Origin of the sequence: Hwangdonia seohaensis (genome assembly GCF_031932625.1) — a bacterium.
In the GTDB taxonomy this organism is placed as follows: Bacteria; Bacteroidota; Bacteroidia; order Flavobacteriales; family Flavobacteriaceae; genus Hwangdonia; species Hwangdonia seohaensis.
Genome location: NZ_JAVSCK010000002.1, coordinates 519,043 through 867,891 on the forward strand (window position 1 = coordinate 519,043; position 348,849 = coordinate 867,891).

317 protein-coding genes and 6 tRNA genes (1 of these 323 only partly in view) are annotated in these 348,849 nt (G+C 35.9%); 183 read left to right on the top strand and 140 right to left on the bottom strand.

The window, feature by feature from the left end:
- Positions 1-701, bottom strand: partial view of a M14 family zinc carboxypeptidase gene (locus tag RNZ47_RS07510; protein ID WP_311938445.1) — the 5' portion only. Its footprint begins 448 nt before the window's first position; the window shows 701 of its 1,149 coding nt (coding positions 1-701); its start codon is at positions 699-701; the stop codon falls past the left edge of the window.
- 292 nt (positions 702-993) lie between these two features.
- Here RNZ47_RS07510 and RNZ47_RS07515 point away from each other — a divergent pair, with 292 nt between their 5' ends.
- Both RNZ47_RS07515 and RNZ47_RS07520 read left to right on the top strand, forming a co-directional pair.
- Complete coding sequence (locus RNZ47_RS07515) at positions 994-1,365, top strand: helix-turn-helix domain-containing protein (RefSeq protein WP_311938447.1); 372 nt, start codon at positions 994-996, stop codon at positions 1,363-1,365.
- Positions 1,366-1,430: 65 nt separating this feature from the next.
- Complete coding sequence (locus RNZ47_RS07520; protein ID WP_311938449.1) at positions 1,431-1,799, top strand: DNA topoisomerase IV; 369 nt, start codon at positions 1,431-1,433, stop codon at positions 1,797-1,799.
- A gap of 157 nt (positions 1,800-1,956) precedes the next feature.
- Here the strand turns inward: RNZ47_RS07520 and RNZ47_RS07525 are convergent, their stop codons facing one another.
- Positions 1,957-2,460, bottom strand: coding sequence for a hydrolase (locus RNZ47_RS07525; RefSeq protein WP_311938451.1), 504 nt, complete (start codon positions 2,458-2,460; stop codon positions 1,957-1,959).
- Between the two features lie 13 nt (positions 2,461-2,473).
- The gene (locus tag RNZ47_RS07530; RefSeq protein WP_311938453.1) at positions 2,474-3,235 is read right to left on the bottom strand and encodes an MBL fold metallo-hydrolase; all 762 of its coding nucleotides are present in this window, start codon (positions 3,233-3,235) and stop codon (positions 2,474-2,476) included.
- A gap of 96 nt (positions 3,236-3,331) precedes the next feature.
- Between RNZ47_RS07530 and RNZ47_RS07535 the strand changes: the two genes are divergently transcribed.
- Positions 3,332-4,810 (top strand): TonB-dependent receptor, encoded by a 1,479-nt coding sequence (locus RNZ47_RS07535; protein ID WP_311938455.1) that lies wholly within the window; start codon positions 3,332-3,334, stop codon positions 4,808-4,810.
- A 167-nt stretch (positions 4,811-4,977) separates the two neighbouring features.
- On the opposite strand, the gene bcp is transcribed toward RNZ47_RS07535, so the two are convergent.
- A complete protein-coding gene (gene bcp / locus RNZ47_RS07540; protein WP_311938458.1) occupies positions 4,978-5,430 on the bottom strand; it encodes a thioredoxin-dependent thiol peroxidase in 453 nt (150 codons plus the stop codon).
- 36 nt (positions 5,431-5,466) lie between these two features.
- On the opposite strand from bcp, the gene RNZ47_RS07545 reads away from it, so the two are divergent.
- The gene (locus RNZ47_RS07545) at positions 5,467-6,126 is read left to right on the top strand and encodes an endonuclease III domain-containing protein (RefSeq protein ID WP_311938459.1); all 660 of its coding nucleotides are present in this window, start codon (positions 5,467-5,469) and stop codon (positions 6,124-6,126) included.
- A gap of 233 nt (positions 6,127-6,359) precedes the next feature.
- Here RNZ47_RS07545 and RNZ47_RS07550 read toward each other — a convergent pair whose 3' ends face one another.
- Positions 6,360-6,944 (bottom strand): RNA polymerase sigma factor, encoded by a 585-nt coding sequence (locus tag RNZ47_RS07550; RefSeq protein ID WP_311938461.1) that lies wholly within the window; start codon positions 6,942-6,944, stop codon positions 6,360-6,362.
- A 233-nt stretch (positions 6,945-7,177) separates the two neighbouring features.
- Between RNZ47_RS07550 and uvrA (RNZ47_RS07555) the strand changes: the two genes are divergently transcribed.
- Positions 7,178-9,961 (top strand): excinuclease ABC subunit UvrA, encoded by a 2,784-nt coding sequence (uvrA, locus tag RNZ47_RS07555; RefSeq protein ID WP_311938463.1) that lies wholly within the window; start codon positions 7,178-7,180, stop codon positions 9,959-9,961.
- Between the two features lie 62 nt (positions 9,962-10,023).
- Here the strand turns inward: uvrA (RNZ47_RS07555) and RNZ47_RS07560 are convergent, their stop codons facing one another.
- Both RNZ47_RS07560 and RNZ47_RS07565 read right to left on the bottom strand, forming a co-directional pair.
- Positions 10,024-10,596 carry a porin family protein gene (locus tag RNZ47_RS07560; protein ID WP_311938465.1) on the bottom strand — a complete coding sequence of 191 codons (573 nt, stop codon included), beginning with the start codon at positions 10,594-10,596 and terminating at the stop codon, positions 10,024-10,026.
- Positions 10,597-10,710: 114 nt separating this feature from the next.
- The gene (locus RNZ47_RS07565) at positions 10,711-11,787 is read right to left on the bottom strand and encodes a DUF3667 domain-containing protein (RefSeq protein ID WP_311938466.1); all 1,077 of its coding nucleotides are present in this window, start codon (positions 11,785-11,787) and stop codon (positions 10,711-10,713) included.
- Between the two features lie 167 nt (positions 11,788-11,954).
- Here RNZ47_RS07565 and RNZ47_RS07570 point away from each other — a divergent pair, with 167 nt between their 5' ends.
- The gene (locus tag RNZ47_RS07570; protein WP_311938468.1) at positions 11,955-12,662 is read left to right on the top strand and encodes a hypothetical protein; all 708 of its coding nucleotides are present in this window, start codon (positions 11,955-11,957) and stop codon (positions 12,660-12,662) included.
- 74 nt (positions 12,663-12,736) lie between these two features.
- On the opposite strand, the gene RNZ47_RS07575 is transcribed toward RNZ47_RS07570, so the two are convergent.
- From RNZ47_RS07575 to RNZ47_RS07585, 3 genes are all read right to left on the bottom strand, one after another.
- Entirely contained in the window at positions 12,737-13,045 is a 309-nt protein-coding gene (locus RNZ47_RS07575; protein WP_311938470.1) for a hypothetical protein, read from the bottom strand.
- A gap of 2 nt (positions 13,046-13,047) precedes the next feature.
- Positions 13,048-13,665 carry a hypothetical protein gene (locus RNZ47_RS07580; protein WP_311938472.1) on the bottom strand — a complete coding sequence of 206 codons (618 nt, stop codon included), beginning with the start codon at positions 13,663-13,665 and terminating at the stop codon, positions 13,048-13,050.
- A 148-nt stretch (positions 13,666-13,813) separates the two neighbouring features.
- The gene (locus RNZ47_RS07585; RefSeq protein WP_311938474.1) at positions 13,814-15,214 is read right to left on the bottom strand and encodes a Gfo/Idh/MocA family oxidoreductase; all 1,401 of its coding nucleotides are present in this window, start codon (positions 15,212-15,214) and stop codon (positions 13,814-13,816) included.
- Positions 15,215-15,592: 378 nt separating this feature from the next.
- Between RNZ47_RS07585 and RNZ47_RS07590 the strand changes: the two genes are divergently transcribed.
- The gene (locus RNZ47_RS07590) at positions 15,593-16,828 is read left to right on the top strand and encodes a hypothetical protein (protein WP_311938476.1); all 1,236 of its coding nucleotides are present in this window, start codon (positions 15,593-15,595) and stop codon (positions 16,826-16,828) included.
- A gap of 187 nt (positions 16,829-17,015) precedes the next feature.
- Here the strand turns inward: RNZ47_RS07590 and RNZ47_RS07595 are convergent, their stop codons facing one another.
- The 4 genes from RNZ47_RS07595 to RNZ47_RS07610 form a co-directional block, all read right to left on the bottom strand.
- Complete coding sequence (locus tag RNZ47_RS07595; protein ID WP_311938478.1) at positions 17,016-18,473, bottom strand: oligosaccharide flippase family protein; 1,458 nt, start codon at positions 18,471-18,473, stop codon at positions 17,016-17,018.
- Positions 18,473-19,753 carry a glycosyltransferase gene (locus RNZ47_RS07600; RefSeq protein WP_311938479.1) on the bottom strand — a complete coding sequence of 427 codons (1,281 nt, stop codon included), beginning with the start codon at positions 19,751-19,753 and terminating at the stop codon, positions 18,473-18,475. Before RNZ47_RS07600 ends, RNZ47_RS07595 begins: the two co-directional genes overlap by 1 nt.
- An 82-nt stretch (positions 19,754-19,835) precedes the next feature.
- Complete coding sequence (locus tag RNZ47_RS07605) at positions 19,836-22,265, bottom strand: YfhO family protein (protein ID WP_311938480.1); 2,430 nt, start codon at positions 22,263-22,265, stop codon at positions 19,836-19,838.
- Between the two features lie 119 nt (positions 22,266-22,384).
- Positions 22,385-22,648: a DUF4834 family protein gene (locus tag RNZ47_RS07610; RefSeq protein WP_311938481.1), complete on the bottom strand. Its 264-nt coding sequence runs from the start codon at positions 22,646-22,648 to the stop codon at positions 22,385-22,387.
- Positions 22,649-22,814: 166 nt separating this feature from the next.
- Between RNZ47_RS07610 and RNZ47_RS07615 the strand changes: the two genes are divergently transcribed.
- Together RNZ47_RS07615 and RNZ47_RS07620 are read left to right on the top strand one after the other, a co-directional pair.
- Positions 22,815-23,819 carry a transporter gene (locus RNZ47_RS07615; protein WP_311938483.1) on the top strand — a complete coding sequence of 335 codons (1,005 nt, stop codon included), beginning with the start codon at positions 22,815-22,817 and terminating at the stop codon, positions 23,817-23,819.
- Positions 23,820-23,847: 28 nt separating this feature from the next.
- Complete coding sequence (locus RNZ47_RS07620; RefSeq protein ID WP_311938485.1) at positions 23,848-24,969, top strand: GNAT family N-acetyltransferase; 1,122 nt, start codon at positions 23,848-23,850, stop codon at positions 24,967-24,969.
- Positions 24,970-25,075: 106 nt separating this feature from the next.
- On the opposite strand, the gene capB is transcribed toward RNZ47_RS07620, so the two are convergent.
- The 3 genes from capB to RNZ47_RS07635 form a co-directional block, all read right to left on the bottom strand.
- Positions 25,076-26,335 carry a cysteate-C-fatty acyltransferase gene (gene capB / locus RNZ47_RS07625; protein ID WP_311938487.1) on the bottom strand — a complete coding sequence of 420 codons (1,260 nt, stop codon included), beginning with the start codon at positions 26,333-26,335 and terminating at the stop codon, positions 25,076-25,078.
- Positions 26,336-26,564: 229 nt separating this feature from the next.
- On the bottom strand, positions 26,565-27,605 hold the full coding sequence (capA, locus tag RNZ47_RS07630; protein WP_311938489.1) for a cysteate synthase: 1,041 nt from the start codon (positions 27,603-27,605) through the stop codon (positions 26,565-26,567).
- Between the two features lie 78 nt (positions 27,606-27,683).
- Positions 27,684-29,744, bottom strand: coding sequence for a S9 family peptidase (locus tag RNZ47_RS07635; RefSeq protein WP_311938491.1), 2,061 nt, complete (start codon positions 29,742-29,744; stop codon positions 27,684-27,686).
- A gap of 216 nt (positions 29,745-29,960) precedes the next feature.
- On the opposite strand from RNZ47_RS07635, the gene RNZ47_RS07640 reads away from it, so the two are divergent.
- Complete coding sequence (locus RNZ47_RS07640; protein ID WP_311938493.1) at positions 29,961-30,284, top strand: YbaB/EbfC family nucleoid-associated protein; 324 nt, start codon at positions 29,961-29,963, stop codon at positions 30,282-30,284.
- 33 nt (positions 30,285-30,317) lie between these two features.
- Here the strand turns inward: RNZ47_RS07640 and RNZ47_RS07645 are convergent, their stop codons facing one another.
- From RNZ47_RS07645 to RNZ47_RS07655, 3 genes are all read right to left on the bottom strand, one after another.
- Positions 30,318-31,382, bottom strand: a complete 1,065-nt coding sequence (locus tag RNZ47_RS07645) for a glycosyltransferase (RefSeq protein WP_311938496.1) — start codon at positions 31,380-31,382, stop codon at positions 30,318-30,320.
- Positions 31,383-31,671: 289 nt separating this feature from the next.
- Entirely contained in the window at positions 31,672-32,571 is a 900-nt protein-coding gene (locus tag RNZ47_RS07650) for a beta-1,6-N-acetylglucosaminyltransferase (RefSeq protein ID WP_311938498.1), read from the bottom strand.
- Between the two features lie 55 nt (positions 32,572-32,626).
- Complete coding sequence (locus RNZ47_RS07655; protein WP_311938500.1) at positions 32,627-33,658, bottom strand: glycosyltransferase; 1,032 nt, start codon at positions 33,656-33,658, stop codon at positions 32,627-32,629.
- Positions 33,659-33,790: 132 nt separating this feature from the next.
- On the opposite strand from RNZ47_RS07655, the gene RNZ47_RS07660 reads away from it, so the two are divergent.
- From RNZ47_RS07660 to RNZ47_RS07670, 3 genes are all read left to right on the top strand, one after another.
- Positions 33,791-34,486 carry a hypothetical protein gene (locus tag RNZ47_RS07660; RefSeq protein WP_311938501.1) on the top strand — a complete coding sequence of 232 codons (696 nt, stop codon included), beginning with the start codon at positions 33,791-33,793 and terminating at the stop codon, positions 34,484-34,486.
- A gap of 38 nt (positions 34,487-34,524) precedes the next feature.
- On the top strand, positions 34,525-35,211 hold the full coding sequence (locus RNZ47_RS07665) for a hypothetical protein (protein WP_311938502.1): 687 nt from the start codon (positions 34,525-34,527) through the stop codon (positions 35,209-35,211).
- Between the two features lie 118 nt (positions 35,212-35,329).
- Positions 35,330-35,965 (top strand): hypothetical protein, encoded by a 636-nt coding sequence (locus RNZ47_RS07670; RefSeq protein ID WP_311938504.1) that lies wholly within the window; start codon positions 35,330-35,332, stop codon positions 35,963-35,965.
- Here the strand turns inward: RNZ47_RS07670 and RNZ47_RS07675 are convergent.
- From RNZ47_RS07675 to RNZ47_RS07695, 5 genes are all read right to left on the bottom strand, one after another.
- Positions 35,962-36,561 (bottom strand): DUF8692 domain-containing protein, encoded by a 600-nt coding sequence (locus RNZ47_RS07675; RefSeq protein ID WP_311938506.1) that lies wholly within the window; start codon positions 36,559-36,561, stop codon positions 35,962-35,964. The genes RNZ47_RS07670 and RNZ47_RS07675 overlap by 4 nt on opposite strands.
- A 58-nt stretch (positions 36,562-36,619) precedes the next feature.
- On the bottom strand, positions 36,620-37,285 hold the full coding sequence (locus RNZ47_RS07680; RefSeq protein WP_311938508.1) for an HAD family hydrolase: 666 nt from the start codon (positions 37,283-37,285) through the stop codon (positions 36,620-36,622).
- Entirely contained in the window at positions 37,275-38,243 is a 969-nt protein-coding gene (locus RNZ47_RS07685) for an ATP-grasp domain-containing protein (RefSeq protein WP_311938510.1), read from the bottom strand. The genes RNZ47_RS07680 and RNZ47_RS07685 overlap by 11 nt, the downstream gene beginning before the upstream one ends.
- An 18-nt stretch (positions 38,244-38,261) precedes the next feature.
- Positions 38,262-39,281, bottom strand: a complete 1,020-nt coding sequence (locus RNZ47_RS07690) for a glycosyltransferase (RefSeq protein WP_311938512.1) — start codon at positions 39,279-39,281, stop codon at positions 38,262-38,264.
- Between the two features lie 202 nt (positions 39,282-39,483).
- Positions 39,484-40,503: a threonine aldolase family protein gene (locus tag RNZ47_RS07695; protein WP_311938514.1), complete on the bottom strand. Its 1,020-nt coding sequence runs from the start codon at positions 40,501-40,503 to the stop codon at positions 39,484-39,486.
- A 95-nt stretch (positions 40,504-40,598) separates the two neighbouring features.
- Between RNZ47_RS07695 and prfB the strand changes: the two genes are divergently transcribed.
- The 4 genes from prfB (at position 40,599) to RNZ47_RS07715 (ending at position 45,247) form a co-directional block, all read left to right on the top strand.
- Positions 40,599-41,709, top strand: a protein-coding gene (gene prfB / locus RNZ47_RS07700) for a peptide chain release factor 2 (RefSeq protein ID WP_311938517.1) whose coding sequence is annotated in 2 segments (ribosomal slippage) — positions 40,599-40,661 and positions 40,663-41,709 — 1,110 coding nt in all. Because the reading frame shifts where the segments join, the coding sequence is not laid out codon by codon here.
- Between the two features lie 46 nt (positions 41,710-41,755).
- Positions 41,756-42,373, top strand: a complete 618-nt coding sequence (locus RNZ47_RS07705) for an HAD family hydrolase (RefSeq protein WP_311938518.1) — start codon at positions 41,756-41,758, stop codon at positions 42,371-42,373.
- Positions 42,373-42,714 (top strand): arsenate reductase (glutaredoxin), encoded by a 342-nt coding sequence (gene arsC, locus RNZ47_RS07710; protein ID WP_311938519.1) that lies wholly within the window; start codon positions 42,373-42,375, stop codon positions 42,712-42,714. The genes RNZ47_RS07705 and arsC overlap by 1 nt, the downstream gene beginning before the upstream one ends.
- 82 nt (positions 42,715-42,796) lie before the next feature.
- Entirely contained in the window at positions 42,797-45,247 is a 2,451-nt protein-coding gene (locus RNZ47_RS07715; RefSeq protein ID WP_311938520.1) for a TonB-dependent receptor, read from the top strand.
- Positions 45,248-45,409: 162 nt separating this feature from the next.
- Here the strand turns inward: RNZ47_RS07715 and RNZ47_RS07720 are convergent, their stop codons facing one another.
- Positions 45,410-45,592, bottom strand: coding sequence for a hypothetical protein (locus tag RNZ47_RS07720; protein ID WP_311938521.1), 183 nt, complete (start codon positions 45,590-45,592; stop codon positions 45,410-45,412).
- 166 nt (positions 45,593-45,758) lie between these two features.
- Positions 45,759-46,400 carry a peroxiredoxin gene (locus RNZ47_RS07725; protein WP_311938522.1) on the bottom strand — a complete coding sequence of 214 codons (642 nt, stop codon included), beginning with the start codon at positions 46,398-46,400 and terminating at the stop codon, positions 45,759-45,761.
- Positions 46,401-46,577: 177 nt separating this feature from the next.
- Here RNZ47_RS07725 and fumC point away from each other — a divergent pair, with 177 nt between their 5' ends.
- Positions 46,578-47,975, top strand: coding sequence for a class II fumarate hydratase (fumC, locus tag RNZ47_RS07730; RefSeq protein ID WP_311938523.1), 1,398 nt, complete (start codon positions 46,578-46,580; stop codon positions 47,973-47,975).
- Positions 47,976-48,114: 139 nt separating this feature from the next.
- On the opposite strand, the gene RNZ47_RS07735 is transcribed toward fumC, so the two are convergent.
- Together RNZ47_RS07735 and RNZ47_RS07740 are read right to left on the bottom strand one after the other, a co-directional pair.
- A complete protein-coding gene (locus RNZ47_RS07735; protein ID WP_311938525.1) occupies positions 48,115-48,723 on the bottom strand; it encodes a Crp/Fnr family transcriptional regulator in 609 nt (202 codons plus the stop codon).
- Positions 48,724-48,891: 168 nt separating this feature from the next.
- The gene (locus RNZ47_RS07740) at positions 48,892-49,776 is read right to left on the bottom strand and encodes a DUF8428 domain-containing protein (RefSeq protein ID WP_311938527.1); all 885 of its coding nucleotides are present in this window, start codon (positions 49,774-49,776) and stop codon (positions 48,892-48,894) included.
- An 86-nt stretch (positions 49,777-49,862) separates the two neighbouring features.
- On the opposite strand from RNZ47_RS07740, the gene RNZ47_RS07745 reads away from it, so the two are divergent.
- Positions 49,863-50,882, top strand: coding sequence for a formimidoylglutamase (locus RNZ47_RS07745; protein WP_311938529.1), 1,020 nt, complete (start codon positions 49,863-49,865; stop codon positions 50,880-50,882).
- Entirely contained in the window at positions 50,872-51,336 is a 465-nt protein-coding gene (locus RNZ47_RS07750; protein WP_311938531.1) for a GNAT family N-acetyltransferase, read from the top strand. The genes RNZ47_RS07745 and RNZ47_RS07750 overlap by 11 nt, the downstream gene beginning before the upstream one ends.
- Before the next feature lie 181 nt (positions 51,337-51,517).
- On the opposite strand, the gene rpsA is transcribed toward RNZ47_RS07750, so the two are convergent.
- Complete coding sequence (rpsA, locus tag RNZ47_RS07755; protein ID WP_311938533.1) at positions 51,518-53,350, bottom strand: 30S ribosomal protein S1; 1,833 nt, start codon at positions 53,348-53,350, stop codon at positions 51,518-51,520.
- A 343-nt stretch (positions 53,351-53,693) separates the two neighbouring features.
- On the opposite strand from rpsA, the gene RNZ47_RS07760 reads away from it, so the two are divergent.
- On the top strand, positions 53,694-54,074 hold the full coding sequence (locus RNZ47_RS07760; protein WP_311938535.1) for a LysM peptidoglycan-binding domain-containing protein: 381 nt from the start codon (positions 53,694-53,696) through the stop codon (positions 54,072-54,074).
- Positions 54,075-54,183: 109 nt separating this feature from the next.
- Here the strand turns inward: RNZ47_RS07760 and cmk are convergent, their stop codons facing one another.
- The 4 genes from cmk to RNZ47_RS07780 form a co-directional block, all read right to left on the bottom strand.
- Positions 54,184-54,879, bottom strand: coding sequence for a (d)CMP kinase (gene cmk, locus RNZ47_RS07765; RefSeq protein ID WP_311938537.1), 696 nt, complete (start codon positions 54,877-54,879; stop codon positions 54,184-54,186).
- Positions 54,880-55,067: 188 nt separating this feature from the next.
- Positions 55,068-56,087, bottom strand: a complete 1,020-nt coding sequence (gene porQ, locus RNZ47_RS07770) for a type IX secretion system protein PorQ (RefSeq protein WP_311938539.1) — start codon at positions 56,085-56,087, stop codon at positions 55,068-55,070.
- A gap of 205 nt (positions 56,088-56,292) precedes the next feature.
- Positions 56,293-58,743 (bottom strand): endopeptidase La, encoded by a 2,451-nt coding sequence (gene lon / locus RNZ47_RS07775; RefSeq protein WP_311938541.1) that lies wholly within the window; start codon positions 58,741-58,743, stop codon positions 56,293-56,295.
- A gap of 181 nt (positions 58,744-58,924) precedes the next feature.
- Positions 58,925-59,575 (bottom strand): rhomboid family intramembrane serine protease, encoded by a 651-nt coding sequence (locus tag RNZ47_RS07780; protein ID WP_311938543.1) that lies wholly within the window; start codon positions 59,573-59,575, stop codon positions 58,925-58,927.
- Positions 59,576-59,629: 54 nt separating this feature from the next.
- Between RNZ47_RS07780 and RNZ47_RS07785 the strand changes: the two genes are divergently transcribed.
- Entirely contained in the window at positions 59,630-60,511 is an 882-nt protein-coding gene (locus RNZ47_RS07785) for a lysophospholipid acyltransferase family protein (RefSeq protein WP_311938545.1), read from the top strand.
- Positions 60,512-60,641: 130 nt separating this feature from the next.
- Here the strand turns inward: RNZ47_RS07785 and glmM are convergent, their stop codons facing one another.
- Positions 60,642-62,030: a phosphoglucosamine mutase gene (gene glmM, locus RNZ47_RS07790; protein ID WP_311938547.1), complete on the bottom strand. Its 1,389-nt coding sequence runs from the start codon at positions 62,028-62,030 to the stop codon at positions 60,642-60,644.
- 81 nt (positions 62,031-62,111) lie between these two features.
- Here glmM and RNZ47_RS07795 point away from each other — a divergent pair, with 81 nt between their 5' ends.
- From RNZ47_RS07795 to RNZ47_RS07850, 12 genes are all read left to right on the top strand, one after another.
- On the top strand, positions 62,112-62,708 hold the full coding sequence (locus RNZ47_RS07795) for an acyl carrier protein phosphodiesterase (RefSeq protein ID WP_311938548.1): 597 nt from the start codon (positions 62,112-62,114) through the stop codon (positions 62,706-62,708).
- Positions 62,705-64,408 carry a gamma-glutamyltransferase gene (ggt, locus tag RNZ47_RS07800; protein ID WP_311938550.1) on the top strand — a complete coding sequence of 568 codons (1,704 nt, stop codon included), beginning with the start codon at positions 62,705-62,707 and terminating at the stop codon, positions 64,406-64,408. The genes RNZ47_RS07795 and ggt overlap by 4 nt, the downstream gene beginning before the upstream one ends.
- A gap of 88 nt (positions 64,409-64,496) precedes the next feature.
- Positions 64,497-65,225, top strand: a complete 729-nt coding sequence (locus RNZ47_RS07805) for a hypothetical protein (protein ID WP_311938553.1) — start codon at positions 64,497-64,499, stop codon at positions 65,223-65,225.
- Positions 65,226-65,409: 184 nt separating this feature from the next.
- A complete protein-coding gene (locus RNZ47_RS07810) occupies positions 65,410-68,673 on the top strand; it encodes a VCBS repeat-containing protein (RefSeq protein WP_311938555.1) in 3,264 nt (1,087 codons plus the stop codon).
- Positions 68,674-68,686: 13 nt separating this feature from the next.
- Complete coding sequence (locus RNZ47_RS07815) at positions 68,687-70,021, top strand: vanadium-dependent haloperoxidase (protein ID WP_311938557.1); 1,335 nt, start codon at positions 68,687-68,689, stop codon at positions 70,019-70,021.
- A gap of 121 nt (positions 70,022-70,142) precedes the next feature.
- A complete protein-coding gene (uvrA, locus tag RNZ47_RS07820) occupies positions 70,143-72,974 on the top strand; it encodes an excinuclease ABC subunit UvrA (RefSeq protein ID WP_311938559.1) in 2,832 nt (943 codons plus the stop codon).
- 92 nt (positions 72,975-73,066) lie between these two features.
- Positions 73,067-73,234, top strand: coding sequence for a lmo0937 family membrane protein (locus RNZ47_RS07825; protein WP_311938561.1), 168 nt, complete (start codon positions 73,067-73,069; stop codon positions 73,232-73,234).
- A 142-nt stretch (positions 73,235-73,376) separates the two neighbouring features.
- Positions 73,377-74,066: an LOG family protein gene (locus tag RNZ47_RS07830; protein ID WP_311938564.1), complete on the top strand. Its 690-nt coding sequence runs from the start codon at positions 73,377-73,379 to the stop codon at positions 74,064-74,066.
- A gap of 133 nt (positions 74,067-74,199) precedes the next feature.
- Positions 74,200-77,004, top strand: a complete 2,805-nt coding sequence (locus RNZ47_RS07835) for a gluzincin family metallopeptidase (RefSeq protein ID WP_311938566.1) — start codon at positions 74,200-74,202, stop codon at positions 77,002-77,004.
- A gap of 170 nt (positions 77,005-77,174) precedes the next feature.
- Positions 77,175-79,586, top strand: a complete 2,412-nt coding sequence (locus RNZ47_RS07840) for an alpha-ketoacid dehydrogenase subunit alpha/beta (RefSeq protein ID WP_311938569.1) — start codon at positions 77,175-77,177, stop codon at positions 79,584-79,586.
- A gap of 80 nt (positions 79,587-79,666) precedes the next feature.
- Positions 79,667-81,271 (top strand): class I SAM-dependent methyltransferase, encoded by a 1,605-nt coding sequence (locus RNZ47_RS07845; RefSeq protein ID WP_311938571.1) that lies wholly within the window; start codon positions 79,667-79,669, stop codon positions 81,269-81,271.
- A 109-nt stretch (positions 81,272-81,380) separates the two neighbouring features.
- Positions 81,381-81,851, top strand: coding sequence for a hypothetical protein (locus RNZ47_RS07850; RefSeq protein WP_311938574.1), 471 nt, complete (start codon positions 81,381-81,383; stop codon positions 81,849-81,851).
- A gap of 90 nt (positions 81,852-81,941) precedes the next feature.
- Here RNZ47_RS07850 and RNZ47_RS07855 read toward each other — a convergent pair whose 3' ends face one another.
- On the bottom strand, positions 81,942-82,865 hold the full coding sequence (locus RNZ47_RS07855; protein WP_311938576.1) for a hypothetical protein: 924 nt from the start codon (positions 82,863-82,865) through the stop codon (positions 81,942-81,944).
- A gap of 348 nt (positions 82,866-83,213) precedes the next feature.
- Between RNZ47_RS07855 and pheT the strand changes: the two genes are divergently transcribed.
- From pheT to RNZ47_RS07870, 3 genes are all read left to right on the top strand, one after another.
- Positions 83,214-85,640 (top strand): phenylalanine--tRNA ligase subunit beta, encoded by a 2,427-nt coding sequence (gene pheT, locus RNZ47_RS07860; RefSeq protein WP_311938578.1) that lies wholly within the window; start codon positions 83,214-83,216, stop codon positions 85,638-85,640.
- Positions 85,641-85,742: 102 nt separating this feature from the next.
- Positions 85,743-85,967 (top strand): putative signal transducing protein, encoded by a 225-nt coding sequence (locus tag RNZ47_RS07865; protein WP_311938580.1) that lies wholly within the window; start codon positions 85,743-85,745, stop codon positions 85,965-85,967.
- Positions 85,968-85,979: 12 nt separating this feature from the next.
- Positions 85,980-86,216 (top strand): putative signal transducing protein, encoded by a 237-nt coding sequence (locus tag RNZ47_RS07870; RefSeq protein ID WP_311938583.1) that lies wholly within the window; start codon positions 85,980-85,982, stop codon positions 86,214-86,216.
- A gap of 101 nt (positions 86,217-86,317) precedes the next feature.
- Here RNZ47_RS07870 and RNZ47_RS07875 read toward each other — a convergent pair whose 3' ends face one another.
- Positions 86,318-87,943, bottom strand: a complete 1,626-nt coding sequence (locus RNZ47_RS07875) for an ABC-F family ATP-binding cassette domain-containing protein (RefSeq protein ID WP_311938585.1) — start codon at positions 87,941-87,943, stop codon at positions 86,318-86,320.
- A gap of 200 nt (positions 87,944-88,143) precedes the next feature.
- Here RNZ47_RS07875 and RNZ47_RS07880 point away from each other — a divergent pair, with 200 nt between their 5' ends.
- Positions 88,144-89,565 carry a TlpA family protein disulfide reductase gene (locus RNZ47_RS07880; protein WP_311938587.1) on the top strand — a complete coding sequence of 474 codons (1,422 nt, stop codon included), beginning with the start codon at positions 88,144-88,146 and terminating at the stop codon, positions 89,563-89,565.
- A 121-nt stretch (positions 89,566-89,686) separates the two neighbouring features.
- Here the strand turns inward: RNZ47_RS07880 and fsa are convergent, their stop codons facing one another.
- Together fsa and RNZ47_RS07890 are read right to left on the bottom strand one after the other, a co-directional pair.
- On the bottom strand, positions 89,687-90,340 hold the full coding sequence (gene fsa, locus RNZ47_RS07885; protein ID WP_311938589.1) for a fructose-6-phosphate aldolase: 654 nt from the start codon (positions 90,338-90,340) through the stop codon (positions 89,687-89,689).
- 169 nt (positions 90,341-90,509) lie between these two features.
- Entirely contained in the window at positions 90,510-91,514 is a 1,005-nt protein-coding gene (locus RNZ47_RS07890) for a 3-oxoacyl-ACP synthase III family protein (RefSeq protein WP_311938591.1), read from the bottom strand.
- Between the two features lie 293 nt (positions 91,515-91,807).
- Between RNZ47_RS07890 and htpG the strand changes: the two genes are divergently transcribed.
- The 4 genes from htpG to RNZ47_RS07910 all read left to right on the top strand — a co-directional run bounded on the left by htpG (position 91,808) and on the right by RNZ47_RS07910 (position 96,306).
- A complete protein-coding gene (gene htpG, locus RNZ47_RS07895; protein WP_311938593.1) occupies positions 91,808-93,718 on the top strand; it encodes a molecular chaperone HtpG in 1,911 nt (636 codons plus the stop codon).
- A 265-nt stretch (positions 93,719-93,983) separates the two neighbouring features.
- Positions 93,984-94,904, top strand: a complete 921-nt coding sequence (locus tag RNZ47_RS07900; RefSeq protein WP_311938595.1) for a glycosyltransferase — start codon at positions 93,984-93,986, stop codon at positions 94,902-94,904.
- A gap of 250 nt (positions 94,905-95,154) precedes the next feature.
- Positions 95,155-95,832 carry a tRNA (guanosine(37)-N1)-methyltransferase TrmD gene (trmD, locus tag RNZ47_RS07905; protein WP_311938597.1) on the top strand — a complete coding sequence of 226 codons (678 nt, stop codon included), beginning with the start codon at positions 95,155-95,157 and terminating at the stop codon, positions 95,830-95,832.
- 162 nt (positions 95,833-95,994) lie between these two features.
- Positions 95,995-96,306, top strand: a complete 312-nt coding sequence (locus tag RNZ47_RS07910; RefSeq protein ID WP_311938599.1) for a hypothetical protein — start codon at positions 95,995-95,997, stop codon at positions 96,304-96,306.
- A 29-nt stretch (positions 96,307-96,335) separates the two neighbouring features.
- Here RNZ47_RS07910 and RNZ47_RS07915 read toward each other — a convergent pair whose 3' ends face one another.
- From RNZ47_RS07915 to aroC, 8 genes are all read right to left on the bottom strand, one after another.
- Positions 96,336-97,493 (bottom strand): peptidase MATCAP family protein, encoded by a 1,158-nt coding sequence (locus RNZ47_RS07915; protein ID WP_311938601.1) that lies wholly within the window; start codon positions 97,491-97,493, stop codon positions 96,336-96,338.
- A 13-nt stretch (positions 97,494-97,506) separates the two neighbouring features.
- A complete protein-coding gene (locus tag RNZ47_RS07920; RefSeq protein ID WP_311938603.1) occupies positions 97,507-98,334 on the bottom strand; it encodes an N-formylglutamate amidohydrolase in 828 nt (275 codons plus the stop codon).
- A gap of 3 nt (positions 98,335-98,337) precedes the next feature.
- Positions 98,338-99,162: a sulfurtransferase gene (locus RNZ47_RS07925; RefSeq protein WP_311938605.1), complete on the bottom strand. Its 825-nt coding sequence runs from the start codon at positions 99,160-99,162 to the stop codon at positions 98,338-98,340.
- Positions 99,163-99,222: 60 nt separating this feature from the next.
- Positions 99,223-100,263: a glutathione synthase gene (gshB, locus tag RNZ47_RS07930; protein WP_311938607.1), complete on the bottom strand. Its 1,041-nt coding sequence runs from the start codon at positions 100,261-100,263 to the stop codon at positions 99,223-99,225.
- A 65-nt stretch (positions 100,264-100,328) separates the two neighbouring features.
- On the bottom strand, positions 100,329-101,774 hold the full coding sequence (locus RNZ47_RS07935) for a dicarboxylate/amino acid:cation symporter (protein ID WP_311938609.1): 1,446 nt from the start codon (positions 101,772-101,774) through the stop codon (positions 100,329-100,331).
- 137 nt (positions 101,775-101,911) lie between these two features.
- Positions 101,912-102,640, bottom strand: a complete 729-nt coding sequence (locus RNZ47_RS07940) for a phosphatase PAP2 family protein (RefSeq protein ID WP_311938611.1) — start codon at positions 102,638-102,640, stop codon at positions 101,912-101,914.
- Positions 102,641-102,774: 134 nt separating this feature from the next.
- Positions 102,775-103,515: a type ISP restriction/modification enzyme gene (locus tag RNZ47_RS07945; protein WP_311938613.1), complete on the bottom strand. Its 741-nt coding sequence runs from the start codon at positions 103,513-103,515 to the stop codon at positions 102,775-102,777.
- Positions 103,516-103,847: 332 nt separating this feature from the next.
- Positions 103,848-104,909: a chorismate synthase gene (gene aroC / locus RNZ47_RS07950; protein WP_311938615.1), complete on the bottom strand. Its 1,062-nt coding sequence runs from the start codon at positions 104,907-104,909 to the stop codon at positions 103,848-103,850.
- 380 nt (positions 104,910-105,289) lie between these two features.
- Between aroC and RNZ47_RS07955 the strand changes: the two genes are divergently transcribed.
- Both RNZ47_RS07955 and RNZ47_RS07960 read left to right on the top strand, forming a co-directional pair.
- Positions 105,290-105,781, top strand: coding sequence for a hypothetical protein (locus RNZ47_RS07955; RefSeq protein ID WP_311938617.1), 492 nt, complete (start codon positions 105,290-105,292; stop codon positions 105,779-105,781).
- 220 nt (positions 105,782-106,001) lie between these two features.
- On the top strand, positions 106,002-106,574 hold the full coding sequence (locus RNZ47_RS07960) for a hypothetical protein (protein ID WP_311938619.1): 573 nt from the start codon (positions 106,002-106,004) through the stop codon (positions 106,572-106,574).
- On the opposite strand, the gene RNZ47_RS07965 is transcribed toward RNZ47_RS07960, so the two are convergent.
- Positions 106,561-108,087: a GH3 family acyl-acid amido synthetase gene (locus tag RNZ47_RS07965; RefSeq protein ID WP_311938621.1), complete on the bottom strand. Its 1,527-nt coding sequence runs from the start codon at positions 108,085-108,087 to the stop codon at positions 106,561-106,563. The genes RNZ47_RS07960 and RNZ47_RS07965 overlap by 14 nt on opposite strands.
- 259 nt (positions 108,088-108,346) lie before the next feature.
- Between RNZ47_RS07965 and RNZ47_RS07970 the strand changes: the two genes are divergently transcribed.
- Positions 108,347-109,150 carry a helix-turn-helix domain-containing protein gene (locus RNZ47_RS07970; RefSeq protein ID WP_311938622.1) on the top strand — a complete coding sequence of 268 codons (804 nt, stop codon included), beginning with the start codon at positions 108,347-108,349 and terminating at the stop codon, positions 109,148-109,150.
- An 84-nt stretch (positions 109,151-109,234) separates the two neighbouring features.
- Positions 109,235-109,780 carry a cupin domain-containing protein gene (locus tag RNZ47_RS07975; RefSeq protein WP_311938624.1) on the top strand — a complete coding sequence of 182 codons (546 nt, stop codon included), beginning with the start codon at positions 109,235-109,237 and terminating at the stop codon, positions 109,778-109,780.
- Positions 109,781-109,814: 34 nt separating this feature from the next.
- Here RNZ47_RS07975 and bshA read toward each other — a convergent pair whose 3' ends face one another.
- The 9 genes from bshA to RNZ47_RS08020 form a co-directional block, all read right to left on the bottom strand.
- Positions 109,815-110,951, bottom strand: coding sequence for an N-acetyl-alpha-D-glucosaminyl L-malate synthase BshA (bshA, locus tag RNZ47_RS07980; protein ID WP_311938626.1), 1,137 nt, complete (start codon positions 110,949-110,951; stop codon positions 109,815-109,817).
- An 81-nt stretch (positions 110,952-111,032) separates the two neighbouring features.
- Positions 111,033-113,951 carry a serine hydrolase domain-containing protein gene (locus RNZ47_RS07985; protein WP_311938628.1) on the bottom strand — a complete coding sequence of 973 codons (2,919 nt, stop codon included), beginning with the start codon at positions 113,949-113,951 and terminating at the stop codon, positions 111,033-111,035.
- Positions 113,952-114,270: 319 nt separating this feature from the next.
- Positions 114,271-115,494, bottom strand: coding sequence for a phosphoserine phosphatase SerB (gene serB / locus RNZ47_RS07990; protein ID WP_311938630.1), 1,224 nt, complete (start codon positions 115,492-115,494; stop codon positions 114,271-114,273).
- A 182-nt stretch (positions 115,495-115,676) separates the two neighbouring features.
- Positions 115,677-116,162, bottom strand: coding sequence for an ABC transporter ATPase (locus RNZ47_RS07995; RefSeq protein WP_311938632.1), 486 nt, complete (start codon positions 116,160-116,162; stop codon positions 115,677-115,679).
- A 1-nt stretch (position 116,163) separates the two neighbouring features.
- Entirely contained in the window at positions 116,164-116,355 is a 192-nt protein-coding gene (locus tag RNZ47_RS08000; protein ID WP_311938634.1) for a hypothetical protein, read from the bottom strand.
- Positions 116,356-117,147, bottom strand: coding sequence for a (Fe-S)-binding protein (locus RNZ47_RS08005; protein ID WP_311938636.1), 792 nt, complete (start codon positions 117,145-117,147; stop codon positions 116,356-116,358).
- 160 nt (positions 117,148-117,307) lie between these two features.
- Positions 117,308-118,615 (bottom strand): 4Fe-4S dicluster domain-containing protein, encoded by a 1,308-nt coding sequence (locus RNZ47_RS08010; RefSeq protein ID WP_311938638.1) that lies wholly within the window; start codon positions 118,613-118,615, stop codon positions 117,308-117,310.
- 12 nt (positions 118,616-118,627) lie between these two features.
- Positions 118,628-119,590 carry an MlaD family protein gene (locus RNZ47_RS08015; RefSeq protein WP_311938640.1) on the bottom strand — a complete coding sequence of 321 codons (963 nt, stop codon included), beginning with the start codon at positions 119,588-119,590 and terminating at the stop codon, positions 118,628-118,630.
- 51 nt (positions 119,591-119,641) lie between these two features.
- The gene (locus tag RNZ47_RS08020) at positions 119,642-120,751 is read right to left on the bottom strand and encodes an N-acetylmuramoyl-L-alanine amidase family protein (RefSeq protein WP_311938642.1); all 1,110 of its coding nucleotides are present in this window, start codon (positions 120,749-120,751) and stop codon (positions 119,642-119,644) included.
- A 112-nt stretch (positions 120,752-120,863) separates the two neighbouring features.
- On the opposite strand from RNZ47_RS08020, the gene RNZ47_RS08025 reads away from it, so the two are divergent.
- Positions 120,864-123,647 carry a putative LPS assembly protein LptD gene (locus tag RNZ47_RS08025; protein ID WP_311938644.1) on the top strand — a complete coding sequence of 928 codons (2,784 nt, stop codon included), beginning with the start codon at positions 120,864-120,866 and terminating at the stop codon, positions 123,645-123,647.
- Positions 123,648-123,784: 137 nt separating this feature from the next.
- The gene (locus RNZ47_RS08030; RefSeq protein ID WP_311938646.1) at positions 123,785-124,165 is read left to right on the top strand and encodes a RidA family protein; all 381 of its coding nucleotides are present in this window, start codon (positions 123,785-123,787) and stop codon (positions 124,163-124,165) included.
- Between the two features lie 150 nt (positions 124,166-124,315).
- Here the strand turns inward: RNZ47_RS08030 and RNZ47_RS08035 are convergent, their stop codons facing one another.
- From RNZ47_RS08035 to RNZ47_RS08060, 6 genes are all read right to left on the bottom strand, one after another.
- Positions 124,316-125,701 carry a response regulator gene (locus RNZ47_RS08035; protein WP_311938649.1) on the bottom strand — a complete coding sequence of 462 codons (1,386 nt, stop codon included), beginning with the start codon at positions 125,699-125,701 and terminating at the stop codon, positions 124,316-124,318.
- 116 nt (positions 125,702-125,817) lie between these two features.
- On the bottom strand, positions 125,818-127,050 hold the full coding sequence (locus RNZ47_RS08040) for an ATP-binding cassette domain-containing protein (protein WP_311938651.1): 1,233 nt from the start codon (positions 127,048-127,050) through the stop codon (positions 125,818-125,820).
- Positions 127,051-127,068: 18 nt separating this feature from the next.
- Positions 127,069-127,935 (bottom strand): BadF/BadG/BcrA/BcrD ATPase family protein, encoded by an 867-nt coding sequence (locus RNZ47_RS08045; protein WP_311938653.1) that lies wholly within the window; start codon positions 127,933-127,935, stop codon positions 127,069-127,071.
- 72 nt (positions 127,936-128,007) lie between these two features.
- A complete protein-coding gene (gene gap, locus RNZ47_RS08050; RefSeq protein ID WP_311938655.1) occupies positions 128,008-129,009 on the bottom strand; it encodes a type I glyceraldehyde-3-phosphate dehydrogenase in 1,002 nt (333 codons plus the stop codon).
- Positions 129,010-129,027: 18 nt separating this feature from the next.
- Positions 129,028-130,014 carry a 6-phosphofructokinase gene (pfkA, locus tag RNZ47_RS08055; protein ID WP_311938657.1) on the bottom strand — a complete coding sequence of 329 codons (987 nt, stop codon included), beginning with the start codon at positions 130,012-130,014 and terminating at the stop codon, positions 129,028-129,030.
- A 152-nt stretch (positions 130,015-130,166) separates the two neighbouring features.
- Positions 130,167-134,576 (bottom strand): translocation/assembly module TamB domain-containing protein, encoded by a 4,410-nt coding sequence (locus RNZ47_RS08060; protein ID WP_311938659.1) that lies wholly within the window; start codon positions 134,574-134,576, stop codon positions 130,167-130,169.
- Positions 134,577-134,773: 197 nt separating this feature from the next.
- On the opposite strand from RNZ47_RS08060, the gene tsaD reads away from it, so the two are divergent.
- The 7 genes from tsaD (at position 134,774) to RNZ47_RS08095 (ending at position 140,764) form a co-directional block, all read left to right on the top strand.
- Positions 134,774-135,796, top strand: a complete 1,023-nt coding sequence (gene tsaD / locus RNZ47_RS08065; protein WP_311938662.1) for a tRNA (adenosine(37)-N6)-threonylcarbamoyltransferase complex transferase subunit TsaD — start codon at positions 134,774-134,776, stop codon at positions 135,794-135,796.
- 34 nt (positions 135,797-135,830) lie between these two features.
- Positions 135,831-136,280: a hypothetical protein gene (locus RNZ47_RS08070; protein ID WP_311938665.1), complete on the top strand. Its 450-nt coding sequence runs from the start codon at positions 135,831-135,833 to the stop codon at positions 136,278-136,280.
- Between the two features lie 19 nt (positions 136,281-136,299).
- The gene (locus RNZ47_RS08075) at positions 136,300-137,007 is read left to right on the top strand and encodes a 16S rRNA (uracil(1498)-N(3))-methyltransferase (protein WP_311938667.1); all 708 of its coding nucleotides are present in this window, start codon (positions 136,300-136,302) and stop codon (positions 137,005-137,007) included.
- A gap of 7 nt (positions 137,008-137,014) precedes the next feature.
- On the top strand, positions 137,015-137,656 hold the full coding sequence (locus RNZ47_RS08080) for a DUF4159 domain-containing protein (RefSeq protein WP_311938669.1): 642 nt from the start codon (positions 137,015-137,017) through the stop codon (positions 137,654-137,656).
- A gap of 276 nt (positions 137,657-137,932) precedes the next feature.
- Positions 137,933-138,433 carry a TrmH family RNA methyltransferase gene (locus RNZ47_RS08085; RefSeq protein ID WP_311938671.1) on the top strand — a complete coding sequence of 167 codons (501 nt, stop codon included), beginning with the start codon at positions 137,933-137,935 and terminating at the stop codon, positions 138,431-138,433.
- Positions 138,434-138,487: 54 nt separating this feature from the next.
- On the top strand, positions 138,488-139,576 hold the full coding sequence (locus RNZ47_RS08090) for an AI-2E family transporter (protein WP_311938673.1): 1,089 nt from the start codon (positions 138,488-138,490) through the stop codon (positions 139,574-139,576).
- 6 nt (positions 139,577-139,582) lie between these two features.
- Positions 139,583-140,764, top strand: a complete 1,182-nt coding sequence (locus tag RNZ47_RS08095) for a THUMP-like domain-containing protein (protein WP_311938675.1) — start codon at positions 139,583-139,585, stop codon at positions 140,762-140,764.
- Positions 140,765-140,781: 17 nt separating this feature from the next.
- Here the strand turns inward: RNZ47_RS08095 and RNZ47_RS08100 are convergent, their stop codons facing one another.
- The 8 genes from RNZ47_RS08100 to RNZ47_RS08135 form a co-directional block, all read right to left on the bottom strand.
- Positions 140,782-142,815, bottom strand: a complete 2,034-nt coding sequence (locus RNZ47_RS08100; RefSeq protein WP_311938677.1) for a hypothetical protein — start codon at positions 142,813-142,815, stop codon at positions 140,782-140,784.
- Between the two features lie 114 nt (positions 142,816-142,929).
- Positions 142,930-143,003: transfer RNA gene (locus RNZ47_RS08105), tRNA-Arg, on the bottom strand.
- A 256-nt stretch (positions 143,004-143,259) separates the two neighbouring features.
- On the bottom strand, positions 143,260-143,997 hold the full coding sequence (locus RNZ47_RS08110) for a 3-keto-disaccharide hydrolase (protein ID WP_311938679.1): 738 nt from the start codon (positions 143,995-143,997) through the stop codon (positions 143,260-143,262).
- A gap of 19 nt (positions 143,998-144,016) precedes the next feature.
- Positions 144,017-145,069: a sugar phosphate isomerase/epimerase family protein gene (locus RNZ47_RS08115; protein ID WP_311938681.1), complete on the bottom strand. Its 1,053-nt coding sequence runs from the start codon at positions 145,067-145,069 to the stop codon at positions 144,017-144,019.
- 98 nt (positions 145,070-145,167) lie between these two features.
- On the bottom strand, positions 145,168-146,316 hold the full coding sequence (locus RNZ47_RS08120; protein WP_311938684.1) for a Gfo/Idh/MocA family protein: 1,149 nt from the start codon (positions 146,314-146,316) through the stop codon (positions 145,168-145,170).
- Positions 146,317-146,321: 5 nt separating this feature from the next.
- Positions 146,322-147,491 (bottom strand): MFS transporter, encoded by a 1,170-nt coding sequence (locus RNZ47_RS08125; RefSeq protein WP_311938686.1) that lies wholly within the window; start codon positions 147,489-147,491, stop codon positions 146,322-146,324.
- Between the two features lie 22 nt (positions 147,492-147,513).
- On the bottom strand, positions 147,514-148,479 hold the full coding sequence (locus tag RNZ47_RS08130; RefSeq protein WP_311938688.1) for a sugar phosphate isomerase/epimerase family protein: 966 nt from the start codon (positions 148,477-148,479) through the stop codon (positions 147,514-147,516).
- 129 nt (positions 148,480-148,608) lie between these two features.
- Positions 148,609-149,640, bottom strand: coding sequence for an AraC family transcriptional regulator (locus RNZ47_RS08135; protein WP_311938690.1), 1,032 nt, complete (start codon positions 149,638-149,640; stop codon positions 148,609-148,611).
- A 161-nt stretch (positions 149,641-149,801) separates the two neighbouring features.
- Here RNZ47_RS08135 and RNZ47_RS08140 point away from each other — a divergent pair, with 161 nt between their 5' ends.
- The 11 genes from RNZ47_RS08140 (at position 149,802) to RNZ47_RS08190 (ending at position 165,624) form a co-directional block, all read left to right on the top strand.
- Positions 149,802-150,605, top strand: coding sequence for a 3-keto-disaccharide hydrolase (locus RNZ47_RS08140; protein WP_311938691.1), 804 nt, complete (start codon positions 149,802-149,804; stop codon positions 150,603-150,605).
- Between the two features lie 2 nt (positions 150,606-150,607).
- Positions 150,608-151,570, top strand: coding sequence for a formylglycine-generating enzyme family protein (locus RNZ47_RS08145; RefSeq protein WP_311938692.1), 963 nt, complete (start codon positions 150,608-150,610; stop codon positions 151,568-151,570).
- A gap of 12 nt (positions 151,571-151,582) precedes the next feature.
- Entirely contained in the window at positions 151,583-152,911 is a 1,329-nt protein-coding gene (locus RNZ47_RS08150) for a Gfo/Idh/MocA family protein (RefSeq protein WP_311938693.1), read from the top strand.
- Positions 152,912-152,978: 67 nt separating this feature from the next.
- Positions 152,979-153,902, top strand: coding sequence for a hydroxypyruvate isomerase family protein (locus RNZ47_RS08155; protein ID WP_311938694.1), 924 nt, complete (start codon positions 152,979-152,981; stop codon positions 153,900-153,902).
- A gap of 11 nt (positions 153,903-153,913) precedes the next feature.
- Entirely contained in the window at positions 153,914-155,353 is a 1,440-nt protein-coding gene (locus RNZ47_RS08160) for a Gfo/Idh/MocA family protein (RefSeq protein WP_311938695.1), read from the top strand.
- Positions 155,354-155,368: 15 nt separating this feature from the next.
- Positions 155,369-155,764 carry a transmembrane 220 family protein gene (locus tag RNZ47_RS08165; protein ID WP_311938697.1) on the top strand — a complete coding sequence of 132 codons (396 nt, stop codon included), beginning with the start codon at positions 155,369-155,371 and terminating at the stop codon, positions 155,762-155,764.
- A gap of 92 nt (positions 155,765-155,856) precedes the next feature.
- Positions 155,857-158,679 carry a TonB-dependent receptor gene (locus RNZ47_RS08170; protein ID WP_311938699.1) on the top strand — a complete coding sequence of 941 codons (2,823 nt, stop codon included), beginning with the start codon at positions 155,857-155,859 and terminating at the stop codon, positions 158,677-158,679.
- A gap of 33 nt (positions 158,680-158,712) precedes the next feature.
- The gene (locus RNZ47_RS08175; RefSeq protein WP_311938701.1) at positions 158,713-160,194 is read left to right on the top strand and encodes a xylulokinase; all 1,482 of its coding nucleotides are present in this window, start codon (positions 158,713-158,715) and stop codon (positions 160,192-160,194) included.
- A 1-nt stretch (position 160,195) separates the two neighbouring features.
- Positions 160,196-161,500, top strand: a complete 1,305-nt coding sequence (gene xylA, locus RNZ47_RS08180) for a xylose isomerase (protein WP_311938703.1) — start codon at positions 160,196-160,198, stop codon at positions 161,498-161,500.
- 30 nt (positions 161,501-161,530) lie between these two features.
- Positions 161,531-164,893: a ThuA domain-containing protein gene (locus tag RNZ47_RS08185; protein WP_311938704.1), complete on the top strand. Its 3,363-nt coding sequence runs from the start codon at positions 161,531-161,533 to the stop codon at positions 164,891-164,893.
- 41 nt (positions 164,894-164,934) lie between these two features.
- Complete coding sequence (locus tag RNZ47_RS08190) at positions 164,935-165,624, top strand: SGNH/GDSL hydrolase family protein (protein WP_311938706.1); 690 nt, start codon at positions 164,935-164,937, stop codon at positions 165,622-165,624.
- A 13-nt stretch (positions 165,625-165,637) separates the two neighbouring features.
- Here RNZ47_RS08190 and RNZ47_RS08195 read toward each other — a convergent pair whose 3' ends face one another.
- The 5 genes from RNZ47_RS08195 to RNZ47_RS08215 all read right to left on the bottom strand — a co-directional run bounded on the left by RNZ47_RS08195 (position 165,638) and on the right by RNZ47_RS08215 (position 172,986).
- Positions 165,638-167,581, bottom strand: coding sequence for an auracyanin family protein (locus RNZ47_RS08195; RefSeq protein WP_311938709.1), 1,944 nt, complete (start codon positions 167,579-167,581; stop codon positions 165,638-165,640).
- 2 nt (positions 167,582-167,583) lie between these two features.
- Positions 167,584-169,476 (bottom strand): 3-keto-alpha-glucoside-1,2-lyase-like domain-containing protein, encoded by a 1,893-nt coding sequence (locus RNZ47_RS08200; protein ID WP_311938711.1) that lies wholly within the window; start codon positions 169,474-169,476, stop codon positions 167,584-167,586.
- Between the two features lie 273 nt (positions 169,477-169,749).
- Positions 169,750-170,262 carry an azurin gene (azu, locus tag RNZ47_RS08205; RefSeq protein ID WP_311938713.1) on the bottom strand — a complete coding sequence of 171 codons (513 nt, stop codon included), beginning with the start codon at positions 170,260-170,262 and terminating at the stop codon, positions 169,750-169,752.
- A gap of 196 nt (positions 170,263-170,458) precedes the next feature.
- Positions 170,459-171,193, bottom strand: coding sequence for a LytR/AlgR family response regulator transcription factor (locus RNZ47_RS08210; protein ID WP_311938715.1), 735 nt, complete (start codon positions 171,191-171,193; stop codon positions 170,459-170,461).
- Between the two features lie 5 nt (positions 171,194-171,198).
- The gene (locus RNZ47_RS08215; protein ID WP_311938717.1) at positions 171,199-172,986 is read right to left on the bottom strand and encodes a tetratricopeptide repeat protein; all 1,788 of its coding nucleotides are present in this window, start codon (positions 172,984-172,986) and stop codon (positions 171,199-171,201) included.
- A gap of 357 nt (positions 172,987-173,343) precedes the next feature.
- On the opposite strand from RNZ47_RS08215, the gene RNZ47_RS08220 reads away from it, so the two are divergent.
- The 4 genes from RNZ47_RS08220 to RNZ47_RS08235 are packed head-to-tail and all read left to right on the top strand — an operon-like array spanning position 173,344 to position 177,547.
- Entirely contained in the window at positions 173,344-174,351 is a 1,008-nt protein-coding gene (locus RNZ47_RS08220; protein ID WP_311938719.1) for a hypothetical protein, read from the top strand.
- Positions 174,352-174,354: 3 nt separating this feature from the next.
- Positions 174,355-175,425, top strand: coding sequence for a hypothetical protein (locus RNZ47_RS08225; protein WP_311938720.1), 1,071 nt, complete (start codon positions 174,355-174,357; stop codon positions 175,423-175,425).
- 8 nt (positions 175,426-175,433) lie between these two features.
- Positions 175,434-176,447, top strand: coding sequence for a hypothetical protein (locus tag RNZ47_RS08230; RefSeq protein WP_311938722.1), 1,014 nt, complete (start codon positions 175,434-175,436; stop codon positions 176,445-176,447).
- A gap of 8 nt (positions 176,448-176,455) precedes the next feature.
- Positions 176,456-177,547 carry a hypothetical protein gene (locus RNZ47_RS08235; RefSeq protein WP_311938724.1) on the top strand — a complete coding sequence of 364 codons (1,092 nt, stop codon included), beginning with the start codon at positions 176,456-176,458 and terminating at the stop codon, positions 177,545-177,547.
- Between the two features lie 124 nt (positions 177,548-177,671).
- Here the strand turns inward: RNZ47_RS08235 and RNZ47_RS08240 are convergent.
- From RNZ47_RS08240 to RNZ47_RS08250, 3 genes are all read right to left on the bottom strand, one after another.
- A tRNA-Pro gene (locus RNZ47_RS08240) sits at positions 177,672-177,746 on the bottom strand.
- A gap of 75 nt (positions 177,747-177,821) precedes the next feature.
- Positions 177,822-177,909, bottom strand: a tRNA-Ser gene (locus RNZ47_RS08245).
- A 90-nt stretch (positions 177,910-177,999) separates the two neighbouring features.
- The gene (locus RNZ47_RS08250; RefSeq protein ID WP_311938726.1) at positions 178,000-180,048 is read right to left on the bottom strand and encodes an HD family phosphohydrolase; all 2,049 of its coding nucleotides are present in this window, start codon (positions 180,046-180,048) and stop codon (positions 178,000-178,002) included.
- Positions 180,049-180,177: 129 nt separating this feature from the next.
- Between RNZ47_RS08250 and RNZ47_RS08255 the strand changes: the two genes are divergently transcribed.
- Complete coding sequence (locus RNZ47_RS08255; RefSeq protein ID WP_311938728.1) at positions 180,178-181,356, top strand: acetyl-CoA C-acyltransferase; 1,179 nt, start codon at positions 180,178-180,180, stop codon at positions 181,354-181,356.
- A 6-nt stretch (positions 181,357-181,362) separates the two neighbouring features.
- Positions 181,363-182,112 carry a C40 family peptidase gene (locus tag RNZ47_RS08260; RefSeq protein ID WP_311938730.1) on the top strand — a complete coding sequence of 250 codons (750 nt, stop codon included), beginning with the start codon at positions 181,363-181,365 and terminating at the stop codon, positions 182,110-182,112.
- Between the two features lie 95 nt (positions 182,113-182,207).
- Here the strand turns inward: RNZ47_RS08260 and RNZ47_RS08265 are convergent, their stop codons facing one another.
- Together RNZ47_RS08265 and RNZ47_RS08270 are read right to left on the bottom strand one after the other, a co-directional pair.
- A complete protein-coding gene (locus tag RNZ47_RS08265; RefSeq protein WP_311938731.1) occupies positions 182,208-182,762 on the bottom strand; it encodes a DinB family protein in 555 nt (184 codons plus the stop codon).
- Positions 182,763-183,144: 382 nt separating this feature from the next.
- Positions 183,145-183,217, bottom strand: a tRNA-Lys gene (locus tag RNZ47_RS08270).
- A gap of 146 nt (positions 183,218-183,363) precedes the next feature.
- On the opposite strand from RNZ47_RS08270, the gene RNZ47_RS08275 reads away from it, so the two are divergent.
- Positions 183,364-183,885: a shikimate kinase gene (locus RNZ47_RS08275; RefSeq protein ID WP_311938733.1), complete on the top strand. Its 522-nt coding sequence runs from the start codon at positions 183,364-183,366 to the stop codon at positions 183,883-183,885.
- Here RNZ47_RS08275 and RNZ47_RS08280 read toward each other — a convergent pair.
- Positions 183,877-184,371: a phosphoribosyltransferase family protein gene (locus RNZ47_RS08280; RefSeq protein ID WP_311938735.1), complete on the bottom strand. Its 495-nt coding sequence runs from the start codon at positions 184,369-184,371 to the stop codon at positions 183,877-183,879. The genes RNZ47_RS08275 and RNZ47_RS08280 overlap by 9 nt on opposite strands.
- A gap of 37 nt (positions 184,372-184,408) precedes the next feature.
- Positions 184,409-184,780 carry an Hsp15 family ribosome-associated heat shock protein gene (locus RNZ47_RS08285; RefSeq protein ID WP_311938737.1) on the bottom strand — a complete coding sequence of 124 codons (372 nt, stop codon included), beginning with the start codon at positions 184,778-184,780 and terminating at the stop codon, positions 184,409-184,411.
- A gap of 81 nt (positions 184,781-184,861) precedes the next feature.
- Between RNZ47_RS08285 and RNZ47_RS08290 the strand changes: the two genes are divergently transcribed.
- Complete coding sequence (locus RNZ47_RS08290) at positions 184,862-185,902, top strand: FKBP-type peptidyl-prolyl cis-trans isomerase (protein WP_311938739.1); 1,041 nt, start codon at positions 184,862-184,864, stop codon at positions 185,900-185,902.
- 67 nt (positions 185,903-185,969) lie between these two features.
- On the opposite strand, the gene RNZ47_RS08295 is transcribed toward RNZ47_RS08290, so the two are convergent.
- The 4 genes from RNZ47_RS08295 to RNZ47_RS08310 form a co-directional block, all read right to left on the bottom strand.
- Entirely contained in the window at positions 185,970-186,428 is a 459-nt protein-coding gene (locus tag RNZ47_RS08295; RefSeq protein ID WP_311938742.1) for a DUF5362 family protein, read from the bottom strand.
- Positions 186,429-186,433: 5 nt separating this feature from the next.
- Complete coding sequence (gene rocD / locus RNZ47_RS08300; protein WP_311938744.1) at positions 186,434-187,678, bottom strand: ornithine--oxo-acid transaminase; 1,245 nt, start codon at positions 187,676-187,678, stop codon at positions 186,434-186,436.
- A 151-nt stretch (positions 187,679-187,829) separates the two neighbouring features.
- A complete protein-coding gene (locus RNZ47_RS08305) occupies positions 187,830-188,213 on the bottom strand; it encodes a DUF6768 family protein (protein ID WP_311938746.1) in 384 nt (127 codons plus the stop codon).
- Between the two features lie 18 nt (positions 188,214-188,231).
- A complete protein-coding gene (locus RNZ47_RS08310) occupies positions 188,232-188,783 on the bottom strand; it encodes an RNA polymerase sigma factor (RefSeq protein ID WP_311938747.1) in 552 nt (183 codons plus the stop codon).
- Positions 188,784-189,121: 338 nt separating this feature from the next.
- Between RNZ47_RS08310 and rlmD the strand changes: the two genes are divergently transcribed.
- From rlmD to RNZ47_RS08350, 8 genes are all read left to right on the top strand, one after another.
- Positions 189,122-190,537: a 23S rRNA (uracil(1939)-C(5))-methyltransferase RlmD gene (gene rlmD, locus RNZ47_RS08315; protein ID WP_311938749.1), complete on the top strand. Its 1,416-nt coding sequence runs from the start codon at positions 189,122-189,124 to the stop codon at positions 190,535-190,537.
- Positions 190,538-190,568: 31 nt separating this feature from the next.
- Positions 190,569-191,114 (top strand): DUF6452 family protein, encoded by a 546-nt coding sequence (locus RNZ47_RS08320; protein WP_311938751.1) that lies wholly within the window; start codon positions 190,569-190,571, stop codon positions 191,112-191,114.
- The gene (locus RNZ47_RS08325; RefSeq protein WP_311938752.1) at positions 191,080-191,808 is read left to right on the top strand and encodes a DUF6048 family protein; all 729 of its coding nucleotides are present in this window, start codon (positions 191,080-191,082) and stop codon (positions 191,806-191,808) included. The genes RNZ47_RS08320 and RNZ47_RS08325 overlap by 35 nt, the downstream gene beginning before the upstream one ends.
- 19 nt (positions 191,809-191,827) lie before the next feature.
- Positions 191,828-192,676: a glycerophosphodiester phosphodiesterase gene (locus RNZ47_RS08330; RefSeq protein ID WP_311938754.1), complete on the top strand. Its 849-nt coding sequence runs from the start codon at positions 191,828-191,830 to the stop codon at positions 192,674-192,676.
- Between the two features lie 311 nt (positions 192,677-192,987).
- Positions 192,988-194,007: a hypothetical protein gene (locus RNZ47_RS08335; RefSeq protein ID WP_311938756.1), complete on the top strand. Its 1,020-nt coding sequence runs from the start codon at positions 192,988-192,990 to the stop codon at positions 194,005-194,007.
- A gap of 465 nt (positions 194,008-194,472) precedes the next feature.
- The gene (locus RNZ47_RS08340; protein ID WP_311938758.1) at positions 194,473-196,617 is read left to right on the top strand and encodes a hypothetical protein; all 2,145 of its coding nucleotides are present in this window, start codon (positions 194,473-194,475) and stop codon (positions 196,615-196,617) included.
- Positions 196,618-196,864: 247 nt separating this feature from the next.
- A complete protein-coding gene (locus RNZ47_RS08345) occupies positions 196,865-197,290 on the top strand; it encodes a hypothetical protein (RefSeq protein ID WP_311938760.1) in 426 nt (141 codons plus the stop codon).
- The gene (locus RNZ47_RS08350) at positions 197,283-197,750 is read left to right on the top strand and encodes a DUF4265 domain-containing protein (RefSeq protein WP_311938762.1); all 468 of its coding nucleotides are present in this window, start codon (positions 197,283-197,285) and stop codon (positions 197,748-197,750) included. The genes RNZ47_RS08345 and RNZ47_RS08350 overlap by 8 nt, the downstream gene beginning before the upstream one ends.
- 454 nt (positions 197,751-198,204) lie before the next feature.
- Here the strand turns inward: RNZ47_RS08350 and RNZ47_RS08355 are convergent, their stop codons facing one another.
- Positions 198,205-199,362 (bottom strand): THUMP domain-containing class I SAM-dependent RNA methyltransferase, encoded by a 1,158-nt coding sequence (locus RNZ47_RS08355; RefSeq protein WP_311938764.1) that lies wholly within the window; start codon positions 199,360-199,362, stop codon positions 198,205-198,207.
- A gap of 232 nt (positions 199,363-199,594) precedes the next feature.
- Between RNZ47_RS08355 and RNZ47_RS08360 the strand changes: the two genes are divergently transcribed.
- The 3 genes from RNZ47_RS08360 (at position 199,595) to RNZ47_RS08370 (ending at position 201,642) form a co-directional block, all read left to right on the top strand.
- Positions 199,595-200,326 (top strand): class I SAM-dependent methyltransferase, encoded by a 732-nt coding sequence (locus RNZ47_RS08360; RefSeq protein ID WP_311938766.1) that lies wholly within the window; start codon positions 199,595-199,597, stop codon positions 200,324-200,326.
- An 80-nt stretch (positions 200,327-200,406) separates the two neighbouring features.
- Positions 200,407-201,081, top strand: coding sequence for a ZIP family metal transporter (locus RNZ47_RS08365; RefSeq protein WP_311938767.1), 675 nt, complete (start codon positions 200,407-200,409; stop codon positions 201,079-201,081).
- Positions 201,082-201,213: 132 nt separating this feature from the next.
- Positions 201,214-201,642 carry a DUF4268 domain-containing protein gene (locus RNZ47_RS08370; RefSeq protein WP_311938769.1) on the top strand — a complete coding sequence of 143 codons (429 nt, stop codon included), beginning with the start codon at positions 201,214-201,216 and terminating at the stop codon, positions 201,640-201,642.
- Between the two features lie 102 nt (positions 201,643-201,744).
- Here the strand turns inward: RNZ47_RS08370 and RNZ47_RS08375 are convergent, their stop codons facing one another.
- Positions 201,745-202,239: a GNAT family N-acetyltransferase gene (locus RNZ47_RS08375; RefSeq protein WP_311938771.1), complete on the bottom strand. Its 495-nt coding sequence runs from the start codon at positions 202,237-202,239 to the stop codon at positions 201,745-201,747.
- 182 nt (positions 202,240-202,421) lie between these two features.
- Here RNZ47_RS08375 and RNZ47_RS08380 point away from each other — a divergent pair, with 182 nt between their 5' ends.
- Genes RNZ47_RS08380 through RNZ47_RS08390 form a run of 3 tightly spaced genes read left to right on the top strand, consistent with a single transcriptional unit; the run spans position 202,422 to position 206,406 of the window.
- Complete coding sequence (locus tag RNZ47_RS08380; RefSeq protein ID WP_311938773.1) at positions 202,422-204,227, top strand: DUF1800 domain-containing protein; 1,806 nt, start codon at positions 202,422-202,424, stop codon at positions 204,225-204,227.
- 5 nt (positions 204,228-204,232) lie between these two features.
- Entirely contained in the window at positions 204,233-205,651 is a 1,419-nt protein-coding gene (locus tag RNZ47_RS08385; RefSeq protein WP_311938775.1) for a DUF1501 domain-containing protein, read from the top strand.
- Positions 205,648-206,406: a T9SS type A sorting domain-containing protein gene (locus tag RNZ47_RS08390; RefSeq protein ID WP_311938776.1), complete on the top strand. Its 759-nt coding sequence runs from the start codon at positions 205,648-205,650 to the stop codon at positions 206,404-206,406. The genes RNZ47_RS08385 and RNZ47_RS08390 overlap by 4 nt, the downstream gene beginning before the upstream one ends.
- Positions 206,407-206,511: 105 nt before the next feature.
- Here the strand turns inward: RNZ47_RS08390 and trhA are convergent, their stop codons facing one another.
- Together trhA and RNZ47_RS08400 are read right to left on the bottom strand one after the other, a co-directional pair.
- Positions 206,512-207,138, bottom strand: coding sequence for a PAQR family membrane homeostasis protein TrhA (trhA, locus tag RNZ47_RS08395; RefSeq protein ID WP_311938778.1), 627 nt, complete (start codon positions 207,136-207,138; stop codon positions 206,512-206,514).
- Between the two features lie 3 nt (positions 207,139-207,141).
- Positions 207,142-207,822, bottom strand: a complete 681-nt coding sequence (locus RNZ47_RS08400) for a DUF4294 domain-containing protein (RefSeq protein ID WP_311938780.1) — start codon at positions 207,820-207,822, stop codon at positions 207,142-207,144.
- Positions 207,823-208,129: 307 nt separating this feature from the next.
- Between RNZ47_RS08400 and RNZ47_RS08405 the strand changes: the two genes are divergently transcribed.
- The 16 genes from RNZ47_RS08405 (at position 208,130) to RNZ47_RS08480 (ending at position 221,839) form a co-directional block, all read left to right on the top strand.
- Positions 208,130-208,597, top strand: coding sequence for an SRPBCC family protein (locus RNZ47_RS08405; RefSeq protein ID WP_042501853.1), 468 nt, complete (start codon positions 208,130-208,132; stop codon positions 208,595-208,597).
- 24 nt (positions 208,598-208,621) lie between these two features.
- Positions 208,622-209,026: a nuclear transport factor 2 family protein gene (locus RNZ47_RS08410; RefSeq protein ID WP_311938786.1), complete on the top strand. Its 405-nt coding sequence runs from the start codon at positions 208,622-208,624 to the stop codon at positions 209,024-209,026.
- 43 nt (positions 209,027-209,069) lie between these two features.
- The gene (locus RNZ47_RS08415; RefSeq protein WP_311938788.1) at positions 209,070-209,975 is read left to right on the top strand and encodes a helix-turn-helix domain-containing protein; all 906 of its coding nucleotides are present in this window, start codon (positions 209,070-209,072) and stop codon (positions 209,973-209,975) included.
- Positions 209,976-209,992: 17 nt separating this feature from the next.
- Positions 209,993-210,358 carry an EthD domain-containing protein gene (locus tag RNZ47_RS08420; protein ID WP_091607752.1) on the top strand — a complete coding sequence of 122 codons (366 nt, stop codon included), beginning with the start codon at positions 209,993-209,995 and terminating at the stop codon, positions 210,356-210,358.
- A 6-nt stretch (positions 210,359-210,364) separates the two neighbouring features.
- The gene (locus RNZ47_RS08425; protein WP_311938791.1) at positions 210,365-211,033 is read left to right on the top strand and encodes an NAD-dependent epimerase/dehydratase family protein; all 669 of its coding nucleotides are present in this window, start codon (positions 210,365-210,367) and stop codon (positions 211,031-211,033) included.
- A 301-nt stretch (positions 211,034-211,334) separates the two neighbouring features.
- The gene (locus tag RNZ47_RS08430) at positions 211,335-212,423 is read left to right on the top strand and encodes a M42 family metallopeptidase (RefSeq protein ID WP_311938793.1); all 1,089 of its coding nucleotides are present in this window, start codon (positions 211,335-211,337) and stop codon (positions 212,421-212,423) included.
- Between the two features lie 88 nt (positions 212,424-212,511).
- Positions 212,512-213,663, top strand: coding sequence for an aminotransferase class V-fold PLP-dependent enzyme (locus tag RNZ47_RS08435; RefSeq protein ID WP_311938795.1), 1,152 nt, complete (start codon positions 212,512-212,514; stop codon positions 213,661-213,663).
- Between the two features lie 9 nt (positions 213,664-213,672).
- A complete protein-coding gene (locus RNZ47_RS08440) occupies positions 213,673-214,227 on the top strand; it encodes an NUDIX hydrolase (protein WP_311938796.1) in 555 nt (184 codons plus the stop codon).
- A gap of 84 nt (positions 214,228-214,311) precedes the next feature.
- On the top strand, positions 214,312-214,797 hold the full coding sequence (locus RNZ47_RS08445) for an acyl-CoA carboxylase biotin carboxyl carrier protein subunit (RefSeq protein ID WP_311938798.1): 486 nt from the start codon (positions 214,312-214,314) through the stop codon (positions 214,795-214,797).
- A 204-nt stretch (positions 214,798-215,001) separates the two neighbouring features.
- Complete coding sequence (gene accC, locus RNZ47_RS08450; RefSeq protein ID WP_311938800.1) at positions 215,002-216,441, top strand: acetyl-CoA carboxylase biotin carboxylase subunit; 1,440 nt, start codon at positions 215,002-215,004, stop codon at positions 216,439-216,441.
- Between the two features lie 56 nt (positions 216,442-216,497).
- On the top strand, positions 216,498-218,048 hold the full coding sequence (locus RNZ47_RS08455; protein ID WP_311938802.1) for an acyl-CoA carboxylase subunit beta: 1,551 nt from the start codon (positions 216,498-216,500) through the stop codon (positions 218,046-218,048).
- A gap of 112 nt (positions 218,049-218,160) precedes the next feature.
- Complete coding sequence (locus tag RNZ47_RS08460; RefSeq protein WP_311938804.1) at positions 218,161-219,093, top strand: peptidylprolyl isomerase; 933 nt, start codon at positions 218,161-218,163, stop codon at positions 219,091-219,093.
- Between the two features lie 164 nt (positions 219,094-219,257).
- Positions 219,258-219,680 (top strand): hypothetical protein, encoded by a 423-nt coding sequence (locus tag RNZ47_RS08465; protein ID WP_311938806.1) that lies wholly within the window; start codon positions 219,258-219,260, stop codon positions 219,678-219,680.
- Between the two features lie 21 nt (positions 219,681-219,701).
- Positions 219,702-220,244, top strand: a complete 543-nt coding sequence (locus RNZ47_RS08470; protein ID WP_311938807.1) for a YfiT family bacillithiol transferase — start codon at positions 219,702-219,704, stop codon at positions 220,242-220,244.
- A 20-nt stretch (positions 220,245-220,264) separates the two neighbouring features.
- Complete coding sequence (locus tag RNZ47_RS08475; RefSeq protein ID WP_311938809.1) at positions 220,265-221,344, top strand: toxin-antitoxin system YwqK family antitoxin; 1,080 nt, start codon at positions 220,265-220,267, stop codon at positions 221,342-221,344.
- A gap of 12 nt (positions 221,345-221,356) precedes the next feature.
- Positions 221,357-221,839 (top strand): GNAT family N-acetyltransferase, encoded by a 483-nt coding sequence (locus RNZ47_RS08480; protein ID WP_311938811.1) that lies wholly within the window; start codon positions 221,357-221,359, stop codon positions 221,837-221,839.
- 47 nt (positions 221,840-221,886) lie between these two features.
- Here the strand turns inward: RNZ47_RS08480 and yidC are convergent, their stop codons facing one another.
- The 15 genes from yidC to RNZ47_RS08555 form a co-directional block, all read right to left on the bottom strand.
- On the bottom strand, positions 221,887-223,785 hold the full coding sequence (gene yidC, locus RNZ47_RS08485; RefSeq protein WP_311938813.1) for a membrane protein insertase YidC: 1,899 nt from the start codon (positions 223,783-223,785) through the stop codon (positions 221,887-221,889).
- An 80-nt stretch (positions 223,786-223,865) separates the two neighbouring features.
- A complete protein-coding gene (pyrG, locus tag RNZ47_RS08490) occupies positions 223,866-225,506 on the bottom strand; it encodes a CTP synthase (RefSeq protein WP_311938815.1) in 1,641 nt (546 codons plus the stop codon).
- Between the two features lie 354 nt (positions 225,507-225,860).
- On the bottom strand, positions 225,861-226,565 hold the full coding sequence (locus tag RNZ47_RS08495; RefSeq protein WP_311938817.1) for a response regulator transcription factor: 705 nt from the start codon (positions 226,563-226,565) through the stop codon (positions 225,861-225,863).
- Positions 226,566-226,567: 2 nt separating this feature from the next.
- The gene (locus tag RNZ47_RS08500) at positions 226,568-228,139 is read right to left on the bottom strand and encodes a sensor histidine kinase (RefSeq protein WP_311939057.1); all 1,572 of its coding nucleotides are present in this window, start codon (positions 228,137-228,139) and stop codon (positions 226,568-226,570) included.
- A 77-nt stretch (positions 228,140-228,216) separates the two neighbouring features.
- The gene (coaE, locus tag RNZ47_RS08505) at positions 228,217-228,804 is read right to left on the bottom strand and encodes a dephospho-CoA kinase (protein WP_311938818.1); all 588 of its coding nucleotides are present in this window, start codon (positions 228,802-228,804) and stop codon (positions 228,217-228,219) included.
- Entirely contained in the window at positions 228,801-229,766 is a 966-nt protein-coding gene (locus RNZ47_RS08510) for a YbbR-like domain-containing protein (protein WP_311938820.1), read from the bottom strand. The genes coaE and RNZ47_RS08510 overlap by 4 nt, the downstream gene beginning before the upstream one ends.
- Complete coding sequence (locus RNZ47_RS08515; protein ID WP_311938822.1) at positions 229,763-230,770, bottom strand: glycosyltransferase family 2 protein; 1,008 nt, start codon at positions 230,768-230,770, stop codon at positions 229,763-229,765. Before RNZ47_RS08515 ends, RNZ47_RS08510 begins: the two co-directional genes overlap by 4 nt.
- A 311-nt stretch (positions 230,771-231,081) precedes the next feature.
- The gene (locus RNZ47_RS08520) at positions 231,082-231,897 is read right to left on the bottom strand and encodes an enoyl-ACP reductase FabI (RefSeq protein ID WP_311938824.1); all 816 of its coding nucleotides are present in this window, start codon (positions 231,895-231,897) and stop codon (positions 231,082-231,084) included.
- 83 nt (positions 231,898-231,980) lie between these two features.
- A complete protein-coding gene (recN, locus tag RNZ47_RS08525) occupies positions 231,981-233,633 on the bottom strand; it encodes a DNA repair protein RecN (protein WP_311938826.1) in 1,653 nt (550 codons plus the stop codon).
- Positions 233,634-233,816: 183 nt separating this feature from the next.
- Positions 233,817-234,704 (bottom strand): type IX secretion system protein PorD, encoded by an 888-nt coding sequence (gene porD / locus RNZ47_RS08530; RefSeq protein WP_311938828.1) that lies wholly within the window; start codon positions 234,702-234,704, stop codon positions 233,817-233,819.
- On the bottom strand, positions 234,697-235,908 hold the full coding sequence (gene coaBC / locus RNZ47_RS08535) for a bifunctional phosphopantothenoylcysteine decarboxylase/phosphopantothenate--cysteine ligase CoaBC (RefSeq protein WP_311938830.1): 1,212 nt from the start codon (positions 235,906-235,908) through the stop codon (positions 234,697-234,699). Before coaBC ends, porD begins: the two co-directional genes overlap by 8 nt.
- 7 nt (positions 235,909-235,915) lie before the next feature.
- Positions 235,916-236,245 (bottom strand): DNA-directed RNA polymerase subunit omega, encoded by a 330-nt coding sequence (locus RNZ47_RS08540; protein WP_311938832.1) that lies wholly within the window; start codon positions 236,243-236,245, stop codon positions 235,916-235,918.
- Between the two features lie 12 nt (positions 236,246-236,257).
- Entirely contained in the window at positions 236,258-237,070 is an 813-nt protein-coding gene (locus tag RNZ47_RS08545; RefSeq protein WP_311938834.1) for an outer membrane protein assembly factor BamD, read from the bottom strand.
- Between the two features lie 115 nt (positions 237,071-237,185).
- Positions 237,186-238,067 (bottom strand): 4-hydroxy-tetrahydrodipicolinate synthase, encoded by an 882-nt coding sequence (gene dapA, locus RNZ47_RS08550; protein ID WP_311938836.1) that lies wholly within the window; start codon positions 238,065-238,067, stop codon positions 237,186-237,188.
- Complete coding sequence (locus RNZ47_RS08555; protein WP_311938838.1) at positions 238,057-238,587, bottom strand: DUF6913 domain-containing protein; 531 nt, start codon at positions 238,585-238,587, stop codon at positions 238,057-238,059. Before RNZ47_RS08555 ends, dapA begins: the two co-directional genes overlap by 11 nt.
- A gap of 129 nt (positions 238,588-238,716) precedes the next feature.
- On the opposite strand from RNZ47_RS08555, the gene RNZ47_RS08560 reads away from it, so the two are divergent.
- Together RNZ47_RS08560 and RNZ47_RS08565 are read left to right on the top strand one after the other, a co-directional pair.
- On the top strand, positions 238,717-239,403 hold the full coding sequence (locus RNZ47_RS08560; protein ID WP_311938839.1) for a 5'-nucleotidase C-terminal domain-containing protein: 687 nt from the start codon (positions 238,717-238,719) through the stop codon (positions 239,401-239,403).
- A 60-nt stretch (positions 239,404-239,463) separates the two neighbouring features.
- On the top strand, positions 239,464-240,381 hold the full coding sequence (locus RNZ47_RS08565) for a bifunctional metallophosphatase/5'-nucleotidase (RefSeq protein WP_311938841.1): 918 nt from the start codon (positions 239,464-239,466) through the stop codon (positions 240,379-240,381).
- On the opposite strand, the gene RNZ47_RS08570 is transcribed toward RNZ47_RS08565, so the two are convergent.
- Positions 240,378-241,127: a hypothetical protein gene (locus tag RNZ47_RS08570; RefSeq protein WP_311938843.1), complete on the bottom strand. Its 750-nt coding sequence runs from the start codon at positions 241,125-241,127 to the stop codon at positions 240,378-240,380. The two genes, RNZ47_RS08565 and RNZ47_RS08570, sit on opposite strands and share 4 nt — an antisense overlap.
- Before the next feature lie 173 nt (positions 241,128-241,300).
- Here RNZ47_RS08570 and RNZ47_RS08575 point away from each other — a divergent pair, with 173 nt between their 5' ends.
- Positions 241,301-241,684: a DoxX family protein gene (locus RNZ47_RS08575; RefSeq protein ID WP_311938845.1), complete on the top strand. Its 384-nt coding sequence runs from the start codon at positions 241,301-241,303 to the stop codon at positions 241,682-241,684.
- Positions 241,685-242,513: 829 nt separating this feature from the next.
- On the opposite strand, the gene RNZ47_RS08580 is transcribed toward RNZ47_RS08575, so the two are convergent.
- From RNZ47_RS08580 to RNZ47_RS08595, 4 genes are all read right to left on the bottom strand, one after another.
- The gene (locus tag RNZ47_RS08580) at positions 242,514-243,194 is read right to left on the bottom strand and encodes a hypothetical protein (protein ID WP_311938848.1); all 681 of its coding nucleotides are present in this window, start codon (positions 243,192-243,194) and stop codon (positions 242,514-242,516) included.
- Between the two features lie 119 nt (positions 243,195-243,313).
- Positions 243,314-245,308, bottom strand: coding sequence for an NAD-dependent DNA ligase LigA (gene ligA / locus RNZ47_RS08585; protein WP_311938849.1), 1,995 nt, complete (start codon positions 245,306-245,308; stop codon positions 243,314-243,316).
- A 58-nt stretch (positions 245,309-245,366) separates the two neighbouring features.
- Positions 245,367-246,281 carry a peptide chain release factor N(5)-glutamine methyltransferase gene (prmC, locus tag RNZ47_RS08590; RefSeq protein WP_311938851.1) on the bottom strand — a complete coding sequence of 305 codons (915 nt, stop codon included), beginning with the start codon at positions 246,279-246,281 and terminating at the stop codon, positions 245,367-245,369.
- Positions 246,278-246,769, bottom strand: coding sequence for a GNAT family N-acetyltransferase (locus RNZ47_RS08595; protein ID WP_311938852.1), 492 nt, complete (start codon positions 246,767-246,769; stop codon positions 246,278-246,280). The genes prmC and RNZ47_RS08595 overlap by 4 nt, the downstream gene beginning before the upstream one ends.
- 16 nt (positions 246,770-246,785) lie before the next feature.
- On the opposite strand from RNZ47_RS08595, the gene RNZ47_RS08600 reads away from it, so the two are divergent.
- Genes RNZ47_RS08600 through RNZ47_RS08615 form a run of 4 tightly spaced genes read left to right on the top strand, consistent with a single transcriptional unit; the run spans position 246,786 to position 249,492 of the window.
- Positions 246,786-247,277: an LEA type 2 family protein gene (locus RNZ47_RS08600; protein ID WP_311938854.1), complete on the top strand. Its 492-nt coding sequence runs from the start codon at positions 246,786-246,788 to the stop codon at positions 247,275-247,277.
- A gap of 2 nt (positions 247,278-247,279) precedes the next feature.
- Entirely contained in the window at positions 247,280-248,284 is a 1,005-nt protein-coding gene (gene ribD, locus RNZ47_RS08605) for a bifunctional diaminohydroxyphosphoribosylaminopyrimidine deaminase/5-amino-6-(5-phosphoribosylamino)uracil reductase RibD (RefSeq protein WP_311938856.1), read from the top strand.
- On the top strand, positions 248,277-248,891 hold the full coding sequence (locus tag RNZ47_RS08610) for an HAD family hydrolase (RefSeq protein ID WP_311938858.1): 615 nt from the start codon (positions 248,277-248,279) through the stop codon (positions 248,889-248,891). Before ribD ends, RNZ47_RS08610 begins: the two co-directional genes overlap by 8 nt.
- Positions 248,884-249,492 (top strand): IMPACT family protein, encoded by a 609-nt coding sequence (locus RNZ47_RS08615; protein ID WP_311938860.1) that lies wholly within the window; start codon positions 248,884-248,886, stop codon positions 249,490-249,492. Before RNZ47_RS08610 ends, RNZ47_RS08615 begins: the two co-directional genes overlap by 8 nt.
- A 5-nt stretch (positions 249,493-249,497) precedes the next feature.
- On the opposite strand, the gene RNZ47_RS08620 is transcribed toward RNZ47_RS08615, so the two are convergent.
- Entirely contained in the window at positions 249,498-249,893 is a 396-nt protein-coding gene (locus tag RNZ47_RS08620; protein ID WP_311938861.1) for an acyl-CoA thioesterase, read from the bottom strand.
- 189 nt (positions 249,894-250,082) lie between these two features.
- Between RNZ47_RS08620 and dnaA the strand changes: the two genes are divergently transcribed.
- From dnaA to RNZ47_RS08640, 4 genes are read left to right on the top strand one after another with little or no spacing between them, the layout of a single operon-like run.
- A complete protein-coding gene (dnaA, locus tag RNZ47_RS08625) occupies positions 250,083-251,510 on the top strand; it encodes a chromosomal replication initiator protein DnaA (RefSeq protein ID WP_311938863.1) in 1,428 nt (475 codons plus the stop codon).
- A gap of 33 nt (positions 251,511-251,543) precedes the next feature.
- Positions 251,544-251,999, top strand: a complete 456-nt coding sequence (locus RNZ47_RS08630; protein ID WP_311938865.1) for a low molecular weight protein-tyrosine-phosphatase — start codon at positions 251,544-251,546, stop codon at positions 251,997-251,999.
- A 53-nt stretch (positions 252,000-252,052) separates the two neighbouring features.
- Positions 252,053-253,465: a PQQ-dependent sugar dehydrogenase gene (locus RNZ47_RS08635; RefSeq protein WP_311938867.1), complete on the top strand. Its 1,413-nt coding sequence runs from the start codon at positions 252,053-252,055 to the stop codon at positions 253,463-253,465.
- On the top strand, positions 253,466-254,182 hold the full coding sequence (locus tag RNZ47_RS08640) for an SAM-dependent methyltransferase (protein ID WP_311938869.1): 717 nt from the start codon (positions 253,466-253,468) through the stop codon (positions 254,180-254,182).
- Positions 254,183-254,218: 36 nt separating this feature from the next.
- On the opposite strand, the gene RNZ47_RS08645 is transcribed toward RNZ47_RS08640, so the two are convergent.
- The 5 genes from RNZ47_RS08645 to dapF form a co-directional block, all read right to left on the bottom strand.
- Positions 254,219-254,878, bottom strand: coding sequence for a peptidoglycan-binding protein LysM (locus RNZ47_RS08645; RefSeq protein ID WP_311938871.1), 660 nt, complete (start codon positions 254,876-254,878; stop codon positions 254,219-254,221).
- Between the two features lie 111 nt (positions 254,879-254,989).
- Positions 254,990-255,931 (bottom strand): DUF2279 domain-containing protein, encoded by a 942-nt coding sequence (locus tag RNZ47_RS08650; RefSeq protein ID WP_376717817.1) that lies wholly within the window; start codon positions 255,929-255,931, stop codon positions 254,990-254,992.
- Complete coding sequence (gene mltG / locus RNZ47_RS08655) at positions 255,901-256,944, bottom strand: endolytic transglycosylase MltG (protein WP_311938873.1); 1,044 nt, start codon at positions 256,942-256,944, stop codon at positions 255,901-255,903. Before mltG ends, RNZ47_RS08650 begins: the two co-directional genes overlap by 31 nt.
- Positions 256,945-257,469, bottom strand: a complete 525-nt coding sequence (locus tag RNZ47_RS08660) for a GNAT family N-acetyltransferase (RefSeq protein ID WP_311938875.1) — start codon at positions 257,467-257,469, stop codon at positions 256,945-256,947.
- Positions 257,466-258,239: a diaminopimelate epimerase gene (dapF, locus tag RNZ47_RS08665; protein ID WP_311938876.1), complete on the bottom strand. Its 774-nt coding sequence runs from the start codon at positions 258,237-258,239 to the stop codon at positions 257,466-257,468. The genes RNZ47_RS08660 and dapF overlap by 4 nt, the downstream gene beginning before the upstream one ends.
- A 212-nt stretch (positions 258,240-258,451) precedes the next feature.
- On the opposite strand from dapF, the gene RNZ47_RS08670 reads away from it, so the two are divergent.
- The 5 genes from RNZ47_RS08670 (at position 258,452) to RNZ47_RS08690 (ending at position 263,910) form a co-directional block, all read left to right on the top strand.
- The gene (locus RNZ47_RS08670) at positions 258,452-259,855 is read left to right on the top strand and encodes a trypsin-like peptidase domain-containing protein (protein ID WP_311938878.1); all 1,404 of its coding nucleotides are present in this window, start codon (positions 258,452-258,454) and stop codon (positions 259,853-259,855) included.
- A 143-nt stretch (positions 259,856-259,998) separates the two neighbouring features.
- A complete protein-coding gene (locus RNZ47_RS08675) occupies positions 259,999-261,447 on the top strand; it encodes a glyceraldehyde-3-phosphate dehydrogenase (RefSeq protein ID WP_311938880.1) in 1,449 nt (482 codons plus the stop codon).
- Between the two features lie 217 nt (positions 261,448-261,664).
- Positions 261,665-262,285 (top strand): tRNA (guanine-N1)-methyltransferase, encoded by a 621-nt coding sequence (locus RNZ47_RS08680; RefSeq protein WP_311938882.1) that lies wholly within the window; start codon positions 261,665-261,667, stop codon positions 262,283-262,285.
- Positions 262,286-262,363: 78 nt separating this feature from the next.
- Positions 262,364-262,801, top strand: a complete 438-nt coding sequence (locus RNZ47_RS08685) for a GNAT family N-acetyltransferase (RefSeq protein WP_311938883.1) — start codon at positions 262,364-262,366, stop codon at positions 262,799-262,801.
- A 134-nt stretch (positions 262,802-262,935) separates the two neighbouring features.
- On the top strand, positions 262,936-263,910 hold the full coding sequence (locus tag RNZ47_RS08690; protein ID WP_311938885.1) for an exosortase/archaeosortase family protein: 975 nt from the start codon (positions 262,936-262,938) through the stop codon (positions 263,908-263,910).
- A 143-nt stretch (positions 263,911-264,053) separates the two neighbouring features.
- Here RNZ47_RS08690 and RNZ47_RS08695 read toward each other — a convergent pair whose 3' ends face one another.
- Together RNZ47_RS08695 and RNZ47_RS08700 are read right to left on the bottom strand one after the other, a co-directional pair.
- The gene (locus RNZ47_RS08695) at positions 264,054-265,010 is read right to left on the bottom strand and encodes a phosphoribosylaminoimidazolesuccinocarboxamide synthase (RefSeq protein ID WP_311938887.1); all 957 of its coding nucleotides are present in this window, start codon (positions 265,008-265,010) and stop codon (positions 264,054-264,056) included.
- A 350-nt stretch (positions 265,011-265,360) separates the two neighbouring features.
- Positions 265,361-266,314 (bottom strand): PhoH family protein, encoded by a 954-nt coding sequence (locus tag RNZ47_RS08700; protein WP_311938889.1) that lies wholly within the window; start codon positions 266,312-266,314, stop codon positions 265,361-265,363.
- A gap of 249 nt (positions 266,315-266,563) precedes the next feature.
- Here RNZ47_RS08700 and RNZ47_RS08705 point away from each other — a divergent pair, with 249 nt between their 5' ends.
- The 6 genes from RNZ47_RS08705 to RNZ47_RS08730 all read left to right on the top strand — a co-directional run bounded on the left by RNZ47_RS08705 (position 266,564) and on the right by RNZ47_RS08730 (position 273,793).
- Complete coding sequence (locus RNZ47_RS08705; protein ID WP_311938890.1) at positions 266,564-267,412, top strand: SAM hydrolase/SAM-dependent halogenase family protein; 849 nt, start codon at positions 266,564-266,566, stop codon at positions 267,410-267,412.
- Positions 267,413-267,476: 64 nt separating this feature from the next.
- Positions 267,477-267,773, top strand: a complete 297-nt coding sequence (locus RNZ47_RS08710; protein ID WP_311938891.1) for a putative quinol monooxygenase — start codon at positions 267,477-267,479, stop codon at positions 267,771-267,773.
- A gap of 122 nt (positions 267,774-267,895) precedes the next feature.
- Entirely contained in the window at positions 267,896-270,280 is a 2,385-nt protein-coding gene (gene gldG / locus RNZ47_RS08715; RefSeq protein WP_311938893.1) for a gliding motility-associated ABC transporter substrate-binding protein GldG, read from the top strand.
- Between the two features lie 75 nt (positions 270,281-270,355).
- A complete protein-coding gene (dnaN, locus tag RNZ47_RS08720; protein WP_311938895.1) occupies positions 270,356-271,474 on the top strand; it encodes a DNA polymerase III subunit beta in 1,119 nt (372 codons plus the stop codon).
- Between the two features lie 245 nt (positions 271,475-271,719).
- The gene (locus RNZ47_RS08725; protein ID WP_311938898.1) at positions 271,720-272,016 is read left to right on the top strand and encodes a DUF4298 domain-containing protein; all 297 of its coding nucleotides are present in this window, start codon (positions 271,720-271,722) and stop codon (positions 272,014-272,016) included.
- A gap of 340 nt (positions 272,017-272,356) precedes the next feature.
- The gene (locus RNZ47_RS08730) at positions 272,357-273,793 is read left to right on the top strand and encodes a pyridoxal phosphate-dependent decarboxylase family protein (RefSeq protein WP_311938900.1); all 1,437 of its coding nucleotides are present in this window, start codon (positions 272,357-272,359) and stop codon (positions 273,791-273,793) included.
- A gap of 306 nt (positions 273,794-274,099) precedes the next feature.
- On the opposite strand, the gene RNZ47_RS08735 is transcribed toward RNZ47_RS08730, so the two are convergent.
- Both RNZ47_RS08735 and RNZ47_RS08740 read right to left on the bottom strand, forming a co-directional pair.
- The gene (locus RNZ47_RS08735; protein ID WP_311938902.1) at positions 274,100-274,438 is read right to left on the bottom strand and encodes a DUF4870 domain-containing protein; all 339 of its coding nucleotides are present in this window, start codon (positions 274,436-274,438) and stop codon (positions 274,100-274,102) included.
- Positions 274,439-274,583: 145 nt separating this feature from the next.
- The gene (locus RNZ47_RS08740) at positions 274,584-275,423 is read right to left on the bottom strand and encodes a universal stress protein (RefSeq protein ID WP_311938905.1); all 840 of its coding nucleotides are present in this window, start codon (positions 275,421-275,423) and stop codon (positions 274,584-274,586) included.
- Between the two features lie 184 nt (positions 275,424-275,607).
- Here RNZ47_RS08740 and RNZ47_RS08745 point away from each other — a divergent pair, with 184 nt between their 5' ends.
- From RNZ47_RS08745 to RNZ47_RS08765, 5 genes are all read left to right on the top strand, one after another.
- Positions 275,608-276,375 carry a DUF3108 domain-containing protein gene (locus tag RNZ47_RS08745; RefSeq protein WP_311938907.1) on the top strand — a complete coding sequence of 256 codons (768 nt, stop codon included), beginning with the start codon at positions 275,608-275,610 and terminating at the stop codon, positions 276,373-276,375.
- 4 nt (positions 276,376-276,379) lie between these two features.
- Positions 276,380-276,739: an FUSC family protein gene (locus RNZ47_RS08750; RefSeq protein ID WP_311938909.1), complete on the top strand. Its 360-nt coding sequence runs from the start codon at positions 276,380-276,382 to the stop codon at positions 276,737-276,739.
- A 131-nt stretch (positions 276,740-276,870) separates the two neighbouring features.
- Entirely contained in the window at positions 276,871-277,923 is a 1,053-nt protein-coding gene (locus RNZ47_RS08755) for a M28 family peptidase (RefSeq protein ID WP_311938910.1), read from the top strand.
- Between the two features lie 75 nt (positions 277,924-277,998).
- Complete coding sequence (locus tag RNZ47_RS08760; protein WP_311938913.1) at positions 277,999-279,012, top strand: M28 family metallopeptidase; 1,014 nt, start codon at positions 277,999-278,001, stop codon at positions 279,010-279,012.
- 44 nt (positions 279,013-279,056) lie between these two features.
- Positions 279,057-279,680, top strand: a complete 624-nt coding sequence (locus RNZ47_RS08765) for a hypothetical protein (RefSeq protein ID WP_311938915.1) — start codon at positions 279,057-279,059, stop codon at positions 279,678-279,680.
- Positions 279,681-279,773: 93 nt separating this feature from the next.
- Here the strand turns inward: RNZ47_RS08765 and RNZ47_RS08770 are convergent.
- Positions 279,774-279,849: transfer RNA gene (locus RNZ47_RS08770), tRNA-His, on the bottom strand.
- Positions 279,850-280,008: 159 nt separating this feature from the next.
- Complete coding sequence (bshB1, locus tag RNZ47_RS08775) at positions 280,009-280,725, bottom strand: bacillithiol biosynthesis deacetylase BshB1 (protein ID WP_311938917.1); 717 nt, start codon at positions 280,723-280,725, stop codon at positions 280,009-280,011.
- A gap of 318 nt (positions 280,726-281,043) precedes the next feature.
- Between bshB1 and RNZ47_RS08780 the strand changes: the two genes are divergently transcribed.
- From RNZ47_RS08780 to RNZ47_RS08790, 3 genes are all read left to right on the top strand, one after another.
- Positions 281,044-282,885, top strand: coding sequence for an SLC13 family permease (locus RNZ47_RS08780; protein WP_311938919.1), 1,842 nt, complete (start codon positions 281,044-281,046; stop codon positions 282,883-282,885).
- A gap of 42 nt (positions 282,886-282,927) precedes the next feature.
- Positions 282,928-284,559, top strand: a complete 1,632-nt coding sequence (gene pckA, locus RNZ47_RS08785; protein WP_311938921.1) for a phosphoenolpyruvate carboxykinase (ATP) — start codon at positions 282,928-282,930, stop codon at positions 284,557-284,559.
- An 83-nt stretch (positions 284,560-284,642) separates the two neighbouring features.
- Positions 284,643-285,320 carry a DUF2490 domain-containing protein gene (locus RNZ47_RS08790; protein WP_311938923.1) on the top strand — a complete coding sequence of 226 codons (678 nt, stop codon included), beginning with the start codon at positions 284,643-284,645 and terminating at the stop codon, positions 285,318-285,320.
- Between the two features lie 44 nt (positions 285,321-285,364).
- Here the strand turns inward: RNZ47_RS08790 and rlmF are convergent, their stop codons facing one another.
- From rlmF to RNZ47_RS08805, 3 genes are read right to left on the bottom strand one after another with little or no spacing between them, the layout of a single operon-like run.
- The gene (rlmF, locus tag RNZ47_RS08795) at positions 285,365-286,252 is read right to left on the bottom strand and encodes a 23S rRNA (adenine(1618)-N(6))-methyltransferase RlmF (protein ID WP_311939061.1); all 888 of its coding nucleotides are present in this window, start codon (positions 286,250-286,252) and stop codon (positions 285,365-285,367) included.
- Positions 286,249-286,800 (bottom strand): hypothetical protein, encoded by a 552-nt coding sequence (locus tag RNZ47_RS08800; protein WP_311938925.1) that lies wholly within the window; start codon positions 286,798-286,800, stop codon positions 286,249-286,251. Before RNZ47_RS08800 ends, rlmF begins: the two co-directional genes overlap by 4 nt.
- Before the next feature lie 15 nt (positions 286,801-286,815).
- On the bottom strand, positions 286,816-288,222 hold the full coding sequence (locus tag RNZ47_RS08805; RefSeq protein WP_311938927.1) for an MATE family efflux transporter: 1,407 nt from the start codon (positions 288,220-288,222) through the stop codon (positions 286,816-286,818).
- A 201-nt stretch (positions 288,223-288,423) separates the two neighbouring features.
- On the opposite strand from RNZ47_RS08805, the gene RNZ47_RS08810 reads away from it, so the two are divergent.
- Positions 288,424-289,080 (top strand): HAD family hydrolase, encoded by a 657-nt coding sequence (locus RNZ47_RS08810; RefSeq protein ID WP_311938928.1) that lies wholly within the window; start codon positions 288,424-288,426, stop codon positions 289,078-289,080.
- 177 nt (positions 289,081-289,257) lie between these two features.
- Here RNZ47_RS08810 and RNZ47_RS08815 read toward each other — a convergent pair whose 3' ends face one another.
- From RNZ47_RS08815 to mscL, 3 genes are all read right to left on the bottom strand, one after another.
- On the bottom strand, positions 289,258-291,165 hold the full coding sequence (locus tag RNZ47_RS08815) for a S9 family peptidase (RefSeq protein WP_311938929.1): 1,908 nt from the start codon (positions 291,163-291,165) through the stop codon (positions 289,258-289,260).
- Positions 291,166-291,359: 194 nt separating this feature from the next.
- Positions 291,360-291,512 (bottom strand): hypothetical protein, encoded by a 153-nt coding sequence (locus RNZ47_RS08820; protein ID WP_311938930.1) that lies wholly within the window; start codon positions 291,510-291,512, stop codon positions 291,360-291,362.
- 2 nt (positions 291,513-291,514) lie between these two features.
- Complete coding sequence (gene mscL, locus RNZ47_RS08825) at positions 291,515-291,958, bottom strand: large conductance mechanosensitive channel protein MscL (protein WP_311938932.1); 444 nt, start codon at positions 291,956-291,958, stop codon at positions 291,515-291,517.
- A 257-nt stretch (positions 291,959-292,215) separates the two neighbouring features.
- Between mscL and RNZ47_RS08830 the strand changes: the two genes are divergently transcribed.
- Both RNZ47_RS08830 and RNZ47_RS08835 read left to right on the top strand, forming a co-directional pair.
- Entirely contained in the window at positions 292,216-292,818 is a 603-nt protein-coding gene (locus RNZ47_RS08830; RefSeq protein WP_311938934.1) for a SatD family protein, read from the top strand.
- Positions 292,812-293,534 (top strand): DUF3307 domain-containing protein, encoded by a 723-nt coding sequence (locus RNZ47_RS08835; protein ID WP_311938936.1) that lies wholly within the window; start codon positions 292,812-292,814, stop codon positions 293,532-293,534. Before RNZ47_RS08830 ends, RNZ47_RS08835 begins: the two co-directional genes overlap by 7 nt.
- A 284-nt stretch (positions 293,535-293,818) precedes the next feature.
- Here RNZ47_RS08835 and RNZ47_RS08840 read toward each other — a convergent pair whose 3' ends face one another.
- The gene (locus RNZ47_RS08840) at positions 293,819-297,013 is read right to left on the bottom strand and encodes a cytochrome c biogenesis protein CcsA (protein WP_311938938.1); all 3,195 of its coding nucleotides are present in this window, start codon (positions 297,011-297,013) and stop codon (positions 293,819-293,821) included.
- Positions 297,014-297,138: 125 nt separating this feature from the next.
- Positions 297,139-297,543, bottom strand: coding sequence for a group III truncated hemoglobin (locus tag RNZ47_RS08845; protein WP_311938940.1), 405 nt, complete (start codon positions 297,541-297,543; stop codon positions 297,139-297,141).
- Between the two features lie 377 nt (positions 297,544-297,920).
- On the opposite strand from RNZ47_RS08845, the gene RNZ47_RS08850 reads away from it, so the two are divergent.
- The 15 genes from RNZ47_RS08850 to RNZ47_RS08920 all read left to right on the top strand — a co-directional run bounded on the left by RNZ47_RS08850 (position 297,921) and on the right by RNZ47_RS08920 (position 311,356).
- Positions 297,921-298,508 carry a Crp/Fnr family transcriptional regulator gene (locus tag RNZ47_RS08850; protein ID WP_311938942.1) on the top strand — a complete coding sequence of 196 codons (588 nt, stop codon included), beginning with the start codon at positions 297,921-297,923 and terminating at the stop codon, positions 298,506-298,508.
- A 19-nt stretch (positions 298,509-298,527) separates the two neighbouring features.
- The gene (locus RNZ47_RS08855) at positions 298,528-299,343 is read left to right on the top strand and encodes a Rossmann-like and DUF2520 domain-containing protein (RefSeq protein ID WP_311938944.1); all 816 of its coding nucleotides are present in this window, start codon (positions 298,528-298,530) and stop codon (positions 299,341-299,343) included.
- Complete coding sequence (locus RNZ47_RS08860) at positions 299,324-299,854, top strand: KdsC family phosphatase (RefSeq protein WP_311938946.1); 531 nt, start codon at positions 299,324-299,326, stop codon at positions 299,852-299,854. Before RNZ47_RS08855 ends, RNZ47_RS08860 begins: the two co-directional genes overlap by 20 nt.
- Positions 299,855-299,857: 3 nt before the next feature.
- Entirely contained in the window at positions 299,858-300,190 is a 333-nt protein-coding gene (locus tag RNZ47_RS08865) for a hypothetical protein (protein ID WP_311938948.1), read from the top strand.
- Between the two features lie 8 nt (positions 300,191-300,198).
- On the top strand, positions 300,199-301,104 hold the full coding sequence (locus tag RNZ47_RS08870; RefSeq protein ID WP_311938950.1) for a geranylgeranylglycerol-phosphate geranylgeranyltransferase: 906 nt from the start codon (positions 300,199-300,201) through the stop codon (positions 301,102-301,104).
- A gap of 123 nt (positions 301,105-301,227) precedes the next feature.
- Positions 301,228-301,800 (top strand): helix-turn-helix domain-containing protein, encoded by a 573-nt coding sequence (locus tag RNZ47_RS08875; protein WP_311938952.1) that lies wholly within the window; start codon positions 301,228-301,230, stop codon positions 301,798-301,800.
- 1 nt (position 301,801) lies between these two features.
- Positions 301,802-302,395 (top strand): Maf-like protein, encoded by a 594-nt coding sequence (locus RNZ47_RS08880; protein WP_311938954.1) that lies wholly within the window; start codon positions 301,802-301,804, stop codon positions 302,393-302,395.
- 34 nt (positions 302,396-302,429) lie between these two features.
- A complete protein-coding gene (locus RNZ47_RS08885) occupies positions 302,430-303,371 on the top strand; it encodes a septum formation inhibitor Maf (protein ID WP_311938956.1) in 942 nt (313 codons plus the stop codon).
- Positions 303,372-303,428: 57 nt separating this feature from the next.
- Complete coding sequence (locus RNZ47_RS08890; protein ID WP_311938958.1) at positions 303,429-303,974, top strand: mechanosensitive ion channel domain-containing protein; 546 nt, start codon at positions 303,429-303,431, stop codon at positions 303,972-303,974.
- Between the two features lie 31 nt (positions 303,975-304,005).
- Positions 304,006-305,073 (top strand): magnesium/cobalt transporter CorA, encoded by a 1,068-nt coding sequence (corA, locus tag RNZ47_RS08895; RefSeq protein ID WP_311938960.1) that lies wholly within the window; start codon positions 304,006-304,008, stop codon positions 305,071-305,073.
- A gap of 83 nt (positions 305,074-305,156) precedes the next feature.
- On the top strand, positions 305,157-307,682 hold the full coding sequence (locus RNZ47_RS08900) for a PIG-L family deacetylase (RefSeq protein ID WP_311938962.1): 2,526 nt from the start codon (positions 305,157-305,159) through the stop codon (positions 307,680-307,682).
- A gap of 114 nt (positions 307,683-307,796) precedes the next feature.
- A complete protein-coding gene (locus RNZ47_RS08905) occupies positions 307,797-309,614 on the top strand; it encodes a sodium:solute symporter family protein (protein ID WP_311938964.1) in 1,818 nt (605 codons plus the stop codon).
- Positions 309,592-310,581 (top strand): Gfo/Idh/MocA family protein, encoded by a 990-nt coding sequence (locus RNZ47_RS08910; protein ID WP_311938966.1) that lies wholly within the window; start codon positions 309,592-309,594, stop codon positions 310,579-310,581. The genes RNZ47_RS08905 and RNZ47_RS08910 overlap by 23 nt, the downstream gene beginning before the upstream one ends.
- A gap of 111 nt (positions 310,582-310,692) precedes the next feature.
- Complete coding sequence (locus tag RNZ47_RS08915; RefSeq protein WP_311938969.1) at positions 310,693-311,166, top strand: hypothetical protein; 474 nt, start codon at positions 310,693-310,695, stop codon at positions 311,164-311,166.
- Positions 311,156-311,356, top strand: a complete 201-nt coding sequence (locus RNZ47_RS08920; RefSeq protein ID WP_311938970.1) for a helix-turn-helix transcriptional regulator — start codon at positions 311,156-311,158, stop codon at positions 311,354-311,356. Before RNZ47_RS08915 ends, RNZ47_RS08920 begins: the two co-directional genes overlap by 11 nt.
- A 260-nt stretch (positions 311,357-311,616) precedes the next feature.
- On the opposite strand, the gene RNZ47_RS08925 is transcribed toward RNZ47_RS08920, so the two are convergent.
- Positions 311,617-312,462: a DUF2911 domain-containing protein gene (locus tag RNZ47_RS08925; protein WP_311938971.1), complete on the bottom strand. Its 846-nt coding sequence runs from the start codon at positions 312,460-312,462 to the stop codon at positions 311,617-311,619.
- Positions 312,463-312,743: 281 nt separating this feature from the next.
- On the opposite strand from RNZ47_RS08925, the gene RNZ47_RS08930 reads away from it, so the two are divergent.
- The 14 genes from RNZ47_RS08930 to RNZ47_RS08995 all read left to right on the top strand — a co-directional run bounded on the left by RNZ47_RS08930 (position 312,744) and on the right by RNZ47_RS08995 (position 325,269).
- Positions 312,744-314,474, top strand: a complete 1,731-nt coding sequence (locus RNZ47_RS08930; protein ID WP_311938972.1) for an APC family permease — start codon at positions 312,744-312,746, stop codon at positions 314,472-314,474.
- Between the two features lie 313 nt (positions 314,475-314,787).
- A complete protein-coding gene (locus RNZ47_RS08935; protein WP_311938973.1) occupies positions 314,788-316,215 on the top strand; it encodes an SDR family oxidoreductase in 1,428 nt (475 codons plus the stop codon).
- Between the two features lie 142 nt (positions 316,216-316,357).
- Positions 316,358-316,582 (top strand): hypothetical protein, encoded by a 225-nt coding sequence (locus RNZ47_RS08940; RefSeq protein WP_311938975.1) that lies wholly within the window; start codon positions 316,358-316,360, stop codon positions 316,580-316,582.
- Positions 316,583-316,752: 170 nt separating this feature from the next.
- Positions 316,753-316,968, top strand: coding sequence for a hypothetical protein (locus RNZ47_RS08945; RefSeq protein WP_311938977.1), 216 nt, complete (start codon positions 316,753-316,755; stop codon positions 316,966-316,968).
- A 25-nt stretch (positions 316,969-316,993) separates the two neighbouring features.
- Positions 316,994-317,677, top strand: coding sequence for an SDR family NAD(P)-dependent oxidoreductase (locus tag RNZ47_RS08950; RefSeq protein ID WP_311938980.1), 684 nt, complete (start codon positions 316,994-316,996; stop codon positions 317,675-317,677).
- Positions 317,678-317,694: 17 nt separating this feature from the next.
- The gene (locus RNZ47_RS08955) at positions 317,695-318,213 is read left to right on the top strand and encodes a glutathione peroxidase (RefSeq protein WP_376717821.1); all 519 of its coding nucleotides are present in this window, start codon (positions 317,695-317,697) and stop codon (positions 318,211-318,213) included.
- A gap of 4 nt (positions 318,214-318,217) precedes the next feature.
- On the top strand, positions 318,218-318,394 hold the full coding sequence (locus tag RNZ47_RS08960) for a Lacal_2735 family protein (RefSeq protein WP_311938982.1): 177 nt from the start codon (positions 318,218-318,220) through the stop codon (positions 318,392-318,394).
- Positions 318,381-318,842, top strand: a complete 462-nt coding sequence (locus RNZ47_RS08965) for a TspO/MBR family protein (protein WP_311938984.1) — start codon at positions 318,381-318,383, stop codon at positions 318,840-318,842. Before RNZ47_RS08960 ends, RNZ47_RS08965 begins: the two co-directional genes overlap by 14 nt.
- Before the next feature lie 4 nt (positions 318,843-318,846).
- A complete protein-coding gene (locus RNZ47_RS08970; RefSeq protein ID WP_311938985.1) occupies positions 318,847-319,308 on the top strand; it encodes an SRPBCC family protein in 462 nt (153 codons plus the stop codon).
- A 1-nt stretch (position 319,309) separates the two neighbouring features.
- Positions 319,310-320,614 carry a cryptochrome/photolyase family protein gene (locus RNZ47_RS08975; protein WP_311938987.1) on the top strand — a complete coding sequence of 435 codons (1,305 nt, stop codon included), beginning with the start codon at positions 319,310-319,312 and terminating at the stop codon, positions 320,612-320,614.
- Positions 320,615-320,689: 75 nt separating this feature from the next.
- Entirely contained in the window at positions 320,690-321,052 is a 363-nt protein-coding gene (locus RNZ47_RS08980; RefSeq protein WP_311938988.1) for a SnoaL-like domain-containing protein, read from the top strand.
- A 196-nt stretch (positions 321,053-321,248) separates the two neighbouring features.
- Positions 321,249-322,916 carry a formate--tetrahydrofolate ligase gene (locus RNZ47_RS08985; protein ID WP_311938990.1) on the top strand — a complete coding sequence of 556 codons (1,668 nt, stop codon included), beginning with the start codon at positions 321,249-321,251 and terminating at the stop codon, positions 322,914-322,916.
- A gap of 155 nt (positions 322,917-323,071) precedes the next feature.
- The gene (locus RNZ47_RS08990; RefSeq protein WP_311938993.1) at positions 323,072-324,019 is read left to right on the top strand and encodes a zinc ribbon domain-containing protein; all 948 of its coding nucleotides are present in this window, start codon (positions 323,072-323,074) and stop codon (positions 324,017-324,019) included.
- 11 nt (positions 324,020-324,030) lie between these two features.
- On the top strand, positions 324,031-325,269 hold the full coding sequence (locus tag RNZ47_RS08995) for a DUF2130 domain-containing protein (RefSeq protein WP_311938995.1): 1,239 nt from the start codon (positions 324,031-324,033) through the stop codon (positions 325,267-325,269).
- A gap of 337 nt (positions 325,270-325,606) precedes the next feature.
- On the opposite strand, the gene murA is transcribed toward RNZ47_RS08995, so the two are convergent.
- The 3 genes from murA to RNZ47_RS09010 all read right to left on the bottom strand — a co-directional run bounded on the left by murA (position 325,607) and on the right by RNZ47_RS09010 (position 328,061).
- Entirely contained in the window at positions 325,607-326,917 is a 1,311-nt protein-coding gene (gene murA / locus RNZ47_RS09000) for a UDP-N-acetylglucosamine 1-carboxyvinyltransferase (RefSeq protein WP_311938997.1), read from the bottom strand.
- 8 nt (positions 326,918-326,925) lie between these two features.
- Positions 326,926-327,576 (bottom strand): DUF4290 domain-containing protein, encoded by a 651-nt coding sequence (locus RNZ47_RS09005; protein ID WP_311938999.1) that lies wholly within the window; start codon positions 327,574-327,576, stop codon positions 326,926-326,928.
- Between the two features lie 191 nt (positions 327,577-327,767).
- The gene (locus RNZ47_RS09010; protein WP_311939002.1) at positions 327,768-328,061 is read right to left on the bottom strand and encodes a DUF493 family protein; all 294 of its coding nucleotides are present in this window, start codon (positions 328,059-328,061) and stop codon (positions 327,768-327,770) included.
- A gap of 90 nt (positions 328,062-328,151) precedes the next feature.
- Here RNZ47_RS09010 and RNZ47_RS09015 point away from each other — a divergent pair, with 90 nt between their 5' ends.
- The 5 genes from RNZ47_RS09015 (at position 328,152) to RNZ47_RS09035 (ending at position 332,883) form a co-directional block, all read left to right on the top strand.
- Positions 328,152-328,691 (top strand): AAA family ATPase, encoded by a 540-nt coding sequence (locus RNZ47_RS09015; protein WP_311939004.1) that lies wholly within the window; start codon positions 328,152-328,154, stop codon positions 328,689-328,691.
- Between the two features lie 2 nt (positions 328,692-328,693).
- The gene (locus RNZ47_RS09020) at positions 328,694-330,595 is read left to right on the top strand and encodes a RecQ family ATP-dependent DNA helicase (RefSeq protein ID WP_311939006.1); all 1,902 of its coding nucleotides are present in this window, start codon (positions 328,694-328,696) and stop codon (positions 330,593-330,595) included.
- Positions 330,596-330,790: 195 nt separating this feature from the next.
- Entirely contained in the window at positions 330,791-331,738 is a 948-nt protein-coding gene (gene fmt, locus RNZ47_RS09025; protein WP_311939008.1) for a methionyl-tRNA formyltransferase, read from the top strand.
- A gap of 188 nt (positions 331,739-331,926) precedes the next feature.
- Positions 331,927-332,199, top strand: coding sequence for an HU family DNA-binding protein (locus RNZ47_RS09030; protein WP_290268080.1), 273 nt, complete (start codon positions 331,927-331,929; stop codon positions 332,197-332,199).
- 123 nt (positions 332,200-332,322) lie between these two features.
- Positions 332,323-332,883 carry a YqgE/AlgH family protein gene (locus RNZ47_RS09035; RefSeq protein WP_311939012.1) on the top strand — a complete coding sequence of 187 codons (561 nt, stop codon included), beginning with the start codon at positions 332,323-332,325 and terminating at the stop codon, positions 332,881-332,883.
- 104 nt (positions 332,884-332,987) lie between these two features.
- Here the strand turns inward: RNZ47_RS09035 and RNZ47_RS09040 are convergent, their stop codons facing one another.
- Positions 332,988-333,839 carry an aminotransferase class IV gene (locus RNZ47_RS09040; RefSeq protein WP_311939014.1) on the bottom strand — a complete coding sequence of 284 codons (852 nt, stop codon included), beginning with the start codon at positions 333,837-333,839 and terminating at the stop codon, positions 332,988-332,990.
- A gap of 65 nt (positions 333,840-333,904) precedes the next feature.
- Complete coding sequence (locus RNZ47_RS09045; protein WP_311939016.1) at positions 333,905-334,294, bottom strand: START-like domain-containing protein; 390 nt, start codon at positions 334,292-334,294, stop codon at positions 333,905-333,907.
- Between the two features lie 132 nt (positions 334,295-334,426).
- Here RNZ47_RS09045 and RNZ47_RS09050 point away from each other — a divergent pair.
- Positions 334,427-334,500: transfer RNA gene (locus tag RNZ47_RS09050), tRNA-Met, on the top strand.
- A 438-nt stretch (positions 334,501-334,938) separates the two neighbouring features.
- On the opposite strand, the gene RNZ47_RS09055 is transcribed toward RNZ47_RS09050, so the two are convergent.
- Together RNZ47_RS09055 and dinB are read right to left on the bottom strand one after the other, a co-directional pair.
- Entirely contained in the window at positions 334,939-337,899 is a 2,961-nt protein-coding gene (locus tag RNZ47_RS09055; protein WP_311939018.1) for a DNA polymerase III subunit alpha, read from the bottom strand.
- Positions 337,899-339,113 carry a DNA polymerase IV gene (gene dinB, locus RNZ47_RS09060; RefSeq protein WP_311939020.1) on the bottom strand — a complete coding sequence of 405 codons (1,215 nt, stop codon included), beginning with the start codon at positions 339,111-339,113 and terminating at the stop codon, positions 337,899-337,901. Before dinB ends, RNZ47_RS09055 begins: the two co-directional genes overlap by 1 nt.
- 52 nt (positions 339,114-339,165) lie before the next feature.
- On the opposite strand from dinB, the gene RNZ47_RS09065 reads away from it, so the two are divergent.
- Together RNZ47_RS09065 and RNZ47_RS09070 are read left to right on the top strand one after the other, a co-directional pair.
- Positions 339,166-339,936, top strand: coding sequence for an XRE family transcriptional regulator (locus tag RNZ47_RS09065; protein WP_311939021.1), 771 nt, complete (start codon positions 339,166-339,168; stop codon positions 339,934-339,936).
- Positions 339,933-341,270, top strand: a complete 1,338-nt coding sequence (locus RNZ47_RS09070; RefSeq protein WP_311939065.1) for an exonuclease domain-containing protein — start codon at positions 339,933-339,935, stop codon at positions 341,268-341,270. Before RNZ47_RS09065 ends, RNZ47_RS09070 begins: the two co-directional genes overlap by 4 nt.
- A 42-nt stretch (positions 341,271-341,312) precedes the next feature.
- On the opposite strand, the gene RNZ47_RS09075 is transcribed toward RNZ47_RS09070, so the two are convergent.
- Entirely contained in the window at positions 341,313-341,597 is a 285-nt protein-coding gene (locus tag RNZ47_RS09075) for a DUF2188 domain-containing protein (RefSeq protein WP_311939023.1), read from the bottom strand.
- A gap of 285 nt (positions 341,598-341,882) precedes the next feature.
- Between RNZ47_RS09075 and RNZ47_RS09080 the strand changes: the two genes are divergently transcribed.
- From RNZ47_RS09080 to RNZ47_RS09120, 9 genes are all read left to right on the top strand, one after another.
- Complete coding sequence (locus tag RNZ47_RS09080; protein ID WP_311939025.1) at positions 341,883-342,830, top strand: oxidoreductase family protein; 948 nt, start codon at positions 341,883-341,885, stop codon at positions 342,828-342,830.
- Between the two features lie 2 nt (positions 342,831-342,832).
- Positions 342,833-343,657 carry a 3'(2'),5'-bisphosphate nucleotidase CysQ family protein gene (locus tag RNZ47_RS09085; RefSeq protein WP_311939028.1) on the top strand — a complete coding sequence of 275 codons (825 nt, stop codon included), beginning with the start codon at positions 342,833-342,835 and terminating at the stop codon, positions 343,655-343,657.
- Positions 343,658-344,235: 578 nt separating this feature from the next.
- The gene (locus RNZ47_RS09090; RefSeq protein WP_311939030.1) at positions 344,236-344,613 is read left to right on the top strand and encodes a hypothetical protein; all 378 of its coding nucleotides are present in this window, start codon (positions 344,236-344,238) and stop codon (positions 344,611-344,613) included.
- A gap of 152 nt (positions 344,614-344,765) precedes the next feature.
- Positions 344,766-345,005: a hypothetical protein gene (locus tag RNZ47_RS09095; protein WP_311939032.1), complete on the top strand. Its 240-nt coding sequence runs from the start codon at positions 344,766-344,768 to the stop codon at positions 345,003-345,005.
- Positions 345,005-345,349 (top strand): hypothetical protein, encoded by a 345-nt coding sequence (locus RNZ47_RS09100; RefSeq protein WP_311939034.1) that lies wholly within the window; start codon positions 345,005-345,007, stop codon positions 345,347-345,349. Before RNZ47_RS09095 ends, RNZ47_RS09100 begins: the two co-directional genes overlap by 1 nt.
- A 167-nt stretch (positions 345,350-345,516) precedes the next feature.
- The gene (locus RNZ47_RS09105) at positions 345,517-346,362 is read left to right on the top strand and encodes an alpha/beta fold hydrolase (protein WP_311939067.1); all 846 of its coding nucleotides are present in this window, start codon (positions 345,517-345,519) and stop codon (positions 346,360-346,362) included.
- A gap of 138 nt (positions 346,363-346,500) precedes the next feature.
- On the top strand, positions 346,501-347,040 hold the full coding sequence (locus RNZ47_RS09110) for a hypothetical protein (protein WP_311939036.1): 540 nt from the start codon (positions 346,501-346,503) through the stop codon (positions 347,038-347,040).
- 202 nt (positions 347,041-347,242) lie between these two features.
- The gene (locus tag RNZ47_RS09115) at positions 347,243-347,662 is read left to right on the top strand and encodes a hypothetical protein (RefSeq protein ID WP_311939037.1); all 420 of its coding nucleotides are present in this window, start codon (positions 347,243-347,245) and stop codon (positions 347,660-347,662) included.
- Positions 347,663-348,050: 388 nt separating this feature from the next.
- The gene (locus RNZ47_RS09120) at positions 348,051-348,761 is read left to right on the top strand and encodes an NYN domain-containing protein (RefSeq protein ID WP_311939038.1); all 711 of its coding nucleotides are present in this window, start codon (positions 348,051-348,053) and stop codon (positions 348,759-348,761) included.
- The last annotated feature ends 88 nt before the right edge of the window (positions 348,762-348,849 follow it).

The following is a 348,849-nucleotide window of genomic DNA, read 5'->3' on the forward strand; positions in this document are numbered from 1 at the left end:
CTCTGAAACGTATCGCCTACACAATTCAAATTAAATGCATCGTCGTAAACACCAACTTGATTCGGTATTACTTTCTGAAGCACTTTATTCATAACACCTATAATTTCCATGGCAACCTTCCGATTTGCCGTAATTTTACAATCTTTATCCTGTGCTGGCGACAGAAAAGAAACCGTAGCCGATTTATTCGTTTTTCCAGCACTAAAAATAGTACGTTGCCCATGCAGGTTATAGCAAAAATGAGGCTTAAAATCGTTAAAAACAGCCCTTAACAGCTTACTTTCCGGTTGCGATAAGTCTTGGGCGTCTCTATTCAAATCTACCGCATTTGCATTCACCCTAGTGTACGCTTTGGCGCCATCTGGATTTAAAATGGGAATGATGTATAAAGTACAGGCTTTTAAAATATAGTTAAGTTCCGTTTTTTTATCTAAAAGTGTATTTAAAACGTCGAATAACGCCTTGGTTGTGGTCGATTCGTTTCCGTGCATTTGCGACCACATCAATATTTTTTTTTCGCCATTACCAATTTTTAAGGAATAAATGGGTTGCCTTAAAACCGATTTTCCAATAATATTTACATCTATTATTTTTTCTAAGTCATTTAATAAAGGTTCAATATTAAGATTGGTAATATACCGATGGATGAGACTATTTTCTTTGTGCTTTAAAAACAGTGATTTTAAATGTGCTACGTTCATTGAAATTTTTTAATATACAAATGTAAACATTTACTAATTTACATTTGTAAACAAACATTATTATCGTTTTTGTATACATAAGTTAACAAAAATAACACACGCAATGGTTAGAAATCCATTAATTTTGCGAAATCATTAAACTTATTGCTTTAAATATTTATTTTCAGTTAATTACATGTTACTATATAAACTATTAGTTCAGTATATTGTGGGTTATTTAAGGATGTAAACACTACTTTTAAAATTAATTCGTTACATTTGTAACACAACTTGTTTAAAACCCGTGTTTACAATGATAAACAATGAAGCTTTCGTGAAACGACTCCAAAAAGTAATAGATTATTACGGTGAATCTGCTTCCTCTTTCGCAGAAAAAATCGGTGTACAGCGATCTAGTATTTCGCACATTTTATCGGGCAGGAACAAACCGAGTTTAGACTTTGTTTTAAAAGTACTTTCCTCCTTTCCGGAGGTTGAGTTGTATTGGCTATTAAATGGCAAAGGCGAATTTCCTTCAAATAAAAATATAGCCAATACAACTACTAAACCCCAGGAATTAAAAATTGAAGACACTTTGAAGCCTGAAAGCGAAAACGGAAAAAAAATTGAGCGTATTGTTATTTTTTACTCTGACGGCAGTTTTGAAAACTTTCAAAACGACTAGCAATTTTACCTTAAAAGGTCGCAAATAAATTCTTTGTTTAGTAGCTTTGCCCAAAAATATATGTTATGCGTTTATTCTGTTTTATATTGTTGTTTAGCCTATTGAGCTGCTACGAAACTTCCAGGGATTGCAAAGCCTATAAAACAGGTGAGTTTTATAGCGAGGTTTCCATAAATGATGTGCTGTATAAATCTACTTTTAAAAGAAGTGGAAATTTACAAATTGAAACGTACAATAAAAAAATAGATTCTTCTAAATTGCGATGGATAAACGATTGCGAGGTTATTTTTAAAACCATTAATCCCAAAAACAGAGCCGAAAGAAAGGATGTGCACTTAAAAATTTTAACCACAACCGATTCATCGTACACCTTTGAATATTCGTATGTAGGCGAAACAAAGAAACAAAAAGGCGTAGCTTACAAAATCAAGTAAATTATCTGATTGCCCTTAATGTTACATAATTGGTTCGTCACCCTGAACTTGTTTCAGGGTCGTATTCAACAAATGATTGTATGTCAAATAATTATGAGATGCAGAAACGAGTTCAGCATGACGATATGCTCATTACTGATTACGGGTATACAATACATTATTTATCAAAAGGATATAAAAACGATTCTACCAGATTGAATTTTAGTTGCTTGTCTTCTGTTATTTCGTAGGTTAAAAATATTTCGCCCCAAAATTCGCCATCCGAAAAATCGGCAATAATCCATTTATGATTTAACATCTTTACCGTATTAATCATCATTCTTCTGCCTTCACTTGCAGCATAAGGTACAATGGGATGTTGTCCACTGGTTTCGTTTAATTTGTAAAGTTCATCTTTAATAAAGGGAATCAATTCATCTACATTATAGCCATCGTTTTCAAAATAGCTGATGGCATCTTCATTTCTGTATAAATTAAAATGCGAGAGATTTAATATATCATCCTGCAAAACCGCTATGGAATCTTTATATTTTATTGATTTTGATTTATACTTTTCCAGTTTATTGTTCATGTCTTCAAAAATTCGTTTGGAGTTAACATACTGAAACAGCACCAACAATACCGAAAACACAAATAAATAAATAAAAATTTTTTGCTTCATTTTATTACTTTTTTTAAAGGGTTATTTGTAAGCCGTCATAGGCCAGAAAAACATTTTTTGGCAGTGTTTGTTGTACCTCGTCATGAAAGCCCAATAAATGGCTTATATGTGTAAAATAGGCTCTTTCGGGCTTTATTTTTTCAACAAATCGCAAAGCTTCTTCTAAATTAAAATGAGAAATATGCGGCTCTATTCTCAGTGCATTTACTACCAAAACCTTAAGGTTCTTCAGTTTTTCCATTTCTTTCTCTTCTATTGTTTTCACATCGGTTAAATATGCAAAATCCTTGAACCTGTAGCCAAAAACCTGGACAAAGTAATGGTTAACGTTGATGGGCACAACTTCAATTCCAGATAAGTGAAACGGTTTGTTTTCAATTCTATTAACTATTACCGTTGGCGCACCGGGATATTTGTTTTCGGTTTTAAAGATATAATCAAAACGATTTTTTATGGATGCAATAACGCGTTGGTGGGCATAAATATTCATATCGCCATTCATATAACAGAGCGGCCTGATATCGTCCAGTCCTGCAACATGGTCCGAATGCTCATGCGTAAATAAAATGCCATTGATTTTTTCGCATTTACTGCGCAGCATTTGCTGTCTGAAGTCCGGGCCACAATCTATCACGTAAGCATAATCATCCCATTCTATTAAAGCAGACACCCTTAACCGTTTATCTTTAGGGTTATCACTTAAGCATACAGGGTGTTTGCTTCCAATAACTGGAATGCCTTGAGATGTACCCGTGCCAAGAAATGTAATTTTCAAGAAAGTAATATTTAATCACAAAAATAAACTTATTTTTTTGTAAGCTATAGTTATTTGATACCTTTGTAAACATTAGCAACAACTCAAAAAAAAACTATGGAAATTACCATAAAGGGTGATAAGGAATTTGATGATATACCGTCGTTAAAATCTAAAGCTTTAAGAATAAATTTAAACGAAAATATTTACGGCACATTTGCAGAAATTGGTGCGGGTCAAGAAACTTGCCGTCATTTTTTTAGAGCGGGCGGAGCATCTGGTACGATTGCAAAAGCGATGTCGGCTTACGATAAAGATTTTAGTGATGCCATTTATGGAATTGAAGATGATAGACGCTATGTAACCGAAGCGCGTTTGCGCAAGATGCTTTCGCATGAAATGAATCTCATGGAAAAGCGTATTACCAGAGAAAAACACCCGAATAAAATATTTTTTACCTACGCCAACACCGTTGCTACCATAGATTTTTCAAAGAAGTTTAAAGGTCATGGCTGGGTAGGAATAAAATATCAAGTTGAAGCCGATGGCGGTTATAACGAAATAATATTACATGTTCGTTTTAAGGAAACCGATGCGCGCTTACAACAAGAAACGTTGGGCGTTTTGGGCACCAATCTTATTTATGGCGCTTTTTACAAATACAACGAACCCAAAAAATTACTGCGTTATTTATACGACCATTTAGATCAAGATCAATTGGAAATTGACACCATTAACTTTTCTGGCCCTGTTTTTAAGGATGTAGATAATAGGTTAATGAGTTTGCAATTAGTTAAAAATGGCATGACCGATGCCGTAATGTTCGGTCCCGATGGCAACAACGTACTTCCGGCGAGAGTGTTGTACAAAAAAAACATACTGGCTTTACGCGGTAGTTTCAGACCCGTAACCAAAGTCAATATGGCCATGTACGAGAAATCATACGAAATGTTTGTAAAAGAAAATAAAGTTGATGAAAACAAAACAGAGGTTGTTTTTGAAATTACTTTGTCCAACTTGCGAGCCGAGGGCGAAATAGACGAACAGGATTTTATGGATAGAGCCGATTTACTGTGCTCGCTCGGACAATCGGTAATGATTTCCAATTTCCAAGAGTATTATAAAGTGGTTGAGTATTTTTCAACCTATACCAAAGCAAGAATGGGACTTGCCATGGGCGTTAATAATTTGATTGATATTTTTGACGAAAAGTACTATCGCCATTTAAGTGGCGGGATTCTTGAAGCGTTTGGTAAATTGTTCTTTAAAGATTTAAAAGTGTATTTATACCCTATGCTCGATCCGGAAACCGGTGAACTTATTAATAGTGAAAACTTGAAGGTTTACCCACGAATGAAAGAGCTTTATAAATTCTTTAAATACAACGGAAAAGTGATTGACATTAAAGAATACGACGAAAGTATTATGAGTATTTTTTCAAGGGAAATTCTTCATAAAATTGAAAATGGCGAACGAGGTTGGGAAGCTATGCTACCTGAAGGTATCTCAGATTTAATTAAAGATTATAGGTTGTTTGGCTACACGCGCAAACCATTAAAACCTATTCGCATTAAAAAAAGAGCGGTAAAAAAATAACGGCTTATTTTGATACATACGAAAAAAAAGCTGTCTGAAAAGTTATCATCGTTGTCCGTTTGAATGCCGTATAAATCTATAATATCTTAATTCTCAACGTATTTAGACTGCACTCAACATAACATTCGTCGTTAAATTATTCTTTTCAGACAGTTCCTTTTTGGTGCTTACTCCAATATTTGTGCGGCGTGGTCTTTGGTTTTTACTTTATCTATAACACGTTCCACTAGGCCTTTTTCATCAATAATAAAGGTTTTTCTGTGAATACCGTCAAACTCCCTACCCATAAACTTTTTGGGCCCCCAAACGCCAAAGGCATTAATTACGGTTTTATCTTCGTCTGCCAATAACGGAAACGGAAAATTATATTTCTTTTTAAAATTAGATTGCTTTCGTGCAGAATCGGCGCTTACACCTAACAACTCATAGCCTTTTTCTTTTAAAACCTCATAATTATCCCTCAAATTACATGCTTCTGCGGTACAGCCCGGTGTATTTGCCCTTGGGTAAAAAAACACGATTAGCTTTTTTCCTTTGTAATTACTTAATGAAACCGTGTTTCCCTGTTCATCTTTAGCTGAAAAATTAGACACAGCATCACCTTGTTTTAGTGTATTCATAATCTTAACTTTGATTTTTAAGCAAAAATACGACTTATGACCAAGAAAGAGAAAGTGAACTTTGTTATTAATACATTATACAAGCTTTATCCAGAAATTCCCGTTCCTTTAGACCACAAAGACCCATACACATTACTTATAGCAGTATTGCTGTCTGCGCAGAGTACCGACGTTCGTGTAAATAAAATAACGCCTTTACTTTTTGAGAGGGCCGACAATCCGTACGATATGGTTAAGCTTTCGGTTGAAGAGATTCGCGACATTATAAAACCCGTTGGGCTTTCACCCATGAAAAGCAAGGGCATCCATGGGTTATCTGAAATCTTAATTGAAAAACACGATGGCAAAGTCCCAAAAAGTTTTGAAGCTTTAGAAGCACTTCCAGCTGTAGGGCATAAAACAGCAAGCGTAGTGATGTCGCAGGCATTTGGTGTGCCTGCTTTTCCTGTAGACACGCATATTCATCGGTTAATGTACCGATGGAATTTAAGCAATGGCAAAAACGTAGTGCAAACCGAAAAAGATGCAAAGCGCTTGTTTCCAAAAGAATTATGGAACGAATTGCATTTACAGATTATTTGGTACGGACGCGAGTATTCTCCAGCACGCGGTTGGGATTTAGAGAAAGATATCATCACAAAAACAATAGGTAGAAAAAGCGTTATTAACGAATACTACAAACAAAAAAAGTCCTGATTTTTTAAAATCAGGACTTTTCCATTAAACTTAATTTAGAAGCGCTTCAAACTTCATTTTATTACAATTTATAACACTTAAAGCCTTGGAATAATTTAGAAGAAAATTAACCGTTTCTTCCTTCGGTTTTAGATCGTTTAAATTTTTAATAGAATTTTCAGTGTAAAGTTTTGCCATTTCAATAAATTATAGGTTATTTATTAAGCTAACGCAGCAAAACTTACTTTATTGTACTAATTGGTTAAAACTATATTGTGTTTGTCTATTATTTTTCGCAAATTAATTAAAGCATAACGCATACGCCCCAACGCCGTGTTTATACTTACTCCTGTTCTTTCCGAGATTTCCTTAAAACTCATATCGTTGTAAATACGCATCATTAGCACCTCTTTTTGGTCTTCGGGCAACTCATCAACCAATCGTCTTACATCGTGTTCAACCTGTTCTTTTATAATGGTTTTTTCAGCATTCAAACTCGTATCGCTAAGCACGGAAAAAATACTAAAATCGCCACTGTTATCAAATTTTGGCATGCGGTTGTTCTTTCTAAAAAAGTCAATAACCAGATTATGCGAGATACGCATCACCCACGGCAAAAACTTGCCCTCTTCGTTGTAAGCCCCGCGTTTAAGCGTTCTGATAACTTTAATAAATGTGTCCTGGAAAATATCTTCAGCCACATCCCTATCGTAAACTTTTGAATAAATAAAACTGTAAACTTTTTGCTTGTGCCTTGTGATGAGAATTTCTAAAGCGCTTTCATCACCTTGAATATAACTGCTAACTAATGTAGCATCAGAAATATGTTTGTATTTCATAATCATTACTTTTAATGCATCGAAGCAAAAGCCTCATTGCTTGGGGTTAAGTTTTTAAAAGTAATGTTATGCTATAGGCGAGAGTTGTTTTTTAATTGATAAACCAAATATAACAACAATCGTTCCTAAAAAACAAAAAAAATCTATTTTTTTTAACAATCCTTTAAACAATAATCTATTTTTTAAGCTGATTTACTTATAGTATCTTTGCAAAATTATCCTTTTAAAAGCTTATGATTCCTAATATTTCTGAAGTAAACCCTAAACAAAACATCATCATTAAAGGTGCAAAATTGCATAACCTAAAAAATATTGATGTAATTATTCCTAGAAACAAATTGGTGGTTATTACGGGATTGTCGGGTTCGGGAAAATCCAGTTTAGCTTTTGATACGCTTTACGCGGAAGGACAACGGCGCTATGTGGAGAGCTTATCGAGCTACGCACGCCAATTTTTGGGCAGACTAAACAAGCCCAAAGTAGATTACATAAAAGGTATTGCACCGGCCATTGCCATTGAGCAAAAAGTGAATTCTACCAACCCTCGATCAACCGTTGGCACCACGACCGAGATTTACGATTATTTAAAACTTTTATTCGCCAGAATCGGGAAAACCTATTCGCCGGTTTCTGGAAATGAGGTGAAAAAAGATACGGTTTCAGATGTTTTAAAGTATTTAAAAACATTTCCCGAAGGTGAAAAATTACTGCTCCTCGCCCCTATTCATTTGGAAGAAGGCCGCAGTATGAGTGACAAACTTCAAGCTTTGAACCAACAAGGCTATGCCAGAATTAAAATCAACAATACCGTTATTAGAATTGATGAAGCAAAAGATGTTTCCGATAAAGAAAACATCTATTTAGTTGTCGACAGAATTATAATTAGAGACGAGGAAGATTTTTTCAATCGATTGGCCGATGCCATTCAAACCGCTTTTTTTGAGGGTAAGGGAACTTGTATTGTGGAAACGCTTGCTGATAACGGGCAACGGGAATTCAGCAATATATTTGAATTGGATGGCATTACTTTTTTAGAACCCAATGTGCATTTATTCAGTTTTAATAATCCGTACGGCGCTTGCCCAAAATGCGAAGGCTATGGCGATATTATCGGAATTGACGACGATTTGGTTATTCCAAACACTGGGTTATCGGTTTACGAAAACGCTATTTTTCCTTGGCGTGGAGAAAGCATGAGTTGGTACAGAGATCAATTGGTGAATAATTCGCATAAGTTTGATTTCCCTATCCATAAACCGTATTTCGAGTTGAGCGAGGCCCAAAAACAACTTATTTGGACGGGCAACAAGCATTTTGAAGGTTTGAATTCCTTTTTTGCCGAACTGGAATCTAAAGCTTATAAAATTCAAAATCGTGTGATGCTATCGCGTTACCGCGGAAAAACAAAATGCAAAACCTGTAATGGCAAACGCTTACGAATTGAAGCCAATTACGTAAAAATTGCGGGTGCGACTATTACCGATTTGGTTGAAATGCCGCTGGATAAATTGGCTATATTTTTTAAGCAATTGGAGCTAAACGACTATGATGCGCAAATTGCCAATAGACTTTTAAAGGAAATTAATAACAGGCTATTATTTCTTTCGAATGTCGGGTTGGATTACTTGACTTTAAACCGAAAATCGAATACGCTTTCGGGTGGTGAAAGCCAACGCATCAATCTCGCCACATCGTTGGGCAGCAGTTTGGTTGGCTCGATGTATATTTTGGACGAACCCAGTATTGGCCTGCATCCAAAGGACACCGAGCGTTTAATTTTGGTTTTAAAACAACTGCGCGATTTAGGTAATACGGTTATTGTCGTGGAACACGATGAGGACATTATGAAAGCCGCCGATAGCATTATTGATATTGGTCCGGAAGCCGGTACTTTTGGTGGTCATGTGGTGGCACATGGCACTTATGCTGATATTTTGGCGTCGGATTCCTTAACGGCTCAATACCTTAATGAAACATTAAAAATTGAAGTTCCCAAAACACGAAGAACCTCTAAATATTATGTTGATATTATTGGAGCGCGCGAAAATAACTTGAAAAATATCGATGTTCGTTTTCCACTGGGTATTCTCACGGTAATTACTGGTGTTTCCGGTAGCGGAAAAAGTACTTTGGTCAAAAAGATTTTATACCCAGCTTTACAAAAAAAATTGACCGATTTTGGTGATAAACCTGGTCAGTTTACAGCTTTAGAAGGCAATTTTGCCAACATAAACCATATTGAGTTTGTAGATCAAAATCCAATTGGGCGTTCCTCACGATCAAATCCGGTAACTTATATTAAAGCTTACGACGATATTCGCGCTTTATTTTCAAAACAGAAACTAAGCCAAATACGAAACTACCAGCCCAAACATTTTTCGTTTAACGTAGATGGCGGACGCTGTGAAACTTGTAAAGGCGAAGGTGAAGTAACCATTGAAATGCAATTTATGGCCGATGTGCATTTAGAATGCGAAACCTGTAAAGGCAAACGCTTTAAAAAAGAGGTTTTAGAAGTAACATTTGCCAATAAAAGTATCGATGATATTTTAAACTTAACCATTGACGATGCCCTTGCCTTTTTTGAAACCAATAAGCAAACAAAAATAACAACCAAATTAAAACCTTTACAGGATGTTGGTTTAGGTTATGTTACTTTAGGACAAAGTTCTTCTACCCTTTCTGGTGGCGAAGCACAGCGTATAAAACTCGCTTCGTTTTTAGGCAAAGGAAACACAAAGGAAAAAGCTCTTTTTATTTTTGATGAACCCACAACGGGATTGCATTTTCATGATATTCAAAAACTTTTAAAATCCTTTAACGCGCTGATTGAAAAGGGACACTCGATCATTGTTGTTGAACATAATTTAGAGCTTATAAAGTGTGCCGACCATATTATTGATTTAGGGCCAAATGGCGGCGAAACCGGTGGAAAATTAGTCGCGGCAGGCACTCCTGAGGAAATTATAAAAATTAAAGCTTCAGAAACCGCTAAGTATTTAAAGGATAAACTATAATAAAAAAGAAAAGCACTCATTTGCAACAAGCACTTTTCCTTTCCTTGAAAATTTAGAAAATATTAAAACTTATACCCTAGCCCAACTTGAATCCCTCTTAATTTCACGGAGTTTCCTCCTGGGTTTTTCAACAAGTTAGTTAATCCTAAATCGTACCTGGCATTAACATTGAATTTTTCATCAATATCATAAGCTGCACCAAAATCAACTCCAAAATTAAAAGACTTCCATCCGTTTGGCGCATCCAATAAGAAGCCTAGATTTGGTCCTGCTAAAAGGCTAAAAGCATCAGCAACATTATATTTTACTAAAATAGGAGCTTGAATTTCATTCAAATTTTTAACCAGAAGAAAATCTATTTCTGGTTGAATCTCAAAGTCTTCACTTAAGGTTAAATCGGTAAAATAAATGCCAATGAGAAAACCCGATGTCGAGTTAGAATTGGAAGCCCTTAAACTATTGGAAGCAGAGGCTTTACTTGTGGTGGCTGATTTTGAAGTATTAGGCGCTAGCGCAACTCCCGATGATGAAAAGCTACTGCTTTCTTCACGAGCAAGATAAGCAGCTCGGGTACTACAGGAAACTAAAAACAAGGTAAGAAAACAAAAAGAAATGAGGTTGGTAAAATTTTTCATAATTAAATGTTTTAGGATTAATACGATTCAATATACTAAATATCAAGCACTTAATAAAGCGTCAAAATATATTATTACTCACAAAAACCTTATTAACAAGAAATTTTAAAGCGTTCAATAAAACAAAAATCCTACGAAAAAAATAATAACTATGGCAACAGGAATAACAATCATTAAATAAATAAAAGAAGCCAATCCAGACTTAAATAAGCTTAAAAACCAACCCTGTTGATAAAAATGCTTTATGGCCATTAATAGATAAAAATAGGTTGACAACGTGATTAAAAAATCTATCCAATCGGGCAAATCCCATATATAATTAATGATGAGCAAAATGCTAAACACGGTAAACAAAAACGAAAAGAAATAAAAACTAAACACTAAATGATGGGCATAAGTGCCTCGGTTGAAAAACAACAATTTTAAAATCAATGCGAAAATGGGCAAGAGAACAAACAGTGAAATGGGTATGGTATCAATGGCTGCTTGCATTATTTGTCCGCCATTGCGCTGTTTATAAAACTTAAGGCTTTGCTCGTAAAACTTTCTTTTAATAAATCCTGCGTCATCATTCATTCCCATAGCCTTAAAAATAGTATCATTGGTAGCGTTTACCGCTATTAGCGAATCAACTTCTTTGGTATTAAAATCAAATGATGTTCCATAGTTCTTTTTTCCACTTGTCTCTTTTTTTATTAGAGAATCTAATAGTTTTACTTGATTTTCATCTATTCCAGTTAGTCCTTTTTCCTTTAATGGCATTAAAATACTATCTAGTTTCACAGAATCCAGGGCCTTTTTCGCTTTTACTTTTGCACTATCAGAAATTATTGGCTTTTCCAATGTTTTCTTTAGTGCCGTATCTAACTCTTCAACTGTATCTCTTACCACAACTACAGTCAATAAAAAGAAAAACACCACCGAAATAAACAAATAGAGTTGTGCCGGATGTAAATACTGTAAGCGTTTACCACCAATAAATTTGCTTGCCAAATAACCTGGTTTTAAAAGCAACGGCAAAAAACTTTTAAAAAAACGTGCGTCGAACGAAAAATAGTTGGTTATCGTATTGTAGAACAAAACGCCAATGGTAAGCTCGTCTTTTGCTTTTTGTCCACAATGTGGGCAAAAAGCAAAGCCTTCTTCAAAATTTTCTTCACAGTTTTTGCAAGTTTCGTATTGCTTTTCCATTAAAATGATTGGTTTCTATAAAAGTAAAAAAAAGTAATTACAATTACAGATTATTAAAAAGCTAACAATGAGAAACTTACGGTTTTGGCACATTAATTGAAAACCATAAAGTAAATAGCGTAAGCCGAAAAGCTAAAGAGTAGGCAGAAATTAAATCCTATATGATTATGAAAAGATTATTACTATTATTTACAGGCTTGTTAATAGGATTAACAACAGTATCAGCAACAGAGCTAAACCACCAAAAACAAAAAACCAAGTTAGATAAAACAAAACGCTATCGTTACGCGCAACCTATTATGTTTGTTGAACGCGGTATCGAATTTTTAGTTTTTCCTGACGGAAGTTTTGATTTTAATACAAATTACGAAGACACTTTTTATAACGATTCGTATTACAAAACACGGGCTTCTAAAAGAAGTAGTGTGAACATTACTTATGGGACACCTGGTAAACGTTTTAAGTACACGTCTAAAAGATATCGAAATAGAGGGGTTTCTATCTCACATGATAGAGATGGCAAAGTAAGGCGCATTGGCAATTTGTTTTTAAACTACGATAGATATGGCAAGCTTAAACGAGTAGGCTCCATTTATATGAGCTATAAACGTAATGGCACTTTAACCCAAGTTGGTGGTTTAAAAGTAAAGTACAACCACTGGGGAGAAATTGTTTTTACCCGAGGACAAGTGAATCGTTTTAGTAATAGCTGTAATATTTGTGGTGTAAGCAGTTGTAATATGGACCATAACCACAGAGATAGAGATTACGACGAGGACGATTGGTATGACAATGATTATGATGATGACGATGACAATTATTACTATTACAAACAGAATGGTAAAGTAAAAAAGCACAAAAAGAGAAAGCATTAACTTTTTTGTAGTGGAAAATAAAAACCCCGAAATACTTATTACAGTGCTTCGGGGTTTTACTATTTAGTTATTATTTAAGGATTCGGAGTAGTAGCATCTTTGTACCACTCGATCAGTAAAAAACCAAAATAAAACTGATAACTACGGTCTTTTTTAGGATAGTAAAGCACTGCTCGTGAATGGATAAAATATTCTTGACTATTCGTAGGAGTCCGTTCAAGAATAACCTTTAAATCAGCAGTTACTCTTTCTAAATACCCCTTTTCAGATCTAAAAATAGTGCTGCATAAATTAGTAGCTCTTTTCAATTCCTTATAAAAAAGCTGAACCATGTGTGGTTTTAACTCTATGCGATTACCGTTTTTTTCTAAAAAAACTTTCATGATTACCAGTTATCAAATTTGTTCCAAACATTATTTCCATTGGCATCTTCGCCATTCCAATAACTGGGATGAGTTACTCTCCCGTTTTTTGTCCACTCTGCAAGTACGATTTCATTACTCATCATATGTGAAGTCCCTTGTGCCTTATAGCCCTTGGTGCCATAAACACTAACATGATGTGGAAAAGTTGTAGCATCAAATGGGATATCGTCACAAATGTTTTCAGCTATAGAATCCCACGGGCCAAAATCTATGCCCGTGTTACAACCAGAGCAGTAAATATGCACTTCGTCACATAAAATATCTTTATTTTGTTTTATCAGAAGCCCAAAAGCATCTGTATTGTCATTACCGAATTCATCACTTATACCGTCAATATAGTCAGGAGATCCGTGAGCGCCAATTTCCAGCACAGTAACACAGTCTATATCCGGGGCGTTGCGCTCACATATAGCTCGTATTTGTGCCCATAAGTCATTTATTGATGTAAAAGTTGGTATGAGTTCGTGTCCCTTTGCACGATGGTTTGCTTTATAAGCATCCCTTGTGTCGTCTAAACCTGTACCGTGCTGTGCACGTGTATCTGTTGGAAGTGCTACAATTTTTATTGGTTGGCCCATAACGCAAATGAATAAAAAATGATATGTCTCTTAAGATACAAAAAAAATACGAAAAAGGACTATAAATCATTCATTTTTAACTCTTTAAATAAAAAAACCCTTTAATCAATATTGATTAAAGGGGCTTTTTATAACTATTTAAAATGAATTATTTTAATATAGCAAGTGGCTCGGTGGTTTTCCATTTTCCTCTGGTAAAATCCGGAAAGGCTTGAGGTGCACCACCTTGAGCAACCGATCTTTCACTTAAAGGCGCTACAGCACTCCAATGGCAACCTTCGTAAACATTTTGGTCTAATGGTTCGCCGTTACGTAAACATTCAATAGCCCTGAATAGCATCATAAAATCCATGCCGCCATGGCCACCCATTTTTTTAGCTAACTCACCAACGCGCTGATATAATGGGTGCTCGTATTTTTCGTATATTTTTTCTAATTTCTCACCTTGAGCCCAACTGTGGTGGTCTTTGGTGGCACCTTCTACACCACCTTCTAAAGCTACTCTCGTTGGGAAACCGGCTAAAGTGCCTTTGGTGCCTTGCACTAAATTATGACGCGAATAGGGTCTCGGACTGGTTTCGTCCCATTGCACCATGATGGTTCTGCCTAAAGTGGTTTTTATAATCGATGTATTTAAATCGCCCCCTTTATAATCCAGCTTATTCCATTTGTGGTCTGCTGGATAATTTTTTTCAGCATACTGTTTTCTACCCAAAGAAGGTGTTGAAAACGATACCAAACTATTAAAATTATCATCACCTCTAGCCAAATTCATATACTGTGCCACAGGACCTAAACCATGTGTTGGATAAAGGTTGCCGTTTCTTTTGGCATAATGTGGCGTTCGCCAGGACCCCGTACCTCTTTCCTGCTCTTCCATTTGGAATCTTAATTCGTGTATATAAGAAGCTTCACCGTGTAGAATATCGCCAATAACACCTTGTCTGCACATGTTTAAATACAAAAGCTCGTCTCTTCCGTAATTCACATTTTCCAACATCATACAATGCTTTTGGGTTTGCTCGGAGGTAAACACAATGTCCCACATTTCTTCTAAAGTTACCGCAATTGGCACTTCTACAAAGGCATGCGCGCCTTTTTTCATAGCCTCAATAGCCATTGGTGCATGGTTTTTCCAGTTTGTGGAAATAAAAACAGCGTCTGGTTTTACTTCTTCAAGCATGGTTTTCCATTTATCTTCGCCACCGTAGTAAAGGGCAATGTTTTTATGGCGCTCTCCGTTTCCTATGGCTTTACATTTTTTTGCCGATCGGTTAGCATAATCTTCATACAAATCGCTTATGGCCACTATTTCCGTACCCTCAATAGTTGCTAATTGTGCGGCATGACTACTACCACGCGCACCAACACCAATTAAGGCAACGCGTACTTTATTTAATTTTGGTGCCGCAAATCCGCCCATATATTTACCCTCGTGGTCAAAAAATGGGTGGTTGCTTGGATAAGCAGGCAACATGCTCCCTAAACCCAAGGCAACACCTGTAAGCGATGTTTTTTTAATAAAACTTCTTCTATCTAAATTTTTCATTACTATGATTTTATATGTGTTCTACATTAGCCAAATTGAATTTTGAAAGTTACTTTATTTTTGCCTTTTAATACAAATACTTTTTTGGCAGTTGCTAATAGGTATTTGTTGAAATTGATGAAGAAAAAACTAGACATCTTATAAGATTTCGAGTTTTTTTTAGTTCGATTATATGAATCGACACAAAATTAATTTAATATTTCATATCCAATAAAAGCAAATTTCTCAAATTTTTCCCACAAAACGAATCAATTCCATTTCAACTTAAAAAAAGTTACCAACCATTGTTCGTTGATTTTAAAGGCTTTAGAATACGTTCCCGTTTTTTGGCACGTTGTTTGTAAAGACATAAGCGTAACACAATTAAAACACACAATTATGAAAAAATTTATATTCTTATTAGCAGGTTTGGTCCTTTCAGGGTTTACTGCTACCGCAACCACAACCAACGCCACAGCAAATTCAACAGCAACTTATTATGGAGGTTATGGCAATTCTTTCATTTTTGTAGAAGATGGTATTGAGTTTTCGGTGTTCCGCGATGGGCAATTCGATTTTAATATTTTAAGAGGCAACTCGCGTTTGGGCGTGTCTATTGGTTCGCCAAATGTTAGCATCAGTTTTAATTCGGGTTACGATTACAACGCTTACGTGCAATACGATGAGTACGGTGCCATTATTCAAATAGAAAACACCCCTATTTATTATGATTACTACGGACGTGTAAGTCAAGTTGGTAATGTAAATATTCACTACAACAGACATGGTTATATTTCGCGTGTTGGTGGTTTATATGTACACTACAACCGCTACAACCGCTACTCACATTTTTCTGGATTTATAAACATTTATAACAGGCATTATGTTTACAGACCTTGGCACAGGTATTACAGTGTTCCGGCTTACGATTACTGCGTAGTTTACAACAGACCTTATAGACAATATTACAACCCGGTTCGATACACGTATAGCAGACCGTTTTATAACAACTACAGACCAAGAACCGCTATTGCCACAAGACGTGGACATAAAGTTTATAGAAATAGAAATTATGCAACGGTTAACCGAAGCACTAGAAATAAAACAGAAATAAACAGACGTGCCAATTCTAGACGAGATGTGGCTCAAGTAAATGCTACAAGACGAAATAATACTTCTACCGTAAACAGAAATACTAGAGCTAATTCTGAAAACGTTAACAGAAGAACATCGACAAGACGTGATGATGCTAGAACAAATTCAACTAGAACCAATACACGTGCAAATGATAATAAAAGAACCAGAGAAAGCGTTACTAGAACTACAAGACCAAATGTAAATAATACCAGAACAGTAACCAGAACTAGAAATACTTCGGTTACCAGAAAACCAAATAACGCAAATACTCGTACATATAGTAAAAGAGAGAAAACAACTAGAAATACACAACGTGTAGCTACAAGAACTACTCAAAACAAACCTAGAACTGCGCAACGTACAGTAACTAGAACGAGTAAACCGAAAACGACACAAAGAACCGTTTCGAGGTCTACAAAAAGTAAACCGAGAGCAACACAAAGCAGAAGTACTTCTAGTAATAAAAATACAAGATCGACTTCGAGAAGAAGATCATAACAATTTTGGTTGGTTAGTTGGAAAGCCCCACGATAAGTTTGCCTCAAAGCAAATTCGTGGGGTTTTCTTTTTTCAATGAAACCCCATGTTTAAAAAATTGCGAAACCATGCATTGCAAATTGATGGTTGAACTAGAGTCTATCTAAATGGCAAAATTTACGTCAACCTGAGCTTGCCTGTGCTGAATTTATTTACGTTGTATTACTTTATCAATAAGCTCAGTGATGTTTTCCGAAAACTTAAACAGATAAATAACGAGACCGTATAAAACGGTGATAACTGCCGTCTTTAAAACGATGTTAAGGATTGGGTGAAAAGAAAAATCCCAGAAATAAAACAGTAATACCCCAATAAGAATACACATTCCTATTTTTAAAGTATTTGCACTAAAAGGCAGCATTTTAAATTTTCTGTAAACAAAAAACAGCTTAATGGTGTTATATAAAAATACAGCTAAAAAGGTAGCTAATGCGGCGCCATTAATACCGTAAAGCGGAATAAAAAGGATGTTCAAAAGAATCATTACAATCACCAAGATCACCCCGAAAAACAACACCATTCTGTAATAATCGCTATTGAACAAAATAGCATTATTGCTTCCTAAAATGGCGTCATATAATTTAGAAACGCTGATTATAAAAACCACAAATAATCCATTGTTGAATTCTTCTGGAATGATGTTGTAAAGCTGATTGATATTGAGCACAATTAACAAAAAGATAAATCCGCTAACAATAAACAGGTTTAGCGAACTTCGTTTGTATAAATCCTTTAAGGAATCAAAATCCCTTTCGTTTAAATATTTGGCCGATAATGGCAACAATATTTGATGCATTGAGCGTTGCGGCACCGCAATAACGGCGGCAATAAAAATAGCCACGTTGTAATATGCAATTTGCTCGATTGGAATATAATGCCCCAACATTACTTTATCAATATCCAACAGAATCGTAGCGATGGAACCCGCAATAATGATTAAAAACGAATATTTTAAAATAGGGCTTAAATTAGCAACTTTTTTAAAGATGATAACAGGGAGCTTAATACTGAATGCGTACAACTTCATCACAAGCATTCGCAATACATAAACAACTACCAATCCCACCATAAACTGCTCTACATCAACCACGTTAAAATACAAACAGAATAGTAAAATCATAGTACCAACACGATGGAACACTTCTTTCATAAAATTACCAAACACGGTTTGCATTTGCACTTTGGTCCACGCAAAAAACACTTCAAAATACGCTAAAGAAATGGCGATAAATACCGTATGCCACAAATAATTTTCTATGATGGGGTTTTCAGTCGATAAAAATCCCCCAATCATGTCGTAACTAAAATGTGTAATGATAATGAGCGGAAAAATAATCAACAAAGGCAAAAACAACATTAAAGTCAAAAAGCTATTTAACGACACGCGTGTTTTAAATGAGGTATAAAATTTCACCAAAGTGTTGTGCACGCCAAAGGCCATTAACGGCATAATAACATAGGCCAAAGACAGCATGTAGCCTACCATACCATAGTATTCGTCGCTTAAAAACTCGGTGTACAGAAACAAGGTATTTATTGCACCAACAAAAAAACCCAAATACGTGGATATGATGTTTTTAAAAGATTGCGTTGCAACAATGCCCATTATAATAATTTAGATAAAGATGCGGTTAACGATTTTCTGCTATATTTTTGCAAGCTAATGGCATGCGACTGTAATGCGTTGTTTTTATAGGCTTTATAATGTGTTAATATAGTTGTTTTTAACGATTCATAATCATCGTAATAAAAGTAGTTGCCGGTATTGGTTTCTTTTATGATTTTTTCGACATCCGACCCGTTTGGTCCCAAGGCTAAAATAGGTCGGTTTGAAACCATATATTCAAATAATTTACCAGGAATAATTGATTTAGTGTCTTCTGAATCAATCTCAATCAACAACAATACTTGTGATCTTTTTTGAAATTTAATCGATTCATTGTGTGAAACATAACCCACATTATTTATATAATCACTTAAATGATTATTTTCGATTGAACGAAGCACATCTTCGCTAACTGCACCAACAAAATTAAGTTGAAAATCTTTAGCAAAACCATCATTCGTTTTAATTAAATCGCTTAAAACCTGCCAAAGAACTTTGGGGTTTCTTTTGGATAATAACGACCCAATATGCGCCATTGAAAAAACAGTATCCAACTCAACCTTTCCAATGGACTCATAATCGTACCCATTTGTAATCACCTCGACAGGCTTTGTGGTATGGTTTTTAAATTCTTTTTTAGTCACCGAACTGGTCACAATAATTTGATCGGCAGCATTAAGAACTTTTTTTTCAAGCGTTTTATGTTTTTGTTGTGCGCTTTTAGTCAGCTTTAGTTGTTTGTGATAACCAATCGTAGTCCACGGGTCTCTAAAATCTGCCAACCACTTCACCCCTAGTTTTTCTTTTAATTGCAACCCAATAAGATGCAAGCTGTGTGGCGGACCGGTAGTGATCACGGTACTTATATTGTTTTCTGAAATATAATTTGAAAGATAATCTACTGAAGGCTTTACCCAGTTTTTACGAGCATCTGGAATAAAAAAGTTACCACGGATGTAAAGCATCACTCTTTCAATAAAACTTTGCTTATTTTTCTCCGAAATAATGCCTTTGCTAATGGTTTTTGATGCCTTTTTGGAAAACAATCCAGCTAATTTATAAGGTTCCTTTATGGGGTGTTTTAGTATCGTTAAGTCTTCTGAAACTTCATTAATTAAACTTTCATCTACCAAAGGATAATTTGGGTTTTCCGGAATATAAACAATAGGCTCCACATGAAATTCTGGCAAATATTTAACAAACTTTAACCAACGCTGAACACCCGGACCACCTGCCGGTGGCCAATAATAGGTTATGATGAGTACTTTTCTTTTTGCCATCTTTGTCATTCCCTTAAAGAAGGGAATCCATTTTTAATTTAGTTTCAATTTTAAAGATTCCTGCCTTCGCAGGAATGACAAACTATTTCTTTTTAAATTCATAAAACAAACCAGCCAAAAGCAATAATCCAAAAAGGACGGAACTTGCCAATGCAATTTTACTACCTGTTTTAACAACATCTGGATCGAAACTAAACTCAATTATGTGTTTGCCTGCTGGAATCTCCATGCCTCGCAACGTGTAATTTACACGCATGTGCGCCGCTTCCTTTCCATCAATAAATGTTTTCCAACCGTTACCGTAGTACACCTCGGAAAATACTGCAAACCCATCATTTGAATTGTTTGACTCGTATTTTAGATAATTCGGTTTGTTTTCAATCAATACAATTGAAGCTAGAGAATCAACATCAAAGGAATTATAAGCTCTACTTTCTTTCAACAAATCTTTCGGCTTGTTAACATAAGTGTAAATTGCTTTATTCTTATTATCTAAACTATCTAATGCGTTGATTTCCTCATTTGCAGAATTAACGCGTTCTAATGTTTTCACAAACCACGCATTACCATTGGCTTCTTCGTTGGCGTAAGGCACAGGATTACCGTTATCGTCTTGAACAATAATGTACTTTGTGTTTAACATATTCAGCACATTGATATTGTTTTGCGAAATATACCAATCGGAAACCTCTCTGTAACGTTTCAACCCTGCAGCGTGATAACCGCTTAATGAATTGTGGTAATACGATGGTTTTGATTGTCCTGATACCAAATCCAACACCCTAAAATGCGTCGTGTCTTTTAGTATTTCCTTATCGGCCTCGTTTTTAGTGAAAGGTTGATTAACCTGCATTGCCGAAACAAAATTATCGTTGTTTACATATCGCCTATCAACACCTACTAAATCAAAAAGAATAAGTGCAGCAAACGCCACCATAGCCCATTTTTCCTTTAGCTTGTCTTTCAAAAAAGCCCAAATAACACCAGCAGATAACAGTACCAAAATCAACGTTCTCATGGTATCTTGGGTGAAAATCGCCTTTCTATCGGATTTGATCGCATCAATAAATGCCTGACCGTAATTTTGGCGGTAAAACCCATCGTTTACGCCAGCAAAATCGAAGGATGTTTTAAACAACAGAAACAAAATGGCAATCCCACCGGTTATCATTGCCGAAAACTTTAAAGCTTTTAGTTTCTCTTCTTTCTTTTCAAAATCGTTAAATAATTTAACCAATCCGAAAATCGCTAAAACCGGAATGCACAATTCTAAAATAACTTGAATGGAACTTACGGCTCTAAATTTGTTGTAAAGCGGCACGTAATCAATAAAAAAGTCCGTTAAAAACCCTAAATTCTTTCCATAGGATAACAATAGCGATAGTATGGTACCGCCAACGAGCCACCATTTTAAGCGGCCTTTTACCAGAAATAAGGCAAATACAAACAAAAACAAAACAACGGCACCTATGTAAGCCGGAGCCTCAACAATGGGTTGGTCGCCCCAATACATGGGCGCGCGCTTCGATTCTTGTAAAGCCTGTGTTGGCGATGCGCCTAATTTCCTGTAAGCCTCGTAAGTAGCGGAGTCTTTCCCGAGGTTCTCCCCGTTTCCGCCACCCATAAAACGCGGAATGTAAAGATTAAACGTTTCTAAAATCCCGTAACTAAACTGGGTAATATAATCTCTATCCAAACCTGAAGTGACTTCTTTTGGCGAACCATCGGGATTTATAGTTAATTCGCTTTTACCACGTGTACTTTCTTTTACATATTCTTTTGTGGCCAGAATCCCGGTCGCATTTAATGCAATCGACAAAAAAACCGCAGCAAATAAAATACCGACAGATTTAAAGTAATGCGGCAATATCTTCTTTTTATAAGCATCGATTAAATAAGCGATTCCCAATACGATAACCAATAGCATTAAATAATAGGTCATTTGAAAATGGTTTGCCACAATTTCCAAACCCATAGCGACAACGGTGAGTAAAAAACCAGCTATGTATTTTCGTTGGAACGTGAGTAGAATGCCGCTTAAAACCAACGGCATGTAAGCAATGGCGTGTGCTTTACTATTATGTCCAACCCCAAGAATAATGATTAAATACGTTGAAAACCCAAAGGCCAAAGCACCAATGGCGGCGAGTTTAAAATCGACTTTTAAAACGAGTAAAAGCACATAAAAACTCAGCAAATACAGAAATAAATAGTCGGCCGGTCGGGGTAAAAACCGCAAGGCCAAATCTAATTTTTTAATATAATTATGCGGATACTTCGCACCCAATTGATAAGTTGGCATCCCACTGAATGCACTATTTGTCCAATAGGTTTCCTCTCCGGTTTCAGCACGAAAATCTTTTTGCTGCTTGCTCATGCCAATATATTGCACGATATCGCTTTGAAAAATCTGTTTCCCTTTTAAAACAGGGCTAAAATAAGCTAAAGAAAGTATTACAAAACCTACTAAAACAAGTAAGTGCGGAAGTGTTTTTTTAAATGAAAATTGCATGAAAATGTGTTAAAATCAATGGTTGTGAAATTAACTATTATTTTCGAGATATACTTAACCTAAAAGAATCAAAATTTAATTGTTAAGATTTCGGGTTGTACGAAAATGGCAAAAGAAGATTATTCTATTTCTTCAAAATCCACATAATCGCCCACTTTTTTATTTGATGCTTTAGTGTTTGGCATTTTATCAATAGTCACTTCGCCTTCGCGTATTGGCTTTTCTTGTTCTTGTTTTCCTCTGAATTGCCCAAATTGTTCACCAAATTGTTTTTCGGCTTTTTTAGCAGCATATTTAATCAAAAAAGGTGCAAATATTCTAGAAAGCACTTTAATGCCATAATATACCAACACAATAATAAGTATGGTTCTTAATAAACCCATTATAGACTTTTTTTAAAAATTTATACAAAAATACGATTCTAAACATTTAAAAAACCCTTAAAAATGATAAAAAAAGTATAAAATATCTATATTTGAGCATCCTATATAATAATTAGTGAAAGTATTACATAACTATAAATTATAGATATTTTACAAAACATTCATTATGAACCCAATCAAATCTACCTTAATTTTACTACTAAGCTTAGTTAGCACACAGGCTTTTAGTCAATATACAGATGTTATTAACTCCAACCGACCAGGTGTTTCACGTAGTGCATTTTCTGTGGGAACAAACGTTGCGCAATTTGAAGTTGGCCCATATATCATAAAAGAAAAAAGAACGCCCGCTATGGCTTTTGAAGTTTCTGGTTTTGGAGTGGATTTTGCAGCACGATACGGCTTACTTTGGGAAGAACTGGAATTAAATATTGAAGGTACGTATCAAAACGACACCAAAACATACACCTCTAATTTAGCCGCTGAAGATGCGCGTTCAAATTTTAAATTTGTAAGTGTTGGTGCAAAATATTTGATTTATGACCCTTATAAAAATTCCGAGAACGACAAGCCTAATTTATATAGTTGGAAAGCAAATAATCGTTTTAAGTGGAGCTCGTTAATTCCGGCTGTTTCAGTTTATTTGGGCGCAAATTACCACACCAAGCAAAACCCATACACAGCCCCCGGAATTGAAGGTTTTAGCCCTAAAGTTATGGTGGCCACCCAAAATAATTTTGCCGGCGGTTGGGTTATGGTAATTAATTTAATTAAAGATAGAATTGGCACAGACCAGTCCGATTTTCAATACATACTAACCCTAACGCATTCCTTTAGCCCAAAATGGGTAATATTTGGAGAGGCACAAGGTATTAAAAGTGATTTTTATGCCGATAATTTGTTTAGATTTGGGGGCGCTTATTTATGGGGGAAGGACTTTCAGCTGGACACTGCCCTTACCTTTAACACCAAAGACACACCTTCTGTTTTTAGCGTTAACTTAGGGGCGTCGTACCGATTGGATTTTCATAAGGACAAAGAAATTGACAACGGCAATTCCGCCGAAGATGAATTAGAAAGAAAATCAAGAAGAAACAAAAAAGTCAAAAATAAAGACGCTGCAGAATCAAAGAAAAAGCAAAAAAGAAGAGATACCGATTTTGATAATTAAAACAGTCAAGATTTTTCGTTAATAATATATGATTACACTTAAAGAAGTAACCACCAAAAAAGGCCTAAAAACTTTCGTAAAGTTTCCTTTTAAGCTTTATAAAGACTCGAAATACTGGGTACCTCCTATCATTTCAGAAGAAGTAAGAACATTAAATAAAAATGTAAATCCAGCATTTAACGATGCCGATGCGCGCTTTTTTTTAGCTTATAAAGACCATGAGATTGTTGGCAGAATTGCTTGTATCATCAACTGGATAGAGGTCAATAAACAAAACCAAAAGAAAATGCGCTTTGGGTGGTTTGATGTTATTGACGATATTGAGGTGACTAAAAAACTGTTGGAAAAAGTCAATGAAATTGGAAAGGCCAATAATTTAGAATTTATCGAAGGCCCTGTAGGGTTTTCCAATTTGGATAAGGTTGGCGTGCTAACGCATGGCTTTGATGAAATAGGCAGCATGATTACATGGCACAACCATCCGTATTATGCGACACATTTTGAAAAACTAGGGTATACAGTTGCCAAAACCTATTCTGAGAACAAAATGGAGTTTAAAAATATTCTTCCTGAGTATTTCTCGAAAATCCAAGATTTAATAAAAAGACGCTACAAATTAAAGGCTTTGAATTTTACAAAGAATAAGGATATTATGCCTTATACCGATGAAATGTTTGAGGTTTTCTCGAAATCGCACGCAACACTTTCTTCTTTTGTAGAAATAAACGACGAGCAAAAAGCGTATTTTAAAAAGAAGTTTATTGGTTTTTTAAATCCGGAATACGTGAAGTTTGTCTTGGATAAAGATGACAAATTGATTGGTTTTGGCATTGTAACGCCCTCGTACGCTGAAGCTTTACAAAAAATGAAGGGTAAATTATTCCCTTTTGGAATAAAGCACTTATTACACGCTAAAAAGCATGCTAAAACCGTAACTTTTTATTTAATCGGGGTTTTACCAGAATATCAAAACAAAGGTATTACGGCTATTATTTTTGAAGAATTTTATAAAACCTTTAAGGAGAAAGGTATTGAGTTATGCGTTAGAGGACCTGAATTGGATGACAATGAAGCTATCCATAAACTTTGGAAAAACTTTAAGCCCGTAACCCATAAAAGACGATGTACTTTTAGAAAAGATATTCTTTGAAAAGTATCGCTTTTAAGCACAAAAAAAAACAGACGATTCTACGTTAAAAGAAAAATCCGATTCATTTTAATGAATCGGATTTTTTTATATCCTAAATACGTTGTAATTACTCGCCCATGGCCGCCATTACCGCTGCCGATAAACGCTTGTACGTTCCGTTTTCCAATCGGTCTCTAATCGCATCAAAAGCATCTAAGGTTTCTTCAACATCTTTTAAAGTATGTGTTGCCGTAGGAATCATTCTAAGTAAAATCAATCCTTTAGGTATCACCGGGTAAACCACTATAGAACAGAATATTCCGTAATTTTCACGCAAGTCTCTAACCAACGCCATAGCCTCTGGAATACTACCTTTTAAATACACTGGGGTAACGCAACTTTGAGTTGTACCAATATCGAAACCACGTGCTTTTAATCCAGATTGTAAGGCGTTAACAATAGTCCATAAATCCTGTTTTAACTCTGGCATTGTTTTTAGCATTTCCAAACGTTTTAATGCCCCAACCACTAACTGCATTTGAAGTGATTTAGCAAACATTTGAGAGCGCAAATTGTATTTTAAATAATCAATAATTTCTTGGTCGGCGGCAATAAAAGCGCCCGTACTCGCCATAGATTTTGCGAATGTTGCAAAATACACGTCAATCCCGTCTTGAACGCCTTGCTCCTCTCCTGCTCCGGCGCCTGTTTTTCCTAATGTCCCGAAACCATGGGCATCATCAACAAAAAACCTGAAGTTATATTTCTTTTTAAGTGCTACTATCTCTTTTAAACGCCCTTGTTCCCCGCGCATTCCAAATACTCCTTCGGAAATAACCAAAATACCGCCACCGGTTTGTTCGGCCATTTTGGTAGCGCGCTCTAAGTTTTTTTCTAAACTTTCAACATCGTTATGCTTATATGTAAAACGTTTACCCATGTGTAAACGTACCCCATCAATAATACAGGCGTGTGCATCGACATCGTAAACTATAATATCATCTTTAGCAACTAAAGCATCAATGGTAGATACCATGCCTTGATAACCAAAATTTAAAAGATAAGCCGCTTCTTTATTAACGAATTCAGCCAATTCATCTTGAAGTTTTTCGTGCAAATCTGTGTGACCAGACATCATTCTTGCTCCCATAGGATAAGCCGAACCGTAATCTGCTGCTGCTTGTGCATCCACTTTTCGAACTTCGGGGTGGTTTGCCAAGCCTAAATAATCGTTGATACTCCAAGTGATGACATCTTTCCCCTGGAACTTCATGCGATTTGAAATCTCTCCTTCTAATTTTGGAAATACAAAATACCCTTCAGCTTGAGATGCCCATTTACCTAACGGACCTTTATCCTTGTAAATCTTTTCGAATAAATCTTTCATTTATTATAAATCTTTTTTGCTATGAAAAAACAAACATGTGTAACACTTTAATTGTGCAGATGTACGCTTTTAGTTCTTTAGTTAGTTGCTGCAAAATTAAATATTTAAATTGTTTGAACATAATTTTTAAGGTTCAATTATTCATTATATCATTTCTTGATTGATATTAAACCAAAAAAAGAGCCTTATTTTAAAAATAAAGCTCTTTTTAGTATATATTTTATGTTCATTATTTTATGTATTGAACCGTTTTTTCCGTTTCGTGGTTAACACTATCAAAAAAGCCTTGTTCGTTCATCCATTTATCACTGTAAACCTTACTCATATAGCGCGATCCGTGATCTGGAAATATAATAACAACATTGTCGTTTTCATTAAATTCGCCAATTTCATCCAATTGAGCAACCGCTTGCATGGCAGCTCCAGAAGTATAGCCCACAAACAACCCTTCGGTTTTTGCAATTAATCTTGCAGTGTGCGCACTTTCTTCATCGGTTACTTTAACAAACTCATCAATGGTATCGAAATCTGTTGCGGTTGGAATTAAATTTTTGCCCAAACCTTCAATTCTGTACGGATAAATTTCTTTTTCGTCGAACTCTCTGGTTTCGTGGTATTTTTTAAGCACGGATCCAAAAGCATCAACACCTATAACTTTAATGTTTGGGTTTTGCGCCTTTAAATACTTAGCTGTTCCGGAAATGGTTCCACCAGTACCACTACACGCCACCAAGTGTGTGATTTTGCCTTCGGTTTGATTCCAAATTTCCGGACCGGTAGAAAGGTAGTGTGCATCAATATTCAATTCATTGAAATACTGATTGATATAAACCGAACCTTTAATTTCTTCGTGCAAACGTTTAGCGACTTGGTAATACGATCTTGGATCGTCTGCGCTAACGTGCGCGGGACAAACATAAACCTTGGCGCCCATGGTTTTGAGCATGTCTATTTTATCTGCCGACGATTTAGAACTTACTGCCAAAACACAATCGTAGCCCTTAATGATACTAACCATGGCGATACTAAAACCTGTATTGCCCGAAGTAGTTTCAATGATGGTATCACCTGGGTTAAGAATTCCTTTTCGTTCTGCTTCTTCTATAATGTGTAATGCTATTCTATCCTTTGAAGAATGACCTGGATTAAAAGCTTCTACTTTAGCAAAAAAGTTGCCTTTAAATTTTGATGTGATTTTATTAAGTCTAATAAGCGGTGTGTTGCCTATTAAGTCTAATACATTATCAAAAACCTGATTGTTTTGTTTCATAAATGCTTTTTAAAAGCTACTCAATATTACTAAAAATATTTGTAACTTAAAACTTGGCAAAAATAAGCAATTTTTTTGTTATGCACTAATTCCTTCTAAATCTAAAATAAAAGCATACTCTAAGGCTACTTCCTTTAGGCTTTCAAAGCGCCCCGAAGCACCACCATGGCCAGAATCCATATCGGTGTGCAATAATAATTTGTTATGGTCTTTTTTTAATTCCCTTAATTTCGCGACCCATTTTGCGGGTTCCCAATATTGCACCTGCGAATCGTGCAAACCTGTTGTTACCAACATGTTCGGATAGTGTTTGGCCTCTACGTTATCATAAGGCGAATAGGATTTCATGTAATTATAAAATTCTTTTTCATTTGGGTTTCCCCATTCATCGTATTCTCCGGTGGTTAACGGAATGGTATCATCGAGCATGGTAGTAACGACGTCAACAAACGGAACCGCTGCTAAAATACCGTTGTACAATTCTGGGTTCATGTTTATTATAGCGCCCATCAACAAACCACCTGCCGAACCACCGTAAGCGTAAAGGTGTTTGCTGGAAGTATATTTTTGCTCGATTAAATATTTAGAGCAATCGATAAAATCTGTGAATGTGTTTTTTTTGGTCAACAGTTTCCCGTTTTCGTACCAATCCCTTCCCAAATACTCTCCACCGCGGATGTGCGTTATGGCGTAAATAAATCCGCGATCCAATAAACTCAAGCGTATCGTTGAAAAAGAAGGGTCGATTGTAGAACCGTAAGAGCCATAAGCGTATTGCAATAACGGGTTTTTACCGTTTAACTTTACCCCTTTTTTATAAACCAACGATATGGGTATTTTTACACCATCTCTTGCCGTTGCCCAAAGGCGCTGGGATTTGTAATTTTCTTTTTTAAAATTACCACCCAAAACAGCTTGTTCTTTTTTTATTTCGCTTTGTTTGGTTTTTAGATTATAATCAATAATAGCATTCGGATGCGTTAGTCCACTATATCCGTAACGCAGAGTATCGCTGTTAAAATCCGGGTTGGTGCCAATATAAGTGGTGTAGGTTTCTGAATTGAACGGCAAATAATAATCTTCACTCCCATCCCATTTAATAATACGAAGTTTATTGAGTCCGTTTTCGCGTTCGTTAACCACTAAAAAGTTTTTAAAAATTTCAATATCTTCAATTAAAACGTTTTTTCTGTGCGGTATAACATCTTCCCAAAATTCTTTTTCCGTGGTGGTTGAACTTGTCTTTGAAAGCTTGAAATTAGTGGCTTTATCAATGTTTGAAATGATATAAAAGGCATCGTTAAAGTGTGCAATGTTATATTCTAAATCCGTAATTCTTTTTTGAAATATTTTGAAATCACCGTCAGGCGTATCGGCATTTAAAATGCGGTATTCCGAACTCAACGTACTCGAAGACCCAATAATGATGTATTTTCTGGATTTCGATTTATAAACAAAGGTGTTGAAGGTGTCGTCAGTTTCATGGAAAACCTCGATATCCTTGTTTGTTTCGGTGTGCAGTTTATGTTTAAAAATTTTAAAAGAGCGCAGTGTAACCTCGTCTTTCATGGCATAAAACAAGGTTTTGTTATCGTTTGCCCAAGTTACGCTTCCCGTGGTATTTAAAATTTTATCGGCGTAAACCTCGCCCGTTTCCAGATTTTTAATTTGAATGGTGTATTGGCGTCTGCTTACCGTATCGGTTGAAAACGCTGCCAATTTATTATTTGGGCTAATGGCAATGCTTCCTAAATTAAAATAGGCTAAACCTTGGGCCATGCGGTTGCAGTCGAATAAAATTTCCTCTTCGGCTTCTAAACTTTCCTTTTTTCTGGCGTAAATGGGGTAATCGCTGCCTTTTTCAAAACGCGTAATGTACCAATAGCCATTAAGCTTGTAAGGTGCGCTGGTATCGTCTTCTTTAATGCGCGCCTTCATTTCTTTAAATAAATCCTTTTGAAAACCTTCCGTATGCTGCATCATCTGTTTTGTGTATGCGTTTTCTGCATTTAAATACGCTATGGTTTCGGGGTTTTCCTTATCGTTCAACCAATAATAATTATCGATTCGGGTATCGTTATGAACCTGTAATGCTTTCGGTATTTTTTTAGCTATTGGTGGCTGAATTGTATTTTTCAAATGAAGCTGTTTTTATTCTTGAATTAAGGCCTCAAAAGTACATGATTTTTTTTCATTTAGAAATTGACAAAAAACTAAATGAATAAAATTATGAACTAACATAGTGGTTACTGAAGTGAAATTAAATTTTGGGTTTTTTTGATACAAAATTTAATTTTACAGAAGAAAAATAGAAAAATTAAATAGTTTTGTATTGTAAAACAAAAATTTAAAATTATGTTTGGAGATATGATGAATATGATGGGGAAACTTAAAGAAACCCAGAAAAAAGTTGAAGAAACAAAAAAGCGCTTGGATACGGTTTTAATAGACGAAAAAAGCAGCGACGGATTGTTGAGCATAACTTTAACGGCAAGCCGAACCATTAAGTCTGTTGACATTGCTGATGAACTACTTGCAGACAAAGAACAACTTGAAGATTACCTGGTTTTAACCTTAAATAAAGCTATTGAAAAAGCCACCAATGTTAATGAAGCGGAATTGGCTGCCGTTGCCAAGGAAGGTATGCCGAATATTCCGGGGATGGATATGTTTAAGTAAAGTGTTGGTTTTTACAACACTTCAATCTCAACCTTAAAAGCGCGTGTTTTTTCCTAAGATATTCTTAGAGTTTAAAATATATTTTCTAGACTTAGAATGATAAGCTTTAAGAACAAAATACAGTGTCCATTTATTATTGAGCAAGCTTTTTAGTACTTTATAATGTAATGCGCTAAACTCTTCGGCGTTAAAATGCTTTATGGGGTAAGCGCCAACAGCTTCACACTTTATTAAATTATGCTTAATTTCCTTAAAGTTTAGGTTGCCCTTAACCATTTTTGTAATTGTAAAAAAAACAAATACATCCCTTCTAAAATTAAAATTGTTGATTATTGTTTTTTTGTGTTCGATTTCTTTTTCTTTTACTTCGTCAATAAGTCTGCTAAAGTCATCAATTAAAGCTACAAAATAATCTATAATTCGTTTTTTTGCTTTATCGCTCCCACTTCTAACGGTTGATTCTGACGATTGAAAATACCTATAAATCTTAACAGGGAAATAGGCTACTTTTTTAGCTTCTAAAAATAATTTGAGTGTAAACACCACATCGCCATCGTAATCAGTTCTATCAAAAGTTACTTGGTGCTTGTTTAAAAAATCTTTTTTGATAAAATACCACCAAATTTCAATTCTAAGATTTTTATTGTCACGTAGAAATTCGGTGCCTGTTACTATTTTTGATAACTCTGAGTCCTCTAATGTGCTATCTAATGTGTTTACTTCTCTACTTCGGGTAATCAATGTATCAAACCCGACAAGATCCAATTGATTTGAAACAGCAAAATCAAGTACCGTGTTTAATGAATTATTAGCTACATAATCATCAGCATCAACAAAATAGATATATTCTCCTTTAGCTAATTTCAGCATTTTATTTCTTGTAAACACAGCTCCCCTATTTTCTTGGGAATAGATAAAGATATTGCTATGGTTTTTCGAGAATGTTTCTGCTATTTGCAAGCTTTTATCTGTAGAGCCATCGTTAACAACAATAATTTCATAATCCCGAGTGCTTATACGTTGAGCCAACAAACTGCTAAGACATTTTTCAATGTAGCTTTCTACATTGTACATGGGAATAAGAATACTTAACTTCATATTTCTAAACAAGGCGATTTGGCTTTTTATGATTTCCCGTAGATACTACAAACATAGTTATTACTAATTAAAATAAAATATAAAATTTATCTGCCTAAAACTGTTTCGCGTAAAACATTTCTTTGGGTACTGATTTAATATTTTTCTGTGCTAACCAAACCCCATAAGGCCTGTTTAAAACCCACTGCATCCTTATTGAGCCAGCATTTATTTTTCAAACTACTTATAAATTATAGCAGAACCGTTTTGGGTGAATGCTTTTATATTTGAATATATATAATTGTATTTTTTAATCACCCACTTTTCTGGAGTTTAAAATAGCAAGTTTTAAATCATCTGAAAAAGGAACATCAAATTTTCTTGCAAATAATTTATTTGAATTCTTTATTTTCTCAAAATCACTTAGGTCCAAAAGTGCAGGTGATGGATTGTACTTACCTATTCTTTCAGGACTCCAATCAATATACCTTAAATTATCGTTAATTACATTTTTAGCATACGCCGAATTCATTATTACTGTTTGAAAATAGATTTCATCCGAGGCTAAAGTATATTTCATTCTTTTTAATAAATACGGATTTTCTTTGGTATAACCAATTACATATTGAAGTGTGTCTCTAGATAGGCTCCACCAACTTGAGCCGCCATAATATTTTTTAATTTTACTTGGAAAAGACCTTTTTATTGAAAGTTTTTTTTGAATTTTGACTAAAAACAAGATCTCTTTCTTAAACTTATGTGCAAAAGAAATATCAAAAAAATAATAATACAAAAACCTATCAAAACCTCCATTTTCGTTTTTCCATTTTTCCCTTGGCAATTCAAAGTTTTCTAAATAATCATGTTTTATAGGGTTATCAAATAATTTTTTAAATTCAGTAATACTTTTAACAGGATAATCTTGTCCGCTTATTAAATGAAAATAAACATTTTCTTTAGTCTTAATAGCTTCTTCAGCTAATAACAAATAACAATTTAATTGATTCGTGCCTCCCCAATTTACAGTGTATTTGCGGGATAATAATTTTAAATTACCAGCCGCATTTAATTTTCTAACAAAACTTTTAGGTAATTTTGTTTTCTTGTCGATATGCAAGTATATTTCAAAAACGTCATCATTAAAGAAATTTATTATCTCGAGTAAGTGATCAAAATTTTTATAGGCAGCGATTAAAATGGCTTGCTTCATTTTCGAACTCGTTTTTAACTAAAATTATTAACAATTAATTGAATGATTAACCACATTAATAAAGCTTTATCAATTTTAGCTTATGCATTGCTCTCAATGGGTACAAAAATAAATAGAACAGATACTTATGGTTAAATACAAAAGCTGTTATTTTGATTTTTCGATGATTGTATACGTCGCCTATAAAGTTTGTTAAAGGATAAACGTTTATTTTCTCTAAATCTCTTAGGATTTCATGAATTTTTGGTATTGAAATTTTTAGCCTAATTAGTTTAAAGAACATAAAATAAATACTAACAGTGCTTTTAAATTTTATATTTTTAATAATCGCATCAGCATCTTTTATTTCCTTTTTTGCAATTTCGTTTATAAGTGTATCAAAACGGTAAGCTAAACTAACATAATCTGCAACAACTTTTTTTATGTGTGTTTGGTCCTCGTTGTTCATTATGGAATTAGGAGATTTAACATATCGATGAATTGCTATTGGTAAAAACATGGTACGGTTTGCTTCTAAAAAAATTTTAATGGTAAAAATGGCATCTTCCATAAATTTACCTTCTTCAAATTTTAGATTTGTTTTTAATAAAAACTCACGCTTTAATATGTACCACCATGCCTCTAATCGGTTGTTTTTATTTTTTGCCAAAAATTCATTTCCGGTAATTACCTCAATATTCCCAATAGGTTTCAGCTGGTATGAAAACAAATCCACCTTATCAGTAGGGAGGGTTGAAAACCCAATTATATCTAAGTCGATTTTTAGTAGATATTCTAAAAGTATTTCCAAGGTGTTAAACGCTATGTAATCATCGGCATCAATAAAATAGATGTAATCGCCTTTTGCGAGGTGCATGCCAATATTTCGAGTAGCTCCCAGGCCTTTGTTTTTTTGGCAATGGACAGAAATGTTACCGTGTTTATTTTTGAATTGTTCTGCTATAGCAATGCCATTGTCAGTAGACCCATCATTTATAAGTATTATTTCATAATCAGATTTGGGTAGGTTTTGATTTGTTAAACTAGTCAAACATCGTTCTAAATGGTCTTCCGCATTATAAAAAGGAACAACAATACTTAATTTCATATGAGAGATTAGAATTAAGCTGTCAATTTAATAAGAAAAAAAAAATATACCATTAGTAATAGACAAACAGCATATATATACTTTAAATTTGTTATTATTACATGTAATAAAAAAAATGACCAATATATTTAAATGAAGTTTTTTTATAAGCACCTTAACTTAGTCCGTTATAACCTTTCAAAAAAAACAGGGCGATTTATTTTTATTTCACCAATACTGTTAACTGGAATTATTGGTTTATTGATGATTACCAAGGCTACAAGAGGATTTGGCTTTTGGTTGCTTGAAGAAAACGCGCCCGTAGAATTATTAACATTTGCTTTTTTAATTACGGGCTCTTTTTTCGGAGTTTGGTTCAGCATTCGTTTTAAAATAATTTTAGGTCGTTTTAATTTTATATTCTATCTATTCTTTGCTATGGGTTTGTTTTTAGTTGCCATGGAGGAAATAGCTTGGGGCCAATGGTTTTTTAATTTTGACACTCCAAAAGATTGGGCAAATATTAACATACAGAAAGAAACCACTCTGCATAATATTGAGGGCTTACATGGATACAACGAAAACTTGAGGCTTATTTTTGGTTTAGCTGGTTTAATGGGAATGTTTTTAGGTCGTTTTAAACTATTTAAAAACATTAGTGTTCCTAAGGTTTTGTTTTTTTGGTTTTTTATAATTTTTTTACATTCGTTGTTAGATGTTTTAACCCAAATGGATGACAACAAGCAAGTAATGCAACGAATTTCTGAGCTAGTTGAAATGTTTATTGGTGTAAGTGCTTTTTTATATCTATACTTAAACTACAGACGTATAAAAATGGATGCAAATTAAAACATCAATAAACTATTTATAATGAATAAATTTTTAAAATGCTGATATCTAAAGACATTGCTCCTATTAATAAAAAGACAGCAACATTAATTGTTTTCACCCCAATAGTAGCCACTCTTTTTATTGTGTTAACCCTGGCAGTACCTCCATTCAGAACGTTTGGATTCTCTTTATTAAAGGAAAATAATGTTGTAGAGTTGTTAACATTCGCCACGTTTCTCATTGGCGGTATTTTCGGTTTAATTAATACCTTTAAGCATTCTAAGTATTTAGGAATAGGATTTTCTACCTTTTATGGCATATTTTCTTTTTTTTTAATTTTAATAGCAATGGAAGAAATTGCTTGGGGGCAATGGTTTTTTGGGTTTAAAACTCCAGAAAATTGGATAGAAATTAATGCTCAAAAAGAAACAACTTTGCACAATCTAAAGGGTATGCAAGGTAATACTGAATTTCTTAGATTGGCTTTTGGAGTAGGCGGATTAATAGGAATATTACTAAACAAGTATTCAATTTTAAAAAAAATAAACGTGCATAGCATTCTTGCGATTTGGTTTATAATCATTACTTTACATGCGATTGTAGATATTTATTCAGACTTTATAGAGCTCGATAAAACCTTGGATTTATTTTTAACACTTTCATCAGAGTTTATTGAATTGCTTATTGCGGGTAGCGCCTTTTTATACCTTTGGATTAACAAAAAACGAATACTACAAAATTAATTAGCCCGATAACATTTCGGTAAAAGTACTATTTATGCCAATTAAAAAAATTTCACAGGGTTTAATCAATAATTATAATGTTTCTAAAAAAGCGGCCGTGTTTATTATTTTTCTCCCCATGGCACTAATTATTTGTTATAATATTTTACTCGCAGTTCCTTCGTGTAGAAGTTTTGCTTTTTGGTTACAGGATGAAAACAAACCAATTGAAACTTTTACATTTCTGTTTTTTTTATTTGGTGGCATATTGGGTATATATTTAGCTATTAAAATGTCAAAATACACTGAAAAATTAATGGTTCTTTTTTATGTATTCTTCTCTATTTGCTTAATTTTAATAGCTATGGAAGAAATTGCCTGGGGGCAATGGTTTTTATTTTTTGACACACCAGAATATTGGAAAAAAATGAATACACAGGGTGAAACCACCATTCATAACTTAAAAGGTTTTCATGGACATAATGAAATCCTTCGATTACTTTTTGGCTTTGGTGGAATACTTGGTATTGCTTTAGGCAAGTATGCTATGTTTAAAAAAATTGGGGTCCATATAATTTTGTTACCTTGGTTTATAATAATCATTTTTCATTCCATTGCAGATATATTTACCAACTCCGAAAATATCAGTAATAGCATTTATAGAGGGCTGCAAGCCAATTCTGAACTTATAGAATTACTGATCAGCATAAGTGCTTTTCTATACTTGTGGTTAAACTCAAAAATGTTGAAAAAGTATTATACCGTAAATACTTAACTTAGTTCGTATTTTAAGTTAAAAATATACCACAATAATATACTCAAAACAATCATTTCTCCACCATCTTCAATAACCGCAAGTTTGTTTTCTCCAAAAGGTAACGCAATGTGAAGCACATCTATAAAAACACCAAAAAAGGCCAACGCAAAAACCAAAACAGCAAGATTCTTTATCACTATCTTTTCTTCAATTTTCCCTTTTATATAAGTGAATAAGAATAAAATTAGAAATGCAAAACCAACTAAAAAAGAAACTAATATTTCACCAAAATCCACAGAGCGTAAATTAAACCTTGGTTGAATGTTAAAATAATTTGCTAAATATTCACCAACATTTTCATGGATGCTTAACGAATCATCTAGTAATAAATATAAAAAAAATGCGGACCATATTAGATAAGTCAGTTTTTGTTTGTCTACAAATACAAAAAACAATAGTAAAAAGCTCCAATATTCTTTTAGGTATTGGAATATTTCTGAATAACCAAAATCTTTTTCTAACGAAAAATAAGAATTTCCATCAATCATTCCATAAACATAAAATGTATGTAATGCAATAAATATTAAATCGGTTGAAATTAATATTAAAAGCAAACCTTTTCTTTTGCTAAAAAAAGTTTTTGTATTGTTGAAAATCTGATTCAAATTCATATTAAAAAACAATTTCGATTAGCTCTGAAAACTTTGAAATATTATGATGTGCCAAAAACTGTTTATTAATATTCGATGTGTTTTGGGTATGAATATTCTGTCCGTTATCTTTTAAGCATATGGTTGTCCAACCTAATTTGTTTGGAGTTATAAAATCTTTTTTAATATTGTCTCCAATGTAATAATACTTAGCGTTTCCGAATAATTTTTCAAAATGTTTATAATTATTGATATTTGGTTTTTCGCTACCAAATTCTTCTGATATTAACATTTCAGAAATCCAAGTATCCAGTTTTAATGCTTCTATTTTGCTTCGTTGCTGGACACTTCTACCATCTGTAATAAGCCCTATGTTTACTCCCCGTTTCTTTAATTCGTTAAGCACTTCAACTTTATCTTTCGTTAATTTTAATTTTGGTTTGTGATTTCTATAAACATCAAGTAATTCCGATACACTTAAGGGCACATTATACTTTTTAATTACGGATTCAAATACATTATCATTGTTATAAAAATAGGTTAGCATTTGATTGTAAATCGTATTAGGTAATACGGAAATGGCTTTGCTGATTATTAATGAAATTTCATTATATGCTGATTTTAAATAATCAATTTCATTGTACAAAGTATCGTCTAAATCAAAAACAACTACCTTTTTAGTCTTCAAAATCACGTATTAAAATTTCATCATCGTAGCGCAACATTAACAAATTGTTTTCCCAGTCATCAAAATACACTATGCTTTGTCCCAAGATATATTCTTGAATTATCCATTTCGGATAATTTCCACCGGCCAAATAGGATAGCGGAAAACCTCCGCCAAATCTCGGATTTATTTCTATGCCCTTAATAGCTTTGGTTTCTTTGTGCATAAACAACTGTAAGGTTACACAGCCTCTTGCTCCATCTAAATAGGCGAATTTTTCATCAATAAGGGTTTTTACTTCATTGTTTTTAGTTAGTCCTTTGCTCACTTCTCCTCCTCTTACTTCTATGCGTTTGCGCGGAATGGCGCATTTTAGTTCGTTGGATTTATTGTAATATAAATCGCAGGTATATTCATCGTATAGATCATGATTCAAATACTCAAAAAATTGAAGCTTTTCATTCTGTAAAAGATAATCTGAAATCTGGTGCTTATCAGTGATAATATGTGTGCTAACGCTATTGCTGCCCACCAGTGGTTTTATAAATAAAGGGAGTTTATAGTTTTGCTTTGAATAAATCTCGGGAACACTTACATTTAGCTTGTTAAACAACTTGTGTGTGCTCAACTTATTGTTACATGTTTTAATAAAATTTTCGCTTGATAAAACTAGCTGTACGTTAATGTCTGAAAACTTTTTGCGGTTTTCGGACAACCCCAATAATTCAGTATCAAGCGTAGGAATGATTAAGGAAATTTTGTTTTGTTTGCAAATTTCCAATAGCGCATCTATATATCCACTATTGTTTATTTTATAAACTTCAAATGCTTTATGGGCCACTTGTGCTGCCGGTGAAAGTTTGGGGAATGCATCGGCAACATAAACCTTGCCTTCACTGTTAATCGCCTTTAACTCTTTAATAAAAGCTTTTACCAAAGAAACCCTTCTGCCAGCAGATGTTATTAAAATATTACCCATGTATTATTTAGTGTTTTTTTAATTATTTCGCTTTAATATGGGGTTAGTTACTATGAATATGAGATAATATAAGTGCTTATTACTAAACAGTTTCGATAAAAAAGAATACGTAAATCCGTTGTAATCTTCTCCAACAAACGCATTTAACTTATAGGCATTAACACTTTTCATCTTATCTAATAAAGGTATGATATCTTGTTTTTTAAAAGTTGACTTCAATATTCTAATCATCATAAAAAAAACAAATGATTGTTGTCTGGATTTTAATCGATCAATACTTCTTTTATCGCAATTTTCTTTTTGTTCTAATTTTTTTATTATGGTATTGTAAACAACTGCTGCATTAGAGTTATCATTAATAATTTTTAAATAATGACTAGGCTCCTTATTCGTCATCGCTGAACCTTTAATTTTAACATGTCTATGTACATCAAAAGATAAATTAACCATTCGCTTTACTTTTACAAAAAGTTGTGCTGTAAAAATGGCATCTTCCATCCACCGGCCTTCAATAAACTTGAGGTTTATTTTATCAATAAATTGTTTGCTTATTATGTACCACCATATTTCATTTTTAAAACTATGATTCGCTATGTATTCTAACCCCGATATAACTTTGGGTCTAATGGAATTTAAATCATTAAAACGTGATCGATTCAGTGTTAACGATGTTGTTCCTTGAGAATTAAAGGTTAAAACCTCTGGTTTAAGATCAAGAGCTGTATCGATTAAAGTTTTTAGAACATGATCTGCTATATAATCATCTGGATCTAAAAAATAAATATAATCGCCATTAGCTAAAGACAATCCTTTGTTTCGAGCCGCTCCAACACCTTGATTTTCTTGATGGTAAACAAAAAAGTTAGCATGCAATTTACAATAGCGTTCTGCAATAGAAACACTGTTATCTTTTGAACCGTCACTAACAATGATGACCTCATACTCATCTTTACCAATATCCTGATTTACTAAACTATCCAAACATCTGGATATATGTTTTTCTACATTGTAAACCGGAATAATTATGCTTAATTTCAAATCAATAAATTGGTTTTGAAAACGAATATAAATAATTATAAGCCATCAAAAGCTATGGGTAAGGCTATTCTTCATATATACTCGATGAATGACAATACAAAGTAAAACACTACTGATTACTAGATAAATCCGATCAAAACTGAATAAGGGTTTTCATAAACAAAAGATAAAAATTTTTGCCGTGTTGTATCTGAAAACTAAATCATATAATTTTTAAAATACTTAGAAACTCATCATGCATCGCATCCGTATAATCCAAATGCGTAACGATACGCAGTTTGCCACCGCCCATGCCAATAATTTTGATGTTTTTGTCGGCCAGTTTCTGCATAAAACGGGGTTCGTTTATATCTTTGTTTAGCTCAAAAATTACAATATTGGTTTCAACGGGTTCTACTGTTTTAATGATGGGTAACTTTGTTAATTCCTCGCCTATTTCCTGAGCTTTTTTGTGGTCTTCGTTTAATCTTTCAATATTGTTGTCTAAAGCATAAAGTCCGGCTGCTGCTAAATACCCTACCTGACGCATACCTCCACCAAAAATTTTTCGAATCCTTATGGCGTTGCGCATAATAGCTTCATCGCCAACCAAAACGGATCCGATTGGGCACCCCAAACCTTTACTTAAGCACACCGAAATAGTATCGAACACTTCGCCATATTGTTTTGGGGTTTCATTTTTCGCAACCAAAGCATGCCATAATCTCGCGCCATCTAAATGAAACCCCAGATTATGATCATCGCAAGTTTTCCTGATTTTTAAAATCTCTTCAAAATCCCAACAGGCGCCACCACCTTTATTGGTCGTGTTTTCAATTTCTACTAAACTGGTTAACGGACTGTGATAAAAGTCTGGCGGATTTATAGCTTCTAAAACCTGGTTTGCTGTAAACATGCCCCGATTGCCATCAACTAGTTTACAAGACACACCGCTGTTAAACGATGCACCACCACCCTCGTAATTGTAAATGTGTGCATATTTGTCGCAAATTACTTGGTCTCCAGGATTGGTGTGCAATTTAATTGCCGCTTGATTGGCCATACTTCCGGTTGGGAAAAACAATGCTTTTTCTTTTCCGAACATTTCGGCAATGCGTTCTTCTAAAGCATTAACGGTTGGGTCTTCTTTATATACATCGTCGCCAACTTGGGCTTGCATCATGGCATCTAGCATGCCTTGAGATGGTTTGGTAACGGTATCGCTTCTTAGGTCTATTATCATTAATAATCAATTTGTGTATAAAGCTATAAAATTATCTTAGTATTAGTTTTATTCTGTATGTTTAAATTCTATTTTTGTTCAAAATAATTAAAAGCATGATTACTTCCGATAACATAAAAACCCTAAACACCCGCCTTGATAAACTAAGGCACTATCTTTGACATTGATGCCAAACTTATAGAACTACAAAACGAAGAAGAGCAAACCTTCGACCCCAATTTCTGGAACGACTCAAAAGCGGCCGAAGTGATAATGAAATCGATTCGGGTTAAGAAAAAATGGGTAGCAGATTACAACACTGCCAAAACCCTTGTTGAAGATTTAGAAGTGCTTTACGAGTTTTACAAAGAAGATGAAGCCACTGCAGAAGAAGTACAAGCCCGCTTTGATAAAGCCGTAACGCTTTTAGAGGATATTGAGTTTAAAAACATGCTTTCTGAAGAAGGTGATAGCCTAAGTGCCGTATTGCAAATTACGGCAGGTGCCGGCGGTACCGAAAGCTGTGATTGGGCAAACATGCTTATGCGTATGTATTTAATGTACGCCGAAAAAAACGGGTTTAAAGTAAAGGAACTCAACTTTCAGGAAGGCGATGTTGCGGGCATAAAAACGGTGACTTTAGAAATTGATGGCGATTTTGCCTTTGGTTGGTTAAAAGGCGAAAATGGTGTACATCGTTTGGTGCGTATTTCGCCCTTTGATAGCAATGCGAAGCGCCATACCAGTTTTGCTTCGGTTTATGTGTATCCGTTGGTTGATGATACGATTGAAGTGGAAATTAATCCCGCAGATATTGAGATTACCACGGCGCGCTCTAGCGGTGCGGGTGGGCAAAACGTAAACAAAGTAGAAACAAAAGTGCAGCTTACGCACAAACCCACGGGCATTCAAATTTCATGTTCCGAAACCAGGTCGCAGCACGATAATCGCGCCCGGGCCATGCAAATGTTGAAGTCGCAATTGTATGAAATTGAATTGCAAAAACAACTGGCACAACGCGATGATATTGAAGCCGGTAAAATGAAAATTGAATGGGGAAGCCAAATCCGTAATTATGTAATGCATCCTTATAAACTGGTAAAAGATGTGCGAACAGCCCACGAAACCGGTAATGTTGATGCCGTTATGGATGGCGATATCAACGCCTTTTTAAAAGCCTATTTAATGATGATGGGGCAAAAAGAAGAAGACAATTCGCAATTATAACGTCGGCAAGGTTTTTGAAACCTTGTAGGTCTAAACACCAAAAAAAATGAAAACCATAGATACCATAATTTTCGACCTTGGCGGTGTGCTCATCGATTGGAACCCCGAATATGTTTTTTTAGATGTATTTAATGGCGACCGAAAAAAAATGCAATGGTTTTTCGATAATATTTGTACCAGCGATTGGAACGAAAATCAAGATGCGGGTTATCCTCTAGCTAAGGCTACCAAAGAGCGCGTGGCGCTATTTCCGGAATGGAAAAATGAGATTGAAATGTTTTACGGACAATGGGAAACCATGTTGGGCGACGCTATTTCCGGAACGGTTGATATTCTTAAAAAACTAATAGATTCAAAACAATACAAAGTGGTTGCGCTTACCAATTGGAGCGCCGAAACCTTTCCTATTGCTTTAAAAAAGTTTGACTTTTTACATTGGTTTGATGGGATTTTGGTTTCGGGTGAAGAAAACACCAGAAAGCCATTTGGTGAGATTTATCATTTAACCCTAAACCGTTTCAATATAAAAGCGGCACATTCCGTTTTTATTGATGATAATTTAAGAAATATTAATGCTGCCAATAATTTGGGCATCAATGGGATTCATTTTAATTCCCCCAATCAACTTATTCAACAATTAAAAACCTTTAATATCAATTTATAATGATAAAAATATACCATAACAATCGCTGCAGTAAGTCGCGTTGCGGCCTTGAAATCTTAGAAAATTCAGGAAAGGACTTCGAAATTGTTAAATATTTAGACGATACCCTTTCCGCGAAAGCGCTAAAAGAAATCATATCACTTTTAAAAATAAAGCCCATTGATTTAGTTAGAAAAAACGAAGCCATTTGGAAAGAAAACTATAAAGGCAAAACGCTAACCGATGCCGAAGTTATCAACGCCATGGCAAAACATCCAAAACTTATTGAGCGACCTATAGTAATAAATGGCAAAAAAGCCGTAATTGGAAGGCCACCCGAACTTATTTTGGATATAATTTAGAGGTTTATCTTTTAACAAATCTTTAACCAATACAACTTAAACCATAGGTTATTTTTGCTGTCTAATACGGTAAAACCAAACCATGAACAAATTATTTATTTTTGCTTTCGCTTTTATTTTATGTATTGCTAACAGTAATGGGCAACCTAAAAATTTAGAAACTCCAACAGCGCCCTCTCCTATTATTAAAGAGGTATTAATAACAGGAAAAGTTATTGATAAAGAAACCCAGGAACCTTTAGAATATGCAACTATTGCTTTTTATAGTAAAAAGGAAGAAAAGATAGTTACTGGAGGTATTACCGATATTAACGGTAATTTTAGTATTCCGGTAAAAACCGGTGTTTACGATATATCGATTGAATATATTGCATTTAAAACCCAAAAAATATCGAATAGAGAATTAAAAAGCGATGAAAATATTGGTGTGTTTTCGTTAGAAGTAGATTTCGCATCTTTAGGCGAAGTGGAAATTATTGCTGAACGCACCACGGTAGAAATTAAACTCGACAAAAAAATATACAACGTTGGTAAAGATTTAACGGTTAGCGGCGGTACCGTTAGCGATGTATTGGACAACGTGCCCTCGGTTTCTGTTGATGCCGAAGGAAATGTAGCATTAAGAGGAAACGATAACGTACGTATTCTTATTAACGGTAAACCTTCTGGTTTAGTAGGTTTGAATTCTACCGATGCCCTAAAACAATTACCGGCAGAATCTATTGAAAAAGTAGAAGTTATCACGTCGCCCTCAGCTAGATATGAAGCTGAAGGTACCGCTGGAATTTTAAATATTATTTTACGTCGTAGCAAATTACTCGGGCTTAACGGTGCTGTTACCGGAAATGTTGGACACCCTGATGCCGCAGGCATTTCGGGGAATGTGAATTACAGAACGGGAAATATCAACCTGTTTAACACAACATCTTACAGATATAATGAATCTATTGGTCGGTGGTACAACGATGTAAAATATAACGACATCAATACGCCCGATTTAGACGAAAAAAGAGATTGGACCGATGTTAGAAAAGGCTTTACCACAAACGCTGGGATTGAATGGTATATAAACGATTCGGCATCTTTAACATCTTCAATTGTTTACAACAACGGTAATAGCAATAACAATTCTATCAACAATCTTGTACAGTTTAACAAACTTAACAACACCACAAGCAGAAGCGTTCGATTGGACCCTGAAAGAGAAGAGGGCGAAACCATACAATATTCATTGAATTTTACAAAAGATTTTGATAAAACAGATCATAAATTAACTTTCGATTTTCAATTTGAAGATTCGAACGAAGATCAAAATTCATTAATAAACGTTGATGGTACCGATACCGATTTCGTAACGACTCTCGACAATCAATCCAACGTGTTATTACAATCTGATTACACCCTACCAATTGGCGAAATGAGTCAATTTGAAATGGGTTTCCGTGGCGATTTTAGCGACCGCTCAACAGATTACACGGTGGAGTTATTAAACACAAACACAGGAGATTTTGAGGTTAGCGAAGACCTTTCAAACCTATTTAATTTCAAACAATATGTTACCGCTGTTTACACCCAATACGGTAGTAAAATTGATAAGTTTTCTTTTTTATTGGGATTACGATTGGAAAATACCAGAACCACTTTAGACCAACCAACAAGTGGCGATTTTAAAAGAAAGAACCTTACGGGCCTATTCCCTACTGCAAACTTAAATTACGAATTTAGTGATAGCGAAAGTATGACGTTGGGTTATAACCGACGCTTAAGAAGGCCTCGTGGATTTATGTTAAATCCGTTTCCATCACGCTCTAGTTTAACCAACGTGTTTCAAGGTAATCCAGATTTGGACCCCACTTATTCTGATAAATTTGAGCTGGGTTATTTAAACAGATTTGGAAAATTTACGCTAAGCACCGCTATTTATTATGAGCACTCTACCAATGTGATGTCGTTTGTAAGTAGAGAAACTGGTGAAACCGTTATTATAGATAACGAAGCTTTCCCTGTAATTCAGAGAGGGCCGGTTAATCTAGCCACCGACAAACGCTCAGGTTTCGAGTTTAATTTAAACTATAGCCCGACACGTAACTGGCGTGTAAATACCGATTTTAACCTTTATAAATTGAAAAGAGCCGGTGAGTTTAATGGTATCGATTTAAGCTCGGACGCTTTAACTTGGAGAGCGCGTTTAACAAATAAATTAACCTTACCTTACAAAATCGATTGGCAAACCAATATGAATTACAGAGGACCAAGTGATGACGCCCAAAACAATAGAAAAGGACGATTCTCTGCTAATATGGCGTTTAGCAAAGATTTGTTTAAAGATAAAGCTTCAATCGCATTTAATGTTAGAGATGTATTAAACAGTGCCGTATTTATAAACCATATTACAACAGACACGTTTACTGCAGACCAAGAAATACAGTTTAGAGGTGGCCGTACTTACAATTTAGCGTTTACCTATAGGTTTAATCAAAAGAAACAACGTGAGCGCAATCGTGATTTTGAAGGTGGCGATATGGAAATGTAATGTGAACGAGACTTTTACACCGCTACGCTGATAATTACTAAACTTTTAGCTCTAGCAATCAATACAATACCCAAGTAAATAGTTTTACTTGAACAATAAACAATTTTAACAAAAAAAGGAAGCTAAAATTAGCTTCCTTTTTTATTATATAAATTTTATGTTTTAAGCAGTTTCAGCTTCACGCTTTGCTTTTCTCTCCTCTCTCATTTCTTTTAATCTTTCCATTAAAGCGCCACCAATCCAATAAGGGATTACAAAAGTTAACAAAAAAATCATTAACCAAAAACCGATTGTTAAAATGGCTAAAAACGCTAAAAATCCTAAATATTGGTCAAAATCAAACATAATTTGTAAGTATCTTATTAAAAATCTTATGCAAAGATATAATAAACCGATTTGTTATACAATATCAAAATTAAAATTAATGAACAATTTTATTAAATCATCCATTTGGATTTCAAAAGAGATTAAATCACAAATCCTATAATTTCTTGCGATTAAAATCTTTTTACTAATTTAAATTAGGCTGAGGCGTCATTCTTAAATAAGGCTTAACTTCTTTAAATCCTTTGGGAAATATAGCCGGTATATCGGCTGTTGCCACTGCAGGAACCACCACACAATCGTCTCCGTTTTGCCAATTGGCCGGTGTTGCTACTTTATGGTAAGCCGTTAGTTGCAGCGAATCGATAACCCGCAACAGTTCATCAAAATTTCTACCGGTTGAGGCTGGATACGTTATAATCAGTTTCACCTTTTTATGGTTATCAATCACAAAAACCGAGCGTACCGTAAGATTACTATCGGCGTTTGGGTGAATCATATCATAAAGTTTTGAAACCTTTTTGTCTTCATCAGCGATAATGGGGAAATTGACCGTTGTGTTCTGTGTTTCGTTAATATCCTTTATCCATCCGTGATGCGATTCAACATCATCAACACTTAACGCGACTACTTTGGTGTTGCGCTTATCAAATTCATCTTTGTATTTGGCTACAGCGCCTAACTCTGTCGTGCAAACTGGTGTGTAATCCGCTGGGTGAGAAAACAAAACACCCCAACTATCGCCTAACCAATCATGAAAATCAATTTTCCCTTCTGAAGTTTGTGCGGTAAAATTCGGTGCTTCATCACCTAATCTAATGGTTGCCATAATATATAATTTTTATGATTAAACTGTAATCCTACTAAATTAATAGATTTTAGCCAAAACACGCAAAAAGTTTCGTTATTTATATGTTAAAAAGAAGTCGCAAAAACAAACAAATATCATAATATAAACAAAGCAAAAACAATTAACTTTGTAACTTACATTTAATCTATTATTACTATGAGCTACAGAATAGAAAAAGATACGATGGGCGAGGTAAAAGTGCCTGCCGATAAACTTTGGGGTGCACAAACCGAGCGCTCTAGAAACAACTTTAAAATTGGAGCACCCGCGTCGATGCCCTTGGAAATAGTTTACGGTTTTGCTTATTTAAAAAAAGCAGCAGCTTACACCAACTGTGAATTAGGTGCGTTGCCTATTGAAAAGCGCGATTTAATTGCACAGGTTTGTGACGAAATTTTGGAGGGAAAACACGACGACCAATTCCCATTGGTTATTTGGCAAACAGGTTCTGGTACCCAAAGTAATATGAATGTAAATGAAGTGATTGCAAACCGCGCGCATCAAATAGCTGGAAAAACCATTGGCGAGGGTGAAAAAACCATCCAACCCAATGATGATGTTAACAAATCGCAATCTTCAAACGACACCTTTCCAACGGGCATGCATATTGCCGCTTATAAAAAAGTAGTTGAGACTACTATTCCGGGTGTTAAACAATTACGAGATACCTTAGCTAAAAAAGCCGACGCCTTTAAAAATGTCGTTAAAATTGGGCGCACCCACTTAATGGATGCCACACCGTTAACGCTTGGACAAGAATTATCAGGTTATGTAGCGCAATTAAATTATGGCATTAAAGCTTTGGAAAACACCTTGCCACATTTAAGTGAGTTAGCTCTAGGCGGAACTGCCGTTGGTACGGGATTAAACACACCAAAAGGTTACAGCAAACGCGTTGCCGAATATATTGCAGAATTTACAAAGCTGCCCTTTATTACCGCACCAAATAAATTTGAAGCCTTAGCTGCTCACGATGCCATTGTGGAAACCCATGGGGCTTTAAAGCAGTTGGCGGTATCATTAAATAAAATTGCAAACGATGTTAGAATGATGGCTTCGGGACCACGCTCTGGTATTGGTGAAATTACAATTCCAGCCAACGAACCCGGAAGTTCTATTATGCCTGGAAAAGTAAACCCAACCCAATGTGAAGCTTTAACCATGGTTTGCGCACAAGTTATGGGTAACGATGTAGCTATTGGGGTTGGCGGCATGCAAGGGCATTACGAATTAAATGTTTTTAAACCGGTTATGGCGGCAAATCTTTTACAGTCGGCTCAATTAATTGGAGATGCTTGTGTAAGTTTTGATGTGAATTGTGCTGTTGGCATTGAACCCAACCAAGAGGTAATCACAAAATTGTTAAATAATTCGTTAATGTTGGTAACGGCATTAAATACCAAAATAGGGTATTATAAAGCTGCTGAAATTGCAAATACCGCCCATAAAAACGGTACCACATTAAAAGAAGAAGCCATTAACTTAGGTTATGTAACAGCAGAGGATTATGATGCTTGGGTTAAACCAGAAAATATGGTTGGAAGTTTAAAATAATATTTTACTTAAACACATAATATAAAAAAACAGGTAATAATTTACCTGTTTTTTTTGGTTGGTTTGCTATCAATTGTCCATTGTATTTCACAATTAACAAGGAAAATCTGAATCAAATATATCATTTCCCTTATTATTATTAATTAACATTTGTTAATTGATTGTTTATTTTTTTTCTAATTCTACTTAATTGTACCGAAGTTATGCCCAAATACGATGCAATATGGTATTGAGATATTAATTCGTTTACATCAGGTATCTGCTCCTGTAATTGAAGATAACGCTCGGTAGCATTTAACGATATAGACTCTACCAAACGCTTTTCATACTTTATATATAAATTTTCTAAAATTTTGGTGTACAATGATTTTAAAACTGAATTTGTTTCACACAAATCCATTATTTTATAATAATTAATTTCATAAATTTTACAGTCCGTTACCGCTTCAAAAACAAAGGTGGACGGTTCTTTTTTCATTAAAGCCGTTAATGAAGCCACAAAACTAATAGGTAAATAAAAACTTTTATTAAACTCCTTTCCAGACTCGGTTATTAAATAGCATCGAATTATTCCTGAAACAATCATGAATGCCTTTGACGGGACATCGCCCAATTTTACGAGCTGCGTTCCTGCCTTTATTCTTTTAAAAGTGGTTATTTTTTTAATTTCGTAAAAATTCTCTTCTGATATATCCGAAATAGAATTTAAAAAAGTAAAGTTTCTGTGCATTATTGTTTGGGTTCGCATTTAGCAAAATCTAAAATAACACCTTCCTCTTCATTAATAATTAGTTTATCTACAATTGGCATAAAAACTTGTTTATGTGCTTATTTCATTTTAAAAACTCAAAAAAAACCATAAAAAAACCCCAAGTAAAAACTTGGGGTTTTGCTCTTAAGTGTTATATAATGATGTTTACTTCAAGGTAAACTCTGAGCTAGAAACTAAATCCTTTTCGTTAAATACATTAACTGTATAACGTCCTTTTTCAAACTTGCTATCTCCTTTAGAGGCTACAAACTCACAAATATTAAGGCTTCCGTTTTCGTAGTTAAACTTACTAATAATGCTGTAGTTTAATGTTTTTTCTCCAAATTGTACTTGCTCGTTAGAACCTAGCGTATTGTTTTTTGGGTCGATAACCTGTACATACAATTCTTGATCTCCAGCTTGAACCAAAGCATTTTTAGCTACCGTGAAACACACTCTAATTTTATCAACTCTACTTGCTCTTTCAGTTGGGATTAATTTACCAGAAGTTCTTTCAATTACCCCAAATCCTTTTAAGCCTACAGTATTTAAAACCGCTGCATTTTCAACAACTTCAGCTAAAGCCGTGTTTTGTACCAATAAAGAATCTGTAAACATGGTGCGCTCCTCCAAGCGTACTCTTGTGCTATCTAAAGAGGTTGCTAAGTACGAGTTTTCTACTCTTAACGAATCGTTTTGAGCTAACAATACATCCATTTCTTTTTGAAGCGATGCATATTTTTGCTTATATCTCCATAAACTTTTTACGTTGGTTTCAGATATTTTTAATGAATCTATCAACCCTTGAATACGTGATCTAGCATCAATTAAGTTTTGATTTGCTACTTCGTTTTCTCCAATGGCCTCATCGTATTGTTTAGCCATGGCGTTTAAATCGTTCATCACCAACTGCTTTTGCTCCGTTAACTCCTTGGTGTTTTTATCGCTTTCACTTTTTAAATTGAAAGTGTAAAACAATGTTCCTAAAAATAGAACCAAAGCGATTCCTAAAGCCACTTTTAATCCCGTACTACTTTTGCTATTTTCCATAATTTTTACTTGTTTTAATTGTTTGTTTCTAATGTTTTTAATAAATATTGATTAATTTTAATACTTCTAATTAAAGTTAACCGTCAATGGATAAACTCGTTTTATTTAACCCTACTACACGTAATAAATTATTAAATAAACGCTCTGGCGAATCCAAATTTGGAGAACATATTAAAACGTTAACCAGCATTTCCAATATATACGAACAACTTAAAAATTTGGATGTTACGCATGTCATAATTGGTTTGCCCGAAGATGTTGGTGTGTTTGCTAACCACGGAAAACAAGGGGCTTCACGCGCTTGGGAGGCCACATTAAAAATTTTATTAAATATTCAAAGCAACTCATTTACAAAGGCAGATTCTGTTTTGATTTTAGGGCATTTGGATTTTACCGAGGAATTACTAGCCGTTTCAAAACTCAACCAAAATAAAAAAAGCGATATTAAAAAAGCCAGAAAAATTGTGGAGCGCATCGATAATGATGTTGCCCACATTGTGCAACTCATTATAGCCTCCGGCAAAAAAGCCATTGTTATTGGTGGCGGGCACAACAATGCCTATGGCAATATAAAAGGCACATCGCTGGCATTAAACAGGTCTATAAATGTTGTAAATTTTGATGCGCATTCAGATTTCAGACCGGAAGAAGGCAGGCATAGCGGCAATGGTTTTAGTTACGCTTTCGCGGAAGGATTTCTTAAAAATTACTTCATCTTCGGATTGCATGAAAATTACACTTCCCAAGCTGTTTTGAAATCCCTGAACGACACAAAATCCATAAAATACAATACGTTTGAAGATTTACAAATAAAAGATGAACTGAGCTATCTTGATGGGATGTCTCACGCCTTAAACCATGTCTCAAAAAAACCATTTGGCATTGAGATAGATTGTGATGCCATTGAAAACATACCGAGTAGCGCCATGACCCCAAGTGGGTTTAGCGTTAACCAAACCAGGCAGTTTGTCAACTTTTTTGCAAAACATGAAAACGCCACCTATTTACATATTTGCGAAGCTGCACCAAAAAAGAAAAGCGCAAATCTGGTTGGTAAACTCATCACCTATTTAATAACCGATTTTATAAAAGCCGATGCCCATTAAAATTATCTCTTTTGTTAAAACCTATGCAAAAGACTTTTACGAGTTAAATATTGAATGGCTAAAAACGTATTTTTACGTTGAACCTTTTGACGAAGCTGTTTTAAGCCATCCGAAAACATATATAATAGATAAAGGCGGACATATATTTTTTGCAAAACTGGACAACGAAATAGTTGGTACCGTGGCACTTATGCCTTTGGGCAACAAGGGACTTTTCGAGTTAACCAAAATGGCCGTTTCGCCAAAACACAGAGGCTTTAAAATAGGGCAACAACTCATGCAATACTGCATTGATTTTGCAAAATCCATAGGACTTCCCAAGCTTATACTCTACTCCAACACAAAACTTGAAAACGCCATTTATATTTACAGGAAATACGGTTTTGTTGAAATCCCCGTAGAACCAAACAGCCCTTACAAACGTAGCAATATTAAAATGGAATTGGTGTTTTAGGTTTTTTGCAACGTCTTTTATGAAAAGTGGTTTAAAGCTAAAAACCAGTAATTCTCATTTACTAAATAATTACTCCGTTAGGCTACAAAACAACACAAAAAAAGCCTTCAATTTCTTGAAGGCTTTAGTTTTACAAATGGATTTCCGTCGGTACGGAAATGAACAAAATAATGTTTTTCAATTATTTCTTTCCGTCCATTTTATCTTTAAGCGCTTGTAACGCATCGTTCGCATCACCTAAGGTTGGTTTTGCTTCAGCAGCTTGAGAAGCTTGCTTCTTAACGGCAGCTTTTACATTCTTAATCTCTTCAGCTTTAAAAATAGCGGTATGAGATGCTACAACACGTTTAAACTCTTTGTTAAATTCAATGATTTTGAATTCAGTTTCTTCACCTTTCTTAAGCTTAGAACCATCTTCTTTCTCTAAATGACGAGAAGGTACAAAAGCAACGATATCTTCGTTAAACTCGATAGTAGCACCTTTGTCAACTATTTCAGAAATAGCAGCTTTGTGAACGGTATCTAAAGCAAATTCGGTTTCATATTTATCCCAAGGGTTTTCAGTGGTTTGTTTATGACCTAAACTTAATTTACGTCCTTCAACATCCAATTCCAATACCACAACATCTAACTTATCGCCAACGGCACAAAATTCAGATGGATGCTTAATTTTCTTAGTCCAAGATAAATCTGAGATATAAATCAATCCGTCGATACCTTCTTCCAATTCAACAAAAACACCAAAGTTTGTAAAGTTACGTACAATACCTGTGTGCTTAGAACCTAATGGATACTTAGCTGTAATATCGGTCCATGGGTCTGGAGTTAATTGCTTAATACCAAGCGACATTTTACGGTCTTCTCTATCTAAAGTTAAGATTTGCGCTTCAACCTCGTCTCCAACCGAAACGAAATCCTGGGCTGAACGTAAATGAGTTGACCACGACATTTCCGATACGTGAATTAATCCTTCAACACCATCGGCAACCTCGATAAACGCACCGTAATCTGCAATTACAACAACTTTACCTTTTACTTTATCACCAACTTTTACAGTATCGGCTAAAGCTTCCCATGGGTGTTTGCTTAATTGTTTTAATCCTAATTGGATTCTTGATTTGTTCTCATCAAAATCAAGGATTACCACATTAAGTTTTTGATCTAATTCTACGATTTCGTTTGGATGGTTAATTCTAGACCAAGATAAATCTGTGATATGAACCAATCCATCAACGCCACCAAGATCAATAAATACTCCGTAAGATGTAATGTTTTTAACAACACCTTCAAGTACTTGACCTTTTTCCAATTGACCAATAATTTCTTTCTTTTGCTCTTCAATATCAGCTTCAATTAAAGCTTTATGAGAAACTACTACGTTTTTAAATTCGTGGTTAATTTTCACCACTTTAAATTCCATAGTTTTATTTACGTACTGGTCGTAATCTCTAATTGGCTTCACGTCAATTTGAGAACCCGGTAAGAATGCTTCGATGCCAAAAACATCTACAATCATACCACCTTTGGTTCTGCATTTAACAAAACCGTTAACGATTTCGCCAGTTTCGTGTGCTTTGTTTACTCTGTCCCAAGCCTTAATTACACGCGCTTTTCTGTGAGATAATACCAATTGTCCTGTTGCATCTTCACGCACATCAATCAATACCTCTACTTTGTCGCCTTCTTTTAAGTCTGGGTTGTAACGAAATTCGTTTAAGGAAATTACACCTTCAGATTTTGCGTTGATGTCTATAATGGCATCACGATCTGTAATGTGCACTACGGTACCTTCAACCACTTCATCATCTAAAGTGTCAACGAAATTTTCGGCTACTAATTTTTCAAATTCTTGTAATTGTTTGTCATCAACTTCATCAATTCCTTCTTCGTAATTGTGCCAGTTAAAGTCTTTTAAGAATTTTTCAGGATTTGCTTTTGCTTCAGATACTACTGGAGCTTCAACGGTTGCAGCATCGGTTGCTTCAACTTCAGTTTGTTTTGCTTTTTCAGCCATTTAAAAAAATTGTGCAATGTAACTTTAAGTTTTCGCTTTACTGAAACGAGTTCAGCACATGTCGCGGAAACGCTATTACATTACGGTTTTGTATTCTGTATGTTTTGGAAGATTTAAGCAAATATCACACAGAAGTGTTATTTTTGTTATAGTTTCATTCCTTTTATCTTTCCAATAATTCGCTAAAAGGAGTGCAAAAATACATATTTTCAACAAATTAGCCTAATTTGATTTAATTATTTTAAACCACTGATTATTAGAATGGTAAATAAACCGAAAAAATGCGTTTTTTGAACCTCCTTTTACTATATTTAGCTAAAGAAACCATTAAACACAATAGACTATGCGCACGAAAGCTAAATACCAACCCGTACTCGATTTAGGACAAGAATTAAACATACAAAACGGTGATGTAAAAGAAGAAAATGGTGTTTTAAAAGTTTGGGGGACCGCAAATACACCTTACGAAAAAAACCTGCTTTGGGATAAAATTAAAGCCATTGGTGGCGAAAACCCAACCGATATTGTTGCAGATATAAAAGTAGCTAATGCTAGTGTTTTCCATAGGCATACAGTAAAAAGCGGCGAAACTTTGGGTAAAATAGCAAAACAGTATTATGGCGATGCCATGAAGTACAAAACTATTTTTAAAGCCAATTCTGATATTTTAAAGAACCCGGATTTAATCCATCCCAATCAAGAATTGATTATTCCGAATCCATAAACCAACTACATTAGAATATTTTAAAGCGAATTTTTTTTAATTTAAAGATTCGTTTTTTTATACCATAAATTCTCTAATGATTTAGAAGAATGAACATTATGACAAACAATTATTCACAACCCTTCAAAGTCATTTGAACGAGTCCCAAAATCTCATCAAATTGTTCTTGTAATGACATATTTGAATTATCAATTTCTATAGCATCATCAGCTTTTACCAAAGGCGAATCTTCTCTATTGGAATCGATATAATCACGCTCTTTAACATTCTCCAAAACCGCATGGTAATCAACATGGTCGCCGCGTTCCATAAGCTCTTCATACCGTCTTTGGGCTCTGGTTTCGGCCGAAGCCGTCATAAATATTTTAAGCTCCGCATCGGGAAAAACAACGGTACCAATGTCGCGCCCGTCCATAACCACGCCTTTATCTTTCCCCATTTTCTTCTGTTGTTCTACTAATTTTTGCCGAACTTCGGATATCGCAGCTACTTTACTAACAAAGCTTGAAACCTCTAAAGTGCGTATTTGTTTTTCAACATTTTTATCATTCAAATACACTTCGGCAAAACCCAAAGATTCATTGAATTTAAAATTAATATCAATTTTTGGCAATCGATTTATAAGGGCTTTAATATTAAAATCATCCTCACCAATTAAACCATTTTGCATGGCATAAAAGGTAACGGCCCTATACATGGCACCCGTATCCACATAAACATACCCCATATGTTTGGCGATTTGTTTTGCAACGGTACTTTTTCCGGTTGAAGAAAAGCCATCAATGGCAATGGTGATTTTTGACATATATAAAGTTAAAAGTGCCTAAAGTACTTAAAATGCCTAAAGTCACTGGAAAATAATATTCTTTTTTGATGCAGCAAAAATACTTAAAGTGTTCAAAAATGAAAAGCACAATGCACTTTAATTATTTATAAATGAAAACATACGTTTGAGTGAAACTGAATACTGCGACTGTTTACTGAATACTGATTTTATTGTAAATCGATTTGCAAACCAAAAAAATTGGAATTAGCGGCACTGGTGTATTTGGCATGGGTGTAACTAAATCGCATTTTATTCATTTTAATTGAAATACCTGCCGATAAGCCTGAAAAATTACGCTGGTCTAAAATTCGCAACTCCTCGCCTCTTCTGAAATTATAACCCAATCTGATGTTAAATCCACCTTCCGGAAACAGTTCTGCACCCAAAATGGTGTGCCTAATCACTTGCCCTAAAAATCCAATTTTTTCGTCGGATTGATTTCCACTTAAATCACTTGTAGTTCGCGCCGGATTTGGTCTTGCAATGGGCCAATTTTGAAGGTTCTCGAAGGTTACGTGCCAACGAATGGGCACATGCTCCAAGGTTTGCGACATGCCAAAATCTACTTCAAAAGGCAATGGTTCGTTTAAACCCGCGTAAGTTGTTATTTGGGTTCCTAAGTTTCTAACGGCAACGGCAGCATGAAAATCCAAATCTTCATTGATGTATAATAATCCCAAATCCACAGCCGCCCCAAACGAACTGTACTGTTCTAATTTTGAGGTTATCAGCTTTAGGTTTCCGCCAAAATAAAAATCGGAATAGCCAATTTGCAACGCATAACCCAAAGATAGAGCCGCCTCGTTACCCGTAAAGGTTCCGGTTTGGTTTCCGTTTTCATCATAACCATCAAACGAACCATAATTTATATATGTAACGCCTGCGTGAAAGGTCTGTGTGTGCCTATCAACCGTATACGCATAAGCGGCAGTGCCGTAACCAATTCCGCCCAAATAACTGGTGTAATTAACAGCTAATTGATTATCCATGGCAACATTAATGGTGGCTGGGTTATAAAGGCCTTGCGTAACATCGTAATCCACGTTAGTCAACACTTTACCACCTAAAGCTGCTTGACGTGGCGAGGACACCAAATTAAGAAATTGGTAAGTCGCCTCACCTCCAACTTGGGCAAAAGTTAAGCTGCCTATAAACAAGCAAAAAACAGTGATAATTTTCTTTAGCATATTTACTCGATAATCGAGGTTTGAATGCTCCGAGGTTAAGCTCGAAATCAAAATAAAAACCTTTAAAACCCCGTGTTTTTTCACCGAGGTAGTTTACTGCCACAAAGTAAACAAATCTATCTTAAAACGATGGCATGTGTCTTTTATTTTAAAACATAAAAAAACCTCGATTTAAAAAATCGAGGTTTTTAGACTTTAAAGTAAATTATAACTTCTTTGGATTCTTTACTTTTTGATTTGTGAGCGCCAGTTTAATGACATCGCTCATATCGGATACGTAATGAAAGGTTAAACCTTTTAAATACTCTGGTTTGATTTCTTCAATATCGCGACGGTTTTCCTCGCAAAGTAAAATTTCTTTAATACGAGCGCGTTTAGCAGCCAATATTTTTTCTTTAATGCCACCAACAGGAAGCACTTTTCCACGAAGTGTGATTTCGCCGGTCATGGCTAAACTTTTCTTCACTTTTCTTTGGGTGAACAGCGATACCAACGAGGTTAACATTGTAATTCCCGCACTTGGGCCATCTTTTGGAGTAGCGCCTTCTGGCACGTGAATATGCACGTTGTATTTGTCGAAAATTGAGGCATCAATACCAAATTCATCCGCATTGGATTTTATATATTCCATAGCTATGGTTGCCGATTCTTTCATCACTTTTCCAAGGTTTCCGGTAATGCTTAAATTCCCTTTTCCTTTGGATAAAATAGATTCAATAAACAGAATATCGCCCCCAACGCTCGTCCACGCTAAGCCCGTAACCACGCCAGCAACATTATTGTTTTCGTATTTATCGCGCTCTAATTTCGGACCGCCCAAAACTTCAATAATATCTTCATTTGAAATTTTGATATTGTAATCTGCTTCCATAGCGATGTTTTTAGCGGCATATCGTACCATTTTCGCTATTTGTTTTTCCAATCCACGAACACCGGATTCACGCGTGTAACCTTCAACAATTTTTTCCAATTGAGGTTTCGCAATTTTCATATGCTTATCGGTTAAACCGTGCTCTTTTAATTGTTTTGGCAATAAATGACGTTTTGCGATTTCTACCTTTTCTTCAATCGTATAGCCGGTAACATTTATAATTTCCATTCTGTCGCGTAAAGCGGGTTGAATGGTAGACAAACTGTTGGACGTTGCAATAAACATGACTTTTGAAAGGTCGTAGCCCATTTCTAAAAAGTTATCGTAAAACTCGCTGTTTTGCTCCGGATCCAAAACTTCCAACATGGCAGAAGACGGGTCGCCTTGATGCGAATTTGACAGCTTATCAATTTCATCTAAAACGAAAACCGGGTTTGATGTACCAGCCTTTTTTAAACTTTGAATGATACGCCCTGGCATCGCGCCAATATAGGTTTTACGATGCCCGCGGATTTCCGCTTCGTCACGTAAGCCACCCAACGAAATACGAACATATTCTCGCCCTAAAGCTTCGGCAATCGATTTTCCTAAAGATGTTTTACCAACTCCCGGAGGCCCATATAAACAGAGAATAGGCGATTTCATATCGTTACGCAATTTTAAAACTGCCAAATACTCTATGATGCGTCGCTTAACATCTTCCAATCCGAAATGGTCGCGGTCAAGAATTTTTTTAGCGCGTTTTAAATCGAATTTGTCTTTGCTAAATTCGTTCCAAGGTAAATCCAAAAACAACTCTAAATAATTGCGTTGAATTGAATATTCGGCCACTTGTGGATTCATGCGTTGCATTTTGGCAATTTCCTTGTTAAAATGCTTTGCCACCTTCTCGTCCCATTGCTTTTCCTTGGCACGTAATTTCATCTCCTCTACTTCTTCATCATGACTTACGCCGCCCAATTCCTCTTGAATGGTTTTCATTTGCTGATGTAAGAAATATTCACGCTGCTGTTGGCTCATATCCATCTGAACCTTAGATTGGATATCGTTTTTAAGTTCCAATTTTTGAAACTCAACATTCATAAACTTAAGCGTTGCCAGTGCACGTTCCTTTAGATTGTTCATTTCTAAAAGTGCTTGCTTTTCATCTACAGAAAGATTCATGTTAGACGATACAAAATTTATCAAAAACGAATTGCTTTCAATATTTTTTATGGCGAAAGACGCCTCGCTCGGGATGTTCGGGTTTTCCTTAATAATCTCCAGCGCCAAGTCTTTAATAGAATCTATAATAGCCGAAAACTCCTTGTTATTTAAGGCGGGTTTTGCCTCAGCCATATCTCGAATGGTTGCATTCATATACGGTTTTTCGGTAATAACCTCGGCAACTTTAAAACGCTTTTTACCTTGAATAATAACCGTTACGTTTCCATCGGGCATTTTTAAAACACGAAGGATTCTCGCTACGGTACCTGTTTCGTAAATATCTTTAGCCGTTGGGTTTTCTACCGATTCGTCTTTTTGGGCCACCACACCAATAACTTTACTGCCTTTGTTGGCATCGTTAATTAGCTTGATTGAGGTATCTCGACCAGCGGTAATGGGGATAACAACCCCCGGAAACAATACGGTATTTCTTAACGAAAGAATAGGTAGCGTTTCTGGCAATTCTTCATTATTTATTTCTTCTTCATCTTCGGGTGTCATTAACGGAATTAACTCTGAATTTTCATCAAATTCCTGTAATGACAAACTGTCTAGTGTTATAAAATTGGATTTCTTCATATATATATTTAAGTCAATTTGTCATTAAAACAAACTGCTTTTTATTTTTTGGGGTTTACAAATAAAAGTAACAATCTGAATATCAGGCATTTAAATAGTATTCTGTAATGATATTCACTATATAAATTCAATAGCTATGCCAATTATCAAATTTCAAAGTCCAAAGTTGGAAAATCAGTAATTACATCTTCCCCATACGCTTTAAAACATACAATAAAATTATGGGCAATGCCAATAAACCAATCATTAACAAACTGGTTTTAAACAGCCATGGGGCTAGTATTAAAGTAATGATATAACCGCCAACAGCACCGCCAAAATGGGCATCGTGACCTATATTGCCAATTCTGTTTTTCATGCCGTAAATGGAATAAAGCAAATAACCAATACCAAAAAGATAGGCCGGAATGGGGATAGGTATAAAAAACATGTACAAACTCATTCCAGGTTGCAACAAAATAGCTGAATAAATAATACCGGAAACCGCACCACTCGCCCCAACGGCGCTATAATGGTATTCGTTTTTATGGAAATAAAGCGACAATAAACTCCCTAAAATCAAACTGCCCACATAAACAATTACAAAACTAAATGTATTCAATGCATTGATAACCACATCTGCGAAAAAAAACAGGGTGAACATATTAAAAAACAAATGGGCATTATCGGCATGTAAAAACCCCGAACTAAATATTCTTATTTGTTCGCCTCGTTTTACCGCGCCAACATTAAACTTGTATTTTTCAAAAAAGCCATAATCGCCAAATCCTTTATACGATATAATAACATTGGCTGCTATAAGTATTATTGTAATTAAATCTATTTTGCCCATAAATCTTTAAAATGAATTAATATATCTTTGCCGCTACAAATCTAAAATTAATTAATGCAATTTCTAGTTTATATTCTTGTTTATCCGTTTTTGTGGTTAATTTCTATATTGCCTTTTAGGTTGCTTTATTTACTTTCCGATGGCGTTTATATTTTACTATATCACGTAATTGGTTACAGAAAAAAAGTGGTTACCAATAATTTAAAGCTTGTTTTCCCAAATAAACCTGAAGCTGAATTAAAACGGATTAGAAAGGCATTTTACAAACATTTATGCGACATGTTTTTGGAAATGGCAAAAACGATGAGCATTTCGGAAACGGCATTAAAAAAACGCTTTAAAATTAAAAACCCAGAGGAATTTAAGCGTTTAGAATCTTTAAATAAAAGCATCCTGTTAATGTACGGGCATTATGCGAGTTGGGAATGGTCTTTGGAGCTTCAAAACCATGTAAGCTACAAAGGCTTTGGCGTTTATAAAAAACTTGCTAATAAATATTTTGATAAGTTGGTACGCAATATCCGTTCTAAATACAACACCACATTAATTAGTACAAAAGAAACTATTGGTGTTATTAATCAAAATGAAGAAAAAGGTATAAAAAGTGCCATTGCATTTTTAAGCGACCAGTCGCCACGACTGACAAAAGATGTGTATTGGGGTGAATTTATGGGTGTTAAAGTACCCTGTTTTACAGGTGCCGAACGGTTGGCCAAAAAACTAGATTTAACCATTGCTTACTTGAAGGTGAGCAAGGTAAAACGCGGTTTTTACGAGGCTGAAATCATGACGCTTGCCGAACACCCAAAAGACTTCAAAAATTATCAACTTACCGATATGTTTTTACGTGAAGTTGAAAAGCAAATTTACGAAGCACCCGAATATTATTTTTGGACGCATAAACGCTGGAAGCATCGGGAGAAAAAGGCTCAATAGTTTTTTATCAAAAGATACGATGAGTTTTTTTGAGACACAGCAATCTCATTAAATTAAAAATGATTTTTATACAGATTGCGTATCGCTCCAAAAGACGCGATACGCAATGATAGATTAATTATTTCATCGACTAACCTTTAGCGATCTCACCAATCTCCTCAATAAATTTATCGGCTAATCCATCGGCTTCTTCTTGCGATTTTGCTTCGGTATAAATTCTAATAATAGGTTCGGTATTGCTTTTGCGCAGGTGTGCCCAACTTTCGGAAAAATCAATCTTTACGCCATCAATAGTGGTTAATTGCTCGTTTTGGTATCGGCTTTCTATCGTTTTTAAAATACCGTCAACATCTAATCCTGGTGTTAACTGTATTTTCTTTTTGCTCATAAAATAATTAGGATAGGTTTTACGCAATGCGCTCACACTTATTTTCCTTTCGGCCAGTAAACTCAAAAATAAAGCCACTCCAACCAAAGCATCGCGCCCGTAATGCGAGTCAGGATAAATAATACCACCATTGCCTTCGCCACCAATAACCACATTGTTTTTTTTCATCAACTTAACCACATTCACTTCGCCAACGGCACTCGCTTCATAGGTGCCTCCATATTTTTCGGTAATATCGCGTAAAGCTCGGGTAGAGCTCATATTGCTTACCGTATTCCCTGGGGTTTTACTCAACACGTAATCGGCACAAGCCACAAGCGTATATTCTTCACCAAACATATTTCCGTTTTCATCCATAAAGGCCAATCGGTCCACATCGGGGTCTACCACAATTCCAAAATCCGCATTTTCTTCAACTACTTTTTTTGATAAATCGCCCAAGTGTTCTTTTAAAGGTTCTGGATTGTGAGGAAAATGGCCCGTTGGCTCACAAAACAATTTAACAGTATGCACGCCCAATCGCTCTAAAAGCGAGGGAATGGCAATACCACCTGTAGAGTTTACGCCATCAACAACCACTTTAAAATTGGCAGCTTCAATAGCTTTTGCGTTTACCAACGGCAACTTTAAAACCTCATCAATATGCAAATCTATATAAGCATCGTTTTTTGTTATTTTCCCTAAGCTGTCCACATCGGAGAATTCCATAGTGTCACTTTCGGCAATTTCTAAAATTTTCGCTCCTTCAACAGCATCCAAAAACTCACCTTTTTCATTTAAAAGCTTTAAAGCATTCCATTGTTTTGGGTTGTGGCTTGCTGTTAAAATAATACCGCCATCGGCATGCTCCATAGGAACGGCTATTTCAACGGTCGGGGTTGTCGATAAGCCTAAATCAATCACATGAATGCCCAAACCAACCAAGGTATTCATCACTAAATTCTGAATCATTTCACCGGAAATACGCGCATCTCTGCCCACCACAACACGGTAGTTTTCTTTATTGCGTTGCTGTTTTAACCAAACGCCATAAGCCGATGCAAATTTAACCGCATCAATAGGTGTTAAATTATCGCCTACTTGTCCGCCAATGGTTCCTCGAATTCCTGAAATTGATTTTATTAATGTCATTACCCGTTTTTTATTAAAATTAAATACAAATATACAATTACAAAATGGTAAATGTTAAATCGTAATTCGTAAATTTCGCAAATGAATTACTTAGCGCATATTTATCTTTCGGGTGAAAACGACCTCGTAACCATTGGCAACTTTATGGCAGATGGGATTAAAGGAAAAAAATATAAAAAGTATGCCAAAGATATTCAAATTGGCATTTTATTGCACCGCCACATTGATACCTTTACCGATGCGCACAAAACCGTTAGAAAAAGCACTAAGCGACTGCACAAAAAATACGGACATTATTCGGGTATTATTGTCGACATTTTATACGATCATTTTCTAGCAAAAAATTGGAGTCGTTATTCCGATATTCCTTTGGAAGACTATGCTAATACGTTTTACGATTCGCTGGAAGAACATTACCATATCCTGCCCATTCGCATTCAAAAAATGATGCCATTTATGATTGCTGACAATTGGCTGCTCAATTATGCGTCTGTTGAAGGTATTCAAAGGGTTTTGGAAGGCATGAATAGGCGTACAAAAAACCGTTCGGGAATGGATAAAGCCGTAAATGAATTGGAAGTGTTTTACACCGATTTTGAAGCTGAATTCACTTCTTTTTTTGAAGAACTTGTCGAATTTTCCAAACTTAAACTAAAAGAACTAAACAGTAATATATGAAACATTTTATCTCACTTTTTCTGATTGTATTTTTAATTATTTCTTGTAAAAAATCCGGAGCATCGTTAACTGATAAAACTTCAAAGAGAGGTTTAATTACCCAAAAAGCCATGGTGGTTTCAGCACGTGTGGAAGCCTCCAAAATTGGTAGCGATATTCTAAAAAAAGGCGGTAATGCTTTTGATGCTATGGTGGCTACCGAATTAGCTTTGGCGGTTTCCTTTCCCTACGCTGGAAATATTGGCGGTGGCGGTTTTATGGTGTACAGAAAAAATAATGGCGAAATTGGCAGTATTGATTACCGGGAAAAAGCACCGTTAGCCGCAACAAAAGGCATGTACTTGGATGCTGAAGGTAATGTAATTCCAGAAAAAAACACTTTAGGCGCTCTGGCAGTTGGAGTTCCGGGTACTGTTGCCGGTGTATTTGCTGTACATGAAAAATTAGGTTCTTTACCCATTGAAACTATTTTAAAGCCCGTAATAGATTTGGCCAAAAATGGTGTTGTGGTGACCAAAAGACAGGAAGAAAGAATTAAGCATTTTCAGCCGTATTTTAGAAAGGCAAATAAAGATTCCATTATTTTAGAACAGCCTTGGAAAGAGAACGACACCATAAAATACAATGCATTAGCAAATACTTTGGAACGTATTTTACAAAATGGCAGAGACGAATTTTACAAAGGTGAAACCGCTAAAAAATTGGCCAGCTTTATTCAAGAAAATGGTGGTATTATTACTGAAGAAGATTTAGCAAAATACGAAGCTAAATGGCGCACACCAATTACCTTTGATTATGACGATTTAAAGGTGATATCCATGTCGCCGCCATCAAGCGGAGGGATTTGTTTGGCGCAAATCATGAAAATGGTTGAGCCTTATCCATTGCATGAGTTTGGGCATAATTCATTAAAATCCATTCAAGTGATTACCGAAGCCGAACGTCGTGCCTATGCCGATAGAAGCTTCTATTTGGGTGATCCGGACTTTGTAAACATTCCGAGCAATACCTTAATTGATGCTTCGTATTTAAATGAGAGGATGGATGATTTTTCGTTTGAAAAAGCCACAAAATCCAGTGATGTGTCGCATGGCACTATTCAAATTATCGAAAGCAACGAAACCACCCACTATTCTGTTGTCGACCAATTTGGCAATGCCATTGCTGCCACAACAACTATAAATGCGGGGTTTGGTTCAAAATTATATTGCACAGAACTTGGGTTTTTCCTAAACAATGAAATGGACGATTTTAGCAGCAAACCCGGAGTTCCCAATATGTTTGGTGTTACTGGTGGGGAAGCCAATAGCATAGCGCCGCAAAAACGCATGTTGAGTTCGATGACACCGACTATTGTTGAAAAAAACGGCGAATTATTTATGACCTTGGGAACTCCCGGAGGTTCAACAATTATCACTTCGGTATTGCAAACCATTTTAAATGTACACGAATTTGATATGACCATGCAAGAAGCGGTAAATGCACCTCGTTTTCATCACCAATGGTTGCCTGACGAAATTAGGATGGAACCCCATGCTTTTGATGCAGATTTGATACATCAGCTTAAAAAATTAGGGTATATCATTAACGAAAAAGATGAACCCGTAATTGGTAAAGTCGACGGAATCATGGTTTTAGAGGACAAAACGTTAGAGGGTGGTGCAGATCGTCGAGGAGATGATACGGCTGTCGGTTTTTAACATTTTCCCTTCACTTAGTCCCTTATATTTAATAATTTAGTCATCTCATTATCTTTCTTTTAAAGTTAGGTACCAAAGGTTTATTGTTGTGAAGCCCAAATCAAAATCAAAAAAAATATTCAAAATAGTTACGGGGGTTATTATTTTCCTCACCCTACCAAGTATTTTGTTTTTTGGTTTCGTCTTTTTTAAATACAATGAAGATCTTCCAACGGGGATTCAGGGCGAAAAAGCTGATGCTTTGGCTTATAAAATGCTGGAAAGCTTAAATTATGAAGCCTATAAAAACACCAATTATATAGAGTGGACTTTTAAAAAGCGGCACCATTTTGAATGGAAAAAGAGCGAAAACAGATGTGATGTGTTTTGGAAAGAATACCGCGTTAATCTGAACCTTGAAAACTATGCCTTAAGCAAAGTATATGTACATAGTTTTAAAATGAAAGGCGACATGGCAGAAGGGTTGATAGAAGAAGCTATTAAGATTTTTAACAACGATTCGTTTTGGCTTGTTGCACCATACAAAGTGTTTGACGAAGGTGTTGAACGCAGATTGGTAAAATTGGATAACAACGAAGAAGCCCTTTTGGTAACCTACACCACTGGTGGCACAACCCCCGGCGATTCTTATTTATGGCTGTTTGATGAGGCCGGCAAACCGAAAAGCTTTAAAATGTGGACTTCGCTTCTCCCAATTGATGGTTTAGAAGCCACTTGGAGCGATTGGACGACCACCGAAAGTGGCGCCCAATTACCAACATTCCATAAATTGCTGATTATTGGTATTGAAATGGGCGTTGTAAAAGGAACAATTTAATCGCTATTTTATAGAATTTTATTCCAACAAACGCATTAACTTATAAACATTGGTTTTTTAATAACCAAACCCCTGCAGCTTCAAATTTACAAGCAAAAAACGTATATTGCTGCGATGTTTTTGCTATGCAGTATTCAGTATCAAGTACAACAAATCAAAGGTTTTAAAATAATGTTTTTCCTAAATGAATAATTTCAAGTTAATAATAGTACTCCTAGGGTTTCTAATGGTATCCTGTAGTCAAAAAAAAGACCCATTGTTTATTAGTGCCGCATCGCAAAATACGGGACTCAACTTTAAAAACACCATTACCGAAACCAACGATTTAAACATTTTAGATTACATCTATTTTTACAACGGAGGCGGTGTTGCCATTGGAGATATAAACAATGATGGCTTACAAGATATTTTCTTGTCCGGTAATCAAGTAAAAAACAAACTATACCTAAATAAAGGAAACCTTCAGTTTGAAGACATTACGGATAAAGCCAATGTTGGCGGTAATAGCTCTTGGAATACTGGTGCCATTATGGGCGATGTAAATGGCGACGGTCTTTTAGATATTTACGTTTGTGCGGTTGTGGGCTTAAACGGTTTTAACGGGCATAACGAACTTTACATTAATAATGGCGACGAAACCTTTACCGAAAAGGCAGCCCAGTACAAACTCGATTTTCAATCTTACAGCACTTCTGCAGCGTTTTTGGATTATGATTTAGATGGGGATTTAGACCTCTATCTTTTAAACCATGCGGTGCATACTGACGATTCGTACAAAGGGGTTAGCATACGCCAAAAAAGAAATGATAAAACAGGCGATAAACTGCTGCGAAATGATGGCGGGACCTTTACCGATGTAAGCGAAATTGCCGGTATTATTGGAAGTATTAGCGGTTACGGTTTAGGTGTTAGCATTGCCGATTTTAATCAGGATGCCTATCCGGACATTTATGTGGGCAATGATTTTTATGAAGATGATTACTATTATTTGAATAATGGCGATGGTACTTTTTCCGAGAAATTAAGAGAGTATTTTGGGCATGCCAGCAGGTTTTCCATGGGAAATGATGCGGCAGATATAAACCATGATGGTTGGCCAGACCTCATGTCGTTGGATATGTTGCCCGAAGACGAAGTGGTTTTAAAATCCTCGCAAGGCGATGATAACGTGCAAACGCAAAACGTTAGAAAGCTAATGTTTGGTTATCATTATCAATTTACACGAAATATGCTGCATGTAAATCAGCAAAATTCAAACTATTTGGAAACCGGATTGTTAAGCGGTGTTGCCGCAACCGATTGGAGCTGGAGTTGTCTTTTTGCAGATTTTAACCAAGATGGAATGCAAGATATTTTTGTAACCAACGGCATATTAAAACGCCCCAACGATTTAGATTTTACCAACTTCTTTTCAAACGATAAAATCCAGAACAATATAAACGATTCCAAATTAATGAATCAGGAAGCCTTGGACGCTATGCCATCTGGAAAAGTTAGCAATTATATGTTTAAAGGCAATGACAATTTAGTTTTCAAAGATGTTTCAGAACAATGGATTCCCGATGAAAAACTGGTCTCCGGGGCAACCGCTTTGGCAGATTTGGATAACGATGGCGATTTGGATATTGTGGTAAGTAATCTTAATGAAAAAGTTTCGCTATACGTTAACCAAACTAATAATCAGCCAATAAACAAAACCAATTACCTCAAAATAAAATTTAATTATACCAACCCAAACGCTTTTGGTATTGGCACCAAGGTTTTCGCATATCACCAGGGCAAACTTCAGTATAAAGAACTATACACGGCTAGAGGTTTTCAATCCTCTTCGGAACCCATCATTCATTTTGGTTTTGATACGATTAAAAACATAGATTCCTTAAAAATAATATGGCCCAATAAAACGAGCCAAACCATTAAAAATGTGGCGTTGAACCAGACCTTAACCGTAATACCTAGCGGAACAACACCTTTTGATTACAAGTCGCTTTTAAATGATCAAAAAAAACTGTTTAAAAAATTAGATGATAATTTAGGCATTGATTTTACACATGTTGAAGACAAATATCTCGATTTTAACCGACAGAAGCTTATTCCGTACCGCGTTTCCGATCGAGGGCCAGCGATTGCCGTTGGGGATTTAAATAACGATGGAAAAGAGGATGTTTATTTTGGTGGCTCAAAACAAAAGGCATCAAAAGTGTTTTTTCAAACAGATACTGCCTTTGCCGAAAAAAGAATAAATAGTGTGGCTAACGATTCGATAAAAGAGGATGTCGCGGCTATTATTGCCGATTTTAATAACGATGGGAAAAACGATATCATTATTGGATCTGGCGGTGGCGATTATTCAAATAAAACCAAACCACTGCTCGATAGTTATTTTTTACAAAATAATAATGATTTTATAAGTGAAACGTTTCCTGAATTTTACGAAAATGCTTCGGTAATAATTGCAAATGATTTTGATAATGATGACGATTTGGATGTTTTTATCGGGAGCAATGCCGTGTCAAACGATTTTGGCAGTATTCCCAATTCTTATATTTTAAAAAACGAAAACGGCAATTTTGCAATAGTAGAAAATGAAGCCCTGCAAAAAGCCGGAATGATTACCGATGCCGTTTGGGATGACTATAATAATGATGGTCAAGTTGATTTAATTGTAGTTGGCGAATGGATGGCGCCAAAATTCTTTAAAAACAATAATGGCGTTTTTACCGAAGAACAGCTTATTGATTCTAGCTTAAATGGACTTTGGCGACAAATTATACCTTTTGATATTGATAATGATGGCGACACAGATTACCTTTTAGGAAATTGGGGCACCAACTCAAAATTTAAAGCTTCACCCGAACACCCCATGCGTATGTATCACGCCGATTTTGATGGAAACGGGCGCACTGAAACCATAGTGTGCACCTACCGAAATGGCGCATATTATCCACTATTGGGTCTGGATGAACTTGCAGGTCAACTGGTTAAATTGCATAAAATATTTACAGCTTACAAAGATTTTGCCGGTCAACCCATTGAGGCTATTTTAGGTAAAAAAAATCTTGAAAAAGCCACTGTTTTGGAGGTTGACGAGCTTAAATCGGGTTACCTAAAAAACGAAAACAATCACTTTACGTTCGTGCCTTTTAAAAATGAATTGCAAGTATCGCCCATAACATCATTTTTAAGTTTCGATTTTGATTCCGATGGACAAGATGAAGTTTTGGCTGCAGGAAATTATTTTGGTGTTACACCCTTTCATGGTAAATTCGATGCCTTCCCGGGAGCACTCATTAAAAATGAAAATGACATGGTTTTAGGCAATAAAATAGGACTCGATTTTAGCGATAAGGCCATAAAAGGTTTAAACATCATTCATTTGGATGAAAAACCGTATTTGTTAGTCACAATCAATAACAACAAGGCTCAGGTTTACCAACTTTTAAAATAGCTTTTTATAAAATATGAAATTAAAAAAAGTTTCCGTTTTACTACTTTTATTGGGTATATGCGTTACCTCGTGCAAAGACAGCGCAGAGCCTATAGTCATAACTCCCAACCATTTTCACGCTTCGGTAGATAAGGTTATCGAAGTTATGGTACACGATATATTTTCACCGCCCGTGGCTAGTCGAATATTTGCTTACCCCAATATTGCGGCTTACGAAATTATGGCTCAAAACGATAGCACATATCAGTCGCTCAAAGGGCAGATTACACATTTAAAAGATATTCCCAAGCCTGATGATTCCAAAACAATTAATTATCCATTAGCTGCTTTAATGACGCATATTGAAGTTAGTAAGCGGTTGATTTTTTCCGAACAGCGCATCGAAGCCTTTCGCGATAGCTTATACCACATTTGGGAATCTAAAAACAAAGCAGAGTTTGACGCATCAAAAAACTACGCTTTACAGGTCTCTAACTTTATTACAGATTGGTTAAATAACGACAATTACAGTCAAACCCGAACCATGAACAAATTCGACCTCGACCCCAATAACGAAGCTCGATGGCAACCCACGCCACCCGCTTATATGGACGGTTTAGAACCACATTGGGGCAAAATACGTCCGTTTGTTATAGATTCAGCTTCACAGTACAGACCGGTTCCGCCACCTCCATTTTCAATGGATGAAGATTCAAATTTCTATAAAGAACTCAAGGAAGTTTACGACATCAGCAATAAAATAACTGAAGATGGCGATGAATCCGAAGAAGTATTAATAGCCCGATTTTGGGATTGCAACCCCTACGTTTCGGTAACCCGTGGCCATTTAATGTTTGCTGTAAAAAAAATCACTCCGGGGGCACATTGGATTGGTATCACAAAAATTGCCTGTAAAACCGAAGATGCCGATTTTAACCGTACCGTTTTTGCCTATACAAAAACCTCTATAGCCATTGCCGATGCCTTTATTAGCTGTTGGGACGAAAAGTACCGAAGTAACTTGGTGCGCCCCGAAACGCTGATTAACAAATATTGGGACGACGATTGGAAACCCATTTTACAAACTCCGCCATTTCCGGAATACACGAGCGGACATTCGGTAGTTTCCGGTGCTGCATCAACAGTGTTGACAGCCATTTTTGGAGACGATTTTAGCTTTTTAGACGATACAGAAACTGCTTATGGCCTGCCAATCCGTCCATTTCCTTCCTTTAATGTCGCCGCTCAAGAAGCCGCTATAAGTAGGATGTATGGTGGTATTCACTATAGAGCTGCTGTAGAAGTGGGCATAGGTCAAGGCATAAAAATTGGCGATTTGGTAAACGTCCGTTTACAGATGAAAAATTAGAATTGTTTCTTGGTGTCGTACTCGAATCAAGGCAAATATCTAATTCCAAATCTTAATACTCTAAATAAAACTTCACAAGATTTTAACATCTAAAATCGTATCTTTGCAACTTTGCATTTCTATGACCAATTTCGAAGAATCTATTGAAGTAAAAGGCGCACGCGTTCACAATCTTAAAAACATTGATGTGTCCATTCCACGTGAAAAACTCGTAGTTATTACGGGTTTGTCGGGTAGCGGAAAATCATCTTTAGCTTTCGATACCATTTATGCCGAAGGGCAACGCCGTTACATTGAAACCTTTTCGGCTTATGCCAGACAATTTTTAGGTGGATTGGAACGACCGGATGTGGATAAAATTGATGGCCTATCCCCCGTTATTGCCATAGAGCAAAAAACAACCAGCAAGTCGCCACGCTCTACCGTTGGTACTATTACCGAGATTTACGACTTTTTGCGCTTGCTTTTTGCGCGTGCCAGTGATGCCTATAGCTACAACACAGGCGACAAAATGGTAAGTTATAACGACGAACAAATTAAAGAACTCATCATTAGTGATTTTAGCGGAAAACGCATCAATATTCTCGCTCCGGTTGTACGTTCCCGTAAAGGGCATTATCGCGAATTATTCGAGCAAATTGGCAAGCAAGGCTTTGTAAAGGTGCGAACCGATGGCGAAATTCGGGATATTGTTAAGGGCATGAAACTCGATCGATACAAAACCCATGATATTGAGATTGTTATCGACAGATTGGTTATTGACCAAACCGTAGATAACGACAAACGGCTTACCGAAACCATAAACACGGCTATGTACCATGGCGACGATGTGCTTTTGGTAATCGATCAAGATACTCAGGAAGCGCGCTATTTTAGCCGAAATTTAATGTGCCCATCATCTGGGATTTCATATCCAAATCCGGAGCCAAACAATTTTTCTTTCAACTCGCCAAAAGGCGCCTGTTCAAATTGTAACGGTATTGGGGAGTTGTATCAAGTTAACGAAGGCAAAATTATTCCAGACGATTCGCTGTCCATAAAAAGCGGTGCATTAGCGCCTCATGGCCCAGAAAAAAACTCATGGATTTTCAAGCAATTTGAAACCATTGCGCAACGTTTCGATTTTAAATTAACCGACCCTTTTAAAACTATTCCCGAAGAAGCCAAACACATGATTCTGTACGGTGGCAACGAAAAGTTTTCAGTTGAAAGTAAAACTTTGGGCGTTACTCGCGATTATAAGATAGATTTTGAAGGTGTTGCAATCTTTATTGAAAACCAATACAAAACGGCCGAATCGCGCTCTCTTAAACGTTGGGCAAAAGATTATATGGATAAGATTAAATGTCCAGTTTGCGAAGGTTCTCGATTGAAAAAGGAGTCGATTTACTTCAAAATAAACAATAAAAACATAGCAGAACTTGCCAATAAGGATATTGTTGAATTAGCCGATTGGTTTAACGATTTGCACAATCACCTATCGGAAAAACAATTAAAAATAGCCGAAGAAGTTGTCAAGGAAATTAAATCGCGACTTCAATTTTTATTAGATGTTGGCTTAGATTATTTAGCCTTAAATAGAAGCTCAAAATCACTTTCAGGAGGCGAGGCACAGCGCATTCGCTTAGCAACCCAAATAGGCTCACAATTGGTTGGTGTGCTTTATATTTTAGACGAACCAAGTATAGGGTTGCATCAGCGCGATAACGAAAAACTCATCAATTCATTAATCGCGTTACGCGATATTGGGAACTCCATCATAGTGGTTGAACACGACAAGGATATGATTGAGCGATCGGATTACGTAATTGATATTGGTCCAAAAGCAGGGAAATATGGTGGCGAAATAATCAGTATTGGAAATCCGGACGAATTAAAAGCGCACGATACACTTACTGCCGATTATTTAAACGGCAAAAAAGAAATTGAAATCCCCAAAAAGCGCAGAAAAGGAAATGGTAAATTTTTAGAGCTTAAAGGCTGTACCGGGAATAACTTGAAAAATGTTTCGGTTAAGTTTCCTTTGGGGAAAATGATTGGTGTTACCGGTGTTTCCGGTAGTGGAAAATCGACGTTAATCAACGAAACGCTCTACCCTATTTTAAATGCGCATTACTTTAATGGCGTTAAAAAACCCATGCCCTATAAAAGCATTAAAGGCTTGGAACATATTGATAAGGTTATCGATATTAACCAATCCCCAATTGGGCGAACACCGCGCAGCAACCCCGTAACCTATACAGGGACGTTTAGCGAAATTAGGGCCTTATACGCTAAAATTCCCGAAGCGATGATTCGTGGCTACAAAGCGGGTCGTTTTAGTTTTAACGTCGCTGGCGGACGTTGTGAAACTTGTAAAGGCGGTGGATTGCGAGTGATAGAAATGAATTTTCTTCCCGATGTTTATGTCGAGTGCGAAACCTGTCAGGGCAAACGCTTTAACCGTGAAACCTTGGAAATCCGTTACAAAGGAAAATCGATTAGTGATGTTTTAAACATGACGATTAACGAAGCGGTTTCATTTTTCGAGCATATCCCAAAAATTAGCAGAAAACTTAAAACCATAAAGGATGTTGGCCTGGGCTACATCACATTGGGGCAGCAAAGCACAACACTTTCCGGTGGCGAAGCACAGCGCATAAAACTTGCTACCGAATTAAGCAAACGCGATACCGGTAACACCTTTTATATTTTAGACGAACCTACTACCGGTCTTCATTTTGAAGACATTAGAGTACTCATGATTGTGCTCAACAAGCTCGTAAACAAAGGCAATACAGTCTTGATAATTGAACATAATTTAGATGTTATTAAAACAGTTGATCACATCATTGATATTGGCTACGAAGGCGGAAAAGGTGGCGGACAAATCATTGTTGAAGGGTCACCCGAAGACATTATTAAACATAAAAAAAGCTATACGGCTAAGTTTCTTAAAAAAGAATTACAGTAGGTTTTTCATTTTAAAAAGTTAGAATTTATCATCTTTTTTAAATCTCAAATTTCTTTTTTGTATATTTAATTGCTAACACTAAAACAATTATTATGAGAAGTTTACTTTGGCTAGTGGCCGTAATTTGTATTATAGTCTGGATTTTGGGCTTTTTTGGTATTGTTCAAGGAATAGGGACAGGCAGTTTAATTCACATTCTTTTGGTTATTGCAATTATCGCAATACTGTACAACATCATTTCTGGTCGAAAACCATTGTAGAAATATTATCTGATTTAAAAAAGCAAACCATATGGTTTGCTTTTTTTATGTTTATATTCCTTATATCTCCTATTTTCAATTAAATTTGCGAACTTGCAACTTGGCTTTTTAAAAGCATTTTAAAACAAACTATAAATATTATATGAGAAAAGAAAAACACCATAAAGGCTGGAACGAAATTAAGACTAACGATTCATGGGCTATTTTTAAAATCATGGGCGAGTTTGTTAATGGTTATGAAAAACTTAGCAAAATTGGACCATGTATATCCATATTCGGGTCTGCCCGAACAAAACCAGACAATAAATATTACAAACTGGCAGAAAGCATTGCCAAAAGCATTGTAGAAGCTGGTTACGGTGTTATAACCGGTGGTGGCCCGGGCATTATGGAAGCAGGCAATAAAGGGGCACATTTAGGCGGTGGCACTTCCGTAGGATTAAATATTGATTTGCCTTTTGAGCAACACGATAACCCGTATATAGACCCTGATAAAAGCTTGGATTTTGATTATTTCTTTGTGCGCAAGGTTATGTTTGTAAAATACTCCCAAGGCTTTGTGGTTATGCCTGGTGGTTTTGGTACCTTAGATGAACTTTTCGAAGCCATTACACTCATACAAACCCACAAAATTGAAAAATTTCCTATTATTTTAGTAAGCACAGAATTTTGGGAGGGCATTTTAGAGTGGATAAAAACAACCTTATTGGATAAATTTCATAATATTTCTGCTGAAGACTTGGACTTAATTCATTTAGTAGATACCGAAGAAGAAATAATTGAAATATTGGACGCTTTTTATAAAGAAACCGATTTAAAGCCCAATTTCTAGCCACCAAACACCTTATAACCTAAAGGCTTAACCGCTATCCAAACCCTATAATTTTATTATATTGCGACGCCTTATATTATTAACCTTATTAATGTTATAAAATAAATTGAAGTTACGCTTGTTTTTCTGTTTAATGCTTGTCTTTATAAGCAGCTCTCTTTTTGGTCAAAATAAAATTGACCTAAAAGCAGATTTTGATATTGAAAACAGAAAAATTACCATATCGCAAACCATTCAATATAAAAATACCTCGGCAGATGAACTTCAATCCATTTATTTAAACGATTGGAACAATAGCTATTCCACCAAAAAAACACCACTTGCTATTCGTTTTGCCGAAGAATACAACAATCAATTTCATTTGGCAAAAAATGAAGATCGAGGTTACTCGGTTATCACTTCAATAAAACAAAATGGCGAACCTTTAAATTTTAGTCAGCTAAAAAACCAAATAGATGTTATTAAGGTCGACTTAAAAACACCTTTAAAACCCAATGAATCTTATACCATTCATTTGGAATATATCGTAAAAATCCCAAACGATAAGTTTACAAATTATGGGATATCAGAATTGGGCGATTTAAGCCTCAGGTATTGGTATATTACACCTGCTGTTTATAATGGCGCATGGCAATACTATAGCAATAAAAATTTAGATGATTTATTTATTCCAAAAGCCGATTTAAATTTAGAAATCAGTTACCCAAATGGCTACACCATCACTTCAGAATTAAATTTAAGTGAAGTTGTTCAAAATACTAAAAAACAAATAGTTACGCTAAGCGGAAATAATAGAGTTGACAACCGGTTGTTTTTAAATAAAGTTTCAGATTTTGAAACAATTCAAACTCAGGGATTGTCATTGATAACAAATATAAAAAATGGTGAATTGGATGTTTTAGACAAGGTTTTAATAACAGAAAAAGTTACAAAATTCCTTTTGAATAATTTTGGTGATTATCCGCACGAAAAACTACTGTTAACCGATATTGATTACAATAAAGATCCTATTTATGGTTTAAATTTTCTGCCAAGTTTTATTAAACTTTATCCAAATCATTTTCAATACGAATTAAAACTCTTAAAAGTTGCCATTCACAATTATTTGGAAAACACCTTGCTAATAAACCCACGAAAAGACCAATGGCTGTTTGATGGCATACAGATTTATTATTTAATGAATTATGTAGAAGCCCATTATCCAAACATGAAATTTCTGGGGTCATTAGCCGACTTTTGGGGCGTTAGGTCGTTTCATGCCGCAAACATGACTTTTAATGATAAATACATTTTTGCGTTTATGACGATGGCAAGAACAAACAGGGACCAGCCGTTAACCATGGCCAAAGACTCTTTGCTTAAATTCAACTCCAGCATAGCAAACAAATATAAAGCTGGTGCTGGTCTTAAATATCTTGACGATTTTATTAACGCCGATGTTTTAGAAACCACTATAAAATCGTTTTTAGAGCAAAACAAGCTAAAACAAACATCGCCAAAAGCTTTTGAAGCTTATTTAAAAACACAAACAACGAAAAATATTGATTGGTTTTTTACTGACTACATACACACGCGTGCTAAAATTGATTTCAAAATTAAAAACGTTAATAGAACGGAGGATTCAATTACCTTGACCATAAAGAATAAGCGTAATAATAGCATGCCCATTTCTTTATATACTTTGAATAACGACAGCATCATTTCAAAATCTTGGATAGAAAATGTTACCAAAAGCAAAACCCTTACCATACCGCGAAACGATGCCAACAAGTTGGTTTTAAATTACAATCAAGTGATTCCCGAACATAATTTAAGGGATAATTGGAAATCGTTAAAAGGATTTTTCTTCAACAATAAACCCTTCCAATTTAGGCTTTTTAAGGATATTGAAGACCCCAATTACAACCAAGTCTTTTTTATGCCCTTGGCTGAGTTTAACAACATTTACGACGGATTTACTTTTGGTGTAAAGGCATACAATACCACATTGCTCAGAAAAAATTTCAATTACAGGATTCAACCGCGGTATGCTTTAAAATCAAAATCACTAACAGGTTCGGCGTCGGCATCGGTAACGCACTATTTGCAAAACAGCAATCTATATTCCATAAATTACGGTATTCGTGGCGGCTACTCATCGTATGCCAACGATTTGTTTGTTAGAAAAATAATTCCGTCCGTTACCTTATTATTCAGAAATGACGACGATTTTCGTTCAAACAAAAGGCAACGCCTAAAGTTTAGGTATTTGGCTATAAATCGCGATGAAGATGTCAATAATATCTTAAACACCACCGAACCCAATTACAATATTTTTAATGCTAATTATTTAAACTCCAATGACAATCTTATAAATTTCAGCAAATGGTCTACCGATTTACAAATAGCCAAAACATTTAGCAAAGTTTCGTTTAATTACGAATACCGAAAGTTATTTGAAAGCAACAGGCAGTTAAATTTACGTTTTTACACCGGTGCTTTTTTAAGCAACAAAACCGATATAACTTCTGATTATTTTAGTTTCGCACTTGACAGACCAACCGATTATTTATTTGATTACAATTACTTAGGACGTTCTGAAGCCAGCGGAATTTTTAGCCAACAATACATTACGGCCGAAGGTGGTTTTAAATCCAAATTGGAAACACCTTTTGCAAACCAGTGGATTAGCACGGTAAATGCCAGTACAACACTTTGGAAATATATTTTGGTTTACAGCGATATTGGCTTAGTTAAAAACAAATTTAATGATCCAAAATTCGTTTACGATTCCGGCATTAGAATTAATTTGGTCACCGATTACTTCGAAATTTATTTCCCCATATACTCCAACCTTGGTTGGGAAATAGGACAACCACACTACGATCAAAAAATAAGATTTAAGTTTACGGTAGACCCACAATCGCTTTTAGGGCTATTCAGAAGACGTTGGTATTAATTTGTTTAATTTTTTGAGTTATTTTTAGTAAATCGACTTTTTTTTTGAGTTATTAATAATTCAAAAAGAATATTATGCGAATATATAAGAATTACTCAATTTGATTATGCATTTAATAATTGCAAAAACAACAAATTTTAGCTACTTTTGCAAAAGTAAAACCCTAACCAATGCAAATAATCCCTGATTTGAAAAACAATATTTCTTTTGATGATTTTAAAACAGAGGTTTTAAATGATTATAGCATTGCCGTAAAAAGTCGAGAATGCAGTTTACTTGGTCGTCGCGAGGTATTAACCGGTAAAGCAAAATTCGGCATTTTTGGCGACGGGAAAGAAGTACCTCAATTGGCCATGGCCAAATCTTTTTTAAAGGGCGATTGGAGGTCTGGATATTACAGAGATCAAACCTTTATGATGGCTATTGGAGAGCTTACCATCGAGCAATTTTTCGCAGGACTCTACGCCAACACCAATTTGGATTTAGAACCGATGTCTGCTGGTCGCCAAATGGGAGGCCACTTTACAACGCACAGTTTAGATGATAAGGGCAATTGGAAAAATTTAACCAAACAATACAACTCCAGTGCAGACATCTCTCCTACTGCTGGCCAAATGCCACGATTGTTGGGTTTAGCGCAGGCTTCAAAAATATTCAGACAAGTAAAAGGTATTGATACAACCCTTTTTTCCAATAACGGAAACGAGGTAGCTTGGGGAACGATAGGCAATGCGAGTACTAGCGAAGGCTTGTTTTTTGAAACCATTAATGCGGCGGGTGTTTTACAAGTTCCCATGGTTATTAGTATTTGGGACGATGAGTATGGCATTTCAGTACATGCCAGACATCAAACAACAAAAGAAAACATTTCAGAAATTCTAAAAGGATTTCAACGCGATAACGAGCAAAAAGGTTACGAAATTTTACGCGTAAAAGGTTGGGATTATGCTAATTTAATTGAAACTTATCAAGAAGCTTCCACGATTGCCAGAGAAGAGCATGTTCCGGTACTTATTCACGTAACAGAGTTAACGCAACCGCAGGGACATTCTACCTCGGGGTCGCACGAACGCTATAAATCTCCAGAGCGATTGGAATGGGAAAAAAACAACGATTGTAATTTAAAAATGCGCGAGTGGATTATTGAAAGCGGTATCGCTACAAATGAAACGCTTACCGAAATTGAACGCGACATAAAAAAAGAAGTTAGAGAAGCAAAAAAGAATGCGTGGTTAACCTTTTTAAAACCCATTCAAAAAGAGCAAAAAGAATTAATTTCAATATTAAACAATGTTGCTGCTTCTAGTATAAATGGTGTGTTTATCAAACCTATTATTGCCAATTTATCTGCTCTAACAGAACCTGCTAGAAAAGATGTTTTATCCTTAGCCAGACAAGCTTTAAGGCACACTTTGGGTGAGAACAACGAAGCCAAACAACAGCTTGTATACTGGGTTAATTCTATGTTTGAGACCGTACAGCCTAAGTTTAGTTCGCATTTATATTCTGAATCTGAAAAATCTACGGTGTTTGTTAAGGAAGTAAAACCGACTTTTGATGCAGATACCATTCAAGTTGATGGCCGTATTATTATCCGTGATAATTTTGATGCCATTTTTGAAAACTATCCCGAAGCCTTAATTTTTGGAGAAGATTCAGGTAATATTGGTGATGTAAATCAAGGATTAGAAGGCCTACAGGAAAAATACGGAGAGCTAAGGGTTGCCGATGTTGGCATTCGCGAAGCTACTATTATTGGTCAAGGTATTGGTATGGCGCTACGCGGTTTAAAGCCGATTGCCGAAATTCAGTACTTAGATTATATACTTTACGCATTAAACGTAATTAGCGATGATTTGGCTACTCTGCATTACAGAACCAAAGGAAAACAAAAAGCACCGTTAATTATAAGAACACGTGGACACCGGCTTGAAGGCATTTGGCATTCGGGTTCGCAAATGGGTGGCATCCTTAATTTGGTTCGTGGCCTTCATGTTTTGGTACCAAGAAATATGACTAAAGCAGCTGGTTTTTACAACACGCTTTTACAAGGTGACGACCCCGCTTTAGTGGTTGAATGCCTCAATGGGTATCGATTAAAAGAAAAAATGCCTAATAATTTAAGCGAAATAAAAACACCTATCGGTGTGGTTGAGACCCTAAAAACCGGAACAGACATTACTTTAGTGTCTTACGGCTCCACCCTTCGTATTGTAGAGCAAACGGCAAAAGAATTGCTATCGGTTGGCATTGATGCCGAAGTGATTGATGTGCAATCGCTATTGCCTTTCGATTTAAATCACGACATCGTTAAAAGCATCGCTAAAACCAATCGCGTAATGGTTATAGACGAGGACGTTCCTGGTGGCGCTTCGGCTTATATTTTAAATGAAATATTAAACACTCAAAACGCCTATCAGTATTTAGATGGCCAACCAAAAACCTTAACGGCAAAAGCGCACAGACCCGCTTATGGGAACGACGGTGATTATTTCTCAAAACCATCAGCCGAAGATATTTTTGAAGCCGTTTACGAGGTAATGCACGAAGCCAATCCGGAAAGTTATCCTAAACTCAGATAATTAAAACGCTTTATCATATTAAAAACCTTTCCTCATCAAAGTCGAAAGGTTTTTTTATATATTTATGCTAAACCGCAAACATGCTCACTAAACACGATAAAGAACAACTCCGCGCTATTATTTTCAGGCATTTGGATGGTATTGCCACGGCAACCACAGCCTATGCGCTGCACAAAAAAGGAGTGTTGCAATATTTGTTGGAACATAAAAATTCCAGTCTTAAAAATATAAGCAAAGAATTTAACGCCAATGCCGGTTATCTCAATGTGGCATTGCGTATTTTATGTGCCCAAGGTTGGTTGAATCAACAAGTAGACAATTCTACCAACACGGTAAGTTTTGAAACAAATGCGCAAAGCGAAAAGGCTTTTAAACTTGTGCCTTTATATGAAGACGCCGTGAATCTGTTAAACTATTCGGTTAAATTTCCAACCGAACGTATCGGTCCGGACGCTTTTCATGTGTTAGAGAAAATATTCAGGAAATATGAAAACGATTTTGGACTTTCAAAGGTAGAAGACCTCACAATCGAATATCAAATATTAAAACATATCGAAGGCGTAATTGCGGCTCCAATTATAGTTTTGTTAGGCGTAAATGGCTTATTTCATAAATATTTTATGGAAGCCTCGTTTAGGGCACAAGAATACCATTCTAATCCAGAAAGCTTTAAAAAGATTCTTGACTTTTTAAGTCATTTAGGTTGGTTCTCAAAAAAGAAAGACACTTATCAATTCACAGACGAAGGTTTGTTTTTTGCAAAACGCGCGAGTGCTTACGGTGTTACGGTTTCGTATTTACCAACTTTTGTGGCATTGGACGAGCTTATTTTTGGTAATCCGTTGATTTTAAAAACCGAATCGGTAAACGACACCGAAAAGCATGTGGACAGGGAAATGAATGTTTGGGGAAGTGGTGGCGCGCACTCTACCTATTTTAAAATTATTGATGAAATCATTATCAAACTGTTCAACAAACCAATCGACGAGCAACCCAAAGGCATTCTGGATATGGGTTGTGGCAATGGCGCTTTTATCCAGCATATTTTTGATGTGATTGAATACAAAACGCTGCGCGGGAAACTACTGGACGAGCATCCACTATTATTGGTTGGTGCCGATTTTAACCAAGCCGCCTTAAAGGTTACACGAGCCAATTTAATTAAAGCCGATATTTGGGCAAAAGTGATTTGGGGCGATATTGGGCGCCCCGATTTATTGGCCAAAGATTTAAAAGACGACTACAATATCGATTTAAAGGATTTATTGAATGTACGTACGTTTTTAGACCACAATCGTATTTGGGAACCTCCAAAAACAACAACCAATAGAATTAGCAATTCAACGGGTGCCTATGCTTTTCAAGGCAAGCAAATAAGCAATAATTTGGTTGAAGATTCACTCTTGGAGCATTTTATAAAATGGAAGCCTTATGTGGAGCGTTTTGGCCTATTAATTATAGAATTGCATACCATAAACCCCAAACTTACTGCGGCCAACTTGGGTAAAACCGCAGCCACAGCTTACGATGCCACACATGGTTACAGCGACCAATATATTTTAGAAGTCAATGTATTCAACAAGGTTGCAGCCCAGGCTGGTTTACGTCCGGACCCAAATTATTTTACAACGTTTCCAAACAACGAATTGGCAACCGTAAGTATTAATTTATTAAAAGGAAATTAGTTTTTTTGTCATTTCTGCGTGTTACATTGAGCTTGTCGAAATGCAGGCAGGAATCCATTATTAATCAATATGTTTAATTCCGCTTTTGCGGAAATGAAAAATATTTTAAATGAAAGCAGTTTCAGTAACAGTAATAAAAAAGGAATTACAGCACCGATCGACGGACGAACTCATGGAGCTTTGTTTGCGTTTATCACGTTTTAAAAAAGAAAACAAAGAACTGCTCACCTATTTGCTATTCGAATCGTCTGATGAAAACGGATATATTGAATCGGTTAAAAACTACGTTGATGAAGAGTTTGAATCCATTAACACCAAAAGCTATTTTTATATCAGAAAAAGTGTCCGGAAAATCCTGAAAAACATAAAAAAGTATGTCCGGTATTCACAAAAAAAGGAAACCGAAGTGGAACTACTCCTCTACTTTTGCCAGAAATTAAAAGGCTTTTCACCAAATATAAAATACAGTGCACAATTGCAAAATACCTATAACCGACAAATCCTTTTAACAAAAAAAATAATTGCGACCCTGCATGAAGATTTGCAGTACGATTATAATTTGATGCTGGAAGGTTTATAGGTTGTTGAAAAATTTATTTACCATTACACATTTTTAGTTGATTTTGTAAAAATTATCGCGATTTATCTATTCGGGTTGTATTTGCTAAATTCATTGCTTAAAAAACTCAAAATACGAGTCAACAGGAATACTATCCAAGTTTTCAATTACAATTTCCTCTCCCGAAACCAAAGTGAGAAATAGCGTAACAGTCCACCACCCTTTTGATGAATATGATTGGATATCTTTTAAACTAACAACTCTATTTTTTGTTGGGAAAAATATGTTTTTATTCGACATCACAAATGAATTTGCTACCGTAGAAACAATAAACTCATCACCTTCAAACTTGTGTACTTTAATAAAATCTTCAATTAGTTTCTCGTCCTTCTCCGTATATACTTTGTAAAACCCTTCAAAACTTGCTTTTTCCGCATACAACTGTCTGTTTTTATCCAACTTTTCAAGATCGCCCGAAAGCCATGTGTTGTAACTAAAGGCTACCATATTCTTTATTGGATTTTCAAAATTAAGAGCAACTGGTTTGCCGATATTAGATGGATCGGGATCAAGTATGCCTCCATCCAAATCATTTATTTCGGCTTTATATTTTCTCGTTCTTTTTTCTAATTCCTGACCTATTTCAATCAAATTACGCCTGCCAATAAGCGTAGGTATTTCCATTTCAATATCTCTATCTTTCGATTGGATAAAAATTGCTGCATCGAACCCTACAGCTGGTTGAAAAGTAATGTTGCTAATCTCATTAAAAAATAATTTATCAAAACCCATTGATATACTATCCGCATCAATACAAACATTTTGTTTAAGGCTTTTAATAAGTTTAATTAACTCCGTTGCACCGTAATATAATAAAGCCAAAGACGCTATTGGGCCAATTACAATTCCAGCTTTATAGTAAAAGGATTTATCAATGAAAACCAAATAAGGAATAAACAAAGCCAAGAATAATATTGCTGCTGCTTTTATAGCTCTAATTACCAACCAAAATTTACCGACTTTATATTCTTTCATAACTACCAGTATTTACATATTGCTAATTTGCTTAAAATAAGATTATTAAGTATTAAATTTAGGTATAATTAACTTATCACACAAATATTAAGTTGGTAATGAAAACAGCACTATTGCTTAGTAAAAATTTTAAACAGTTTCATTTCAATATATTGAAACAAAAAACAACAGAATGATTTAAAATTATTCAATAAGCAATTACTCAAAAAACAATCCAATTTATATTTTAAATCCATAAACTTGGTTAACAAAACCGTTTTTTCCCTATTTACCCTCACAAAACATAAAGCATAGTTTGAATGCTAACTGCAATATTTTATCTTTGCTCGCTTAATACAATGATGATTTATGAAGATTTCATATAACTGGTTAAAACAGTTTATTAAAACGGACTGGACGCCAGAACAAACCAGCGAATTGCTTACCGATTTAGGACTAGAGGTTGAAGGTGTTGAAGCTTACCAATCGGTAAAAGGCGGATTGGAAGGTGTGGTTATTGGCAAAGTTTTAACCTGCGTTAAACACCCAAATGCTGATAAATTAAAGTTAACCACGGTTGATATCGGTGCCGAAGCGCCCTTGCAAATAGTTTGTGGTGCGCCCAATGTAGCGGCCGGACAAAAAGTACCCGTGGCAACCATTGGCACAACCTTGTATACTGCTGAAGGTGAGAGTTGGACCATTAAAAAAGGGAAGATTCGCGGCGAAGAAAGTCACGGTATGATTTGTGCCGAAGACGAGCTGGGTTTGGGAACATCGCACGATGGCATTATGGTTTTAGATGAGAAAATAAAAGTAGGAACACGAGCTGCGGATATTTTTGATATTGAAAACGACCAGGTTTTTGAAATTGGATTAACCCCAAACCGCGCCGATGCGATGAGCCATTACGGAACAGCACGCGATTTAAAAGCAGGATTGATTCAAAAGGATATTAAATTAGAACTTATCACGCCATCGGTTAGTGCATTTCGTGTAGACAATCGCACCCTAAAAATCGATATTGATGTACAAAATAAAGATTTGGCGCCTCGCTACTGCGGTGTTACCATTTCTAAAATAAAGGTTGCAGAATCTCCAACATGGTTGCAACACCGCTTAAAAGCTATTGGTTTAAGCCCAATTAACAACATTGTAGATGCCACCAATTACGTGTTACACGAATTAGGACAACCGCTTCACGCTTTTGACGCTTTAAAGATTTCGGGCAGTAAAATTGAAGTTAAAACGGTTAAAGCAGGCACAAAATTTACAACCTTAGACGGTATTGAACGTGAGTTACACGAAGATGATTTAATGATTTGCGACACCGAAAAACCCATGTGTATCGCTGGTGTTTTTGGCGGTATTGATTCCGGTGTTACCGAAAGCACAACCAGTATTTTTTTAGAAAGCGCTTTTTTCAATCCCGTAAGCGTTCGTAAATCGGCAAAACGCCATGGTTTAAACACCGATGCCTCGTTTAGGTTTGAGCGCGGTATCGACCCTAATATTACCGAATATGCTTTAAAGCGCGCCGCTTTATTAATTCAAGAAGTTGCAGGTGGCGAAATTACCAGTGATTTAATTGATGTGTATCCCAAAAAAATTGAGGATTTTCATGTGCGTATGAGTTTTGATAATGCCAAAAAATTAATCGGTGAAGAAATTCCGGAAGAAATTATCAAACGCATTTTAACCTCATTGGATATTAAAGTAAATAATGTTACCGAAACCGGACTGGGCTTAACCGTTCCTGCTTACAGAAACGATGTACAGCGCGAAGCCGATATAATCGAAGAAATTTTGCGTGTTTACGGTTATAACAACATTAAAACTACCGAAAAATTAAACGCTTCAATTTCCAGCACATCACGTTTTGAAGACCATAAAATTCAGAATGTTGTCGGCAACCAATTAGCGGCCCAAGGGTTTTACGAGATACTTTCAAATTCGCTAACAAACCCAAATTATGTGGCGTTAAGCGAGCAGTTAAAGGAAGAACATAATGTTACCATGCTTAATCCTCTAAGTAATGATTTGTCGGTGTTGCGCCAGTCTTTACTGTTTTCTGGTTTAGAAGCCATTTTACACAATATCAATAGGAAACGACAAGATTTAAAATTCTTCGAATTCGGTAAAACCTATCATCATTACAACGATGCCAGAGCAGAAAACAAGCATTTAACCCTTTTTGCAACGGGTAATCAAAACAAGGAAAGTTGGCATGATGCCTCTAAAAAAAGTGATTTCTTTTTCTTAAAGGGAAGTATTACTTCGATATTAGAACGTTTGGGGATTTCTCGATATAATGAAACACCAGTTAAAAACGATGTGTTTAGCGAAGGATTGAGTTTAAACTTGGGTAAAACCAAATTGGTCGATTTTGGTTTAGTGAAAAAATCGATATTAAAACATTTTGATATTTCGCAGGAAGTATTGTTTGCCGATTTTAACTGGGATGCCATTTTAGATATTGTAAAACGCCATAAAATTATATTTAAATCCATAGCGAAATACCCGGAAGTTCGTCGGGATTTTGCACTATTGCTGGATGATGCCGTTACCTTTGAATCTATTTACAACATAGCAAAACAAAGCGAGAAGCAATTGCTGAAAAGTGTGAATTTATTTGATGTGTATCAAGGTAAAAATCTGCCAAAAGGCAAAAAGAGTTACGCCGTTAGTTTTACGTTGCAAGACGAAAACAAAACGCTTACCGATAAGCAGATTGATAAGATTATGAAAAAACTTCAATCGAATTTCGAAAAACAATTGGGTGCCGAATTAAGGTAATTCAAATTTAAAATTCATTTAAAAAAGCCAGCGTACGCTGGCTTTTTTTGTATCCAAAATTTTCGTATCTTTAATAAAAGGAACTTTTTAAAACCTATTGTTATGGCTGAATCTAATTACATTAAAATTTTCACCGGAAGTCTTATTGACGTGCAACGCATAATTTCTGATTTGGAAAAAATAGATATTAGCCCCGTTATTAAAGACCAAAATGAATCCGGGCTTGACCCAAAGATTTATGGCGGTCATTTGCTCAAGGAAATTTATGTTCACAAAGACGAACTTGACAAAGCCAGAGACATTATTGAAAATATAGATTCCAATTAAAAACCCATCACTATGCCCAATTCCAATTATATAAAAATTTTTACTGGAAACTTTATTACCGTACAACGCATTGTTTCCGATTTAGAAAAAACAAATATTCGTCCCGTTGTAAAAGACCAATCAGAATCTGCGCGTTTAGCAGGTTTTGGCCCATCCATTCCTGGTCAACAAGAATTATATGTTCATAAAGACGAGCTCGATAAAGCTGTTGAAATTGTTGAAACTATAACTTCTGAGTTTCAAGATTAGGTTGTGTGATGCCTTAGCATTGACGGTTCAACTGCGCTCACCACAAACTTAATGTTGGAGCTCACCTCCCACTATTTCGGGAGTGGTAACGCCCAAATAAATTAAACAGTTACGGCATACATTTTATTACGCAGTTCCTTTATTTTAGGATCTTGCATGTACTCATCAAAAGTGGTGTGCCTGTCTATAATGCCATTTGGTGTTAATTCCACTACCCTATTACCCACGGTTTGTGCAAACTCATGGTCATGCGTTGTAAACAATACGGTGCCTTTAAAGTTTTTAAGCGAATTGTTAAACGCCGTAATACTCTCTAAATCCAAATGGTTTGTGGGCTCATCGAGCATTAAAACATTAGCTCTGGTCATCATCATTTTACTAAGCATACAACGCACTTTTTCGCCTCCGGATAATACCGATGATTTTTTAAATGCCTCTTCGCCGCTAAAAATCATTTTACCCAAAAACCCTCGAATATTTACTTCTTCGCGCTCTTCTTCGGTTTGTGCCCATTGGCGTAACCAATCAATAAGTGTTAAATCGTTGTTGAAATATTCGCTGTTATCCAATGGTAAATAGGATTGCGTTGTGGTAACGCCCCATGCAAATTTACCGGCATCGGCCTTTTCTTTATTGTTTAATATTTGATAAAATGCCGTTGTAGCTCTGGAATCCCTTGAAAAAACAACCACTTTTTCGCCTTTATTCAAATTAAGGTCGATGTCTTTAAATAACACTTCGCCATCTGTAGATGCTGCTAAACCAGTAATATTTAGTATTTGATCGCCAGCTTCTCTATCGCGTTCAAAAATAATGGCTGGATAACGACGGCTTGTTCGTCTGATATCAGCTATATTCAGCTTTTCAATCATTTTCTTTCTGCTGGTGGCCTGTTTGCTTTTTGCAACATTGGCAGAAAAACGACGAATAAATTCTTCCAGTTCCTTTTTCTTTTCTTCAGCTTTTTTGTTTTGTTGCGCGTACTGTCTTGCGGCCAATTGAGACGACTCGTACCAAAAGGTGTAGTTTCCTGAATAATGATTTATTTTTCCGAAATCAATATCAGAAATATGGGTACAAACGGCATCCAAAAAGTGACGGTCGTGAGACACCACAATAACACAGTTTTCGTAATTCGCCAAGAAATTTTCCAACCAAGAAATGGTTTCGTAATCCAAGTCGTTGGTAGGCTCATCCATAATCAACACATCCGGGTTCCCAAAAAGTGCCTGTGCCAATAACACACGTACTTTTTGCTTTCCGTCTAAATCAGCCATTAAAGTATAGTGAAATTCTTCTTTAATACCCAAGTTTGATAGCATTGAAGCGGCATCACTATCGGCATTCCAACCATTCATTTCTTCAAATTGCACTTGAAGCTCTCCAATTTTCTCAGCATTTTCATCGGTATAATCCGCATATAATGCATCAATTTCAGTCTTTATTTTAAATAAGGGTTTGTTCCCCATTAAAACGGTTTCCAAAACGGTATGCTCATCATATAAATTATGGTTTTGCTCCAAAACCGACATACGCTTACCAGCCTCTAAAGACACGTGTCCGGATGTAGGATCCATCTTACCGGAAATAATCTTTAAAAAAGTGGATTTTCCAGAACCATTTGCGCCAATAATGCCATAGCAATTACCATTATTAAAGGTGGTATTTACTTCATCAAAAAGTACACGCTTCCCGAATTGCACTGATAAGTTAGAAACTGATAACATAGTTTGTATTTAATTTTTTGCAAAAGTATAAAATCTTAACCGTAAGACGAAACATACTTAACTTATTTTTAAACTGTAGTTGCCCATGTAAAATCCTTGTAGTATAATATTTAACAACGCCTTAACAGCAGTTTATAAATACAAGCTATATTTTTGTTACATATAGCATTTACGCTAAAATATTTTTTTCGAAGGGGACTATGAAATTCTATTATTATACACTGCTTATTGCAATCACACTACTGGGTTGTAAAAAAGATTACGCCAAAGATAATGGTGATTATGCTTTTTTTGGTGGTGAAATTATTAACGCAAACAATAATTATGTGGTGCTGTCAAAATCAAAACGTATTATAGATACGATTAAACTTGATGGCAATAACAGATTTATTTACAAAGTGGATAATTTACAACCGGGACTTTATAATTTTAAACATGGTGGCGAATTTCAAATGGTTTTATTAGAACCAAAAGACAGCATTATGTTTAGGCTAAACACCTTAGAGTTTGACGAATCGTTGGTTTACACTGGCGAAGGCGCCAAAAAGAACAACTATTTAATCAATGAGTTTTTAAGAAACGAAATAGAAGAAAAACAGATTTTTAAATTCTGCCAGTTAAATGCGGAAGACTATCAAAAAGAAATAGATTCCATAAAAGACAACAAATTAAAAAAACTTAAGAAATTTAAAAACAAGTACGACACATCGGATTTGTTTAACAAAATTGCACAGGCAAACATAGATTATAACTACTATTTTAATAAAGAAATATACCCGTTTGTACACTACGGCGGTAACAAAAATGATATTTTGGAATCTTTGCCAAAAGACTTTTACAGTTACAGAAAAAACATAGATTACAACGACGCGTTTCTAAAGGATTACTTTATTTACAGCACGTTTTTACGTTGGAACTTTAATAATATCGCGCTTAGCGAACATTATAAACACGCTGAAAAAAATCATTTTAAAAGCTCAGACGTTTGTTATAATTTAGACCGATTAGCGCTTATTGATAGCCTAGTAACTGATCATGAAATTAAAGAAGATTTACTGCATCATTACACCGTAAACTTTTTAAACAAAAGCAAGAATGAGAAAAACAACAATGCCATTCTTAATTTTTATATCAGTAAAAGTTCTAATGCTGAAGGCAAAGCAATGATTACCCAATATGCCAAGGCGTTGCATAACTTAAAAACCGGTGAAACCTTCCCTGAAACGGTGCTTATAGATACGAGAAACTCTGAAACCAGTGTTGATGCCATTATAAATTCGCCAACCGTAATTTGCTTTTGGTCGCAAACCTATTACGACCATTTTAAAGAGAGCCAGCATAAAATTTATGAGTTGAGCACGAAGTACCCAGAGGTAAAATTTATAGTTATTAATGTTGACAGTTACGGTATGGATTCCGCATTAAAAGCCTTAAAACGGAACAGCTTCACCTTTAAAAACCAGTACCAATTTAAGGACCCAAAAGCATCAAAAGAAGTTCTGGCCATTTACCCCATAACAAAAGCTTTTATAATTGATAAAGATCATAAAATAGTAAACAGCAAAACCAATATTTTTGCTAGAAATTTTGAAGAACAGCTTTTAGGTTTATTGAATAGGTAAAACTAAGTTTTTAAAACCTTTACGGTTTTTAATAAAGCTTACAGACTAAAATATATTGCAAACAAAAAGCCTCAACTTAAATTAGTTGAGGCTTTTTTATATCAGAAAAAACTAAAGTATTTTAGTTTCCTTTTTTGTAGTCTTCTAAAAATTTGGCTAAACCAATATCGGTTAACGGGTGCTTTAACAAACCTTCAATTGAGCTTAACGGACCTGTCATAACATCTGCACCTAATTTGGCACAATCGATAACGTGCATGGTGTGGCGCACCGAAGCTGCCAAAATTTGGGTCTCAAAATTATAGTTATCGTAAATATGTCTAATTTCTGAAATTAAGTTCAAACCATCGGTAGAAATATCATCCAAACGTCCAATAAATGGCGACACATAAGTAGCTCCAGCCTTTGCAGCCAATAAGGCTTGGCCAGGTGAAAACACTAAAGTCACATTGGTTTTTACGCCTTTTTCAGAGAAATATTTACAAGCCTTAACACCATCTTTAATCATGGGCAGTTTTATAACAATCTGCTCGTGCAATTCTGCCAAAGCTTCGCCTTCTCTAACCATCCCTTCAAAATCTGTCGAAATCACTTCGGCACTCACATCGCCATCAACAATATTGCAAATATCAACATAGTGCTTTAAAATATTGTCGTGTCCGGTAATACCTTCTTTAGCCATTAACGACGGATTTGTTGTTACCCCGTCAAGTACACCAAGGTCTTGTGCTTCTTTTATCTGATTTAGATTTGCTGTATCAATAAAAAATTTCATTCGTATAAATTTAGTTGTGCAATTTTTTTGCGAATTTACGATTAAATAAAAGCTTTGAACGAAGATTTACTTAAAATATATTAACAATTCAGAATATAACCGTTTAAGGGATTGTATGTAAAAAATCCTTTTGCTTTTTGCCAATAAAATCTTCTAAATTGCTCTGAATTTACCATTTTATAATGGCACTCGCCCAGGTAAATCCGCTACCAAATGCAGCCAGTACCACATTATCACCAGTTTTAATTTTGCCTTCTTCCCAAGCTTCGGTTAGGGCAATAATTACCGATGCTGCTGTGGTATTGCCATATTTTTGAATGTTATTAAAGACTTGATCATCACGTAACGCAAATTTCTTTTGAATGAATTGTGCAATGCGCAAATTGGCTTGATGCGGAATCAACATATCGATGTCCTCTTTTTGTAGGCCGTTTTTTTGCAAACCTTCCATAATAACCTCACTAAAACGAACCACGGCATGCTTAAAAACAAAGGTGCCATCCATATAGGGGAAATAAGACAAGTCTTCTTCTTCAGATTCTAAAATCTGCGGTACCCAATGCTTGATGCTTGGCGATTCCACAATAAGTTTATCGGCGTACTTCCCTTCGCTGTGCAGGTGTGTTGAAAGGATGCCTTTTGTTGTATCTTCTTCTCTCGACAGTACACAAGCGCCGGCGCCATCGCCAAAAATAACGGTAACACCGCGACCTCTTGTGGTTTTATCCAATCCATTGGAATGGTACTCTGCACCAACCACTAATATGTTTTTGTACATGCCCGTTTTAATAAATTGGTCGGCTACCGAAATGGCATATACAAAGCCCGAGCATTGGTTTCTAATATCAATGGCTCCTACGTTTTTTAATCCTAATATTTCTTGGATTTGTACACCACACCCCGGAAAATAATAATCGGGTGTCATGGTGGCAAACACGATAAAATCAATGTCATCATTGGTTAATCCCGAACGCTCAATGGCCACTTTAGAGGCTTTTGCGCCCATAATTGCCGAAGTATCGTCGGTTCCTTCTTTAATCCAGCGGCGTTCTTTTATACCTGTGCGTTCTTGAATCCACGCATCGTTGGTATCCATCATTTTTGATAAATCGTCATTAGTCACCACATGTTCAGGAAGATACTTTCCTAAACCTATTATTTTTGAATTGTACATATTAAAAAATCCTTTTTGTCATTCCCGTTAAGACGGGAATCGCTTTAATCGAAAAACCAAAGTACAAAATAATACCATCAATTTCCAAATATTAACAATATGGTATTTTTAAGCTGTTTTTTGGAATTTTCTTTTTCCAAATAAAAAGTTGTGTCAGTTTGTCATATTTTATCAATTGGCATTTTTGTTGACTATTAAAACAAAGTGAATTTAAACTAAAATTAATCAGATTCCCTCCTTTACTGAAACGAGTTCAGCACATGCGAGGGAATGACAAATAAATTATTATCATTATGACAAAAGGAAATATTAATGTTTCGGTAGAAAACATCTTCCCCCTCATTAAAAAATTCTTGTACAGCGATCACGAAATATTTTTACGTGAGCTAATTAGTAACGCTACGGATGCCACGCTAAAACTAAAGCATTTAACCAATATTGGCGATGCAAAAGTTGAATATGGCAATCCGCAAATTGAAGTTAAAATTGACAAAAAAGGCAAAAAACTTCATATTATAGACCAAGGTTTGGGTATGACGGCCGATGAAGTTGAAAAATACATCAATCAAGTTGCGTTTTCTGGAGCCGAGGAGTTTTTAGATAAATATAAAGATTCGGCTAAAGATGCCGGTATTATCGGTCATTTTGGTTTAGGTTTTTATTCCGCTTTTATGGTGGCCGAAAAAGTAGAAATCATCACAAAATCTTACAAAGATGAACCGGCAGCGCATTGGACCTGCGATGGCTCGCCAGAATTTACTTTGGTTGAAGCCGATAAAAAAGAACGAGGTACGGAAATCATTCTTCATATTACCGACGATGACAAAGAGTTTTTAGAGGAAGTACGTATTCGTGAGTTGTTGTTAAAGTACAACAAGTTTATGCCCGTTCCCATTAAATTTGGAACCAAAGAAATAAACGACCCCGACTTTACCCCTAAAACAACAAAAGACAAAGACGGTAAAGAAACCACCGAACCGCACAAGCAAATTACGGTTGACAACATTATTAACAACCCGAATCCTGCATGGACCAAGCAACCGGCAGATTTAAAGGATGAAGATTACAGCAATTTCTACCGCGAGTTGTACCCAATGCAATTTGAAGAGCCCTTGTTTAACATTCACTTAAATGTAGACTATCCGTTTAATTTAACCGGGATTTTATATTTCCCGAAAATGACGAACGATTTAAACATTCAAAAAGATAAAATTCAGCTGTACCAAAACCAGGTTTTTGTAACCGATAATGTTGAAGGTATTGTACCGGAATTTTTAACCATGTTGCGTGGTGTTATCGATTCGCCGGATATTCCGTTAAACGTTTCGCGTTCGTATTTACAAGCCGATGGTGCCGTTAAAAAGATTTCATCGTACATCACCAGAAAGGTTGCCGATAAATTAAAATCGTTGTTCAATAACAACCGTGAAGATTTTGAAGCCAAATGGAACGATATTAAAATCGTGATTGAATACGGTATGCTTTCCGAAGAAAAATTCTTTGAAAAAGCCGATGCCTTCGCGTTATATCCAACGGTTGATGGCACATACTATACGTACGAAGAACTGTTCAATAAGATTAAAGCAAAACAAACCGATAAAGACGATAAATTAGTTATCCTTTACGCTTCTAATAAAGACGAGCAGCACAGCTACATCGAGGCTGCAAAAGCCAAAGGCTACGAGGTATTGCTATTGGATTCGCCCATCGTATCGCATTTAATGCAAAAGCTGGAAACCTCGAAAGAGAATATTTCCTTTGCACGTGTTGATGCCGATCATATCGATAAAATAATTCAGAAAGACGAAACCAAGATTTCTAAGTTAGATGATGAGCAAACCAAAACATTAGATGCACTTTTAAAAGAAGTAATTCCTTCTGAAAAATTTGTGGTACAGTTAGAGCCTATGGATAGTGATGCGGCTCCGTTTATGATTACGCAACCCGAGTTTATGCGCCGAATGAAAGAAATGCAAGCCACAGGTGGCGGAGGCATGAACATGTTTGGCAGCATGCCGGAAATGTATAATTTGGTTGTAAATACCAACTCGCCATTAGTGGGAGACATTTTGGGTACCAAAACCAAAAAGAAACAAGAGCGTTTAATAAACCAAAGTTTGGATTTGGCGCGACTATCTCAAGGTTTGCTTAAAGGCGAAGAGCTTACCAACTTTATCAAGCGTAGTTACGATATGATAAAGTAAGTTGCCGTTATTGCGCCAGGACGCATTTTGCCTGCACTGAGCTAGTCGAAGTGTGGCAATCTCATACATTAAAACTATAAGCATTTTCGTTTACGCGAAAATTTATAGTAACCAAAACCACTTTGTGAAAACAGGGTGGTTTTTTTGTTGTAGTATTTTCTTGAATTTGTCAGAAAAAAAAGATAACTTCGTTTAACATTAGATATAAAACATTAAAACGATTTCATATCAAGTAGTTGTAAACCATACTCAAAAAACACTGCGAATGACATTAATAAGTCGATTAGTCTTCTTCAACGATGAAATGAAGACGGAAAAAAAATCGTCTGAACGAATTACAAAAAATGAAATTTCAATTGTAATTCCTGTAAAAGACAATCAAAAAGGAATTGATAACTATTTAACCAAGTTCTTTAAAACTCACTCGAAAATTGACTTTCCGAAAGAGATTATAATTGTAGACAACAATTCAAGTCCAAGAATTGAATTGAAAACTGAATTTATGAAATTCGGCTTACCGATTGAATTAATTGAGTGCAAAAAAGTTGGACCAGCTTCAGCCCGAAACAAAGGCGCAAAAATTGCGAAAGGAAAATGGTTGCTTTTTAATGACAGCGATTGTATCCCGACAAAGTCAATTATTAAAGGCTATTTAAAAGCTGATAATAATTCTGTGGCTTATGCTGGAAATATAAAATCATTAGATAATGACAAGCTCTCAAAATATTACGAGAGCCAAGAAATTTTAATTCCTTTAAAAACTTACGATGACAATGGCGATTTTGTTCCGCAATATTTAATCACAGCTAACTCGCTAATTTGGAAAAAAGCATTTGATGAAATTGGTGGATTTAATGAGCAAATTGCAATCGCAGGTGGCGAAGATGTTGATTTAGGCTTACGACTTTCACAAATCGGAAATTTGTCATACGCTTTCGATAGTATTGCAATCCACGACTTTTCAGATGGATTTGTGGGTTTCTACAAGAGATTTAAGAGATACGGACAAGGAAACAGAATTGTCGAAGAGTTATGGAATACCGATTTAAGTCCTACTCTATTCCGACCAAATGAAAGAACTTTTGCGAATGAGATTTTAGCGAAATTTCAGTATATTGGATTACGAATTGGATATAGAAAAGCCGACAAAATCGTGCGAAAGTACGGTTTACAACAACGCATATAAAAAATAGCGCAAGTCATAGCTAAAACAAAGGCTTGGGCACTTTTGCGAGGTCGCCAAATTTTTAAATTTGGCTTATTGAGAAAAGAAAAATAATAAGTAAAATTTAAAAATTCGGCTTTTGCTTAACCGAATAGTAACTGCGTTTTTTCCGCACTACTTTTCATATGCAAATCCGTTAAACGAACCCTCAAAAAACTTCTCAAAAAATCCCAAACAATTAAATTATCTTTGCAATTCTTAACACGACACCATGCGCATCGATATTATTACCGTTTTACCAGAATTACTTAAAAGTCCGTTTGAAGCCTCTATTTTAAAACGCGCTATTGAAGCTGGTTTGGTTGAAGTTCATTTTCATAACCTACGCGATTACACGTCAGACAACTACAAATCTATCGACGACACCCAATTTGGTGGCGGCGCAGGTATGGTGATGATGGTAGAGCCTATTGATAAATGCATTACCGCTTTAAAGGCAAAACGCAACTACGACGAGGTTATTTATATGACACCCGACGGCGAAACCTTAAACCAAAGCATCGCCAATCAACTCTCGTTAAAAGGAAACATTATTATTTTATGCGGCCATTATAAAGGTGTGGATCAACGTGTGCGCGACCATTTTATTACCCGCGAAATATCTATTGGCGATTACGTGCTGTCTGGTGGCGAATTGGGTGCTGCTGTACTTTGCGATGCCATTATAAGGTTGATTCCCGGGGTTTTGGGCAATGAGACTTCTGCCCTAACCGATTCGTTTCAAGATAACTTATTGGCGCCGCCCATTTACACCAAACCACGTGAGTACAAAGGCTGGAAAGTCCCCGAGCTTTTATTTAGCGGCAACTTACCGGAAATTGAAAAATGGCGCGAAGAACAAGCCTATTTACGCACTAAAGAACGCCGACCCGATTTACTGGACGACTAACTCAACGTGAGTTCAATATAATTAACTTTATTGAATGGTAATAATCAAGCATATACATGTCGTGTCAGCTTGAGCATTGGTTGAATTTATTGACAATTCTAATTCGAAAATGGGGTTTTTAAATCGAACTCACATTAACCTAAAATTAAACCTATGGAAAACATGGATACAATACAATGGCAATTTGCCATAGCTGGCTTTATTAATGGCTTGGTGCATTTAATTGTTCTTACAGCCTCAATAATTATCGTAGTAAAAAAACGCTCTGTGGCATCGTTATTATTACTTGTGGGAAGCCTTTTAAACAGTGTTGGTTTAGTTGGTGGTTTTGTTTATAATGCTTGGGCTGCACAAAAAGGAACCGAAGCCATATTGGATGCGCAGGTCACGCTCACCTTTTTTAATGCGTTCTCTTTTTTTGTTTTTGGACTCGGACTCTTTTTACTGGCCTTGGGTTTTTATAAGAAAAGCTGAATGTTTTTACGGCAAATTGGAAACAAAACTTACTTTAAATTTTTAAGAATAAAGTCTACGGTTTTGTTTGTATTGCTGTTTTCTGCGTAAGCATCGGTAATATGTTTTGCAGGAACGGCCAGCCCTTTTTCAATAAGCGATTCTATATCATCGGCATATTCCAACGACACTTTACCGGTTAACAGCAAGCTTAAATTTTTATTGGCGTGATAATAATCGTAAACCTTTTTTAGTCCGGTTAAATATAAATAATCCTTGGTAAAACCGCCTCCTCTGTGCGCCCTTACTGTAATATAATAGGCAGCTTCTTTTTCCAAATCATATTGATTATGGAGCAGTCTAAAAGTTTTTGAAAACGAATAGCCTTTAGACAAACTGTTTACCGCAATTACACGATATGCCAGCTCTTTTAAGCGGGTTACCGTTAAATTATTGCTCATATATTCGGCAAAAACAGCCAAACCTTCTTGGGTTTCTTCATTATTGGGAAAACCATGTGAAAATATTTTTAAGGGATGCAATAAACCATTCATGGTGGTTACCATGTGCACGCCAATTTCATGATTGGTAAGTACCGCAATTTCGTTATCGGAGTACACGTGATTTGTATTCAACACCAAGGTTTTGGCATTGTTCGATACCATGGCTATGGCTGAAATTTTATCGGAATGTTTTATATGATATGTAAAATCGTATTGCTCAGAATAGGCTCTAAAAAAAGACTCTGCTTCTTTGGCATTGTATTTTGGTGCAAATGCTTGTGAATCTAAATCTTCATCTTCAAAATGAAGAATATATTTCGCATTTTCAACATCAATTTCAGTGGGTGTTCCAAAACAATGCAAACTATTGTAATAAAACTTTTTACCGCTGCCAATGGTCTCGATGCATTTAATTAGGCCAGAATAGGTGTAGATTATATCTTCATAGAGGTTTTTAATACGCTCGTCTTCAATCAGTTCAATCTGCTGCTTAAATAATTTTCGGTGCAGTTTAAATCGGTCAAAATTAATGTCTGGATATTTAAAAACAGGTTGGGTTAAGTATTTCGATGAAAAAAAACGTGCTTTTTCTTCCTCAATATTAGTTGGGTTTACAAAGCTAAGCAGTTCAATTTGCTTAACAAGCGCATCAATGCTTTTATCGATTTCCAAAAGTGGTTTTGTAATTACGGTGTCAGTCTTCATATAAAAATTCCAATCATTTAAAGGTATTGTACGTGTTTGTGGCGTGTTTGGGTATGCGCCTTAGTAGTTCAATTTCCGTATGCCGTACGATTTCCGGATAAACAATATAATCATATTCGTGGCAATACACTTTGGCAATTTCGGTGGCCAAAACCAAGGTATTTTTAAAGTTGTTGGTTACATATTTTAAAAAATAGCCGTTACCCTGAAAAGTATCGTTAATTTTTGAAATGGACGGTATGCCATAAGGGAATTTTATTTCCGATAAACTTTGTCGCCAATTTTCAACAACCTCTCCAAAACGGTTATTATCGATATTCGAAGTGCCTAAATTCCATGTGGGCACCTCCCTTTCCCATCGTTTCCAGTTGTAACTGTGCATATCGTAAACGGTACAAAACCCGAATTTTGATTCTAAAACCGAAATTAAAGTATGTACCACTTTGTAAAAGTTGTTGTGTTTGCGTAGGCTTTTATCTTTCATGTCTTCGGACAGTGGTTTGTGCCACAGCTGTTTCCCCCAAGCGGTATCAAAAACGGCAGCTTCCGGCGCACGGTTTAAATCGTACTCAAAGCGCGAGTCGCAGCCCGCAATAACAATGGGATGCGATTTAACCATGTTTTTGGTCTCCGGATCTTCTTCGTACCAACGCTCGTATTCGGTGTGTATGCAATTGGGCCAAAGCTCTTTTCTAAACTGATGCCCATCGTGAATCGCCGCACAAGCATAAGGCACATATTTATCGATTTTTAGAGTAAACGAATAATCTGAAGACACGGCTTCAAACACCTCTTCATTTTTAATTTTGGCAATTATATCTTTAAGTGGAAGTTTTTGCATAATTTATTCTTTAACCAAAGTGCCCCATTCCGTCCACGAGCCATCGTAAACAGACATGTTTTTATACCCCGAAATTTCTGCGCCCAATGCTAAAACACAAGCTGTTATGCCCGAGCCACACGAAAATATTACCTTATCCCTTTCATTAATGACTTCTGAAAAAATATCCTGTAATTCCTTTTCGGATTTTAGCAAACCATCGTCGTTTAATAGATTTTTAAACGGGATGTTTTTTGAATTTGGAATCGTTCCCATTCGTAAGCCCACTCTGGGTTCGGGCTCTGCACAATTAAATCGGGCCGTAGAACGTGCATCGATTATTTTATGTGTTTTTTCTTTTGAAGCTTTACTAACATCCTCAAAAAATTGCATGGCTTTAGGCTGAAGTTTTGACACAAAATCACCGGTATTACCTGAATAATTTTTAAATGTTTCCGATGGAAATCCTGCTTTTAACCATGCCGGAAACCCACCATTTAAAACCGCCACATTGGAGTGTCCGAAAGCTTTAAACAACCACCAAACCCGTGCACTTGAATAGATGCCTTTATCATCTGAAATCACAATAGCGCTATTATTATTAATGCCCAAAGCCCTGGCTTCTTTTTGAAATTGTTCTACCGAGGGAAATGCACTTGGAAATGGATTCGAAACATCGCTGAATTTATTTTTTATATCAAAATAACGCGCCTTTGGAATTTGCGTTTGTGAAACATGAAACTCCTTATTAATCGTGCCGTCTAAAACAACAAGGTTTTCGGCATTCAAATTTTCATGAAGCCATGCCGCTGAAACAATGGGTGTTTTTAGATATATATTGGAATCCATTTTAATTGTTTTATGATAGAAAACTAAAAATTGAAACTGCGACCGTCAACTGCAAATTAATTAAGCGTCTTGCACTGTTTTACGCAATCGTGTACGTCTATCAAAAGCTTGAAGTTTATCAATCACTTTCATTTCTAAAAAATCGACAACCTTCTCCTCTATTTTCGTTTTAAGCTTGTACACTTTATTGATGTATGTTATGCCTCCGGGAGACATCACATTAACTTCAACCAGTTTTCCGCCAATCACATCAATGCCCACAAAAAACAGACCGTCGTTTACCAATTTAGGGCCAATTTGTTTGCACAGTGCTTTTTCGGCTTTGGTTAACGTATGCCTTTGCACGCTTCCGCCAGCAGAAACATTGGAACGGTGATCTTCTTTTCCCGGAACCCGTTTCATAGCGCCAACAGGTTCGCCGTTAAGCATTAAAATACGGATGTCGCCTTCATCGGCACCTTCAATATAATCTTGTAAAATCACGTAATTTGAAGAACCGTCGCCACTACTATTGATATAAAAATCCAATAGCGAGTTAATATTGCTCATCGCCGATTTTTCAATAAGAATAACGCCTGAACCTCCAAAACCGTTAAGTGGTTTTAATATCATTTTATCGGCGGCAGATTCTTTAATTTGCCTAATCAAGTAATTTTTATTTTTCGATACGTGGGTTGCCGGAATGATGTTGCTGTGCGCATCGCCAAAAGCAGCCGTGTATAGTTTATTGTTCGCTTCGCGCATACCTTGAAGCGAATTCATGATAAACACATCGTCTTTAACCGAATCTAAAAAGTTAAGCATGATGGGGTCTAACGGCGGATTTGCTCTAAAAAATATCACATCAAATCCTGCTAGCGGTAGCATTTCTTCGCGCAATTGGGCTTTATTATAAAACGATTTTAACGACGATGGCGTTTTGTCCATTCGATTTATAACGGTACAACTGGCATTGGTAACGCTGTTTCTAATGGTTAGATTTGCCGGTGTACACATGGCAACACCATGTTTGCGTTTTACACATTCTTTAATTAAAGCTAATGTGGTGTCGTTTTCTGGGTCAATATCTTCCCATGGGTACATTATAAAACAAATGTTCATTTTATTGGAGTTTTGACGGTTTGTCTAAAGTTAAAAAAATTAATTAGTAATCTACGGTTTAAAATTTACGAATCTAAATCAAAAGTTTCTGTCGGGTCTTTTAATTCTTTGTAATCCAACATGTTTTCACCATCTGCAATTATGGAGCAAACCGTAGCATCTCCGGTAACATTAACAACAGTTCTAAACATATCTAAAATGCGATCTACTGGAAAAATAATGGCAATCCAAGCAGGATTTAACCCCACTGAATCCAATACAATTATAAGCATAACCAAACCGGCACTAGGTACAGCTGCAGAACCAATTGAGGCTAGCGTTGCCGTTAAAACTACAGTTATCTGTTGTGCTATGGTTAAATCTATCATGTGTATTTGCGCTAAGAAAACTACAGCTATAGCTTGGTACAAGCTCGTTCCGTCCATATTAACAGTCGCACCAATTGGTAACACAAAACTGCTTATCTTTTTATTAACGCCTAAGTTTTGCTCAACACACTCCATAGTTACAGGTAACGTTGCTGCGCTACTAGACGTTGAAAATGCTAAAGTTTGAGCAGGACTCATTGATTTGAAAAAGCCAACATATGGAATTTTCTTAACAAACAATTTGAGAATCATAGGGTATACGACAAATATCATTAGTAATAATCCTGCTAAAACCGTGAGCGAATACCAACTAAGGCCTTTAAATATTTCAACAACCTTACCAATATCATCCCCTGCCATTTTACTTACAACCCCTGCTAACAAAGCAAATACAAAAAATGGCGCTGCTTGCATAACAACATCTACCATTTTTAGAAAAACCTCGTTAATTCCGTCCACAAGATTTAAAACAGGATCTGATTTATCATTAGGAATAAACAATAAACAAACACCAAAAAACACAGCGAAGAATATAATCTGTAACATTAACCCATTATTGGATAATGAATAAAAGAAGTTACTTGGAACAATGTCTACCAATGGCTGTAGTGGCGTTGTTTCTTTTTTCTTTTTTACTATCTCCAATTTATCGGATACAGCCGCTTCTTGAAGTTCGCTTTTTGTTAGTTCCGAAATCTCTTGGGCACGTTCAAAAAAATCTTCTTTTTGTAAATAATTGATGCCATCTTTAATTTCGTAACCTTGGGAATCTGCCCAAATCTCATAACTTATCCTGTTATCAATTCTACTTTCTTCATCAATAAGTTTTCCTGGTTTTATAATATTTACCAAAACCAAACCCAATGTAACTGCCAATAACGTTGTGAGAAGATAAATCCCTAGGGTCTTTCCTCCCATTCTTCCCAAACTTGAAGGGTCGCCAATATTTGCTACGCCACTTATAATAGAAAATAAAACCAATGGTACCGCAATGAGTTTTAATAAATTAATAAAAATGGTTCCAAAGGGGTCTATCCAATTAATAGTAAATGCACTCCAACCCATGGTGCTCGATAATAAAGCCCAAATGATTCCTAAAACCATTCCTATAATAATCTTCCAATGCAGCGCGAGTTTCTTCATAAGTTTTTTTCAGCCTCTTTAAGCAAGAGTTTTTTTAGATTCGTAATTCAAAATGGCTAACAATATAAGTATTTTTTGTGTGTAGCAACCATGGTTGGCTTTCAATTTTTGCCAAAAGAATAGCTTGTAACGCAGCGCTATGTTTTTGGGTCGCGCCTAAACACTTCAATCAAATTAAAAAGAACAATACAAAACACCACCCAAATGGCACCCGCAATAAATCCGCCCAATATATCCGAAGGAAAATGAACACCTAGGTAAATACGGCTGATCCCGATGCTTAAAATCAGCAAGGTTAACATAAAAATAGCGGTGGATTTTATAAACCGGTTCATTTTAAACTTATAAAACAGATAGATTAAAAAACCATAAAAGGCCATGGCGCTCATGGCATGACCACTGGGATAGCTTAGTGTTTCAACCGAAACCATGTGTTCTATATCAGGCCTTGCCCTATTTATAAAACGTTTTAATACCAAGTTTGAAAGCGCCGATAAAAACAATACCACAGAAATTTGAACCACATATTTTTTTCGTTTAAAAATAACTAAGGACAAAAAAATACTAATGGCAAGTACGGTTGCATAACCATAAATATCGCCCACATGGGTTACAAACACAAAATAATTTGTTAAGGCTGATGACCGAAACGAAATGATATAATCGGTAACTCTAGTATCGTATTCGGCAAGCACGTCTGTGGTAAGAGTTTCGGTGAGCTCTATAAATAAATTGATACCCACAACTACAAAAAACAAGGCTAATAAAAGGGCAATAACATATGGTAAGGTAACATTGTATTTGCCCAACTTATTTATTAAGAAGGTTCTTATTTTTTTTATAAATGTTATTAAAATTTTAATCATATTGTTTAAAAAAAATTAAGGTAGTAAATTTTATGGATTACATAATAGGCATCAAACCGATTTTTAATTAATGGATGGCCCCACTTCAACAAGCTCAGTGTAGGCTAAATGCGTCCTCGAAATAGCGTTTGAAACTACTCAATTTTTATAGCATCAATAATTCCCATTAAACGATGGGTTTCGGTAAGAGCAACAATTATTTTTTGATAGTGTAAAATATCTTCAAAAGTTAGGGTGCGCCCTTGCCTGTCCTTTAACCATTTTTGTGCAGGGTGGTTACCGCCAATGTACAACTCCCAAGCGATTTGTGGCACCTTGTCAAAATATTGAGTATCGTTTATCCAGACTTTGCCGGCCACGTCATTGTGAGGCGCTTGCGACGTAGCAATGACGTTTGGCTCGAACCCCATACTGTCTTTGGTCATTTTTCGGGTTACTACATTATCGCCATCAATGGGGTAACTGGTGATATAATTTTCGGTTTTTGGCGATTCCAGTAAATGCAATTGCCTTAGTTGGCCACCCCATTTTACCAATTCCCAAAAGGCATCGACATTTTTTGGATACGGCACTTTGGAATAATCTATTTTTAAAAATTCTTTGTATTTCTCCCTATAATTTTGGCTGTGCAACACGGCATAGTTATAATCCAAAATATCGATGGGTGCAAAACTGGTTTTGTAATCGTCGCGAAGCTCGGTGCTGTTGGCAAAACAAACGTTGCCATCGCTGTCTTTATCCGGCACAAAAGTTAAGTCTAGTTTTTTGGCTATTTGATTGACGATGCCTGTTTTTTCATTGCCATTATCAATTGAGGCAAAAATGCCCGACTGCAGTTTGTTGGTAATCAATTCAACGTACTCTCCTAAAGTCATATTGTGTTTTTGGCCGTCGTTTGCGTGAATTATTAATTGAATATCAAATATAAAGATATGTTTTTATTTTGCAGATAAAACGCCTCTGTGTTTTTTGTTTTGGGCGTTACCCCGACCCTTCGACTGCGCTCAGGGCAAGGGGTCGGGTTATTCGTTACAAGTCCGCGCTCGTACCTCGCTGTGGGCTTTCCACTGCTATCCCTAACGCGGAAACCCAAATACGTTAATATAATCGTCATAACGAGGAGCGCAATAACGTAGTTTTAAAAAGATACAGCCCTTCGACTGCGCTCAGGATAAATTGCAAGTGGGAAATAGCTTCTAAAAAAAGACTAACTGTAAATCTTATTTATTAAATAAAAATCGGCGATAACCAAAGCCGCCATGGCTTCAACAATGGGCACTGCTCTAGGCACCACACAGGGATCGTGTCGTCCTTTTCCGTGCATTTGCACTACTTTACCTTCTTTATCAATGGTTTCGTAGGCTTGGATAAGTGTGGCAACGGGCTTAAAAGCGACGTTAAAATAAATATCCATGCCGTTGCTGATACCTCCTTGAATACCACCGGAAAAATTGGTTTTTGTAGTGCCATCGGTATTAAATGCATCGTTGTGGTCGCTGCCGTACATGGTGCTACCGTGGAATCCGCTACCGTACTCAAAGCCTTTTACAGCGTTTATGGAGAGCATCGCTTTACCGAGTTCGGCATGCAATTTATCGAACACGGGTTCACCCAAACCAACGGGCACATTCTTGATAACACAGCTTACAATACCGCCAACGGTATCGCCTTTACTGCGCACCTCTTTAATGTATGTTTCCATTTTTGAAGCCATGGCTTCGTCTGGGCAACGCACCATGTTTGATTCGATTTTTGTTAAATCCAACTCAGTGTATTGTTTGTTGAGTTTCATGTTTCCAACCCCAGAAACATAAGCAGTAATTTCAATGCCTTTTAGCATTTGTTTTGCAATGGCACCGGCAACCACCCGACATGCTGTTTCGCGTGCCGAACTACGTCCGCCACCACGATAGTCTCTAAAACCGTATTTTTGGTCGTAGGTATAATCGGCATGACTAGGTCGGTAACTGTCTTTTATATGCGTGTAATCGTGCGATTTTTGGTTGGTGTTTTCAATAACAAAGCCAATGGAAGTTCCCGTGGTTTTACCTTCGAAAATACCGGAATGGAATTTTACCGTATCGGGTTCTTTACGTTGGGTTACAATGGCCGATTGCCCGGGCTTGCGCCTATCCAACTCGTTCTGAATGGCTTCTAAATCAAGCTCGATGCCAGACGGACAGCCGTCTATAACGCCACCCAAAGCGGGGCCGTGAGATTCACCGTAAGTTGTTAAGCTGAATAGTTTTCCGAAAGAGTTCCCTGCCATAGTAAAATTTTGATGCTAAAATAATTCTATTATTAGACATACGGAAATTGTTAACTGAAAATCGATGACCGAAGACTGAAGACTGTTGACCGAAGACTAAACAACGTTTCTTTTAAAGCGTTTATTGGGCGTATGGAATGCGTTATAAATCTTTACATCAAATCTAGAAAAAGCCCAATATAATTATGGTTTTGGCGTTACATTTGTAAATGTTAACTGAATATTAAAATGATCTATTTTTTACAATAGTCCGTATATTGATATTGAGACCTCTTTTTTAATGGTTAAATTTATAGTATAAATTATGATACGAATCTTACCTTTGCGTTCGATTTGAAACACATTAAATATTAATGAATAAAAACAAAACATTTAAACTTATGAAAAAATTATTTTTATTATCAGTTGCCGTATTGGGTTTTACATTTGCTGCAAGTGCACAAGAGATTTCAAACAATGCTATTGGGCTCCGTTTGGGCGATAGCGATGGCTTTGGTGCCGAAATATCGTATCAGCATGCTTTAGGCGATAACAATCGTTTAGAATTGGATTTGGGTTGGAGAGATGGCAAAAACTACGACGGTTTTAAACTGGCTGGTTTGTACCAATGGGTATGGAATTTAGATGGCGGGTTTAACTGGTATGCCGGTGCCGGTGGTGGTTTAGGGTCGTTTAGTGTTAACGTTCCAGGAGGAAACGACGCTACCGATACCTTTATTTTTGTTGCTGGAGATGTTGGTATTGAATATAATTTTGATATTCCTTTATTACTGTCGTTGGATTTTAGACCCGAAATTGGTTTTGGAAATGACAATTTTAACAACAATGATTTAGATTTTGATATTGCTTTAGGTATTCGTTATCAATTCTAAAATCACTATTTATATTTTTTGAAAAGCGCCTTTTTGGGCGCTTTTTTATTTGGTTTGTTTTAGAGCCAATCAATCCAAAGTGATTTGTATCTCATTTAAAATAATAATTAACGCATATAAGTTATACCCATTAATACATTAAAAAAAATAGATATATTACTTATTTAAAATAATTCATGGTAAGAATTATTTTACTGGCAACCTTATTTTTCCCCAACTTATGAATACACATCACTTCATACCCGAATCTATATATAACGAAGCAAAAACAGCATTGTCTTATTATCCAGATTTAATAGATATTAATATTGAAATTAAGTTTAAAAAGCATATTAAGAAATCGACAATGCAAGCCAGACCAAGTTTTGGTAGTTTTTTTAGAAGTAAAAAACACCGGAAATACTTGATACTAATTAGCGAAACTTTTAAAATATCAGACAAGGAATTTTTAACAAAACATATAGAATCTGATATTTTAATTGGATGGATTGGTCATGAACTGGGACACATTATGGATTATCAAAACCGAAGCAAATTAAATTTAATCGGTTTTGGTTTGAAATATTTGTTCTCTGAAAACTACATTGTTGAAGCAGAGCGTGCAGCCGACACTTATGCCGTTAACCATGGTATGGCAGATTATATTTTAAAAACAAAGGATTTTATATTAAACAACGCCGATATTTCCAACATTTATAAAAAACGCATAAAACGGTATTATTTATCTCCGGAAGAAATTATGGAGTTAGTTAACAATAGGAATGCCGAATTACAAAAGGTTAAGATTGATTAACAAAGTCTTCCCAATCTTTAAATTTATCTTCACCCATAACACGTTCCATTTTTACTTGTCCGCCTTTTTTCTTGTTGGCACCACTCCAATTGTAAAACACCTCTGGTGATACCACTTTTACCTTAACTCCTTTTAAAGCCTTGGAACGCGCAACTTTATAGTTTTTATTCGCGTCTTTTAAATAGGTATCTAAAGCTTGAGACAAATCGTTTTCATTCAAATCTTCCCTTTCGGATGCGAGGTACCAAAAATGATAAAACTCACCATCGTCTCCACGTTTGGCACATATAGTATATTCTGGAATTTTAGTAGAAAACTGTTCTTCTAAAAACTTCATCGCGTCATCCATTTTATTAACCGATAACTGCGAGCCTACCGTATTTAAGAAGAATTTTGTACGCCCCGTAATTTTTATTTCAGCCCGTTCAATATCGGTAAATTCGATGGTGTCGCCAATTATATAACGCCACGCACCGCTTACGGTACTTAGTATTAAAACGTAGTCTTGTTCCAATTTCACATCTTGCAAAGTAACCGATGGAGCGTCTTGTGTTAAGGATCCATCTTCATTTATATATTCTGGCTTAAACGGAACAAATTCAAAATAGATACCATTGTCTGTGTTTAATTGCATCGCATCGGTTTCTGGTCGCACTTGAGTGGCTATATAACCTTCTGAAGCTAAATAGGTATCAATAACCGTAACCGGTTTACCCATAAGCGCATGAAAGCTTTTTTCATATGGTCCGAAGGCGACACCGCCCGACGTGTATACTTGTAAATTGGGCCAAATTTGGTGAATATGATCTAATTTATGATAATCTATAACTTTTTCAAGCATAAGTTCAATCCATGATGGGATTCCGCTTAATGCGCCAATATCCCAGTCTTTAGCACGTTCTGCAATGCGCTGTACTCTAGTATCCCAATCATCAATTTTAGCAATATCTTCTCCGGGTTTATAATAGCTTCTAAACCAAAAAGGAATATTGCTGGCGCTAATACCGCTAATTTCTCCTTCCAAGCGGTTATTGCGTTCTTCTAAATCGGTAGAACTTCCCAACATCATCATTTCTTTTTCAAAAAAATCAGCTGGCAAATCAAAGTTACTCAATGCAAAAACCTGTTTTATTCCAGCCTGTCTGATAGCTTCAATCATAGCATCGGTAACCGGAATGCGTTTGCTTGTTTTTCCTGTGGTACCCGAGCTTAAAGCAAAATACGAAGGGTTATTTGGCCATGTTACATCTGTTTCTCCCTCGTGCAATTTATACCACCATTCATCATTTATTTTATTGTAATCGAAATAGGGAACTAAGTTTGAAAAGTTAGATTGAAAATCATCTGATTTTAAAATGGCATCAAATTTATAGTGCTTACCAAATTGTGTGTCTTTAGCCTTCGTTAAAAGCTGTTTTAATACCTCCTTTTGAGCTTCTTGATGATTAACCTCTGAAGACAAGGTGTCTTTTAAATCTATTACGCCTTTAATTATATTACCTAAAATTGCCATATTGTCTTTAATTTACTTCAAATATCAGCATTAAAAAGATAAAATTTTAACTCTTTTAAAGCAGGTGTTAACCCATTACATTTTGTACTTAATTCATTTGAAATATCAGAATTTTATTTATAAAATAAAGTGATTTATTTTGGAAATTTTATAAAATTGGGTAATCCTTTTTTTTTACAAAAAAAATTTCGAAATTCGTTAACCGGTTGATAATAAACACTTTTATAAATATGATATCAAATAAAGATTGCAATCATTAATGGAACCAGACGCTGTAAACATTACACAAATAATTAACAAAAAGACTTTAAAGCATCGTAGGGATGATTTTGCTGTTTGTTGGATTAAAAGAGAGGTAAACGGTATAAAAATAGATGATGTGCTATACAAAAATGTATCCAATTCTATATTTTTTATCGATCCTAAATATCAATGGAAAATATTAAAAAAATGCAACACTTATTCTTCGGGGTATATTTTGTACTTAGCCAAGGAGGTTTTAAACAGTCCTGTTTTAAGTAATCTTCACATCAATAAAGTAAGGCTTTTCAATTCGGGTGAAATACCATTATTCAAACTAAGTCCGGGCATCGAAAAAAGAACACAGGCCATTTTGGAAATGATTGATGAACTACTAGGCTCTCAATTAAACCATAAAGATGATGCCATTCTGTCCTTATTAAACACCTTTTTTGTTTACTGCGATGGGCAGTGCAACATTAAATCGATAGCTTCAAATAATAACTCAAAATCAAACATCGTCTACAAGTTTAAGCAACTTGTTGATCAATATATATTTGAACATCACGAAGTGGCCGATTATGCTAAACTGCAAAACATTTCTCCTAAATATTTGAATGAATGCGTCAAAGAAGTTCTCGCCGTTAGTTCAAAAAACATCATTATTGAACAATTACTGATGAGGTCTAGGCATGCCCTAAAATTTTCAGACAAATCAATAAAAGAAATCAGTTTTGAATTAGGCTTCTCATCACCAGATTATTTTAGTTACTTTTTTAAAACCCACACGGGAATAACGCCTTCAGCCTTAAGAAAAAAGTAATTGCTGCCAAAAATCTATGGTTTTACCGTAATTTTCACATTGTTTCAGGTTTGTTATTCACATAAATTGCGTAAAACATTAATTATGAATAGAAACAAATTCTTAAAAACTTCGGGCATTGGACTAGGTCTTTTATTTATCCCTAGACTCATTCAAGGTCAATCTGAGGCTTTAAAAAACCATCATGAAAATAATGACAAATCGAAAATTGTTAAAGATTCTGAGGGTAGTGTTTTAAACGTAATAGGAGACGTTCAAACACACAAGCTGGCCGGTAGCGATACTGGAAACCAAATAGTGGAATGGGTAGACAATGTTGAACCCGGTATTGGTATACCGCCACATATTCATACCAAGGAAGATGAAATATTTAGAGTTATAAAAGGACAAGTTGAAATTATGGTTGATGGAAAAACTACGGTTTTAAATGAAGGCGATATCGCATTTGCTCCAAAAAACATACCGCACTCCTGGAAAGTGGTTGGAACTAAAAAAGCTAAAATGATGACATCGGCTTTTCCTGCTGGTATTGAACATATGTTCAGTGAATTGGCAAAACTCCCTGAAGGTCCCCCAGATTTTAAAAAGGTATCTGAAATTTGCGGAAAACACGGTATCCGCTTTGTCTAAATAATGGCGCCAGTTATTTAGTCAACCTATAGTTTTAAAGCACCAAACAATTAGCCAAAGTATCCTCGTAAATGGTTTCGTATTGCGGTACAATATGATGCAAATCGTATTTTAAGGATTCCTTTCTGGCATTGCTTTTAAAGATTTTTAACCGGCTTTCATCACTTAAAATATGCAAGGCATTTTTAGTCATATCGTCTACATCGCCCACATTGCTTAAGAATCCAGAAACACCGTGTATATTTACTTCGGGTATACCACCTGTATTACTTGATATTACAGGCACTCCAGATGCCATGGCTTCCAAAGCCGCCAATCCAAAACTTTCAGTTTGCGATGGCAATAAAAACAAGTCGCTAAAGCATAAAATCTTGTCTATCTCGTTACTTTTTCCAAAGAAAACCACTCTATCGGTAATGCCCAATTCTTGGCATTGCCATTCCATTTTTTCGCGTTCCGGACCTTCACCCACCAACATGAGTTTTGCGGACATTTCTTTTTGGATGTTATAAAAAATTGTGATGACGTCTTGTACACGTTTTACTTCACGAAAATTACTAATATGGGTAATTATTTTCTCATTGTCAGTGGCCATCATAGCGCGTTGGCAATTGGTAAAATCGTGATTGTATTTACTTAAATCGATAAAATTAGACACCACACTTATTTCATTTTTAATATCGAATAAACGCAGGGTATCCTCTTTTAAACTCTGTGAAACTGCTGTTACGGCATCTGATTTATTAATACTAAAGGTAACCGCTGGTTTGTAAAATGGATGACTGCCAACCAAGGTAATATCGGTACCGTGAAGCGTGGTTACAATAGGCACATAAATATTTTCTTCAATCAGCATTTTTTTTGCCATATATGCCGCATAAGCATGAGGAATGGCATAGTGCACATGTAAAATTTCAATTTTATGAAGCTTTACCATATCGACCAATTTACTCGATAATGCCAACTCGTATGGCTGGTAATGGAACAACGGATATTCCGGTACGTTTACTTCGTGGTAATGCACATTATTACCTAACAAATCCAATCGTACAGGCTGATTATAAGTAATAAAATGAATTTCGTGCCCGCGCTTAGATAATTCTAAACCCAGCTCTGTGGCTACAACGCCACTACCTCCAAATGTGGGGTAACAAACAATACCTATTTTCATTAATTCTCTTTTTTAATTCTCGTGAAGGTGAGAATCTTTTGTTCACACCTATAAGGTTATCAAAAACCTTGCAGGATTACTTTAATCTTCAATCGCTTCGTAAATTAAACGTTGGATATCTGTTCTAATATTCCTTTTTAACAATATGTTTTTACCCGCTCTCGGATACGTTCTATTGGCCAAAAACACATAAATAATTTCTTCTTCAGGGTCTGCCCAAGCATAGGTTCCGGTAAACCCGGAATGCCCAAAACTCGTCATTGATATGCACCCGCATGTTGGCCCTTCTTCCCCCAATTGAGGTTTGTCGAAGCCCACACCTCGCCTATTGTCCTTTTCGCAAAAATAGCAGGTGTTAAACCTATCAACCGTTTCTGGTTTTAAATAGCGTTTACCACCGTAAAACCCTTTCTGTAAGTACATTTGCATAATTTTAGCCACATCGTTGGCATTACTAAAAACACCGGCATGACCGCCCACACCATTTTGCATTGCCGCACCCATATCGTGCACATAGCCATGTACTTTTTGATGCCTGTAATAATCGTCTACTTCGGTAGGAACAATCTTTTTATTGCTTATTTTATGATACGGATTATACAGTGTATAATTGGCACCCAACGATTGATAAAAACGATCTTGTACAATTTCATCTAATCCTTTGTCGTAATGCTTTTCGATAAATTTCTTTAAAATGTAATACGGAAAATCACTATAGCGATACCTTAAACGACTTAACAATTCGGAATCTTTAATGATGCCGTTTATTGAATCTTTATAATCGCTTCGTAAATACAAATCCTTGGTTACTTCAATATTGAATCTATCACTTTTTGTTTTTCTATAATATTTTGGACTTGGCTGCTTGGTTATCGAATCAAGTGTTTTGTAATAAAATGGTTCCCATGGGCGTAACCGTGCATAGTGAGACAGCATTTGCTTTATGGTAATATTTTCTTTATTTGAATTTTTATACTCGGGCAAAATCTCTGAAAGTTTACTGTCTAACGATACAATTCCCTGCTCAACCAACTCCATAAGCAAGGGTAATGTAGCTAATATTTTGGTAAGTGAGGCCACATCATAAATATCATCAAAATCTACTTTTTCTTTGCCTTCATAGGTGTGTTTTCCAAAGTTTTTATTGTAAATAACTTTCCCGCGTCTCGCCACCAAAAGCTGAATCCCTGGTGTCATTAACGAATCCACGGCGATATGTGCCACCGAATCTATTTTATTCAGTTTTATCGAATTCATCCCCACGCGCTCGGGACTTGAATATCCCAATCGTTTTATTGAAAAAGTGGGAATTCCATCGCCTTCTTTAAAAAACGCTCCGGTTGAAACGGGCAAGGTTCCTTTGGCTGCCAAAGCTCCAAAAATAAGCTGCGCCGATTTTTGTTGCGCAATCTCGCTATTTTGATAACTAACCACAATGCTTTCAATATTTTCAATGGTTTTTAAATCGGAAAGTGCATAAGGTTTTACAAAAACATCCAAAATTACGGTGTGCGTTCTTGCTATTTCGTACAACCAAACCAATTCTTTATCCGTAAATTTATGAGCTTTCCAAGGGTTATCGTTCGAGCGATGCAACCCAACCACAACCGTATTATATGGATGTAGTTTATTCATTAATTCATCTAAGCTTTCAGCTTCAATAGCATGGACTTTGGTGTATTTTTTAAGTTCGTTAAAAAACGGTTTTCCACTATCGTCACCCATTTTAACGTAAGCAATCGTTTTTGTTTCAAGCTGTCGCAAAGGCAACAAATCGTTTTTGTTTTTCACTATGGTTAGGGCATCTTCAATAAGATCTTCGTATAAAACATCGTCTTCAATTCTATTTAAATCTTTTGATAAATTATACAATCCAATGGGTTTGTAATTGTTCAGTCCGACTTTATATTTAGCTTGAAGCACCTTTTTTACCGAATGTGCCAATCGCTCTTCGGTAATATCGCCCTTCTCATAGGCTTCAGCTATTTTTGAAATACCCGTAGGAACATCTTCCGAAATTAACAACACATCGTTCCCCGCTTTAAACGCGGCTAAATCGATGGCTCCGGATTCATCAAAATTTGAGGCACCTTTCATATTTAAGGCATCTGTAAATATCAGCCCTTTAAAGCCTAAGCGTTCCTTTAAAATATCGGTAACTATATGTTTGGATAAAGAGGAAGGATAGCCTGAACGCGACTCTAAACTAGGTACGTTCAAATGTGCAACCATAACGCTAGAAAGTCCTTCTTTAATTAATTTTTTATAAGGATACAGTTCTACGGAATCTATACGCTTTTCACTAAAGTTAATGGTTGGCAACGTTTTATGCGAATCCTGATCGGTATCGCCGTGTCCCGGAAAATGCTTTGCATTGGCCAAAACACCAGCACTTTGCATGCCTTCCATAAAAGCTAAGGCCTTAGCGGTTACATTATCTCTATCTTCACCAAACGAACGGTTGCCAATAATGGGGTTTTTAGGGTTGGTGTTGATATCTACAACGGGTGCAAAATTAAAATGAACCCCTAATCGTTTGCAATGCTCGCCAATATGTTTTCCTGCTTGCCTAACCAAATTATTGTCTTTTATGGCACCGAGTGTCATATTCCACGGGAACGAGTAGGTAGAATCCAATCGCATTCCCAATCCCCATTCGGCATCCATTCCAACCAAAAGCGGCACTTTAGCGGTGGCCTGCAACATATTGTTTAATTTGGCTTGTTTTACCGGACCGCCGAGGGAATAAATAACACCTCCCAATTTATGATCTTGTATGAGTTTTACATTAGCATCAATGGCTTTTTTATTTTGATTGGTAAATACCATAATCATGTACAACTGCCCTATTTTTTCTTTTAGGGTTAAAGAACTATATACACTATCAACCCATTTTTGCTGTGCTTCCACGTTTTTATCCAATAATGGATTTGTGGTGGTTTGACCAAATGCAAAAATTATGGAAAAAAATGACAGAAATGAGAGTACAAAATGGCGCATAGCGTAGTTAAATTTTTTTATTTTTTTAGGAAAAACACTTTAATAGGAAAAACTATGCCAAAATAATACTTTTAAAAAGAAGAAAAAAAGACTTTAAGATAGAATTATAATAAGATTTTAAACATTAGTATTCGATTAGAGATTCTAGACCGCAATGCTGATAGAATCAAGAATCAAGACTTAATAGTAACTAATTACAAACAGTAGTAATTTGAATTATATTTTTTGATTAAAAGCTAACCCAGAAAAATTTAAAAACAAACAAAATCTGCAATGCTAAACATAAAGCTTAAAAATCTTAATTATCTTAACGATTAACTTACTCCAATAAGTCGATATGTCTGTCGTGGTAACCCAACAAATACAAAACACCATCTAAACCTATACTCGATATGGCACTTTGCGCGTTATCTTTTACCGTCGGTTTTGCATGAAAAGCAATCCCTAAGCCAGCAAGATTTAGCATTGCCAAATCGTTTGCACCATCGCCAACGGCAATGGTTTGGCCTATATCAATACCTTCTTTTTTGGCTATTTCTTTAAGGTATTCTGCTTTTTTGTTGCCATCGACAATCTCGCCAAGGTAGCCGCCCGTTAACTTGCCGTCTTTAATTTCCAGTTGGTTGGCGTACACATAATCTATGCCCAATTCCTTTTGTAAATAATGACCGAAATACGTGAAGCCTCCCGACAAAATAGCGGTTTTAAATCCGTAGTTTTTTAAGGTATCAATGAGTCGTCTTGCGCCTTTGGTTATGGGTAAATTTACAGCAACATCGTGCAGCACATCTTCGCTCAAACCTTTTAAAAGTTTCATGCGTCTTTTAAAACTTTCATTAAAATCTATTTCGCCGTTCATGGCCGATTCCGTAATGGCTTTTACCTTTTCGCCAACACCCGCTAATTCTGCCAACTCATCAATAACCTCTGTTTGAATTAACGTAGAATCCATATCAAAGCACACCAAGCGTCGGTTTCTGCGGTAAATATTATCTTCTTGAAATGCAATATCGACATCTAAATCGTGTGAAATTTGCATGAATTTTTCTGTGAAATCCCTTTTGTTATCTATTTTTCCCCTAATAGATAATTGAATAGACGCTCTAGGGTATACATCTTCTTTAACCAATGATAAACGCCCTGTAAGTCGTTTTATAGAATCTATATTTAAGTTTTTATCTGAAATGACTTTGGTAACTTCCGATATTTGTTCGGCAGCCAGTTTTTCACCTAAAATGGTAACAATATAGCGATCTTTCCCCTGAAGGTTTACCCATTTCTCGTAACCTTCGAGCGATATAGGAATAAATTTGGCTTTAATCCCAAGTTCGTAAGATTTGAACAGTAAATCTTTTAAAACGGGTGCGGATTCTTTACCGCGCTCGATAACAAACATAATACCTAAAGATAGTGTGTCGTGTATGTTTGCTTGCCCAATATCCAACACTTTGGCACCGTACTTAGCCAAAACTTCGGTTAAGCTTGAGGTTATACCTGGTTTATCCTGCCCTGAAATTGTTAATAAGAAAATCTCGTTAGCCATAATGTAATTTTCACTCTTTTAATCCGATAATTATCAGGACGTAAAAATCATTATTCTATTTGAGATATAAAAGTTTTTTGGGGTTATAATAGGTGCTTATCGCAATTTTTGACAATCATATAACCAAACAGTAAAGAAAAAGAAAGAATAGTAATGATACGAAGATAAAACTAGAAAATAATCTATTTTACAAATCGACTATGCCAACTTTCGCTTGCCGGAACTTCCCAGTTTTCTTTAAATTCTGCAATATTATTAACCAAATTATTAAAAACGATGGTGTTTTTTGATATGGCTTTGTCCTTTGCCATTTTCCTGAAATCGGTTAGTGTTTTGTAAGCCACATACTCGCCTTGTTTATAGGATACATTCATTTTATCCATTAAATCGACGTTGTATTCCTTTTCCAATTGTTGTATAAAATGAACCGATGCATCAATGGAGCAACCCGTAGCATTATTTACATCTTGGTTTAAGCCCAACACGATAAAACGCTTGTATTTTATGGTGTAGCCCGCTTGTAAATCGCTACCGTGAGCCGTCCAGTTTTCAATAAAAATATTAAGTTTCGATTGTATTTCCTCCAATTCTTGTTCGGTAAACGAACGGTTGGCTTGGTATATCCAAACACGTGATTCTTCGGGCAATGTATTAAAATCAACTAGCATTTTATTTGTCTTTCTTGTGTTTAATTCGTGCAACAATAATCATTCCTATTCCAAAAAGAATAAATCCAACAATAAATTTTTGAAGATTAAATTCCTTATCCTTATAATAATCGACAATGGCAATAAAACCGGCATAAATTAAGCCGGTTACCAAGCCGTATATTATTTGGTGTTTTAAACTTTTTGGTGCCATTTACAAATCTTGGGCATTCGCAATAAGTTCTGCAATATCCATAACTTCAACATCGTTTTCCTTTTCCTTGGCCTTAACGCCATCGGTCATCATGGTGTTACAGAATGGGCAACCTGCCGCTATAATTTCCGGTTTTACGTCCAGGGCTTGTTCTGTACGCTCAACGTTAACGTCTTTATCCCCTTTTTCGGGTTCTTTAAACATTTGCGCGCCTCCTGCCCCACAGCACAATCCGTTTCGTCGGCAGTTTTTCATTTCGACCAATTCTGCCTCCAGTTTTTGAATGAGCTCTCGTGGCGCTTCGTAAACATTGTTGGCGCGCCCTAAATAACAGGGGTCGTGAAAGGTAATACGCTTGCCTTTAAATTTACCGCCCTCGATGGTTAAACGCCCTTCGTCCAATAGTGTTTTTAAGAACTGCGTATGGTGCATTACCTCGTAACTACCACCCAATTCCGGGTATTCGTTTTTGATGGTATTAAAGCAATGCGGACAAGCAGTAACTATTTTTTTTACTTCGTAGGCATTTAGCACTTCTATATTGGTTACGGCTTGCATTTGAAATAAAAACTCGTTTCCAGCGCGTTTTGCAGGATCGCCGGTACAACTTTCTTCGGTGCCCAATACGGCAAATTCTACATGGGCTTTATTTAAAAGTTTAACAAATGCCTTGGTTATTTTTTTTGCTCTATCGTCAAAACTACCTGCACAGCCTACCCAAAATAATACTTCGGGCTGCTTGCCTTGGGCCATAAATTCGGCCATGGTTGGTACTTTTATTGTTTCGCTCATTTTTTTATGTTTAATACCCACAAGCTTATTTGAAACTTTGCAGGATTATTGTTAAGTGTTCGTTTTTGCGTTAGGGATTGCAGCGGCATCCTTTTTGTTTTCCACAAAAAGATATAGCGGAAAGCCCGACCCTTTTTAGGGTAACGCCCAAATTATTTAATTATTCATTTTTCCAATTTAATCGGTCCATTTGATTGTATGGCCACGGCGCGCCGTTATTTTCTATGTTGGTCATCATATTATTGAGTTCGACGGGTGCCGCGGATTGCTCCATAACCAAATAGCGACGCATATCCAGAATGATGGACAGCGGGTCGATACTTACCGGACAAGCCTCTACGCAGGCGTTGCACGAGGTGCAGGCCCAAAGCTCTTCGCGGGTTATGTAATTGTCTAAAAGCTGTTTTTCGTCGTCTTTAAACTCACCGTTATTGGCATCGATATTTTTACCCACTTCTTCCAGACGGTCGCGGGTATCCATCATTATTTTTCGGGGTGATAGCTTTTTACCGGTTTGGTTTGCCGGACATTCGCTGGTGCATCTGCCACATTCGGTACAGGTATAAGCATTCAATAGTTGTACCCAATTTAAATCTTGTACATCGCTGGCACCGAATTTTGCTGGTGCTTCGCCCTCATCTTCGGGTACGGCATAAGGGTCGGCATCGGGATCCATCATCATTTTAACCTCTTTGGTAACCGCTTCGAGGTTATTGAATTGCCCTTGTGGGGTTAATTTCCCGTAATAGGTGTTTGGAAATGCCAATAAAATATGCAGATGCTTTGAAAAGTATAGATAATTTAAAAACACCAAAATACCGACAATGTGTAGCCACCAAGCAGCACGTTCGATGCCATGCAATGTGGCTTCGGATAATCCTGAAAACCACGGCGCTATAAATTGACTGATGATGTTGCCGGAGTTCAATTCTTGAAAATGAACATCGGTAGCATTCATTATTAAAAACAGCGTCATTAACACCATTTCGAAATACAGAATAAAATTACCGTCGTTTTTTGGCCAGCTCGTCATTTCGCTTTTCCAGAAACGCGCTAGTTTGATAATGTTTCTACGAATCCAAAATATGGTAACCGATATAAATACCAAAATAGCCAATACTTCGAATGCGCCTATTAAAAAACCATAAACCGATGTTGGCAATACTTTTAAGCCGATTCTGTGCGTGCCTATTAATCCATCAATAATAATTTCTAAAACTTCTATATTAATGATTATAAAGCCCACGTAAACCACAACATGTAAAAATCCAGCAATAGGTCGGCGCACCATTTTACTTTGCCCGAGCGCAATCATGGTCATGTTTTTCCAGCGTTGCGATTTGTTATCGCTAACATCGACATCTTGACCGAGTTTTATATTACGAATTAATTTTTTTACGTTTTTTGTAAAATATCCTATACCAACAATTAGTATAATTGCAAAAAGCACGTTTGGTAGGTAATTCATATTTTAAAGGCGTTAATCTTTTTGTTTAATTTCGTTTCCCTCAGCATCGTACTGTTTTGGTTTTTTCCCGAATAAAGAAAAATGCACATAGCGCTTGGGGTTTAATTTCATATCTTCCAACAACTGCTCCAATTGTAACGTGGCACCTTCTAAGTTTTCGTATAAACCTTCATCCTTTAGGAGTTTGCCCATCGAGCCTTCGCCATTTTCTAAATTAGCGATGATTTTATCGAAATTTTGAAGGGTTGATTCTAAATTCTTTATGGTCTTTTTAAGGTCCGATTCTGAAATGGTATGTGTTATTTTTGCTAAATCGCCGGTTAGTTTTTCAGCATTAGTTAAAACGCTATCAATCTTAACCTGATTACCCTTAATGACTTGATTTAGAGCAAGCGAGGTGCTTTTAAATGAATCTATAGTAGAGCTTAAACTGGCAATACTTTTTTTAAGGTTCGTTTTGGTTTGGGCATCAAAAACCTGGTTTAAATTATTCAACAAACTATCTGCGCTCACCATCATATTTTCAATCTTACCTTGTAAGGGTGTGAGTTTTTGATTAACCAATTCGCTTAATCCGGCTTTTACCGAGCCTTGTAAGTACGACTCTTTTTCAGCATTACCGGCATTATCAAAGGCAGGGACAATGGCAATCGCCTTTCCGCCTATTAAACCTGTTTCATAAAGTTCCGCTTTACTGTTTTTTGAAAACTGAAAATCGTTATCCACTAAAAGCTTTACCAATAACTTACCGGAACCATCTCCTTTAAAACCTATGCTAATCACTTTTCCAACAATTAAACCGTTGATGGTAACTGGGGTTGATGCCGTTAAGCCTTCTACATTGTCGTAAACGGCGTAAAATGTACGGGAAGAATCGAGTAGGTTTTGGCCTTTTAAATAATTGAATCCGAAAATAAAAAGGATAATTCCTGATATAACTAATATGGCTGCTTTAACTTCTTTTGATATATTCAAAATAAATATGTTTAGATAAACAAATTTAAGATAAATTTAAAAAGAATGAATCTAATTAGCAGTTGTTTTTAAAGCTTCGGTTAAAGATATTTTTTCACCATCTTTAAATGCCACGATGTAACCGGTTTTAAAACCAGCGGTTTTGGCTTCTTCTTCCAGCTTTTTTATGGTATTGTAATTTGAGGTTTCGCCGTAAAAATATTTATATAAATTGTTTTCCTTGATTCTGGAAACATTGTTTAAGCCTTTAAAATTATACGGCTTGGTTTCTAGGGCCTTTGAGCTTGCAGCAATTTGTACCTTGAAGACAATGTTGGTGTAAACCTCGTCTGTTTGCTCAGCAACCTCTTGTATATCATCTGCATAAACAGGGTGGCTAACATTTAAATATAAGGCTTTTTTGTACTCTAAAATAGCATCTTTTATGGCCAAAGCCATTTCTGTTTGTCCTTTTTTTGAATTTAAATAAGCGCCTTCCCTTTTGTTGGTTAAAAACCCGAGTTCTACCAAAACGCTGGGCATCACGGTTTGATGCAATACAATAAAACCGGCTTGTTTTACTTTTCGGTCTTTTCGTTTTAATCTTTTCGCAAAATTATCCTGAATTAAGCCTGCCAACTGTATGCTTTGGTCTAAATATTCTTCTTGCCCCAATAAAATACTAATCACGGATTCTGGCGAATTGGGATCGAAACCATCATAATTTGTTTCGTGATCTTTTTCATAAAAAATAGCTGAATTCTCTTTTTTTGCGACTTCAAAATTTGTCTGGTTTCTGTGTGTTCCCAGAACAAAGGTGCCAGCGCCATAAGCTTGACTGGTATGCGAATCGCAATGCACCGAAACAAACAAATCGGCATTGGCCTTATTTGCTATTTTTCCTCGAACGAATAAATCGACAAGCACATCTGTTTTACGGGTATAAACTACCTCTATGTCTGGATTTTTTTCAAGCTCTTTGCCTATGGCCAAAACCACTTTTAAAGCAATGTCTTTTTCTTTATAACCATTGCCCAAATTCCCCGGATCTCGTCCGCCATGGCCAGCATCTAAAACCACAACAAATTTATCGTTGGCTTGAATATCATCAACATTTATAAAAGAAGAAAATGTTAATACTATTATAAAAGATACGAAAAGTAATATTCTGGACGTTTTCATAAGTGTTTTTAACGCGTAAAAATTCGGTTTATTACTCCACAACATGGAGTAAACATTTAATTTTAAATTTTTCCGTTGAATAATAAATTATCACAGAAAAATATATGTAATTTTGGCAATTCAAAAACCGAGCCATACTTTTACAAAAATACATTTAAAAGCGTTGCGTACAAACAACTTTAAAATACTTTTTGCATTAAGTTTTACAGTGTTTATTAACACGTTTAGCTTCGCTCAAGATATTCCGAAACCTACAGATAGTATTAAACCCACGGTTAAAGATAGTGTAGTTGTTAATGCCAAGGATTTTGTAAAAAATGAAGCTCCGGATGAAAAAGCGCAAGATTCCACCACTACAGATTCCATTAAGCCAAAAAAAGAATTATTAGAGCATATTGTAAGATACAGCGCTAAGGATTACACGTCGTTCAATCAAAAAAAACAGAAATTATTTTTATATAATGATGCCCAAATTGATTACGGCGACATCAATATAAAATCGGGAAGCATTGTTATAGATTACAGCACCAATACGGTTTACGCCAAAGGTATTTTAGATTCTGTTGGCACCTATTCGCAAGCACCTGTATTTACCCAAGGTCAAAATATAGTTGAACCCGATTCGATTGTTTTTAATACCCAAACCGAAAAAGCTTTAATCTACAATTCTAAAACCGAGCAATCCGGTGGCACCGTTATTGCCCAAGTGACAAAAAAGGAAAACGATTCGGTTTATTTTATACACCGTGGAAAATACACAACCGCCGAGGATTTAGACGACCCAGAATATTACATTTTATTGAGAAAAGCCAAAATAGTTCCGGGTAAAAAAATTGTAACGGGTTTAGCCAATCTTTTTATTTACGAGGTTCCAACGCCCATTGGTGTGCCTTTTGCATTTTTTCCGCAAAGCGAAAAACAAACCTCTGGTGTTTTAATTCCTACTTTTGGCGAGCAGAACGACCGCGGTTATTTTTTGCAAAACGGCGGGTATTATTTTGCCATAAACGATTATGTAGATTTGGCGGTTTTAGGCGATTATTACACGAACGGAAGCTATGGTTTGCGATTGGAAAACACCTATGCCAAACGTTATAGGTTTAGAGGAAATGTTGGGTTTAGGTACGAAAACCTGATTACCAGTGAGCGTGGTTTTCCCGATTACGGAAAATCTACGGTGTACAATTTACGCTGGTCGCACAGTCAAGATAGTAAGGCAAACCCCAGTTCGCGTTTTTCGGCATCGGTAAACTTGGGTAGTAGCACGTATTACAGGCAATCTGTAAATCAAATTAATACGGGTGCTTTTTTAAATAACACCTTGTCGTCCTCGGTATCATATTCCAAAACTTTTGAAGGCGAACCCTCGGTAAACTACAGCGTTACCGCAACCCATTCCCAAAATACCAATACGGAGCAAATTAATATGACGCTTCCTACTTTTCAAGGAAACGTGAGCAGAATTTTTCCGTTTGCCCCTAAAAACGGGTCAAAAAAAGGCATCATTCAAAATATAAATTTTCAGTATAGCGTGCGTGGTGAAAACCGGATTCAAACCACCGATTCCCTGTTCTTTAAAAAAGAAATGTTTGATGATGCCAAAACAGGTTTTCAGCATTCCATTCCTATCAGTACAAACTTTAAAGTGTTTAAACATTTTAGCTTAAGTACATCGGCTAGTTTTAATGAAGTGTGGACTTTTAAAACGATTGATAAATTTTACGATAATTTGACCGATGAAGTGATTACCGAAACCGTAAATGGTTTTGATGCGTTTAGAACCTATAATTTTAGCACCAGTTTAGGAACCACGGTTTACGGGATGTTCAACTTTAAAAAAGACAAAGAAAACCCTAAAATCCACGCTATTCGCCATGTTATCCGGCCTTCAATTAGTTATAATATCAATCCGGCTTTCGATAAATATTATGAAACCGCCGAAGTTATTAACGCCGACAATCTTACCGCTGCCGATATTGAAATTATTCAAAACGAAAACAATTTGGAATACTCGCGTTTTGATGGTGGTCTTTTTGGAACTCCGGGAAAAAACTTCTCCAGTTCCATGGGAATTTCCATTGCCAATAATTTTGAAGCGAAGGTACGCGATAAAGACAGCACCGCCACCGAGCCCAAAAAAGTGGTTTTACTTAACAACCTAAACTTTTCTACCTCGTACAATTTTGCTGGAGATTCGTTGCAGTGGAGTCCAGTGAGAATGAGCGGTGGCACCCAGTTGTTTGACAATAAATTGAGCGTGAACTTTGGTGCCACTTTAGATCCGTATGCTTTGGACAATAACAATAGGCGCATCAATAAATTCAACGTTAACAATGGCGGTAGCCTTTTTAGGTTAACGAGTGCGAACATGACTATGAGTTATTCGCTGTCAAGCAGTAAAAAAGATGGCAGTGAAAATCGCAACCAAGGTCGTGCCATACAAGAAAACCTACGCAGTGGCGGTCGAGATGATGATTTATTTGGAGTTTCTGAAGATTTTTCTAGACAAAATGAAGATGCCGATAGCAAAAAAGAAGAAGAGCCAAGTGCGTTTTACAACTTTAAAATACCTTGGGATTTGCGTTTAGCCTACGCGGTTAATTACTCAAATAATACACGACAAAACGAAATATCGTCGCACTCGCTTATGTTTTCCGGCAATATAGAATTATCGCCGAAATGGTCTGTTGGTGCTTCTTCTGGTTACGATTTAAAAAACAAGGGTTTTACATACACCCAACTGCGATTTGAACGCGATTTATTAAGTTGGAAAATGAACTTTAGTTGGGTGCCATTTAGCACCAGGGCATCCTGGAATTTCTTTATCGGCATAAAATCGAATATCTTAAAAGACCTGAAATACGAAAAACGCAGGCAACCCGACCAGCAACTTTAATTAAATTAATGCTGAATTTTTCGTTTAATTCATTCATTGTTTAATATTTTTATAAAAATGAATTTTAGATTTTGCGGAAACAGAAGTAAAGAATAACTAGATTCCCTGCTTCGAGGGAATGGAAAAACCAAAAACCAATGAAAAAAATTATTACAACAACAAATGCCCCTGCTCCTATTGGGCCCTATAATCAAGCTGTTTTAAGCGGTAACACCCTTTTCACTTCGGGTCAAATAGCATTTAATCCCGAGACGGGAGAACTTGTTTTGGATGATATTGAAACCGAAACCAAACAGGTTATGGAAAACTTGAAAGCCGTTTTAAAAGCAGCCAACATGACTTTTGAAAACGTTATAAAGTCTTCGATATTTATTAGTAACATGGATGATTTTGGACGAATTAACGCCATTTACGGCAGCTATTTTGTTGATGCCACGGCGCCGGCACGTGAAACCGTTGAAGTAGCCCGATTACCTAAAAGCGTGAATGTTGAAATTAGCATGATTGCCGTAAAGTAATTACGGATTAATCCTATAATGCACGTCACCCTGAACTTGTTTCAGGGTCACATTATTAATAAAAACCTTTATTAAATATTCATGAGATGCTGAAACAAATTCAGCATGCATAAAATAAGTAACAAAACAAAAGACGGCTATTCTTAGAAATTAAGCGGGCTCATCAATTGAAGCGTATTTTACCAATAACTCTTTTAGCTTTTCCACTTCGATTGGTTTTGCTAAAAAATCGTCAATTCCTGCTAATTTTGCGTTTTCAATATCCTCATCAAAAGCATTTGCGGAAACAGCAATAATGGGCGTTTTATGCTTAGCATATTTTCGGGTTTTCTTGATTTTTTCGGTGGCTTGATAACCATCCAAATCCGGCATATAAATATCCATAAAAACCATATCGAAATCAAGAATCTTGTACAAATCAACGGCCTCCACACCGTTTTTGGCAAAAGTACAATCGGCACCTTGCTGTTCTAACAGGAATTTAATTACTTTCTGATTCATCCTATTATCCTCGGCGACCAATACGCTAAACTTATCGAACAATATGGGTTTAACCTCTGCGCTTGGGACCTGAACATTTAAAGTCTTTTTTAGCTGCAAGCTAAAATAAAATGTGGTGCCTTTATTTTCTTTGCTTTCAATTTTAAGTTCGCCGCCCATCAGCTTTACCAAATCCCTGGAAATTGAAAGTCCGTAACCGCCGCCTCTATAATCACTAAATCTAGATACATCTACTTTATTGGAAGTTTTAAGAATTCTTTTCACTTCGTGAGAACTCATGCCAACACCGGTATCCTTTATATAAAAGGTAACGATTTGGTCGTCATCAATACCAACGGTTTGGTCAACAATGATTGTTATTTTTCCGTTATTGGTAAACTTAATTGCGTTGTTTATCAAATTAATAAGCACCTGCTGGATTTTAGCTACATCGCCTAAAACCAAAAATTTCGCTTCGCTTTCAAACAAGAACTTAAACTCCAATTCCAAACCTTTTTCCCAAGCTTGGTACTCGAAAATTTTAAATAGTCTCGATAAATCCGACTTTAAATTTATTGCGGCCAAATTCAGCTCCACTTCGCCATCGTCAACCCTAGCATTATCAATAATCATGTTTACCAATTGCAACAAATGCTCAGAAGAGTAATCCGCAATTTCAACTTGTGCCTTTTGATCGGGATCCAAATTGGTTTGTTTTAACATATTAAGCATCCCCAATACGGTGTTTAAGGGCGTCCTGATTTCGTAACTCATATTTGCCAAATAAATCGATTTATAATCAGCCGAATCTAAGGCTTCATTTAGCTGTTCCTTTAAATCATTAATCAGGTTACTTAAATTTTCTATTTCTAATTGGTTGGCGTATTGATTTTTAAAAAAGCTGAAGGCTATCGCTACTAAAACCAACAAAAGAATAGCCAGCAGTAAAGAAATGCTTTGTAATGCCAAAGGTTCTTCAAGGAAATTAAAGCCAACAAAGAAGATGGATGCAAAAGCAATACCCACAAAAATCAACAAAATAATTTTTGCAAGCAAGGGTTTTATTTGGTTTTTAAAAAACGGCATCAAGAGCTATTATAATAAAATAAACTTATTAATAAATTTACTAATATCAAAGGTATAACTTACAAATTAAGGATGGTAATAAAATATTAAGAAGTTTTAATAGATTTACCTATAGAGCCTGTTTTTTGTGGCTGTAATTCGAAAATAAAGTTGGGTTTTAACAAGCTTTCTTCTTTTCTGTGCGACACGTATAAAATGGCTGTATTGCTTTCGGACGCTATTTTGTTTACCAGTTTACAAAATAAGGCAGCATCGGTATCGTCCAAACCGTTGGTTGGCTCGTCTAAAATTAGTAAAGGCGGATGTTTAACCATGGCCCTGGCGATAAGCACCAAACGTTGATGCCCAACGGACAAACTTAAAAAACTTTTGTTTTTTATATGGAACAAATTTAGCACTTTTAGCCATTGATGTGCCAAGGCAATTTGTCTTTCGTTTGGAATTTTATAAAGCCCGATGGAATCATAAAAACCAGAGATAATCATTTTTTCAATAGGCTGTAAACGCTCAAAACCCCGCAAGTATTCCGAAGAGAAATAACCGATTTTTCGTTTGATGTCCCAAACACTTTCACCGCTCCCTTTTTTAATGCCGAACAAGGTAATGTCTTGGTTGTAAGCTTTTGGGTTATCGCCGGAAATAAGACTTAAAAGAGTACTTTTTCCTGAACCGTTTGGACCTGTTAATTGCCAAAATTCGTTGGGTTTAATTTCCCAATTAATGTTTTTTACAATGGTACGTTCGCCATAACTTACCGTAACATTTTTGAAATTAACCAACGACTTGAAATGATTGTCGTTTTGAATGTACGGTTGGGGTAAACTCAACGAAAAATCCATGGATTTGTCGTCGGACAAAACATCTGCTTTTTTGTATAGAACAGGACGATTATTTTCTAATTTATAAAGCTGATTTATAAAAGGAAGGATATCTCTTTTTCTATTGGAAATTTGAATTACCGGTATATTTTGGCTTAAGCGGATTAATGTTTTTTCAATATGTTTTTGTGCATTGGCATCTAAATTACCAAACACGTTATCGACCAAAATATACTCTGGATTTTGTAAAATGAGGTGTTGTAACAATGCTTTTTTGCGTTCACCTTCGGAGGAGTTCAATAAGCTGTTTTTTGTGCTGGTAACCACATTATAGTTACCGTGGCGTACTTCTTCATCTATAAACTTATCCAAGGTTTTTTTTGAAAATATAACACCTTTTAAAGTTGAAAAATAGCCAACAAACTTCTCTGTCACAATGCGCTTAATGAGGAGCTGCTTATCATCATTATTAGATATATAAAACGCAATGTGGTTGTGCAAAAACTATATTTTTTTAGATTAGTTTTTCAAATTATTGGTATGAAATGCCACTAAACCGTCAATAGGTCTTCGTTCGAAATTACCCGTTCTGAAGCCCATTTCCTCGGCTACTTCTTGAATTTCTTTCTTTGCGAAAAAAGCAATAGAGCCTGCAAAATGAACCGGGGCTGTTGCCAACTCGTCTTTATATTGCATAATCATATTGGTAGCAAACAAACGAATGCCTTTTTTTATCAGCTGGATAATATAATCTGAGTCTTTATGCAAAAACATAAACTCTGCAAAACTCGCTAAATATGCATTGGGATTTGGCTGTTTGTACAGGTTGTATTTGATGTAATCATCTTCAACATTAAACTTGGTTTCAAAAGCAATTTTAACATTTTCGGGCATGTGGTTAAAATAGTAATCTCTAATTAACTGGCGCCCGTAATAATTACCGGAAGCATCGTCCATAATAGAGTAGCCAAGAGATTTAACACGTTTGTGTTCAATTTCCCCATCGTAATAACTACAGTTTGATCCGGTGCCTAAAATACACACAACAGCAGCTTCGTTTATACTATTAATGGTAGCGTAAACCGCAGCCATGGTGTCTTCATTTACTTCAACAGTGGCGTTTATAAATATCTCTTCTAAAACACCTGAAAGGAGTGCTTTTGGTTTTTCAGTTCCACAGCCTGCACCATAAAAGAAAATATGCGTTACCTGCTCACTATTGGCTTTTAAATCTTCGTTTTTTTTAATTATTTTTTTTAGCTTCTTTTCTGGCAGTATTGCAGGATTTAAACCCTTAGTACGAATTTTTTCCAGCAATCTATTTCCGTTACTGTCTACCGCTATCCAATCAGACTTAGTAGAACCACTATCAACAATTAAAATCATAAGTTTAAAAGTAAAAAAACCCACAGAATTATAATGTTTTTACACGATAATTCTGCGGATTCAAGTTAATAATTATATTGAACCAATATGCTCTGCTAAATCTACTAATTTAGTTGAATATCCATATTCGTTATCGTACCAAGATACTAATTTAAAGAAATTATCATTTAAAGCAATACTTGCACCCGCATCAAATACACTGGTCATTGGCTCTGACACGAAATCTTGAGAAACTACAGCTTCTTCAGTGTAGCCCAAAATGCCTTTTAAATCATTTTCTGAAGCGCTTTTTAAAACTGCTTTAACTTCATCCCAGGTTGCCGATTTTTCGGTTCTAACCGTTAAATCTACAACAGATACATCTGGAGTTGGTACTCTAAATGCCATGCCCGTTAATTTTCCGTTTAATTCAGGAATTACTTTTCCAACAGCTTTAGCAGCTCCAGTTGATGAAGGTATAATGTTTGCCAAGGCACTTCTTCCGCCTCTCCAGTCTTTTTTAGATGGTCCGTCAACTGTTAATTGGGTTGCTGTTGTAGCGTGAACTGTCGTCATTAAGCCTTCTGCAATACCAAACTCATCATTAATTACTTTAGCTAAAGGCGCTAAACAATTTGTAGTACAAGATGCATTAGATACAATAGTATCAGCAGCTGTAATGTCTTTATGGTTTACGCCCATTACAAACATTGGTGCATCGGCAGATGGTGCCGATATAGCTACTTTTTTAGCCCCAGCATCAATGTGCTTTTGCGCACCGTCTAATTTTGTAAAAATACCGGTACAGTCTAAAATTACTTCTGCGCCAACTTCATCCCATTTTAAATCTTCTGGGTTACGCTCAGCCGTAATTCTTATTTCGTTACCGTTAACTACAAGGTTACCGTTTTTTGTTTCAACAGTGCCATTAAATCTTCCGTGTACCGAATCAAATTTCAGTAAGTACGCTAGGTGCTCTACATCCAATAGGTCGTTAATACCTACTATTTCAATATTTGGTCTTTCAGCAGCTACTCTAAAAGCAATTCTACCAATTCTACCAAATCCGTTAATTCCAATTTTTAATTTTGACATAATCTTATTTATTAATGTTTAAGTGCTCATAATATCTGAGACACGCAATAATTCTAAATTTATTTTTGTTTTTCCTTTTATGGCGTTATCTAAATGTGTTAGTTCCATTTTACCATTTTGCAAACCAACCATGTAATTCGATTTTCCTTCCAATAACGATTCTACGGCTTTTACACCCATTCTGCTCGCTAAAACCCGATCGAAACAAGAGGGTGAGCCGCCACGTTGCATGTGCCCAAGAACAGATACGCGTACATCGTAACCTTCCATGTTTTCATCGACGTAGTCTTTAAGTTCAAAAATATTTTTACCTATTTTATCACCTTCAGCCACAATAACAATGCTTGAAGATTTACCGGATTTTCGGCTGCGTTTTAAAGATTCTACCAACCTGTCCAATCCCAAATCTTCTTCTGGAATTAAAATCTCTTCGGCACCACCGGCTATTCCTGCATTTAAAGCAATATGACCGACATCGCGCCCCATAACTTCTATAAAAAACAACCTGTTATGCGAACTTGCCGTATCCCGAATTTTATCAATGGCATCAACCACAGTGTTTAAAGCGGTATCAAACCCTAAGGTGTGTGTGGTTCCTACAATATCATTGTCAATTGTTCCTGGAATTCCCATTACCGGGAAACCGAATTCTTTATTAAGTATCATAGCTCCGTTAAAAGAGCCATCGCCTCCTACAACAACCAGTCCTTCAATTTCTGCTTGATTTAATTTATCAAAGGCTTTTTGTCTGCCTTCTTTGGTTCTAAACTCCTTGGAGCGGGCCGTTTTTAAAATAGTCCCACCTTTATTAATGATTCCTTTTACGCTTCTGGCATCCATGAGTTTAAAGTCGCCTTCAATCAGGCCCTCAAAACCTCGATAAATACCAGCACATTCTATGTTGTGATAGGCACATGTTCGAACTACAGATCTAATTGCTGCATTCATCCCCGGTGAATCTCCCCCAGATGTTAAAACACCTATTTTTTTTATCTTTTTTGGCATTAATTTTATAATTAAAAAGTAAAATTAGTAAACTAATATTACAATTATATAACATATGTCATATTTTAACAATAGCTGTTAAACTATAACGTTTTAGTTAATAAAAAAAACGTTTTTATAAAAATATATGCAACAAAAAGTTTAAAAAACTGCTAATTATCTTTTTTTGAAGATGATTTATGGGTTATATAACTCGGTGCCGTATCGCTTTCGTCTTCTTTTACGGTTGTATCAGAATCTTCTTTTTCCCCATTATTTTCGTTGGCTTGTTTTTTGAAAAGACTACGAATTAATTCCTTAAACGTATCAAAATCTACATTATAAGACAAACCAACACCTTGGGTATACCCTATTTTTTCGCCAAAATTACGAATGCTGTTTTCCCTATTGAATACCTTAGCGGTTAATGTGCCTTCTTCATTAAGCAGAAAATTTATTTCAACATCACCGGCAATTACAGTTTCAGTAGCCCCACCAATAGGCACTCCCAATTTACCGTTAATAAGTACCTTATCGCTTATTTTTGTTTGAATAGATGCGCTAAATCGGTCGTCGGTTTTATAATCTGGTCGGTTTTCTCCAACCTCGTAATTAAAACCAAAATCGAATTTTCCGTTTTCACTTGAAAAAATACCATTTACGATGCCGTTAAGTCGTTCAGCAATGGTGCCCGAGAAATTCAGATCGTTTAACCCACGGGAGAAAGATCCGGTTGACAATAAATATAACGCTTGATTTTGCCTGTCGTCCACAGATTCCAATCGGTATTGTAACTCCGATTTAATGGTTGAGCTCACGTTAGGAAACTCAAATTCAAACTCGGGTTGCGGCTGTTCCAAAGCACCTGTTAAAGTAATTTTCAACTCTACGGGAATGCTTCTATTAATCGGGTTGTCCAATAAAGGCGAAGGGTTTGCCTGGGTTTTATAAATGGCATCCATTCTAAGGTTGGCTTTTAGCGGTTCGCCGTTCCAGTTGATGGAACCTCCGGGTTGAACCACAAATTCTTTTTGTACCAAGCCAGCAAAAGCAAAATTATAAACCCCTTCGAATACCGAGAAATCACCCCACATATTAAACTTTCCGTTGGTATTAATTTCTACTAAAAGCCCGCCAATTCCGCGCCCCTTTAAGGTATGCCCCGTGTTTTTGTCAATAATTATTTCCACCTCGGCATCTTCGGTAATGTCCAAATCAAAATCCAACTCAAGTCCTTTTATATCTTCAAACCCAATATCTACGCCATTTTCCTTTGCTAATTTTTCTTCTTTGGTAATAAAATGGATAAAAGAATTGTCCCCAAAAGATTCCGTATCGTTTAACGGTATTTTAAAAACCGTGCCCGCTTTGGTTTCGCCAATAACATTTATAACCAGCGCTTCGGCTGGCCCATTAATACGTGCATTACCGCCAACGAAACCTGTGCCATAGTACAAAGCCTCGTCGCTTTCTTTCGTGTCTAAAACCAACAATCGGTTGGTGTTAATGTCTAAATTTAAACGCCATTTCGAGAGGTTTACATGACTTAACGATCCATTTAACTGCCCTACGGAATTGTACTTTGTATCGGTTAATTGCAGGTTTTTAAAATTAAAACTTTGGTCTTTTAAGGTCACCGAAGCCTTATCGTTAAAATTATAATCGACATTTAAATATGGAATGCCCAGTCCGGCATTGTTTAAGGTGAGTTTGCCGTTAATATCCGGCCTTTTCAAATCGCCAATTACATTGGCTTCGCCAGAAACAAGCCCCCTGATATTCGACAAAACATCTTGCAGCAATGGGTTTAATGGTTGTAAATTAAACTCGTCGAAAGCCAAATTAACATCAATATTTGATTGTTTGCCAATTACCGTAATATCTCCCACGGCACTAAAAGAATTGGTATAATCGTTTTTTATGGTGGCATCGACATTATACTTGGTTAAATCTTCGTTACCGGTTATGGTGGCATCAAAATCTCCCAAAAGGAAATTATTGACTTTAAAATTATCAATTATAACGGATGAATTTGGCAAATAGCTTCCGTTTTTTTGAAGAATATCCAACTTTCCGTTTACATTTCCGGCCAGCGATAAACTATCGATATCGGGGGTTATTTTGGCTAAATCGACATTTTTAAAATTCAGTTTTAAATCCTTTTGTGTGGAATCTTTCAAAAAGCCAGAAAGTTTAATTTCCTCGTTGTTATGATTTATTTTAAGCTGGTCAATATTAAAGGTGGTCAGTTTTTTGTTGAACGAAATTTTATTAAATCTATCCGTATCTTCATTAATAAACCATTTGTTGTTTTTTATGGTAACATCGGATTTTTTAAAACCGATTACCGACTCGTTTTCTTCATTAATGGTATGGTAAAAACTTAAATTGAATATATCGTTATTCCGCTTTCCGCCTTTAAATTCCGAGCGCATAAACAAGGTGTCGTTAACGGTAACATTTATCAAATTGAATTTAGAAACGTTGTAGTATTCGGTGTTAATACTATCTACCTCTACATAGGTGTTAAACAGCGGGTTGTTATTATCTACCTGCAACTCTATGTTGTTTGCAAAGTGATCCATTAATTTAATTTTTGGCGACTTAAAGGTTAGATTAAACGCTTCTTCTTCGCTCTCTACCCTACCGCGCACAAAGGTGTTTTTACCAAGTTGGATTTCTGGATAAAACACTTCAACAATCTTATTATATATTTTAAAATTGAAATTGATATTTTGATTGGCAGCAACTTTATGAGGGATGTAATTGGTGTAAATATGGCCTATTGAATTTTCGAAAAGTTTTTTTATATCCTTAAATACAAATTGCCCTTCGAGGCTTCCTTCAATAATATCCGGTGAATTGATTTCAATAAACCGAGTGCCGTTATCAAATCGGGATGATATGGTAAACTCATCAAAATAATACGTGTCTTTTTGATTTCTATACGATGTATTTTGAAACAGCACCCTACCATAAGCATCATCGTAATCACTTGCATTCATGTTCATTTTCACCTGACTTCTAAAGATTGAAATGCTGTCTTTTTCAACAAAGTTTAAGGCGTTTAAATTGGCATAATCTACATTGGCGGTAAAATCGTATTTTTTTAAATTTTCTGAAAAATCAACCAACCCATTAAAGTTTAATTGCAGGTTTCTGTCGTTGGTTATTAAATTACCATCAAAAATTCTGTTTTTAACGTTGCCCGCTACTTTAATCCTATTGTAATTGTAGTTGTTATACATTATCTGAAACACATCGCCATCAACCTGTGTGTCAATGGTTTCAGCAATAAAACCCGTGCCGTTTACATTTAAGTTAAGTGAGGTTAACCCAACGTTTGGGGCTTCAATTAAAGTGCCCAAATCAAAATCTTCAAAAATAATTTTTCCTTTATATGACGAATTATCAATATCGTTGATTTTGGTAATTTCCAAGGTAGAATTAACAAAGCCCAGTTCGGTATCAATTTTAACATCGGCATTTATGGTTGATGCCGTAATTTGCGATTGTCCTACTATTTTAAACCGGCCCAACCTATCGAACGACGATGGGATAGCTTCCCCCAAAACATTGGGCAACAGTGCGGTTAAATCTTTATAGGTTGAGCTTAAATTGTTAAACCTGCCGTTCATATAAAAATCGTCCACCTCTTTGCTAAATAAATTCTTAAAGCTTAAATCGCCGTAAATTTTGGTGTTTCGGCTGGTATTCAATTTTAGGTTCGTGGTTTTTAAATCGTTTAAAGTCCCCGATAAATCAACACTAAATCGTGCATATTGGTTGCTGCCAAACTCGTTATAAAACGTGTTTAATTCGTTAAGTAAAATATTGGAATCCTTAAAACTAGCGGTAACCAAAACCTTGTCTTCAAAAAACTGTAAATCTTCACGATTGTACGAAAATTTCAAATCGCCTTTTAATTCTGAATTTGGTGTTTTAATTTTCAAATTACCAAAGGTCATGTCGGTTAACGTATAGCCAAAATCGGTCATTAGATTTTTAACCTCGACGCCCCTACTGTCTTTAAACGCCAACGTGTTAATTCTGGCACTAACATCGCTTCCGTTAATTAAAAAATTGGTGGCGTTAATGTTTAAATTTTCAAAATCCAGTCGTTTTGTGGTTTCCCTATTTTCGTCTGATAATTTAAAATGACCGTTGTAAATCGATACATCGCTCGACGAGAGTAAAAAATCGCCGCTTTTCTCTTCGTTGTCATTCCCTTCTAATTTGGCAACAAACACATCTAAATTGGTATCGGTTACGCCCTCGTAGGTTTTAATATTAAAAACCAAATCGATAATATCAATATCGCCAAAAACCAATTTACCGTTGTACAGATTTCTAAAACTTAAAATGGAAGTGTTAAGTTCGGCAATACTAATAAGTGTATCTTGTTTGTAGTCTTCAATGTAAATGCTTTTTAACTCGACATCGCCATTAAACTGCATGCCAATTTTATGAATATTAATATTGGTACCAAACTCACTATTTAGTTTTTTGGTGGCATGTTTACCTAAACTTGTTTGAACAAAGGGAATAGAAAGCACCAACACCAAAATGATGAAAAGCAGCAATAAGATGCCGGCTATTTTTGACAGTATTTTTAGAATTTTTTTGATGCTCTTAAAGTTACGATTTAATTAAGAATAAACTACTTTTGTACTTACGAGTATTTACACACAGCTAGATGTTTTACATAAAACGATACTGGCAATATTTAAGTCTCGATTATCGAGTCAAAATTAACAATTATTGTGCCTAATTTTTATTAATGTCTTCACAAAATATTTATATTCTAGGAATTGAGTCTTCATGCGACGATACGGCGGCTTCTGTAATACACAACGGCAAAATTTTAAGCAATGTTGTGGCGGGCCAAAAAATACACGAAGAGTTTGGTGGCGTGGTACCAGAATTGGCATCGCGTGCGCACCAACAAAACATTGTTCCTGTGGTGCACCAAGCTTTAAAAAAAGCCAACATTACTAAAGAACAACTTAACGCTGTGGCGTTTACCCGTGGCCCGGGTTTAATGGGTTCGCTGTTGGTGGGCACATCGTTTGCGAAGTCTTTGGCTTATGGGCTAAACATTCCGTTAATTGATGTAAACCACATGCAAGCACATATTTTAGCGCATTTTATAGATGAAGAAGGTTTTGAGAAACCACCGTTTCCGTTTTTAGCCATGACCATTTCTGGTGGACACACCCAAATTGTGAAGGTTGATAGCTATTTTAATATGACGGTTATTGGCGAAACCATTGACGATGCCGTTGGTGAAGCCTTTGATAAAAGCGGAAAAATTTTAGGTTTGGGCTATCCCGCGGGACCGGAAATTGACAAACGCGCGAAACTTGGTAACCCAAAAGCCTTTAAATTCACGAAACCAAAAGTGGAAGGTTTAAACTTTAGTTTTTCGGGTTTAAAAACGGCTATTTTGTATTTTATTCAACGTGAAGTGAAAGCGAATCCCAATTTTATTAATGATAACTTAAACGATATTTGTACCTCCATTCAATACACCATTATTGGTATTTTAATTGATAAATTAAAGCTCGCATCGAAACAAACCGGAATAAAACATATTGCCATTGGCGGTGGCGTTTCGGCTAACTCGGGCATACGGCAGGCCTTAAAAAATGGTGAACAAAAATTTGGTTGGACCACATACATTCCTAAATTTGAATTCACAACCGATAATGCTGCAATGATTGCCATTGTGGGCTATTTAAAGTATTTAGAAGGCAATTTTGCGGAACAAAGTGTGATGGCTTCGGCGCGGTTGAAGATTTAGGATTTGACACGAATACACAAACAATTTTTTATAAATGAAATTTGCTAAACCTCATATTTATTTTTGGATAACTGCTTTAGTCATATTTATAGCTGGATTGTTTACTTTTTCTGATAAAAATGCTTTAATTGATATCAATGTACATAACACCTATTTTATTATTCATCTTTTTCATTTAATCTCTTTATTATCATTTTTATATTTTATAGAAGGATGTATTTATTGGATTTTAAAAAAACTAAAGGTTTCCTTAATTTATTATTTAACGCAAATACATTTATTCTTTACAATTGGTGGTTTATTCATTTATTTCCTTTTAATGACAATTTTTGAAGATGATACTGAAATTGAACCTGGAGTATTCAATGAAGCATCTATTTTAGGTTGGGTGATTATATTTATAATTTGTACAATTCTTTTTTCTCAAATTCTTTTTTTAATCAACGTAATAATTGGTTTAATTAAATGTTTTATAAGAAAGTAAGACAATAAAGCAATAAAGCATGCAACTCTTTTACAATCCAGACATTTCAGAAAACACCACACAATTCACTTTTGCGAAAGAAGAAAGCAAACACATTGTAAAAGTGTTGCGCAAAAATGTTGGCGACACCCTGCATATTACAAACGGTAACGGTTGGTTGTTTACTGCCGAAATTACCATACCAAATATTAATAAATGTGTAGCAACGGTTGTTTCTATAACGCAACAACCCAAACGAAATTACCATTTACATTTAGCGGTTGCACCAACAAAAATGAACGACCGCTACGAATGGTTTTTGGAAAAAGCCACCGAAATTGGCATTGATAGCATCACACCTATTATTTGCGACCATAGCGAACGAAAAGTCATAAAACCAGAACGGTTTGAAAAGATTTTGCAATCGGCCATGAAGCAGTCTTTAAGCTGTTATTTACCAAAACTGAATGACGCCATGTCTTTTAAAGACTTTATAAAACAAGAATTTAAAGGCGATTTATTTATAGCGCATTGCGAGGAAACCGATAGAAAATCGTTAAAACAACAACTAAAACCAAAGCAAAATACCACCATTTTAATCGGACCCGAAGGCGATTTTTCTATTAAAGAAATCGAGCAAGCGCTTCAAAATAAATTTAAACCTGTAACTTTGGGAGCAACCAGATTACGTACTGAAACAGCGGCTATTGTCGCTTGCCATTCTGTGGCTTTTATAAACGAAGATTAAATAAAATATGAAACTGATTTTTTCTGTATTCTTTTCTCTCTTTTCTCTTTTCTTGTTTAGCCAAGATTTAGCAATACTGAAATACAAAGGAGGTGGCGATTGGTACGGAAACCCAACGGCATTGCCCAACCTAATCAAGTTTTGCAACCAAAACATAAACACTAAAATAAACCCCAAACCACAAACTGTTGAAGTGGGAAGCTCAGATATTTTTCAGTATCCGTTTTTACACATGACCGGACATGGTAATGTGTTTTTTAGCGAAGCCGATGCCGAAAACCTTCGTAATTATTTAATCTCTGGTGGCTTTGTGCATATTGATGATAACTACGGTATGCAACCTTACATTACCAAAGAATTAAAAAAAGTGTTCCCGAACCAAGAATTAACTGAACTGCCCGTAAACCATAAACTATTTAATAACGTTTATAAGTTTCCAAAAGGCTTGCCAAAAATACACGAGCACGATGGTAAACGTCCGCAAGCATTCGGTATTTTTCACAAAGACCGACTGGTTTTATTATTTACTTACGAAAGCGATTTGGGCGATGGTTGGGAAGATGCCGAAGTACACAACGACCCCGCAGATGTTAGGGAAAAAGCCCTAAAGATGGGCGCTAATATTATTAATTATGCTTTTGAGAATTAATTGAACGAGAACAAAGAAAATAGAATTAAGATTTATATAAATTATGAGTGATATTTTAAATATAATATTTTCAATATTTGATTTTTCTTCTGAACACTCGATAAACAAAAACAATAAAAACCGGTTAACTAAAAAACAAAAAAGAATAGCTTATATTTTTGTTTTCCTATGTTTGGTTATACCAGTTTTAATTATCTATTTGATACAATCAAATTAACATTCGTGAATTCGTGGCAAAACATATAAACAACAAACGGCTTAACAAATAAACATAACTTGCAACTCACCCATTACAATACCAATTTCAACAAACAAAAATTCCCGATAACATTGGTGTGCGACCATGTAACCAACGCCCCAAATATTGGAAGTTTATTTAGAATCGCTGATGCTTTTGGCGTTGAAAAACTGATACTCTGTGGCGAAAACATCCACCTTGGACGTAAAATGGCAAAAACCTCAAGAGCCACAGAAAAAGTGTTGAATTACGAGATTGCCGAAACTGCTTCAAAAATTGTTGAAGAATTAAAAAACGAAAACCATCAAATCATTTCATTGGAAATTACAAGTTCGAGCAAGCCCATTCATACTTTCAAATTTTCAAAAGAAAAACCAATCGCGTTAATTATTGGCGACGAAAATTTTGGCGTTTCAGAAGCAATTTTAAAGATCTCGGACGCTATAATCCATATTGATATGTTCGGTCGAAACAGCAGCATGAATGTGGTACAGGCCACCAATATTGCACTTTATGAAATTACGAAGCAATTATTGTAAAATTCTTCTAACCTCAGTCTTCGTGCATCCAACTTCATTGATTATATTTACTACATGAAATCCAACACCATAGCCAACGGTATTTTAAAAGCCATCGCCATTATACTTGGCATTGCTTTATTATTATACTTTTTATACAAAATACAATCCGTAATCGTTTATGTGGCCATTGCCGCGGTAATCTCGTTAGTTGGCAGACCTATAGTTTTGTTTCTACGCCGCAAATTAAAGTTTAAAAACACCATAGCGGTTATTGTAACCATGGTGTTTTTAGTTGGACTGTTTGTGGGCTTGGTAAGTTTGTTTATTCCTTTGATTATTGAACAAGGGCATAATTTATCGCTTTTAAACATTGAGCAATTACAAGGTAAAATTGAGGCTTTATACCGGGAAATAATAGGGTATTTTGAGTTGAATCAAATTGATATCGAGCAATCCATAAAAAATTCGAACCTGTTAACAGAATTGGATTATTCGATAATTCCTAATTTTTTAAATGCCGTAGTTAGCGGATTGGGCAGTTTTAGCATTGGGCTATTTTCGGTTTTATTTATTTCTTTTTTCTTTTTAAAAGACAGCAAATTGTTTGAAAACGGCATTCTAACTTTTATACCCGACAACAAGGAATCACGTTGGAGAAATTCCTCAACAAAAATAAAAGACCTGCTTTCTAGATATTTTGTCGGACTCATTTTTCAAATCCTCATCCTATTTGTTATTTACACCATTGGCCTTTTAATTATCGGGGTTGAAAACGCTATTGTTATTGCATTTTTATGTGCATTGCTTAATTTAATCCCATACGTTGGCCCTTTAATTGGTGGCTTTTTAATGATTACATTAACCATGACCAGCAACCTTGGCGAATCGTTTAGCGCCGTTATTTTGCCAAAAACAATTTGGGTGCTTATCGTGTTTTTAATAGGGCAATTAGTCGATAATTTTGGCAGCCAACCCATCATATTTTCAAAAAGCGTCAAATCGCACCCACTTGAAATATTTTTGGTTATTTTAATTACGGGCATACTTTTTGGCGTTATCGGCTTAATCATAGCGGTGCCGGCTTATACGGCCATTAAAGTAATTTTAAAGGAATTTCTATCTGAAAACAAGATTGTTAAAAAACTCACCAAAGGCATATAATTTCTGTTGAATCCTTCTATTCTAAATACTGAAATTCAAGAGTTTATAAATGAACATTTACATGCCGATGTTTCCAAATTATTGTTAAAGGGAACACCATTTGATGGAGTTGAAACCAAAGACATCATCGAACAAATTGAAGCCAAAAAACGCTGCGAAAAAAAATTGCCAACATGGTTCAACACCAAAAATATTTACTATCCGAATAAGCTGAATATTGAACAAACCTCTTCAGAAATTACGGCAAATTACAAATCCAATTTAATTGATGGCGACTCTATTATAGATTTAACGGGTGGCTTCGGGGTAGATGGTTATTACTTCTCAAAACACTTTAAAACCACGGTGCATTGCGAGATTAACCATAAGCTTTCAGAAATCGTAAAACACAATTATACGCAATTGCATGTTCAGCATATTTCAACCCAAAATATGGATGGCATGGCGTATTTAGAAACTTCAAACAAAACCTTCGATTGGATTTATATCGACCCATCGAGACGACACGACAGCAAAGGGAAAGTTTTCTTTTTAAACGATTGCCTGCCCAATATTCCCGAACATATCGATTTGCTTTTTAAGCATTCAAAAAATATAATGATAAAAACATCGCCACTACTCGATTTTTCGGTGGGGATAAACGAACTGAAGCATGTAAAAACCATTCACGTTGTCGCTATAAACAATGAAGTAAAAGAATTGCTTTGGATTTTGGAACGCGGTTATTCTGAAGAAATTTCAATTGAAACGGTAAATATTAAAAAAGATAAAAACGCACATTTTAATTTTTTGTTAGAAGAAGAAAAAAGCACACCATCCAATTACGATAAACCACTCACCTATTTGTACGAGCCAAATGCCGCTATTTTAAAAGCGGGTGGTTTTCATTCCATTTCTAAACAATTAAACGTTTTTAAGCTGCATCAACATTCGCATTTATACACCAGCGAACAGCTTGTGGATTTCCCCGGACGGTGTTTTAAAATTGAAAAGCTATTGCCTTTCAATAAAAAAACATTAAAAAAAGAAGCTATTACAAAAGCCAATATTACAACCCGGAATTTCCCTGAAACGGTTCAACAGATCAGAAAAAAATTCAATATTAAAGATGGCGGAAATTTGTATTTATTTTTTACTACAGATGTTGATGGAAACAAAACCGTAATCATTTGTACAAAAGCTTATTGAATAGCCAGAAACTTGAGCTATTCAATACACTTTAGTTTTTCAATAAAAAACGTTCTATACTCTATATCCGAAACTTCTTTAGCGCCTTTCGTACCTTTAAAATAAATCGATTTTATGGCAGATTGTTCTAATTTTTGCATTTGCGAATTAGATATGGTGCCTTTAAAATTAAAGTCTTCGCAATCGATATTCCATGAATGGAAAAGCGTTATGCTTTGGTTGTTTTCAAGCTGAATTCTTACCGAAGACCTGTTGCGTGTTAAATAACTGGCACAACCCAAATTTTCTGAAAGGTTTAAAAAAACATTTACCTTATTTCCTTGCCGGTACAATTCTACGGTTAAGTTCTTATTTAACCTATATACCTCAGTTCTAATTAATTGTTCTTTGTAAAACTCATCGTATTCATTAATAAGGTAATTACAGGTATTTCGCGATTCAGATTTTTCCAATCGAAGCTTTTGTGCTTCTTTTACTTTAGCGATAGAATCCAATAATCGTTTGGCTTTTTCCTCGGCCTGTTTTAACAACATCGCTTCGGTGGCCAAACGTTGTTCTTCGGATGGTTTGGCTTTGGCGATGGAATCGCGATGTCTTTTGGCTTTTGCCTCAGCTTGTTTAAGCTGTAATTCTTGTGCTGCCAATCGTTGTTTTTCAGCTTCTTCAACTTTCGAAATGCTGTCTTTTATTCTTAGGGCTTGCAATGCTAGTTTTTTGCGTTGGAACTCTTCTTCTGCCAACCGTTGTTTTTCAATCTCCATGGCTTTGGCGATTGAGTCGCGTTCACGTTGCGCTTTTTCCTCAATTTGTTTGCGCAATAGGGCTTGTGCGGCAAGTCGTTGCTTTTCAGCTTCTTCAACTTTCGAAATGCTGTCTTTTATTCTTAGGGCTCGCAAAGCGGCCTTCTTGCGTTGGAATTCTTCCTCTGCTAATCGCTGTCTTTCTTTCTCTTTTACCTTGGCGATAGAGTCGCGCACTCGCTGTGCTTTTTCCTCGGTAAGTCGTTGCTTCTCATCTTCTTCAACTTTCGCAATGCTATCTTTTATCCTCAGTGCTCGCAAAGCGGCCTTCTTGCGTTGGAATTCTTCCTCTGCCAATCGCTGCCTTTCCATCGCTTTAACCCTGGTGATGGAGTCCCGTTCCCGCTGTGCTTTTTCCTCGGCTTGTTTGCGCAATAGCGCTTCTGCAGCAAGTCGTTGCCTTTCTATTTCTTTTACCTTGGCGATGGAATCGCGTTCCCTTTGTGCCTTTTCCTCAGCCTGTTTGCGCAATAGCGCTTCTGCAGCAAGTCGTTGTCTTTCTATTTCTTTTACCTTGGCGATGGAGTCGCGTTCCCGTTGTGCTTTTTCCTCGGCCTGCTTGCGCAATAAGGCTTCTACGGCAAGTCGCTGTCTTTCTATCTCTTTTACCTTAGCGATGGAATCGCGCTCACGTTGTGCCTTTTCCTCGGCCTGTATACGCAATAAGGCTTCTGCGGCAAGTCGTTGTCTTTCTATTTCTTTAACCTTGGCGATGGAATCGCGTTTTCGCTGTGCTTTTTCCTCGGCCTGTTTGCGCAATAAGGCTTCTGCAGCAAGTCGTTGCCTTTCTATCTCTTTAACTTTGGCAATGGAGTCGCGTTTTCGCTGTGCTTTTTCCTCGGCTACTTTCGCTTTAGCAATGGAGTCTTTTCTTCGTTTCGCCTTTTCCTCCGGACTATTCCTAATTATTTCTTGTAACCGTTTCTTTCTGTTCTCTTTTTCTTCAATAAGCTTTTTTCTTGCCTTTTCTTGAAAATCATAGTATAAATCCATCATTTCATCATTTATCAACAGAAAATCAGAACTTAAAACTCCAACCCATTCTTTATATTTTACTTTGTAATTATCTTTCCCTAAATAACCAATTACAATACAGTTTTCATCTTTTTTAAATTGCGTTAAAGGTTTTGAAGGTTTGTCTAAACTATCGTACAACGTACCGTTTTCACTGAATTTCGTAGCAATCTCAGCATCTTGTGAGAAGGCGCTAAAAGATAGTATGATGCAGATAAGTAGGCAGAGGTTTTTCATAATACGCTATTGCTAAACTAATAAATATTATAACCAATTAAGCAAATAATTTTAAAATTCAAAGTAATTTACAAAAACAAAAAAGCTCCACTAAAAAAATAGTGAAGCTTTAAGTGAGCCCTGAAGGATTCGAACCTTCGACCGCCTCCTTAGAAGGGAGGTGCTCTATCCAGCTGAGCTAAGAGCCCGTAGTTTTTGTGTTTCTACGAAAACAGGGTTGAGTTGGCAAATAAAATACCACACCCTTTATTTTATTTAAACAATCAATAAAAATTGCGATTTAACAACCGTAATACGGAGTAGCACGCGCAATTAATTTGAAAAGAACTTAAGTTTTATTTTTACTCTTGCAAATGTGGGTGCAAATATAATATGCTATTCATTATTATACAAGATAAATTATTCTATTTTTTGGAAACCGCAAAAAAATGATGAATAAGGAATTTATAATTCTTTTATTTTAATATTTCTGTACCATACTTTATCGCCATGGTCCTGCAATCCGATATGTCCGGTTTTGTAGGTACCAAATCCTTTCCAATCTTTAAACTTGGAATTCTCAATCATTTTTTTCCAGGCTTCACCCCTAAGTGGAAACTCCACTATTACTATTCCGTTTAACGACGCACTTCCTTTATTGGCGTTATGGTCAATTTTAATTTCACATAAATTCCATTCTCCTGCTGGTTTGCACACATCGTAAGCTGGCTCTACCAAATCGTATAAAGCTCCCGCTTGATGAAATTTTGGATTTGCATTGGCGTCCGGATGCCTATCGTTGTCCAATACTTGAATTTCCAAACCTGTGTGATACGCTTCCGGGTAAGCTTCGTCCTCATAAACACCCCAGAAAATACCGCTATTGCCCCCTTCTGAAATCTTCCATTCCAGCGATAAAACAAAATTGGTATATTTTTCATTGGTTATAATATTTTTACCGCCATTCTCACTGGGTGTAAAGGCCAAAGTCTTATTTTCAATGGTCCATTCCGGGTACATAGAATCAGCCAAATAACCGCGCCAATTATCCAAAGAAGAGCCATCAAAAAGAGTTATCCATTCTCCGGTAACATCTGCTTCAATGCTATTAACCTCATCTTTTTGAATAGGTGAATTAGTGTTTTTTTGTTTGCAAGAAACAATGGCCAACAACACCAACAGTAATTGAATTAACGATTTCATATCTAATTGATTTTAATAATTATATACCAAGTATGTTTTTGATTTGATTTTCATCGGTTTCGCCTCCAGCAAAATCATCAAAACTTCGTTCTGCAGCCTCTATAATATGTTTTTGAATGAATGGCGCTCCTTCCCTAGCACCTTGAGAAGATGATTTTATACAGCATTCCCATTCCATAACCGCCCAAACATCGCAACCATAAGTGGTTAGTTTTGAAAATATACTTTTAAAATCCACTTGCCCATCACCCAACGACCTAAAGCGTCCTGCGCGGTCTTTCCAATTGGCATATCCGCCATAAACACCTTGTTTTCCTGTGGGATTGAATTCGGCATCCTTCACATGAAATGCTTTAATGCGTTCGTGATAATAATCTATAAAAGTTAAATAATCCAACTGCTGAAGCACAAAATGACTGGGATCGTAAAGTATATTTGCTCTTTTATGGTTTTTGGTTGCCTCCAGAAAACGTTCAAATGAAATACCATCGTGCAAATCTTCTCCGGGATGAAGCTCAAAACAGACGTCGACGCCCATTTCATCAAAATGATTTAAGATGGGAATCCATCGATTTGCCAATTCTTTAAATCCCATTTCCACCAACCCGTTAGGGCGCTGAGGCCACGGATACATGGTGTGCCACATCAATGCACCAGAAAAAGTAGCGTGCGAATTTAAACCCAATCTACCGCTTACAGTTCCTGACTTTTTAACAAAATCAATGGCCCAGGCTGTTCTTTCCTTGGGATTGTTTCTAACAGCTTCGGGTGCAAAACCATCAAACATGGTATCGTAAGCTGGATTTACCGCAACCAACTGCCCTTGCAAATGCGTTGAAAGCTCGGTTATTTGCAATCCGTATGATTCGACTTTTCTCTTTAATTCATCACAATAAATTTGACTTTCGGCTGCTTTATCGATATCTATTAAATTAGCTTCCCATGTTGGAATTTGAATGCCTTTATAACCTAAATCTGAAGCCCATTGGCACATGCCCTCTAGGGAATTAAACGGAGCTTCGCTTCCGGCAAATTGCGCTAGAAACACTGCTGGTCCTTTTATTGTTTTCATATCTTATTAATCTTTAAACCAATTTCCTTCCAGGTAACTATCGGATTTACAATAGTTTATTTTAATGAAAACCTTGACTATAAGCCAAAGCGTGGTTTTTATACTTTCACCCAAATGGTGTTGTTCTTGTCGCTCTCTACGGCCGCGTAAATAAATTTCATGCCTCGAATGCCGTCTTCAACCGTTGGGTAATCTGGATTTTTAATAATATCGCCGTTATTAACTGCTTTTATGTGTAAAGCGAAATTTCTGTAAATGGTAGCAAATGCTTCCAAATACCCTTCGGGATGGCCTGCCGGAATTCTGGATACGTTTAGGGCCTCTTGGTACAATCCGTTGCCATTGGGTGTATACACTTTTTTAGGCTGGTCTATCCAACGCGTTATTAATTCGTTTGGGTTTTCTTGATACCACTCAAAGCTCCCTTTTTCGCCATAAACTTTAATGGCCAAATTATTTTCTTCACCCAGTGCTATTTGCGAAATAGACATGGTTCCTTTGGCACCGTTTTCCATTCTCAATAATAAATTGCCATCGTCATCAAGAACCCTTCCTTTACCAAATCTTCCTAAATCTGCAGCCAATTCAGCTATTTTTAAACCTGTTATATATTCCAATAAATTTTCAGCATGGGTCCCAATATCACCTAATGCACCACCAATTCCTGATTTTTTAGGATCTACTCTCCAAGCGGCTTGTTTATTATCTGTACTTTCTACGGCAGTTGATAACCAACCTTGTAGATATTGAACCTGTACTTTTCTAATCTCGCCTAAATCGCCATTGGCCACCATGGCTCTGGCTTGTTTAACCATGGGGTTGCCCGTGTAATTGTGGGTTAATGCAAGTAATTTTCCGCTGCTTTCAACTACTTTTTGAAGTGCCTCAGCCTCTTCCAAAGTCAATGTTAAGGGCTTGTCGCAAACCACGTGAAACCCATGTTCAAGTGCCATTTTAGCCGGTGGAAAATGCATGTGATTCGGTGTAACTATAGCCACGAAATCCATTCGAACATCCTCTGGAAGCTGTTTTTCCTTTAAAATCATTTCTTCATAACTGCCATAGCATCTTTCCTCTGAGAGATAAAGCGCTTTCCCAGAAGCTATTGATTTTTCAGCATTGCTACTAAAGGCCCCACAGACTAAATCAATCATGCCGTCGATTGCGGAAGCTTTTCTATGGACATCACCGATGAATGATCCGATACCACCACCAATCATTCCCATTCTTAATTTTCTACCCATCATATATTTTAAGCTTCTACGGTTCTTCGTTTTTTCATATAAATATTCAATCCTAAAAACGCCACAATTAAAATAGCGGGCAGTATAGACATGGTTCGCAATGCCTCGGCAGCATTAGCATCGTCCATTAATTTACCCATAACGGGCAATACAATGGACACCGAAAACATTCCTGCTCCGCCCATAATTGAAAGTCCCAACGCTCCGGTTTCCGGTAAATATTCAGCTACAAAACCAAGCATTGTTGGCCAGAAAAAAGTAACGCCAATAGCAAAAATTGCTGCCGCCACAAAGGTCATGCCGCCACTTGTAATGGTGAGCAACCAAAGACCTATAAAAGTAATGATAGCCGAATACAACAGCATACCTGATGGTCTTAATTTATGGACTACCTGACCTGCTGATAATCGGCCCAAAGCCATAATACCGTTTATAAAAGCCAACACCAACAAAGGCGCCGAAACAGATTCTTTTAACAAGGATTCGATGCGCTGTGTGGTTCCCAGTTCTGAAGCAGCGGTAAGAAACATACAAAATACCATAAATAAGAACAATGGATTTAATACGCTTTTAAACATTTTCTTGTTGCTAATTCCTAACTGAACACGCTCTGTTACCGGGAATTTTTGTCCAAAAAACAGTATGCCATAAATAATTAACGGGATAAATAAAGTAGCCACCATAACCTGCCAACTTAACCCCATTACATCCATAATAAGCCATCCTAATATGGAACCAATTACAATTCCACCCGGAAACCACACATGAAACCTATTAAGCATTTTGGTTTTGCTTTCTGGGTACATGGATGCCACTAACGGATTTAATGCAGCTTCTACCATCCCATTTCCTATGCCCACAAATAGTGTTGCAATAAAAAGCGAGGTCATGGAATCTGCCATTAACGTTAAAATAATGCCAATAATATGGGTAAAAAACGCAATCCAAGTGATTTTTTTTATTCCCAACAAATCAACTAAAGGCCCGCCAACAATCATGGCAATAGTAAACCCAAAAAAGGCTGGCGCAAAAGCATACCCAAGTTGTTCTAAAGTTAACCCGATACCATCTGGACCAAAAACAGTTTCCAGTTTTGCTCTAATGGCAAAGGTCATGGCTGTTGTAATTAACGCCAAACAGCTTGCTAAAAAAAGCTTGTTTTTATTAATATTCTCCATTATTATATAGTTTGGTTAGTTTTTAATTAGAAAGCTCCTTTCCAACTCGCAATAGCAATTTTTTAGTAGCCAAAATGCCGTCTCTCTCACTCAGCTTACTGCCTTCGTACTCTACACCAATATACCCCGTATAGCCAGCAGCCTTTACAATTTGCAACATTTTAGTGTAATCTATTGTTATGTCATTCCCTTGGTCGTCAAAATCATAGGACTTCGCACTTACAGCTTTTGCATAGGGCATCAATTCTTCAACACCTTTATATTTGTCGTACTCATCTGCACACCCATCGCTTTTTCGTTTGATACAAAAATTACCAAAATCTGGCAACGTGCCACAATTGGGTATGTTTACTTTTTCCATAACTGTTGCCAACCATTTTCCATTTGATGTAAAACCTCCGTGGTTTTCTACCAAAACATTAATGCCTTTGGTTTTAGCGTATTCGGATAATTTGGTTAAACCTGTTACGGCCTGTTCCAAAACCTCATCATAAGTACCTTTACCATGGGCATTCACCCTTATAGAATGACAACCTAAAGCTTTTGCGGCATCCACCCATTTTTTGTGGTTTTCTACAGCCGTATTTAATTCGTCTTCATCATGGCTTGCCAAATTACCTTCGCCATCAACCATAATTAGAAGGTTCTTTACCCCATGTTTTTCACTTTCGGCTTTTAATCTTTCAACAACAGCATCTATACCCAATTCCTTTACTTCCTTGTTATAAAGTCCGCTAACATATTCAATAGCTTCAAAACCTAAAGCATTGGCTTCTTTAGCAAAATCGAACGGACTCATTTTTCCACTTCCTATCTTTTTATGCAAAGACCATTGTGCTAACGAGATTTTAAAAAACATAGGCTGTTCATCTTTTTGGGTTATAGCGGCGGTTGTGTTTTCTTTGGTTTTTTTACAAGCAGAAAAAACCAATAAGGACAATATAATAAGTACCCCAGTAGTATTATAAAGTGACTGTTTTAATTTCATGTTTAGTAATTATTTAATTAAACGGTAAAATTTAGTTAACCACGTGAATATAAATATAAGAACTTAAAAGCATGTGTATTTTTATTCAGTGAAAGAATTTAAACAACTAGAATATATTTTTTATTTGGCTTAATTAAACTGAAAATGCTCAACTGAATGCTTTAACCTATAAGCGTTTGGCGAACATTTCTCGTGTTTTTTAAATACCGTTGCAAAATATTGGCTTGTTGCGAAACCACACATGTAAGCTACTTCGGCAATGGTTAAATCCCTTTTGTCTAAAAGTATTTTTTTCGACATTTCAAGGCGCTTCATGGTTAGGTAGCGCATTGGCGTTAAATTTGTCAATCGTTTAAAATGATGTGTAAATCGTGTTAAGCCAACGCCTGCCGACTGCGACATTAATTCTATAGTCCAGTTTTCGGTTAAATTGTTTTCAAGTTCTTTAAGAAAAAACTTAACGCTTCTTGAGCTGTCAGTTAAGGATTCGTTCAACACAATATCGTCTGTATTCAACAAATCGAGTATCAAAATCAACAAGTAATTAAGAAGCAGTCTTATTCTTGAAGCGCTACTTCCGTCAACGTCGGCATCAATCGCTTTACCAATCTGCAAAAAACAATCCCTTATATTATTATCGGTCTTTAAAATAGATTTTTCATTTTGCCTTAAAATGGTTGTAAGTCTCGTTAAATCTTCCGGCGTTAGTGTAATCCAATCGGGCCAAACCCACTCTTGATGCGGTCTGCGCACACCCAAATCGATAATAACCCAATAAAATTTTCCCATGCCAATATGTGGGTTTCCTACTTTATGGGCTTCCCATGGCCTGGTAATGGTTAAGTAATTGGGTTGTAAAACCATTTCCTTATTTTCTTGAGAATACGGCATTGTCCCCGATTCCAAAAAATGAAATTCTATACCTTCATTTCGGTGCCAATCCAAGCCCCAATCCTGTGGCTCGTTGGCATCCCAATACCCAATACTGTTTAAACCTAAAGTGTTTTTATCCAATCGGTCTCCCGGATAAGTATGTCTTGCCAATGCCTTAAATTTTAGTTTTTTTCGGTTATAGGCATCAACCAACGGCAAACAGGTATCGGCATGATACACAATTCCATTGGCCTCGTAGGGCTGTATTTTTTGTATGTTTATTTTCACTGAAATAATTTGAACATTGTTATAGCGCAAATTAATTAATTTTCGAAGTATTTAAGAATTTAATTGTTATTTTATTCTTTTCAATCATTTATAACTATTAATACGCTAACCTTTTTAATGAAACACCATAACAAAACACAGGGCATAAAACCACATCACAGATGATAAAAAACCATATAGTTACAGTCGTATTCATTGCTACGGCTCTTTTATTTACTTGTAAAAGCAATAAAGACCAATCTACAAAAACACCTCAAAAAAACAATTGGGTTAAATTATTTAACGGAAAAGATTTAAACGATTGGACCATTAAAATTAAGGGACAGCCTTTAGGCGAAAATTACAAGAACACTTTTATTGTAGATAATGGCGTACTGAAAGTTAATTATGATGAATACAACGGCATTTTTAACAATTCTTACGGACATATTTTTTACAACAAAGAATTTTCAGATTATAAATTTAGGATGCAATACCGATTTATTGGCGAACAAATAAAAGACGGCGCAGGATGGGCAAAACGAAATAGCGGTGTTATGATTCATTGCGAAGACCCTAAAAACATAGGCTTAAACCAAAATTTTCCGGTGTCTATTGAAGTGCAGCTTTTAGGCGGCTTAGGAACTGGAGAGCGCCCAACCGGAAATTTATGTACCCCGGGAACCCATGTTGAGATGAATGGCGAATTGTTTACTCCGCATTGCGTCAATTCCTCATCAAAAACATTCAATGGCGATCAATGGGTAAATCTTGAAATTGAGGTTAGAAACGATTCCATCATTAAGCATTTTATTAATGGTGAAAATGTGCTCACATATTCAAAACCCCAAATTGGTGGCTCAGTAGATTACAATGAAGCTTATTGGAAAAGTAAAGCGGGAACACCCTTAAAGAAAGGATATATTTCATTACAAAGCGAAAGCCATCCGGTTGAGTTTAAAAACATAGAAATACTAGAGTTATAAAGATGAAAAGCAACCTAAATTTAGTGTTTATTTTTTTGGGCATCATTCAAATGGGAACTATGAACGCTCAAGAGTTTGAAGATTATTCCCAAGATTTAAAAGACGACCAAATAACCATTGAAATGGTAGCCGTAAAAGGAGGCACATTTATAATGGGAACAAATGACACAACGCGTAAAGCAGATGAAAAACCTAGTCATCAAGTAGAAGTTGACGATTTCTGGATGGGCAAATACGAAATTACTTGGGAACAATATGACGCCTTTGTATTTGGTGAATTTGGACCCGAACAATTTAAAACCAAGGAAAAACTGAACGATTTGGGAATTGATGCCGTTTCCGGAGCAACACCACCCTATGTTGATATGAGTTTTAATATGGGAAAAGCAACCCATCCGGCCGTAAACATGACCCAATATGCAGCCCTTATGTATTGTAAATGGTTAACCTCAAAAACCGGTGTGTTTTATAGATTGCCAACCGAAGCAGAATGGGAATATGTATGTAAAAAAGGAAAAACCGATGAGAATCTAGACCTTGAAAGCGTAGCATGGTTTGATGAAAACACCAATGATAAATATGAAAAAGTTGGATTGAAAACAGCCAACAGCCTAGGAATATACGACTTATTGGGCAACGTCTCAGAATGGGTTATGGACCAATATGATGCCAATTATTACAGCACGTCTCCAAAAATAAATCCTTGGAATACCCCATCAGAATTATATCCTAGGGTAGTTCGCGGAGGTTCCTGGAAAGACACCAAAGATAAATTGTGTTGTACTGCAAGAGGTCAATCTAAACAAAAATGGAAAAGAAGAGACCCGCAAATTCCAAAAAGTAATTGGTGGCACACCAACGCGCCTTTTGTGGGATTTCGTGTGGTGCGCCCAAAAATCCAACCCTCAAAAGAAGACATAAAAACCTATTGGCTAACCGCCATTGAAGATTACGGATTAAATTAAAAAACAAACACCATGGAACAAAAAAAGAGCAATGTAACACGACGCAACTTTGTAAAAGGGACATCCTTAGCTGCGGGAGGTATTTTACTAACCCCTTCTCTACTCACAGCTAGCCCAATATTCAATAAAACTAAAAAGTTAAAATTAGCTGTTGTTGGTTGTGGTGGTCGTGGTACCGGTGCGGTAAGTCAAGCGTTAAGGGCAGACGAAAATGTAGAACTGGTAGCTATGGCCGATGCTTTTGAGGATCGGTTGGAAAACGCTTATTCCAACTTAACAAAAATGTTTCAAACAGGGAAACTTAACGTCAAACCATCGCATAAATTTGTAGGCTTTGGTTCTTATAAAAAAGCCATTGATGCCGCCGATGTTGTTATTTTAACCACACCTCCGGGGTTTAGGCCTCAGCATTTTGAGTATGCCGTATCTCAAGGAAAACATGTTTTTATGGAAAAACCTTTGGCTACCGATGTGGCGGGAATTAAAAAGGTTTTGGAAGCCGCTAAAGTTGCAAAAGCCAAAAAATTAAATGTGGTGGTTGGCCTTCAAAGGCATTACCAAGCAAGTTATATGGAAACCTATAATCGCATTCAAAATGGCGATATTGGTCAAATTGTTTCCGGACAGGTTTATTGGAACGGCGCGGGTGTTTGGGTAAGACCTCGTGAAGCGAGCCAAACAGAAATGGAATACCAAATGAGAAATTGGTACTATTTTAATTGGATTTGCGGCGATCATATTTTAGAACAACACATTCATAACATTGATGTTGCCAATTGGTTTATTGGTGGCTACCCAATAAAAGCAAGCGGAACTGGAGGAAGGGAAGTTCGCAAAGGTAAAGATCATGGACATATTTTTGACCATCACGTGGTAGAATTTGAATATGAAAATGGCATTATTATCTCCAGCCAGTGCAGACATCAACCGGGAACAAAAACACGAGTTGATGAATCTTTTCAAGGCACTTTAGGAACCGCTTACACCGATGGAGGCGGCTCTGCAAAATTAAAGAAATACGATGGAACAAGCATCTACACGCACGATAATGAAAATGATATCAATCCCTATCAACAGGAACACAATCTCTTGTTTAAAGCTATACGAAATGGTGAGGTAATTAGCGATACTGAAAACGGTGCAAAAAGCACAATGACCGCTATTTTAGGAAGAATGGCAACCTATTCGGGCAAAGAAATAACTTGGGATGAAGCTATGGCGCTTGACCATAATTTGGTTCCGGATGAAGACACCCTTACCTTTGATACTGTGCCGCCCATTACACCAGACGAATTTGGCAATTATCCGATTCCCATTCCCGGAAAAACCAATTTCTCATAACATGTTCCCAAAATAGGCGTTTAGAAATCAAATTCTATGGTCTCTAAAACATAATAAATATAAACAGATGAAACGAAGATCTTTCATAAAAAAAAGCACAGCTACGGCATCTTTAATTGGTGTTAGTGTAACTGGAGTTAATGCGATGAATATTTTAGATGCGCCAAAAAACAGTCATAATTTTAATTTAAAATACGCACCGCATTTGGGGATGTTTAAAAATCATGCGGGAGATGACCCCATAGACCAGTTGAATTTTATGGCAGATCAAGGTTTTACTGCTTTTGAGGACAACGGAATGAAAAATCGTTCTGTTGAAACCCAAGGAAAAATGGCGAAAACCATGAGTGACAGAAATATGACGATGGGCGTTTTTGTGGCGCATAAAATTTATTGGAAAGAGCCCAACCTCGCAAGCGGAAGCCCAGAAAAGCGACAGGAGTTTTTAAATGAGATTAAAGCTTCAGTAGAAGTGGCAAAACGGGTTAATGCCAAATGGATGACGGTGGTTCCGGGTCATGTAGATTTACGTCAAAATATCGATTATCAAACCGCTCATATTGTTGAAACCCTAAAACAAGCGTCGGCGATTTTAGAGCCTCATAATTTAACGATGGTGTTAGAACCTTTAAATTTTAGAGATCATCCGGGGCTATTCTTAACGGAATCACCTCAAGCTTATCAAATATGTAAAGCTGTAAATTCGCCTACCTGCAAAATCCTGTTCGATATTTATCATCAACAAATCCAAGAAGGTAATTTAATCCCAAATATTGATGCGTGTTGGGACGAAATTGCTTATTTTCAAATCGGCGATAACCCTGGCAGAAACGAGCCAACAACAGGCGAAATAAATTACAAAAATGTTTTCAAACACATTCATTCAAAAGGATTTAAAGGCATTTTAGGAATGGAACACGGAAATTCAACGCATGGTAAAAAAGGTGAATTAGCGGTTATTGAAGCTTATAAAGCTTCAGATAATTTTTAAATTATTAACAAATGAAAAAAAATCACAAAGCAAATAACAGAAGGTCGTTCATTAAGAAAACCGCGTTGACATCGTTGGGAATATCAATCATTCCAAGACATGTTATGGGCAAAGGGTTTGTTGCACCAAGCGATAAACTGAATATTGCCGTTATTGGCGGTGGTGGTAAAGGGTATTCTGATGCCGTAAACGCTTGGAACCATGGAGCATCAAACATTGCAGCCATTTGCGATGTAGATTGGAATCAGTCAAAAAGATTGATGGAGAAATTCCCAAAAGCATTAAAATATCGCGATTATCGTAAGTTATTTGACGATGTAAAAAACATCGATGCGGTTACAGTTTCCACACCAGACCACACCCATGCTGTTATTGCCATGGCTGCCATAAAATCGAACAAACACGTGTATGTACAAAAGCCATTAACGCATAGTATTTATGAGGCTAGAATGCTTACCGAAGCAGCAAACCAATATAAAGTGGTAACACAAATGGGCAACCAAGGCGCTTCGGGCAATGGCGTAAAGCAAATGGTTAAATGGTTTGATGAAGGCATAATTGGCACTGTAAACAAAGTCCATGTTTGGACCAACAGACCGGTTTGGCCTCAAGGTATACATACACCAACAGATAAACCTGCAATGTTAGATGGATTGGATTGGGATTCCTGGGTTGGACCAGCTAAAATGGTCGATTACCACCCATTATACCATCCGTTTAAATGGCGCGGTTGGTGGAATTTTGGCACGGGCGCCTTAGGCGATATGGGCTGCCATTTGATCGATCCTCCTTTTCGGGTTTTAGGATTAGGATATCCAACCGAAGTTGAGAGTAGCGTTGGCGCAGTTTTTAAAAGAGATTGGTCGCCAGAATATTTACCAGAATCTTGTCCGCCTTCATCACGAACACAGTTAACATTTCCAGCCTCGGCAAAAAATCCTTCAGAAATTAAACTCACATGGTCTGATGGGGGCTTGAGACCGTTCCACCCCGATTTAATTCCGGCCAATCACCCTATAGGAGACCACGATAGTGCCAATGGTGTTATTATGATTGGAGACAAGGGGATTATGACCTGTGGAACCTATGGCGTTGCTCCAAAAGTGTACTTAAACAATGGAGATTTGTTAACATTTGAAGACACCGAAAAAAGCTCACTTCCTGAAAGCGGACATAACGCCTCTTGGGTTGAAGCCTGTAAAGATGGCTATGGCAAGGAAAAGCACAAAGCACTTACCTCCTCTTTCGACTACGCCGGTCCATTAACCGAAAGCGTTTTAATGGGCAATCTAGCCATTAGAAGTTACAATTTAAGAACACAAAAAGGCAATAGGTTTGAATATCCCGGTAGAAAAAAATTATTGTGGAATGGCGAAACCATGAAAATAACGAATTTTGATGAAGCCAACCAATTTGTAAAAAGAACCTATCGAGAAGGCTGGACTTTATAACGCATTAATAAACCAATGAATCCTACTCGACCATTAAGCAAAAAAAAGAAGATTATAAATTATATACTCTGTGTTCTCTTTATCATTTTTGCCGTTATACAATTGAATGATCCCGACAGCCTTTTATGGTTTTCAATATATTTTATTGTTGCAATCATCTGTTTATATAACAGCTTTAAACCTATTCCAAAACCATTATTAATTATAATACTAGTTGCTTTATTAATTTACTCAGCTTTTCATTTTTCATTATTTATTGACTACTTAAATACAGAAAACAAAGAAGAAATTTTTGGCGAAATGGTTTACGATAAACCTTATTTGGAAGGCACAAGAGAATTTATTGGGCTTTTAATCGCTGCCTTTGGCATATTTTATCAATTAAGAATTAGAAAAAACAACAATAAATAACATCAACTTGATTTGTTTGAAGAAGATTCAAAATCGAATTTTTATCATACGATAATTAAAATTTAAAAACTTAACCTATTTTAAAATAAAACATGAACAAAATTACAGTACTTTTTTTAATTACAATAGCAGGTATTTTTTGCAACACTGCTTCATCTCAAGCCAACATTAATGGAGCTATAAAAGATACTGATGGCAATCCATTACAAGGTGCAAACATTCAATTAAGCCCATCAAATCAAACGGCCACAACTAATGCGGATGGCGTATTTAATATATTAAATATCAGCTCCAATAATTATACCATTACCATATCTCATTTGGGATACAAAACCATAACGGATACGATTAAAGTTGCACAAAATGATGTAACACTTTCGTTTACTATGGAAGAAGATTTACTACACCTTCAAACCATAGTGGTTACGGGTATTTTCGACCCGAGAACACAATTAGAATCCAGCACCTCAATGAGTACACTTAGTTCTGAAGCTATACAACAGGAATACCCTCAAGGTACCGCAAGTTTGCTTCAAAATATCCCAGGCACATTCACCGATGCCTCGGCAGGTGAAGTATTCACTAAAGTTTACACACGAGGTATTTCAGCTTCCGCTGAAGATGATACGGGTTGGTATTATGTATCGCTCCAAGAAGATGGGCTACCCATTAGCCTTGTGCAACACTCGTATTATAGTCCAGACCTTTTCCATCGTTTAGATTTAACCACCCAAAAAGTGGAAGCCATACGAGGCGGAAGCTCATCCATAACGGCGCTTAATGCTCCCGGAGGTATTTATAATTTTATATCGCAAGGTATTCGAAATAAGTTTAGTGGCGACATCCAATTTTCCAACGGTTTTCAAGGTGAAGGCAATGCCTTATATAAGTTTGATGCGAGCATTGGTGGGCCATTAGGCAATAATTGGTTTATCAATGCTGGCGGACATTACAGGCATGATGATGGCGCAAGAAACACAGATTTTACCTTCAGTAAAGGCGGACAGTTTAAATTCAATGTTATTAAAAGGAATGCCTTTGGGTATTTAAAATTTTATGGAAAGATTTTGGATGATTACACCAACCGATACACAGGTGTTGCGGCCACAAATTGGGATAACCCTACGCCTGCTTTCGGTCAGGATTTTGGTTCAACATCGCTGTTAATGCCCAGTTTTAACGGTCGTATTCCAAATGGGCGAAACCTGACACAAGGCGCGTCGAATAGTTTTGATCCATCACAGGGTGTTCATGCCAAAGATTTGGCTTTTGGGTTTGATATCTCTCAAAATTTAGGTAATAATTGGTTGTTAAAAAACAATATTAAATTTTCTGCGAAAGATGCCAATTGGCAAACTTCCATTAGTAATGCATTTGTTTCGCTTAGCGACCCAACGCTTTACTATTTGGTAAGTAACGGAAACCCTTTTCCTGTTGGACAAATTGTTTTTCGCGATACCAACTCGGGCAATGAATTGGCAAGAATAGACAATAGTGGAATTTTTGCAGGTACTGGGTCGCAATATTTAACCAGTAATACATTACCAAATGATGCCCTTATGGGAACCTCGGCGTGGTACAAAGACAATACAGCTGACGAATTGATGAATCAATTTACCTTGCAAAAAACATTAGAAAACCATGATATTACAGGTGGGTTTGCCTTAGGTTTTTCGGACACCTCCTTATTTACACAAGGAAGTTTTGCCTTTGCAACCTACGAACCCAACCCGAGAATGCTACAGGTAACGCTCGAAAACCCTGGAGACCCAGTAATTGCATTATCAGATTCAAACGGGCTTAGTAATTATGGCGGTTTGTTTTTTGTGAACTCCAGAGCCAAAGTAAGTCAAGTAGCAACGTTTATTAATGACAGATGGAAAGTTTCCAACAATGTGCATTTAGATTTAGGTCTGCGTTATGAGACCATTAAACATAAAGGCAGCAAAGACCGTTTTGCTCCTTTTACACAAAATGGTGGTTTAGATGGCAACGACAATACCGCTTACGATAATGGTATTTTAGCGCCAACAGGCGAACAAGATAACTTCAATTATAATTATAGCTACCTTTCTTTTTCAGGTGGTATCAATTATAAAATTGATGATGAAGCCGCTTTATTCGCTAGATTTTCACAAGGACATAAAGCGCCGGAATTGAACTATTATTTCAATAATTTCTCTAATGTTCCCATCAACAAAAAAGGAGAAGTTCAAGAAATAAATCAAGCTGAAATTGGTGTAAAATATATCTTAAAAGACTTTTCGTTTACAAGCACACTATTTTGGAGTCAGCTTAAAAATATTGGCATCGCAAACTTTGAATTTGACGGAAGCAACAATAGTATTTTTTACACACCTATTCAGTTTAACTCCTCTAGAACAATAGGTTTAGAGTGGGAAAGCGTGTATTCTCCGGTACAGAATTTCACATTCCGTTTTAACGGGATTCTTCAAAACCCAAAGGCTACCGAATGGAAAGTTTATGACGCTGCAGGTTCGGTTGATACCAGCGATGACAGCATTTTAGATTTTTCAGGAAATACGCTTCCTTTTAATCCTAAACTCATGTTTAACCTAAGTGGCGAATATCAAAAAGATAGAATTTCAACCTATTTAAAATGGCAGTTTATGGGCAAACGCTATGGCAACGTTTCAAACGGATTTAAACTTCCAGCCTATAGTATATTTAATGCAGGTGTGGGCTATCAAATAAGTAAAAAACTATCAGCAGATATTTTGGTAACCAATCTTTTTAATTCAGAAGGCTTAGCTAATTTTTTTGGCGCCAATAGTTTTGGTGCCAATGCCAATGGTGCGACTCCTGAATTTATTGCCGCAAATCCAGATGCTAGTTTTGTGGTTTTTCCCGTGTTGCGAAGACGGGCTTTATTAAAATTAAATTACAGTTTTTAGTATAAACCGAAAAATGAACATACCCGTTTAACTATGTATTTATTGGGATTGGATATTGGTTCATCATCTATAAAAGCAAGCTTATTGCAAGTTTCTGATGGCGCCATAATTGCTCAAAATTTCGAACCAAAAAACGAAATGGATATTATCGCGCATCGCCATGGGTGGGCGGAGCAAGATCCCGAACTTTGGTGGAATTACGTTAAACTAATCGTGCCAAAACTCATTATAAATGCTAAAATAGACAAGTCGCTTATTGCGGCCATTGGTATTTCATATCAAATGCACGGGCTTGTTTTAGTCGATAAAAACAAACAAGTATTAAGACCTTCAATTATTTGGTGCGATAGTCGCGCTTCGGAAATTGGAAAAGAAGCTTTTCATAATTTAGGAAGCGATTATTGTTTGGAAACCCTTTTAAATTCTCCCGGAAATTTTACCGCATCAAAACTAAAATGGGTTAAAGATAATGAACCTGATGTGTATGAGCGTATTTATAAAATAATGCTACCCGGTGATTTTATTGCCATGAAACTCACCAATAAAATAACAAGTACCGTAAGCGGTTTATCCGAAGGTGTGTTTTGGGATTTTAAAGCCAATAAAATTTCCAAAACGCTTTTAAGTCATTATGATTTAATGGAAAGCTTAATTCCAGAAATCCACGATACCTTTAGTTCGCATGGTACAATTACTAATCACATTGCAAATCAATTAGCCCTTCCACACGGTATACCCGTGTCTTATAAATCGGGCGACCAACCCAACAACGCGCTATCTTTAAACGTATTAAAACCCGGTGAAGTTGCAGCAACGGCGGGTACTTCAGGCGTTATTTATGGTGTTGTTGATGATATAAAACCCGATTTAAGTTCGCGTGTCAATGTATTTGCGCATGTAAATCATAAGGTTGAGCAACCTCGATATGGCGTATTGGCCTGTATTAATGGCACAGGAATTTTAAATGCATGGATTCGGAAAAATATAACACGAGGTTTGAGTTATTCTGAAATGAATGCATTAGCTGAAACTGTTGAGGTGGGATCAAACGGTTTGATGGTATTTCCCTTTGGGAATGGTGCCGAACGCATTTTAGAAGATGCGAATAATGGCTGCACATGGAAACATCTTAATTTTAACATCCACAACAAAGCGCACTTATTGCGTGCAGCACAAGAAGGTATTGTTTTTTCTTTTCAGTATGGCATCAATATTATGAAATCCATGGGATTGAAATTAGATGTTATTAAAGCTGGAAATAACAATATGTTTCAAAGTCGCATTTTTAAAGAAACCTTAGCGACTCTATCTGGTGCCCAAATCGAAATATACGACACCGATGGTGCCATTGGAGCAGCTATAGGCAGTGGCCTAGGCGCTGGTGTTTATAAATCTTACGATGAAGCTATTAGTCGGTTTAAAAAACTAGAAACCATTCAACCAATTAAAGCCATGCAATCTAAAATAAAAGAAGCCTACCGTAATTGGGAAAAAGAATTAAAAAAAACATACTAACATGAGCAATTATTTTCCAAAAATCAATAAAATTAAATACGAAGGAAGCGATTCGAAAGACCCACTAGCATTCAAATGGTATAATGAAAACCAATTGGTTAATGGCAAATCCATGAAAGATCATTTAAAATTTGCTGTGTCGTATTGGCATACTTTCTGTGGCGAAGGCGGCGACCCTTTTGGCCCCGGAACAAAAACATTTCCTTGGGCTAACCCAGAACCCTTAACCGCTGCAAAACACAAAATGGATGCGGCTTTCGAGTTTATTGATAAACTTAGTATTCCCTATTATTGTTTTCACGACACCGACTTAGTGGGCGATGGCAGTGTTTTTGAAATTGAAAAACGATTGCATAACATTTTACCTTACGCCCAAGCCAAACAAGCCGAATACGGCATTAAACTACTTTGGGGCACAGCCAATGTGTTTTCTAACCCACGATACATGAATGGTGCGGCAACAAATCCAGATTTTAATGTGTTAACTAAGGCCGCTGTACAAGTAAAAAATGCCATTGATGCGACCATAGCACTTGGAGGCACGGGTTATGTGTTTTGGGGAGGACGCGAGGGTTATATGTCGTTACATAATACCAACATGAAAAAGGAAGTAGAACACTTAGCCATGTTTTTAACCAAATCGAGAGATTACGCCAGAGCTCAAGGTTTTACAGGTACCTTTTTTATCGAGCCCAAACCTATGGAACCCACCAAACATCAATATGATTTTGATGCGGCAACGGTATTGGGCTTTCTAAATAAATATGGTTTGGAAAAAGATTTTAAATTAAATTTAGAGGTCAATCACGCCACCTTAGCGGGTCATTCTTTTGCCCATGAACTACAAGTTGCCGCCGATGCAGATATGTTGGGAAGCATTGATGCCAATAAAGGGGATTACCAAAATGGTTGGGATACCGACGAATTTCCAACCAATATCTACGAAGTCACCGAGGCGATGATGATTATATTGCAAAACAAAGGCTTCGAGCACGGTGGCATTAATTTCGATGCTAAAACAAGGCGGAATTCTACCGATATGGAAGACTTATTTATAGCGCACATAAGTGGTATGGATACCTTTGCAAGAGCACTTGTAACAGCTGAAAAAATCTTGTCTGATTCCGATTATTTGGAAATGAAACAAAAACGATACGATTCGTTTAACACTAAAGATGGTAAGGATTTCGAAGCCGGTAAACTAGGTTTAAAAGACCTGTATCAATTAGCATCAAACAGTGGAGAACCCGAATTGAAAAGCGGTAAGCAAGAGCTTTTAGAACAGCTTATAAACAGCTATATATAAAAACCAATATTCAACTTAAATATTATTAAAATGAAACCTAAATTTATAAAATCCATACTGATTTTCGTCATAAGCATTATGATAATGTCATGTGGCACAAAAGAAGAAAAAATACTGGTGGTTAGTAAAACTGAAGGTTTCAGACACGGTTCTATTGAAGCTGGAATAAAGGCCTTAAAAAAGCTAGGAAAAGAAAATAACTTTAACGTTGTTGCCACTGAAGATTCCCTATATTTTGTTGAGGATTCCTTAAAACAATTTTCAGCAGTCGTTTTCTTAAACACCACAGGTAATATTCTAAACGACGTACAACAAGCCGATTTTGAGCGCTATATTCAAGCCGGTGGTGGGTTTGTAGGCGTGCACGCTGCCACCGATACGGAATACGAATGGCCTTGGTACAACAAACTTGTTGGCGCTTATTTTGATGGCCATCCAAAAATTCAAGAAGCGACACTCAATGTGATAGATAAAAATCATGAATCGACGAAAAACCTTGAAACACCTTGGGAAAAAGAAGACGAATGGTATAATTTTAAAGACATCAATCCAGATATTAATGTTCTAATTACCATAGACGAAACCAGTTACGAAGGGGGCACAAATGGAGACAACCACCCTATTTCGTGGTATCATAATTTTGATGGCGGTCGCGCTTTTTACACCGCAATGGGCCACACCAAAGAAACCTTTGAAAATCCAGTATTTTTAAATCATTTAATAGGTGGAATTAAATATGCTATCGGCAAAAATACGCGCGATTATGCAAAAGCAAAATCGGATCGCATACCTCCAGAAAATCGATTTGTAAAACAGGTATTAGACTTCAATTTGAATGAGCCTATGGAATTGGATGAATTACCAGATGAAGGTATCTTATTTGTCGAACGCAGAGGCGCGTTAAAATTATTCGATTTTAAAACAGAACAAACCGAAACCATTGCGCAACTCGATTTATTTTATGGCAATGAAGATGGTTTGTTGGGTTTGGCTGTAGACCCCGATTATAAAACAAACCATTGGATTTATTTGTTTTATTCAGCACCAGGTGAAGAACCTTTGCAACATGTTTCGCGTTTTAATCTAATTGACAAAAAACTGGATTTAGATTCTGAAAAAATACTTATCAAAATTCCCACGATTAGGGAGTGCTGCCATAGCGGTGGCTCTTTAGAGTTTGGCCCTAATGGAAATTTATTTATCACAACAGGCGATAACACCAACCCTTTTGAATCTTCTGGCTATGCTCCCATTGACGAGCGCGAAGGGAGAGCACTTTGGGATGCTCAAAAATCGGCAGCAAATACCAATGATTTTAGAGGAAAAATTTTAAGAATCAAGCCCGAAGATGACGGCACGTATTCTATTCCAGAAGGCAATCTGTTCCCTAATGGAACACCAAATACAAAACCGGAAATTTATGTAATGGGCTGCAGAAACCCATTCAGACCTTCAATCGACAGCAAAACAGGATTCTTATATTGGGGCGATGTTGGTCCGGACGCTGGTGTTGATAATGCCAACCGAGGTCCTAAAGGTATGGGTGAGTTCAACCAAGCCAGAACAGCCGGGTTTTGGGGATGGCCTTACACCAGAGGCAACAATCAAGTTTACAACGACTATAATTTTACAACCCAAGAATCGGGAGCAAAATTCGACCCGAATCATTTGGTCAATAATTCGCCAAACAACACGGGTTTAAAAGAACTTCCCGTGGCTCAGGAATCACTCATTTGGTATTCTTACGATAAGTCAGAAGAATTCCCTTGGTTGGGCGTTGGCGGTGTAAACCCCATGGCGGGCCCTATTTATCACGCTTCAAATTACCCTAATGCCAACGCGAATGCTTTTCCCGAATATTTTGAAGGCAAACTTATAGTTTACGAATGGATGAGGGATTGGATTTATGTAGTGACGCTTGACGAAAACCACAACTATAAAAAAGCAGAACCGTTTATGCCTAACACCGAATTTTCGCATCCTATGGACATGATTTTTGGTTCAGACGGAAATTTATATGTTTTGGAATATGGCCAAAAATGGAACACCCAAAATCTGGATGCGCGTTTAAATAGAGTTTCATATATACGCGGAAACAGAAAACCAATTGCCAAAATAACATCAGATAAAACGGTTGGAGCCGCACCATTAACGGTTAATTTTTCAGGGTTGGAGTCTGTAGATTATGATAATGATAAACTAACTTACGCATGGTCCTTTACCAATAACGAAGTGCAATCAACGGAAGCAACTCCCTCGTTCACCTTTAAGCAATCCGGCACGTATAACGTCCAATTAAAAGTAACCGATAAAGAAGGCGAAACATCAACGGCAAACATCAAACTTTTAATAGGTAACGACCCGCCCGAAATTAGCATTCAAATTGAGCCCAATAACAAGTCGTATTGGGATAATAAAAAAGCAAATTACACCGTAATTGTTAACGACAAGCAAGATGGCAGTACCGAAGACGGCTCTATTGATGCCAATAAAGTAAAAGTAACTTTAGATTATATTCCGGAAGGAAACGATTTAATAAAAGCTACTTTGGGGCATCAACAAAACACGGTGCCCGAAGGCAGAAAACTTATTGACGGCAGCGATTGTAAAGCTTGTCATGCAACCAACGAAAAAGTAAATGGTCCCACTTACATCGAGATTGCTAATAAATACACCACCAAAGATGCTGGTTATTTAGTCAGTAAAATCATAAAAGGCGGAAGCGGAGTTTGGGGAGAAACCATGATGTCCGCACATCCCCAATTAAAACCAGATGAGGTTGAAAAAATGGTTACCTATATTTTATCGCTAAAACCAGGCAAAGCCGAAACAAAAAAGCAATTGCCAATTAAAGGCAGCATTACATTTAACGAACACATTGGCAGTAAAAACGAAGGCATGTACGTTTTAATGGCTTCTTATTTGGATAATGGCACCGACGGACAACCAGAATCCACACTTTCGGCCAGAGACCAAATTATTTTTAAAGCGCCAAAAATCCAAGCCGAAAGCGCCATTGAAAAAAGTGAAGGCCTAGGAAATTGGAATGCCGAAGGTGAAAACCTTGTGGGCTCTATTGTTCATAATTCCTATTTAAAATTTGATACTATGCCTCTAAAAGATTTAAAAAGCATAAAATTCGCCGCCTTTTTTGCGGGCAATTATGCTTACGAAGGTGCTATTGAAATTAGGGAAAGCTCCCCTAACGGAAATCTTATTGGAAAAACACATTTAAAATATTTCGACAAAGATAAAGGCCAAATGAAATATTACAACATACCCGTAAAACCAACAACAGATGAAGCTGAGCTATTTCTTGTATTTAAAAATGAAAAAGATAAAAAACAATACATTACAAATGCCAATTGGATTTTGTTGGATTATAAACGTTAAAAAAGAAATACTAAAACTAGCAACTAATAAATAAAAATCTCATGTTAAATAAAGGTGTTTTACTATTATTATGCTGCTTAATTTTAGGATGCGTTAATCAAACTGACAAGGAAAACGGGATTACTATCAATGAAAATACAGAATGGACACGGTCTTGGATTGTTAACACTAATGACTCCAAGCTTCCTAAAGTTTTAATTGTGGGAGATTCTCATGTAGAAAGATATTATGGTATTGTTGCAAGCAACCTCGAATCGTATGCGAGCTGCAGTAAATTTACAACATCTAAAAGCCTTGGAGACCCTATTTTTATTGAACAACTCGAATTGGTTTTAAAGCAATACACATTTGATGTTATATCCTTTAACAACGGTTTGCACGGAGAAGATTATCCTATTGAAGCCTATTCAAAATATGTGCCTATAGCTTATAATTTGCTAAATAAAAATGCAAAAAAATCTGTTATTTGGGTGAATTCAACCGCTATAAGGGACAAGAATAATTTGAATGAATTTGCTCCCAGAAATAAGCAAATTATTGAGCGCAACAAATACCTTACTAATTTCACAAAAGAGAATAATATTCCTCTTATAGATTTTTATTCAAATACAGCTCATAACTTAAATTATTACACAAATGATGGCGTACACTTTAACAATGAGGGTGTTAAGATTGAAGCTACTTTAATAACCCAAGAAATTGCTAAAAAATTGAACTTAAATCTTGAATAAACTGTAACAATAACTATTTTAAAGAATTAATCCAAGCCGCAATTTTAAGCGCTTCGTCTTTTGGAACCTGAGGCATGGGTGCCATTGGTGTGGCATATTCCGGCCAGTTTTTAGGCTGCGGATTGTAAATAAGGTCTACCATTTCCTCATCGGTATAATTGCGTTTGGCTATTAGCTTAAAAGAAGGCCCAACAATTCTTTTTTCTTTATGATGACAAGCCACACAGGTATTGTTGGTTAAAAGAGGTTGCACTTGCGCATCAGTTAAAACCATTTTTGTTTTTTTAGCTACGGCTGTTTTAGAGGCCTTAGTTTTTTTTGCAACTTTCTTTTTAATACTTGAAGATCGTTTGGTTGAAAGTTGAGACAACTCCAGTTTATCACCATCAGCAATATTATTTAAAGTATAATAAAACGTTGGGTGCAATGTTATCTGCCCCGATTCCTTTTCCTTAACACCATTTAAAGTGATTTCGTGCACATAAAACGGCCTTAAATTATCGGTTACAATACGCACCTTATAACCATCGTCACTTACATTAACCCCTTTTAAATTAATGGTTTCCAGATTGGCTTGCGGACTTCCGTAAGCGGCATGATATTTATAAATATAGCTTTTACCTTGATACGAGTCTAAATCTTCAGCAGAACTTTTATCTACCGGTTTTGTGAATTCAATCTCAAAACCATCGGGCATCGATTTTACGGTTTTCATTTCAAAAGGGATGCGTCCAGTCCAGGTGAGGAACTCCAAACCAGAATTAGTAGTTCCGGCCGATCCCCAACCTCTATTGGTTTCGCCTACGAAAAGGTTTCCGTTTTGGTCAAAATCCATACGCATCACACCCGATTGGAAGCCCGATCTAAAATCGAAAGCCACACCTTGATATTCGCCTTTTACTTTTTCAAGAACCACGCGCATGATTTTGCTTTGTCCCATATCACCAACAAAAACCTGTCCGCTAAATGGCCCAAACTTCCCTCCTGTTTTATCTACTTTTATTTCGGAATTTGAAATACCCAAAATACCGTGTGGCAATACCACTGCAGGCAATTGCACTTCGGGAAAAGATGCTTTTGCTTCATAAACAAAATCGGGGTCTTCCTCATCTATAATATTTTCAGGCTTTACATAGCGTCCATTTTTTTTAACTTGGCGTTTATCAATTTTACCATAAAATGCTTCTTTGGTAAGCTTTATAGGCGAATCTTTATGTTCGCTCCATTTAAGACCCGCCGGATGTGCTGTAAACACGCCTTTAGGCAAGTGCCACAAACCTCCAGAACCAACCCAATCGCCTTGGTTATCGGTATAAAACAATTCATCATCAATAAGTCCGTAACCAGCTGGCGAACGCATTCCAGTGGCCCAAGGTTCCATTCGGCCATCTTCATAAATCTTCATGGTCCATCCGCGCCATGGCACACGACTTTCGCCTCGCCACCACTCTTCATTTCCAAAAGCCACATTAGCCGTTACAAAAAAAGCGTTATCTGGAGCTATAACGGGACCAAAAGAATATTCGTGATAATGTGTTGATAATGGCCATGCATAAACCGTTTCGTAAACATCGGCTATCCTATCGCCATCAGTATCTACAAGCTTAGTGAGTTCGCCTCGTTGTGCCGTGTATAGCGCGCCATCTTTATAGGCCAAACCCAAAGGTTCGTGCAATCCGGATGCAAACTTTATAAATTTGGACGGATAGCCATTTGCCATGGTTGGGTTTTCGATAATCCAAACATCGCCACGTCTGGTACAAACCGCAATGGTGCCATCGGGTAACGACAAAACACCGCCGCCTTCAACCTTAACCCCTTCTGGAGTGGGCACTTTTGTTATGCGGTAGTAATCTTCTTCTTTAGGTGCATTTTGAGCCAGTACAATTTGTGAAAAACCAATCACAATCAATACGATTATTACTTTAATTTTATTATGAATTACTTTGTTTATCATCTTTACCAAATTATTTCATATTTAATATTACTACCATCAACAGGAATTATCAATTCTGTTTCGCCGTTAACTTTTCGAACTATAGGAATTTGACCTGTGAGTACTTTAATATAATACTGTTTATCCTTTATAAGATAAGCGCCGTCAGACATTTTTTCAACCTCGCCGGAAGCCAATTTGCAATACCAATTTGTTAATCCGGATTTTGAAAACTGAATGTCGTGAACCACATAGTTATTGCTAGGATCTGGTGTGATTCTATTTTCAATATCAACATCTTTATAACGGTATTTAAAGATTGGCAACCAAGTGGTTTTATCGATTACATAACCTTTTGAAACAAATTCTGGTGCGGTTCCTGTTTCCGGAAAAGCGGTATTGGAATCAGAAAGTTGCGCAATAGGTTGGTTTAAGAACGTCCACTGCACCGCACCTTTTGGTTTAAACGATCCATCACCACGGCTGTGCCACATGGGTGTTGCATCGACAAACTCGCCTCGCCAAACACCAACAAGGTTGCCTGCTCCTAAATCGTAAATGTAATTGACACCTTCTGGTGTGCCAACGCCAATGGTGTGCGACAAGCGTTTGCCGTTACCATTAAAACTCACAAAGGCTCTTAACAAACGGGGTTTAGAATCCGGTTGCACAAAAATTGGAGATACCGTATTTATATTGGGCGGATAAGAATCATAGGTGTGAAAATCTTTTGAATTGGTGGATTTGCTTTTAATAGACAATCCCAATCGTGGTGCTCTCCACGCAGCAGATTTAATATTGATAAGAATGAATTTATGTGTTCCTTTTGATAAGGTCACTTCTTCATTTAGCCAGCCTTCACCGCTCGAAGAATTATCTTCTACTATTTTTTTATTATCAAAAATAAGCTTTACACCTCCGGTATAACCCACGCTAATTATATAATCATCTTTTTCGGCAACATCCAAAGTTCCGATGTACATGATACCATATTCATCTTCTTCACCAACACTAAGAATATCGATTTTATTGGATTTACCGGTTGCCACTTTAGCGTTTTCGTTCAATTCGTCCAATCCCTTAAACGCGCCTTTGTAGATAACATGCGAAAGTGATGTGAGCTCCACTGAAGATTCTTTCAATAATTGATATTTAAAATTCCTGATGGCAACGGGTCCGTGGTTTCCTTGTATTAATAGCGGGCCTTTGGCCACTTCGTTCTTTTCAATGGGGCCGCCGGTATAGGTTGGAACTTCGACATTGTTATGGATTCGAACACCATTTAAATCGACTGAAATAAATTTAGCGTTTGCTGTTTTTTTACCCGTCTCATCAAATCGTGGTGCCTGAAAATGCACTTTATATGTTTGCCATAACCCCGGTGCTTTTGAAGCATTGCTAGTTGGCGGTATGCCTCTGAAAATTTTAGCTTCATCTGTTTCCCAATTGTTATGAAATCCACCCATATCAGACCCTAAGGGGTTTTTAACGCCCCAACTGTCTTTTAACTGCAATTCATAACGCCCTTGAAAATAGATCCCAGAATTGGATCCTTTTGGAAGCAGCACCTCTAACTCCAAAAGTAAATCTCCGTGTTCCCAATTGGTAATTAAAGCATCATGCTTTTCTTTATCGTTTATATTTAAAAGAATCCCTGTTCCTGGGGTAGACACAATGGCTTTTGGTGGCTCGATGGCATTTCTTTTTTTCTTTCTACGTTTCTTTTTCTTTTTTGAATCGTTTTCTTCTGTTGCTTCGTGATGTACGTCAACATGCCTATTTACCGTTACGTCACCCACTATTTGCCAGTTTCCGGCTTGTGCTTTGAAGTCGTTTAAGTTATCGAGTTTTATTTCTTCTTGAGCAGATAGACAAAGCCCAAAAAGGACAAGGATTAATAAAAATTTGATTTTCATGTGTTTATGTTAATTGTTATTCAATGGTCACATGTAGCTTCCATATAATCATCTTCTTGGATATTGAATTCTCGTTATAGAAGTTTCATAAATATATCTTGTTAAAACATACAATATAGATATTTATATCAATAATGTTGTTCAGTATTATTCACTGAAAAAAATTAAACTAAAAAAACAAACCACTAATCGTTGCGCCAATGCTAGAAAACAAAAAAGTCTGAGGATATAAATCTCAGACTTTTTGGTACAATTGGTATGGTTTATTTTAAATTACTCTACAATAAATTTACCTTTCATAATGGCATAATGCCCCGGAAAACTACATAAAAAATCGTATTCGCCAACTGCCGGAGCATCAAATTCTATCACCGTTGTTTCACCAGCGCCAATTAGTTTGGTGTGTACAATAATATCTTTGGTATCTTCAGGAATATATTCGTTTTCAGCAAAAGTGGCTGCATGGTTTCCAAAAGCAGAAACACTTACGCCCTGTTTTAGTAAAACGAAATTATGTCCCATTATTTTCTTGTCTAATTTCCCTATATGCTTAAGCGTTAACTTGACCTTTTTACCTGCTTTTACCCTAATTTCAGTTTTATTAAACTTCATTTGGTCATTAGAGGTTAAGACCACCTGGTTAGGGTCGCTTTCTTCAACTTTTTTTGTCGTACTTTTTTTGTTTTCGTAAGTAAAACCTTCTTTCTTTTTTTCTTCTTTTCCTCCACAACCAAGCAATATGGCGCAGGAAAAAATAAATGCTAATGCATATTTAATCGTTCTCATTTTTAGTGTTTTAAGTTAATTTTATATTGTCAGCTATTGGCTGTCTGATTTTAAGACCAAATATAGCGATTATAACCAATACCTTTGTGCAGTATTATTCACTGAAATAAATTATACGTGGTAAGAATAGTCAATCTGTTTTGCAAGATGGAGCGTGTTTGAAGGTTTTACGCGGTTTTGTTTAGAGTTGTTTATTTTATAACTCGTTTATGGTGTTTAAAAAATCTTCTTTTCTTCTCTTTGCGATAGGGATTTCACTTTTGTCGTTCATAATAACATAAGCATTTGTTCCTTTAATATATTTGCCAATAAATTTTGTGTTTATAAGATGAGATTGGTGCGTTCTATAAAATGCATATGTGCTTAGTAATTCATCAAAGTGTTTTAAAGTTTTTGAGGCAATGACACTTTTTCCATTTGCTAAAAAAAACGTTGTATAACTTCCGTCTGCTTTACAGCGTACAATGTCAGATATATTTAAAAAGAAAGTTTCTTTCTCGGTAGCAATAATTATTTTTTTTTCCACTTCTTTAGAGGTGTTGTAAAACAATGCGTCTAACTTTTTGTGTGAGTTTGTTGTGTTTTTTAGTCTTGCCAAAGTATCTTTTAGTTCGAAGCTATCAATGGGTTTCAATAAATAATCAAAAGCACTAAATTTTATTGCTTCTATAGCATATTTATCATAAGCGGTTGTGAATATAATTTGAAATTTTTTTTGTTTAAGGGACTTTAATAAATCGAAGGCGGTACTTTCATTTAAATGAATATCCAAAAAGACTAAATTTGGCTTTAACTTTTCTATACTATTTTTGGCATCTTCTACGTTATGATATACGCCGATGATATGTATATTATCTGAATATTTTAAAAGTAAGGTCTGTAAGCGCTCTGTACAATGCAGTTCGTCATCTATTAATATTGCTTTTATCATCCTAATTAAAATTTAAGCTCAAGAGGCAGAGAAATTTCAACGCGTAACCCCTGTTTTTTATCAATAAAATTGATGGTTCCTTTTACATTTTTAATCTCGTTAATAATGTCTAATCTTTGATTCGTAATTTTTATGCCCATAGAATTATTGTTTTTATTAGGATTTTTAATTGTACCATTTCTGCCAAGGCCATTATCTTCAACAGCACAAATTAAGTTTTGATTGGCACTGCTAATTTCTATTAAAATAGTGCCATCATTTTCTTTCTTTGATATTCCATGCCATATACTGTTTTCAATAAATGGCTGTAAAATTAATGGTGGAATCAAAGTGTTGTCAATATCCATGTTTTCATCAATTTTTATATGATAAGACAATTTATTTTTAAGACGTAATGATTCTATCTCTATATAAAGTTTTAAAAGCTCTAAATCTTCACGAAGCGGAATCCATTTTTTTTCAGAATTTTCTAAAATAGAACGTGTTAATCTAGAGAATTTAGCTAAATATTCGTCTGCTTTTACCGTATTATTGGTTTGTAAATAATTGCTAATAGAGTTTAAGGAATTAAAAATAAAATGAGGGTTCATTTGTGAGCGTAATGCCTTTAACTCAGTTTCTGCCATTTTTGCTTTAATTTCTGCCGTGTTTTTCAGCTGATCGGCATCGCGCTTTCGTTTGTATAATAAATAGCCAACTACAGCAAACAGCAATAAAAAGCCTCCAATACCAATGGCCGTATTTTTAATTAAAGATTGCCTTCTAATTTCTGCAGAGGCCAAAGCGTCTTGCTTATCAAGCTGATACTGCATATCCTTTTTTGTTAAATCAGCATTTTTTTCTTGAGAAGTAACACTATCTCTTAATTTTATATATTGTTTATAGGCGAATAAAGACCTTTCGTAATTCTTATCATTTTCGTAAGCTTGGTTTAAAACCTGCCACGAATCTGCTTGCCACTCAACAGCATCAATATTTTTAGAAACTATTAGCGCTTTTTCGGCATATTTTTTTGCTTGATTAAATTCATTTTGTAACACATATACCTTGCCTAAACTGTTTAACGCCGTTGCTTCAATATATTTATTATTAATATTTTGCGAAAGCCGTAGTGCTTCTGAGTAATATTTTAAAGAATTTTTATAGTCTTCTTTTCTTTTATACGCTAGTCCTTTATTGTTAATAATTGCAGCAACAAAAAAAGTATTGTTTAGTTCTTGGGCTAAAAACAATGCCTTATCAAAATAGGTTAGCGATTTATCTACTTGATGCGTTTCGCTATACACATTGCCAATATTATTAAATGCCCTTATTTGATTGATACTGTCTTTTTGTTGCGCAGAAATATTTAAGCATTTATTGTAATTATCCAAAGCCTTATCAAAATCTTTCATGTCGGCATAAATATTGGCGATATTGTTGTATAAATTAAGTGTAAGCTTTTGGTTGTTAACTTGTTCCGCCATACTCAAAGCTTCTAAAAAATTATCTAAAGCCTTCAGATTGTCGGCCATTGTGTAATAGATACTACCTTTTTGATTTAAGGCTAGAGCTGTTCCGTTTTTCCAATTCTTTTTCTTTGCAATAGTCAAGCCTTCATTAATATACTTTAAGGCTCTTTGCGGATTGCTATATGTGAAATAATTAGAGGCTTTTATTAGTTGCCTGCTCCTTAAAGTGTCTGAAGGAATGTAGCTATTTAATAGTGTCGAAATTGAATCTTGTTTTTGTGCGAAAGTAAATTGAATTAAAAAAAGTAGAAGTAATATTATTTTTTTCTTTAAAATTTTCATTCAATTTCAACTAAGTTTACGGTTATAATGTAAATATAATCCTTTTTGTATGCGAATTTTGCTGCAAGTCAAAATATTTTTTTACCATTTGTAATCCATGATATAACACTGTGTTATACTTGATTTGCCCATACTTAATAAGATTAATCTAATCTGGTTTACATCGTACATGTTTTACGAATTCCAAAAATAATGTGGAATAAAACAAAAAACAGTATCTTGATATAAAATGGAGAGTCGAATTGATTTGCTTCAAATATTCCCGAATATAAACCGAAATACCCCGAATACTAATTATAAAAATTACCTATAAAGTTTATGCCTAAATTTAATTAGCTATGAAATAAATATTCTGGTATGAAAACTATAAAACTGCTTCCGTATATTCTTCTTTTTTGCATTTCAATAAATGCACAAACCAGCACCTATAATTTTGATACGAGTGATGTTTTTATGATAAAATCCCCTTCTGAAAACTATAAAGACATTCTATTGCAAAGCCATAATGGTTTACCACGGTTTGGTGTTTTAAATAGATATGAAATATCTCGAGGTAAAATTGAGCCCAATTCAAGAGAGAAATCAAAGTTAATAAGTGAAAGCTATTCAAGTTACATAGGCCTAATTCAAATGGATTATATGAAAGCGATGTACAACGATTTTAATAGAACCGTTCGGGCTTTAACCAGGCCTAATGGCACTACCAAAAAAGAGGAAAACTCATATAAAGCGCAACAACATTTCTGGAAACTTGCTAGTCAAATCTGTACTGAAACCACTGGAGATATTCATGCGGGTACAAATGAGTTTGAACGCAGGAGAAATTATAAAGATTTTGTAGCTAATAATTTAGATGGTTTAAGAAATTGGAGCAACACAATACTAAAAAACAATAGCATTAATGGCTATTGGGTAAATATGATAAGACTAAAAGATTATGACTTTGATAAAAAAGGCTATTGGATAAACATTATACTCTCTAACGTGCGTCAGCGTAATAGTAGGTTTTCAACTAAGTATAATTTTTTTAAAAATTATGTCCCAAAACATGGTTTCGAAACTAAATTGTATTCAGAAAAAAACAAACTCAATACAACACCTGCTATAAAAGTTTTATTTAAAATCTCGCCCGAAGAGGCAGAAAAAATACAACAACCAACTAAATTAAATAGAGGAACTGTAATGCTTAATACCTTGTATGCAGCTGCTAAAATAAAAGTTACAATTAAACCCTTTGTTGAAGATCAAAACAATAGAACTCCAGAAATCCCTGAGTTTGATCATCATTTTATAAGCCCGATTATTGTATTATACAAAGATGCAGCTTTAACAAAAAAGGTTGGTGAGATTTCTTTAGAAAACTAAACTATGATACACATAAAAAAATTGAAAGTATTATTTGTAATACAATTTGTAATGTTTTACGGCATAGCAAATGCCCAAACAGACACCACCGATGCTATCAAAAAAATAGGATATAACGATACAAAAACATTTAAGTCGACCTCTCAAAACCATATACCTCTTGTTTTGCAAACCCATAATGGCCTTTTAAGGTTTGGAAAACAAAACAGTTACTCCCTACTGCCAGACGGTAGCCATTTAAGTCATAAAATAGTTCAAGCACAAGGAATTGACATAAAAAATGCTAAACTTTCTGAAAGCAGACAAGCTTTTATACAACTTCTACGCATGAAATATATGGCAGAAGTTTACAAAGATTTGGATAAAGAATCATTCACTGTGCAAGCTAGTAGTATGTATAAAAACGAAAAAAACTCGTTGCAAGCTCAAAACCAATTGCTAAAGCTTGCAAATGCCGTAAGTAGTGTTAGGCTTATAAATAAATATTTCTGTAATCCAAAAATAAACGACTGCAATTATACACCTGAAAATTTTTATAGAGGAACTCGCCATTTATTACCCTGGGGAGGCCAAGGAGCCAACGAGTTTAGAAAATTAAATAGTTATACAAGTTACGTTTCGCAACATCTCGAACCATTAAAAAATTGGAGTACTAGTTTATTTACAAACAATACCATAGATGCTTATATGGTTTTAACATCTAGACTTGGTACTTACGATTTTAAAAATAAGGGGTTTTGGCTAAGTTTCCATAGCAGCCAGAGTAGTTGGTTTTCCCTTCGGTTTTACAATTTGGCTCCTAATACAGCTAATGAGCGAAAACTAACAAGTTCAAATGTTTCATCTATTTTATATAAAATGCCTGCAAATAATGCTGAACAATTTTCTGAAAAGACGAGGGTTATCTATATGGTTTTTAAAATAAAGGTATTGTTAAAGGGCATAGACCCATATAGAGAGGCTATTAAATCATCTTTTTCATTAGAAAACTCTACCATAGAATTGTACGATACCGAAGATTTAAAAACTAAAATAGGCGAAATTTCGATAGATGAAAACTTATCGGTTAAATAAATTATACCATGAAGCTTTATAACAAAATCATTTTAAAAACCATTACTTTCTATGTATTATGCGCGATAACCTTACAATTAAACGCGCAATCCAAAAACGTTAATGATGGTTATATAACATTTATGGCTCCTTCTTCTAACTTTATCGATGTAGAAATTGAAGCCCATAATGGTTTGCCAAGATTCGGAGACCTTCTTTTTAAAAAGATAAACAAAGAATTAAGTACTCAAAAGGCATTTGAAGAGTTAGTGAAAATGAAGTATATGTCTGTTGCCTATAGTGATATGGATAAAAACAAACTCACTAAAAAAGATTATTCTCAAGCTGCTGATAAAAAAGTTGATAATTCGGTTTTTGCACAAAGTCATTTATTAAGATTGGCAGGTTTGGTGTGTTCTGAAATGGTGTTGGAGAAATATTTTTGTGATGATTCAAGTACCCAACCCTGTTCTTATGCCATAGGCAAATATGGTGAGCGCCCGAAACCATCTTACTGGGGTGGTGTGCGTAATTTTAATGTAAATGAGTTTAAACAACACCGAAGCTATACGAGCTTTACAAAAGATATTTTAGAAGAATTACAAACTTGGAGCCAAACATTTTTCCCTAAGGATGAGCTTATAGCATATTACGTAAGTAAGGCAGGCATAAGTGCTAAATTTGGTCAAAACCCTTATGATTTTAATAAAAAAGGCTGTTTTATCTTTAATCCCTTGAACGGAAAGCAATTTCTTCATTCTTCTTGGTTTGAAGCCACTGATGAAAATGAGAAAAAACTAAAGCACAGCAGTAGTGGTATCTTTTTACCAATGGCCGTTGAAAAAGCAAAAGCGCTTAAGTTTCAAAAAGGGAGTCCAATTTTTTTAGTTTATAAGGTAAAAATAAAAGCTTCCGAAGATACCAAGCACAATAAGTTAAAACTGTCTTTTTCCCTAGAAAGTAGAATCATAGAGGTTTATAAAGACAAAACGCTAACTCAAAAAATAGGAGAAATCTCAGTGGATAATTTAAACACTAAATAGTATTAATTATGACACGCAAAAAAAAATCATTTATTTACTCATTCGTAATTACCGTAATATTTTCATTATCAACAAATAATACCGTAGCGCAAGAAACAAGCGAAGTAGCTATCGACATGACCGATGTGCTTACAATCAATTCGCCCTCAAACAAGTTTAAATCAATACATCTGCAAGCCCATAAAGGATTACCAAGGTTTGGTGCACACAATCAATATCGCTTTATAAATAAGTATAATAGTTTGGGTTTAGACAGACCCAAAAATACGCTGATAAAAGAAGGTTTTACCAATTATGCCAACATGGTTAAAATGAAATATATGGCACGCTATTATAATGATATAGACAACACGTATATAACTGCGCTAACACATGAAAACCGAGATAACAAAAAAGACATACATTCATTTACAGCCCAAAATCACTTATTAAGAGCCATGCATACTTTAGTTTCTGAGGAAATAAAGCGTACCTATTTCTGTGACATAGAAAAAAATCCAAAATGTAGATTTACTGGTAAGTGGGGAGGCACAAGAGATGAATTTGTAGCACAGGAAAAATACGCTACTTTTGTTGCAGCCAACTTAGAAGAATTAAGAAACTGGAGCGTTGATTTTTTTAAGAATAATGATGAAATTGGGTATTTTGTTACGCGGCATAAATTTGGACAGTACGATTTTGATAAAGGCGGGTTTTGGGTACAATTGCCCCCACATAGTAAAGAGTATTTTGGTTTTGGCATATTAGACGAAGCCTTTTTCTTCGAATTTTTTCCAGAAGAATCTTTTGAGAATGCTTATTTAAACAGTATTAAAAATACTTATCCAAAAATATTGTTACCCATATCTGCAGATAAGGCAGAAGATTTTCTAAATAATAGAGGTATAGACTTTAATAGTCGAAGGCCAACAGAATTCATCTATTCTGCTATAAAGGTTCGTATTGTTTATAAAGAATTAAATACAGCTAATATTACTATTCCAAGTCCTATGTTTACGTACCAATTTGAAGATCGAATAATTGAATTTTACCAAGATATTGAATTAACCAAAAAAATTGGAGAAATATCTTTAAACAACCCGGTCTATAGCAAATTGTGATATAAAACAAACTATACTACCCCGATTATACATGCCTCGAAATAAGAATTTATCAAACACACAATACTATAAAAATAAAAAACCCGATAATCATTTAATTATCAGGCTTTTATTAAGTAAAATGTCGGGGTGGCAGGATTCGAACCTGCGACCTCCGCGTCCCAAACGCGGCGCGATAACCGGGCTACGCTACACCCCGAAAATGTATAATCGCAGTGTAGTTTATCTCGCGTTAAGCAAGAGACTACACCTCGATTTGGTTATCTAATTATTGCGGAGAGACGGGGATTCGAACCCCGGGTACCCTTTTGGGGTACGACGATTTAGCAAACCGCTCCTTTCGGCCACTCAGGCACCTCTCCTTTTTAATGAACTTTGCAATAAAATTGCGGATGCAAATGTAACATATCATCTGTAAGAACGCAACTATTTTATTTACTTTTTTGTAAAATTTATTCTGGGTATTCAATACGCAAATGGTAAATATTTGCAAGCTTGTGCTTTAACACTTTTTTTATAGACTGTATTTCTTTAAACGTGATGTTTGCATTTAAGAATTGACCCTCTTCTATTTGTTTGTTTATAATGTTTTCAACAAAAGCATCAATCTTAGAGGATGTTGGTTCTTTTAAGCTTTTAGAAGCCGCTTCAACGCTATCGCACATCATTAAAATAGCGGTTTCCTTACTAAATGGTTTTGGTCCGGGATAACTAAAATCCGCCTCATCAACATCTTTATTCTGCTCTTTTTCTTTCTTATAAAAATAATACACCATGCTTGTACCGTGATGCGTTCGTATAAAATCTATAACCCGATCGGGCAGATTGTTTTTTCTGGCAATTTCAATACCATCTATAACGTGGTCGGTTATAATTTTTGCGCTTTCTGTTGCCAATAATTCATCGTGTGGATTGATTCCCGTGGACTGGTTTTCGGTAAAATAGGTTGGGCTTTTCATTTTCCCAATATCGTGGTACAACGCCCCTACTCTAATTAACATGGCATTGGCACCAATTTCGTTAGCCGATGCTTCAGCTAAATTGGCTACGTTTAACGAGTGGTGAAATGTTCCCGGAGCTATATTTGAAAGTTCCTTTAATAATTTTGAATTGGTATCGGACAATTCTAAAAGCGATACATCTGAAACTAAACCGAATATTTTTTCATAAATATAAATTAAAGGTTGCACAAATAAGGTGGCAAGCCCGCACAGAATAAACCAAATAAAAGTTTGCCATTCAATGGTTTCAACCGTGCCTTCGTGTATTACAAAAAAAGCAAAGTACGCCACGATATAAATTAGGGTAATTTGCCCTACGGAAATAAATAAATTGGCTCTTTTGTATAATTCCGAAACCGTTAAAATAGTTACAATCCCCGCTATAATCTGAAGGAACATATACTCGTAACTATTAGGTACAATAAAGCCCAACAATAGCACGGTTATAACATGTGCAAACATTCCCAATCGGGCATCGAAAAAAGCCTTTAAAACCAACGGTAAAATACATATGGGCACCACGTAAATATACTTTGAATTATAGTTTACAACCAATGTTGTAATAAAAACCATTAATAATATATTGAAGAAGATAAAAGTGACTTTGGTGTTGTTTTCAAATACATCTGGTCTGTATTTTCTAAGGAACAATAACAACATTAATAAAGCCAGTGCTACCAATAAAATGTACGCAAACAAAATCCAGTTGTAATTGGATTTGGTCCAAACTTGCGATTCGTATTCAGATTGTAAGGATTTTAAGATTTGGTATTTGTCACCTTCAATAACTTCACCTTTCGAAATTATCAAGGTACCTTTTTCAACACTTCCCCGGGCATAGGCTATTTTGTCAAACTCTTCTTGTAAAACCTTATCGGTAGTCGATTTATCGAAAACCAAATTCGGTTCAACCAAATCGAAAAACAGCGATACAAAATTGTTTTTATATTTTAATAAGTTCTGACTCGACAGTGTTTTTTCAATAACCTGCACCACTTCATCTTGCTTGATTAAGTTTGAAAACAATACTTTTTCTTTTTCAACCCGGTCGTCAAGTAAGGCTACAACTTGATTGTCTGAAAAACTATAATCTTCATTTAAAATACCAAACCGATATAATTCGTCTATGATTTTATGTCCTGTTTTTAATAAATTATCTAAGTCGGTTTTACTAATGGAATCGGTAAACGTGTTTTTAAATTGGGCTTCAAACGTATTGATTGCTTTAGTTTCAATAGAGTTATCAATATTAAAATATACAATGGAGTTGGTTCTAATGGTTTGTGTCTCCTCATTTATTTCACCTTCGGTTTTTTTAATGGCGAAATTAAACGGGGCGTATAAATTTTCGGATTGCCAAGGTTTTCCTTTTTCAAAATTATATTTGAATTTTCCGCTTTTCGGGAATAAATACACAATTAAAAACGTTGTGCATATAAACAATAATCCTTTATAGATTAAGGAATGGTTTCGGTAAAGTTTATTAATAAAGTCTTTCATTTAATACTTTAGTATTTTCAAATGTAATAAATTTCTAAGCGTATTCTATTTATTTTATAATATAGTAATCATTCAAATTTCTACTAAAAATTGATTATTTTCGTTGCATCAAAATTTAAGCATAAAAAAATGAGCAAAGAAGTTGTTATTGTATCGGCTGCAAGAACACCAATTGGTAGCTTTTTAGGGGCTTTATCTACAGTTCCCGCTACAAAATTGGGCGCCATTGCAATTAAAGGTGCCCTGGAAAAAATCAACCTTAAACCCGAGTTGGTCGAAGAGGTTTTAATGGGCAATGTTATTCAAGCCGGTACCGGACAAGCACCGGCAAGACAAGCCGCAATTTATGCCGGCATACCCAATACAGTGCCTTGTACTACTATAAATAAAGTTTGTGCTTCAGGCATGAAATCCGTTATGCAAGCCGCTCAAAGTATTGCCCTTGGCGATGCCGATATTATTGTTGCCGGCGGAATGGAAAACATGAGTTTAATTCCGCATTATTTATATGCGAGAACGGGTACAAAATTTGGCCCAACCACTTTAATTGATGGGATGCAAAAAGACGGATTGGTTGATGCTTACGACCAAAATGCCATGGGTGTTTGTGCCGATGCCTGTGCTGTTGAATATAAGTTTTCCAGAGAAGATCAAGACGCTTTTGCCATACAATCGTACACACGTTCTGCAGCAGCATGGAACGCCGGAAAATTTGATAACGAAGTTGTTCCTGTTGAAGTGCCACAACGCCGAGGCGCACCTATTATAGTTAACAAAGATGAAGAATTTACCAATGTGAAAATGGAAAAAATCCCTGCATTGCGGCCAGCCTTTACAAAAGATGGTACCGTAACTGCGGCCAATGCTTCTACCATTAACGATGGCGCGGGAGCCATGGTTTTAATGAGTAAGGAAAAAGCAGAGGAATTGGGCTTAAAACCTTTGGCAACCATAAAAGGCTATGCTGATGCCGCACACGAACCAGAATGGTTTACAACGGCACCGGCCAAAGCGTTACCTAAAGCTTTAAACAAAGCAGGTATTACCATGGACAATGTTGATTATTTTGAATTTAACGAAGCGTTTTCAGTTGTTGGTTTGGCCAATATGAAAATTCTCGGACTTAATGATAGCAACGTTAATGTTAATGGTGGTGCGGTTTCTCTTGGGCATCCGTTAGGTTGCTCTGGGGTACGGATTCTAATTACCTTATTAAATGTTTTAGAACAAAATAATGCTAGAATTGGTGCAGCGGCTATTTGCAATGGCGGCGGTGGTGCATCGGCAGTTGTTATTGAACGAAACTAATATTGAATGCAATACGGAATTTGTAATTTAAGCATTGTTTCCTTAAGGTTAGAACCCTCTGATAAAAGTGAACTCATTTCGCAAGTATTATACGGTGAATATTTTAAAGTTTTAGAACAGCGTAAATATTGGAGCAAAATCAGAGTCGCTTTTGATAATTATGAAGGTTGGATAGACAATAAACAATACATTGAAATTACCGAAGAACAATACCAAGCTTTAAACCAAGAAACCCCAAAGCTTTCGCTGGATTTGGTTGAGTTTGTTCAAGATGTGGACAAACAGTTGTATTCCATTCCATTGGGGTCTTCGTTAAATGGGTTATCGATTTTAAATCATCATTTTGATGGAAATTCAAACACTGAAAATTTATCAAAAAGCAACCTTATAAAAACATCTTTTTTATACTTAAACGCACCCTACCTTTGGGGCGGAAAAACGCCTTTTGGTATTGATTGCTCTGGTTTTACCCAAATGGTGTACAAACTAAATGGTTATAAATTGTTACGAGAGGCCTCGCAGCAAGCCACACAAGGAGAAGCATTGAGTTTTATTGAAGAAAGCGAACCCGGGGATTTAGCTTTTTTTGATGACAACGAAGGCATCATAACGCATGTTGGCATTATCATGAAAGACAATTACATTATTCACGCTTACGGTAAAGTACGCATTGACAGATTAGACCATTCGGGTATTTATAATGTAGATAAAAAAATGCACACGCATAAACTAAGGGTGATTAAAAAGATTGTCTAGTCCCAAAATAAATGACCCAAGATTTTATCGGATAAAAACCTAAGCAACAACCTTATTGTTTAGTTTTTTTTAATGCAAATTTCGGTTATAGCCTTTTAGTTTTTGGCTGCTTTCTTTTTCATTAATTGATGGACTTCCAAGGCCTGTTCAAAATGTCTTTGTTCGTGGGTCACTATAATATCAAAAGCTTTTTCTAATTTGTAAACTATATTTTTATTTGCCGGAGATGAGATTACGGTTCCTTTTTCTATCAGGTCTTTCGAATTTTGAATGATGTTTTTCAATTCAGATTGATGCTTTCTAAATCTATCGAGAATCCCAATTGCGATATCGCTTTCATTTGGCTCCCACATGGTAAATGTTTTCATTTTCTTTTTCCTATCGGGCTGAACTGCCTTTAAAACAGTTTTCCCAAAAAATGATACAAGAAATCCAAATTTGGCTAAAAATGGGGTTTTATAAGTGTCCTTCCGAATGGAATCGATTACCGGGAAATAGCTCTCGTTGATTACAATTAAATGTTCCATATTTTGAGAAATACTCCAAGTCTCGGCGTTTGGTTTCCAATTTAATTGTTCGAAACTTAATTCACCAAAAGTATCAGAAAAATTTTGAGTCGTCTTGTCTATCTGTGCAATCCAATTTTCCATATCAATGAATTTTTTGTTTTTCAAACTTAGCGCAATCGATCTTTTTATAAAATTATATCACCTGTTCGACACTACTAATTTAACAAAAATAAAAGCGGAAATAAAATGGTCGAAGACTTTACGCAGAAATAAAAAATTTCTTGAAGCGAAGTATCTTCGAGGCAAAGCCATAAAGGTATTTAGCTCGTTTCATTTTGTTCTTAGGGCTAAAAACCGAAATTTGTTAATTAGAGTCCCGATGTCTCGGGAATGACAGTTTCAACGAAAACCAGAAGCAGAGCCTCGTGGAAGACTTTGAGAAGAAGTAAAAACAATTCCAAAAACCAAAAAACCTTGCTAAATAATTAGCAAGGTTTTGATTTAAAAAAGATATTTTGTTTTGTGACCGGGCTGGGGCTCGAACCCAGGACCCTCTCCTTAAAAGGGAGATGCTCTACCAACTGAGCTACCCGGTCATTATTTCAACGTTGCCAACCTTATTACCGTTAGCGGGTGCAAATATAAAATGTTTAATTAATAAAACAATACTTTTTTTAATTAAATTTTCGTTTTTTTGCAGCTCTTAAACGTATGTTTTTAATAATCAATTTATAGCATAAAAATGATTGTAGTTTTAATTGGGTATATGGCTTCTGGAAAATCTACTTTTGGTAGGATTTTAGCAAAAAAATTAAGTTACGACTTTATTGATTTAGACGATTATATTGAAGAAAGGGAAAACACAACCATTAGCGACATTTTCAAACTGAAGGGCGAAATCTATTTCAGAAAAAAAGAAACCCAATACTTAACCGATATTTTACAAACCAAAAAGAAGCTGATTTTGTCTTTAGGCGGTGGCACACCCTGCTACGGAAACAATATGGAAACCGTTTTAAATTCAAAGGATGTGGTAAGCATCTATTTAAAAGCTACTATACCAACCTTGGTTAACCGATTGAAAAACGAAAAAGCCAAACGACCTTTAATCGCGCATATTGAAACGGACGATTTACTCGCCGAATTTATAGGAAAGCATTTGTTTGAACGCGCGCCGTTTTACGGTCAAGCCGATAAAATTATTTCAACCGACAACAAAACTGAAAAAGAGATTATTGAAGCTATCCTTTTGGAGTTATTCTAAAACCGCTTCAATTTTTTCACCTTCTAAAAAAACATTAACATGCTCGTGTAACGATGTTGATAAAGAAATTCCTTTAAAATCGGCTTTAATAGGATATTTTTTATGATTTCTATTAACCAAAACAGCGGTTTTAAATTGTTTTAATGGCACATCTAAAAAATGCTTTACACCATAAATTAAAGTGGTGCCAGAGTTTAAAACATCATCAATTAAAACCAAAGATTTATTTTGATACTCCTTGGCAGGAATTGATGTTTTAATTGGCGATAACGGATTTTTTTTATCAATACTAACTTTACAAAGCACCGGATTTATATCAGATATTTTACTCAGCGCTGTTTTTAGTTTTTTTGCAAGAATGTAACCATTTCGGTCTATGCCAGCCAAAATAACCTCGGTTTCATTCACGTTGTTTTCGTATATCTGAAAAGCAATACGTCTTATTTTATGATTGATTTCGGTATGGGTCAGGATTACATTGTTCATGGCACTAGGGTTCAGCTTGTTAAATTAAGGTTTAAAATTACTCATTTCCTTCAGTAAAATCATCAATATCGCGTCTATCTTTTTTTGTAGGTCTGCCAACGCCCTTTTTTCGGTAATAATCTTTAGCGTACTTTAAAAGCTCTTGGGCTTCAAATTGTTCTTTTGGCGTCATATCGGTTCTATAAATATCAACCAGTTTTGCGCCAATTCTACTTTCAGGAATATCATTAACTTTTAGTTTATAGTTAATTTGGTTCTTCCGTAACTCCACAATATCCTGCGCAAACACCTCTCTACTGGGTTTAACAACATCGTTGTTTATTTTAACCTGTCCTTTTTTACAAGCTGTTGTTGCCAAAGATCGGTTTTTGTAATATCTAACACACCATAAATACTTGTCTATTCGCATACAATTATTCTAAAAACTACGTTAATGTTGTTGTGCAAAACTATATTAAAATTGTATCTTGCGCCTCAAAAATAATCAATAATGAGAAAAGGAAAAATAGCTTTATCTATTTTATGTTTAATAGTTGGATTTCTGTCTTGTAACAAAGATGACGGTGGCAGTTTTACTGAAGTGCCACAAAGAGACCGAACCGAACAGCAGGCTTCAGACAAAGATTCTTTAGTTAAATATTTAAACGGGCATTATTACAATGCGAGTGCATTTATCAATAATACCAACCCGAGTATTAAAGATTTAGTAATAACCACAATAACCGACGAAGTCATTTCCAGCGATGCCGATTCTTTGTTAATTAATGCCGTAGACCTAAAAACGGTGAAGTTCTCTGAAACAGATTACGAGTTTTATATTCTTGATTTAAACCCAAATGCTGGAGGTGAATCGCCTAAATTCTCAGATCAAATTCGCGTAAACTATGAAGGTTTCACACTTGATAATAAAGTTTTTGATAGTGCCGTAACCCCAGTAGATTTCGATTTGATTTCGCTTGTACCGGGATGGAGAAAGGTTATGCCATTTTTTAAGGCAGCCGAATCTTTTACCAACGAGAACGACGGTACCGTTAGTTATACAAACCACGGTGTTGGCGTTATGTTTTTGCCTTCTGGATTGGGCTATTTTAGCAATGCTACAGGCGGAATTTCAGCATATACATCCATTGCTTTTAAGTTTGATTTGTTCCAAGTTGCTGAAAACGACCATGATAATGATGGCATTCCATCTTATTTAGAAGATTTAAATGGCGATGGGGAATTTACCCTGAATACGGGTGTAGACACGAATGATGGCGATGATACCGATAATGACGGTATTCCTGATTATTTTGATATAGATGATGATGGCGATGGCGTACCGACCCTTAATGAACTTGAGCATAAAACCTATACGGTTGACACCAACCAAGGCGAAGAAGAACCTGTTTTAGCTGCTGAAGAATTTGAGTTTAGCCGATCAAAAAGTGCCGGTATTATTACCATAAAAACGGTAACCATAGTAGATTCCAATAACGATGGTTTGGCTGATTACCTTGACAAAAATATTGCCATAGACTACTTAGAATAATAAATTGAAGAACCAATAAAAAAAGCGACCAATCGGTCGCTTTTTTTATAACATAATATCCTTATTATTAAAATGACGTTGATGCAAACAACATACCACCCAAAAACATTAAAACATAAATACTAATAATTACAATGGCAAAAATGCCCATAAATTTATAATGAGACTTTAAATTGGTAAAAGCCGATTTAAAATCCGCTTTATTTGTTGTGCTCAAAGCATTTTTCATCTTTCTTGAAAAATTAAACAAATAGAGTACCGGGAAAAAATAAATGAGGCCCATGCCCACATAAATAAGCCCGAAATACCCCATTGGAAACCCCATAGCATCATATGGGTTGCTACTTCCAAAAGTGTTGGTTCCCATCATGGCGCCTAAAAACACGCCGGCAATTACCATTAAACCTATTCCTATAAAACCAATTATAGATAACAAATAAGTCCAAGAGGAGGTTTCTTTTAAAAGTCCTTTAATGTCTTCACCTATTTCCAATTCAAAGCTTTCAAAAGCCGATTTCTGTTCCATATTTTTTAGGCTTCAAACTGTTTTAAGGTATCAGTAATAATACGCACACAGTCCAACAATTGCTCTTCAGTCATAACCAAAGGAGGCGCAAATCGAATGATGTTTCCGTGTGTAGGTTTTGCTAATAAACCGTTATCGCGCAACGCCAAACAGATATTCCAAGCCGTATCGCTGTCTTCATCATCATTAATAACAATAGCATTTAAAAGGCCTTTACCTCTTACTAAAGTAGCAATGTTGCTTGTTTCTATATATTTATTTATTTCGCTTCTAAACAATTGCCCCAATGTTTCGGCATTATTTGACAATGCTTCCTCTTTTACAACCGTTAAAGCAGCCATAGCTACAGCAGCAGCAATAGGGTTTCCGCCAAAAGTACTTCCGTGGTTTCCTGGTTTTATAACCTTCATAATATTATCATTTGCTAAAACCGCAGAAACCGGATACGCACCACCGCTTAAGGCTTTACCAAGAATTAAAATATCGGGGTTTACATTTTCATGGTTTACAGCCAAAAGTTTTCCGGTTCGTGCAATGCCCGTTTGCACTTCATCTGCGATAAAAAGCACATTGTATTTTTCGCATAATGCCTTTGCTTTTGTTAAATACCCTTCGCTCGGAACATAAACACCAGCTTCCCCTTGAATGGGCTCTACTAAAAAACCACCAACATTTGGATTGTTTTTTAAAGCATCTTCTAAGGCTTCTAAATTATCATATTCAATTTTTATAAATCCTTTAGTATAGGGTCCAAAATTTTTACGCGCCACAGGATCGTTTGAAAATGAAATAATAGTGGTTGTCCGTCCATGAAAGTTGTTTTCGCAAACAATAATTTCGGCTTTGTTTTCATCAATGCCTTTAACCTCGTAAGCCCATTTTCTACAAATTTTCAAAGCTGTTTCTACGGCTTCGGCCCCTGTATTCATGGGTAATAACTTATCAAATCCAAAAAACTCGCAAGCGAATTTTTCGTATTTCCCAAGCATATCATTGTAAAATGCCCTAGATGTTAATGTTAAGGTTTGTGCTTGATTGGTCATGGCTCCAACAATTTTTGGATGACAATGCCCTTGGTTTACCGCTGAATATGCAGATAGAAAATCGTAATACTGTTTTCCTTCTACATCCCATACATACACACCTTCTCCCCTGCTTAATACCACAGGTAACGGATGGTAATTGTGTGCACCATACTTGTTTTCTAAATCGATCGCTTGTTGCGAAGTTAATTGGTTTAAAATTGCCATTTTAAAGAATTTAAATATTAAAAAAATGCAATTCCTTCTGTACCTTTATTCTTTCGGAATCCCAATGTTTATCGGGACGAAAAAGCAGCGTGGGAGAGAAATCATCCCTAGGAATTGCAATATTAATAAATATTTATGGCGTTTTAAAATTCTATTTCATTTTATGATATAATGATGACACTTGCAATTCCAACCGTTTCATCTCTCTTAAAATCGCATTTTTGTCCATTTGCATCCACGCAAACACCTTTAACATACTTACTCCAAGTAAGAATATAATGCTTCCCAATCCCCATTTTAAAAGGTCTTTAGTTGTTTCAGTATTAAAAAATTGCACGAGGCAATAAATGAACAGTCCGAAAAAAACCAAAGTCATAATATTCATCATAACCAACAGCCATTTGTTTTTTCCCTTAAACAAACCACCAACCATTTGCCATGTGTTTTGCTCATCCAAATCGTCGTAAAACTTAGCCTCTTCCTGGGTTAATGTTTCTTTTATTAATTTATCGATGTCTTCCATATTATTTTTCATTTGTGTCGTTTTTAATTATTAATAATCGTTTCGTTTTTCTTTTAATGTGTCTTTTAATTTTTCCCTGGCATGAAATAATCTTGATTTTGCAGTACCTACCGATATATTCAAAATAGCGCTAATTTCCTTTAACGAATAGTCTTCAACATAAAACAATTTAATCACGGTTTGCTGATGTTCCACTAAATTATTAATCGCTTTTAAAAGTGCTTTTTTTAAGGCTTCATCAGTCTCGTTTTCAACGTCTAAGGTGTCTTGTTCGTATTTGTAATGTTCCATATTATCTCGCGTTCGGTTATTAGAATTGATGTAATCTATAGCCTTGGTGTAAACAATGCGTAATGCCCAAGAACCAAAGCTATTGGGGTCTTTTAGCTTGTCTATTTTATCAATGATGGTTTTCCAGCTTTCCTGCGCAATATCTTTGGCAACATCGGCATCTTTAACCAGCCAAAATGCCTTTTCGCAAAACAGCTTGTGCCAGCGTTTAACCAATTCTGTAAGTGCGCTTGCGTGCCCAGAAAGGTATTGGGTAACCAACATCGCATCTATGGTTTTATCCTTTTTCAATGCGGTTTGGTTTATATTGCTTTCCTTTTTTTGCCTTTAATCATTCTAATAAATTTTACCCAAAATTATATTTTGTTTCCTTTTTCTGATGAAAACTGATTTTACCATTTATAAATGGTTTATTTTAAATTGATTGATTTTTCGCTTACGGATAATTATAACCACCATACTATAAAGACGGTAAATTTTATAAAAGGTTCATTTATTTTCAACTTATTTTACCATGTGCCTAAAGTTAATGGAAATAAAACGACATGTTTTTAATGCGATTTTAGAACTTATTTAAACTTCTTAAAATTGAATTGAAAAAGTATAAATGAGTTCAGTATTTTTGCAGCATGTCAAAAAGAAGAAAACAGAGAAAACAAGTTTTTGAAAACGTAGAAGTAATCGATGCCGGGGCAAAAGGAAAAACCATTGCCAAAGCACCCGACGGGAAAGTTATTTTTTTACCCAATGCAGTTCCTGGCGATGTGGTTGATGTGCAAACCTTTAAAAAGCGAAAAGCTTATTATGAAGGAAAAGCAACGGTTTTTCATAAATTATCCGATAAAAGAACCGAGCCTGTATGCGAGCATTTTGGAACCTGTGGCGGTTGCAAATGGCAAGATATGGCTTACGAACACCAACTGTTTTACAAGCAAAAGGAAGTTACCAATAATTTAACCCGAATTGGGCACATTGAGTTACCGGAAGTTACCCCTATTTTGGGTTCTGCCAATCCTTATTTCTACAGAAATAAAATGGAGTTTTCGTTCAGCGATTCGCGTTGGTTAACTTTTGAAGAAGTACAATCGGATAAAGATTTGGGCGACAGAAATGCTTTAGGTTTTCATATTCCCGGAATGTGGGATAAGATTTTAGATGTTAAAAAATGCCATTTACAGGCCGATCCTTCAAATGCGATTAGGAATGCGGTAAAGGCGTTTGCCATTGAAAATGAATTTGAATTTTTCAATACCAGAAATCAAACCGGATTGTTGCGTACCATGATGATTCGCACATCCAGTACGGGCGATATTATGGTTATGATTCAGTTTTTTAAAGACGATAAAGCAAAACGTGAATTGCTATTGGATTTTATTGCTGAAACTTTTCCGGAAATTACCTCATTACAATATGTAATAAACGGAAAGGCGAACGATACTATTTACGATCAAAACGTAATTTGTTATAAAGGCGCCGACCACATTTTTGAAGAAATGGAAGGTTTGCGCTTTAAAATAAATGCCAAATCGTTTTATCAAACCAATTCCGCGCAAGCGTACGAACTTTATAAAATAACACGCGATTTTGCTGGATTAACGGGCAACGAACTCGTTTACGATTTATACACCGGCACAGGCACCATTGCACAATTTGTCGCCAAAAAAGCGAGTAAAGTGGTTGGTGTTGAAGCAGTGCCCGATGCCATAACAGCTGCCAAGGAAAATGCACAATTAAATAACATTAATAACGTTGAGTTCTTTGTTGGCGATATGAAACAGGTTTTTAACACCGCGTTTATCACAGAACATGGGCAACCCGATGTTATTATTACCGATCCGCCACGCGATGGTATGCATAAAGATGTGGTGCAGCAAATATTAAATATTGCGCCAAAAAAAATAGTGTATGTAAGCTGTAACAGTGCCACACAGGCCAGAGACTTGGCGTTAATGGATGCTATGTATAAAGTTGCAAAAACCCAAGCGGTTGATATGTTTCCGCAAACGCACCATGTTGAAAATGTGGTGTTGCTGGAAAAGCGTTAAAAGTTTATTCGTTTATTTGTATAAAATGAAAATGAAGTATTTTAAATATCTTTTTTTACCAATTATGGTATTGGTAATTGGAATTACAGCAAGTTGCGAACGCGACGATATATGTCCCGAAAGCACCTCGACCACTCCCAGTTTAATTATTGACGCTTTCGATATTGACAATCAAGAGGATGTCAAAAACGTGTTCGATTTGGTTGTCGCCGGTATTGGCAACAACAGTGTGTTGCCCGGATACGCCATTACCCGAACCGCCAACCTTATCCTGCCATTAAAAACCACGGAGGACACCACGCAATATGTACTTATAAATGAGGCCACCATAAACGATAACGGCACGCCTGATGATACCACAGATGATTTTTACGATGGCAACCAAGATATAATAACCATAAGCTACACCAGAGAAGAAGTTTTTGTTTCGCGTGCCTGCGGTTACAAAACTATTTTTAAAGATGTTGAAGTTGTTGTTGAAACCGATAGCGACAATTGGATACAATTAATACAACCTGTAAATAACCCACAATCTGTAGAAGATGAAACAGCAACACATTTTAACTTATTTCATTAGTAGTGCGTTTTTACTGCTATTTTGTGTTTCTGTAAATGCGCAAAACGACAGTATTCCCAATACGGTAAACGACTCTGTAAAAATCAAGCAAAAATACGGACTTCGGGTGGGTGCCGATATTGGCAAATTGATTCGAACGGCTGTTGACGATGAGTATTCAGGTTTCGAAATTATTGGCGATTACCGACTTAAAAAAAAGCTATACTTAGCCGGGGAAATTGGTGTTGAAGAAAAAAACAACGCAACCGATTATTTAGATATTACAACCAAAGGCAGCTATTTTAAAGGCGGCATCGATTACAACGCCTATCAAAACTGGTTGGATATGGACAACATGATTTACTTTGGGTTTCGCGTTGGTGCCAGTTCGTTTAGCCATACTTTAAATAGCTTTACGGTTTATAATACCAACCAATATTGGGGCGGGCAACTTTCGTCTGATACGCCTCAGGAGTTTAATGGCTTAACCGCTATTTGGGCAGAACTTATTTTAGGATTAAAGGCAGAATTGTTCACCAATTTATACATGGGCTTAAATGTGCAGCTTAAGGTTTTGGCAAGCGAAACAGAGCCTGGGAATTTTCAAAATATATACATTCCCGGATTTAACAAAACCTACGATAGCAGTCGTATTGGCGTGGGTTACAGCTATACCATTTCGTATCGCATTCCGCTTTATAAAAAGGACAAATAGCTTTTAATTCATTTTTAAAATGAAGAAATTAGTAAAAATCATTGGCAGCATTATGGTAATTGGTGTTGTTTATGTATGCCTATCCATTTCGCCTATTTTCTTTGAAGATTTTTCGAGAAAAACAACCCATGATTTTTTAATAATCTCCCATCGTGGTGCGGCACAATTAGCACCGGAAAACACAATTTCGTCGGTAAATGCGGCTTTAAAACAGCAACCCGATCGTATTGAAATTGATGTACAGCAAACTAAAGATTCTGTGGTGGTTTTAATGCACGATACTACTTTGGATAGAACAACCAATGGCACGGGATTAATAAAAGAAAACAGCTTTTCATCGCTTTCAAAATTAGATGCGGGCTCTTGGTTTTCGAGTGATTTTTCAAATGAAAGGATTCCCACTTTAGAAGCCATTATTAAATTAATTGATGGCCAATGCCAACTAATTATCGAGATTAAAAAAGGCGATGATTACTATCCGAATATCGAAAAAAACATCGTAAACATTATAACGAAACACCAAGCTGAATCTTGGGTGATAATTCATTCCTTCGATTCTGAGGTTTTGGAACGCGTGCATCAATTAAACCCTAATATTGCGTTGCATAAATTGTTGGTTGGCAAATTAAAATTTATGCCTTTTATCATTTCAAATCAATTTGAATCTTTTCATATTGATAAACGGCCGTACATAAAAGCATACAGTATAAATTATGTTTTCGCCAATCGCGACATCATCAATCTTTTAAAATCCAAAGGAAAAGAAGTCAACGTTTGGAATTTAAATGACGCTGATTACGCTAGGGAATTAATTTCACTTGGGGTTGATGGCATTATTACAGACAACCCTAATCTGCTAAAAGATTAAAACAAACGGTTTATCTTCTTATTTGTTGAAACCATGCCTATTCGAGCGATTTTTCAATAGGAGAAAATCGGATAGATAAGAGGTTTCAAAAGGTGAAAATAAAATTGATTATAGATACTTTTTTCTCATGTAAAGATGAGTGAAATTCAACCGTATTGACAAATATTTGCACCATACATAAAGTTGTTGTACTTTAGATTACTCCCTTTTTTCATATAGCATATATTAGTGAAATACTGTGTTTTAACACACGCTTCACAAGTTTGGAATACCTAAAAATTTCAAAAAAAAGTGATTAATCCAACATTACAATGAATATGAAAACCAATCCGTATCAATCAAAAGCCCTTTTTACCTTCAAATTAATGGTGTTATTTATCCTGTCGTTGCTGTTAACTTCCGCAAGTCCTAAAAACAATCGCTATTCAGATTCACCTTCAAACAACAACACTGATAATATTACATTTAATGCTAAGGGCCTTCATTTTGAAACCGTATTAACCAACATTTTTGAAGGCAATTTTATCGATATTCCTTTTGATAGAGACGAAACCACCTTTATATTGCTTTTTAACGCTTATGTAACCACTTACGCGAAACATTGCACCTCCAGTTTGCCGGCAAACAAAATTGAATTAACCCGACCGGAATGCGTTAAAGAACGCGTAACTACAGATGGTTATGGTTGGGAAATTAGCAGAACTTGTATAGAGTGGATTGATGTTGGCACAGGTTTATACGCGGCACCCGAAATGTTTAATACCAAAGTAATTCTTGATAATTTACAAGCTGGAGATGCATTCCGGAATATGTATAAAATGATGAAACAGGACAACCCCATTGGAATCGCATCGAGCGTTTTAAACAATTCGCAGGCTGCCGATGCCGATATGAAAGCGCTGCTTAAAATGAACGGTTGCAAAAGTGAGGGTTTAATGCGTTTTCAAGACAATTTACGTCTGTTTGCATTGGGTAAACAACCCATTCCTATAAGCGGAAAAGCAAAAGCTGTGGTGTCTTCTAAAAACCAAAATTTAACAAAACTAGCCGAAGATTTGGTGTTCGAACACTCCAAAACATGGGCCATGAACCGCTACCAACGCGGAAGCATATCTGACGTTTCCGAAATAAAAGACAACCAAGGCAAACTTATCGAAATACGAACCAAATACGTGTACCAAGGTTTTAGCGGACGCAACAATGGCTCGGTTAGAATAACATTTACCGACGGTTTACCGGAGTGCCTTTATTTTTTCGATTTCCCCAATGCCTGCAGAACAGCAGACCGTAAAATTGTGGCGCAGTATGCCGGTGGGAATTATCAAAACTGATTTTGGTTTTTGAAATGCTTTAATAGTAGTATTATCTTATTCCATTCAATTAGTTCATAATGAACACAGTCAAAGTTACGTCATTGCGAGAAGCAAACGACGTGGCAATTTGTTATTCGTTTTTTTAATCCCTAAAAAACTGTAAAGGTTAAATTTTAAAAATTACTTCAATACTTCCTTCCTAATAACCTTTATTGTTAAAACTACGCAGAAGTTCACATTGATTTTCTGATAAAAAAATCTAACTTCGCTTATGAGTGGATATAAATCTCTAATAACGGATTCATATCCTAATTGTTATGACAAACTAAAAAAACGTACATGTTGATTTTTAAAAATTCCTGGAGTAATTTAATATTACTAATGCTTGCAATCTTGCTTTACAACTGCTCAAACGACAAAAAGACCAAATTTAGCACGAACTATTTTCAAATACATATTGATAATAAGGGCTTTATAAAAAGCATGAAAAACACCACAAAAGAACCCTATAGAGAATTTAGCCCTCTTGATAAACCATCCCCATTAATGCAACTTTACGATGGTAAAAAGAAAATATATTATAAACCTATAAAGGCAAAATTTAACAGCATAGAACAATCTATCACACTAAGCTACACCAATGGTTCAGTTGCTCAAATCAAACTGACACCTCAAGAAAAATATTTCAAATTCACACTCCAGTCACTTACACCACGCCATGGAGTTGATGGTATTCAATGGGGACCATACCACACAAATATTACAAACCTGATTGGAGAAATTATAGGTGTTGCAAGAGATACTAGCAAGGTGGTCAATTATGCAGTTGGAATGCTTGCCCTCGACGACAACACATTAGGCGGTACTTCTGAAACCATAGCCGACGCCGCACCTTTTCAGTACATCATCCATTCTCCCGATGCGGAACTTTACCCGCTACCAGATTCATTACACGAAGGACAAATTTTTACTCTGGGAGGGAATGGAATTAGTGATGTTGCCTTTTATGCACACAAAGAGCCGTATTACAGAATTATGTATGGCAACTCAGCACACGTTGATGACAAAGGAAGAATTTCAATTAATTACCACTCCAGAGACAGAACATTTGAAAGAGAAGTATATTATTCACTAATACCAAATATGGCAGCCAATACGCCTAATCATTTGGAAGTTCAGCCATTGCCGGGAGTCGATTATATTGGGTCTTCTATTGCTTTATGGGGAAGTGCCGATAGTACGGCGTTGATGGATGTGATTCAAGACATTGTATTAAAAGAAAACTTGCCGTATCCAACCATTAATGGAAAGTGGGTAAAAGATCCAACAGCTTTTGTTCCGGATGCACTTACCAGTGGTAATTTATACGATAGTATAATTACTTATACTTCACAACTAGGTTTTAAAGCCATCAGTTTGTACGACCAGGGTTTTATATTGCCCGACCGTGGTAATGAAGGTTATATTGATGGTAAAAATTTTGAAAATAAACCAATAAAACTAACAAGTGGCAACCTATCGCATAAAGCATTTTCCGAAGTGGCAGCGGCATACGGAATAACCATTGGGAGAACACCAATTACAAATGCATTGGCACCAAAAACCAAAGATGCTAGCCCCATTCCAAGTGACAGCTTGTGTTATCAGCAAAAACGTTTATTAACGAAAAGTATAAACCCTAGTGATACACTCATTTTTGTAAACGACCCTAAGTATATGGAAGAGATTGCTAGTTGGGAAGGACATGCAAAAAACCTGAATATGATAAAAATCGGTAAAGAATTAATTCATTATCTGGGTGTTTCAAATAATGAACCCTACCGCCTTTTAAATGTAAAACGCGGGTATTGGAATACCACACCCGCAAACCATCAAAAGAACGATACTATTTACAAGTTGCAGGTTACCTTAAACTATGGATATGATGGCCTGATACCCAATATGGAACTTCAGGATAAAATAGCCGAATATTATGCCGATGTTTCTTTTATTAATGGTTTAGGCTATTACGATTTCGACGGACAGGAATTTTTGTTTAACAATGGGCATGGGTATTACTCGGCAAAACGTTTTTTTCGTAAAATGTTTGAAAAGGCAGAAGCACTTGGCATACCTCCTATTCGCTTTACTGGAGCTACCCTATCAGAAGGTTCGTGGCATTATCAAAGTATTTGGAATGTTGGTAGTGGTAAAAACCTGTACGATGTTAACACCAGAGAATGGGGCAGCACCACGAGCCAAGGTAAGGACCTTCGTGATGTAACATTTGCCAACTATTTCCCAGTTGGTATGGGAGGTAATTTTGCTATCAATGCACAGTCAACCGTTGAACAATACGAGCATATACAAGCTATTTCAGTTGGGATGGGAACCACGTACAGTCTCATTTTAAATCAGAAAGATGTGGAAAGCTGTCCAGAAAAAGATGCTATTTTTAAAGCCATTCGAACGTGGGAAGACGCCCGTAGCGCCAATGCATTTCCAATACGTGTAAAAAAATTATTGGTTAACCCTAAAAAAAACTGGACCTTAAAAGCAGGCAAAAACAAAGATACTTGGGTTCTAAATGAATTAAAAGATGGCAAAGTAATTAAAACATTCGTTTTACACAGCGATGATAATTATTAGGTCCGTATTAAAGCGACATGTCAATCTGTTTATTAATTAATTTAAAACGAACAGGTTTTAATTTAAAAGATGACTTCCGCATACATTCTTTCAAATAACCTTTAATACTAAAACTACGTAGAAGTACGTATTGATTTTCTGATAAAAAAAATATAACTTCGCTTATCGGTGGATATAAATCATTGAAACGGATTGATATCCAAAAACCATTCTACGCAATTTGAAAAAACATTGTGCTTAAAAGAAAATGAAACTGACAAACGACCAATTTGAGGCTTCTGCTTATATATTTGAAAGAGCCAACGGAAATAAAAAATCGGAATACGAAGAAAAAGTAATTGCCGAATCTGGATTAAACAATCTAAAACCAATTGAACTGGAAACTCAAATTGTCAATGGAATAGACAACGGACTTTACTCGGACTCAAAAGAACGAATAAGTGCTTATTGGTCTTTAAGTAAAATTCACAAAACCGAATTAATTCCGAACTTTAAAAAGTGGCTAAAAATAGAAATCGAAAAGGAAAATGCAGATACTGTTTATCAGTTAATGATTGCATTAGGTAATTTGGAAGAACCTATTTTTAATATTGACAGAAATGGAAGTTCTGCTTTTAACGAAACAGAATTAAATTTGAGAGATGCAAGAAAGTATTTAGAAGTAAATGAGTAAACAAGTAAAAATATTGTTCAATTTCCACAGCGACATTTTTGACGAACAAATGGTTGAAACCGTTTGGGCTGATGAAATTGACAAAGAAAAAGGATTATATAAAATTGATAATATTCCTTTTTATATTCCATTAGTTGCATCGGAAGATATTGTAATCGCTGAATTTGATGAAACCGAGCAAATGCTGACTTACAGAAAAACTTATGAATATTCTGGTCGAACTGTTGTCCAAGTTGTAATTATGGACAAGACAACAAAAACAAATACTATTAGAGATATATTTTATAAATTAGGTTGCGAATCGGAAAAAGCAAATGAAGGTTATTTCTCAATGGAAATTCCTTCGAATTTGGATTATAAGCCAATTAAAAAGGAACTTGACCGAATGGAAAATGCTGAAATTATTGGTTACGCAGAACCTACAATTTCGGACAAACATAGAACTGAAGGTTACAGTTGAGAATAAAAAACTGCGTAGAACATTGTATATAAAAAATAGCGCAAGTCGTTGCTAAGACAATGGTTTGGGCGTTTTTGGAAAGTCGCCAAATTTTTAAATTTGACGATTTCCAAACAAAAAAATAAATAGTAAAATTTAAAAATTCGGCTTGTGTAATCCGAAAAGTAACAGCATATTTTCAGCGCTACTTTTCATATACGGAGCCGATAAGCGTAACTCTTAGAATTCTACTTTATAAATTCCTCTTTTTTACTGCCTTCGTAAATTACATATTTAACCAAACGCTTTGAGTTTTTTACGGTGCTGTCATTTCGGCACTAGGAGAAATCTCATAAAGTCACTCGAAAAAAGATAATGAGATTCCTCACAAGCGTTCGGAATGACAACATAATAGATAAAAATTATTATTTACATTAAACAGATTGCCACAGTCGTTCCTCCCTCGCAATGACAGCTACTTCATATACTTCCCTTTTTTACTGCCTTCGTACATCACATATTTAACCAAACGCGCTTCGAGTTTGGCGTTGTATAAATGTATTTTCCGCGATGGACGTAAACCCACATGTTTAAGGGCATCGAGGTTTGAGGTAATAAACCAAGCATCGGTGTCGGGGTAATTTTGTTTTAGGGTATCGCCAATGTTGGCGTAAAAAGATTCCATATCCAAGTTTAAACGCTCGCCATAGGGTGGGTTAAATACCATGTGCAGTTTTTGGTCGCCACCTTTTTGGGTTTTAAAGAAGTCTTCGTGCTTAACTTCAATAAAATCTTCCAATTGGGCGTTTTTTACGTTTTCCTTGGCCTTGGCTACGGCACTTGGTGCTTTATCGTAACCTATAATTTTATGGTGGAAATCGCGGGTTTTACCCAATAAGGACTCTTCAATTTTTTCAAACAATTCAACATCCCAATCTTGCCAGCGCTCAAAGGCAAATTCTTTGCGCATCAGGTTTGGCGGTATGTTGCAGGCTATCATCGCCGCTTCAATAAGCATGGTGCCCGAACCGCACATGGGATCCATAAAATCTAACTGTCCGTCCCAACCGGACAACATGATCATTCCAGCTGCCAACACCTCGTTTATGGGCGCAATATTGGTGGCGGTTTTATAGCCACGTTTGTGCAGCGAATCGCCCGAAGAATCCAACGAAATGGTGCATTGGCGCCTATCGATATGCACGTTTATTTTTAGATCGGGGAATTTTAAATCGACGTTTGGCCGCTGTCCGTCGGTATCCCTAAACTTATCGACAATCGCATCTTTAGTTTTTTGTGCGATGTAAAGCGAATGCGAAAACAAATCGGAATGTATTGTAGCATCAACCGCCAATGTGCCTGTTGGCTTAAGGTATGGCGACCAATCCATGGCGTAGATTTTATCGTATAAATCTTTTTCGCTGTTTACGGTAAACGAATGGATGGGTTTTAAAATTTTAACGGCCGTACGTAATGCTAAATTTGCTTTGTACATAAAGCCTTTATCGCCTGAAAAAGCGACGTTCCGCACGCCTTTTTTTACGTGTTGCGCACCGAGTTGCGTGAGTTCGTTTGCCAGTAATTCTTCAAAACCAAATAAGGTTTTGGCCACCATGTTAAAATTTTCTTCCATTTTTTACGTCGAATAGATTGCAAAAATAATGTAATTTTGCACAAATTAACTAGCAATTGCAGATAATGGGTTAAGGATTGATGCGGCATCCTTTTTAATGCGGACTTGTAATGATTTTGTTGCGAACTGAAATTTGGCAGATTGCCACGTCTTTCGTCCTCGCAATGACGCATTAAAAAGATATAGCGGAAAGCCTGACCGCGCCTTAGCGCGGTAACCCCATAAAAACAATATGAACAACAATACTACAAAATGGTTTAAATCGTGGTTTGACAAGCCTTTTTACCACATTTTATATAAAGATAGAGACGATACCGAGGCGCGTGCTTTTATGGATACGCTTACCAATTATTTGAATATTCCCGAGCATGGTACCATTTTGGATTTGGCTTGCGGCAAAGGCCGTCATGCCCGGTATTTAAACAAAATGGGATACGATGTTACGGGTGTTGATTTGAGCGCAAACAGCATTGATTTTGCCAAAAAGTTTGAAAACAACAGCCTCCGTTTTGAGGTGCACAACATGTGCCAACCTTACCACAAACAGTTTGACGCGGTTTTTAATTTGTTTACCAGTTTTGGGTATTTTGAAAAAGATGAGGACAACCTGAGCACGATTAAAGCCATTAAAGCGAATTTGAACGACTTTGGCTTTGGCGTGATTGATTTTATGAACAGCGAATTTGTTATTGATAATTTAGTGCCCGAAGAGGTGAAAACGGTTGATGGCATTACCTTTAATTTAAAGCGTTATGTGGATAAGGGTTACATTATAAAAGATATTTTGTTTACGGCCGATGGCGAAGACTATAATTTCCAAGAGCGCGTTAAAGCCTTTACTTTAGCCGATTTTGAAACCATGTTTGAAGCTGCCGATGTGCATTTATTGGATGTTTTTGGCGATTATAAATTGCATAAATTTAATGCCAAAACATCGGAACGCTTAATCATGATTTTTAAATAGGTCGATAATCGACATTTAATTAGTATCACTGTTGCGAGTAATTATTGATTGATTTTATCACATTGAATATTATTTTTTGAATGAATAAATTTTTATTTCCTGTATTAGCTGTTGTTTTGGGCGTACTTATAGCCAGTTTGAGCAAGTATAAAAAAACATGGAACACCAAGCTCCTACTCTCTTTTAGTGGCGCTTTTTTATTGGCAATAACCCTTTTTGAACTGCTCCCGGAAGTTTACCACCATTTAAGCGGCAAGCTTACCGGATTGTACATTATGTGCGGAATCGTGCTGCAAATTGTTTTGGAGCTCTTCTCGAAAGGTGCCGAACACGGGCATGTGCACATCCATAAAGACGAAACCGATTTTCCGTGGTTATTGTTTATCAGTTTATGTATTCATAGTTTTTTGGAAGGTTTTCCAATTCACGATCACAACGATATGCTTTATGGCGTTTTGGTGCACAAAATCCCCATTGCTGCTTTAATAAGTATGTTTTTGTTTCAGTCTAATTTTAGCAAATTGCAAATCACGGCGTTTTTAGTGGTTTTTGCGATTATGACCCCGTTGGGGACGTATATTTCGAGTACTTGGGAAGCCATTACAGATTACGCGCACATTATCAATGCCATGGTAATTGGTATATTTTTTCATATTTCAACCACTATTTTGTTTGAAAGTGGCGAAGGCCATAAGTTTAATTTATCGAAATTTATTGCCATTATTTTGGGTATAGCTGTGGCTTATTTGATTTAATTTGTCATTCCTGCGAAGGCAGGAATCTCATCAATTGAAACTAAATTATGATAAAGTGGATTCCTGCCTTCGCAGGAATGACAGAAAAACAGATTCCCTTCTAAAAGGGAATAGAAAAAAATAATATTTTCAATGTTTTCAAAAGAAGAATCGCGATTATTACGACAAGAATTCTGGACGAGTTTTGGAAAATCGTTTCCACGGAAATGGATTTTATACAACACCAAACTGAAAGGGGTCTCGTTTAAATTTCATTTTGACACCAAGTCCGCTTTGGTGGCTTTGGATGTTGAAGACGATTTGGAATACCGTATTAAATACTGGGAAAAACTATTGGCTTTAAAATCGATTTTGTTGGATGAATATTTGCCGGATGCTATTTTTGATGAAGAATACTATTTAGAAAACCATAAAGAAATCTCAAGAATTTATGTGCCCTTAAATCAAAAAGTATCGATTCATAATAAAAACTCGTGGCGCGATGTGATGGAATTCTTCAATGAAAAAATGACTTTGTTTGAAGCTTTTTTTGAGGAATACAAAGAGGTTATTGATCATTAATCGTCATTGCGAACATAGTGAAGCAATCTGTTTAAATATAGTTCTAATTTTCAATTTAAAAGATTACCACGTCGCTCCGCTCCTCGTAATGACGGTTACAGTTTAAACCCTTTTCTCCATAATAAAATCGTCCATTACAAAGCCGTTGCCAATATCGGTAACAAAGGTGCTTACTTTTATAAACCCCAATTTTTCATAAGCTTTAATGGAGTTTGTATTGTTAATATTTACCCCAAGTCTAATGACTTTTAAATGATATGCCTTGGCTTTTTCTTCAGCTTTTAACATGGCCGCTTTTCCTATTTTTTTTCCTCTATGGGAACGCAATACATAAATCTTGCTTAAAAACAAATGCTCCTTTTCCTTTTTAATGGCTAGATAACCAGCTGGTTTTTTATTGAAATACATGATAAAATATTCAAAGCCTTCATTTACAATTTGATTTTTTATGGCTTTGGCCGATTGAAACTTTTCGAGCATATAATCAATCTGCGGTTTACCAACAATGGGAATGTAGTGTTCGCGCCAAATGGTATCGGCTAAGTTTTCCAATAAAATATAATCGGATGTTTGGTTGGCTTCAGTAATGTGTATCATATTACATCGTAAAAATCGTTATTCAAATAAAATAATAATTAATGAATAAAAGCAGGTTCTTGAAAAATCTAAATTGCAGTTCATCGAAAAATATAGCTATTCATCTGATTTTTAGTTATATTTGATAGCTTAGTTGCCAAATCCAGTTTCCTTTTTTATTAAGCAACGCTTTAAATTGCCTTATGAAAAAACTAATACTCGCTTTATTTTTAAGCTTTCCTATTTGCATGTTTTCGCAGGAATACAGAGATTATTTGGGTGCCGGACACAGCAATGGCATTACGGTAACTTCCAGCAATCAGCAAAACAGAACAAGTTGGAACGAGACTGCCAGCGCAGAAAACACTATAAATGGTACGGGGCTGGATGCGCGTTTATTGGAAACGTCGCGGTTTTTAGCACAGGCGACTTTTGGTGCTGACTTAAACTACATAAAAACCGTTGCCGAAAACTCTTTTGAAGATTGGGTTGATACGCAATTCGATTTTAACTCGCCATCCACGGGCGAACTTACCCAAACCATTTACGATGAGGCCCTTTCAATTTTTGTGGCCAATGGCGGTAATGAAGAGGACTATTTTGGCCCGTATTGGTTGCATTTTCAATACGCTTGGTGGCAAAGCAATATAGGTAACGAGGATTTACTTCGCCAAAAAGTTGCGCTGGCCTTAAGCGAAATTATGGTGATTTCAAGAAACTCAAGTCTTGGTGATTACGGGGTTGGTTTAGGCGATTTTTACGATGTTTTAAAAGATAATGCCTTCGGGAATTTTAGAGACCTTTTAAAAGATATGACTTTGCACCCCATGATGGGCATTTACTTAAGCCATTATAACAACCCCAGAAGTTTCCCCGACCAAAACATACATCCAGACGAAAATTTTGCCAGGGAAGTTATGCAATTATTTTCCATTGGTTTGTACGAGCTCAACCAAGACGGAAGCTATGTTGTGGATGGCGAAGGCAACAGGGTGCCCACTTACGATAACAACGATATAAAAGAATTTGCCAAAGTATTTACCGGTCTTGGCGCCGCAGCGGTTAACGAAAATCCTTGGGGCGTTGTACCACGATTTGGGGTGAATCAATACTTAGCGAAAAAAGATGTTCCCATGGCGATGTACGATGAATGGCATCAACCCGGAGAAAAAAAATTATTGAATGGCTATGTTATCCCAAACGGGCAATCGGGAATGCAAGATGTGGAAGATGCAATAGACAATCTGTTCAACCATCAAAACACCGCGCCGTTTATAGCTATACGCCTCATTCAGCAAATGGTAAAATCCAATCCATCGCCTGCTTATATATCCCGAGTTAGTGCGGCCTTTAACAATACCAAAGGCGTTAGAGGCGATATGAAAGCTGTAATAAAAGCCATTTTATTGGATGAAGAAGCCAGAAGTTGCAGTTGGATAGACAATCCGTCAAGCGGGAAATTAATTGAACCCATGGTGCGGTATTTTAACATCACCAGACAAATTGATTTGGATAATAAAAGCGGATTAAATTGGAATGTGGGTTATAATTTTTATCAAGCCACTGGTCAATCCCCTTTAGCGGCACCGCACGTATTTAATTTTTATTTGCCGGAATATGTGCCCAATGCCAAATTTACGACTGCAAATCTTGTTGGCCCAGAATTTGAAATCCACAATTCCGCAACAAGTATTTCTTATATAAATGAAGTTGATTTATGGACGTATCCGCAGTATTATTCCGTTTTAAACACTTGGGATTTAGATATTGAAGACACACCGTTAGATTTTGAAGCGCTTAAATATTTTGCAAAAGACAGCGAGGTTTTGGTTAGTCAATTGGATAAATTATTCACACATGGGCAATTATCCGATGAAACCAAACGCGTTATAACTGAAGCTGTTGATGGCATTACAGATTTGGGTGGCGATTTTGATTATACTTTTTATAGAGTAAAAATGGCCCTCTATCTTATATTGATAAGTCCAGACTATGCGATTCTTAAATAAAACCAATGAGCAAAGAAAAACATAATATATCCAGACGAAAATTCCTTGGCGATTCCTGTGCTGCACTTGGTTACACCACGCTGTTTTCATCTTTAATCAACCTTAAGGCCATGGCTGCCTCGGCTATGGATAATTCGTCACTAATCACTAATTTGGGCGGTGATTACAAAGCTTTGGTGTGTTTAATGCTTGGTGGCGGTAACGATTCTTTTAACATGCTGATGCCAAAAGGCACTAATGAATATAACGAATATGCCACCACACGCTCCAATTTGGCCATTCCGCAAAACGATATTTTACAGATAAACCCCAATACTTCTGACGGAAGGGTTTTTGGAGTGCATCCATCAATGCCCGATATGCAACAATTATTTGAAAGCGGAAATTTGGCTTTTCTTTCAAATGTGGGCACGCTTATAGAACCTTCAACAAAAAACGATATACAAAACAATGTGGTTAAAACACCGCTTGGTTTATTTTCGCATGCCGACCAAATACAGCAATGGCAAACGGGAAGACCACACGAAAGAACCAATATTGGTTGGGGCGGAAAAATAGCAGACTTGGTACAGTCCATGAATTCCAACCAGAATATCTCCATGAATATTTCGTTAAGGGGAAGTAACATTTTTCAGCGCGGAGACCAAATTATCCCATACGCTATTGGCAATCAAGGTAGCGTTGGCATTAATGGTTATGGTGGCACCAACCTGTTTAACAGCCTTCGTACCGAAGCTTTAAACTCGATGTTGGAAAGGGATTATCAAGATATTTTCAAGAATACCTATAAAAACACCATCAAATCTTCAAACGAAGCGAATTTGGAATTTCAATCGGCCATTGATGGCGTTTTGGATTTTAGTACGCCGCTTCCGGAATACAATAATTTGGCAAAACAATTAAGAATGGTTGCAAAAACCATTGCGTCCAGAGATACTTTAGGGTTTTCCAGACAAACATTTTTTGTGCAACTTGGTGGTTGGGATCATCACGATGAACTCCTCATAAATCAAGCTGGTAAATTGGCGCAGGTGAATGAGGCCTTAAAATATTTTAACGATTTAATGACCGAGTTAAACACGAACGATTGCGTTACAACATTTAGCGTTTCGGATTTTGCACGAACCCTAACATCAAACGGAAATGGCACCGATCACGCTTGGGGTGGCAATGCTTTTATAATGGGTGGCGCCGTAAACGGAAAAGAGCTATACGGCGAATATCCGGTTTTGGCTTTAAATAGCGATGTCGATTTTCAAGATGGCGTGATGATTCCAACAACGGCAGCCGATTTATATATGGCAGAATTGGCACTTTGGTTTGGTGTGCCCGCATCCGAATTGAGCACCATTCTCCCGAACATTTCAAATTTTTACGACACAAATTCCGTTGTTCCGCCAATAGGTTTTATGAATATGACATGATGAAAAAAAGCCATTTATACATATTGATTCTTTCGTTTTTGAGCACTCCATTTATTAGCGCCCAATGTTACCCAGACCGCCATAGCACCAATTGGTTTGATGGCTGGGTATCTTGCGAAAAATCTCCAAATCCCATTGCATCTTACGGCGAAACCCATTGGATTATGTACGATTTGGGATATAACTATGTGTTGAACGAAACAAAACTTTGGAATGCCAACGAGCCCAAAAACCTGAATTACGGCATCAATGAATTTAATGTCGATTATTCTTTAGATGGTGTTACGTGGACCAACTTAGGCGCGTTCAACTTAGAGCAAGCTTCGGGCTTATCGACTTACGAAGGCTCCGAAGGACCCGATTTTAACGCCACTAAAGCTCGTTTTGTTTTAATTACGCCAACCTCAAATTTTGGTGGCGACTGCTACGGTTTTAGTGAGCTGAAAATGTCGATAACCGATCCGTTTTTAGTGGTTGAAGAAGCCGATGTTTTTAACGCGATGGCATATCCAAATCCGTTTATAAATAATGTGACTTTAAGAATGGTTTCCTTAGATGAAAACGCGCCGGTAAACTATGCACTATACGATATTTTAGGAAGAACCATTATCAGCAATACTTTTAACATGACCGAAGGCAACGATACTTACGAGCTGCCGTTGCACGGGAATACACTTTCAATAGGAATCTATATTTTGAAAATCACGCAAAACGAAAAAGAGCGTTCATTTAAATTGATTAAGAAGGAATATTAGGTAATTGACTCTTAAGCTATCAATAAATAACTTATAAATTCCGTTCTTCATAAAAATGGACATTATAATAGATGTTTTATCTTTCTTTCATAAGAATTTCAAGCCTTATATCACATAAAAGAAAATCATAAAAAAATGACAAATGGCCCCAGCCAGAACATACAAATGCCAAATAACATGATTGAACGGTATCTTTTGAATGGCATAAAAAACAATGCCCACCGTATACGATAAGCCGCCGGCAAAAAGAAACAAAATGCCATCGGTACCCATAGCTTTGGATAGATTGGTAAAGTCAAAAACGATAAGCCAGCCCATTACCAAATACAAAAGTGTGGAAAACACCTCAAAACGCCCTGTAAAAAACAGTTTTAAAATCACCCCAAAAGCGGCAATAATCCAAACTGCCCAAAATAGTGGCCAGCCCAAACTTCCTTCAAGGGCTATTAAACACACCGGTGTGTAGGTTCCGGCTATTAAAATGTAAATACTTATGTGGTCTACAATCCTAAAATAATGCTTGCGTTTCTCCCCTTTTACCGCATGATAAAAGGTTGAGGCCATAAACAGCACGATAATGGAAATGCCGTAAACAATAACGCTAAACAAGCTCCAATTTGTTTTTTCGGTATTAAAAACAATAAGCAACACCAATGCCGCAATACCAAATAAAGCACCAATACCGTGCGTGATGCTGTTTAATTTTTCCTCAAAGGGGCTTTGTGTACGCATAAATTACTGGTTGTTTGTAGTTGGTTTTAGCCATTTATTGGTCAAATCGAAAAAATCATATTTGGTGGCCGATTTTTGCCGCTCTAAACGACCGCTTTGAAAATTGCGTTGTAAAATATCTTCAATTAAATAATCTTCCTTTACGTTAAGCGGATCGAACTCCCGCTTTAAGGAAATATCGAACATACTCGCCGTGGTGTTGTACCAAAAGGCGCGCCAACCGTTGCGCAATTCCTTAACCAAATTAAAGGCCGTTTCACCGGTTTGCCTGTGAATCAGTTTTACCAAAATCTGGCCTTCGGTACGCGTTAATTTTTTTAATTCATCCGAAAACTCGCCCTCAATATATTTTTGAACACGCTTTGCGTATTTTCTTTTATGGCGTTTCTTTTCAATACTTGCCAATCGTTTATTCATGGAATCCAAACGTTCGGCGGCCATTTTTGCATACGGATACACTTTTATGGTTTTCCGGCGTAAAATCAAATAGCGTATACGGTCTTCTTTACCATCAAATTTAAGCTCGTGCAACAGCATCACCTCGTCTAAGTCAATCGCCGTCCGCGGTATGGAATCGCCCTCAATAATAATGTACTTTACGGCCGTAGAATCTGGCTCGATATCACTGATTTGAGCCATGGCCAATAACGGAAAAAGTACGCATATGTATTTTAAAAAATTCATCTGTAAAACATGGGACATTTATTATGCCAAAAATACTGAATTTCTTAAAACTAGACACCTAAGTTATAAAATACGAAAACATTGGGTTTTGTGCGAAAAAAAAATATGAATTCCTTTACAGAAATCAAAGATTTGCTATCTTAGTGCACACATAATAGATATATAGTTAATATTAATTATATATGATTGTTGTTTGCAATGCGGGAAAAAACAAAAACAGTAAATTGAATTAGATAATCCGTAATCTGCTTAATTTCTTTCAATAAAAAGCCTGCAATTTTGTGGTATAAAATCACAAACAATTGAAATGGCAAATTCAAAATTAGTTTCTTTCGAACTTTCACACTTCTATCCAAATATAGAACTTCAAAAATTCTGGGAGTTTTTCGTTGACTACAAATGGTATTCTCAATCCGAAATTATGGCGGGAGAAATTGTTGTCGTTAAAGAAGGCACAGACCATCCACAAGGCTTGGGAACTGTAAGAAAAATTTTGATTGGAGATATAAACCTTACCGAAGATATCGTTGGTTTTGACCCACCAAATTATTTCAGTTATGCTGTACACGAAGGAGGTATGCCTGTAAATAAATACCAGGGCGAATTTTTCTACGAATCGAAGAATGGCGGAATGTTATGGAAATACAAAGGAAGCTTTGAGCCAAAATATTTCGGTACAGGTTGGTTTTTTAAATGGTTTCTAAAGTCAAGAATGAAATCACAATTACCTGTTTGGCAGAAAGGATACAATGCCTATCACAATGTAAATGTTTAAAGAATAAACGCAAAAAAAATTAAAATGGAAAATTTAAAAAACAATGAAGCTAATAGAGTGTTAGCACAGAAAGTAATAGAAGCAATTAGTAATGATAATTGGGAATACGTAAATGAAGTTTTTGCAGAAGATGCTATTGTTTGGGTAGCTGGTAGTATGCCAATTTCAGGCACACATACCAAAGATTTTGTAATCGTAGCTGGTAAAAGAACAAGAGAAGGTTTTCCCGAAGGACTGAGCCTTAAAACAAAAGCTATGACAGTAGAAGGAAGTCGAGTTGCCATTGAAGCCGAATCTCTTGGAAATCATATTAGTGGTAAAACCTACAATAATCATTTTCATATTCTAATGGAAATAAAAGACGAAAAAGTTTGTACTTGGAAAGAATATATGGATACTATGCACGCAAATGAGGTCTTTTTTGGATAAATAATGCAAAGACTTTTTAAATACAAATTATTATCTTAACAAGATGGAAGAATTTAGAGAAATAAAATCAATTAGTCAGATGCATCACCTTTTAGGATTGAATAAGCCTATGCATCCTGCTATTTCATTGGTAAATATGAAGGATATTAAACTCACTAAAGAACTGTTCAACCAAAAATACATTTGGGATTTTTATATGATTTCTTTAAAATTCGAGAATTGTGAACTTCAGTATGGCAGGCAATACTATGATTTTGAAGAAGGCACTTTAGTCTTTAGTTCACCTGGACAAGTATTCGAAGCAAAAAAACAACCTAAAACATTAAATGAAAACGGTTGGGCCTTATACTTTCATTCAGATTTAATTCAAAAATCTGATTTAGGCAAGAACATAAAATCATATGGATTCTTTTCTTATAAGTCCAATGAAGCATTGCATCTATCGGAAAAAGAAAAGAAAAAAATTTCGCGATGCATTGAGGCAATAGAAGACGAATGTCAGCAAAATATAGACAAACATAGTCAAACCGTCATTGTTTCTAATTTGGAATTATTACTCAACTATTGTAATCGATTTTACGACCGTCAATTTTATACGCGAAGTACACACCAACAGGATGTTGTAGAAAAAATCGAAGAATTATTGGTCGATTTCTTTAATTCGGACAATTCCATACAACAAGGGATTCCAACCGTAAAATTTTGTGCAGACCAAGTGAATCTTTCACCAAACTATTTGAGTGATTTACTGAAAAAAGAAACAGGAAAGAATACACAAGAGCATATCCATTTTCACCTTATTGAAAAAGCCAAAAATCTATTATTGTCATCAAATGCATCCGTAAGTGGTATTGCATACGATCTAGGTTTTGAATATCCTCAGTCCTTTGGAACCCTTTTTAAAAAGAAAGTTGGCATGTCGCCAAACAAATACAGACAATTAAATTAATTCTAAAATAAAAATCAATGGTGAAATATTTAACCTTCGCAAAGCGAAAAGACGGAATGTCGCACGAAGATTTTGCAAACTACTACGCAAACCAACATACACCTTTATGTGTTGAACTTCTTCCTATTTTAAAAAAATGTACCATAAGAAGAAATTTTCTTCTGGGTAACCAGATAATTTACCCTCAAGGCTTTTCAGGAGAATTGGAATATGATGTAGTAACAGAATCTATTTGGTCTGACCCAGAGGCTTTCAATCAATTTCTAGAAGATATTAATAACACAGAAATTCAGGCAAAGATCAATGAAGACGAAAAGAACCTTTTTAAACCAGGCTCTATTCGAGTAGTTATGGTTGAAGTTTCCGAACATAAAAACGAATAACTTGTTATGAAAGTTATACTAACAGGTTCAACTGGTATGGTAGGCAAGGGAGTTTTGTTGGAATGTATAGATAATGAAACAGTTGAAAAGGTTTTATTAATCAACAGAAACCCAATTGACATTTCTCATCCCAAGATAAAAGAAATTTTGCATCAGGATTTTACAAATTTCAACAACATTAAAGCAGAATTCAAAGACTATGATGCTTGTTTTCATTGTATGGGCGTATCGTCAGCTGGTATATCTGAAGAAAGATATTATAAACTCACTTATACAATTTCTGAAGCACTAGCTAATGCAATTTATAGTGTAAATCCTAATATACTTTTTACATATGTTTCAGGTGCAGGAACAGACAGTTCTGAGCAAGGTAACTCAATGTGGGCAAGAGTAAAAGGCAAAACCGAAAATTTTATTTTAAACAAAGGTTTTAAGGATGCTTATGCGTTTAGACCAGGAGCTATTTTACCTGAACGTGGTGTGAAATCTAAAACTAAACTGTATAATTTTTTCTATGTTATCACTAAACCCATTTTTCCTTTATTAAAAAGAATGAAGTCAGTAACAACCACTTCTAGAATTGGGCGAGCAATGATTAATTTAGACAATAACCCTCATCCCCTAAAACATTTGGAAGGTGCTGATATAAATAAGATTGCCAAAATAATAGTATAAATGCACAGCACACAACAAAGAACTGAGTTAAAAAACAAGCCGTTTTAAGCTATTTGTGAAACATGGTTTTCTTCAAAGGGCTAACCGTTCCAAAAAACAAAACAGCGCAATGGTTAAAACCGGAGTTAGCAAACACCTGCGTTAGGGATTGCAGAGGAAAGCCCACAGCGCCTTTTTTGGCGCGAGGACTTGCAACGTAAAGCCCGACCCTTGGGTAACGCCCAAAACTTTTCGTAATAAGAGCCTGCTTAAATCTATCATTTCCGTTTTATATTATTATTTTAGTTGAAAATTTTAAAACATGGCAAAAAAGCGCATTCTTAATAAAAAATCGATAGACTTTTTAGAAACATATTTAAACAACGCCGCCCCAACCGGCTACGAATGGACAGGGCAAAAATTGTGGATGGACTACCTAAAACCTTATGTGGATGAGTTTATTACCGATACTTACGGCACTGCGGTTGGTGTAATAAATCCGAAGGCAAAATACAAAGTGGTTATTGAAGGACATGCCGATGAAATTTCGTGGTACGTGAATTACATAAGCGACAACGGATTGATTTACGTGATTAGAAACGGCGGTAGCGACCACCAAATTGCGCCGAGTAAAATTGTAAATATCCACACCAAAAAGGGCATTGTTAAAGGTGTTTTTGGTTGGCCGGCCATCCATACGCGCAATAAAGCTAAAGAAGAAGCACCAAAACCAGATAATATTTTTATTGATTGCGGTTGCAAAACCAAGGAGGATGTTGAAAAGCTGGGTGTGCACGTGGGCTGCGTAATTACCTATCCGGACGAATTTCATATTTTAAATAAAGATAATTTTGTTTGTCGCGCTTTAGATAACCGCATGGGTGGTTTTATGATTGCCGAAGTGGCGCGATTGCTTAAAGAGAATAAAAAAGAACTGCCTTTTGGATTGTACATTACCAATTCCGTTCAAGAGGAAATTGGTTTGCGCGGTGCGGAAATGATTACCCACACCATTAAACCCAATGTGGCCATTGTTACCGATGTTACGCACGACACCACTACCCCGATGATTGAAAAGAAAAAAGAAGGTCATCTGGAATTGGGCAAAGGTCCCGTTATAGCTTATGCGCCAGCGGTACAGCAAAAACTGCGCGATTTAATTACCGAAACCGCCGAGGCCAAAAAGATACCTTTCCAACGTTCGGCACTCTCAAGAGCCACCGGCACCGACACCGATGCTTTTGCTTATAGCAATGGTGGCGTTGCTTCAGCATTAATATCGTTACCTCTGCGCTACATGCACACCACGGTAGAAATGGTGCATAGAGACGATGTGGAAAACGTGATAAAACTAATTTACGAAACGCTACTTAAAATAAAAGACGGGGAAACGTTTTCGTATTTTAAATAAGCAGAATAAGATTAAAATGTCCGGTTGAACGCAGTGGATTACTTTTGAAACATACGGACTGCGGCCAACCTAACATAAACTCTATGTCATGCAACATCAGAAACAATTATTTGATATTCCTGAGGATATAACGTATTTGAACATTGCGAGCCAATCGCCTGCTTTCAAATCGATTTATGAAGCTGGATTAGAAGGTTTAAAACAAAAAAATAGGCCTTATGACATTAGGGTTTCTGATTATTTTGAACCGGTTATCGAGCTTAAAAAACTATTTGCAGAATTGATTGATGCCAATGATTTTAATCGCATTGCTACCATGCCATCGGTATCTTACGGTATGGCAACCGTTGCGAATAACATAGTTTTAAAGGAACATGATGAGATTTTAATTATTGACGAGCAGTTTCCCAGCAATGTTTATTCCTGGCAAAAATTAGCCAAAAAATACCATGCTAAAATAAAAACGGTGAGCGCTCCAAATACGGAAACCAATCGTGTTAAGCTTTGGAACGAAGCCATTTTAAACGCTATAAACAGCAATACCGCTGTAATTGCTATGGGAAACATCCATTGGTCCAACGGCAGTTTGTTCGATTTAAAAACGATTAGCAATAAAGCAAAACAACACGCTGCGCTTTTAATTATTGATGGATCGCAATCGGTTGGTGCGTTACCTTTTTCGGTAAAAGACATTAAGCCAGACGCCCTTATTTGCGCTGGTTACAAATGGCTTTTTGGCCCTTACGGATGTGCCTATGGGTATTTTGGCGAATACTTTGATAATGGAAATCCGATTGAAGAAAATTGGTCGAACCGATTAGATAGCGAAAACTTTGCTGGACTTACTAATTATCAACGGGAATACAAACCGTTGGCCAATCGTTATTCGGTTGGTGAAAGCGGAAATTTTATCTACGTGAAAATGCAAATTGAAGCTTTAAATCAAGTTTTGGAATGGACGCCAAAAAGGATTCAAGGTTATTGTAAAGATATTTCTGCTGAAGCCGTAAAAGAATTGAAAAACCTAGGTTGTATCATTGAAGACGACCATTACAGAACACACCACCTATTTGGAATTAAACTACCAAAAGAATTAAATCTTGATGCTTTAAAGAAAGACTTATTCAGTAAAAATATTTTTGTGTCGTTTCGTGGTAATTACATCAGGATTTCTTGCCATTTGTTTAATACGGCAGAGGATTTTAAACCGCTTGTTGCTTGTATAGCTTCACATTTATAAAGTAAAAACATGGAGGAATTTATTGATATCGTTACAAAACAAGGCGAACCAACGGGTAAGTCTGTACTCAAATCAATCATCCACCAAAAAGGCCATTACCACAATACGGCCCATGTTTGGTTTTACACTCAATATAGACATATTTTATTAGCGCAACGTTCGGCAAAAAAAACCATTTGCCCGCTATTGTGGGACGTCTCTGTTGCCGGACATGTTGATGCCGGCGAAACTATAAAACAAGCTGCTATTCGTGAAACCAAAGAAGAAATTGGATTGGATATTTCTGAATGCGATTTGAATAGAATTGGTGTTTTTGAATGTTTTCAATCTTATGAAAATGGCATTGTCGACAACGAATTTCATCACGCATTTATCTGCGAATTAAGCGTTTCAATTGACGAATTAACGCCTCAAAAAGACGAAGTTGAAGCCTTAAAACTCGTTTCTTTTGATGATTTCAACAACCTTATTGACAGCATAAACACAAATAACAATCACTTTGTGGCGTCAAATAGATCGTATTACGAAACTGTATTTCAAAACATTTTACAGGCCATTGCCTAACTTCCTTTCACTTAAATTCGGCTTCTAAAAAAATAAACCAGCTTATAATATTGCTTATATTTACAACTAATCAATTTGTAAACTATGGGTCAAACCTTCAAAACCAACGTCAATAATACCTTCGATTTTGAAATCAATCAAGAAGCTGTTTCAAAACTTGATGCCATTCAAATTTCAGACTCTGAATTTCATGTTATTCATCATCATAAATCATATAAAGTCGATATTCAAGAATCAAATTTTAACAACAAAACATATCAAGTAAAAGTTAACAACAACAGGTATAACATAAATATTTTCAACGATTTAGATATTTTGATAAAAGAGATGGGTTTTGCAATAGGCTCAACAAAACACGTCAATTCCATTAAAGCGCCCATGCCCGGTTTAATTCTGGAAATACAGGTTAAAGAAAATCAAGAAGTTAAAGAGAACGACACCTTGCTTATTCTTGAAGCTATGAAAATGGAAAACATAATTACCTCGCCACGAGATGGGATAATTAAATCGATTACTGCAAGCCAAGGTGACGCTGTAGAGAAAAATCAGTTGTTAATTGAATTCGAATAAATGAAAAGCAGCCACGAATACACGAATATTTAATGACACCATTTTACTATCAAAAAAATGTAATTCAATATTCGTGAATTGATGGCTTTTACGCATAATGCACAAGTATCCAAAATAATTTCCTGCAAGGTTTTAAAAACCTTGTAGGTTTAAAGTATAAAACTATTTTCCTCCTTCGAGGAAATGAAATAAATATATTTTTTAATGAAAAAAATATTAATTGCAAACCGAGGCGAAATAGCCATTAGAGTGATGAAGACCGCTCAAAAAATGGGACTAAAAACAGTTGCTGTTTTTTCTACGGCCGATAGAAATGCGCCCCATGTTAAATTTGCAGACGAAGCCGTTTGCATTGGCGATCCACCTTCAAATCAATCGTATTTACGAGGCGATAAAATTATAGAAGTTGCCAAACAGCTTAAGGTCGACGCCATTCATCCGGGATATGGTTTTTTAAGTGAAAATGCCGATTTTGCCGAATTGTGCGAAACAAACAACATCATCTTTATTGGTCCAAAATCAAAAGCCATTAAAATGATGGGCAGTAAACTGGCTGCCAAAGAAGCTGTAAAACAATACAACATCCCCATGGTTCCCGGAATTGATGAAGCCATTACCGATGTTGAAAAAGCAAAAGCCATCGCTGAAGAAATCGGTTTTCCAATATTGATAAAGGCCTCAGCTGGCGGGGGCGGAAAAGGTATGCGCGTGGTTGAAAAAGAAAGCGATTTAGAGTCGCAAATGAAGCGCGCTATTAGTGAAGCGACTTCGGCTTTTGGCGATGGTTCCGTTTTTATAGAAAAATATGTGAGTTCGCCGCGTCATATTGAAATTCAAATTGTAGCCGACAGCCATGGTAATATTTTACATTTTTTTGAACGTGAATGCAGTATCCAACGGCGTCATCAAAAGGTGGTTGAAGAAGCACCATCATCTGTTTTAACCCCTGAATTAAGAGAAAAAATGGGTGAAGCCGCCATTAAAGTCGCTCAATCCTGTGATTATTTAGGCGCTGGAACTGTTGAGTTTTTATTGGATGAAAACCATAATTTCTATTTCTTGGAAATGAATACGCGTTTGCAAGTAGAACATCCGGTTACCGAATTAATTTGTGGTGTCGATTTGGTTGAACTTCAAATTCGCGTGGCTCGCGGTGAAGCCCTTCAAATCAATCAAAAAGATTTAAAAATAAAAGGGCATGCTTTGGAATTACGGGTTTATGCCGAAGATCCTTTAAACGATTTTTTACCAAGTGTGGGCACTTTAGAAACGTACAAACTGCCCATAGACAAAAACATTCGTGTCGATAATGGTTTTGAAGAAGGTATGGAAATACCTATTTATTACGACCCGATGCTTGCCAAATTAATTACTTACGGAAAAACCCGGGAAGCCGCTATCCAGCTTATGATTGAAGCCATAGAAAATTATCATGTTGAAGGCGTTCAAACCACATTGGCGTTTGGTAAATATGTGTGTGAGCATGAAGCGTTTCGTTCCGGAGATTTCGATACGCATTTTGTAAAAAACCATTACGCGCCTGCGGCATTACAAAAAGCAACTGAAAATGAAGCTAAAATCGCTGCACTGATTGCTTTAAAGCAGTATTTAAAAGACCAAAAACAATTACGATTGCCAAATTAGTCACAGTTTTCAGACGCAGTTTTCAGAGTTATACGCTCAACAACAAAAGATAAAATATGGATTCAAAGCAAAACAAAATAGATAAGTTAAACGAGAAACTACATTTAGCGCATTTAGGTGGCGGGCAAAAACGTATTGATAAACAACACGCCAAGAAAAAACTAACGGCGAGAGAACGCGTAAACTATTTAATGGACGAAGGTTCCTTTGAGGAAATTGGTGCTTTGGTAACGCACAGAACCACCGATTTTGGTATGGAAAACCAAATCTATTACGGCGATGGCGTTATAACGGGCTATGGCACTGTTAATGGCCGATTGGTATATATTTACGCCCAAGATTTCACCGTTTTTGGTGGGGCACTTTCCGAAACACATGCCGAAAAAATCTGTAAAATCATGGATTTGGCCGTTAAAGTTGGTGCACCCATTATCGGGCTTAACGATTCTGGTGGGGCGCGTATTCAGGAAGGTGTGCGCTCGTTAGGTGGATATGCCGATATTTTTTACAGAAATGTACAAGCCTCAGGCGTTATTCCCCAAATTTCGGCCATTATGGGACCCTGTGCCGGTGGCGCGGTGTATTCTCCGGCAATGACCGATTTTACAATGATGGTAGAAAACACAAGCTATATGTTTGTTACAGGCCCCAATGTTGTAAAAACCGTGACCAATGAAGAAGTTACAAGCGAAGAATTAGGCGGTGCTTACACCCATGCTTCAAAATCTGGTGTGGCCCATAAAACCTCGGCTAACGATATTGAATGTTTAGAAGATATAAAAAATCTATTGGGTTATTTGCCTCAAAACAATACCGAAACTCCAAATAGAATGGCGTTTGAACTCCATGATGAAATACGAGATGTATTATCGGATATTGTTCCAGACAACCCTAATAAACCGTACGATATGCATGCCGTAATCGCTGGGATTATCGATACGGATTCCTTTTACGAAATTCACAAAGATTACGCCGAAAACATCATTGTGGGTTTCGCACGCTTAGGCGGAAAAAGTATTGGTATCGTTGCCAATCAGCCGCAGTTTTTAGCAGGCGTTTTAGATGTAAATAGCTCTAAAAAGGCAGCACGCTTTACCCGTTTTTGCGACTGTTTTAATATTCCGTTGCTCGTTTTGGTTGATGTTCCCGGATTTTTACCAGGCACCGACCAAGAGTGGAATGGTATTATTGTAAACGGCGCCAAACTATTGTATGCTTTAAGTGAAGCTACCGTACCACGAGTAACGGTAATTACAAGAAAAGCCTATGGCGGTGCTTACGATGTTATGAATTCCAAACATATTGGAGCGGATTTAAATTATGCATGGCCGGGAGCCGAAATTGCGGTAATGGGCGCAAAAGGCGCGAGTGAAATTATCTTTAAAAAAGAAATAGCCAATGCCGACGATCCGGTTGAAAAGCTTGCTAAAAAAGAAGCCGAATATGCTGAAAAATTTGCAAACCCTTATCGTGCCGCAGAACGGGGTTTTATAGACGAGGTAATTCTGCCAAAAAACACGAGGCGAAAATTAATTAAGGCCTTTAGTATGTTGGAAGATAAAAAAGTTGAAATACCCAAGCGGAAACACGGCAATATTCCACTTTAAATAGCCATTGTCAAGGGTTGCTTTAAACTTCTATTAACATTAAAAAATCGGAATTCATAAAACGAAATTCGTAAATCATTGCTACCTTTGCACTTTCTTAAAAATTAGAACCATGCAAGACGGAATATACGCAAAATTCAACACAACAAAAGGAGAAATTCTTGTTGCTTTAGAGTACAAAAAAACACCAGGAACTGTAGGTAACTTTGTTGCTTTGGCAGAAGGAAACTTGGAAAACTCGGTAAAACCACAAGGTACGCCATATTATGATGGCTTAAAATTCCATAGGGTTATTCCAGATTTTATGATTCAAGGTGGTTGCCCACAAGGATCGGGATCAGGAAATCCAGGATATAAATTTGATGATGAATTTCACCCAGATTTAAAACATGATGGCCCAGGCGTTTTATCTATGGCAAATGCTGGCCCCGGCACAAACGGTAGTCAGTTTTTTATTACACATATTGAAACTCCTTGGTTAGATAACAATCATACCGTTTTTGGTAAAGTTGAAGAAGGCCAAGATGTAGTTGATGCCATTGCACAAGGCGATCTTATCGATAGTTTAGAGATTATTAGAGTTGGTGCTGATGCAGAAGCTTTTAATGCTGTTGAGGCCTTTAGAACCTTTGAGGGTTCAAGGGAAAAACGATTGGCAGAAGTCAAAGCTTTAGCGGATGCTGAATTAGATAAATTAGCAGCTGGTTTTAATAAAACAGATAGCGGTTTGCGCTACCAAATCATTCAAGAAGGAAAAGGTGCCAAAGCCGAAAAAGGTAAAACCGTATCGGTACATTACAAAGGGCAATTGGCAGATGGTACCGTGTTTGATTCTTCATACAAACGCAACCAGCCACTTGAGTTTCCTGTTGGAGTCGGTCAAGTTATTGCGGGTTGGGACGAAGGTATTTGTTTGTTAAATGTAGGCGATAAAGCGCGTTTGGTAATCCCTAGCGATTTAGGATACGGAAGCAGAGGCGCAGGCGGAGTAATTCCACCAGATGCCACATTAATTTTTGATGTCGAGCTGATGGATGTAAAATAATAGTGCGTCCCCTATCGGGCGACTCAAAATTTACTTCAATAAATAAGTTTCAAAAAAAAACATCCGCTATGGATGTTTTTTTTGTTTTGGTACATTACGGCTAATTATCTATTTGTTTATCGATTAAATTTCTTGCAAAACTCGTGTAAATATATATTTAGGTAATGGTTAGTTTAAAAGAAACCTATTTATATTCAGAAGTCATAAAAGAGTTCACATACTCTTTTGGCAACATATATATATTTAATGGGTTTGTGGTTTCTGAAATTAACCAAGGACAAATCATTAATTGGGATAATCAAGCTAAATTAATTGTTGATGACGTATCCGCTTTTTTAGGTACAAACGGAGCAGATGTTATTTATATTTCCAATCGTATTAACTCTTATTCCGTTGTAGCTTTAGATTGGTTAAAGTTTTTTAAGCACAGTTACACTTTAAAAGCATATTGCATCGTTTCTCCAAACAAAACGGTGACATTAAACGGTATGATTGAAAGGTTGTTCTACACTAAAAATATCAAACATTTCAATACTATTTTTGAAGCCGTAAACTATGTAAAACAAGGTGTTATTGAAATTGCCTAACTATTACTTATATGTGTTTGTATGGGAGAACAAGAGCTACAAAACCTAAAATATCCTATTGGCCAGTTTGAGAGTCCGAAAACCATTTCAAAAGAACATATTGAAAATTGGATTGCCACTTTAGAACAGTTTCCCAACCGCTTGGAAAATTTGGTAAAAAACCTTTCTGATGAACAATTGGATACGGCATATAGGCCGGATGGTTGGACGATTAGGCAGGTTATCCATCACCTTTCAGATAGTCACCACCATAGTTACACACGTTTTAAATGGACTTTAACCGAAGAAAACCCAGTTATAAAGCCGTATTACGAGGCGCGTTGGGCGGCCCTTAACGATGCTAAATCGGCACCTATTCAAATGTCACTAAATCATTTAAAGGCGATTCATTTTAAATTAGTGTATTTGCTTAAAACCCTATCTGACAACGATTTAAACAAATACTTTATTCATCCGGACACCAACGATAAAGTCATTTTGAAAAAAAACATAGGCATTTATGCATGGCATAGCAACCATCATTTTGCCCATATTGAAAATTTGTTGAGACGAAAAGGTTGGTAATTAATTAAAAAACAATATTTATGAAGTTTAAAATCCTTTTAATAATTATAAGTGTTTACTACAATGTGCAAGCTCAAACCTCTTATAAAGAGTATTTTGATGATGGAGCCCTAAAAATGGAGGGCGCAAAAAAAGATGGTTTGTTATCCGGTGTGATTAAGTATTATTATCCATCCGGTAAGTTAAAATTTATTGACTATTGCTATAAAGGAAAAAGGACAGGAACTGGAAAAGAATATTACGAGAGTGGTCAATTGTCGGCTTTAGTAAATTATAAAAATGATGAATACCACGGCTTGTTTAAAACCTATCATGAAGACGGAAAATTAAAATCTAAAGTCAATTTTAACGAGGGCAAAAGAGTTGGCGAATTTATATCTTATCATAAAAACGGAAATCTAAAAAGTCAAGTAAATTATAATGAAAACGGTAAAGCTAATGGCAATTACGTAGCCTATTATAATAATAATCAACTTTTTGCAAAGTGCAATTATGTAAACGGTAACATTGAAGGCGAATTAATTAGCTATTATTCAAACGGGCAATTGGCGAGTACCACAACCTATAAAAACGGCATAAAGAATGGTGTATTAAATGAGTACTATCAAAGTGGACAGGTTAAATTAAATTCAGTTTATAAAGATGATAAACTGGAAGACAACTATTTGTATTACCATGAAAATGGCAAGTTAAAGGTAAAAGCAAAAATGTCTTATGGAATTCTTTTAACCCGATCTAGTTATCATGCAGATGGCGCTTTAGAATCTGAAATAACAAAAGATGAAACTTCAGGAGATTTTAATTGTAAATATTACTACCCAAACGGAGACGTTTCAAGTGAAGGACAAACCTCAACTTTTTCTTATCTCAAAAAAATTGGCGAATGGGTTTATTATCATACCAATAACAAATTATACAAAACCGAACTATATGGTGATTATGGGGGGCTTCAAGACGTTATAAACTGTTTTGACGGAAAAGGTAATTCGTTAGATAAAGGAAGTTTTGTTAACGGCAATGGTAACCTTAATGAATATGACATAAACGGAACACTTATAAAAACAAATTTGTATAAAGACGGAGCCATTGTTAAACAATAAATTTCACTCTTTTTGATTAGACCATTTCACATAAAAGATACCCAAACACTGTTAGACATTTACAACTATTATGTACTAAATTCTATTGTCACGTTTGATATTGAACCATTATCCATTGAGGCTTTTACCGAAAAAACAAACGCTATTAATCAAACATACCCTTTTTTGGTTTTTGAAGAAAACAACGTTATTTTAGGTTATGCCTACGGAAGCAAATGGCGACCAAAACCGGCTTATAACCATACGGTTGAATCTACGGTGTACGTTAAACACGGCGCACACGGAAAAAAAATTGGCACAAAACTTTATACCGAATTACTTCGTCTTTTAAAACAGGAAAACTACCATGTGGTTTTGGGCGGCTTAACGCTGCCAAACGAGGCCAGTGTACAACTGCACGAAAAATTCGGTTTTAAACAAGTTGCACACTTTAAAGAGGTAGGTTTAAAATTTAACCAATGGCTCGATGTGGGCTTTTGGCAGCTCAACTTTTAAATACATCTTTACCTCGACCTGAGGTTAATTTTTATAATTAAACCAGATTATTTACGTTTTTGCTGCGCTTGTTTTTGCTTTTCGGCTTGCTCCATCATTTCAGCCATTTTTTTCTGAAAACGACCTTGTTTTTTAGGCTTCTTTTTGTTCTCCTGAATTTGAGCGTGAATTTTATCTTCATCAAGAATATAATTCTTAATTACCAATATAATTCCGATACTAATCAAGTTAGAAATAAAATAATACAAACTTAACCCGGATGCGTAATTGTTAAAGAAAAAGAGCATCATTATTGGTGAAAAGTACATCATATACTTCATCATTTTAGCCATATCAGGCATCCCCTCTTGCGTGGGTTGCGATGCCATTTGTTGCCCTGTGGTTAAGCGCATATAAAAGAATATAGCTACAGATGCCAAAATGGGGAATAAACTAACATGATCGCCATAAAACGGAATGTGAAATGGTAATTCTGCAATGGTATCATAAGATGATAGGTCTTCTACCCAAAGGAAACTTTTTTGACGTAAATCGAATGCCGACGGGAAAAACTGGAACAACGCATAAAACACCGGTAATTGTATTAATGCCGGCATACAACCCGCCATGGGGCTTGCCCCTGCTTTGGTTTGCAGTGCCAAGGTTTCTTGTTGCGCCTTTACTTTATTGTTTTTATGCTTTTCGCGAATGGCGTCCAATTCCGGTTTTAGAATTTTCAGTTTGGCCTGTGATAAAAACTGCTTGTACTGCACAAACGACAATAGTAATTTGATTAAAATCGTCATAACAATAATAGCAATTCCGTAAGGTAAAAAACCACCTAAAAACGCGAATAAAGGAATAAATAGGTAACGGTTAATCCACCCAAAAATACCCCAACCCAATGGTACAATTTCATCTAAATTTCTACCATAGCTATTTAATATTTTATAATCGCTCGGGCCAAAATACCAATCCATGCTTTTATTTAATTCGCCACCAGTAAGTTCTAAAGGTAATGAGACGGCAAAAGCCTTGGTATAAACGGTGTCCATCTCTTCGTCTTGAACCAAGTTTTGAGATGTGAACTTGCCTGTTTTAAACGGTGAATCGGCTAACAATATCGAAGTAAAGAAGTGCTGTTTAAAGGCTACATAAGTAACATCTTCAGCGGTATCCTCAGTATTTTCCTGTTGCCCCAAATAATCGTCTTTTCCACCTTCGTATTCAAAAACAACTTCAGTATATCTATTTTCATAGGAAATACTTTTTGCATGACGATAGGTTTTTAAATTCCAATCTAAATTCACGGCTTGCGAACTGTTGAAAACATCGCTCAATCCTTGGGATCGAACGGTGAAATCCATCATATAATCACCTTCTTTAATCTCGTAACGATATTCTAAAAATTTAGATTCAGACGCCTTAAGTTTCATTGAAACTACAGTAACATCGCCGTTTTTGGTAACCGTTGGCTCAAAATATAAATCTTTGGTGTTTAATATTCTGCTGTCGGTTGTTCCGAAATTTATATTGAAAGCCGCATTATTGTCTTTTATTAAATAAATGGGAATCGAATCGAAATTGACAAAATTCTTTAATTTAACTTCTGAAAGATACCCGCCTTTATTACTGAATTTTAGTGCCAACAAATCGCTTTCAACAACAGTTTCGCCATCTGATACTTGGGCTGCTGAATATGCAAAAGCGCCCAATTTGTTTTGTAGATTGATTAATTTTAAAGAATCTGAAACCGTTGGTGCGGCATAATCTTCGGCTGTTGTAACCTTGGTTTGTTCAGATGTTTCTTTAGCTTTGTTTTCGGCTTCAACTTGCTCTTGCTTTGCTTTTTCCTGTGCTTCTAATTCTTCTGGTGTTGGTTGGTTTTGCCAAAGCCAAAACATCATTATCCCAAAAATAAGTACAAAACCTATAATCGAATTAATGTCTAATTTTTTTTCTTCCATGTAATCAAATTTTAGACCTGAGAGGTTTTAGAAACCTGTCAGGTCTTTATAAATTTATTTAATCAATAAACTATCCAATTTTAACTTTGTGCCATACTGACACCCTTTTTTCTTTTATGGTTGTTTAGCGCTGCCTTAACAAAAGCCACGAATAATGGGTGCGGATTTGCCACCGTACTTTTATACTCGGGGTGATATTGCACGCCTACAAACCAAGGATGCTCTGGTATTTCAACAATCTCCACCAAGCCTGTTTCCGGGTTTAACCCCGTGGCAACCATACCCGCTTCTTCAATTTGTACTTTGTAACTGCCATTAAATTCGTAACGATGCCTATGGCGTTCGTTAATGGTTTCGGCTTTGTAAATATCCCTAACCTTACTGCCTATTTTTAAATCGCATGCCCAAGCCCCTAAACGCATGGTGCCTCCTTTATCGGTAATGTTTTTCTGTTCTTCCATTAAATCGATAACTGGATTCTTGGTATCGGGGTTCATTTCGGTAGAATCGGCATCTGCGATATTTAAAACATTACGTGCAAATTCAATAACCGCCATTTGCATGCCTAAACAAATACCAAAAAACGGCACATTGTTTTCGCGTACATATTTAACGGCATCAATTTTACCTTCAATACCACGTTCGCCAAAACCCGGTGCTACCAAAACACCATCTAAATGCGATAGTTTTAATTTGGCATTATCGCTATTTATGTATTCTGAATGAACCGATTCGATATTTACTTTTACTTCATTTTCCGCGCCAGCGTGAATAAAAGCTTCTAAAATAGATTTATACGAATCTTGTAACTCGACATATTTACCGATTAAACCAATGGTTATTTCGGACTTTGGATTTTTATGGCGTGCTAAAAACTGGTTCCATTTTGAAATATCTGGTGTGGTGCTTTTTAAGGCCAATTTTTTAAGCACTACTTTATCCAAACCTTGCTCAAGCATTAAATTTGGCACATCGTAAATGGTTGATGCATCAATAGATTGAATCACGGCTTCTTCACGCACGTTACAGAACAACGCCAATTTTCGACGTAAATCCTCGGGTAAATCGTGCTCTGTTCTACACACTAAAACATCGGCTTGTATCCCGCTTTCCATCAATGTTTTTACACTGTGTTGGGTCGGCTTGGTTTTTAATTCGCCAGCAGCCGACAGGTATGGCACTAATGTTAAATGAATAACAATACCGTTGTTATCGCCTAAATCCCAGCGTAATTGACGCACCGCCTCAATGTATGGTAAGGATTCTATATCACCGACCGTTCCGCCAATTTCTGTAATTACAATATCGTAATCGCCGGAGTTCCCTAAAAGTTGTACGCGGTGTTTTATCTCGTCTGTAATATGAGGAACAACCTGTACCGTTTTTCCTAAAAATTCGCCTCTGCGTTCTTTTTGAATCACACTTTGGTAAATTCTGCCCGTAGTCACATTATTGGCTTGACTTGTTGGTACGTTTAAAAAACGCTCGTAGTGTCCCAAATCCAAATCTGTTTCCGCACCGTCTTCGGTTACGTAGCATTCTCCGTGCTCGTAAGGATTTAAAGTTCCAGGATCGACATTAATGTATGGGTCTAGTTTTTGAATGGCTACCCTATATCCTTGTGCTTGTAATAGTTTAGCCAAAGATGCAGCAATTATGCCTTTTCCAAGAGATGATGTAACACCACCGGTAACGAATATGTATTTTGTTGTAGTTGTCATGTTGCGCTTATAAACGCAGGCAAATTTACAAAATTAAAATAGTTATTGGCGAATTGTTTTTTAGTTATTTAAAGGGTAGTTGTTAACAATATGTTTCAAGTTCTTTTTAGGTAAATCTTCATGCCTTAATTGGGAAAAAATTGCATTTTCATTTTAACAGATAGCCATACTTCAACTTACTTCTGCCCCACTCAGCGCAAGTGCCTCAGTGAAAGTTACCTTTGTTCGCGCTATGGTCAAAAAAAAAGATATAGTGGAAAGCTCCGATCCGACAGTTATCGGAATCGGCAAAACGCCCAAAACAAAAAAATCCAGCATAAAGCTGGATTTTTAATATCTTAAAATTTAGAATTGTTAACTGTTCACGACCAATCTAAAACCTTCTCCGTGAATGTTAAGGATTTCTACTTTATCGTCTAGCTTTAAATACTTACGCAGTTTTGCAATATAAACATCCATACTACGCGAAGTAAAGTAATTATCGTCGCGCCAAATTTTGGTAAGTGCTAATTCCCGTGGCATCAAATCGTTTTCGTGTAAGGCCAATAAACGCAACAACTCATTTTCTTTCGGTGACAATTTAATGGGATCGCCGCCATTATAGCGTAAAAAGCGCAATTTGGAATTTAAGTCGAAACCTCCAATTTTAAACTCAAATTGCTTGCTATCCGAAATGGTTTCGGTGGCTTTGCGCTGCATGATCGCTTTAATTTTCATTAAAAGCACTTCGCTGTCAAAAGGTTTGTTTAAATAATCGTCTGCCCCAACTTTATAGCCTTTTAAAACGTCTTCTTTCATGGCCTTTGCGGTTAGGAAAACTATAGGAACATCGGTGTTTTTTTCTCGAATTTCCTTGGCTAATGTAAAGCCATCTTTATAAGGCATCATAACGTCGAGAATGCACAAATCGAAATCGTCTTTTTTGAACTTCTCGAAGCCTTCCATACCGTTTTTGGCATGAACCACGTCGTAATCATTCATCATTAAATAATCCTTAAGAACGGTACCGAAATTTGGATCGTCCTCTACTAATAAAATTCTCTTTTTTTGCTCTTCCATGTTTATGTTATTATAGGTAGCTTTATTATAAATGTGCTTCCTTTTCCTTTTTCACTTTCAACCGTTACATAACCTTGATGGTCGTCTACGATACGTTTTACATAAGCCAAACCTAGTCCGTGACCTTTAACGTTATGTATATTTCCGGTGTGCTCTCTATAAAATTTTTCGAACACACGTTTTAAGGCAGCTTTACCCATGCCGCTACCATAGTCTTTTATTTTCAATAAAATATTGGTTCCAATATTTTCTGTATATACTTCAATTTTCAATTTTCCCGGAGAATACTTAATGGCATTATCCAGTATGTTTACTATAACATTGGTAAAGTGCATTTCGCTTGCCAAAACCGATGATTTTTCGGCATCAAAATGCGTGGTAATCGTTCCGTTTCTATCCTCAATTAAAAGTTGCACATGCGTTATGGCATCTTCTATTAAGTCGTGCAACTCCACTCTATCCTTACTAATATTAAGTTCGTTTTTTTCTAGTTTAGATATCCTTAAAACGTTTTCAACTTGCGCATGCATACGTTTATTTTCTTCTTTTATCATATTAAGATAACGAATAACTTTCTCTTTATCGTCAATAATCTTAGGATTCTTTATAGAATCCAATGCCAAATTAATAGTTGCTATTGGCGTTTTAAACTCATGCGTCATATTGTTTATAAAATCCGTTTTAATTTCGGATATTTTACGCTGCTTAACCAATTGGTACAAGGCGCTTGAATAGGCCAAAATAATAATGGACGTGAAAATTATCGATAAAAATATCATGCCCATAATTGATGATAAAATAAACTTTCTATCATTTGGAAAGTTCACTAAAAGCTTATAGCTGCTTCGATTGTTCTCATCATAAAAAATAGGCACACCAAATGTTGATGCTTCGAATCCCTCAAAGTTATCACTGTGTATTTTTGTAGCTAAACCGTTGCTATAAATGGCAAACTCGTAATCAATATCAATATTGTCTACTTTTAACCTGTCTGATAACAATTTATCAATTTCTTCATTTGAAATCCTTTTATGTACGGGTATCGTTTTTCTGTAAGCTTTAAAGTTTTTATCAAAATAGTTTTTTTCGGCCTCTTTTAAATGACCACTATTAATGATGTTTAAAATTGGACTTGGGGAAATATCTTTTTCAGAAAAATCAGTATCATTATAAACTTCAATTCTTGAGCTACCAATAATATTTTTAATATTAATACTATCTAAACCAATGTCAAAGAGCGATGAAGACAGTTTATAGTTCTCTTCTAAAACCCCACTTCTGTAAATAAGTGTTTCTTTTGTATTGTTGTTTTGTTGATAGATAAACAATTGAGAAACCGCTGCTGAATCGCTTCTTTTCTCTTTATCTAACTTTTGGTATTTTTCAAAATAAGTATCAAGCTCGTTCTTTTCTATTTTATTGGAAACGGCATATAATGCGTTTGTAACACTAGATTTAAAACGTTTTTTCTCGTTATTTACTGAGTCTTTTATATAATAAGCTTGTACGAATATGATACCAATAAGTGACATACTCATTAAAAGTACCAACAGGATGAATATCTTTTTGCTCATCATTCAAAATTAACATTTTAACATTTAATGCTCTTATCATTTAACCTTACATTAACAAAAATGTTAAAATTTAATGATTATTTACGTTTTTTTAGAATTTGTTCGTGGATTTTAAGCACCTGTTTTTCAGTGTCTTCGAGCGCGATATTGCTGATAACAAAATCGGAGTGTTTTACTTTATCTTCGTCGCTCCATTGATTTTTCATAATGGCTTCAATTTTACGCTTTGTCGTTTGATCACGCTTTAGCAAACGCTCAAATCTTAATTCTAAAGGCGCGGTGACCGTGATAACCAAATCACAATGTTTGTGGCCACCATTTTCAAACAAAATGGCGACTTCTTTTATAACATAGGGCGCATCTTGTTTTAATGCCCATTTTGTAAAATGTTTAGCGACTCTGGGATGAACAATAGCATTCATTTTTTCCAGATAACTATTGTCGTTAAAAATAATATCAGCTATAAACGGCTTGTTTAATGCATTGTTAACATAGGCTTTATCACCAAAAAGCTGAATAAGTTTACGCTTAATAACCTTAGATTTAAGCATTAACTTTTTAGCCTCTTCATCAGCGATATAAACCGGTACGCCTAAAGCCATAAACGCCTTGGCTACCGTTGTTTTGCCACTGCCTATGCCACCTGTGAGTCCTACTATCGTCATTCTATTATTATAAATTCAATGTGTTGTTGGTTAATTTTTGCGCGTTTTACCGTTTCTGGGAATTTTGTTAATTCGGGCAATAAAAAAGACTGGTTACCTGTGGTTTTGCTAAAATCGCACTCTACCCTAAAGTCTTTTGCACTAATGGTTTTAAAATTATTTAAACTGGTATAATAGGTAACGTTTACCGTTTTAGGAAAGTATTTAATGGTTTTATTGTTAGGAATATTTTTTATGTTTATGGGCAATTTTAGTGTGCCTTCGGTAAACTTTTCAACAGTTGCCGTTAAACTTACCGTTTTATCGGAAAATGTTAAATCTTTGCTGTTTTTGGGTAATTGTAATGAGATGACTTTATTTACATCCGATTTCACATCGTTCAATTTAATAGACTCGGTTTCAACGCTGTGCACTTGGGACACCAAAACATTTGGGCCAATAACCTTTATGGAATCGGGTGTGATTTTAAAAGGTTTGGAAACATCAAACCCCTGGCTGAAATTTATGTCGTCATTTAAAATTACAGGTACTTTTTTTACCAAATTCACATCAAACCGAAACCGTAATGTGTCGGGAGAAATATTTAGCAATTCAACTTGTTTTCCAAACTGCGTACTGGCCAGTAAATAGGCCTTGGATTTGCTCCAAACAAAAGTGGAATCTATTTTATCGACATCCTTAACAAAATCAATCGCAATTTTGGGCTTATTAAAATAGTAAGTGAGCCATTTAAACCCGTGGGTTTTAAGCGTTATATTTAGCTTTGCGCTGGAATCGTTTAAAATAATGTTTTCTTGTGGCACATTAATTTTATCAATATTAAAAACAACTGTATTTGTATATTCCTTTGATAATTTTGTAAGGATAAGGATGATAAATGCAAAAAATAGAAACAAAAAAAACACATTGATTTTTCTGGTTTTAATTGATGTTTTAATATCTGATTTTATTTTTTTTATCATTTTGATTTAAAGAATATTTCCGGAAAATGCGTTTCGGGTTCTTTTTTTAAAATTCCGATAGCCATTGTGGATTTTAAAAAACCGTAACCATATCCAAAAAACTGAACTCCAATTGCCATTAAAGATAATACCGAAACACCAATACTTTTAGTGGTTAACAAAGCGGTTAAAAACGCCAATGCAAAATACAACATATAGCCAATTATTGCCCATTTTACACCAAGAAAAAGCATGATTAGCGACACTAAAAACCCCACGCAAAACAAGGTTGGAAACCAATAGGTTATTTTTTTTGTTGAAGGATGCCATACATTTAAAATAGGGCGAACCAACCCAAATTTATACACTTGTTTATAAAACTTGCGCCAAGAAATCCGGCGTTTATGATACACAAAAGCCTCTGGAATTAGTTTGGTTTTAAAACCCAATTGCCATAAACGAATAGACAAATCGGGGTCTTCTCCCGGGTGAATACGCCCGAAACCTTTAGAGGCTAAAAAGGCTTCTTTCGAAATGCCCATATTAAAACTTCGAGGTTGAAAGGTATCCACACTTTTTTTATGCCCCCGAATGCCTCCGGTTGTAATAAACGACGTCATTGAAAAATTAATGGCTTTTTGTAAATCTGTAAACGATTTGTGGGCCGCATCAGGTCCGCCAAAACAATCTACATAATTGGTTTTTAGGCTTTTTTCAACTTCGTTTAAATAATTACTGGGCAGAATACAATCGGAATCCAAAATAATAAAGTAGTTGCCTTTGGCTTTTTGCATACCGAAATTTCGCGAATCCCCCGGACCGGAATTTTCCTTAAAGAAATAAGAAATATCCAGTTTGTCTTTATAACTATCAACTATCGCTTTCGATGAGATATTTGAGCCATCTTCTACAATAACTATTTCGTATTTAGTCATGGTATCCAACCCAACAAAACTTTGTAAAAGCTCGTCTGTTTCGTCGGGGCGGTTATAAACCGGAATGATAAATGAAAACTTTAATGGCATAGCACAAATGTAATTAATCCTATTACAATAATTGGCAAACTTACTGTTGCTTTTGGACCATTATTGTTTTTAGCGGATAAGCGCGGGAGCGATAGTAGTGATTAGCTTTTGTAAAACTTCCATTTAAGGTTTTACAAAACTAGTAACGGATAGCGCGGTTTTTAAATAGTTCTAAACTGCCTAACAGCCCACCGGCTGTTCTCCTTTTAATTTCAAATTTAAAAACCCGCCATAAAAATAAATGATAGTTCAATAAAAAGACCTGTCAGGTTTTAGAAACCTGACAGGTCTAAACCTTATTTAATACGATTTTATTCTTTTGTAAAAGCTTCCATAACGGCATCGCTGACGCCCATGTTACTGAAACCGCCGTCGTTATAAAGGTTTTGCAGGGTGACGCGTCTGGTTAAATCGCTGAACAACGACACGGTGTAGTTGGCACAATCCAACGCCGTGGCGTTACCGAGTGGCGACATTTTATCGGCGTAGGCTATAAAGCCATCGAATCCTTTTACGCCACTGCCCGCCGTGGTTGGTGTTGGCGACTGCGAAATGGTATTGACCCGCACTTTTTTATCACGTCCAAAAAAGTAGCCAAAACTACGTGCCACACTTTCTAAATAGGCTTTGTTGTCTGCCATATCGTTATAGTCTGGAAACACGCGTTGTGCCGCCATATAGGTTAATGCCACGATACTGCCCCACTCGTTCATGGCATCGGCTTTGTACAGCGTTTGCATAACTTTGTGGAAAGACATGGCCGAAACATCGGTGCCTTTTTGGGTCCAAGCATAGTTTTGATCGGTATAGTGTTTCCCTTTTCTAACGTTGATGGACATGCCAATGGAATGCAAAACAAAATCGATTTTGCCGCCAAGAATTTCCATGGATTGCTCTACCAATTGCTGTAAATCTTCTTCGGAAGTGGCATCGGCAGGAATAATTTGAGAACCCGTTTTTTCCGCGAGTTCATTAATTTGCCCCATGCGCATCGCAACCGGTGCGTTGGTTAATACAAATTGTCCGCCTTCTTCATGAACGCGTTCTGCAGTTTTCCAAGCAATTGAGTTTTCATCTAATGCGCCAAAAATAATTCCTTTTTTCCCTTTAAGTAAATTATATGCCATGTGTTGTTTTTTTAGTGTTTTAGTTGTTTTATGACTTAGTTGTGATTATCAGTTTATCCAAAGATAAAAAAACTTTTATCTTTTTAATTTAGTAATTCTTTGGCGTGTGCAATAGCCGATGACGACATTTCCACGCCACCCAACATTTGTGCAATTTCAACAATGCGCTCGTCGTGGTTTAGTTTTACCAAATTGGTTTGAGTTACATTGTCAACATCTTCTTTAAACACTTTATAATGCGAATGCCCTTTGGCCGCAATTTGAGGTAAATGTGTAATGGAGAACACTTGCATAGTTTTGCTCATTTGCAACATAATATCGCCCATTTTATTTGAAATTTCACCAGAAACTCCGGTATCGATTTCATCGAACATAATGGTTGGCAACTGAATATAATTGGACAACACCGATTTAATGGCGAGCATAATTCTTGATAATTCACCGCCAGATGCTGCCTTTTTTAGCGTATTGAAACTACCGCCTTTATTTGCCGAAAACAAAAATGACAGTTCGTCCTGTCCGTTTGCAAAAAATTGTTCGCTGGACAAAACCTCAATTTTAAACTGGGCATTGGGCATACCCAAACTCGCCAAAATCGCTTCCAATTGTTGTTTTAATTGTGAAATAACCTCGGAGCGTTTATTGCTTATTTTTTTCGAAATGGTTTTTAGTTGATTGGTTTTAGCTTGTATTTCCGATTGTTTTTTAGCAATGGTCGCATCTAAATTTTCGGTAACGACTACTTTGTCTTCTAATTCGTTTTTAATTTTTATTAATTCCAAAACATCGCTAGCCACATGCTTTTGCATTAAATTATGCAGGGTTTTTAATTTTGAATTAACCTCTTCCAACCTATTTGGATCGGCTTCCAAACCATCTTGCAACACATCAATTTCGCTAAAAACATCGTCTAAATCTATTAAACTGCTATTCACCCTATTGAATAAATCTTCGTATTTTGAAGAGAATCCCGCAATGTTTTTAAGGTTGTTTTTTATGGTGGTAAGCGTGGTTAAAACCCCTATTTGCTCGTCGCTTAACAACTGGTAAGACGCTGAGAGCTTTTCCTTTATGCCTTCAATATTATTTAAGGTTTCGTATTCTTCTTCAAGTGTTTGCTGTTCGCCTTCAATTATATTGGCCTCTATCAACTCGTTTAACAAAAAGGTGTTGTAGTCGTGTTCTTTAATCGCTTCCGCTTGAAAAGTGAGCAACGCTTGCAATTCCTTTTGAAGTTTTTTATAGGCTTTTAATTCTGAAGTATAACTTTGCAATAATTCATCATTGTTAGCCAAAGCATCGATAATTTGAAACTGAAAATCGTTACTTGTTAATTGCTGGGTTTGATGCTGAGAATGTATATCGATTAATCGCTCGCCCAAAAGCTGTAAACTATTTAAATTTACGGGAGAATCGTTAACAAATGCCCTGGATTTTCCTGAAGGTAAAATTTCGCGCCGGATGATGGTTTGGGCTTCGTAATCAAAATCCTCTGCTTCAAAAAGTGATTTTAAATTATAGTTGGATACCTCAAATACGGCTTCGATAATACATTTTTTTGATGCATCTTTTAAAGTGCTTAAATCGGCACGTTTACCCAAAATTAAAGATAATCCGCCCAATAAAATGGATTTACCGGCACCGGTTTCGCCAGTAATAATGGATAATCCGTTATTAAAATTGACTTGAAGGCTATCAATTAAAGCGTAGTTTTTTATAGAAAGTGAGGTTAGCATGTTTCGTTGGCAGTATTCGGTTTTCAGTTGGCAGTATTCAACTTTTCATCTTTAATCAAAATTAATAAAATTTTAGATTCCCTTTGTATTCATTGTATGATATTTTATATTGTCTGAATTCATGAATCATTCGATTTCAAGGGAATGACAAATTATTAAAACAAAGCGAACTTTGAGTGATTTTTAGAATTTAATATTTCGCCATTTACTTGATTGAGTTGGCGCAATTTTTTGAAGCGTTTCTTTAAGGCTAGAAATATTCACATTTGGTCCGTTTGAGAAAATCTGCTCAATTTCATCGGCTTTGGCATCAAAAAAAGTACGCAAAACAAAGGAGTTTGGTCGGCGGCTATTCATGGTTTTAAATGTCATTAAAGCATCGGCCACCTGCTCTTTTCCGCCTTTTGCATCATCACCCATTATATCCAATCCATTAATATGATAGTCATACATAACAGTTCTGTACTCTTTAAAAGTTGGCGATAGCACATTGTCAATCAATGCAAACCTGCTTTGTAAACCATCTTCAATTTTCCAACCTTTAAAGTTTTCTTGTTGCGAATAATTGGTAATGGTTTGCGCCTGTGCATAATAGGAATCGCCGCCATTTTCCGAAAACGAATCGGCATCTATGGCTAAAATCATATAAATGTGAAACGCCAAAACCGAGACAAGGTTTGATTCGAATTGTGTTGGATTGAAAGTGAGATTTTGAAACTCCAAATACCTGAATGAAAAATCCTTATCGTTAAAATTATAAAGTGGTGTGCTGTAAGAAGACCCAAAAACGGGGCGCGATGACTGCACTTGCAGGGTTCCTTGAAACGCTTCGCCGCTAAAGTTGGTAATACTAATAACCATACTGCAATTGATACGTTCTTGATTTGCATAGGTTTTGTTGGTCCATTTGGTATTGTTTACAAACTCGTTTAATTGCTTTTCAAGTGTTTTAAAAATTTGAAGATTTTCATTTCCGGTTTGCAAAGCATTAACCACAACGTTGCAGTTTAACTCTTGCGAAAAGCCATTGACACCAAAACTAACCAATAAAATAAATATAATATTACGCATCAATTTGTTTTATAATTTCGTTTAATAAATCTTTTGCAACCTCGGTTTTGGACTTTAATTGAAATTTGGTTATGTTTTCGTTTTCATCAATAAAAGTCACTTTATTGGTTTCCGTTTTAAAACCTGCGCCTTTATCGTTTAACGAATTTAAAACAATTAAATTTAATTGCTTTCTTTTTAATTTTCCAATTGCATTTTCAAGTTCGTTTTCGGTTTCTAACGCAAAACCAACCAAATACTGCTGTTTTTTAATTTGACCTAAAGATTCTAAAATATCCTTGGTTTTTGTCAGCTCTATGTTTAACGCTGAATCCTTCTTTTTTATTTTTTGAGCGGCTGCTTCTTTTGGTTTAAAATCGGCTACAGCTGCCGAAAGTATAGCAATATCTACATCTGCAAAATACCTGTGAGCGGCATCGTACATATCTTGTGCACTGATAACGGGTACAACCTCAATTAAAGCGTGATTTACTTTTTGATGCGTTGGTCCGGTAATTAAAACAACCGATGAGCCGAGATTGGCCGAAGCTTTCGCAATTTCAAAACCCATTTTACCGCTGGAATGATTGCCTATAAAACGAACCGGATCGATGGCTTCGTAAGTTGGTCCTGCGGTGATTAAAACTTTTTTTCCGTGTAGCGGCAATTTATCTAAAATATCGTTTTCAATAAAAGCGATAATATCCTCGGGTTCTGCCATGCGCCCCTCGCCCACTAAACCACTTGCCAATTCGCCGCTTGTTGCCGGAATCATAATATTTCCGAAGGCATCAAGTTTTTCAAATGATTTTAAGGTTGACGGATGTTTGTACATATCCAAATCCATCGCCGGTGCAAAGTAAACCGGACATTTTGCCGAAAGGTAGGTTGCTAAAAGTAAATTGTCGCAAACCCCATTTGCCATTTTGGAAAGCGTGTTTGCCGTGGCCGGAGCTATGATGAAATAATCTGCCCAAAGTCCTAAATCGACATGATTGTTCCACATCGCATTATCATCTTCTTCATTTGTAAAAGAAGAATAGACTGGATTTTTTGAAAGAGTTGATAAGGTTAAAGGTGTTATAAAATCTTTGGCTGAAGGCGTCATAACAACTTTTACGTTGGCGCCCGATTTTACAAATAACCTAACTAGTGAAGCTGTTTTATAAGCGGCAATACCACCACTAATTCCCAATAGTATGTTCTTGCCGCTTAGAATACTCATAATTATTTTATTCCTGAGAATCTTCCTCGGTATTTCTGTGGTAAATTTTATCGGTTAACCATTCCTGTACCGCTAACGCATGAGGTTTTGGCAACTTTTCGTAAAATTTAGAAACCTCGATTTGTTCTTTGTTTTCAAAAATTTCTTCAAGACTATCGTTGTAAGTGGCAAATTCTTCCAACTTATCAATAAGTTCTTTTTTAATTTCCGAATTGATTTGCTCAGCGCGTCTTGCGATAATAGAAATTGATTCGTAAATGTTTCCCGTTGGCTCATCAATTTGATTTCTATCGTAAGTAACCGTATTAACAGGAGCGTTGGTTTTTTTTAAGTCCATTGACATAATTATTTAACTTTTAGTGCTGTAATTTTTTAATGCTTCATCCATTTCCAAAACCATAACATTTATAGCTTCGGTATATTTTGAGTTTGGATATTTATTTTTGAATGCTTCGTAGTATTCCTTAGCCGTTATTAAACGATTTTGCTTTTTGTACTCTACACTATTGATGCCCAATTTATAGGCAGAATCGAGCTTGTAAAACAAGGCGTCTTCTCGCAAACTAGAACCCGGGAAATCGAAAATAAAATTATCAAACGATTTTATAGCGGCTTCCAACTCTGTAGAAGTAAAGGCAATTTTATTGTATTGCTTAGCGATTTCAAACGCTTTCTTTTCTAATTTATAATCCAGTTCTTTAACCAATATATTAGCTTCTACGCTATATTCAGACTCAGGGTACAAATTGATAAAGGCTTGAAGTTTTTCGATGGCTTCAACCGTTTCTTTTTGATCTTTGGAATAAACCGGAGAAAGCATATAGTGGCTTTTAGCACTTAAAAAAGCGGCCTCTTCTACCTTTTCACTATTGGGATAACTCGATGCAAAACGTTCAAATTGATAACCGGCCACATAGTAATCCTTGGTTTTATAAAATGTATTGGAATATAAATACATTAATTTTTCAGCTTGGGGCTTCCCTCGGTAATTTGGTACAATTTGCGCAAAAAGCTTGTTGGCTTTTGCGTATTTACCTTCGTTATACAAGGCTTCACCCATTTTAAATTTAGGAGCAATCTCTTCGTTTTTTAAAACTTTTTGATACTCGCTACAAGAGCTAAAAATAGAAATGGTAATTATGATATAAAAAAACTTCTTCATAGATTTTAAAACAGAATGCAAAATTAAGGTATTAATATGGATTTTAAAAATATAATTTCTCTGCTAAAATAAATGTTGAAATGTAGTAACCACACGGTTTAAGTTATATTTAACATTACTTAAATGTTTTAATAAATGAAGCAATTTTTTCTTTTAAGGAATTTGATGCCGGAACCAATGGCAACCTTACGGTATCTTGACAAAGATTTAAGGCTTCAAAAACAGCTTTAATACCTGCTGGATTATTCTCTTCAAAAATATGGCCAACCACATCCATTAATTTAAAATGAATGGCGTATGCCGCTTTGGCTTCGCCCTTTAACCCCAAACGAACCATGTTTGAAAACGCTTTAGGAAAGGCTTGTCCGATAACCGAAATAACACCTGCTCCACCGGCCAAAACCACACCCAATGCCAAATCGTCGTCACCGGAAATAATTAAAAAATCTTCGGGTTTGTTTTTTAACAATTGTAAATATTGCGCAACGTTATTCCCAGCTTCTTTAACGGCTACAACATTTTTAAAATCGTTTGCCAAACGCAACGTGGTTTCCACTTCCATATTTTTTGAAGTACGCCCAGGAACGTTGTACAAAATAATATCTGTGGGGCATGCTTCAGCAATCGCTTTAAAATGCTGGTACAACCCTTCTTGTGTTGGTTTGCTGTAATATGGCGACACCGATAAAATGGCATCAATACCACTTAAATCGGTTGCTTTTATTTCTTCAACTACTGATGCTGTATTATTACCGCCAATACCTAAAACCAGTGGCAACCGACCATTATTAGCTTTCGATATGGTGTTAACAACAGCCTGCTTTTCTTCTTTAGTAATGGTAACACTTTCTCCCGTTGTACCACAAATTACAAGGTAATCGGTGCCGTTTTCAATATTGAAATTAACAATATTCGCCAAGGCGTCATGGTCTATACTCAAATCAGTTTTAAACGGTGTAACCAATGCCACTCCAGTACCTAAAAACTTACTGCTCATTTTTAATTTTATTTAATATGGTTAAGTATTTATGCACTTCGGCTTTAAATACGTTAAATTCTTTTATGTTGGTGTTTATTATTAAATCGTTCAATCGATCATCGGTTTGCAAAATGCCTATTTTGAATTGCGCTTCAGATTTTGCCGTAAGCAACTTTAATTCCAAATCTTCAGTTGTATAGTAACTAATCAACACATCAAACTTTGTGCTTAAAAACGTTTGCAATTCTATATTTTTAATGGTGCCGCTCCACCCAAAATCCTTAGGGTTGTAACAGGCATCCCAAGAACTTATGGTGTCTCTTTTATTTGCCGAAAACGCAATTATTTTAAGTCTATTTGGGCGTACGTTTATATGATCTGCCAAGGCCCTAAACAATTCAAAATCATCAACTTCGTCAATATTTAAGATAACACCCAAACTTTTAACCTCGCTGTCGGTAACGCTTACTTCGCGTTGCGACAACAATTTGTTAAGGTGCTTTTTATTAGATTTTTCTTTAAAACCTTTTAAAATCATTTATCTTTATCCTTTTCGCAAAGGTAGCAAAAGTACATTCAAAAAATCGTTTCGTATATGAGGTTCACACATTTTATTTTTTTGTTATATATTTTTATTTTTTTGGGTTGCAAGCAAGAAAAACTGCACTTGACTAAAATTGAAGGCAAGCAAATTCAGATTACCGATAGCATAACGCCTAACGCCGAAATCGAAACGTTTATCAAACCTTTTAGGGATAATATCCAAAAGGATTTAGATAGTGTTTTAGCGTATTCAGTAAGTACCTATTCTAAAACCGATGGCCATTTAAATACGGCCGTTGGTAATTTTATGGCCGATGCCGTTTACAGTGAGGCCAATCCTATTTTCAAAAAAAGAACCGGTAAAAATATCGATATGGTTTTGTTGAACCATGGCGGCATTCGTTCAGTTTTACCAAAAGGAAATGTTACCAAAAGATCCGCTTTTAAATTGATGCCTTTTGAGAACAGCATTGTAGTTGTGGCGCTAAAAGGCACTCAAGTAGATAGTATTATCTCTTATTTAAAATCCAAAAAAAGAGCGCATCCCATTTCCAAATTAAAGCTAGTGCTTGATAAGGATTATAATGTTTTTGAAGCGAAAATAAACGGAGAATACATAAATAAAAATAAAACCTATTATGTGGCTACCAACGATTATTTATACAATGGTGGCGATAATATGTCGTTTTTTAAAACCAACGACAGCCTGTATAATTTAAACTATAAATTAAGAAATGCCCTAATAGATAAATTTACGAAGTTAGACACCATAAATCCCGTGATTGACGATAGGTTTATTCAATTAAAATAGTTTAAGAATATATAATATTGGGTTATTTAATCCATGCATAAAAAACAGTTTAAAAACAAAATGAAACGCAGAGATTTTATACAACAAGCCACGGCGGGAACCGCATTAGTAACCCTTGGTAGTTTAGGGTTGCAGTCGTTTACTTCGTCCATAAAAACATCAAAAATCACTATTTTACACACCAATGATGTGCACAGTCATATTGATGCTTTTGGACCAGAGGATGGCAGGAATGCCAACAAAGGCGGTGTAGCGAGAAGAGCGGCTTTAATTGAAGCTATCAGAAACGAAAATCCAAACACCTTACTTATGGACGCCGGCGATATTTTTCAAGGAACACCGTACTTTAATTATTATGGTGGCGAGTTGGAGTTTAAGTTAATGAGCAAGCTAAAATACGATGCGGCAACCATTGGCAACCACGATTTTGATAATGGTATTGAAGGTCTGTACGCCCAATTGCCGCATGCCGAATTTGAATTTATATCATCCAATTACGATTTTTCAAACACCATAATGGACACCCATGCCAAACCGTATAACATATTTAAAAGAGACGGCATTAAAATTGGAGTTTTTGGTTTGGGAATTGAGTTAAACGGATTGGTTGACCCGTCTATGTTCAAGGAAACCAAATATTTGGATCCTATTGAAACAACTCAAGAAATGACCAGGATTCTTAAAGAAGATGAGCAATGCGATTTAATAATCTGTTTATCGCATTTAGGCTATAATTACCGAAATAGTGACACAAAAATAAGTGATTTAAAACTGGCCGCTGCCACAAAAAATATAGATTTGATTATTGGCGGACACACCCATACTTTTTTGAAAAAACCAACCGTTGTAAAAAATATTGAAGGTGAAAATATGCTAGTAAACCAAGTGGGTTGCTATGGCATTAATCTTGGTAAAATAGATTTTTATTTTGATGCTGATAAAAACAAAGCGGCAAATGGCACATCTATAATTGTTTAGGCGAAAATATTATCGGAATTATAACTGTCCTGAGGTTTGTTTTGGGTAATTGCACTTTTGTTTTCAACCATTATATAAGTTAACAACAGATAAATGCCAATGGCGTAAATAATCCTTTCCAACATTACAAAACTCCAGCTGTACACGTAGTATAAACTAACATAGCTCAGAATTGTAGAAAAAACCAAACATAAGGCTACCATTAAAAAGAGAATGGAAAGTTTGGTGTCGTTTGCCAAATATTTACCGAAGGCCAAAAAGACCAGCAGTATTAACGAAAGGTTTTTTACACCAAACAAAAGCACCTCGAAGCTATCGGGTACAATGGCTTTTAAAATACCGTAAAAAGTGTATAAAAAATAAGCGTTTATTAAAAACACAACTACTAAATAAGTGCCAACTACCTTGTCGATATTAAAAAACCTAAACTTGGAAAGTGCTATTCCTATTAAACTCATATAGCTTAAAAAGTAAAAAACACTAGAAGCTTTAAAGAATAATTCGTTTTCAAAAAATGCCAATGAGACATCACCTAAAAACGAAAACAGAAAAAACAAAATAAAAGGAAGACTCAGCGTTTTATACTTCATAAAAAACAAAATCAACAAAGCAGGGATAAAAAACACTTTTGTGGTTTGTAAAAATAGGGCTTCTTCACTAAAAGCGCCAATAATATTTACAGAAACCAAAAGCAATAATGCGCCAAAAAACAACTTATTAAAGCTAAGTATGAACGAATTTTTCATGGTATTTTATATAAGTAGGTTAAACAAATATAAAAATAAAAACCAATTACAGCGATAAAATCGTGCTTTTTGTCGATTATTTTGTTAGTATTTAGTGTTTTAACGATAAAAAACACATAACCGCAAAAAAGAAACCTTATTAAATATGTCCTACTCATAATAATTGTTAAAACATGAAAAAAAACATATCGTTAATTTTAAGAATACTTGTGGCTGTTATTTTAATTCAGACCCTTCGTTTTAAATTTACAGCACATCCAGATAGCGTATATATTTTTAAAACGATTGGGTTAGAGCCTTTTGGGCGAATAGCCATAGGTATTTTGGAGCTTATTGCCGGGGTTTTACTATTAATACCTAAAACGGTTTGGTTAGGTGCGGGCTTAACCATTGGTTTGATGTTTGGTGCAATTTTCATGCATTTAACCCAACTTGGGATTGCCATAAATAACGATGGTGGAGTTTTGTTTTTTACTGCGGTTATTACTTTTATACTAGCCTCTGTAATACTTTACCGCTTCCGCAAAGACATACCATTTATCAACAAAAAGATGTAATTGGTTGATTTATCCCGCTGCTAAGACTTCTTCTGTTTCATCCTCAAGTTTTGATTGTTGAAATAAAAAAAAGAATGCCAAAACAAACAAGGACACAAACATAAAGTTTAGTAGATTTTGATTGGCTATATATATGTATGCAATATTGATAACTTCGCTAAAAACAATACATATAGCGCCCAGAAATAAGAATAACGATTTTTTATCACCTTATAAAAATAATTTAAGAGAGACACCGAGAGCACCAAAAGTATCAAAATATTATACGAGATTTCTAAAATATACTCTACCGATAAGCTTAATGATGGAGAAATAATTTTAAACAACACATACCCCATATACGAACTTAAAATGGCGAGCACTATTACCTGTACCTTAAATCTTTTTATAACCTCCTTAAAATTTATGGATCTATATATCTCTATCAACAAAAACACATAAGCCGCTACACACAGTGTATTACAGATATAATAGTACGTTTGGAAAACCATGGCATCTTTTACAAATAGCATGAGTTCGGGGATGGAATAGCATATTAAAAAAAGGCTGAAAAAAAGAGTTTTCTTCTTAACTGAAATAAAATAAAGCAGCGTAATAAGCGGAATAATAAGCACACTAATTTGAGTGGCAACGGATGAGTATTCAAAGAATTCAAATCCCACAAATAAGATATAAACCAAACTTATAAATCCTATTAAAACCTTAGAAATAATCATGGCTGTAAAAATTAACACACAAATTTAACAAAATATACAACTAAGCCTAGACATTGTTAACCTTTTTAAGTTAATTAAAATAAATTGTTGATGATTTTATAATAAACAGCTGGTTACGTTATTGGGTCTTTAATTTTATTAACCTTTACATGCTTTAAATTTGATTGCTGATATAGAAAATAAAAAGCCAAAACAAACAAGGACACCGATAAAAAATTAAATATATTTTGATGTATTACGTACATATAAGCCACATTGATTACTTCGCTAAAAACAATACATAAAGCTCCAAAAAAGAAGAATAATGATTTTTTATCATCTTTATAAATATAATTTAATAATGCTACCGACAGCAGCAAAAGCATTACCACATCATAACTTATTTCTATCAAATATTGAGTTGTAAACTCTATATAAGGACTTATAGTTTCCTGCAAAACATAGGCTATATATATGTTTAAAATTGTAAGCACCACGATATGTATTTTGAAATTCTTTAAAACATGTAAAGTACAAACCGATTTACAGACTTCAATTAAAAGAAAAGCATACGATAACATGCTTAAAATATTTCCAGATAAATAAAAATAGAAATAAGGTATATAATCAATGATGAAAACAATTAATTCCGACAGGGAATAAAACACTAAAAACAAACTAAAAAACAGTGTTTTTGGATATACCGAAACAAAATAAAGCACTGCTATTAAAGGGAATACAATGGAACTAAAGCTTTCTGCCACAACCTCGTTACCACTAAATTGAAAAACAACAAAGAGGATATAAGCTAGCATAATTAAACCTATCAAGATGTTCGACTTGAACTTAACAGCTTTTATAGTCATGTTACAAATATAAACAAATTCTACAATTAAACGGAATTAAAATGTATTTTATCGATGAAAATTGAAATTTATTTTATTTTTTGTAAGAATTCGTATTCGTTTATAATATCTATATTTAGTTGTTCGGCCTTTAGTTTTTTACTTGGCCCCATATTGGCACCCGCAACTATATAACTCGTTTTTGATGAAATGGAGCTACTCACCTTGCCACCGTTGTCTTCGATAAGTTTTTTTAAATCGTTTCTGGATATAGATTCAAAAACACCTGTTACCACAATGGATTGCCCTTGTAAAATATCGGTTTGCCCTTTAAGTTGATCGGCAGACATTTCCAACTGAACTCCAAACTGTTTTAGCCTATTTAGAATAATAACATTCTTTTCATCTTGAAAAAAAGCTGTTACGCTTTGAGCTATTTTAATGCCAATTTCATCAACATTTACCAAATCTTCTTCTGAAGCATTAGCAATAGCATCAATACTTTTGTAATGTTTAGCTAACTTTTTTGCAACCGTTTCTCCAACAAACCTAATGCCCAAGGCAAACAAAACACGCTCAAAAGGAATTTGTTTTGACGCTTCAATACCCGAAACCAAGTTTTCGGCACTTTTTTCTGCCATGCGCTCTAAAGGCATTACCTGTGCTTTTGTTAACTCGTATAAATCAGAATAATTATCAATCAAACCTTCGTTAACCAACAGCGCTACGGTTTCGCCTCCCAATCCTTCAATATCCATGGCTTTTCTGGATATAAAATGTTGTATGCGACCAATTATTTGAGGTTTACAACCATTGTAATTGGGGCAATAATGCTGGGCTTCACCTTCTTGTCGTATCAATTCGGTGTTACATTCAGGGCAATGGGTAATGTATTGGGTTGGGACAGAATGCGGTTTCCGATTTGTTAAATCCACAGCAATTATTTTTGGGATAATTTCCCCGCCTTTTTCAACAAAAACCATGTCCCCTACCCTAATATCCAATTTTTCTATTTGATCGGCATTGTGTAACGATGCCCGCTTTACGGTTGTACCGGCCAACTCAACGGGTTCTAAATTGGCCACAGGGGTGATGGCTCCCGTACGACCAACTTGATACGTAATCTCGTTTAACCGCGTCGAAACCTGTTCTGCTTTAAATTTATACGCCATAGCCCAACGTGGTGCTTTTGCGGTATAACCCAATTCTTCTTGCTGTTGCAAACTATTCACTTTAACAACCACACCATCGGTTTCGTACGGCAAATCGTGTCGATGTACATTCCAATAATTTATAAACTCCAAAACTTCATCGATTGAATGAGCAAGTTTTGCAGCATCTGGAACCTTAAACCCCCATTGTCTGGCTTTTTCCAAACTTTCAAATTGCGTTTTAATGCCTAAATTGGAGCCCGTAATATTGTACAGTAAACATTCCAGCGGCCGTTTTGCAACTTCTGCGCTATCCTGTAGTTTTAAACTTCCAGACGCCGTATTTCTTGGGTTTCGGTAAGGTTCTTCGCCCAACTCGATACGTTCCTCGTTCATTTTATGAAACCCGTCAAAGGGCAAAACGATTTCACCACGAATATCAAATTTTGGCGGATAATCTCCCTTTAATTGTAATGGCACCGATTTTATGGTCTTTACGTTTGCCGTTACGTTATCACCTTGAAATCCGTCGCCACGGGTTACTGCTTTGGCCAATAGTCCGTTTTCGTAAGTTAAACTTATAGAAGCGCCATCGTATTTAAGTTCGCAAGTGTATTGAATAGCCCCATCGACCAACTTTTTAATGCGGGTTTCCCAATCTTGCAGGTCTTCTTTTGAATACGAATTATCCAACGAATACATACGGTGCTCGTGTGCAATGGTTTCAAAATTTTTGGTTACTTCGCCCCCAACGCGTTGTGTTGGTGAGTTGGCATCAAAAAACTCGGGATGTTTTGCTTCCAGCTCTTGGAGCTCCTTTAGTTTTATATCAAAATCGTAATCTGAAATGGTGGGATTGTCAAGCACATAATAATTGTAATTGTGTTCCCGTAATTCGTTGCGCAGGTTTTGTATGTGTTGTTTTATGTTCATTTTTTGTTTGCCACAATTTATGGTTTTTTGACTGCATACCGTGACTGCATACTGCCAACTATATTTTGCTCCCTTTTATCATTCTATCTTTTCTAAAGATATCCTGTTTTAGTTCGATATTTTTAAATCGTTTGTCATTTAACAACCGAATCATATCGTTGCCAAGATATTCATTAATTTCAAAAAAGAGCATACCGTTATCGCTTAATTTATGGGTTGCAAAACGCGAAATGGCGTCGTAAAACAATAACGGGTTTTCATCTTTTACAAACAGCGCCAAATGTGGCTCGTTATTTAAAACATTGTTTTTTATTTGCATTTTTTCCTGCTCGCGCACATACGGCGGATTGGAAACGATGATATCAAATTTTATATTTTCAAACCCTAAATCCCAAACAGCTTCGGTTTTGGCCCTCTGGTCTTCCGCCCTTAAAATATCAGCTTCAATAAATTCAATTTCCACTTGGTTTAATTCGGCATTTTGCTTGGCAATTTTTAAAGCTTTTTCACTTACATCCAAAGCATAAACTTTGGCGTTTGACAAGTTTTTAGCCAAAGAAATAGCAATGCAACCACTTCCCGTGCCTATATCTAAAATTCTGAATGCTTTACTTTTGCCACCCTCAGTGTGATAATTTTGGATATTATTTTTGAATTCTGAAATCACCCATTCCACCAATTCTTCGGTTTCCGGTCGTGGTATCAAAACATTTTTATTTACTTTAAAGGGCAAGCCAAAAAACTCGGTTTCGCCTAAAATATATTGAATGGGCTTTTCTTGTTTTAAAGCTTCCAAAGCATTCAAAATTTCATCTTTGTTTTCTATTTTAAAATCGGGTGCCATGGCCAATTGTATTCTAGAAATTTTATAATAGGAATCTATCAGCATAAAAAAGAAACTATCTACTTCTTCTTTATTGTAAATAGTATCCAACGCTTCGTGAAATTTATTTTGAATGTCCTTTACTGTCATAATTCCTTTATCATCCAAACACCACAAGAATAGTGTCCTGTATTTCCCAACGCGCCTTTTAAATGTTTAAAACCACTGCTTTCATAAATATGAATGGCCGCTTTAAGCTGTGGTGCCGATTCTAAATAACACCGTTTGTAACCCATTTTTTTTGCAGCTTCCATACATTTTTCAAACATTAATTTACCATAACCCTTCCCTCTTATTTTTGGTGAAAAATACATTTTTTGAATTTCGCAAACCTCCGCTTCAAAATCCTTTAAAGGCTTAATGCCACCACCGCCCAAAACAACACCGTTATCATCAATAACATAGTAAACATCGTTGGCGTTTTGATACGATTCGTACATTCTTGGGGTTTCATCATCCGCATATGCCGTACCTTCCAACGGGATTTTAAACTCGTGAAAACACGCTCTAATAACGGCTTCAATTTGCGCGTTATCTTCGGGCCTAATTTCTCGAATAACTATAGTATCTTTACTCATTTAAAACAGACTTTTTATGCAAGTGAAGATACTTAAATATAAAAACCCGCAAATAAAGATGTTGATTATTTTATCAACAATGTGGATTGTTTTATCGGGTTGCTCTGTAAAGGAAAAACCTGTGTTTTTAAATGTTGAAAACATAAAAGTTGTTGAATCGACTTCAAAATATATTACCATTACTGCTGATGCCCTATTTTTAAATCCGAATGATATTGGTGGTGCTTTAAAAACCGATGAAATAAAGGTGTTTGTTAACGATAATGAAATGGCCACCGTTTCTACCGAAAGTTTTAATGTCCCGGCCAAAAAAGAATTCGCCATTCCTTTAAAGGCCAATGTGCCTACCGATAGTATTTTTAGCAATAAAAACCTTGGCGGATTACTTGGCAGTTTGTTTAGCAAACAACTAAAAGTGCAATATAAAGGCGATATAATATATAAGGTTTTCGGATTTTCGTATACTTACAATATTGACAAAACCGAGCATGTAAAGATTAAGTTATAATATTGGCAAACCACGAAACATACATAAAACGCTGTTTACAAATTGCTGTAAACGGCTTAGGATTTACCAGACCAAATCCTATGGTTGGCGCTGTTATTGTTTATAATAATAGCATTATTGGCGAAGGTTATACCAGTAAATACGGCGGCAATCATGCCGAGGTAAATGCCATTAATGCGGTTGCCGACAAATCATTATTAAAAAAAGCTACGCTGTATGTAACTTTAGAACCCTGTTCGCATTTTGGAAAAACACCACCCTGCAGCGATTTAATTATTAAGCACCAAATACCAAATGTGGTTATTGGTTGCGTTGATGACAATGAAAAGGTGGCGGGAAAGGGCATCGAAAAACTTAAAAACGCTGGCTGCAACGTTACGGTTGGTATTTTAGAAAACGAATGTAAAAATCACCATAAACGATTTTTTACGTTTCACAACAAAAAACGACCGTATATTATTTTAAAATGGGCCGAAACCGCTGATGGTTTTATAGCGCCAAAAACAAAAAACGAACAAAAACCCGTTTGGATTACCAATGCGATTTCAAGACAATTGGTACACAAATGGCGCGCCGAAGAACAAGCTATTTTAGTGGGAACCAATACCGTAATTCAAGATAACCCGAGTTTAACAACTAGAGATTGGAAAGGACAAAACCCAATTAGGGTCGTGATTGATAGAGACAACAAGCTATCAAACGAATGTGCTGTGTTTAACGATGACGCTGAAACCATTGTTATTGACAAAAGCACCATTGACTTTACAAAAAATATAGCAAAACAGATTTGCACTTTACTTTATAAAAAAAACATAAACTCCATTATTATTGAAGGCGGTGCAAAAACACTACAAACCTTTATAAACGAAAATCTTTGGGATGAAGCACGGGTGTTTACCGGAAGTGCTCTGTTTACCGAAGGTGTTAAGGCACCACAATTTAACGGCAAAGTAATTTCGGAAGAAAAAATAACGACCGATAATCTTAAAATTTATATAAATGATTAAAACCATAATATTCGATTTTGGCAACGTATTTATCAATTTAGATATAAACGGTGCCTTACAACATGCGCTAAACACTTTTAAAATTGAAACGCTTTCTGATGAAATGATAGCCATAAACAGCTTATACGAGCAGGGATTAATGTCTACCGATGAGTTTTTAGGGTTTTATGCTGAAAATTTCCCGGAGCTTTCAAAAGAAGAACTCATTGAGGTTTGGAATTTTATGTTGAAAGATTTCCCAGAACACCGATTGGCATTTTTAAAGGAACTAAAAGCAACTTCAAAATACAAACTCATCTTATTAAGCAACACGAATGCACTTCATATTGATTGGATTATAGAAAACATTCCGTTTTACGAAAGTTTTAAAAACAGCTTTGATGCTTTTTATTTATCGCACGAGATTCAATTAAGAAAACCAAATAATGATATTTTTGAATTCGTTTTAAACGAAAATAAAATAAAAGCCAACACATGTTTGTTTATCGACGATAATGAAGATAACATAAAAACCGCCGAAGCTTTAGGCTTTAAAACATGGCACATTAACCCAGACACCGAAGATGTTGCAAATCTTTTCAATAGTAAAACCCATTTATTTGACTGAAAAAGACACATATAAAACAATTAAAAAATCAACTGAAGCTGTTTTATTTAAAGATAAAAACAGTAAGTTTTTTGGTTACGCCTACCCCATAACTTCTGAAGACGAGGTAAAGCTCCATATAAACAATTTAAAAAAAGAGCATCACGCTGCAAGACATTGGTGCTATGCCTACCAAATAGGAACGGAAAATATAAGCTATCGGGCAAACGACGATGGCGAACCCAATAATTCGGCAGGTATGCCCATTTACGGGCAAATACAATCCTTTGATGTGACCAACATTCTAATTGTTGTTGTGCGTTATTTTGGCGGTGTTAAATTAGGTGTTGGAGGATTAATAAACGCCTACAAAACCACAGCACAATTAACTCTGGAAGCTTCTAAGATTTTAAAAAAAACCATAAATGTAGATTATCTTATTACGTTCGATTACAAAAATATGAACACGGTAATGCGTATTATCAAAGAAAAAAACCTGAACATTACCAATCAAAAATTAGAACTGGATTGCCAAATAACAATATCGGTCAGAAAAAAAGATGCTTTACAGGTTTTTGAAATTTTCAACAACCTTTTTGAAATAGTTATTAAAGAAATATAAATTTCCTATTCTAAAGCATCCAAAAGATATTGAGGCGCTTTAACGGGTTTATTGGTTTTGGCATCAACAAACACCAATGTGGTTTCAGCAGTTGTTAAAATTTCGCCTTTTTCATTCGTAATTTCATACTCAAATTCAATTTTAACAGAAGGTGTTTTTTTTAGTTGAGTTTTTACATTAATCAGCTCATCATAACCTGCTGATTTCTTATAGTTTATACACATTGAAACCACAGGAAGCATGATACCTTTTTCTTCCATAGATTTATATGTTAACCCATACTTACGCAACCACTCCGTTCGTCCTTCTTCAAGATATAATGCGTAATTACCGTAATATACGATTCCCATTTGGTCTGTTTCACCATATCTCACTCTAATTTGTATTTCATCGATTTTCATAAGCAGAATTAAATAATTTTTTGTAGTTTCGGCTAGAGCTTAAACATGAGGAAAAAATTCTAAAAATTCAATAGCAAATGATTTTTTTTTTAAGAATTTTGTTCACATATTTGCCAAACAGAATGAGGGTAAGGAATTCGAAAAATTTCTCTCAAATTTAAACTAACAAACAAACTACAACGCCTAAAAATGAGTAAAACTGCGCAATCGGTATGGAATAATTGTCTTGAATTTATAAAGGATAATATTCAGCCGCAAGCATATAAAACTTGGTTCGAGCCAATAAAAGCAGTTAAACTTACAGACAACGCTTTAAGCATTCAGGTACCAAGTAAATTCTTCTACGAATGGCTTGAAGAGCACTATGTAAAAATCCTTAAAGTATCTTTAACTAAAGAGTTGGGTGAAAAAGCCAAACTGGTTTACATTATTAAAATGGAAAACACGTATGGCAACAAACAACCGTTTACCGAAAAAATTCCAAGTGCGAACCGAAGTGCCGTAAAAGCGCAGGATGTTGATATTCCTTTAAACAATAAAAACCCTGAATTGCGCAATCCGTTTGTCATTCCAGGCATTAGAAATGTAAAGATCGAGTCTCAGCTCAATCCTAATTATAGCTTCGAAAACTTTTTAGAGGGCGACTCAAACCGTTTGGCACGAAGCGCAGGATTAGCTGTGGCAGCCAAACCAGGTGGCACATCATTTAACCCGCTGCTTATTTTTGGTGGTGTTGGTTTAGGCAAAACGCATTTAGCGCATGCCATTGGTGTTGATATTAAAGACAAATATCCCGAAAAAACGGTTTTATATATTTCTGCTGAAAAATTTACGCAACAATATATAGACTCGGTAAAAAAGAACAATAGAAATGATTTTATTCATTTTTATCAAATTATCGATGTGTTGATAATTGACGACGTGCAATTCCTTTCCGGGAAATCCGGAACTCAGGATGTGTTTTTCCACATATTCAACCATTTACATCAAAACGGAAAACAAGTTATATTAACAAGTGATAAAGCGCCTGTTGATATGCAAGATATCGAGCAGCGTTTACTGTCTCGTTTTAAATGGGGCCTTTCGGCGGAATTGCAAAATCCCGATTTTGAAACCCGCGTTTCCATATTAAAAAACAAACTCTATCGCGATGGCGTTGAAATGCCAGATGATATTATTGAGTATGTTGCCAAAAACATTAAAACCAACGTTAGGGAATTAGAAGGTGCCATTATTTCGTTAATTGCACAATCCTCATTCAATAAAAAAGAAATTACCATTGAGCTCGCAAAACAAATCGTTGAGAAATTTGTTAAGAATACAAAGCGCGAGGTTTCCATCGATTATATTCAAAAAATTGTATCCGATTATTTTCAAATGGATGTCGATACACTGCAATCTAAAACCAGAAAACGCCATATTGTACAGGCAAGACAACTGGCTATGTTTTTTGCTAAAAAACTAACAAAAGCATCGTTAGCAAGTATTGGCTCTCAAATTGGTAAACGCGACCATGCTACTGTGCTGCACGCCTGCAAAACGGTGGACAACCTATCTTCAACCGATAAGCAATTCAGAAAATATGTTGAAGATATCACAAAAAAATTATCGGTTTAACACCTAAAACTATCGCTTTCGCGGAATACTATTATGACTAAAATTCTTATGGTTTGTTTGGGTAATATTTGTCGTTCGCCTTTGGCCGAAGGTATTATGCGCTCTAAACTTCCTAACCATACATATTTGGTAGATTCTGCCGGAACAGCAAATTATCATATTGGCAAAGCTCCTGACCCGCGCTCCATTAACGTAGCAAAAAAATATGGATTAAACATCTCCCATTTAAAAGGCAGGCAATTTAGTGTTTCGGATTATGATGCCTTTGATATTATTTATGTGATGGACGAATCGAACTTTAAAAACGTTATTGCTTTAGCTAGAAATGATGAAGACATGGCCAAGGTAAAGTTTATTTTAAATGAAGTTTATCCCAACCAAAACTATAATGTTCCGGATCCCTATTACGGTGGTGATGAAGGTTTCGAGAATGTTTTTAAAATGCTCGACGAGGCCTGCGACAACATTGTAAACAAGTTAAACCACTAGTAATTAGCATAAAAGAGCATCTTATTTATTAACTTTACGAGAAAAGATGCATCATGAAACCACAACTTCCAGTCATAATTTTTTGCTGTTTTATATTTTTCGGGTTTTCGCAAACTGTGGAACTGCAAAGCTTTGGGCCTTATTTTTCAAATCCCGTTGAAATTGTAAATGCAGGCGATAGCAGACTTTTTATTGTAGAAAAAGCAGGCGTGATAAAAATTCTAAATGCCAACGGCACAGTTAACCCCACACCATTTTTAAATATTTCAAGCTTAGTTGGCTCTGGTGGAGAACGCGGATTATTAGGTTTAGCTTTTGCCCCGGATTACACAACGTCTGGTAGATTTTATGTGAATTACACCGATAATACAAGCACAACAAAACCCAACACCATTATTGCGAGATATACGGTAAGTACAAACCCAGATGTGGCCAACACATTTGAAACCAGATTGCTTACAATAAACCAACCTTTTGAAAATCATAACGGCGGGAAACTAGCTTTTGGGCAAGATGGCTTTTTATATATCGCAACTGGTGACGGAGGAAGTGGTGGCGACCCAGGAGATAGAGCGCAAAACACCAGTTCGCTTTTAGGCAAGCTTTTGCGAATAGATGTCAGCGGAAGTACGTACAGCATTCCCGGTACAAATCCGTTTTCGGGTTCTGCGAACGGAGCCGATGATCCGCGTCCGGAAATTTATGCTGTGGGCTTAAGAAATCCTTGGAAATTTTCATTTGATACATCGAATGGCGATTTATGGATTGCCGATGTTGGGCAAAATGCTTTTGAAGAAATAAACAAAGTAACGGGCTCTGGCACCCCAGGTGATAATTACGGCTGGAGGTGTTATGAGGGCAATAACCACGTTTATAATGATAGCGGCAACTGTCCCGCAAACTTTAACGAGACCATTGCTCCTGTTGCTGAATACGCCCATGTGGGAAGCGGATGTTCTGGTTCGGTAACTGGTGGCTACGTGTACAGAGGCACCATGTTTCCTAGTTTTATGGGCAAGTATTTTTTTGCCGATTATTGCAAACAACAAATCGGTATCTTAACCGATACCGGTTCCAGTTGGTCCATGGCTATGCAAACACCAAATATTACTCGGGGTTGGACATGTTTTGGAGAAGATTATAACGGCGAACTCTATATCGCTGGTGGCTCTAATGTTTATAAAATAATCGACCCAAATTTAAGTACAGATGTACCTGGCTCGATTCAAATCAAATTGTATCCCAATCCAGCAAATAGTAGTATTTCCATCGATTTATCCTCAAAATTCAATTCGGTAGAATCCATTTCTATTTATAATATTCACGGTCAAAAAATTAAAACCTTTTCAAAATCAAACAAACAAATCCTGAATATTTCTACTAAAAATTACCGTAGTGGTTTATATTTTGTAGAGATTTGTACTAACAAGGCATCAAAAATTGTAAAAAAGCTTATAATCAATTAAATGGAAAATCAACTTGGTCATTTATACCTTATCCCAACCACATTAGGCGATACGGCTCCTCTTGAGGTTTTACCCATATCGGTAAAAAAAGTTATTGAAGACGTAAACACTTATATTGTTGAAAACGAAAAAACCGCTAGACGATTCATAAAAAAAATAAGTTCGGGAAAATCGCAATCGGCATTACATATGTTTCATTTAAACAAATTTACCGATGCTCTCGAATTGCCCGAGTTTTTAGAACCTTGTTTAAAAGGCACCAATGTTGGGTTATTATCTGAAGCGGGTTGCCCGGGTGTAGCAGATCCTGGAGCAGATGTTGTAAAACTTGCGCATCAAAAAAACATAAAAGTTATCCCTTTAGTTGGGCCGTCTTCCATTTTAATGGCGATGATGAGCTCTGGAATGAACGGACAAAGCTTTGCCTTTAATGGCTATTTGCCCATTGATAAAGCTGAAAGAAAAAAGGAAATAAAACGCTTGGAGCGCTTATCGTTTGAGCAAAACCAATCGCAGATTTTTATTGAAACACCTTACCGAAACAATAAAATGATTGAGGATTTGAGCCAAATATTAGACAACAATACCGATATATGTGTGGCTTGCGATATTACGCTGCCTACCGAGTTTATTAAAACACAACACGCAAATGCCTGGAAAAAAAATATGGTAGACTTTCATAAAAGACCTACCATATTTATTATTCATAAAAGTTAGTTTTCCCTAACTAAAACGCATTAAATTTTGTTTCTATTATATGGCTTTAGCCTTTCTATCGGGCTTTACAAAAGAGGTGTCGTAACCCGAAAAACGTTTCATGTAATACTGAACCGTTGTACCATATCCATCTGTAAAATTATCTAAACCGTAGCTTCTTAAATATTTTTTAACGCTACCGGGACCAGCTAAATGTGCTGCGGCTAAAATACCGGATTCTGTTACAACCACACCATTAATTCGTTTTCCAACGAAGTTTTTAATGTCACGTCGTAAAATCCATTTGTTACGCGCTGCATTTGCTATAAATGCCTTTTCTTGAAGTGCCGGGTTTTTTAAAAATTTTGCTGGATTGTCAATACCAATCAATTTTAACGTAGAAGCGCCAAATTGATATTTGCCCAAGTATCCAAAAGTGTTTACCGAAAAGTAATCGCCTCCAGATTCCTTAAAAGCCAAAGCTTCCTTAAAACCTACAAATGATTTCCCTAAGTACGGAGCGAATGATTCATTGGCATCGTTTAACGCTAAATCATCATCATTAATATTAGCATCTGAACCTACGGTGTAGTCTAAAACCAAACCTTCAGTTGAGTACTTACTTAAATCTATCGTTTCATCAGATGAAAACGAGCTATACAATAGAATACATATTGTAAGTGCGAGGGTTAAGTAACTTGCAATACTTTTTCTCATAAATTTTAAATTTCTTCAGTGTCATTTAATTTAAAGAACACTTGAAAATTTGAGCGTGCAAAATTAGGCTTTTTTTTAATTAATTCAAAATTAATCGATTATATGTTATTTTTAGTAGTACAATAGATGAAATACACAGCCTTTTCTATTGAATTCCAAAGCTGGAAATGGCACCTTTAAGACATTAAAAATTTTAAAAACAGATTTCAAAAAACGCGAGTTCGTCCTAATTTTATTCAAATTTACATCAAAACTCAAATAGAATTGCCGTTGCCTATTTTTATTTGTTAACAAGCCGTTGTCAACATCTTTTATTCCTTGTAACATCCCGTCAGCACTATAACCAACGGCAAGGCTGAGCCATTTTGGAAATTTACTTTGCTTAAAAAAATCGTGCAAATTGGCACTCAACCAATAAGTTTGTCCGTTATAATCCTTTAAAACTTGCTCTAAAAATCCATCGCCTAATTTATCTGGTGCTTGCGACGCATATTTTGTTTGATGAAAAGAAAATTTTAAATGGATGCGTTGTTCGTTCCAAAGTAATTCTTGACCAACATATAAGCCCGTTCCGGAAGCATTTGCAACAATATCGCCCCAAGAAAAGCCCCATTCTTGCGAAAATCCGTCTAAAATTTCAACCGTTGCAAGGAACCCAAATCCCAGAGTTGCTCCATAAATTAATTGGTCTTTTTTGCTTACACCGCTCCAATTTAAAGCCTGCGCTCCATACCTTCCTATTTGATACGATGCGAACACATGTCCCATTTTATCCATTTGCAACCATTCACTATTATCGTTGATGGTATGAAATTTAGAGCGTTCAAAATCTGAATACCACAATTGGTTTAAGCCAATTAAGGTAATACCTGCCAGAGAAGCTTCGGTAATAACCACAGCATTTCGTCTGGGTTTGTTAAGGGTATCGCTTGGTGTTAAAAAAGTGTCGAGCTTAGTTTGCGAAAATGAAAAAGAGGATATAAAAACAATGAAAAACAGATATTTAAAGGAATTAAATACCACTATCGTCTTATCCCGGTATTGTTTATCCAACGGATGTATTCTTGTCTATTTCGGTTATGCTGCGCTAAGGTTTTAGCAAATTTATGATAGCCAAAATTTTCAACGTTTACTACAAAATAATAGTAGTTGTGCTTTTCGTAATTTAAAACAGCATCGATGGACGACACATCCGGCATGGTTATTAAACCAGGTGGTAAACCAGCGTATTTATACGTATTGTATGGCGAATCTATTTCTAAATCTTTATAAAGCACACGTTTTATAACCTGCTCAAAATCACCGGTTTTTTTCTTTAATGCGTAAATTACCGTTGGGTCTGCCTGCAAAGGCATTCTCTTTTTTAATCGGTTTATATAAACACCGGCAACCCGTGGTCGCTCATCTACTTTTGCGGTTTCTTTTTGAACAATCGAAGCCAATGCTATCACTTCATCTTGGGATAAACCAATGGCTTTTGCTTTTGCCATTCTGGAATCGTTCCAAAAACGGTTATACTCTGTTAACATGCGACTGGTAAACTTTTCAGCCGAAGTATTCCAGAAAAACTCATAACTATTGGGAATATACATGCCTAAGGCCGTTTCTTCCTTAAAATGGCTTTCAGTCAAAAAAGTTTCATCTTTCATAGCATTTAAAAGCGCTATGCTATCGGCTTCAATTTGAGATGCCACCCGACCTGCCAATTTTTCAAGGGTCTCCTGGTTGTTAAAAGACACTTTAACCGGTATATTATTGCTTCGAATGGAATTAATAATATCGTTGTTGCTCATGTCCTTTTTAATGGCGAAACGACCAGCCTTAATATTATTGACATATTTTTTTTGTTCAGCCAGAGCATCAAACTTATCGATATCTTTAAGTAATGGCACCAACTGCTCACGTACATTATCGTATGTATCGGTAGATTTTATATAAATATAAGCCGTATCGTTATTAAAGGCCGTGTTTGGCACAAACATGGTACTATACACATAATATGCAAAATAAGCCGCTAGGGCTAATCCAATAAATACGATGGCTAAGAGAATTTTTTTGATGTACATTTAATTGTTTATAAGCTGAAATAAATATTCGTTTTTATAAGAACCGCTAACGTAGTTCCAATCTTTTTTTAATCCGACTTCCTTAAACCCTTGTGTTTTAAAAAGTTTAATACTGGTTTCGTTTTCTTCAGAAATATTACAGTATAATTGATGCAAACCCAAATGTGTGAAGCTGTATTTAACCAACAGTTGCAATGCTTCGCTGCCGTAACCTTTTTTTCTATCGGTATCGTCTTTAATTAAAATACCAACGCCTGCCCTCTTGTTTTTAAAATCGAAATCGAATAAATCAATCAATCCTAAGGCATCTTCATTGTAACTTGTAACCACCAATCGCAATTGTTTCACTTCAAAAATATCTTTTTGCCCATGCTCTAAATACTGCTTGATTAAAAATCTAGAATACGGGGTTTGTGTGTTGCTGATTTCCCAAACCGATTCGTCGTTTTCAATAGCATAGATAAACTCTAAATCCTCAGGTTCTAAAGCACGTAAGTATATATTTTTGCCTTTTAGGGTTATCATATTTTGCCTTGAAAAACTAATTTTGCAGGCCCTATGAGCCAAACATTGTTATAAACGCCATTTTCTTCTTTAAACGACACCTGCAAATCGCCACCTTGAGTTTGCAACGTAATCAGGTTTTTTTCGGTTTCCCCAATGTAGTGCATCGCCAAAGCTACTGCGGTAACACCGGTTCCGCAAGACAGAGTTTCATCTTCAACCCCGCGTTCGTAGGTTCTTACTTTAAATACGGCGTTTGAAATTTTCTTAACAAAATTCACATTACTTCCCGCCTTATTATAGGGCGCACCGTAACGAATTTTTGCGCCTTTGGTTTTAATATCAAAGCCATCAATCTGATTCTCAAATTGCACATGGTGCGGCGACCCCGTATCTAAAAACACGTGTTGCTTGTGTTTTTCAATAACATCAACATTTTGCATTTGTAGCTTTACAATATCGCCATTTATGGTGGCGTGGTGCAAACCGTCAATCGCCTCAAAAACGGCTTTGTTTTTTATAACACCCAGTTGTTTGGCAAAAGCCACTAAACAGCGACCCCCATTGCCGCACATGGAGCTTTGATTTCCATCGGCGTTGTAATACACCATTTTAAAATCCAATGTATTGTGATTTTCAAGAAGAATAAGTCCGTCAGCACCTATGCCAAAACGTCTGTCGCAAAGGGATGCAATCAGTTTGGTATTGTTTTTGTCGAATGTTTGTTGACGATTATCTATCATCACAAAATCGTTTCCCGTACCCTGATATTTATAAAAAGTTTGTCGCATAATTATAATGACAAATATATAAATATTAAATCGGTTTTCTGATTGTTAAATAGCCGTTAAATGACGCGTTAAAAATCGTTAAAATTAAATGTCAAATTCAATAAATATTTAATTTTAATCGTTAAATAATTCCCCGCTTAATGGGAACAACCTTTTAAAATGAAACCTCACAAAACCTGAGGGATAATTAACAATAAATAAAACATTAAAAAATGAAAAAGATTTTAACACTTGTACTAGTTTCAGCATTAGGTGGCATGCTAACACTTGGTGCCTATAAATTATTTTTAGAACCCAAGCAAAACGTTGTTGTGGCTACAAACCAAACCACGCCAACCTTTTTACCAACCAGCACTGCTAGTAGTTTGTACAATGTAGAGGATAAAGCCAATTTTGTTCTCGCTGCCGAAAATACCGTAAATGCGGTTGTTCACGTAAAAAATGTATCGATAAGCAAAGGACAAATGACGCTGCAGGACTTATTTTTAGGAAGAAACCCACAGTACAAACAATTAGGCACGGGCTCTGGTGTTATAATAAATGCCGATGGGTATATTATTACCAATAACCATGTTATTAAAAATGCCCATGAATTATCGGTTACTTTAAACAATAACAAAACGTTTGAAGCTGAATTGATTGGTGCCGACCCTAAAACCGATATTGCGCTTTTAAAAATAGATGCTGATGAAGATTTACCTTTTGTAACCTTTGCCGATTCCGATCAAGCGAAAATTGGCGAGTGGGTGTTGGCCGTTGGAAACCCTTTTAACCTAACATCAACGGTTACGGCGGGTATTATTAGTGCCAAATCCAGAGACTTGTCTGGTAACAGCTCGCAATCTTTCATTCAAACCGATGCAGCGGTAAACCCAGGAAATTCAGGTGGAGCGCTTGTAAACACCAACGGAGAGCTTGTTGGTATTAATACGGCCATTTCTTCCCAAACGGGGTCTTTTATCGGGTATTCGTTCGCGGTACCAAGCAATATTGCGCGTAAAGTTGTTGAAGATATTATGGAATATGGCAACGTACAAAACGGTATCCTTGGCATAAAAGGCGGTCCTTTAAACAGCCGATTCTCAGAAGAATTGGGTGTAGATGACACCGAAGGAATTTATATTGACTCTGTTGTTGAAGATTCTGGAGCCGACTTAGCGGGACTTAAAAAAGGAGATATTATAAAAGAAATTGACCAAATTAAAATTTCAAAATTCTCAGATTTAACAGGTCATTTAAGTGCCAAACGCCCTAATGATGTTGTACAACTTGTTATTTCCAGAAATGGCAATTTAGAAAACATACCTGTTACTTTATTAAAGAATCAAACCTATACATTACCATTGGTTGGCGAGGTTAAAAATGCCAAACCCAAAGACTTAAAAAAGTTTAAGGTGTCTAAGGGTGTTAAAATAATTTCATTGGATACCAATTATGCAGAGTATTGGAGAAACAACGGTGTTGAAGCCGGAAACATTATTACGGCCATTAACGATGTTAAGGTAAACTCGGTTGAAGATGTGCAAAACATATTAAAAAACAAATCGCAATCGGAGTATTTAAGAATAGAACTTATAAACTCGAAAGGCGAAAAAGAACGTTATAATTTCAGATAAAAAATTCGAAAATTAGATCAACAATAGCCTCTTAAAGCAATAAAGTTTTAAGAGGTTATTTTTTTGTATCAATACGCTACGAAAACGTTTGAAATATAGTATTTTTGCAAAAATTTTAAACAACACACTAAACATTTTAAGCAATGGGTTTTAATAAAACTTATGAAAAAGAGTTGTCCTTTCAAGCCGATCGGAGAAGAGCAACCGTAGAGTTTATAAAAATTGTAAGCGACCTTTGGTACGACAAATCTATCGAATTGGTAATCTTTAGAAATCAATTGATTGACAGAAACGTGAGCCAGATTTTAAACCTTCATGAATACGCCGGTAAATTTGTACAAAAACCCATTTCAATTTTTGATTCGGTTGAAATTGCACAAGCCATTAAAATGCTTGATATTCCGCCTGCAAAACTGGATATTGGTAAGCTAACCTACGAGTTTCATTTAGACGAAAACAAACACGGTAATGCTACGGCATTTGTTGCCAGTAAGTTAAACGACGCTAGTAAAAATGGCGATATTACGCCTAAAGATGTGGTGCTTTATGGATTTGGTCGCATTGGTCGTTTAGTAGCCCGCGAACTTATGACGCGTACCGGCAAAGGCAGCCAACTACGTTTAAGAGCCATTGTTACACGTGGTGATATTGATGAAACCATTTTAGAAAAAAGAGCATCATTGCTACGCAACGATTCGGTTCATGGCGATTTTCCAGGAACGGTTTCCATTGATGCCAAAAACAATGCCTTGATAATTAACGGAACAACGGTTAATATCATTTCCGCAAATGCGCCGGAAGATATCGATTACACAAAATACAACATCAATAACGCGTTGATTATTGATAACACAGGGGCCTTTAGAGACAAGGATGCTTTAGGCAGACACCTAAAATCAAAAGGAGCAGATAAGGTGTTGCTTACCGCACCGGGAAAAGGCGTGCCCAATATTGTTTACGGGGTTAATCATTTAGAAAACGACCCCGATAAAGTGGATATTTTCTCAGCCGCCTCGTGTACAACCAATGCCATTACGCCTATTTTAAAGGCCATGGAAGATTCTTTTGGTGTTGTGAGCGGTCATTTAGAAACCATTCATGCCTATACAAACGACCAGAATTTGGTTGATAATTTCCATAAAAAATACCGCCGTGGTCGTGCGGCAGGACTAAACATGGTGATTACCGAAACCGGTGCCGGTAGTGCGGTTGCCAAGGCTTTACCAAGTTTGGAAGGTAAATTAACATCAAACGCTATTCGTGTGCCCGTACCAAACGGCTCGTTAGCTATTCTAAATTTAGAAATAGAAAACGAAACCTCTATAAACGGCATCAATACCATTTTAAAAAAATACGCTTTGGAAGGCGATTTGGTGGAGCAAATAAAATACGAATTAAGCGACGAGCTGGTATCCAGCGATATTGTTGGTAGTTCAGCGCCGTCAATCTACGACAGCAAAGCCACTATTGTACGTGCCGATGGTAAAAATGTATTGCTATATATTTGGTACGATAACGAATACGGGTATAGCCATCAAGTTATTAGATTAGCAAAATATATTGCCAAAGTTAGACGTTATACCTATTATTAATAGCGTCGCGTTTTGCTTTTGCGAAATGTGCGATTGAATTTATCGCCCTTAAAAAGGAGATTTAAAATTTAATTTTAAATGAACATCTAAATTCCAATTTTAACCGTATATAAATCAGCCTCACTGCGTGAGGCTTTTTCTTAAATATATCGGTATTAATAAACATTATTTTATAACTTCGTAAAAACCAAATACAACCATTTTAAACCAATCAAAAATGAATCCTATTAAGCATGTTTCCCTTGTTGTTCTTTTTTTTATAATTACACTTACCGGTTTTTCGCAAGCTAAACCAGAGGAAGAGCTATCTATAAACACTGGCACCATTAATAATCAATTTGAGTATGTTCTCAAAAAATCCGGTAATTTTAAAGGCACAAATGGGCAAGCTTACGAAGCCGTAAAACGCAGTCTGTTCCTCACCTTGCAATCGCATACCATTGACTCTTTAAATACCTTAAAGTCGAAATTGGAAAATTCGAAAAACACTGTTGAAACGCAGCAAAAGGAAATAAACGACTTAAAGACGGCTTTAAACAGCACGCAATCTACGCTAGAGGCTACAAATTTGGAAAAAGACAGCATGTCGCTATTGGGTATGCAAATGAGCAAAACCAATTACAATGTGCTTATGTGGACCATTATTGCTGGACTTTTGGCTTTATTTATTCTATTTGTTTACAAGTTTAATAATAGTAATGCCGTAACCCGCGATGCCAAAAAAGCGTTGGCGGAAATTGAAGAAGAATTTGACGAGCACCGAAGAACCGCTTTAGAGCGCGAGCAAAAAGTAAGACGTCAATTACAAGACGAAATCAATAAACAAAAAGGTATATAATTAATCCATTTTTAACTTAAAATCTGTAATTTAGATGCTGACCCTCTCGACGTATCTTTTTGCAGATTTTTTTTATTTATGATTATTGCCCAAGCCACTTTAAAACATGTAAACGATTTAGTGCCACTTTTTGATGGGTATCGTGTTTTTTACAGACAACCATCAAACAACGAAGCCGTAAAAACATTCTTAAAAGAACGGCTCACCAAACAGGATTCTGTTATTTATATCGCTTATATAAATGAGGTTGCCGTTGGTTTTACGCAATTATATGTTTTGCTCTCCTCGGTATCCATGTCGCCCATGTATGTTTTAAACGATTTATATATCGATGCGAACTACCGCAATAAAAATATTGGCACGGCTTTAATAAATAAAGCCAAAGCACTTTGCAAAGAAAACCACTTTAAAGGCATTATTATACAAACCGAAACCACCAATCCCGCGCAGCATTTATACCAGCGCGAAGGTTTTGTAAAGGACACGGATTTGATGTTTTTTTGGACGAATGCTTAAAAAATCTGATAATTATTTATTTGGGTTTGTAAGAAAAAAATTATAGTTTCGTTTTAACATCAGATATAACACATTAAAACGGATTCTTGGTTCAAAAAACATTGTGAAACATTTCTAGAAAAACCTGAAAACTAATGAAACATCGATTTAAACTATCAAAATTTAACATAATTTATGCTTCAATAGTTGCAGTAATAATCATCTTTCTGAATAGCCGAATTTATGGTTTTGACGCTTATACGTTTGGAATGAGTTTGGGCTCAATTATTGGAATTATCTTATTTCCAATACTAATAGCATTACTGTTCTGGTTTATTTTAGGTAGAGAATATAATGGAGGAACAACTACATTTAACATTGTGCTGACATTAATGTTTCTTGGTTCTATTAGTGAATTTGCACAAATAGCGCAAAGCCGACAAAAGCCAATTGATAATTTACAAAAAGCAGTTTCTGAATATAAAGAAAGAACATTAACTAATCCCGACTCTACAGATTCTAACTATTCTGAATTATCAACCAATATTAAAAGTTCAATTGATGACCTGTTAAAGACTAGTGTTGGTGAGGAAAGAAAAGTATGGTTAGCTTTAAAAGATTTCTTTAAAAAATCTGACAGCACAAACATTGAATGGAATAAAGCCTATAATGCATTTGCTGACCCTCGAATTTTAGATCTTAATAGACTAGATAATTCAAAAGAATTCGAGTTCCAAAAGCGAACGGTTCAAGAATACGTTAATCAATCTAACCATTTTAAATCTTTTGTACAAAATAGAGTTAGTTACTTAATAGAACAAACTAATAGGATTGACAAAAGCAATAAGGCCTATAAAGGCTTCATAAAAGGATTGACGGATAAAGACTCTATTCAAAAGCCTATATTCACACCTTACATCAACGCACATATTGAATATGGACAAGGGGTAAAAAAAATAATTGAACTTTTAGAAAATGAACTAGGAAAATGGAGTTATGAAAATGAAACCGAAACCTTAATATTTGAAAATTCGGAGGCTCAAACCACCTATGAAAAGATTTTAAATGACGCTCTTTCAAATGAAGAAATTGTGAATGAATTATTCGATAAACTAGTAGAAATAATGTAAAAAAAATGTTTCTCCATAATTGCTTGGGTAAATGTTCCCTCTTGAGAATTCATTCAAAATTCTATCTGTTACGTATTTATCAGTTCAAAACCACTCAGTAAACCATAGCCCAAAACCATTAAACAAATCTTCAAAAAAACACACTACTTCAAATACGCCAAAACATTCCTCTCAATGCGCTGTTGAATATTTGACACATCGGCTTTTTCAAAGGTTTCGCCCGTAATGTTTTCATACAATTCAATATATCGTTCGCTAACGGTTTCAATATAATCGTCGCTCATTTCCGGTACGGTTTGTCCTTCCAATCCTTGAAAATTATTGGCTATTAGCCATTGGCGCACAAACTCTTTTGAGAGTTGTTTTTGGGCTTCACCCCTATCTTGTCGCTCTTGGTAACCATCGGCATAAAAATAACGCGACGAATCGGGTGTGTGTATTTCATCAATTAAAACAATGTTACCGTCTTTGGTTTTTCCGAATTCGTATTTGGTATCGACTAAAATCAAGCCTCTCGACGCCGCAATCTCACTTCCTCTTTGGAATAGTTTACGCGTGTAATCTTCCAAAACCAAATAATCTGCTTCAGATACGATACCACGCTTTAAAATATCCTCGCGGGAAATATCCTCGTCATGGTCGCCCATCTCCGCTTTGGTTGCCGGCGTAATAATGGGTTCTGCAAATTTATCGTTTTCCTTCATCCCATCTGGCATGGCAACCCCACAAAGCATGCGCTTCCCAGCTTTGTATTCGCGAGCGGCGTGACCGGACATATAGCCACGAATTACCATCTCTACCTTAAAAGGGTCGCACAAATGACCAACGGCCACATTTGGGTCTGGCGTGGCGGTTAACCAATTGGGAACCAAATCATGGGTAGCTGCCATCATTTTGGTAGCGATTTGATTTAATATTTGTCCTTTGTACGGAATGCCTTTGGGCATCACCACATCGAATGCCGAAAGTCTATCGGTTGCAATCATCACCAATTGCTCGTCGTTAATATTATATACTTCCCTTACTTTTCCTTTGTAAACACTTTTTTGGTTCGGAAAATTAAAATTGGTGTCGGTTATGGTGTTGTTTGTTTTTGCCACGAATTCACGAATGTTTATATTTTTATTTATTTTTTGCTTGTGGATTCCTGCCTTACTGAAACAAGTTCAGCACAGGTCGTAGGAATGACAATTTAATTTCTAGTATTATTTATTCGTCATTACAAGGCGCTTTTTGCGACGTGGTAATCTCATCCTTTTTAACCGATTGCCACATCACTCAAAAAAGTGTGATTCGCAATGACCTTAATCTTTATGTTTAGCCCCGATTGAAGCATTGTTGAAGCTCTTTTTGTGTTGTTGCACCTATGCAACACAAAAAAGCGACTGCCGAAAGCGGGAAATAGCTTCAAATTATTTTTATTTTACTGAAAATTGAGACTGCAAACTTATTACTCTGCATTCTCAATGCTTTTATAGGCTGCGATTACTTTTTTAACGAGTTTATGGCGAATCACATCTTTATCGTCTAAAAATATCATGCCCACGCCATCAACATTTTTTAAAATCAATAGGGCTTCTTTTAAGCCCGAAATGGTTCGGCGCGGTAAATCGATTTGACCCGGATCGCCTGTTAATAAAAACTTTGCGTTTTTGCCCATTCGTGTTAAAAACATCTTCATTTGGGCATGCGTGGTGTTTTGCCCTTCGTCTAAAATCACAAATGCATTGTCTAATGTACGTCCGCGCATAAAGGCCAATGGTGCAATTTGTATGGTGCCATTTTCAATATAATGCGTTAATTTTTCCGGTGCAATCATATCGCGCAAAGCATCGTAAAGCGGTTGCATATACGGGTCTAATTTTTCTTTTAAATCGCCGGGTAAAAACCCTAAATTCTCGCCGGCTTCAACGGCGGGTCGGGTTAAAATAATACGCTTGACCTCTTTATTTTTTAAGGCTTGAACCGCCAAGGCAACTCCCGTATAGGTTTTGCCGGTTCCTGCCGGACCAATGGCAAAAACCATATCGTTTTGTCGCATGCTCTCAACCAATTTCCGCTGGTTGGCCGTTTGTGCTTTTATAAGCTTGCCGCCAACGCCGTGTACAATAACTTCGCCACTTTGCTTTGAGGTGGTATAATCATCGCTACTTTGGCTGGTTAACACACGCTCAATAACGTTTTCATCCAATTTATTATACTTCGCGAAATGCTTTAAAAGCATGGTAATTCTTCTGTCGAACTCTTCTAATAATTCTTCATCGCCAAAAGCTTTGATTTTATTACCGCGCGCTACAAGCTTAAGTTTGGGGAAATATTTTTTTAAGAGTTCGATATTGGCGTTTTGTTCTCCAAAAAATTCTTTAGGAGAAATATCTTCAAGTTCGATTACAATTTCGTTCAAAGGCGTGATTTTTATTTTAAAATTTTCGTTCTGATTAAATGACAATAATGTGCTTTCAGATGAAATGATTTATTGGTTTTATTCAGTATTTCTTATTTTGATTGTTAAGGTTAAATGAACCTATATTTTTCGTTTAAATTATAAAAACGAACACGAAATTTTGTGTAGGTTTGTATTACATAAATATGAAACCCAAAAATACATAAATTTGGGTGACCTAATGCTAAAAACATATCAACAATTTTGCCAATGGCGATAATAACTTTAACAACCGATTTTGGAGAAAAAGATCACTTTGCTGGCGCAACCAAAGGCGCTATTTACAGCGAATTACCCGATGTTAAAATTGTTGATATCTCGCATTGTGTATCGCCATTTAGTATTCCGGAGGCGGCTTACATTATTCAAAATGCCTACAATAGTTTCCCAAAAGGCACCATTCATATTGTTGGTATTGATTCGGAATTAAACCCAGAAAACAAACATATTGCCTTAAAATTGGACGACCACTATTTTGTTTGTGCCAACAATGGTATTATGAGCATGATTTGCTCTGAAATTGCACCTGAAAAAATTGTTGAAATCAATATTCACGACAGGATCCAAACCAGTTTCCCGGTTTTAGATGTGTTTGTAAAAGTGGCCTGCCATATTGCACGCGGTGGCACCCTTGATGTAATTGGTAAAACCATTGACAACATAAAGCCCATTAAAAACATTGTGCCTTATGTAAATGAAGAAAAAACACAAATTATTGGTAGTGTAATTTATATTGATAATTATGGCAATGTGGTAACCAACATTAAACGCGATTTTTTTGAAACCATTCAAAAAGGCAGGAGTTATGAGGTTTCGGCACGTAATTATAAATTCAAAAAAATACACCACAAATACAGCGATGTTGTAAATTTTGAAACCCCCGAAGAAAAAAGGCACGACGAAGGCCGCGGTTTGGTGGTTTTTAATTCTGGTGGCTTTTTGGAAATAGCCGTTTACAAAAGCAATAGCACAACCGTTGGGAGCGCATCCACCCTAATGGGATTGGGCATTATGGACGCCGTTAGTGTGAGTTTTTTGAAAACTGAGAATAGAGAATAGAGAATAGAGAATAGAGAAATATACGTCCATTTTGACTTTTAACTTTTAACTTTTAACTTGAAATATGTTTATAAGAATTGTAAAGATGAGTTTTAACGAAAATGCCATTGATAAATTTCTTAAAAACTTTAACGCCAACAAACATAAAATCAGAACCTTTAAAGGCTGTCAGTTTTTAGAATTATATCGAGATAAAAGTGATACGAACGTATTTTTCACTTACAGTTATTGGAGTTCTGAAAATGATTTGGAAGCCTATAGGCAATCCGATTTATTTAAAACCGTTTGGAGTAAAACCAAACCGCTTTTTAATGCAAAACCAGAGGCTTGGAGTGTTGATAAAGTCGCTTCGCTTGAATAATGAATAATGAATAATGAATAATGAATAATGAATAATGAAAGTTGTACATTTTGACATTTCGAACAAAGTGAGAAATCTCTTTTAACTTTTAACTTTTAACTTTTAACTTTTAACTAAAATAAATGCTTGCCATACTTAAAAAAGAAATAAACTCATTTTTCGCATCGCCCATTGGGTATTTAGTCATTGCCATTTTCCTTTTGTTAAATGGTTTGTTTTTATGGGTATTTAAAGGTGAATTCAATATTTTAGATTACGGGTTTGCCGATTTATCATCCTTCTTTTTATTGGCACCTTGGATTTTAATTTTCTTGATTCCTGCCGTAACCATGCGCAGTTTTTCAGACGAAAAAAAACAAGGTACTTTAGAGCTACTTTTAACAAAACCCATCTCGCATACCAATATTGTTTTGGGTAAATATTTTGGTGCCATTGTGTTGATATTAATCGCGCTTTTACCCACATTGCTTTACGTTTATACCGTTTACCAGTTAGGGAATCCTGCTGGGAATGTAGATATGGGCAGTACCCTGGGGTCTTACTTTGGCTTGCTGTTTTTAATAGCGTCGTACACCGCAATCGGAGTGTTTTGCTCAACGCTTTCAGACAACCAAATTGTGGCATTTATCAGTGCCGTTTTTCTTTGTTTCTTGTTTTATATTGGTTTTGAAGGCATTTCGGATGTCACTTCCAACCTATTTGTCGAGCAGTTGGGCATGAGCTATCATTTTAAAAGCATGAGCCGCGGTGTGCTGGACACCCAAAATATTCTATACTTTTTAAGCGTTGCCGTTTTCTTTATCGCCCTAACCGTTAGAGGCATAAAAACCAAAACGTTTTCGAAAAAGGAATTGTTGCCGCTTTTGGCATTGCCGATTGGATTATTGGTTGTAAATATATTTTCTGCGTCCTTTCATAAACGTTTCGATTTAACCGAAGACAACCGCTACACTTTAAACGACGCCTCAAAACAAATCATCAATAACGTAGAATCTCCCTTAATTGTTGATGTATTTTTAAAAGGTGATGATTTCCCATCAGAATTTAAACGCCTTCAACGGGAAACCAAACAATTGCTTGAGGAGTTTTCGGCTGAAAACAGCAACATCAATTTCAACTTTATAAATCCTTTGGAAGAGGAAGCGACTCGCGAACGCAACATCCAACAACTTACACAACGCGGATTGACACCCATGCAATTAAGTGTGCAGGAAAGCGGCCGGTCGTCGCAGGCCATTATTTTTCCGTGGGCCTTGGCAAGTTATAACGATGTTACCATTACCATTCCGTTGGTAAAAAACAAAATTGGGGCATCGCAGCAAGATTTGGTCACCAATTCGGTACAACATTTAGAATATGCTTTTGCCGATGGATTTAGCAAATTAACAACCCCAAAACAGAAAAAAATTGCAGTTTTAAAAGGCAATAATCAGTTGGAAGATAAACACATCGCAGATTTTATTAAAAAAATTAACGAGTATTATTTTATCGCGCCCTTTACTTTAGATAGCGTTTCAAAAAATGCTCAAAAAACACTGGACGATTTGAATAAATTCGATTTGATTATTTCCGCAAAACCCACCGAAGCTTTTACCGAAAGCGAAAAATTGGTTTTAGACCAGTTTACCATGAATGGCGGCAAAAGCCTTTGGCTTATCGATAATGTGGCGATGGAAAAAGATAGTTTGTACAATGCTTCGGGCTCGAACGTGGCGGTTTCAAGGGATTTGAATTTAAACGATTTCTTTTTTAAATACGGCGTTCGCATTAATCCTGTAATGGTAAGTACCCTCTACTCCGCCCCTATTACGCTGGCCATTGGCGAAGGCAGCGATTCGCAGTTTCAAAATTTGAGATGGCCGTATTCTCCATTGGCATCTTCAAGAAGCAAGCACCCTATTGTTAATAATTTGAATCTGGTAAAATTCGATTTCGCCAATCAAATCGATACCTTAAAAAACAGTATTAAAAAAACCATTCTTTTAGAAAGTGCACCATTAACCAAATTAGAAGGCACGCCAAAAGTAATTAGTTTAGATGTGGTTACCCAAGAGCAAAACCCCGCATCATTCAACAAGGGCCATCAAACGCTCGCCGTATTGTTAGAAGGCGAATTTACAAGTGTGTATGATAACCGTATAAAACCTTTTAATCTTTCAAAAGAAAATAACAAAAGCGTTTCAACAAAAATGATCGTTATTGCCGATGGCGATGTGATTAAAAACGATGTGGTTAAAAATGCACCACAAGAATTGGGCTTTGACAGATGGACGGGACAAACCTACGGCAACAAGGAATTTTTACTGAACGCCGTTAATTATTTGCTAGATGATAACGGACTTATAAACATTCGGTCCAAAGAAATTGCCGTGGCATTTTTAGATCAGCAAAAAATTGCGTCTCAAAAAACCACATGGCAACTCGTTAATATTGCGTTACCATTGGGATTATTGGCTCTGTTTGGTTTTGCCTTCAACTACCTTAGAAAGAAAAATTATGCCGCTTAAATGTTAATAAGTTTGTTTCCTATATTAATTCGTATCGAATATATTTGTAAGTAGCATTTATTCAAAATTAAATCCATGAAATTTATTGTATCAAGTACCTATTTATTAAAACAATTACAGGTTTTAGGTGGCGTTATTAATAGCTCGAACACCTTACCTATTTTAGATAATTTTTTATTTGAATTAGACCACACAAAACTAACGGTTTCGGCCAGCGATTTAGAAACTACTATGGCTTCATCATTAGATGTTGAAAGCGATAGTAAAGGAAGCGTTGCCATACCTGCGCGATTGTTACTCGATACTTTAAAAACATTTCCTGAGCAACCACTAACCTTTGTTGTTGAAGAGAACAATACCATAGAAATTAGCTCTAACCATGGTAAATACGCTTTGGCATACGCCGATGGAAACGAATTCCCAAAAGCGGTTGCCTTAGAAGACCCTAGTAAAACCGTTGTTGTGGGCGATGTATTGGCTACGGCAATAAGCAAAACCATTTTCGCCGCTGGAAACGACGATTTACGCCCCGTAATGAGCGGTGTGTTTTTTCAGTTTTCAACCGAAGGCTTAACCTTTGTGGCCACTGATGCCCATAAATTGGTAAAATATACCCGAGAAGACATAAAAGCAAATCAAGCCACAGAATTTATTATGCCGAAAAAACCTTTAAATCTTTTAAAAGGAATTTTGGCAGCGAGCGAAGAAGATGTTACCATTGAATATAACGAAAGTAACGCCAAATTCACTTTTGAAAACTCTGAACTTATTTGCCGTTTAATCGATGGAAAATACCCGAATTACGAAGCGGTAATCCCAAAAGAAAACCCAAATAAACTTTCTATAGACCGTACACAGTTTTTAAATTCCGTACGTCGTGTTAGTATTTTCTCGAACAAAACAACACACCAAATACGCCTGAAAATTGCTGGTGCAGAACTTAATATTTCGGCTGAAGATATCGATTACAGTAATAAGGCTGAAGAGCGTTTAACTTGCGATTACCAAGGTGATGATATGCAAATTGGGTTTAACTCGCGCTTTTTAACCGAAATGTTGAATAACCTAAATTCCGACGAGGTACAGCTGGAAATGAGCATGCCCAACAGAGCGGGTATTTTAACACCCATTGACGGTTTGGATGAAGGCGAACAGATTACGATGTTGGTAATGCCGGTGATGCTTAATAATTAACAAATCCCTGCGATTGCAGGAATCTTAATAATACAAAAGCAGTAATCTTAATTTTGGGTTGCTGCTTTTTTTGTCTTTTGACTTTGTCTGAAAAAAACAATAATTTCGATTAACACTAGGTATAACACATTAAAACGATTTTATATCAAGTCATTCGCGGTCATTACCAATAAAACCGTCCTATTCAATAACTTAACAAATCAAAAATTATAGATTTGTGAAATGAAAATAAAAAACATCTACTAATGAATAATTTAATTGAACGTATTACTAAAATGGAAAACATTTTAGACGAACTCACTATAGTAGTTGAAAAATCGGACAAAGCAATGAATGAACTTGTAGATTCTTTAAAAAATTTAAACACATTAAAAAAATATTATGAATCTCAATATATGAAAGACGTTATGGCAGATAAAAGAAAGGAAGTCCCACAAGACCTTAAACGAGGTGTTTTGAGTGAGGATGCTGTTCATACGTTGCTTACCAATTTGTTTGAATTATCTAACAAAATGGAAAAATTGAGCAAAAAAATTAGATAATTTTAATGTGAAATTACGCTAAAAGTTAGCAGCCAAAACACAACGAACCACTAACACTATATATAATTCATCGTTAATTCTAGCCTACTTACCAAAATCCTCTCGGATTTCCTATTCGGGTTTTATTTGCTAAACTACGCATTTAACCGCGAAACAAGTCATGTACGCATTCTTAAACGAACCGCTCCAAAAACAAATCGACTTTCAGTTTATAAAATAAACCCGTGTTAAGGATTGAGATTACGAAAGCTTTCGGGATTGGTTCAGTGTAAAAACAAATTCATATATTTAAAGGTTAGTCCAAGTAACAAAAAATAATAATTAGAACATTTATCTATTTATGATTGACAAAATTAGGGAGTTAGAAAAATTGTCGCGGCTTTTAGACCCGAAAGCAAGCCAGAGAGCAAAATGGAATTCTGAGGTTTTAGATTACGCCAATACTTTTTTAAACAATTTAGATACTTCCAAAGCTTTTATCCAGTCTGAAGAAAACGGTAAAGCGATATACCATTTGGACATTGAAGAAAAAGCGACTGCATTAGCACCCTTATTGGATAGCTCAACAAAAAACATTGACGGCGTGGGTATAAATCCTGCTTCGGGCGGACACATGGGCTATATTCCCGGTGGAGGCCTTTACCCTTCGGCACTCGGAGATTTTATGGCAGCAGTTAGCAACCGTTATGCCGGCGTATTTTATGCTGCGCCAGGAGCGGTTAGGTTAGAAAATATGCTTGTTAAATGGATGTGTGGTTTAATGGGGTATCCTGAACATGCCATTGGCAATTTAACCTCCGGCGGGTCCATTGCCAATTTAATGGCCTTGGTAACAGCGCGGGAAGTCCATAAGCTTAAAGCGCGGGATTTTGAACGCTCTGTGATCTATCTTACAGAACAAGCGCATCATTCCATATTAAAGGCCATCCGGATTTCGGGACTGTCTGAAGCGCAGTTGCGATATATTCCTTTGGACGAAAACCTAAAGCTGTCGCCAAGTCATTTAGAGAAAGCGATTATTGCGGATAAAAAAAATGGTTTGATTCCTTTTTATATCAACACCTCTTTTGGAACAACCAATACAGGAACCGTTGACCCTTTAAAACCCATTGCTGCTATTGCCAAAAAACATAAATTATGGTTACATGTAGATGCAGCTTACGGCGGTTTCTTTAAATTGGTGCATAAACTGGATTCGAAATTTAAAGGCATTGAAGAAGCGGATTCCATTACCTTGGACCCGCACAAAACCCTTTTTTTACCTTACGGAACAGGTGCCGTACTTATAAAAGATAAGGCGCATTTATTAAAAGCCTACCATTGTTTGGCCGATTATATGCAAGATGTGATTGGTAAAGAGGATGAAATATCGCCAGCAGACATATCGGCAGAACAGACAAAGCACTTTCGAGGGATGCGGGTTTGGTTGCCCTTAAAATTATTTGGTTTAAAGCCTTTTAGAGCCGCCTTAGAAGAAAAACTATACTTAACCCGGTATTTTTATGAGGAAATACAAAAGATAGCAGGGTTTGAGGTTGGGCCAGAACCGGAGCTTTCGGTGGCTATTTTTAGGTATGTTCCAAAAGGTAAAAACGCCGATGAATTTAACAAAACATTGCTAGAAGCCATACAGCAGGATGGTCGTATATTCCTGTCGTCGACTAACATACATCATGTTTTTTGGATTCGGGTAGCCGTTGTGCAGTTTAGAACCCATCTTGAACAGATAGAGCTTTTGTTGGATATTATTAAAAAATACGTAAAATTGAATACTTAGCCGATTTACGTGAAGCTCATGGTTTATTGCACGGCAGCCTTTTAAACAGAACTTTTTAAAAGCAAAATGATTTTCGGATTAGAAATATAAGCTTGCAAACAGGCCCGCGTTAAGGATTGCAGTGGAAAGCCCACAGCGAGGCACGAGCGAGGACTTGCAGCGTAAAGCCTGACCCCTTTTGGGGTAACACCCAAATTATTGACACCTTTCTGACAAATACAGCAGAATTAATTAAAACGATATGTTGTGCAAATAAAAAATGCTTGCCAATTGGCAAGCATTTTAACTTATCTCGTACTAACTAAACTAACTAATAAAATTAAGAGATAAAGGGTAATTTGGTGTTTCGCCGTTGCTCGCTTTTATGGCATTTATTATGGGGAAAACAACGGAAATAATTCCTAAAACGATTAGACCCAATAAGCCTAAACCGAATAATAATATTAACGGGATGCATATAATGGCGTAGATTATTAAACTTAACTGGAAGTTTATAATGTTTTTGCCGTGGACATCCATTTGATACACTTTTTCTTTTTGTGTAAGCCAAAATACAAGGGGCAATAATAAACTGCCGAATCCTGTAATACACACAATTAATTGGCTTAAGTGTGTAATGACCAAAAGTTGATTGTCTTGTCGCATGATGATTGATTATTGATTGATACTTATTTGACGTACGAATTAAAGAAATGTTACAACTTCTTATTAAATTATTTTGGTACGAAGTATTAGTATTGGACGCAAACCAATTTTAAAAGAACCTCCAGTTAGATTTAAGAAATCTAGGCTACGCGTACTGCATTACCAAAAACGGAACATCGATATTAAAGGCGAATGTTTCTACATTATGTCTTGTAAATAAACGCTCTAAGAAGGAGTGTTTTTTATTCATCATGGCCAGTATTTTAATATGATTGTCTGTAATATACTTATGCACGGTATTATACATTTCGCTGGTTGAAGTATCGATAAATTCGTGTTTGGCATTTTCAAAATTGGCATTAAAAAACCCCATGTTATCGCTGGCATTATAGGCCAAATGGTCTTGATCGGCCAGGTGAAGAATATCCAATTTTGAGTTTTCCAATGCTAATATTTCTTTAAGTGGCTTAAATTCGCTTTTATTAAAGAGCTTTAAATTTGTGGTGGCAAAGGCAATTTTATTTATGCCTTTAAATTTGCATCCGTCTGGTACTGCAAGCACGGGCATATTGCAACGCTGTATAACCCGAACCGTGTTGCTACCAAAAATTATTTTTTCCAATCCCGAAGCGCCTTTGGTGCCCATAACTATTAAATCGACATCATGCGTTTTGGAGACTTGGTTTATGGCATCGATAAAATTGTCATAATCTACCACAGAATAAAACTGATGTTTTTTATTATGGTGTTTTTTTTCGATATCGGAAATTATATTTGAAATAGATTTTTTGGCAGCATCTATCAAGGTTTTATAAATGGTTGCTGATGAGGACACCACCATCATATCATCCGAAATAAAAGCGGATGCTTTTTGGACGTTCAGCAAGTAAAAACTACACTCAATATCTTTAAACAATGCAACAGCATAATCAATGGCATTTATTGAATTTTTAGAAAAATCTGTAGGCAATAATATGGTTTTCATAAGAATATAAAATGGATTACAATGTAAATATAGGATGGGTATAAAATTAAAACTATGACAATTATCAGTTGTATAGTATGTTACGTTTTTATCCCATAAAAAAATTAGCATAATATTATAAAGCATTGTATTTTTCGGCATAATAAATGCTAAATAAAACGTTATAAGCATTAAAATTTTATTTATGATTCATAGATTTTTCTTCCTTTTATATCTTCTATCTTTCAGCTTAAACGCACAGAACAATGCCATAGCAGCTGGCGAAAAACTCACTTTTACCGCAACCTATAATATGTCGGGTATTTTAACCGATATTGCCGAGGTTACCATGGAAACCAACAGTGTTAAAACTGCAAAAGCAACCTTGCTCAGATTAAAATGCACTGCGGCAACTTATAGCAAATGGGACAATTTTTTTAAGATTAGAGATTTATACGAAAGCTATGTTAGCCCTACAACATTAACGCCATATTTATACAAACGCGATATTAACGAAGGCAACTACTACAAGTTCATGAAATATACGTTTAGCCACAAAAACAATACGGTTAAATCGCAATTAAAAAAGAAAAACGACTACGAAGAAAATAAAGATATTGCCATAAATTCGGGAACAATTGATATTGTTACCGCACTGTACAAAGTACGGTTATTCGATTATAAAAACATGCCGGTTGGAACCAGCAAATCGCTAACTGTTATTTTTGACAGAGCAGAATTTAAAGGACAAATAACCTATTTGGGGAAAGAAACCATATCAACCGCCATTGGAAATAAAACCTGTTACAAGATAGCCATTGGCTCTAGTGAAACAGATGTTTTAAAAGGAAAAAACAGCAACTTTTTATGGCTTACAGCCGATAAAAATAAAATTCCCGTTTACGGAAAATTTAAAATCCCCGTGGGGAATGGCGAATTAAAAATAACATCCGCAACGGGTTTAAAACATTAATCATATGAAAAACATTCTTACAATTTTAGCTATTATAGCTTCGGTTTTAGCCGTTATACTAGCTGTTTTACCACTTTCAAATTTGGCCATAATACCATCTATTATCGCTCTGGTTTGTGGATTAATTGCATTTTATCTTTCAAAAAAAACAGGCGAAGTAAAAAAAATTATCCAATTCACTTTTTTACTTACCATAATAGCGCTGGCAATTACTACTTATAAATCGCTGTACAACACCAATGAAGTGACCAATACAGAGACTTTAGAGAACAAGGAAATAAAGTCTGAAGAAGAAGCTATTGAAGAGCTGAATGAATTGGATATTGATGACATTGAAATTGAAGATATCAACATTGAAGAATAAACAATTACTTCTTTTATTATATATTTGCAACCAATTTTAAAGAATGAAACGAGCATACTAAAAATTTTCTCGCCCCAAGAGAAGGATTAAATGCAAGTTACATGTGATTATTAAAGAAGTAATTTACACACATGAAAGCTTTTTGCATACTTATTACGTTTACCCTTGTTGGGACCTGTGCTACGACTAAATACTCCACAAAAATTGAAAACCTTAAAAGCAGTATTAAGCTGGCAGATAGTGCGCTTGCCGTAAATTATGCGAATACGATAACAAAAAAAGAGCTGAGCACCCATTTATATAAATTTGCTTCGGATGAATTTAAAGGCCGAAAAGTTGGTGAAGCAGGCCAGAAAAAAGCGGCTCAATTTCTTAAATCCTATTACCAAAATGAAAATATAGGGTCTCCATTGGGCGGTTCTAACTATTATCAAACAATCCCATCTAGTTTTTTGTCCAATGAAATTAAAGCTTCAGAAAATGTTATGGCTTACGTTAAAGGTTCGGAAAAACCCGAAGAAGTCATCATTATTTCTGCACATCTCGATCATTTAGGCGTTTCAGAAAGCGGTGAAATTCATAACGGCGCAGATGATGATGGCTCTGGAAATGTGGCTATTATGGAAATTGCCCAAGCATTTAATTTAGCAATAAAGGATGGCTATGCGCCCAAAAGAAGCTTGTTGTTTATTCATTTTACAGCCGAAGAAATAGGCAAAAGAGGCTCGGAATTTTACACGCAAAACCCCGTATTTCCTTTGGAAAACACCGTTGCAAACCTCAATATCGATATGATTGGTCGAGTTGACGATGCGCATTTAATCAATAAAAACTATATCTACTTAATTGGTTCGGACAGATTGAGCAAAGAGTTGCATTATACCTCAGAAAAAGTGAATGACGCTTATTTCGACATGAATCTAGATTATAAATATAATGTTGAAGGCCAAAGAAACAATTACTACAAACGATCGGACCACTACAGTTTTGCAAAACACGATATTCCCGTTATTTTCTATTTTAACGGCGAACACGACGATTACCACGAAGTTACCGATACACCCGAAAAAATAGATTACACCTTGCTTGAAACACGTACCAAACTCATTTTTGCAACGGCGTGGCAACTGGCCAATCAAGAGCATCGCATTGCCAATGACGAAAACAGTGTTTTCTTAAAATAAGTATAATTACCCATTATATTTATTCTCTTTTATTTGTAATATATTTACACGAAAATTTATACATAATTATTAAACATGAAAAAATTAGGATTCCTTTTGTGCGCAGCTATTTTATTAGCTTCTTGTAGCAGTTCTCACAACAAAAAAGAAAAAAAAGACGTTACGGACTATGCAAAAACCATTACCCAAAGTGAGTTAAAAGAAATGCTTTACACCTATGCTTCAGATGAATTTGAGGGCAGGGAAACCGGTGAGCCCGGGCAAAAAAAAGCTATCGAATTTATTAAAAAACACTATGTGGACAATAAGATTCCATCGCCAATAGCAGACGGTGATTATTTTCAAGACATTCCGGAATCCTATTTTAACGGTAGAGCCAAAGCCTCAGAAAATGTATTGGCTTTTATAAAAGGCTCTGAAAAACCGGACGAAGTTATTGTAATATCGGCTCATTTGGATCATATTGGTATATCGTCCGATGGCGCGATAAATAACGGAGCAGACGACGACGGTTCTGGTACCGTCGCCATTTTAGAAATTGCCGAAGCTTTTAAAATAGCCGAAAAAGATGGTAACGGGCCCAAGCGTTCTATTCTTTTTTTACATGTAACCGGTGAAGAAATTGGCTTGTTCGGTTCGCGTTATTATACCGATGTCGACCCTGTTTTTCCCTTAGCAAATACCGTAGCTAATTTAAATATAGATATGATTGGGCGCGTAGACCCAAAACACGAAAACGGAGATAATTATCTGTACTTGATTGGTTCGGACAAACTGAGCCAAGAATTGCACGAGGTTTCGGAAGCCGTTAACAAAAAATATGTAAACCTGGAATTAGACTATACGTATAACGATGAAAACGACCCCAACCGTTTTTATTACCGATCGGACCATTACAATTTTGCAAAAAACAATGTGCCCGTTATCTTTTATTTTAATGGTACACATGCCGATTACCATCGCCCTTCGGACACACCAGACAAAATAAACTACGAATTTTTAGAAACGCGCACCCAACTTATTTTCTATACCGCTTGGGAACTGGCTAATCGGGATGAACGGGTTAAAGTGGATTTAAAAACATCGTAATTACTGAATCTTAGTATATTAAATAACCCAGCTAATATATAATAATGAAAAGAATATTATTTATGGGAATCTTAGCTCTTTTAGGTTGTAAGAATAATACAGCACCAAAAAATCCTCCTTTTGAAGAACAATTTCAAATTTTTAAAGATTTAGGTTTCAAATTAAACGAAGAAACAAACAAATCAGATCTGGAAAGATGGGATAAACAAGATTTTATTGACGAACCCTTTTCCTTAATGTATATGACTCTTGGTCAAACAATAGAAAGGGAGCCATGGAAACCTTTAACTAATAGATGTTGGGATTTTGATACTGAAGCTATTGAAGATCATGGTTCGTATGTTGATATCATTAAAAACCTCGAACGAATTACTAGAGGTGAATTAATTTTTGAAAATATCAAAGATTATGTTGATATAGAAGAAGAAAAAGCTTGGATTTCATTTACCTTCTCTGGAAAAGATTATAAATGGGATTTAAAGATTGATAATGATTGGGTTGACGTTGATTTGTTTTCAAAAATTGTTGAATTAACCAAAAAAAATAAGTCAAAGGGAAGATATACATACTTTGATACTGGCGGACAAAATGCAGTTTTAGGATTTGAGACACCGGAAAGCTTGAAAGAAATAAAGCGTAAAACAGGTTTGAAAACAACATGGCTATAAACTAAACTACTAAAAACATTAAGTTGATTTAAAACAAACAAATTTAAACCCACAAAAAAAGCCTTTCAATATCTTGAAAGGCTTTTGCTTTCTGGGTGGAAGACCGGATTCGAACCGGCGACCCTTGGTACCACAAACCAATGCTCTAACCAACTGAGCTACAACCACCATGTGTTTTTTATATAAAACTTTAAACAAGTTTTTACAAAAGGAATGCTTTTATTTACAAATAAAGCTACCCTATAATGTGCATTTTGTAATGCGTTTGCAAATGTATATTATTTAGTATTTACTGCAAAGTATTTCTGTGTTTTTTTGAGAATAATTTTCATTTCAAATCAAACAAACTATCCACGGCAATGTACCTATCCACGGTAAAGCCTTCGGCATATTCAACGCCAACCAAACGCCCTAAATCCTTGGCCCTGTAATTAATACTATCGGTAAAGTTTTTACTGGATATTGGTGTTTCAGGTTCTTTGCTCGAGGCATCATAAAACTGTGTTTTATAGGCCATAACCGCTTTCATTTTTACCTCCATATAATTAGAGACATCAACAACCAAATCAGGTTCTAAATTTTTCCATTGTATATAATGATACACTTGTTTTGGTCGCCACGGACTTTGTACATTGCCATCAACGGTAGTCTCAATTTTTATCAAACCGCTTAAAAAACAAGCATCGCTTACTAATTTACTGCCTTTACCGTGGTCAATGTGCCTATCATCAATCGCATTGCATATCACAAGTTCTGGCTTGTATTTACGAATCATTTTAATAATTTCAAGCTGATGCTGTTTATCATTTACAAAAAAACCATCCGCAAACCCAAGGTTTTCCCTTACGGAAATACCCAAAATTTCAGCAGCATTGTTAGCTTCGATCGCTCTTGTTTCTGCCGTACCACGGGTTCCCAATTCGCCTTTTGTGAGGTCTAAAATACCCACCTTTTTACCGAGGGCAATTTCTTTTGCCAGGGTAGCACCGCAACCCAATTCTACATCATCTGGATGCGCACCAATGGCTAAAATATCTAATTTCATCGTTAAATTTATTAATCTTAAAAAGTCAAAAATAGCTTTTTAAGATTGTTATTTTCTCAATTTCTACTCATTTTTTTAAATAATTAAATCTAATTATTCAATAAAAATTAGCAAATCCACAAAACTCACTATTACGAAAACGTCTTCGTAAACACTATTCATGGCTTTTGTTTGATAAATATAACAATAATTGAAAAATAACCACTCCGGCAAAAGCATGACATTAGTCATAATTCTAAACGTATATCTACCCTAATTTTATACTACAATCATTAAGGCACGGAGAAACGTGCCAAAACCGAAAAAGAATTACACCGTATGATCTATTTAATGCTCATCATATTAACCATTACCATCGCACTTTTTGTTTGGGGCAAATTTACTCCAGATATCGTCGCTCTAATATCCATGATAAGTTTGTTTTTAACGGGCATTTTAGATGCTACCGAAACCCTAAGCGGGTTTAGCAACCCAACGGTTATTATGATTGCGGCATTATTTATAATTGGCGAAGGTATTGCACAAACCGGTTGGACGGCCATGGCCGGTAAAAAGTTTGTGGAGTGGGCAGGAAAAAGTGTTCCTAAATTACTCGTTATTGTAACGCTTGGGGCTGGTGTGTTATCGGGGTTTGTTAGCAACACGGGTACCGTGGCTACCTTAATGCCTTTAACCATATCATCGGCGTGGAGCATTGGTACGCTACCCTCAAAAATGTTAATGCCCGTTGCTTTTGGGTCGAACACGGGCGGGTTGTTAACCTTAACCGGAACACCTCCAAACATTATTGCCAGTAACGCCTTAATAGAAGCTGGTTTTGAAGGGTTTTCATTCTTTGAATTTGCTTTAATCGGCTTACCGCTACTTTTAATAGCATTGGTGTACTTTAGATACATAGGCTACAAACTTTTACCCAAAAACAAAACAAACAACAAACCCGTAAATATTGAATCTACTTTACACAATTGGATTGAAGCTTATAAAATAGATAGCGGCTATTACCGCTTGCGTATACGCTCTTTATCGCCACTTATAAACACAAAATTAGAAGATTGGCATTTAGAAAAAGATTATAACGTGTCTGTTATTCGATTAAAAAGAAGACACCCAAATGTATTAAAAGGGATTCCTCAATTTGAAGAGTTTCCAGATACCGAGACCGAATTACGCTATCACGATATTATTACCGTAAAGGGCGAAACCGAAGCTATTAATAAGCTGATGATTACTTTCAGGTTAGGGCTTTTACCGCTAGAACCTATTACCGACGAATTGAAAAACAACCTTATTAATCAAGAGGTGGGCATGACCGAAGTGATTGTTAACCCAAATTCCATACTCGTAGGTAGACAATATAAATTAGGCGATTATTTTAAACGTTACGGCATTCAACTTTTAGCAGCATCAAGAAACAACAAGCCTTTAGAGGAAAAAGAAATTACCGTAAAAGCTGGTGACGCCTTTTTAATACGAGGCACTTGGGAACATATTGACGATTTAAAAAAACAACACGAAAACCTAGTTATTATCGGTAGTCCGGAAGGTATGGCAAAAAACGTGGAACGTTTAAGCACAAAATCTTATATCGCTTTGGGTTCATTAATACTTATGATTGTGTTTATGGTATTTAAAATTGTACCGGGCTCCATTGCAGCATTAATTTCTGCAGGTATTATTTTACTAACGGGATGCGTTCCAATAACCAAAGCTTATAAAGGCATTAGTTGGACAAGCGTTGTAATGATTGCGGCCATGATACCCATGGGCATCGCATTGCAAAAAACAGGAACCGCGCAAATTATTGCAAACGGACTGGTAGACTATTTAGGCGCTATTCACCCCATATTATTGTTGGGCGGTGTGTTTTTACTAACCACCACATTTAGTCAGGTTATAAACAACTCAGCAACAGCCGTATTAATGGCACCCATAGCCATTTTAGCAGCGGGCTCTTTAAACCTATCGCCAGAACCATTTATGATTGTAGTTGCCATAAGTGCATCAACAGCATTTTTAACACCAATTGGCACCACAACAAACGCCATGGTAATGACCGCCGGTGGTTATAAATTTATGAATTACCTAAAAGTTGGTGCCCCATTACTTTTGGTATTCTTTATAATATCGATGATACTCGTGCCAATTATTTGGCCATTTTAAAATAAATAAATTATTAGTAGGAACCTTTAAAATCGATTAAAAATGAAAACAGCAGGAACAGTTCAAAACGACAAAAACCTAGAAAGGTACGGCCTAAAAGATGTAACAGTAAACTGGAATTTATCGCCAGAAGAACTTCAAAAAATTACTGTTGAAAAAGGTATGGGGAAAGAAACAGCAAACGGAACACTTGCTATAAATACTGGTAAATTTACCGGTCGTTCGCCTCAAGATCGTTTTTTAGTAAAAGACGATTATACAGAAGATAAAGTATGGTGGGGAAAAACCAACAAACCAGTATCTCCTGAAAATTTCGACAAGCTTAAAAACGAAATAATCAAATACCTATCCGGAAAAGAAATTTACGCCAGAGATGGTTACGTATGTGCAGAGCCAGAGTTTAGAACCAATATTAGAACGGTAACCGAATTACCGTGGTCTAACCTATTTGTGTACAATATGTTTTTAAGACCCAGTTTAAAAGAGCTGGAAAACTTTGAAGAAGATTGGTTGATTCTTTGTGCACCGGGTTATGTGTGCCCAGACCCCAAAGCTTTTGGTATCCGTCAAGGTAACTTTTCAATACTAAACTTTACACAAAAAATAGCTTTAGTTGGTGGATCTGCCTATACAGGCGAAATGAAAAAAGGTATTTTCTCTGCATTAAATTTAATTTTACCAACCGAACACAACGTACTGCCCATGCACTGTTCTGCAAACGTAGGTAAAAAGGGAGACACCGCTATTTTCTTCGGATTGTCAGGCACAGGAAAAACCACTTTATCGGCTGATCCGGAACGTAAATTAATTGGTGACGATGAGCACGGTTGGACAAAAGACAATACCATCTTTAATTTTGAAGGCGGATGTTATGCCAAGGTAATCGACCTTACCGAAGAAAAAGAACCGGACATTTTTAGAGCCGTTAAACCAGGTGCTTTACTTGAAAACGTGATATTTAAAGATAATGGCGAACCCGATTATGAAGATAGTAGCATCACACAAAACACGCGTGTAAGCTACCCCATTTATCACATCGATAATATTCAGGAAACGCTTTACGCGAACAACCCAAAAAACATCTTCTTTTTAACCTGTGATGCTTTTGGTGTACTGCCTCCGGTGTCTAAATTAACTCCAGGTCAAGCGGCTTACCACTTTATTTCTGGATACACCGCAAAAGTTGCAGGAACCGAAGCTGGAATTACAGAACCCGTACCATCATTCTCAGCTTGTTTTGGCGAACCATTTATGCCATTACATCCAACTGTTTACGGCGAAATGCTAAGTAAAAAAATGACAGAAGCCGGGGTTAATGTATGGTTAATCAATACAGGATGGAGCGCGGGACCTTATGGTGTTGGTTCACGTATAAAATTAAAATATACAAGAGCTATGATTACGGCTATCCTTAACGGAGAATTAGATAATGTAGATTACGACCAAAACTTTATTTTTGGCTTACACATGCCAAAATATTGCCCAGGTGTACCATCAGAGATTTTAGACCCGATGAACACGTGGTTACAAAAAGGCGCTTATGTGGGCAAAGCTATTCATTTAGCACACTCATTCCATTTAAACTTTGAGAAATTTGCTGCACAAGCCTCTGATCAAATTATTGAAGGTGGACCGCTAATTGATCAACATCACCAATTAAACGAACACTTTTAATAGGTTCTTATTTAAGCATAAAGGAGCTCTTTTTTTGAGCTCCTTTTACTTGCCAATACATCATAAAATTTTAAATTTGAAAAATGAAAAAACTATTACTTTTATTAAGCCTTTTAATGGTTTTCAACTTTAGTTATGCCCAAATAAATCCAGAAGATAAGCTAGGAACTTGGTACGAGTTAGGAAGCAATCACAAAATTTCGGATAAATCAAGTATCATTACCTACACGCAGATTTGGCTTTATGAACTTAATGACAATTTTAATTTCTTTTTATTCAAATTAGCCTACAATTATCATTTTAACCCAAAATTAACGGCTACCATGTATTTGGGCTATTCGGATTTTGATGGCAACATAAACATGAGTTCACCCCATACTTACGAAAGCCGCATAACCGAACAAATTACATTTAAACATAAATTAAGTAAAATTCCACTAGATCATAGATTAAGAGTCGAGCATCGTTTCTTCAGAAAACACGATTCTAAACCAAAAGCAGCAAGGTTGCGCTACAGGCTCGGTACTAAATTTAATTTAAATAAGTCTGTATTTGTTCGTATATCCAACGAACTTTTACTCACGCCCAAGTTTAGCAACACGCCAGAAAACAGATTTTATACGGGATTAGGTTTTAACTTTTCAAAATCCCAGAACATACAGTTGGGTTATATGAATAGAAACACGTCCAGCAAAGCAAACTTACACAGGATACAAGTTGGCATGTTTTTTAAAACAGATTTTAGGAAGAACAAAAGCTAATCTTGAGCAGCTTGCCACGGCCTAAAAACACTGCGCCATATTACCTATTTTTTAAAAGTCCAAGCCACAATTCTGGAAATTTTATGGCCCTGTCCCATACTAATGGTTTTAATATCGGTTGCTCCTAATTTTTTTAAAGAGGCGTACATTCCTTTTACTAAATCTTTTTTAGATACTAACGTGCTAAACCATGTACATTGTGTTTTAAATAAAGAACTTTCATATAAATAATTGTGGATAAACGCTTTTTCGCCGCCGTTGTACCAAAGTTCGTTATGTGTGCCAGCAAAATTTCTAACAATCGTTTCTTCTGCTCTATTTAATCCTTTAAGTTTTCGTGTTGTGGCTTCTAAGGCTTCGGCTTCCGATTTATAAAAAGGTGGATTGCATATTGATGCTGAAAACCTATCATCTTTATTAACAATTCCATTAAATATTTTCGAAGTATTGGTTTGATGTCGCAACCCAATTTTATGTTTTAATTCGTTTTTATCTATAATTTTTTGAGCCGTTTTAATTGAGGATTTATCAATATCTGTGGCGATAAAATGCCAGTTATATTCGGCAACGCCCAAAATAGGATAAATGGCCGTGGCACCGGTACCAATATCCAAAACACTAATGTCCTCATTTATGTTTGAAGCTTTAAGCAAATCGGCTAAATGGTGAATATAATCCACTCGACCGGGAATTGGCGGACATAAATTGGTGTCTGGAAAATCCCAAAAATTAATATTGTAATGGTGTTTCAATAAAGCCGTATTTAATGCTTTTACCGCTTTCGGGTTTGCAAAATCTATGGTTTTGGTTTCGTATTCATTTACAAGTACAAACGCTTTTAATGCTGGATGTGATTCGCATAAAGCATCAAAATCGTATCCCGATTTATGCTTGTTTTTTGGATGGAAGTTTTGATGGGTTTTGATAACTATAAATTTAAATCGTCTAACTCGTCTTTAATTATTTTTGAACTATTCTTTCTTTGTTTTTTAATTCTTTCAGATTTGTTTTTTGCTTCAAAACTATTATTATCTGAATTAAAATGCATCGCCTTTTCTGTTAGTGTAGAACCTTGTTTTATCATTAATCCGTTATAGCGACAGTCAGCATAACCACAATTGTGCTTTGAATAATCTCCAAAATTCCTGTGTTTAATTCTTTTTTCAGATAAAATATTTTGTTGATTCTTCTTTATGTCTTCCCAAATTTTACCCTCGTCAGCAACCGTCATTTCCTTGCCTAAAGTAATTAAATTAAAATATGTTAAAGGGTCTTTTAATTGATAAAACTGAAATGTCTTTCCAAAAAACTGATTGGCATAATCTCTAATTTCTATCCTATCATTGGTATTAAGTTTTTCGTTTTCGCAAAGCGATCGATACAATCCCAAGGTATTAAAATCGGAATATTTTTTATAATTATCCAGATAATGAATATACTCAGATTTATTAAGTGTATTAAATGGCTTTCCTATTTTCATTTTTCGATTTTAATATTACACCTCTACCTTTTTCCAATGTCCTTTTCTAAACCAAATAATAGCGATAGTAGCGATAAAAACTTCGGCTAAAGTGATGGCCCAAAACACGCCTGCTGGTCCAAAATCCAAGGTTATGGCCATAACATAAGCAAATGGTAATTGTAACAACCAAAAGCAAAGAAAGTTAATGTAAGTAGGCGTTTTGGTATCGCCAGCGCCATTAAAGGCATTGATTACCACCATGCCGTATCCGTAAAAAATATAACCGGCAGCTATAACGCGTAAGCATAAACTACCGTATTTTACAACATCGGGAGTAGCATTAAACAGTATAATTATTTCTGGCGCAAACACCAAATAAATTACAGATACAATACCCATAAAAATAGCGGAATATTTTCCTGTTTTCCAAACGGATTGTTCAGCGCGTTCCGGTTGTTTGGCCCCTAAATTTTGCCCCACTAAAGTGGCAGCAGCATTACTCATGCCCCATGCTGGCATTAATGTAAACATCATAACACGAATGGCAATGGTATAACCCGCTAAAACTTCGCTGCCAAATTCACTCATTATGCGCATTAAAAACACCCAGGACGATGTGCCTATTAAAAACTGACCAATACCGCCCAATGATACCTTTATTAAATTCAGCATCACACCAGCGCGAAGGATTAAATCTTTAACCCCGATTTTAATTTTACTGTAACCGTAAAATAAAATAACCAATTGAAAAACCACTGCGGTACCACGACCAATGGTTGTGGCAATAGCGGCACCTTCAACTCCGTAAGCCGGTACGGGTCCGAATCCAAAAATAAATATCGGGTCTAAAATAATATTCAATCCGTTTGATAAAATAAGCATCCACATCGCTACCGATGCATCACCCGCACCCCTAAAAATAGCGTTGATTAAAAACAGTAGCATAATGGTTACATTACCGCCCAAAAGCACTTGGGTATAGCCATAACCTTCGGCAATAAGGTCGGGTTCCGCTCCCATTAAACTCAATATTTCCTTAGGATAAATAATGCCGATTACACTAATAATGGCGGCCACAAATACACCCAAAAATATAACTTGAACCGCCGCGTTAGAAGCGCCTTTTATATCGGTTTCGCCAACACGTCTCGCCACAACTGCCGTTGCCGCCATACTTAAACCTATGGCAACGGCGTAAACCAAAGTAATAACAGACTCGGTTAAACCTATGGTTGCCACGGCATTTACACTTACTTGCGATACGTACATAATGTCGACTATCGCAAAAATGGATTCCATGAGCATTTCCAAAATCATGGGAATAGACAGCATAAAAACCGCCTTACGTATACTGCCAGAAGTAAATTCCTGGTCTTTGCCCGTAACGGCTATTTTAAAATATTGGATGAATTGTTTTAGTGAAATTTTATTGGATTGCATTTTGAAAAAATATAATATATAGACTTAACTAAACACAACTATTTGCGCTTAGTGATTTTTTGGTTCGAGTGAATCTCGGTACAGATCGGAAGTCAAATTATGCAATCATAAGACCGCAAATATTATAAATTAATTTAAAACTACAAAATGCACCTAGGGAATTTGTGCTATATGGCATATCTTCGCCAAAATTTTTTCGATATGTTAAAAGCTGTTATTTTTGATATGGACGGTGTAATTGTTGATAGCGAGCCCTTGCACCACAAGGCCTATCAAAACATGTTTAATGATGTAAATATTGAGGTATCTGATACGCTTTACCAATCATTTACCGGTCAAGCCACCTTGCCCATTTGCCAAACCTTGTGCGATGTTTTCAAACTTAATGAGTCTCCAGAAGAATTAGTAGCCATAAAACGAAAGCATTTTAAATATTTATTTGATAATGATGATAGCTTTAAATTGATTGATGGTGTTTTGGAATTGATTAAAGATTACCACCGAAACGGCTTAAAATTAGTGTTGGCATCTTCGGCATCGATGCCCAATATCAATAGGATTTTTACACGGTTTAACCTCGACCCTTATTTTATCGATAAACTTAGTGGTGCCGATTTAAAAGCCTCGAAACCACACCCTGAAATTTTTATTAATGCCGCTAAAGCTTCGGGTTTTGAACGCGAGAATTGTATGGTTATCGAAGATTCTACCAATGGGATAAAAGCCGCCAATGCTGCCCATATTTTTTGTGTTGGATATGACAGCAAACATTCTAAAAATCAAGATTATTCAACCGCTAATAAGGTGATTAGCGATTTCAACGAGATTCGGTTTTCAGAAATAAAAAGTATATTTTAATTTCTGTCGAGCAAAAAATCACTTTGGTGTTAAAAACATGAGGCTATCTAAAAAGTCTAATTCTATGTCATATTGAGCTTGTCGAAATATTTTACATCTTGATAATCAAGATCGATTTCGACAAGCTCAACCTGACAAATTTAATTCAAAAGACTTTTTAGACGGCCTCTTTTAAGCTTACAAGGTTTCCTTCAACCACTTAAAGAATTCTGTTTGCCAAACAATGGCATTCTGTGGATTAAGAATCCAGTGATTTTCATCAGGAAAATAAAGTAATTTACTTTTTATATCCATCAATTGTGCCGCTTGAAATGCGGCTAAACCTTGCTCGATAGGCACGCGGTAATCTTTACCTCCTTGAATAATCAATATAGGTGTGTCCCATTTTGAGACCATATTAATGGGATTGAATTCATTATAAGCCTTTTGGGCTACTGCATTGTCTTTGTCCCAATAACTGCCTCCCCAATCGTGATTTACAAAAAACAGTTCCTCTGTTGTGCCGTACATGGTTCGGTTATCGAAAACCCCATCGTGCGAAATAAAGGTTTTAAAGCGTTTGTTGTGCATGCCGGCTAAATAAAACACAGAATACCCACCAAAACTGGCTCCAATGGCGCCTAGTCTGTCGTTATCAACATAAGGTTCCTGGGCAAGATTATCAATGGCACTTAAATAATCGTCAATTACCTGTCCGCCCCAATCTTTGCTAATTGCTGCATTCCACTCTACGCCATGCCCTGGCATGCCCCGGCGGTTTGGAGCGACAATAATATAGCCTTGTGAAGCCATAAGTTGAAAATTCCAACGGTAAGAATAGAACTGCGACAAAGGCGATTGTGGACCACCTTGTGCATATAATAAAGTTGGGTATTTTTTTGAAGCATCAAAATTTGGAGGTAAAATAACCCAAACCAACATTTGCTTATTATCGGTTGTGGTGACATAGCGCTTTTCGATTTTTGGCATATCGATTTTACTGTAAAAACCGGTATTAACATTTGTAATTTGATTGAAAGTTTTCTTCTTCAAATCGAAACTAAAAACCTCAGCGGCATGATTCATATCGGTGCGTGTCACTAAAAGTTCGTTCTTGGTTTCAGAAATAATGCCAGTCACATCAAAACGACCTTCAGACAATTGCTTTACCGTTGGTGCGATGCGTTTTTTACCCGGATAATTAACCACAAATAATTGGATGGTACCATCTACCGGAGCGGTAAAATAAATGTGTTTACCATCGTTACTCCACTTATAGCTTCTCACCGTGCCATCCCACTGTGCCGTTAGGTTTTGCTCAACGCCGTTTTCTAAAACTACAATATCGTTTTTGTCGCTTTCGTAGCCATCCGTTTTCATTTGCAACCACGCTAATGCGCCTAAACTTGAGAAATTCGGACTTACATCGTATCCAAGATTTTTTTCCGTGATATTGGTGGTTGTTTTCGTAGCTAAGTCGTATTTATAAATATCGGTATTCGTACTTGTAGCGTAGGCTTTTCCTTTTAATTTTTTACTCACGTAATAAATGCTTTTGCTATCCGGAGCCCAAATATAATCCTCGTCGCCTCCAAAAGGACGTTGCGGACTGTAATAAGGTTCGTTGGGCATGATATCGATAGCCTGCTCATCAGAAGCGGTTTTTTCTTTGTAGAATACGTGATTGTAATTTCCGTCGTTCCAAGTGTCCCAATGTCTGTTATCCAAATCGGTAAAAATGTAGGCATCGGACTTTGGTAAAGATTGATACACATCCTTACTATGTATCGCTTCGATTGCAACCGGTTTATCAAACATGTGATATTGACCATCGGGCGATGTGTTTTTATCTGCAACAGCAACATCTTCTTTAGTTATTTTTTCAGCCTCTCCCCCTTTTATGGCTATTTTATAATAGCTATAATCGAACCCATTGGTTGCCATATTTGGGGTGCTTACACGATAAAACAATTCATCACCTTGACCGTTTAAACCTAAAACACTTAGGCGTTCTACCTGCCACAGGCGCTCTGGAGTCATTAATTCTTGCCCTTGAACTACGAGGCCGCTTAAGAAAAGCCAAAATAATAATACAAATGTTCTCATGGATTTTAATTTAAATAATACGTTGATTTAAAATTTATTCTTAAAAAATTACTCTAATCTATATAAAGTATCAAAGATAAACATATATATAGTATTTTAAGATTAGCTTGCTTAACAAATCGACAGTTTGTATCGCTTTTGGTTTGGAATTACCGTAAAAATGACTTTTCGTAAAAAGACCTTAACAACAGTTGTTATTTAGGGTTTTCATTAGCTTTTTTAACAATAGCTTTTAATCTTTCTTTCCGCAAAGCTTCTTCGGCTTTCTTCTTATTCTTTTTCTGAGCCATTAACTTAGAATGCTTCGCCTTATTTTTAGTGTTTTTATCACGTCCTGTTTTTGCCATGTTTACTTTTTCGATTTTAACAACGTATTCTGTTCTTCCATTAAATCGGTAAGTTTTGATAGCAACTCAATATCTTTGGGCGTTGTTACGGTTTTATCTTTTGCATCGTGTGCTTTATTGCGCAATCTATTCATAAACTTAACCACAATAAATACCGTAAACCCTATAATAATAAAATCGATAAAAGCCTCGCCCAAAGCACCGTAACCTATGGCCACTTCGTTTTTAAGAATCGTGCCGTCTGCTTTTTCAACCGCATCTCGAAGTATTATGCGTTTTTCATGAAAATTTACACCATCGGTCAATAAGGATAATGGTGGCAAAAACACCTTTTTCACCAATACGTCAACCACTTTATTAAAAGCGGCACCAATTATAATACCTATGGCCATATCCATCATGTTCCCCTTTACGGCAAACTCTTTAAACTCCTTAAATAACTTCATTTTATTCTTTTTAAAAATTATTGTGCAAAGGTATTTGTTTTAAACTGAGTTCGAAAAAAAGCAAATCATATTTTTGTTTTGTGCATGCATATAGCAATGCCTTCTTTAAAGTAGATGTTTTGGATTATCTGCAAAACAAGTGATATTTCATATTATTAGTTTTAAAGCTAATATTTTTAATTATTAGTTTAATAGCTAATAATTTTGTTTTCTTGAATAAAAATGTATACATTTGAATTATATATTTTGCTAAACTTATGACAAGTATAATAACAGGCGATATTATAAATTCTAAAAAGAGCTCTCCAAAACTATGGTTACAGGCTCTTAAAACTATTTTGAATAGTTATGGCAATTCGCCTTTAATATGGGAAATATACAGAGGTGACAGTTTTCAATTAGAAATCGAACCAAAAAACGCATTGAAAGCTTGTATTTTAATTAAAGCAACCATAAAACAATTTGAAAATATTGATGTAAGATTAGCCATTGGCATTGGTGACAAAACCTATAAATCTGATAAAATTACGGAATCTAACGGCAGTGCTTTTGTAAACTCCGGTGAGTGTTTTGAATCTCTTAAAAAAACAACACTGGCAATAAAATCACCTTTTGATGAGTTTGACACCACAATAAACATCATGCTAGAGCTCGCGCAATTAATTATAAATAATTGGACAAGCACCTCGGCAATTCTTGTAAAAACCACTTTAGAAAACCCAGACTTAAACCAAAACCAATTGGCAGAAATTTTAGAAAGAACCCAAGGCAATATTAGCCAAGGCCTTAAACGCGCAGGTTACGATGAAATCTCTAAACTATTACACTATTACAAAACCCAAATACAAAACTTATGTTAGCACTATTTATAAAACTAATATTGGCGCACTTTATAGGCGATTTTTTATTGCAACCCCAAAAATGGGTTATTCACAAAGAAACGCACAAACACAAATCCAAGTTTTTGTACTGGCATATTTTAGTGCATTTGGGCGCTTTAATTTTAGTATTGCAAGCCAATTTTAGTTATTGGTTGGGTATTTTAATTATTCTAATCTCACATTATCTTATCGATGTCATAAAGCTTCACCTAAAACAAATACTCAATAACAGGTTGCTTTTTGGCCTAGACCAACTCGCCCATTTCATAATAATCGCCTTGGTAGTTAGCATTTACGAGCCTTATCAATTTACCATAGACGCATTTTACCATCCCGCCTTTTTATTGCTAATAACAAGTTTGTTGGGCGTAACCGTGGTATCGTCCATAATTATGAGAACCATCATATCAAAATGGTATTTAAAAGAAGATAGCAACGAAGAATCCTTAGAAAACGCCGGTGCATACATTGGCATGCTGGAACGCCTGTTTGTTTTCGCCTTTATCGTCACACAACACTGGGAAGGCATTGGCTTTTTACTGGCCGCAAAATCGGTGTTTCGCTTTGGCGATCTATCAAAAGCTAAAGACCGAAAACTAACCGAATACATACTCATAGGCAGTTTGTTAAGTTTTGGACTCGCCATTTTATTCGGACTTGGCTACGGTTTTGTTTTAAGATTAATAGGAAATTAATAATTAGGGCGTTACCCCGAGGGGTCGGGCTTTCGGCAGTCGCTTCCTCCTGCGTCGGCGAGCTCCAACAAATGCCTCAATCCCTAACGCGGGCAAATCCGCAATATACCGTAATCTAGCAGTATTAAACTTTCAAATCCGCTAAGTTTAGCGTTTAAAAGAAACCCATAACAAAAAGGAAAATCAACTTGTAAATTTTAAAAAACAAGCTTAAAATTCTACACTAAGAAGTTGAACGGATGCCAAAACATTTCAAACAAACAGATTCCTGCTTTCGCAGGAATTTATTTCTTATAATGCTTCGCATAGCCGCGATAAGCAAAAAACCCTAAAACAGCCACAATAGCACAAGCTATTAATATAAACTTAACACTTACTATTTGGTCGCCACTCGCGTAAGAATGCAATCCTGCCAAATAGAAATTCACTCCAAAGTAAGTCATTAAAATACTGGAAAACGCCACGATAGACATTAAGTTAAAAAACCAGCGTCCGCGCAACCCAGGAATCAATCGCATGTGTATTACAAAAGCATAAACCATAATGCTAATAAGCGCCCATGTTTCCTTTGGGTCCCAACCCCAATAGCGCCCCCAGCTTTCGTTAGCCCACATACCGCCTAAAAAGTTGCCAATAGTTAGCATTACCAAACCTACGGTTAAAGCCATTTCGTTAATTATGGTAAGCTCTTTAATGTTTAAATCCATTTTGGTTTTGTTTTCTTTGGTGGTGAAAATCATCAATAATAATGATACCACACCTAAAATCATCCCCAATGCAAAGGGCCCATAGCTTCCAACAATAATAGAAACATGAATCATCAACCAATAACTATTAAGAACCGGTTGTAAATTGGCAATGGCTGGATCCATCCAATTCCAATGCGCAATCATTAAAATCATAGCTGTTACAAAAGCTGTTGCGGCTATGGTTAAATCACTTTTTCTACCAAAGGCCAAACCAAAAAACATGGTTGCCCAAGCCACATAAATCATAGACTCGTAAGCATCACTCCACGGCGCATGCCCAGAGATGTACCAACGCGCAATCAAACCTGCTGTATGCAATAAAAACAAACCGAGAATTACAAATTTTAAGGTGTTTATGGTTATGGTTATCCCTTTGCTCTTTTCTTTAAATATTTGAACAATCAATACTATAAACAGTAACGTTCCCGCGTACATGTACCAACTGTATAGCTTCTTAAAAATATCGTATTTATTGTATAAAACCTCGGTGTTTATCTTTTTATCGCTCAGCATAACATCAGCGCCATATTGGTGCTGTGTCTTCTTAAAAGCCTCTAAAAGTTTTGAGGCTTCAGAGAAATCACCCGACTGTTTCGATTTATTGAGCGTAAACAAATAAGCTCTAAATCCGTTTTTAATAAAGTTTCCGTAAAGCGAATCTTCAATTTTATCTTTTACTTCTTTATCAGTTCTGTAATCGTAAGCCGAAATCCATTTGTTATTATAATCATTTGGTATAGGGAATATTTTCAACGACATCCCTTCAACGGCATTATACAATAAACTAACACGTTGGTCGGTTTCCTTAAATTCTTTTTGATAGCCATTTGGCACTGGGGCTTTGTAGGCTTCTTCAAGATAAGGCGCTAATTTATACTCGCCTCTCATGGTAAAAAAATCGGCTAGTGTTGCGTATTTTTCTTCCTTTTGAATACCTAATAAACTCCTAATGGAATCGCCTTTTTTAGGTTTTATATAAATGATTGGCACGTTGTACCACAGCAACGGACTTTCTTGAATGGACAACAATACTTGGTTGGCATCAAAACCTTCGTAAGTATCGTTTTTACTTAATTTACGAAGCATTTCCGAGGCGTATGTATTAACGGGCATCATACGTCCGCTAAGGTCTTGAATCACTAAATGCCCAAATTCATCGGCTTGTGCCTTAGGTGTGATGTTCGCTTTTAAAATAGAATCTATTTGGGCTTTTGCAGGTTTGGAATGATCGTGGCCATCGTTTTCAGAGTGCTTCTGCGAAAACGCGTTCAACCCAAAACACAACAATACTATTGAAAGCGCTTTTGCTTTTTTAGCTTTTACTTTATTGAGTTGCTTTTTTAAATCGCCAAAACGCGACCCTTTAACAAACAAAATAGCCAACATACCAAAATAGAGCATAAAATAACCAAAGTAAGTAAGCAAGGTTCCCCAATAATCATGGTTTACCGATAAGATTGTTCCCTTTTCATCGGCATCAAAACTAGATTGAAAGAATCGGTATCCGCGATGGTCTAAAATATGGTTCATATATATCTTATAATCAAAATCGTCTTGCCCTTCGTCTATAACCGTTACTTGACTGGAAAAAGCAGAATAGCCATTATCTGTTCCCGGGTAACGTTCGGCTTCAAAATCGTTTAATTTAATATGAAATGGCAGTTCCAATACTTTCGATCCGTATTTAAAAGCAAAATCCAAACCACCAACCTGTATTTGTTTAAAGGCGCTGTTAGTACCCTTTCCACCTATTAACCCAACGGTTTTGGTTTCGTTATTTGCCGTAACTTTTAGCACCACACCATCACTGTCGTTTTTAAGTATTTCCGATTTTTGAACCACATCAAAAACACCTTTTATAACGGGTTTTGGAAATACCATTTGCATGTTACCGATTTTATAAAGCGACCGCAACACTAAAGGTTGAATACTATCTTTTATCACTTCGCCCTCGGCTTGAGTTGCCATGGTTAAATAACTGCCTTCAAAAGGCGATTGAATGGTTAAACCATCTTCAGTTGACGTTATATTTATAGCACCATTGGTAGGTTTGTTAAGGGCAATTAATATGTTGTGTACATTTGCAACTTCCCCAACTTTTAAAAAGTGATTATGGGAACCGTTCCCGCCAGCTTCAACTAATTTTAAATATTCCTCTCCGTTTTCATCAGGAATAATATCCTCTTCAGCACCAGCGATAAATTTTTCCAACTCAATGGTTACGGGCTGGTTATTGTAATCGGTAGTTACCCTAAACTTGTTTTCCATTCGTTTGGAAAAATCGACTTCAGATTCTAAAACGCGTCTTTGATTTTGCCCATTAACCACAAAATCGCCATCAATGTATGTAGTAATGTATGTTTTTTGAGATAAAAAAGTGTTTTCGGTGGCGCCTTCCCTAATGGCCATCATACCTTCAAAACTCACGTAACGTGTAATGAATGCGCCCAACAATATAAAAATGAATGATAAGTGCAATATTAAAGTTGCCCATTTTTCTTTCTTATACAGTCTGAAACGGAAAATATTTCCTGTAAAATTAATTACAAAAAACACCATAATGGCTTCAAACCACCACGTGTTGTATATTAAATTACGTGTGTAAGGTGTTGGCGATGTGTCTTGTCCAGCATCTAAAAATGTTCCAATTGCCATGGCAGCCGCAAAGGCTAAAAATAAAACAGCAGTAAGTCGAGTTGAGAAAAGAATTTTGGCGAGTTTATTTTGCATAATAACTACCTTTTTTTAGGTCGTGCAAATTTAATGATTTAAGTTGATTTTGATATGTTAAAACTTGAAAGTTTAAACCTGAATTTGTTAAAATCCATTTCCTGTTTAGACCGAGCCGAAACCAATTACTGTGATTGCCTCGCTTCAAAGATTTTTAAGTATAAAAACGTGCCCATTTTTCGGGCGCGACGTTTGGCATTTTCTGCATAATCGCCTTCAAAAAGTTCATCAATCGTTTGAAACCACAAGTTTAACCAAAGTCCGAAATGCAGTTCTGAAATGCTGTTATTATTCGCTCTATCAACTTTTACGTGGGCTTCCAAAGGATTGCCTTTGTATTTCTTTTCCAACCTTCTGGTCATAAATAAACTCGACTCCCAAAAGGTGGTGAGTTTATCTAAATGTTCGTCCCAATCTTTAATCACGTCGTTAAAAAACGGTCCTAAAACAGCATCTTTTCTAACTTTTTTATAAAATGATGAAACCAATAAGAACACATCGGCCCTAGTTTCGATATCTTTTTTGCCCATATCCAACTTATTGTAAGCGCATTACGTTTAATGCGATTAAAATTATATTAACAATAAGTGATAAAATTAACAAATTAAATGTCCATTTAAGTTTTAAATGTGCCATAATTGCCGCGTTATATGTCATTGAAACAACAACGCACAGGGTTAATTCCAATAAATAAAATTCTGAAATCTTACTATTAATCAAAATATACATAGCCGCTATTGAGCCCACACAACTTTGAAATATGATGCTTAATGGAATATAGAGTATATAATTCTCGTTGAAATTGTTTAGAGATTTTTTATAAAAATCCATGATATATATTTTTTATTTGAATACTTCAAATTTCTATAACATATCTTTGTTTTTTTATGATTCAAATCATAACATTATGATTCCTGTAAAAACCCTTAACAGTTACAAAGCGCTTAAAAAAACATATACCAAAAACAGTATCGTTTTTAATGAGGGCGAGTCGGCCAGATTTTATTATCAAATTAAAAAAGGCGATATAAAAATGTATAATCTTACCGAAGACGGCAAGGAGTTTGTACAGGGTTATTTTAGCAATGGCAGTTCGTTTGGCGAGCCGCCTTTGTTTGGCAACTACAAATATCCTGCTACGGCGTTTTGTGTATCAGACTGTGTTATTTATAAATTGCCAAAAGCCACTTTTTTCGAATTGTTGAAAACACACCCGGACATTCATTTAACATTCACAAAACTGCTCTGTAAGCGCATGGTTTACAAGGCTAAAATAATGAAGGAAATCTCGGTTTACCCGCCAGAACACCGCATTTTAACTTTGCTTAACCACTTTAAGGAAAACACATCTCCAAATGAAATTTACGAGGTTAAGCTAACGCGCCAACAAATTTCCGAACTCACGGGTTTACGGGTTGAAACCGTAATTAGAGCGATTAAACATTTAGAAAAATCAAACAAATTATATATAAAAGAACGCAAAGTTTATATCTAAATATTTCTATTTTAGCAGTATGATTTCAGTAGTTATTCTTGGCGCCGGTAATGTAGCCACTCACCTATTTAAAGCTTTCGAAAAAGCTGAAAATATTGTTGTAAACCAATGGTATAACAGAAGCTTAAAAACCATTAAGCCCTATAAAAATAAAATTGAAATTATTGATGATTTAGCACTTTTAAACGATGCCGATGTTTACATTATAGCTGTTAGCGACGATGCCATTGCAGAATTGTCTGAACAACTTCCGTTTGAAAACAAATTGGTTGTACACACCTCGGGTGGCGTTGGTGTTTACGATATTGATAAAAAGCACAAACGCGGTGTATTTTATCCGCTGCAAACCTTTAGTAAAGATGCCGAAATGGATTTTAAAAGCGTGCCGATTTGTATTGAAACCATCGATAAAAAGGACTATCATATTTTAAAAGCATTGGCCATTTCAATAGGAAGCCCAACCAAAAAAGTAAACAGCGACCAACGTCGTGTGCTGCATTTAGCGGCCGTTTTTGTCAATAATTTTACAAATCAATTATATAGAATTGGGCACGAAATTACCGAAAGTGAAGGTGCCGAATTCGATTTGCTAAAACCGTTAATTCTTGAAACTGCGAAGAAAGTTCAGGAATTGTCACCGTACATGGCACAAACGGGTCCCGCAAAACGCCACGACAAAAAAACCATAAAAAAACATTTGAAAATTTTAAAAAACGAGCAACATAAAGACATTTACAAACTGCTCACCAAATCAATACAGAACACACACGGGACTTCGACAGGCTCAGCAACCAATTTTGAAAAAAACACGCATAATGGAAGAAAAAAGTTATAAAGAATATTTAGAGCACATCACCACTTTTATTTTTGATGTTGATGGGGTTTTAACCGATGGATCTGTAACCGTAACCACCACCGGCGAGATGCTTAGAAAAATGAACATAAAAGATGGCTACGGACTTAAAACCGCAGTTGATGCTGGGTTTAACGTATGCATTATTTCGGGAGGCTCAAATGAAGGGGTACGTATTCGTTTAAAAGGTTTGGGCATAAAAGACATTTATTTAGGGACGCACAATAAAATTGAACAGCTTAACGACTACTTTGAAAAAAAGGGTATTAAATCGGAAAACGTGTTGTATATGGGCGATGACATTCCAGATTTTCCGGTTATGAAAATTATCGGTTTGCCCTGTTGTCCGCAAGATGCCGTGCCAGAAATAAAAAATATTTCAAAATACATTTCTCATAAAAAAGGTGGCAAAGGTGCGGTTCGCGATGTGATTGAACAGGTGCTAAAAGTACAAGGCAAATGGAACGGGAACTTTAGTGCGAAATACGATTAAACATTGGCTAGAAATAAAAGAAGACATAGCGTAGGTTTTGGATATATAGGTTTTGGAAACAGCCGCAGTGTGTTTAATCAAACCTCGAATAAAGCGTTTTCTGCATTAAAAGAGAAACTTAACGAAGAAACCCACGTTCATTATAAACTTAATTTTTCCCATAAAGAACTATCAAAAGCCGAAAGGGAAATCATTAAAAACAAAATTAGAAAAGAAGAAAAACGAAAATCCCTTCAGGCAATAGTATTAACCATTTTAGTTCTTTTTATCATTATTGTTACCTTTCGCGAGTATCTTTTATATTCGATCAACAACAGAACCAACCCTTATTTATAACATTAATATTGAACGTTTTAAACCTCATCCGTTGGAAAAACCTATTACTAATTGCCCTAGTGCAGCTATTAATTAAATACGCTTTTTTGGAGCCTTTTGGCGTCGATTTTGGATTAACCACATTGCAAATTTCAATTTTGGTGTTAGCAACCATTTGCATTGCCGCCGCGGGTAACGTGATTAACGACATTTACGATGTTGAAACCGATTTTGTAAACAAACCCGATAAGCTGATTGTTGGCAAATCCATTTCAGAAAAAACGGCTTATAATCTTTTTATTGCTTTAAACGTTATTGGTGTTGGCTTGGGGTATTACCTGTCGCAATCTGTTGGCAAGAGCGCATTTTTTTCAATATTTGTTATTATTTCGGCCTTACTTTATGTGTATGCGTCCTATTTAAAACAAACGCTTTTAATTGGAAACATTATCATTTCTTTATTGGTGGCATTAAGCCTAGTTGTTGTGGGTATTTTTGAATTACTGCCGGTAATAACAACCGAAAACCGACAAACTCTTTTCACCTTTTTCAAAATCATTTTAGATTATGCGTTGTTTGCTTTCGCTATAAATCTAATTCGTGAAATCGCGAAAGATATTGAAGATATTGATGGCGATTATAAAGTCGGTATGCGCACGCTGCCCATTGTTATCGGGCGCGAACGCGCAGGAAACATTCTTTTTGTTTTAACGCTTATTCCGCTATTTGCGGTATCGTATTACACCATCAATTCGTTGTACAAAAACCAAATAGCTGTTGTGTATTTTTTAGTGTTTATTATTGGCCCTTTGTTTTATATCAGCATCAAGTCATTTAACGCAAAAACCAAAAAAGACTATCATAAAATCAGCAACCTTTTAAAATTGGTGATGTTGTTTGGGATGCTTTCCTTACTTTTATATAAGTATATTTAGCTTTTAAAAAACCTGATAGACCTCATGACATTAAAACGGCAAAATAAAATGTCGTAAAAATGTCCATATAAAACCGTTATCAGACTTTTGATTACCTAATAACTTTGAGAAAAAATATTTATTATGAATTCAATCGGAACTAAAATTTTTGAAACCCGAAAATCAAGAGGATTAACCCAAGAAGAATTAGCTGAACTATCAAAAGTTAACTTAAGAACAATTCAAAGAATTGAAAATAACGAAAATGAACCTAGGGGAAAAACAATAGATTTAATCTGTAACGCCCTTGAAATAGATAGCACCTATTTTACGAGTAAAGCTGAACAAAAAACAAGTGAATCAATTAGTTCATTTATAATTAATGCAGTATTTCTTATTCTGTTAAATTTACTTCTTATGTCAATTATTGGATTCTTAACTTTAGACTCAAATGCAAATATTAATAGTCGAATTGGAGCGTTATTATTAAGTTTTTTCATTCCTTTATTTATTGTATTATTTTCACAAAAAATGAATCCACTTGAAAGACTGTTAAAATTTGGATCAGGTTTTTTAGCCTACATTGTTTTGTTAATTATTGTTCAGGGGCTTAAAGACGGTTTCATTCTAGGTATTCGGACGGGTTTGTATCTTTGCTTAATACTTTCAATTGGAACTTTATACTACGGCAAGGCTTTACAAAAATTAATGAAATAGAATGCTAAACCAAAAACTAAAAAACCACCATATCATTTTAGCATCCGCTTCACCTAGGCGGCAAGCGTTTTTTAAAGGTTTGGGGTTGGATTTCGAGATTCGATTAAAACCCATAAAAGAAGAATACCCACCACGACTTACACATTTTGAAATCAGCAACTATTTAGCGCAACTTAAAGCACTTCCTTTTAAGAAAGAATTAAAACCCAACGACATCCTCATTACCAGCGATACCATTGTTTGGCATAACAACCAAGCTTTGGGCAAACCCCGAAACGAAGACGAAGCGTTTTCTATTTTAAAAGCTTTGAGCAATACCACACACGAGGTGATTACTTCGGTTTGTTTTACAAGTTCAAATTATGAAAAAACCATACACAACATTACCAAAGTATCGTTTAAAGACTTAACCGACAACGAGATTTTATACTACATAAAAAACTACAAGCCTTTTGATAAAGCCGGTGCTTATGGCATACAGGATTGGATTGGTCAAATAGGCGTTACAAAAATTGAAGGCTCGTATTTTAATGTTATGGGATTGCCGGTCCACGCCGTTTATAAAACGTTAAATGATATGGCGGACGCTTCATAAATTTGTAAATTTAGACTTCAAAAAATTCCATCAGATGAAAAAGATTATTAAAGGCAAAATTCTTATTTGGCCAGTTATAGGGTTGTTTCTGTTAACAACATCTTGCAATAACAAAAGTGAAACACACGAGTTAGCTTCTAATTTGGAATCAAATAGTTCTGCTAAAAAATCAACAGCTAAAGAACCATCGCAAGCGTTTAAAGATTATTGGTACGCCGGTAAAGCAGAAATTACCTCGTACAAATTAGAGCAAGCACGCTACGGCGAAATACGCGAAGGAAAAGCGGTTTTAATTTACGTTACCGAAGATTTTTTACCCAACAAACAGGTAAAAGCCGATAACCAAAACCCAAATAATATTTCGGTTTTAAAGTTAAACGCGACAAAAAAATTCAACACGGGCTTGTATCCGTATTCCATCATGCAAAGCACGTTTTATCCGGTTTCAAATAACCAACATGCCATAAAAATAACCAGTTCTATTCAAGAATGGTGCGGGCAGGTTTACGCCCAATTAAACAATAAAGATAAATTTGAAGTGGCATCATATTCGTATTTTGAAAGTGAAGGCGATAAAAATTTCAAACTTGAAAAATCTATTTTAGAAAACGAACTTTGGACGCAATTGCGCATCGATCCAAAATCGTTACCCGTTGGTAGTTTGCAAATTATACCCTCGCTTGAATATAGCCGATTAAAACATGTTGACTTAAAGGCGTACAATGCCCAAGTCAGTTTAACAAGCAACACCTATTCAATTAAATACCCTGAATTAGATAGAACATTAACCATTCAATTTAATCCAAATTTCCCGCACGATATTTTAGGCTGGGAAGAAACCTTTAAAAGCGGATTTGGTAAAAACGCAAAAACCTTAACAACAAAAGCCATAAAATTAAAAACCATAAAATCGGCCTATTGGGGCAAAAACAGCAATAAAGATGAAGTACTTAGAGATACGCTTCAATTAAATTAAAGTGGTATTAATTTGAAATGTATATTTGCCAATTATTAAACCCTAACAAACAAAAAAATGATTTCTGAGATACTGCAAGGCCAACTAATTACTACAGGTATTTTTATTTTATCGCTACTGATTATTAGAGCCATCTCGCATTTCACCATAACTAAGGTTGCCAGAAAAAACGGTATTAATGAGGCACGAATTAGGCTTATACGCCGATATATTACGGTGGCGCTAATTTTAGTGGCCATACTTATAGAGTCTTTTGTTTTTGGGGCTAAATTTGAAGATTTAGCACTTATTTTTTCATCGGTATTTGCCATTATTGGTATTGCCCTTTTCGCGATATGGTCTATATTAAGCAACGTAACCTCTGGTATTATTATGTTTTTCAACTTTCCGTACAAAGTTGGCGATAAAATAGAAATTCATGATAAAGATTTCCCCATTACCGCCATTATAGAAGACATAAGGGCATTTCAGTTGCATTTGCGGTTAGACAATGGCGATTTGGTAACCTACCCCAATAATCTTATGCTTCAAAAAGCCGTAACGCTTATCCAAAAAGATGCCATTGACAATCTTGATGAAGATGATGGTGTGGATGCTGTGTAAAAATCCCTATATTTAAAGTATATTTTTAATAATGTCAAAAAAAAGAGTATACCGATCTAAAAAGAAAATAGGCCAAATCCCCGGCAGCCTTATTTATACTGGCGAGCGTTCAAAAGAAAAGCTTTTTATAGAAACCTTTGATTACACGAAAGATTTTTGTGTTGAAAAAGAACTGCCTACCATTCAAGAAAGTTTTGAATATAAAGATACCGACTCCGTAACTTGGATAAACTTAAACGGTTTAAACCATGTTACCGAAATTGAAGCTTTGGGTAATCACTACAATATTCACCCTTTGATTTTAGAAGATATCGTAAACGTAGCCCAACGACCAAAAATTGATGACCATGTAGACTATATTTTTATCGTTTTGAAAATGCTTTATTACGACGACAACCAACACATAGTTTCAGAGCAGGTAAGCTTGATTTTAGGAAAAAACTATGTACTCTCTTTCCAAGAGTCCGAAGGCGATGTTTTTGATGCCGTAAGAGACCGTTTAAGACACGCCAAAGGCCGTGTGCGTACCTTGAAGTCAGACTATTTGCTTTACGTACTCATCGATGCCATTGTAGACCATTATTTTAGTGTTATTGAAATTTTAGGCGATAAAATTGAAGATTTTGAAACTGCAATTTTTGCTGGTGATGTCGACGGTGAAATCAGTCAAAAAATCCAGGATTTAAAACGTGAAATACTAAAAGTTCGTCGGGCTATTTTTCCGCTGCGCGAAGTTATAAGTCGCATCGAAAAAAATGAAAGTCCACTTATTCACAAAAAGACAATCACCTATTATAGAGATATTTACGACCATTTAATTCATGTGTCTGAAAACATTGATATTTATCGCGAAATGATTTGGAGTTTAATGGATATGTACATGACTTCCATTAGCAATAAAATGAACGAAGTGATGAAAGTGCTTACCATAATGGCGTCCATTTTTATTCCGCTTACCTTTATTGCCGGAATTTACGGGATGAATTTCGAGTACATTCCGGAACTGCAATACAAATACGCCTATTTTATTTTGTGGGGCGTCATGATTGTGCTTTTTATCGGGATGCTTTTTTACTTCAAACGGAAAAAGTGGTTGTAATAAATTTAAGTTAAAGAAACATTAAAAGCTACACTTCGGCTGTTATACTTTGTTATATTTGGTTTTTAGCTAACAAAATAATCATGCGAAAAAACCTAATTTCTATATTTATAATATTTATTTCCTGCACGTTTTTACATGCTCAAAAACCCAAAACCCCTTCCTCTTCAGAGATATACCAATCTATTCAAAAACTCAATTTTTTAGGTACTGTTTTATATGTAGCGGCACATCCGGATGATGAAAATACACGCCTCATTTCATACATGTCTAACCATGTAAAAGCGCGAACAGGCTATTTATCGTTAACTAGAGGCGATGGCGGCCAAAACCTTATAGGCCCGGAAATAAGGGAGCTTTTAGGCGTTATACGAACCCAGGAATTATTGGCTGCAAGACGTATTGACGGCGGCGAACAGTTTTTTACCAGAGCTAACGATTTTGGGTATTCAAAAGACCCTGAAGAAACCTTAACTATTTGGGATAAAAACGAGGTTTTAAGCGATGTGGTTTTGGCCATTCGTCAATTTAAACCAGACATCATTATTAACAGGTTCGACCATCGAACTCCGGGTACAACACACGGGCACCATACCAGTTCTGCCCTATTAAGTATGGAAGCTTTCGATCTCGCAAACGATAAATCCGCTTTTTCTGATTTACTAAAAGACGCTAGCGTCTGGCAACCAAAACGTTTGTTTTACAACACAAGCTGGTGGCGTTATGGCAGTAGGGAAGCATTCGATAAAATTGATAAAAGCAATATGATTAGCGTTGATGTGGGCACCTATTATCCGCTTAAAGGGTTATCAAATAACGAAGTTGCCGCTTTGGCAAGTAGCCAACATTTATGCCAAGGTTTCGGACGCTTATCGCAACGTGGCTCGCAAGAGGAATATATCGAACTTTTAAAAGGCGACCCATTAACCGATGACGACAATATTTTTGCTGGTATTGATACCTCATGGAACCGTGTAAAAGGGGGAAAAGCCATCGGTGATATCTTATATGAAGTTGAAAAAAACTTCAATTTTAACAATCCATCGCAACATATTCCGCAATTGCTTGAAGCTTTTAAAATGCTTCAAAACATTGAAGACACCCATTGGAAAACCCAAAAATCAAAAGAGTTAAAAGCCATAATTGAAATGTGTGCCGGTTTGTATTTAGAAGTTTCTGCCGATACCAATTGGGCTACTCCAAACGAAAAAATCAATTTAAATATTGAAGTGTTAAACCGCAGCAATCTTCCAATAAGTTTGGTGAGTTTAAACAATTCAAACGATTTGATTATTTCAAAAAATATCGCTTTAAAAAGCAATGTGAAATACAATTTTAAAGAAGTTATAAAAATCGATAAAGATGAAAGTCCCACCACACCCTATTGGCTAAGCGAAAAGGGCACTTTGGGCATGTATAAAGTTAACGACAGCAAATTAATAGGCCTGCCCGAAACACCTCGGTTTTACAATATCGATTTCAATCTTTTAATCAATAAAGTCCCTTTAACCATCACAAAACCCATAGTTCACCGATACTCAAAACCGGAAAAAGGCGAATTATACAAACCTTTTGAAGTCATTCCTGAAGCATCGGCCAAAATCACCGAAAAAGTCATCATTTTAGACAATGACAAACAACGCGATATAGCCGTGGTTGTTAAAGCGGGAAGAGACAACCTTGTGGGATCTGTTGAAGTTTGTCATCCAAACGATTGGAGTGTTTATCCTAAAAATCAAAAAGTTAACATTAAGCATAAAGGCGAAGAACAAACCCTTGTGTTTACCGTTATTCCACCTAAAAACGAGAGCGAAGGCTACATGAGCCCAATAGTTACAATCAACGATAATTTATACACCAAAGAACTTATTGAAATAGATTACGACCATATTCCCTTTCAAACCGTTTTATTACCCAGCGAAAGCAAAATTGTACGCTTGGATATCAAAAAGAAAGGTGAAAATATTGGCTATATTCAAGGTGCCGGCGATGTGGTTCCCGAAAGTTTACAGCAAATTGGATACAACGTGTTAACTATAAAACCAGAGGATATCAATGCCGAAATGCTCAGTAGATTTGATGCTATAGTGGTTGGTATCAGGGCTTATAATGTACTTGATGATATACAATTTAAACAACAACAATTATTCGATTTCGTTAAAAATGGCGGCAACATGATTGTACAATACAACACCAGTCGCGGAATTAAAGTTGACCATTTAGCGCCTTACGATTTAAAATTATCTCGAGACCGCGTTACGAATGAAAATGCCGAAGTCCGTTTTTTAAAACCAGAGCACCCTATTCTTAATTATCCCAATAAAATCACACAAAAAGATTTTGAAGGCTGGACCCAAGAGCGCGGTTTGTATTTTCCTGATGAATGGGCTAACGAATTTACGCCAATTCTTTCCATGAACGATAAAAATGAATCGCCAAAAGATGGCAGCTTATTGGTTGCCAAATACGGAAAAGGCCATTATATATACACAGGATTAAGCTTTTTTAGGGAATTCCCAGAAGGGGTTTCCGGCGCTTACCGATTATTCGCCAATATGCTTTCCATTGGTAAAGAAGATTTAAAATTAGAAGCTAAACTAAACGATTAAATATGACAGAAGACAAACCGGAAAAACAACCTTGGCTCAAGCTTTATTCTATAGTTTTAATTGCCAATGCCATTTACATTTTAGTGTTTTATTTAATCATGCAAGCGTTTTAATATGCAAACATTAAATTGGATTGATTGGGTTGTTTTAGCTGTTACACTATTTACTATTGTAGGTTATGGCACATGGAAAACAAGGGGCAGAAAAAGTGCACATGATTATATAAAGGGCGGCAATACAACAAAATGGTGGACCATTGGTTTATCGGTAATGGCCACTCAAGCCAGCGCTATTACCTTTTTATCTACAACGGGTCAAGCGTTTTCAGACGGTATGGGCTTCGTGCAATTTTACTTCGGCTTACCTATTGCCATGGTTATAATTTGTTTGGTATTTATTCCGCTGTACCATCGCTTAAAAGTATACACCGCTTACGAGTTTTTAGAAAACAGATTCGATTTAAAAACCCGAAGCCTCACCGCTATTCTGTTTTTAATCCAACGTGGTTTAGCTGCAGGTATTACCATTTTTGCACCCGCCATTATTTTATCCGTGGTCTTGGGATGGAATATCACTTACCTTAATATCGCCATTGGCGTTCTGGTTATTATTTATACCGTTTCCGGTGGCACAAAAGCGGTTACGGTTACCCAAAAGCAGCAAATGTTTGTCATTTTTGCGGGCATGCTTGCCGCATTGTTTATTATTTTAAACTTAATTCCAGAAGACGTATCGTTCACCAAAGCACTCGATATTGCCGGTGCAAGCGGGCGAATGGACGTTTTGGATTTTTCGTTCGATTTAGAAAATCGATACACCGTTTGGTCCGGATTAATTGGCGGAACATTTTTGGCTCTGGCGTATTTTGGAACAGACCAAAGTCAGGTGCAACGCTATCTTTCGGCTAAATCGATGAAAGAAATGCAAATGGGATTGATTTTTAACGGCCTGTTAAAAGTGCCGATGCAATTCTTTATTTTGTTGGTGGGCGTTATGGTGTTTGTATTTTATCAATTTAACCCTGCGCCATTAAACTTTATTGATTCGTCGACTGAAAAAGTTTTAACTTCGGAATATGCGCAGCAATATCAAAATCTTCAGCAAAAGCAAAATACCCTTTTCAATGAAAAGAAAGCCCTGAGCATTCAGCTTTCAAAACATGATGATGATGAATTACGACAAGATTTATTCGTAATGGATAGCATTGAAAAAACACATCGTTTGGAATCAAAATATTTGATAAAACGAGCCATTGATACCGCTTATGCCAATAAATACGACAAGTTAAATACCGAATTATTAGCCTTGGAAAACAACAAAAGCAGCGAGGCTTACAAAGAGAAAAAAGAAGAATTAAGGGCTTGGTATAACGAATCTGCAAAAGACACCCAAACCAACGATAGGGATTACATGTTCATCACTTTTATCTTAAAATACTTGCCCAAAGGTTTGATAGGCCTATTGTTGGCGGTTATACTTTCTGCTGCCATGTCATCGACCGCATCCGAGATAAACGCTTTGGCAACCATTACGTCCATCGATTTATACGGCAGAAACCTAAAAGAAGAAAAGGATGAAAAACACATGGTTAAAGTTACAAAACTGTTCACCTTACTTTGGGGAATAATAGCCATAATAATTGCTTGTTTTGCAAATCTAGCCGAAAATTTAATACAGCTCGTAAACATTATCGGGTCTATATTTTACGGTAATGTTTTGGGTATTTTCCTGTTGGCGTTTTTCTTTAAATTCATTAAAGCCAATGCTGTTTTTATGGCCGCATTAATTACACAAGCTATCGTTATAATTGGATGGTGGCTCGATTGGATGCCTTATTTATGGCTCAACTTATTCGGTTGTGTTTTAGTGGTTTTAATTGCATTTTCAATCCAACTTTTACAAAAGAACAATGAGAGAATCAACTCCAAATAAAACCATAAATTGGGGTATTATAGGCTTAGGCAATATCGCCAATAAATTTGTCCAGGATTTGTTAACGGTTGAAAATGCTAAACTTTACGCCGTTGCATCACGATCGTTGGACAAAGCAACCGAATTTGCTCAAAAACACAAAGCGAATATAGCCTATGGCAGCTACGAAGCTTTGGCAAAAAACCCAAATATTGATGCTGTTTATATAGCAACACCACACGTTTTTCATAAAGAAAACACGCTACTTTGTCTAGAAAACGGCATTGCTGTGTTATGCGAAAAACCTTTAGCGATGCATGTCGAGGAAGTGGAACAAATGATAGCGAAAGCCAAAGAAAAAAAGGTACTTTTAATGGAGGCGCTTTGGACTTATTTTTTACCGCATTATCAATTAGTATTAAAGGAAATAGCAAACAAAACATATGGTGACGTTTTAAAGTTGGAAGCCGATTTTGGGTTTAAATCCAATCACAGTAAAACCACTCGTGTTTGGGACAAATCTTTGGGCGGCGGCAGTTTATTGGACATTGGCATCTACCCTATTTTTGCAGCGCTATCTACTTTAGGAAAACCAAAACACATAAAAGCTGAAGCTACATTTGCCGACACGGAAGTTGACTCTAGTTGCGACATTGAATTTAATTACGATAAAAATGTTACGGCCATTTTAAAAAGCTCATTTTTAGAGGACACACCCACCGAAGCTAATTTTTATTGTGAAAACGGAATGATTAAAATCAATACCCGGTTCCATGGTCCAACTACAGTGAGCATAACCGATTTAAACGGCAAAGAAAAAACCATCGATTTTAATTGCAAAACCATTGGCTATAACTACGAAATTGAACATTTTAACAATCTACTCAGAGCACAAAAAACCGAAAGCGACATCATGACTTTTGCCTTTAGCAAACAGCTTATTAAAACTTTAGATGACGTAAGAAACCTAATAAATCTTCATTACTAACAACTAAAAAGACTAGTTATTATTACTTTAAGTTAATTTCATTTGTCTATATGTAAAGTTTGTTTTACTTTTGATTTATCAATCATATAAATCAAATTAAAACGAACAGTTATGAAAACAAATTATTTATTACCAAACAAATTAAAACCCCTAGGTTGGATTCTTTTTATAGGGGGAATTATTTCAGGACTTATTATTGTATTCTCCAATTACGAATACGAACCATTAAAAGCAAAAGTATTATCTATTTTTAATGAAGGCTTTTTAGGGTCTTCAGAAATGGAATACTTTAAAATTATTGAAACTGGTATATCTGGTGAATTAGCCTCCGTTGCCATTATAATAGGTGGTTTGATTATTGGTTTTTCAAAAGAAAAGGTTGAAGATGAATTTATATTCAAGCTTAGAAAAGACTCTTTGGTATGGGCGATTATTTTTAATTATTTTATTTTGTTATTAGCCATCGTTTTTATTTACGATCTTACTTTTTTTCATGTCTTGGTTTACAACATGTTTACGCCCTTATTGTTCTTTATTATCCGCTTCAACTTTTTAAAACTAAAATCGAGGAGCCATGAAGAATAATATAAAAGTACAGCGCGCCATACACGATTTAACCCAAGCGGATCTGGCAAAAAAAATTGGCGTGAGCAGACAAACCATTAACGCTATGGAAAAGAATAAATATGTACCATCAACCGTGTTATCGCTTAAAATAGCAAAGCTTTTTAAAAAACCTGTGGAAGACATTTTCTTTTTAGAAGACAACGACTAACAAAACTAAAAAGAACCATGGCAAGCACACGCGTTAACGATTGCAGCGACATCCTTTTTTAAAGAAGTAAAAAGTACTTTGTTTGAGCTAAAATTAACAGATGGCCACGTCGTTCCTCCACGGTATGACCTAAAAAAGATACAGCGGAAAGCGTGTTAAAACGCCCAACTACTCGATACAATTTCGATAAAAAAAGCGCAACGGTTTAAAGTTGCGCTTTTTAATTTTTACAAAAAGCCTAAGACTCTAAGAAGCCTAATTTACATCGCGCCCCATTCGGCAAGCGAATCTTTATTCATTTTTACGTAATCGGCATTTCCGGCTTTTTCTGCCGCAGCTAAAGATTTTTTAGCCGCCGCAATCGCGCCCGCTTTATCGCCTGCTTTAGCGTATATTAAAGATTTTTGCCTTAGTTGCCAAAAACGAGGATTATCGGTCATACTCATGGCTTTATCAATCCATTCTTTGGCCTTAGTAATATCTTTTCCTTCGCTTAAATAGTAGGTTGCCGCAGCATAATAATCGTTAAAACCCGGGCCGTTTAAAGTTTTTTCAATAGCCGCAGAAACAGCTTTATCGGTTGGCACCGTAAATGGAACAGCTACATAGGTTTTTTCCCAAATAAATTCTAAAGTTGCACTACTATTGGTGATGTTATTGATATCCATAGTAAAGGTTTCAACATTAAAAGGAATCGGGTGTACTTCAGCACTTACTCTGGCTGCAACCTTACTTTCATCTAACTCAGCAGGTGCACCGCCTCCGTTATAATCGGTATAAAAAACAACGTCCCAAGAATCTGCTTGAGGAATTGTAAAAATCGCATACGATCCTGCTTTTAGTGCTTGCCCATCTACAGCAACATCTTCGCTAAAAGTTATTTTTGTTCTGGCATTGGCACCCGTTCTCCACACTTTTCCGTAAGGCACTAAATCTCCAAAAACGGTTCTTCCTTTAACGCCGGGGCGAGAATAGTCTAGGTTTACAGTCGTTAATCCAACCATTTGTTCCACCTTTGATGATGGACTTGGTTGTGGTGTTTCAATTTGCGCATTTACCGAAAAAGCCATGGTAAATGCCATTAAAATTAATAGTAGTTTTTTCATTTTTAGTTTTTATTAGTTAATTAAATAGTCATTTATAATCCTATAAAATTACGCAATACAAATGCTTTTATTGTTAACAAAAGCTTAAAAAAACATGAATGTATTCTTAACTAATCGCGGTGATGTCAGCATTTCAACATGCATTTACTGCTTGATTAGTACTGTTTGCATATTTACAAAACAGGTATTTGTTATTTGAATTAACTTCAAAATTTTTGGTTTTAATTTTATAAAAGAACAATTATCTAATTACCTTTAGTATAAGATAAACTCAAAAACAGATGAAAAAAAAGCTTAATCAACTTGCGGCTACTGCAATTTGCGGCAATGATATTAGTTCATCCTGTTTATATGTTTCGGCTTTAGCTATTGTTTATGCTGGACAATATGCGTGGATTTCGCTACTTATGGTTTCCATCGTCCTTTTTTTATTTAGAAAAATTTATGGTGAAGTTGTTGGCGCATTACCGCTAAATGGTGGTGCATATAACGCTTTATTAAATACTACAAAAAAATCAACAGCTTCATTTGCTGCCGCATTAACTGTGTTATCCTATATGGCTACGGCTGTAATTTCGGCTAGTGAAGCCGTAAAATATGCTCATGGTTTATGGGGCGGGATTCCTATATTGTATATCACCATACTTTTATTGGCCGTATTTATGGCCTTGGCAATTTCAGGTATTGGAGAATCATCAAAAGTTGCTATAGTAATTTTTGTTTTTCACCTCTGTTCATTGGTTACACTTTGTTTGTTCAGTATATACTTTCTTATCAACCATGGCTTTGATGTGCTTTATTCAAACTTTAAAGCGCCTTTAAAAGGCAGTATTACAATGGCTTTGTTTTTTGGCTTTGCAGCAGCCATGTTAGGCATAAGTGGTTTTGAAAGTTCTGCCAATTATGTTGAAGATCAAAAAAAAGGAGTGTTTCCAAAAACATTAAGAAATATGTGGATTGTAATAACCGTTTTTAACCCTTTGTTGGCATTTTTAGCTTTATCAATAATTCCTATAGCTACGATAAATGCAAATGAAGAAACCTTATTGTCTTTTATGGGCAACTTAACAGGTGGGCAATGGCTTTTATATTTAGTGTCCGTTGATGCAGCTTTGGTACTAAGCGGCGCTGTATTGACCTCGTATGTGGGTATAGGCGGATTGGTAGAACGTATGGCACTAGATAGAATTTTACCAAGTTTTTTATTGAAAAAGAACAAAAAAGGAAGTTCTTTTTTAATTTATATCACCTTCTTTTTGTTATGCAGTTCTATTTTAATTATTACGCTTGGAGATTTAAAGGCATTGGCCGGTGTTTATACTATGGCGTTTTTAAGTGTCATGATTTTATTTGCTATAGGAAACGTGTTGCTTAAGGTAAACAGAAACAACTTGCCAAGGCCGGAACGTGCAGGTTGGATTTCAATCGTCATAGCCATTGCGGGCGTAGCCATTGCGTTATTGGGAAATATGATTCTAAACCCGGACTATTTAATCATATTTTTAGATTATTTGATTCCTACCTTACTGGTTGTAGGTTTTATGCTACATAGAACAACCGTGTTAAAAGGGCTGTTATTATTTATTGATTACTTAACGTCTGAAAAACTAGCCATATTCAAAAGCCTGAGCTTCAAAATAAAAAATGCTATTCATAACATTAACAATCAACAATTTGTATTTTTTACAAATCATGACGATGTAGCCACTTTAAATAAAGTATTGCAATATATCTCTGCCAATGAAAACACAAAACGATTAAAAATTGTTGCCGTTTTGAATGAAGACAATCATATAGCTCCAAACCTAAGAAATGATGTACGGGTTTTAGATCGTGCATACCCCTTGATAAATATTGAATTAATTGAAGAAAAGGGGATTTTTGGTCCGGAAAAAATTCAAGAGCTATCCAAACGCTGGAACATCCCTATAAATTTTATGTTTATAGGATCACCTGACGACCAATTCGCATACCGCGTTGAAGAATTAGGGGATGTTCGATTAATCATTTAGCTCAGTTTTAAGTATGCAAGAGCATTACATGTCCTGACAGGTTTATTTTATAAGATAAAAACATTTTGTTTAACATTGTATATGTTTTGTTAAACATTTTATATATTTGCTATCAATTATTTGCTGAATTTGAAACGTTTAATTTCTAAATCAATGGGTAGTGTATAAAAAACATGTCATTTGATATCAAAACAAGGTTTTTTTAGTTCCAATAATTTAATGTTCAACTTAAAAAACGAACAACCAGTTACCATAATACCATTCTGCTGATTTCTATTTTTAACCCGAGGAATTTGCATCAAAATAAAAACAAATGAAAATTCTCGTTACAGGAGCAACAGGTTATATTGGCAAACGGCTAATACCTTTATTAATTCAAAATGAGCATCAGGTAATCTGTTGTGTAAGAGACAAACTTCGTGCTGACGAAAGCTATAAAAACGAATCGCTAATAGAAATTATTGAAGCCGATTTTTTAAAGCCCGAAACACTTAAAAATATACCCAAAGACATCGATGTGGCTTATTATTTAATCCATTCGATGTCCAATTCTTCCAAAGACTTTGAATCGTTGGAAGAAAAATGCGCAAAAAACTTTAAAACCTGTCTTGAAACCACAAAAGTAAAACAGGTGATTTATTTAAGTGGTATAACCAATGAAGAAGAACTCTCCAAACATTTACGGTCCAGACAAAACGTAGAAAAAATTCTCGAATCGAAACACTACGCCACAACAATTTTTAAGGCAGGTATCATTGTTGGTTCGGGCAGTTCTTCTTTCGAAATCATTCGCGATTTAGTTGAGAAACTTCCTTTTATGATTGCTCCAAAATGGCTAAATACCAAAACACAACCTTTGGCGGTTCGAGATGTGCTAGCCTTTTTAAGCGGTGCTGCGGGCCATAACAAACTTTACAATAAAACCTATGATGTTTTTGGGCCCGAAGTATTAACATATAAGCAGTTGTTGCTTCAATTCGCAGAAGTTCGTAACCTAAAACGTTATATTTTAACGGTACCGGTAATGACACCAAAACTATCCTCCTATTGGCTGTATTTTGTCACTTCAACCTCGTATAAATTAGCCACATCGTTGGTTGATAGCATGGGTGTTCAAATTATTGGCAAACCCAGTAATATCAATGAAATTTTAAAGGTTAGCCCGTTAACTTACAAGCAAGCGGTTTCACTGGCATTCGAAAAAATTGAGCAAAATAGCATCATTTCCAGTTGGAAGGACTCCATGGTTAGCAGTGGCCGATTGCCCAACAATTTGCATAAATATGTTAATGTACCCAAATATGGCTGTTTTAAAGATTATAAAGAACGACCTGTGGAAAATCCTAAAAAAACCATTGATAAAATTTGGGCCATTGGCGGTAAAAACGGATGGTATTACGGTTCTTTTTTATGGCGCATACGTGGTTATATCGATAAAGCTGTTGGCGGTATTGGTTTACGCAGAGGCCGTACAAACCCAACCGAACTCCATGCTGGCGATGCTTTGGATTTTTGGCGGGTCATTTTTGCCGATAAAACCCAACAAAAACTGTTGCTTTACGCAGAAATGCGATTACCCGGTGAAGCTTGGTTGGAATTTAAGATTGAAGAAGGTGTTTTAAAACAAACCGCTACGTTTAGACCCCGTGGGCTCTGGGGTCGACTGTATTGGTACAGCGTATTACCGTTCCACGGATTCATTTTTAAAGGCATGATAACTAAGCTCTCCAAAACACAATAAGTTTTCCTTATAGTTCGATAAATATTTTTGTTTAAGTTTTAACACAACATATTAAACATTTTTTATATTTGTATTATTAAGTTTAAAATGGTGTTACACATCATACCATTTTCAATATTAAAACAATTAAAAGACAAGAATTATGGATTTAATCAATAGAGCACTAGAGTTTGAACAACGAAAAATGAGATCGCTTTCAACATCAGATAGAGTAAAAATTTCGAGGGAAGCCAAAGCGTTAATTTTGGATTTAAACCAAGTATATAAAATTAAGAAAGACGAAAAAATTATGGATATAATGAAGCGTTTAACGGCTATTAAACGTAAAGTAGAAAAACGCTTGAAGGGAGCGCCATTAACCGCTTAATTTTTCAAATAATAGCGATTTTAAAAACCGTTTTAAACAAAATATATTAAATTTTATATAATATTTCTCTCTATAAAACAGAAATGACGCAGATTTTATTATATTGTCGAATTGTGAAATATCTAACATAGATTCACACCAATATAATTCAAGATAAAATATTAAAAAATATGGAGATTATTGATAAAGCTTTAGAGTTCGAACAACGTAAACACACTTTTAAAACAACCAGTGAGCGTATCGAATCGTCTAGAGAAGTAAAAGATTTAATATTGAGTTTAAATGCCATTTATAAAGAAAATAAAGATCCTGAAATAATGGATTTAATGAAACGCTTAACGGTTATTAAACAAAAAATCGAAAAAAGGCTCAAGGGCAGGCCATAAAACAAAAAAATGCCCTGAAACCATTATGAAAACAATTATTGTTATAGGTGGAAGTAAGGGCATTGGAAAGGCCATTATAAACACATTAGTCAATTCCCATAAAGTCGTAAACATTAGCAGAACCGCTCGAAACTTCGAGCATGCTAATTTAACCCACCACACCTGCGACGTCACCACAGATAATTTACCCGAAATTCAACATGCCGACGGCCTTATATATTGCCCAGGTAGCATCAATTTGAAACCCATTTCCAGATTAAGCATCACCGATTTTAAAAACGATTTTGAAATCAATGTTTTGGGTACCGTAAAAGCCATTCAACATTATTTACCCATCCTAAAAAAAGGAAACAAACCCGCTATTCTGCTTTTTAGTACCGTGGCGGCAACATTGGGCATGCCGTTTCATGCTAGTATTGCCACTGCAAAATCCGGCGTTGAAGGTTTGGTAAAATCGTTGGGTGCAGAACTTGCTCCAACCATACGCATTAATGCCATTGCACCTACCGTTACCAACACGCAATTGGCTTCAAAACTATTGCGAAATGATAAAATGATTGAAAACATAACCGAAAGACATCCACTTAAAAAATTTTTAAACCCAGAAGAGGTAGCAGATATGGCAACCTTTTTAATGTCGGATAAAGCTGCCTCCATGTCTGGACAAATTTTCCAAATGGACTGTGGCATTGTAAGTTTTAAAATATGAATCTACTAAAAACTTTTATGGCTATTTTTTTTTCAAACGAAAACAACCACAAAAAAATGAATATCAATTCTATTTACGATATTGAAATAAATTCACTTGAAGGCAAACCTTTAAAACTTTCAGAATTTAAAGGAAAACACATTCTTTTTGTAAATGTGGCTTCGCAATGTGGATTTACACCGCAATACAAAGCCTTACAGGAGCTGCATGAAGCCTATAAAAACAAACTACAGGTTATTGGCGTGCCTTGTAACCAGTTTGGGAGTCAAGAGCCTGGAAATGCCGAAAGCATAAAATCGTTTTGCGAAAAAAATTATGGCGTTAGGTTTTTAATCACCGAAAAAATTGATGTAAAAGGCAATAACCAGCACCCGCTTTATACTTGGCTAACTCAAAAAGAGAACAACGGACGCAAAAATTCTTCTGTAAAGTGGAATTTTCAAAAATATTTAATCGACAGCGACGGCAATTTAGTGGATTACTATTTTTCAAACACAAGTCCGCTAAGTTTAAAAATCACAAAACACTTAAAATAAAGCTATGTTCGGATTATTTAAAAAGAAAACCGAGGTCCAAAAACTTCAAAAAAAGTATGAAAATCTCATGAAAGAATGGCATAGGCTATCCAGTATAAACCGTTCGGAAAGCGATAAAACATACGAAGAAGCCGAAGCTATTGCCAAACTAATTGAAATTTTAAAACATGAAACTATTTAAATACATTATCGTTTTTTTAATTATCAATTTTGGTGCTTTGGCCATTGGGAGCTGGCTTATGGACAATGGGCCACAAAGCCATTGGTACATTAACCTAAACAAAGCGCCTTGGACACCACCAGGTTGGGTATTTGGAGCTGCTTGGACCACCATAATGGTTTGCTTTTCCATCTATATGGCGTTTCTTTATAAACTATTAACATCAGAAAAAGTCATTGTGCTTTTCAGTATTCAATTTGCTTTAAACGTTGTTTGGAATTACGTCTTTTTCAATCAGCATTTGGTTGCTTTAGGCTTAGCCGTTATTCTTGCATTAACCTTAGTGGTTGCCTTTTTTCTATTGTCATTCAGAAAAGAATTGAAATTAAAAAGTGTATTAATACTCCCCTATTTTATCTGGCTTTGTATAGCCACCTCACTTAACGCATACATTCTCTTTTACAATTAATTAGATGAAAATTTACAGACTTCATAAAAAACAGAATTTACCCATAACCGTTGATGAAGCTTGGGGTTTTCTATCGAACCCTAAAAACTTAAAAACGATTACACCGGATTATATGGGGTTTAACATCCTATCCGGAGCTGATAGACCTATGTTTGCGGGTCAGATTATTCAATATATGGTAACACCCGTTTTGGGGATAAAAACCAAATGGGTAACCGAAATCACCCATAGCGTTAACAAACAGTATTTTGTTGACGAACAGCGTTTGGGCCCTTATGCCTTGTGGCACCATAAGCATTTTATAAAAGAAATTGATGGTGGTGTAGAAATGGAAGACATTATCGATTATAAATTGCCTTTCGGGATAATCGGACAATGGATTCACCCCTTTTTAGTTAAGCCAAAACTGGAAGAAATTTTTAATTACAGAACAAAAAAATTAGAAGAATTATTCGGCACGTATTAATATGAAAGATACAATAAACATATTCTGGTTTCGCCGCGATTTAAGGCTTGACGACAATCACGGGTTATTTGAAGCTTTAAAAGATCAACACCAAGTGCTCCCTATTTTTATTTTCGATTCTGAAATATTAGAAAAATTACCTGAAAACGATGCCCGCGTTACCTTTATTCACAACACCCTTCAAACTTTAAACAGCAAGTTAAAAAATGAGCATGACAGCGGTATAGCAATGTATCACGGTAAACCGATTGAAGTTTTTAAAAGAATTATTGCCGATTACAACATCAAAACGGTTTTTACCAACCACGATTACGAACCCTATGCCAAAACTCGCGATAAAAAAATTAAAGACTTTTTAAACGATAACAACATAGCGTTTAAAACCCATAAAGATCAGGTTGTTTTTGAAAAAAACGATGTCGTAAAAAGCGATGGCACACCCTATCTGGTTTACACGCCCTATATGAAACGTTGGAAAGCCACCTTTACGGATAGCGACATAAAACCTTTCGATTCGGAAAAATTATTGGACCATGTGATTAAAGAGAAATCACTGCCAAATTTAAGTTTATCCGATATGGGTTTTAAAGCTTCAAATCAGCACATAAAACCCTATCAAGTCACTCCAAAATTAATACAAAACTACGAGGCTACACGCAACTTCCCCGCGCAAGATAGCACCTCACGCCTAGGCCCTCATTTGCGATTTGGTACGGTAAGCATCCGCAAAATGATGCAAAAAGCCATAGCGGAATCCCAGGAAGTGTTTTGGCAAGAATTGATTTGGCGCGAGTTTTTCATGCAAATCCTCTGGCACTTTCCGCAGACGCAAACCCAGAGTTTCAAACCCAAATACGACCGTATTGTGTGGCGTAATAACGAAACCGAATTTAAAGCGTGGTGCGCAGGTAAAACGGGTTATCCCTTGGTAGATGCCGGTATGCGGCAATTAAATAAAACGGGGTTTATGCACAACCGGGTACGTATGCTGGTAGGTAGTTTTTTATGTAAGCATTTATTAATCGATTGGCGCTGGGGCGAAGCCTATTTTGCCGAAAAACTACACGATTACGATATGGCAAGCAACATTGGCAACTGGCAATGGGTGGCTGGTTGCGGCGTTGATGCAGCCCCATATTTCAGGATTTTCAACCCAACAACCCAAATTAAAAAATTTGATAAAAACTTGGAATACATTAAAACCTGGGTGCCCGATTTTCAGGAGCTCACCTACCCCAAGGAAATTGTAGAGCACAAAGCGGCACGCGAACGCTGTTTACAGGTTTACAAACAAGCGCTCCAATAACAACACAATGTATTTTTTATAAATGGGTTCAAATATTTAATTAACTTTAAAACATGAACCAAAAAAAATATAAAAATGAACACACAAGACGTAGCGAACAAGTGGGTACAAATGTGTCGCGAAGGTAAAAACATGGAATGTATTGAGGAATTATACGCCGACCATGTGGTGAGTAAAGAAATGCCCGGTGTGCCGTATGGTGAAATTGTTTCGGGCAAACAAAACGTTTGGGATAAAAGCAAACAATGGATAGATAACGTTGTAGAATTTCACGACGGAATCATTTCCGATCCTGTTGTTGCCGGTAATCATTTTACAAGTAAAATGGCGTATGATGTAACGTTTAAAGATCGTGGCAGACAGCAAATGGAAGAGGTTTGCGTATTTGAGGTTAATGATGGCAAAATTGTTTTCGAGCAATTTTTTTACACCATGTGAAAAACTCCAAAGCATAAAGCACTAAATTCCGTAAAAATCTAGAAAAGCTTCAATATTGTACTTGAAGCTTTTTTTTATATACCGATATATCGATAATTCAGGTTATATTTATATGACAAATATCACAAAATATAGTGTCTAAAAATTATACTTTTACCTTGATATTAGAATTTTCGATAATTAAAATTTACGCTTTATGAACGATTTACAGATTGCCAAAACCATCACCCTTAAACCCATCACGTCCATTGCCGAAAAATTTGGAGTCGACCCCGAACACATTGAAATGTATGGCAAGTATAAAGCTAAATTACCACTAAAAGCCATAAACAAACAACAGGCCGATAAAAGCAATTTAATACTGGTTTCGGCCATTTCGCCCACACCGGCGGGCGAAGGAAAAACAACCATCTCCATTGGTTTATCTGAAGGTTTAAATCGTTTAAACAAAAAAACTACGGTGGTTTTAAGAGAACCCTCTTTAGGGCCTATTTTTGGCATCAAAGGTGGTGCCACGGGCGGCGGATACTCACAAGTGTTGCCTATGGAGGATATCAATCTGCATTTTACGGGCGATTTTTCCGCTATCGAAAAAGCCCACAATTTACTATCTGCCCTAATCGATAATAACATCCAAAGCAAAACAAACTCGTTATTGATAGACCCCAGAACCATTGGGTGGAAACGCGTTATCGATATGAACGACCGCGCCTTAAGGCACACCATTGTTGGTTTGGGCGGTACTGCATCAGGCATACCTCGTGAAACCGGATTCGATATTACCGCAGCTTCCGAAATTATGGCCATCCTGTGTTTAGCCGAAAATTTAACCGACCTCAAAAAACGCTTAGGAAATATTTTTATAGGCTTTACCTTTAATAAAGAACCCATTTACGCCAAAGATTTAAAAGCCGAAGGCGCTATGGCTACCTTACTAAAAGATGCCATAAAGCCCAATTTGGTACAAACCATTGAGGGTAATCCAGCCATTATTCACGGGGGGCCTTTTGCCAATATCGCCCAAGGCACCAACACCGTAATTGGCACGTTAATGGGCATGTCGCATTCCGATTATACGGTAACCGAAGCCGGTTTTGGTTTCGATTTAGGGGCCGAAAAATTCTTCGATATCAAATGCCAAAGTGCCGGACTTAAACCCAAGGCCGTGGTGCTTACCACCACCATTCGCGCGCTAAAATACCATGGCGGTGCCGATTTAAAATCGTTGACCACGCCCGATCTCGATGCGCTTAAAAACGGACTGCCCAACTTGGAAAAACACCTCGAAAACATTTCCAAATTCAAGGTATCGCCCGTAATTGCCATCAATAAGTTTACTTCGGATAGTGATGCCGAAATCCAATTGATAAAAGATTTTGCGGCCACCAAAGGCATTAAAGTGGCCTTGGCCGATGTTTGGGCAAAAGGCGGCGGGGGTGCTTTGGAGTTGGCACAATGTGTTATTGATGTGGTAGAAGCCAAAACCTCAAACTTTACGCCCTTGTACAATTGGGAATCCAGTGTTACCGATAAAATTGAAACCATAGCCACCGAAATTTATGGCGCCGAATATGTAGATTACACCGCAAAAGCCAAAGCCCATTTAAGGAAAATAAGCCATTTAGGTTTAGACCATTTACCTATTTGTATCGCCAAAACCCAAAAATCTTTATCCGATAACCCCAAGTTATTAGGGCGCCCAAAGGATTTTATCATTACCGTTAGGGAAATTGAAATTGCCGCAGGTGCCGGTTTTTTAATCCCGATTACGGGCGATATAATGCGCATGCCCGGGTTACCGGCACATCCGGCGTCTGAAAACATCGATATTAACGATGAGGGCGAAATTACGGGCTTGTTTTAGGTAAAAATACGTAGGAATACGTATTGGTTTTTTAGTAAGAAAATTCTATATTCGCTAACTTGTGCTGAACTTGTTTCAGTATCATTAGATATAAAATATTATAACGATTTCATATCAAGTCGTTGTAGTGCATTTAAACAAACAGACGAAGACATATGAAAAATTGTTATAAATGTGAGACTGAAATTCAAGATAATTTTAAATTTTGTCCGAATTGCGGTTCAAATCAGACCGAAATAAATTGTCCTAATTGCAAATATAAAAATGAACCAAATTCCAAATTTTGTCAAGAATGCGGAACACAAATAAACGGAAAAACAAAGCCAGAAAACAAACCAAAAATAGAAATTATTGAGCAACCAATTCCTGACTTCGGAATTACAGTTGAGTTCAAGTTTTCTACTTCTCAAACTTTTGATTTTGCTGTTGAGGAAGCCAAAAAATTCAACACATTTCAGCAAATTGGAGAAGATAAAAAAGCAACTTATCGTGTAAATGTTTCAGAAGACCAAATTGAAACACTTGAACCATTATTGGAAAACTTAAAAGGTTGGAGAAACAGAAAAGTTTATCATAATGGAGAAAAAGTTTTATGGGATTCAATGTTTAGTTATCAATGGTGTTATAGACAAAGAAAAGCCAGTTATAAGCCAGAACTTTACTGTTTTGGATATGAAAACAATTATGATTATAATTTATGGGGTTGTATACAAACAAGACTATCTTTTGTAGAACATTCGGAGTTATTCACATATGGTAAATGGTTAAACACTAATGGAGATTGGGAATTCGACAAAGAAAGAATTAGCCACACTTTAGAAAAACATCTTTTTCAATATCGATTTTGTCCTGCAATGAATTTAGACCTCGTGAAAGATGTATTACTTGCATTTCCAGATAAAGTAAACCCTTCAAAAGATGATGAATGGAAATTTATAAAAAATTATCGTTCACAGGATGGATTGAAAATTAAAGAAAAAAGTAGTTTTGGATATACTGAAGAATATTATGTTAATGGAGCTGCACCAGTCAGTATGAAAAAATTCTTGACACAAATTAGTAAAAAGATGACTCGAAAATTACCGAGTGGAATTATTGAATAAAAAATTACCGAATGAACGATAAAATAAAATGTCCAAATTGCGGAAACGAATTTGATGTTGAAGAAGCTCTATCTGGAAAATTAGAAGCACATTTCAAAGCAGAATACGAGCGTAAAGTTGCTGAACAAGCTCAAAAATTTAATTTAGAGCGTAAAGGTCTTGAAAAGGAAAAAGAGGAATTTGAACAAAAGAAAGAAAAAGAAAACGAACTCTTTAAAGAAAAGCTCGAACAACGTTTAGTAAAAGAATCTGAAAAAATCCAAAAGCAAACACAAGAATCATTTGAACAACAATTAAAATCACTTCAAGAAGAAAACGAAAAAAAGAAAGAAGAAAATAGAACTTTAAGAGCACAAGAAATTGATTTACTAAAAAGAGAAAATGAACTAAAAGAAAAAGCTGAAGACCTGAAGCTTAACGTACAAAAAGAATTGCTCGAAAAACAAACCGAAATAGAAGAAAAAGCTAAAGCTAAAGAGCGTGAATCAATGGCTTTAAAAGAAAAAGAATATAAAAAGCAACTTGAAGACCAAAAAAAGCTAATCGATGAAATGAAACGAAAAGCTGAACAAGGTTCAATGCAAATGCAAGGAGAAATTCAAGAGTTAGCACTTGAAGAACTATTAAAAAACACTTATCCTTTCGATAATATTGATGAAGTTGGAAAAGGAATTCGCGGAGCCGATTGTATTCAAACAGTAATTAATTCACTTCAACAAAATTGTGGTTCAATAGTTTATGAAAGTAAAAGAACGAAGAACTTTTCAAATGATTGGATAAATAAACTAAAACAAGACCAAATTAATTGTAAAGCAGATATTGCTGTAATTGTTACCGAAACTTTCCCAAGTGATATGGATAGATTTGGAGAAAAAAATGGCGTATGGATTTGTGGGTTTAATGAAGTAAAAAGTGTTTCTTTTGTTTTAAGAGAGCTTTTGATAAAAACACAATCAGTAAAATCAACTGACGAAAATAAAGGAGATAAAATGGAACTTCTATATTCATATTTAACAAGTAATGAATTTGTTCAGAACATCAATCGAATTATTGAAAATTATGATTCAATGATTCAACAATTGAATTATGAAAAGAAAGTTGCATTCAAAAATTTTGCAACAAGAGAAAAACAAATTTGGGGAGTTCAAGAAAACATTAACGTATTGTTTGGTTCTATTAAAGGAATTGCAGGAAAGGAATTAGAGACTTCTGCAATTTTGGAATTACCCGACACAACAATTGATGAATAAAACACATTATAACACAGTGTATTATTCATTGCTAGTACTCGCCTACTTACGAAAATCCACGCGAATTTTCTATTCGTTTTTTATTTGCTAAATTAGTTGCTTATACACGCAACGTTTCATATACAATCACGATAAGCGTAACTCAAAAAACCAAAGATTACAAAGGAAACGATATCGCTACCGCTAAGTTCCACTTAGTGGTTTTTCAAATGGCAAAAAATTAAAATCCTTTTTCTTTTTTAAAAAATAAAGGGTGTTGTCACTAAACACAGCTTAGTGCTAGCCAACCATAAAACAAGATGTAATTTTATACTAATAGGAAAATGCAATAACAGAATTACTCCACACGTTCAATACGCGCGCCAATAGCACGCAAACGCTTGTCGATGTTTTCGTAACCACGGTCAATCTGCTCAATATTCATAATGGTTGAAGTCCCTTTAGCCGATAAGGCCGCAATTAATAAGGACACACCGGCACGAATATCTGGCGAAGTCATGGTGGTGGCTTTTAAGGTCGATTTAAAATCGTGCCCAATAACAGTGGCGCGATGCGGGTCGCAGAGAATAATTTTTGCGCCCATATCAATCAACTTATCGACAAAGAACAAACGGCTTTCAAACATTTTTTGGTGTACCAATACACTGCCTCGGGCTTGTGTGGCGACCACCAAAATGATACTTAATAAATCTGGTGTAAACCCAGGCCATGGCGCATCGGAAATGGTTAAAATAGAACCATCGATAAAACTTTGTATTTCGTAACCATCGGTATGAGCCGGAATATGGATGTTATCGCCTTGTTTTTCAACGGTAATGCCCAATTTCCTGAACACGTTTGGAATAATGCCCAAATCGTCCCAACTTACATTGGTAATGGTGAGCTCGCTTTTGGTCATGGCCGCTAAACCAATCCAACTCCCGATTTCAATCATATCCGGAAGCATGGTGTGCTCGGTGCCGCCTAAACTTTCAACGCCATCGATAATCAACATATTGGAACCTACGCCACTGATTTTTGCGCCCATACGATTCAGCATTTTACACAATTGCTGCAAATAGGGTTCGCAAGCGGCGTTGTAAATGGTGGTTTGCCCTTTGGCCAAAACGGCAGCCATTAAAATATTGGCGGTCCCGGTAACCGATGCTTCTTCAAGCAACATATAGGTGCCTTTTAAGGTATCGGCTTCAACGCCATAAAACTGTTCTTCTTTGCTGTACCTGAATTTCGCGCCCAGTTTAATTAAGCCTTCAAAATGTGTATCTAAACGTCTGCGACCAATTTTATCGCCTCCGGGTTTTGGAATATAACCTCTACCAAAGCGTGCCAACAATGGGCCTACAATCATTATAGAACCACGGAGTCCTTTACCGTCTTCTTTAAATTCCGGGGATTCCAAATATTTTAAATTCACGTTATCGGCTTGAAAGCTGTACGTTCCTTCGGCCAATTTTTCGGTTTTAACACCTAGTTTTTGTAATAAACCAATAAGCTTATTAACATCAATAATATCTGGAATGTTGTGTATGGTAACGCGTTCTGGCGTTAATAAAACCGCGCATAAAATTTGCAAGGCTTCGTTTTTTGCTCCTTGTGGACGAATACTTCCTTTTAATTGGTGTCCACCTTCAATTTTAAATGTTCCCATAAATGCGCTTAATAACGTTTTCTCTGGCGACTGCCCGAACTCTTTTTTTGGTGTCCGCCTTTTTTATTACTACTACTGTATTTGGTTTTGGTACGCATTAAGCTTGATGAATCGGATAAATCTTCTTCAGAATTACGCAAATCTATTTTACCATTTGACAATTCGTACAAATGATTAAAAATTACCGCATCTTCAACCGTGTCTTTATTCCAATTTAAAAAACACTTTTTCATGTGGTTGGCAATGGTGTAAAGTAAAGCCTCTTTAAGCTCGCCTGCTTCCCATGTATTAGCAACGTCGATCATGGTTTTAATATTGTTTCCGTAAAAACGATATTTAGGAAAGTTTTGCGGGTATTTTAAAGGTTCTGGGCTTTCTTCAAAAAGTTCTTTTGTGGGTTTATCGTAAGGTGAATCGGCGTCCAATTCAAAATTAGACATGATAAAAAGCTGATCCCATAATTTGTGCTGAAAATCTGGAACGTCCCTTAAATGTGGTTGCATGTTTCCCATTACGGAAATTATGGCTTTGGCTAATTTATTGCGTTCTTCCTTGGTTTCTCTGGATTTCGCGTAGTTAATCATTTTCTGCATGTGGCGACCATATTCTGGTATGATTAAATGCTCACGCTCTGTGTTGTATTCTAAATCGTCTATCAAAATAAATGTGTAGATTATATAATTTGGCAAGTAGTTGCTATGCTTGCGCAAAATACAAAAAAAATTAAGAGGCTGTTTAAAAATGTGTTTCTTATTTTTTTATGCCTCTTTTGAGCATAGTTTCGTTAAAATTTTAAGTCGTAGCAGTACTATGATTAAAAACTTTGTTTTCTTCTGCCCAAAAACAGTTTTTAAAGGCTTATAACGCCTTCTATTTTTATTGCTACTTCTTTATATTTTTCAATAACGGCATCGGGGTTGCGCATACGCAAATTAACCGATACACTTGTGTATTTACCGTTTTTTGATGGTGTTGTATTGATAACAGCGCCCATATTATCAAAAATAGCCTCAATTTCAGCTATCTTTTTTGAATCTGATTTAACAATAAATTTATATAAATATTCTGTTGGCCAAAGTGCCGTATCTTGTAATTGCCCTTTTAATTTTTTATAAAATTCTTCTGGATTTGTAGGTGTGCTCATAAAATTATTTAATAAGTTGCAAAGATACTGTTTATTTGCATTTTTTTTATAAGCGTTAAATTACGATTTTTACGGCATAAATCTTACCATTTGAATACGAAAAGAATTGTTATCACCGGTGGTCCAGGCACAGGAAAATCCAGTATTATTAATGCATTGGCCGATAGAGGTTATTTGTGTTTTGAGGAAATTTCGCGTCAAGTAACCTTAGATGCCAAAAAAGACGGGATAGACCAACTGTTTTTAACAAACCCTTTATTGTTTAGCGAAATGCTTTTAAGAGGCAGGGAGCAGCAATACAACGATACCAAAAACCTAAAAACCGAAGTTGTTTTTTTAGATCGTGGCGTGCCCGATGTTTTGGCATACATGGATTTTATTGGCGATCCGTATCCGCCCTATTTTACCGAGGTGTGCAAAGACTGTTATTACGATTGCGTTTTTATTTTAAAACCTTGGCAGGATATTTATGTGAGCGATAACGAGCGTTATGAAAGTTTTGAAGAAGCTTTGCAAATTCACGAACATTTACAAAACACCTATCAATCTTTTAATTATAAATTGATTGACGTACCTTTTGATGTTGTAGAAAAAAGAGTCGATTTTATTCTTAAAACCCTTAATATGTAATTATGGTACACCCCATAAACATATTGGAACGCTATTGGAAATTCACATCGTTTAAACCCAACCAAGAAGCTATTATCAATGCGGTTTTAGATGGCGAAGATACATTTGCGCTGTTGCCAACGGGTGGCGGAAAATCGTTGTGTTTTCAAATCCCAGCTTTGGCAAAAGATGGTATTTGCATTGTAATTTCGCCCTTAATTGCACTTATGAAAGACCAAGTGCAGCAGCTTAACGACAAAGGCATTAAAGCCATGGCGCTAACCAGTGGGATTTCATATAGCCAATTAGACACGCTTTTGGATAATTGCATTTACGGAAACTACAAGTTTTTATACCTCTCGCCCGAACGTTTACAGCAAGAATTGGTACAAGACCGAATTAGGTTAATGAACGTGAATTTAATTGCGGTGGACGAGGCACACTGTATCTCGCAGTGGGGAAGCGATTTTAGGCCCGCTTATAAAAACATTACGCTTTTGCGCCAATTGCAACCCAGTGTAAATGTGATTGCCTTAACGGCTTCGGCAAAACCCGAAGTTATTGACGACATTACCAAAGAACTCGATTTTATAAAGCCCAAAATATTCAAGCAATCGTTTTACAGACCCAATTTGGCGTACATGGTTTACCACGAAAACGATAAATATTACCGCATTGAAAGCATTTTAAAAAAGTATAAAGCCTCGTCGATTATTTACGTTAGAAACAGAAAACTAACCTTGGATTTGGCCTCGTTTTTAGCCTCGAAAAACATTGGGGCAACCTATTACCACGGGGGACTTTCCAATGATGAAAAGGATGCAAACATGAGCGATTGGATAGCCAACCGCAAACAGGTTATGGTGGCCACAAATGCCTTTGGAATGGGCATTGATAAACCCGATGTTAAAACGGTTATCCATTTGAATTTGCCCGAAAGCATTGAAAGTTATTTTCAGGAAGCGGGTCGTGTGGGTAGAAATGGCGACAAGGCTTTTGCCGTTATTTTAAAGAACAATAGCGATGCCGTTTTGGTTAAAAACCAATTTTTAAAGGTGTTGCCAACGGTAGATTTTGTAAAACAGGTGTACAGAAAACTGTGCAGTTATTTTCAGATTTCTTATGGTGAAGGCGAATACGTTACCAACGATTTCGATTTTAACACCTTTTGCAAAACCTATAATTTCAGTTCGATTTTATGTTATAACGCCCTATTGATTTTAGACCGAAATAGTGTGATTACCTTATCGAAACAGTTTAAAAACAAGGTTACGGTACAGTTTATTATTTCCAGCGGGGCTTTATTTAATTATTTGGAAACGCACCAGGAATTCAATATAATAGTAAAATCGATGCTTAGAATGTACGGCGGCATTTTTGACCATGTTACCAAAGTTGATTTAAAGCGTATTGCCGAAAAGGCCTCGGTTACGGAATCTAAATTAATCGCTGTGTTGCACGAGCTGGAAAGCAGTGAAATCATCACGCTGAATTTGGCAAAAACCGATGCGCAGATTACGTTCATCCAACCGCGTGAAGATGACAAAACCATCAATCGCATCGCCTCTATTATCGAGCAGCAAAACACATTAAAACAACAGCAAGTTAAAAGTATGCTTGATTATGTTGAAAATGATTCGGTTTGTAAAAGCATACAGCTCCTCACCTATTTTGGTGAAAAAGATGTGAAACCCTGCGGCATTTGTTCGGTTTGTGTGTCAGCTGAAAAAAAGAATAAACCGCAAGATATCAATACCATAAAAAAACGCATTATAGAATTACTTGAAAACGGCGACCTGTCGTCTCGACTAATTAGCACCACCTTAAATTGCCCAGAGAAAGATGTGAAAACCGTTTTAAAGTTGCTTTTGGAACACAATATGATTACAATTACAACAACAAATACCTATAAATTAAAAGACTGATTACTAAAAAAAGAACATTGCAAAGGCGAACTAAATATTGGGTTTGGTATAACTTTGGCAGATGGTTGCGTTAGGGATTGCAGCGGAAATCCCACAGCGAGGTACGAGCGCGGACTTGCAGCGGAAAGCCCGACCCGACGGTCGCTGAGGTACTCGAAGCGCAGGGGAACGCCCAAATTTTAAATACTAAAAAAAATGAAAAACTTAAGAATTGTTTTTATGGGAACGCCAGATTTTGCAGTGGCGACCTTAAAAACATTGGTAGAAAACAACTATACCATTGCGGGCGTTATTACGGCACCCGATAGACCTGCCGGCCGCGGACGAAAATTGAACGAAAGTGCGGTAAAGCAATATGCAAAATCTGTGGGCTTAAACATTTTGCAGCCCACAAATTTAAAAAGCGAGGATTTTTTGAATGAGCTAAAGGCTTTAAAAGCCAACCTTCAAATTGTGGTGGCTTTTAGGATGCTGCCCCAAATGGTTTGGCAAATGCCGGAATACGGCACCTTTAATTTACACGCTTCGTTATTGCCAAATTACCGTGGTGCCGCACCCATTAATTGGGCTATTATAAACGGCGAAACCAAAACCGGCGTTTCAACGTTTTTTATAGATGAGAAAATTGATACGGGCGAAATGATTCTTCAAGAGGACGTGGCCATAGACCCCGAGGAAAATGCAGGAAGCTTACACGACAAACTGATGGTTGTTGGAAGCGCACTGGTTTTAAAAACCGTTGCTTTAATTGAAAAGGGCGATGTGAAAACGACTCCCCAAATAGACTCCGACGCTATAAAAACTGCGCACAAACTAAATAGGGACAATTGTAAAATTGATTGGCACGATACTTTGGATAATATTTACAATCATATCCGTGGGTTGAGTCCGTATCCTGCAGCTTGGTGCAGGTTAATAAATGGCGCGGACGAATTGGACGTTAAAATCTATAAAGCCGAAAAAGAAAAAACAGCCCATGCCTTGGAACTAGGAACCGTGGTTTCGAATAAAAACGAAGTAAAGGTTGCTGTTACAAATGGTTACCTTATTATAAAGGAAATTAAGCTTCCGGGTAAGCGCACTATGGATATAAAATCGCTTTTAAACGGGTATGCTTTTCAAGGTGGTGCCAAAGTGCTCTAAACCCTTATTCCCACTCATATTATAAAAACATCGACAAAACGCATTGTCTTTATTAACAAAAGCATTAAGTTATCAACAAAAGCGGGTATTTCCCTTGCTATTACTTGCATGGTAGTATAATCCGTATAAATTTGTAAAGGATTTAACAAAAATGTTTAACCAATTTATTAATTATTAAATTTTATATTATGAACAAAACAGATTTAATCGATGCCATGGCAGAACACGCAGGAATTACTAAAGCAGCTGCAAAAAAAGCTTTAGAATGCGCAATTATTGAAATTGAAGGGGCTTTACAAAAAGGCAACAGAGTTTCTTTAGTAGGATTCGGATCTTGGTCAGTTTCTAAAAGAGCTGCAAGAGAGGGAAGAAATCCTCAAACTGGAGAGACTATCAAAATCAAAGCTAAAAACGTAGTAAAGTTTAAAGCTGGATCTGATTTATCAAATGCAGTAAACTAATATTTACCGATAATATATTCTTTAAATGCCTTCAGAATTGAAGGCATTTTTTGTTGAATATGGTAAAACAGTTGCATTTTAAATAAAAAAATATTAGATTTAATTGATAAATTCCTCGACAGTATGATTACAACTAAACCCAAAAAAGGTGATTTGTTAATCGCAGAACCTGCTATAATAGGAGATGTTTCTTTTAATCGCTCCATAGTTTTGTTAGCAGATCACTCGCATGAGGGCTCTATAGGTTTTATTTTGAATAAGCCCTTAGAGTACACTATTAGCGATTTGGTGCCAGATGTTGAGGCCAATTTTAAAGTTTACAACGGCGGCCCCGTTGAGCAAGACAATCTATATTTTATACATAAAGTACCGGACTTAATTCCTGAGAGTATTGAGATTTCTTTGGGTATTTATTGGGGTGGCGATTTTAGTAAAGTTGCCGAACTTATTGCAAGCGGCTCTATTAAGGAAACCGATATTCGGTTTTTTCTTGGATATTCTGGATGGGAAACCAATCAGTTGGATGAAGAATTAAAAGCGAATTCGTGGGTTGTTACGAACAACATCTACAAGGAACATATTATTGAAAAAAATTACGAATCGTTTTGGAAAGAAAAGATGCTAGAATTTGGTGGCGAGTACAGCATTTGGTCCAATGCTCCTGAAAATCCGAATTATAACTGATATTAAATGAACTACCTCGCCGCAAGCATTCGAGCTATCAAATTCCAAAAAAAATAAATCCCAATTTCCAAAAAAAAAAGTAAAACCAGAACGGCTACAAAGGTTTAGTTCGTGCTGCTCAATCTAATTTTAACATTCAATTTTTGCAATAGCATTTTAGACACGTCGTTTTTGAATGTTTTTTTTCTGTATTTTGTTACGGGCTGAATACCCACAATAACATTTGTTATAAAAATTTCGTCGGCTTTTTGAAGCTCGAACGGCGATATGGAAGCTTCCATCACCTCTAATTCAGGCATCTTTTTTACAATATCAATAAGTTGTTTTCGCATAATGCCTTTTAAACAACCATCAGCTATTGGGGGTGTTTTTATCACATTATCCTTTACCACAAAAACATTTCCGTTTAATGCTTCAATAACATGTTTATTGGTGTTTAAAAGCAAGCAATTGTGTAAGTTGTTTTCTTTAGCATAAATACTTCCCACCACATTAAGGGCTTTGTTATTGGTTTTTAAAGTAGATAATAAAGTGGGTGACACATAATAATCCTTAAACAAATCGACTTCGTAAAAATCGTCTTTAAGCAAATAAAAATCGTCTGGTACAGCTTGGGTTGTTATTATAAAATCAACTGAATTGCTATCCGGCAAATACAAGCCGCCTTGGTGGCGTTGCACCATTAATTTAACCCGGGCCGATGCTTGTTGCAATTGATTAGCTTCTAATGTTTTTTGAATTTGTTCTTCAAGAAATTCCATGGTGAAATTCATCGGGATTTCCATACGCATAATGCGCATTGATGCCATTAACCTAAAATAATGGTCTTCCCAAAAAAGCAGTTTCCCGTAGGAGGTTTTAATGGTTTCAAAAAGGGCATCGCCGTAATTAAACCCCCTGCTGTTTATAGATAATTTAGAATCTGGTTCTACAATTTGCTCGTTAAAATTTATCATAAAAAAATCCCACTTTCAGTTTCATTAAAAGTGGGACAAATATAATTGATTTATGTTTTATTTAATTATGCGGAACCCAATACTTGCTTTAAATCTGCAATTTGATTTTCCCATAGCATTTTAGCTTCGTCAACTTCATCTTCATCGGCAAAATCGGTTACCATTAGCGACACATCTTTAGTGATTTCATCGACTTGAATTCTAATTTCAAAATACGACGTTGTATCGTCTTCATCGTTTAACCATCTAAACTTAATGCGTTCGCCGCTTTTTTTGCTTAATAGTTTTGCTTTTTCTTCGCTATCATCCCAAATAAAAGTAAATAATTCGCCTCTGGAGTTTACATTATCTGAAAACCATTCGGATAAACCTGATGGCGTAGAAATGTATTGATATAGTAATTGTGGTGATGCGTGTATTGGAAATTCAATTTCAAATTTAATTTTCTCGTCCATAAGTGCTGTAAAATTTATGATGCTCAATATATACATTAATTGATAAGTTTAACAGTAATTTTTAATAATATTTTACGGCGTTAAAAGTTTGTTGAGAATAATATTGTTTTTATATTTGCAGCCTTAAATTATGGCGAGGTAGCTCAGCTGGTTAGAGCGTCGGATTCATAACCCGGAGGTCGGGGGATCGTGCCCCCCTCTCGCTACAAGGTATACAAGGGAAAGCTGAAGATTAGTCTTCGGCTTTTTTGTTTTAGGTACAACATAGGTACAACAAATGGTTGTTTTTTAAGCCTGCTTTCCAATTGGTTTGATATGACATTAATGTATAATTCTACTCCCTTAACTCTTTAGAACAATAAAAATTAGCGGGCAATCCGCCTGAATGCCAAAAAAGAACATTAGAGTTGTTCCTTAATTTCTTGTTTTCAAGATAATCGATCATGCCATAAAAAGCTCTACCTGAATAAACAGGATCTAATACCCCCCTCGCTTTGAGCCAATATTTTTATAGCTGCTCTGGGTCCGGAAACAGATGACGTTTTAAATTTTAAGCTTGCAAAAGTTGATGGCCAATTGAAGTTTTCTAAGAAATGGATGAGGAAAATAGCTCTTTTTAAAGGCGATACCTAAAGTGCTTATGTCTAATCTACCGCCCTAGGATTGGGTTTAATCCTAACTTTTCTACTTTTAGAAATTATCATACTACAGAATCCATGTTTTTTTGTAATAACCCCAAGGCACTTATAAACACCTAGTCCATGTATGGGGTATTTATGGACGACTTCTGTAAAATGCACAGCATCAAAGTATTTTCCGTGTTTATCAACAAATGTGCTTAATCGCATTAATTTTCCTTGTGACGTTTTATTATGCCTTGTGTTGACCAAGTTTCCATAAATTACAACTTCTTTATTCACATAATTTCCCATGTTATCTGATGTGATATCATTTTCTAAAGGCTCATCTACCAAATCAAAATAACCACATAACGGGAACCCCAATAATTCCATTTCGTCATAGGCACTTTCTAAAGCACTTACTTCTAAAACAGGTAATTCAAAATGTTTGTGCTTTGGTTTAAATAATTTAGGTTGTTTATTTGAAGATTTAGTGGCGTTAAGCTTAAAAATGGCATGCCACATAAGTTCAGTTTTCGATTTTTCGGTAAACCTAAAACAACCTATGCGTATTAAAATTGATAATTGCTCTATGCTAATGGTTATCCGATCGATAAAATCTTCCAAAGAAGTATAATACCCATGCAGTTGTCTTTCAGTAAGCAGTCTTTGAACAACTAATTTTTCTAAATTCTTTAAATATCCAAAACCTAAATAAATGCCTTTATCCATTACCCTGTTTGCATGGTCGCTATAATTTATACAAGGTAATTTTATAGTGGCTCCTTGCATTTTGGCCTCGTGCAAATATTGTTCGGTACTGTAAAATCCGCCACCATTATTTAAAACCGCCACCATAAATTCAATGGGGAAATAGCATTTTAAAAATAGGCTTTGATAGCTCTCGACAGCATAAGATGCGGAGTGCCCTTTAGCAAAAGCATAACCTGCAAAACTTTTTATTTGGTTCCAAACTTCGTTTATCAACTTATCCGAATAGCCTTTATTTTTACAATTTGAAATGAACTTTTGTTCTACCGCTAAAAACTCCTCACGTGAACGAAACTTGCCACTCATACCTCGTCTTAAAACATCTGCTTCGCCCAATGTTAAACCTGCAAATTGATGGGCCACTTTTAACACATCTTCTTGATATACCATAACACCATAAGTATCGGGCATGATTTCCAGTAAAACAGGATGTGCATTTTTTCTGAATTCCGGAAACCGATGTCTTTTTATGAATTCTTCTTTCATACCTGAGCCAGAAACGCCTGGGCGGATTATTGAACTTGCCGCTACCAGCCCCAAATAATCTTGGGTTTGTAGTTTAATCATTAAGCCACGCATGGCGGGAGATTCTACATAATACGCTCCTATAGCACCTCCGCTTTTAAGCAGATTATTGATTTTTTTATCATTTTTAAAACGTGGTAAATCGTGAATATCAATAGGCGGCAATTCGGGTCTGTTTTTTGCTATAATTTGTAAGGTGTCCTTAATTTTCGCCAAACCTCGTTGCCCTAAAATATCGAATTTAAAAATACCAACATCTTCGGCTATAATCATATCAAACTGTACCGTAGGATAGCCCTTTGGCGGCAAAAATGTTGCAGAATAATTATGAATGGGTTTATCGAGAATTAAAATACCTGCCGAATGTACACTCACATAGTTTGGAAAACCCTCAATTAACTTACCGTATTTTAAAACCAGCTGTCCAATTTCGTCTATTTGATTTATAGGCAAATTTCCTTTACTCAACTTGTCTATCTCTTCTTTTGGCAAACCAAAAACCTTTCCCAGTTCCCGTACTACCGCTCTATATTTAAAGGTATTATAGGTTGCTAAAAGGGCGGTATTTTCAAATCTGTTGAAAATATATTGCGTAACATCATCTCTATCTTTCCACGAAAAATCAATATCAAAATCTGGTGGCGATGCCCTAAACGGATTTATAAAGCGTTCAAAATATAAATCCAACTCAATCGGATCGACATCCGTAATACCAATAATATATGCCACGATACTATTCGCTCCACTACCACGCCCTACGTGGATGTATCCATTTTTTTTTGAATATGAAACGATATCGTGGTTGATTAAAAAGTAGGACACGAAATCCATTTTTTTGATGGTTGCCAGTTCCGTTTGCAAACGTGCCTTTACCTTTTCATCTGGATTGGAATAACGGTTATGAATATTGTCGTCACACAACTTTTGCAATCGGTTATAATCGGCTTCCGAGGTATTTAAAAACACTTTTTGATTTTGTGAAATCCGTTGTTTTCCGAAGCTAAAATCAATTGAACACGAATCTAATAAGTGTTCTGTATTGCTTATAATATGAGGGGAATCCTGAAAAATCTTGGTCAATTCATGTTTGGAATACATCACATCTGTCATTTCACATTCCTCTGTTTTTGGCAGTTTACTTAGCAAGGTGTTATTGTCTATGGCGCGCAGTAAACGATGGGCGTTAAAGTCTCTTTTATTACGGATTGTTACCTGTTGCTGTATCACCAACTTATCCGTGTAGGTATTATACTTTGAAAAAGGTAATTTTTTCAGTTCTTCAACAGATACACCAATAAACTCATTGGCTTTAAACACTTGCTTTTTTTGCTGTAATACATTTTCAAAAGGATAAATGATAAAGGCATCATCAAAATGTGGAGCATCATGGGATGCCGTGTTTTTTGTGTGCAATAATTGCGACAGATACGCATTGAGCTGCTGGAACCCTCTGTTGTTTTTTGCAAGACCAACAAATTTTTGTTTTGCTCCGTTTCTAAAATCTATACCGACTATAGGTTTTATATTATATTTTTTTGATTGCTGAATAAAATTTAAGCATGCCGAAGTATTATTAATATCGGTTAAGGCTATAGTTTTTATATGCTTGCTTTTTGCCAATTCCAAAAGTTCCACTTCTGAAAACGTGCCATAGCGCAAAGAATAATATGTGTGACAATTAAGATACATTATTGTTTTCTGTGTGCCAATAAAATGGGTGGCTCGCCATTAAAGGGGTTACGAAATCGCCCAATGGTTTTTGCTCCCATTGATGCTGCTTTTTGAATGCTTAATTCGCCATAACGCTTGCGAATGGTATCCATGGCATCGTAAAGGCTCAGCATTTCCTCAGTGTCATCAAATAAATTAATCTGGTAGTTTCCCGTTACTAAATCGCTGAACTTGACGCCCACCAACCGAATTAACAAGCGACGCTGATACAACTTATCGAACAGCTCCAAAACCTTGGGGATAATAACATGATCTGCACTGGTATATGGGATTTTTATCTGTTTGGAATAGGTGTTAAAATCGGAATACCTAATTTTCACACTGATGCAGGATGCCAGTTTATTGCCCCGCCTTAACTGAAAGGCCAGATTTTCGGCCATGGCAAAAATGGTCGTCCGTAATTTTATCACATCAATGGTATCCTTATTAAAGGTGCGTTCTGTTGAAATGGATTTACGTTCGTGGTAAGGCGTTAATGGCGGATTATCCAGTCCATGGGCGCGTTTCCAAATGGTTGCGCCATTTTTACCCAAAACACTGGTCATCATTTCAATGGGCATTTGCTGCACCACCCTAACTTTATCGATACCTAAATTCCGTAAGGTTTGGTAAGTTTTACTGCCAACCGATGGGATTTTACGTATGGATAACGGTGCCAAAAAGAGTTTTTCGTAACCTAAATCGATACGCAATTGGTTGTTGGGCTTGGCCTCGCCTGTTGCTACCTTTGAAACGATTTTATTCCCCGACAGCCCAAACGAAATGGGCAAACCTGTTTCTTTAATTATGGTGTTGCGCATTTCGGTGGCGTATTTATAACTGCCAAAAAACTTATCCATGCCACTTAAATCGGCATAAAACTCATCAATGCTTGCTTTTTCAAAAACAGGGACTTTTTCCTTGATAATTTCGGTAACCTGATGCGAGTATTTGGTATATATCGATGAGTTGCCACGAATAACCACAGCCTCTGGACATAAACGTCTTGCCAGTTTCATAGACATGCCAGAATGCACACCAAAACGTCTCGTTTCATAGCTGCATGCCGCAACAACACCCCGATCTCCAGTGCCACCAACCAACAACGGCCTTTTTTGCAAACTACTGTCTATCAGCCGCTCACAAGACACAAAGAAGGTATCTAAGTCTAAATGCAAAATTTGTTTTTCCATGCTTCAAAATTAGCTATTATATGTAGCAGTTATTGCTTATATTTGTAGCATTATGAAAATAATTGCAAAAAACATTTCACATTTAAGACACCTCAAGGGTTTAACCCAAGAGGCACTTGCTGATGAATTACAGGTAACCCGTTCTCGTATTTCATCTTACGAAGAAGCACGCTCTGCACCTACCATTGAGTTTTTAATTACACTCTCCGATTATTTTAAATTGCCCATTGATATTCTATTGCGTAAAGACCTAACAAAAGCCAGTGATTTTTCGTTTATCGATATTGGCAATCAGCGTGTTTTGTTTCCCATAACGGTTGATAAAGACAACGATAATTTAATTGAAGTCGTGCCCATTAAAGCATCGGCAGGCTACTTATCTGGTTATGACGACCCTGAATACATCGAGCAATTGGAAAAAATCAAGCTACCGTTTTTACCCACGGGAAAACACAGAGCTTTCCCCATAAAAGGCGATTCTATGCTGCCCATGAAAGATGGCTCTTATGTTGTGGGGCGTTTTATTGAAGATAGGAGCGAAATAAAAACAGGGAAAACCTATGTTTTGGTAACCCTCAATGAAGGAATGGTGTACAAACGGGTTATGAACAATATTGATTTTAACGGGTCGTTACTTTTAATGTCCGATAACAAAACGTATCACGACTACAGCGTGCCCATTGATGAAGTGTTGGAAATCTGGGAATTTACCTGTAGCATTAATACCCAAGAATACGATGCACAGGATTTAAAAATCAGCAGTATCATAAATATGTTTAATGATTTGGGCGTGGAGTTAAAAGCTTTGGAAAAATTAAGATAATGTATACCATCATTGACGTTGAAACCACCGGACAGGGTAATAAAATTACGGAAATATCTATTTTTAAATATGATGGCAATCAGGTTGTCGACGAGTTTACATCGCTGGTAAATCCAGAAGCTTATATCCCCGATTACATCACCGCATTAACCGGGATTGATAATTTAATGGTTGCCAATGCCCCAACATTTTCAGACATCGCCAACGCTATTTTAGAAATAACGGAAAACACCATTTTTGTCGCCCATAGTGTAAATTTCGATTACAATGTCATCCGCAATGAATTTAAGGCGATTGGTATAGATTTTAGAAGAAAAAAACTATGCACGGTTAGGCTGTCAAGAAAACTGATGCTCGGTTATAAATCGTATAGCCTCGGAAAGATCTGTAAAGCACTAAACATTGAAATTAACGGAAGGCATAGAGCAAAAGGTGATGCCGAAGCAACCGTTGTTTTGTTTGAAATGCTGTTAAACAAAGAAAATGCTGAAACCGTTTTCAACGACTTCTTAAAAAAATCATCTAAAGAAGCCACCTTGCCATCGCACTTACCAACAGCTGTTTTTAATAATCTGCCCAACAAGGCAGGTGTCTACTTTTTTAAAGATAAGAAAGGAAAAATTATTTATATCGGTAAAGCTAAAGACATCAAAAAACGGGTTTTAAGTCACTTTTATAGTAAAACAAAAAAATCCTTAGACATGGTTAGAGAAACCAGGGATATTGATTTTGAATTATCGGGCAGCGAACTCATTGCGTTACTTATGGAAGACGCCGCCATTAAACACCATTATCCAATATACAACGTGGTTTCAAAACGCAACCCCAAAGCCTATGCCATTTTTAGTTATGAAGACAGAAAAGGCATAAAACATTTAGCCTACAATACGTTAAAGGCAACACCAAACCCCATCCAAACCTTTTCCACTATTACAGATTGCAGACAATACTTAGAAAAGATTTGTGCTCAATTTGAACTGTGCCCTAAATTTTGTCATTTACAAGATGGCGTTTCGCAATGTTCTCATTATAAAATCACCACGTGTAAAGGCATCTGTTCAAATAATGAAACGGTAAACTCATATAATTTACGTGTAAGCTCAGCCATTTCATTTACCATTGAAAACACAAAAGATATGGTGCTCAAACAAAAAGGAAGACATGACGACGAAGAGGCATTTGTTTTAATTAAAAACAGTGTTTATTTAGGATACGGTTTTATTGATAAAACAGAACAAATTAATACACCGGAAGCATTGGAAGCCTTTTTAATTCCGCAAAAGGATAATTTGGATGTGCAGAAAATATTGAGAAAGAGGTTAGCTCAACATTGATGCCATCCCTTTTATTTTGATAACACATAGGAAAATCATCTTTTAGTCATAACTAATGCGCTCCCGGATACCACCACTAGCTCGATGTATAATCACATCTGCTTTACGGCGTTTAGCAATGGTTTTGGCTTTGTTTATGGCAGTGCTTTGTTTCCTGTGTTTAGAAGTGATACGCTTGTTACCTTCACGTCGCACCGCCCACCCTTCATCGTATGGAACCACGTGTTGATGCCATGTTCTAGTTGTTTTTTTTGAGCTTTTAAAATAAGCCTCTACAAGTTCCTTAATAATTTGAAGCCAAGAGTGTGAGTCGCTTTGTTTTGCCATAGATAACATTTTGCCATCTCAATATAATGCTTTTAAATAAAATGGAATAAAAGAGCGAAATTTGCGGAATTGTAAGTTGGAGTTTGAAAAAAACAAACAAAATTGATGCTTTTTAAACTCTTTCTAGTAAAATCGTGTACTGAGTTGAGTACTCTGATTTATAATAATTCTTGCTCTTATTATAGAAATTAATGATTTTGAACATAATTATCATAGTTAACAGCTTTTAAAAGCTATATTTTTTTCCAATGCATAAAAATCACATTTTCCTACCTTTGAAACCTTATGAACGAATATTTTAAATCTATTATTTTACAGAAAACGAATGCTTCCTCTTTAGTTGAAAAAGAAACTATACAGGAACTATGGAGTGGTTATGGTAAAATAATACGTGTTGCCTTAGAAAATACACCTATAGAAAGTGTTGTTGTTAAACATATTCAATTATCTAGTGGGAATACCCACCCTAGAGGATGGAACTCTGATATTGGTCATCAAAGAAAACTGAAATCTTATGAAGTAGAAACCACTTGGTATAAGTTATATAGTAAACACAGTTTAGCACGTTTACCAAAGTGTTTTGCTATTGAAAGTAAGGGTGATGAAACACTGATAGTTCTTGAAGATTTAGATATGGCAGGTTTCCCATTACGAAAGCAAAAGGTAACATGGAAAGATATAGAGACTTGTTTAAAATGGTTAGCACAATTCCATGCCAGCTATTTAGGGAAAGTTCCTGACGGCCTTTGGGAAGTTGGCACCTATTGGCATTTGGAAACTAGACCTCAAGAACTAGAGGTTTTAGAAGATGAACCTTTGAAAAATGCTGCTGCAGCTATTAACAACAAACTGAATAACTGCAACTTTAAAGCGTTTGTTCATGGCGATGCAAAATTGGCCAACTTTTGTTTTTCAGAAAGCGGACAAGTTGCTGGCGTAGATTTTCAATATGTAGGCGGTGGATGTGGTATGAAAGACGTTTCGTATTTTATTGGAAGTTGCCTTAATGAAAGGGATTGTGAACGTTTAGAATCAAAACTCCTAGACACATACTTTGCCTATTTACACCAAGCACTCGGTGAACGGAATGTAGCCCTTGAAAACGAATGGCGCCCCTTATATCGAGTGGCCTGGGCAGATTTTCATCGGTTTTTAAAGGGTTGGAGCCCCAGCCATTGGAAAATTAATAGTTACAGTGAAAGAATAACTTCTGAAGTCATTAAAAATCTATAAAAATGGACTTAAAACATTTGACAAATATTGCCATTGAAGCAGCACTTTCAGCTGGAAAAACCATTCAAAAGCATTTAAATGATAACATTGTTGTAGAAAAAAAAGAAGGAGGTTCTAACTATGCGTCTCAAGTTGTAACAAAAGTAGATCGCGAATGTGAACGTATCATTTTATCGTATTTAAAGCCCACGTGTAAAGCGCATGATATTGGTTTACTTTCCGAAGAAACAGAAGATGATGAAAGCCGATTTAAAAAGGAGTACTTTTGGTGTATAGACCCTTTAGATGGCACACTAGCTTTTATTAATAAACAACCTGGGTTTTCTGTGTCTATTGCTTTAATTGCCAAAGATGGAACACCAGTAATAGGGGTTGTATTCGACCCTAGCACTAAAATATTATACCATGCGATAAAAGGACATGGTGCATATAAAAATAAAAGTCCTTGGAACATTCAAAACACCAACGACTATTTAACTTACGTTACCGATAAAAAGTTAAGGGATACTCCAAAATCTACTGAAATACAAGACATACTCAATAAACACAAAACTGACTTAGGCCTAAAATATATTAAGGAAATTTCAGGAGCAGGTGCCGTACTAAGTGCTATTATAGTTATAGAAAACGGACCCGCATGTTTTTTAAAACTCCCTAAAAAAGACCTTGGAGGCGGTAGTATTTGGGACTTTGCTGCTACAGCATGTATTTTCCAAGAATTAGGTTTAACTGCCACTCATTTTAATGGTGAAACTTTAGAATTAAATAAAAAAGCTGACACTTTCATGAACCATAAAGGGGTTTACTATTCCAACTTAACTTTATAAAACTAAAAAAAAATTACCTAAGCCAATCAAAGACACCTTCCATATCAGAGTTTTGATAAAAAATCAGTTAGTGTTTAACTTTTCAATTATTTACAAATAATCATTTGACTTTTTCAAGCCTTAATTTCGGCAAAACTACCTTATACTCTTTATCATCATTCTTATCATACCAATCACACACACGCTAGGTAATCCTATTATTTTGTTTATCTAAAGTATTAACAATGAAATTAAAATTCAATTCTATTCATTTATTTATTGGACAAACTATATTGCAGAAAAAGTCCTACTAAAACAATTTAGTTTTTTGATTCATTGTATAATTCTCCATTTCCTTAACACAACAACAATTTAAAATCATAGAGAATTCCCTCGACACATTATAAGAATTTTATTATATTGCATGAAAACTAACCTAAAATAATAACAGTGGAAATTTTATTAAAAATACATCGTTATCCCACCTTAATGGAATATTATGATGCATTTAATAATCCATATAAATAAGTTGGCGTTAATTTGAAATGAAGTACTTAAAGACAAACATATTACTGCTTTTAATGTTTATCCCGTTCATTATGTTTGGACAGGAAAAAGACGGAGAATGTGTGGAATATGAACCGATTGAAATGTATAATCTGAGAAAAGCAATAATTAAAAAACAGAATTTAGACGTTTGGCCAAGTATTGTGGAAATTAAAAATCTAACGGAATTGAATTCTAAAAGAAAAGACTCTCTGATTTTATTCATTGCAGAAACCGATAATGGAGACAAATTACGAATGACAAATTCATCGGACTTGAGCAAGTTTGCGGAAATAGATTATAATGATGATTGCAAACAAGACGGAACAATTTTGACTGACTTGAAGTTGGGAAAAATAAATCTGACTGAAATGAAAGCGGAAATATTTTGTCGGAAAAAGAAATACACTGAACTGAAAATCAAAAACTAACGCCAACAATGTATAACCGCAATTACGGCGGATTCGACTGCGTCCGAATCCACTCGGAATTGCTAACACCAGTGCTTAACCGAAAATCATTAACTTTAAACCCGTAACTGACGGTTATACGAGACCGTTACCCAACATTAAAAAAACAAACTTTGAGTACTAAATTAAAACTTTCGGCATTTTTCCTTTTTGGGTTTTTCTTTTTTAGAATAACAGGTCCAATACTGACTGGAAAAATGAAAGATTTTCACATAAAAAACAATCCTAAATTAGTTGAAAGAGCACCTTGGATTTTTAAAATTTTCGATATTTTCTACAGAGGTGCAGCTATCATGTGTTTAGTTTTCATTGTAATGATTTGGATTGGATTTGTAGCTTTACCGAATGAATAATGTTTTGGACTAAAAAGAAAAAACGGATTGAAAAAATAGAACTGACCGAAAACGGATTTCAAGTCCATTACGATGACAAAATTACTCAATTCCAATGGTCAGAGATTGAAAAACTGACTGGTTTTAAAGTTGACCGATTAACAACAGATAATATTTGTTTAAAAATTGAGTCTAAGACTAAAACAGTGTATGCGACAGAAGAATTCCAAGGTTGGCGGAATTTTATAGATAAAATGATTAATGAATTTCCGCAAGTTGACAAAATTTGGGAAGGAATTATTGCAAAGCCTGCGTTCAAAAGAAATGAAACTGAATTGTATAACCGAAATAAAAACGTTGGGTAACACCGTATAAAAAAAATTGCTAGTTTTAGCTAAACCAAAGTTAGTTGCTCGTTTGCTTGCTTCTGATTTTCCTTCGGAAAATCCTCGCACTCAAACACGCAACTTTCCTTATACATAAACGTTGGCAATAATTTAAAACTCACGTCCTGAAACAACAATTATTTGAAATAACGACAGAAGACAAGGAAAGAATAGCACTTTGGAGATTTAATAGCGAATTCAAATCTGAAAAGCATATTTTTTTGACTCACGGAACTTTTTCTAATAGAAAAATATGTTCTGGAATTGCGGAATATTTAACAGAACAAGGATTTACTTGTTGGTTAATGGAATGGCGAAATCACGGAGAGAGTTCAAAAGTTCAAAAGGATTTTGATTTTGAGACAATTGCAAAATATGACCTCAAATCCGTATTTGAGTTTCTATTCAAAGACAGAAATATTAATAATATAGATTGTTTAGCTCATAGTGGTGGTGGAATTGCACTAACGATGTTTTTAATCAACAATCCAAATTATCAACCAAAAATTAACAGCATTACATTATTTGGAGTGCAAGCTTTCGGAGCTGGAACTGAATTTAATAATCGAATGAAAATTTTGGCGAGTAAATATTTGACAGCTTTGTTAGGAGTTGTTCCGGCTAAAACAGCTGGCTCAACTGAACATAGTGAAAGCTATCACACGATGAAACAATGGTTCAATTGGAATTTAAAACAGAACTTCATAGGGGAAAACGGATTTGACTATTTGAGCGAAATGAAAAAAATAAAAATTCCGATTTTATCAATATGTGCGAGTGGAGATAAATTTATCGCACCAAAAGTCGGTTGCGAGAAATATCTAAATGCCTTTGAAAATTCGGAAAACCAATTGATTTATCTATCAAAAGAAAATGGAAATCTAGAAAATTACAATCATAGCAGAATTTTAAAATCACAGAATTCAAAGAAAGAAATCTGGCCGATTGTAACTGAATGGATTAATAAAAAAACTATTGCCAACAATGTATAACCGCAATTACGGCGGATTCGACTACGTCCGAATCCACTCGGAATTGCGAGCGTCAGTGCTTAATCGAAAATTAGTAACTTAAAAACCGTAACTGACGGTTATACGAGACCGTTGTGTTTAATTTAAAACAACCGACACATGAGTAAAGACGAGAAGATAAAGCCGAATTTATTACATCGGATTAAATTTTGGTTTAAATTGAATTTTGGTAAAAAAGACAAGCCTTATTCCGTAAAAAGTATTGACCCACTGAATAAGGCAAGGGCGATGGACAAGATATTAGAACTGTGTATTAAATATAAAGTACGTCAAGAAAAAACAATTGATTTTTATAAAGTAGAGGGAATATTATGTGATGAATTAGACTTACATTCTTGGGAATCTGAACTTTTGTTAGATATTATGGCTGACCAAGAATATATAAAAGAAGATTATAAAGAAAATAGGGATATTGAAAAAATATACATCACCCCAAAAGGAATTGAAAAATATATTAACGGTGGGTTTGCTCTTGAAACTAAAAGAAAAATAAGAGAAAGAAAATTGATAAGAGCAGGACAATACTTATCAATAGTAATTGGAATTTACTATACCGCCACATTGATAAAAGAGTTTCTCGGAGTGACACCCGAATCACTGTATTACCTAATTTGTAAGACATGTAATTTTCTAAAATAACTGACCAACCGACAACCATAGAAATAAATTCAATTAACGCATAAACTAATAAGACACCAATTACAAAAAGCATCTGAATAAAAACTAAACACAACATCGTATAAAATTAATGCGCTGTTGCAAATTAACGATTAGCGACCTTATTTTTTGGTTGGCGCACTAATCTTATACCAACCGTTGGCAAACATTTAAGAAAAACATAATGTTAAGAATATCATATCAATTACTAGAAACTGAATTAGTTCACTTTAACATCGAGGATATTGGAGTGGACACAACTGAAAAAGACACTATTGTTGACTTTCGACCATCAATTCACGACGGATTTTCAAAAAATGAAAACTTCATTGAATTTACAATAAACTCAAAGGTTTTCTTGAAAAACGAAGTTTGCTCAATAACAACATCTTCTCGTTTCAGAACAGAATCAAATATGAACTTTCTTGACAACCTAAAAAACAAAGAAGTCATTGACTTTATTGCTAGACTAGGTATGATTTCTAATTCTCACTTAATGGGTATGTTTAGAGTTAAAAGTTATGGGACTAATTTTAGTGATTTCTGTATTCCCATTAGAGACATGAGTGAAATTACTGAATTGCTCAATAGAGAAATCAAGTAACGCAACATCACTTTGACTTTGACAATATTTAAACTCAAAACTAACCATTAAATAAAAACGATTTGCCAACATTGTATAAAATTAATTGCTTGGTACTCGCCTACTTACGAAAATCCTCGCGGATTTTCTACTAGGTCTATACTTGTTAAATTGCGTTCTTAACCAACGCAACTAATATTATACGTAGCCGTTGGCTGTAATTTGGACAATGGCACGGAATTTGATTAATTGTTAATAAAAGTGCAAAACTTTTTGCATACAAATATATTTGTTATATTTGTAACATATAATGTCCATCGAGCGGATTTGTCACCTTAAGACTTTGTTTTTTTCTTAAGGAAGTATAGCGACAAATACTGACTTTGGACTTTTTTTTTACTTATAAAATATGAAAACAGCTATTTTAATTGATGGAGGATTCTTCTTGAGAAGATACAAGTTTATTAGAGGATTTGAAAGAACAGATGAACCTGAAATTGTAGCGAAAAATCTTGTATCTTACTGTTTTAGACATATCCAGAAAGTTAATAGATACAGAAGCAGATATGGACTTCCACCAACAGAGCTTTATAGAATTTTCTATTATGACGCAAAACCATTCGATGGTGATTCTCAAAAACCAATAAGCGGAAGGTCATTCAGTTTTAAAAATACAGACCAATACAAATTTAGAAATAGACTTTTTACAACCTTAAAGCAACAAAGAAAGATTGCTTTAAGACTTGGATTCCTTAAAAATAGTTCTCGTCTTTGGACAATCAATGAAAGGCATACAAAACCACTTCTTAATGGGACAATTCAGCTTTCCGACTTAACAGATGATGATTTAAAATATCCCTTAAACCAAAAGGCTGTTGATATGAAAGTTGGATTAGATATTGCAACTTTAGCTTTTAAAGAAAGAGTTGACCAAATAATCCTTATCGCAGGCGATAGCGATTTTGTTCCTGCTGCAAAATTCGCTCGAAAAGAAGGTGTTGATTTCATTTTAGACCCAATGATGAATAATATTGACCCAAGTTTACACGAGCATATCGATGGATTAATGTCTATAAAAAATATGTCTCGAAGAGATAATTCATCGGAAACTGATAGATAAAAAACTACAGCCAACAAAGAACTGAGTTAAAAAACAAGCAATTTTAAGCTAATTTAGAAACAAAGTTCTCATCATAGGGCAATCCGCT

Coding starts and splice junctions, on each gene's coding strand:
- RNZ47_RS07515 (WP_311938447.1), top strand. CDS start 994: ATGATAAACAATGAAGCTTTCGTGAAACGACTCCAAAAAGTAATAGAT.
- RNZ47_RS07520 (WP_311938449.1), top strand. CDS start 1,431: ATGCGTTTATTCTGTTTTATATTGTTGTTTAGCCTATTGAGCTGCTAC.
- RNZ47_RS07525 (WP_311938451.1), bottom strand. CDS start 2,460: ATGAAGCAAAAAATTTTTATTTATTTATTTGTGTTTTCGGTATTGTTG.
- RNZ47_RS07535 (WP_311938455.1), top strand. CDS start 3,332: ATGGAAATTACCATAAAGGGTGATAAGGAATTTGATGATATACCGTCG.
- bcp (WP_311938458.1), bottom strand. CDS start 5,430: ATGAATACACTAAAACAAGGTGATGCTGTGTCTAATTTTTCAGCTAAA.
- RNZ47_RS07545 (WP_311938459.1), top strand. CDS start 5,467: ATGACCAAGAAAGAGAAAGTGAACTTTGTTATTAATACATTATACAAG.
- RNZ47_RS07550 (WP_311938461.1), bottom strand. CDS start 6,944: ATGAAATACAAACATATTTCTGATGCTACATTAGTTAGCAGTTATATT.
- uvrA (WP_311938463.1), top strand. CDS start 7,178: ATGATTCCTAATATTTCTGAAGTAAACCCTAAACAAAACATCATCATT.
- RNZ47_RS07560 (WP_311938465.1), bottom strand. CDS start 10,596: ATGAAAAATTTTACCAACCTCATTTCTTTTTGTTTTCTTACCTTGTTT.
- RNZ47_RS07565 (WP_311938466.1), bottom strand. CDS start 11,787: ATGGAAAAGCAATACGAAACTTGCAAAAACTGTGAAGAAAATTTTGAA.
- RNZ47_RS07570 (WP_311938468.1), top strand. CDS start 11,955: ATGAAAAGATTATTACTATTATTTACAGGCTTGTTAATAGGATTAACA.
- RNZ47_RS07575 (WP_311938470.1), bottom strand. CDS start 13,045: ATGAAAGTTTTTTTAGAAAAAAACGGTAATCGCATAGAGTTAAAACCA.
- RNZ47_RS07580 (WP_311938472.1), bottom strand. CDS start 13,665: ATGGGCCAACCAATAAAAATTGTAGCACTTCCAACAGATACACGTGCA.
- RNZ47_RS07585 (WP_311938474.1), bottom strand. CDS start 15,214: ATGAAAAATTTAGATAGAAGAAGTTTTATTAAAAAAACATCGCTTACA.
- RNZ47_RS07590 (WP_311938476.1), top strand. CDS start 15,593: ATGAAAAAATTTATATTCTTATTAGCAGGTTTGGTCCTTTCAGGGTTT.
- RNZ47_RS07595 (WP_311938478.1), bottom strand. CDS start 18,473: ATGGGCATTGTTGCAACGCAATCTTTTAAAAACATCATATCCACGTAT.
- RNZ47_RS07600 (WP_311938479.1), bottom strand. CDS start 19,753: ATGGCAAAAAGAAAAGTACTCATCATAACCTATTATTGGCCACCGGCA.
- RNZ47_RS07605 (WP_311938480.1), bottom strand. CDS start 22,265: ATGCAATTTTCATTTAAAAAAACACTTCCGCACTTACTTGTTTTAGTA.
- RNZ47_RS07610 (WP_311938481.1), bottom strand. CDS start 22,648: ATGGGTTTATTAAGAACCATACTTATTATTGTGTTGGTATATTATGGC.
- RNZ47_RS07615 (WP_311938483.1), top strand. CDS start 22,815: ATGAACCCAATCAAATCTACCTTAATTTTACTACTAAGCTTAGTTAGC.
- RNZ47_RS07620 (WP_311938485.1), top strand. CDS start 23,848: ATGATTACACTTAAAGAAGTAACCACCAAAAAAGGCCTAAAAACTTTC.
- capB (WP_311938487.1), bottom strand. CDS start 26,335: ATGAAAGATTTATTCGAAAAGATTTACAAGGATAAAGGTCCGTTAGGT.
- capA (WP_311938489.1), bottom strand. CDS start 27,605: ATGAAACAAAACAATCAGGTTTTTGATAATGTATTAGACTTAATAGGC.
- RNZ47_RS07640 (WP_311938493.1), top strand. CDS start 29,961: ATGTTTGGAGATATGATGAATATGATGGGGAAACTTAAAGAAACCCAG.
- RNZ47_RS07645 (WP_311938496.1), bottom strand. CDS start 31,382: ATGAAGTTAAGTATTCTTATTCCCATGTACAATGTAGAAAGCTACATT.
- RNZ47_RS07650 (WP_311938498.1), bottom strand. CDS start 32,571: ATGAAGCAAGCCATTTTAATCGCTGCCTATAAAAATTTTGATCACTTA.
- RNZ47_RS07655 (WP_311938500.1), bottom strand. CDS start 33,658: ATGAAATTAAGTATTGTTGTTCCTTTTTATAATGCGGAAGACCATTTA.
- RNZ47_RS07660 (WP_311938501.1), top strand. CDS start 33,791: ATGAAGTTTTTTTATAAGCACCTTAACTTAGTCCGTTATAACCTTTCA.
- RNZ47_RS07665 (WP_311938502.1), top strand. CDS start 34,525: ATGCTGATATCTAAAGACATTGCTCCTATTAATAAAAAGACAGCAACA.
- RNZ47_RS07670 (WP_311938504.1), top strand. CDS start 35,330: ATGGCACTAATTATTTGTTATAATATTTTACTCGCAGTTCCTTCGTGT.
- RNZ47_RS07685 (WP_311938510.1), bottom strand. CDS start 38,243: ATGGGTAATATTTTAATAACATCTGCTGGCAGAAGGGTTTCTTTGGTA.
- RNZ47_RS07695 (WP_311938514.1), bottom strand. CDS start 40,503: ATGATAATAGACCTAAGAAGCGATACCGTTACCAAACCATCTCAAGGC.
- RNZ47_RS07705 (WP_311938518.1), top strand. CDS start 41,756: ATGAAAACCATAGATACCATAATTTTCGACCTTGGCGGTGTGCTCATC.
- arsC (WP_311938519.1), top strand. CDS start 42,373: ATGATAAAAATATACCATAACAATCGCTGCAGTAAGTCGCGTTGCGGC.
- RNZ47_RS07715 (WP_311938520.1), top strand. CDS start 42,797: ATGAACAAATTATTTATTTTTGCTTTCGCTTTTATTTTATGTATTGCT.
- RNZ47_RS07720 (WP_311938521.1), bottom strand. CDS start 45,592: ATGTTTGATTTTGACCAATATTTAGGATTTTTAGCGTTTTTAGCCATT.
- RNZ47_RS07725 (WP_311938522.1), bottom strand. CDS start 46,400: ATGGCAACCATTAGATTAGGTGATGAAGCACCGAATTTTACCGCACAA.
- fumC (WP_311938523.1), top strand. CDS start 46,578: ATGAGCTACAGAATAGAAAAAGATACGATGGGCGAGGTAAAAGTGCCT.
- RNZ47_RS07735 (WP_311938525.1), bottom strand. CDS start 48,723: ATGCGAACCCAAACAATAATGCACAGAAACTTTACTTTTTTAAATTCT.
- RNZ47_RS07740 (WP_311938527.1), bottom strand. CDS start 49,776: ATGGAAAATAGCAAAAGTAGTACGGGATTAAAAGTGGCTTTAGGAATC.
- RNZ47_RS07745 (WP_311938529.1), top strand. CDS start 49,863: ATGGATAAACTCGTTTTATTTAACCCTACTACACGTAATAAATTATTA.
- RNZ47_RS07750 (WP_311938531.1), top strand. CDS start 50,872: ATGCCCATTAAAATTATCTCTTTTGTTAAAACCTATGCAAAAGACTTT.
- rpsA (WP_311938533.1), bottom strand. CDS start 53,350: ATGGCTGAAAAAGCAAAACAAACTGAAGTTGAAGCAACCGATGCTGCA.
- RNZ47_RS07760 (WP_311938535.1), top strand. CDS start 53,694: ATGCGCACGAAAGCTAAATACCAACCCGTACTCGATTTAGGACAAGAA.
- cmk (WP_311938537.1), bottom strand. CDS start 54,879: ATGTCAAAAATCACCATTGCCATTGATGGCTTTTCTTCAACCGGAAAA.
- porQ (WP_311938539.1), bottom strand. CDS start 56,087: ATGCTAAAGAAAATTATCACTGTTTTTTGCTTGTTTATAGGCAGCTTA.
- lon (WP_311938541.1), bottom strand. CDS start 58,743: ATGAAGAAATCCAATTTTATAACACTAGACAGTTTGTCATTACAGGAA.
- RNZ47_RS07780 (WP_311938543.1), bottom strand. CDS start 59,575: ATGGGCAAAATAGATTTAATTACAATAATACTTATAGCAGCCAATGTT.
- RNZ47_RS07785 (WP_311938545.1), top strand. CDS start 59,630: ATGCAATTTCTAGTTTATATTCTTGTTTATCCGTTTTTGTGGTTAATT.
- glmM (WP_311938547.1), bottom strand. CDS start 62,030: ATGACATTAATAAAATCAATTTCAGGAATTCGAGGAACCATTGGCGGA.
- RNZ47_RS07795 (WP_311938548.1), top strand. CDS start 62,112: ATGAATTACTTAGCGCATATTTATCTTTCGGGTGAAAACGACCTCGTA.
- ggt (WP_311938550.1), top strand. CDS start 62,705: ATGAAACATTTTATCTCACTTTTTCTGATTGTATTTTTAATTATTTCT.
- RNZ47_RS07810 (WP_311938555.1), top strand. CDS start 65,410: ATGAATAATTTCAAGTTAATAATAGTACTCCTAGGGTTTCTAATGGTA.
- RNZ47_RS07815 (WP_311938557.1), top strand. CDS start 68,687: ATGAAATTAAAAAAAGTTTCCGTTTTACTACTTTTATTGGGTATATGC.
- uvrA (WP_311938559.1), top strand. CDS start 70,143: ATGACCAATTTCGAAGAATCTATTGAAGTAAAAGGCGCACGCGTTCAC.
- RNZ47_RS07825 (WP_311938561.1), top strand. CDS start 73,067: ATGAGAAGTTTACTTTGGCTAGTGGCCGTAATTTGTATTATAGTCTGG.
- RNZ47_RS07830 (WP_311938564.1), top strand. CDS start 73,377: ATGAGAAAAGAAAAACACCATAAAGGCTGGAACGAAATTAAGACTAAC.
- RNZ47_RS07835 (WP_311938566.1), top strand. CDS start 74,200: ATGCTTGTCTTTATAAGCAGCTCTCTTTTTGGTCAAAATAAAATTGAC.
- RNZ47_RS07840 (WP_311938569.1), top strand. CDS start 77,175: ATGCAAATAATCCCTGATTTGAAAAACAATATTTCTTTTGATGATTTT.
- RNZ47_RS07845 (WP_311938571.1), top strand. CDS start 79,667: ATGCTCACTAAACACGATAAAGAACAACTCCGCGCTATTATTTTCAGG.
- RNZ47_RS07850 (WP_311938574.1), top strand. CDS start 81,381: ATGAAAGCAGTTTCAGTAACAGTAATAAAAAAGGAATTACAGCACCGA.
- RNZ47_RS07855 (WP_311938576.1), bottom strand. CDS start 82,865: ATGAAAGAATATAAAGTCGGTAAATTTTGGTTGGTAATTAGAGCTATA.
- pheT (WP_311938578.1), top strand. CDS start 83,214: ATGAAGATTTCATATAACTGGTTAAAACAGTTTATTAAAACGGACTGG.
- RNZ47_RS07865 (WP_311938580.1), top strand. CDS start 85,743: ATGGCTGAATCTAATTACATTAAAATTTTCACCGGAAGTCTTATTGAC.
- RNZ47_RS07870 (WP_311938583.1), top strand. CDS start 85,980: ATGCCCAATTCCAATTATATAAAAATTTTTACTGGAAACTTTATTACC.
- RNZ47_RS07875 (WP_311938585.1), bottom strand. CDS start 87,943: ATGTTATCAGTTTCTAACTTATCAGTGCAATTCGGGAAGCGTGTACTT.
- RNZ47_RS07880 (WP_311938587.1), top strand. CDS start 88,144: ATGAAATTCTATTATTATACACTGCTTATTGCAATCACACTACTGGGT.
- fsa (WP_311938589.1), bottom strand. CDS start 90,340: ATGAAATTTTTTATTGATACAGCAAATCTAAATCAGATAAAAGAAGCA.
- RNZ47_RS07890 (WP_311938591.1), bottom strand. CDS start 91,514: ATGTACAATTCAAAAATAATAGGTTTAGGAAAGTATCTTCCTGAACAT.
- htpG (WP_311938593.1), top strand. CDS start 91,808: ATGACAAAAGGAAATATTAATGTTTCGGTAGAAAACATCTTCCCCCTC.
- RNZ47_RS07900 (WP_311938595.1), top strand. CDS start 93,984: ATGACATTAATAAGTCGATTAGTCTTCTTCAACGATGAAATGAAGACG.
- trmD (WP_311938597.1), top strand. CDS start 95,155: ATGCGCATCGATATTATTACCGTTTTACCAGAATTACTTAAAAGTCCG.
- RNZ47_RS07910 (WP_311938599.1), top strand. CDS start 95,995: ATGGATACAATACAATGGCAATTTGCCATAGCTGGCTTTATTAATGGC.
- RNZ47_RS07915 (WP_311938601.1), bottom strand. CDS start 97,493: ATGAAGACTGACACCGTAATTACAAAACCACTTTTGGAAATCGATAAA.
- RNZ47_RS07920 (WP_311938603.1), bottom strand. CDS start 98,334: ATGCAAAAACTTCCACTTAAAGATATAATTGCCAAAATTAAAAATGAA.
- RNZ47_RS07925 (WP_311938605.1), bottom strand. CDS start 99,162: ATGGATTCCAATATATATCTAAAAACACCCATTGTTTCAGCGGCATGG.
- gshB (WP_311938607.1), bottom strand. CDS start 100,263: ATGAACATTTGTTTTATAATGTACCCATGGGAAGATATTGACCCAGAA.
- RNZ47_RS07935 (WP_311938609.1), bottom strand. CDS start 101,774: ATGAAGAAACTCGCGCTGCATTGGAAGATTATTATAGGAATGGTTTTA.
- RNZ47_RS07940 (WP_311938611.1), bottom strand. CDS start 102,640: ATGATTAAAATTTTAATAACATTTATAAAAAAAATAAGAACCTTCTTA.
- RNZ47_RS07945 (WP_311938613.1), bottom strand. CDS start 103,515: ATGACTTTAGGAGAGTACGTTGAATTGATTACCAACAAACTGCAGTCG.
- aroC (WP_311938615.1), bottom strand. CDS start 104,909: ATGGCAGGGAACTCTTTCGGAAAACTATTCAGCTTAACAACTTACGGT.
- RNZ47_RS07955 (WP_311938617.1), top strand. CDS start 105,290: ATGAAAAAATTATTTTTATTATCAGTTGCCGTATTGGGTTTTACATTT.
- RNZ47_RS07960 (WP_311938619.1), top strand. CDS start 106,002: ATGAATACACATCACTTCATACCCGAATCTATATATAACGAAGCAAAA.
- RNZ47_RS07965 (WP_311938621.1), bottom strand. CDS start 108,087: ATGGCAATTTTAGGTAATATAATTAAAGGCGTAATAGATTTAAAAGAC.
- RNZ47_RS07970 (WP_311938622.1), top strand. CDS start 108,347: ATGGAACCAGACGCTGTAAACATTACACAAATAATTAACAAAAAGACT.
- RNZ47_RS07975 (WP_311938624.1), top strand. CDS start 109,235: ATGAATAGAAACAAATTCTTAAAAACTTCGGGCATTGGACTAGGTCTT.
- bshA (WP_311938626.1), bottom strand. CDS start 110,951: ATGAAAATAGGTATTGTTTGTTACCCCACATTTGGAGGTAGTGGCGTT.
- RNZ47_RS07985 (WP_311938628.1), bottom strand. CDS start 113,951: ATGCGCCATTTTGTACTCTCATTTCTGTCATTTTTTTCCATAATTTTT.
- serB (WP_311938630.1), bottom strand. CDS start 115,494: ATGGCTAACGAGATTTTCTTATTAACAATTTCAGGGCAGGATAAACCA.
- RNZ47_RS07995 (WP_311938632.1), bottom strand. CDS start 116,162: ATGCTAGTTGATTTTAATACATTGCCCGAAGAATCACGTGTTTGGATA.
- RNZ47_RS08000 (WP_311938634.1), bottom strand. CDS start 116,355: ATGGCACCAAAAAGTTTAAAACACCAAATAATATACGGCTTGGTAACC.
- RNZ47_RS08005 (WP_311938636.1), bottom strand. CDS start 117,147: ATGAGCGAAACAATAAAAGTACCAACCATGGCCGAATTTATGGCCCAA.
- RNZ47_RS08010 (WP_311938638.1), bottom strand. CDS start 118,615: ATGAATTACCTACCAAACGTGCTTTTTGCAATTATACTAATTGTTGGT.
- RNZ47_RS08020 (WP_311938642.1), bottom strand. CDS start 120,751: ATGAAAACGTCCAGAATATTACTTTTCGTATCTTTTATAATAGTATTA.
- RNZ47_RS08030 (WP_311938646.1), top strand. CDS start 123,785: ATGAAAAAAATTATTACAACAACAAATGCCCCTGCTCCTATTGGGCCC.
- RNZ47_RS08045 (WP_311938653.1), bottom strand. CDS start 127,935: ATGATTTTAATTGTTGATAGTGGTTCTACTAAGTCTGATTGGATAGCG.
- gap (WP_311938655.1), bottom strand. CDS start 129,009: ATGTCAAAATTAAAAATTGGAATTAACGGATTTGGTAGAATTGGTAGA.
- pfkA (WP_311938657.1), bottom strand. CDS start 130,014: ATGCCAAAAAAGATAAAAAAAATAGGTGTTTTAACATCTGGGGGAGAT.
- tsaD (WP_311938662.1), top strand. CDS start 134,774: ATGTCTTCACAAAATATTTATATTCTAGGAATTGAGTCTTCATGCGAC.
- RNZ47_RS08070 (WP_311938665.1), top strand. CDS start 135,831: ATGAAATTTGCTAAACCTCATATTTATTTTTGGATAACTGCTTTAGTC.
- RNZ47_RS08075 (WP_311938667.1), top strand. CDS start 136,300: ATGCAACTCTTTTACAATCCAGACATTTCAGAAAACACCACACAATTC.
- RNZ47_RS08080 (WP_311938669.1), top strand. CDS start 137,015: ATGAAACTGATTTTTTCTGTATTCTTTTCTCTCTTTTCTCTTTTCTTG.
- RNZ47_RS08090 (WP_311938673.1), top strand. CDS start 138,488: ATGAAATCCAACACCATAGCCAACGGTATTTTAAAAGCCATCGCCATT.
- RNZ47_RS08100 (WP_311938677.1), bottom strand. CDS start 142,815: ATGAAAAACCTCTGCCTACTTATCTGCATCATACTATCTTTTAGCGCC.
- RNZ47_RS08110 (WP_311938679.1), bottom strand. CDS start 143,997: ATGAAATCGTTAATTCAATTACTGTTGGTGTTGTTGGCCATTGTTTCT.
- RNZ47_RS08115 (WP_311938681.1), bottom strand. CDS start 145,069: ATGAAAACAATAAAAGGACCAGCAGTGTTTCTAGCGCAATTTGCCGGA.
- RNZ47_RS08120 (WP_311938684.1), bottom strand. CDS start 146,316: ATGATGGGTAGAAAATTAAGAATGGGAATGATTGGTGGTGGTATCGGA.
- RNZ47_RS08125 (WP_311938686.1), bottom strand. CDS start 147,491: ATGGAGAATATTAATAAAAACAAGCTTTTTTTAGCAAGCTGTTTGGCG.
- RNZ47_RS08130 (WP_311938688.1), bottom strand. CDS start 148,479: ATGAAATTAAAACAGTCACTTTATAATACTACTGGGGTACTTATTATA.
- RNZ47_RS08140 (WP_311938691.1), top strand. CDS start 149,802: ATGATAAAAAACCATATAGTTACAGTCGTATTCATTGCTACGGCTCTT.
- RNZ47_RS08145 (WP_311938692.1), top strand. CDS start 150,608: ATGAAAAGCAACCTAAATTTAGTGTTTATTTTTTTGGGCATCATTCAA.
- RNZ47_RS08150 (WP_311938693.1), top strand. CDS start 151,583: ATGGAACAAAAAAAGAGCAATGTAACACGACGCAACTTTGTAAAAGGG.
- RNZ47_RS08155 (WP_311938694.1), top strand. CDS start 152,979: ATGAAACGAAGATCTTTCATAAAAAAAAGCACAGCTACGGCATCTTTA.
- RNZ47_RS08160 (WP_311938695.1), top strand. CDS start 153,914: ATGAAAAAAAATCACAAAGCAAATAACAGAAGGTCGTTCATTAAGAAA.
- RNZ47_RS08165 (WP_311938697.1), top strand. CDS start 155,369: ATGAATCCTACTCGACCATTAAGCAAAAAAAAGAAGATTATAAATTAT.
- RNZ47_RS08170 (WP_311938699.1), top strand. CDS start 155,857: ATGAACAAAATTACAGTACTTTTTTTAATTACAATAGCAGGTATTTTT.
- RNZ47_RS08175 (WP_311938701.1), top strand. CDS start 158,713: ATGTATTTATTGGGATTGGATATTGGTTCATCATCTATAAAAGCAAGC.
- xylA (WP_311938703.1), top strand. CDS start 160,196: ATGAGCAATTATTTTCCAAAAATCAATAAAATTAAATACGAAGGAAGC.
- RNZ47_RS08185 (WP_311938704.1), top strand. CDS start 161,531: ATGAAACCTAAATTTATAAAATCCATACTGATTTTCGTCATAAGCATT.
- RNZ47_RS08190 (WP_311938706.1), top strand. CDS start 164,935: ATGTTAAATAAAGGTGTTTTACTATTATTATGCTGCTTAATTTTAGGA.
- RNZ47_RS08195 (WP_311938709.1), bottom strand. CDS start 167,581: ATGATAAACAAAGTAATTCATAATAAAATTAAAGTAATAATCGTATTG.
- RNZ47_RS08200 (WP_311938711.1), bottom strand. CDS start 169,476: ATGAAAATCAAATTTTTATTAATCCTTGTCCTTTTTGGGCTTTGTCTA.
- azu (WP_311938713.1), bottom strand. CDS start 170,262: ATGAGAACGATTAAATATGCATTAGCATTTATTTTTTCCTGCGCCATA.
- RNZ47_RS08210 (WP_311938715.1), bottom strand. CDS start 171,193: ATGATAAAAGCAATATTAATAGATGACGAACTGCATTGTACAGAGCGC.
- RNZ47_RS08215 (WP_311938717.1), bottom strand. CDS start 172,986: ATGAAAATTTTAAAGAAAAAAATAATATTACTTCTACTTTTTTTAATT.
- RNZ47_RS08220 (WP_311938719.1), top strand. CDS start 173,344: ATGAAAACTATAAAACTGCTTCCGTATATTCTTCTTTTTTGCATTTCA.
- RNZ47_RS08225 (WP_311938720.1), top strand. CDS start 174,355: ATGATACACATAAAAAAATTGAAAGTATTATTTGTAATACAATTTGTA.
- RNZ47_RS08230 (WP_311938722.1), top strand. CDS start 175,434: ATGAAGCTTTATAACAAAATCATTTTAAAAACCATTACTTTCTATGTA.
- RNZ47_RS08235 (WP_311938724.1), top strand. CDS start 176,456: ATGACACGCAAAAAAAAATCATTTATTTACTCATTCGTAATTACCGTA.
- RNZ47_RS08250 (WP_311938726.1), bottom strand. CDS start 180,048: ATGAAAGACTTTATTAATAAACTTTACCGAAACCATTCCTTAATCTAT.
- RNZ47_RS08255 (WP_311938728.1), top strand. CDS start 180,178: ATGAGCAAAGAAGTTGTTATTGTATCGGCTGCAAGAACACCAATTGGT.
- RNZ47_RS08260 (WP_311938730.1), top strand. CDS start 181,363: ATGCAATACGGAATTTGTAATTTAAGCATTGTTTCCTTAAGGTTAGAA.
- RNZ47_RS08265 (WP_311938731.1), bottom strand. CDS start 182,762: ATGGAAAATTGGATTGCACAGATAGACAAGACGACTCAAAATTTTTCT.
- RNZ47_RS08275 (WP_311938733.1), top strand. CDS start 183,364: ATGATTGTAGTTTTAATTGGGTATATGGCTTCTGGAAAATCTACTTTT.
- RNZ47_RS08280 (WP_311938735.1), bottom strand. CDS start 184,371: ATGAACAATGTAATCCTGACCCATACCGAAATCAATCATAAAATAAGA.
- RNZ47_RS08285 (WP_311938737.1), bottom strand. CDS start 184,780: ATGCGAATAGACAAGTATTTATGGTGTGTTAGATATTACAAAAACCGA.
- RNZ47_RS08290 (WP_311938739.1), top strand. CDS start 184,862: ATGAGAAAAGGAAAAATAGCTTTATCTATTTTATGTTTAATAGTTGGA.
- RNZ47_RS08295 (WP_311938742.1), bottom strand. CDS start 186,428: ATGGAACAGAAATCGGCTTTTGAAAGCTTTGAATTGGAAATAGGTGAA.
- rocD (WP_311938744.1), bottom strand. CDS start 187,678: ATGGCAATTTTAAACCAATTAACTTCGCAACAAGCGATCGATTTAGAA.
- RNZ47_RS08305 (WP_311938746.1), bottom strand. CDS start 188,213: ATGAAAAATAATATGGAAGACATCGATAAATTAATAAAAGAAACATTA.
- rlmD (WP_311938749.1), top strand. CDS start 189,122: ATGTCAAAAAGAAGAAAACAGAGAAAACAAGTTTTTGAAAACGTAGAA.
- RNZ47_RS08320 (WP_311938751.1), top strand. CDS start 190,569: ATGAAGTATTTTAAATATCTTTTTTTACCAATTATGGTATTGGTAATT.
- RNZ47_RS08325 (WP_311938752.1), top strand. CDS start 191,080: ATGAAACAGCAACACATTTTAACTTATTTCATTAGTAGTGCGTTTTTA.
- RNZ47_RS08330 (WP_311938754.1), top strand. CDS start 191,828: ATGAAGAAATTAGTAAAAATCATTGGCAGCATTATGGTAATTGGTGTT.
- RNZ47_RS08335 (WP_311938756.1), top strand. CDS start 192,988: ATGAATATGAAAACCAATCCGTATCAATCAAAAGCCCTTTTTACCTTC.
- RNZ47_RS08340 (WP_311938758.1), top strand. CDS start 194,473: ATGAAAAACACCACAAAAGAACCCTATAGAGAATTTAGCCCTCTTGAT.
- RNZ47_RS08345 (WP_311938760.1), top strand. CDS start 196,865: ATGAAACTGACAAACGACCAATTTGAGGCTTCTGCTTATATATTTGAA.
- RNZ47_RS08350 (WP_311938762.1), top strand. CDS start 197,283: ATGAGTAAACAAGTAAAAATATTGTTCAATTTCCACAGCGACATTTTT.
- RNZ47_RS08355 (WP_311938764.1), bottom strand. CDS start 199,362: ATGGAAGAAAATTTTAACATGGTGGCCAAAACCTTATTTGGTTTTGAA.
- RNZ47_RS08360 (WP_311938766.1), top strand. CDS start 199,595: ATGAACAACAATACTACAAAATGGTTTAAATCGTGGTTTGACAAGCCT.
- RNZ47_RS08365 (WP_311938767.1), top strand. CDS start 200,407: ATGAATAAATTTTTATTTCCTGTATTAGCTGTTGTTTTGGGCGTACTT.
- RNZ47_RS08370 (WP_311938769.1), top strand. CDS start 201,214: ATGTTTTCAAAAGAAGAATCGCGATTATTACGACAAGAATTCTGGACG.
- RNZ47_RS08375 (WP_311938771.1), bottom strand. CDS start 202,239: ATGATACACATTACTGAAGCCAACCAAACATCCGATTATATTTTATTG.
- RNZ47_RS08380 (WP_311938773.1), top strand. CDS start 202,422: ATGAAAAAACTAATACTCGCTTTATTTTTAAGCTTTCCTATTTGCATG.
- RNZ47_RS08385 (WP_311938775.1), top strand. CDS start 204,233: ATGAGCAAAGAAAAACATAATATATCCAGACGAAAATTCCTTGGCGAT.
- RNZ47_RS08390 (WP_311938776.1), top strand. CDS start 205,648: ATGATGAAAAAAAGCCATTTATACATATTGATTCTTTCGTTTTTGAGC.
- trhA (WP_311938778.1), bottom strand. CDS start 207,138: ATGCGTACACAAAGCCCCTTTGAGGAAAAATTAAACAGCATCACGCAC.
- RNZ47_RS08400 (WP_311938780.1), bottom strand. CDS start 207,822: ATGAATTTTTTAAAATACATATGCGTACTTTTTCCGTTATTGGCCATG.
- RNZ47_RS08405 (WP_042501853.1), top strand. CDS start 208,130: ATGGCAAATTCAAAATTAGTTTCTTTCGAACTTTCACACTTCTATCCA.
- RNZ47_RS08410 (WP_311938786.1), top strand. CDS start 208,622: ATGGAAAATTTAAAAAACAATGAAGCTAATAGAGTGTTAGCACAGAAA.
- RNZ47_RS08415 (WP_311938788.1), top strand. CDS start 209,070: ATGGAAGAATTTAGAGAAATAAAATCAATTAGTCAGATGCATCACCTT.
- RNZ47_RS08420 (WP_091607752.1), top strand. CDS start 209,993: ATGGTGAAATATTTAACCTTCGCAAAGCGAAAAGACGGAATGTCGCAC.
- RNZ47_RS08425 (WP_311938791.1), top strand. CDS start 210,365: ATGAAAGTTATACTAACAGGTTCAACTGGTATGGTAGGCAAGGGAGTT.
- RNZ47_RS08430 (WP_311938793.1), top strand. CDS start 211,335: ATGGCAAAAAAGCGCATTCTTAATAAAAAATCGATAGACTTTTTAGAA.
- RNZ47_RS08435 (WP_311938795.1), top strand. CDS start 212,512: ATGCAACATCAGAAACAATTATTTGATATTCCTGAGGATATAACGTAT.
- RNZ47_RS08440 (WP_311938796.1), top strand. CDS start 213,673: ATGGAGGAATTTATTGATATCGTTACAAAACAAGGCGAACCAACGGGT.
- RNZ47_RS08445 (WP_311938798.1), top strand. CDS start 214,312: ATGGGTCAAACCTTCAAAACCAACGTCAATAATACCTTCGATTTTGAA.
- accC (WP_311938800.1), top strand. CDS start 215,002: ATGAAAAAAATATTAATTGCAAACCGAGGCGAAATAGCCATTAGAGTG.
- RNZ47_RS08455 (WP_311938802.1), top strand. CDS start 216,498: ATGGATTCAAAGCAAAACAAAATAGATAAGTTAAACGAGAAACTACAT.
- RNZ47_RS08460 (WP_311938804.1), top strand. CDS start 218,161: ATGCAAGACGGAATATACGCAAAATTCAACACAACAAAAGGAGAAATT.
- RNZ47_RS08465 (WP_311938806.1), top strand. CDS start 219,258: ATGGTTAGTTTAAAAGAAACCTATTTATATTCAGAAGTCATAAAAGAG.
- RNZ47_RS08470 (WP_311938807.1), top strand. CDS start 219,702: ATGGGAGAACAAGAGCTACAAAACCTAAAATATCCTATTGGCCAGTTT.
- RNZ47_RS08475 (WP_311938809.1), top strand. CDS start 220,265: ATGAAGTTTAAAATCCTTTTAATAATTATAAGTGTTTACTACAATGTG.
- yidC (WP_311938813.1), bottom strand. CDS start 223,785: ATGGAAGAAAAAAAATTAGACATTAATTCGATTATAGGTTTTGTACTT.
- pyrG (WP_311938815.1), bottom strand. CDS start 225,506: ATGACAACTACAACAAAATACATATTCGTTACCGGTGGTGTTACATCA.
- RNZ47_RS08495 (WP_311938817.1), bottom strand. CDS start 226,565: ATGGAAGAGCAAAAAAAGAGAATTTTATTAGTAGAGGACGATCCAAAT.
- RNZ47_RS08500 (WP_311939057.1), bottom strand. CDS start 228,139: ATGAGCAAAAAGATATTCATCCTGTTGGTACTTTTAATGAGTATGTCA.
- coaE (WP_311938818.1), bottom strand. CDS start 228,804: ATGACGATAGTAGGACTCACAGGTGGCATAGGCAGTGGCAAAACAACG.
- RNZ47_RS08510 (WP_311938820.1), bottom strand. CDS start 229,766: ATGATAAAAAAAATAAAATCAGATATTAAAACATCAATTAAAACCAGA.
- RNZ47_RS08515 (WP_311938822.1), bottom strand. CDS start 230,770: ATGCCATTAAAGTTTTCATTTATCATTCCGGTTTATAACCGCCCCGAC.
- RNZ47_RS08520 (WP_311938824.1), bottom strand. CDS start 231,897: ATGGCATATAATTTACTTAAAGGGAAAAAAGGAATTATTTTTGGCGCA.
- recN (WP_311938826.1), bottom strand. CDS start 233,633: ATGCTAACCTCACTTTCTATAAAAAACTACGCTTTAATTGATAGCCTT.
- porD (WP_311938828.1), bottom strand. CDS start 234,704: ATGCGTAATATTATATTTATTTTATTGGTTAGTTTTGGTGTCAATGGC.
- coaBC (WP_311938830.1), bottom strand. CDS start 235,908: ATGAGTATTCTAAGCGGCAAGAACATACTATTGGGAATTAGTGGTGGT.
- RNZ47_RS08540 (WP_311938832.1), bottom strand. CDS start 236,245: ATGGACTTAAAAAAAACCAACGCTCCTGTTAATACGGTTACTTACGAT.
- RNZ47_RS08545 (WP_311938834.1), bottom strand. CDS start 237,070: ATGAAGAAGTTTTTTTATATCATAATTACCATTTCTATTTTTAGCTCT.
- dapA (WP_311938836.1), bottom strand. CDS start 238,067: ATGAGCAGTAAGTTTTTAGGTACTGGAGTGGCATTGGTTACACCGTTT.
- RNZ47_RS08555 (WP_311938838.1), bottom strand. CDS start 238,587: ATGATTTTAAAAGGTTTTAAAGAAAAATCTAATAAAAAGCACCTTAAC.
- RNZ47_RS08565 (WP_311938841.1), top strand. CDS start 239,464: ATGAAACGCAGAGATTTTATACAACAAGCCACGGCGGGAACCGCATTA.
- RNZ47_RS08570 (WP_311938843.1), bottom strand. CDS start 241,127: ATGAAAAATTCGTTCATACTTAGCTTTAATAAGTTGTTTTTTGGCGCA.
- RNZ47_RS08575 (WP_311938845.1), top strand. CDS start 241,301: ATGAAAAAAAACATATCGTTAATTTTAAGAATACTTGTGGCTGTTATT.
- RNZ47_RS08580 (WP_311938848.1), bottom strand. CDS start 243,194: ATGCTAGCTTATATCCTCTTTGTTGTTTTTCAATTTAGTGGTAACGAG.
- ligA (WP_311938849.1), bottom strand. CDS start 245,308: ATGAACATAAAACAACACATACAAAACCTGCGCAACGAATTACGGGAA.
- prmC (WP_311938851.1), bottom strand. CDS start 246,281: ATGACAGTAAAGGACATTCAAAATAAATTTCACGAAGCGTTGGATACT.
- RNZ47_RS08595 (WP_311938852.1), bottom strand. CDS start 246,769: ATGAGTAAAGATACTATAGTTATTCGAGAAATTAGGCCCGAAGATAAC.
- RNZ47_RS08600 (WP_311938854.1), top strand. CDS start 246,786: ATGCAAGTGAAGATACTTAAATATAAAAACCCGCAAATAAAGATGTTG.
- RNZ47_RS08610 (WP_311938858.1), top strand. CDS start 248,277: ATGATTAAAACCATAATATTCGATTTTGGCAACGTATTTATCAATTTA.
- RNZ47_RS08620 (WP_311938861.1), bottom strand. CDS start 249,893: ATGAAAATCGATGAAATACAAATTAGAGTGAGATATGGTGAAACAGAC.
- dnaA (WP_311938863.1), top strand. CDS start 250,083: ATGAGTAAAACTGCGCAATCGGTATGGAATAATTGTCTTGAATTTATA.
- RNZ47_RS08630 (WP_311938865.1), top strand. CDS start 251,544: ATGACTAAAATTCTTATGGTTTGTTTGGGTAATATTTGTCGTTCGCCT.
- RNZ47_RS08635 (WP_311938867.1), top strand. CDS start 252,053: ATGAAACCACAACTTCCAGTCATAATTTTTTGCTGTTTTATATTTTTC.
- RNZ47_RS08640 (WP_311938869.1), top strand. CDS start 253,466: ATGGAAAATCAACTTGGTCATTTATACCTTATCCCAACCACATTAGGC.
- RNZ47_RS08645 (WP_311938871.1), bottom strand. CDS start 254,878: ATGAGAAAAAGTATTGCAAGTTACTTAACCCTCGCACTTACAATATGT.
- mltG (WP_311938873.1), bottom strand. CDS start 256,944: ATGTACATCAAAAAAATTCTCTTAGCCATCGTATTTATTGGATTAGCC.
- RNZ47_RS08660 (WP_311938875.1), bottom strand. CDS start 257,469: ATGATAACCCTAAAAGGCAAAAATATATACTTACGTGCTTTAGAACCT.
- dapF (WP_311938876.1), bottom strand. CDS start 258,239: ATGCGACAAACTTTTTATAAATATCAGGGTACGGGAAACGATTTTGTG.
- RNZ47_RS08670 (WP_311938878.1), top strand. CDS start 258,452: ATGAAAAAGATTTTAACACTTGTACTAGTTTCAGCATTAGGTGGCATG.
- RNZ47_RS08675 (WP_311938880.1), top strand. CDS start 259,999: ATGGGTTTTAATAAAACTTATGAAAAAGAGTTGTCCTTTCAAGCCGAT.
- RNZ47_RS08680 (WP_311938882.1), top strand. CDS start 261,665: ATGAATCCTATTAAGCATGTTTCCCTTGTTGTTCTTTTTTTTATAATT.
- RNZ47_RS08685 (WP_311938883.1), top strand. CDS start 262,364: ATGATTATTGCCCAAGCCACTTTAAAACATGTAAACGATTTAGTGCCA.
- RNZ47_RS08690 (WP_311938885.1), top strand. CDS start 262,936: ATGAAACATCGATTTAAACTATCAAAATTTAACATAATTTATGCTTCA.
- RNZ47_RS08705 (WP_311938890.1), top strand. CDS start 266,564: ATGGCGATAATAACTTTAACAACCGATTTTGGAGAAAAAGATCACTTT.
- RNZ47_RS08710 (WP_311938891.1), top strand. CDS start 267,477: ATGTTTATAAGAATTGTAAAGATGAGTTTTAACGAAAATGCCATTGAT.
- gldG (WP_311938893.1), top strand. CDS start 267,896: ATGCTTGCCATACTTAAAAAAGAAATAAACTCATTTTTCGCATCGCCC.
- dnaN (WP_311938895.1), top strand. CDS start 270,356: ATGAAATTTATTGTATCAAGTACCTATTTATTAAAACAATTACAGGTT.
- RNZ47_RS08725 (WP_311938898.1), top strand. CDS start 271,720: ATGAATAATTTAATTGAACGTATTACTAAAATGGAAAACATTTTAGAC.
- RNZ47_RS08730 (WP_311938900.1), top strand. CDS start 272,357: ATGATTGACAAAATTAGGGAGTTAGAAAAATTGTCGCGGCTTTTAGAC.
- RNZ47_RS08735 (WP_311938902.1), bottom strand. CDS start 274,438: ATGCGACAAGACAATCAACTTTTGGTCATTACACACTTAAGCCAATTA.
- RNZ47_RS08740 (WP_311938905.1), bottom strand. CDS start 275,423: ATGAAAACCATATTATTGCCTACAGATTTTTCTAAAAATTCAATAAAT.
- RNZ47_RS08745 (WP_311938907.1), top strand. CDS start 275,608: ATGATTCATAGATTTTTCTTCCTTTTATATCTTCTATCTTTCAGCTTA.
- RNZ47_RS08750 (WP_311938909.1), top strand. CDS start 276,380: ATGAAAAACATTCTTACAATTTTAGCTATTATAGCTTCGGTTTTAGCC.
- RNZ47_RS08755 (WP_311938910.1), top strand. CDS start 276,871: ATGAAAGCTTTTTGCATACTTATTACGTTTACCCTTGTTGGGACCTGT.
- RNZ47_RS08760 (WP_311938913.1), top strand. CDS start 277,999: ATGAAAAAATTAGGATTCCTTTTGTGCGCAGCTATTTTATTAGCTTCT.
- RNZ47_RS08765 (WP_311938915.1), top strand. CDS start 279,057: ATGAAAAGAATATTATTTATGGGAATCTTAGCTCTTTTAGGTTGTAAG.
- bshB1 (WP_311938917.1), bottom strand. CDS start 280,725: ATGAAATTAGATATTTTAGCCATTGGTGCGCATCCAGATGATGTAGAA.
- RNZ47_RS08780 (WP_311938919.1), top strand. CDS start 281,044: ATGATCTATTTAATGCTCATCATATTAACCATTACCATCGCACTTTTT.
- pckA (WP_311938921.1), top strand. CDS start 282,928: ATGAAAACAGCAGGAACAGTTCAAAACGACAAAAACCTAGAAAGGTAC.
- RNZ47_RS08790 (WP_311938923.1), top strand. CDS start 284,643: ATGAAAAAACTATTACTTTTATTAAGCCTTTTAATGGTTTTCAACTTT.
- RNZ47_RS08800 (WP_311938925.1), bottom strand. CDS start 286,800: ATGAAAATAGGAAAGCCATTTAATACACTTAATAAATCTGAGTATATT.
- RNZ47_RS08805 (WP_311938927.1), bottom strand. CDS start 288,222: ATGCAATCCAATAAAATTTCACTAAAACAATTCATCCAATATTTTAAA.
- RNZ47_RS08810 (WP_311938928.1), top strand. CDS start 288,424: ATGTTAAAAGCTGTTATTTTTGATATGGACGGTGTAATTGTTGATAGC.
- RNZ47_RS08815 (WP_311938929.1), bottom strand. CDS start 291,165: ATGAGAACATTTGTATTATTATTTTGGCTTTTCTTAAGCGGCCTCGTA.
- RNZ47_RS08820 (WP_311938930.1), bottom strand. CDS start 291,512: ATGGCAAAAACAGGACGTGATAAAAACACTAAAAATAAGGCGAAGCAT.
- mscL (WP_311938932.1), bottom strand. CDS start 291,958: ATGAAGTTATTTAAGGAGTTTAAAGAGTTTGCCGTAAAGGGGAACATG.
- RNZ47_RS08830 (WP_311938934.1), top strand. CDS start 292,216: ATGACAAGTATAATAACAGGCGATATTATAAATTCTAAAAAGAGCTCT.
- RNZ47_RS08835 (WP_311938936.1), top strand. CDS start 292,812: ATGTTAGCACTATTTATAAAACTAATATTGGCGCACTTTATAGGCGAT.
- RNZ47_RS08840 (WP_311938938.1), bottom strand. CDS start 297,013: ATGCAAAATAAACTCGCCAAAATTCTTTTCTCAACTCGACTTACTGCT.
- RNZ47_RS08845 (WP_311938940.1), bottom strand. CDS start 297,543: ATGGGCAAAAAAGATATCGAAACTAGGGCCGATGTGTTCTTATTGGTT.
- RNZ47_RS08850 (WP_311938942.1), top strand. CDS start 297,921: ATGATTCCTGTAAAAACCCTTAACAGTTACAAAGCGCTTAAAAAAACA.
- RNZ47_RS08855 (WP_311938944.1), top strand. CDS start 298,528: ATGATTTCAGTAGTTATTCTTGGCGCCGGTAATGTAGCCACTCACCTA.
- RNZ47_RS08860 (WP_311938946.1), top strand. CDS start 299,324: ATGGAAGAAAAAAGTTATAAAGAATATTTAGAGCACATCACCACTTTT.
- RNZ47_RS08875 (WP_311938952.1), top strand. CDS start 301,228: ATGAATTCAATCGGAACTAAAATTTTTGAAACCCGAAAATCAAGAGGA.
- RNZ47_RS08880 (WP_311938954.1), top strand. CDS start 301,802: ATGCTAAACCAAAAACTAAAAAACCACCATATCATTTTAGCATCCGCT.
- RNZ47_RS08885 (WP_311938956.1), top strand. CDS start 302,430: ATGAAAAAGATTATTAAAGGCAAAATTCTTATTTGGCCAGTTATAGGG.
- RNZ47_RS08890 (WP_311938958.1), top strand. CDS start 303,429: ATGATTTCTGAGATACTGCAAGGCCAACTAATTACTACAGGTATTTTT.
- corA (WP_311938960.1), top strand. CDS start 304,006: ATGTCAAAAAAAAGAGTATACCGATCTAAAAAGAAAATAGGCCAAATC.
- RNZ47_RS08900 (WP_311938962.1), top strand. CDS start 305,157: ATGCGAAAAAACCTAATTTCTATATTTATAATATTTATTTCCTGCACG.
- RNZ47_RS08905 (WP_311938964.1), top strand. CDS start 307,797: ATGCAAACATTAAATTGGATTGATTGGGTTGTTTTAGCTGTTACACTA.
- RNZ47_RS08910 (WP_311938966.1), top strand. CDS start 309,592: ATGAGAGAATCAACTCCAAATAAAACCATAAATTGGGGTATTATAGGC.
- RNZ47_RS08915 (WP_311938969.1), top strand. CDS start 310,693: ATGAAAACAAATTATTTATTACCAAACAAATTAAAACCCCTAGGTTGG.
- RNZ47_RS08920 (WP_311938970.1), top strand. CDS start 311,156: ATGAAGAATAATATAAAAGTACAGCGCGCCATACACGATTTAACCCAA.
- RNZ47_RS08925 (WP_311938971.1), bottom strand. CDS start 312,462: ATGAAAAAACTACTATTAATTTTAATGGCATTTACCATGGCTTTTTCG.
- RNZ47_RS08930 (WP_311938972.1), top strand. CDS start 312,744: ATGAAAAAAAAGCTTAATCAACTTGCGGCTACTGCAATTTGCGGCAAT.
- RNZ47_RS08935 (WP_311938973.1), top strand. CDS start 314,788: ATGAAAATTCTCGTTACAGGAGCAACAGGTTATATTGGCAAACGGCTA.
- RNZ47_RS08940 (WP_311938975.1), top strand. CDS start 316,358: ATGGATTTAATCAATAGAGCACTAGAGTTTGAACAACGAAAAATGAGA.
- RNZ47_RS08945 (WP_311938977.1), top strand. CDS start 316,753: ATGGAGATTATTGATAAAGCTTTAGAGTTCGAACAACGTAAACACACT.
- RNZ47_RS08950 (WP_311938980.1), top strand. CDS start 316,994: ATGAAAACAATTATTGTTATAGGTGGAAGTAAGGGCATTGGAAAGGCC.
- RNZ47_RS08955 (WP_376717821.1), top strand. CDS start 317,695: ATGGCTATTTTTTTTTCAAACGAAAACAACCACAAAAAAATGAATATC.
- RNZ47_RS08960 (WP_311938982.1), top strand. CDS start 318,218: ATGTTCGGATTATTTAAAAAGAAAACCGAGGTCCAAAAACTTCAAAAA.
- RNZ47_RS08965 (WP_311938984.1), top strand. CDS start 318,381: ATGAAACTATTTAAATACATTATCGTTTTTTTAATTATCAATTTTGGT.
- RNZ47_RS08970 (WP_311938985.1), top strand. CDS start 318,847: ATGAAAATTTACAGACTTCATAAAAAACAGAATTTACCCATAACCGTT.
- RNZ47_RS08975 (WP_311938987.1), top strand. CDS start 319,310: ATGAAAGATACAATAAACATATTCTGGTTTCGCCGCGATTTAAGGCTT.
- RNZ47_RS08980 (WP_311938988.1), top strand. CDS start 320,690: ATGAACACACAAGACGTAGCGAACAAGTGGGTACAAATGTGTCGCGAA.
- RNZ47_RS08985 (WP_311938990.1), top strand. CDS start 321,249: ATGAACGATTTACAGATTGCCAAAACCATCACCCTTAAACCCATCACG.
- RNZ47_RS08990 (WP_311938993.1), top strand. CDS start 323,072: ATGAAAAATTGTTATAAATGTGAGACTGAAATTCAAGATAATTTTAAA.
- RNZ47_RS08995 (WP_311938995.1), top strand. CDS start 324,031: ATGAACGATAAAATAAAATGTCCAAATTGCGGAAACGAATTTGATGTT.
- murA (WP_311938997.1), bottom strand. CDS start 326,917: ATGGGAACATTTAAAATTGAAGGTGGACACCAATTAAAAGGAAGTATT.
- RNZ47_RS09010 (WP_311939002.1), bottom strand. CDS start 328,061: ATGAGCACACCTACAAATCCAGAAGAATTTTATAAAAAATTAAAAGGG.
- RNZ47_RS09020 (WP_311939006.1), top strand. CDS start 328,694: ATGGTACACCCCATAAACATATTGGAACGCTATTGGAAATTCACATCG.
- fmt (WP_311939008.1), top strand. CDS start 330,791: ATGAAAAACTTAAGAATTGTTTTTATGGGAACGCCAGATTTTGCAGTG.
- RNZ47_RS09030 (WP_290268080.1), top strand. CDS start 331,927: ATGAACAAAACAGATTTAATCGATGCCATGGCAGAACACGCAGGAATT.
- RNZ47_RS09035 (WP_311939012.1), top strand. CDS start 332,323: ATGATTACAACTAAACCCAAAAAAGGTGATTTGTTAATCGCAGAACCT.
- RNZ47_RS09040 (WP_311939014.1), bottom strand. CDS start 333,839: ATGATAAATTTTAACGAGCAAATTGTAGAACCAGATTCTAAATTATCT.
- RNZ47_RS09045 (WP_311939016.1), bottom strand. CDS start 334,294: ATGGACGAGAAAATTAAATTTGAAATTGAATTTCCAATACACGCATCA.
- RNZ47_RS09055 (WP_311939018.1), bottom strand. CDS start 337,899: ATGTATCTTAATTGTCACACATATTATTCTTTGCGCTATGGCACGTTT.
- dinB (WP_311939020.1), bottom strand. CDS start 339,113: ATGGAAAAACAAATTTTGCATTTAGACTTAGATACCTTCTTTGTGTCT.
- RNZ47_RS09065 (WP_311939021.1), top strand. CDS start 339,166: ATGAAAATAATTGCAAAAAACATTTCACATTTAAGACACCTCAAGGGT.
- RNZ47_RS09075 (WP_311939023.1), bottom strand. CDS start 341,597: ATGGCAAAACAAAGCGACTCACACTCTTGGCTTCAAATTATTAAGGAA.
- RNZ47_RS09080 (WP_311939025.1), top strand. CDS start 341,883: ATGAACGAATATTTTAAATCTATTATTTTACAGAAAACGAATGCTTCC.
- RNZ47_RS09085 (WP_311939028.1), top strand. CDS start 342,833: ATGGACTTAAAACATTTGACAAATATTGCCATTGAAGCAGCACTTTCA.
- RNZ47_RS09090 (WP_311939030.1), top strand. CDS start 344,236: ATGTTTGGACAGGAAAAAGACGGAGAATGTGTGGAATATGAACCGATT.
- RNZ47_RS09100 (WP_311939034.1), top strand. CDS start 345,005: ATGTTTTGGACTAAAAAGAAAAAACGGATTGAAAAAATAGAACTGACC.
- RNZ47_RS09110 (WP_311939036.1), top strand. CDS start 346,501: ATGAGTAAAGACGAGAAGATAAAGCCGAATTTATTACATCGGATTAAA.
- RNZ47_RS09115 (WP_311939037.1), top strand. CDS start 347,243: ATGTTAAGAATATCATATCAATTACTAGAAACTGAATTAGTTCACTTT.
- RNZ47_RS09120 (WP_311939038.1), top strand. CDS start 348,051: ATGAAAACAGCTATTTTAATTGATGGAGGATTCTTCTTGAGAAGATAC.